This window comes from Allobosea sp. 10L417 (genome assembly GCF_056395485.1).
The window spans coordinates 1-442872 of the sequence record NZ_JBFTJP010000001.1; the positions used below are offsets into that span (position 1 = coordinate 1).

Genomic DNA, 442872 nt, shown 5'->3' on the forward strand with positions numbered 1-442872 from the left:
ATCTGGTGGTCATACGCCGTGAACGACGCGCCGCCGGACTCGGCCAGGACCTTCGTGATCGCAGCCGTCAACGACGTCTTGCCATGGTCGACGTGACCAATCGTGCCAATGTTGCAGTGCGGCTTCGTACGAGCGAATTTCTCTTTGGCCATGACACCCTTGTCCTCGAAGGCGGCCCTCCGGGGCCTTGAAACGCGGTCGCATTAGGGGGTTTTGAAGCGGGATGCAAGGTTCCCTGCTCCGCAGGCCAGGCCGAGGCCGTCAGGCCTGCGCCACACGTCGGTTGCAGCGAGGCAGGCGGCCGCGCTGCCGACCGTTGTCACAGGCCGGCACTGTCCGCCTGATCACTCGCGAAGAAGCCATCCGGAGAAGCGCGAGGATGCGTCGTCGATCGCGTCATGCGCCGGATCAGCACGGATCTGGTCTATGACGGCCAAGGCCGCAAGGCCTACGATGATGCCGATCGGAGTGGCTGGCACGACTGCCTGTGACGCTGCGCGAATTCCGACCAGATCCGGATATTCGCTCAGAGGCCGACCGGTAACGCCGTCGAGGACGATGACATCGGCAGAGAAATTGGCCTGCCCTCCGGGAGCCTGAAGCCCTTTCACGATGACTTTGAGCTTCACCGCCCGGCGTCCGGCCGGCTGGTCGACGAACCGCTTCTTAAAGCTGTCGCGTACAAGCTCCGCCAGTGTGCCGCGCGTCTGTGCCGCTGCTGCCGGGCTCTGCATCAAAGCGGTGAACTTGGCATCCCACTCCGCCTGCTCTGGGCTGCTCGGCAAGGAGGTCCCTGTCGGATCGCGACCGCTTTGCCCCGGCCTCGTGGCCGCCGGCATCTTGAGCTGAGCGTAAGCGAGAGCCGCCTTCGGCCAGATAATCTTATCCGGCTGGCCCGGAGGCTGCATCGGAAACTCGACCAGCACGTCGGCGATCTTCAGCTCCCGGACATCGGCAATCGACAGACGTCGCTCCGGCACCACGCAGCCAGCCAAGGCGGCAGCAACCGCGACCGCAAGACACAAACGAATCATATTGGAGCGCCCCCGGCATCTTCGGAGTCGGGACTAGCGCGCTGCTTTCGGCCAAGCCATTACGACTAAGGGCTGCATCCTAATCGTCCCTCCGGCAGGCCGTTGGGGGCCATTCCGAAGACCCGTCGATAAGCTTTCCTGCGTACCGCGGCGCCTTGCTGCCGGCCGCCGCAGGCTTCCAAAAGCCCCCCGTGCGGCTAGGGCATGACGCGGAAACCCTCCGGACCTAACCTGTAGAGCTGCTTGCTGACAGGAAAGCCGCCATCGGGGGCTTTCCTGTCAGCAAGCACAGCGCGGCGACTGCCTCGGTGTCGTCGGCGTCTCCGAAGGCGAGGATGTTGCGTGAGGGCACGGCGATGGCGACATTGCGTGGCAGATTCGGAACGTCCTTCCAGGGATTCTCCAGCAGCAGGATCGAGGCGTTGTAGTCGCCCTCGCCGAAATGGAATCTCCGCAGCTTTCCGAAATCATGGATCTCGAACCGGTCGACGCGCCGGACCCAGTTGTCCAGAACCGCGCGCAGCACGTCCTTGTCGCTCATCCCGTACTGGCCGCCCTCCCCAACGGAGACGAAGCGCGTGATCTTCGGAAGATCGAGTGCCGCTGCGACGATGATGTCGCCCTCCAGCGGAACATGTAGCAATCGCGCGTTGGGATCACCCTTCTTGCGAGCCATAGCGGCGAACTGCTCGACATAGGATCGGTTCTTCATGACAGGGATCAGAGCCGCGATGAACCGTGCACGCTCCGCTTCGGTCTTGGGGGCCGACTGGCCCGCGACCGCCTCGGTGACACGTTGCGTCAGCTTGTCGAAAGCGCCCTGCCGACTCTTCGCGTCTGGTAAAGCATTGAATTGCGCGCTGAGCGGAGCCAACCCCATCCGGACATCGTGACCGGCTGCCCTGAAAACCACATCGCCGGCTTCGACGCGCACAGCGCTGACGCCGGCGCGACCCTTGATCATGGTCGTGAGCAGCCCCGCCAGCTCGGCCTCGCTGAGAGGCCGAGCTTCGTTCAGCCGTTCACGTCCTATCGTTTCGGCAAATGAAGCCGCCGTAGCGGCAACCACGGCGAGCGCCGCGAACAACACAACCAGTAAGCGCATCATGCCGAGTTCCCCAACCCGCGAGCAATATCGCGCGCCGAGAACATAATGGCAACATATTTTGCTTACCCTACGTCATTAAACTCCAAACACCCGCCGGTAGCGCTCGATCGCCTTGGAATCGCCGGAAACCTTCTCCGGGTTATCGGAAAGCTTCACTGCCGGCCGCCCGTTTGCCTTCGTCACCTTGCAGACCAGCGACATCGGATCGAGCGCGCGCGAACCGTCCGGCGAGCAGCCCACGAGATCATTGGTGAGATCCGTCCCCCAGCCGAAGGCCATGCGGACCTTGCCGTCGAAATGGTGGTAGACGCGCTCGATCGCGTCGACGTCGAGGCCGTCGGAGAAGACCAGCATCTTCTCGCGCGGATCCCGCCCGTGCTCGCGCCACCAGGTCATGATCGCTTCACCCGCTGGAATCGGCGGAGCGCTGTCCGGGCGGAACCCTGTCCAGTCCGCCACCCAACCCGGGGCATGGCGCAGGAAACTCTGGGTCCCGAACGCGTCCGGCAATGCGATCAGCAGGTTGCCGCCATAGACCTGGCGCCATTCGTCGAGCACGCGATAGGGCGCACGCAGCAGCTCCTTGTCCGAATCGGCGAGCGCGGCCAGCACCATCGGCAGCTCATGCGCATTGGTGCCGATGGCCTCGAGGTCCGCGTCCATGGCGAGCAGCACGTTGGACGTGCCGGTGAAGGCCGGCCCCAACCCCTCCTTCAGCGCCTCGACGCACCAGCGTTGCCAGAGATGGCCGTGGCGCCGGCGCGTACCGAAATCGGAGAGCTTGAGGTTCGGCAGCTTCTGCAGCCGCTCGACCTTGTCCCACATCTTGGCCTTGGCGCGGGCATAGAGCACATCGAGCGAGAAGCGCTTCTGGCCGAGCATCACGCGCCGGGCGCGCAACTCGTTGATGATGGCGAGCGCCGGCACCTCCCACATCGTCGTGTGGGTCCAGGGTCCCTCGAAATGCAGCTCGTACTGCCCGTCGACTCGACGCAGGTCGTATTCGGGAAGCTGGAAATCGGCGAGCCAGCCCATGAAGTCCGGCGAGAACATCTGCGTCTTGCCGTAGAAGCTGTTGCCTGCCAGCCAGATCAGCTCGTTCTTGGTGAAGCGCAGCGAACGGGCGTGGTCGAGCTGCGCCCGGAGCTCGCCCTCGTCGACGATATCGGCGAGGCGGATGTGCTTCGAGCGGTTGATCAGCGAGAAGGTGACCTGCACGTCCGGGTGGGACGCCCGGATCATCTGCAGCATCAGCAGCTTGTAGAAATCGGTGTCGAGCAGGCTGCGAATGATCGGGTCAAGCCGCCAGCCATGGTTATAGGTCCGCGTCGCGATGTCGGTGAAGATCATGACGGCATCAGGTCCGGGGCAGGCTCACGGCGAAGGCGACGATACGGCGCGGACGCCGGGCGAAGAAGCGCGCATCAAAACAGCGCCTTAAGCGTCGGCGCAAGCGCGGGCCACGCAGCCATGCCCAGCGACAGAGCCATGAGTGCCGCCAGCAGCACCCCGAGCAGCGGCAGTACGGCCCGGAACACCGCCGCCGCCGGCACGCGCATGATGCCGCTGACGACGTAGACGAGGATGCCGAGCGGCGGCGTCAGCCCGTGGATCATCAGATTGACGACGAGCACGACGCCGAACTGGATCGGATCGAGTCCCGCTGCAACCGCGACCGGCAGGAGGAGCGGCGCCAGCAGCAGGATCGCCGCGCCAATATCGAGGAAGAGCCCGCCCACCAGCAATACGAGATTGGCGAGCAGCATCACCGCGTATGGGCCCGCCCCGAACATCGTGACGAGGCCTGCCATCTGTTCGGAGATGCGATCGACGGCGAGCAGAAAAGCGAAAGGCGCCGAGGCTCCGATCAAAAGGCCGATCGCTGCCGCCTCGGCCGCGGACTTGCGCAGCGCCGCCAGCACGCCGCGCCAATTCACGCTGCGCAGCATGAGACAAGCGATCGCCGCATAGGCGACGGCGAGCGCCGAGGCCTCCGTCACCGTCACCACGCCGAAGCGGATGCCGACCACGACGACGACGCCGAGCCCTATCGCGGGAATGGCCCCGATCAAGGCCCTGCCCCGCTCGGCCGCGCTCGCCTTCGGCGCGGCATCGACCACGTCGCGCACGCTGAGATGGATGCCGATGGCAAGCGACAGCGCCAGCACCCCGCCGGCGACGAAGCCACCGAGCAGGAGCGAGCCGACCGAGAGATTCGTCGCACTCGCCAGGATGAGGAAGGCGATCGAGGGCGGGATGATGTTGTCCAGCATCGAGACACCGGCGACGATCGCCGCGGCATTCGCTGGCGGATAGCCCCGCGCCACCAGCGTCGGCGCCATCACCTTCGCCCCGAAGGCGGCATTCGCCACCGAAGAGCCGGACGCGCCCGAGAACAGCACGCTGGCAACCAGCGCGGTCTGCGCCAGCCCCGCCCGCCAATGGCCGACCAGCGTCGCCGCGAAGCGGATCAGCCGTTCGGCGAGCCCGCCTTCCGTCAGCAATTCGCCAGCGAGCAGGAAGAAGGGAATGGCCAGGAGCAGGAACTTGCCGACGCCGCCGACCATGGTCTGCACGATCGCCGGCTCCGGCAGCAATCCCCCGAAAGGCCCAGTCAGCGAGACGCCGGCCAGCAATGCGAAGGGCAGTGGGGCGCCGAGAAGCAGCCCCGCCCCGGCGAAAAGCGCGGCCACAAGGCTCGGCATCGGGAAAAGGTCGAAGGAGAGCTGCGCGAGCCCGTAGAGGCCCAAGCCCAGCAGCAGCGAAGCAACCGCGGCCGCCCAGCCTCGTTCCAGCCGGCCACGAAGGAGGAGCGCGAGAACCGTCAAGCCGCCGCCGCAGGCGAATACGGCGAAGCGCAGCGCCTCCGGCAGGCCGAGCACGGTGGACTGGCCGCCAACCAGCAACGCGACGTTGACGCCGCCCCCCGCCAGCACAAGCGCTCCATGGAACGCAATCGCATCCGCGATAACCGCCGCGACCTTGCGGAGCCCTTCCGGCAGCAGCCGGACCAGCACATCGAGCCGCATCGCCAGCGTCCCGGTCACCGCGAGCGGAGCGCCGACAGCGATCAGCGCCAGATGCAGCCAGATCGCAAGCTCGTCCGACCAGACGAAGCCGCCGCCGAACAGATAGCGCCGCAGCACCGCCGCCATGACCACCGCGAACAGCATGGCGAGGATGGCCGCGCCGGCCAGTTCCAGCAGATGGCGCAAGGCCGCTTCCGCCCGTGCCGCCACTCTCCCGTCGCGGTATCGCTCTGCTTCGATCATCCTGCGCTATGCCCTGCCCCGCGGCCCAGTTCCGGCCTCTGGCGCCCCGCGTCAAGCGATCCGAATTGACATCGCCCATGATTTGGCGACAGGAGCGGGTTCATCGCATCGATGCGGCCGGGCCCGGATGGCGCCATTGCCGATCGGCATCCAGGTCTGCCAGAAGACGAGCTATGGCTTCCGAAATCACCTCGCCCGCCGCCGGCTTCGGCACGGACCCCGGCGCCCCCTACGATCTCGCGGTCATCGGCGGCGGCATCAATGGTTGCGGCATCGCCCGCGATGCGGCCGGGCGCGGCGCCTCGGTCGTGCTGTTCGAGAAGGACGACCTCGCCAGCGCCACCTCCTCGCGCTCGACCAAGCTGATCCATGGCGGCTTGCGCTATCTCGAATATTACGAATTCCGGCTGGTGCGCGAAGCGCTGATGGAGCGCGAGCGGCTCTGGGCCATCGCGCCACATATCATCCGCCCGCTGCGTTTCGTGCTGCCGCATCACAAGGGGCTTCGCCCGGCGTGGCTGCTGCGCCTGGGCCTGTTCCTCTACGACCATATCGGCGGCCGCAAGCTCCTGCCCGCCACGCGCACGCTCGATCTCGCGCGTGATGTCGCCGGCAAGCCGCTCAAGGACAATCAGGCGAAGGCCTTCGAATACTCCGACTGCTGGGTCGAGGATGCGCGGCTCGTCGTGCTGAACGCGATGGACGCCGCCGTGCGCGGCACCGCGATCCATACCCGCACGCGGGTCTTATCGGCGCATCGTCAGAACGGCCTCTGGCAGCTCGAGACCGAGGGCCCTGAAGGCAAGCGAACGGTCTGGGCGAAAGCGCTCGTCAACGCCGCCGGCCCCTGGGTCGGCGAAGTGCTGAACGGCGTGATCCACACCAACGCCAAGGCCGGCGTCCGCATGGTCCAGGGCAGCCATATCGTCGTGCCCAAGCTCTACGACCACGACCGCTGCTACATCTTCCAGAATGCGGACGGCCGCATCGTCTTCGCCATCCCCTACGAGCAGGACTTCACCCTGATCGGCACCACCGACCGCGACTTCAAGGGCGACCCGGCCGATGTCGCCGCGACGCCGGCGGAGATTGCCTATCTCTGCGCCGCAGCGAGCGAGTATTTCCGCCAGCCGGTCACACCCGAATCCGTGGTCTGGACCTATTCCGGCGTGCGCCCGCTCTATGACGACGGGGCCTCGAAAGCGCAGGAAGCGACCCGCGACTACGTCCTGACGCTCGACGCTCCGCAGACCGAGGCCCCGCTGCTCTCCGTTTTCGGCGGCAAGATCACGACCTATCGCCGCTTGGCGGAAGCCGCGATCGCCAAGCTGGCGCCGCATGCGCCTTGGGCAGCGCGTGCCAACTGGACAATGACCGGCGCCCTGCCCGGCGGCGACTTCCCGGTCGGCGGCTTCGACAAGCTCGTCAGCGAGATCGCCGGCGCGAACGCTTGGCTTGAGCGCAAGACCGTGACGCGGCTCGCCCGTTGCTATGGCACCCGCGCCCGCGACATCCTGGCCGGCACAAAGACTCCCGCCGATCTCGGCCGCCATTTCGGCGCCGATCTCTACGAGCGCGAGGTTCGCTATCTCATGCAGGCGGAATGGGCGCGCCGGGCGCAGGATGTGCTTTGGCGGCGCAGCAAGCTCGGCCTGCGGCTCACGCAGCAGGAGAGCGATGCGCTCGACGTCTTCATGCAGCAGGAAATCGCAGCGGCGGCATGATCCATTTTCTTTGATGGAACAATTAGTTGCGCGCCATTTCGGAATCAGTTTTGCAGATTGCGATTGGAGAGCGCGCGACATGTTCGAGGAAGGGCGTATCATCCCGGCCGAAGCGAAGCGTAGAGCCGGGATCCAGGCCTGAGCTTCGATTGGACGCGCTCCGGCGTGGATCCGGGTCTCCCTCCGGTCGCCCGGGATGACCGCGCGTTCCCTTGAATTCCGGCACCGCGTCAGAAGCCGCAGACCTCCACGAGCCTGTCTTGCGTCTTCTGCCCGGGAATGCCGTCGACCTTGAGAGGCGGATAGGTCTGCTGGAAGGCCTTCACGGCTTTCGTCGTCTTCGGCCCCTTGATGCCGTCGATGGGTCCTGCTCCGAAGCCCAGCGCATTCAGTCGGAACTGGACCCCGGTCAGCAACGTGGCCTTCGGCGCCGCCTTTTCGCCCGCCCTGATCACCATCTCGGGCAGCCGGATGACCGTCTTGCCTTGCTTGCGCTGCTTGAAGGCATCGAAGCTCGCCTTGACGACCTCCGGCGACGCCGGGTCGGATCTCGCGGGCGCGGAGGTGGCCGCTACGACGACTGGCGCGGCGAAGTCGACCCCCTCAAGCGTCTCGATCGCAGTCATGCCTTCGATGACGAAGACGACGCCTTTCAACAGCGTGATCCCTTGCTCCATAAACCCGGTGACGCCCAGCGTTTTGACCGCCCCGATCGCCTGTCCCTCCATGAGATTGATGCCCGCCTTGTTGACCGCCCCGGCATTCAGGCTTTCGACGAGGCTCTCGAGCGTGGCATGATACCGGCCGCCATAGTCGGCGAAACGGACCCGCCCCAGCGCATCGCGCACCGCGATGACGGAGTGTTGGATCGGCTCCCCTCGGGTGGTCACGCAGCGGATTGCGAAGACCGTGACGCCATCCTGCGACTTGGCCAGCTGGGTGACGCCCTGGATCGACCTCGCCTGGAGCTGCCTGACCCTGACGCCCTGCGAGATCATGAAATCCAGCGCCTGCTTCACATGCGCGCCGAGTTCATGATCGCCGAACCGGTCCTTCGTGATCGACTTCAGCGGCCTGCCGACGGCCTTCGCCATCTCCTTCAGCGTGACGAAATAGCTCTTCCCCCGCGCAATCGACATGGCGTTGTTCACCGCCTGGAAGGTGCAGGGTCCGGTCACGCCCTGGACCTGCACCGCAAACCGGATCCGCTGCATATGGACCAGCCGCGAGAACATCCCGCCCGCCTTCCCCATCGGGCCGAGCAAGCCGAGCAGGCGCAGGCCGTCCTTGCCGAACCCCGCCACGCCGCCCTGTGCCATGCCCTGACCGAAGCGCAGCACATCGACAGTGCCGGCTCCGAGGTCCATTGAGGTCTGCACGGTGGTGGCGACCGCAACCGCCCACCACTGCGGGTTGTCCTCGACCCATTCACCCAATATTTTTTCGGTTTCCCGCTTCTGCTTGTCCCACCAGTCGGCATATTCGGACAGTGCCACGCTCGCCTCCTTGAGATCCGGAGCACCGGGCCGGGAAGCGCGAGCCGCTTATCCGAGATCACCGACACTCCATCGACAAGCCGGAGCGCCAAGCCACGTGCGAATGAACGCGCAGCCCCCAGCCGCCATTAGTCGCGGAGCGGAGCGCAGCGGTTCAAGCCACCTGATAAGCGAAGGCGCCGTCCTCGACCGAGACCCTCGCCTCGCTCAGCGGCTTCTTCTCGAGCTGCAGGTTGAGGATGGCGCGCGAGAGCGCCGGCAACATCGAATTGGTGATGATGTTGTCGATCATGCGCCCGCCCGAATCCGGGTCGTTGCACTGGCCGACGATGTGCTCGACCACCGCATCGTCATAGGTGAACGTCGCCTTGTGGTTCTCGGTGAGCCGCTTGCCGATGCGCCCGAGCTGGAGCCGGACGATGCCGGCCAGCATGTCCGACGAGAGCGGATAATAGGGAATGGTGACGAGCCGCCCGATCAGCGCCGGCGGGAAGACCTTGAGCAGCGCCGGCCTGAGGCTCACCGCCATCCGCTCCGGATCGGGCTTGGCCGCGCCGTTCGCGGATAGGCTCATGATCTCGTCGGTGCCGACATTCGAGGTCAGGATGATCAACGTGTTCTTGAAGTCGATGCGCCGGCCCGTGCCGTCCTCCATCTGGCCCTTGTCGAAGACCTGGAAGAACAGCTCGTGCACGTCGGGATGCGCCTTCTCGACCTCGTCGAGCAGCACCACCGAATAGGGCTTGCGCCGCACCGCCTCCGTCAGCCGCCCGCCCTCGCCATAGCCGACATAGCCGGGAGGCGCGCCCTTCAGCGTCGAAACGGTGTGCGCCTCCTGGAACTCGCTCATATTGATGGTGATGACGTTCTGCTCGCCGCCATAGAGCGCTTCCGCCAGCGCCAGCGCCGTCTCGGTCTTGCCGACGCCGGACGGGCCGCAGAGCATGAAGACGCCGATCGGCTTGTTGGGATTGTCGAGCCGGGCGCGATTGGTCTCGATGCGCTTGGCGATCATGCCGATGCCATGCCCCTGCCCGACGACGCGCTTGTTCAGCGTCTCCGCGAGGTTGAGCACGGTCTCGATCTCGTCCTTGACCATCCGGCCGACCGGGATGCCGGTCCAGTCCGAGACGACCGAGGCGACCGATTGCTCGTCGACATGGGCGTAGATCATCCGGTTGGCCGGATCGATCTCGCCAAGCGCCGCGAATTTGGCGTGGAGAACGGCACGGACTTCCTCGTGGTCGGCCGCGATCTCGGCGGCGGGAGCCTCCGCTTCGGCTGTCGCAGGCGCGACATTCCCGTCCGCCTCCTGCTTGGCAACCTCGGCCTCCGGATCCGCGCTGGGCGCCTTCCCGCCAAGCTTGGCCCGCAGCGCCTTGATCTCCTCGACGATCGCAAGCTCGCTCGCCCAGGCGGCTTCGAGGGCCGTCAGCTTCTCCTGCTTCGCCGCAACCTCGGCCTCGATCTCGCCGAGCCGCTTGGCGCTGTCGGTGCCGAGATCGGCGTCCGAGGTCAGCGCCGCCTTCTCCTGCTCCAGCGAGGAGATCGCGACGCGCGCATCCTCGATCGCCGCCGGGGTCGCGCTCTGGCTGATCGCGACACGGGCGCAGGCCGTGTCGAGCAGGCTGACCGCCTTGTCGGGAAGCTGGCGGGCCGGAATGTAGCGCGAGGAGAGCGCCACCGCCGCGACGATAGCGGCATCGGAAATGCGGACCTTGTGGTGCTTCTCCATCGGCCCGATCAACCCGCGCAGCATGGTGCAGCAGCGCAGCACGTCGGGCTCGTCGACCTGCACCGGCTGGAAGCGCCGGGTCAGCGCCGGGTCCTTCTCGAAATATTGTCGGTATTCGGACCATGTCGTCGCCGCGATCGTCCGCAGCGTTCCGCGCGCCAGGGCGGGCTTGAGCAGGTTGGCGGCATCGCCCGTGCCGGCCTGCCCGCCGGCGCCGATCAGCGTGTGCGCCTCGTCGATGAACAGGATCACCGGCGTCGGCGAAGACTGCACCTCGTCGATCACCGAGCGCAAACGCTGCTCGAACTCGCCCTTCATCGAGGCGCCGGCCTGCATCAAGCCGATATCGAGCGCGCAGACCTTCACGCCCTTGAGCGGCGGCGGCACGTCGCCGGCCGCGACGCGCTGGGCGAAGCCTTCCGCGATGGCGGTCTTGCCGACGCCGGCCTCGCCGGTGAGGATCGGATTGTTCTGGCGCCGGCGCATCAGCACGTCGATCACCTGCCGGATCTCGTCGTCGCGGCCAAGGATCGGGTCCATGCCGCCGGAACGCGCCTTGGCGGTGAGGTCCTGCGAGAAGCGGTCGAGCGCGGTCGTGCCCTTCGGCCCTTCGGCGGCCTCGGCGCCCGGCGTGCCGGCGGCGCGCAGGCCGGAGCCGTCCATCGGCCGCAGGTTCTCTTCCTGCGAGCCTGCCCAGATCTCGCCGTAGCCCTCCGCCAACTCGTCGACCGGAACCTTGGCGAACTCCTTGGACAGTCCGGACAGCGCCCGGCGCAGATCGTTCGACTTCAGCGCCGCGACCAGCAGATGGCCGGTCCTGATCTGCGTCTCGCCGAAGAACAGCGTCGCATAGTGCCAGCCACGGTCGAGGATATCGACGATGGGATTGGCGATGCCGGGCATCTCCGTCTCGTTGCGGCGGAAGCCCTCGACGACGCTGCCCAGCTCCATCAGCAGCTTGGCGCGGTCGAGCTTGTAATGATCCGCAGTGAGGGTCAGGTCGTTGGCGTTCCCCTGCAGGATCTGCAGGAGCCAATGCGCCAGCTCGACATTGCGGTTGCCGGCGCCCTTGGCCTGCCTCAGCGCCTGCAGGAAGGTGTCGTAGCCGACCCGGTTGAGCTTGCCTGTGACGGCTTCGAGGCTGATATCGGCCATGGTCGTCCCCTTCGAATAGCGTTAGGCGGCGCCGCTGCGTTTCAGGCGCATGCGCTCGGCAGGATGGAAACGGGCGTCGCGGCGCAGCGCGCCTTCCTCGACGGCCCAGTTCGGCGCCATCCAGCTCGTCCAGCCGAGATGGCCGGACTGGCCGAGCCTGACGGGTTTCGCCTCGCCCACCGGCAACGCAAGCTCGACATCCCACTCGAACTGCTCGCCAAGATGCAGGAAGACGGCATCCGCCAGCGGCGCGCAGCGGTCGCCATCCGGCAGGAAGCGCTCGAACTCGCCGAGATCACCAGCCACGATCTTCACCCGGAACTTGTCCTCGACGCTGTAGACGCTGGCGCCGAGCAGCGCGTCGCCGCCCAGCGCGCAATGCGCCTGCCCAAGCCGCGTCCGGTCGCCGGGATCGAAGACGAGGCGCATGCCGACGAACTGCTCGATCTCGACATCCGCCTTGAACAGTCCCGCGAGGAAGCTCTGGAGCCGCGAGGCGGATTTCGCCTGCGCGCCGATCAACCCGGCATGGGCGAGCTTCTCGGCATCGGGCACGCTGTCGCGATCCCGATAGGGCTTCGAGCCCACGCCGATCATGCTGCCGATATAGGCGGCGAAGCGGTCGAGATCGGGCCGGTCATGCTGCGCGATCGGCCGCGAATCCGCCCAGGCCCGGTAGAACAGCTGCAGGAAGCGATGGTTGAGGATGTCGAGGAAGCGCGGAAAGGCATCGTCCCGCGCGATCTGCCAGTGATAGCTCTCCTCGGTCGTCGCCAGCGGCAGCGCGCCTTGGGGACCGAGCAAGCCGAGGAACTTGACGAAGAGCCGGAGCCTGCCCTGCGCGTCGCGATCCGCCTCCGCGATGGTCGAGGCCGGAAAATCAAGGAAGGCCTGCTCTCCCAGCGCGACGTATTCCTCGCGCCGCGAGGCGACATCGCCGATGCGCGGCTTCTCCGGGAAGCTGCGCTCCAGCCGGCGCATCACCGCATAGAAGTCGAAACGCCAGGGCTCGGCTTCGAGCTGCGCCTGAAAATCCGGCGCTCTTTCCAGCGGGGTGGCGGCCTCTTCCGTCACAGGATTCGCCTCGAACCGGCGCGCGGTGGAAAGCGCATCACCTCGCCGCGCTCGACCGTGCGGATCACCGTCTGGGTGAAATGGTTCATCGCCGCGTATTCGGCGAAGAAGCGGTCGAGCACCGCCCCGAGCAGAATGACGCCCGAGCCCTCGAAGGCCTTCTCATCGAGCAGAACGGTGATCTCGAGACCGCGCCCTGCCCCCGTTCCGGCCCGCTGCGGAAAGCGGCGCACGACGGGGCGGCTGTCGACATCCTTGATGCCGCGGATGCGCCGCTCCGTCGCACTGTCGGCAAGGTCGGCGAAGAGCGAGAGCAGTTCGCGCAGCGCCTCGCCGTTCTGCCCTGCTCCGCGCTGGACGAGGCCGAGCTGGTTGAGGCTGAGCAGGTTGATCAATCGCCAGGTCACGACGCCGGTGCTCGCGGTCTCCGCCCGCAAGCGCAGCTGCGAGACGATGGGCTCGCGCGGCGGCGTCGGTCCGGCGAGGCACACGAGATCGAGCGAGACATTGTCGATCAGCCGGAAATCGGCGCCGCCGACGCCAGTCGGGAGATGCTCGGTCAGGTGCCGGTTCGAGCAGAGCGCGCGCACGCTGAGCTCGGCCACAGAGGCGCTGTCACCCACCCTGGCCGGCTCGGCCAGCGAGATAAACATCTCCGTGCCGGTATAGTCGGAGGCGCGCCCCTGCCGCCGCTCGGCCGAGGAGCGCCGCCGCGGCAGGCGCCTTTGCGTATAGTGCAGCCCCTGCAGCGGTGACGCGCCCTCGGGCGAGGAATAGAGCGGGTGCACCGGCTGCTTCTCGCGCCCGCCGGCATAATGCGCGTGGACTGACAGGATGCTGTGCGGCTCGTAGTCGAGCGCGCGGCTCCGATCGGGCACGACATGGAATTCGTGCTGATTGCTCTTCACAGGGATGCGGTCGGCCGTCTTCTCGAAGAGGTTGACCGCAGGCGCCGCGTAGAGCGCGAACATCTCCTTGCGCACGGCGCCCGGCAGCCGCGTATTGACCTCGTCGAAGACGAAGATGATCTCGACCGTCTTGGCGGTGAGCTTCGGCATGATCGTGTCCAGCCCATCCAGCCGAAAGCCGAGAAACTTGCGCGGGAACCAGAACAATTCGCGCAGCAATTCGAAGCCGCGGAAGATGCGGGTATCGGCCGGCAGCAGCGCCTCGTCCTCGTCAAAGCCGATCTGCTCCAGCCGGCAGCCCTCGCCCGGCGTCACCACCGGATCGCCGAACGGGTCGAGATGGCGGAAATGGATGCCGATGCAGTTCGCGAATAGCTGCTCGTAGAGCGCGACCGCATCGCCCTCGCCGCCGAGCAGATGGAAGTTCAGCTCGCGGGCGCGGCAGCCGGCAAACCAGCTCGCCGGGTTCTTCTGCGCTTCGGCCGCCGAAGGCTCCTGCTCGGAATCGGCCATGACGCGATGCATCAGCGTCAGGCGCAGCCCCGCCAGCGCGCGCGGCCCGGCCTTGAGGCCGAGCGCCTGCAGCGGCCCTGGCGCGGGGATATATTCGGCCGCCGTGATCTCGAAGGGCCAGAGCATCACGTCCGAGCCAACCCGGTAACGGCAGGCAACGCGCCGCTCGCGTTCGAGATAGGTCGCGTCGACGTAAGAACCACGCGGAATCCGGACACCCTCGCGCAGGCCTGGATCTGAATAAGGCGGGGTGATGCCGGCGAGCAGCGCCGAGGGTGTCGGCGCGAGGTAGTTCGGCAGGAGCTGTTCGAGGAGGTTGTTGGTGAATTCGGGGAACTCATGCTTCAGCTTCAGCTGCACGCGCGCGGCGAGGAAGGCGGCGCCTTCCAGCAGCCCACCGACCATCGGGTCCATGCGCTCGCCGACAAGCCCTCCCAGCCGCTCGGCAATGCCGGGATATTCCTCCGCGAACTCCTTGCTGTGCTCCATGAAGAGTCTGAGTTCCTGATTGTAGAGGTCTAGAAACTCCTGGTTCATCGCGTCAGCGCCCCTTGATCGCGATCTTGCCGGTATCGAGTTCGAGATCCGCGACGAACTCCACGGGCACGTTGAGCGGCTCGCAGTTGAGATCGGCGCGCACGAGGAAACGCACCTTGAGTTCGGCCGGATCCAGCGCGTGGTCCCGTTCGACGGCAATCGACTTGCGGATCAGCCGTGGCTCGTAGCCCATCAGCACACCAGCCAGATCCTCTCGGATCGTATCGACGCGATGCTCGTCGATCGACAGCCGCGTCAGATCCGGAAAGCCGTGGTTGAGGATGGAGCGGCGCACATGCTCCAGCCCCCCGAGATCGAGCGCGGAGGCGAGGTTGATAGTGTTCACCAAAGCATCGAGGTCGAACGCGATCTCGCGCCTGAGCTTCTGTTCGGTGATGGCGGCGCGCGGCGCCGCACGCCGGTTCGCAATCACGCGCTCGCCGCCCTCGTCCCTCAGGTCGAGCGCAGTCTTCGCATCCTTTTCCAGATGCGCTTCCCGAAAGGCGAACATCAGAGGCGGCCGCAGCCGCTTCTTCGCGATCGGATCGGTCATGTTGCTCCGCCCGGCTGGCAAGGTGCCGGTTCCGGCCGGATCGCCCGGCGTCCTCACGGACGCGGAATGGCGATCCAGCCCCTTTGCCGAGGCATCGGATGGGTCCGAAAGGCGCGTTCCACTTTTCGGTCCGATGCCGGCGGAACCGGCGCCTGCACTACTTCGCGTTGGCCTTGATGTCCCAGGTCATCGTCATCGCCGCATCGAGATCGCCATCGGCCTTCTGCGGCTTGTACTCGAATTTGATCTTGGCGTAGTTCAGCGAGAACTGGTCGGTCGGGATGCTGTTGCCGCCGACGGCATCGCCGGACTGATAGCTCGACACCAGCAGGTCCTCCAGCGTCACGACATAATAGTCCTTCTGCTGCTCGCCCTGCTTGCGGACATAGAGCACCGCCTTCTTGATATGCTTGCCGCTGGCGCAGGCCTGCGCAAGATTGGTCGAGGCCTTGCCGACCTGCGAGGTGAAATGGACGTCCTGGAAGCTCGCCTTGCCGGCGCCGCCGCCGGCATTCGCGGCATGCGAACCGGCGTTCGAGACGCCCCAGGAGAAGGAATCCACCTCGATCGTGTCCTTGTGGGTCTTGTCCTTGCTTTCGCCCTTGATGCCGTCGATCTCGAGCAGGAAGTCGGTAGCCATGTTTACCTCCAGAGTGTGAATGGTGGGATGCTCACTTCCGTGAGCGGACCGGTGGACGCACCTCTCCTGTCGCGCCGCCCGGGCGGGCCGACGCGCCGAAGATTCTCGTTGCCGCCGTCACCTGACGATCAGGTGGCGGTCACTGCTTGGGAGCTGGCAGTCGCGAGACCAGGCTCAGGCCGATATCCATGCCTTCGAGCTGGAAGTGCGGCCGCAGATAGAACTTGGCCGAGTAGTAGCCAGGGTTCTCCTCGTCCTCGAAGACGTCGATGCGCGCGTCGGAGAGCGGGCGCCGCGCCTTCGTCTCTTCGCTGGAATTGACCGGATCGCCGTCGACATATTCGGTGATCCACTCCTGCAGCCAGCGGCGCAGAGGCTCTTTCTCCTTGTAGGAGCCGACCTTGTCGCGAACCATGCATTTCAGGTAGTGCGCGAAGCGCGAGACCGCGAACATGTAGGGCAACCGCGCGGACAGGTTGTCGGAGGCGGTCGCCGCCACGCCGTCCGGCCCCGAGAAGGCCTTGGGCTTGTAAAGCGACTGGGCGCCGATGAAAGCGGCCTTGTCGGTGTTCTTGCGATGGATCAGCGGGATCAGGCCGGACTTGGCCAGCTCCGCCTCACGCCGGTCGCTGATCGCGATCTCGGTCGGGCATTTCAGGTCGATGCCGCCATCATCCGTCGGGAAGGTATGCGTCGGCAGGTTCAGCACCTCGCCGCCCGACTGGACGCCGCGGATGCGGGTGCACCAGCCATACTCCTTGAAGGCGCGGTTGACGTTCACCGCCATCGCATAGGCCGCGTTCATCCAGGCGTATTTTTCGCCACGATGGCCGTCGGTGTCCTCCTCGAAGGCGAACTCCTCGACGGGCTCGGACTTGGCGCCGTAGGGCACGCGGGAAAGCACCCGCGGCAGGCACAGGCCGACATAGCGCGAGTCTGCCGCGTCCCGCAGCCCCTTCCAGGCGGCGTAGTCCGGCGTATCGAAGACCTTGCCGAGATCGCGCGGGTTCGACAGCTCCGTCCAGCTATCCATGCCCATCAGGGTCGGTTCCGCGCCCGCGAAGAAGGGCGCATGGGCCGCCGCCGCGACCTTCGACAGATCGCGCAGGAGCTGCACATCGGTCGGGACATGGCTGAAGTGATAATCGCCGACCAGGCAGCCGAAGGGCTGGCCGCCGAGCTGGCCGAACTCCTGCTCATAGACCTGTTTGAACAGCGGGCTCTGGTCCCAGCGCGCACCGGGATAGGTCTTGAGATTGCGGGCGAGCTCGTTCTTCGAGACGTTCATCACCTTGATCTTCAACTGAGCATCGGTCTCGGAGTTGAAGACGAGGTAGTTGAGTCCGCGCCAGGCGCTCTCGATCTTCTGGTATTCGGGTGCGTGCAGCACCTCGTTCATCTGCTCGGTCAGCTTGGCGTCGAGCCTGGCGATCATCTCCTCGACAGTGTCGATGACATCGCCCTTGATCAGGGTCGAGTCCGCCAGAGCCTGGTTGACCAGGGTCGCGACCGCGTTCTCGACCTCGGTCGCCGCCCGTTCGGTCTTGGGTTTGAAACTCTGCTTGAGGATCGCCGAGAAATCATCGATCTCGCGGGTCTCTACAGCCGCGCCACCGGGCTGCTGGGTTTGTGCTTCCGCTGCCATTGCCGCCTCGCTCGCTTAACCGCCTGACGGACCCTCGATCACATGAGAGCATCGCTTCTGCGAAAACCGGTTCCCGCGTTTTCGCGCAATGCTCACACGGCGGGTCCGTGCCCCTGTCTTCAGTTCGCTGTCTTGTCTGCTGAAGGCTCGCTCTTGCCGAGCCTGTCCTTGAGCGCCGCCATCAAATGCGGATCGGCGAGCAGCGCCTTGATCTGGTCGCTCGCTGCCATCTTGCCGTCCATGTAGCGCAGCAGGTTGGCGAGTTGCTCGCGCGCTTCCAGAAGCTTCGACGTCGCCGGAATCTGGCGGGCGATCGCCGCCGGATTGAAGTCCTCGAACTTTTTGAACGTCAGCGTGACCGAGAGCTTCTCGTCGCTGTTCTCGCTCAGCTTGTTGGCAACGTTGAACGACACGGCGGGCTCGATCGCGGCCATGCGCTGATCGAAATTGTCCATGTCGAAGTCGAGGAACTTGCGCTGCGAGATCTCGGGTTTCTCGATCGCCGATGCATTGCCGGAAAGGTCGGCGAGAACGCCCATGACAAAGGGCAACTCGATCTTCTGCTCGGCGTTATACGGGTCCTCATAGGTGATATGGACCCGAGGTGGTCTGTTACGGCGGATGAACTTCTGCCCTGAATCTCCGGCCATGTTACGCGCCCTCTGCATCCGTGCCACGCCGACGTAACGTGACATCCTATCCGGTTTCACCCATCATCGATATAGTCGCGCCATCGAGACGGAAGGTTCAAAGAAAAGACAAAAGACTGACCTAGCTGTCGCTCTCCGGAATCTGTGCGACATCCGGCAGGATATTGCCGAGAAGCGACATGAAGTCCTGCTGTGCCAGCCCGCAGGCCTTGTCCATCAGCAGCGGCGTCGGATGCGATGGCTCGACCTGGCGATAGAAGGCGGAAATCGCTCTCATCGCGCTGACCGCATCGGCGCGGCTGCCGATCAGGATCGCAGGCGACGCGTGATTTGCAGGCACAGCAGCCGTCGCTGCAGTCGCCGCGGCGCCAGCATCCTCCCCAACCGGCTCGTCGGCGACCGCATCTTCGTCCGCACGACCGCTCTCATCGGGCTCCTCGGAAGCCTCGGCATAGCCAGCCTCAGCCTCGTTCTCTGCCCCGTAGCCATCCGGCGCCGGCAGCCGCTCGAGCGGCAGCCGGAATCGGCGCAGCTCGCCGATCTCGATCACCGCCTTGTCGACATGCTCGGGAAACATGATCTGGATGACCTCGATCAGTGACTTTCCGATCAGCTGCTGCGCTTGTCCGATCAGCAGGACGGCCGGGCTGGAAGGCTCGGTTTTGCGAAAGTAGCCGAGGCATGCGGCCAGCGTATCCTTCACTTGAAGGATGTTCGAAAGGCTGCCGGGACCGAAGCTCGCAGGGCTCGCCGCTGGCACTGGCGCGTCGTTCGCCCCTGGCGCCGCCCCGGCCGGTTGATGGCCCGGAACGCGCCGCGCGACCGCTGCGTCGAGAAAGGCTGCGATCTGGTCGAGAAGCGCCGCCAGGCGCGGAAAGCCGAGCGGATGATCGACACCGACCTTCTCGAGCCAGATCATCTGCAGGCGGCCAAGCGCGTCGCGCGCCGCACCGATATGGCCGAGACTGGCGGTGAGTTCCTCTGCGTCGACTTCCGCCAGCGCGGCGTTGATCGCCCCCGCATCGGGATGCTGCTCGCCCTCGACCAGGCGCGTCTCACCGCTGGCGACGAGCTGGCTGCGGAAGATGAATGGGCCGAGGCGACGGCTGACGAAGAGCGGCGCATGCTGCAGCGGCAGCACCACCGTCGGCAATTCGTCGAGCCCCTGCAGCGCGACTTCGCGCATGACGAAGTCACCGTCCGTCGCCCGCGGGTGAACTTCCTGCCAATGGCTGCCGAGGAGTTCGGCCATGGTTGAGAGGCTGCCCGCAAAACCGGCAACGTCCCGGTTGAGGATCGCCAGCTTGGCCGCGAGCACGAGCAGACGTAGATCGCGCGTGCGTTCAAGCAACTTGCCGAGGTCGGAGAACGCGGCCGGAAACTCGATGCTGGTGCGGTCGAAGGCGACCTGGCGGCCCTCGTCGTCGCGGCGGAAATACGAGGCCGGCAGCGCGACCTCGAGCCGCGCCGTGACGTTCATGAAGTCGTTGTCGTCCTCAAGGTCCGGTCCGCAGGGTTCTTCGGCCGAAACGGATTTCGTCAACTCGGCGAAATTCAAATCCGCCATCGCTCTCCCCGCTCGCAGGCTGGGCGACGAGGGCGGAGCCCGCACCGCCCGGGTCATCGGATCCGGCGCCTCATTCGGTGCGCAGGCGTGTCTCCACCCGGCGATTGTCGCCGGAGAGCGGATCGGCGACGAGCAGCCGCTCCTGGCCGTAACCCTTGGCAACGAGCTTGGCCGGACTCACGCCCTGCTGGCCGAGATAGCGGACCACCGCCTGCGCCCGCCGCTGCGACAGGTTGAGATTGTAGCCGGGCGTGCCGGCGGCGTCGGTATGCCCCTCGACCATGAAGGTCTGCGTGGCGAGCTGCGGCATCTTCAGCGCCTTGGCGAACTCGTCGAGATTGACCTTCGCCTCCGGCTCCAGCACGTCCGAATTGTATTTGAATTTCACCATGAGATCGAAGGCGCTCGGCGGCTTCGCCACCTCGACCGCATGGCCAGCCTTGGCACACTCGGCCTCGGTGCCGACGCACAGGCCGCGCGTGACGGCCGGCTTTGGCGCCGCCGTCGGCCCGAAATGCTTGACGATATCATCGGCCTTGTAGGTCTGCGCCACCGCCGGTGCGGCCACAGTGAGAACCGCAGCGCCGGTCAGTGCGACAAAGGCCATGAAGCCGGACTGCTCGCGCATGGGAACCCTCCCGATAAGTTGCGCCATTCGGCGAACGAAGACTTGAGGAGCCGACGATGACTCCCGCTGTTTGTTGCGTCAAGGCGAATTTAGGTTCAATCGGCGAGGGATTTCGTTGATGTCTGCCAATCTAGGGCAAGGTCAAAGAACCGCGTCATTCACGACGCCGTCTGGCCAAGATGAATTTACACTTATAAAGTTCGAAGCCGACGAAGCTTTGAGCGAATTGTTTACATATAACATCGAGGCGGCAAGCAAAACGGAGAACGCCGACCTGCAAAGCATCATGAGCGAAAAATGCTCGATCAAGTTCACGCTGAAGAACAAGAGCGAGCGGGTTCTGAACGGCACTCTGGTCGACGCACAGTGGCTAGGCCAGCAGGATGATCTTCACATCTACCGCTTCACGCTGAGGCCTTGGCTCTGGCTGCTCTCGCAACGGGCGGACTGCCGGATTTTCAAGAACAAGACGGCGCTGGACATCGTCAAGGAGATCTTCGGCAAGGAAGGCTCCGCGAGCTTCGAGGACAGAACGAGCGAGCCTCTCCAGCCGATCGACTACTGCGTGCAGTATCGCGAGACCGATCTCGATTTCGTGCTGCGGCTGATGGAGCAGTACGGGGTCTACTACTACTTCAAGCACAGCGACGGCGACCACAAGCTGGTGCTCTGCGACTCCCGCTCCGGCCATGACGAGGTCACGGCGGCGGCCGAGCCCAGCTTCCAGGGCGCGGCTTCGGCCTATGCCTTCGTGCCGCAGGGCAAGCGCTTCCCTCGCTCGCAGGTCGAGCATCTCACCCATTGGTCGACGATGCGCCGCCTGCGAACCGGCAAGTTCGAGCTCAAGGACTATGATTTCGAGAAGTCGGAATCCGACCTGACGGCCAGGGCCGAGGAAGGCTTCCCGAAGGCGAGATCCTACGAGGCCTATGACTATCCCGCCGCCTACACCAGGCGCGACCGCGGCGAGCATTTTGCCCGCGTGATGGCGCAGGCCGAACAGGCCAAGGACGACCGGCGCTATGCCGGCGGAGACGCAGCCAGCCTTTATCCGGGCGCGCTGATGAAGCTCTCCGACCATCCGGCCGGTGCCGAGAATGCCGAATACCTCGTCGTCCGCGCCAGCCATGCCTACGGCATCCAGAGCTATCGCTCCTCCGGCCGGCAGGATGAGGCGCTCTATCACGGCTCCTACGAGTTGCAGAAAAGCGACCGCCGTTTCCGCGCCCCGCTCGTGACGCCACGCCCCACCGTCTACGGACCGCATACGGCCAAGGTCGTGGGCGAGCGCAACCAGGGCGAGGAAGGCGATATCGACGTCGACGAGTACGGCCGGGTCTGGCTGCGCTTCCATTGGGACCGCGAGGACGGCTCCACCTCCTGCCGCACGCGCGTCGCGCAGATGTGGGCCGGCAAGAACTGGGGCGGCCAGATCATCCCGCGCATCGGCCAGGAGGTGATCGTCGAGTATATCGAGGGCAATCCCGACCTGCCGATCATCGTCGGCGCCGTCGTCAACGACCAGCACAAGCCGCCCTATGATCTGCCGGCGAACAAGACCCAGTCCGGCCTCAAATCGGAATCGACCGACGGCGTCGGCTTTCCCGATTGCTACAACGAGATCAAGTTCGAGGACCGCAAGGGCCAGGAAGTCTTCGAGATGCACGCCGAGAAGGACCATAAGGTCGTGGTCAACAACATCGAGACGCGCGAGATCGGCGAGAACTTCCAGAGCGGCGGCTATTCGCGCAAGACGACGCTCCTGCAGGGCGACGACAAGCTCGACGTCCAGAACGGCAAGCTCGATGTCGAGGCGCTGACCGAGATCAACCTCAAGGTCGGCGAGAGCAAGATCAAGATGACGCCGGGCAGCATCGAAATCACTTCGCCCAGCATCAAGATCAAGAGCGTCGGCATCACGGAGGTCGGCAGCGACGGCACCGTCGTGATCAAGGCTCCTATGGTGACGATCAACTGAAAACGGCCGGAATCGCCATGTCACGCCTGCGCTTCAGCACCGCCCGCGAGGTGTTCGAGACCTTTCCCTCGGCACATGAGGCCGTCACCATGCCGCCGACGGTCGAGCCGCCGCTTGCTTTCCTGGCCCGGCTTGCCAAGGGTCCCGCGCCGACGGAGGCGATCGGCTTCTGCGCCTTCCTGTTGCCGCGGCGCGAAGCCGTCTGGTGGGGGCTGCAGGCCGTGCGCGCGATGCAGCCGCCCGGCACGCAGGACTCCTGCCTTGCCGCCGCCGAAGCCTGGGTACGCGAGCCCGGAGATCGCACGCGCTTCGAGGCGCTCAAGTTCGCCCAGGCCGGGGACCGCGCCCGGCCCGGCACCTGGGTCGCCTGGGCGGCCGGCTACTCCGGCGGCAGCATGGTCGAGAGCCACGGCGTGCCCTGCCCGCCCGATCTCACCGCCAAGATGATGCGCATCGCCGTGCTCAACGCCCTCAACCGCCTGCCCTCACGCGACCGCGAGGGCGCCTTGCATCGCTGCATCGAGGCGTGCATTCGTTTGGCGGAAGACGATGCCGGCAAGCGCTGACCCGCAGATCGCAACGGGACGTCCGCGATGGCGCTGACACTGACGATCGAGAACCAGACGTCCCTGCCGGATGGCGGGCCGCTGAGCGTGACTGCCAGCGGCGGGCGCGGCCTCGATATCGGCCGTGACCAGCATCTCGATTGGGCGCTTCCGGACCCGAGCCGCGCGGTTTCCGGCCGGCATTGCGAGATCCGCTTCCGCGACGGCGCCTGGTGGCTGCGCGACATCTCGACCAACGGCACCTATGTCAACGGCGGCGAGCATCGCGTCCAGTCGCCCTACCGGCTCCAGAACGGCGACCGGCTGGAGATCGGCCACTACATCATCGCCGTGACCATCCAAGACGAAGCCGGGCAGGCCCAGCCGGAATCCTCTTCGCCGCCGCCTAATGCGGTTCGGCCCGAAGCATTATGGGAGGGAAGCGAGGAGGCGGCCCCGCCCATTGCCCGCCGCGACCTGATGCCGCCGAGCCACGCCAGGCCCGTGCATGCGAGCTTCATCGACTGGGCTGCCGACATTCCCGCTCCCGATGCCACCCCGGCCCCACAACCTGCTCCCGGCTGGCCATCGCCCGCATCGCAGAGCGACGATTTCGCCTGGGCGCCCCTCCAGCCGGCGCCCGCGCCCCCGGCCGAACCGGTCGCACCCATCCCGACGCCGCGCCGCCCTCCGGCAAGCCCTGCTTCGGCGCATCCTTGGGACGAGCCCACCCCCAGTCCTGCAACGACGGAAGCGTCAGCCGGGCCCACGGCGCCGATCGTCGGGCCTGCCCCGGCCTTCCCGCCCGCCCCTTCGATTCCGAATGGCCCCTCGCCGATCTCGATKGGCGAGTTCATGCAGCGCTTCGCCAGAGGCGCGGGCGTCTCGCCGCAATCCCTGGCGACGCAGGACCCCGGCGCCTTCGCCGAGCAGCTCGGCGGGCTGATGCGGCTGATCGCGGAGGAGCTGAAGGCCCTGCTCGCCGCCCGCGCCGAGAGCAAGCGCATCGCCCGCAGCACCAGCCAGACGATGATCCAGGCGCAGGACAACAACCCGCTGAAATTCTCGCCGACGGTGGACGATGCCCTGCAACTGATCTTCGGAGAGCCGCGCAGCGGCTATCTCGATGCCAAGCGCGCCTTCGACGAGAGCTTCCGCGACCTGAAGGCCCATCAGATCAAGACCTATTCGGCCATGCAGCACGCGCTGAAGATGCTGGTCGAGGACCTCGATCCGCAGGCCATCGCGGAGGGCACGGCGCAGGATGGCGGCATCGGCGGCCTGCTCGGCTCGCGCAAGGCCAAGATGTGGGACGCCTATGTCGCGCGCTGGGAGGCCAAGACCGCGCCTTACGAGAACGGCCTCGTCGACGCTTTCATGATCTATTTCGCCGAATGCTACGATCGCGGCGGCAAATAGTCTCTGACGTCATGCTCGGGCTTGACCCGAGCATCTCGGAAACCAGAACCGTCTCTGGCAGGAGATTCTCGGGTCGGAGCTTCGCCCCGCCCGAGAATGACGCGCTACTACCGCTTCGCCGCAACCGCCGTGATCTCGATGCCGTAGCCCGGAGAGGCCAGTTTCGCCTCGACGGTTGCGCGGGCCGGAGCATGGCCAGGCGCCACCCATTTGTCCCAGACCGCATTCATCTCGCTGATCTTGGCGATGTCGGTCAGGAAGATCTGGACGCTGAGGATGCGCTCCTTGCTGCTGCCCGCCTGCGCCAGCGTGTCCTCCAGCAGCGCCAGCACCTCCTCGGTTTGCTCGGTCAGGGAGCGCCCTTCGGTCTGCTCCGGCACATGGCCGGCGAGGAAGACGATGCCGTTGAAGATGGCGGCGTCGCACCAGCGTGCTGTCAGCCCGATGCGTTCGATGGTCATGATAGCGATCCTGTCGGCGGGTTGGATGAAGCCGCCGGCTTCGCCCGCCCGCCACAGCAGGTCAAGCCGGCGGCAGCGCCAGGATCTCGCGGATCGCGCGCGGTTGGAGCTGCCGCGGAAGCTCGTCCATCGCCGCCTTGTAGTAGCCGAGGATGCTGAGCTGCTCATAGGTCGCCCAGATAGACTCGTCCGCGAAAGCCGCGGCGCGCTCGTCCAAGTTCATGATCATGCCGTATTCGAGGCCGCCGGGCTCGCCATAGACGATCGGCGGCGGCGTCGGCTTGCTGCGCTTCTGCGCCTCTGCCGCCGCGAAGGCGGCGAGCGCCTCCGGCTGCCAGATCTGATTGTAGGCCGCCAGGATGTCGCCGACCGGATCGCCTCTGGCCGCCAGGATCTGCCGACAGGCGTCGGCGAAGGCGTCGGTCAGACCATTCGCCTCGGCGGCTGAATCGGCCTTGTTGTAGTCGGCGCCGAGCGGCTCGACATAGGCGAAGAGGTTTTCGAGCTGCCGCGCCGCCGGCCCCGACAAAAACAGCCAGGGAAAGGCTCCGTCGATCGAGATCTGCCCGGGCAGGAGATGCGCCGCCTGCTCTCCGTCGTCGGCACGGAAGAACTGGCGGATCGCCGCCGTGCAGCTCACATTGGGCACCGGCAGCAGGGGCCGCTTGCGCCGGGCCGGATCCCGGATCAGCGCCATGAAGCAGAGCGCCTCAGCCACGCGGCCATTGCGGGCCATGCCATGGTTCAGCGCACGGCGCTGGTCGGAAGAAAGCCGCTGGACGATCTTGTGGCGGAAGCGCTCGCTCTTCGCCTCGTCCCTGTCCGGAACCGTCCGCCTGTTCTTGCCCATCGCGTCACCAGCAAAGGAAGCGCTTCGCGATCAACGGCTTGCGCCATTTTCCTGAATCGATCCGGGATCATCCGCCGATGACGACCGTCGGCAGGCCCATGATGATCTTGTTCGGCGGCCCAAGCGCCTCGACGATCGTATCGCCCATCCGGCAGGCCGGCAGATTGTTGATCAGCACGCTCTGCGATCCATCGACGACGACGCCCAGACCGTGCGGCACGGGAGGTGGCACGGGTGTCAGGCAGTTATGAATGTCGGCGCCGCCGGAGGCGCCGGTGATCAGCGCGCCCATGCTGGCGGAGACCGCGTTCTTCGTCGCGATCTCGGCCGCCAGGGCGGCCGGCGCGCCGGGAGTGCCGGCAGCGGCGAGCGTCGCGGCCTCGGCCGCCTGGACGGTCGCGTCTGCGGATGCCTTCGCCGACTGGATCGCCGCGGCCGCAGCGGCCGGGACGCCGCGCCAGGCCAGCAGACTGCCGATCAGCACGTTCGGGCTGCCTGGGCCGGGCTGAAGAATGCCCGGCAGGGGGTGGATCACGGGGTCGGTGGTGCGAGCCGCAGGCCCTTTCGGCATGATCGCTCCCTCGGTGATCGCTCCCTGGCCGGAACGGGTTCGGCAGCGACAGCACTGCGCCGAATTTCCCGACGCCGCATCCTTCAAGTCAATGACGGCGGCCGGCGCGCGGGCGCGCTAGCATTCCCTTGGTGACGCTGGGTTATCGCCCGGATAAACTCGCCATGCCTGCCTTCGAGTGAGCGAGACCGGAATGTCGTGGTACAGCAAGGTCGTCTGGTCGGAGGGGCTGTTCCTCAGGCCGCATCACTTCCAGCAGAGCGATCGTTACCTCGAGAATTTGCTGGAAAGCCGCGTCAGGACCATCACGCCCTATCCGTGGGGCTTCTCCGTATTGGAGATCGACCGCGACCTCGCCCAGCAGAGCCGCATCGGCCTGCGCCGTGCCGTCGGCGTGATGCCGGACGGCACGCCCTTCGCAATGCCGGACAACGCCCCGCTGCCGGCCGCGATCGAGGTGCCGGAGAACGCCGCAGGCCAGCTCGTCTGGCTCTCGCTGCCGCTCGCCGCCGCCAATACGCGCGAGGTCGAGGATGCCTTGAACGGCTCGGCCAGCCGCTATGTCCCTGCCAACGAAATGCTGATCGATTCCACCGCATCGCTGCGCACCGAGGAGGAGATCGACGTCGCCCATCCGCGCCTGGCGCTGGAGCTGCGCAAGACCGCCAAGGCCGGCTATGTGGGCTTAGCTCTCGGCCGCATCCTCGAAGTGCGCGACCGCGCCGTGCTCTTCGACGAGAAATTCGCCCCGCCGGTGCTGGTCTGCTCGGCCTATCCCGTCATCGAGGGTTGGCTCGACCGCGTCATCGGCTGGATCGACAACAAGCTGGAGGAACTCGCCCGCTACGCCGCCGACCCGACGGCGGGCGGCGGTTTGCAGAGCGCCGACTATTTCGTGCTCCAGCTCCTCAACCGCAGCATCCCCGTGCTGAAGCATATGCGCCGCTCGCGCTTCATCCATCCCGAGCGGCTGTTCACGACCTTCCTCGCGCTTGCCGGCGAGCTCGCGACCTTCACCACGGCCGAGCGCCGCGCCCGCGACTATCCAGCCTACGATCACGACGATCTGGAGAACTGCTTCGCCCCGGTGGTGCGCGACATCCAGGACTACCTCTCGGCCAATCTCGGCCGCCGCGCCATCCGGCTCGAGATCGTCGAGCGCGCGCCCAACGCCTTCATGTCGACGATCCGCGACCGCAGCCTCGTGCGCAACGCGACGCTCGTGCTGGAAGTCGCGGCGCGCCGGCCGCTGACCGAGATCCAGGCGCAGTTCCCGCAGCTCTTCAAGGTCGGCCCCAACACCAAGATGAACGAGATCGTCCATGCCCATCTGCCGGGCATCAATCTCGTCCATCTGCCGACGCCACCGCCACAGATCCGCGCACTCACGGATCATGTATACTTCTATCTCGACCGCACCTCGCCGCTCTGGCCGGAGTTCAGTACGGCGAGTTCGATCGGCATGCATTTTTCCGGTGACTGGCCCGATCTCGAGCTCGAGCTCTGGGCCGTTCTGGAGGGCAGGCGATGAGCAACGACGGTTCGTCCGACCCGTTCGGCCGTTCCGAGCGAACCATCATCCGGCCGAACCCCGGCGGGCGCCGCACGCCCCTGCCGCCCGCTCCCGCCGCGCCCACGCCGGGCCCGCCGCCGGCACCCCAGCCCTATCAGCCGCCGCAGGTCCCCTCGCCCGGCGTGCCCGGCGGCGGCGACGAGTGGATGTCGCAGCCGGCGCCGATCCCGCAGCGTCCGCAGGCGCCGCCGCCTCCCGGCGGCGGACAATCCCTGCCGCGCCGCGAGCAATTGCTGACGCCCAACGCCAATCCGCTGCTGCGCGCCGCAGGCCCGCTGCTGCTTCTGCTCGGACGGATGCGGGCGAATCTCTCCAACGCTCCCTTCGCCCAGCTCCTCGGCCAGGTCGGTGAGTCCATCGAAGCCTTCGAGCATGAGGTTCGCGCCGCCGGCGTATCGGCCGAGACGGCGCAGACTGCTAAATATGTGCTGGCTGCAACCGCCGACGACATCGTCCAGAACATCCCCGGCGACGACCGCCACGTCTGGACGCAGTACAGCATGCTCTCGCGTTTCTTCGGCGAGCGTATCGGCGGCGTGCGCTTCTTCGAGATGCTCGACAAGGCCAAGGCCGATCCGTCGGTCAATTACGATCTCCTGGAACTGATGCATGCCTGCCTGGCGCTGGGTTTCCAGGGTATCCATCGGACGTCCGCGGGCGGCGCCAACAACCTGCAGATGATCCAGCGCAACCTGTTCGAGACGTTGCGCCGGGTGAAGCAGCCCGATCCGGAACTGTCGCCGCGCTGGCGTGGACAGGCGATAGCCGCCACCGTGGCAGGCTTCAAGATCCCGGTCTGGTCGGTGGCGGCGATCGCAGGCGTCGCCCTGCTTGGCGTCTACTTCGTCTTCCGCGCACTGCTCTCGGGCAATGCCGAAGCGGCCTCGACCGCCCTGCTCTCGGTCCACCCCAAGGGCGAAGTCGGGATCATGCGCAAGGTCTTCTCGGCCCCGCCGCCGCCTCCGCCCCCTCCGCCACAGCCGCCCAAGGTTTGCGCCGCGGTGCAGCCGCCGATCGTCTGCCTGGTGACGCCGAACGTCGTCATCGTCCGCCTGACCGGCATCACCCTGTTCGAGCCCGGCCAGGCCGCCGTGCGCGCCGAGTTCCAGCCATTGATCGAGCGCATCGCCGCCGTGCTGGAGCAGGAGGGTGGCGCGGTGAAGGTCGTCGGCCACACCGACAACGTGCCGATCCGCACAGCCCGCTTCCCCTCCAATGTCGAGCTTTCGCAGGCGCGGGCCAAGGCGGTCGGCGACATGCTGAAAACCAAGCTCAGCAAGCCCGACCGCATCGGCTTCGAGGGCAAGGGTGCGGACACGCCGATCGCCCCCAACGCCACCCCCGCCGGTCGCGCCCAGAACCGGCGCGTCGAAATCCTGATCCAGCGCCAGGGCTGAGGAGGCGCGCATGAATCTCGCCACCTGGCTCCGCATCCTCGCCATCCTGATCGGCGCGCTCGCGCTTGCAGCGCTGATCTGGTTCGGCGGCCCCTTCCTCGCCTTCGGCGAGGTCAGGCCCTTCGAATCCTTCTGGGTGCGGATGCCGATCGCCGTGCTGCTGCTCCTGGGTGCGCTCGGCTGGATCGCTCTCATCGTCGTCCGCCGCCGCAAGGCCACCGCGGCGCTGACCGAGGCGCTGGAAAAGGAGGAGTCGACCGGCGACGGCGCTGCCCTCTCCAGCGCCATGAAGGACGCGCTCACGACCCTGAAGAGCGCGCGCGGCAAGGGCGGCGGGGACTATCTCTACGACCTGCCCTGGTACGTCATCATCGGCCCGCCCGGCGCCGGCAAGACGACTGCGCTGGTCAATTCGGGGCTGAAATTCCCGCTGGCGCGCGGCACGACGCCCGCCGCAGTCGCCGGCGCAGGCGGCACGCGCTATTGCGACTGGTGGTTCGCCGAGGATGCGGTGCTGATCGACACCGCCGGCCGCTACACCACGCAGGACATTGACACCAAGGCCGAGAAGACGAGCTGGTTCGCCTTCCTCGACCTGCTCAAGACCAACCGCCCGCGCCAGCCGATCAACGGCGTGCTTGTGGCGATCAGCGTCGAGGACCTGCTGACCTCATCGCCGGAAGAGATCGCCGCCCATGCCGACGCTATCCGGTCTCGCCTGCTTGAACTGCACGAGCGGCTGAAGGTCGATTTCCCGGTCTATGCCGTCTTCACCAAGGCCGACCTGATCGCCGGCTTCAACGAGTTCTTCGGCGCTCTGACCGAGCCACAGCGGCGCATGGTCTGGGGCCACACCTTCCAGACCGCCGACAAGACCCGCAACATGATCGGTGATGTGCCGCCGGAATACGACGCGCTGATCGAGCGATTGAACGAGCGCCTGCCCGACCGTTTGCAGGACGAGCACAACCCGACCTCGCGCGCCCAGATCTTCGGCTTCCCCAGCCAGATGGCGACGCTGAAACGCTCGATCGTCGACTTCCTCACCCGTGTCTTCGAGCAGACGCGCTACCACGCCAACGCGACCTTGCGCGGCTTCTACTTCACCTCGGGCACGCAGGAGGGAACGCCGATCGACCAGTTGATCGGCGCGCTCTCGCGCAATTTCGGCTCTGATCATGCTGGCGCGGCCGCTTTCTCCGGCAAAGGCAAGAGCTATTTCCTCACCGAGCTGATCCAGAAGGTTGTGATCGGCGAATCGGGCTGGGTCTCGACCGATCTCGGCGCCGCACGGCGCACGACAGCTTTGCGCATCGCCGGCTTTGCGGCCGTCGCACTCCTGTCGCTCGCAGCCCTCGGCCTTTGGTGGACGAGCTTCTCGCGCAACAGCGACCTGATCACCGCGACGAATTACGGCCTCTCGGATTATCGCAGCGCCGCCGCGCCTGTGCTGCAGGAAACCACGATCTCCGACCGCAATTTCAGCCGCATCCTGCCGCTGCTGCACAAGCTCCGGAACATGCCGGCCGGCTATGCGACGCAGGACGAGCCGACGCCGACGCTCGCCACCTTCGGGCTCAGCCAGCGCGAGCGCCTGCAGAACGCGGCCGAGATCACCTATCAGCAGGCGCTGGAGCGGATGCTGCGACCGCGCATCATCTTCCGCCTGGAGGAGCAGCTCGAGCAGCAGGCCAACAATCCCGGCTTCGTCTACGAGGCGCTCAAGGTCTACATGATGATCGGCGGCCAGGCGAAGCTGGACCGCGACCTCGTGACGTCCTGGATGCGGCTCGACTGGGCCGAGAACCTCTTCCCCGGCCCCGTAAACGCCAAGGGCCGCGAGGCGCTGGAGGAACACCTGACCGCCATGCTCGACCTCGACGAGGGTGATACCGAGCCGATGGTCAAGCTCAACCAGTCGCTGATCGAGCAGAGCCAGCGCACCCTGCGCCGCCTCAGCATCGCCGAGCGCGCCTATGAACTGCTGAGGACGCAGGCCCGCAGCGAGAGCCAGAAAGACTGGGTCGTCTCGCAGCGCGGCGGCTCCGACGTCCGCTTGGTCTTCGAAGGCGTCAGCGGCGAGGATCTCGACCAGATCCGCGTGCCGTATTTCTATACCTATGACGGCTTCCAGAACGCTTTCATCGGCCGGCTCGGCGACATCGGCGACCGCATCGAGAAAGAGCGCTGGGTGCTGGGCGAGAATGTCGACCAGCAAGCGATCACGTCCCAATACGCCACGCTGTTCCAGGACCTGATGAAGCTCTACAGCCGCGACTATATCGCGACCTGGCAGAAGACGTTGAAGCGGCTGAAGCTGCGTCCCCTCAACGCCGACAAGCCGCGCTACGTCGCCCTCAGCGCCATCTCGGCGGCGACCTCGCCATTCAAGCAGATCCTCGAATCCCTGCGCGACGAGACACAGCTCACCAAGGAACGTCCCAACGCGAAGAAGGCCGTGGCAGAGACACTCGCGAAAAACGCGGCGCAGACGCTCGACCAGCGTGCCAGCCAAGCGCTCGGCCGCCTCGGCACCAACCTCCCGATGGCCTCGGCCGGCGTCGACCGCGTGCTTGCCGGCGGCAACGACGTCACGCTCGGCGCGGATATCGAGAGCCAGTTCAAGCCCTTCCACGTCCTTGTCGACGGCGATCTCGGCCGCCGGCCGGTCGACCAGTTGCTGCAGACTTTCTCAGAGATCAACCAGAACCTGGCCACCGCCGCGACCAATCCAGCCCAGTCGGCGGCGGCGAACGCCACGCTGGTGCCGTTGATCGCGACCTTGCGCGCCAATTCCTCGCGCTACCCCGCCCCCTTCGACGGCATGATCATCCAGGCGGTCAACGACTTCGAGGGAGATGCGACCGGCGCCACTGTCGCATTGCTCAGGCAAGCACTCGCCGAGCAGGTCACCGGCGTCTGCAACGAGATCGTCACCAACCGCTACCCCTTCACCAAAGCGAGCGCCCGCGACGTGCCGCTCGCCGATTTCGCCCGGCTCTTCGCGCCCGGCCAGATCATGGACAAATTCTACAAGGAGCGGTTGGAGCCCTTCGTCGACACCTCCAAGCCGCAATGGGGCTGGCGCGCCGACAGCCGCATCGCCCGCGCGCTGTCGCCGACGACCTTGCGCGAATTCCAGCGCGCCAGCGAGATCAAGGAGGCGTTCTTCCCGACCGGTGGCAACCTGCCCTCCTTCCAGATGGTGGTGACCCCGACGGCGCTATCGGCCGACGCCTCCAACGCCAAGCTCGAGATCAACGGCTTCACCGTGACCAGCCAGCAGGGCGTCAACACGCCCGCCCCCGTGATGTGGCCGGGCGGCGGCGTCGGCAAGACAGCGGTAACGCTGACGCTCGGCGGCGGCAGCAGCAACAACTCCGGCGGCATGTTCGGCGGCGGCTTCTTTTCCTCGGGCTCGCAGGGACCTCAGGGCGAGGCCAAGCTCTTCGACAAGGACGGCACCTGGTCGTTCTTCCGCCTGCTCGATGCCGGCTCGGTGCTGAAGCAGGGCGACAATGTCGGCTTCACGCTCGCTGCCGGCGGCCGGCAGGTCGGCTATTCCTTCGGCGTCGGCTCGCTCAAGAACCCGCTGATCCTGCCGGCGCTGCGGGAGATCCGCTGCCCTTCGGGGATCTGACAGGGTGGCCTGCGGCCTCTTCGGCAAGCTCCCGGCCAAGCGCGACTTCATCGCGCTGAACGCTCCCTCCGGCTTCCTCGGGCCTTACGAGAAATGGCTGCAGGGCGGCTTGACCGCGAGCCGGCTCGAACTCGGCAGTCGTTGGCAGGATGCCTATCTCAACGCCCCGATCTGGCGCTTCTGGCTCGGCGGCGCCCATGGCGGGCAGACGGTGGCGGGCGCCTTCATGCCCTCGGTCGATGGCGTCGGCCGCTATTTCCCGCTGACGGTTTTCGCCGCCGCCGGTCAAGGCGTTGCCATCCCGCCGCCCGAGCTAGACCCGCAGGACCAATGGTTCGAGGCCGTCGAGGATTTCCTGCTGCAGGCGCTCGATCCGGGCGCAAGCTACGAAGCCGTGGCGCAGCGGCTGACCGCCCTGCCCGTCCCCAACGACCATCATCTCGCCGCCCCGCCACAGGACATGGTGCGCCTCTCGGACGGCACCATCGTCAGCGCCGCGATCACCTCCGGCTTCCCGGAACGGCTCGCGGCCCTGCGCGTCGAAGATCATGCCCGGGCCTATGCCCATGCCTGTTATCTCTGGACCGTCGGCGGGCCGAATTTCGAGCCGCTGGCGCTGACGGGACAGTCCCTGCCCGACCCCTATCTGTTTTCAGGCTTGCTGACCGGCCGCTTCGATGCCCATCTCCAACCCGAGCGCATCGGCTCATGAGGGTTGCGCCATGATCGACACCCCGCGCGAGGCCTCCGATTTCGAGACCGGCTGCATCAGCCACACCGGCAAGGTGCGCAAGGCCAACGAAGACAACTTCATCCTCCGCCCCGAAATCGGCCTCTGGGCCGTGGCTGATGGCATGGGCGGCCACGAAAATGGCGCGCTCGCCAGCGCGACCGTGGTCGGGGCGCTGGAAGCGGTCGGAACGGCCAGCTCGGCGCCCGATCTGCTCGCCATGCTGGAAGGCAGCGTGCTCAAGGCCAACCAGACCCTGCGCGAAGAGATCCATCGGCACGGCGCGACAATGGGCGCAACCCTTGTCGCGCTGCTCATCCACCACAGCCATTTCGCCTGCCTCTGGTCGGGCGACAGCCGGATCTATCTCGTCCGCGGCGGACATATCGCGCAGGTCTCGCGGGATCACACCGAGGTACAGGACATGGTCCACCGTGGCCTGCTGACACCCGACGAAGCCAGGCGCTCGCCGCGCCGCCATGTCATCACCCATGCGATCGGCGTCCATGAGCGCCCGGAGCTCGATCTGGAAAACGGCGAGATCGCCGATGGCGACGCCTTCGTCCTCTGCTCGGATGGCTTGACCGAGCATGTCGCCGACGGAGAGATCCTGCAGGCCGTAAAGGCCGGCGGGGCGCAGGCCGCCTGCGACGCCCTGCTCGCGCTGACGCTCGAACGTGGCGCGCACGACAACGTCACGATCGTCATCGTCCGCTATCGGCAGGGCACGCCAGAGAAGACCCTCTGGATGCCAAACCGGCGCGTGCAGGGCGCCGGCACGCCAGGGAGCACCACGCCATGAGCGACGACTCCGAGCGCACCGTCTTCGCGCCGCGCGCGAATGCCCGCATCGGCACGCGGCTCAATGGCATCTACGAGATCGAGAGCCTGATCGCGGTCGGCGGCATGGGCGAGGTCTATCGCGGCCGCGCCATCCAGACCGGCGACGCGGTCGCGATCAAGATGATTCGGCCCGACATGGCGCGCGACGAGGCCGTGATCGCCCTGTTCCGGCGCGAGGCCGCGGCCCTGCACAACCTCTATAACGAAGCGATCGTCCGCTATTACGTCTTCGCCATCGACCCCGCATCGGAGACGCCCTATCTGGCGATGGAATTCGTTGACGGCCAGCCGCTCTCCGAGCGCATCAAGGAGCGGCCGCTGACGCTGGAGGAAGCCGACATCCTGCGCCAGCGCGTCGCGCCGGGGCTGCACGCCGCCCATAGGCTCGGCATCGTCCACCGCGACATCTCGCCGGACAACATCATCCTGCCCGGCGGCGACCCCTCCCGTGCAAAGATCATCGATTTCGGCATCGCCCGTTCGAGCATCCTCGGCGAAGGCACGGTCATCGGCTCCGGCTTCGCCGGCAAATACAACTATGTCTCGCCCGAACAGCTCGGTCTCTACGGCGGCGAGATCACCGGCCGTTCGGACATGTATTCCTTCGCGCTGGTGCTGGCGCAGGCCGTGACCGGCCGCGCCGTCGATATGGGCGGCTCCCAGGTCGACATCCTCGACAAACGCCGCCGCCTGCCCGATCTCTCGGGCGTCGATGCACGCCTGCGTCCGCTGCTCGCCCGCATGCTGGCGCCCGATCCGAAGGACCGCCCGGCCGACATGGCGGAGGTCGCGGCCTGGCAATCTCCTGCGGCAGGAAAGAGGACCGCAGCCTCATCCGGCACAACCGGGAAGGCGCGCTCGCCGATGGCGCTCGTCGCGGGCGTCGGGGTGCTGGCATTGCTGGCTGGCGGCGGCTTCTATGCCTGGAGCACGCTGCAGGCCGACCAGGCGGCCCAGACGGCGCGGCTGCAGCAGGCCGCCCCGCCTTCCCTCTCCGAGCGGCCGTCTTCGACCGCCGACGGCACCGCCGCCAGCAATGGCGTGCCACCTCTGGCGGAAGCTCCAGCGGTGCCGCCGCCGCAATCCGCACCCGCCCCCAGCACCACAGCCCAGCCGCCTGCCGCACCGGCCCTTGCGTCGCCTGCGACGCCACCGCCTGCCGCACCGGCGCCGCAGAATACTGGAACGCCGCAGACCGCAACCAACGTCGAACCGGCGCAGCCTTCGCGCCCGCCCGCTGCCGAGCCTGCCGTCAAGCCGCCGTTGCCCGAGGCGAAGCCCGCCGAGAAGCCTCAGGCCACGGTCATGCCGCCACCGCCTTCCATCCCGCCCGCGAATCCGCCGGCTTCGCACGCCCAGCCAGCTATGGCCCGGGAGCCCGAGCCGCGCACGCCCGCCGAACGCGTCGAGCGCTATGTTCGCGATTATGACGGCGGCCCCTGTTTCTTCCTCTGGCCGCAGGAGATCGGCGACCGCAGGGCGACGCTGGAAGGCTTCGGCAGCGCCGCGGCACCCTTCATCGCCTTCGACAACGCCTTCAAGGCCGCACAGGGCTTCGAGGCCCAGATCAACCTGCGCCCGGTCACCGGCGCTCAATGCCCGATGGTCGATTTCCTGCGCCAGCCCGGCATCGGGATCGATCGCAGCCCCCGCCTGCAGATCGGCGCCTTCAACATGAAGAGCGGCGATGCCCTCAACGGCTCGGTCGATGCCGGTGGCGGCCAGAACCTGGATGTCGTGCTGATCGGCGACGACGGGCTGGTCTACAATCTCGAGAGCTTCATAAAGCGCGAAGGCGGCAAGGTCACTTTCAACCTCAAGCTCGAATCGACCGGCGGGGCGGCGCGTCCGCAGACAGTGCTCGCGCTCGTCAGCCAGGAGCCCCTGCCGGCCCTCTCCGGCCCCAACCCGGCGCCGGCCAACGAATTCTTCGCCAATCTCAAGCTCGATTTGGCCCGGCAGACCGGCAAGCTCGGCCTCGCCATCAAGTATTTCCGAATCGAGTAGGTTCCGGGCGAAGCGTCATTCTCGGGCGGAGCGAAGCGCAGACTCCAGAATCGCTTGCAGGAGATGCTCGGGTCGAGCCCGAGCATGACGGAGCCTGCCCGGCGCACCTCTCCCTCACTCCTCCCGATAGAGCACGCCCCACTCGTCCTGCCAGACGCCGTCGGCATCCGCGACAACGATCGGCGCCCGCAGTTCGTTGGCGAGGCGGATCGCCGTGCGGAAGGCGTCTTTCGCCGACAGCTCGTCACTGACGAAATCATTGACCAGATGCCCGGTGGCCAACTCGGCCGGGCAGAGCACGCGGCCGAAGGCCTCGCCGCCGCGCTCGCTCAGGCTGAGCGTGATCGCATCGGCCTGCGGCGCGTCGACCTGCTCGAAACGGTTCGCCGGCATGAGCTTTCTCCTTTCGAGGCCTCCCGAGGCGGGAGGAAATGGCCGCAGGCGGGATCGCGCGCGGCGAAACACGTCATTTCTTCGGCTGCGGGCGCGCCAGCCCCGGCCCCATGCTCGGCCTGACCGCGCTGTAACGATCGAGCCTGATCTTGATCATGTCGTTGAACTTCTTGTGGACCTCGGAGACCGAGAGCGTCTTGGTCTCGCCCCCGGCATCGGCATAGAAGATCGGCCGATTGGCCTGGGCAGGCTTGGGCAGCAGTTCCGCCGCCTTGACGCCCGGCGTCTCCTCCATCGTCTCGATGAAGGTCTGCGCCGCGTCCGGGCCGAGGAAGTGGATCAGATAGATCTCGCCGCCGGTGAGATGGCGTCCCATGGCCCGCTCGAGCCGCAACGTGTCGCGCTTGAGCATCTCCGCGGCCAGCAGCGCCGAGATATAGGGCTCGCGCCGCATGTCGAGGATGCGTTGGCGCTGCGCCCCGTCGGAGACGAAGAACTGCCGGCCGGAGCGCCCGATCAGTTTCGCCTCCGGAACGAGCCCGTGCTTGGCGCCGAATTCGGAGATCACGCCGAGCCAGGTCTGCTCGATGAATTGATAGAGCCCCGTCGCCGAGGAGGTCTGAGCCTTCACGGCGGTCGAGAAGGAGGATTCCTTGTCGGCCACCGCCATCAGCAGCGTCGGATCGGCGCCAACGATCTTGCTCGCGCGCACGATCGTGTCGACCAGATGCCGGCGAATCTTGATCGGCCCGAAGGTCAGGATCTGGTCGGGATCGCCGCTGGAAATCTGCGGCGGCGGTTGCGGGGCGCCGCTGGGCGTGACCGGCCCCGTCGGCGCGCCCTGCATCTTCGGGGGCACCAGCAGAATGTTCGACGGCAGTTGCAGCTGATTGACCGGTACCTGCTGCGTCGGCTGATCCTCCTGCGGTTTGATCGCGGCCAGAGACGGATCGTTGTCGAGCGCGAACTGAGCCGCCTGCCGGGCGCCCTCCAAATCCTGCTCGACCGAGGACAGGATGAGCGAAGGCCGGGCCGGGCCGTCCTTGAGGGCGGGAGCATCCGTCGCCGCGACATCCTCCGTCGCGGCCTGTAACGGCCGCTCCGGCTGCTGCAAACGCGCATATGCGAGGCCGAGCACCGCTGCCGCGATACAGGCGATGCCGCCTCCCACGGCAGCGATCGCCGCGCCTCGGGAAAGACCCTTCCTCGGCGCCGGAGCCTGGACGGCTCCTCCTTCAGGCGAAGCAGACTTCTTCGCTGCAAGCGCTGGCGAACCTACAGCCGAAGCAGGCGCCGAAACCGATGACTGCGCCTTTGCGGCCGGTCCGGCGGGCTTGGCAGAGCCCGCCTTCCCGAGCGGTGCGATGACCGGCGGCGCTGCTGGCTGGGCGCGAACCAGCTCACCCATTGGCGAGCCCGTGCCATTGCTGACCGAGCGCCGCAGATCTGCGAACCAGGCCGCATTGCTGCGTTCGCCGAGCGCCGAAAGTTGGTCGACGAGCCGCTGCGCCGTCATTTGTGGGACGGTGGCCTCCCGCGCGATCGCCGCAGCCGCGCTGGCGCCGGGCTGCTCGGCCACGGTCTTCAAGGCGAAGAACCAGAGCTGCAGAGGCGTGCGCCGGCTCTCCATCGGCGTGCCGGCGGCGGGGTGGATCATGTAATGGCAGTGGTTGCAGGCGAAGCCCCGCAGCCTCAGTCGCATCTCGAACGAGGCGCCGCGCCCACAGGCCGGGCAGGCCATGATCGTCCCGCCATGGCGCAGGCGCATCAGCTCGGCGAGGCAGGCCTCCTCCGGAAACAGCGCCTGGAATTGCCGGAAGCGCTCGCTCATCCCGATGGTCCGCGCCTCATCGTCCGTGGCGCAAGGTTACGCCCGGTATCGCGGGGCAACAATCCTCAAGCGCGCAGCAATGCGAGGCGGGCGACATCCTTCAAATGCATTGCCACCTCCGCCGCCGTCGCCCGCTCCGGCAGGTTGGTGACCGCGATGCCGGCAGCCCTGGTCTCGGCCAGGAAGGCGTTGATGTCGTCGAGCAGCATGCGCTGGTCACGCGAGCCGTCGAGCAGACTGACGAATTTCCTGACGACGAGGCTGTCGAGCTGCACGGTGCGGTGGCGCAGATCCGTGACCTCCAGGGCGCTCGACGCCTGCCAGCGTGCGATGTCGCTGGCGGCGGGCTTCTCGCTGATCTCCGTCGTCAGTGCCGGCGGCTCCAGCCGGATGTCGAGCAGCCCCGCCTTGAAGATCGCGATCAGCGCCTCGTCCAGCCGCCCCACCTCATGATCGAGATCGGGACCGAGTTCACCGGCCGCCTCGCGGCAGGAGCGCGCGACCAGCTCCTCCCAGGTGATGCTGGCCGGCCAGATCGCGCTCATGACGCCGAGCGCCGCCTTGCAAAGCGGTAGATCGACCGAAAGCCGCACGCCCTCGTCGAACTCGAAACGCTCGACGCCCGGCCTTGCCTCCTCCGTCGCCTGCTGGGCCACCCGCGCATTGGCCGCGAGGTAGTAAGGCCGCAGCGCATCGGCCCGGATGCCACGCCGCAAGGGCAGCTCGGTGCGGCAGAGCAGCGTCTCGCGGAAGGCGCGGCCGATCAGCAGGTCGAGCATCTGCTCGCGCCGCGCCGCCTCCTCGACCGGGATTTGCGCCAGGAGCTGCTGGGCAGGCCCCTTGGCGGCTCCATAGAGGTTCGGGAACGACGCTTCCGCCAGAAATTGCAGCCCATGCCGCCCGGCGGCGGAAAGGACCTCGTGCAGCGCAAAAGCCCGCGCCCCGGCGTTCAGGTCGTCATGATAGAAGACATTGTCAGGCAGCTCGTCGATCTGCTTCAGGCGCTGGCGCAGCGCCGCGCCGTGATAGCTGTCGGGATCGCTGGCTTCGGCGACGTCCTTGAGCGCCGCGCGCGCCACCCGCACCCGCTCGCGCGGCTCGTCGATATCGCGGACCGCATAAAGCATGACATCCCGCGCCAGATCGCGCAGGCGGCAGCCCGGCAGCGCGTTGTAGCTGACATAGGCGACGCCTTGCGGCGCCAGCAACTCGCCGAACAGCGCGACGATCCGCTCCCGCACCGGATCGGGCACCCAGGAATAGACGCCATGGACGATGATGTAATCGAAGCGCCCTAGGTCGGCTGTCAGCTCCAGGATGTCCTCCTGCCGGAACGTGACATTCGACAGGCCGAGCTCTGCTGCATTGGCGTTCGCCTGCCGGATCGAATCCCCGCTGAGGTCGATGCCGAGGAATCGGCTCCGCGGATATTGCGCCGCCATCGGGATCAGGTTGCCGCCCCGCCCGCAGCCCAGTTCCAGCACGCGCATCTCCGATGGCAACGCCGGACTCATGCCGTGGAAATGCGCGATGGTCGCCAGCCTGGCCGGATGGGTCTGCGAGAATGAATGGCCGGGATAGGCCACCGCATCATAGGGGTTGATCGCTGAAGCGTTCGTCATGGCCGCTCGCCCGGCTGCATTCCGCCCATTCCAGCCCAGCCGCCTTTCGGATGCCTCATCCATTTGAAGGAGCGGCCAAGCCATCGGCGGCGGGCCTGCGGCGCGACACGGCAGACAAGAAGCCAATTCGACCCCGAGGACTGGCACGAAACTGAATCGAAGCCTCAGAACATCGGCACAAGCCAAGGCAGATCATGCCGATTTGAGTTTGGCCGGCCATGGGGCGGCATCGCAAGGGCGGCTTCAACTTCGGCTTCTGCAAAGCGACCGGACTGGCTAGGCTGTCGGCACATGTCCATCCCTGCCGGGTCCGTCGATGCGCAGCCAGAAGATCATCCATGTCGTCGGCTGCCACGCCGCGGGCGAGGTCGGAGACGTCATCGTCGGCGGCGTGCGACCGCCGCCGGGCGACACGACCTGGGAACAGTCGCGCTTCATCGCGTCCGACGAAACCTTGCGGAACTTCATGCTCAACGAGCCGCGCGGCGGCGTCTTCCGTCATGTGAACCTGCTCGTTCCGCCCAAAGACCCGCGCGCCCAGATGGGCTGGATCATCATGGAGCCGGCCGACACGCCGCCGATGTCGGGCTCCAACGCGATCTGCGTCGCGACCGTGCTGCTCGATACCGGCATCTTGCCGATGCGGGAGCCGCACACCGACATCGTGCTGGAGGCGCCGGCCGGGCTGATCGAGATCCGCGCCACCTGCCGCAATGGCAAGGCCGAGGCGATCAGCCTGCGCAACGTCCCCTCCTTCGCCGCGCGCCTCGACGCAACGATCGAGGTCGCCGGCCTCGGCACGCTCACCGTGGACATCGCCTATGGCGGGGACAGCTTCGTCATCGTCGACGCAGCGCGCCTCGGCTTCGCGCTCGCTCCCGACGAAGCCCGCGAGATCGCCGAGACCGGCATGAAGATCACCCGCGCAGCCAACGAGCAGCTCGGCTTCACCCATCCGGGCGATACGGCGTGGGATCACATTTCCTTCTGCCAGTTCGCCGCCCCGGTCGAACGCATCGATGGCCTCCTGACCGGCCGCAATGCGGTGGCGATCCGCCCCGGCAAGATCGACCGCTCGCCGACCGGCACAGGTTGCTCGGCGCGGATGGCCGTGCTCCATGCGCGCGGACAATTGGGCGTCGGCGAGCCCTTCGCAGGTTTGTCTATCATCGGCTCCCGCTTCGACTGCGCAATCGAGAGCCTGACGCGCATCGGCGATACACCGGCGATCGTCCCGCGAATCACCGGCAGCGCATGGGTGACCGGCACCTCCCAGCTCATGCTTGATCCCGACGACCCCTGGCCCGCCGGCTATCGCCTGTCCGATACCTGGCCGAAACTCTGACAGACGGATGTTCCAGCTCTGAAACGGCGCAGCGGCCCTTGACACCTGCCGGTGCGATGGGGAATTTGGCGGCCGATGCGGGTGTAGCTCAATGGTAGAGCAGCAGCCTTGATGCGCCACCTCCAAAAACGTTCAGGCTGACGAGGTGGCCAGATTTGGGCTAGCAGCGCTGTCGTTGGTTTGATAAGGCGTCTGAGACGCGCGGGCGTAGCTTAGTGGTAAAGCACTAGCCTTCCAAGCTAGCTATGAGGGTTCGATTCCCTCCGCCCGCTCCATCACTCTCTGGCAATCTCATCACTTGTCTGGACGGTAAGGTGGCTCGTGCGATGGCGGGCCGGCGCGCCCTCAATAGCGCCGTAGCCGGCCCGACTTCGTGCCAACCACCGGATCCAGCTTGGCTTCAGACTGCCCGTCGTCAGGATGTGAAGGATCCCGCTGATCACCCGCCGGTCATCGACGCGTGGCTTGCCTGGCTTGCGGCGGGGCAAATGCGGCCCATTTATACGGGCGTATCTCAATAGCTAGCGCAGGACCAGGTCCTGCACACTGCCTCTGGCAAACGGAGAAATACCAAATCCGAATTGGAGGTCGTCTATGAGCCAGGTACAAGTCGAGAAGAAAACCTATCAGATGCCGCCGCAGGATGGGTTTACCGTCGCGCACTTTCTTACCGTCGCCGACGTCGAGCGATCGCTGCGATTTTACGAAACGGTCTTCGGAGGTCGCATTCTAAGCAGAGGCGACAGCAGCGGCGCGCCGGGGTACATCCAGATCGCGAACACGTGGCTCCTCGTTAACCCCGGGGGCGGTCCGACACCCGACAAACCATCGGTAACGCTCAGTGTCCCCGCCGATCCCGATTTAGTCAGCAGCTTTATGAATATCCGCGTTGCAGATATTCAAGCGTGTTATGACCTTTGGCGAAGTCGAGGAGCCGAGTTCATCACGGAGCCAAAGCCCAAGTACGGCGAGACGCGCTGCTACATTCGCGATCCCGATGGCTATATTATAGAAGTTGGGCAAAGCAATCCGGGAGTTGCTTACGGCTGAACCGACGAGCTGATCGAATAACTCGCCACTTCCGCTATTGGCCTTTCGCGACATATTGCAGTGCCGCACGACCTCATTCGCTTTGTGAGCAAAGCAGGCATGGCAATCGTCGCGTCATGCAACCAAGTTTATGGGTACACGGCCTAAAGCCATACCGTGACGAAGGTCGGATTGGCGTGAATGTCAATCATCTCTAAGCGCCCAGGCCCCATGTTCTCGAAACGGTGGGGAGCGTTGGCCGGTGCCACGAGGATATCGCCTTCAGTGGCGATGGTGACCTTGCCATCTATTGGCGTTGAGATAGGCACTTGAACATGGGCAGGGTGCATTACCGCCTTCCAAGCTGAATACCCGGGTTCGATTCCCGGTACCCGCTCCAACCCCCACCGTAATCTACGCCTGAGCCGGCCACGCATGGGTCCGGCGGTCCGACATGGGCCGAATTGGCCCGCGTGGTCATCGCGCGCCTTCTCCTGCCCCGACGTCAAACCCGTCATGAAGCGCGGCCTTAGTGCTGGCGAGGCTACGTAGCTGTGGTCTCCAAGACGTCCGCTCCCTTTGTCCTGGAGAGCTTTCCGCTCGGGGCTGTGCGGGACGGCTGCAATTGCGCGGGGGCAACGGCGAGGGGCCGAGCTGCGGTCATGACGATGCGCTCGGCGTCAGACGGGCGTTCTTGTGCAGGTTTGTCCGGGTATCTCCGGTCCCGGGGTTACAGCTTCGCAACCCCGGCCTCTCGGGCCGCGCCCGGTCGAAGCAACCTTCATTGCTTCGGCGGCTAGCGCTCTTCGATGGCGAGCACCGCAAAGGTCGCGAGCCAATGCTCGCCCATATAATCGCCGGCGATATGCGGCAGCCCGGCTTCGAGATGCCGCCGCCCCGCATCCGCGATGATCGGCCGCCGTGCATCGCCCGCCGGCAACCCCGCGGCGAGCGCGCTCCAGCACCAGGCCCGGCTGAGATTCAGCCCGTCGAGATGCGCGATCTTGCCGTCGGTCCGGTCGCTCACAATGGCCGGCTTGAACAGAATAGCCGGCTCGCTCTGCGCGACATGCGGCAGGAAGCGTTCGAACCAGGGCAGGAAGCGTTCCGCCGGCAGCAGGCGGCGCATGCATTCCGCCTCGATCAGTGTCGAGGATTGGAAATCGTCTCCGCTGGGCTCGCCCCAGGCCGGGCAATCGACATCGGCGCCGTACCAGCGCAACGCCGTCTCGCGCAGCAGCGTCAAGAATGCCCCGTCCTCGGTCGCAGCCGCATAATCGGCCGCCATCCGAAGGCCGAAGGCGGTGTTGAAATGCGTGCCCACACGGACCGGATAGGTCGCGATCGGCAGGAAATCGCGGAAGCGCTGCGCGAAGGCCTCCGCCAGCGGAGCCATCGCCCTGCCCCAGCGCCCGTCATCGAGCCCCTTCAACTCGGCCGCGAGCTTCAGGAGCCAGCCCCAGCCATAGGGTCGCTTGAAGCCGCGCGCCGTGGGCCTGGCGAGATAGGCACACTCGACCGCAATCTTCTCCGGGACGAGCTGCGCGTCGAACAGCGCGACGATATCGGCGGCGGCTTCCATCCCGGGGTAGCGCCGGAGCAGGCGTGCGAGCATCCAGTAGCTATGCACGCAGGAATGCCAGTCATAACTGCCATAGAACACCGGATGCAGCTCGCTGGGCGTGCGCGCATCCTCCGGCCCGGCAAGCGTATGGTCCGGCTTGTTCGGATATTCCCGGCGGACATGGCTGAGCGCGATCCGGGCGAAGCGAAGCGCAATCTCTTCGGTCAGGACGGGGGTGGTCATGGCTCGGCAGTCTCCGGTTCGGCGCGACGCATCGACAAGGTCGTGGGCCCCCGGAGACTGCTTCGGCGCGCCGGAAAGCGCCAGATGCGATCACTCGATCTTCACATTCGCCTTCTGCGCCACCTCGGCCCAGCGCTTCGTCTCCGAGGCGATATGGGCTGTGAACTGCTCCTGCGAAGAGCCGACCGGATCGACGCCGAGCTTCTTGAGTTGATCGATCACCGCCTGCTCGCGCATGATCGCCTGCGTCTCGGTCGAGAGTCTGGCGACGATCTCCTTCGGCACGGCGGACGGCGCGAAGAAGCCATGCCAGGAGCTGGCGTCATAGCCGGGAATGAACTCGGCCAGCGCCGGCATGTCCTTGGCGACCTCCAGCCGCTGCGGCGTTGCCGTCGCCAGAGCGCGTATCTTGCCGTCCTGCACATGCGGCCAGGCGATGGTGATGTTGTCGAAGGTGATCTGGATCTGGCCGGAGAGCAGATCCTGCGTCACCTGCCCGCTCGAACGATAGGGCACATGCGCCATATCGGTGCCGGTCGAGACCTTGAACAGCTCTGCCGCCATATGGGTCGAGGTGCCCGCCCCCGACGAGCCAAAGGAATATTTACCCGGGTTCTTCTTTAGCAGGTCGATCAGCTCGGGAACCGTCTTGGCCGGCAGGTCGATATTGACCATCAGGATGTTCGGCACGCTCGCGACCTGCGAGATCGGCGCGAAATCCTTGACGTGGTCGAAGGGCAGCTTGGCGTAGACGGCCGGGTTGATCGCATGGGTCGAGACCGTGCCCATAGTCAGCGTGTAGCCGTCCGCCGGCGCACGCGCGACGGCAGCAACGCCGGTGTTGCCGCCGGCGCCGGCCCGGTTCTCGACGATGAACTTGCCGCCGAGACGTGCGCCGAGACGGTCGGCCAGGATACGGCCGAGCAGATCGGTCGTGCCGCCCGCCGCGAAGGGCACGACGATGGTGACCACCTTGCCGCCGGGATAGTCGCCCTGCGCGAAGGCGGGGCCCGCTGCGGCAAGACACGCCCCAGAAAGGCAGGCGGCGGCGATGATGGTTCTGCGCGTCATGCTCATCGATTCGTCTCCCCGTGGCGGACAATTCCGCCTGCGCCTCATAACGGGCGCTTGCCTCGATCGATAACACAGGATCGCAGATTTGAAATCTGAAATTTCAGATTGCCGCACGTAACGCTTTGTGCTGTTTGATGGGTCATGGTGCCCGGTCTCGCAGCCGCGATGCAGCGGCCCGACACGGCACCTCGGAAGAACCATGTTGCAGCCTGCCGTCGAACCCGTTGCGCCCGATCTGCTGCGCTCCCTGCGCGAGCACGTGCATGAGCGCTTGCGCCGCGCCATCGTCGCCGGCCGCTTCCGCAATGGCGAACGTTTGAACGAGCGCCATCTCGCCGAGATGCTCGGCGTCAGCACGACGCCGGTGAAGGACGCGATCCGCAAGCTCGAAAGCGAGGGCCTGGTCCGCACCGAGGCGCGCCGCGGCGTCTTCGTCGAGTTCTCGCCCCGGCAGGCGCTGGAAATGGCGCTCGGCCGGGCCGCGCTCGAAAGCGTCATGGCCCATATCGCGGCGAACCACCTGACCGGCAGCGACGAGAGAGACCTTGCCCGGTTGATCGCCGAGATGGAGCAGGCGACCGAGCATGGCGACCTCGAGGATCTCGTCGCGCTCAACGAAACCTATCACCGCGCGATCCATCGCATCTCCGGCTGCACCTATCTGGAGCGCAGGCTCGACGGCCAGCGCATGTACGATCATGCCCAACGCATTTCGCTGCATTCGGAGCTGGCCGAACGCCGCCGCGGCTTCGAGGAACACCGCGGCATCTACGAGGCGCTCCTGGCGCGCGATCCCGCGCTCGCTGAACTCAGGATGCGCCGCCACATCGTCCGCTCGGCGAAGGCCCATGTACGGCTGGTCTTCGGCGCGGACGCGGAAGGACTGGACTATGACGAATGACAAGGTGCGCAGTGCGCTGCGCGGCATTTCCGGCGTCCACGTCACCGCCTGGAAGGTGGATGGCGAAGCCGACTGGGCCCTGACGGGCAAAATCGTCCGGCGCATCGCCGAGGCCGGCATCCACAACATCGTCTCGGCTGGCAACACCGGCGAATTCTACCCGATGACAACAGCCGAAGTGGAGCGCTCGCACGCCGTCGCGGCGGAGGCGGCCGCCGGCAAGGCGCTGGTCACCGCCGGCATCGGCAGGTCCCTGCGCGAAGCCATCGCGACCGGAAAGCTGGCGGCGAAGGCCGGCTGCGACGCCGCGATGGTGCATCACCCGCTCGACCCTTTCGCCGCGCCGCAATCCCAGGCCGACTACATCCTCGCCATCGCCGAGGCGCTCACCATTCCGCTCGTCGCCTATATCCGCTCGGACGCGATCGGCGTGAAGGACCTGATCCGCGTCGCGACCCATCCGAACGTCGTCGGCGTGAAATTCGCCTCCAGCAACATGATGCTGCTCGCCGACTGCGTGCGCGAGACACTGGGCACCTCGGCCAACTGGATCTGCGGTCTCGCCGAAGGCTGGGCAGCGCCTTTCTATGCGCTCGGCGCCCGCGGCTTCACTTCGGGCCTGATCAACGTCGCGCCGGAACGCTCGCTTGCCGTCTGGCGTGCGCTGGAAGCCGGCGACTACGTCACGGCGCGCCGCGAGGTCGACGCCATCGCGGGCTTCGAGAAGCTGCGCACCAAATACGGCAACGGGGCCAATGTCACGGTGGTGAAGGAGGCGCTCGGGTTGCTCGGCACCGATGTCGGCCCGGTCCGCCTGCCCGGCCTGCCGGAATTGAACGAGGCCGAGCGGGCAGAGCTGCGCGGCATCGTGTCGAGCTGGGGTGCAGCGAAGGCCGTGGCAGAGTGACAAACCGTCATTCTCGGGCGGAGCGGAGCGCAGACCCGAGAATCTCATGACAAGATGACACTGGTTTCCGAGATGGTCGGGTCAAGCCCGACCATGACGCCAGTACCGCTTAGAACGACAAGAATTCGAGGAAGCGCCCATGTCCGCCCGCCCCCGCAAGACGCCCGAGACCCTGCGCAGCTGGCGCTGGTTCGGGGCGAGCGACCTGCGCTCGTTCGGGCATCGCTCGCGGGCTTTGCAGATGGGCTTTGCTCATGAGGAGTTCATGGGCAAGCCGGTGATCGGCATCATCAATACCTGGTCCGAGATCAACCCCTGCCACACCCATCTGCGTGACCGCGCCGAAGCGGTGAAGCGCGCGGTCTGGGCGGCCGGCGGCTTCCCGATCGAGATCCCGGTGATGTCGGTCTCGGAGCAGTACCAGAAGCCGACGACGATGCTCTATCGCAACTTCCTGGCGATGGAGACGGAGGAATCGATCCGCTCCCACCCCCTCGACGGCGCCGTGCTTCTCGGCGGCTGCGACAAGTCCACGCCGGCGCTGATCATGGGCGCCTGCAGCGCGGGGCTTCCCTTCATCTTCGTCCCGGCCGGGCCGATGCTGCGCGGCAACTGGGCCGGCAAGGTGCTGGGCTCAGGCGCAGATGTCTGGAAATACTGGGCCGAGAAGGAAGCCGGCAACATCACCGACGGTGAGTGGAAGGACATGGAGAGCGGCATCGCCCGCTCCTACGGCACCTGCATGGTGATGGGCACGGCCGCGACGATGATGAGCCATGCCGAGGTGCTCGGCCTCACCTTGCCCGGCGCCTCCGCTATCCCCGCCGCCGACGCCGCCCATCCGCGCATGGCCGCCGCGGCGGGAAAACGCATCGTCGAGATGGTCTGGGAAGACCTGACTCCGGACCAGATCCTGACCCGCAAGAGCTTCGAGAATGCGCTGACGGTGCATATGGCCGTCGCCGGCTCGACCAATGCGATCATCCATCTCGTCGCCATGGCCGGTCGCGCCGGCGTGCCGCTGACGCCTGATGATTTCGACGCCTTCTCGCGCACGGTCCCGGTCATCGCGAATTTGCGCCCCTCCGGCGATTTCCTGATGGAGGATTTCTTCTATGCCGGCGGCCTGCCGGCCCTGCTGAAGCAGCTCGAGAGGAAGCTCCACACCGATGCGATGACGGTGACCGGCAAGCCGCTGGCGCAGACCATCGCGCTCGCCAACGTCTATGACGACAACGTCATCCGCCCGCTCGACCGCCCGGTCTCGACCGCCAACGGCCTCGCCGTGCTCAAGGGCAACCTCGCTCCCGATGGCTGCGTCATCAAGCCCTCGGCCGCCGAGCCGCGCCTGCTCAGGCATTCCGGCCCGGCCCTCGTCTTCGAGGACTACGACGCGATGATGCGGGCCGTGAATGACGAGAACCTCGAAGTCACCGCCGATCACATCATGGTGCTGAAGAATTGCGGCCCGGTCGGCGGCCCCGGCATGCCGGAATGGGGCATGCTGCCGATCCCGAAAAAGCTCCTGAAGCAGGGCGTGCGCGACATGCTGCGCATCTCGGATGCCCGCATGTCCGGCACCAGCTACGGCGCCTGCATCCTGCATGTCGCGCCGGAAGCCTACATCAAGGGCCCGCTCGCCGCGGTGCAGACCGGCGACATCATCAGCGTCGATGTCGAGGCCCGCAGCATCTCTATGAACCTCACGGACGCCGAGATCGCAGCCCGCCTCGCAATCTGGACGCCGCCCAACCGCGACTATCCGCGCGGCTGGGGCAAGATGTCCGCGGCCCATATCCGGCAGGCCGACAAGGGCTGCGACTTCGACTATCTCGAAGGCACCGCCAAGGTGGCGGAGCCGGAAATCCATTGAGGCATGTGGGAAGCGCCATTCTCAGGCCGCCCCCCTGCGCGGACCTGAGAATCGCCTGCCGAACGAGGCTCCAGAACCGATCTTCCCGCGATGCTCGGGTCAAGCCCGAGCATGACGCGCTGCTTTACAGCTCCGCATCGAAGGCGACGGCGTCGAACGCCGCCCGCACCCGCCCCAGCGCTTGCGCGGTGACATGGGCATAGGCGCGTTCGAGCGACTGGGCGACGACACCGCGGTCGCTGCCCTGCACGTTGAGTTCCTGCGAGACCGAGAAGCTGACAGCCGGCGTCGCCCGCATCGGCACGGGCATCCCGATGCTCTGGCGAGAGCCCGCCGCCGGGGCCTGGTAGGCGTCGAGCAGGATCTGCCCGTCCGGTCGCCAATGGTAGCGTCGGCACAGCATCTGCTCAATCGCGAGCGGGCGCGCGCGCCAAGCAGTAGCGATACTCCCCTGCTCCAGCTTGATGCGGGCGAAGTTGACCGTCCCGGCGCTCGGGGACAACCGTACCGTCAAGGCGCCCGTGTCCCCCACAGCCGGCGTCAGCGTCACCGAGCGGCGGCCTGCGCCTGCCGTGATCGTGCCGGACTGGCTGGCGATGGCGACCGTGAGATTGCCGCCGCTCAGCCCTTCTACGGAAAGCGTCAGCGACAAACCGGCAAAAGAGGCAAGGCCCCACAGCGCCGGCTCGACGACCTGCACAATTCCGCCGGAATTCAGCGTGATCGCGAAGCCGCTGCGCCAAAGATTGGCGCCCCCGCTCGCCGCCTTCCAGCGGTCGAAGCCGTAGCTTCCCGCCGCGAGCGCACCGCCCCCAAAGCCCCGTTGGTTGATCTGCATATCGCCATTGATCAGGAAGTCTGGTCCGGCCGCCCAGGCCGAGCCGGGGAGCGCCACGCCGCCCGTCCCGCGATCGATCGCGATTGCATCGTGCCAGGACGAGCCATCCGCGCTGACCTTGACCCGAAAATCGTCGTCTCCGGATAGGCCGAACTCGGCCCGCCCCGACCAGTTGCTCTGAAACAGGACGCTCGCGGTGCTGCCGGCGCTGCCCTTGTTGATCTTGAGGCGATGGTCGCCGCCGGCATGGTTGAACAGGCTTGCCTCGGAGGACACGGCGAGACGATTGGTTGCGTCGGCCGTCGCGTTGATCCCCCAGCGCTCGGCCCCGAGGCTGCTGAGAGGGCTGGCGCGCCGCCATTCCGTACCGGTCCAGAGATTATGCTCCGCCTCATCCGCGATCCAGGCCTGCCAGCCCTTGCGCGGCGTCAGGAACGTCCAGCCGCCATCCTCGAACAGCGCCAGTTGATCGGTCCGGCCGGCGAAGACACCCGCGCCGCCCGGCGGCACGATATAGGCGGAAAGCTCAGTCGGCGAAGCCGGCGGCGCGGCCTGCGTGCGGCTGTCGACGACCAGATGGATCAGGGCATCGAGCCGCATCAGGGCGTCGTTATGGGTCACATGCTTCTGCGCCTGCCCGGCTGCGAGCAGGGGCAAGGAAAGTCGGGGGGTATCGGTCATGAGGCCTCGCGAAGGGGATGCAGCGCCGGGCTGTCGCGAGGGGGATTATCGAGCGGTTGCCGGCGCCGGGGATAAGTCGGCCAGCGCAATTGGAGCGGCGCGGCCTCAGGCTGGAACCAGCTCATCAGCGAGGAGATGCATAGATCGCCTTGGCGCCGCGCGCGATCCGCGCCGCCGGCGATGCGGCAGAACTCTTCAGCATGAAATCTCTCCCCTTCATCGCCGACACGCTGTCCCGGCGCCCTTGCGACAGCATAGCCGGCGCGAAGACATGACACAGTTTTGCCCTATGCCATTGCTTCGCCGTTTTTACCTTGCCATAAAGGCATAGCTGCGCATCGGCGCGAAACGATTCTGACAGTGCTGGCCTAAATCTTGCTGCGCGTCCCGCCAGCATTCGGAGTCCCGGTTTGAACGCCTCCCTCGACAAGTTGCGCCGCGCCGCCGTGCTGATCGGCTGGACCGCCCTCCTCGTGATCATCGTGTCGACATTGTCGCCGATCGATGCCCGGCCACACCTTCTGAATCTGGGGCCGGACGTCGAACGCTTCCTTGCCTATCTCGCCGCTGGCGCGTTGCTGACCTTCGCTTACCCGCGCCAACGCTGGCTCGTGCTGCCTGGCCTGGTCGCTCTGGCCGCCGGTTTGGAATGGCTGCAGACGCTGGAGATGACCCGTCACGGGCTGCCTCATGACGCGCTGGTCAAGATCATGGGTGCGGTTATCGGCTCCGCCATGGCAAGCTCCTTCGAATACATGCTCCGGCGCTTCCGCAACGCCTTCTGAACGTCGGGCCTGCTCGATCCGGTGTTCCGATCTGGTCCAGCGGCCCGCGGCACAGGCATTGCCACCTCAGCCTTCAAGACGATCCGCTGCGCGCCCGCGTCCCGCATTGGGACAGGGCGTCGCTGCAGCTCGGATCTGGGGCGGAGTGACATGAGCGTCAACGATCTGGACAGCACGCTGCTGACGACGTCCGCAAGCCGGCGGCGCCTCTGGCGGCACTGGCTCGGGCCGCTGACCGCAGCGAGCGACGCGTTCGTCGTCGGCTCTCTCGTTGCGGGGGCGTCGGCCACCTATTACCTGGTAACCCAGCATGAAATCGGCATGGATCGCGCCGCCCCCGAGCTGGCAGCGATGTTGATGACGATCTTCGTCTTCATCAATCTGATGCAAGGGCGCTATCAGCTCAAAAACTACCTCTCGCCCCAGGGACAGATCGCATCGGCTTTCTCCGTCTGGAACATCACGATGGTCGCGTTCCTGGCGTTGATCTTCGTTGCCAAGATCACCGGGCACTACTCGCGAATTGTCATTTTCACGACCTATTTCGCCGGAATACCGGTGATCGCGCTCTCGCGCTCTCTTCTTGCCCGGTGGGTCGCAGCCGGCAGCAAGGCAGGCCGGATCACGGCCGAGCGCGTCTTCCTGATCGGGCAGGAAGACAACGTGATGTCCTTCGTCGCCCGGCACAAACCCTGGCATGTCGGTTTCGCGATCACCGACGTTGCGTTCCTTAAACCCGGCCGGAATGGCAATCGGGCGGAACTCGCGGCCAATCTGGCCGCCGCCGTGGCAAACTGCCGGGCCGGGCGGCCCGATGCCGTCCTCATCGCCCTGCCCTGGTCGGAACAGCAGACGATCGAGGCCTGCGTCAGCGCCTTCACCAATCTTCCGGTCGCGATCCATCTCGCGCCCGAGCCAATCATGGAGCGTTTTGAGACGCCGCATTTCGTACGCTCCGGCTCGTTTTCCAGCCTGCGCCTGACCCGGCAGCCGCTATCTGGGGCAGAGATCGCAGCCAAGCGCGCTTTCGACATGGTCGCGGCAGTCGCGGGTTTGGTGCTGACCCTGCCGCTCCTCATCATGATCGCCGCCCTGATCAGGCTCGACTCGCCCGGCCCGATCCTGTTCCGGCAGCGTCGCTATGGCTTCAACCAGCAGGCGTTCCGCATCTTCAAGTTCCGGACCATGACCACGACCGATGACGGGCAGGTCGTCATCCAGGCCAAGCGCAACGATCCCCGTATCACCAGAGTCGGGCGGTTTCTCCGCCGCTACAATCTCGACGAACTGCCCCAGCTTCTGAACGTCATTGCCGGTGACATGTCCCTGGTAGGACCGCGGCCGCATGCGCTTGCCCATGATGTCGAGTTCCAGCGCAGGATCGCCAACTATGCGCGCCGTCACAACGTCATGCCGGGCATCACCGGCTGGGCTCAGGTGAACGGCTTTCGGGGCGAGACCGATACCGACGAGAAGATGGCCAAGCGCGTCGCCTATGATCACTGGTACATCGACAACTGGTCGTTCTGGCTTGATGTCGCGATCCTGCTCAGAACCGTCTTCAGCCGCAAGGCTTTCACCAACGCGCGTTAGACGCGGGCCAGGCGACTTGAATCAACCTTTCGGGAACCGCCTATAACCTATTGATTATATGAAGCATTGTCAGGCCTTGTTACGACCAGGCCGGGTCGGCGCGCCATTGTCCGCGCATTGCGCGGCTTCGCGCCGGCAAGAGCGGCCGGCAAGGATGGCCGGCTCGCACCTCTTATGAGAACAGGTGCCAGATGCCCCGCCCGAGCCAGACGGCGCAGCCGAACATGATCGCCAGCGCCAACACCAGCGTCCCGAAGATCACGGACCGCCCGGCAAAAAAGCTCGCCAAGCTCGCCCGGTTTTCGGGAACATTGTCGTTCGCCGCCCGCGGCACGCGAGCCGGGCTGGAGATGCGGAACGGGGTGGGAATTCGATGCACGCGCTCTGGTCGCATGGCACGGGCTCATAGCGTTAAAATTGCGTTAATCCGACGCAATGATAATCGACTGAAATCGATCTGCGCAAAAGCCCAAGGTGAACATTCCGCCGAGTTTGGCCGAACAAGGTTAACCTAAGGTCAGCTCCACCCGGCCGCCGGCTCGCGCGCGATGCTATTCCATCACCATCGCATGGTCGTCGGCCGGGGCGGCGGCCTCTTTTCGAGGCGTGCGCAGCAGCGCCAGGAAAGGCAGCGCGGCAAGGCAGAGGATCATCAGCAGCTTGAAGTCGTCGACATAGGAAATGATCGTGGCTTGACGCGTCACGACCTCGTCGAGCGCGGCGCGCCCCGCGAGCTTCAGCGGATCCCAGGCCTCCTTGATCGCCGGCGTATCGAAGATGCGGTTGAACGGCGTGACGTAATTCGCGATCTCGGCATGGTTCACCTGCACGTTGCGGGTGAGCAGATAGGCGACCAGCGAGATGCCGACGCTCGAGCCGATATTGCGCGAGAGGTTGTAGAGGCCGGTGCCGTCGCCGCGATACTCCGCCGGCAAGGTCGCGAAGGTGATCGTCGTCAGAGGGACGAACAGAAGCCCGAGCCCAGCCCCCTGCAGGAAGCCGGTCAGCATGATGGTTTGTTGCGATACGTCAGGCGTCCAGCCGGCCATGTCGTACATCGCCCAGGCGCTGACCAAGAGGCCCGAGCCGAGCAGGATGCGCGTGTCGACCTTGCCGATCAGCTTCCCGGCCACGAACATGCAGACCATGGTGCCGAGGCCGCGCGGTCCCATGACGACGCCGGCAGTCACCACCGGATAGCCCATCAGCGTCTGCAGATAGGGCGTCATCAGCGCCAGCGACGCCAGATAGCAGATGCCCACGATGAAGATGAAGATCAGCCCGACGCAGAAATTGCGGTCGAGGAAGAGCCGCGGCTTGATGAAGGAGTTCTCGGCCGTGAAAGTGTGCACCACGAGGATGTAGAGCGCCGCGGCGCAGACGGTCGCCTCGACGATGATCTCGAAGGAGTCGAACCAGTCGAGCTGCGCGCCGCGATCGAGGAAGAGCTGCAGCGCGCCGATCGCGATGCTGAGCGCGCCAAAGCCGATCCAGTCCAGCTTGGCGGAAGCGCTGGACCTGGTCTCGCTGACGAAGATCGAGACGCCGACCAAAGCCAGGATGCCGAGCGGCAGGTTGATGTAGAAGACCCAGCGCCAGGAGATGTTCTCGGTCAGCCAGCCGCCGATCACCGGCCCCAGCACCGGCCCGACCATCACCGAGACGCCGAACAGCGCCATGGCCGAGCCGCGCTCCTCCGGGGTGTAGATATCGAGCAGGATGCTCTGCGACAGCGGCACCAGCGCCGCGCCGAAGAAACCCTGCATCAAACGAAAGCCGACGATCTGGGGCAGCGACTGCGCCGCGCCACACAGGATCGATGCGACGACAAAGCCGATGATCGCCACCGACAGCACCCGCTTGCGCCCGAAGCGAGCGGCCAGGAAGCCCGAGGGCGGCGTCATGATTGCCGCCGCGACGATGTAGGAGGTCAGGACCCAGTTGATCTGGTCGGCGCTCGCCGAGACGCTGCCCTGAATATAGGGCAACGCGACATTGGCGATCGTGGTGTCGAGCGCCTGCATGATCACCGCGAGGATGACGCAGGCAGTGATGGCGCCGCGGTTGGCGACCGGGGTCGCTGCCGCGGCGATGGCGCTAGCCATGGTTGTTCTCTGTCTTCTTGCTCGTGCCCGGGTTCTTGCTCATGCCCGGATTCTTGCTCATGCCCGGGGTCTTGCTCATACCCATGGCCGAGCCGACGAAGTCCGGCAGGCCGCGCGCATGGCCGGTGTCGACATCGAGCGTCACGCTCATGCCGGCGCGCAGTTGCGGCCTGTCGGGCGGCGTCTCGATCTTCACCCGCATGGCGATGCGCTGGACGACCTTGACCCAGTTGCCACTGGTGTTCTGCGCCGGCAGCAGCGAGAAGCTTGCCGCCGAAGCCGGGCTGATACTGTCGACCGTGCCGCTCCAGTTCGCGCCCGGATAGGTGTCGACATAGACCTCGGCCTTCTGCCCGGGCCGGACCCAGGTCAACTCGGTCTCCTTGGGGTTCGCCTGGATCCAGACATGATCGGTGGAAACCAGGCTGAAGGCGTTGGTCGCCTCCGCCAGATACTGCCCCTTCTGCAGCGAAGGCACGTTGGTGACGATGCCGTCCATCGGCGCACGCACCACGGTGTGGTCGAGCTGTCGCGCAGCCTCGGCGCGAGCGGCGACGGCATCGCGATAGCGCGGATGCTCCTCGACAGGAGCATCCGGGTTGCCGTTCAGGCCGGCGGCGATGCCGGCGAGCTGGGTCTGCAACTGCACCAGTTTCTGCTGCGCGCCGTCGAGATCGTGCTTGGCCTGGTCATAGGTCACCTGCGACGCGACGGATTTGGTGGCGAGATCCTGCTGGCGCTTGAACGTGGTCTGGAAGAACGCGATATCGCTCCCGGCCTGGGCGATCTGGCTTTGCATGCCCTTGTAGGTCGCCTTCAGCGCCTCGAGATCGTTGCTGACCACGCCGATCTGCGCGTCGGCCCGCTCCAGCGCGAAACGGAACGGCTTGTCGTCGAGCCGGAAGAGCACTTCGCCGGCCTTCACCGGCTGGTTGTCGCGGACATCGACCTCGCTGACGATGCCGGCGACATCCGTCGAGATGCCGACGATATCGGCCTGCACATAGGCATTGTCCGTCGACATCACCTGACCACCGGTGACGTAGTAATAGCCGCCCGCGGCCAGGGCGATCGGCAGCAGCGCGAAGAGCAGCTGGCGCTTGCGATTGGGGCCAGGACGCGCTGCCGGAACCCCGGATGTCGCGATGGGCGCTGTCTCGGGCGTCTTGTCGGCGGGCGCAGCGGGCGCCTTCGCCTCTCCGGCGCGCTTGATCTCGGTCACGTTGCCGCGCATCTCCGGGTCGGAAGCGCTTGTCGTGCCGGCATCGGCTCTTCTGGCAACGTCATCCATGGCGGGCCTGTCCTTCGGCGGCCGGCGATTGGCAGGCAGCCACGAGATTCTCTTTCATGGTTTCGAGCAGGCCGAGCAGCCGCGCGCGCTCCGTTTCCGGAATCGCACCGAACGCCTCGGCCCGCGTGACTTCGCCGAGCCCGCGCATTGTATCGAGCGTCGGCCCGGCCTTCTCGGTCAGGTAAAGCTGCCAGCTGCGCCGGTCGGTCGGATGCGGCCTGCGCTCGACGAGCCCGCAGCTCTCCAGCTTGTCGACGATCCGGCCGACGGTGATCGGCTCGACATCGATCAGCTCGGCGAGCATCCCCTGCTGAATGCCGGCATTTCGGTCGAGATAGGCGAGCACCTGCCATTGCGAGCGCGTCAGCCCGGTGTCGCGGGCGTTCTGCTCAAAGCGTTTGCGCAGCAGGCGCGCGACATCGTGCAGGAGGAAGCCCACGGTCGGTGGCGGCTTTGTAGGCATGCTTGTCATAAGCATCTATATAATATCCTGATACAGCCATGCCAAGCGCGGGGGCCATGGTCGCGCGGTACGTCCCCCCTGCATGGCGCGCATTGCCAGGCGCGATCGGCCGCGGCTACCTTCGCCCGGCGGGAGCGCAGTCGGGGATCAGCCCGGGCGTCCCGTGCGGGGGGAGTAGCGTGCTGGGGCGTTGGATTCGCGGGCAGTTGGCGTCGCTGTCAGGTGTGGGATTGGCGCTGGGAACCCTGCTGTTCGCAGCCGCCCTAACGCCCACCCTCGTGCCCCGCAGTTATCTGACGCAAGGAGCGCTAGCCGGCATTTGCTTTGCGATCGGCTATGGCCTCGGCGTTTCGTCCCGGCAGCTCTGGCGCTATCTCGAACTGTCGGAGCCTTCGGCGCGGTTGCGGCGCCCGGCGAATGCCGTGATCCTTGCCCTGTCGGTGCTGATCGCACTGTGGTTTCTCTGGAAGGCGGGGGATTGGCAGAACTCGGTCCGTGCCGTCTTCAGCCTGCCACTGCTACCGAGCTCACACCCGGCCAAGCTCTGCCTTGTCGCGCTCGCGACCTTCGTGCTGGTCCTGGTCATCGCGCGCCTGTTCAAGCGGCTGGCCGCCTGGCTTGTCGGAATTATCCGGCGATACATCCCCGTTCGGCTCGCCAACATCATCGGGATCGGCCTCGCCGCGCTCTTGTTCTGGTCGCTGGCGAGCAACGTTCTGGCGAGCGCGGCCTTCCGCGTGCTGGATTCATCCTATCGCGAGCTCGATGCCCTGCTCGAGCCGGAGCGCGCCCGGCCGACCGCTCCGAACAAGACCGGCAGCCCGGCCTCGCTCGTCAACTGGCGGGAGCTCGGCCGCGCCGGCCGCGAATTCATCGCCGCCGGCCCGACTGCCGAGAGCATCAGCAAACAGACCGGACGCCCCGCCCAGGAGCCGATCCGGGTCTATGTCGGCCTGCGCGGCGCCGAAACGCCGGAAGCGAGGGCCAGGCTCGCCCTGGAGGAACTCAAGCGCGTCGGCGGCTTCTCCCGCTCGACGCTCATCGTCGTCACGCCGACGGGCACGGGCTGGGTCGATCCCTCCGCGATGGATGCGCTCGAGCATCTTCGCGATGGCGACGTCGCCAGCGTCGCGGTGCAATACTCCTATCTGAGCAGCCCACTCTCCCTTCTGACCCAGCCGGAATACGGAGCCGAGACGGCCCGCGCGCTCTTCCGCGAAATCTATCGATACTGGACCGCCCTGCCCCACGACACGCGCCCGAAGCTCTATCTGCACGGCCTCAGCCTTGGGGCCATGAACTCGGAGAAATCCGCAGAGCTGTTCGAAATGATCGGCGATCCGATCGACGGCGCGCTTTGGAGCGGCCCGCCCTTCGAAACCCGCGGCTGGCGCTCGATCACCGAGGCCCGCAATCCGGGAACGCCGCAATGGCTCCCCGAATTCGGGGACGGGCGCATCGTGCGCTTCATGAACCAGAACGGCCCTACGGTCCCGCCCGACCGGCCCTGGGGGCCGATGCGGCTGGTCTATCTGCAATATGCCAGCGACCCCATCGTCTTCTTCGACTATCGCGACGCCTACCGGCAGCCGGCCTGGATGCAGTCGCCACGCGGGCCGGACGTGTCGTCCGAGCTGCGCTGGTATCCGATCGTCACGATGCTGCAGCTGGCGCTCGACATGGCCGTGGCGACCAGCACCCCCATCGGCTACGGCCATGTCTACGCGCCCGAACACTATGTCGAGGCGTGGACGGCAGTGCTCGGCCCCGGCCGCTGGTCGGCGGAGGAACTCGCGGCCCTGAAGCGGGATCTGGCCGCGCGGGCGCGGGCTCGGGCAGGCGCCGATCGCCCCGCCAACGACCCATACGACAACCGGGGCGGATAGCTCCGGCGATGAAAGAAGGGCAAAGGGGCTTGATCCCGATCGCGTTTGCGGCTGTGCTGCTGCATCTCTGGCCAGGGGGCCCTCCGGGAAGCCGATGGACGCCACGCGATCACCAGCTCCAGGATCAATGACAAGGGCCATGCTGTCCTAGCATCGGCCACCCCTTTGCCTTTCACCATGATGCATCGCTTCGACTCTGACCAATCGCGATGGAGGACCGATGAGACAGCTAGGGTTTAGGGCCGGAGGTTCCGGTGCCGGAATCGGTTCGTTGAGCGGAAGCCTGCTTCTGGCGCTGTTGCTCTCAGGCTGTGGCGGCGGCGAGACGCTGTCGCCGGTGGCGAGCGTCGCGGACACCGCCCCGGCCCCGACCAATGTCACGCGTGATGCGCTGGTGGGCCGCTGGGGCATCGCCTCCTTCCACACCGAAAAGGACCGCAAGCGCACCGAGGCCGAAGCGCGGGCACAATGCAAGCAACCCTATACGATCACGAAGGGCCCCGGCGACGGCGTGATGATGCATGTCGCCGACGACCCCAAGCCCTATGAGCTTCGATTGAAGGCCGGCCCGGGCGGCAAGAGCTATGTCGGCTTCGAGGCGCCGGCCGGCGATCCGCAAGATCGCGAGCTGCTCTCGGTTTCGCAGAAGGAGCTGGTGATGCGCTTCGTCGATCCGGACGCGAACCGGCGCTACGGCACCTTCGTCTACAGCCGCTGCTGATCTGGAGCTGACGGGACATGAACCTCTCAAAGACCCTCGCCGGCATCGGCCTCGCTGCCAGCTTCGCCTGCCTGCCGCTGCTCGCCCTCTCCGGCGCCTCCCTGGCGCAGCCGCGCGCGCCGGCGGCGATGAAGGAGACGATGGATATCGGCGACGAGCCCGGCCGCATCTCGACCGAGGAAGTGACCATCACCGACGGCCCCTATGCCCGCCAGATGGTGCTGTTCCGCTCCAACGAGGCGCCCGGCACGGTCGTGATCCATTCCGGCGAGCGCTTCCTCTACGTGGTGCAGGGCAATGGCCGCGCGCTGCGCTACGGCATCGGTGTGGGCCGCGAGGGCTTCACCTGGTCCGGCCAGGTCCAGGTCAGCCGCAAATCCGAATGGCCGGATTGGCGCCCGCCGCCGGAGATGCTGCAGCGCCAGCCCTATCTGCCGCGTTTCATGGCCGGCGGCCCCGGCAACCCGATGGGCGCGCGTGCCCTCTATCTCGGCTCGACCGTGTTCCGCGTCCACGGCACCAACCAGCCGGAGACGATCGGCCAGGCGATCTCCTCCGGCTGTTTCCGGCTCGCCAATGGCGACATCATCGACCTCTACGAGCGCGTCCCGGTCGGGACCAAGGTCATCATCCGCCACAACGCCACGCTCTGACCGGCGCGGTGCGCAACCGAATCCGAAGGGAGAAGAGAGCCATGTCAAAGGCCTCATGGTTTCGCCTGCCCGGCCTCGCCGCCGGCGCCGCGCTGGCCGCCACGCTGGCGGCCCCGGCAGGGGCAGGCACGCTTGAGACGGTAAAGCAGCGCGGCACGCTCCAATGCGGCGTCAGCGAAGGCGTCCTCGGCTTCTCGGCCAAGGACGCCGAAGGCAAATGGAACGGCTTCGACGTCGATTTCTGCCGCGCCGTCGCGGCCGCCGTCCTCGGCGACGCGAACAAGGTCGCCTTCACCCCGCTCTCCGCGAGCGAGCGCTTCGACGCGCTGAAGGGCGGCAAGGTCGATCTGCTGGCACGCAACTCGACCTGGACTCTCGGCCGCGAAGCGGAACTGGGCCTCGCCTTCGCCGGCATAACCTATCACGACGGGCAGGGCTTCCTGGCGAAGCGTTCGCTCAAGGTCGACAGTGCGCTCTCCCTCGACAAGGCGAAGATCTGCGTCGAGGGCGGCACCACCACGCAGCTCAACCTCGCCGACTTCTTCAAGGCCAATTCCATGACCTATGAGGAGAAGGTCTATCCGAGCGCGGCGGAAGCCTTCGCCGCCTTCGAGGGCGGACAATGCGATGTGCTGAGCCGCGACCAGTCGGCGCTGCACGGCGAGCGACTCAGGCTGGCGAAGCCCGCGGATGCGATCGTGCTGCCGGACGTGATCTCGAAGGAGCCGCTCGGGCCGGTGGTGCGCAGCGACGACTTCCCCTGGTTCAACGTGGTGAAGTGGGTGAACTTCGCGTTGGTCAACGCCGAGGAACTCGGCATTTCCACCGCCAATGTCGACGAGGCCCTGAAATCGCAGAAACCCGATGCACGCCGCTTCACCGGCGCGGAAGGCGGCTTCGGCAAGGCCATGGGGCTCGATTCGGACTGGGCGATCCGGGCGGTCAAGGCGACGGGGAACTACGCCGAGATCTATGAGCGCAATCTCGGGACCGGCTCGAAGCTCGGTATCCCGCGCGGCCTCAACCAACTCTGGAGCATGGGCGGCGTGCTCTATGCTCCGCCGCTGCGGTAGAGCATGGCGGCTGCTTTCGTCGGGAGCGGGTTCAGGCCCGCTCTCGACATGGCATCAGCGGCAGAAGCCGAGCCATTTCGAATTTGAAGGAGATGGGTGGTGGGGGAAGCAGGACTCGAACCTGCGAAGGCATAGCCAGCGGATTTACAGTCCGCCCCCTTTGCCGCTCGGGACATTCCCCCGCCTGCGCCCATGATCGGCCTGTGGGGCCGAGGGCCACCGATATGTCACTTTCGCGACGACCGGCAGGCGCGGCCGGACTTATGGTGACCGGGCCGCGCCCTGTCAACGGCAAAAAGACCGGAGATGCGAATTCACTGTGAAGCCAACCCGGCCCGAAATCGCTCAGCTCGCAACGCCGAGGCGCTGCAGGATAAAACCGACACGGATTTCGACGCTTTCCCGCGGCAATTCGACGAGATCGTAGCCGTAGTGCGGATAGGTCCGGGCCATCGCCTCACAGGTCTGCACGGCCTCTGCGAAGTCCTGCTTGCGTTCGGCATCCTGCCCGAAGATCGCAGGCCATGGCGGCGAATACGGTCCTGCGATAGCGGAATCGTTCGGCCGCCGCCTCGACATGCGGTGGCACCGGCAATCCACAGAGCGTGAGATAGCCGGCGATGTCGGGCAGGCCGCGGTCGAAGAAGACAAGCTTGCCTTGTCCGCGCGCCTCATCGTAGCTGCGCAGATCGGCCGCGAGCATCAGCTCTGCGAAGAGCGCTCGATTCTTCCATGGCAATCCCTCGCCACCCATCGCCAGCTGGTCGCGGATAACAGCCCGGCCGGCCTCGGGCTGCACGGCATGGCCGCGCTTCGCCAGCGCCTCGATCAGGGTCGTCTTGCCTGAGCCGGGCCCTCCGGTGAGGACGATCAGCCGGTCTCTGTCTTCTGTCATGGTCGCTCCTTTCCTCAGCGATCCGTCCACGCCGCGCGCTTGGCTCTGGCCAAGCGCCTCGCGCCATGGCACGGCACTCCGGTCAATCTGGAGAATGCGATGGCCCCGCCATTCCGTCCGAAACAAGCCAGGCCCGCAGGCGGCAGACCCGGCAGCGCCCGCGGCGCCGGTGGTCCGCCGCCGCATCGGCCCGGCGATATCGACGAGGCCGTGCTCTACGGCGTGCATCCCGTGGTCGAAGCCCTGCGCAACCCGCAGCGCCGCCACCGGCGCCTGCTCGCCACCGAGAACGGCCTGAGGCGATTGCAGGAGGTGGTGGGCACGTTGCCGCTGGAAGCCGAGATCGTGCGCCCCTCCGAGATCGATCGGCTCCTCACGCCTGATTCGGTGCATCAGGGCCTTTATCTGGTCTGCGATCCCCTGCCCTCGCCCGAACTCGACAGTCTGCCGGACGACGCTGTCGTGCTGGCGCTCGACCAGATCACCGACCCTCACAATGTCGGCGCCATCCTGCGCTCCGCGGCCGCCTTCGGCGCGGCGGCGGTCATCGTCACCATCCGCCATTCACCGGCGGCCACCGGCGTGCTGGCAAAATCAGCCTCCGGCGCGCTGGAGCACGTGCCTTTGATCTCCGTCCGCAATCTCGGCGATGCGTTGGAGACGCTCGGCAAGCGCGGCTTCCAGCGCATCGGCTTCGATTCGGATGGCGACGTCGCGCTCGACGACGTGGCGCTGAAGCGGCCGCTCATCATGGTGATGGGAGCGGAAGGCAAGGGCCTGCGCCAGCGCACCCGCGAACTCTGCGATCACGTCGCACGGCTCGAAGTCCCCGGCGCGATCACCAGCCTCAACGTCTCCAACGCCACCGCGATCGCGCTCTACGTCGCGAGCCGCCGCTAGAGACGAAACCGAAGCCCCGGCTCAGCCGAGGCTTGCCGGGGCGGGCGAAGTCGGATCAGCGGCGCGGCACCGTCAGCAGCAATGCGCCCGTCTCGGCATGGGCGTACCGGCTGCGGGCGCCGCCGCGGGCATCGTCGGCACCGCCAATCCGGATGATGCGAGCGACCGGACGCGAGCGTGGCCCCTCCAGCCGGTAGATGGTCGGCTCTGGCGTGGGCGAGCGCTGGATCCCGGCCCGCACCGGCAGGTTCTCGAAAGCGTCGGGATCGATCGTCTGCGGCGCCTCGGCTTGCTGCTCGATGACGCTGACACCGCTTGTCGGCCCGCCGACATCGTACCAGGGCCAGTCATAACCCAGCGAACTCCCGCCAAAGCGGCGATGATGCCAGCCCCGCGCACCACGGCCGGCGCCGCGCCAGGCCCGAGCGGCTTGGATGGGATGCCCGACAATGGCCCGCCCGTGGCCTATCGAGACAGGTATCCCGTGTCCGCCGCCGCGCCCGGCAGCCCAGGTGCCCGTCGATAGCGACGCAGCGACGCAGAAACCACATGACAAGGCGATCGCAAGCCGCGACATCGCGCGCTTCCTCCACCGCATCTCGTCAGGCCTCCCCAAGAGGACTATAATGCCGCCTTGTCTGCTGGAAAGCCACAGCTTTTCCACAGCCGTTGGTCGCCCGCCCGCCTCGTCGATAGTCTTAAGACGAATGGTGCAAGACCAAGTGCTCGATTGCCCCTGCGACAATACGCGCGCAAATCTCTGATCCAGCCTGGCGTGGCGGGATTTGTCCGCCACCCGGCATCGCGGTCATCGCCACATCAGAAGCGCGAGCCGCGCGGAAGGAACCGGCCGGGACATCCCGGCTTCCGGGCTTTACCAGGGGAGACAACCGCCATGAGCATGGCATCGCAAACATCGGATTCGAGGGCTGCCCCTCGGCCGATGACCAAGGAAGAGCGGAAAGTCATCATTGCCTCGTCGGCCGGCACGGTCTTCGAGTGGTATGACTTCTATCTGGCGGGCTCGCTCGCCGCCAACATCGCCCAGACCTTCGTGCCCGGCGACAACGACACGGCGAAGTTCATCTTCGTGCTGTTCGGTTTCGCGGCCGGCTTCGCGGTCCGTCCCTTCGGTGCGCTGTTCTTCGGCCGCCTCGGCGACATGATCGGCCGCAAATACACCTTCCTCGTCACGATGACCGTGATGGGCATTTCGACCTTCCTCGTCGGCCTGTTGCCCGGCTTCCAGACCATCGGTTACGCCGCCCCCGCGATCTTCATCGCCTGCCGCCTGCTGCAGGGCCTCGCGCTCGGCGGCGAGTATGGCGGCGCCGCGACCTATGTCGCCGAGCATGCCCCGATGGGCCGGCGCGGCTTCTATACCTCGTGGATCCAGACCACCGCGACTGTCGGCCTGTTCCTGTCGCTGATCGTGATTCTCGGGCTGCGCCTCAGCATGACGCCGGAAGCCTTCGCCGCCTGGGGCTGGCGCGTTCCGTTCCTGCTCTCGATCATCCTGCTCGGCTTCTCGATCTGGATCCGCCTCCAGCTCTCCGAATCGCCTGCCTTCGTGAAGATGAAGGAAGAAGGCACCCATTCGAAGGCCCCGCTCTCCGAGGCCTTCGGCACCTGGGCGAATGCCAAGATCGGCATCATCGCGTTGCTCGGCGGCACCGCCGGCCAGGCGGTGGTCTGGTACACCGGCCAGTTCTACGCGCTCTTCTTCCTGACGCAGACGTTGAAGATCGACGGCACCACCGCCAACCTGCTGATCGCGCTCTCGCTGCTCGCCGGCACGCCGTTCTTCATCCTGTTCGGCTGGCTCTCTGACAAGATCGGCCGCAAGCCCATCCTGCTCGCCGGCTGCCTGATCGCGGCGCTGACCTACTTCCCGCTGTTTACGATGCTCGCCAGCACGGCCAACCCGAAGCTGATCGCGGCCACCGACAACGTGAAGCTCGTCCTCACCGCCGATCCGGCCGAGTGCGGTACGCTGTTCGACCCGGTTGGCGTGCGCACCTTCACCAAGCCCTGCGACGTCGTCCGCCGCACGCTGGCCACCAACTCGATCCACTACGATCTCGTGCCCGGCCCGGCTGGCTCGCCGCTCAAGGCAACGATCAACGGCAAGGATGCGCCGAGCGGAGCTGCGGATCTCATCACCGCCGCCCAGGCCGCCGGCTATCCGAAGGTGGGTGACGCGACCATCCTGAAGACGCCCTCGATCGGCCAGGTGCTGACCGACGGCCGCGCCATGAAGGCTGTCGGCATCCTGTTCGTGCTCGTCCTCTTCGTGACGATGGTCTACGGCCCGATCGCGGCGCTGCTGGTCGAACTCTTCCCGACCCGCATCCGCTACTCCGGCATGTCGCTGCCCTATCACATCGGCAACGGCTGGTTCGGCGGCTTCCTGCCTCCGACCGCCTTCGCGATCGTGGCCGCCAGCGGCAACATCTTCTCCGGCCTCTGGTATCCGATCATCGTGGCGCTCGGCACCTTCGTGATCGGCTTGCTCTTCCTGCCGGAAACCAAGGACCGCGACATCCTGAAGTAAGCGCCACTTCAAGCGATCTTCTCGGCTCCGCCCGCAAGGGCGGGGCCTTTTCTCTGTGCTCGCGCCCGGGACTCCTCTCGCTGCCCCAAAGCGGCTTTGCCGTGCTGTTCCGCCGCTCGCCGTGCTATCCTAACGTCAGGGTCCGGCAGATGGCATGAGCCATCCCAACCAGCGGCGACGATCGGGTCGCCGCCCGATACTTCCGATGAACAGGCCGGGCCGTTTCAGGGAGTAGCGCGATGACGACCTACATCATGCTGGCCAATTGGACCGATCAGGGCGCGCGCCACGTCAACGCCTCGCCGAGTCGTCTCGACGCCGCTAAAAAGGCGCTCAAGGAGATGGGCGGCGAGTTCAAGGCCTTTTTCATGACCATGGGAAAATACGACATGGTGATCGTCTGCGAGGCGCCGGACGATGCGGTCCAAGCCCGCTTCTGCTTGCAACTGGGCATGCTCGGCAATGTCCGCACCCAGACCCTCAAGGCCTTTCCCGAGGCCGCCTATCGCGAAATCATCCGCTCGGTGAGCTAGATCCTCGTGCGTCCTTTCCGGCGCTACGCAGCGCTCTAACGCTTTGTTGGTGCATCGGATTTCTCCGAAAGGCGGATTGGGCTTCCTGGTCCGATGCGCGGGCCTGTCGGCCAGACGATGAGGCCAGGAAAGCGCTCGTGAAACGGGCCCGCACGCCATTGCGAACGCATGCCGCGCGACGGAACGGCAACAGTAGCATCGGAGATGCTTGCTCTTGCTGCCATCGGCTGGTAACCGCTACGGCACCGCCGACGCGAAAATTCCGTCGGCGGCTATCCTGGCCGCGCAGTCAGGAGCGCCGGTGTAGCACAGCGGTAGTGCAGCGGTTTTGTAAACCGAAGGTCGGGAGTTCGATCCTCTCCACCGGCACCAATGAATTCCGGAATGATTTCAAGATGTTGATGCGAGGCGCTGGATACGATCCGGCGCCTCGCTCCGACGTCCCCCGGGGCGCGCTCGGAACCGCGTCGAGATGCCCCCGTTTGGGGGCTGCGAAGCTTCCACAAATCTCTTGAAATCGGCGGGTTGGAACGTGGCGCGAGGGGGCGATGTTCGAGAACGGCGAAGTTCCGGTAATCGTCGCCGCGGTCGTGCCTCACTGGTTGCTGACGACGATCAACATCATGGGTGCCCTRCTGGTACTCGCTGCAGCCTCGTAAGCGCCCCGGCGCTTCCTTGTGCCGGCAGCCGCAAGCCAGACGGATACGATCGCGATACATCCAGGCAAGCCGCTGCCATGGCATCGCAGCCTTGGCTGGCTCAAGGAAGTCCGCTTCGGGATTGACATCCGCCCCGCTCCGGGAACGTCCTGACGAAGCGGGTCAGTCCGGCTCGACAGATCGGGAGGCTCCGATGAAGGCCGTCGCTCTCACGCTCGTTCTCGTGCTGAACGCAGGCGCCGCGCTGGCTCAGGCGCGCCCCTCCACCGTGACGCGCCCTTGTGCGGCCAGCCAGAGGGATGTCCAGGTGCATGGTGCGATCGTACTGGGCACAGGCGGCTTCACCTATGACCGCTTCGTCCGGGACCGAAGCTTCTGCCAGTTCGACGAATCGCTCGATCCGGCCTGGGTGCCCAGTCGTGATCAGGAAGCCTGCTTTGTCGGCTACCGCTGCAAATCGCAGTCGCGCTGGTTCGACTGATCGCATCCCGCCCCTGGCATACGCGGTGATCTCGATGGAACCTGCGCCGCGGGGCAACGTTCAGAGTTCGGGGTGAATGCTGTTCTCTGGGGAGGTTCGCATGCGTCGCTCTCTGCTTCTCGCCGTATCTGTTGTGCCGTTGCTGCTGGCCTCCGGTTTCGCAGCGACCGCTCAATATCGTTTCGGAGGCGGCGGCTTCCGTGCGGGCGGGTTTCACGGCTACGGCATGGGCATGAGGCCCTATGGCGGCGCCTGGCGTGGCGGCTGGGGCTGGCATGGCGGCGGCTTCTACCCGCGCTATTTCCGGGGCGGTTACTATCCCTATCGGCGCTATGGGGGCTGGGGCGGCTATCCCTATTGGGGCGTTGCTTCCGGCCTTGCCGCAGCTGCGACCCTCGGCGCCGTGGCGGCCTATCCGGCCTATGCCTACCCGGCCTACGGTTACCCTGCCTACCCCGCCTACCCGGCCTATGAGATCGTACCTGCCGCGGACGGCGGCCAATGCAGCACGCCGGTGAGGATCTGCACGCTCTATGCGCCCGCCCCGCTTGGCACAGGCTGTTCCTGCCGCGTGCCCGGCGGTCAGGCCCGCGGCACCGTCGTCGGCTACTGACGCGCGGCGAAGGCAGCTCGGATCGACCGGCCCATGCACAGATGGCTGGCCGACACGCGCCTTCATGGGATAGATGTTCGGTCGCGCCGCCGCCATCAGGCGGCGTCTCCCCCAACGCCCCTTATGCGAACCCGGAATGGACGACCGGACTCATCTTCTGACACTGGCCGCACGCTGCGAGGCCTCCGGCAAGCCCGACCGGGCACTCGATGCCGATATCTACGAGGCGCTCGGATACACCGTGCGGCGCAAGCCGACACGGCTCGCCACGCGCCGCACGCCGGCCGGCGGGATCTATCAGCACGGCTCCTTCTGGAAGACGCTCGGGGCGGTCAGCGCCGACATCGACGTCGCCGTCTCGCTCCTGCGGCAGAAGGCGCCCGGGTGGAGCTGGAGCCTGCAATGCCTGGTCGGCGACGAAGCCACGGCGTTCCAGGCCCTCGTCGCCGACTGCTCGGGCCAGGGCATGATGGGGTCGCTTGCTCTTTGCGCCGCGATGCTGCGCGCCCTCGCGCGACGCGATTCTGCGGACGGAGAGGATACCGGGGCCGCGGACGCTGCTGCCTGCGCAACCCAGCCCACCAACCGCCTCACGGAAACTTGACCTATCGGCACATCGTCGCGGTTGAACGGTAACCTCCCCTCGCTAGTCTGCCTGCAATCTGAGGGGAGAACACCATGCAGGATATAAGATTTTCGCGCCGGACCGCGATGGCGGGTGCAGGTGCTCTCGTCGCAGCTGCAACCCTGGACCTTCCAGGGCTCGGTCTGGCCCAAGCGCAAGGAGCTCCCGTGAATCAAGCCCCCGGTTTCTATCGCTACAGAGTCGGCGACATCACGCTGACCGCGATCAACGACGGCTTCGCCCAGCGCCCGCTGGAAGGGTTCGTTCGCAATGCGGAGCTCGGCGACGTCAAGAAAGCGATGGAGCAGGCCTTCCTGCCGCAGGACGCGCTGAACATCACCTTCACCACGCTCGCCATCCAGAGTGGCGGCAAGCTCACGCTGATCGACACCGGCAACGGCAATTCCGGCGCCCCGACTTCCGGGACCTGGATGAAGAATTTCAAGGCAGCCGGCTTCGATGCGAAGGACGTCTCGACCGTGGTGTTCAGCCATTTCCATGGCGATCACATCAACGGTTTCCGGCTCAAGGACGGCACGGCCGTCTTCCCGAATGCGGAAGTCATGGTGCCAGCCGCCGAATGGGCCTTCTGGATGGACGACGCCAAGATGAGCGCGGCACCCGAGGCCATGAAGGGCGCCTTTGCCGGCGTCCGACGCGTCTTCAGTCCGGTAGCCAAGGACGTGAAGCAGTTCGAGCCGGGCAAGGAGATCTTGCCGGGGCTGACCCCGATCGCCGCCCCCGGCCACACGCCCGGCCACACCGTCTTCGCCCTCACTTCGGGCAACGGCAAGCTGATGATCATGTCGGACACGACCAATCATCCGGCGCTCTTCGTGCGCAACCCCGATTGGTCGGCCGTCTTCGACATGGATGGCCCACAGGCTGCCGCTACGCGACGCAAGCTGCTCGACATGGTCTCGGCCGATCGGATGCAGGTCGCCTTCTATCACGCACCGTTTCCGGCCGTCGGACACATCGCGAAGGACGGCAATGGCTTCGAGATGGTCCCGGTCCAGTGGACCCCGGCGATCTGAGCCCCGTTTCGCCGCTTCTCATCGAGGCCGGGCGCGCAGCCCGGCCTTTTCATGACGGCGACTTTGTTGTCGCCCCCCGCCTCGCGACTTGCCCCCCGGTCGTGTTAAGCCTGCGCCGATGCCGCAGGGCCTGCCCCTTCAGGACACGCAATGAACGACCGATTCGGGGCGATCTCCTTCGTCGCCAATGATACGCCTGAGGCGCAGGCGGCGCTCGAGAGGCTGGTCGAGCGCTATGGCGACGCCAATCCGGCGGAAGCGGATGTCGTGGTCGCGCTCGGCGGCGACGGGCTGATGCTGCAGACGCTCCACCGCTTTCTCGGGACCGGCAAACCGATCTACGGGATGAATCGCGGCTCGGTCGGCTTTCTGATGAACGAGTTCAAGGAACGCGGCCTGCGAAAGCGGCTGGAGGCCGCCCAGCGCAGCATCGTGCACCCGCTCTCGATGCAGGCCATCGACCGCAACGGCGCAACGGTGCAGGCCAAGGCCATCAACGAGGTTTCGCTGCTGCGCCGCTCCTACCAGGCCGCGAAGCTTAGGATTTCGGTCGATGGGCAGGTGCGGCTGTCGGAGTTGATCGCCGACGGGCTGCTGCTCGCGACGCCTGCCGGCTCCACGGCATATAATCTCTCGGCCAACGGGCCGATCCTGCCGCTCGATGCGCCGCTCCTCGCGCTGACGCCGATCTCGGCCTTTCGTCCCCGTCGCTGGCGCGGCGCGCTGCTGCCGGACCATGCCAAAGTTTTCATAGAAGTGCTGGAAGCCGATAAGCGCCCGGTCAGCGCCGTTGCGGATCACACCCAGATCGACGAGGTCAGCTCCGTTTCGATCGAGATCGACCGCACGGTCGATCTCGTCATGATGCATGATCCCGGCCACAGCCTGGACGAGCGCATCCTGCGCGAGCAGTTCGGGTACTAGCCCGCGCCCGGCCTCAAGCCGCGTCGCGGAGATCGGCCGCTTCGAGCTCGACCAGGAAGGCCGGATCGGCTTCGATCAGCAGGGCAAGCGCCGCATCGTCCGCGAATGAATCCGCCAGAGCCTTCGCCTCGTCACGGGCGGCTTCGGCATCCATGCGTCGCAGCAGCGCCATGAGCGCGTCGGCTTCCGAACCTTCCATCGCCTCGCAGACGATCAGGACGTCGCGCAACAGGTCGCGGTCGATGCCGTGCCGCGCACCGCCAACGTCGAAGCCGCGGGCATTGAGCGCCAGGATTGCAGCCGTGAAGGCCGGTTCCAGCGCGGCCGGCAGTCCGGCCTTGCGGCACAGCGCCTTGAGTCCGGCACCACGCCTGTCCCGCAGCAAGGCCGCGACCCGTGCGGCCGGCAAATCGGAAAGCGACACGAAGGCGGCCTCCGCCAACGCCGGCTCGCCGCTCAGGAGGGAACGTAGCATCAGGCCGGGCGTCAGCCGCCCGGTCGCGCGCAAGACCTCGACGATTGCCGGTGCATCCGTCGCCTCGCCTCCCGCCGCCAGCGCCACGGCGACGCGCTCGGTGGCCTCGCGGGCGAGGCGGGCACTGCGCTCGGCGGTCAGCCAACCGCAACCGGTGACGAAGCTTGCAAGCGTATCCGACACCCGTGCAGCGATGACCTGACGTAGTCCAGCGGGCAGGTCCCCCCGCTCCAGGAGCGCCTCGCGCAGCGCACCGCTGTCGCCGCAGCGCTCGAGCATGCGTTCGAACGAGAAGTCGGGAATTTCCGCGGTCCGATTGCCCGCAAGCGTGATCAGCGCCTCTTCGCAACCGACCTCCGCCAACGCCGCGCAGACACTGACCGGCAGGCAGCGACGCCCCGCAATGGCGCGCTGTGCCAGCGTGTCGCCGACCGCCGCCGCATCGACCAGATCGGCCTCGGTCAGCACCGGCGAATGCGCCAAGACCAGCGCCGCCACATCGCTCTGATCGGCGATCAGGCCGAGCGCGAGGTTGCGCGGCGTACGCATCGAGGGCGCCATTTCCTCGGCGATCGCCCGTCGAACCAGCGGCGAGGGATCGTCGATCAGCGCGATCAACGCCGTTTCAGCCTCGCGGCGGTCATCATCCGACATGCCGGAGCGGAGAAAAGCGCCCGCTAGCGCGGCGGCGCCCGAAGCGCGCGCTTCGGCCGGTGCGGTCCGGGCCCAGAGCAGGAAACGGCGAACGATCATGCTCCCCCCCGCTGGATCATGAAGGACGACAGGTCGAGCGGGCCACGACGCGCTTTCCCCACCGTCTGCGATACCGCAGCCGTGGTCGGGGACAGGTCGCTCGGCCGCGACGGCGGCAACGGCGCGTTGACCATCTTGCCGGGATCGACAGCCGCAGCGCTACCGGTCGAGGCGCTCGCATCCGACGCCGACGTCGCACCGGGGCGGGGGAAATAGCGCTCCCCGCCATCGAGCGAAGCCACGCGCGTGCCGCCCCGGCTCGGCGTCGTCCAGAGATTGGCGACGGCCTTCGAGACAGGATCGCGCGAACCATTGGTGGAGAACAGGCCGACGAGCCCCTTCGCGCGGCCCTCGCGCAAGCCGACGGCGATCTCGGCCTGCGGAATATCGCCCTGCCCTGCCTGCGCGTTCTGCGTGACATTGGCCGCGACCTGGGTGCTGGCATGGCTCGCCGCCAGCACGCCATAGACCTCCTGGACGCTGCGGGCCTGGCCCGCCTTGTCGTAGAAGATCGACCGGTTGGCCGCTGCGGCCTCCGGAAAGTCGCGCGCCGCGACACGGTTGGGATCGCTGGCCGCCGCCTTGATCAGGTCGGAAGCGCCGCGCGCACCGAGCACATGCGCCATATAGAGCTCGCCGGCCTGCGGCTGCCTCCCGAGGGCGCCGGCAAGCTGGTCGCGATTCTTCTGCGTCAGCGCGCCGGCCATCAGCGCGGCAACCTGCGGATCATTGCGCAATTGCAGGATCTTCTCGCGCGCGGAAGGGTCGGCGACCGTCAGGCGCCCGCCGCTCTCGGAGATCGCATCGGCATATTGCGAGAGGCCCTGCTTCGGCCCCTCCTGCTTCACCATGGACAGCCAGGTCTGCTCGATGAACTGGAAAAGCCCGGTCGCGCTCGACGTCTTGGCCTTGGCGTCCGGCTCCAGCGAAGATTCGCGCTGCGCCGTCTTGAGCAGATAGTCGAAGCCCGCACCTGTGCGCTCCGCGCCTTGACGGATGGCGCTGACGACCGGATTGGCTGGCTGCGCGTCGCGGGTCTGCGGCGTGGTGAACAGGAACATCTCGAGCCTTCGGCATGCGGCTTCCACGCACTGCGGAAAGCGCAATCAAAACAATGCTTCATTATGGTAAGCGAACCGTTAAGGCCCCTCCCCGAAGCTTAACGCTGCGCTTTCCGCTTCCCTCCCGGCGGATGGCATTCTACGACTTCTCGTGCCGGCTATGGCACCGGACCGAAAACTGGGCCCCAGTTTTGGATCCGATGCCAAACAAGGAGATGGATTGGCCCGCGCCCGATAGGACGCCTGGCAATCTGGCCGGCGGGCGATGCGAAGGCGGAGGCGTCGATGACGGATGTGGTGCGTCACAAGCGCGGCGGTATCTATTTCGAGGATTTTCAGGTCGGTGCAGTGATCGAGCACGGCCTGACCCGAACCGTCACACAGATGGACAACATGTTGTTCTCCAACATGACGCTCAACCCGCAACCGCTTCATATCGATGCACATTTCTGCGCGACCGAGACGGAATGGGGCAAGCCGCTGATGAATTCGCTCTTCACGCTCGGGCTGATGATCGGCATTTCCGTCAACGACACCACCGTCGGCACCACCATCGGCAACCTCGGCATGACCGACGTCGTCTTCCCCGCCCCGCTCTTCGAGGGCGACACCGTGAACTGCACCACAGAGATCGTCGCCAAGCGCGAGTCGCGCTCGCGGCCCGATGCCGGCATCGTCGACTTCCTGCACAAGGCGTACAAGCAGGACGGCACGCTCGTCGCCCAGTGCCGGCGCCAGGCCTTCATGCGCAAGCGCCCCGCCCCGGCCACGATCGCGGTCTGACGGCATGCGCTCGCTCCTGTTCGTGCCGGGCGACAGCCCGAAGAAGCAGCAGAAGGGCCTGGATAGCGGCGCCGACGCGCTGATCCTCGACCTGGAGGATTCCGTCGCACTCGATGCCAAGCCACAGGCGCGCGAGATCACCCGTGCCTTCCTGGATGCCACCCGCCCGTTGCCGGCGCGCCCGCTGCTGATCGTGCGGATCAACGGTCTTGCGACCGGCATGAGCGATGCCGATCTCGACGCCGTCATGCCCGGTGCGCCGGACGCGATCATGCTGCCGAAATCCGAAGGCGGCGCCGATGTAGGCCATCTCGCCGCCAAGATCGCCGTGCGCGAGGCGGAGACCGACCTGCCCGACGGCACCACGCGGATTGTGCCCATCGCCACCGAGAGCGCCAAGGGCATCTTCGGGCTCGGCAGCTATAGCCGCTCCTCGCACCGGCTTATGGCCCTGACCTGGGGAGCCGAGGACCTGTCGGCCGATCTCGGCGCGGAGACCAATCGGCTGGAGGATGGCGCTTACACCGATCCGTATCGCCTTGCCCGCTCGCTGACCCTGTTCGGGGCGACGGCTGCGCAGGTCGAGGCGATCGACACCGTCTTTACCAATTTCCGCGACGAGGCCGCCTTCCGCGCCGAATGCCTCGCGGCGCGGCGCGACGGCTTCACCGGCAAGATGGCGATCCACCCCGCCCAGGTCGCGCCGATCAACGAGATCTTTTCACCCTCGCCCGCCGCTCTCGCCAAGGCGGAGCAGATCGTCGCGCTGTTCGCGGCCAATCCGGGGGCCGGCGTCATCGGCCTCGATGGCGAAATGCTCGATCGTCCCCATCTGATCAGGGCGCAACGGCTTCTCGCACGCGCTCAGAAACTGGCTGAATGATCGACCGGAGGCGATTCGGATGACTCAGGTTTTTGCGATTTCAGGCATGCATTGCGGCGGCTGCGCTTCGCGCGTCCAGGAGGCGGCCACGGCTCTCGCTCCAGGCGCGAAAGTGACGTTCGACCCGCCGCAACTGACCTTGCCGGATGGCGTCACCCTCGACGCCGAGGCGATCAATCGCGCCCTCGCCCAACTCGGCGACTATCGCGCCCAGGGGCCGCTGGCCGAGGGCTGAGGCTTCGCTCATCCGCCCGCCGGCCGCTGGATCGAGAACAGGCTCGTCACCTCGGCATAATCGGCATAACCGCAGCGCGCGATCGGATTGGCGCCGGCCGTGTCGAAGCGCCCGTCCTTGACGAAGGCATCGTCGATGAAGGTGCCGACGACCTGCCCCAGCACCATCCAGCGCGGCACGGCGTTGCCGTCGAGATCATGAAGCTGCTGGATCGACAGCATCTTGCATTCGAGCGCAGCCGGCGTGCCTGCCACGCGCGGCGGCTTGACGAAGCGCGACGGCGCCATCTCGAGCCCGGCATGAACATACTCGCTTTCGCCGCGCGGCAGCGGCGCCGAGGTCAGGTTCATCGGGTGGGCCAAGGCCTTCGTCACCAGTGAGCAGGTGAACTCACCGGTCTCCTCGATGAAGGAGACCGCATCCTTTTTGGCCTCCGAAGAGAACATCACGATGTTCGGCCGCGACGAGATGGCGTTGAAGAAACTGTAGGGCGAGAGATTGACCTCGCCCTTCGCGCTCAGCGCCGTGATCCAGCCGATCGGCCTCGGCGCCACGATCGCCTTGAACGGGTCGTAAGCGAGGCCGAGATCGTCCTTCGTCGCGGAATAATAAGTCACGTCAGGCTCCGTAATAGCTGACGATGTCAGCCATCACCGGGCGGTCTCGATCGGTGATCGGTGCGGTCGGCGTGCCGAGATGGATGAAGCCGGCCATCCGCTCGTCTTCGGCGAGCCCGAACGCGGTCATCACCTCGCGGTCGAAGGAGAACCAGTTCGTCAGCCAGGAGCCGGCATAGCCCATGGCATAGGCGGCCACGAGCATGTTCATGCAGACGGCGCCTGCCGAAAGCTCCTGCTCCCAGAGCGGGATTTTGACATGTGCGCGCGCCCGCGAGACCACCGCCACGATGACGGGTGCATGCAGCAGCCGCTTGCGCTCGAACGCGACCTGATCGTCGCTCGCTTGCGGATTCTTCTCACGATAGATCCGCGCGACCTGCTCGGCCGCCTCCTCGCGCGCCGCGCCGGCGAAGATGATGAAGCGCCAGGGCGTCAGCTTGCCGTGATCCGGCACGCGCGCAGCGATCGCGAGCAATTCGTCGAGCTCGGCGCCCTGCGGCCCCGGAGCGGAGAGGAACTGCGGCGGCACAGAGCGACGCAGCTTGAGCAGAGAGAGCGTATCGGTCATGAAACATCCGGATGGTGGCGATGGAATTGACCTATTCCTTCGCCATGATGAGGACAAGCGTGCCTGCTCATACATGGCCGCAGGGGCGCCAAGGACGGAAATCATGTTTGAATTGGATGGTTTTGAAGCTGGCCGCCGCCTCGCCGGCGTCGTCTTCGCCGTGGCCGTCCTCCTCTCGCCGGCTTCGGCCTCGGCCCAGGCCACGACGCCCGACACCGGCCCCGGTGCGGACGCCCAGGCTCCCGCGGCCCCCGGCGCTCCGAGCGCGCAGGCCAGGCTCAGCGTCTCCGCGCAGTTCGCAAACGATCGCAGGCCGATCAAGTCCGGGCTGAACTGGCGCATCCTCGGCGAAACCGTGGACGGGTCGGCTCCGAAAATCATTGCGCGCTCCTCCGAGTCCGAGCCCAGCTTCTCGCTGCCGCCCGGCAACTACATCATCCACGCCGCCTATGGCTTCGCCAGCGGCACAAAACGCGTCAGCCTGGGTGCGCAGGGGCTGCGCGATCAGGTGCAGATCAGCGCCGGCGCGCTCTCGCTTGCGGGCTCGATCGGCGATGCGCCGATTCCGGCCGGGCAGCTCACCTTCTCCGTCTTCGTACCCTTGCAGGGAAACTCGGAAGGGCGGCTCATCACCAGCGGCGCCAAGGCCGGCGAGATCATCCGCCTGCCGGAGGGCACCTATCACGTCGTCTCCACCTACGGCGATTCCAACGCCATCCAGCGCGCCGACGTGAAGGTCGAGACCGGCAAGGTCACCGAAGCGACGCTGCATCACCGCGCCGCCAAGGTCACCCTGAAGCTCGTCGCCAGCGCCGGAGGCGAGGCCTTCGCCGGCACCGCTTTCAGCGTGCTGACGCCGGGCGGCGACGTCATCCGCGAGGCGATCGGCGCGTTCCCGCAGGTTATCCTGGCCGAGGGCGACTATGTCCTGATCGCCCGGCAGGAGGGGCAGGTCTATTCGCGCGACTTCAAGGTCGAGTCGGGCTCCGACCGCGATATCGAGGTTCTCGCGAAATAGTCGCCCCCCAACGGTGCTCAGTTCACCGGCTTCGTCTCGCGGCCTGCCGTCTCGATCCGGACATTGCCGATGCCGGAGACGATCCCGTCGGCGAGGCGCAGGCCCAGGCAGCGATAGCCGGCATCGACCAGATGCAACCCGTCCATGCCGACTAGCTCCTCCGGCGTGAATTGGCGCGAATTCGACCAGCCCTTCATCAACGCGTAGCGCGGGAAGAGCGAGATGCCCTGCTCCTGGGCCGTCCTCATCAGGACGGCGCGATAATCGTCGTAATGCGGATAGCGCCCCTCGCGCGGCAGCCAGGGCAGATCCATCAGCACCATGTCGATCCCGGCGGCGCGCGCCTTGCCGATGCCCTTGTTCAGGATCTTGGCGAGCTTCTCCTCGCCGATATCGCGGATCGCATCGTTGATGACGGTCTGCCAGATCACGATCGCGGGCTTCTCGTCGATGACATCCGCCTGCATGCGCAGCAGCATGTCATAGGCCGACTGGCCGCCGACGCCCTTGTTGACGACATTGACCTCGGCACCGGGCAGGCGGCGTCTGAGCTCGGTCTGGAGCACCGACGGATAGCTCTTGTCCTCGGCGCTGGCTCCGGAACCGGCGGTAGCGGATGAGCCGAGCGCCACGATCGTCAGCTTGCCGGTTTCCTGCAGGGCCTTGCGCGCGGCTGGCAGAGTCGGCTGGAAGGCAGCCTTGGTCGCATCCGCACGGCAACGCGTGTCGGCTGGCACCGGCATCGGCGCCGCAAAGGAGGACGAATTCAGGGCGAAGACAAGGAGGGCCGCGGCGCCTGCGCGCCACGGGCCGGGACAGGTTCGGCGCTTGCGCCGCGTTTCGTGACCGAGTGGTACCACGACAGGAAAATCCCTAACCCTGTCAAAATACTAATGCCCGCAGTGCAAATCAGCAACTGAACGCTGAGTGCGAAGGATGTTTCCGCCAGAACGATCTGGCCGATGATCGAGAGCACGATCCCGACGCAGAACACATGCAGCGAATTCTGCCCCGCCGAAGCCAGCGCGCGGCCGAGCGCGGGCTTCGCCATCGCCGCACCGCAAGGCAGCCACCGGATCGCCAGCCAGGCCAGCGCCCCGATATGCATCAGCCGCGTCCAGGCCAGATTGGTCTTGTCGGAGCCAAGCTGGACGGAATCGAACCAATCATTCAACGCGCCGATGCCCGTCGGGTTGCCGGTCGATATCTTCACCGCCCAGGCGAAGACGAGAAACGCGACGGCGGCCACGTCCAGCCACAGCAACCGCGGCGCGGCGACGCCGAGCTGCGCCGCCCGGCCGATGATGATCCCCACCGTGAAGACGACCTGCCAGGCGAAGGGGTTGAAGAACCAGACGCCGGCACCGCCGTTCGGCAGGTTGAGCTCTAAGGCGACCGCGGCCTGCCAGATCGCCAGCGAGATGGCGAGCGTCAGCAGCGGGCTGATCCGCACCGCATAGTAGATCGCCGGGAACAGGGCGAGCAGCACGATGTAGAGCGGCAGGATGTCGAGATAGGAAGGCTGATAGGTCAAGGTCAGCGCGCCGATCAGCGCCTCGCCCGTATCGCGGAAGAAGGGCTGGATATTGATCGTCTCGATATAGAGCGGGTTCTGCGTCTGCGTGACCGCGGTGGCGACGACCCCGCAGACGAGCACGAACACCGCGATATGCGCGATGTAGAGCGTCCAGATTCGCCCGCCGAGCTTGAGCGCTGCGAGGGAGAGGCCGCGCTTCTCGATCACCCCGCCATAGGCCAGGGCCGCCGAGACGCCGGCCAGCAGGACGAAGATGTCGGCGGCGTCGGAGAAGCCGTAGCTGTGCGGCATATAGGCCGACACCACGTTTCCCGGCATGTGGTTGATGAAGATGATCAGCAGCGCCAGTCCGCGCACCACGTCGATCCGCGCATCCCTCCCGCCGGCAGGGCGCGCCATGCCGTCAGCCGGCTGGCCGAGAAGCAGGAAGCGACTGAAGGAGGGGATGGACGACACGGGGCTGTCCTTCAGCAGCGAGGAGAGGCTCGGGCGGAACGCGGGTAACTGGTCGCGGTTCCCCGCGGGCGGGCATTCACATGAACATTCCCTGTCGAGTCTGTTCATCTGGCGTTCATATAACTGAAGAGGAGTCGCGTCACGCGGCGCGTTGTCACAAGCGCGTGTGGCGACCTTTCTGCCGCTTTGCGGCGGAGGTGAGACGAGCGGCATACATGCGTTCGACGACACGGCAACGTGATCCGCTCGTTCGCCGGCTCTTTCAGACCGTCACTTGAATCGGCCACAACCGCTGATTGGCGGTCCGCACGCCCGTCAGTAGGGCGGCTCCTGATAGACCTGCTTGCCGTCGATCAGCAGGCGCTTGATCGCCGCCTCGCCCGACGGCGACACGGCCGCGACGACCTCGATGCGAGCCTTTTCGGTGGTCTCGATCGCCTTGCCCTCGCCCTGCGGCACGAAGTAGCTCTCGAGCCCATAGGCGATGCGCAAGCGGCTGCCGTTTCGGCTGCAATCGGTCTCGCCATTGGCATTGATCGCGCAGCCTCCGATCGACGTCACGCGCCCGGCGATCACCACCGCTTCGCCGCTGACTTTCGGCCATTCGCGCGAAACGCGGAGCGCACGCGCGAAGCCCTGCTCATCGCGACCGAGCGTGACGAACACGCTTTCTCCGCGCTGATAGGGCCGCGCGCCCTCCTGCCCCGTCTCGACCATGCTGATCGGATAGGCGAGCACGACATAATCGCCGCGGAAGAGATCGCGCGGATCGACAGGCACCGTCTTCAGCCGGATCTCCGCCCCGTCGCGGAGGATGCGCGCCCGCTGTTCCACCAGCGCCAGCAGGGCGAGCCCGAGCAGCAGCGCGGCTGCGACGGCCCGCCAGAGCAGCGGCACTTTCGCGGCGATCGCATCGGCCGAGAACGGACGCATCATGCGGCCTCCGTCTCGGCAGGCGGGTTCAGCCGCGCGAACAGGCGGCGGGCACCGGAAGCAACCGCCAGCAGCGCCGCCCCCGCGACGAGAAAGAACAGCGACTGGTCCAGCAGCGTGCCGATCGTCTGCCAGAGCAGGATCAGGATCGTGATGCCGAACAGGATGGAGCCCGCCATCACGAGCCGACGAATGCCGCCCGCGGCTCCGGCGACCATGAGGGCCGTCGCCGCGAGAAGGATGAGGCTCGCCACCACGATCTTGCCGGGCATGCCGGTCGCAATGCCGCTCCAGAACACCGCCGGGACCAGCAGCGCCAGCGCCAGCGCAGCCGCCAGTGGCCAGGTGAAGCGCCGGTCGCGGGCCGTCACACCGGCCAGGAGCGCGAGCGGGACGGCAACGGCATAGGCATAGAACACGAAGAGGAAGGCATGGCCGGCGCGAGCCTCGTCATTGTCGAGGATGCGGATCAGCTCGGCGTTGAGAACGACCACGAGTCCGAACAGGCCCCATGGCAGGCAGGCCGTCAGCAGGCCTGGACCGCCCCGGTCGAGCGCAATCGCGCCCAGCGCGACGTAAGCGGCCGAGACGGCCAGGCCATAGGCCAGCAATCCATAATCGAACCGCAAGAACAGCCAGTAGCCAGGCGCCATGCCGATCCAGAACGCACCGGCGAGCACGGCAAGATGCTGGATCAGCCGATTGTTGCGCGACAGCGCCAGCCAKAGCGCCGGCAGATAGAGGGTGAAGAATTCGAAATGGGCGCCGCCGCGCGCCTCCTCCCAGCGCCCGAAGCTCCAGGCACAGATGGCGACGAAAGCGATGGCGAGAGCTCCGCTCGACCGCATCAGGAAGGCGGCCGCCAGCGCCCCGAGCGCGACCAGAACGGCCCCACCGGCCCAATCCGCAGGAAGATGGTACATCTGCCCGACGAGCGCGACCCCCGCGCCGAAGATCAGCACGCCGCAGGTCACGGCGGCATCGCTGCCGCGGGCCGAGCCGCCGCGCTCCAGCCGGAAGGCCAGCGCGAAGCAGACCACGATGCTCGCGAGGATCATGCCGAGCTTGGTGAGGCGCGGAATCGCCTCCCAGTTTGCCGCGATGAAGGCGGCGACGCTCGACGCGATCAGCAGCCCGCCAAGCAAGCCGAGCAGAGCCGGCAGGCCGAAGCCGCCATGCTCTCGGGCAACGGAGCGACGGATCGCGCCGGCGCTCTCCGCACTGAGCAGCCCGCCATCGACCCAGCGGATGAGATCGGCCTCGAGCCGCTTGCGATAGGAACCCGTCAGCATCGCCGGCAATCTGGCATGGACGCAGCGGCTTTTGCTAGGGGTGCGCTCCAACGACCGTCATTCTCGGGCGAAGCAAGGCTTCGGCCCTAGAATCGCTCAGAGGGTGCGAGCCTCTCTTGCCCGAGATGCCCGAGGTCAAGCCCGGGCATGACGGGGTGACAGGTCACGCCGCCTTGGTTGCCTTCTTCCGCGCGAGGTCCGGCGCCGACGCCTCCTGCACCAGCGCGGCGAGCGCTTCCGACAGCGGCATCACCGTCTGCGCCTGGCTGCCGAGGCGGCGGACCGTCACGGTCTTCTCCTCGGCCTCGCGCCTGCCGACGGCGATGATGACCGGGACCTTCGCCAGCGAATGCTCGCGCACCTTGTACGAGATCTTCTCGTTGCGCAGATCGGCGCGGGCGCGCAGCCCCGCGCCCATCAGAGCCATCGTGACCTCCTCGGCATAGCCGTCGGCGTCCGATGTGATCGGCGCGACGATGACCTGCTCCGGCGCCAGCCACAGCGGGAAATGCCCGGCATGGTGCTCGATCAGGATGCCGGTGAAGCGTTCCAGCGAGCCGCAGATCGCGCGATGGACCATGACCGGCTGCTTCTTCTCGCCGTCGGCACCGATATAGAAGGCGCCGAAACGCTCCGGCAGGTTGAAGTCGACCTGCGTCGTGCCGCACTGCCAGTCGCGGCCGATGGCGTCGCGCAGCACATATTCGAACTTCGGCCCGTAGAAGGCGCCCTCGCCCGGATTGATCTCGGTCTTGATCCGGTTGCCGGATTGCTTTGCGATCTGCTCCAGCACCCTGCCCATCACCTCCTCGGCATGGTCCCAAACCGCGTCGGAGCCGACGCGCTTCTCCGGCCGGGTCGAGAGCTTGATGACGAGGTCGTCGGTGAAGCCGAAATCTTCGTAGACCGAGAGGATCAGGTCGTTGATCTTCATGCACTCGGCCGCAAGCTGCTCCTCGGTGCAGAAGATATGCGCGTCGTCCTGCGTGAAGCCGCGCACGCGCATCAGCCCATGCAGCGCGCCTGATGGCTCGTAGCGATGGACATTGCCGAATTCGGCAAGCCGGATCGGCAGGTCGCGGTAGCTCTTCAGCCCGTGCTTGAAGATCTGGACGTGGCCGGGGCAGTTCATCGGCTTCAGTGCGAAGACGCGGTGGTCGCGCTCGGCATCGGCCGGGTTCTCGAAGGCCGCAGCCGATTTCACCGCGAACATGTTGTCCTGGTACCAGCCCCAGTGGCCGGAGGTCTCCCAGAGCGACTTGTCGAGGATCTGCGGCGCGTTCACCTCCTCATAGTCGGCGGCGAGGCGCCGGCGCATATAGGCGATGATCTCCTGGAAGAGCCGCCAGCCCTTGGAGTGCCAGAACACGACGCCCGGCCCCTCCTCCTGGAAGTGGAACAGGTCCATCTCCCGGCCGAGCTTGCGGTGGTCGCGCTTCTCCGCCTCCTCAAGCTGCTTGAGATAGGAGTCGAGTTCTTCCTGCTTGGCGAAGGCGGTGCCGTAGATGCGGGTCAGCATCGCGTTGTTGCTGTCGCCGCGCCAATAGGCTCCGGCCGTCTTCATCAGCTTGAACGCGTTGCCGACCTTGCCGACCGAGGTCATGTGCGGGCCGCGGCACAGGTCGATCCAGTCGCCCTGGGCGTACATCTTCAGGGTCTGGTCCGCCGGAATGGCATCGACCAGTTCGACCTTGTAGGCCTCCCCCTTCTGGGCGAAGAAATCCTTGGCCTTGTCGCGGCTCCAGACTTCCTTCGTGAAGGGTTTGTCGCGCGCGATGATCTCGCGCATCTTCTTCTCGATCGCCGGGAAGTCCTCCGGGGTGAAGGGCTCGTTGCGGGCGAAATCGTAGAAGAAGCCGTTTTCGATGACGGGGCCGATCGTCACCTGCGTGCCGGGGAAAAGCTCCTGCACGGCTTCGGCGAGCACGTGCGCGGTGTCGTGCCGGATCAGCTCGAGCGAACGCGGGTCTTCCCGGTTCAGGAACTCGATCTTCGCGTCGCGCTCGATCGGGTCGGCGAGATCGACGACCGTGCCGTCGAGCGTCATCGCGACGGTGCGCTTCAGGAGAGAGGGGGAAATGCCCTTGGCGATATCGACCCCGGTGATGCCGGAGGGAAACTCGCGCTTGGCGCCGTCGGGAAATGTCAGGGAGATCGTCATCGATCGCGCTCCTGCTCACTCGGGGATACGAACCCCGTAAGTCAAGGCCGGCTGCCTGTCGGAAGAGCGCGCGAGCCCGCAGCCGGTTCGGCGCGCGCGAGAGGCCCTCGCCTATACGACGGGGCGACAGCGCGCAATCACGGAGACCGCTAGCTTGCCGATTTGTCATGCGATGGTCAGGCGCCCGCAAACATGCTGCAATCAGGCTCGAGGCTCCTGAACCCCATCCGGAAAGGACCGCCCATGATCCGCATCGCGCTCGCCGCTCTCCTGCTTGCCGTTTCGGTCCCGGCCCTCGCTCAGGGTCAGGCTGCGGTGCGCGCTGCCTGCCAGGCGGATTTCGAGAAGAACTGTCCCGGCATCAGGCCCGGCGGTGGCCGGCTGCTCGCCTGCATGCGCGGGAAGGAGGCTTCTTTCTCGGATGATTGCAAGGACGCGCTCAAGGCTGCCCAGGCCCAGCGCCAGGGGAAGTCGTAGGGCCCGGCGAGGCGAGCCTCTCCGTTTCAGGCACATAGGTGCCGCGCCAGCGCCCGTACCGCCACGGTCGATACCAGTTTGCATCCGCGGGTAGCTGCTCGCAGACGATATCGACGCCGCTCGTTCCCCACGGGTTGCAGCGACAAATCCGCGCAACGCCTACCCAGCCGCCGCGCCACATGCCGAAGCGCTGGATCGCCTCGTCGGTATAGGCGGAGCAGCTCGGCCAATGCCGGCAATGGCGCCCGACCAGCATGGAAAGACTGAGCTGATAGCCGCGTATTGCGAAATGTGCAGAACGGCGCGGCAAAAGCGCAAGCCTTCGCAAGCGCGAAAATCTTTGCTTAACAAAGAGACGCTGGAATAGATCGTCTGCTTCGTTTTGTTCAGCCGCCACCAGAACCCGCTTTCCATTCCCGTTTTTTCGATTGCCCGACACCGGAAACATGATGCGCGCCGCTCGATTTCGCCATGCCCTCCTTCGCCCGGTCCACCTGCGCAATGCTCTTGCGGGTGTCGCACTGGCGTTGAGCCTCGGCCTCGCCGCGCCTGCCTCGGCCCAGCAGCGGCCTTACCTGCTCTGGCTCGATGGTTCCAAGCTCGACATCGCGCATATCATCGGCCTGCCGCCGGCGCAGAACAGCCCGGAAGCCAAGACCGAGTTCGAGCAGGTGCAGCAGCTGACGCTCAATCGCACGCCCGAGCGCGAGAAGCAGGCGATCGCCGACCAGCGCCAGGGGCTGGTCAACTTCCTGAACGGCATGGAAACGAACTATGTCGACAACACCCACCGCGAGGTGCGCCTGCTGTTCCGCGAGGCACAGGTCGAGCTCGGCATCCTGCTGAAGAGCGTCCACCGCCTGACGAGCCGCACGCGCCCCTTCCAGCTCTGGTCCAAGGTGCGCGTCAAGCCCTGCCCCGGCGCGCGCCCGGAGGGTACCTCCTTCCCTTCCGCCCACGCGGCGACGGCTGCGCTCTATGCGGAACTGCTCAAGGCGGCGGTCCCCTCTATGGCCGACAAGCTCGAGGAGCGCGTGAAGAGCTATGACGAGAGCCGCCTGATCTGCGGCTTCCATTTCCCAAGCGATCTCGTCGCGGGCGACAAGGTCGGGCGCGCCGTCGCCAAGGCCCTCTTGGCTGAACGCGCCTTCAAAGCCCGCTTCGACGAGACGATTCCGGAGATCAAGGTCGCCTTCGGCGTGAAGTGATCAGGCGGCGGCCTCGCGCCGGCGCGCCTCGATCTGGTCGATCGCATCGACCACCGCATCGAAGGTCAACATCGTCGAGGCATGGCGCGCCTTGAAGTCACGCACCGGCACGAGCACGGCAAGATCGGCCCATTTGCCCTCCGGCGGCTCCGCATTCTCCTTCAGGATGGCGCGGGCCTGCTCGCGCACCCGGCGCAGCTCCTCCGCCGTCGAACCGACGACATGCCGTGCCATGATCGAGGAGGAGGCCTGTCCGAGCGCGCAGGCCTTTACCTCATGGCCGAAGCCGGTGACGACATCGCCCTCCATGGTGACATCGACTGTCACGGTCGAGCCGCATAGCTTCGAATGAGCCCGCGCCGTGGCGTCCGGAGACGGCAAGCGTTGCAGCAGGGGGATGTTGGCGGCTAGCGAGAGGATGCGCTTGTTGTAGACGTCGTCCAGCATGGCTTGATCTCTCGCCGATCTGGAATGACCGGCCTGGAGATCCGATATAGGGTTGATCGCCGTAAAACGGGAGGGCATGGACACCTCTTCCGCCAGTGGGCGTGAAACTTGTCGCAACGGCCTCGCGGTCGCGGTCGCTTGGCCGCCGGGCGCGTGGCCTCCATCGTCCCAACGGGAGGCACCACATGATCCCTGTGGTTAAGTCCTTGTCCGTCGAGGGGGCCGTAGGCCCCTCCGCTGACAAGTTTCTGGTTCGCAAGCCAACGCGGGAAGAGGCCGAAGCCGCGGTCCGCACCCTCATTCTCTGGGCCGGCGACGATCCGTCGCGGGAGGGCCTCGTCGAGACGCCGCAGCGCGTCGCCAAGGCTTATAGAGAACTCTACAGCGGCTACGCAGAGGATCCTCATGACATCCTCGACCGCGTCTTCGAGGAGGTCGACGGCTACCAGGATATGATTCTGGTGCGCGACATCCCGTTCTATTCGCATTGCGAACATCACATGGTGCCCTTCGTCGGCAAGGCGCATATCGGCTACTACCCGTCGAAGGGCGTGGTCGGGCTCTCCAAGCTTGCCCGCATCGTCGACGTCTATGCCCGGCGCCTGCAGACGCAGGAGACGATGACCGCCCAGATCGCGGATGTGATTGAAGAGGCACTGGAGCCGCGCGGCATCGCCATCCTCGTCGAGGCCGAGCATATGTGCATGTCGATGCGCGGCGTGCAGAAGCAGGGCTCCTCGACCATGACGACGCAGTATCGCGGCGTCTTCCGCGATGATCCGGCCGAGCAGGTCCGCTTCTTCACGATGGTGAAGTCGCCTGGGCTGTAGCCCGGCGGTTGGCGCCACGCGGCCAGTTTCCTACAAGGCGCGTCGGATGACGCGCCTTTTCCACGATGGAGCCGAGATGAGCCTCTTCCCCGCCGCGGCCGACAAGCACGCCCTCGAGGAGGGCACGGTGCTGAGCCCCCGCTTCGACGGCAACGGCCTCGTGACGGTCGTTGCCACCGAAGCCGACAGTGGCGCGGTGCTGATGGTCGCGCATATGAATGCCGAGGCGCTGAAGCGCTCGATCGAGACCGGCGAGGCCTGGTATTGGTCCCGCTCGCGCCAGGAGCTCTGGCACAAGGGCGCCACCTCCGGCCAGATCCAGACCATCGTCGAGATGCGGGTCGACTGCGACCAGGACGCGATCTGGCTCAAGGTCAAGGTCGGCGGCGATGGCGGCTGCTGCCACACCGGCCGCTGTTCCTGCTTCTACCGGCTCCAGCCTCTGCGCGAGGAAGCCCAGAAGCCGCTCCTCATCTGCGATTGAGGCGAACTTGACGCTCATGCGCATCGGCAATGCCGCCGGGGCACCTTCACGGTTTCGTCAAATGCAGACGATAATGGCGGCTGTCATGCCGTTCACCATTCGCTCATCGGCTTCTGAGACCCTAAGTCCATATGGAGGGATGGGTCCATGTTCTGGGACGATGCCGCGCGGCGGGCCTTTGGTCTCGGCGGAGGTGGTGCCGCAATGAACGAAATGCGTTCGATCGAAGACCAGCCCTCGGCCCTCAGGCCGAAGATCGGGCTGGCGCTCGGCGGCGGCGCGGCGCGGGGCTGGGCCCATATCGGAGCCCTCGAAGTCCTGATCGAAGCGGGCTTCGCCCCCGATGTGATCGCCGGCACCTCGATTGGAGCGGTGGTAGGCGGCTGTTTCGCCGCCGGAAAACTGCCGGAGCTGACGGAATTCGTCACCAGCCTGACCAAGCGCCGTATCGTCGGCCTGATGGATTTCCATATCGGCGGCGCCGGCCTGATCGCTGGCGGACGGCTGAAACGCCTGCTCGACCAGCATCTCGACGGCATCCGCATCGAGGAATTGTCGAATCGCTTCGTCGCTATCGCGACCGAACTCGGATCCGGCCACGAGATCTGGCTGCGGCACGGTCCACTGGTCGAGGCGCTGAGCGCCTCCTATGCCCTGCCGGGCGTGTTCGACCCGGTGAAGCTCGGCGGTCGCTGGTTGATGGACGGCGCGCTGGTCAATCCAGTGCCGGTCACGGCGGCCCGGGCGCTCGGCGCCGACATCGTGATCTGCGTCAACCTCAACAACGACCTTTCAGGCCGCGGCACGATCATCCAGAACCACGGCTCCGATCCCGATCCGCTCGTCCCGGAGTTGGAGATCCGCCCCGAGCCACGCTGGTTTGACGGCATCAGCGGCGCGGCCAAGCGCGTCCGCAACATCGTCGGCCGCCCGGCGGAGAACCGTCCTGGCCTGGCCGGCGTGATGATCGATGCCTTCAACATCACGCAGGATCGCATCTCGCGCTCGCGTCTCGCCGGCGATCCGCCGGACGTCATGATCGGCCCGAAGCTCGGCCGCATCGGCCTGTTCGATTTCCACCGGGCCGAAGAAACGATCGAGTTGGGGCGGCAGGCGGCGCAGCGCGTGCTCGACGATATCGCCGCCCTCGTGGCCGCCAACCATATCGCGCCCTAAAACCGAGCCGGGCGCGCTGGGTCGCCACATGTCCTACCGGGCGCAAAGTGGCGATCTATCCTCCCGGTTTGGCATCGGATTTTTCCGAAAGGCGGCATCCGCTTTTCAGTTCGATGCGATACCCGTCAGGCCATCGCAATATAGTCGCGCATCGCCTGGCTTTCGGCCTCGATCGCTGCGACGCGATGCTTCACCACGTCGCCGATCGAAACGATGCCGGTCACTCGCCCGTTCTCGACGACCGGAACATGGCGGAAGCGGCCCATCGTCATGATCTCCATCAACTCGTCGACGCTGGTCTGCGGCCGGCAGGTCACGACCTTTGAGGTCATCGACCGCGACACCGCGCTCTCCAATGCCGTGGCACCATGCTCGCCCAATGCGCGGATGATGTCGCGCTCGGACAGGATGCCGACAAGCGCTCCGTCCGCCCCCATGACGACCACGGCACCGATGCGCTTTTCGCTCAGCGTGCGGATCGCCTCGGCCAGAGTGCGGTGCGGCTGCACCGAAATGACCTCGCGCCCCTTGTCGCTCAGCAGCTTCTCGACATTCATGGAAGTCCCTCCTCGCAGGCGCGCCATCGCCGGCGCGCAGTTCCGCTGGAACCCCTCGAGCCGCCGCCAACCTCGCAATGCCGGATCGGCTCGAAGAGTGCTTCGCAATGATACGAGTGTGCGGGAAGAGCCCGGCGCAGGCAAGGCTCGCCAGGCCTTCGCCGACCGCCTTCCCTCCCTAATCGAAAGCCGCCGCTCAGCGCCTGAGCGTGCCGCGGTCGAGCAGTGGAAACAGCAGCAGCCCGACGACGAAACCGCCGATATGGGCCTCCCAGGCGATGCTCGTCTCCTCGCCGAGGATCGGCACCAGCCCCGCCCCGAACAGGATATTCGTCGCGAACCAGATGGCGATGAACAGCAGCGCACGGGAATTGCGCCAGAGCTCGCCGAGCGGTTCGGCGGGGATCGCACGCACCACCTCGTCATTGCCCAATTCGCCGAAGCGCAGGCCCGGAGCGAAGACGAAGCGGATTGCTGCGGCTGTGGCCCCGGAAACGCCGGCCGACGCGCCGACCAGCGGCAGGACGTCGAGATCGCGCGACCACCAGTGAAACAGCGCCCCACCGATCGTCGAAAGCGCCATCAGATTGAGAAAGCGGTTCGTGCCGAGCCGCCGCGCCACCGGGCTGCCGAACGCCGCAAGCCAGACCGCATTCGATATCAGGTGCAGCCAGGAGCCATGCAGAAACCCGTAGGTCAGCAAAGTCCAGAGCCTGACGCCACCATCGGCGAGCAGCAGCCGCACCAGCTGCAGCCGCTCGACCACATCCTGCCCCGCGGTGGATTGCGCCATCGCGCCGACCACGTCCTCCAGCCGCCCCGGCGACAGCCACAACGTCAGCCGCGCCGGCACGAAGGCCAGCCACGACATCAGGATGTAATCGTCATAGTCGGACAGCAGCGAACGCCCCGCCTGGATCAGCGTCAGAGCGGCGAGCAGCCAGACGACGGCCGGGGGCAGGTTGAACGCCGGCTCACGCGCCGGCCGGGGAGGATCTTGAAAAGCCATGCGGCGTCACACTTGCCGAAGCGTCCATGTCGCGCAAGCACCGGCTGCGCATGATGCAACGAAAAAGGGGAGTGGCTCGCGCCCTCCCCTTTTCCGCCGGCTGTGACGCCGCCCGGTTGCACCGGCCGGCAAGGTCACGCCCCCTCCACCTCGCGTTGCGGACACACTGAATGCCCGCGAATTCAGTGGCATTTTATACGCATTCTAGCGATCTTCCACAAAGGCAAGATTTGGTTAACCCTAACGTCCCCGCCCGCCTCCCCCGACTCAGACGACAGTGGCAAGACGGCATGACGAATGCGTCCTCGGTTCTCAGGGGAAGCGATTCGTCCCTCTTTCGAACGGTTCTGCGCCAATCTCGGTCGCCGCACTGTTCCGGGGGGACGCAGCCGGCAGCATGGGCGCAGGATGAAAAACACAAGCACACGTCTGGTTTTCGAGTATTGGGACGCGCTGCGTGGCGAACGGGCCGCGCCGGAGCGCGGCGAGATCGAGCCCGGAGCGTTGCGTCATGCGCTGGCCGATACCTTCGTGCTGGAGAACGAACCCATCGGCCCTGTCTTCCGGCTGGCGGGAACGCGCCTGTGCGCGTTGATCGGCCACGAGCTGCGCGGACGGGCTTTCACGGCACTCTGGCCGGATGTCGAATCGCAAGGCGACATGCGCCGCCTCGTCCAGACGGTGATGGACGAAAGCGCCGGCGCCGTCGCCGGCCTGTCCGGGGAGACCAGGTCCGGCGCGCCGATCTATCTGGAGTTGCTGCTGCTGCCGCTGCGCTATCGCGGCCGCACCCATGCCCGCATCCTCGGAGCCCTTTCGCCGGCCGTCTCGCCGGACTGGCTCGGTCTCGATACCGTCGAGTCGATGCGCATGATCTCGCTGCGGATGCTCTGGCCCGCCGCCACCTCGCGTCCGGCCGCAACGCCGCGCCGGGCGGAACCGCCGCGTCTGGTCGTCCTGCCCGGCGGGCGGGCGTGATCGGAACGATCCGTTAACCAGACCRCGCCTACGATCCGCCCGAATCCAGGTCGGTCATTGATGCTGAGCGCGCTCCACACGCCCCGAACGGCTGCCATTCCTGCTGAACGCAGGCGGCATCACCGTATGAAGGTCGTGCTGCTGGGCCGCTACATGCTGCCCAACCGCATGGAATATCCCTGCCAGACGATCGATATCTCGCCGGGCGGCGTCCACCTCGCCGCTCCCGCCAAGGCCAAGCCCGGCGACCGCGTGATCGCCTATCTCGAACATCTCGGACGGATCGAGGGCACCTGCGTCCGGACGACGATGGAAGGCTTCGCGATGACCGTCACCGCGACAAGCCGCAAGCGCGAGAAGTTCACGGCCCAGCTCACCTGGCTCGCCAACCGCGAGGAGCTCGGCCTTCCGGAAGATCGCCGCCATGAGCGTGTCGTGCCGCGCAACCCGCGCTCCATTCTGATGATGGAGGACGGTCTGGAATTCGTCGTCCGCATCATCGACATCTCGCTCTCCGGCGCCGCCTTTTCGAGCGATCTCGATCTGCCGATCAATACGCCGGTGCGAATCGGCTCGACCCCTGCGCGGATCGTGCGCCGATTCGACGGCGGCTACGCAGCGGAATTCCGCTTCCCGCTCTCCGCCGATCTGCTCGACGAAAACCTCGAGCTCTGAAAGCCGGCCCGGCCGGCCACGTCGCGCAAACTGCCTGAGCGCCTGAATCGGCATCCCCGCACGGCAGCGTCGCGCCGCGCTCCGACCTCAAGTGAATCGCCAATGCCGCAGCAACCTCGCGGCCAAACGCACGCCACTCGCGCACCGGAGCGCCGGTCCGACGGCGCTTGCCGCGATTAAGGGATGCGTAAGTTAACGGCGCACTACCGAACAACGAAGAATTAATGGTTAAAATCTCGTTGTGCGATTGATACGAATCGTTACTTCCTCGTTCGACCAAGATTGATACTGATCTATTCTTCGCTCGCCGCTCGGCCGAATACATAAATTTGTACGTTTCCATTTCAGCCAGGATCCATTTGCCAGCACGCATCGTCAGCCCCGGGACAGAAAGGGGACGACATGCTCTCAATTCATCACAATCTGATTGGTACCGCACTGGCCGCTCTGGTCACGCTCGGTGGAGCAACCGCAGCGAATGCTCAGGGCTCGGTCGGCATCCCGGTCGCGAGCCTTCCGGCCGAAGCCTCCGGCGATGCCCGCGCGCCCTATGCCTGGACGGATTTCTGCAAGCGCACCCCGTCCGAATGCCGCACCGACACCCGCGAGCCGGAGCGCATCGAACTGAACGCCAAACTGTGGAAGACGATCGTCGCCACCAACAACAGCGTCAATCGAGAGATCGAGGCCGTCACCGACGACGAACATTGGGGCGTCGTCGACCGCTGGGATATCCCCACCGATGGCAAGGGTGATTGCGAGGACTACGCGCTGCTGAAGCGCAAGCGCCTTGCCGAGGCTGGGCTGCCGCGCCGCGCGATGCTCATGACCGTCGTGATCGACGAGGAGAATGCCGGCCACGCCGTGCTGATGATCCGCACCGACCGCGGCGACTTCGTGCTCGACAACAAGCGCAACGCGATCCTGCCCTGGAGCCAGACCGGCTACGTCTACGTCAAGCGCGAGTCGCAGTACCGCACGGGCTGGACCTCGCTCGGCGGCGCTCAGACTCCGACGGTCGCTTCGGTGCAGCGTTGATGAAGATTCCCGCGACCAGGATGATGTCGCGGTAAGAGGACGGCGAGGCTCGGTCACGTCCCCACCCACCCGTCCCCAAGGATCGGGTTTCGCCAGGGCCGGCTTTCCTCCCCGGAAGGCCGGCCCGCTTCTTTTCGAGGACGAGCCGTGACGTCGTGACGAGCGCCCGGCGCGCGTCAATCCAGCCTTTCGAGCCCTGCTGCGAATTGCTGCCAGCGCCGCACATAAGCCTGCGCCGAAGCGGTGATCCCGGCCGCCGCCTTGTCGTCCAGCGTCCGCACCGCCCGCGCCGGCGCGCCGACGATGAGCGAATTATCGGGAAATTCCTTGCCCTCGGTCACCAGTGCATTGGCGCCGACCAGGCAATTGCGGCCGATCTTCGCCCCGTTCAGCACGGTCGCGCCCATGCCCACGAGGCTGTTCTCGCCGATCGTGCAGCCATGCAGGATGGCGCGATGGCCAATCGTGCAATTGGCTCCCACGGTCAGCGGAAAGCCCATATCGGTGTGCAGCACGCAGCCTTCCTGGATGTTGCTGCCCTGGCCGATCGTGATCCATTCATTGTCGCCGCGCAGCACGGCGCCGAACCAGATCCCGACGTCACCGGCGAGCCTTACGCGTCCGATCACGTGAGCATCGGGCGCCAGCCACCAGGCACCCTCGCCCGGCACGTCCGGTCTTGTTCCATCAAGCGCGTAGAGCGGCATGAGCGATATCCTCTCGGATCGCGGCGCGGCCTGGCGGACGCGGCAACGACGATCTGTGCAATGGTTATTACATCGGATTTTTCGAAAAGCGCATTCCGCCTTTGGGTCCGATGCGACCGGCCACCCGCGTTTTGCAGGCGCCCCTCGCCGTCAAGCGCCGAGCATGTGCAGGAGATCGAGCACCACGCGGCCAGACGCCATGCCCCAGACCGCCGCCGTCATGCTGGCCAGCATCACGAACATGAAGGGCCGGCCCTCGATCTGCCGGCCGCGCACGGTATTGCGCAGGATCAGGAAGGGCGCGCTGAAGACCACGACCGGCACGCTAGCGACGGCGGCGAGCCCTCCCATCTCGAGCAGTTTGAAATCGGCACGCTGCGCGGTGAACAGCTCGAACGCACTGGCCAGCAGCCCCGCGAACGCGAAGCCGATCAAAAGCGACTGGAGCGCTTCGAGCGCGGCAGGCTGGATGGTCACGAGCGCGGCTCTTCCCCGGAACGACGCGCGAGAGCCTGCCGCATGGTTTACGGACTGTGAAGACAAGTCTTTACCAATGGTTAACGATAGCGCCCCGGTTATGGTTTACGCGCCGTTAAGCCGGCGGTGATTCAGTGATGCCGAGCCGATCCGGGAGATCGGGCGAAGAGTATCCGGAATGACCGCGTCCCTGTCCCATCACCGGCCCGGCCAGCAGGCCGCCCATCTCACCTCGATGGTGCGCACGCGCCTGCAGCGGCCGCCCGTGCTCTTGCCGCGAGCGGACAGCGCCCTGCTCAAGGCCGTGCTGCTGATCATGCTCGCGGGCGCGATGGCGACGGGGCTGGGGCTCTATCTGACCCATCGCCGCCCCGAGGAGCCCGCCGCGCTCCAACCGGCCCGCGTCGGCAACCTGGCCCTGCTGATTCCGAAGGATCTGACCGGCCTCGACGAGGACGACGACACCAGCCGTCTCGTCGGCATGGTCCGGCTGCGGCTAGACTGGCCGAATCTCGGCCCGGCGCAGCCGCAGAACAGAAGACGCTTGCTGGTCACGCTGAGCCCGCCCGACAAGGTCAATGAGCCGGCGCGCCAGCTTGCGACCTATGCCCGCTTCCTGACGCCGACCGTCTGGTCGAATCCCGGCGGGCTCGTGGTGCGCAGCTTCCGCAAGGGCTCGCCCTATGAGGGCGACGAGTTCTATGTCTCGGTTCCCGACGGGAAAGGCTTCGCCGCCCGCTGTCCGATCGAGACCGCCGCCCATCTCGACGAACCCTGCCGCATCACCTTCCAGCATCGCGGCATGGATGTGAACATCCGCTTCCCGCGCAGCATCATCGCCGACTGGGCGGTGATGCTCGGCGGTGTGCGGCGGACGCTCGACGGCCTGATCAGATAGCGCGACGCGCTCTCAGTCTTCCAGGTCGACGTCGAGGATCGCCATGGTGAAGTTGAAGGAGCGGTCGCCGTCCTCGTCATCGACATGGATGATGCCGATGAACTCCTCGCCCAGATAGACCTCGGCCGAGTCGGTCTTCTTCATGCGGGCGCGCACGCTGATCGCGTGGTTGTTGAAGGTGCGGCGCAGATAAGCCTCGAGTTTGGCGAGTTCTGTCTTGTCCACGATCGGGTCCTTTCGATTGGCCGGGAGCGATGCCACGACAGGCCGTGAAGGGCAAGCGAAAGCAGCCGCCGCGCACATGGCCGCCCCACATCTCCACGGCTTGCCGGCCGCCAGCGGAATCGTGCGATGCTGGCGATCTGTTGCACTGGTGACGGATGCCAATCGATGAAGCCATGGCTTGCCCCCGCCCTCGCCTATGTCGCGAGCTGGCTCGAATTCCAGCGCTGTTACCATGACCAGCCCGGCTGCGCCTTCGCGATCGCGAATGGCACCGATATCGTGCTCGAAGCCGCCTTCGGCAGCGCGGACCTCGCAACCGGCGAGGTGCTGACGTCGCGGCACGGCTTCCGCATCGCCTCCCACTCCAAGAGCTTCACCTCGGCCGGCATCCTGCGCCTGGTCGAGGAAGGCCGGCTACGGCTCGACGACAAGGTCGGCCGCTTCGTCGACGGGCTCCATCCCGCGATCGCCGACGTCACCGTCGAACAGGTGCTCTCCAACAGCGCCGGCCTGACCCGCGACGGGCCGGACAACGGCCAGTTCCTCGATCGCAAGCCCTATTGCAGCAAGGCGGAATTGCTCGCCGACCTTGCCGTGGCGCCGGTCTATCCCGGCTCACAGCGCTTCAAATACTCCAATCACGGCTTCGCACTGCTCGGCCTCGTCATCGAGGCGGTGACCGGTCTCAGCTACAGCGAATGGATCACCGACGAGGTCGTCGCCAAGGCCGGGCTGCTCGAAACCAAGGCCGATATCGATCTCTGGGGGCACCGCCCGATGGCAAGGGGCCATAGCGGCAGGCAGCCACTCGGCCAGCGGGTCGTCATCCCCGCGGACAATCCCGGCCACGCCATGACCTCGGCCGCGGGCTTCGTCGCCACGGCCGCGGATGTCGCGCGCTATTTCGCGCAGCTCTCGCCGAAGGCCGAGACGAGCATCCTCTCGGCCCTCAGCCGCCGCGAGATGACGCGGCGCCTCTGGCCGGACGACGAGTCGAGCCTGGGGCGCCATTACGGCCTCGGCACCATCTCCGGCGGCGAAGGCAGCTGGCGCTGGTTCGGCCATTCCGGCGGATTCCAGGGCTTCATCACGCGCACCTGCGTCTTCCCGGAGCAGGACCTCACCGTCGCAGTCCTGACCAATGCCATCGACGGGCTGGCGCATCCCTGGCTCGATGGCGTCGTCCATATCCTCAGGACCTTCGCCGAGCGCGGCGCACCATCGCCAGAAATGCGGGATTGGACCGGCCGCTGGTGGACGATCTGGGGCGCGAATGACCTTGTTCCGGTCGCCAAGCAGGTGCTGGTGGCCGCACCGGCCCTTCTCACGCCCTTCCTCGACGCTGCCGAGATCACGCTGGAAGGGTCCGACCTTGGGCGCATCACCCACGCCTCCGGCTTCAGCAGCCCCGGCGAAACGGCGGAACTGCAGCGTAATGAAACGGGCGCGGTGGTATCGGTGCGCCTCGGCGGCGGCCGCCTCGTCGGCGAGGAGGAGATGGGCGACGAGATGCTGGCGCGCTATGGAGCAGCCGGCGGCGCCTGACAGCGCCCCCACCCTCCCGGCGTGCGTCCCGCGGACGGGGGCAGCCACGCCTCGGCGATAAAGCACTTCGCCGCGCCACCCGCCACGCATTCGCCGCCTTTGCGCCGCATTTTAATTGCGAGGGCCGGCCGATGCGTGTGATCGCTTCATTCGCCGTGGCGGCTTTGCTTGCCGTGGGAGCGACGTGCGCTCACTCTCATCAGGCGCCAAGCCGCTGGGACTACCCGTTCTACTGCTGCTCCGGCGCCGACTGCGCGCCGCTCGAGCCTGAAGCCGTGCGAGAAGTCCATGGCGGCTTCGTCGTGATAGTCCGGCCCGGCGAGCATCCGATGTGGCCGAAGGAGCGCCGCACCACCCTGAGGCTCGAAATCCCCTATGACAAGGCAACGCCGTCGCCAGACGGGCATTGGCATCTCTGCATCAACGATGCGGGTGAGTTGCTCTGCTTCTTCGCGCCGGCCGGCGATTCCTGACGGTCGCGGCATCGGACCGAAAGGCGGCACCCCGTTCGGAAAAATCCGATGCGATAAATAATGAGCGAGGCGATCCAGCCCTCAGCCGAAGGCTGGGTGGTATCGCACCTCGCCGCGTGGCGTCACCGCCTTGAAGGACAGCCATTGCAGCTGGGATGGGGGGACATCGCCGAACCGCAGCCCGCCATCGCTCGCAAAACCGAAGCGGGAGTAGAACGCCGGATCGCCGAGCACCACGACGCCGGCCGCGCCGCTCGCGCGCAACTGGGCAAGCCCTTCCTCGATCAGCGCTCCGCCGATCCCGTGACGCTGCCGGAGGGGCGAGACCGAAACCGGCCCTAGCCCGTGCCAGGCGCCCATGGCTTCCGCGATCTCGATCGGCGAGAACGCGACATGGCCGATGACGCCGCCGCCCTCGATGGCGACGAGCGACAGGCTCAGCGCCCCGGCCCCGCGCAGGCCGGAGACGATTGCCGCCTCCGTGCCGCTGCTGTGCGGCGCCTTGGCAAAGGCTGCCGTGGTGACCTCCGCGATCTCGGCCTCGTCGCCCGGCCGCTCGAGCCTGATGTCGATGCGCATGAGCTCCCGCCTCCGGAGCCCATCTTAGAGCATTGGCCCCAAAAGTGGATTCCACTTTTCGGTCCGATCCGATGCTACGGCAAAGAGATAGTCGCCACTTTGCGTCCGAAAGGACGCACGGCGATCTAGCGCATGAAATGCAGTTCCCGGAATCGCCCGCGGAACGCGGTCACGTCCCTGGCCACCGCAGCTGCCGAACGCGAACCGTTGAGCCCTTCGGCGATATAGCCCGCCAGCTCCGGCATATCCGCCGCGGTCATGCCGAAGCGCACGATCTCCGGCGTGCCGAGCCTGAGTCCGTTGACGTCCCCCTCCACCGCCGGCAGCGGCAGGCCGATGCCGCAGGACAGGATGTTGACCGCGCGCAGCTGCTTCGCCGCCGCCTGGCCGCCGCCATAAGGCGCCGCCTCGATCGCGAACTGATGCGAGGTCGTCATGCCCCTGTCGCGCGCGAAGACCGGCACCTGGCGCTCCGAGAGCGCCTCGGCCAGCGCTTTAGCCGTCTTGGCCATTTCCTGCGCATAGGCGCGGCCATGCGCCTTCCAGTCGAGCAGGGAAACCGCGAGCGATGCCGATTTCGCCGCATCGAAATTGGCGGTGAGGCCGGGATAGGCGATGGCGTCGAGCCGTTTGGCGATCTCCGCATCATTGGTGAGGATCAGCCCGGAAGGCGGTCCGCCGAGGCTCTTATAAGTGCTCATCGTCATCAGATGGGCGCCTTCCTCCAGTGGCTGCTGCCAGCCATGGCCGGCGATCATGCCGGACATATGGGCCGCATCGAACAGGACGAGCGCGCCGACCTCGTCGGCGATGGCGCGGATCTCGCGGATCGGATGCGGGAAGAGGTTGAGGCTGCCGCCGATCGAGATCAGCTTCGGACGGAGCCTGAGTGCGTGTGCCCGCAGCTTCTCGACATCGACGGTGTAGTTGACCGGGTCGATCGGCGCCGGATGCGTGACGATGCCGTAGAGCCCGGCGGCGCCGGCGCCGTGATGAGTGACATGGCCTCCGATCTCGCCCGGCGGCGCAATGATGCAGTCGCCGGCCCTCGCCGCGAGCATGAAGGCGTAGAGATTGGCGATCGCACCGGAGGGTACGCGGATCTCGGCATATTTGGCGCCGAAGACCTCGGCTGCGAGCTCGGCCGCGATGATCTCGATCTGCTCGATCGCCTCCAGCCCCATCTCGTATTTGTCGCCGGGATAGCCGAGCGAGGGCCGCGCGCCGATCCCGGCCGACAGCAGCGCCTCGGCCTTCGGATTCATGACGTTGGTGGCGGGGTTCAGGTTGACGCAGTCGCGCTCATGGATCGCGCGGTTCTCCGCCGCGAGCGCATCGATCCGCGCCGCGATCGCGTCGAGCGGCTGGCTTGCCGTCTCGCCTGCGATCCTCAGCACATAATCCTCGCTCGCCTGCGGCACCCAATCGCGCTTGCCCAGTGCCGTCATGCCGGTCCCTCCGTCCTCGCTGGTTCCCGGCATAACAGCGGTTTGCCGCGCCGCGCGCAAACGAGTATTTCTCGCTCGCAGGCTGAGAAAATCTCAACCTCGAACCGGATGTCCGTCGTGCCCGTCAAGCCGCCCCGCCCCCGCCTGCCCTCGCTCAACGCCTTGCGCGCCTTCGAGGCGGCGGCGCGGCTCGAGAGCTTCACCAGGGCGGCGGACGAACTCGCCGTCACCGCCGGTGCCGTGACCCAGCAGATCCGGCAGCTCGAAGCGACGCTCGGTTTCCCGGTCTTCCGCCGGCTGGCACAGGGCGTCGCCCTCACGGACGCGGCGCGCGAGGCCCTGCCGCGGTTGACGCGCGGCTTCGACATGCTCGGCCAGGCCGTGCAAACGCTGCGCGAAGCCGAGCCGCACCGCCCGCTGGCTATCGCAGCCCTGCCCTGTCTCGCCCAGCTCTGGCTCTCACCGCGGCTGCCGGCGCTGCAGCAGGCCTTCCCCGATCTGCAGATCTCGCTGTCGGCGATGGAGGAGCCGCCCGATCCGCGGCGCGAGCCTTACGACCTCGCATTGTTCTACTGTGAGTTGACGGAGCCGGGCGCGCTTCAGTTGGGCGATGACGCAATCCTGCCCGTCTGCGCCCCGACGCTGGCCGCCCAGATCAAATCCGCGGCCGATCTGGCCCGGCAGACATTGCTGCACGACGCCGTGTGGCGCGGCGACTGGGCGCGCTGGCTCGCCTCCGCCCTTCCGGAGGCCCTGATCGATACCGGTCGCGGCCCGGCCTTCTCGCTCTACAGCTTGGCACTGGATGCCTGCCTGTCGGGTTCGGGCGTGCTTATGGGCCGGGTGAGCCTCGTCGCACCCCATCTGGCGAGCGGCCGCCTCGCGGCGCCCTTCCCGCGGGCGATGCCGACCATGGACAGGCTTACGCTGACACCGGCCATCGGTCCCGGTGCCCATGCGCGCCGGGTCGAGATCATGGATTGGCTCGCGGGCTCGGCGCAGAAGCCAGATCAGATATAAGACCCGCAATCGCCTTCAAGGGTCTGGTCCATCGAGCGCGAAGGCTCGGCGCAGCCGGCTTCGCCGACAACCTTGGCCGGCACGCCCGCCACGGTCTTGTTGCGCGGCACGGCCGCCAGCACGACGGAGCCCGCCGCGACGCGGCTGCACCGGCCGACCTCGATATTGCCGAGGATCTTCGCGCCCGCGCCGATCAGCACGCCCTTGCGGATCTTGGGATGGCGATCGCCGCCCTGCTTGCCGGTGCCGCCGAGCGTGACGCCGTGCAGCAGCGAGACATCGTCCTCGATCACCGCCGTCTCGCCGACGACGAGGCCGGTGGCATGGTCGAGGAACACGCCCTTGCCGATCTTCGCGGCCGGGTTGATGTCCGTCTGGAAAACCTCCGAGGAGCGCGCCTGCAGATAGAGCGCGAAGTCGCGCCGCTCGCGCTGCCAGAGCCAATGCGCCAGGCGGTGGCACTGTAGCGCATGGAAGCCCTTGAAGAACAGCACCGGTTCCAGCACCCGGTAGCACGCCGGGTCTCGGTCGAGCACCGCCATCACATCGGCGCGCATGCCGGCACCGATGCTCTCGTCGTCCGCCATCGCCTCGGCGAAGCCCTGCTCGATCAAATCGGCCGTCACGGCCGGATGGCCGAGCCGGGCCGCAACGCGATGGGCGACCGCGCATTCGAACGAGGGCTGGTTGAGAATCGAGGCGACGATGAGCGTGCCCAGCGCCGGCTCGGCGGCAACGGCCGCCTCGGCCTCGCCACGCAGGCGAGACCAGACAGGGTCGAGCCGGTTGAGGCCGGTTGTGAGATCGCGTGCTTCCACGGCAGAGCGCCCCGACGGCATGATCATTCTCCGGAAAGGGTCGTCAGCAGGAGGACAGCCTAGCCACAAGCTGGCGTCCGTACCAAAGGCTCAAGCCGACCAAGATTGAATCAAAAAGCGAGGCAGCGGATTCAGTTTTTCAGGGAACGTCCACAACACATTGGCGTCGCCCGCTTTTCCAGATTGCCTCTATTTACCCGGGACGTTCTCACAAACGCGCGAGAAAGTCGAGGACGGCCTGCTTGTGGCTCTTGTCGCCGACCGCGAGATTGTGGTCTCGCCCGACGATGTCGAACGATTCCGCATCTGGAATGAGCTTCGCGAGTTCCGGGCCGGAGCCGGAGACGTCGTCCTTCGTGCCGACGCTGATCAAAGTCGGCATCGCGATCTGCCCCACCTGCTCGGCGGTCAGCGTCTGGCGTGAGCCGCGGATGCAGGCGGCGAGCGCCCTGAGGTCGCTCTTGGTCTGCTCGGCGAAGGCGCGGAACATGCGCTGCATCGGATCGGTCAGCACCTCGAGCGAGGGCGCTTCCATCGCATCGGCGATGCCGAGCGGCAGCCCCACCCCCTCGACGAGATGGATACCGAGCCCGCCGAGCAGCAGCGCGTCGAGCCGGCGCGGATGCGCCAGGGCCAGATGCGCCGAGATGCGCGCCCCCATCGAATAGCCCATCACCGCCGCCCGCGGGATGTCGAGATGGTCCATCAGGAGTCGCACATCCTCCGCCATGATGTGCGACGAGTAGGCGGCGGGGTCATAGAGCTTCTCGCTCTGGCCGTGACCGCGATCGTCGAGCGCGACGACCCGGTAGCCGGCATGGGTCAGCGTCTTCGTCCACTGCGTGTTGACCCAGTTGGTCATGTAGGACGATGCGAAGCCGTGGACGAGCACCACGGTCCGGTGCTGCGGCGTGTCGCCGGTGGGAGCCAGATCGATGAAAGCGATCTTCACGCCGTCGGAGGAAAAGCTCTGCATGCGGATCTCGGAACGAGGCGGGATGACGAAACAGGTTATTGCCATCCCTGCCATGCAGGCCCGGCTTTGGGTAGCCGCCGCGGCGCGGTTTGCTTATGAACTATCGCCATGAGCCAGACCGCCACCAGCGCGCCAACCGCCTCCGCGGCAACGGATTCGCCGCGTTTCGCTTTCGTCGACATCGCTCGCGGCGTCGCGCTACTGGCGATGTTCGTCTACCACTTCGCCTATGATCTCTCCTTCTTCGGGTTGATCGAGACCGACGTCGTCGACGAGCCCGGATGGCGGATATTCGCGCGCTGCATCGCCGGCTCCTTCCTGATCGTCGTCGGCTTCAGCCTGGTTCTGGCGACGCGCAAGGGCCTGAACCGCCCTGCCTATCTGAAGCGCCTCGCCATGGTCGCCGGGGCCGCCGCCCTGGTTTCGCTCGGCACCTGGTTCGCGATCCCCGGCAACTTCATCTTTTTCGGCATCCTCCACCACATCGCGCTCGCGAGCGTGCTGGCGCTGCCCTTCCTGCGGCTGCCGGTCGCCGCCGTCGCGCTATCGGCGGTGCTCGCCTTCGCGCTGCCGCGCTTCGTCGCCCATCCGCTGCTCGACGCGCCCTGGCTGTCCTGGCTCGGCTTCTCGCACGCGCCGCTCCAGACGGCGGATTTCGTGCCGGTCTTCCCCTGGTTCGGCTGCGTGCTCACCGGCATCGTGCTGGCGCGCCTGCTGCTGCCACGCCTGTCCGGTACGCGACTCGCCGCTTGGCAACCTCGCTTGCTCCCGGCGCGCATCGTCGCCTGGGGCGGCCGCCACAGCCTGCTGGTCTATCTCGTCCATCAGCCGGTCTTCATCGCCGTCCTGACGCTGGTGACCTTCGTTGCCCCGCCCCCTCCGCCGGCCGAGCGCGCCTTCCGGGCCGAATGCCAGCGCAGCTGCGGGCCCGACGTGCCGGAACAGCTCTGCCGTGCGGTCTGCGCCTGCACCATCGACAAGCTCAAGCGCGAACAGCTCTGGCAAAAGACCCTCGACGATCTGCTCACGCCGGAGGAAGGCGCCCGCCTTGGTGAGTTCGCCCAGGCCTGCCTGCGCGAGCGCTGATGCAAATCGCGCACTGGCGTCCCGCCGGCTGACGGGATAGGTTGCGCCCGAAATCCAGCTTCTGAAGAGCGACGACCATGGCCGCGACCGGCATTCCGCATTTCCACAACGACCCCGGCGTCGCCGTCGTCCATGTCGGCGCGCACGAGTTCATGTGCATCGGCGCCAAGCCGCCCTTCGACCATCCGCATGTCTTCCTCGACATGGGCTCGGACAACGAGATCATCTGCCCGTATTGCTCGACGCTGTTCAAATACGAGCCGTCCCTGAAGGACGCCGAATGCACCCCGCCGGAATGCGCCTGGCACGACACCGCCAAGGCGGCCTGAAGCCCGTTCTGCTGAAGCGCGGGTTCTGAGGGGCACCCGCGCCCTTCCCGGCGCCATCGATCAAGGGCATCGCCTGTGTCTGCTCCTCACTTCGTCATCGCCGGCGCCGGCATCGGCGGGCTGACCATGGCGCTGTCGCTGGCCCGCCGCGGCATCGCCGCCACCGTCGTCGAGAAGCGCACCGGTTTCGGCGAGCTGGGCGCCGGCCTCCAGATCACCTCCAATTCCGGCCGCGTGCTCGATGCGCTCGACCTCGCCCTGCCGCTGAAGCGCGTCAGCGTCTCCTCACACGGGCTGACAATCCGGCGCTGGCGGGACGGCTCGCAACTGCTGGAGATGCCCTCCAGCCCGGAGCGCATGCCGACCCCGTTCCGCATGCTCAGGCGCAACGACCTGCACACCATCCTGCTCGACGCCGCGCGCGCCATGCCCAACATCCGCCTGATGGTCGGGCGCGGGGTGCAAGAGGTCAGCCAGGACGAGAACGGCGTCGCGGTCAGGCTCGGCGGGCAGAACGGCAGCAGCGAGACGATTTCCGCGCTCGGGCTGATCGGCGCCGACGGGCTGTGGTCACGCGTGCGGGACCTCACCGGCGATGCCTCGCCGCCAGTCTTCACCGGCTATGAAGCCTGGCGCGCCGTCGTGCCGACCCGCGCCGCCGACAAGCCGCGCGTGATGCTCCATCTCGGCCCCGGCCGGCATGCCGTGCATTACCCCGTCGCCGGCGGCAAGGAGATCAACATCGTCGTCGTTCGCCAGGCCAAGGAAGCCCGTGAGGGCTGGTCGCGCGACGGCGACGCCAGCATCATCACCGAGCACCTCTCCGGCGCCGCGCCGGCGCTACGCGAACTCACCGGCGAGGCGCAGGGCTGGCAGGTCTGGTCGCTGTTCGACCGCAAGCCCGCGGCCATGGCCAGGGGCCGGATCGCGTTAATGGGCGACGCCGCTCACCCCGTCCTGCCCTTCCTCGCACAAGGCGCTTCGCTCGCCATCGAGGACGCCGCCGTGCTGGCGCGCCTCCTCGCCGAGACGCTCGGGCGCGATGGCGCGGCCGGGGTGCCGGTCGCCTTCGCCGCTTACGCAAAGGCCCGCGCCCGCCGCGCCGCACGCGTGCAGGAGGAAAGCCGCAGCAATGGCCGCAACTATCATCTCGGCTGGCCGCTCAGCATGGCCCGGGATTTCGCGCTGAAACGGCTGGGCCCGGATGGGCTGCGCAACCGCTATGGCTGGCTCTACGACTGGCGCGACATATAGCATCAGACCGAAAAGTGGAATCCACTTTTCGGAAAAATCGGATGCGATAACAAATAGATAGTTCACTGCTACCGCGTCCGGTCGGACGCGCGGCGATTTGACTGACCTCGCCATCGCCGCATTCCATCCCTATCTGTTGGTTCGGAGAGGGATGAAAGAGAGATGATCCGCGTCAATCTGTACGAACAGCTCAATGGTCGCGCCCGCGCCATGCCGCGCTGGGCCGCATGGCTTGCCATGGCGGCGAGCTTCGTCGTCGGCATAGCCCTGTTTCTGGTCGCAGCGAGCCTCGCCCTGATCTTGATTCCGATCGTCGCCGTAGCCGGCGCGATCGCGGTCTGGCGGCTCAAGGCAAAGATGAAGGCTGCCGGTTTCGACCGTGCCTATCCCTTCGCGGGCGGGCCCCAGAGAGCCGAGCGGATCGAGGTGATCGATGCGGAATATCGCATCATCGAGCCGGACGAGCCGCGCCGCTAGCGCGTGCCGGTCAGTTTGCTGCGCAAGCTGACCGGCGAAGGCGTCTTCTCTGTCGAGCGAAAGCCGTTGCGGCTCACTCGATCCGGCTGACCAGGATCTTGTCGATGCGGCGGCCGTCGAGGTCGACGACCTCGAAGCGCCAATGCCCCTTGTCGAAGCTCTCGCCGACATTGGGCAGGTGGTTCATTTCGGCCAGGATGAAGCCGGCGACCGTCTGGAAGTCGGCGTCGCGCGGGATCGGGATGCCGAGCTCATGCGAGAACTCGTCGACCTGCATCCAGCCGGCCACGAGATAGGAGCCGTCCGCGCGCGTCACGATGGCAGGCTCGTCCTCTTCCTCTTCCTGGAAGGCGCCGATGATCGCCTCGAGCACGTCGCCAGGCGTGATGATGCCCTCGAAATGGCCGTACTCGTCGAAGACCACGGCCATATGCACGCGGCTGGAGCGGATCTCGCGCAGCACATGCAGGGAATCGGCGGTGTCCATCACCACCGGCGCGTCCTGGACATGCCTACGCAGTTCCTCGATGTCCCCGGTAGCGAGGAAATCGATCAGATCCTTCATCAGCACGACGCCGATGATCGAATCCGACTCGCCATCCTGAACCGGCAGGCGCGAGCGGCGTGTGTCCTTCAGCTGCAGGCGGAGTTCCTCGGCGCTATCCGACAGGTCGATGACCTCGACCTCGCGGCGCGGCGTCATCAGCGCGCGCGCCGAGCGGTCGGCAAGACGCATGACGCCCGCGATCATCTCGCGCTCGTCGCGCTCCAGCACGCCGGCGGTCTCCGCCTCGGCAATGATGGTGCGCACCTCCTCTTCGGTGACCTTCTCTTCCGACTCACCCTTCTGGCCGAGCAGCGCGAGCACCGACTTGCCGGAAACGTCGAGCAGGAAGACGAGCGGGGCGCCGACCTTCGACATCAACGCCATCGCAGGAGCGACGCGCGCCGCTATGCGCTCGGGGTCCCGCAGCGCGACCTGCTTCGGCACCAATTCACCGAGGATCAGCGACAAATAGGTGATCGCGACGACCACGATGCCGACGCCGAGCGTATCCGACACCGATTGCGAAAAACCCTGGGTGCCCAGCCATTCCGACAGGCGCGCGCCCAGCGTGGCGCCGGAGAAGGCGCCAGAGAGCACGCCGACGAGCGTGATGCCGATCTGGACAGTGGAGAGGAATCGGCCGGGGTCTTCGGCCAGGCGTATCGCGGTCGCGGCGCCCTTGTTGCCCTGGTCGCTGAGGACCTTGAGGCGAGCCGGCCGCGACGAGACGACGGCGAGCTCGGACATGGCGAGAAGTCCATTCACGATCGTCAGCGCCAGGACGATCAGGATTTCGGTTAACAAAACCAATCCGTTTGCTGCGGCGCTGCGACATTTGGCAGCCCGCTTCTATGCCCCTTATAGCGGATCATTGCATGAACGCGATAAGCCAGACGAAAGAATCGTGAGCGAATGATGACGAGACCGAGCTTCTGGCAGCCGACACAAGGCGAACAGGCCGGCACCGACCGCCGCTTGCAGGCGCCGTCCGCCCAGCGCAACCGCGACGCGATCCTCGACGTGCTGCGCCAGGTGCTGCCCCCTTCCGGGCTCGTGCTGGAGGTCGCGAGCGGCTCGGGAGAACACGCCGTCCACTTCGCGAAGGCCTTGCCCGCCCTGACGTTCCAGCCGAGCGATCCCACTCCCGATGCGCTGGCGAGCATCGCGGCGTGGACGCAGGAATCCGGCCTCTCCAACATCCTGCCGCCGCTGATGCTCGACGCCGGCGCGTCGGAATGGCCGATCGAGGCAGCCGATGCGATCCTCTGCATCAACATGATCCATATCTCGCCCTGGAGAGCGACCGAGGGCCTGTTTCGCCAGGCGGGCCGTCTGCTGCGGAGCGGCCATCCGCTCTATCTCTACGGCCCTTATCGCTGTCCCGGCCTGCCGCTCGAACCGAGCAACGCAGCCTTCGACGAAAGCCTGCGCAGACGCGATCCGGAATGGGGCTTGCGCGATCTCGATGCGGTGGAGGGGCTCGCGGCTGCCAACGGCTTCAACGCGCCGCAAATCGTTGAAATGCCGGCCAACAATCTGAGCGTGATCGTTCGAGCCGGCTGAAAGAGGCCGCCGTCGAAAACGCCGCGAGCGGCGGCCGAAGCCGACATCCCGAAACTCTTCCGCCTCCTCCATTCGTCGGGCTGGCGAATCGCCCGATCGCCGCACTACGCCGGCTCCTGATCCAAGGGGGCGATCATGATTAAGCGTATCCTATGCCTAGGCCTTTTGGCGTTTGCTCTTGCCGGCTGCGTCACCATGCAAAATCCGCTCTCGCAGCGGGACGTCGAAACCTTCAGACTTGCCAGCATCCATGTGGCGACCGATTCCGCCGCGACCCTGTGGTGGGGCGACGGGGACCGCGCCTATGCGAGATCCAAAGGGCGGTCGGACGCTGAATCCGAAGAACTCTCCAAGACGCCCGAAGCCCGCGCCTTCATCGCCAAGCTGGCTTCCGCGAAGATCAGCGCCGCGCTCGAGCAGCAGTTGAAGCCGGTCCTGACCGGCCCGCGCCCCGTGAAGATCGACGTCAACCTGCGCCGGCTCTACGTCGCCTCGGCCATCCAGCGCGTGGTTGTGGGCGGCGGCCATGAGTTGGTCGCCGATGTCACGGTGACCGACGCCAAAACCGGTGCTGTTCTCGTGAGCTATCCCGAATTCCACTCGATGGCGCTGGCCGGCCAGGGAATCGGCGGAACGATGCTCGATGCGGCCTTCATGGCCGATCCGATCGATCGCCTCGCGCTGAATTTCGCCACCAAATATCGCGAGTGGCTGGTGCCGCCGCCCAACGCCTAAGCCGGGCCGCAAGTGCAGCGTCTCGGAGCCGGCTTGGTGCGGACGGCGGGACTCGAACCCGCAAGCCTTTGAAGGCGCAAGATTTTAAGTCTCGTGCGTCTACCAGTTTCGCCACGTCCGCGGACGTGACAGCGATAGAGCATCGGACCGAAAAGTGGAACCCGCTTCTTGGAGAAATCCGGTGCTTAAACAAAGAGCTACATTGCCGCTTTGCGTCGGAAAGGACGCACGGCGATGTCGCGGGCGGGCACGGTGCGCGCAAGACTTCGGCCGCTTGCGCACAGGGCGATCGCTGCAGCCGCTCAGTGCGGCCGCGCCGGCTTGTACCACTCGACCCCGTCGGGATCGACATAGAGCCCCGGCGGCACGTTCGAGCCGATGCTCTTCTCCTCCATCGGAACGCGCATCGTGTCGTCGCGGTCGCCGCGTTTGACAGAGGTCCCGGCGGGCTGCGCGGCATGGCCATGCGCGCCGCGGCCGACGCTGCTGGCCAGCCCGATCACGCCCTGCCGGCCTGCGACCTTGTCCTGCAGCTCCGTCACCGGGCGCGCGACGAAGGCGACCTTGGCGCTGCCTTCCACCACGGGCAGGGCCCGCCTCGCCGCGCCCTCGCCTGTCACCCGGACGCCGACGAAACGCGGCACATAGGTCGCGCCGCCCTTGCCGAAGGATTCCCAACCGCCGGCCGAGACGACCTGCGCGCCGCAGCGCTTGTGGGCGCGCTCGCAGGCAGAGCGCGTGACGTAGCGCGGCGCCCGCTGCTCGAATTCGGCGCGGGCGTTGCGATAGGCGAACTCGCATTGCTCAGCGCTGAGCAGCCCGCCAGCGATGCATTCGTCGCGCCGAACATAGGTATTTCCGGGGCTCTGCGCCGACAGCTCGGCCGGGCTCGCGAGCGTGAGGGCAGGCGCAAGCGCGGCGACGCGCAGCGTGGCGAGGATCGAGGCCGGAATCATCATGCGGTGAAACAACATTGCAATTATGGCTTTACAGCAGCGCGCGCCGCGAGGCGGCCAGCTCCCGGGTTGCGCCATAGTCGATCTTCCCGTTGCCGAGCACCGGGATCGAAGGCGTCACCAGGATTGCGCGCGGTACCCATAGCTCCGGGAAGCCCTGCGCCTTGGCCGCTTCCTGGAGCGTCGCGCGGTCTGCGTCGGGCTTTTCGGTGACGAGAATGAGCTGCTCACCCTTGCGGGGATCGGGCAGTCCGACGACGACATGGTTCTGGTCCGGCCAAAGCTTGGCGATCATGGTCTCGACCGCCGCGAGCGAAACCATCTCGCCGCCGAGCTTGGCGAAGCGCTTGGCCCGGCCCCGAATCGCGACGAAGCCGTCCTCGATCACGACGATGTCGCCGGTATCGTGCCAGCCGCCTTCCGGTGGGACGACCCGGCCCGGCTGCGCCGGGTCGAGATATCCGGCCATGACGTTCGGCCCGCGCACGGTGAGCCGCCCGCCCTCATGGATGCCCTCAACAGGCTCCAGTTTCGCATCGATTCCGGGCAGGAGCTGGCCGACCGTGCCTTCGCGCATGGCCGACGGCGTGTTGACGGCGAGCACCGGCGAGCATTCGGTGCAGCCATAGCCTTCGAGGATGGTGGTGCCGTAGGGCTCCCACATCCGCTTCGTCTCGGCCTTGACTCGCTCCGCCCCCGCGACGACGTAGCGCACGCTGCCAAGGTCGTTCGCTTCTGCAGCGCGGGCGTATCCTTGAAGGAACGTATCTGTGGCGAGCAGGAAGGTCGCCTTCATGTCGCCGATCAGCTTTGGCACCTGCTTGTAGTGCAGCGGGCTCGGATAGAGCACGACCTTCATGCCGTGCAGCAGCGGCACCATCACCCCGGCAGTCAGCCCGAAGGAGTGGAAGGCCGGCAGCGGGTTCATGAAGACGTCCCGCTCGGAAATCGCACCGGCGGCATGGGCAAAGACCTGCCGCGCATTCGAGACGATATTGGCATGGCTCAACACCACGCCCTTCGGCTTGCCCTCCGTCCCCGAGGTGAAGAGGATGACAGCGGCCTCGTCCGGCTTGGCCTCGTAGGAGCGGTGGACGAAGCCCGGCAGCAGGCTCTGCAATGCGCCCAGCGCCTTGTCGAAGCTGGTGATCTCCTTGCGGACGTCTTCGAGGTAGACGATGCGCCGCCCTTCGCTCAAGGCCGCAACTTCCTCGTCAAGCTTGCCCTGATCGACGAAACGCCGGGAGGTGACGATGGTCTTGAGCTGTGCGACCTCCGCCGCTGCCCGCAGATTGCGGACGCCGGCGGTGAAATTGAGCAGCGCCGGCACGCGGCCATAGGCGAAGAGAGCGAACAGCGTCACCGCCATGCCCTGCATGTTCGGCAGGAGAACGCCGACATGCTCGCGCTCGGAGGTGAGCGCCGCAAGCTTGCGGCCCAATACCAGCGCGCCGAGCACGAGCCGCCCATAGGTAATCGGCTGGCGCTCGGGGTCCTCCAGCGCGATACGGCCCTTGCCATGCCTGGCGATGGTCTGCAGCAGAGCGCGAAAGATCGTGATCCGCGCAGCCGCGGCATCGAAGTTGGCGGCGGCCATGTCTGGCGCGTCTCCCGGTCGGCGTTTCCTCTGGCTGCCAACCTAGTGACATCGGCGCCGGTTTCAACGTCCGGACCAGACGTCATGCTCAGGCTTGCCCCGAGCATGACGTAAACCAGCGTCCATGAGATTCTCGGGTCGCGCCCCGCCCCGCCCGAGAATGACGGGGCGGCAGCCCTACCCGAACGCCCCAATCTCGTGCTGGATCGCGCCGGAAATCTCGCGGATCAGCTCGAACAACGCCAGCATCGGCGCGAACACGTCGCGATGCAGGGCTTCATAGGTGCCGCCCTCGCGCGGGCCCGGCGGCTCGCCGAAATCGAGGCCGATGGTCGGGTCGGGATCGCGTGGGAAGATCTCGGCCAGGAAGGCGAGACAGGCCGGCACATCGAGGCGCAGCAGCCGCTCGATCAGCGCCTCGCGCGTCAGCCCCGCATGCGGCCGGAAATCCGGGATATGGGCGCAGGCGAGCCAGATCCGATGCATCGCCGCGAGCCTGAGAGCGTGCAGCGCCGCGAGCCGCACCGGCATCTGCGGGGCGTCTTCCGCCGCCACCTTGAGTTTCAGCGCATCCGCCGACAGCCGCCAGAACAGGCGGCGCAGCGCCGGTGCGAGCTCCAGCCGCGACATTGCCTCCGCCACCGCCAGCAATTCTTCGCGCCGCCCTTCCCGCACCGTCCGGCGCGCCCGGTCGAACCAGCTGCCGGGATCGAGCGAGTCGAGATAGGCTCTGAGTACGTCAAGGTCGCTATGGCCGATCGCATAGGCGGCGAGGCGATAGGCGCGGTCGAAACGCTCCGAGCGCTCGCGCATGGCGCGGAAAAGATCCGGCGAGCGCGAGGCGGCGTGGCCGACGCCATGCATGCTGTTCGCCATCCAGCCGAGCTGTTGGAGGATGGCGTTGTTGGGGATGGCGCGCAGTTCGCGCGGATGGCGGATGTGCGTCGGCCCCGCCCCTTCCGATTGCCGCGCGGCCGGGCGCGAGCCGGTCTTGTCGAGCAGCGAGGGGCCAAATGTGCCGATCAGCGCCGCATAGCCGGGGTCGTCGACCAGCGCGTTCATCTCCTCGCGCACGGTCTGGAAGAACTCGCTGGCGAAATCCGGTTCGTCGTAGATCGGGTCGTCCACCGCCTGCGCCGGCGCGAAGACCGCCTCGGCGATCCGGCCGACGGTTGCCCCTGCGAGTTGCGGCGTGCCGAACAACAGATACCCATCGCTCCCCTGGAAGCTGGTCTCGCGCACCGTCCTGATGCCGGCTTGCGCGAAGGCCCGCCGCGCATAGGCCGGATCGAGATAGGCCAGCCGATCCGACAGGCTGTCCGGATGGGCGCCGCGGCCGACCGATTCGCCATGGGTATCGAAGATGACGAGCTCGACATCCGCGAGCTCGTAGCGCGCGAGTAGCTCGGCGATGCGGATGCGCAAACGCTCGACCCAAAAGGTCGAGGCGACCTGCCCGATATAGCGCCCGGAATCGGAATAGCCGAACTGGATGCACAGCCGCCCATGGCGCTTGAGATAGTCGCGGAAATGCGGGCTGCGCAACGCCTCGTCGATGATGCGCGGCCCCTGCTCCAGCGCGTCCGAGGTCTCGAACAGCGGCGAAATCTCGACCCTGTCGGCGATGCCGAAACGGCTGGCGAGCCAGAGCGCGCAGAGCAGCGTGTAGCCGCTCTCGGTTTCCGCGATCAGGAAACGCACCGGCCTGGTGCCGTCGACATGCTTCACGATCTGCGCGATCGTCATCATCATCCGCGCGGCAGAGGCGCGCTCGGCCGCCAGCGCCCCGAAATCGACGGCAACCGGCTCGACCTTGCCGAGTTCGGTGTTGGCGGCTGCGAGGAAGGCGCGCCGCTGCGCCGGCTCGCCCGGCTCCTCCTCCAGCGAAATGACCGAGCGCAACGCATTGTGAAGCTGCGAGGCGTTGAGCCGGAAATGCGGCAGCGCGATCGAGACGCCATGGGCGAGGCAGCCGGCCCGGATCTGCGCAAGTGCGAGCCTTGTCTCGTCGTCCGCAGCGTCGGCAAGGGCTCCGTCGAGCGCCTCGATCAACCGGGAGGCTTCCGGCAGTGCGGTCTCGCGTTCATGCACCAGCGACAGCGCAAAGGCCTGCAGGGCCTGCAGCGAAGGCTGCGTGCCGATCGGCGGCGCCAGCGCGAGCTGGCGCTCCACTGCCGCCAGCGCCGCGCTCACCAGGGCACGGACGACTTCTGCGGCCGGCACGCGCGGCAGCTTTTCGAGGATGCGCGCGAACTGCCCGCTCTTCGATTCGAGCCGGTATCGCAGCGTGTCCCACCAGCCGATATCGGTGCGCCCGTCCGTGTCGCAACCGACCCAGGACGCGAGCGTGATCGGCTTCGGCGCGAGTTCGGTCCAGCGTTCCGGCCAGCGCTCGCGGGCGACGGCAAAGTACGCCGCGTTCAGCCGGTCGAGGGCATCGCGCGCATGGCGCACGGCATAGCGCGCCTGCTCGAACTCGTCCTGCAGCGTGATTCGGCCATCGGGGCGGAAGCTCAGATCGGCCTCTCCGACAACCGCCTCCCCCGCAGTACCGCCGGAGGCGAGATCGGCGAGCGCATGGCAGAGCCGGCGCGCCATGCCGAAGGTCGGATGCGCGGTGAAGACGGCGGCAAAGCGCGCCCGCTCCACGGCCTGCCGGAAATCGTCAAAGGACGCCGCCGCACCGGCCGCTCCCTCCGCAAGCCCGGAGAACACAGCCGCTTCATCCTTGTCGAGCCCGACATAGCGGGCGACGCGCACGGCCCGCTGCCGCAGAGCCTGCCGCCCGAGCTGGCGAACCAGTTCGCCTGCGCCTTCCACGGTCAGTTCGTTGCGGTCCATCAGCCGGGTCAGCCAGAGCGTGACCCGCAGCACCGGGTTGCCGAAGGGGTCGTCGCGGGAATCGCGCCGTGCCTCCTCGATCCGGCCCAGCAACTCCTGCGAGAGCGCCTCGATAGCGGGAGCTGAATGGCTTTCCTTCGCGATCGTCATGGCCATGACCGCTCCTCCCACGTCCCGCCCGGCTTCATGAGCTTAGCCGGGTCGTGCTGCATTGCAGCATCGGACGATCGCAGCCGCAAGCCGGAAGCGAATGGCCGCGTCAGATAAATTTTACCCGGATCATATTGCTTCAGTAAAATTACCCGGGTAATAGACTTTTCAATCGAGGAGCACCGATGTCCGCCAATTCGCCCCCCTGCACCGCCTTCCAGGACACCACCTGCATCGCCAGTGGCCAGCTGCCTGCCGTCGCGCTGGCCGTGAAGGCGGCACTGGCATCCCACCCGGAGGCCGCGATCCTGGTCTTCGACGACGCGACCGGAAAGGTCGTCGATCTCGACCTGCGCGGCAGCGATGCCGAGATCGTCGGACGGCTTGCGCCCCAGCCCGGCAAGGCCTCACAGACTGCGCCGGAAGCAGAGGGCACCGAGGCGCCGCGCGGACGGGGCAGGCCCAAGCTCGGCGTGGTCGCTCGCGAGGTCACGTTGCTGCCACGGCATTGGGACTGGCTGGCGCTCCAACCCGGCGGCGCTTCCCAGGTCCTGCGGCGCCTTGTCGACGAAGCCCGCAAGAACGATGGCGGGCGCGGCCAGGCCCGCGCGGCGCAGGCCGCGGCCTACGCCTTCATCTCTGCCATGGCGGGCAACCGCGAGGGCTTCGAGGAAGCCACGCGCGCCCTCTTCGCCGGCAATGACGAAGGCTTCGCCACGCACAGCCGGGCATGGCCCGCCGATATCCGCGCCTATGCCGAGAAGCTGCGGGCAGGCCCGGCCGATCCGGAGGCGCAGCCATGACCGCCTATCTCGCCCCCGAGCTGGGAATCCGGCCGCGACCTCTTCAGGCGCAGCATCGCCGGCGAGGTCGTGATGCTCAATCTCCTGCGCCTTCGGGAGATCGCGGACTATGCCGCCACGCCGCAGCTCGCGCCGGACGAGCCGATCAGCGGCGCGCAGGCCTTCGAGCGCTACATCGCGCATTCCGAGCCCTATCTGGAGGCCAGCGGCGGTAAGCTGCTCTTCATCGGCGAAGGCGGTCCGTTCTTCATCGGCCCGGAAGGCGAGCGCTGGGATCGCGCTATGCTGGTCCGGCAGTCCTCCGTGCAGAACTTTCTCGCCTTCGCCAGCCATGAAGGCTACCTCTCCGGCTATGGGCACCGTCTCGCCGCCATCGAGGATTCCCGCCTGTTGCCACTGGTCCAGATGCCGCCGTTGGCCGGCGACATGCGCGCGGCATAGGCGGGACGCCGGGGCGGGCTGCGCCTGGCGCCATTGCGGGGCCCTCTGCCCAACGGCATAGCGACCGCACCGTGCGCACCGCGCACCGCCCCCGAATTCGCAAGGCCGCCTCGACATGACTACCCGCGCGCAATGGCTCGGCATCCTCTGCGGGCTGCTGACCTCGCTGATATGGGGTGTGCAATCAGTCGTCTCCCGGCACGCCATGCTGATCGACCTGACACCGGCAGACGTCACGATCCTTCGCTTCGTCTCGGCCGGAGCCGTATTGCTGCCCTGGGCGCTGAAGCATATGCGCCCCTTCCCGGTCGGCTCGCTCGGCTGGCGGCGCGCGTGGATCATGGCGCTGCTGGTCGGCCCGCTTTACAGCCTGCTGCTGGTTGGCGGCGCCCATTTCGCGCCGGCCCTGCACTCCTCGATCATCTCGCCCGGCCTGATCCCGGTCTTCACCGCCCTGCTCGTCTTCCTCGTCACCGGCGAGCGCGCCGGGCGCATGCGTCTCGCCGGGCTCGGCATCATCGTGCTCGGCATCGGCATCTTCTCGCGCGACGCGTTGACGACGACCCCGTCGCGGCCGGACGCCTGGATCGGCGATCTGCTCTTCGTGCTGATCGCCTGCCTGTGGTCGATCTTCGGGCTGCTGGCCAGGCGCTGGGGCGCAAGCTCGATCGAGGTCACCGCAGCCTCATGCCTGCTTTCGGTGCCGCTGCTCGTGTTGGTCGCGCTGGCGCTGCCCATCCACATGGCGCGGGCACCCCTCGCCGAGCTGCTGCTGCAAGCGCTTTATCAGGGCGTGCTCGTCGGCGTGGTCGCACTCTATCTCTACGCCCGCACGGTGGCGACGCTTGGCGCCGCGAAGGCGACGCTGTTCCTGCCGCTGGTGCCGGTCGTGACCGCGAGTTCCAGCGCCCTGCTGCTGGCGGAAACGCCCACGCCGACAGAGCTCGTCGGCATGGCCGTGGTTGTGACGGGGATGCTGGTCGCCTTCCGCTCGCCGTCAGTCGGCTGAGCGACGGGACGGCATCTCAGCCCTGGTGCCCCTTGGCGATCGGCTCGACATAGGTGAGAGCCATATCCCAGGGGAAGTAGATCCACGTATCCTGGCTGACCTCGGTGACGAAGGTGTCGACCGTCGGCACGCCGGCCGGCTTGGCATAGACCGTGGCGAAATGCGCGTTCGGCAGCATCTCGCGCACGACGCGCGCCGTCTTGCCCGTGTCGGTCAGATCGTCGACCACCAGCACGCCCTTGCCCTTGCCGTCGCCGATCGCCTTGATGTTCGGCGCGATGTCCTTGAGCACCCTGAGCTCGGACTGGTTCCTGTAGTCGTGATAGCTGGCGACGCACACCGTCTCGATCATGCGAAGGCCCAGCTCGCGGCAGATGATTGCCGCCGGCACCAGCCCGCCGCGGGTGATGCAGACCATGGCCTCGAAGGGCCCCTTCTCCGCGAGGCGCCAGGCGAGCGCGCGGGCATCGCGGTGGAACTGATCCCAGGAAACCGGGAAAGCCTTGTTCGAGGACGGTTCGGCCATGGCGCTGCACTCCGGACAGGTGGCGGCGCCCGCGGCGCCGTTTCCTGTCGGAAAACCCTATCAGCGCGCGCCTGACAAGAGGGACGTACCGAACATCCCCAGCCGGGACCGGCGAATCCGCCTCAAAACTCGGCCCAGCCATCCGCTCCGCCGCCGGATGCCACCTTTCGGCCGCGCGGGATCGGCGCCACCGACGGCACGGCGCGCAGCGCCGGCGCCGCAGCGCGGACGGGTTGCAGCGCCGGGCGCGCGTGCTCGCTTCCGAGCCGGAAGGACGAAGCCATCGTGCTCAGTTGCTCGGTCTCCTGCTGGAGATCGCGGGCAACACGGGCGCTCTGCTCTGCGAGCAGCGAATTCTGCTGCGTGATCTCGTCCATATGCGCGACGGTGCGCGCCATCTCGTCGATGCCGTTCGCCTGCTCGGTCGTCGCCTGCGAGATCTCGCTGACGGTGGAGGCGACCTTCGAGGCCGCATCGACGATCTCGCGCAGCGTCGAGCCGGCATCCTTGACGAGACCGACGCCGGCTTGAATCTGCTGCGCGGAGTTCGCGATCAACGCCTTGACGCCATTGGCCGACTCGCTGCAGCGGGCGGCGAGCGCGCGCACCTCGGTCGCGACCACCGCGAAGCCGCGTCCGGCATCGCCGGCGCGGGCCGCTTCTACGGCCGCATTGAGCGCCAGCAGGTTCGTCTGGAAGGCGATTTCGTCGATCATCGAGATGATCTCGGAGATGCCGGACGACGCCTGCTCGATCCTGCCCATCGCCTCCACCGCCTCGGTGAMGATGGCTCCGCCCCGCGCGGCGACCTCGCTCGCCTCATTGCCAAGCTGCACCGCCATCTTCGAATTGCCTGCACTGTGCTTGACCGAAGCCGCGAGCTCCTCAGTCGTCGCCGCCGTCTGCTGCAGGCTCGAAGCATTGGCCTCCGTGCGCTCCGCCAATTGCTGGCTGTCGGATGTGATCTTCAGCGAGGCCCCATCGATACGGGCGGAAATCTCGCGCACCGAGCCGACCACCTCAGCCAGCGTGTCGAGCAGATCGTTGACGCCGTTGCAGAGCGTCGCGACCTCCCCGTTCTTGCCTTCCAGCGGCACGCGGCCGGTCAGGTCCTTGTTCTTGGCGCGCGCGATGACCTCACTCGTCTCCTTCACGGCGGCCTCGAGCTGCTTGCCCTTGAAGGTGGCCGTGATGTCGGTGGCGAACTTCACGACCTTGTAGGGCCGCCCCTGCGCATCGAGGATCGGGTTGTAGCTCGCCTGGATCCAGACCTCTCTGCCACCCTTGCCGATGCGCCGATACTGCCCGGCATCGTACTCGCCCCTGCTCAGGCGCTCCCAGAAGTTGCGATAGGCTGGCGACTCCCGCTCGGCGGGATCGACGAACATGCGGTGGTGCTGTCCGACGATCTGCGCGAGCTCATAGCCGAGAACATTCAGGAAATTCTCGTTCGCATGCAGGATCTTGCCGGTGAGGTCGAACTCGATGACGGCCTGCGCCTTGTCGATCGCGGCACGCTGCCCTTCGAGATCGGCCAGGCGGTTCTTCTGTTCGGTGATATCGAAAGCGTATTTGATCACCCCGACCAGCTTGCCGCCCGCGCCCATGATCGGGTTGTAGCTCGCCTGAATCCAGATTTCTTTGCCGCCCTTGCCGACACGAAGGTATTGGMCACGCGAAAACTCACCTCGTCCGAGATCGGTCCAGAACTGCCTGTATCTCGCGCTGGTCTTTTCTTCCTGCGTCACGAACATGCTGTGATGCTGACCTTTGATCTCCGCCAGCGCGTAGCCCATCGTGGTCAGGAAATTCTCATTCGCGCCGAGTATCTTCCCGTCGATGTCGAATTCGATGACGGCTTGCGATCGGTTGATCGCCGCGAGCTGGGCCGCCGTGTGCTTGTTCGAGAATAGGCCGGAAAAGAGCGACATCGATATCCCCCTTTTGGCGCGGCCCAGCGCATCAGGCTTCGTCTCGGGCCAGCGCCGTCATGAAAGCCGTTATCGAACGCCCGCTACGCGAAAACGCAGCGACATGAGCCGAATTCTTTTCGACTACTGCAGAATCATGACAGCCACCGGTTTATGAATGATGTATACCCGGCTCATCACCTCACAAATCACGAAACAAAGAAATATTCGCCCGAAAAGATATTACATCAAAGCAATAATCAGGACGACACAAGGCGTTTCCGTACCGTTCTCCCGCAAGAAAAAAGAGATGAATTGTATTATAAGCGCAAAGATCGCATCAGTTATTTATGTTACTTTGTATTTTAATTTTTCAACATCAATCATAGCCTTCACCTCGGCCATCGCGGCCTCGAGCTTGCCTGCTTCGCGCGACCGCACGACGATGTTCGTGTCGGGCCCGATCTCAGACCAGAACGGATAGGAACCGATAGAGACCGCCGGATGAGCCTTGGCGATCTCCGCCAGCGGGCCGCCGATATCGCCCTCGCGCAAGCCGGCGCGGACCGTATCGGAGAGGATCTTCGTCCCTGTCCGCAAAGTCGGCGCCACAACGTCCAGCATCGCCTGCATGATCGCCGGAACGCCGGCCATCACATAGACATTCCCGATATTGAAGCCCGGCGCCTTCGAGATCGCGTTGGCGATCAGCTCGGCGCCGGCCGGGATCCGGGCCATCCGCATGCGCGCCTCGTTGAGTTCGGCCGGTGAGAAGCGCTCCGACAGCATGGCGACCGCGCGCGGATCGTAGTCGATGGCGACGCCGAAAGCGGCCGCGACGGAATCCGCCGTGATGTCGTCATGGGTCGGCCCGATGCCGCCGGTGGTGAAGACATAGCTGTAGCGCCCCCGCAGGGCGTTGAGCGCCGCGACGATCTCCTCCTTCACATCCGGCACCACCCGGACCTCACGCAGCTCGATGCCGATATTGGTGAGGTACTCGGCGATATAGCCGATGTTCTTGTCCTTCGTGCGCCCCGAGAGGATCTCGTCGCCGATCACGAGAATCGCGGCCGTGACCATGACGGCGGAGGAACTGGCTTCACTGGCGGTCATGGCGGCGCTCCTAGCTTTCAGCACAAGAGCTAGGGCATCGGACCGAAAAGCGGTACCCACTTTCGGAGCATCCAATGCTCAGAAAATGAGATAGGTCGCCGCCCCATGGCCCGGTGGCGCGGGCGGCGATCGAAGGCACATTGACGCGGCGCTGTGGCGGCACCGCKAAGGCCTCGGTTCAGGCGCGCTTGCGCTCGAAGGCGAGATTGAGCCGCGTCTGCGAAACGAGTTCGTAACCGCTCCGCGTCAGCAGGCCGACAAGATCGCTCTGCCAGCGCTGGCGCGAATCCTCGATGATGATGAAGCCCGGCCAGAGCGTCTCCGGCGCATCGCGCAGGAAGGGCTCGAGAATGATGTCCTCCGCGCCCTCGACATCGAGCTTGATCGCATCGATCCGCTCATAGCCCTCGCCCTGGACCAGGGCGAGCAGCGTCATCGCCGGCACCTTCAGCGCGGTTCCCGCGCTCGAATTGATGATGCGGACGCTCGACTCGCCGCGATTGGCCTGGTCGATGAACAGGGTGAGTTCGCCCGGCTTGTCGGCCAGAGCACAGGCCACCGCCTTGATCGTGCCGAACGGGTTCTGCGCGATGTTGAAAGCGAGCCGTGCGAAGATATCCGGCTGCGGCTCGACCGCGAGGATGCGCGCGCCGCGTCCCGCCTGCGAGGCCACGAACAAGGAATAGGCGCCGACATTCGCGCCGACATCGATGAAGGTGAAGCCTTCGCGCAGCCGCGCCGCCAGCATCTCGCGCTCCGACACGTCGAAGCTCTGCGGCGTGAACAGAACACGCTTCTCGCAGATATTGCCGTTCGGATGGAGCCGCATCCTGGCGCCCAGCGCCTCGATGTCGACAGGAGTGCCGTCGAGCGCGCGCAGGGCGATGCTGCGCAGCGCAAGGGCGAGCTTGCGCCCCAGGAAGCTGTCGGAGGTAGCACGCGTCCAGGCGATGATGCGCCCGATAAAGGCTTTCGGGGCAAAGGCGCCGTACGGCCGCTCTTCGCCAGCGGATTGATCGATCATGATGGCCATCGGGCCAGCCTGATACACCTCGCGGCGCCGGGGCGCCAGTCGTCAGGACACACAATCGCCAGACGTCACCGCGCGTCGGCGAAACGCGAATGAATCTCGCCGAACAGGGGCGCGATCGCGATGAAGACGTCGACGAGCCGCGGATCGAACTGCCGACCGCGCTCACTCAGGACCACTGCGACCGCTTCATCATGCGTCATCGCCGCCTTGTAGACTCGCTCCGTGACGAGTGCGTCATAGACGTCGGCAATCGCCATCAGCCGCCCCGCCAGCGGAATGGCCAGCCCGGCGAGACCTTGCGGGTAGCCGGCCCCGTCCCAGCGCTCATGATGCGTGTAGGCGATTTCCTTGGCGAGCCGGAGAAACGAGCTCGATGCGCCCAGATGGCGCTCGGCATTGGCGATGGCGAGGCGTCCGAGCTCGGCATGCGTCTGCATCACCGCGCGCTCTTCCTCGTCGAGCTTGCCGGGTTTCAGCAGAATGCTGTCGGGAATGCCGACCTTGCCGATGTCGTGCAGCGGGGCGGACTTGAACAGCAGCTCCAGGGTCGCGTCGTTCAGCTCCTCGGAGAAGAGGCCACGCTCCCGGGCGCCCTCCGCGAGTGCCCGCAAATAATACTGCGTGCGGCGGACATGGTTGGCCGTCTCGTTGTCGCGCGTCTCCGCCAGCGACGCCATGGCCAGAATGATGGCATCCTTCGCCCGCTCCGCTTCCTCCAATGCGGCCGAAAGCGAGTTCACCAGCGCGATGTTCGTCATGGCGACGGACGCGCTGTTGGCGATCCGCCGCAGGGCCCGGATCACGTCCGGCTGGGGACGATGACGGCGCGCCCAATAGGCGCCGATCGCGGCGACCGGATCATCCTGCCTCACCGGCACCATCACGAGGCTTCGCACGAAGGTAGGCCGATAGGCCGCATGGGGAATGCGATCGTCTGCGTAGATGTCCTCGATGACCACGACCTCGCCGTGCTGCATGGCCCAGCCTGAAATGCAGGCTTCCATCGGGAAGCGTTGGCCTTTCCAGAGCGGGGTGATGGCGTCCTCGTCGGCATAGTAGCAACGGCCATTCTCGCGCAGGACGAAGCTGATGCCGTCTGCGCCGGTCAGTCCCCGCGCATTCCGGCGCACCACCGCCATGACCTCGTCGAGCCCGCGAGCCATCGCAAGATCGAGCACCAGCGCATCGAGCGCGCTCAGCGTCGGATCGGGAGTATCGGCGGCCAGGCTGGAGACAGTCGCTTGCATATGTCCAAAGGTAAGCGAGCCGGTCGGATCGACGGCGAGGCAACGAATTGCCTCAAAAAAGTTACAATTCCACGAATCTCCAGGCAATAATCATTCGCTCGCAACGAACCTTACGGCATCGCCACCGCGGCCGCGTGGCTTGCGCATGCCTCCCGCGCTCAACCGGCTTGCGCGCCCCACCAAACGCAATAGATAAGGGGGGAGGAGTTTTCCGCGCGCGATGACATTCGAAGACACCATCGGCCGCTCGCGTCCGCGCGAGCCTGCCATCAAGATTCATGGCCCCGAGGCCTTCGCGGCCATGCATAAGGCCGGCCGGCTGACGGCGGCGGGGCTGGACATGCTCGGCTCCTATGTCAAGCCGGGCGTCACCACCCAGCGTCTCGACGATCTCGCCTTCCAGTTCGCCATGGACAACGGAGCCTACCCGGCGACCTTGTTCTATCGCGGCTACACCAAGTCGATCTGCACCTCGATCAACCATGTCGTCTGCCATGGCATCCCCGACGACAAGCCGCTGCGCGAGGGTGATGTCCTCAACATCGACTACACGCTGATCGTCGACGGCTGGCACGGAGATTCCAGCCGCATGTACGGCGTCGGCGATATCTCGCGGAAAGCCGAGCGCCTGGTCGAGATCACCTATGAGAGCCTGCTGCGTGGCATCAAGGCGGTGCGCGCCGGCGCCACCACCGGCGATATCGGCTTCGCCATCCAGCGCTATGCCGAGGCCGAGCGCTGCTCGGTGGTTCGCGATTTCTGCGGCCACGGCATCGGTCAGCTCTTCCACGACGCGCCGAACATCCTGCACTATGGCAGCCCCGGCGAAGGCATCGAGCTCAAGCCCGGCATGGTCTTCACCATCGAGCCGATGATCAATCTCGGCAAGTCGGGTGTGAAAGTGCTCTCCGACGGCTGGACCGCGGTGACGCGCGACCGTTCGCTCTCCGCCCAGTTCGAGCACCAGATCGGCGTCACCGAGACGGGCTGCGAGATCTTCACGCTCTCGCCAGGTGGCCTCGACAATCCGCTCGCGGCGAAATGAGCGAGCGCCAGGGCAAGGGATCGCGCAAAGCACCCTCGCCCGCTGGACTGTTCGCAGAATCCGCTGCCCCAACGGCCTCCACGGCCCAGGCCCCGGCGCCGCATTACCACGGCCATCGCGACCGCCTGCGCGCCCGCTTCCAGGAGGCAGGCGCCGATGCGCTGCCCGACTACGAACTGCTGGAGCTGCTGCTCTTCCGCTCGATCCCCCAGCGCGACGTCAAGCCGCTCGCCAAGGAGCTGATCCAGCGCTTCGGCTCCTTCGCCGAGGTTTTGGCTGCTCCCGCCTCACGGTTGACTGAGGCCAAGGGCGTCGGCGAGGGCGTGGCGCTCGATCTCAAGATCGTCGAAGCCGCTCTGAAGCGCATGGCCAAGGGCGCCGTCGCCAAGCGCACCGTCCTCTCCTCCTGGTCCTCGGTGCTCGACTATTGCCGGATGGCGATGGCCTTCGCCGAGCGCGAGCAGTTCCGCATCCTGTTCCTCGACAAGAAGAACGCGCTGATCGCCGACGAGGTGCAGCAGACCGGCACGGTCGACCACACGCCGGTCTATCCGCGCGAGGTAATGCGCAGGGCGCTGGAACTTTCGGCTTCGGCGATCATCCTCGTCCACAACCACCCCTCGGGCGACCCGACGCCCTCCGGGGCCGACATGCGGATGACCCGCGAGCTCGTCGACATCGCCAAGCCGCTCGGCATCGCCATTCACGACCACATCATCGTCGGCCGAGACGGCCATGCGAGCTTCCGCAGCCTCGGCCTGATCTGAGCCGCAAGCCCGCGCTACGGGAGGCAGAGCACATGTCGCAGCTGACAGTGAAACGGGTTTATGATCCGCCGGCGCCCTGCGACGGCATGCGGATTCTGGTCGACCGGCTGTGGCCGCGCGGCGTCTCGAAGGACAGAATCGATCTCTGGCTCAAGGACATCGCGCCCAGCGATGCCTTGCGGCATGAATTCCACGGCCATCCCGATCGCTGGGATGAGTTTTGCGCAGCCTATGCGGCAGAGCTCGGCACGGCCCCGGCGCAGGCTGCACTTTCCACGCTGGACGAGAAGCTCAAGGAAGGTCCTGTGGCCTTGCTCTACGCCGCCAAAGACGAGCATCACAACAACGCAGAGGCCCTGAGGATCTGGCTGCAGCAACGGCGCAGCTCGACAAAAACCGGCTAGAAGCGCTTCCGTTACGGAGCCTTGAATAGAAGCGGTCGCTGCCGCCTCAGCTGGACCGCCGGGTGTTGCCGCTCAGCTGCGTGAGGACTTCGCTCCTCACTGTTGCCCATGAATTAGGCAGGCCGATCAATTGGCCGCCTCTTCCCCCTCTTCCCGAACGCCAGCGAATGCGCATAGGCTGACCGAAAAGGGGAAGAGGCTGCATGGTCGCATTCGATGAAATGACCGGCTTGGGCACGGAGCTGCGGCCTGCCTACGGAGCTCTCGACCGTTGGCTGAAGGAGGCTCCGCCGGAAACGCTGGCTCTGCGGCGCAGCCAGGCCGAGCTGTTCTTCCGGCGTATCGGCATTACCTTCGCCGTCTACGGCGACGCAGAATCCACCGAACGGCTGATCCCCTTCGATATCATCCCGCGCGTCCTGACCAAGCCGGAATGGACCAAGCTGGAAGCGGGCCTGCGCCAGCGCGTCACCGCGCTCAACATGTTCCTGGCCGATGTCTACGGGCCGAAGGAATGCCTCAAGGCCGGCATCATTCCACCGGATCTGGTCTACCGGAACGCCTGCTACCAGCTTGAAATGGTCGACTTCAAGGTGCCGCACGGCATCTACTGCCATATCGCCGGCATCGATGTTGTGCGCGTCGACGCCGACACCTTCTACGTGCTGGAAGACAATGCGCGCACCCCCTCGGGCGTCTCCTACATGATGGAGAACCGCGAAGTGATGCTCCGGCTCTTCCCAGAGCTCTTCGCCATGCATCGCGTCGCACCGGTCGACAATTATCCGGATCAGTTGCTGGCGACGTTGCGCTCGGTCGCGCCGCGCAGCGCGCCTTCCGACCCGACGATCTGCCTGCTGACGCCTGGCCAGTACAATTCGGCCTTCTACGAGCACTCATTCCTGGCCGACAAGCTCGGCGTCGAGCTGGTCGAGGGCTCGGACCTGCTGGTCAAGGACGACGTGGTCTATATGCGGACCACCCAGGGCCCCAAGCGCGTCGACGTGATCTACCGGCGCATCGACGATGATTTCATCGATCCGCTCGTCTTCCGCAGCGATTCGATCCTCGGCGTGCCAGGCATCATCGGGGCCTACAAGGCCGGCAACGTTACGCTGGCCAACGCGGTCGGCACCGGCGTTGCCGACGACAAGGCGGTCTACAGCTACATGCCGGAGATCGTGAAGTTCTTCACCGGCGAGGAGCCGATCCTGAAGAACGTCCCGACCTTCCGCTGCCGCGAACCCGAAGCCAACGCCTATGTCCTCGACAATCTCGAGAAGCTTGTCGTCAAGGAGGTCAACGGCTCGGGCGGCTACGGCATGCTCGTCGGCCCGCACGCCAACAAGGCGCAGATCGAGGCCTTCCGCCGCAAGCTCAAGGCCCAGCCGGACGGCTTTATCGCCCAGCCGACGCTGGCGCTCTCGACCTGCCCGACCTTCGTCGCCTCGGGCGTGGCGCCGCGCCATGTCGATTTGCGCCCCTATGTGCTCAGCGGCGCCAACGGCATCTCCTGCGTCCCCGGCGGGCTGACCCGCGTCGCGCTCAAGGAAGGCTCGCTCGTCGTCAATTCCAGCCAGGGCGGCGGCACCAAGGACACCTGGGTGCTCGACGCATGACGAACCCCGTCCTTCGCACGGCCATCTCGCTTCCGGAATCGCCTGCCATGCTGCGGAAAGGCTCTCGCTGACCATGCTCTCGCGTACCGCAGACAGCCTCTATTGGGTTTCCCGCTATGTCGAGCGGGCTGAATATCTGGCCCGCATCCTCGACGCCACGACCCGCCTCACCAACCTGCCGTCGACCTATGGCGGCGCCGGCACGGAATGGCAGAGCGCGGTCTTGACGGCCGGCTGCGAGGACACCTTCGCCCGGGCCTATGGCGAAGCGAACGAGCGCAATGTCTGCGACTTCCTGACCTTCAACCCGGACAATCCCTCCTCCATCCGCAACTGCCTCGCCCAGGCACGCTCCAATGCGCGCGCCGTGCGCACGGCGCTGACCTCGGAGATGTGGGACGCGCTCAACGGCGCCTGGCTTGAACTGCAGCGCTTCGAGAAGAAGCGGATGGACCGCGAGGAATTCGCTCGCTTCCTCGACTGGGTGAAGAACGTCTCGCTGGTCTTCGACGGCTCGGCCTACCGCACCATGCTGCGCGACGACAGCTACTGGTTCTCGCGGCTCGGCGTCTATATCGAGCGCGCCGACAACACCGCCCGCATCCTCGATGTGAAGTATCATGTGCTGCTGCCGGCGAACGAGCAGGTCGGCGGCTCGCTCGACTACTTCCAATGGACCACGGTGCTGCGCGAGGTCTCGGCGCTGACGGCCTATCACTGGGTCTATCGCGAGGCGGTGAAGCCGATACTGGTCGCAGACCTGCTCATCCTGAACCGCCGCATGCCGCGATCGCTCGCCGCCTGCTACGAGAACATCTCGCGCTTCCTCGACCATCTCGGCGATGCCTATGGCCGGCAGGGTTCATCCCAGCGCCAGGCGCGCAAGACGCTGGCGGGCCTGAGCAACACCCGCATCGACGATGTCTTCGAGCACGGGCTGCACGAATTCATCGAAGAGTTCATCACGGAGAACAACCGCCTCGGCAACACCATCTTCGAGCAGTATCTGCAATGAAAGCCTTGCTCGTGTTCAGGCTCTCGGCAAGAACGCGGCCGCGGTAACCCGCTCGGATTGGACCATGCGGATCAGGATCTCCCACACGATCAGCTACGACTACGCCGAGCCGGCGCGCCACATAACGCAGATTCTGCGTTTGACGCCGCGCGACCATGACGGCCAGCATGTGATGTCCTGGCGCATCGAGCCGAGCGTCGACGGCCGTTTGCGCGCCACGCAGGATGCGCATGGCAACATCGTCCATAGCTTCTACGCCGAAGGCCCGATCTCCTCGCTCAGCATCCGCATCGATGGGCTGATCGAGACCGTCGATCTGGCCGGCGCGGTCCGCGGCGGTCTCGAACGCGTCCCTTGCGAGGTTTATCGACGCGATACCCTGATGACGGGACACGATGACGCCCTGCGCAGCTTCGCTGACGAGGTGACGGCGGGCGCCGCCACGCCCTTGTCGCAGATGCATGCTCTTATGGCTGCCGTCGGCGATCGGATGAATTGCATCGATGCCAGTGGCCGCAGCGGGGTCGGAGCGATCGCGGCCTTTGTCGCGCAGGAGGCGATCGCGCAGGATGTCGCGCATGTCTTCATGGCCTGCGCCCGGCATCTCGGCATGCCCGCACGCTACGTCTCGGGCTATGTCGCACAAGCCGACGGCCTGCCGCACGGCAACGGTGCGCATGCCTGGGCAGAGGTGCATCTGGACGACTATGGCTGGATCGGTTTCGACTGCGCCAACGGCCTCTGCCCCATCGATACGCATGTTCGCGTGGCCGTGGGGCTCGATTTCGCCGATGCCGCGCCGGTGCGCGGCTCGCGTCAGGGCGGCGAAGGCGAGAATCTCAATGTGCTCGTCAGCGCCCGGGAGGCCGAAGGGCGTTTCGCCAATCAGTGATCGCGCTCGATCCGGCTCTTTATTCTAGCATCGGATTTCTCCGAAAAATGGATTCCACTTTTCGGTCCGATGCTCTGGGAGTGCTGCAGATGCAAGGACATGCCCCGTGACCTACTGCGCCGGAATCCTTGTGCAGGATGGCCTCGTCATGATCGCCGATACCCGCACCAATGCCGGGCTGGACGACATCTCGACCTTCCGTAAGCTCCATGTCTTCTCATGGCCGGGGGACCGCAACTTCGGTCTGATGACCGCCGGCAACCTCTCGATCACCCAGTCGGTGGTGAGCTTCCTGCACGAAGGCCTGCCAAACCCCGAGACCGGCGAGATCGACACCCTGCACAATGCGAGCTCGATGTTCCGTGCCGCGCAACTCGTCGGGCGCTGCATTCGCCATGTCCGCGAGATCGACGGCACGGCCCTCGAGGAAGCGCGAGTCAAGTTCGACATCTCGATGCTGTTCGGTGGCCAGATCAGGGGGCAGCCGATGCGGCTCTTCATGGTTTATGGCGCAGGCAACTTCATCGAATGCGGCGTAGACGCGCCCTTCCTGCAAATCGGCGAACACAAATACGGCAAGCCGATTCTCGACCGCGCCGTGACCTTCAAGACGCATCTCTACGATGCCCTCAAGGTCGGATTGATTTCGATGGATTCGACGATGCGCTCCAATCTCGGCGTCGGTTTGCCGATCGACCTGCTCGTCATGCGGCGGGACGCCGACGATCTCGAACTCAACAGGCGGATCGAGGCCGGAGAGCCCTATTTCCACGATTTGCGCGAGCGCTGGTCCGCCGCATTGCGGGCTGCCCATATGGCGATTCCGCGCCCACCTTACGTTCCATCCGACTCTTGACGCCGTCAGGTGGCAACGGGATATCAATAATTCGGGCTTTAAGTCGTCCGAACGACCTGCCTTGGATAACGAATGCTGCAACCGTTGGCCGCGAAGATGACGAACGCGGGTGCCTCCGCTCGTATGTTCGCGAGCACGGTGGTGACACTCGGCTGCGCGTTCCTGCTCCTGATGGCTGCCGGCATCGGCGTGGTCATCGCGATCACCCGCGAAGCCAATCGCCTCGAGGTGCAGCGTCAGGCCGAACGGATCGAGGCGGCCTTCAACGCCCAGATCAAGGTCAACGAATTGCGCCTGCAGGGCCTAACTACGGCCGGCGAGCTGCCGGATGCGTTGGAAGCGGATGACCCGAAACCTGCGCTCCAGGCCGCCTTCAAACGCCTGCGCAGTCAGTTCGCCGATTTCGACGGGGCTTTTATCGCATCCGCGGGCGGCACCGTGCTGGCCGGCATCGAAACGAACACGCAGCTGGGCCGGGCGGGGACGGAAGGGCCGCGCCATCTCGATCTGTTCCTGCGCAGTGCCAGGGAAGTTCCGCTCTCCATAGGCCAGGGCGAGGACAGCCTTCCGCAGCCCGGAACCTCGCGCTCGGCCATCGTGCGGGACCGCGACGAAACCCTGATGCTGACCGCCGTCAATCTTTCGCGCGCCATACCGCTCGGCACGGCGAATATGCCCGAAGCGCTGCTCCTCATTGCCTACCGGCATATCTCGACAAGCCTTTTGGCCGAGCTGTCCGACCGATATCGCATCGCCGACATCCGATTGATCGCCGCCCAGCCCAGCGACGGACACAACGGGTTGGCATTGCGGGCGCCCGACGGGACGGTTTCCGGTTGGCTGAGCTGGACGCCGACTCGCCCCGGCGACGTCATGCTGCACCGGTTCCTCTGGGCCCTGATCGCAGTGGCGTTGCTGTTTTCGGCGATCTTCATCTTCGTCGTTCAGCGCCTGCGCGCCGCTGCCGGGCAGATCGAACTGCGCGAGCGCCAGATCCAGCGCCTCGCGGGGCAGGACGAGCTCTCGCTCCTGCCGAACCGGCGCAGCTTCGACCTGACTCTGGACCAGACTCTCGCCGATCTGCAGCAGGACGGCCGGACTCTCGCCGTGATGCTGATCGATCTCGATCGCTTCAAGGCGGTCAACGATACCTATGGCCATACGGCGGGCGACGAACTGATCCGTCAGGTCGCCACGCGGCTCGCGAGCTCCGTACAGGCTGAGGACACGGTCGCGCGCATCGGCGGCGACGAGTTCGGCATCATCCAGACGCAGGCCACGCCTGCCCGCTGCACTGCGCTGGCGGAACGCATCCTTACGCGCCTCACCGAACCCTTCATCGTCATGGGCATCGAGGTCACGATTGGCTGCTCCATCGGTATCGCGATGGCTCCGCGCGACGGCAAGGATCGCGAGATGCTGCTGAAGCTGGCAGATACCGCGCTCTACCAGTCCAAGAACAATGGCCGGAATCGTTTCGCCTTCTTCGAAACGCAGATGAACCGATCCCTGCAACTCAAGCGGATGGTCGAGGACGACCTGCGCCGCGCCATCGAGAACGATGAGCTGACGCTGCATTACCAGCCGCAGGTTTCGGTTGATGGCTCCACCATAGTCGGCGTCGAGGCGCTGGTCCGCTGGCCGCACCCGGTGCATGGCATGATCCCGCCATCGGATTTCATCACCATCGCGGAGGAGCGTGGCCTGATCGTGCCGTTGAGCGAGTGGGTGCTGCGGCGTGCCTGCAGCGAAGCCCGGCGCTGGTCGGGCGTTCGGCTCGCGGTCAACGTGTCGCCGATCCAGTTCCGCCACAAGGACTTCGTCGCCAACGTCATCCGCATCATCGAGGAGACGGATTTCGATCCGGCACAGCTGGAGCTCGAGCTCACCGAAGGCGTGCTGATCGAGGATGCCGATGCCGCCGAGACTGCGATGATGGATATTCGCGCGCATGGCGTCGGCCTGGCGCTCGACGATTTCGGCACCGGTTATTCGAGCCTGATCTATTTGCGGCGCTTCGCCTTCGACAAGATCAAGATCGACCGCTCCTTCCTCGAATATATGGAAGCAACCGGCGAATCCGCGATTCTGGTCCACTCCATGGCGCATCTCGGCCGCGCGCTTGGCCTGCGCGTCTGCGCCGAAGGCGTCGAGACCGCCGAGCAGCATCGTTTCCTGCAGGCGATCGGCTGCCACGAGCTGCAGGGCTTCCTGTTCTCGAAGGCCGTGCCCGCCCACGAGATCGATCGGCTGCTGGATCTCAGCAACCCTTTTGCTGAAGTCCTCGTTGCCGCCTGAAATCCGTCTTCAGAACAGCAGCTCGTGGATGCCGCTGAAGATCGCATAGGCGAAACCGGCGCTGAGCAGCAGCCCCGCCGCACCGAAGACCGCCCCGATGATGATCAGGACCCCGTCGCGCTCGACGAGGCCGAGCCCTACCAGACAGACGGCGAGACCGAGCGGTATCTGTCCGATGAAGGGCGCCGCGACGATCAGGCCCAGTGCCAGGACCAGCATCAGAAGCCCGAGTACCGGAACCGCGTAGGGACTGCCCAGCATCGTCAGGCGCGGCTTCGAAAAGCGTTCGAGCCGAACCAACGCCGGCAGCGCCCGCTCGACCGCACGATTGAGCTCTGGCTTGCCGATGCTGCGGGTAAGCAGAGCCTGCGGCAGCCAGGGCATCCGCCGGCCCATCAGCATCTGAAGGGCAATGAAGGCGAGGACCAGGCCGCAAACCAAGGGGATCGGCGGCGGCATCGGCAGGCAGTTCGGCAGGCCGAGTAGCACGACGAGCAGGGCGTAGGCCCGGTCCTGGAGTGCGGCGACGATCGTACCGACCGCGATCCGGTCCCCCGGCAGTCCGGCGAGCGCCGTCAGAAGTCCGGAGGTGCGCAGGGAAGATGACAAAGGAACAAAGGCCGTGCCGAAGCGGAAGCGCCCGCCTAGCACGGCCGGCAGCCGCCCAACAAGCACGCCGCACGCAGGCGTTCAATGCCGGACGCTCAAGCCCCCTATAGGGACGGACCGAAAAGCGGAACCGGAAATCCGGAGAAATTCGACGCTCGCACAAAGGGATAGGCTGCCACCGCGCCTGCGGTGGGACGCGCAGCGATCTAGCGCAGCCGCCTCAGTGCAGCGTCAGCACGCCGTTCAGGTTGCGGATTTCGGCTGGCCGGATCAGTCGTGAATGCGCAACGGTGACCGAATGAAGCGGCCCATCGAGCTCACGCCGCCAGAAGGCGAGAAAATCGTGAAGCACCGGAAAGCGCGGCGCGAGGTCGTATTGCTGCCAGATATAGGTCTGCAATACGTGAAGATGATCCGGCATCCGGTAGAGAATCGTCGCCGTTGTCAGTCCGTAGCCTTCCAGCTGCTTGATGAAGTCTGCAGAGACCATCGTCACCTCCTGTCCCGAAACGGAATGAAAGCTTAGCCGGATACGTCGAGGCTGCTCCCCGTTGGTTAACAAAAGCTTGCAATTCTACTGCCAAACTGCTGCTATCCAAACTGATATCGTGGGTCGGCGCCCGCAATATCGCGTCGTTGGGGGGCGTGCGTGGCGTATGGCTCGAGTAAGGCCAAGCGGGCCGCGCTGGTGCTTGTCCTGACAACCGTTCCTCTTGACCTGCATGCGGAGGAGGAGGATCCCGACCAGCGTTCACCCACATCGACGGTGATATTCGGCTCGATGGAGGCAGGGCCGACAAAAACCTTCGCCTCGGTCGGCATGAAGCGTGCCCTTGGCGGCGCGCTTGCCGGAAGCGGTTTCAGACTATTCCTCAAGGCCGGCACCTCACAGGAGCAAACGCGGCGCCAGCCACCGAATGGCACCACCTACAAGGCCGAGTCATTGGCGATGTTGGGTTACGAATGGCGCATCGGCAGCAGCTTTTTCGCGCTGTATGCCGGCTCCGACTTTGAAAGCGAGCAGCGCATCGAAGCCTTCGGCCCATCGTTGATCACGACGCGCTATGGGGCGCGGCTCCAGGCCGATCTTTGGGCGATACCTGCCGATGGCATGATGCTCCAGGCCAATGCCTATGCGTCCTCGGTCGATCATCGCCTCTGGGCACGCCTCGCGCCCGGTTGGCGAGTGCCGACGGGGTTCTATGTCGGCCCTGAGGCAGAAGCCTATCGCGCGTCCGATTACCGCAAGTTGCGGCTCGGACTCCATCTTACGGGACTGCGTCTCCTCGGCCTGGAATGGCGCCTCTCCGGCGGCTGGCAGAGAACAAGCGACCGCCCATCGGAGGCCTATGGCACGTTGGGGCTGCACTGGTTGCGCTAGAGCGGGCGCAGCATCCACCAGCCGCACAAGCATGGAATGCTCCCGATTCAGCCTTGCAACGCCCGCAAGGCCTCCGGCGTATCGACGTCGATGGCGATGGCCGGATCTTCGAATCCGACCTCGACCACGCGCTCGCCGGCCTCGTCGAGCAGTCGCCGCGCCCCACGATCGCCCGTGAGCAGCGATACTGCCGGAAAGACCTCCCGCGCCAGCAGCACCGGGTTGCCGCGCTGCCCGAACAGCGTCGGCACGACGGCGAGCGCCTCCGGCCGCGCGCCATGCGCCTCGATCAGCCGTTCGATCACCTTCGGGGTCACGTTCGGCATGTCGCCGAGCGAAATCACCGCGCCCTGGACCTCGACAGGCAGGGCGGCGACGCCAGCCTTCAAAGAACTCGCCATGCCCGAGGCATAGTCGGGGTTGTGCACGATCCGGACAGGCAAATCCGCAAGGGCGGCCGCGACGGCATCCTGCTCGTGACCGGTGACGACCAGGACCGGCGACAGGCCGGCTTCGATTTGCGACTCCACCGCGTGACGCAGGATCGGCTTGCCATGCAGCGGCTGGAGCAGCTTGTTGCGCGCGCCCATGCGCGTCGACTGCCCGGCAGCGAGAACGATGCCGGCGATCGGGCCGCCTTCCTCATGGCCCGGCGCGCGCGGCTGTGGCCGCGAGACGATCTCCATCAGCAACCCGCCGACGCCCATGCGCTGAACGTCCGAACGCCCGACCCGGATCCCCGCGAGGCTGCGCTGCAGCACCCAGTCGAAGCTGTTTTCCTTTGGCGAGCGTGCACAACCCGGCGCCCCGATCACCGGCTTGCCTGCGAGCCTGCCGAGCATCAGCAGATTGCCGGGATCGACCGGCATGCCGAGATGTTCGACCTCCCCGCCGGCTTCCACCAGCGCCTGTGGAATGACGTCGCGCCGGTCGGTAATGGCCGAGGCACCGAACACCACGATGATGTCGGCCTTTCCCTTCGCCTGCTCGACAAGCGCAGCGGCGAGCGGCTGCGGCTCATGCGGAACACGCTTGTCGGCCGCCAGCACGGCCTGCGCCGGAGCCAGACGTTCCTCCATGATCCGCAGGGTCTTGTCGACGACGCTTGGCTTGAGGCCCGGCAGCAGGGTCGAGATCACCGCCACCCGCGACGGACGATAGGGTGCGATCGCGATGGCCGGCCCGGCACCGAGCGCCGCCAGCGCCTCCTCCATCTGCGTCTCGGCAACCGCGTAGGGAATGATCTTCACCGTCGCGACGAGCTCACCTGCCACGACTGCTTTGAGCGCCGGCAGCGTCGCAACCGTGATCGCCTCGTCCACAGCATTGAACGCATCGATGGCGGCGACATCGATCTTGAGAACGCCGGCCGTGGCCGCGAACATGTTGACCCGGCCGGTAAAAGGCAGTTCGGCGGCGATGGCCTCGCCGGTCATCCTTGCGGCCAGGCGCTCGGCCGCCGCGTTCTCGCCGATATCGCCCGGCTCCAGCCGGACTGCGACAATCTCCTGGACACCGGCCTCGCGAAGCCGCGCCGCCAGCTCCGTCGTGATCGTGGCACCCTTCTTCACGGTCGCTCCGCCGGCGCGAATCGTATGCGCCGCGATGCAGCCGGCGGCATCGGCAATAGCGACAGGCCCGAATCTCATCTGCTGCGCCTCTCAGGCCGGCTTGCGGCGCGGGCCGCGCAAGGTCGAGACGATCTCCGCCAGGATCGCAAGCGCGATCTCCGCCGGCGAGACCGCTCCGATGTCGAGCCCGATCGGCGCGTGGATGCGCTCGATGGTTGCCGCATCGAAACCAGCCGCAGTCAGCCGCTCGACGCGCTTGCCATGGGTCTTCCGGCTGCCGAGCGCGCCAACATAGAAGCAGTCCGAGCGCAGCGCCGCCTCCAGCCCGGGATCGTCGATCTTCGGGTCATGGGTCAGGGCGACGAAGGCGGTGTAGCTGTCGAGGCCGATCCGGCCGATGGCCTCGTCCGGCCATTCCGCCAGCAATTCGGTCTCTGGAAAGCGCTCGGGCGTCGCGAAGGCCGTGCGGGGGTCGACGATGACGAGGTCGAGCTCGAGCGTCCTGGCCATCGGCGCCATCGCCTGCGAGATATGGACGGCGCCGGTCACCACGATTCGCGGATGCGGAGCCTGCACGGTCAGGAAGTACTGCGCGCCCTCGACCTCGACCATGCCGCTCTTGCCCATGCGCAGCTGCCGTTCCAGCAGCTCGGCCAGCGGGTCCCCGGAAACCGCTGCGTGCTTGACGAGCCGCTGCGTACCGCCAGCGATGTCGGTCACGAGCACGGTGGCGCGGCGTGCCTGGCGCTCGGCATTGAGCGCCGCGAGAATGGAGAGATCCACGGTCTCAGCCCCTGTCCACCGCGAGCTTCAGCCCGAGCCCGATCATCAGCGAGCCGCCGATCCAGCGCCCGAAAGCGAACCCCGCCCTGGTCTTCTTCATCGCGCCCACGACCAAGGAAGCGCCGAAGACCGTGACGAGATCGGCCGAGGAGAAGGCGAAATTGACGATCATGCCGAGGATCAGGAACTGCGCCCAGACCGGGAGCGGGGCGGCCGGATCAACGAACTGCGGCAGAAGCGCGATGAAGAACAGCGCAACCTTCGGGTTCAGGATCTCGACGATGAAGGAATCGAGCAGCGCGCGCTTCACCGTTTTCGGCGGCGCGACAGGCTGATCGGGCGCGCCCAGGCGCGAGCGGATCATGCCGATGCCGATCCAGACCAGATAGATCGCACCGGCGATCTTCACTGCCATGAACAGTTCCGGCACATGCTTGAACACGGCCGACAGGCCGAAGGCAGCGGCAAAGACGTGGACATAACAGCCGAGATGGATGCCGAGCATCGCCATCAGGCCGGCCTTGCGGCCATGGCTGATCGTCTGGGCGGCGGTATAGAGCAGCGCCGGCCCCGGAAAATAGGCGACGAGGATCGTCACCGTCGCGAAGGCGATCAGCGTTTCCCAGGAGGCCATCTCAGTTCACCTTTTCGACATAGACCTTGATGCGGCCGCCGCAGGAGAGGCCGACCTTCCAGGCCGCCTCGTCGGCGACGCCGAATTCCAGCATGCGCGCCTTGCCGTCGGCGATCACGTCGGCAGCCTCGGCCACTACCGCGCCTTCGACACAGCCGCCCGAGACCGATCCGAGGAAATTGCCCTCGCCGTCGATGACGAGATGCGAGCCGACCGGGCGCGGCGCCGAGCCCCAGGTCTCGACCACCGTGGCGATCGCCACATGCCGGCCACCGCGACTCCACTCCTCGGCAGCGCGCAGGATATCGGTGTCGGTGCTGATCATCGCCGGGCCTTTCGCGAATGACGCGGAAACGGGTTCGATCTTATGCGCCAATGCCACACTTGCGTCGAGCGGGCGGGGCAAAGCCGTTATGCGGTGCCTTTATATGTGCTAGCGCTCGGCTGAATTCAAACGCTCGAAGGCGAGGAAGCAATGCCCTTAACGGGCCAAGACGGTGTCGTCCTGCTGCACGGAATCCTGCGCCGCGCAGCCTCAATGCAGAAGCTCCAACAGGCGCTCGCGGCCGAGGGTTATCGCGTTCTCAATCTCGACTATCCCTCGCGCGAGCAGGACCTTGCGCAGATCGTCGACGGGCTGTCGGCCCCGATCACCGCCTTTGAGGCGGAGCTGACACGAAATCTCCACTTCGTCACTCATTCCATGGGTGGGCTCGTTGCCCGCGCCTATCTCAACCGCTGCCGCCCGAAGCGCCTCGGGCGCGTCGTCATGCTCGCGCCGCCGAACGAAGGCAGCGAGATCGCCGATCTGCTACGCCGGAACTGGCTCTACCGCAGCGCCTTCGGCCCGGCCGGCGGCCAGCTTGCGACGCAGCGCAGCGAGGAGCTGTGCCATCTGCTCGGCGAGGTCGACTATCCTCTCGGCGTCATCGCCGGCGACCGCTCGCTTTATGTCTTTGCGTCACTGGTCCTGCCCGGCCCCAATGACGGACGCGTCTCGGTCGAGCGGACTCGCGTCGCCGGCATGAGTGACCACATCGTCCTGCCAACGAGCCATCCGCTGATCATGCGCGACCCGGAAGCCATGGCCCAGACCATCCACTTCCTGCGCCATGGTCGGTTCAGGCGATGAGCTTTGGCATCTGCGCCCGTTTCAACCACAGGCGCGGATCGTTCTCGCGCCCGACGTCCCGCGACAGCGCCGCACAAAGATCCGCCATGGCAGCGAGATTATGGATCGGCCGGAACGAATCGACATGCGGCAGCATCGCCCGGATGCCGCTCGCCCGCGCCGCGAAGGCATCGTAGCGCAGCAGCGGGTTGAGCCAGACCAACTGCCGGCAGGAGCGATGCAGCCTGTCCATCTCGAAGGCGAGGCTGTCGTCGAGATGGCGCTCGAGCCCGTCGGTGAAGAGCAGCACCACCGCCCCGCCTGCCAGCACGCGCCGCGACCAGACGCGGTTGAACTCGTGCAGTGCCGCGGAGATGCGGGTGCCGCCCTCCCAATCCGGCGCCGCCTTGCCGGCAAGCGCCAGCGCCTCGTCCGGATCGCGTGCCTTCAGCATCCGGGTGACGTTGGTCAACCGCGTACCAAAGACGAAGGAATGCACGCGCCGGCGCTTTTCGGTCAGCGCATGCAGAAAATGCAGGAAAATCCGCGAATACTCCGCCATCGAGCCGGAGATATCGACCAGCGCAACGATCGGCGGATGCATCTCGCGCCGCTCCCGGAAGGCGAGATCGATCGAGCCCCCGCCTCCCCGGAGCGACTGCCGGAGCGTCCGCCGCAGGTCGATCGTCCGTCCATGTGCCAGGGGCCTGAACCGCCGCATCGGCACGCTGTCATCCGGCAGCCTCAGTTCGGCGATGAGTTGCTTGGCGCGCGCGATTTCCGCCGCGGTCATCTGCGCGAAGTCGCGCGCCTTCAGCATCTCGCGATCCGAGACCGTCAACCGCGCCGTCAGCTCCGTCAGCTCGACCGGCGCCTCGTCCTCCCGCGCCGGCGGCGCGAAAGCCTCGGCCACGCGCAACGCCCCCGCCTCGGTCTTTTCCGGCTGGCTGTTGGCACCGGGCGACACCGGCGACATCTGCGCCATGATCTTCTCGATCAGATTGCGCCGGCGCCAGAACAGCCGGAACGCCTGATCGTAGACCGGACTGTCCTCATGCTTCTTCACGAAGATCGCGTGCAGCGCCCAGTAGACGTCAGGGCGGTCGCCCAGCGCACCATCGCCCAAGGCCTCGACCGCCTCGACCACCGCCCCGGACCCGACCGGCAGCCCGGCCGCACGCAAGGCACGCGCGAAATAGGCGACGTTCTCGGAAAGCTTGCCGGTCATCGCTGCCCGCCTGGCCTCCCGCAGCCCTCATCTTGAGGAGCCGCGGCACGCGGCGTCTCGAAGGATGATCCAGCACACCCTCGAGTCGTCTGGAGCATCCTTCGAGACGGCCCTGCGGGCCTACTCAGGGTGAGGGCGGCGGGTGACCTCAACCCCGCATCTCCGTCATGAACACCTTTTGGGCGACCTGCCAGCGACTCTCGATCTTCAACAGCGAGAGCAGATCGGTGAAGTAGCGCGGCGGCATCTGGCATTTGACCTTGACCAGCGCCAGCGTCGGCCCGACGAGATCGATCGTCAGGATGTGGTCGTCGCGCTGCAGCCCCGCCGCCTGCGGCGAAGGCCGGTTGCGGACGAGATCGAGCCATTGATCGCGCGGAACGATCTGGATCGTGCCGTCCTCGCGGGCCGTGGTCAGCGCGCTGGTCGGGTGGAAGACATGTGCGAGCTTCTCGGCGTCGCCCTCATAGAGCCCGTCGAGATAGGTCCGCACCGTCGCTTCCACGGCCTTGATGTCTGCGTTCATGGCTTCCCCCTCACGCTTCTCCGCCGGAGAAAACTGCGGCCATCGACGAAAAGCTAGCGCCCCGCCTCGGCCTTGGCCTGATCCAGCAGTTCCTTCACCTTGGAGCCCTGCATCGCCTGGATATCGTCCTGATACTTCAGCAGCGCGCCGAGCGTGTCGGAGACGATGGCCGGATCGAGCGCGACAGCGTCGAGCTCGATCAGAGCCGTCGCCCAGTCCAGCGTCTCGGCGACGCCCGGCTGCTTGAACAGCTCCTCCTTGCGAATCGCCTGCACGAAGCCGACGACCTGCTTCGAGAGCTTGGCGGGCGCATCCGGCACCTTGGCCTTCAGAATGGCGAGTTCGCGCGCCGCATCGGGATAGCCGACCCAGTGATAGAGGCAGCGCCGCTTCAGCGCGTCATGGATCTCGCGCGTGCGGTTCGAGGTCAGGATCACGATCGGCGGCTCGGCCGCCTTCACCGTGCCGAATTCCGGAATCGTCACCTGTGCATCGGCCAGCACTTCGAGCAGGAAGGCTTCGAAGGCCTCGTCGGTGYGGTCGAGCTCGTCGATGAGCAGGATCGGCGCCCCGCCATCCTGCGGCTCCAGCGCCTGCAGCAGCGGCCGCTTCACCAGATATTTCTCGGAGAAGATGTCGCCTTCCAGGCGCTCGCGATCCTCGGCGACCCCACCGGCCTCGGCGAGGCGGATCGCCATCATCTGCCCGGAATAGTTCCACTCATAGACGGCGGAGGCGAGGTCGAGCCCCTCATAGCATTGCAGCCGGATCAACCGCCGGCCCAGGCCCGCTGCAAGCACCTTGGCGATCTCGGTCTTGCCGGTGCCAGCCTCCCCCTCCAGCAGCAGCGGCCGCTTCATCCGCAGCGCCAGGAACAGCACGGTCGCCAGCGCGCGGTCGGCGACATAACCCTGCGACTGCAGCAGGGTCAGTGTGGCGTCGATCGAGACGGGGATAGGGGAAGCGTTGAGCATGACCGATTTCTATCGCGACGGGCAGATTGAAGGAAGGCGCGGAGCGCACGGCCATGCTGCTGACATGGCAGGGCGGTAAGCAAGTCCAGACTCGCTATGCCTGAACGACGGAGCGCAGATCATGACCACCGATCAGATCGCCAAGGACTTCGTTGCCCTGCTCAAGGAGGGCAAGCACCACGAGGCCGCCAACCGCTTCAACGCCGACGACATCGTCAGCTACGAGAACATGCCCGGCCCGATGGCCGTCTGCCGCGGCAAGGAAGCCGTCAGGCAGAAGGGCGAGTGGTGGGTCGCGAACCACGAGATGCACGACTTCAGCAGCGAAGGCCCGTATCTCAACGGCGACCAGTTCGCCGTCCGCTTCCAAGTCGACGTCACCGTCAAGGAGACCGGCGAACGCCGCGTGATGGACGAGGTCGGTCTCTACACCGTCGAGAACGGCCGGATCGTCGAGGAACGCTTCTTCTACTGAAGCGTCTCCGTAGATCGTCATTCTCGGGGAGCACGATGCGCTGGCCCGAGAATCTCATGCCGGAAGAGGCGCCTGCCCTTCACGAGACGCTCGGGGCAATCCCGAGCATGACGGCATGCGCCGCAACGCCTCGGACAAACCCTCGGCCGTCAGCCCACCTTCGCCGTCGCTTGCGCGACGGCTTGTTTGGCCATGGAGCCGATCAGGTGGGCGCGGTATTCGGGATCGGCGTGGATGTCGCCGTTGATGCCATCAGCCGTGTGCTTGAGGCCCTCAAGCGATTTCGGCGCGAAGCGCGCCTTGAGCGCCGCTTCAGCCTCGGGCCAGCGAAACACGCCGCCCTCGCCCGCCCCCGTCACCGCAACGCGGATCTCGCTGCCGCGCTTGGCAACGAAGACGCCGACCATGGCGTAGCGCGAGGCAGGGTTGCGGAACTTGGCGTAGCCCGCCTTCGAGGCGAGCGGGAACGAGACCTTGGTGATGATCTCGCCCTCTTCCAGCGCCGTCTCGTAGAGCCCGGTGAAGAACTCCTCGGCCGTCAGCTTGCGCTTGTTGGTGACGACCGTGGCGCCCAGCGCCAGAAGCGCCGCCGGATAATCAGCCGCCGGGTCGTTGTTGGCGACCGAGCCGCCGATCGTGCCGCGGTGGCGCACATGCGGGTCGCCGATATGGCCGGCAAGGAAGGCGAGCGCCGGAATGGCTTCCTGCACCTCCGCCGAGCCAGCGACCTCGGCATGGGTGGTCATCGCGCCGATGACGAGGTTGCGACCCTTGCGAGCGATGCCTTTGAGATCGGCGCAAGCCCCGAGATCGACGAGTGCGGAGGGCGAAGCCAGCCGCTGCTTCATCGTCGGCAGCAAAGTGTGGCCGCCGGCCAGGAGCTTGGCGTCCTCCTTCTTGGCGAGCAGCGTCGCCGCCTGCCGGGAGCTGGTGGGCTTGTGATAGGTGAAAGCGTACATGTGCTCTTCCTTTCAGCTCACTCGGCCGCCATGCGGCTGATCGACTTCTGCGCCGCACGCCACACCGCCTGGGGCGTGGCGGGCATCGCGATGTCCTCATGGCCGAGCGCGTCGGTGATGGCGTTGATGACGGCGGGCGGTGATGCGATGGCTCCGGCCTCCCCGCAGCCCTTGATGCCGAGCGGGTTCGACGGGCACGGCGTCACCGTCATGCCGACATCGAAGGACGGCAGGTCGTCGGCGCGCGGCATGCAGTAATCCATGAAGCTCGCGGTCACGAGCTGGCCGTCGCCATTGTAGCGGGCACCTTCGAGCAGCGCCTGGCCGACACCCTGGGCGATGCCGCCATGGACCTGCCCCTCGACGATCATCGGGTTGATGACGTTGCCGAAATCGTCGACGGCCGCCCAGCGATCGATCCTGGTGATGCCCGTTTCCGGGTCGATCTCGACCTCGCAGATATGAACGCCGGCCGGGAAGGTAAAATTCGTCGGGTCGTAGAACGCCCCCTCCTTCAGCCCCGGCTCCAGCTCCTGCCCGTTGAACTTGTGCGCAACATAGGCCTGCAGCGCGCAGGAGCCGAAATCGAGCTTCCGGTCGGTGCCCTTCACCGCGAAATGCCCGTCGGCGAAGTCGATATCGGCCTCGTCGGCCTCCAGCACATGGGCGGCGACCTTCTTGCCCTTGGCGATGACCTTGTCGAGCGCCTTGAAGATCGCGGACATGCCGACCGCGCCGGAGCGCGAGCCATAGGTGCCCATCCCCATCTGCACCTTGTCCGTATCGCCATGGATGATCGAGACATTGTCGATGGGGATGCCGAGCCGGTCGCTGACGAGCTGCGCGAAGGTGGTCTCATGGCCCTGGCCATGGCTGTGCGAGCCTGTCAGCACTTCGACCGTCCCGACCGGATTGACCCGGACTTCGGCCGATTCCCACAGGCCGACGCCCGCGCCGAGCGACCCCACCGCCGCCGAAGGGGCGATGCCGCAGGCCTCGATATAGGAGGAGAAGCCGATGCCGCGGAGCTTGCCGGTGCGGGCGGAGTCGCGCTTGCGCTTGCCCAGCCCCTTGTAGTCGATCATCTCCAGCGCCTTCTTCAGCGAGGCGCCGTAATTGCCGGTGTCGTACATCATGATGACCGGCGTCTGGTGCGGGAACTTCTTGATGTAGTTCAGCATCCGGAACTTCGCCGGGTCCTTGCCGAGCTGGCGCGCCGTGATCTCGATCAGGCGCTCGACCACGAAGGTCGCCTCCGGCCGCCCGGCGCCGCGATAGGCGTCCACGGGGGCGGTGTTGGTGTAGACCGCGTCGACCTCGCAATAGATCGCCGGGATGTCGTACTGCCCCGACAGCAGCGGCGCGTAGAGATAGGTCGGCACCGACGACGAGAAGGTCGAGAGATAGGCGCCGAGATTGGCCGTGGTGTGGACCTTCATACCGAGGATCTTGCCCTCGCCATCGGTTGCCAGCTCCGCATGGGTGACATGGTCGCGGCCATGCGCGTCGGAGAGGAAAGCTTCAGTGCGATCCGCCGTCCATTTCACCGGCCGCCCGACCTTCTTCGCCGCCCAGACGCAGACTGTCTCCTCGGCATAGATGAAGATCTTCGAGCCGAAGCCGCCGCCGACATCCGGCGCGATCACGCGCAGTTTGTTCTCCGGTGCGATACCGATGAAGGCCGAGAGCACGAGCCGCGCCACATGCGGATTCTGGCTCGTCGTAAAGAGCGTAAAGACGCCGTCGCCGGCGTCGTAGTCGCCGACCGCCGCGCGCGGCTCCATCGCGTTGGGCACGAGCCGATTGTTGACGAGATCGAGCTTGGTGACGTGCTTGGCCGCCTTGAAGGCCTTCTCGGTCGCGTCCTTGTCGCCGAGATGCCAGTTGAACACCGTGTTGTCCGGCGCCTCGTCATGGATCGCGGTCTTGGCGCCCGCGGCCTTGGCGGTGTCGACCACCGCAGGCAGTTCCTGATAGTCGACGACAATCGCCTCGGCGGCGTCCTTCGCCTGCGCCAGCGTTTCGGCCACCACCACGGCGACATGGTCGCCGACATAGCGCACCTTGCCCTGGGCGAGCGCCGGATGCGGGCCGGCGCGCATCGGCGAGCCGTCCTTGTTGTGGATCATCCAGCCGCAGATCAGCCCGCCGACTTTGTCGGCGGCGAGATCGGCGCCGGTGAAGATGCCGAGCACGCCCGGCATCGCCGCGGCGGCCTTGGTGTCGATCGACCCGATCTTGGCATGCGCATGGGGCGAGCGCAGGAAATAGGCGTGGGCTTGCCCCGGACGATTGACGTCGTCGGTATAGCGGCCCTGGCCGGTGATGAAACGATGATCTTCCTTGCGACGGACTGCGGCGCCGATTCCGGTAACGGACATGGTGTTCCCTCCTCGCACGGCGCCTCTGGCGGACGCCTCACTGCATGGAACGCATGAAGGACGAAAAACCCGCGCCTTGGGGCACGGGCGGGTGCCTCACTCGGCGGCCCGGCGCACCGGCGCCGCGCCCTTGCCCATAGCCTCCGCACCGGCGGCGATCGCCTTGACGATGTTGTGGTAGCCCGTGCAGCGGCAGATGTTGCCTTCGAGATCTTCGCGGATCGTCTTCTCGTCGAGCTCGTGGCCGCGGCGGTTCACCATGTCGACGGCAGCCATGATCATGCCCGGCGTACAGAAGCCGCATTGCAGGCCGTGATGCTCACGAAAGGCCTCCTGCATCGGGTGCAGGGTGGCGCCGTCGGCCAGCCCCTCGATGGTGGTCACGTTCGCGCCTTCGACCGAGACGGCGAGCGTGGTGCAGGATTTGACGGCCTTGCCGTCGAGATGCACGACGCAGGCGCCGCACTGGCTGGTGTCGCAACCGACATGGGTGCCGGTCAGTCTTAGGTTTTCGCGAAGCAGTTCCACCAGCAGGGTGCGCGGGTCGACATTGGCGGTGACGGCTTTGCCGTTCACCGTCAGCGAAACAGTGGTCATGAGCACATCTCCTGTGACCCGTCTCTGATGCCCGCCCACCCCCTCCCTGGGTCTGGGTCAGGCTGAGCGCTTCCGGCAGCTTCGCCCCATCGGGCAGCTTTTCCTTGGAACAGCTCAAAAACGAATGTGGACCCGCGATTTTGCCGGGTCAAGCGGCGGGCGCTTTCGGTGTGCTATGCGTTTTGCGCCGAATTCGGACGGTTTTCTCCTTGCTGCGACACGGACCGGCAATTGCGACCACCTTTGCGGCATTGGTGCTTTTTTAAGGTTATTGCCGCAACGTCGGCGCTCGTGGCCGCCATTCCGGCCGCGAACGAGGGTCGTCGCGTGGCCGTGTTGATGGAACAGATTCAACGCCGGCTGCATGCGATCGGCTACGGTGAGAAGCAGCGCGCCCGCCTGCGCCTCTACCGCCCCTTGGTCGATGGCGCGATCGAGCAGCTGATCGCAGCCGATTTCGAGCGTGCCTTCTCCATCCATAACGAGCTTCGCAACAGCGTAGCTGCTGTATCCCAGACACTCTACCCGGCTTCCGCAGCGCATTTTCGCCTGTTGTTCGATGGCGACTTCGACGAGAATTATGTCGCTTCGGCCGAGCGGCTCTGCCTGATCGAGAGAGAAGCCCGCGTACGCGCCAGGGCTCGCTCTTCGATCGCGTTCTCGTTGATGCGCGAGCTCTGCGTCGAGAACCGCCGCCGCGCACTGTTCACCCCGCGGCAATTCGCCGAGGATCTTTTCGTGATCGAACGGATCCTGACCTACGACGTCAACACCGCGATGACGATGAATCGCGAGTACGAGGAGGCCGATGCGCGGAGGCGGGCCTCCGCCATCGACCAGACCGCCGCGACCCTGCGGCACCGGATCGGGAACCTCGACAACACCATCAACGACGCGGTCGAGCAATTTGTCGCCACCGCCGCCGAAACCGGCCGCGCCACGGCCTTCATCAAGGATACGGTCGGCAAGGTCGCGAGCGCATCTGTGGTCGTGCGGGAAAAGTCGATCCAGACGGCAGCCGCCACCGAGGAGATGTCGGCCAACATCGCCGATATCGGCCAGCGCGCCCGGCAGAGCTTGTCGATCACGCATCAGGCCGTGCTCGATGCCGGGCAGATGAATGAGGCGATCGCCCGCCTGCGCGAGGTGACGGGCAATATCGGCAAGGTCGTCGGCATGATCGCCGACATCGCCGCGCAAACCAATCTGCTCGCCCTCAACGCCACGATCGAGGCCGCACGCGCCGGCGAGTCCGGGCGTGGCTTCTCGGTGGTCGCATCCGAGGTGAAGTCATTGGCGACGCAGACCGCGAACGCCACGCAGGACATTGCCGGCCAGATCGCCGAGCTGACCGCCAGTGCCGAATCCTGCAGCACGCATGCTGCAGCCATCGCCGCCACGGTCGACGCGATCAGGCAGGATTCCGAGGCAATTTCGGAAGCCGTCTCCCAGCAGAGCCGGGTCACGGCGATGATCGCTCACGACGCCTCGCTGGTCGCCGGCAGCTCGGATGTCGCGATCGAGAGCGCCAACGCCGTCAATGACAGCCTCGACATGACACAGGGCGCTCTGGAGCGGGCAAACGCGGCCGCCGCCGACGTCGCCCTTCAAGTCGGCGCAGCCGAGACCGCGGTCTCCCAAGCGCTGGACGCTCTGCGCAAGGCCTCCTGAGGCTCAGCCTTCGCTGACCGCCTTGGCGAAGTTGGCGAAGAACTCGTCGGCGAGCTTCTTCGAAACCGAGTCGATCAGCCGCGAGCCAAGCTGCATCAGCTTGCCGCCGACCTGGGCCTCGACCTCGTAGCGCAGCAGCGTCTGGCCGCCTTCGGCGTCGCTCAGATGAACTCGGGCCCCACCCTTCGCGAAACCGGCGATGCCGCCCTCGCCTTCGCCGGCGATGCGATAGCCGTTCGGCGGATCGAGGTCGTTGAGCTCGACCTTGCCCTTGAAGGTCGCCTTCACCGGCCCGAGCTTGACCTTCACCACCGCAGAGAAATGCGTATCGTCGTCCTTGTTGAGCTGTTCACAGCCCGGAATGCAGGCCTTCAACACATCAGCATCGTTCAGCTTGGCCCAAACCACGTCCTTTGCGGCGGGCAGCGTCGCCTCGCCGTTCATCGTCATCGCCATGGCGCGTCTCCCGAGCTGTGGGCCGCGGCTCGGACGATTGCGGCCGGCGCGGTTCGAAGGCTGTCCAGTCCCTATCCATGGTCGCAAAGCGCTCGTCTGCACAAGAGGCCACGCAGACAGGTGCTCGCTGGAAGTTCAGACGGAGCCGAAAAGCCGCTGGCGATAGATCAGGCTCGCACCCTGCCCCGCGCCACCGAGGCCGGCGACCTCGCCGATCAGGATGCGATGGCTGGCGATATCGTGAGTCGCAACCAACCGGCAGTCGAAGGCGGAAATCGCGTCGAGCAGGACCGGCGCACCGGTCGCGAGCGTGCCCCAGCGCGCCGTCATGAAGCGCGCATCGCCATCGATGCCGCGGCGGCTCGCGAAGATCTCGGCCAGCTCGGCGAGATGGGCCGGCAAGGTGTTGATGCAGAAGGCGCCGCTTGCCTCGATCGCCGCCAAGGTGCGGCTCTCGCGCGCGAGGCAGGCCAGCACCGTCGGCGGCGAATCGGAAACAGAGGCGACCGCCGTCGCCGTCAGCCCCACCCGGCCGCCCGGCCCCTCGGTCGTCACGACATGCACCGCACTGACGACCTGCGCCATCGCATCGCGGAACGCCGCGGCATCCGGGCGCTCCAGGGCGGGCGGTAGCGGGTGAACGGTTTTCGTCATGGACTAGGGCGCCGGCTCACTGTTCCGGATCAGGGGATACCTGACCATGTAGAGCTTCGGAGCCGCCAGCACCAGCCGCCAACGGGGTAGCGGCGGAACGCATAATTCCATCAGATATATCAGATGGGGTGCGCGACGGCATCAACGGTCCAGCGTCGCCAGCAACCCTTTGCGAAGATGCGACATCAGCGCGTCGCTCGCCGCCGTGGCGGCAAGCGAATCCGCGCCGGCGATGGCCTGGGCGAGACTGCCATGGTGCAGGGCTGCCGGCACGAGATCGTCCTGCCGCTCGAAATGATACCAGGCGCGCCGGATCAGTGCCTGCAGGGGCTCGACCGCGCGGGTCGCATACGGGCTGCGCGCCGCCTGGGCGACCAGCCCGTCCAGCTCCTTGTCGAGCCGCATATAGCCCGCGACATCTCCGGTCTCGGCGGCCCGGCGCATCGCCTTCGCAGCTTCGACAATCGCGATCCGTTCGACAGGCCCTGCACGCTTCGCCGCTTCGCCGACCACGAGGCGCTCCAGAACCTCGCGCGCATCGAGCGCCGCGATGATATCGATGGCGCTGATATCGGCGACAAGGATGCCCTTGCGCGGCAGGATCTGGACCAACCCATGCTGCGCCAGCCGGATCAAGGCCTCGCGAACCGGCGTCCGCCCTAGCCCGACGAGATCGATCAATTGCGCTTCCGTCAGCACCGCACCGGGACGCAGGGAGAGCGTGACGATTGCCTCCTCCAAGCGCCGGTAAGCGACCTCGGCCAGGCTCTCACCGGCTCCGGCCACATGCGGGCCGTCGCGCTCAGGATCGACGCGCCCCTTTTGCTTCATGGCTTCCCCGAGCGATGCCCCGGCATCTTGATCTCGCTCGGCAGCTTGATATATCAATTCAGATATATCAAGCTCGGCCAAGATCGCCGCTATCGGCCGGCAGCGGCCCGTCAAACGTCGGATAGACCGGAGCGCTGCACCAGCCGCTCATGCGGCGAGCCGACAAGGAGTTACCGGATGGCGTTCGCCTGTTCGATTCCCGCCGTGCCGACCGTCCAGCGGGATGACGAGACGGTCCGGATCACCCGCTGGGATTTCGAACCGGGCGCCGTGACGGGCTGGCATGAGCATGGCTGGCCCTATTTCGTGGTGATGCTCATCGCCGGCACCCTGCACATCCATAACGGCAATGAGGTCGTCGAGACGCCGCTGGCGCAGGGGCAGGCCTATATGCGTCCGGCAGGAATCCGCCATGACGTGATGAACGGCTCCGGTCATCCGATCGCCTTCATCGAGATCGAGGTCAAGCAGCCTGCGGCTCTCAAGGAGCTTGCCCTGTCATGAAGGTCGCAGTCGTCGGCGCAGGGGTCGTCGGCGTCGCGATCGCCCATGCGCTCCTCGATGAGGGGCATGAGGTCCTGATCGTCGAACGCCATGAGCCGGCCTTCGGCCCCTCGCGCGGCAATGCCGGCTGGATCGCCCATACCGACATTCTGCCGATCGCCAGCCCCAAGATGCTGCGGCAGGTACCGAAATTCCTGGCCGATCCACTTGGCCCGCTCAGCATCCGCCCGGCTTATCTGCCGAAGGTCCTGCCCTGGTTGCTGCGTTTCCTGCTGGCCTCGCGGCCGCAAGCCTATGAGCGCTCGATCATGGGGATCGCCGCCTTGCAGAAGCTCGCCCTGCCGGCCTGGCTTGCGCGCGCCTCGCGCACCAACCTGACGCGCCATATCCACCAAAGGGGCGGCCTATACGTTTTCGACGATGCCGGAGCGATGGCCGCAGCGCGCAAGGTGGCGGAACGCCAGGCGGCCTTCGACATCAAGGTCGAGATGATCGCGCCTTCCGAACTGCGTCAGCTCGAGCCCGCACTTAAGCCGGGCTTTGTCGGCGCGGCTTTCCACCCCGACGCCGCCCATATCAGCGACCCTCATCAGCTGACGCTCGCCTTGTTCGAGGCCGCGCTGGAGCGCGGCGCCGTTTTCGAGAAGGCCAGCGTCAGCAATATCTCCCTCGGCGAGCGCCCCGCCCTGATTGGTCCCGATGGCTGGCAGCGCGTCGTGGACCGCGCAGTCATCGCCGCCGGCGCCTGGGCCGGGCCGCTGGCGTCGGCATTGGGCGATGCCGTGCCGCTCGACACCGAGCGCGGCTACAATGTCAGCTTTCCCGATGTCACCGGGCTCTTGACGCGCCCGGTCGGCTTCGAGGGCCACGGCTTCGTCACGACGCCGCTCGACTCGGGTCTGCGAATCGGCGGCGCGGTCGAGTTCGGCGGCCTCGATGCCCCGCCCAACCATGCCCGCACCCGCCGCCTCTACGATAAGGCCAGCCGCCTGATCGACGGCCTACCTGCTTTCGACAGCGGCAGACTCTGGATGGGCTTTCGCCCCTCCCTGCCCGATTCGCTGCCGGTGATCGGCACCGCAAGGCGAAATCCGCACGTGATCTATGCCTTCGGCCATGGCCATTACGGCATGACGCAATCCCACGCGACCGCCGATCTCGTCGCCGCACTTGTCGCCGGGCGCCAGCCGCCAATCGATCTTTCCCCCTTCAGCCCCGCGCGGTTCTGACATGGCGAACCCCGGAGCGATCATCCCCATCGATGACTGCCCTGGGACGGAAAAACCGCCGGCCATTCGTCAACCGGGGCTCCGGGCGCACGCCCCTGAAAAGTTCCCGTTTCGAACCGCCCTTGTCGTTCGCAGCCGCTCGCCGAAGCCGTTCGGCACAGATGGCGCGCGCGCATGGCGCAATCATCATGCGCCGAAAGCGCGCTACGGCGCAGAGTATTCTGCACAATTTCGAGGCGTTTCGTTCGTAATTGCTTTTGACAGAAATTTGACGCGGAGCGATTGTCGGTGGCGCAAGCCATTGGTAGCTCTGCATGGAAATCGCATCCCGCATGCGTCAGCGTCATGCTGATGACAAGAACGGGAGCTGGTTCGAGGGGTCGGCGTCGTCAATGGAAGTCTTTCTGCAGCAGCTCATCAACGGGCTGACACTGGGATCGATCTACGGTCTCATCGCCATCGGATACACGATGGTGTTCGGCATCATCGGCATGGTGAATTTCGCCCACGGCGATATCTTCATGCTCTCCGCCTTCATCGCCCTGATCTTCTTCATGCTGGTCACGGCGGTCCTCGGCACGAGCGCGGGGATGATCCTGCTGGCGCTCGTCATTGTCCTGGCGCTGGCGATGTTCTTCACCTCGCTCTGGAACTGGACGATCGAACGGGTCGCCTACCGGCCCTTGCGCGGCTCCTTCCGCCTCGCGCCGCTGATCTCCGCGATTGGCATGTCGATCTTCCTGGTGAACTTCGTGCAGGTCGTGCAGGGCCCGCGCAACAAGTCGATCCCGCCGATCCTGAACAAGTCGATCACGTTGATCGACAGCGCGGTTTACACGGTGCAGATCTCCTACAAGCAGATCGTCATCATCCTGACGACGGCGGCGTTGCTCGCTGCCTTCTGGTATATCGTCCAGAAGACGCCGCTTGGCCGTGCCCAGCGCGCCTGCGAGCAGGACCGCAAGATGGCCGCCCTCCTCGGCATCGACGTCGACCGCACCATCTCCATCACCTTCGTGATGGGCGCGGCCCTCGCTGCGGTGGCCGGCGTGATGTATCTCGTGCTCTACGGCGTGGTGAATTTCGCCGACGGCTTTACGCCGGGCGTCAAGGCCTTCACCGCAGCAGTGCTCGGCGGCATCGGCTCGCTACCCGGAGCGGTGATCGGCGGCCTGCTGATCGGCCTGATCGAAGTGATGTGGTCCGCCTACTTCACCATCGACTACAAGGACGTCGCTGCCTTCTGCATCCTGGCCCTCGTGCTGGTCTTCATGCCCTCGGGCATCCTCGGCCGCCCCGAAGTCGAGAAGGTCTGACGTCATGGCGAGCAAACCGACCACAGCCAAGGCCGCTCCCGGCCGGGACTTCAAGGCCGCCCTCAAGGAGGCCGGCTTCGCGGGCCTCGTCACCCTCGGCCTGTGCATTCCGGTCGTCGCCTGGGGCACGCGCCAGAACATGGACAATGTCCTGGTGCTCGATCCGCGATGGGATGCCGTCGCCTGGGCCGTCGGCATCGTCTTCGTCGGCCGCCTGCTCGTCGCGCTGCGCCAGCAGAACGGCCGCAAGGAGAAGGCGAAGATCCGCCTGCTGCCGCACGGCACCATCGCCTTCTTCCAGCGCCATTCGCGGCTCTTCTCGCTCTTCGGACTCGGCTTCCTCGTCAGCTTCCCCGCGATCGCGATCGGCCTCGCCGGCTGGGGCGGAGCGCTGAAGTGGATCGACAATTTCGGCGTCCAGATCCTGATCTACGTCATGCTCGGCTGGGGGCTGAACATCGTCGTCGGCCTCGCCGGGCTGCTCGATCTCGGCTACGTCGCCTTCTACGCGGTCGGCGCCTATTCCTATGCGCTGCTCGCCAAGAATTTCGGCCTGTCCTTCTGGATCCTGCTGCCGCTCGCCGGCATCCTTGCCGCCTTCTGGGGCATGCTGCTCGGCTTCCCCGTGCTGCGCCTGCGCGGCGACTACCTCGCCATCGTGACGCTGGCCTTCGGCGAGATCATCCGCCTGGTGCTGGTCAACTGGACGGAGTTCTCGAACGGCTATGCCGGCATCTCCGGCATCCCGCGCCCGACCTTCTTCGGCATCCCCTTCACGGCGGCCGATAACGGCTTTGCGGCGACGTTCGGGCTCGAATTCTCGCCGCTATACCGAACGATCTTCCTTTACTACCTCATCCTGTGTCTGGCCTTGCTGACGGCCTTCGTCACGCTGCGCCTGCGCCGGCTTCCGGTCGGCCGGGCCTGGGAGGCACTGCGCGAAGACGAGATCGCCTGCCGCTCGCTCGGCATCAACACGACCAACACCAAGCTCACGGCCTTCTCGATGGGCGCAATGTTCGGCGGTTTCGCCGGGGCGTTCTTCTCCGCGCGCCAGGGCTTCATCAGCCCCGAATCCTTCGTCTTCATGGAATCGGCGGTCATCCTGGCCATCGTCGTTCTCGGCGGCATGGGCTCGCTCTGGGGCTGCGCCATCGCGGCGATCGCCATGATCGGCGGCACCGAATTGCTGCGCGAACTCGATTTCCTGAAGCAGATCTTCGGCCAGGATTTCGACCCGACGAAGTACCGCATGCTGATCTTCGGCTTCGCCATGGTTGTGATCATGATCTGGAAGCCGCGCGGCCTGATCTCGGTGCGCGAGCCGACAGCCTTCCTGAAGGAGAAGAAGACGATCTCGGCCGATCTCGTTCAGGAGGGGCATGGCTGATGGCCTCGACGACACCCTCCGGCCGCCCGCTGCTCGAAGTCGAGCAGGTCACCATGCGCTTCGGCGGCCTGACCGCCGTCAACGCCCTCTCCTTCGAGGCCCGCAAGGGCGAGATCACCGCGTTGATCGGCCCCAACGGCGCCGGCAAGACCACGGTGTTCAACTGCATCACCGGCTTCTACAAGCCGACGCAGGGCCTGATTTCGCTGAACCATGACGACGGCTCGAGCTTCCTGCTCGAGCGCATGCCCGACTTCCGCATCTCCTGGAAGGCCAAGGTCGCCCGCACCTTCCAGAACATCCGCCTCTTCGGCGGCATGACGGTGCTGGAGAACCTGCTCATCGCCCAGCACAACCCGCTGATGATCGCCTCGGGCTTCACCTTCCTCGGCCTGCTCGGGGTGGGCGGCTACAGGGCCAGCGAGCGAGCGGCGATCGAGAAGGCCAAGTTCTGGCTCGATAAGATCAACCTCATGCATCGCGCCGACGACCCGGCCGCCGACCTGCCCTATGGCGACCAGCGCCGGCTCGAGATCGCGCGCGCCATGTGCACCGATCCGGTCCTGCTCTGCCTCGACGAGCCCGCCGCCGGCCTCAACCCGCGCGAAAGCCTCGATCTCAACACGCTGCTGCTCTCGATCCGCAAGGATCTCGGCACCGCCCTGCTGCTGATCGAGCACGACATGTCGGTGGTCATGGAAATCTCGGACCATGTCGTGGTGCTCGACTACGGCACCAAGATCGCGGACGGCACGCCGGCCGAAGTGCAGGCAGACCCGAAGGTCATCGCCGCCTATCTCGGCGTCGACGACGAAGAGGTCGAAGTGGTGGAAGCGGAGGTCGGCATCTCGTGACTGTGGCCCAGCCTCAAACTTCGCCTCTTCTGGCCGTCCGCGGCGTCAAGACCTTTTACGGCAAGATCATCGCTCTGAAGGGCGTCGACATCGACGTCAATGCCGGCGAGATCGTCACCATGATCGGCGCCAACGGCGCCGGTAAATCCACCCTGATGATGACGATCTTCGGCAACCCGCAGGCACGCGAAGGCTCCGTTACCTATGAGGGCCGCGACATCACCCGGATGCCGAGCCACCAGATCGCTCGCCTCGGTATCGCGCAGTCGCCGGAAGGCCGCCGCATCTTCCCGCGCATGACGGTGTTCGAAAACCTGCAGATGGGCGCCGCCGTCCGCAACTTCGAGCATTTCGACGAAGACCTCGACAAGATCTGCGTGCTCTTCCCGCGTATCAAGGAGCGCCTGCAGCAGCGCGGCGGCACGCTCTCGGGCGGCGAGCAGCAGATGGTCGCGATCGCCCGCGCGCTGATGGCCCGCCCGAAGCTGCTGCTGCTCGACGAGCCCTCGCTCGGGCTCGCCCCCCTGATCGTGAAGCAGATCTTCGAGGCCATCCGCGAGCTCAACAGGACCCAGGGCCTCACCGTCTTCCTGGTCGAGCAGAACGCCTTCCACGCGCTGAAGCTCGCCCATCGCGGCTACGTCATGGTCAACGGCGTCATCACGATGAGCGGCTCGGGCAAGGAACTGCTCGCCAATCCGCAGGTGCGGGCCGCCTATCTCGAAGGCGGGCGTCACTGATGGCCGGCGGCGGGAGCTTGCGCCGAAGCTCGCCTCCGCCGTTGCAACTTTTTGATGAGAGACGGCTGCGCGCCTGCCATGCCATCGCTGTGGCGACGCTGGCCGCTTCCACCCTCGCGTGAAGCCGGGAGCACGAGATGCAGGGCATCATCTACGAAGAACCGACGGTCTGGCTCTTCTTGCTGGTCACCGTGATCATGGGTGGCTGGCTCGCCTGGATGTCCGGCCGCGCCATCGCCCTGACCTGGCGGCCGAACTGGCAGCTCGTCGTCTACATGCTGATCCTCGGCCTGTTCGTGCGCTTCATTCATTTCGCGCTGTTCCAGGCCACGCTGCTGACGCTGCACTACTACATCGTCGACTGCGTCGTGCTGCTCGCCTTCGGCTTCGCCGGCTGGCGCTACAACCGCGCCAAGCAGATGACGCGGCAATATCACTGGCTCTTCGAGCGCGCCGGCCCCTTCGGCTGGAAGCCGCGCCCCGGGGTCGTAATCAGGCCTGAATTGCTCTGAAGAGCTCACGAGCTTGGTGCGTGACAGATCACCGAAAAAGCGCAAGACTGCAGCTTAGGGTGACAAAAGCGCACCGAGACGGGCGGACCGTCCAGCCCGTTGTCAATCATCGAGGGGAGTTGCATCACATGAAGAAACTGCTGTTGGGCGGCATTGCGCTCGGCGCGGTCCTCGCCATGTCCGGCGTGGCCAATGCGCAGATCAAGCTCGGCGTCGGCGGCCCGATCACCGGCCCGAACGCCGCGTTCGGCGCGCAGCTCAAGAACGGCGCCGAGCAAGCGGTCGAGGACATCAACGCTGCTGGCGGCGTCCTTGGTCAGAAGATCACCATCTCGGTCGGTGACGATGTCTCCGATCCGAAGCAGGGCGTCTCGGTCGCCAACAAATTCGTCGGCGACGGCGTGAAATGGGTCCTCGGCCACTTCAACTCCGGCGTCACCATGCCGGCGTCTGAAGTCTATGCTGAGAACGGGATCCTGATGATCTCGCCTTCGGCCACCAACCCGAAGATCACCGAGCGCGGTCTGTGGAACACCTTCCGCACCTGCGGGCGTGACGATCAGCAGGGCAGCGTCGCTTCGGCCTATCTGCTGAAGAACTTCAAGGACAAGAAGATCGCCGTCGTCCACGACAAGACCACCTATGGCCAGGGCCTCGCCGACGAGACCAAGAAGGGTCTCAACGCCGGCGGCGTGAAGGAAGTGCTCTACGAAGGCGTCAACGCCGGCGAGAAGGACTTCTCGGCGCTCGTCTCGAAGATCAAGGCCGCCGGTGCCGACTATCTCTACTGGGGCGGCCTGCACACCGAAGGCGGCCTGATCGTTCGCCAGATGCGCGACCAGGGCCTGAAGACCGTGCTCGTCTCAGGTGACGGCATCACCACCGACGAGTTCGCCACGATCGGCGGCCCCGGCGTCGAAGGCACGCTGATGACCTTCCCGCCGGACCCGCAGAAGCGTCCTGAGGCGGCCGCCGTCGTCAAGAAGTTCGAGGCCAAGAACTTCAAGCCGGAAGCCTACACCCTCTACAGCTACGCCGCCGTCCAGATCATGGCCGAAGGCGCCAAGCGCGCGAACTCGACCGATCCGAAGAAGATCGCCGACGTGCTGCATGGCGGCCAGCCCGTCAAGACCGTGATCGGCGATATCGGCTTCGACAAGAAGGGCGACATCACCCGCCCGGACTACACCGTCTACACCTGGAAGAAGGGTGCCGACGGCAAGATCACCTATGTTGAGAACTGATCTCGGCGGCTGATCAGGCCTGACATGAAAGAGCCCGCCTCGGAGCATCCGGGGCGGGTTTTTCGTTGAGAGGTCGTTGAGGTCCTGTCTCGGTCGCATGTCCGAAACGGGGCGCTCGCAGAACCACTCAAGCGTACGCCACCCAGCCGCGGAATGCGAAGCCGGCATAGAACAGGCTGACGCCGCCGAAGCCGGCATCGCGCAGAAGCTGCTCATCCTCCTCGGGAGCGAGGATCGGCAGGCGCTCGCCGATCATCGATCGCGCCTTCTGCGCCTGCGCCGGCTCGATGCCCGACGAGGCCGCGAATGCGGCGTAGCGCGACAGCCAGAGATTGCGATCGCCCTCGCCTTGCGGAAAGCTGAAATGCGCGACCGCGAAAGGCGCGCCGGGCTTCAGCCGCCGTCGTACCTGCCGCAGCGTGCGCAGGCGCTCCTCACGTTCAACGAAGTGCAGGGTCAGAATGCAGGCGGCCGCATCGAACGGTCCTTCTGGCGCGATGTCGATCAGGCCGTGATGCAGATCCGTACGGGCGAGCAGCGGGCCGAGCGTCAGCCGTGCGAGATCGAGCATCTCGGCGGACGGATCGACGCCGTCGAACCGCCAGCCGGGCTGCGCATCGGCAAATGCCTTGATTTCAAGGCCGCCGCCCGCGCCGAGCACCAGCACCCGCGCCGCGTCAGGCGCCCGCTCGGCAAGGAGGAGCATGGCCATGCGCTGCATGTCGGCGAAGCCGGGCACTTGGCGCGGCGGCCCCTGGGCATAGCGGGCAACGGTTTGCGGATCGGAGAAGGCGTCCATGCTCGAAACTCTCGCCGACGATATGCATGCCTCGCAGGCGGAAAGCGCCTCTACTGACTCAATCTCTGAGGAATAGCGCTCAAGCTTTTGAGAAATGCCGCGAAACGCAGCAAGCCATCTGGCCACGGCCCATGCCCGGACTCGCTGTTGAGATGGCCGCTGTCACCGGCATCGACGAATTCCGAGCCCCAGGCCTCGGCGAGTTCCCGCGCCTCGTCCTGCGTGCAGTAGGGATCGGTCGCGCTGGAGATCAGCACCGACGGAAACGGCAGCCTCTCACGGCGGTGCTCCACGAAGTCGGCCCCCATGCCGGGGATCGCGCGCTTGGCCTTCTCCGAGGCCGGCGCGACGAGGAAAGCGCCGGCCACCTCGCCCGGATGCAGATGTTCTGCCGCGTGTGCGACAGCGCTCACACCGGCCGAATGGGCCACGAGCACGACCGGCCGCGTCGCGCTGCGCACCGCCTGCACGGTCCGCTCCGCCCAGACGTGGCGAGACGGCTTGTGCCAGTCGTCCTGCTCCACGCGGCGCGCTGTCTTGAGCCGGGTTTCCCAGCGGCTCTGCCAGTGGTCGGGCCCGGAGCCCGACCAGCCGGGGACGATGAGGATATCGACGTCGGAGGATTTCATCAGTCGTAGATAGCCCTGCCGGCGCCGAAGTCCAGCCCGTCAGACCTCTCCGAACACCCGGCGGAAGATCGTGTCGACATGCTTGAAGTGATAGCCCTCGTCGAACATCGCCTGCAATTCGGAGGCCGAGAGCTTCTCCGCAACGTCCTTGTCCGCGAGCAGATTGGTCAGGAAGTCCTCGCCATGCTCCCAGGTGCGCATCGCGTTGCGTTGGACCATGGAATAGGCATCCTCGCGGCTTGCCCCGGCCTGCGTCAGCGCCAGCAGCACGCGCTGCGAGTTGTGCAACCCGCCGAGCCGGTCGAGATTCCGGCGCATGTTCTGCGGATAGATCAGCAGCTTGTCGACGACGCCGGTCAGCCGTGCCAGCGCGAAATCGAGTGTCACCGTCGCATCCGGGCCGATCATGCGCTCGACCGAGGAATGCGAGATATCGCGCTCGTGCCAGAGCGCGACGTTCTCCAGCGCCGGCGTGACCATTCCGCGCACGAGGCGGGCGAGACCGGTGAGGTTCTCGGTCAGCACGGGGTTGCGCTTGTGCGGCATCGCCGAGGAACCCTTCTGGCCCGGCGAGAAATATTCCTCGGCCTCGTAGACCTCGGTGCGCTGAAGATGGCGGATCTCGGTCGCCAGCCGCTCGATGCAGGAGGCGACGACGCCGAGCGTCGCGAAATACATCGCGTGGCGGTCACGCGGGATCACCTGCGTTGAGACGGGCTCGACCGTCAGGCCCATCTTCTCGGCGACGTACTCCTCCACCTGCGGGTTGATATTGGCGAAGGTGCCGACCGCGCCCGAGATGGCGCAGGTCGCGATCTCCTTGCGCGCCGCGACGAGACGGGCACGGCAACGGTCGAACTCGGCATAGGCCTGCGCAAGCTTGAGCCCGAAGGTCACAGGCTCGGCATGGATGCCGTGCGAGCGGCCGATCGTCGGGGTGAGCTTGTGCTCGAAGGCGCGGCGCCTGATGGCCGCGAGCAGCGCATCGACATCGGCGATCAGGATATCGGTGGCGCGCGCAAGCTGGACCGAAAGCGTGGTGTCGAGGATATCGGACGAGGTCATGCCCTGATGGACGAAGCGGGCGTCGGGCCCGACGATCTCCGCCAGATGCGTCAGGAAGGCGATGACGTCGTGCTTGGTGACGCGCTCGATCTCGTCGATGCGCGCGACGTCGAAGACCGCGTCCTTGGCTTTCGCCCAGATGGTCGCCGCGGCCTCCTTCGGGACCACGCCGAGTTCGGCGAGCTTGTCGGTGGCATGCGCCTCGATTTCGAACCAGATACGGAACCGGGTCTGCGGCTCCCAGATGGCGACCATCTCGGGGCGGGAATAGCGCGGGATCATCGTCTCGTCCTTGTCACCCAATGAGCCCTCATCCTGAGGAGCGCTCCAACGGCGCTCGTTTCGAACGATGGTCCAGCGCATTCTGGAACATCCTTCGAGACGCCGCTTCGCGGCTCCTCAGGATGAGGGCTGCGATATTGTCAAACCCAGTCGCCGCGCGCGGCTTCAGCCGCCTTGCGGATCGCTTCGATATTCCCGGCATAGGCCGAAGGCCCGCCCTTGAAGACGGCGGAGCCCGCGACCAGCGCATTCGCGCCGGCCTTCACAACCAGCGGCGCGGTCTCCGGCGTCACGCCACCGTCGATCTCCAGCGCAATCGGGCGGTCGCCGATAAGCGCCTTCACCTGTGCAACCTTCTCGACGACGGAACGGATGAAGCTCTGCCCGCCGAAGCCGGGATTGACCGTCATCAGCAGGATGAGGTCGACATCCTCGATCAGCGCCTCGGCGGCGCTCGCCGGCGTGCCGGGATTGAGGACGATGCCCGCCTGCTTACCCTGGGCCTTGATCGCCTGCAGCGTGCGGTGCGGATGCGGCCCGGCCTCGACATGGAAGGAGATCAGATCGGCGCCAGCCTTGGCGAAGGCTTCGACATAGGGATCGACGGGCGCGATCATCAGATGCACGTCGAAGAACTTGCTTGTGTGCGGGCGGATCGCCTTCAACACATCGGGGCCGAAGGTGATGTTCGGCACGAAATGCCCGTCCATCACGTCGCAATGGATCCAGTCGGCACCGGCCGCGTCGACCGCGCGCACCTCCTCGCCCAGCTTGGCGAAATCGGCCGAGAGGATGGAGGGGGCGATCCGGATGGGGTGCGTCATGGCTGGCGGTTTAACGCCCCGAGCCGCCTGCCGCAATCGCGAACCGAGCTGAAACAACCTCGTCATGCTCGGGCTTGACCCAAGCATCTCATGACGCGGAGGCTCTGGCGCCTCCTCCTGCAAGAGCTTCTCGGGTCTAGCCCGAGAATGACGGCCTGAATGTTCAGGCGCTGCGTCCCTGCCGCATCACCACAGGATAGGACAGCCGCCGGTCCGCTTCCGCCATCTCCGCCACCACCTGCGCGAAAGCCGGGCGCAGCTTCAAGCGCGTATACCACTCCGCCAGCCCCGGATAGCCGTCGAGCGGCGGCCCGCCGAGCCTCAGCGAAAACAGCACGCTCATGAACAGAGCGATATCCGCCAGCGAGAGCCGCCCGCCGAAGAATTCACGGCCCGCCAGCTTCTGCTCCAGCACCTCGTAGTGGCGCGTCAGCGCCTCCTCGGCGATCAGCGCGTCGGCCTCCTGCGCGATGCGCCGGTCGCGGTCGGGCGAAGGCGGGCTCGTCCGGTGCATCAGCGGCTTCACGGCCTGAAACAGGATTTCGTCCGCGTACAGCTCGTCGAGCCGGCAGCGTGCGCGCTCGACCGGGGAGCCCGGCATCAGCTTCGGCTCGGGATAGGCCTCGTCGAGATATTCGTTGATGACGGTGGAGTCGTAGAGGACGAGCCCGCAATCGCTCAGCACCGGCACCTGCCCCTTCGGGTTGAGCGCGATCACCTCGGGGTGCTTGGGGTCGTAGCCGGTCGTCTGGTTGAACGGCACCATGATGCGCTGAAAGGCGAGGCCCTTCTCCTGAAGGGCGATCTCGACCTTGCGCGAGAACAGGCTGAGCGGCCCGGAATAGAGTGTGATCATGGCGCGGTTCTCCTGCGGCAGGGAAGCCTCGCAGGGTACCGCGTCATCGCCCGTCAGCAGGTTGACATGGCTTCCTTGCGCCGGATTCGCGCTGCGATGCCGCCCAGCAGCCACGGCAAGAGGTAGATCGGGAACTGCGCCAGCGCGAAGAACAGGAAGGTCGCCGGCGAGACGCCGGCGCCCAGCGCGGCGACAAGCAACCCCATATTCCGCTGCCCGGTGCCGTAGCCGATCATGAAGCGCTCCGACGCCGGCAGTCTCCGCAGCACGAGCCAGCTCGAGATCAGCCCCGCCGCCGAAACCGCGAAGACGCAGGCCAGCACGAAGAGAACGAGCCGGGGATTGTCGAGTGCGGCCCGCGTCACGCCGTCCATCGCGGCGATGGCGAAGATGAAGTACATCAGCACGCCGAAGCCATCGAGATTGGCCTTCATCGCCTTGATCCGCTTGACGCCGAGCCAGGCGCGCAGCGTGAAGGCGACCGCCATGCCGCCGCCGATGAAGATCAGCAGCCGCAGCATCAGCACCGAGCGGTCGAGCGGCACGGCCGCGCCGGCCAGCAACTCGACCAGCAACGGCGCGATGATGGGGCTCAAAATCGTGGTGACGATGACACTGGCGATGATCAGCGACGGCTCGAAGCCGTAGAGGATCGCCACCGCCGGCGAGGACATGATCGGCGGCGCCGACCCCATGATCGCGAGCCCGAGCACGATCCCCGGATCAAGGTTCTCGCGCCCGACGAGGAGCAGCGCCCCGCCGATCAGCAGCACCGGACCGGTGATCAGCCACAGGCAGGAGGCCGCGAGCTTTGCCGGCCGGCGCAGCAGCCGGGCGGTGACGCCGAGATCGACCCGCATGAACACGACGGTCGTGAAGCAGAAGATGGTGATAGGCAGCACCGGCCGCGCCGCGGCGGAGAATTGCGGAAGCGCGAGGCCAAGGAAAATGGACAGCGCGAAGCCTTGCGTGCCGTAGCGCCCGAGCCATGCGAGCGCGGCGGCGAGAAGGGCGACTGGACGCATCGGCACGGCTCTGGAATCATTCGCGAAACAGCCGGCACACTGGCCCATCGCGCCCAATGCGTCACCTGCGCGCCGAGCGGAGCGGTCCTGCGCCGGCATAAAATTGTGCCATCCTGCCCGTATTTCTAGTGACCAAGGCCAAATTGGCGAAGATGACGCAGACCCTGCGAAAGATTCCGCGATCCTGCGCAAAATTCGGTCGCAACGCTGACAAGTCGGTGCAAACCGGTATTTTGCGGGAAAAGGGGTTGGCAGGAGTAGATCATGAAGGTGGATACGATCGTTCTCGGCGCCGGCATCGTCGGCATTTCGGTCGCGCTTCACCTGCAAAAGGCCGGCCGCTCCACCCTGCTCGTCGACCGGCGCGGACCGGGCGAAGAGACCAGCTACGGGAATGCCGGCCTGATCCAGCGCGAGGGTGTCTACCCCTACGGCTTCCCGCATGATTTCGGCGCGCTCATCCGTTACGCGATGAACAATACAATCGATGCGTCCTATCATTGGAGCGCGCTCCCGAAGCTCGCCCCGTTCCTGCTCTCCTACTGGATGCATTCGCGCGCCTCTCATCACGAAGCGATCGCCCACAAATACGAGAAGCTGATCGAGCACTGCGTCACCGAGCATGATGCGCTCGCACAGGAAGCCGGCGCGACCGAGCTTCTGCGCCGCAAGGGCTGGATGAAGGTGTTCCGCACCGAGCGTGAGCGCGAGGAGCGCCTCGCCGAGGCCGCCCGCTGGAAGCGCGAATTCGGCGTGAACTACCGCGCCCTCGACATGGCCACGCTCAAGGCCGAGGAGCCGCATCTCGACCATGCCAGCCTGATCGGCGGCCTGCACTGGACCGATCCGGTTACGGTCGTCGATCCGCTCGGCCTGTCCAAGGCCTATGTCGCGCTCTTCGAGAAGCTCGGCGGCAAGCTCGCCATCGGCGATGCCGCAACGCTGGCGCAGAGCGGCGCCGGTTGGAGCGTCACCCTCGCCGACGGCACCAAGGCCGAGGCCAGGGACGTCGTCGTGGCGCTCGGCCCCTGGGCCGATGTGCTGACCAGAAAGCTCGGCTACCATCTGCCGCTCGCGGTCAAGCGCGGCTACCACATGCATTACAAACCGCAGGGCAACGCCGTGCTCAACCATCCGGTGCTCGACACCGAGCGTGGTTATTTCCTTGCGCCGATGCTACAGGGCATCCGCCTGACCACGGGCGCCGAGTTCGCCGATCGCGACGCGCCCAAGACCCCGGTGCAGCTCGCACGGGCCGAGCCGATCGCCAAGGCGCTCTTCCCGCTCGGCGAGCGCGTTGATGCCGAGCCCTGGCTCGGCCGCCGGCCCTGCACCCCGGACATGATGCCGATCATCGGCCCGGCTCCGAAGCACAAGGGCCTGTGGTTCTCCTTCGGCCACGCTCATCACGGCCTGACGCTCGCCGCCGTCACCGGCCGCATGGTCGCCGAGATGGTCAGCGGTCAAAAGGTCTTCGTGGATCCGACGCCCTTCGCGCCGTCGCGTTTCGTCTAAGCAGCGCCGTCATTCTCGGGCCGCGTCCGCGCGGACCCGAGAACCTCCAGCCGATTGAGGCGCCCCGTCGGCATGAGATGCTCGGGTCAAGCCCGAGCATGACGCGGGAAGACGGTCAGCCCTGCGCCAGGCCCCCTCGCCTGCCGGCGCGCTCCCTGCCACGATCCGCCTCCCGATTCCTGACCGAGACCTCGCCATGGCCCTCGCCAAACCACCCGTCCAGGACAATGCCTACGCCGCCGCGCTCGCCCTGCTCGATCGCGTGCCGCTGATCGATGGCCATAACGACCTGCCCTACGTCATTCGCAAGGATGCCAGGGCCAGGGGCGACGTCGCCACCTACGGCCTCGACAAGGTCCATGCCGAGGGCGACACCGACATCCCGCGCATGCAGGCCGGCAAGATGGCGGCGCAGTTCTTCGCGGCCTATGTCCCGCCGAAGCAGGCCAAGCCCGCCGGCTTCGCGCTGGCCCAGATCGCGCTGATGCGCGACATCCTGAAGCGCCATGCCGACGCATTCCGTCCCGGCCTTTCCGCAGCCGATGTCGAGGCCGCCAAGGCGGAGGGCCGCATCGCCCTGTTCATGACGATCGAGAACGGCACGGCGCTCGACAATGAGCTCGATGCGCTCGACGCCTACTATGATCTCGGTGTGCGACTGATGACGCTCTGCCACAACGACACCACCGACTGGTGCGACTCCGCCACCGACGCGCCGCGCCACAACGGCCTCACCGATTTCGGCAAGGATGTCCTGCGCCGGATGAACCGGCTGGGCATGGTGATCGACCTCGCCCATGTCGCGCCGAAGGTGATGCATGACGCGCTCGACATCTCCCGCGCACCCGTTGTCTGGTCGCATTCCAACGCCTTCACGCTCTGCGACCACCCGCGCAATGTCCCCGACGACGTGCTCGACCGCGTCGCCGGCAATGGCGGCGTCGTGATGGCGACCTTCGTGCCGGACTTCATCAGCCAGGCCTCGCGCGACTGGCATCGCCCGGCCAAGGACCAGTATGGCAAGACGCCCGAGAGCATGGATTATGCAAAGGTCGAGGCGGAGATCGTCGCCAAGTCCGGCCCGCGCCCGACGGCGACGCTGCCCGAGTACTGCGACCATGTCGAATATCTCGCCAGGCGCATCGGCCACGACCATGTCGGCATCGGCTCGGATTTCTTCGGCTGGGTCAATCCGAACGGGCTCGAGGATACCACCACCTTTCCGTCTGTGATCGCGGAGCTGATCCGCCGCGGTTGGTCCGAGGAGAACCTCGCCAAGCTAGCCAGCGGCAACACCCAGCGCGTGCTGCGCGCGGTGGAGCAGGCGGCGGGCTGAACGCTCCGAGCCTCGTCATGGTCGGGCTCGTCCCGGCCATCCACGTCTTCACTTGTCGCAATTCGTCTTCAAAACGTGGATGCTCGCCACAGAGGCGAGCATGACGTATGAGCTTGCCCATCACGCCCGGCCATCGCGGGCGTGATCAAGACTCATCGCGAAAACAAGATTTCATTTCTCCCATGACCGGTTCCGGCACAGACCGCACCCGCCCGTCCGTCCAGGCGGCCGCCCCCATCGTCATCCTGGTCGAGCCGCAACTCGCCGAGAACATCGGCATGTGCGCCCGCGCCATGGCGAATTTCGGCCTATCCGAGATGCGCCTCGTCGCTCCGCGCGACGGCTGGCCCAGCGGCGGCGGCCTCAAAAAGGGCGCGACTGCGGCTGCCTCCGGCGCAACGCATATCCTTGAGAACGCCCGGCTCTATGCCAGCGCGGCCGAAGCGATCGCCGATCTCAACCATGTGCTGGCGACGACGGCCCGCGAGCGCGGCCAGATGAAGCGCGTGCTGACGCCGGCCGAGGCGATGCCGGAAGTCGCGGGCCGCATCGGCTCCGGTGAACGCGTCGGCATCCTGTTCGGGCGCGAGCGCATCGGCCTGACCAATGAGGAGATCAGCCTTGCCGATGCGATCCTGACCTTCCCGGTCAATCCGGCCTTCGCCTCGCTCAACCTCGCCCAGGCCGTGCTGCTCAACGGCTATGAATGGTTCAAGACGACCAATGGCGAGCCGCCCTTCCGCGAGAACAACCCCTCGCCGCCGGCGAAGCGCGAGATGATCCTGTCGATGTTCGACTATCTTGAAGCCGAGCTCGATCTCTGCGGCTTCTTCCCGCCCGGCAAGAAGCCGGTGATGACCGCCAACCTCCGCGACGTCCTGCACCGGCTCGACATGACCGAGCAGGAGGCTCGCACGCTGCGCGGTGTCTTCAAGTCACTCGTCGAAGGCCCCAAGAAAGCGCGCCTGCTGGCGCGGCAGGCCGACGAGGCGAGCCAGGCCGAAGATTGACCTCCGCCGTCATGCTCGGGCTTGACCCGAGCATCTCAGAACGAGAAAGCGCCCTTTCCTGCAAGAGTTTCTCGGGTCGAAGCTTCGCTTCGCCCAAGAATGACGGCGCAGCTGGAAGCCGCTCAAGAAAAAAGCCGGCCCCGAAGGGCCGGCTCGTCTGGTCGGGGGGTCTCGAAACACCCGGTCAGAATTGATACTTCAACGTCGCCTTCACGGTGCGGCCCGGCTCGGTATAGTAATCGCGAGCCTGTGCCAGCACTCCGGTAGGAACGTTGACCGCATCCCAGTACTTGCGATCAAAGATATTATAGACGCCGATCTGCAATTCAAGGTCTGCGATCTGCGGCATCGGGCGCCACCACGCCGACGCATTGAAGATCGCGTAGCCGGGCGCCCGGAAGCCCTGATTGGAGCCGGTCGTTGCCGCCACGTTATCGCGCTTGCCTGCGAGTTTGGTCGAGACCTCCGCACCCCACGCATCCGTACCATAGGCAATGGCGAGGATGCCCTGCACCGGCGGGATCGAGTTCAGGTAGGTATTGTCGGTCTGGTTCACGCCGCGGGTGTAAGCGAAGGAGCCGCGCACCAGCCAGTTCTCCGTGAAGGCATAGCGCCCGTTGATTTCCACGCCCTGAATCTCGGCGCGCGGAATGTTCCGGAAGCTCGTGATGCCGCCTTGCGGGTAGATCGCGTCCGGCGGGGCGATCTGCTGCTGCTCGATGAAGTTGTGATACTTCGTGTAGAAATAGGTGACCGAGCCGCCGACCTGCTTATCGCCGAAGCGGAAGCCGACATCGATGCCGTTGCCCTCTTCCGGACGCAGGTCCGGATTGCCGACGCGCAGATAGGTCCCAGGCCCGCCGAAGCGGCCATAGAGTTCGTTCGCAGTCGGGGCGCGGAAAGTCTTGGCCCACTGGGCAAAGAAGGTCACGTCCTTCACCCACGGAGCGTTCTTGAGAACGTCGTATTCGAGGCGAATGCGCGGCGACCAGCCAGTGTCGCTGGAAGACCGCGGCAGGCTCGTCGGCCGTGACCCGCCTGCGAAATAGGCCGGGGTGTTCTGCGGCTCTTCCTCATACCAGTCGAACCGGACGCCGGGCGTGATGCGCAGCCGGTTGTCGAGCATGCCGATCTCGTCATGCGCGTAGATGCCGAGGAGCTTGCCGTCGACCTTCGGCTGGTCGGCCTGGTTGGTGTGCAGGTTGTTGCAGGTGGTGTACGGCGCGGTGAAGAGGCCGGAGGCCGGTCTGGCCGGGCAGTTGTCGACACCCGACGAGAATTGCTCGAGCGAGGACATCCGCAGTTCGGTGCCGAGCAGCAGGCGGTGCGTCAGCGCGCCGGTCTGGAAGTTCTTGATCACGTGGCCGTTGAAGCCGTAGGCGTTCTCCTCGTTCTCGTTGTCGCGCGCATAGGGACCGACGATGCTGGTGTAGCGCCAGGCGTTGACGAGGTCGTTGCGCTTCAGGCGCTGCCAATAGGCGACGGCATGGGCCTCGTCGAAGAACGAGCCCGGCATCTTGTAGTCGTAGCTCAGCGAAACGCGGTTGCGCTCGACATCCTCGCCGGTCTCATAGGAGCCGGGGCGGAAATTCCCGGTCAGCGAAACGGTGTTCGTACGGGTCTGCACCCGGTCGGCGCGCTTGAAGAACTCGCCCTGGATACCGAAACGGTGCTCGCCGACATCCTGATAGATCTTGCCGAGCAAGTTGTACTGGTTGAAGTCGGCCGGGTTGGGCGCCGTGCGCGCTGCACCGATCGTCTTGTTGTCGCCCCTGTTGTCGGTCTCGTGCCCGTTGCGGAAGCCGCCCTGCAGCAGCATGGAGGTATTCCCCGTCCTGGCGGCCGCTGCCGCGCTGCCGAACCAGGCGCGGTCGGTGCTGTCATAGCCGGTCTTGGCGAGCGCGCCGTAGGAGCGGCCATCGCGCAGCAGGTCTTCCGGGTCGAGCGTGCGCACCGCAAGCGCGCCGCCGAGCGCACCGCTGCCGAGCGTGCTGGCCCCGCTGCCGCCGCGCAGCAGATCGAGCGTCGACAGTGAATCGAAATCGAAGGCGTTCTGGGCGCCGCGATTGACGCGGGTATCGATGAGGAAGGGCTGGCGGATGCCATCGATTGTCGTCAGTACGCGCGCGCCATCGAGGCCGCGGATATTGAGCGAGTTGGTCTGGCGGTTCAAGGTGATGCCCGCCTCGACGCGATTCGACAGGTCCGTCAGGCTCTGGATCTGCTCGCGGTCGAGTTCCTGGCGCGTGACGCGCGTCGTCGTCGGCCCGCTCACCAGCGCACCGCCCGGCACGCCCTCTCCCTGCACATTGATCTGATCCAGCACGACCGGCGCCTCGCCGACCGAGCTTGGTGCAGGCGCCGCCTGCTGGTTCCGCTGTTGCGCTTCGGCAGTCGAAGCAAAAAGCGCCAATGCCAGGCTTCCAAGCGCCACGCTGTCGCGAAGCCGGCCGGAAAGATTCCCCATCGCCCGTATCCCGTCCTTGCCGCACGGGCCTTCGGCCCTGAACGGCAATTTAAAATGAGTATAAAGAAGACCCTATACGATAATATAAGGTTCCGGACCGATATTGATCGAATCGTATACTGTCAATTGCCGAACAACATTCGCATAAACAATGGATTCGTTCCAAAAAAGAACTATTCTAATGTAGAATTACACGACCATTCTTGCAGCAGAGCTTTGCTCCCGATGTCGTGATCGTCGAACCCGCCTCGTCGCCGTCTCCGCCATTGCAACGTCGTCGGCGGCAAGCATTGTCGTGTCATGAATCCGCGTCATGCCAGAATGACCCGCCGCAGGCTGCTGACTGGGGGCAGCGCCATGGTCACCGCATTCTCCGTCGTGGGGCGCTCCTTCGCCGCGACCGATGCCGATGTCGTCGTCGTCGGTGCCGGAGCGGCAGGCATCGCCGCAGCCCAGACCTTGCGCGCAGCCGGCCGCAAGCCGATCGTGCTGGAGGCTCGCGGCCGCATCGGCGGGCGCGCCTTCACCGATGCTTCCCTCGGCGCGACATACGACGCGGGCGCGATGTTCATCCATTGGGCAGAGCGCAACCCATGGGTCCAGATCGCCCGCGATCTCGGCATCGAGACCGCATCGGAACCCCAGGGTGGCGGTTTCCGGGTCTTTACCGACGGGCGCCCCATGGCCGACGCCGATCGTCGACGCCGGCGCGATGCCTTCAACCAGATCGACAGGCGGCTCGAGACGGTGGATCTCACTGGTCGCGACATGTCGATCGCAGAATTGCTCGGCGATCTCGGCCCCGACAGCGCCCCCGTCGCAGCGTCGGGTTTGCTGCTCTCGATCGGAGAGGAATCAAGCCGGATTTCAGCGCGCGACTATCAGCGTCTTTGGGCCGGCGACGATCTCGTCGTCCCCTCAGGCTACGGCAATCTCGTCACGCGCTCCGCCGCAGGCCTCGATATTCGCCTCAATCAGACGGTCGAGGCTATCCGCTGGGATGGATCGGCCGTGACGGTTTCCACGCCTTCGGGCGACATCCGCGCCAATGCCTGCATTCTCACCGTGCCGGTCGGCGTGCTCAAGTCAGGCGCCATCCGGTTTACCCCGGACCTTCCGACAGCCACCCGTGACGCTCTCGCAGGGCTGCACATGGGAGCGCTGACCAAGATCGCGCTCAAGGTTGAGGGCGATCGCTTCGGCCTCACGCCGGGTGCGAGCCTGCTTGAGACCGGCGCACCCGAGCGCATGATGAATTTCGACATGTACCCGGACGGCAAGGACATCGTCATCGGCTATTGCGGCGGCGATTATGCGCGCAAGATCTCCGAGGCTGGCCCGGAAGAAGCGCGCGCCCATGTCGTCGACCTCCTCGCGAAGATGGTCGGCGCCGAATTCCGCAAAACGGTCAAGGCGGTATCCTTCCCGGCCTGGTGGACCGACCCGTTCGCGCGCGGTTCTTATTCGGTCTGCGATCCCGGCCACGAGAAGGCCCGGGAAGCCCTCGCCCAGCCCATTGGCGGGCGCCTCCTTATTGCAGGAGAGGCGACTGCGGGCGGCGGCGCGATGACCGTGGGCGGGGCCACGCTCGCCGGCCGGGCGGCAGCGGCGACACTCGCGCGGCTGAAGGCCTGACGGCTCCTCGGGCGAGAGCAGCAGCTCCCAATTCTGCCCCACGAGATCCTGACCGAAGGAATGGTGCCGCTCTTCCGCAACCAGCCGGAAACCCTCCGCGACATAGACCGCGCGGGCGGCATGGAGGATGTCGTTGGTCCAGAGCACCATCCGCCGATAGCCAGCATTGCGGGCGAAATCGACGGCATCGCGCACCAGCGCCTTGCCCAGCCCCAGCCCTTGCGCACGCTTCTCGACCAGCACGAGCCTGAGCTTCGCGGTCGCTTCGTCCTCTTCGACGACGAAGGAGGAGCCGGCCGGGGCCCCTTCCAATTCGGCGATGAAACAGCGCTCGCGGCCGGGCTTGAAGTCGCGCAGGAATTTGGCGGCAATCTCGGCAACGAGCGCCTCGAAGCTCTGATCCCAGCCATATTCTTCGGCATAGAGCCGCCCATGAGCCGCGATCACCCAGCCGATATCGCCCGGCCGGTGCTCGCGGATCATGGGACGAGGACGGGTCTGCCGCTCCCCCGAAAGAAGGCGCTGCGCCGTGGCGAGCGCATCAACCAGCGCGGCCTGCTCGGGGAGCGGAAGCCGCGACAGGATCGACCGCGCCTGGGCATCCGACGCGCGGTCGATCGCTGCGAAGGCAGCTATGCCTTCATCGGTCAATTGCAGGCGCCAAGCTCGCGCGTCGACCGACGAGCGGCTGCGGTCGAGCCATCCACGCGTCGCGAAGCGCTGCAGGATGCGCGACAGATAGGCCGGGTCGAGATCGAAAGCCCCGGCCAGTTCCGCCGCCCGCCAATCGTCGCGCTGCGCCAGCTCGTAGATTACCCGCGCTTCCGTCAGCGGCATGCCGGAGCCACGCAGGCTGCCTCCGAGTCCGCCGACCCAGAGAGCATGGAAGCGGTTGAACCTGCGGATCGCCGCGATGGCTTCGGTCTCGCCGATGTCCATGACTCACCTCCAACCGGAGACCAATGAATTTAGTTGACGGAGTCGACTAAATTCGAGACGGGACAGAAACGCGGCATTGACCCTCCCTTAACCGGTCTCTGGCGAAGTCGAGCTTTGACGTCTCACGGCGCTGACATGCAGGTCGATCTCCTCGCCGGAACGGGATACCGCCCCCTTGCGATCCCGCGCCCCCAACCCACCATCCTGGTCTTCGATTCCGGGCTTGGCGGCCTCACCGTGCTGTCGCGCACGGCGCAGGCTTGCCCAGGCGCCCATATCGTCTACGCCGCCGACGATGCCGGCTTCCCCTATGGCCGGCTCACGGAGGACGCGCTCGTCGCCCGCATCCTCGCCGTGATGGAGCGGCTCATCGCCCGCTGTCATCCCGACCTCGTGGTGATCGCCTGCAATACGGCCTCGACGCTGGTCCTGCCGACGCTGCGGGCGCGCTTCGCCATCCCCTTCGTCGGCACAGTGCCCGCGATCAAGCCCGCTGCGGTCGCAACCAAAAGCGGGATGATCTCAGTCCTCGCCACCCCCGGCACGGTGGCGCGCGTCTATACCCGCGAGTTGATCGAGACCTATGCTGGCGGCTGCGACGTCACGCTCGTCGGCGCGACGCGGCTCGCGGGCATGGCCGAGCAGGCGCTGAAGGGCGAATCCGTCGCTGACGACGCTCTGCTCGCCGAGATCGCCCCCTGCTTTGTCGAGACGAACGGCCGACGCACCGACGTGGTCACGCTCTCCTGCACGCATTACCCGCTTCTGCTCGAGCGGATGAAGCGGCTCGCGCCCTGGCCGGTCGAATGGATCGATCCCGCTCCGGCGATCGCGCGCCGGGTCGTCGCGTTGCTCGGCCCGGTCGGCGACGTTCCCTGCCCGAAAGCCACCGCCATCTTCACGTCGGGCGCCGGGCTGAGCGGTCCCTTGCGCATCGCGCTTGCCGGCTATGGCCTCGCTCATGTCGCGATCGAGCCCATGCCGCTGGCGAGCTAGCGAACTCCGATTCCGTCGATCCGTTTCCTACGGTGGCGAGGATCGCGGCGAAGCAGATGCGTTGGCGGGCATCGCCACCGCATGACCGCCACCATGGCTACTGATACTGACTTTGGCTTCCCGGCCTGCCGGAATTGACTCGAAGCCGGCTTTGCGCCATATGCCCTTCCGTCGCGCGGCTCCTCACGGGGCCGCGTGACTTTTTCCGCACCCGTGATCCGCTTTCCTTCGGAAGCCGGATCTGTCGCCCCGGCCAATTCGCGGGGGAGCAGGAGGGCGCGGTCCTCAAACTCGCGAACCATAGAGGACACGCGACATGTCGAAGCGCCATGAGGCAAAGTACAAGATTGACCGCCGTCTCGGTCAGAACATCTGGGGCCGTCCCAAGTCCCCGGTCAACCGCCGCGAGTACGGCCCCGGCCAGCACGGCCAGCGCCGCAAGGGCAAGCCGTCCGACTTCGGCACGCAGTTGCGCGCCAAGCAGAAGCTGAAGGGCTACTACGGCTCGATCTCCGAGAAGCAGTTCCGCCGCTATTACGCCGAGGCCATCCGCCTCAAGGGCGATTCGGGCGAGAACCTGATCGGCCTGCTGGAGCGCCGTCTCGACGCGGTGATCTACCGCGCCAAGTTCGTGCCGACCGTCTTCGCGGCTCGTCAGTTCGTCAACCACGGCCACGTCACCGTGAACGGCAAGCGCGTCAACATCGCGTCCTATCAGGTCAAGCCGGGCGACGTCGTCGCGGTCAAGGAGAGCTCGCGCCAGCTCGCCATCGTCATCGAGTCGGCCACCCTCGCCGAGCGTGACGTTCCGGACTACATCGACGCCGACCACAACAAGTCGACCGCCACCTTCGCCCGCACCCCGACGCTGTCGGACGTGCCTTATGCGGTGCAGATGGAACCGAACCTGGTCATCGAGTTCTACTCGCGCTAAGCCGTTCGGAACGGGTAGAAATATCCGTTGCTCTGAATATCTTGGGGGAGGGCAAGATGTTGCCCTCCCCCAATTGTTTTCCGGCGCCTCCTTCGGCTCGGCGGCGCGTCTGCGGCCCGCCCCCAAGGCGCCCCGGCGGGATTCTGCGGCCAATCTGCCTCGCCCCCGACGGCGGCCCTCGGGTCCCCATGGCCATCGCTGCCAGACCCCTCGCCCTCTCGGGTTCGAGCGGAGCCGTCGCGTTTGGCGCGTCAAGCGGCGCGCTCTGGCGCCCGCTCGGACGGCATGCCGTCTTTCATGACACTCTTGATCTGGTCGCGTAGCTCGGGCGTATCCTGATGCTTGTGCACGGCGACAGCGTGCTGCACCGCCGCCTCCAGGAGCTCGTCTTCAGTATCGGCGCTGATCGCGATTGAGCACTTCGTCTCGCTCGGAAACGCCCGGCAGTCGATGAACTTGCGTCCCATGGCGCCCTCCCTCGGGAGAAAGCAAACGCGCCTCCGTTGCAACAGCGGCAGGCTGCGCAAGTCACCATACGCCCATGCCGAGGTCGTCGCAAAAAATGCAGCTCCTGGCACTCCTCCAACCCTGAGCATTCGCACGCGGCACGCGTTCTCCAAGCTTACCGATGCTCATGAAGGCGACAACTGCCCGGAAATTCCGATACCCTGGCTCACAGTTCCCGGACCGCCTGCGCTCTCGGCTGGCTCGCCGTTTGCGCTTATCCAGCGTCGCTATCGACGTCTCAGGCCGAAGAGCGTTCTGCTGCAATGTCCGCGTCGGAGGCCATGATGTCTCGAACCGACGCTTCGATCGCAAGCGGCGTGCGGTCATCCATCTCTATGATCGGATGCCGGGCCATTCCGGCTGTAACTGGGGTTCGGAAGGCAGAGGCGGGACGGCGAAGACCTGCACTCTGCGCCGCATCCTGTGAACGGCCGCGCCACCGCGACGGATAAGCGTCGCTTACAGATGCGAGCCGACCTCATCGCGGAAGAAGTAGCAGCCCAGCCCGATGCAGCCGATCAGGATCGACAGCGCATAGGGCCCGAAAAGGCACACGACAAAGACGGAGCCGATGAAGGCTCGCATCGCCCAAGCTGACCACGTCTGCTTCATGGCTAACCTCTCGCATTGCGTTTCCTGACAAAACGTAAACGGCAAGCCGTGAATTCGATCTGAAGGGATACGGTAAATCGCGAAATCGCATTTCAGATCCGCATGTTAGCAAGTTCGGCAAAATCAGGGCGAAGCGGTGAAATCCGTTCTCACTCCCGCCCTAATGCCGTAGCGTCATCATCGTCCTCGCTACCGCGGAGAGATTCGCCATGACCAGAACCTTGTTGATTGCCCTCGCGCTGTCCTGCTCCGCGAGCCTAGCCTATGCCCAAAGCTGCAATATCCAGGCTTCGGACAAGAAGCTTGCAGGCGCTGCCAAGACCAGCTTCCTGACCAAATGCGAGAAGGACGCGACCTCGGCCTGCGACAAGCAGGCGGCCGACAAGAAGCTGGCCGGCGCCGCCAAGACCAGCTTCACCAAGAAATGCGTGACCGACTCCGTCGGCGGCTGAGCGCCTGAACAAAGATCGGCAGCGTCCCGACACGGCCGGTTGCAATGACAGCCCCGGTCAGTCGGCGGTGCTGCTCTCCCAGGTCGCATGGCTCACAGTCGGCAGGCGTGCCAGCCTGTCGACGACCTGATCGAGTTCTTTCCGGTCGACCGCCGTGCTGATCAGCTTGGCAACGATCTCGACCGAGTCCTCGCCACGCTCGACCGTCGTAATGTCGCTGACCGGATATTGCGCGGCTTCGAGATATTCGACGAGCGTCTCGCGCACCTCGGCGAGCGCCTGGGTCCGCGCGGTGACAACGACTTCGTAGGTCGCCTCGAGCGCCCGCTCGTTGAGCGGGATGCGGTTGATCGCGTTGACGAGTGGCCGCAGCAGCGTGTTGCCGAAGATGACGAAGACCGCGACGAGCGCGGCTTCGGCGATCATGTCCGCGCCGGCGCAGGCCCCTGCGGCGGCAGAGCCCCAAAGCGTTGCCGCGGTGTTGAGGCCGCGAACATTCGTGCCCTCCTTCATGATCACGCCCGCGCCCAGGAAACCGATGCCCGAAACGACATAGGCGATGACCCGGATGGCGCCGGACGCTCCCTCGATGCGCATGCCGAGATCGACGAAGGCCGCAGCCCCGAGCGCGACGAGAACGGTCGTGCGCAAGCCGGCAGTGCGCTGCCGGTATTGCCGCTCGGCGCCAATCAGCATGCCCAGCACGAAAGCGGCCGTCAGGCTGACGACCGTGTCCAGGAAAGGCGCGAGTTCGAAGGTCTGAATGAAGCGCATGGCCGCTGACTCGCGTGGCAGGCAGCGGTGCTTCGCATGAAGGTTCGCCTCCGGCAAGCCGGAGGCGTGGTGTCGTCAGCATCCAGCGCGGAACAGAAACGCAGCGCGCAAACCCGGCTCACTCGTCGTCGTTATAGCCGCCACGATCGCGGCGATCGTCCCGGTCGCGCCAGCGACGCTGGCCGCGGTAGTCTTCGTCCTGCTGTCCGCCGCCGCGCCAGGCCCGCATCTCGCTGAGGCGTTCGCGTCCTTCCGCCATCGCCTCACGCACCGAGCGGCGCAGCACGGTCTTCTGCTCGTCGCTTAGGGTCACCCACAGCGGCCGGAGCGTATCGGCGAGTTCCTTGGAACGCATCGCCCGCTCATTCTGCCGCGCGGCCGCTGCATCGAGGCGCTCCATCAGATCGGCATGGCGCAGCTTTTCGCGCTCCTCCCGCATCCCCGCCATTTGCTGGACACGCTGCTCGCTCCGTCGCTTGACGAGTGCCTCCACCTTGTCGAACAGCGGGGTCTGCTCGGGCTTGAGCTTGAGATCCGCGCGCACCTTCGCCAGCCGCTCGTCAAGCCGCGCCTTGGCACGCTCGGCGCGTTGCTCGCGCCAATCCTGCCGGCGCTGGTCGCGGCTGTCGGTACGCTCCTGCTGCTTCTGATCGCCACCTGCCGGAGGAACCGGCTGTGGCTGCGCGAATGCGAGGGTGCCGGCGAGCATCGCAATCGACGAAGCGGCGATGAGGGCGATGGATTTCATGGGAATCTCCCTTGAGGCAGTCCGGTCGGTATGTCGCTCAGCGGGTCTCGAAGCCGATTGGCGATGCGGTCAGCCTGCCTCCGGATGTCTGACCCGGCAATGGCTTCAAGATGAAAAGATCGTAATGTGGCGACAACGCGCGCGACGCGTTTCGGTTCGCCATCGGACGTTCCATGCAAAACCTTATCACCGATGTCCGTGGCCTTCATGTCGGCCATGCGGATGACATTGAGGCGGCGACCGGCGTGACGGCCGTCATCTTCGAGCGCCCGACGGTGGCCTCCGCCGCCGTGCTCGGCGGTGCGCCCGGCACCCGCGAGACGGCCTTGCTCATCCCGGAGATGACGGTCGAGCATATCGACGCGATCGTGCTCTCCGGTGGCTCCGCCTGGGGGCTTGGCGCTGCCGACGGCGTGATGGGCTGGCTGGCGCGGGAAGGGCGCGGGTTCCCGGTCGGCGCCTTCCGCGTCCCGATCGTGCCGCAGGCCATCCTGTTCGACCTCACCAATGGCGGCGAGAAGCCTTGGGCGCGTGGAGACGGCGAGACGCCCTATGGCAAGCTGGGCGCAAAGGCCGCTGCAGCCGCGTCGACCTCTTTCGCACTGGGCACCGCCGGTGCGGGCTTCGGCGCGACGACGGCCAACCTCAAGGGCGGCATAGGCTCGGCCAGCGCCCGTGCCGCGACCGGGCAGATCGTCGGCGCCCTCGTCGCGGTCAACGCCGTCGGCACCGCGACGATCGGAGACGGCCCGCATTTCTGGGCCGCGCCCTATGAGCGTGACGGCGAGTTCGGTGGGCTCGGCTGGCCGGCGACGATCGCACCCGGCGACACGGCCCTGCACTTCAAGGGAGGCACCGGCCAGAATACGACGATCGCCCTTGTCGCGACCGATGCCGTGCTGACCAAGGCCCAGGCCCGCCGGCTCGCGCTCGCAGCCCATGACGGGCTTGCCCGCGCCCTGCGACCTGCCCATGCCCCACTCGACGGGGACATCGTTTTCGCCGCGGCGACGGGTCGTAGCGGCGCGCCATCCGACGCTTTCGCTCTCACCGAGCTCTGCGCCACCGCAGCCGATGTCCTGGCCCGCGCTGTCGCCCGCGGCGTGTATGCCGCATCGGCGCTGCCCTTCGCCGGAGCCAGCCCGGCCTGGTGCGACCGGTTCGGCGGCTGAGCCGCGAAGCGACCGCCGCGGGCGCGCCCATTCCAAACCGTAGCCGATTTACTAAATCGCAAGCCTGCTCCTGCAACCTGAGCGATAGGTTCAGCCTGCAAGGCCGGAAGGCTCGGGGGGCAGGATGCGGGAGATCGGCTTTGGCCTGGTCTGCGGCATTGCCGCGGCGTTAGGTGCCTTCCTGATCGCGGCGTGGCCAGTGCAAGGCCGCCCCGTCGCGGCCTTCTTCCCGGCCGGCAGTTCGGCGCGCGAAATGTCCGCCGCCATTGCCACGGCCGGCGGTACCCTGATCCGGATCGACACGACCTCCGCCGTCACCGTGACGCTCGGCGAAGACGACCATTTCGTAGGCGCGCTCTATCAGGCCGGAGCGTGGCTGGTGATCGACGCTGGCCTCGCCCGACTCTGCATAGGCTCTGCCGCATGGAGCAGCCGATGAATGACGTCGCCCGGTTCCGCGCGCATTTCGCCCGTCTGCTCCTCCTCCTGCTGTGGATCAACGCGTGCCTTTTGGCGCTCGCCCCGCTCGCCGAGCCTCTGATCAGCAGGCGGTCTCTTGTTCTGGCGGGCGTGGGGCTGGCCGCGCTCGGCACACTGGCCTGGCGTGTCTGTGGCACGGATTGGGCCACCAGGCAGATCACCAGTATCGCGACGCTCGGCCAGGTGATGCTGCTGGTCTACGCCTTTGCCGGGCACCCCTATCAATCCGACATGCACATGTACTTCTTCGCCGTGCTGGCCGTGCTCGCCGGCTGGCTGGACTGGCGTGTCTTCGTCCCGGCCACCATCGCAATCGCGACCCATCATCTCCTCCTCAGCCTCCTGCAACCGGCCGGCGTCTTCCTGAACGGCAACGATATTGGCCGCGTCCTGCTTCACGGCCTGATCGTCGTCGTGCAGTCGGCAGCGCTGAGCTGGCTGGTCTGGTCCTTGCGGCAATCCCTCGAAATCTCGGAAACCGAACGCCGCCAGGCTGACGCCGCCCGCGATGTCGCCGACGAAGCCCGCCGCGATGTCGCCGAGACCACGGCCAGGGCGGCAAGCGACAGGCAGCGCATCCTCAACGGCGTCGCGAATGACTTCGAGCACGTGATCGCCCGCATCGCGCGCGACGTGATCGCCTCCGTGCAGTCTCTTCGCGCGGCTGCGCAGCAGATGAAGAACGGCGCGCTCGAGGTGTCGCAGCGCTCGACCGCAGCCTCGCAGTCTTCGCGGCAGACCTCGTCCAACGTCGTGGCAGTCACACAGGTCACCGCCGAGCTGGCGCAGTCCTTCGCGGAGGTGGACCGGCAGGTCACGGAAACGGCTCGCATCGTCGGCGCCGCGACCCTGCAGGCCAGCGACGTTCTGCACACCGTCGGCGACCTCTCGCGCAAGGCCGACGAGATCGGCAACATCGCAATCGTGATCTCGACCATCGCCAAGCACACCAACCTGCTGGCGCTCAACGCTTCGATCGAGGCCGCGCGCCTCGGCCGCTCGGGCGGCGGCTTCGCCATCGTGGCGCAGGAGATCAAGTCCCTGGCGAACCAGACCTGGCGCGCGACCGAAGAAATCCAGGGGCAGATCGAGGCGATCCATCGTTCCGGCTACGAGGCCGTCGCGGCAATCGACGCGATGAACGCGACCATCGGCTCGCTGAACCAGATCTCCGGCACGGTCGCGGTCGTCGTCGAACAGCAGAACGTGGCGACGGCAGGCATCGCCGACAACATTCGCCAGGCCGCCGATGAGACGATCGCTGCCGCCGGCCATATCGATATCGTCAGCCGCGTCGCCGCCGAGACCGATGAAGCCGCGAGCCATATCGCCCAATCAGCCGATCAGCTCTCGCTCCAGTCTTCCCATCTCGATGCCGAGGTGGCGCAGTTCCTCGGGCGCGTCCGCGCTGCCTGAAGCCCGGTTTCATGCCAGGCGCGAATGCGCTATGGCAGCGCCATGTCCACTGACGATTTCCTCGCCCGCTTCGGCTCGCCCGGCGCCAGCCAGCCCGATCCCGTGGCGGCCGCCCAGCAGGCCATGCGCAATCCCCTGCCCGCCCGCTTCTACAAGGAGGCCGGCGTGCTGGAGCGCGACGGACTGTTCCATGTCGCCCTCGACGGCCGGACCGCCCGCACTCCGGCGCGCAAGCCGCTGGCGGTCGGCTCCCGCGATGTCGCGGAGGCGCTCGCCGCCGAATGGGAGCGGCAGGCCGAGCGGATCGACCCTGCGCAGATGCCGCTCACGCGTCTGGTCAATTCGGCGCTGGACGGCGTGGAGGATCAGCAGGAAGCAGTTCGCGCCGAGATCGTGCGCTACGCCGCTTCGGACGCGCTCTGCTATCGCGCCGGCGAGCCCGAGGCGCTCGTCGCGCGCTACGACGACGTCTGGCAGCCCGTCCTGAAGAGCGTCGAGGCTCTGATCGGCGCCCGTTTCGTTCTGGCCGAGGGCGTCGTCTTCGCCGAGCAGCCGCCCGAAACGCTGGCCGCCGTCGCTCAGCGAGTCGAGAAGATCTCCGCCCCGCTCGCGTTGGCGGGCGCACACAACGTCATGACGTTGACGGGCTCCACGATCATACTGCTCGCCCTCGCCAATGGGCTGATCGATGCGGAAGCGGCCTGGGAGGCCGCCCATCTCGACGAGGACTACCAGATCTCCGTCTGGGGCCAGGACGAGGAAGCAGCCGAGCGCCGCGCCGTCCGCCGCCGCGAATTCGACGCCGCAGCGCTGCTGCTGGCGAAGGGTTGAGAGACCGTCAGGAACCTCCAGCCCTCATCCTGAGGAGCCGCGAAGCGGCGTCTCGAAGGATGGTCCAGATGTCTCCTGAGCCTCCTGGAGCATCCTTCGAGACGCCATTCCCAAGGGAATGGCTCCTCAGGATGAGGGCTCGGCGAACGTTCAAACGGTCTCTCAGCCGCCAGCCGGCCGCATGATGCGCGGGCGCGCTTCGGCAAACGTCGTAATGGACTCTCTCGACGGCCCCGCTTAAGCCGGCTTTCGAGACGCGATTTCCGGCCGGGAGCCTTGCCGCCATGAAGGATATCCTCGAACAGCTCGAAACCCGCCGCGAAGGCGCCCGCAAGGGCGGCGGCGAGCGTCGTATCGAGGCCCAGCACAAGCGCGGCAAGCTGACGGCACGCGAGCGCATCGAACTCCTGCTCGACAAGGACTCCTTCGAGGAGTTCGACATGTTCGTGCAGCACCGCGCCGTCGATTTCGGCATGGACAAGGGCGAGAAGATCCCCGGTGACGGCGTCGTCACCGGCTGGGGCACGGTCAATGGCCGCACCATCTTCGTCTTCTCCAAGGACTTCACCGTCTTCGGCGGCTCGCTCTCCGAGACCCACGCCCAGAAGATCATCAAGATCCAGGATATGGCGCTGAAGATGCGCGCGCCGATCGTCGGCCTGTTCGATGCCGGCGGCGCCCGCATCCAGGAGGGCGTGGCGGCGCTCGGCGGCTACGGCGAGGTCTTCAAGCGGAATGTGCAGGCTTCGGGAGTCATCCCGCAGATCTCGGTGATCATGGGCCCCTGCGCCGGTGGCGACGTCTATTCGCCGGCGATGACCGATTTCATCTTCATGGTCCGCGACACCAGCTACATGTTCGTCACCGGCCCGGAGGTGGTGAAGACCGTCACCAACGAGACCGTGACCTCCGAGGAGCTCGGCGGCGCCAAGGTCCACACCTCCAAATCCTCGGTCGCGGACGGCTCCTTCGAGAACGATGTCGAGGCGCTCTTGCAAGTGCGCCGCCTGCTCGACTTCCTGCCCGCCAACAACACGGCCGGTGTGCCGGAATGGCCGAGCTTCGACGTGCCTGATCGCGTCGACATGAGCCTCGACACGCTCGTCCCGGACAACCCGAACAAGCCCTACGACATCAAGGAATTGATCCTGAAGACGGTCGACGAGGGCGACTTCTTCGAGATCCAGGAAGCCTACGCCAGGAACATCGTCACCGGCTTCGGCCGTATCGAGGGCCGCACCGTCGGCATCGTCGCCAACCAGCCGATGGTGCTGGCCGGCGTGCTCGACTCCGATGCCTCGCGCAAGGCGGCCCGCTTCGTCCGTTACTGCGACGCCTTCGAGATCCCGATCGTCTCACTCGTCGACGTTCCCGGCTTCCTGCCGGGCACCGCGCAGGAGTATGGCGGCCTGATCAAGCACGGCGCCAAGCTGCTCTACGCCTATTCGGAATGCACCGTGCCGCTCGTCACCATCATCACGCGCAAGGCCTTCGGCGGCGCCTATGACGTGATGGCGTCGAAACATATCGGCGCCGACGTCAACTATGCCTGGCCGACGGCGCAGATCGCGGTGATGGGCGCCAAGGGGGCGGTCGAGATCATCTTCCGCGGCGGCGACGCCGAGACCATCGCGCGCCAGACCAAGGAATACGAAGACCGCTTCATGTCGCCCTTCGTCGCGGCCGAGCGCGGCTATATCGACGAAGTCATCATGCCGCACTCGACCCGCCGGCGCATCGCCCGCGCGCTCGCCATGCTCAGAACCAAGAACGTCGAGCGGCCCTGGAGGAAACACGACAACATCCCGCTCTGAGCGCGCTGCTTACCGCCAGCGCCTGAACACCGCGCTGGCATTCACCCCGCCAAAGCCGAAGCCATTCGAGATGGCGTGCTCCATCGCCAGCGGCCGCGCGGTCTTCGCCACGAGGTCGAGCCCGGCCGCCGCCTCGTCGGGGTTTTCGAGGTTGAGCGTCGGCGGGGCGATCTGGTCGCGAAGGGCGAGGATCGTGAAGACCGCCTCGAGCCCACCGGCCGCGCCGAGCAAATGCCCGGTCGCCGATTTCGTCGCGCTGATCGCGATGCCTCCATCGGTGCCGAACACAGCCTTGATCGCAGCCAGTTCGCCGCGATCGCCGACCGGCGTCGAGGTGGAATGGGCATTGAGATGGGCGACATCATCAGGCCGAAGCCCCGCCTGCTTCAGCGCGGTCTCCATGGCGCGCTGCGCGCCGGAGCCGTCTTCCGGGCCCGAGGTAATGTGATAGGCGTCGGCGCTCGTACCGTAGCCTGTCAACTCGGCCAGGATCGTGGCGCTGCGTGCTTCGGCATGTTCCAGCGCTTCGATCACCAGAAGGCCGGCGCCCTCGCCCATGACAAAACCGTCGCGATCCCGGTCGAAAGGCCGCGAAGCCTTCTCGGGCTCCTCATTGAACCCGGTCGAAAGCGCGCGCGCTGCCGCGAAACCGCCAAGCGCGACGAGGTCGACGCAGGCCTCGGTGCCGCCGCAGATCGCAATATCCGCCTCGCCCGCGCGGATCAGCCGCGCGGCATCGCCAATCGCCTGCACGCCTGCGGCGCAGGCCGTGACCGGCGCGCCGATCGGCCCCTTGAAACCATAGTCGATCGAGATATGGCCGGCGGCAAGATTGACCAGGAAGGACGGCACGGTGAAGGGCGAGAGCCGGCGCACGCCGCGCTGGTCGGTGGTCCGCACAGCCTCTGCGATCGCCGGGAAACCGCCGATACCCGAGGCGATCACCGTCGCCGTGCGCTCGCGCTCGCCCTCGTTCTGCGGCTGCCATCCCGCCTGCGCCAACGCTTCCTTGGCAGCGACCAGCGCGAACTGGATGAAACGATCCATCTTGCGCTGGTCCTTCGGCGCGATCACCGCATCGGGATCGAAGCCGCCCTCGGCATCCTCATCCTTTGACGGCACGAGGCCCGCGATCTTGGCCGGCAAGGTCTCGGCGACCGAATCCGGCAGGCGGCGCAGGCCCGACCGCCCGGCGAGCAGGCGCTGCCAGGCGAGCTCGGTTCCGCAGCCGAGAGGCGAGACCACGCCCATTCCGGTGACAACGATGCGACGCATGGGAAACCTCCTATTCGCGAGAGATCGCCGCCACCGCATGCCGCGTCGCGACGATGGCCAGGCGCTGCTGCATGGCGGCGCTGGCCTGCGGACCGGCGATGACGGTGACATTGTCCGGGCTGACGGGCTGCGCGGTCTGCGCATCGGCGAAACCAGGCACGACCGGCCGCCCGCTTTCCCGATCGGTCAGCAGCAGAGCTTCCCCTTCGGGCGCCAGATGCCGGTTGCCGAAAGCCACCAGTGCGGCAACCACCGGGAAGAAATCCCGGCCCCTTCCCGTCAGCACATATTCGTAGCGCTGCGGCCTCTCGCTATAGAGCCGCCGCTCGAACAACCCGGCCTCAGTGAGATGCTTCAGCCGCCGTGCCAGCATGTTAGGCGCGATGCCGAGGCTGCGCTGGAATTCGTCGAAACGGGTGAAGCCCTGCAGCGCGTCGCGCAGGATCAGGATGCTCCACCATTCGCCCACCGCTTCGACCGCGCGGGCACAGGGGCATTCGGCGAGCGGAAGGAGCCGGGGCTGCATGTGCCCCGGTTAAAGATGTTGCTATCATTTTGCAAGTCTCTATCGCGACGCGTCCGTTTGCACCGCCGCTCCGCTCAATCCAGCGTGTTCCGGAACCGCATCAGCGCAACGCCCGCAAAGACCGGCACGAACAGGCTGAGATAGAACACCTCGTCGCCGATATCCCCGAGATCGGCGCCCTTCAGCATGATCGCGCGGATGATGCGCAGGAAATGCGTCAGCGGGAACAGTTCGCCCAAGGTCTGTGCCCAGCCCGGCATCCCGGCGAACGGGAACATGAAGCCCGACAGCATCAGCGAAGGCAGGAAGAAGAAGAAGGTCAGTTGCATCGCCTGCAGCTGCGTGCGCGCCATCGTCGAGATGGTGTAGCCGAGCAGCACCAGCGCCAGAACGAAGATCAGGACACAGCTCAGGAGAAGCGCGAGCCCGCCCAGGAATGGCACCCCGAAGAGCAGCTTGGCCGCGCTGAGCACAACCACGACCTGCACAGCGCCGACCGCCAGATAGGGCAGCACCTTGCCGAGCATGATCTCGCCGGCCGTGGTGGGCATGGCGAGCAGGTTCTCCATCGTGCCGCGCTCGATCTCGCGCGTGAGCGCCATCGCCGTCATCATCACCATCGTCATCTGCAGGATGACGCCGAGCAGGCCGGGGACGATGTTGTACTGCGTGATGTTCTCCGGGTTGTAGCGGCGATGGACCACTAGGGAGAGTTCGTCCCCGCCGGCAGCGGCCGGATTTGTCTCGGGCTCGCCTTGAGCCCGCAGCAATGCGCGGCTGACGATCGTCCCCAGCGCCGCAACCGCGCCGCTCGCCGCAGCCGGATCTGTCGCGTCCGCCTCGACCAGAATGCGCGGTTGGTCGGCGCGTTCGACCCGCACGCCGAAATCGCTGGGAATTGTCACGAGGAAGGAGATGTCTCCCTTGGCCATCAGGCTCTCGGCCTGCGCCGCGCTCTGCGGCCGCTCGCGGAAACGATAATAGTCCGAGACCTCCAGCGCCGAGACCACGGCGCGCGTATAGCGATCGTGCCCGAGCGCCAGGATCGCGGCCGGCAGGCCGCGCGGGTCGTTGTTGATCGCGTAGCCGAAGAGCAGCAGCTGGAGGATCGGCACCGCCAGCATCATCGCGAAGGTGATGCGGTCCCGCCGCATCTGCACGAATTCCTTGGCGAGCAACGCGCCAAGCCGGCGAATGGAGAAGAACGCGCTCATGCCGCCCGCTCTCCTGCGTCAGCCATGAACTTGATGAAGACGTCCTCCAGGCTGGTCTCGCCCGGCTCGACCTGGATGCCGCTTTCGCGCGCAAGCGGCGCCAGCGCGGCTTCCAATTTGTCCCTGTCCGTCCCGACGACATGCAGCGTGGCGCCGAACGGAGCGACCTGCTCGACTCCATCGGCCGCCGACAGCGCCTTGATCTGCGCGGGCTTCAGCGCGCCGTGGACGACGTAAGTGACGAGGCCGGAGCCCCGGACCACGTCGTCGACGGTCCCCGTCGCCAGCATGCGGCCATGGGCGATGTAGCTGATGCGATGGCAGCGCTCGGCCTCGTCCATGTAGTGGGTGGAGACCAGCACGGTGATCCCGTCGCCGGCCAGCCGATGGATCTCATCCCAGAATTCGCGCCGCGCCTTGGGGTCGACGCCCGCCGTAGGCTCGTCGAGCAACAGCAGCTTCGGCTGGTGCATGATGCAGGCCGCCAGCGCCAGCCGCTGCTTCCAGCCCCCGGAGAGCGTTCCGGCGAGTTGATCCTTGCGCGCGGCAAGCCCAAGCCCGTCCAATGTCCGCCTCACGGCTTCCTCGGCCGGCTTCAACTCGTAAAGCCGCGCCACGAAGGTCAGGTTCTCGGCAATGCTCAGGTCTTCGTAGAAGGAGAAGCGCTGGGTCATGTAGCCGACCTGGCGCTTGATCGCGGTGCTCTCCGTCCGAATATCCAGCCCGAGCACCGTGCCCTCCCCGGCATCGGGCCTGAGCAGGCCGCAGATCATCCGGATCGTCGTCGTCTTGCCCGAGCCATTGGGGCCGAGGAAGCCGACGATCTCGCCAGCCGCAACGGCCAGATCGACATTGTCGACGACCGTGCGTTGGCCAAAGCGCTTGGTCATGCCGCGCACATCGATGGCGAGGCTCTCGCTCACCGCTGTCTCCGCAAGGTCACATCGACGATCTGGCCGGGCTGGAGTGCCGATTGCTGCCCACCCTCCGGATGCGCCTCGACGAGATAGACCAGCTTCTGGCGCGTCTGCGCCGAGTAAATCACCGGCGGCGTGAATTCGGGTTCGGGCGAGACATAGGTGACGTTCGCCGCCAGCCCCGGTGCGCAGCCATCGCAGTGGACATCGAGCCGCATCCCCGGCTTAACGCTCGAAATCCAGGTCTCCGGCACATAGAGCATCAGCTTGGCCGCCCCGTCAGGCAGCATCAGCACGACGTGCGCGGTCGGGCCCGCCAACTCCCCGACGCGCCGCAGTACGTCGCTGACGCGGCCTGACGATGGAGCCACGAGGCGGCGCTGCTCCAGCTTCCAGCGCGCCTGTGCCAGCGTCGCCTTCGCCTCCTCGACCGCATTCTCGCTTGCCCGGATCTCGTCAGGGCGCGCCGGCAGCTTTGCGACGTCGAGATTGGCGGCGTTTTGACGAACGCTCGCCGCGGCGACATCCCGCGCCAGTTCCGCCTGGTCGAAATCGGCCTGGGTCGAGACGCCGCGGCGCAGGAGATCCTGGCGCCGCTCCAGCGCCCGCTCGGCCTCGCGCTGCTGCGCCTGGGCCGAGACCAGGCTCGCCTCGATCACGGCGATCTCCTCGGGCCGCTTGCCTATGCGCAGATTGTCGAGCTGCGCCTGCGCCTGAATCAGCCGGGCCTCGCTTTCGGCGACCGCATTCTCCGCATCAGTCGTCTCCAGCATGGCCACGACTTTGCCGGCCTCGACACGCTCGCCTCGGCGCACGTCGATGCGTTCGATCCGCGCCGTATCGATCGGGCCGAGACGCACATATTCGCCCTCGACATAGCCGGCGATCCGCACCGTATCAGACACGCAGCCGGGAAGAATCGAGCCCAACAAGGCGAGGGAACAAAGAAAGCCGAGAATCATGAGGGTTCTCCTCGGGCTGCCAGAACCGAGGCGGTGACCGCCGCGCGGATAGTGCTGGCGATGGCTTCGCCCTCGGGCTCGCCGATCCCGTCCCATTCCAGCCGCCGGATGACCGCCGGCCGGCCGAGCCGGAAGTAGAGGACCTGACCCATCATCGCGAAAACGGCGAGCCTGGTTCCCTGCGCTTCCGGGTCCTTTCCGGTTGCCATACCCCACAAGGCGCAGAGGCGGCCGTGGATCGGCCGCACCATGCCCTCGTAAAGCAGATCGAAGGCGGGAGACGGTTCCATCATCTCGCGAACGACGAAGCGGGCGATCGCCTCGCTCTCGGGAGCGCGGGTGGCGAAGGCGATCACGCAGCTGACCGCCATGAGCACGGCCTCCAAGGCCTCGTCCGGGTGCAATGCCGGCGGCAAGAGAGCGAGTTGATCCCCCCCGAGCACCCTCTCCCGCATCGTGGCCACGATCGCCTCGGCGCAGGCCCGGCGCAGACCATCCTTTCCCCCAAAATGATAGGCGATGCCGGCACTGTTGACGCCCGCGGTCTGCGCGATTTCGCGGATGGAACTCGCGTCGAAGCCGATTCGTCCGAACAGCTCGAGCCCCACACGGATCAGGGCTTCCCGTGTTCCACGGTCTGCATCTGATGTCCCGATCATTCAGGCAGGATACGCCGCATCGAGCGTTCAATCAATCGATTGATTAAACGCTTTGGGAGCGCTTGCTCCATCTTCCCCGCACTAACCGCGGTTCCATGACATGACTCGCGCCGGAGAATGGGCTAAGGCGGCAGCCATTCCCTCATCCTCCCTGTCCGATGCTTTTCAATTCCTTCGCCTTCCTGCTCGGCTTTCTGCCGCTGGCACTTGCTCTTCACTGGCTGGCCGAGCGCTTCGCGCCGCAATGGCGGCTGCCGGTGCTGGTCGTGCTGTCCTTCGCCTTCTACGGCTATTGGGACTGGCGCTTCCTGCCGCTGCTCGCCCTGTCCGTCGGGATGAACTGGCTGATCGCCGAAGCGTTCGTGAAGACGAAGTCGAGCGGGCTCATCACGCTCGCCATCGTGCTGAACCTCTCCGTGCTGGCAATATTCAAGTACTTCAACTTCTTTGCTGGCCTCGCTGGAATGTTTCCCGGACTGCCGGTGCCGAAATTCGATATCGCGCTACCGCTCGGGATCTCCTTCTTCACTTTTCATCACATCATGTATCTGACGGATCTGCGGCGCGGCCAGGCGCCGCGTTACGATCTCGTCCGCTACGCGCTCTACATCGCCTTCTTCCCGCAGGTGCTCGCCGGCCCGCTGGTGCGCTGGCGCGAGATCATGCATCAGCTCGACGAGCGGCCCTATCAGCGGCCCGACGCCGCCGAGCGCATCGCACGCGGTTTGATGTTGCTGACCTTCGGCCTCGCCAAAAAGGTGCTGATCGGAGATCCGTTGGCGGAATACGCCAACCCGGTCTTCGCCGCCGCCGCTGCCGGCAAGGTCGTCAGCATGATGGAAGCCTGGCAGGCGACGCTCGCCTTCACCTTCCAGATCTATTTCGACTTCTCCGGCTACACCGACATGGCCCTTGGCATCGCTTTGCTCTTCGGCGTCGTGCTGCCGCAGAACTTCGACGCGCCCTACCGCTCGCTCTCGATCCAGGATTTCTGGCGGCGCTGGCACATGACGCTGTCGCGCTTTCTGCGCGACTATCTCTACATCCCGCTCGGCGGCTCCAGGTCCGGCCTGCCGACCCAGGTCTGGGCGCTCTTCGCCACGATGGCGCTCGGGGGCCTCTGGCACGGTGCCGGCCTTACCTTCGTCGCCTGGGGCGTTGCCCACGGCCTCGCGCTGATCGTCGCGCTGTTCTGGCGCCGCGCCGGCTGGCCGATGCCGGCGCCGCTCGGCTGGCTCCTGACCTTCCTCTTCGTCGTGCTGTGCTGGGTGCTGTTCCGGGCGCCCACCTTCGAGGCGGCTCTGACCATCTACAAGGGCCTGCTTGGCCTCGCCCCGATCGGGAGCGGTTTCAAATGGCGCGCGCTGGTGCCCGCTGCGGCCTTCGCCATCATCGGGCCGACAGCCTGGAACCTCGTCCACAAGCTGCCGCCGGCCCGCTGGATCGCCGTGCTGACCGGCCTGCTGTTCGTCATCATCCTCCTGAAGATCGGCGAAGATGCGAATTATGAGTTCATCTACTTCCAGTTCTGAGCCGGGACGTACGCCGACTCAGGCGGCCGGATGGACGAATTTCATCGCGACCCTGCTTGCGGCAGCTATCTTGTTCTCCATCGCCTTCCTCGCCACGGCCTTCCTGATAGACCCCTACGACACCGGCCGTACCCTGCTGAAGCTCAAGGAAGGCCTGCGTCCGCAGGGACCGCGCACCTCGCTGGCAAGCCGAGGCCGCGATCCGCAATTCACCGGCGCGATCTTCGGCAATTCGCATATCCAGCTCGTCTCGCCGGAAGAACTGCGCAAGCGAACCGGCATCCCCTTCGTCTCGCTGATTGCGCCCGCTACCCTGCCGAAGGAGCAACTGGCGACGATCGACTGGTTCCTGCGCCACCACCGGCAGGTGCCCCCGAAGGCGATCATCGTCGGCATCGACCAGTACTGGTGTACTCCCGACCCGACCTTTCCGAACGAGAAGCCCTTTCCATTCTGGCTGCTAGACCGCAGCACGCTCGGCTATGTCGCCGGGCTGATGCGCTACGACCTGATCGAGGAGATCCCGCGCCGACTCGCCTATCTGACCTCGCGCAAGGCCGAGCGCGGCAGGCCCGACGGCTACTGGAACTACGAGCCCGACTACGAGATTCAGGGCTTTCACCAGCGTCCCGAGCTCCGGGCGCGGCTGGAAGAGCCCGTCACAGCCGGTGGCGGCAATATCGACGGCCCCTTCCCCGGGGCGACCGCGCTGGAGGGGTTGATGAAATCGGCCCCGCCGGAGACGGCGCTGATTCTGGTGCGCCCGCCGGTCTACGTCAGCGGCCTTTCGAAACCCGGCACGCCGGACGCCGACGCAGACGCGGCCTGCCGCAAGGCCTTCGCCGACCTCGCCGCCCGCCGTCCCAACACGGTGCTGCTCGACTGGCGGATCGACCGGCCGGCCCTGCACGACCCGAATCTGTTCTTCGATTACGGCCATTACCGCCTGCCGATCGCCCGGCTCGTTGAGGCCGAGATAGCGGACGCGCTCGGCAAGCTCGCGAGATAAGCCACGAAACGTGTTTTTTCCTGCGTTTTCGAGCTCCCGGAGCGCCTCTTGCACGAAGTAGTTGAAGCCGTGTCGGAAGCGATTGTTCCGCTTGAAACGGATCGCTATAAGGGCGCGAAATCGGCTCACCCTCCCGCGGCATAGCCGATGGGCGCGTGAGCGGACAACTCAGAGAGCGCGCCCATGTCGAAGCAGATCATCCTCGATGCGGATTACAAGCCGAGCGATGACGAGCCGTTCATGAACGATCGTCAACGTGAGTATTTCCGCGGCAAGCTCCTCGCCTGGAAGGACGAGATCCTGAAGGAGGCGAAGGAAACCCTCGTCACCTTGCAGAGCGAGAGCGAGAACCACCCTGATATCGCCGACCGGGCCTCATCCGAGACCGACCGGGCCATCGAGCTGCGCGCCCGCGACCGCCAGCGCAAGCTCATTGCCAAGATCGACGCCGCCATTTCGCGCATCGACGACGGCTCCTACGGCTTTTGCGAGGAGACCGGCGAGCCGATCTCGCTGAAGCGCCTGGAAGCCCGCCCGATCGCGACCCTCTCGCTCGAAGCCCAGGAACGCCACGAGCGCAACGAGCGCGTGTTCAGGGACGATTGAGCCTCCGCCGATTGCTTCGCTGTCCAAAGGCCCCGTGTCAAAAACGCGGGGCCTTTTGCTCGAATTGGCGAGCGAGATGAATGGCTCAGGACCCAACTCGGACGTTCCTGCGGGTGCTGTTCGCGTTGTTCAAAGCAGCTTGCGCATCTCGAAAGGCGCTATAGGTGGGAAGTGGATGCAGTCGAGAGCGTCGAAGATCACATCAAACGCGCTGCCAGCTTCGCGGGTGAAGGCGAGCGCCGCCTCGCGCCGATCTTCTCTCACCTGGGTGCCTAGCGTGCAATGAGGTTTCCATGCCCCAGGCTGGTAGTGTGACCGACATAAGGCGGGGTTGATGGCACCGTGGATTGCCTTGTGGATGTCCCGCAAAACCGCACTGGGACGGGGCGACGCCCATAGAACCATCGGCGGTCCGTCAAAGCTGCAAATGGCATCAAAGGTCAGCGTCACCGCGCGCAGGTTCTTGCTGGCTCGGTCAAGCGCGACTCGAACCTCTGCCTCTCGCACCGCTTCATCGTCGTAGATGGCTAGAGTGACGTGGGGCGGGTAGCCAAGGAGGGTCATTGAAGGTCGATCCTCGAACCGCTGAACAGCACTCCATAGGTCGCGAACGCGGTCCGCGCTCGGATGATCGCTCCTGAGTGAAATAGCGAATCCCATGCTTCCGCTCCGCCCACCTTCATCTCTCATCGATCAGAGGTCAGTTTTCGACCGACTGTGTTGAAGAAGTCGAGGTTCCTTCAACACTAATGACCCGTTGCTGACCTTCCCGACCGACGAGAAAAGCCCCGCGTCGGGAGAACGCGGGGCTTCTGGCCGCCAGCCTTAAGAAAGCTTGGGGAGCGTGGCGGGCGGCCTGGGAAGTCGGCAGCTCGGGAGAGACCGCCGGCCGGAGCGGCGCGGAGACAAGGGGGAGCGTTCCGCGCCGTCCGGATTCGGAAACAGGGGTCAGAAGGGCAGCAGGATATCCATCACCTGCTGGCCGTAGCGCGGCTGCTGGACATCGGTGATCTGGCCGCGGCCGCCATAGGCGATGCGGGCCTGGGCGATCTTGGTCGAGTCGATCGTATTGTCCGATTCGATGTCTTCCGGCCGGATCACGCCGGCGACGATCAGTTCGCGAATCTCGAAGTTAACGCGGATCTCCTGCTTGCCCTCGATCACAAGATTCCCGTTGGGCAGGTTCTGGGTGACCACGGCCGCAACATTGGTGGCGAGTTGCTCGCTCCGGCGCACCGAGCCCGCACCCTCGCTCGAGCCTTCGGAATCGAGCTTCAGCAGCTCGCCCGCGTTCGACCCGTCCGGCAGGAACTTGTCGAGCTTGTTCTCGAAGCCCATGATCCTGGCGGCACCGAAATCCTCGCCGTTCTTGCGGGTGCGCTTGGTGGTGTTGTCGAGCTGCGCCCGATCGGTGAACTTCACCTTCACGGTGACGAGATCGCCGACATTGCGGGCGCGCTGGTCCTTGAAGAAGGCCCGCGAGCCGGTGCGCCAAAGCGAGTTCGGCGCGTAGGATGCATGCTCCATCGCCGGCATCGGCATCTGCACCGGCTTGTAGCCCTTGGCGGCCGTCGGATCCTCGACGGGCGAGAGCGTCGGCGCCTGGCCGACATTGGCAAGGCGGTCGCCAATGCCGCAGGCCCCGAGCGAGGCGGTGAGCATCAGCAGGCCGGAGAGCTTGGCGAGGCGGTTGGCGTACATGGCGGTTTCCATGGGGATCACTGCGCGCTGGCGATGCGGCCGTTCAGGGAGGGCTGGACGGAGACCCGCCCCGGCCCGCTGACCTTGCCCTGCAGCACGCGCTTGGATTGTGGATTGGTCACCGAGACGACATCGCCCATCGCGCCGGCCTCGTTGGCCTTGCCGCGCAGCGTGATCATCAGCCCCGGCGCCTCGTAGACGATGGTGACGAGGTCGCCCTTGCCGACGATCTCCTCGCGCTGGACGTCGCTGCCGCGCAGAGGCACGCCGGCGAGCAGGGCCCGGCGCGCGACCTTGTCGACCGCTGCGCGGGCGTCGCTGATGATCTCGCCGCCCTGCCCCTCGCGCGGGCGGCGCTCGACGATGACGTCGTCCTTGCCGAGCGTCTCGCCGCGGGCGATCAGCCGCTTCGGCACCACGACCTCCATCGTCTCGACGAGCTGTCCGGAGATGCGCAGCGGCTTCAGCCGCATCGCCGTGCTGCCGGGCACCGCAAGCCGGGCCAGCAGGCGGCGCGAGCGGGAATCGAAGGAGAGGTCGAGGACGCCGACATCGCCGGTGAGTTCGGGCTCGACCGCAACGGCCGGCGCCCCGCCGTCGATCGCCAGCGCGAAGATGCGGGCATCGACGCCGAAGCGCTCCTGCAGCCCGACCTTCACCGCGATCTCGATGTCCGCGGCCGTGATCCGGCGCGCGGTGCGCGTGACGACCACCTGGGCGAAGCCCTGGCTGTCGAGGTCCGAAGCCTCGCGGATGATGCCGGCCGCCCGCGCGCCCTCGACGACACGCGCGACCTGGATCGTGCCGGTCTCGCCGAGGGCAGGCGCGCGGAATGCGGCAGTAGCCGCGGCTTCGCCCGGGAGCCCGGGGATGAGATCGCCGAAGGTGACGAGATCGCGCGAAAGGCTGAGCTCGGAACGCAGCTGCAGCTTGCGCGGCAGCGCGGCGGCAGGCGCCGTGGCCGCCGAGGCGGAGGCGATCGTGGCCGGCAGCTGCGGATGATGCTGGCCCTGCTGCGGCGCAGCCAGAGCGGCGGAGCCGGAGAGCAGGAGAGCGATCAGGGAAACGCGGATCATGATGACGAGCCCCCGATCAGCCGCGGAACATCTGGGTCGTCGCCGACATCATCTGGTCGGCGGCGGTGATGACCTTGGAGTTCATCTCATAGGCGCGCTGCGCCGCGATCAGAGAGGAGAGCTCCGTGACCGCCTGAACGTTGCCTTCTTCGAGATAGTTCTGCTGCAGCGTGCCGAAGCCCTCGCCGCCGCCGAAGCCGTCGATCGGCTGCCCCGAGGCAGCCGTCTCGATGAACAGGTTGTCGCCGATCGATTCGAGACCGACCTTGTTGACGAAGCGGGTGAGCTGGATCTGGCCAAGCTGCTGCGGCGCGGTCTGGCCGGGGATCGTCGCCTCGACGATGCCCTGGGAGTTGATGCTCACCGCCGAGGCGTTGTTCGGCACGGTGATGCCGGGCTCGACCAGGTAGCCGTCGCGCGTGACGATCTGGCCTTGCGAATCGAGGTCGAAGGAACCGTCGCGCGAATAGGTGGTGCGCCCGTCGGGCATGCGGACCTTGAAGAAGCCCTCACCGCGGATGGCGAGGTCGTAGGGCTTCTCGGTCGGGCTGATATTGCCCTGCGTCATGACGCGGCCGGTCGAGACCGTCTTGACGCCCGAGCCGATGAAGGTGCCGGCTGGAACCTGCGTGTTCTGGTCGGAAGTGGCCGAGCCGGCGCGGCGGAAATTCTCGTAGAGCAGATCCTGGAAATGGACCTGCTGGCGCTTGTAGCCGGTGGTCCGGACGTTGGCGATGTTGTTGGAGATGACCTGGACGTTCATCTCCTGGGCGATCATGCCGGTCGCGGCTGTCTGCATGGCGCGCATGGGAGTCGCTCCTTTCCGCTATCAGGCCTGCTGGTCCGCCAGGCGCGAGATCGCCCGGGTGCGCAGCTCGTCGGATTTGGTGATCATGTTGGCGACGCTCTGGTAGTTGCGCTGCACCTCCATGAGCCGGGTCAGCTCGACCACGGCCTTGACGTTCGAGCGCTCGACCGCGCCGGGTTCGAGGCGTGCCTCCGGGCCGGCGGGCTGGGCGGCAGCCGTCGCCGAGAACAGGTTGGTGCCCTCGCTGACGAGCTTGGTCGGGTCGGCAAAGCGGACCTGGCGCAGCTTGCCGCGCGTGCCCTGATCGCTGCTCACCGTGCCGTCGGCAGCGATGCGCATCGCAAATTCGCTGGAGCCGAAAGTGATCGGGCCGGAATCGCCCATTACGGGCAATCCGGTCTGGGTCACGAGGCGGCCCTGCCGGTCGATGGTCAGCGATCCCGCTCGGGTGTAGCGCTCGCCGCTCGGCGTCTGCACGACGAGGTAGTTGTCGCCTTTCAGCGCCACGTCCAGCGGATTGCCGGTCATCTCGACCGCGCCCTGCGACAGGTCGATCGGCGTGCCATTGTCGATGACATAGGATAGCGGCCGATCGGTCGGCTTGAAGGCGTCGGCCTTGGCGACCGGCATGATGAATTCGTTGAAGCGCGCGCTGCGCGCCTTGAATCCATTGGTGCCGACATTCGCCATGTTGTTGGCGATGACGTCCAGCTCGCGCGCCAGTGCAACCTGGCGCGACAGGCCGATGAGAAGCGCGTTCTCCACGGCTCAACTCCCGATCATGTCCCGCGGCGACCTCGACGCTCCCCAGCGCAGTCACCACGGATCACTACCGGCAATCGACATGCCAACATGGTTAATTCACTTAACGAATTGATATAATTGAATTTACACTCCAAATCACGGCTTGCCGCAGCCCGGCATGAACCGCAAAAGCGGCAAGAACGACCCGGCAAATTCTGCCGTCCTTAACGGCACGTTAACCGTAATTGGCGAAGGTGCGTCCATGGGCGGCAGAACGCGGCCCGGCGTCCGGGGCGAAGACGAGATGGCGAAGAAGGCCAAGACGGAAGAGGCAGGCGCGTCGGGTGCAGATGCGCCGAAGAGCAAGAAGAAGCTCTTCATCATCATCGGCGGCGTCGTGCTGCTGGCTGCTGCGGGCGCCGGCGGCTGGTTCTTCCTGAAGAAGCCGACGCCGGAGCAGATCGCCGCGGCCGAGGCGGCCAAGCCGAAGAAGCCCTCCACCTTCCTGGAAATGAAGGACATGATGATCGGCATGTCCAATGGCGGCCAGCAGGACCGTCAGCCCATCATGAAGATTAAGGTCGTGCTCGAGATCGCCGATGCGAAGGTCTCGGAAGAGGTGAAGCCGCTGCTGCCGCGCGTCGAGGACGCCTTCCAGGTCTTCATGCGTGAGCTGCGCCCCTCCGACCTTGAAGGCTCGGCCGGCATGTATCGGCTGAAGGAGGAGCTTCTGCGCCGCGTCAACCTGACGGTCTACCCGGCCAAGGTCGATGCGGTGCTGTTCAAGGAACTACTGGTGCAGTGAGCCGGGATATCCCTGAATCCCAAAAAAAGATGACGGCGGAACGATGAGCACCGAGCGCGACAATGCCGCACCGACCGACGAGCCGCTGACGCCGGAAGGCATGGCGGCCGGCTGGGCCGCGATGCCGGACATCATCGAGGAGGACGGCGAATCGGAGGGCGGCGTAGACCGCCTGATGTCGCAGGACGAAATCGACACGATGCTCGGTTTCTCCAGCGGCGACGACGGTGCGTCCCGCAACGGCATCCAGGCGATCGTCGATTCCGGCTCGGTCGCCTATGAACGCCTGCCGATGCTCGAGATCATCTTCGAGCGTCTCGTGCGCCTGCTTTCCACCAGCCTGCGCAACTTCTTCACCGACAATGTCGAGGTCACGCTCGAGAGCATCCGCTCGGTGCGCTTCGGCGACTATATCAACTCGATCTCGCAGCCGGCGCTGCTCTCGGTGTTCAAGGCCGAGGAATGGGACAATTTCGGGCTCATCACCATCGAGTCGGCACTGACCTATTCGGTGCTCGACGCCATGTTCGGCGGCAAGCGCGGCCAGCCCGCCCCGCGCATCGACGGCCGCCCCTTCACCTCGATCGAAATCCGCATGGTCCGCCGTGTCATCGAGCTGGTGCTGGGCGACGCCGAGGCGGCGTTCAAGCCGCTTTCGCCGGTGACCTTCACGGTCGACCGCGTCGAGTCCAACCCGCGCTTCGTCTCAATCTCGCGCCCGGCCAACGCCGCGATCCGCGTCGAGCTCAAATTCGACATGGAGGGCCGCGGCGGCGCGCTGCATATCCTCCTGCCCTACGCCTCTATCGAGCCGATCCGTGAATTGCTGCTCGAAAGCTTCATGGGCGAGAAGCTCGGGCGTGACCCGATCTGGGAGAACCACCTCGCCACCGAAGTCTGGCAGGCCGATGTCGACGTCACCTGCGTGCTCCACGAAACGCAGATGCCGCTGAAGCGCGTCATGAAGCTCGAGATCGGCGACACGCTGATGTTCGACACCCGCCCCGACTCTTCCGTCTCTCTGCGCTGCGGCGACTTCATCGTTACCGAAGGGCGGATCGGCCGCGTCGACGACAAGATCGCTGTCCAGGTGGTCGCACCGCTCCGCCGTTCGAAGACCACGCTCGCCGCTTTCGACAGCCTTGCCAGCCATCTCGGCGCCACCAACTGAGCAGGACAACCATGACGATCAATCTCATCGCCGACGTGCTTGTCGCAAGCCTGCTGGTCGCCACCATCATCACCTGCTTCATCCTGACCAAGCGCATCGAGCGCCTCAAGGCCGACGAGGTCGGTATGCGCCAGACGGTCGGCGTGCTCATCACAGCGACCGACAATGCCGAACGTGCCATCGCCGGCCTCAAGCACACGCTCGGCGATTGCGACCGCACGCTGGAAGAGCGCCTGCGCACCGCCGAGCGCTACGCCGCCGATCTCGCCGCCCAGGTCGAGGCCGGCCAAGCCGTTATGGAGCGCATCGGCCAGATCGTCAGCGCCGCCACCCTCGTCGGCGCCAAGCCGGCGGACGAACCTGTGTCGACTCTGGAGCCTGCTCCGGTGTCCCGCCTTGAGAGCGCCGCCCAGTCGGCCGCCGCAATCCGCGCCCGCGCCGCCCGCCGCCTCGAGGGACAGGCTGCGTGATCGAAAGGCCCCGCCTCCTGCCGGCAGTTATCCTCGGCGCCATGGGTCTCCTGGCGCTGAAGCTGCTCGCCTGGACGGCGGATACCGCCCCCGGCAAGATTCCGCCCGACCCGCCGGTCTTCGCGAACAACCCCGCCGGCAAGGCCGCTGCCGAGAAGGAAGTCTGGGGCCTCGCGAAGATCGTCGCGCGCGCCCATGCGCCGGATTTCTTCGACCCCGAGACCACCGGCTCGGTGCCCGCTCCCGATCCGAAGAAGGAGCAGGAGAAGAAGGAAGCCGAGGCGAAGGCCGAGGCCGCCCGCGCCGCCAACCCCAACAACAAGGCCGGCGTGATGAACGGCACGGCCAAGCCGCTCTCGACGGCGGAGAAGGCCATCCTCGAACGCCTCGGCGAACGCCGCGAGGAGCTCGAGGGCCGTATGCGCGAATTAGAAATGCGCGAGCGCCTGCTGGATTCGGCCGAAAAGAAGCTGGATGGCCGCGTCGGCGATCTCAAGACCCTGGAGGAGAAGGTCAACCCGGCCGCCAAGGCCTCCGCCGACGAGGCGAAGGCAATCAAGAACCTCGTCATCATGTACGAGGCGATGAAGCCCAAGGACGCCGCCCGCGTCTTCGACCGCCTCGGCCTCGACGTGTTGGTGCCGGTGGTGCAGCAGATGAATCCGCGCAAGATGTCTGAGGTGCTCGCAGCCATGGCGCCGGAGCGCGCCGAAAAGCTGACTGTCGCGCTGGCAACAAGCGGCCGCACGGCGGGCTTCGAGCGGGTGGCGAACGAAGCGCCGTTGCCCGGCAACGAACTGCCCGCGATCGCGCCTGCCTCGCAGCGCTGAGCCCGCGAAGGCGGATCGCCGGCACTGCCCCGTTAAGACGGCATTACCGAAAATCCACGAAAAGCCCGCGCAGCACGGCTTTCTGTTTTGCACCCCGCACTGGAACAAAGCGGGACGCAACCGGAACGAACCGTAGCCAGTGCAAAACGGTTTCGCCCCTCCCCTCCCCCGCGAGGAGGGACGGCCGTGGGTGAGAACAGCAAGATCGAATGGACGCAGCACACGTTCAACCCGTGGATAGGCTGCACCAAAGTCTCGCCGGCATGCGACCATTGCTATGCCGAGGCGATGATGGACGCGCGCTACGGTCGCGTTCGCTGGGGCGCTGGCGAAGATAGGTCGCGGACTTCGGCCGCCAGCTGGCGCCTGCCTATTCGTTGGGATCGAGATGCCGCCTCGTCCGGCGCCCGGCCCTTCGTGTTCTGCGCGTCGCTGGCGGACGTCTTCGACAACGAGGTTGATCCGCTCTGGCGCAGCGACCTCATGGCGCTGATCGAGAAGACACCGAACCTCGTTTGGCTGCTGCTGACGAAGCGCATCGGCAACGTCCTCAAGATGACTGACCCGGCGCGCGGCAAACGCATGCTCCCGCCGAACACCGCGCTCGGGGCTACGCTGCCCAACCAGGCTGAATACGACCGCGACCGCATCAAGCTTCGCGAAGCAGGCGCGGCAAACGGCGTGCTGTTCACGTTCGGCAGCTTTGAACCGATGCTTGGTCCGGTCATCCTCGACAGCAACGCCCCGGACTGGATCATCTGCGGAGGCGAAAGCGGCCCCGGCGCGCGTGAGATGGACCCGCGATGGGCGCGCTCGCTTCGCGATGGTAGCGGCCGGTTCAAGCGCGCCTTCTTCATGAAGCAGATGACCGGCAAGCGTCCGATCCCCGACGACTTGATGGTGCGCGAGTTGCCCGGCTTCGCCCCCGCCCCCACCGGGGAGGCCTCCGATGTCTGAGCAGGCACAGCAGGCTTTCGAGGCAACCGTTCCTCCGCACTTGCAGGAGGATGTCATGCAGATGATCGCCGAAGCGGCAGGCGGCTGGTGTGATCATGCATCTGTCACGATCTTGGACCGTGATCGGCATGACGCCATCAATGTCACCGCCCATGGCATCGTCATGGTCGAGGGTGTTGAGCATCGGTTCATCGTCGATGACGGGAACTGGAACGGTACGGTCCTGCGCGACTGGGACGGCGACACCGTGTTCGAGCATCACAAGCCGACCGTCTACGCCTTGCAGCCTGAGCGGAGGCTGATCGACCAAGCCATCATGTCGGGCAAGGGTCCGTTCCTGCTGATGAAGTGGGGTGCAGTCCTTCGCAATCTGCCCGATCTGGCCGCTATACCCGGCAAGTACGCATACGATCGGCACTTCCAGCCTGGCATCAAGGGCGAGGATCATTGGCGGAAAGCGGCCGCCAAGCATCACTTCGTCATCGTGGATGAAGAGACCGCGCAGGAAACGCGCGCTGCTCTCTCCAAGGCTACGGAGGCCGCCGCATGACCGCCCCCCTCAACACAGCATCGCTGGTGTCGGAGCTCGCGCGAGAGAGCGACGCGCACGTCATCGCCAAGCTGATCTGCGAGGCGCTCGCTGAACGTGACCGCGCCCTGAGCGAGAAGGAGGGGGAGGTCGCAAAGCTGATAGCCCGCGCCGAAGATGCCGAGTTCGCCATATCGCGGCTCGAAAAGGACATCGCTGTAAAGGCGAGGCTCCTGACCACGATGGCAAAGGACGCGACCGCTCTCACCCGCCAGCGCGACGAAGCCCTAGCCGCCCTCAAAGCCTCCGAAGAGAGGGTGCAGGCGCTTTCTCGGGAGTTGGCATCCGCGAGACTCCGGCCAGAACCGAATAACCAAACAACTCAGACTGCAACCTAGGAGAAGAGAAATGCGTACGATCAACGATCACGTCGTCAACCCGGCTAACGACAAGCTGACGATCACTGTCGAGGATAATCCGGGGGCTGGCGGCGCCAACCACCTTTACATGGTTCGCGGCTTCAACACCGGGACCAATACATCATGCCCGTTCACCGAACGACATGGCCAGCCCTCCGAGCATGCGACGATCCTCTTCCAGAACGGGCCGATCAACGAGGTCGGCGTCAATGGCGTGACGCAGGAGGTCTTGCTCGCCATCGTCGCTGATAGGCTCCGCAGCTTTCAGGCTGGGCCGTTTTCGTGCCGCGAGAACGCGCTGGCGCTGACGAAGATCGAAGAAGCTCAGCACTGGCTTCAGCAGCGGACCATCGCTCGCATGCGTCGGGGCGTTGAAGGCACCCACACGGTCTAACTGGAGGCGCGCCCATGATCGACTACGCAACCATCTTTCCCGGCGACAAGCTCCGCATTGTCGGTATGGGCGCGCCCGGCTTCGCTAAGCTAGGCGACATCGTAGAGGTCGTCGCCTGCAACCTGATGAACCGTTGCCACGTGAAGCGGGAAGACGGCGAGACGGCATACTTCGCGCTCACCTGCGGCGCCCAGAGGCTCGAACGTGTCGAGAGTTCTGGCAGTCGGCTCGCGGATGCCACAAATAATCCCCCCTCCGATCCAGGGACGGAACAGAGGGAGGCGGGCTTCGCCGGTCTCGCGCCTGCTTCTGCGCCATGTCCGCACGCACCGACATACGACGCAGGTCTTTGCTGCGGTCATCCTGACGACTGCACGTTCGTCAGCCCTTCAAACCTTTCGAAGGAGGAGAGCGATGCCTGACACGCTTTGCCCATTCTGTGGGGCTTACTCCACGCGCCAGTGCGAGCTTGAGGAGGAAATGCCCGGCTGCTCGTGTCCTTGGGAAGATCAGCTTGCCGATGAGCGGGAGCGTGATCCCGACCGCATGCGTGAGGATCGAGACGAGATTCGCCGCGTAGATCGAGACTTCTTCGAAAGGCACCGCCCATGACCCCTCTCTCAACCCCCGCCGCGCAGGGGACGGTGGCGCAGTGGCGCAAAAAGCCTGTCGTGATTGAGGCGGTCCGGTGGGACGGCGATCAATCAACGTTCGACACCATCGAGCGGTGGGCCGGGAAGCCCGTCAACGACCTTGACGGCTACACGCTCCTAATCCCGACGCTTGAAGGCGAGATGCAAGCCAGCCTCAACGACTGGATCATCAAAGGCGTCAAGGGCGAAATCTACCCCTGCAAGCCCGATATCTTCGCCGCCACATACGAGCCCGCCTCCCCATCCCCTGAAGCCTTGCCGGCGAGCGGGGTGGATGTGCAAATCAATGAGAAGGCGCTTCTGGCTGCCGAGAACGCCATGAAGGAATGTCGGCTTGACCTGATCCATTCCGCCTTGGCTCGGATTTGGCCTCAACTCGCAGAGGCCGCCGTATCCGCATACCTCGCCGCCCTCACCTCTGCCCCAGCGCCGGAGGATCGGACGTGAGCGGGTTGCTGGTGAAGCCGCTTGAGTTTCGCGAGTGCAGATCGTGGGGCAATTCGACGAAGCTGATCGCGACGGATTGCTTCGGTAATGAGTTCGCTCGCCTCGATTTGAAAGGGCAGCCAGATGCCGAGATTTCAGAGTTCAAGGCTGCAGCTCAGTCCAGATACGAGCGCCGCATCCTGAGTGCCCTCGCCAGCGACGCCAGCCCGAGGGGTGAGGCGAGCGAGATCGACATTCGGCACGAAGCATATTTGCAAGGATGGCGCACTGCGTTGGCCGCCCACCCCTCGGCCGCCACGGTGGAGATGCGGGAGGCTTTGAACTGGGCGATGGACGAGATCGACACGCTCTCGAACAAACTCTGCCAGTTCGCTTATCCGCAGGGCATGGCGATGCTGAACCGGGCCGAGCAGCTTCCGAACTATGAAGCCGCCGTTCGTGAGCGCGCCGCCCTAGCGCCCGCCACCCCCGCAACCTCTGCGGAGACCGGGGCGAGCGTGGGGGTGAAGGTCAAGGCGCTGGAGTGGCATGCGGTCGAGCGCGCCCGGTCAGATGAAGACCCGCGCACCGAAGCGACCGGCGATCACACGGCAACCACGCCCTTCGGCTGCTACTACATCGAAATGTATTTCGGCAGCGACAGCTATGGCTGGGAGGCTTCCTTCAACGGCATCCCGATCGCTGACAAGGACGACCCGGAAGCTGCCAAAGCCGCCGCCCAGCAGGATTACGAGACCCGCATCCTCTCTGCGCTCGCCTCTGCCACCGACGCGGAGGGGCGGGCATGAGTGGATCTGATGTGGCATCCGCGAGTGTCCGGCCAGAGCGTAGCAGCGCGGAGAGATTGCACTGGCGGCAGGACAACGAGGGAAGCTGGTTCGCCAGTTTCGGCGGCCGTGTCTATCACGTCCATGGGGCTCTCAGCGGCAGTGAAATCCTCTGGGCAGCCGGGTCGGATGGCGCAGAGGACGATTGGGTCCGATGCCAAACGGCGGCTGACGGCCTGAACCACTGCCAAAACCTTCACGCCCAGCGTGCCACCTCTGCTCAGGTGGCGCGTCCGATGACACACGCACGCCTCCTCACTTCCGCAAAGCTCCTCTATGCGCATGCCGTGCACGGGCTTCCCGATGGCACCAACGTCCCCGGTTGGCTGGCAGATTGCGGGAAAGACATTGACGCCTCCGCCGTTGCCGATGACGGCCTTGCGCCAGCGGCTCAGGCTGCGCTCTCCGTTCTTGGGGACATTGATTGCGATGGCTCGATCACCGGTGGCGCCCCTGATGCGTGGGAACGTGTCTCGGTAGCTCGGGTGATGCTGCGTGCCGCTCTCTCGGCTCTGGAGAACAGTCCCGCAGGTCTCGCGGATGCGTACTCAAAAGCCCCCTCCCGCGCCGCCATGCCGAAGGAGGGAGACACCCATGGCTAAGCTGACGAAGGCCGAACGGGATGAGCGCGAGCACCTGTACGGTTGCGTCGTTGATCTAGCACCCGACGAAGAGCCGGATGGCTGTGTGCTGGACTACGGCGCGCCTTCCGACTGCATGTACGCGAAGAGCCGCCGGACGAAATGGACCTGCCCGATGTGGCGACTCAAGTCCAAGTTCGTCTCCTCCCGCCCCGCCAAGGAGAACGAAGGCCATGGCTGAGAAGCTGAACGCTGACGAGCGCGACTTTCTGGAGCGCGTGCATGGCGGTAAAAGTTTGAAGCCTGCTGACCGATATGAGGATCGGTTGCGTCAACGGATGCGCCGTTTCGGCCTTGTCGAGGTACTGATGAAGCCGCGCCGCTGGTCCCTGACCCCCGCCGGCCGCGACGCCTTGGAGCCCCGCGATGAGCTACGCTAGCTACTGGCGCGACAAGGCCGACCAACTCCAGGCCGCACTCAACGCCGAACGAACCCGCGCCCTAGCCGCCGAAGCCGCGCTCGCTGCGGAGAGGGAGCGGGCGGCGAAGGTGGCGGACGACTTTGATGGCGAGGCTAGTCAGTGCTCAGATGGGGCAGAGGTCGCGCGCTGCATCGCCGCAGCCATCCGGGCGCAGGGAGAGTGAGATGGGGGTTCATAGCAGCTTCCCCGCATCCTCCGCAGCTGCGATGAAAGCCTCCCGCGCTTGGCTGGCTGTGCCGGCGCCGCTGATCGCGTCCATGCAGGCTTGCACAGCGATCCGCCATCTTGCCCCATGCTCTCGCCAGGATAGGAGCTGCTCGGCGGCACGCTCAACCGAGCTGACCGCGATCACGACACCGGGCCGATCGCTCAGCACGGAAACCGGAGGATCGAACCATAGGCGCGCCATGATGGCTGCTCCTAACCCACACCACATCACCTTACGTCACAACTCGACAAACGAGAACAGACGGGGAATCGTGAGGGATGAAGCTGCCCCTCAAAATCAGCCGCTACGAAGAGAGCTACATCGTCCGTGATGCGCACGAGATATCGCTGTTCGCGATCTACTTCGACGATGAGCCGGGCGTGAGGCGTCAGGTTCGAAAGAGGCTTTCCATGGAAGAGGCCGAAGCCCTCGCAAAACGGATTGCGCGGTGGCTGACGGATCAGGAGGAGACAGAACGCGCCATCAGTTTGGGGCAAGCCGAGTTGTCCAACCCGAGTTCGTACGCCTACCACAAGCAGAACGGCTGAAGAGCCGACGCAGGAGGCGCCAATGATCAACACTGAGGCGGAATACGAAAGGGCGATGGAGAAGATTCAGGAGCTCTCAGGAGCCCTGGAAGACACGCCAGAGGAGAAGCTTTTGATCGCGCTTGTATTCGACGTTGAGGTCTGGCTGTCGAAGCACAGGCTCTGACCTCACGCTGGTATCTCATAGACTCCAGCTTCGTCCGCATCGTCGCGCAACCCCTTGAACGACGCGTGACGCAACTTGCCGTCGTCTGTCCAGGCGCGGAACTCGATTTCGGCGACGAGCGCAGGGCAGAGCCACCGGGCCTTTTTGCGCCGGCGCGCCATGTCGGCAGCCGGCTTCTCAACGATCAACGTGTCCATCAGCTTGCGCAGCGCTGGTCCGCTGGCATAGCTGAAGCCGGTACCGACGCCGCCGACATAGACCAAATCATCGCCGCGGCGCGCCGCAAGCAGCAACCGGCCGATTCCGCCGAGTGCTGCGGTCGAGGGCTCATAGCCGACGATGGCAAAGCTCTCCGACTGGATGCACTTGACCTTAAGCCAGTCGCCGCCGCGGCCGGAACGATACGGAGCCGATCGGCGCTTGGCGATGATCCCTTCCAGCCCCAACTCGCAGGCGAGCTTCAGGAAAGCCGCGCCTTCGGAGTCGATCTCCTCACTGAGCCGGATCGAACAGTGGGGCCGGCGGGCGAGGACATTCTCTAACATCTCCCGCCGTTCCCTCAGCGGCAGAGCGCGCAGATCCTGGCCGTTGAGATAGAGCAGGTCGAAGGCGTAGAGCATCGCGCTCGCCGCCGAACGCTTGCCGCCTCTCCCCCCCAGCGCCTTTTGCAACGCACCGAAATCAGAGGCGCCGCGCTCATCGAGCACGACAGCCTCGCCATCGAGGATTGCGCTGTCCAAACCGAACTCGAGCACGTCATGCGATATGGTCGGGAAGCGGCTGGTCCAATCGTGGCCGCCGCGGGTGATGAGCCGGACCATCTTCCCCGGCTCGATATGCACCGCGAGGCGGTAGCCGTCCCACTTCACCTCGAATGCCCAGTCGTCGCCGATCGGCGCCTTTCCACTCAGGAGCGATAAGCAGGGCTCAACGCGCACAGGCATTGGATCGCTGAACAGGTTGCGCTCGATCTTTTGCCGCCGGGTGACTGGCCCTTTGACCGTATCGACGCCAAGCCCGGCCCTGAGAACCCGACGAGCACACATTGAACGCAACTCCAACCAGGCGATTGGCGCCAGCTACTTCTTCATTTGACCGTACGCGTCGTCTGCTTGTTCTCCGATCGGGTCGCGCTCCTCGATCTCGAACTCCCGGCACTCGAAAAGGGGGATATCCATCCACGGCCCCGTCGCCTGAAGGCCGCGAGATTCAGCATTGCTGACCACAGCGGAGATGAGGTCGTCGGCCGCCCTGGCGATCGAAGCGATGTTTGCGTTGACCTTGGCCGCGTCAGTATCGTCCAGTTCGCCCAGGCTCCGGATGCTCGTGACGTCCGAGAGCCGATCGGCAAAGGCGCTGGCGAGCAACTGGACCTCGTCGACCTTGTCGCCCCATCCTCGGGTTGCGCTGTAGGCGCGATAAGTTGGCAGAACGCGGAGATCGAGGACGCCTTGACGCTCATCGTCGCGCGGCATCGGCCGGCCGCTGATGGTATCCGAGGGTAGGCCCGATCGAAGGATTCGCTGGGCACACATGACGCAACTCCCACTCGACGGAGTCGAGAACGGGATCACGGTGGAATCGTTCCTTGGTGGGCTCTGCTGGTCTACCCCGGGGCGAAGACTAACCGCGATTGAGCAGATGCCCTTCCCGCCTGACAACCCGCCCATGAAGTTCTCCGTCCTCTTCGGCCGCGAGGTGTCCACCTGGTCCGAGGAATGGAAGCATGAGTGCGAGATCCGCTACCTCGCTGGCATGAAGCTCGGCGACCGCAACGAAGCTCTGGACGGCGTGAAGGATGGCATGAGGGGGATCAAGAGCATCCGCGGGGAGAAGGCCGTGGCGCATCTCCGTGCTGAGATCGATCGATATGCGGCGCTGAAGGCGAAGGCCGGGTAAAGCGCAACAACCATCGGCCGGTACTTCCTTCCTAATAGAAAGGAGGGAACCATGCTCACGATCAAGAACATGATCGAGCTGCTCTGGTTGACGCTGCAGGATGCGAGGTGAGTTGCGCGCGAACCTGACATCCCGGTGCCGACGAACGGGTAAGCGGGGGCTTGTCGATAATGGGCTGCATTAGTTCGCCTCGTCGTGGCGTCTCTGCCTTCGACTTCACACCCTCAGGATCGACCAGGACGCTTAGGTCGGAACGTTGGTCGATCCCTTTCGTTCTCCTGCAAGGAGGATCGACCGATGAAGGTGAAGGCAATCCATCATCCGGATCAGAGGCCAAGTGAGCCAAATTCGAAATTCGAGATCGAATCGCGGGAGGATTATGCTCTCGCTCTCGATCGACTGAAGGCTTTGGAGGCTGGCGAGCGCTCTGACGACGAGGAGGCTGAAGTGAGTGCGCTCAAGAAGGCGGTAAGGGCTTGGGACCGCTGGCATGACCGGAAACTCGCGTGAAGCGCTGCTGGGGCGATGGTTGGCTTTCGCGAGCACATGCGCCGCATTGAGCCTAGCGGCGGGAAGAAGCGGTCCTGAACCGCGCTCGGAACCGTTGATCGAACAAGGGGTTGAATCCCTCATCAGTGCATTGCTGCGTGAGGTGCGAGATGGTTGCGTTGCGAAGGCCTGCCGGGCCGCCAGCACGACACCCCGTTCGCCCGCCCGTGCCTCGGAAGCGAGAGCTCTACCGGGAGCGCTGCAAGGACGAATTCGACAATCACTACGTCGTCATCGTCTGGAGAGATTGGCTGGGCGTAGCAATGACGTCCTACACCCTCAAGGACGGCACGCCGGTTCACTACGAAGATGAGCGCCGCTTCTCGCTTTCGTCGGGAAAAATACTAATCCGCCAGGGCCTCTAGCAAGCGCGCAATCCGGCGCTCGGCGACCTCGATCTGGAGCGGCGTCTGACTCCGGCGGGCCAAGTTAAGGAAAATAGGCTCCTTCCGACCAAAGAAGCAGCCTTAGGAAAGAACTCCCCAAGCGGCAGATTGTTGCGGAGGTCGGCAGTCGGCGACAAAAAGCCCGGCGCCGCATAGCGAGACCGGGCAAATCGTCACCCTTGCCCTTACCGCGCTCGTGTTCGCGTCAAGGCACGACGCTCACCAACCTTTAAACGGGCATTGGTGAGGGCCGCCAATTGGCACAACCACGCACTGATGATAGTTGCACGGCTTCAACTTGGTCGATTGGGGCACCAAATGAGTTTTCTCCGCGGGCTCGGATTGCGCGAGCGGGTACTGAGCAACATTGGCCTGAGCGATCTATACGGCAAACTTCGCGAAGCTCAATCCGCCGCAAAAAGCGCCAAGATTCGAGAAGGCCAATTGGAAGCGGCGCTTGCTGAGGCCACAAGCCACATTGAACGCCTGGCTGAGGTGGAACGTCAGGCTTCGCACGCCCGCGAGCGCTTGACTCATTACGAAGGCCTCAAGGGCGCCGATCGCCTGATCGAATTGGACTTCGCGATAAAGCCGAAGGTTCGCCACGGCTGGGGGCAGGATTCAAATCCGTCGCTTCTTCCAATCATCAGCCAACATGAAGATCGCTACGTGGAGGCAATTTCCTCGTTCAAACCCTATATCGCCTCGGCAAGTAAGATCGAGCCGCATGCAGTCGACGAAGATTCTCCTCACTGGATCAACGATTGGCTGCCTGCCTTCGACGCGTTCTCAATCTACAGCTACCTCGCCAAGAGGAACCCCGCGACATATCTCGAAGTGGGGTCCGGCACCTCAACTAAATTTGCCCGTCAGGCTATCACCGACTTCAATCTGCGCACGAAAATAATTTCGATTGACCCTTATCCGCGCAGCGGCATCGACAAAATCTGCGATAAAGTCATCAGAGCAAAGCTCGAAGATGCCGACCTGGCAATATTTGAGACGCTGTCTGATGATGACGTGCTTTTTTTCGACGGGAGCCACCGCTCATTCCAGAACTCGGATGTGACCGTATTTTTTACGGAGATATTGCCCCTTGTTCCGGCATCCGTTCTCGTGGGCGTGCATGACATCTTTCTGCCCGACGACTACCCTCCTGAGTGGCTCCCTCGCTTCTACAGCGAGCAATATCTGTTGGCATGCTGGCTTCTCGCCGGAAAATCGATCAATATTGAGCTTCCAATCTGGTATTGTTCCAAACACGACAAGTTGAGACTTCTGCTTCAAGAACTGTGGGGCGCCCCGAAACTGGACAAGGCGAACATCCACGGCGGGATCTTCTGGTTTACGATGAACAAGACGGCGGCCTAAATGAAGTCGACGCGCGTCTCGATCATCATCCCCGTCTACAACGGGGCAAATTACATGCGACACGCGATTGATTCCGCGCTCGCTCAGACATGGGACAATACGGAAGTCGTCGTCGTCAACGATGGCTCGCGCGATGACGGAGAAACAGACCGCATCGCGAAGTCTTATGGCGATCGCATCAGATACGTAGCAAAGCCGAATGGCGGCGTCGCCTCTGCTCTCAACGCAGGCGTCAAGGCCATGACAGGCGACGTTTTCTGCTGGTTGTCCCATGATGATGGGCACTTACCGGAGAAAACCGCCAGGCAGGTGGCCTACTGGGAGGAGATCGGCCGGCCGGATGTCGTGCTCATCAGCGACTATCGGCTGATTGATGCTGACGGTGCCACGATCACGGATGTGAAACTGGATCACGCCATGCTGGCAGCAAAGCCGAGCTACGCGTTGCTTCGGGGTTGCATTCACGGGTGCTCAATTTTCGCCCCGAAGGCGCTCTTTGATCGCGTGGGCCTTTTCGATGAGGGATTGCCGACGACGCAGGATTACGATCTGTGGCTGAGATCGTTCCGCGAGTTTCCATTCGTGCATATGCCCGAGGTTCTGATCGAAAGCCGCTGGCATGATGAACAGGGCTCGAAGAAGATCGATCACGTGGTCGAGGCGACGGCATTCTGGAAACGAGTGATCGAAAGCGTTTCCGAATCCGAGCAGAACCAATGGGAAGGATCAACGTTCCGTTTTCTCACCGGCATGGCTGAGTTCCTGCGTACCAACAATCTGCCGGACGCAGCCGACGAAATCGACAGGCGCGCCAAAGCGGCGTTGGATGCAACTCTCGTCTCTGTGGTCATCCCTCTTTACGATCGGATGGACATGGCAATCAGCGCGATCGAAAGCGTTGCCCGTCAGACGCACCCCGCCGTAGAGATCATCGTGGTTGACGATGGCAGCCGCGAAAACATCGGAGAAGTCGAGGCCGTTCTCAAACGACATCCGAACGCCCGATTGATACGCCAGAGCAACGCCGGCCCGGCGAACGCTCGAAACAATGGCTGGCGTGCAGCCCGAGGCGCGTACGTTGCGTTCCTCGATGCCGATGACCTGTTTGTGCCCACCAAGATCGCTGAGCAGTTGCACGCGATGGAAGCGGCTGGCAAAGCGTTCAGTCATACGGACTATTTTCGCGTGCTCGATGGCACAATGACCTTGTTCGGGGCCGGCGCAGGCAACACCTTTCCCGAGATCATCGGGAGCTGCGGCATTGCCACGCCAACCGTGATGCTGAAGCGCGGGCTAATCGACGAAGGGTATGAATTCCCTGAACGGATCAGAACCGGCGAAGACGTCGTGCTCTGGCTGCGGATAGCGGCCGCATACGGAACAATGGGACTGCGCCGCCCACTCACTTTGGTTCGGGCCAGCAGCAGTTCCACAGCATATGACCCTCGCAAACAGCTCGAGGGCGTCGAAAACATTTTCCTTGCCGTCATGAGCTCACCCGAACTCTACCGGCATTCGGTTCAGGCGACGCAGATAGCGCAGCTAAGGGCCAAACTCCAGGAAGCCGCCGATCGTGTCTGAAATCAGCCTAAAGTCCCGCCTACTCAGCAAGATCCCGCCTTTCAGCCGGTTCTACGCTGCCATCGCACAGCAGAATGCCGAGCGGATCGAAGCCCTGAAACGGGTTGAGGCTGCGGAGGTCGTGAACCAAGAACTACGGCAGCTTGTCGCGGACACGAACGCTCGCGCTACGGCCGCAGCCGCAGAGGCTCACGCAGCCGCCGGCCGGGATCAATTCACAGCTCTCACGGCCTTGAACAACGCCCTGATGCGTGAGCGTGATTTGGCAGCAGCCAGACTCCCGGATCTGGAGCTCCTGAAGTCGAGCCTCGATAAGATCCTGGCGGCGGCATGCCTCGCCGACCAGAAAGGACTCGCAACGGCAAGGGGACCGAGCGGGCTAAGTGGGCCGGAAGCAGCCGATCTCTATCTCGACCTTATCGAGTCCGAATTGACCGGGACTTTGAGAGAAGATCCGTCGATCGACCCGTGGACATCCGGGTATGACCCCGCTCGGCGGGCGATTGGTCGAGACTGGCCCTCGACTGCTGAAACCATGATCGGTAGCGCCAGGATGCGAAACATCCGCACGCTTCTCCAGCGCGCGCTTGCAGATGGAGTGCCTGGAGACGTTATCGAAACAGGGGTCTGGCGCGGTGGGGCATGCATTTACATGCGGGCCATTCTGGCGGCGGCTGGCGATAAAGCACGTCGTGTTTTCGTCGCCGATAGCTTCAAGGGGCTGCCAGAGCCAAGCGGCGACTTCGCTGCCGACACCGGCGACCAACATTCGACCTACGAAGAGCTGGCCGTTTCGCGGGACATGGTCGCAGCGAACTTCAAGCGCTACGGCATGCTGGATGATCGCGTCGTGTTCCTGGAAGGCTGGTTCAAGGATACTCTTCCGGCAGCCCCGATCGAGAAGCTCGCAGTTCTACGGCTCGATGGCGACATGTACGAGAGCACCATCCAGGCGCTTGAAGCACTCTACGACAAGGTCAGCCCAGGCGGGTACGTCATTATCGACGACTACATTCTCAAGCCATGCGCCGAGGCAGTGAATGATTTTCGCGCGGCACGGAGCATCGACGCCCCGATGAGCGACGTCGACGGCGCGGCTGTGTGGTGGCAAGTCCCCCGGATCTCATAACCAAAAATGGCCCGGCCCCCTTTCGGAGACCGGGCCAAGTTTAGGGAGGAAGCCGGTTAGGCCGGCCAGTCCATCTTGCGGCGTCAGCCGGTGCGCCGCCCCTCGATCACCCGATCAAGCCGCTCATTGATGCTACCGACATCGCTCTGCACATCGCGGACAAGGTCGAGCACCTGCCCGACCTGTTCGCGCAGGCCCGCCTTGCTGACATAGTGCTCGGCGACATGCAGGCGATGCGCTGCGAGATCGCTCGAGACGACATCAGCCTTGCTCGAGGCGCCGGTCGCGGCGGCTAGCGCCTCTGTCCGGGCACGGCTGACGATGGCCTCGATCCGTGCCCAGATGGCCCCGAGCGCGCCGAGAACCGTGATGATGAAGACGACGAGCTCCGAGGTGATCGTCATCTTCACCTCAAGCCGCCCGCTTACGGTTCCAGTAGGCCCACCACACCACGCCGGCCAGCGAAAGAACCGCACCGGTCGCAGTCGCGGCCATCTCCTCTGTGAGGATGCCCTTCGAGACCAGCGCGCCGGCGCCGACCTGCAGGAGGATACGCAGAAGCTGCTGTGCAGAATCCCAGTTCATGTCGATCTCCGTGGTTCTGAGAATGGCTCAGCCGCGCTTGGCGGCCTCGATCGCCTGCACCGCCTTGATCGTCTCGCCGATGGCGATGGCGAGATCAGCAGCGGTGCGGGGTGGCTTGGCGCAGAACTGCGAGAGCACGACCTGCCCCTGCTGTGCCGCGGCGCGCACCTTCTCCGGCGCGAACAGGTCGACGGCGAGCGCAGCCGTCTGGAGATCTGCGCAGCGCGCCGACAGGCGGTCGCTGGCTTCGGCGATGCGGCTGTCGATGGCGGTGGTCTGGCAGCCGGCGAGCGCCAGCGCGCCCAAGGCGCCGAGCGCCAGGACGATACGTTTCATGATGATGCTCCGATGTGAGGAACGGCAGGCCCGGCCGCTACGGGATCGTCAGGCGCGCGCGGCTGCTATCGCCGCCATGAACTGGCGATAGAAGTCCGCGACCTCCTGCCAGTGATCGGTGATGTTGACCGTGCGCCGGGCGTTCTTCAGGTCGTCCGGGCCGCCCGTAGGCAGGTAGAAGGCCAGCCCTTTGCCCTTCCCGTTCCAACGGCCATCGAGCAGGGCTTTGAACAGCAACTCGGCGGCGAACTCGGGATCGAGCGCGCGGTCAGGATCGGCGGCGATCCCCTCAGCGTCGTAGTTGTCGAACCAAGTCAGCTGCCCGTAGCCGCGCCCGTAGTAGACGTGGCCCCATGGCCCGGCCGGCTTGCTATAGCCCTTGTTCGGATAGTGCTCGGCGACGTAGGCGCGCGCCGCGGCGTCCGTTTTGCTGAATCCCTCGCGGACCGGGACCATGCCGGCGCCGACTTCCCGCCGGGCGGTGGCGAGGCCGTAGGCGAGCGTCTTGTCGCGGCCATCGCCCGCCTTCGCGAAGCCGTCGAGAATTCCTTCCATGCCCGTGACCTGACCGGTGGACAGCGACGTGCCGAACATCGGCGCCTTGCCGGAGCGCAGGAAGGCGAAGAACTTCGCGCGGTCGAGGCCGACCTGTTGCGGCTGGGGCTTATCGGCGACCGCCGCCCTCAGCGCCGCCTCCGTCCTCGCCCCAACGATGCCGTCAACATGCAGGCCATGCGAGATCTGGAACGCCTGGACGGCCGCCTTCGTCTTCTGTCCTGGCTTGCCATCGACGACAAGCGAATAGCCGAGCGCGACCAGCGCCCGCTGAATTGCGGTCGTGTCCATGGAATGCTCCGGATGTGATGCGGAACCCCAACCCGACGCGGGGGGTTTAAGTTGAAGACACTTCGATGATCGCAGCGGAGATCCGCAATGCTGATCCCAGTGACGCTAATCGCGACGCTTCTGATCGCAGCGACAGTCTGCTTCGTGATCCTGGCCATTTCGACCGGAACGAACCGCCGCTGGCCTCGCTAGGTCTGGCCCTCCGGCCCTCCCCTCGAAGTGCCCATGAAGCGGCCAAAGCGCCGACTTCGGAGAGCACCAGAGACCTGGCGGGATGTCAGCTCACGACCCCTTGCGGGCTTGGCGCTATTGCTTCTGCCGGATAATTCAATGCCAAGGGCATTGTACAACTGCCTGAGCATTTGGATTGGAGGCAAATTTAGGGATCAGGCGCTGCGAAATAGATGCGATTCGTGAAAGCCTAGATGGCGCCATCGGCTTCATTGAGTTCGGGCCTATGCCTCGCGACAGGTCTGTTCCTGGATGAACGGCGCGAGCTGCTTGAAGAGCAAGCGCCTTTACGCGAGAAGGTCAGACGGAACCGTGAGGGCTGATGAAGATGGCTGCTACAAACGCGCGGCGCTCCTACGAGCGCTATATACACGCCCTCAAAGTTGCCTATCGCCTTATTGCTGAAAGAGATTGTTCCGAGACGCTCCCTTCATTCGAAGAGATGTCTGGCGGCGATGACAGCGCCATGCAGGCCGCAGCTCGAAGCATGCGAGTGCGCTTGACGGCTCTGAGCCAAGACCTCTGCGCAGAACTTCTCCCAACACCATACTTCCAACACATGCAGTTCGGCACGCATTGCATGAAGGTTCCGATCATGAATCGGGAAGGGCAGGATTGGTATACCGTCCCGAACGTCATGAATTTCGACTTTCTGACCGAGACGTTCGCCGGCCTCCATCACAATGCCCGCGTAATTTATGATATCGGCGGACACCAGGGCGTTTTCGCGCTTTATTATTCCGGATTAATCGAGGCGTCAGGCCGCGTCTATACGTTCGAGCCGTCAATCATCAACATAGAGATTGCCGCGCTCTCCTTTTTCGTCAACGGCGCCGACAATATCGTCATTGTACCGATGGGCGTCGGGCCGAGAAACGACACCATCCGCACCGATGCGGAGGGCCTGCTAATCGCAGGGGCACCAACAAATATGCTCTTGGTTCGGCCTGACTGGATGCTTCTCGAACGGCCCGACTTTATCAAGATCGACATCGAAGGGTATGAGTACGAACTGATCAAGGCCATGCCCTGGCTGTTCGACCTCAGCGATAACATCCACTTCGAAATCCATGTTCCACACCTCATCAATCGAGGCGTGAACTACCGCGAGATCTACGAAGCCATTCCTTTCGACAGGTTTAGGGTCCGACGGGCTGCATGGGGGCAGCTCACTGAACTCAATGCGGATTCGGAGATCGAGGGCTTCGCCGCCCTTTTTCTGACCGCTAAGCGATAAGCAAGGGGCGCCACGATCAGAAGTTATCCTGGTAGACCTTCCCCACTCTTACGGTTCAACATGCTGGCTCCAATAAAAAACCCGCCAGCTAGGGCGGCTTGTGTAATCGTTTAGAGATGGGGGACCGGCTATCCGCGCACGGCATTCTGGGTTGCGATCCGCGCCTCAGTGTAGGCGTCGGGCTTGAACGGTTGGTTCATCGACAGATCCCCGCGCGCCTTCTGGCCTTCGATCGCCTTGCGGAGTTCCGCCATCTGTTCGGCTGTCGGCTGGGGAGATGCCACCGCAGCAGCGATCTCTGCGGGAAGATTCTTAAAACCTGGAATGCTCATAGAGGCCCCTCCGATGCGGACGTGGGTCAGGCGGGTTCGCGAGACGTGATTGAATAACTGCGCTTTGCCGTTCTACTCGATCCGATCTTTGATCGTCTCAAAATATTTGAAGCCCAAACCAGTCGATACAATAGCGCAGAACCAAGCATAGCTAGGGTCTGCGTAAGTCACGATGCTTGGGCCGAAGAAACCCGATCGAAACAACTCGAAAGCGTGAACGAGCGGGACCCAGACGAGAACATCACGGGCGCTATCTGGCATCCACGATAGAAGGAAAAACGTTCCGGAAATTGGCAGAGTGACGTACTGTATCGGAGCAACAAACTTTTCAACGACCTTGATATGCTCACTGGCCGCAGCGAGCATGGTTGCGAACCCGAATGCCATCGCCGCCATTAAGAACCAGCCATGCAAAACGTTTGCAAGATCATATATTGGGGGCAGAAGTTCGAAGGTCGAAAGACCGGCGTAGATCATAAGAGTAGCAGCAGTGACAGAGATAAACTCCATTCCTACTTTGGTGAAAAATACATCTAGATACGTCACATTCTTGTGAATCAGAATTTCCTTCGCCGACCTGAAAATGTGCCCACCAGAATTGGAAACGTGACGCCACAATGTTAGCGGCATGTAGCCTGTGAAGACCATGGATACTAGGCCGACCCCATGGCTATCGTGGCCGCCAGCATAAGACCACATAATCATAACGCCGACGCAAAGAAGCGCCGGCTCTATGAACATCCAAACGAAGCCCATGTTCTCACGGCCATAACGGCCGATGATGAACCGCGTTGCGAGAGCGGACATCGTACGCGCATTTACCCGCAATGCAGTAGCAAAGCCTACAGGCATGGCACGAATTGCTCAGACCAATGGCGGTGGCGCTAGATTGGGAAAGGCCGCGACGATCTGCTCTGCCGTGATACCGACCTTCGGAGAGATGAAGACATCTTCCAAGAACCCCCTCTTCGTCAGGTTCTCGAAAGTGAACAGCCGGGCATCCGCGACGCCGTGCTCAGATCCATCCGGCGCCAACGCCTTCACGTCAAAGACGCTCCACATCGCCTCTGCGAAAGCCAGGGGGCTCACTCGCGCTTCCATAATCATTGTAATCGAGTTGAACTCGACGAACATTTTCGGGCGGCATGTCGCGATGAGCTCTGCACCGCCCTTGATGACGTCAGTCTCGAAGCCTTCGACATCGATCTTGATGAAGCTGATATGCGGCTTCCCGTTCTCATGCCACCACTTGTCGAGTTTCGTGAGCTTGACCTTGGCGAAATTTTCCCCCGAGACGGCGCTGCGCCATACGGTTGAATTCCCCAGGTTGTTGGGGATCGAGAACATCACATGCCCTTCGTCGAAGCCAAGCGCCGCTTCAACGATCGAAATGTTCCTGATGTTGTTCTGCTCGATATTCTGCCGCAGGAAGCCCAGATTCCGAGGCGACGGCTCAAACGCGTAGACCGTTCCATCGACGCAGTGGCTCGCGACCGTCACGGCGGTCAGGCCAAGGTTCGCGCCGATATCCAAGCAATTCGCGTTGCGGGGAAGATTACCGAATACCCAATTCCGCATGCCGGAATTATCGACGAAAAACCCGTCAAGATTTCCGTAAAAATCATCATTCTCGCTGCCGATAAAAGAATAATCAGACCCAGCGATCTCAATATGTTTCACGCGACCCCCAAATATTACACAAGCGACAGTGGCTCAACCTACCTTCAGGGCAGCACTTCTTGTCGCTAGCCGCGCGTGCACATAGTCGCAGTAGACGAAACTTTGATCGTGAGAATTTGAGGGCAGGTGAGGCTTCGATGACACTGCCTGCCCCTGCGCACCGACCGGATGTTGAGCGGTATGAGGAGACTGCGGAGCGGAGGCGTCATAGCTGCCTGCGCTCCCCAACAATCTATAATCATGCATACCGACTGACCCCCGATCGCGCAGTGATCCGACGTGGTAGCATATCAGAATGCCACCGGAAATGCCGGTTGAGAGCGGAAGTCAGAAGTTGTCGCGATAGACCTCTGTGGCCCCGGCCGCTACACCTTGATAGACTGCCCCGTTGAGGTTGGCGTAATCCGAAACACCCTGCACCAAGAAGTGGTCGCACCCCGCCTGCACGCCCACGGTGTAGGATTGCTGGCCGGCCGGCCACGGACCATAGGCGCTGACAATCCCGTTACCGCCTCGGAGACCATGGACGCCGAAGTACTTGGTCCCGTTGAAGTTCACGCCAATCGAGCCAGGAGCCGTCTTGCCGTTGTCCCAGGCCCGGCCACCGTGGACGGAGACGTTAAGCGCTGACGGCCCGACGAGCATCCCATCCCGACCGCAGTTCACCCACTCGCAGCCCGTGTAGCCGACGCCGTTTCCGCTCACCAGCCGTACGCCGGCAGTGTCGCCCTCGCGTCCACCAGAGAACCAGCACGAAGCGAACTCGGTCAGGTAGAGGTACTCCAGGTACGAGCCTTCCGCCGCCCCGTCGAAGAAGACCGTTGAGAACCTGTTGGCCACGGGGCGCTGACCTAGCTCGGGCGCACTGGCGGCGGAGGTCATGGAGTATTTGCCGGATAGGACCTCGCCAAACTGAAAGTTGACGCTTTCCACTTGGTTGATTAACCGGATGCCTCCAGACAAACCACGGGCAACACTGCCGGCATTCAACTTGAACTTGCTGAACCAGCCCCCAATCGCTCCAGCGGCGGTGATGCCGGTGTTCTCGTAGTTGAAGTTCTGAAGGTTGTCGGACTGGTGGCCGTGGCCTGCCTGACGCCATCCATCGTAGCTATTCAGGATCGTGATATTTCGCGACTTCCCCTCGTCGCCTGTCCAGTCCACCGCAAGGGCGCCGGCAACCGGGGCGACGGCGTAGTAAGTCGCAAGGTTCTCCAGGCGGCACTTGGCACCGGAGATGACCAGTATCTTGATGTTCGGCAACAGACTGGTGAAGGCAGAGCGCCACCCGGAGACGCCCTCGATCACGAGGTTTTCCGAGAGCATCAAGACGGGGCTGGCGATCTTGACCTCGCCCTCAACGATGATGCGGAACTTGGCGTTGGTGTTGACGTTGGCGAGCGCGGCGTTGACCTTGGCGCTTTCGTCAGTCCCATTATAAGTGATGCCGAATTCCTTGATGTTTACCCAATCTTGGGACACTTCGACGAGCGTGCGGGAAACAGTGTCGGTGCCAACTAATGCACGGACCTTCGGCGCCGCGTTCGCATCCAAACTCTGCTTTGTCCGCCGCGCTGTCATTGGCAAGCGGTAGTCCAATCCAGCGATCGCGGTCGGCTCGTCGGGCTCCTTCACTAACGGGTTGATCTCTACCCAGTACGCGCCGTCGAGGGACTGGATCAATGTCGGCGCAACAGAGCGTCTGTAGGTTCCGCCCAGGCCGTCGCCGTCGACCGCGCCGGAAAGCAGCGTGACGGACTGCACGCTTGCCGGGATAAGACTCGCCTCAAGCGTACCGATATTGGCAAGGGCCATCGACTCGGGGGTGCTTGCGACGGATTCGAGATAGTCGAGCCGGCTCCCTGCATCGACGCTTTCCACCGCCGCAAGGCGGCCATCGAGATCCGTGACCTCAGGAGACCATAAAGATGCATCGGTGATGTCGACGAAGTCGATCACCTCGATGTCAGTGACCGAGCCGAGCCCGAAGGTTTGGATGAAAGGCCGGCCATAGCGCGTGCCAGCAGGCGCAACCAGATCGACACTCGCGCCAGGTTCGCGCGAGAAGACGACGGTCACGTTCTGCCGGCCCGAGCCTGTCGTGAGGGTGACGACATCCTGGATGATCGTGGTTCCCGCTGGCTCGGCGAGTGGCGTCTTCGACTGATCGAACCATCGGACGGCCAGCCGCACCGCGTCATTTGCAGGATCAGGGGAGTTGGTCCGGCGGCGGAAGGCAAAGCGAGCCTTGTATTTGCGTGTGGGCTCGATCCGAACCAGCGCGATAGGCCCCAGCTTCGTCGCAGCCGAGACCCGGATCACGCGCCCGTCGCTGTCGTTCGCGGCCAGGCTTGGCGGCAGAGCTGTCGGAGAGACTGCTGTCTCGACATCCACCGTCCAGAAGGTCGGATATTCGCCCGGACCGATCTGCGCGTCCGCTGCAGCCTCGCGCGTCGCCTTGCGCAATTCGAGGTCCATGACATCGGCCTGGCGCGCCGTGGTTTCGGAGCCGAGCGCCGCGGCGTCGGCTTTGCCGTCGACCAGATTCGCTTTCTCGATCGCCGCATTGATCTTGGCGCGCGCGCTCGTATCCCCAAGCGCGATCGGGGCAATGGCCATGGCAGAATCTCCGGTGGAGGGGGCGGACGGCGGAGCCGTCAGAAGTCTTCGACGAAGGCCAGGGACGGATTGCCGAGGCGGCCTAGATCGAGATCAACGTCACCGTCGGTGGCGGCTGCATCCTTAATGACGCAGCGCAGCGTTAGGTCGCTGAAGCGGATAGCCGCACCGGCCGCGACCGCGGTGCGCAGAGGTGGACGGAACTTGATCTGATACTGCGCAGACGCCGCGGCGCCGTCATCAGTCCAAGGCTCATCGAGCCATTCTGTATCGGTGATCACGGGGTTGATGAGCGGTGGGTCTGTCGGGCCCGCCACGATCTGGGTGATGAGATGGAGACGATCACCGATGCTGAAATGGTGCCCGTCTTCGACATCAATTCCGGTGACCTGGATTGTTGCCTCGGTGGCCCGCAATGCTGCAGAAGAAACGAAGATCGCCGATGCGGCGCTGCTCTCGGCCCCGACAGGCACATAAGCGTCGAAGATGGCGAGCTCGATCGCCTCTCCATCCCTCAATCGAGCAAGCATCCCGCGATAGGCGCGTGCCTCGTCGCGCTCCTGGATCATGATCTCCGCGATCGCGACTTCCCAATAGGCCGCGTCGCTCACCACGCGGGGTTCGATGCCGGAAATGCTCCGGCCACCGCTCTTGAACGAGTTGCGCAGGTTCGGATTGCAGCGCCTCACTTCAAGCACTGCTGGCCAGGTGATGGTCATGGGCGCCTCAAGTCACGGTGCCAGATGCTGGCCCAACGGGGGCGGATTCCGCTCCAGAACGGTTCGTCGAGACAACCCACCAGTAGTAGGTTCCCGCCGATGCGGAATCGCTGAGCTGCGCCAACTGGCCGGGGGCGCCGTAGACTTGGCCGACCACACTCGCCAAGGAGAAGTTGTTCACCGAGCCGCGGTAGACGATGACGCTGTAGAAGTTCGCGGAGGTTGGGTTGAACCAACTCACCGTCGCGGCGCCACTGCCTGTCGAGACACCCAGCGAGCTTGGGAGATCAGGCGCGGTCGGGTCCGCAACGGTCGAGATTGTCTCGGTATCGGACCACGGCCCGATCGTTCCAGATGCCGCCCCACCATAGCCTGAGTGAGCGAGTTCGGCCTCGTAACTACCGCCGTCATCGACGATGTCCGAAATGGCCGCCCAGTCGCCGTCCGGCGACATATCGATCCATGCGGTGTCGCCAACCTTGCGATAGCGGCCGATCGTCTGCCAAGGCGTCCCGGCCAGCGCGTCAGCTGCAGCCCGAATTTTGACGACATACATTCCGGCCGTCGCTTCCGTCCGGACAAGGCTCAACGCAACACCGGTTGGCTTCGGCGGCGTCGACGTCGTGTCCGTGGTCTGCGGGACGGTCGGAGGCGTGCCCTCCTCCGTCGCCGGGTTCCACGCGTATGCAGACGAATCCAGCGATGCGAGCGTCAGATCTCCGGTCAGGTCGCCAGCGAGCTCAAACTTCTCGACGAAAAAGTCATGGTCGATGAGAAGCTCAGCGATCTTGATGTGAACGCAGCGCTCGCCCAACGCCAGGATGCCGGCGGCATTGGTCCGAAGCGTGAGGCGGTGTCGCGGGTTGCTCCGGGCCGAGAAGATCTTCCCGAGGCGGCGGGCCTGCGTCCAACTCGGAACTTGCTGAAGCGTCAGATCCTGCTGAAGGACGCCGACCTCGGCCTGGGTCGCCAGATCCTCCCATGGGTCGATCTCGACCGGCTGATAGTCCGCCTCTCGATGGGTGAACGTCAGTTTGAGGCGATTGAAGGCCGCAAGCTTATCGTTCCCCTGCTCATACTGATACGAGAGGATGTGGTCCTCGTTTAGCGTGACCGTCGGCGCTTCCCACTTGCCGCCACGGATGCCGACTTTCCCGTCAGCCGTCGGGTAGATCTCAGCGTCGCAGCTTTGCAGGAGCCCCCGCAGAACCTCACGAGGCTCCTGCGTCATGTCATAAGTCAGCGCGACCCGATATCGCGCCTCCGTGCCGCCCGCGGACAGTGCGACTGGTTCATCACACACGTTTGCGAAGGCCGAGAACGATGCGTCGTCGATCTGAGTGCCGCTGATCTTGAAGCCGCGCGGATGGGTGAGGTAGTCGCGAATGCACAGCGCCGGATTTTCGCTGAACGCCGTCGAGCTGCTGCGGGGATCGAAGACCTTGGCAGTCCGGGCGACCACGCGCAGCGCCGGCGGGCCGTTCGGGTATACCTTGGGGAAGACCTTCTCCTGGACCCAAGCCAACTGCATAACGGAATAGGCCAGGCCGCGCAGGCGATGGTCGCTTGTCCAAATGCCAACGAAGGCCGATGTGAGCTTCGCCGAGGCAGCCTGGCCGGCAGAGCCAAGATTGCTTTCGATCGTGATGTTTGAGCCCCATGGCAGAACCGTCACCGCCCCACCGGAGAGGTGAGCGTTCTGGTCGTTAAGCCACCACTCCTCGATCGCGTCCCATTCGCCCTCGCCGTGCACGATGGCTTGGAACAATGCGCCGATCCCGCCGGTCTCCATGAAAACCAGGGCGCCGCCGACTTTCACCCGGCCATAGGAGCGGGTCCGCGCCGGGATCGCTTGCTTGACGGTGACCTGCTGCGGGTCGCCCTTCGGCTTCTTCTGCTGGGAAAGCAGGAACGACGCGCCGACCGTGATCGCCGTGACCGCGACATAGGCAATGATGGTTCCTAGTGTGGTCGCGGTGGTCGCGGCTACGCCTCCAGCAACCAACGCGCTAGCGATGAGCGGCGCAAGGACGGGAGGCATGTCAGACCGCCCAAGCCTTCACGACTATGAATTGTGCCGCGCTGATGCCCAAGGGCGCCTTAGCCACCCACCCCACGCGAGAGCGGATTGCGAGCGCCTGGCCCTGATCCGTCACGACTACTCCGACGTCGCCCGGCAGAGGGTCCGAGGTTTCGACCAATCCCGCCGCGGCCATCTCGGCTTCGATCAATCGGACAAATCCGCCAGCACGGCGAATGATGCGGTGGGCTTGGCGTTCGGTGCCATAAGCGGCTCTGAACCGTGCCGCCGGGTCGACGCCGCGCTGCGACAGAACCCAATCGCAGGCGAACAGACAGCAGTCTTCCTTCCCCCACTCGAATGGCGTCTTGGCGCCTGCGGCGAGGAATTCGGAGAGGCCGGTATTCATTATTTGAACACCGGCCAATAGACCGACTTGTTCTGCATCGCGACGATCTGCTCGAGCCCGCGGTCACCGGGAAACAGGCTCTTCTGGTCACGGTCGGACATAAAGCCGTACGGCGGAATGGAGCGGCGGGTGAACAGCCACTCCGCGGTGAGCTCGATCGTGCGCGTCGTCGGGCCGTCGGCTCGGATCGACATCTTGTCCATCGTGCCAGACATGACCGCATACGGGCTGTCGAGGGTCTGCCAATCCTCGTCGAAGACCTGGATGTAAATGGTCACGGGGCGGTTCTTCACCTCCGCAGAGGAGTTGAGCGCCTTCGGAACCAGATCGGGTTCGACGCCTGACAAACCAAGCGTCGTGACTGGCGCGGTGCCGCCTAATGGGGATTCGATGCCGGAGATGGAGGCCCACTCGCCCAGGCCGGCCCAATCCTGGCCGCCCGCATGAAGCATGCCGCGACCCAGCCAAAGCCTCATCGGCTGGGATGCAAATTCCAGGAGCGCAAGATGCGTGGCGCGAACCTGCCTCCCACGAAGAGCGGCAGCAGCGGCCTCGGAGAAGATCGGCATCGAATCCGCTACCGATCAAACCGCGAGTTAGCGACCTTGAGCCGCGTCACCATGTTCCGCTGGCTGTCCTCGTCATAGCGCTTGAGCGCCGCGACCATCTGTTCAGGCGTCACGCCGTTGGCGGGCGTGATATTGATCTTGCGGTTATCCTTGAACGTGACCGGCGCCGCATTGCTGTTCGCCGGTGCGTCATGGATGTACGGCGCCGGCATTGCATAGGCTGCGGCCGGAGTAACCAAGCCGCCGACCTCGTAACCCTTGAGCGCCCCACGATGTAGACGATCGAGGTTCCCCGCGCCGAGCCGTTGCGTGGCTTCCTTGCTGAAGACGAATTCGTCGCGGTGCACGAACCCGGCAACGTCATACTTTCCACCGCCCCCGGTGTAACCGCCAGTCGCGAAGCCCGGGCCGAATAACGCCAGGCCATTCGAGGCTACTTGCTCGCCACCGCCCCCAAGGCCGAACCCCTTCGACAGGAGCCCAAAGAGGCCGCCGCTGCTGCCGCCGGCGTTGCCGAGGATGCCCTTGCCGAACATCCCGTCGATCAGCGTGTCGAGCATCTTGTCGGCGATGCGGTTGAGCGCGTTTGCGAAAGCTTCAGCACCGGACTTGCCCGCTCGCAGATCGCTGATGAACCCCTTCAGAGCCGAGGCGCCGATGTCCTGCGTATCCTTCAGCACGTTGTTCACGAGCTGGAACTGATCGGCAGCGCCGGACAACTGACCGAACCTCTTTGCATAGTCGTCGATACCGGCTGCCAGTGAGGCTGTGATCGGGATGCCCTGCGCCATATACTCGTTGATGAGGCGCTGCTTCTCCGCCGCCTCGGCAACCTGCGCCGTGGTCCCGAACATCGTCTCCTTCTGGCGGTTCAGAAGTTCGGTATTCGCTTCAAGCTGGCGATTGGCGTTTGCGAGCGGAGTGTTCCAGCCCTCATAGGCCTCCTTCACCGTGTTGGCGTTGCGCGCCGCATTGTTGTCGTTCGCGCCTTGGACGCCCTGCCCGGCGAGCGCGCCACGCAGGCTGGCGTTATACGGCGCCCACGGCGAGACGCCGCGGCTGTCGTAGAGCGCGCCGGCCACCTTGCGCTGCGTCTCATACGGCGCTGACATTGCGTTCGGGAACTGGCTGAGATCGACGCCAGCCATCCTCGCCCCGTCGCGCCATGTCGGGTTCGTGATCTGGAAGAACCCCTGCGCCGAAGACGGCCCGGTGATCGTCCCGGTCGATGGGTTGTAGTCGCCATTCGGCCCGACGACGTTCTGATGGATGTTTCGGCCGCCGCTCTCGTGCTTCTCGATCAGATCAAGGACCTGGTCGCGCGAAAGCGATCCATTGAGGGCGCCAATCGTCGGAGCCGTGCCCCCGAACGGGTTCCGATAGCTGCTCGTCGAGCCGTTCACGGTGAGCGTCTCGCGCTCGCGCCGGCTAGCGTTGCGGTTCTCCTGCAGGCTGCGCTGGAACGGCGAGAGGCCGATCAGGCTGCCGGCATCCTTCAGGTCTCGTGCGGCGTCTCGAAGCTGACGGTTCGCCTCGATGATGACCCGCGTCCGCGCCTGCTCCGCCTCGACACCCGCCTGGATCTCACCGCGTCCGGCACGGATCGCTTCGACGCGGGCGCGCTCAGCCTCCACTGCGGCCTTCTGCGTGAGCGTATAGGCATCGATCTGTTGGGTTTGGAGCTGGAAGTCGCGTGCGATGCGTTCGTTCTCGGTCTCGAAATTTTCGATGCTGCTCTTGAGCCGCTCGATGCCCTCAGAGACCTTCCCGGACAATGGGCCAAGCTTCGCCATCGCGGACGAGTCGCCGAACGTCTTCTCGAGGAGAGCCTGCTGATCCTTCAGGTTCCGAAGGCGGGACTCATCACCGAAGAGGCCGCGCAGAGCTTCGCCGGCCCGACCTGAAAGGTCGTTGGACTGAGCATCGGCAGTTCGGAAGTCGCGAGACTCATTGTTCCTGCGGCGCTCGCGGAGCAGCGCGTCGAGGTCGCCTTGCAACTGAGGGATAGAGCCAGACCGATACCCGTACTTCTGCCGGTTCTCGATGATCTTCTGCATCTCGGCGATGCGCTGATCCAGGTCGCCGCCGGTGATCGCCTTGCCGATCTTGTCGCTTGCGTCCGAAACCGCCTTCGCGACAGCCTCCCAGGCCCTGGCGAGAATGCTCGTCTTGGTGGCGGCCTCCTGAAGCGTTGGGTTGTAGGCGTCGAATAGAGCCTTCTGAGCGGCAGTGCGATTCCCAGATGCCTCAGCGCTGCGGATGAACTGCATCTGCGCGTCGCTGAGGCTGCCGAGACGCTTCTGCAGCTCCGCCGCGCCGGCGGTCGGGCTCGCCAGTGCCTGCGCCAATTCCTGCGCGGCCTCCTTCTGGCTCTTTCCCGTCAGATTGCCATAGCCCCTCGTCCCCCTGTCGACGAGGTTCGAAGTGATGAGGCTGCTATCGATCCGGCCCGTTCCTGCGAAGATCGAGGCGATGTCGCGAGCCGCAGAGCGGCTGACCTCGCCCGACTGAGCGGCGGCCTCCGCAACGCGGTTGATGCTGCTGACGGTCTGCCCAGAAGCTCGTCCGACGCCCATCAGGGCTAGCTCGACGTTCTTCTGGCTCTCGGCATACCGATACGCAGACGCGATCGCCGCCGCGCCGACCAACGCGCCACCGGTGAGGAGGCCAGCGCCAGACATGGCAAAGCCTGCGACGCCACGCACCGCCTGCGCGAAGAAGCCAGAGAGAGAAGCCCGCGAGGAGGCGAACACATCCGCGATCTGCGTGCCCTGCTGGATCAGCACGGTAAGCGGCGACTGCCCGGAGGCGAGCGAGACGCCGACGTCCTGCATCTGCCTGGACAGGTTGATGAGCTCGTGGCGCGCCAGGCCGGCGCCGGATGCATATTTGCCTTGCGCGACAAAGGCGCCGTTGTACGCCTTCGTGGTGTCTTCCAGCACCTTCCGGGCATTCGTGGTGATCGTGAGATGCTGCGTCTCGCTGATCTGCCCCGCCTGCAGGAGCTTATTGGTCTCATCGATCGCGCTGGCGTAGCGATCCTGCGCCACACCGAGCGGGTCGTACTGCTGGCGGAGCTTCTGGAGCGTCTGAGCCTGCTTGTCTTGCTCGGCGAACATCTCCTGGAAGACAGAAGCCGAGGAGGAGGCCGACTTGCCAGAGCCGCCAACGAGGCGTTCGTTCAGGGCGCGCTGGAACTCCTGGCCGGTCTGGGCCGCACGCTGCCGGGCGATATCATCCAGCCGGCCCAGTTCAGCTTCGAAGATCGCTGCGGAATCGCGCGCCGACTTGCCGGTCGAGGATGTGAGCTGCTCGGAGAGCTCCCTGCCGAAGTTCGCACCGATCTGTGCAGCTCGTTGTTGCGCGATCGTGTCTAGGCGCAGGAGATCCTCTTCGAAGACGCTGGCCGCCTCGCGCGCCGACTTCGCGACGCTGTCGACGTTGAGCAGGCGATCGAGCCCGCCGCTACCGGTCGCCATCCGGCCGCCGACATCCTGCAGGGTCTGGCGGATCTGAAGGAGCTCGCTGTTGAAGCGAGCAGCGGCCTCAGCGCCCTTCCCCATGAAGCCGGCATCGAACGCTCCCGAGAGCGTCCGCGTGTCGGTCTGAAGCTGGCGATAAATGCGAGCGGTCGAATCCAGCCGCTCAGTCAGGGACCGATACGCGCGCTCGGTCGTATTGAGCTTGCGCGCGCTCGTCTCTGTTTCTGATCCAGACGCAGCCGCAGCCGAGCCGACGCCCGAATAGGCTTTCTCGGCGCGCTGAAGCTGGCTCGTCAGGTTCTCCAGGCCCTCGGGAACACCGCGGACCCGGATTGTCCTGACGACTTCGTTCTCTGCCATGTCGGGATATCCAGACGTGCAAGACTACTCGGAAGGCCGCTTGGCCGCCCGGCTGAGGACGTTCTTCACGCCCTCGATGTCATCACCGCGCACGGTGTTCGGCTGCTTGGGATTTTTCGGGGCGAGAAGGCGCAAATACTCGGCGTCTACCGCCCGGATGATGACCTTGAGGGAATCGAGGTGGTCACCGACAACCTGATGGTCACGAGCGAACGATTGGATTGCCGAGTGCGGGATCGGGCCAAGTCCCATCCCGATCTGGCGCTCGGTGCTCAATTCCCAGAATGCAGACCAGACGAACAGCAGGCCCGTCTCAATCTCGGGCGCCTCGCCAGCCCCGCTGAGGCTGTTTCCCTGCGCCAATTGCCAGCGCAGGGCCTCAATCAGTTTTTTGCGGCGACCTCGTTGTCGGACGCGCGCTGCTCGCCGACCTGATTGGCCGCCCAAGACACCGCGTGCTTGAACGGCGCCATGTCAGGATTCAGCATGATCTTGAGGGCCACGTCCTGCGAGAACGTGATCTGAGATCCATCGTCATCCTCCACGCCCGTCCAGTCCATCAGAACCGTATGGGCAAGGCACTCGATGACGACCCGGTCATTCGCCTGGGGTGAGAGCTTGCCGGCGGTGCGCTGCGAGCGCGGAACAGCGTCAACCAGCTTCGCCATCAGCGCGCGGTAATCGGAGTTTCCGATGCCGCGCACTTTCAGGCAGAGATCGCCCATGTCGGGGATCGGCGTGCCGTGCGCCGCGCCGATCCATTCACCCTGCTCGATCGCGGCAGAATTGATCTTGATGTCTGAGAGCTTCACGAAGCGCCCCTGTGTTGCGTGGATGAAGAGAGGGATGAGGAGGCTCACGCCTCCCCTTAGACGCCGGCGGTCGGAGCGACGGTCACGATCTCGGAGTTGACGCCGAGGTTGAACGTCCGGCGCACGACATTGTCGTTGTTGCCGATGTTCTGGCGCTTCGACATGACGAGGCCGCGGAAGTACTGGATCTCGTCGGTGCCCGTGGCATTCAGCCGGTTGGGCAGAACCACCTTGAACGCATAGTTGCTGTAGGTGGCCTCGGCCGCGATCATCGCCTGCTGGCCGGTATCGTCCGAGGCATGAGCCACGGTGATAGCCAGGGTGCCGGCGTTGCGGGCGCCCTTGGCCTTGCGGATGCGGCCGTCACCAAGGACCGCGAAGGTCACCTCGTTGGACTCGTCGCCGAATTCGCCGAGCGTTTCGATCAAGCCGACCTCCGTCCAAGTCAGGGCGGCATACTCGGCGGCGGTGTCGGTCGTGTTGGTGACAGAGGGGCCAATGAAGAGCTTGGCCCCGGTTGCGGTGAAAATGTCGGACATCGCGATGTCTCCTGACTGTGCGCGAGTTGAAGGATTGCCGGACTAGCCGGCGTTCTCGGTCTTCGCGGTCGCGCGACGCGCCGGGGCTCCGATCTTGATGGCCTCGACGGCGAGGCGGCCTTTGACCGTCGCGCTGTTGAGGTCGATATCGAGCTCGCGGGTCTCGCCCGCCTTGAGGTGTTCCGTGACGGCCGCGCCGTCCTTCACGCCGACGATGAAATCCATGCCGGATCGCGTGAGATTGGTGACGCGGGCCATGGCCAGCCTCCTATCTGCTGAACGTGAAGTCGTAGGGAAAGGCGATGGATGCCCAGATCATGGGCCCCTCGACCGCGTCGTCGACATATGGCGAGCCGGGCGTGCGGCAGTTCACGCCGTCGAAAGTTTCGTCGCAGAATATCGCCGCAAGCTCTTCTCCAAGATCGCGAATTCGGCCCGTCCCTGTTCCAGTCGGGACATGGAGTACGATCCGAAAGCCGCCGACCTCGCGATACTTCCGCTGGTTGACCGTCCAGCGTCGGACATCTGCGACCGGGAATTGGAGTTCGAGGTATTCGCTTCCGTCTGCCGGCTGTTCGGCGACCGTGTTCGCGACGACGATCGTCGGCACAGGTGACAGAGCCCGGAGGCGAGCCTCCACGGCGATCTCGACATCACGATGTGCCACGGTTCTACCTGCGTCCGCCGCTGAAGGGCGTGATCACCACCGCCGGCTGTCGGGTCAGCCATTCATGGTGAGCCGCGGCATTCCCCTTGCGGATCGTCTTCGCCATTGCTCGAGCAGAGCCCGTCTTTGCCCAGGCGCCGACCGCGCCGGATGGAAACGAGCGGAAGCTGAAGCGGATATTCGCGATGTTGCCCCAGCGGCGCTTAGCGAGAGCGGCGACGACGTCGGCTACGCCCTCCGGCGCCTGCGGAGAGAGCCCACGCTCGATTTTCCGAGCGTAGGGCTGGCTGTTGATGAAAGCATACTCGTCAGCCGCCGATGGGATCTGACCGGGCTCAACCGCGACGCCGTCCGCGAACAGTATCCACGACGACTGGAACTGCCCCGATCGAACCGGGCTATGGCGTACCAGCATTTCGCCGATGACCGACAGCGCGGTTTCGATCAGTTGGAACTCAAAGACGATCGTCGAATCCGCCTTCGCGCTCTCGACCGCTGCGCCGCGAGACTGGTCGACGACGGTCACGTGCGGCGGCACATAGCCAAGAGCCGAACGGTTCCGGTCCTGGCCCTTTGCCAGCTCCTCGCGCGCCGCCTGCTGGAACATCTTCGCCTGCCCAGCCGGCGTGAGACCAGCAGCGACCAGCACGTCGCGAGACAAGTCGAACGGGTCGAGCTTGGCCGAGACAGCCATCAGCCGCTGACCCGCCCTTCGATCCGCACCAGCGCGTCGCCGATGCGGATGTTGTCGACCTGCTCAATCCGACGCAGACGGCCTTCGGCGAGGATGTAGTCGCCAATCTTCGGGTCCGTTCCGCCGCCGGCCGCCCCAGGCCAGGCCGCGCCTGCGGCCGTGATCGGCGTCGGGCTGGTGATGAACTTGCTGTCCGTGACCTTGATGCCGCTCGAAAGGTCCGCCGTGCCGTAGCCTGCGAGCCGCACGCGAATGGCGAGATCGACGAAGGAGTTGCCCATCCCGATGCGGCGCTTGAGCGTGGCCGCCTGCCCATGCGCAGCCAGCGAGGCGTCAAGCCGCGCGATGCGGGCGGCAGGCGTTTCGGCCAAGCTCATCACAGCCGCACGTTCACGAAGCGCGAGAGGGCCGCGGCAACGTTCGGCGGAATCGCGGCGCCCGATGCCGAAACCGAGCCGCTGGTGACGGAATTGACCCAATAGTCAGTCTGGACCTCGTCGACGCCGTCGACCTTGACGCGCTGCGAGCGGACGAGTGGATCGCGCTCCACCTCGGAGCGGCGGAATCGGATCAGGTCGGATGCGGCGCCGATCAGCGCCGGCGGGACAGTGGCGAAACCAGCCTTGTAGTCAACCGTGATCAGCGATCCGCGCCAGCACGACAGATGCTGGCCGACAATGCGATGGAGCAGCCCGCTCTCGGCCTCGACCTCATAGCCGACCGCATCCAGAGCCTCGCCATCGACCGTCACCGACACGATCTCGACGTTATGGCGCCGTGACAGGACCAGCGGGCCGTTCGACGGGCACCGGAACGTCTCGGTCAGCGTCTCCTGGCGAAGCGTCGGCTCATTGCCGCTGTCCGCGATCGCGATGCCCGCGAAGTCATAGACTTCCGCGCTGATCCTGGCGTTGAGCGGAGCCAGAGCCTCATCGTGCGAGACGTCGTCCGCAGCAAGGCCAGCGGCCGCACGCATCTGCTCCACCGTCATCAGAAGCGGGTCGGTCGCGGGCTCCGTCACGATCAGCATGGGTCAGCCCTGCTGAGCCTCGGTGGCGGCCTTCTCGGCGGCTTCCAGGACGACGATCGCCTCGTCCTTCCTGTTCACCGTCGGTTCGTATGCCCGCGCGAGGTGGAGCATTTTAAACCACGGGAGATCGCGCCAATCGGCGGGGATTTCCGGTTTCGCGACCGCCTCGTCGTCCGGGGATTCAGCCGTGTCATCAGCCAGTCCAGCATGCTCCATCGCGAAAGAGCGCGCCGCGGCGAGGTTCGGGATTTCGAGATCCGGCGTCAAATTGACACCGCCGGCGTCGATCACATTGTAGCCGCCGCCCTCAGCGACATCGACACGGTAGCCCTCCGGCATCTCATCCGGCTTGACCAGGACGATCGACGGCTCAGGATCAAGGCCGGCCTGCGCGATCTCTTCGTCGGTGACAGGCGCACAGGTGCCCATATCGAGAGCAGCCTGAGCGGCATGGTATGGCAGGGGGATGATCGATCCGGCCTCTCGGCCGATCAACTGACGAACGAACATTGCGGCGCTCCGACCGAGATTGGGGAATGGCCGCCGACCAAATGGCGGCGGCCTGTGGTCTTTCGACTATCAGTCGATGATCGCGCTCGGCGGGGTCCCCTGCGCGTAGCGGAGATCGGTCAGGATGAACGTGCCCTGGGTAATGTTCGCCACGTTCGATGCGCCCGTGGTCACATACAGGCAGTCGAAGCCGTTCTCGACATCGAGCAGTGCGGGATCGACCTCGAACACCACCTGCTTGTTCTTGACCGCGGCGTCCGTGATGTAGCTCACGGCATCGCTGCGGCGGACGAGGGTATCCGAAGCCGCAGTGTCCAGATTGGACCAGATCGGCACGGCGTTGGCCACGGCCTTGCCGCCGGTGCCAGCGACATCCTGCGCCTGCATCAGCGACAGCGCCACGGTAGCGGCATTGCCCTGAGTGAGCGCGACGAGGACGAACGCCTTTCCAGCGTTCTTCAGGCTGACGATGTCAGAGGAGCGGCCAGCAGCATCCGCCGCGGGGGCAAGAGCCTCCACGATCTTCGTCTGCTGAGCGAGGGAAAACTTGGTCATGAGTGGGGTCCTTCAACCGCGAGATGAGGAGGCAGGCCGGACGACGCCCGGCCTGTAGGTTGTCAGCGCAAAGGCGCCGCCCGCGGTTAGCGGGTCTGCAGGACGATGAAGGGGCTCTGCGTCGCGGTGCCCTTGTACGGCGTCATCGGCGCGGCCCAGATGGGCTGGCCGTTGAAGCGGTAGACGAAGCGGAACGCCGTCTCGTTGTAGAGGAAGCGAACGTGGATCGAGGAGGCCTCCTCGACCGCGCCCTTCTCGATCGCGAGGTACTGCGACAGATCCGCCAGGGTGATGTCGCCGGCGGTGCCGAGCGTGGCGGCATACTCGACCGGAACGACGGGGCGGCCCATGAGGGTGCCGAGCGTGTTGCCGTTCGAGCCCGGGGGCGTGTAGATCACCTGAGGCGCGGCGATGCCGCCAATGTTCTCGGTGCCGGCGACGTTCTTCACCTTGATGTTGAACTGGTAGAGCTGCGGCTCGACGTCCTGGTTCACGTACCAGACCGCATTCTTGCGGAGGCGGGCCGGCATGCGGGCCCACATCTTCAGAATGTTCTCCGCGGCGATCGTCCCGGCGGGCTGGCTGGCCTCCTTCGGCACCGTGATGGTGGCACCGCTGTTCAAGAAGCCGAGGGGCATGCCCGAGCCGTTGCCGTTCATGACCGCGTCTTCGATCTTGAACAGGAACTCGTCTCGGAACGCCTGGCGCAGCCAGCTCTGCAGGGCCGTCGCGTCCTGAAGGAGCTCGTCGGTGACGTAGCAAAGGCCCGTCAGCTTATCGAGCTCCATCTTGATGCGCTTGAACTTGGGCTGGCTGGCAGTCATCAGCTGCGCTTCGCCGGTCCAGAACGAACGGATGCCGCCCCAGCGCGACCCGTTGGCCCGGCTCGACTCGTCGATGCCGTTTGCCGCAAGGCCGTTGGCATTGACGCCGATCGGGATGCGGCGAATGCGGCTGGCGATCTCGCCGCCCTCGTAGGTGTTTTGAAGCAGCTCGTTGGAGAAGTCGGTCTGCACCAGGAAGCCGCCATCCGCGGCGACACCTTCGGATGCGCCGGTCGGCCCGGACCAGACCAGGCGCGGATCGGGGCCTGCGCGGAAGTCGGGGTTTCCAGCGCGGGCGATGGCCATCATCTGCTCGCCGAGCGAACGGAACCGGACCTGGTCGCCACGACCGGAGCGGTCCTGGCCATCCTGCTGATCGTTGGCATCGGCCGCGCCGCCGATCGCGCGCTGACGCTCCATCTGGCGCTCGGTGCGTTCGATTTGGCTGTCGAGCGATGCGAGCTCGGCTGTGATGGCGTCGTCGCGCGCGGCCTCGACGTCAGTCAGATTGCGGTTCTCGGCGGACGCGCCGTCGAAGATTCCCTGCGCCTCACGAACGAGGTCGGCGCGCTTCTGGCGAAGAGCCTTGATGCTCATGGTGATCTGCTCCTGGAGATGAGCCGGGCGAAAACGGGCGCGAGTATCCTGCCCATGTGCCCGGCGGCTCATGGGGCGCTTAACTGGAAGGCGGGTGGTCAGGCCGTGCGCTGGCGGTGCGCGTGGCGACGGCGGCGGAAGGCGTCGCGCTCGGCCGTCTCAGCCGCGGCGACAGCGGCGGCATCAGGGGCGGACGGCAACGCAGGCGGAGCGGACCATTCACGCGATTGCAGGTCCATGACGCGGGCGCCCTTCGCCGGCCACGGGCGCATGGTGTAAACGGCATGGCCGTTCGCGAAGGTCAGCGTCACCTGGTCCCCATCTACGGCCACCATGTCTTCTGCGAGCACCGCCTCATCGATGGCGGTGCAGGCGGGGAAATCCTCCGAAGCGTACAGAAAAAACCCACCATCGCCAGCAGCGCGCTGCTCGATCGTGATCGCCTGCGGCTCCGCGGCAAGCTCCGACAGATCGGCGCGAGTCCCGGTCGACGACTTGGCGCTGGCGAGACGCCGCAGGGTTTCGTCCATCGTGGCGATGCTGTCGGCCATGCCAGCCTTCACCGCGTTTCGGTCCTTCTCCATGCGGCCCTCGCCGAACCCGCCACGGACATCCGCGACCTTCACGCCGCGGAAACGGGCGACGTCGGCGGTGAAGTCAGCGTAATAGGCGTCGACGGTGCCTTGAACGGCCGCGCGAGCCTCATCGCCGAGCGGCTCGAACTGATTACCCTCGACCTTGAACTTGCCGGCCGAGACGAAAGTGAACTTCACGCCTTCCTGCTCTGCAGCGACAGAGACGTCCTTGTGGAGCGCATAGACGCCAATTGAACCGGCCACGGCGCCTGGCGACATCACGATCTCGTCCGCGGCGGCGCCGAGCCAATAGGCGGCGCTGGCCATCGTGCTGTTGACCTGGGCGACGATCGGCTTGCGGCCCCGCGCCTTGAAGATCTCGTTCGCCAGGGCCTGCACGCCGTGGACATTGCCGCCAGGGCTGTCGACGTTCAGCACGATCGCCTTGACGGCGGGATCGGCCATGGCAGCGCGGAAGCTGTTTGTCACCCGCTCGCAGGATGTCCCGCCCGGGCCAGAGATGTTGTCGACTTGGTGCGCGTGCTGGGCGATAACGCCCATGACGTTGATCACCGCGATGACGGTGCCCTGATCCTCCTGAGACTGGCCGCGAGCAGCCAAGTATTCGGTCTGCGCGAGGAGACCCATGTTTCCTGCGACGTCCAGCGCGTAATGGCTGACAGAACCGTTCGGGTCGCGCTCGCCCTTGATCGCCGCGATCTCTTCCTCCGAGAGCCGCACGCCGTCGAAGCGGCGCTCGATCACCTCGGCGATCGCCTCGAGCCGGTCCGGCAGGATGGCCCACGGCGTCCGAACGATCGCCGCGCGCAGGTGCGGAAACCTGGTCGTCATGGTTCTTGCTCCATTTCGGATGGTGCTTCGCTGAGAGGTGGGCCGCCGTTGTGCCCCATGAGTGCGGAGCCAGGCGGCGGGTCGCTGGCGTTGTCGGCCGGCTTCGCGTTGCTGTTCGGGACGAGAGGCTCGTCGAGCCCGCCCAGAGGGTTGTAGCCGAGTGCCGCGCGAGCCTCGTTTCTGGTCAGGATGCCCGCGATGACGAGCTTGTTGAAGAATTCGGCCTGGGCCTTGGAGTCGCCGCGCTGCAGCTCCTCGACGTCGAAGCGGGCCTCGTAATAGTTCGGCGCGATGATGAGGTCGCGGCGAATGGCGCTGGTCCAGCTCGACAACCACGGCATCAGGTTGTTGCGGACGAACGCCAGCATGATCGCCTCGACGCCGGTTCCCCACGACGACGTCTTCGTCATGTGGTGCAGCATCACCAGCGGCACATCGAACCAGCGCGCGATCTCCTCAATCTGGAATTCGCGAGTGCCCAAGAACTGGGCGTCTTCCGAGGTCAAGGCGATCGACTTGAACTCGGCCCCCTCTTCAAGGATCGGCGTTGAGCCGGCATTGTGCAGGCCGTTGTACATCTGGCGCCACTGCGCCTTGAAGCGCTCGAACGCCGGGTCCGACATCCGCTTCGACATCTGGACCACGCCAGATGGGCGGGCTCCATTCGAAAATAGCCGCGCGCCATGTTCTTCGGTAGCGAGGCCCAGCCCAATCGTTTCGCGGGCATAGGAGACTGGGCTGATGCCGACGAGACCAGGAGCGATCGCGCTGCGCAGGTGGAGCATTTCGTCCTGCAGGCGCACGACACGCTGATTGTTTTCGTCGGTGAAGGTGTAGCGCAAGGTGCCATCGGGCAGCCGCTCGACCTTGTTCATGCGATCCGGATGGATCGGCTCAAGCCGGTCGGCGAACCCACGCGGCCCGGAGATGATCTCTGCATAGGCGTTGCCGCGCAGCGAGAGGTGCATCTGAAGCATCGCCCGGAAATCCCAAGCGGTCTGCCAGCGATTGGGCTGGTGCTCGAGGAGATCGTTCAGCGGGTGCTCGGGCGCCTCATAGCTCTTCGACGTCCCTGAACCGGTCGTGCCGCGCTCGATGCGGTACATCCGCAGCGGCAGCGATGCCACCGTCTTCGACAGGAGGTTGACGCAGGCATAGACAGCCGAGAGCCGGAGTGCGAGATCCGGCGAGACCCGGCGCCCGGAGTTACTCATCGCTCCGACATCCACGCCGAACCAGCGGTCAGCGGGATCGGTCAGCGTGAGAGTTTCCGATCCTGATGCCGCCTGGACGGCCAGCATCGATCCGAAGAGGCCGCGCATCTGCGCTTACCGCGCCTTCATGCTGAGCAGGATCACTCCGATCAGCGCCAGCACGCCAGCGGTGATGAAACCCGCTGGCGGATAGATCTGCCACGCGCCATAGGAGATCAGCCCGACGGCGAAGATCCCGACCAGATCGCGGAGCAAAGCGGGGACGTACCCGGCCGCGTAGAGCAGGCCAAAGCCGATGTTTCTCAGCATGAGGTGATCCTTACGCGACGCGCAGGTCGCGATCTTCGTAGACGGAGCGGCCGGCAGCTTCTGGGTTGAGCGCCATCAGCGAGACCGCGTTGAAGAAGGCCATGCCCGGGTCGATCTTGGCGGTGCCGGCAGCGGCTTTCGTGATCATCAGGGCATTGCCCTTCTGCTCGGCCTTCATGTTGCCGACGACCCAGGTCATGAGATCCGACCCGTTGTGGGTGAGCTGGTTGTGAGCGACCTTGCGCTCGGCAACTTTGATCGCATTCTGCAGCTTGTAGCCCTGCGACACCGGGACGATCTCACCGATCTCGCCATCCTTGCCGACCGAGAAGTCTCGACGCTCGAGCTCATCGACGATGTCGTTGACGCCGGCCGGGTCAGCGCCGATCGCGGCCTCTTCGGGCAGCAGGCCGGCGTCGCGAACCGTCTCGACGATATCGGCGAGAGCCTCGACGTCTCGCGGCGACTCGTTCTCGACGATCTCGAAATACTCGGTCTTGTCGAGGTCGATCAGCCGCGGCGCGATCTCCATGCGGCGCTCGAGCACGATCTCATGTGCCCAGCCGTAGCAGATGCAGAGCCACCGCCTGGTTTCCTTTTCCCGCCCGAGCACGCAGAGGCCGAGCAAATCGTCCAGTCCGCCGCCGTCGACGCCGATCGTCACCACTTCGGAACGCGCGATCAGCGTCTCTAGCGTCAGGGTTTTGTCGGCTCGCTTCGCCCAGAATTCCGCGCCAGCCCAACCATCGAACCGGATGATGCTCCCAATCGGCACATTTAGGTGCTTAGCGATGTGGACCGCCGTGGCCTGCTTGCCGTCGCGCTGCGCCTCCGCGAGCTTGTCTTCCAGCCATTCCCGGCTCACCGCCGACCCTATCGACGGGTTGGTGATGTACCAGTTGTCCGGGTTGAGGTAGCTCTCGTCCTTGAGCATGCGGTCCGGGAACTCGAACAGCATGCCGAACCGCTTTGGGGCGCTGACCTCGCCGTTACGGATCTTCCGATAGAGCTCCAGCTTTGCCTTGAACACGCCGGCGGGTGGTTCGTCCGCATGAGTCGACAGGAAGATGACGAAGCCTTCCTTCCTGCTGACCAGGCCGCCGGTTGCCTCACGGAGCATGGCGTCGGCGTGGGCGCGCTTGCCGAACACCCATAGCTCGTCGACGAGGACGAACGCCGCCTTCTTGCCTGACACCGTGTCCGAGTCCGCCGCGATCACCTTCAGGACCGCATTGGTCACCCGGTGCTTGATCTGCCGGATGTTCTCCTGGACGTGCAGCAGGTCGAGCAACTCCGGATCAGCGCGCACCATGTCGCGGGCTGGCTCAAACGAATTCTTCGCCACCTCGATGGTCGGGGCCAAGATCAGCAGTTCCGCCGAATGCCGCCAGTTGCGGATCAGCGCCGTGACCATGATCCCGGCCGCGATGGTCGACTTCCCGTTCTTCTTGCTGATCAGCAGGAAGAACTCATTGATCAGGCGGGACGCGTTCTCAGCATCGTAGGCCCCGAAGATCGCCCTGACGAAGTCGAATACCCATTCATCGCAGCACTCGCCGAAGGTCGGAGACCCCGGCAGGTCGACCACATGCAGGGACTTGAACACCGCGAGCGCCGCTTCGGCCTCGTCAGGAAACAGTGGATCGAACGGGACAAGCGTCTGGCCCGCAACGATCCGATGCTCCCAATCAGGGCATGACGTCGTCCAGTGCCTCACGACTTGTTATTGACCACCAGCTTGGGCGGTGCCGGCGGCGCGAACTTGCCGCCAACGCGCTCCGCCGCCGCCTGCTGCTGCTCCTTCTTGCCGAGCTCCGGCGGCTTTACTTCTCGACGGGCAACAGCCTCCGCCGCGCCGGCCGCACGCTGCATCTCCTCGATCTTCTTGATGCACGAGGCGTTGCCCTTGCGAGCGCCCTTCCAGAGGAGGGAGAGCAGCTCCTGCCGCTTCTTCGCGCCGCCGGTCTCAAGCTCGACGGCGAAGTGCTTGTTGAGCGTCGCCTCATCGATGCCGAGCGCCAGGAAGACGCTCCGCTTCGTCTCGCCACAGGAGATCATCTCCTGAACCGTGCGCCGTTGAGACGCCGTCGGCACGAATGCCGGGCGTCCGCGGCCTCGCTTCTCACTCATGAGCGCTCACCGATTAAATCCGGTCATCAGCGGGTTCGGCCCGAAATTCCGACCGCCCAGAAAAAATTGTGCGGATGCGACCCTAGGCGGTGGCGGCCCCTACCCGGCCCAGACATTCGAGCCCCCCTACCCCTTCGAGGGCTTGCCGAATGCCTCTAGGGTCGCCTCGTGGCCACTGGCAGGCATCAGCCCTGAAGCCTCGACACCCTAGCCAAGTGCGTCTTCACGCCATGGCATGCGAAGCAAAGGGCCTTGCCGTTCACTGGGTCGAGCGGGTCGCCGCCGTCGCTGATCTCGTGCACATGGTCAGCAATGAGCCTGACACCTGATGCGCCGCATGACTGGCACTTGAAGGCGGCGCGTTCCTTTACGGCTTGCGCCCATGCTCGATGGGCAGCAGTGCCATAGTGTGGCGCTGTCTGCTTCTGTGCCGTTGGCCACCTCGAGGGCGCCTTGCCCAGGCGGGGCGGTAGGGAGCGGAGGCGTGGCATAGGCTTGCGCTCTACGTCTCAACCATCCCGGCTGTATGCCTCACCATCAAGGGAGGGCACCATGCAGGATCTGGTTTCGATTGGTTCGGTCGGCGGCAAGCCATGCGTCGCGGTTCGAGAGCGCGGGCGATGGCTGCCTTTGACTAGGGTAGCGAGCTGGGCCGAGGCACAGCGCCTGGCCGGCGACGAATGCGCAAGGCTTGGCTTGCCGCGCTGCTATCGGGGCGTCCGGGCAAGTTGCTGAAACACGGCGGCCCGGCGGTTACTCCCTAAGAGATAACAACCCAAAACAGAAGGAGCCGACCATGTCGGACGATGAACGAGAACAGCGGCTTCGCCGCGCTGCGAAGCGGATGGGGCTGAATCCTGACCGCTGGGAAGAACTTGCGCCGATCTTAGAGCCCGATTCTCAGAACGACGAAGCCCGACCACAAGGGCCGGGCTCGCTGGCGGCGGGTCTCAACTCCGTACATCCGGGAGGAGACGATTCGCCGTTGTGATTCGATATCTGAATCATTCGCGATCGAACGTCAATGCATTTTTGCAATTCCATTTGAGTCTCTAGCAAAACGTTATTGTTATTTCGCATCGTCGAGAGCAAGAGAAAGCCCGCAGGGCGGACCGTGCGGGCTTCGGCAAACCATCGTCAGTGGCGCGGTTCTGGGTCTTCCAGTCCGAAATCGGCGATGATGACATATCCCGAGTTGACCGACTTAGTTGTCCCGCTGAGCGTTACCTGCCTGGCTGGCTGCCAGAGGGCGCTGACCACGACGCCCTCGTCTTCGCTGATCTGGTCCAACGCCTCTTGCAAGAGCTTAGGGTCGTCTTCGACCGAGATCACCTTGTATCCATCGTCGCTCATATCAGGCTCCTGTCGTGAGCCCGGACCATAGGTCGGAAGGGACAAGCAAGATAGCGATGGGCTATGCGGTCAAACGTCCGGCTTCGCCATGCGGGCGCCCTCGCCTTTCGCGTCGTCAGCGTAGATGACTTCGACGCCGGCCGACTTGAACGCGCGTTCGATCTTGTCGAGCGTATCAGCTCGCCCGCGAACCTTGCCCGTCTCAATGCGAGTGTAGACGGGCCGAGCAATGCCCGCGAGCGCTGCGGCTTCGACCTGGCCAATGCCGAGCAAGGCGCGTGCGGCCCTGATCTGGCGGGCGGTGATCGCGGGCAATGTCTGCTTCTCCGGTTCGCGCAGCTTGGCCGGCCGCCCTCGCCTTCGAGCAGGCGCCGCTTCGACCTTAGCGGCGAGATTCGCCATCCATCCCATGCGTTACACCATGTGCGTTTTTTTCTCAAAAATCTTTGTCAAATCCATTGACCGGCCAGATAAAGGCACATAGTGTAACTTACATGGAACAGCAAGTGCTGTTCCCGGCCGATTGTGGCCTTCCGATACGGAGACCGTCAGATGAACGCTTTCGGGCACCTCTCCTCAGTTCTGATTGTGGCGCTGCCGTTGGTCGCGCTCGCCGTTGCCAGCCTTTCGCTGGCGTTCCCTCGCAGCTGACGTTTCCGCCTTGCCCGGGTCTACCCCGAGCAATGGGAAGCGCCATCGCTTCAACCCGGCCGATCGTGGCCTTCCTTACGGAGAACAAGGGTTATGACGAAGAACATCAACAAGGGTGTTTCTGCTTCCCCGGCTCGCCCCGCTGGCGATTATGCGGATCGTGTTGAGGGCCGGGACCGTCGGCGCGTTCGGCGCGCTGTGCGAGCCGCCAAGTCCGCTTGGCTGGAGTCGTAACGATGGCGCTCGCCCTCACCATCGAGGCGCGCAGGGCCGCCCCGCGCCATCTGCTGAACCGGCAGGACATCGACGCCAAGCGCTATAGCCATCTTGAGATGGAAGCCGCTCTGAACGTCTGGGAATGCCTGACTGAGGCCGTGGGGATGTGCCGGACCGGATGGATCGGCCCGGCCGATTCCGACGAATGGGCGCATGCCGTGCAACGGTTCCGGGAGGATCATGGAACGGTCGACTTGCGATCCCGTGCGGTGACAATCGGCGCATGGTGCCTTCGCGTCTTTGAGGCGATGACGCCCAATGAAGTCGAGGGCCATGCATATGACTGGGAAGTCATCCCGGCGATGTGCCGCCGCGTGAAGTTTGATCGATCGGCCGGCCCGCTCCTGCCAGACATCGTCGCGACGGCGCAGGCCGTGGCGGAAGAGCTCAACCCGCCGCGCCCCGATACCCCGGACGCCTGACATGATCCGGCGCGACCTGGCCCGGTCTCGCCCCCCCCCAACACCCCGCACCCCACCACAACGCGCTCGCCCATGGCTTGAGCGCGAACCCTGGAGCTTTGTCTGATGTCCAATGAATTGGTTCCCCGCTCGACGGTCGAAGATATCGTGAGCTTTCGAAACGAGGCGCTGCGCCTCTATGGGATCGCCTTCGACAAGATCGAAGAGGCGCACGAGTCCCTACAGGCTGCGCAGAAGATGGCGGACCGGGCGCACCCCGGCGTCACCTCCTACAATTACGACAAGGCCGAAGAGCTTCGCGAGTTCAAGGAAGCGATCAACCTGCCGCGCAAGGACCGTTATCTGCGCACGGCGCGGCGCCTGATGGACATCAACGCTTGGTCGTGGATCATCCAGCGGACCGATCTTGAGCGGCTGATGGACAAGGAGGCCAAGGACAAGCTGCGCCAGCAGATGCGGTTTGTCCCGGAACGCTCCGGGCGCGACGGCGAACTGATCAATCAGGATGAAATCGCCAAAGGCCTGCCGGAGCTGACGGTCGAAAACATCATGGCGACGCTGGAGCGGTTCGCAGGTGATGCCGGCATGATCTTCCGGCGCGGTATAGCAAATGCCTTTTCCAAGCTGGACCGGCGTTTCCGCTCGCATGACGGGTTCAAGATCGGCACTCGCGTCATTCTGACATGTGCCTTCAATGACTGGGGGAGCCTGCGATACGGGCCCACCCGTGACACGCTGATTGATATCGAGCGCGTCTTTTCGGTGCTGGACGGCCACCCCGAGGATAGTTTCACCTCAGCGCTGACCGCCGTTGAGAACAGCAGGCGCGGAGCGAACGGCCCGCGCCAATCGGAAGCCGAGACTCCATATTTCCGGATCAAGGGGTACAAGAACGGCAACGCGCATCTGTGGTTCACCCGCGACGATCTCGTCGAGAAGGTCAACAAGCTGCTGGCGGAGCATTACGGCGAAGTCGTCGGCGACGGCATGCAAGCCGAGGACGACCCGCTCCAGAACATCAAGACCACGCCGGCCAAGCGGTACGGGTTCTATCCGACCCCAGATGACGCGGCGGTGAGGTTGCTTGATGGCGTCCCGCTGGCGCGTGCGAAGGACAATCCAGCGCTGCGGGTTCTGGAACCGAGCGCCGGAACCGGCAACCTCGCGCGGCGATGCGTGCGGACCAAGGATGAGGTTTCAGAGCGCTACCGGCATGAGTACCGCTTCGACAACCAGGTCGATTGCGTCGAGCTGCAGCCCCATCTCGCGAACGCTCTGCAAGCGGAGGGTATCTATAGCCGCGTTTGGTGCCGTGACTTCCTGACGCTGACGCCGGAGCAAACGGGCCTCTATGACCTGATCGTCATGAACCCGCCTTTCGACCGCGAGCGGGATATCGACCACGTCAACCACGCCCTGCGCTTCCTGAAGCCGGACGGCCAGCTCGTCGCGATCATGTCGGCCGGCACGGAATTCCGGGAAACCCGCAAGTCCGTCGCCTTCCGGGCGAAGATTGAGAACATGGGCGGCAAATATCGCGACTTGCCGGCCGGCTCGTTCTCTGAGGTCGGAACCTACGTCAACACGGTGATGCTGCGGGTCCGCAAGGACGGCCCGGTGCGGTGGTGGTGATCATGCACGCCCTCCGCTCCTCGCTCTTCCTTGCCGCGCGCCTGGCTCAGGCCGGCGCCGCCGCCAGCTGCCTCTATGCGTTCGCAGAAGGCTTCCCCCTGCTTCTCGCTCTCCTATTTGGGAAGGTCTGAGCCGTGACCGCCGCACCCCGCACTCCCCTGACGCGCGACGTTGCGCTGATGATCGCGCTCCGCCTGGAAGATCAGCCGATGGCGCTCCACGACTTCGACGAGGACGCCGCCACGGTCGAGGCCGTCGACCAGATCGAATGCGTCGACGTCTCCGACCCCGATAACCCGATCATCTACACCGCCAGCGGCGCACGTTTCGTCGTCCGCATCTTCAAGGAGGGCTGATGAAGCGCCCACGCAAGCCGGAAGCGCCCGGCCCACCACGCCCCTGCGTTCACTTCGTCGGCTTCTGCGATGACCGATGGTGGAACGCGATCAAGGTCTTCGGCAGGCCCGACTTCGTCCACCCGAGATGGGACCAGCGGGCGCGCTGAGAGATCGCGGACGGGGATACGATAATTTTTTCGGCTGGTGATGAGGCGCAGCCGGTTGCGAAGTTCAACGCCCCAGACTTCATTGAGCCCGATGAATGCGCTGCGGGGGAACGATGAAGGATTTCTTCGATGCGGCGATGGCGCTCATAGATCGGAGCTGGCACATCGCTCTCGGCGTCGCGATTGCTTGCGGGGCTGTGCTCGCAGGTAATGCATATGGTCTTTGGCCTCTGGCCAGTATTGAACCGGCCACATTGCCCTGGATTGGCATTGCCGGTCTGGTTTGCACCGGTCTGGTTGTCGGCCACCTCGTTCGGTGGGGCTTGTCACTGCTCACCAAATGGCAGGCCGAACGGTCCCGCCAGGCCAAGCGCAAGATTGGCGAGCATGCCATCCGTGACGCCGTCACCTACGCTACTGGCGACGAGAAAGCGCTGCTGCGTTGGATAATGGTCAGAGATAGAGACCACATCGAGTCCGAGCCGTATATCGAACCGTTGCATGGGCTCGTAAGGAAGGGCGTTTTCATCCAGACCGACCGCGATAACGCACGCCAAGTGTACAGAGTTCACGCGGCGGCGCTCAGCATGAAACCTGTGTTGTTGCGCGATTTGACACCGGAGCGGCGCGAGCGGTTGCTGCGCATTGAGGCACCGCTAAAGACCGGGCGTATACGGATTTAGCGGCGGCGCCGAACTACACTCATCGGCTTCCCAACCGCTGCCCTGCCCTCGCTTAAATGGAGACCCGATGACGCTGACGCACGAGGAAATGCAGGCCGCGCTGCGCGAGGCACAGAACGTCGCGAAGGGGACGGGACGTGCCGTCGCCATCGTCGCCAACGACCAGCGCAGCCTGTTCTTTGGCCGCAACCGGAAATGGCGCATCGAGCCGAACCCGACGAGCGATCATCGAGTGATCGTCTCAGGCGTGCGCCCGGTATTCCCCACTCCTGAGATGATCGAAGCGACCTGTGCGGCTCGCGCGGAGTTGCCAGAGGCTATGGAAGCGCTACGCGTTCTCATGAACCGCTGCATCAAGACGCCCGCCGGCACTCCACGCACGCCGGAGGATATCGAGGTGACACTTGCCGACCTTGCGTCAGCCATCGTGTCGCGAGAGGAGCTTCGCGAGCCGGCAGGCTATACTACGCTGCGAAGCAACCTCCCCGGCTACCAAGAGCCCCGCTGACACGCCGCGCCTTTCCACGAACGCCTAAATCGCGCAGATAGAGGAGACCCCATTGCTGGACACCGTGAAGCCCGTGGCGAAGCGATACGAATACGAGCGGATGACGGCTGAGCAGTTCCGGCAGGCGCTCGAGCAAGTCGGGCTATCCGAAGGACGCTTCGCGAGGCTCTTCGGCACGATTCCGAAGCGGGTTCGATCCTGGGCGGCTGGGGAGGAGGATATCCCGCACGCCGCGCTTGTGATGCTGGCGCTTATGACGATGCCCGGCGCCGTGGATATGGCCGAGCGCGTGACCGATTCCGTGATCAGCGATACGCGGACGCCGGACCGGGATTAGGCCGCGCCCCGCTTCTCCTGCGCCCTTAGCACGTAGTGAGCGCTAACCGCATCGCGCTCGGCTCTCGTGGCCGCTTCATAGGCGACGTCGAGCTCTCCACCTGGGCGCCGAGACCTGATCCCCGACGGCGCCATGTTCCGGCAGATGGCGACCTCCTCCAGGGCCTCGTTGAGGAACCTCGACGGCGAGCCGATGCCGGCAGGCAGACCAAGGTTGGCGAGCGGCCGATCCAGCCTGATGACGTGTTCCAAGGCGCGCCACCTCCATTCCGCTGTCCCGTCAGGTCGAAACGCGGCGATTACGTGGTCGCGAACCATCGATTCGATCTTAATCGCATCGACGGACGATTCCGCCATTCCATCGGCACTGGAGCCGTCCACGAATTCGCGCGTCGGATCGAAGCCGCGCACGCCGCCGGAGCCGATGCGACCGAACAGGACGGAGAGCCATACCCCGGCTTGCAGGCAGTATTCCGCGATTCCGCCGGCGCTCGCCTCGGCATGAAGCGCGGAGGCGTTCGGGTTCCAAATGCGCTCTCCTCCACCCCGCAGCTTCTGCGTCATGGGCTGGAACTCTGGCTTGATCTCCATGAGATGCTGCAGCTCGCGATGAAGGCCACGCGGCTTGCCGCGCGACGCCCAGAACATGGCGAAGCCTTCCATGCCGTGCGGCGCCTTCGCAGCCAGGTCGGCGAGGCGCTTGATCCACTGTGAGCTTTGGCGGATCGCCTCAAGCTTGCCCGCAGTGACAACGCGGTTGATGGGGCCCCGCCGCGCATTCCCGCCGATGTTCGTGTTGATCTCGTCCACGGTGAAGCCGCAGAGGTACATCACGGACGTCTGCCAGCGCTCGAGGTCGCGCAGCTTCGATTTTCTGGCCTTTACCTCAAACTGAATCGCGGCGAGCTCAGCGTCATGTGCCGCCGCCTGTGCGGCCGTAGAATTGGCCAGCGACGACTCGCGCGCCTTCCGGGCCCGCTCTCGCTTGGCCTTCTTCGCCTTGGCGATCTTCCGTTCGGTCGACGCGCGCCGGCAGCCCTTGGTGCACCCGCCAAGGCATGGGAGCTTGTAGACGCCGGCACACTTGGACTGACGGGCCTCAAGCTTATCGGCGCGCGCCTGTTCCTTGGCGAGCTTCTCAGCCTCGATCTCTTCCTTGCTGCGATGCTGGCCCACGGCCGCCCTCCTGATGCGACTACGGCCGGTAGCGGTATGCCACCGGCCGAGGGGTACTTCTCGCTTCCGCCGATCAGGCGACAGCGTCGGCCAGCGACTTCACCGGCTTGAACTTCACGACGTTCTTCGCGGCGACCTGCACAGTCTGGCCAGTCGCCGGGCTGCGGGCTTCACGCGCCTCGCGGCGGGCAATCTTCAGCTTGGCGATGTCGCCGAGGACGACTTCCTGGCCGGATTTGAGATGGGCCGTCACGATCTCGCCTGCAGCCGCCAGAATGGCGCCGACGTCAGACTTGGACTTGCCGGTCTTCTCGGCGATCGCAGCGATCAGTTCATTCTTCGTAGTCACTTCGGTCTTCTCCAGTGTGGGGCACTTGGCCCGAGGTATCCCGCGGTGCGGGAATGGGGTTCGGCCATGGGTGGCCCGAAAGCGGTTGCGCGCTTCCCTCATGATTGCGGCAATGAAATGGTGCGGACGTTCCGCCCATTCCTCGCCACGGCGAATGTTTTGGCACCCGACGAGCGCGGGCGAGGATTGGCGACGAGGTGCTTGATCAGCGCCTTCTGAGCCGCAACGACCGCCTCTTGCTCAGAACCGAAGATCAGCGCAGAGCGGCGGGCCCAGCGGCCGGTGACCGTCTTCACGCCCTTGTCGGTTTGGAACCTTCCGAGCCAGCCGCGACGGTGCGGATCGGGATCTGCCCAGGCTTCGTGATTGCCGGTCGTCATCAGTTCTTGGCCTCCGTCAGCCAAACGTAAGGGGCCTCTGACGAGCCGCCGCGGCCGATCAGCGGCGGATGACCACTCGAAGGCGCGCGGAGATCCTTGACGATCTTCTCCATGAGGGCGGCAGCGGCCTTCTCGCCTCGGTCGCTATCCAACAGCACCTCGGCGCATTTCTCGCGCCATAGCGTGTAGGAGACGAGCTTGGCGCCCTTCGCGGCCTTGTCGACGTGGCCTTCGTTCGCGATCGAGGCCGTGATCATCAGGTTCTTGAGGATGCCGAAAGCTTCTGTTGCTTCCTTGATCAGCGTCAGCTTCTTCTCGCGCTCGCGCTTCTGTCGCTGTTGTGATGGCGCGACGTCATCTGGAAGCTCGTCCTTGAACTGCGTCAGCGTGGCGTCGAAGCCGACGTGGATGGTGTCTTCTGGGCCGTGCCGGTTCTTGGCGATGATGATGTCGGCGCGGCCATGGGCTCGCTCCATGGCGAGCGTCCAGTCGTTGTGAGCCTCGCTGCCTTGCTTCGGCTCAGCCTTCTTGAGGTAGTATTCCTCGCGGTAGACGAAGAGGACGACGTCGGCGTCCATTTCGATCGAGCCGGATTCGCGGAGATCAGAGAGCATCGGCCGCTTGTCCTCGCGCTTGCCGATATCTCGCGCGACCTGGGACAGGGCTATGACCGGAACATCCAGCTCCTTCGCCAGCATCTTGAGCCCGGCGGTGATCTCAGCGACCTCTTGCACGCGGCTGGATTCGCGCCGACGCTCCGTCCCTTTCAACAGCTGCAGATAATCGACGACGAGCAGGTCGATGCCACGCCGCTTCTTCAACGCACGAGCCCGCATCATCAGCTGGGCGATCGTCAGGCCGCCGGTCGCGTCGATCTCAATCGGCAGTGACTGCAAGGTGGATGCCGCATCCGCGAACGTGGAAAACTCCGTCTCGCTGACCCGCCCCTTCCGCAGCCGCCAACCCGATATCCGGGAATGCTCAGCGAGGATGCGCTGCGCGATCTGGTCGGATGGCATCTCAAGCGAGAAGAACGCCACGACACCGGTCTTTTCCCCTTCCCGCTGGCGCTCCATGAGACCACGCGCCACGGCGTAGGTGATGTTGATCGCGAGGGCCGACTTACCAGCGCCGGTGGCACCGGCGAGGATGACCATGTCCGAACGGTGCAACCCCCCGAGTGCGTCATCGAGGCGCTGCAGTCCGGTCGAAAGCCCCGCAAGCACCCCTCCCCGCTGGTAGGCCCGCGCCGCGATGTCCACGGCTCGCGCCGCGGCCTTGTCGAACCGCTCGAATCCGCTCTGCGACGTCAACGGTGGCCGCAGGTCATTGATGAGCGTCTCGACCCGATCCAGGCGCTTGGCCGCCGCCACTGGCTTGCCGGCCAGGATATCCGCCATCTCCTCTTCGAAGATGACGTAGATCGAGCGCTGGATCGCAGCGTCCTTGATGATCTTGGCGTATTCGATCGCGTTCGCGAGCGCGCTGCTTCCCTTCGGCGCCTCATTGAACAAGCGCATTAGGTATTCGAACCCGCGCAGATCGCCGACCGCGATCTTGTCGACATATGGCTTCATCGAAACTGGCGAGACAGCGTGGCCAGCTTCAATCAGGCCGGACATCATGTCGAAGATCTGCCCGTGAACCGGGTCGTAGAAGTCCTCTGGCTTCAGGTGCTGGCCGACCTTGGCGAACCAGTCGTTTTCCTTGATCAAGGCGCCAAGCACAGCCTGCTCAGCGTCGATGTTATGAGGCAGCTTGCTCTGGTCGAGCGGCGTGCCGTCCATCTTCATGACAGCGCCCATCAGGCGCCCCCGTCGCGGTGAAGCCAACGAGTGACCGGCTCGCCCTCAAAGTTCTTGATGAAGACGGCGATGGCGTAGTCCTTGGTGTCGCCGCTTGGCTCCTTCCCGGCCGCAATCATCGCCCGATAGATGTGCCCAGGCGGCATGCTCGGTCTGGGAGTTAAGAAGTAGACGCGGGCAAGCGGTAGATCGCGAAGCCACGCGCCAGCGGCGTTCAGCCGGCGGGCCGGGAAAACCACAGCAACCTTGTGCTCGGCGAGCCGGACAGCGTGCTCGGTGAACTCCTGGATGCGGTTGAACGGCGGGTTCATGGCGAAGCACGAGAACCGATCGCCGCTCAGCAGGAAGTCGCGCGCCCCGATCAGGTGCTCATAGCCCCGATCGACAATGTCGTAGGGGCGGATCTGAAGCCCGGCCGCTCTGGCCCCTTCCATCATGTTGCCGAGGCCGCAGCATGGGTCACAGACTTCGCCGTCGAAGCGCTCGACCTGGAACAGACGACGGCCGACCCAAGCGCTTTCCACGTAGTGGTCGTGCTCCTCGCGCTCGTAGATGTGAGAGGCCCGAGCGCGGCGGTTTTCGATCGCGTCGCTCATGCCGCGCCACCGAAGTAGCTTTCGACCGCCAGAGCCACTGCGCTCTCCCGGTCGACCCGATTCCGCTGGCAATAGGCCGTGATGTGGATCTCGGCAGCGCTCGAGTATCGGGCTCGCGGCGCAACGACCTCAATGGCCCTAGCGCGGTTAGGGATGCGCCGGATAAACCCGCGCTCCTCCAACGCCAGGATTAGGCGGTGGATACCAGAGCGAGACGCAAGCACCATGGCCTGCCGCATCTGCTCATAGGAAGGCGCGTGCCCCTTCCGCTCAGAGAATGCCTGGATGTATTCCAGAAGCTCGGACTGCTTGACGGTCAGCGCGGTCCTCATGCTGATGCAAACTCCACCAGTTCGTCGGAAAGTTCGGTGATGCCGGCGTGCGGCGGGAAGTCGGCGGGGTCGACCTGGAGACGCTCGCCGAAGACGCCCGGCCAATGGATGAGGCCGAGAGACTTCAGCCCGCCGATAAGGAGATCCGGGTCGGCGCGTCGGAGCTCGAGGTCTTCGAGATCGCGGCGGACAGGGACGGCATCGTCGAGGATGGCGAGGCGGCGGCACGCTCTTGCCTGGTCCGCGCCGGCGGTGATGCTGGCGCGCAGTGCCGGCTGCGCGATCTCGGCGGCACCGGCGATAATCGCATCAAGGCTGCCGAACCGCTCCAAGAGCGCCGCCGCCTTCTTGGGGCCCACATTGCGGATGCCGGAGAACCCGTCGACGCTGTCGCCCATCATGCCCTGAAGGCACGGGATTTGGGCTGGACGCACCATGACGTGGTCCTTCTCCGATCCAAACGGGAAGAACTCTTCGTGGCCGTGCGCGAGGCGTCGACGCATCGGGTTGTAGATCGACACGCCTGGCCGGAGCAACTGCCCGATATCCTTGTCGATCGACACGACGCAGGTCGACATCCCCTGCTCTTCCGCGAGCCGGGCATAGGTCGCGATCAGGTCGTCAGCCTCGTAACCCCGCTGCTGGACCGACGAGATGCCGAGCCCCTTCACGAGATCGCGGCAGAGACGGAGCTGCGGGTGAAAGTCTGGATCGTGGCTGCGGCCGGACTTGTAGGTTGGGGCAATGTCGTGCCTCCAGTTGGGGCCCGGAGCGTCGAAGATGGCAGCGGCGTGCGTCGCGCACTGCGGACGGCCAACATCGATCAGCGCTTCATAGACGAGATCGAGGAAGCGACCGATCGCCGTCACCGGCAGGGTGTCGTCCCGGTACTGCGGGTTGGCCTTCGTAGAATGATGGGCCCGGTGCATGAGGCCGTTCGCGTCTAAGAGAAGCAGCGTCATTGCTGATCCACCTCGATCCTGCATCCGACGCCCTTGGTATGGACGAACGTGATGCCGCGCTTGGCGAGTTCTTCGGTCCAGCGCTTGCGGCTCTCGCGGAAGGAGTCGGTGCTCATGCTGCCGAGCGTCGCGAGCACATCGTCGGCGAACGTCTCGCCGTTGCGCATGCGCTCCATGATCAGCGCCACGGGCCTGGCGACTGGCCAATCACCGTTTGGGCAGGCGACGATGAGGTTGGCCATGTCGAGGGAGACGACAGAGCCAGGCATGTCGACGACGACGCCGGCAACCCGGCCTGGGCGCGGATCGAGCGGCTTGGATGCCACCTTCGGCTTTGGCCTGACGATCTCGGCGAATATCGCCCCCTGCGGCGCCGGCTGGGGCTGGGAGGCGGATGGCGCGGCAGGGGGCTCAGCCGTCACGACGCTTGGAGGTGCGACATCGATCGGCTGATCTGCATTAGTTGCCACTGTTCCCTGTGGTCCCGCTACGCCGGCTTCGGCAGAAGAGGGTGTTTCCTCCACAGGTGAGGCTTCGGGGCATTCTCCGGTTCTCCGGCTTGTCCTCTCGTGGCTCTCCTCGGGGGAATTCGGAATGTTGGCTTCGATGCGCGCCAGAAGGGCGATGACGTCGCCGATGATGCGAACAACGTCATGGCGCAGCGAAGCGTGAAGATCGTCAGGACGCATCATTGTGCGGCTCCCGGTCGCTTGAGATGGTCGGGGGCATGGCGGCGGCAGAACGTCTCTCCGTTCCAGCCCCACCACGGGCCTATGATGTTGCCGCACTCGACGCAGGGCTCGACGTGCGGGCCTGGCGCGGACTTGTGGCTGGCCTTGGCCGCGGGGCTCTGCGCCTGCCGCATCGCGTCGATCTTGGTCGGGTCGTAGGTGTCGAACTGGAAGCCTCTAGCCATGGCGGAGGCGCCCTTCGTCGAAGAGATGGAACGGCTGAGAAGCGCGGCCATGGACGGCAGACGCCCAGTCGTGAATTCCGGCGGCGTCCGCTTGGTTGTCGTCTTTGCAGGTCGCCGGCAGGTATCCGAGGAGATGGCACCGCGCGAGCGTCTGCCGCTTCGTCTCATCCCGGCTGCCGAAGTTCGAGCGGCCGAGGAAGTGCTTGCGCCAGGTCGCGGGATAAACCTGGACGACCTGAATGCCGTAGCAGGCGGCGATGCCGCGTACTGCTCCCATGATCAGTGGCGGAACGAGCATGGATGCAGCGCTGCGCTGAATCTGTCGGTCGCGATCGTCACCGCTGTTGAAGTTGGGCATAAGGGCTTCGATCGCGATCAGGTCAGGCCGCGTGCTTTCGATGAAGCAGATGTCGCGGATGAAGCGAGCGGCGCCGTCGGCCACCAGCCATGTATCCTCGCTCGGCTTCTTCAGCCGCTGCAGGCCGACGCGAACCGCTGGGATATTGCCCGGGGCGCCGAGCGCCCAGCCTGAGGCCGTGGCGCCGTCTATTGCGAGGATCATGGTGGCGGTCATGACGGCGAAGCCTCAGTGGATACCGTCGGCCCCGAGGCCCTTGTTGCCCTGCTTTGCGAAGACCTCATCCGCGATCTTCTTCGCGTGAGCGCGCTTCTGGGCCGGCGTCATGTTCTCCGTGGCCGCCGCATCGGTCTTGGCCTTCTTGGCCTCAGCCTCGCTAGCGCGCTGGGCTTCCGCCTCCTTCAGCGCGCGCGGCCGCACATCCTTGCCGTCCTCGAAGTCGTCCTTGGCCTTGGTCTCGGGAGGAGCCGGCGGGCCGCCACGCTTGGCGCGACGCTCGTCGCCTGCAGCCTTGTTCGCCTCGAACTTGGCGCGGGCTTCATCGAGCGAGATGGCAGCCGACGGAGCGGGCGGCGCAGGCGGCGCGATGGTGCTCTTGCGAGCCCGGCCGGGGTCATCGCCGCGCTCGGCTGATACAGTCTCGCCGGAATGGCTGGCGTCGAATACCGAGCCCTGATCCTCGGCAACGCCTTTGCCGGGCTCGAGCTTCATCGAAAGCTGGATCGGACGGTTCGTGTCCTGCATGAAGAGCTGGATCTGCTCGACCGTCGCCTCGTATTCGCCGGCGCGGCACTTGTTCAGGATCGCGCGGATCTGCATCGCAGCCTTCGTGATGCCGAACACCTCGGTCATCCGCTTCTTCTGAGCCGAGATCGAACCGGACACGCCAGACGCCTCGCTCTTCAGGGCGTCGAGCTCCTGCCAGAGTTCGTCTCGCTTCTCCTTCTCGGCGGGCAGCTTCGCCAGCGCGTTCTGTGCGAGCGCAGAAGCCTTGTCGGCTTCGGCGCGCTCCTTCTTGGCGGACTTCGCTTCTGGGGAAAGGCGTGGGCGTCCTCGGGCCATGGTCATTCTCCGTTTGGCGCGGCGGAAAGGGAGATCGAACGCGAGCTGCACCACTCGGCGGCATTGGCCAGCCAACGGGATGGGAACAGCGTCAGCCACGACAGGACCTTCAGCAGGACAGCCGCAGCGGCGAAGAAAATGGCCAGAAGCCCGCGCATGGCGGTTCCAATCAGATGGCGGGTTCGAGAGCCCGCAGTTGTTTGGTGATGCGCTCCTGCTCAGCACGGAGCGCGCGGATCTGTTCGTCACGAGCCGCGGCAGACACCCACGCGGGCGGGCTCTCCAGGGCCGCGCAGAGGAAGGCCGGCCCATAGGCGCAAACGAGGCGCCCATAGGTGAGCGCGTTCGGCGTCGTCATCCGATCCATCATTTTCTGAATGGTCTCGGCCGAACCGCCGATATCTGCGGCGACGTTCTCTGCGGTCTTCACCGGATACAGCCGACGCAGGAACGCGATGATGCGCTCAGCGGCAGATGTCCTCTCGGCGACGGACAAATGTCCGGACGCGACGGGCGAATGTCTCATCTGCATCTCCGATATTGGGGACACAGACGGAGCGGCGACACGCTGGGGAGCGAGAGCAGCTTCGGGAGATGCGGATTTTCGGGGAGAGCGGGCTGCAACCCGCGCCCCACCAGAGACGGAGAGCGAAGATGAAGACGAAAGCGCGAGGGCCACCATGGATCAGCGGACCTCAGCCGCCGACGAAGCTTCTGGAACAAGCTTCAGATCGGTGAAGAACAGCGCGTCATCCCACTCGATCCCGCGGCGGACAGCCTCCCCGCGGATCGCGCGCATTTCCAAAAGGCCCGGGGCAAGCTCGCCCCGCTCCCACTTCGAAACGGTGCCCTGCGAAACGGAGCAGAGCCGAGCGAGATCAGCCTGGGTGATCCCGAGCACGTTCTTTCGGATGTTTTGGATCGCGAGCATATGCGATCCATATTCTAGAACGCATTTATTCGCAAGCGCAATTTATGCGTTCGAGATTTCGTCTATTGCTTCCAGCATGTTATTCGCAATCGCATGTCATCCCTTGGCCAAAAAATCCGCGAGATCCGACAGGGACTGAAGCTCAATCAGGCTCAGTTCGCTGATGAGGTTGGCGTTAGCCAGGGCACCGTTTCGAAATGGGAGAAGGGTGAGCAGGTTCCCGAGACTGGACCGCTGATTGAAATCGCGCGGCTCGGCGAGACAGATGCCTTCACCCTGATGGAATTTGATCAGGCCGATCGCGGGAAGGGCCCCGCACCCCAACGCTCGACACCCTCTGAACCGAATGCTGTCGTCGCCACCGATCTGCCTCCGCCCTCGGCTCGTGGAGGCACTCGGGATCTTCCGATGCGCGGCATTGCCGTAATGGGCGACGACGGCGACTTCAGCTTCAACGGCGACGTCGCCGACTACATCCCTCGACCGCCTTCCCTGCTTCATAAGCGTAAGGCATTTGGGGTCTACGCCACCAACGACAGCATGGAGCCGGCTTATTCGGACGGCGACCCGGTCGTGATCGATCCTGATCGACCGCCGGCCATCGGCGACGATGTCGTGATCGAGATGAAGCCGGGCCCGAACGGCGAGCCGGGAGCCTGCTACCTGAAGCGCCTGGTGAAACGCGGACCGCCGACGATTGTCGTGAAGCAGTTCAACCCGCCGAAGGACATCCCGTTTCAGTCGAACGAGGTGCTCCACGTTTACCGGGTCGTCCCCCGGCGGGAACTGCTGGGCCTTTAGCTGAGGCTGGCGGGAGCGAGATCGAACGCCTTCAGTGCGCGCTCGATCTCGCGAATCTTCAGCTCAGACGGCGGCGCCAGCACACGGCTGTTCGGACCGCCAACGGAGCCGCAGATCGGCAAAACACTCACGTCCTCGTACAGGCCAATGACCGCGACCTCGAATTCATGGTCCGGGAACGCCCCACGCAAGTGCGCGCTGATACGCTCTTTCGAGGCCGCGAATGCACCCTCTTGCCCCAGAGGCGGGAACACAACGAAGCGCTTCGTCTCAGGCAAACCGTCATGCCATGGCTTCATCGGTCATCTCGCTTGATCGGGTAAAGACTGATGTTCTTGCTGAGCCCGCCGCGGCTCCGGCAGACGGAGCAGTAGAGCTTGCTGTGGAGCCCGATGAGGCTGTGCCTGCCAGCACGGATATGCTCGTCGATTTCGCGCGGCTGCATCCTCTTCGTCCGACCGCAGTCGTCGCACCTGATGTCGATCGCCCGAAAAAGCGACAGTTCAGGCCGATAAATTCCCTCAGTGAAGGCCAAGCTCATTCCGACGCCACCCAGCTTTTGTTCTCATTACGTTCTCAAGATAGACAGAGCAAATTCGAGGAGTCGAGCCTCCTGACAGCGCTACTGACTCCCGATGTCAGTCATGCCTAACGGCTGATGGACACGTCAGAGCGAATTGGTTGATTGACCGAATTGAGCCCTACCTCAGATTTTTCACCGGGAACGTCCGGGGAAAAATCTCGCGGAAACACTGCCCTGATCCACAGCAAATCGTAGAGCTCGAGCTCCACGACTGAGGCTGCCTGCCCTGATCGTAGAGCTCGACGCCTCCGGCCCCGCTCCAAGAGCGTCAGCGAAAAGAAAATCCTTGAGGAAGCACCTCGGATTCCGGCTCAAGGCGTAGCGCTAAACGAGCCTTATCCTCCGATTCAGGAACCACCTAATCCCGCGACGCGGCCGCTGCGCTTGTACGCGCAGGGGTTATGGGTCGTCAAGAAATTTTATTCGTGATCGCATTTTGCGCTTGCCTTAGAATTCGTTCGAGCATACGAATATCGGCATTCCTCCTCATCCGGAGAGCGAGATGCCGGTCAGTTCAGGCCTCCCACCATTTCCCGCGCACGGCGCCTTCAACGTACTGCGTGAACACATCGAGCAAGCCAAGCGAGAGGTCAGTGATCGCGCCTTCCTGAAGGCCCTCGCTGAGCAGGCGCAATACTGGCGCGGCTGTCGCGTGTTGATCGCCGGCGACGATGGTTTTCCAGCCAAGAAGCTATCGGTCGAGCAGAAGCGCCAACAGCGCGCGTTGGTCACCGAAGGCGTCACCCCTTCCGACATCGACGCCCTGCTCCGCTGGTTCGATGACGCGATCCAGGCTGTTCGCCGCCATGCGCGCGCGGCCTGACATGCGTAACAAGACAGTCCCAGCCTCTGTGATCAAATACACTCCGCCCGCTCCCGCGGCGATGGCGCGCAGGGTCTATGTTCTGCCAGTCAGCCTTGTTGAGCGTATCCACGCATTCGGGCGATCGACCGGCGCTCGCTCTGAGGTTGAGGCGGTTCGGAACCTTCTGGAAGCTGCTCTCGCTGCCTTCGGCTCAACGGGGGCGCGGCCATGACGCTCTCGCCGCACCAGCACGCCTACGATGTCGTCATTCGGATGATGGCCGAGACGCTGATCCTGCCGCCGGCTGTCGAGCCCTATCGCCTCGCCGACTGCGTCAATCGCTGGCGGGAACAGAGGGTCGCAGAGATCTGCATCAACGAATTCGGAGACGATGCACGGGCTGAAGCTCGCCGTCTCCTCCAGGTTGCCGAGGAAGCGCAGAGTGCCCCGACAGGCACTTATGCCGGCGATCGGCGTGGCAATCGTGCCGCGCGCTCCCTCGGCTCACCCCTTGCCGGAGATGTGGGGCTGACGGGGGCGACGCTAGCCCACCCATCAGTTTCGATGATCGAGCGCCGCGATGGCGCCCGCGTCTCCGGCAACACCATGGAGGCGCACCATGCGGCCTGATCCGCTGTTCGAAGCGTTCGATGCCGGCTGGGTTCTGCTGATCGTCGCTGCGGCATGCGCCCTAGCCTACGCGCTGGTCTGGCTGGGCAGTGACGGGCCGCCCGCCTCCGAAATCGAAGCCGACCCGGTCGAGCACGATACGACGGCCGATCGCCACTCACCGGAAGACGACGCGAGAAGGAGCCCGTTCTGATGGCCGAGCACCAGCGCTTCTACGCCGTCATGGAGGCCGGTGTTCCGGCCCCAATCGCTCGGGTCTTCGACGACAAGATCGAGGCCGACAAAGCGGCCCAAGAACTGGCCGTCGCGCACCAGGGCAAGACCTTCGTCGTGTTCGTTCCAGACGAAGCTTACCGCTCCACCGAGCCGCGTGCCGAGAAGGTCTACCTCGCATGGCCGGCGCGCGATCTGGCCGCGCTGGAGCCGCCACCAGCTTCACCTGAAATCTGACCTCCCACTGAAAGAACCGCCATGAGCGATACTGCAGAAGCCGAGAACGACTGGTCTGCCTGGCAGGCTCTCGTCGAGAAGAAGGGATCGCCGAAGCCCGATAGCGATATCGTCGCCGGCTTCTGGAAACTGCCCAACGGGATCGCTGGCACGGCCCTGCCCGTCGCGACCTGGAAAGACGGCGCGTGGCTCGCCTCGATCAATGGCGCCGACGCGATCGACCGAGATTGCGGCTCGGAGTGGAGCGAGTTTCTGGCCCGCACCTGGCCGAAGCTCGTCGCAGTTTCCCATGTTGCCTACCTGGCTGCGATTGAAAACGGCGAATGGCCCGACGGCACGCCGCTCAAGAAGGATCGCGGCGGCATGGGCGACAACGCCCCGCCGGAAGGTAGCGTCGAGGCGCTCCTGGCCGAAGCCGCAGGCCATCTCGAATCCGCGCGCAATCTGGTGAAGGCCGGCGGCGCGAAGACAGAGCAGGATGCGGATATCGCGTCGAACCTCGCAAAGACGCTCACCGAGACGAAGGCCAAGGTCATCGCGGCTCACAAGGTCGAGAAGCAGCCGTGGCTCGATGGCGGGCGCGAGGTCGACAACAAGTTCTTCCTGACCCGCGACGGGCTGGATACCGCAGCGAAGACGATCAAGGATCGGGTCATTAATCCGTTCCAGGTCGAGCAGCGCCGCATCAGGGACGAAGAGGTCGCGAAGAAAAAGGCCGAGGCTGAAGCTCTTGCCGCCGCGGCCGGGCGTGAGGCCGAGACGCCACCACCACCATCCGAGCCCGAGAAGGTGTCGAGCGGATCGCGCGGCCGGAAGACCTCGCTGGTCGAGCGGAAGTTCGCGGAGATCACGGACTACGAAGCCTTCGGCGCGTGGCTCGGCAAGCACAAGCACGCGACGATCATCTCCGGGATGGAGAGCGCCGCGAATGCGCTGGCGCGCAATCCCGAGTTCGCCGTCGGTTCTGAGCCCGCTCCCGGCGTCGTCGTCCGATCCAAAATGGTCACCGTCTGAGGTCCGCTCCCATGAACGCTATCGCCGAACTGCAGCCGCCACGTCTGCCCTATCACAACGCCGTCCAGGAACGCTTCAACGTCGACAAGAGCGGCTGGAAGGCGCTCGTCGAGGCCGTCTATCCGCTCGCGAAGACGCCCGACTCCGTCATCATGGCGCTGTCCTATTGCAAGGCGCGCAAGCTCGACCCCTTCAAGAAGCCGGTCCACATCGTGCCCATGTGGGACTCGAAGAAGAAGGGCTACGTCGAGACGATCTGGCCGGGTATCTCCGAGGTTCGCACCACTGCGTTCCGCACTGGGCAGTATGCCGGGTGCGATGAAGCCGAGTTCGGCCCGACCATCGAAAAGACCTTCACCGGCAAGGTGAAGAAGGGCGACAACTGGGTCGATCAGACTGTCACAGTCGAGTTCCCCGAGTGGTGCCGCATGACCGTCTATCGGGTTCTCGGCGACCGCGTTTGCCGGTTCGTTGGCCCGAAGGTGAAATGGCTGGAGAGCTACGCGACCATCGGCAGCACCGATCTGCCGAACGATATGTGGCAGAGCCGCCCGGAAGGGCAGATCGAGAAATGCGCCGAGGCCGCGGCTCTCCGCAAGTCGTTCCCGGAAGAGCTCGGCAATCAGCTCACCGCCGAAGAGATGGAAGGCAGGCGCGTCGAGGGCGATGTAGCCGTCGCTGAGGTAGCTGAGGTTGCGCAGCGGCGTCTGCCACCCGCACCGCCTGCGGCTCGCCAGATCGCCCATGTTGAGACGGTCGACCCCGACTCCGGCGAGGTTCTGCAGAATGAGCCGGCTCGAAGGGAGCCGCAGCAGGAAGCCGCGCCCGCACGCCGTGAGGCGTCGAAGACCGCCGAGCCCAAGGCCGAAAAGGCGAAGGTCACCCGCGGCCGGCAGAAGGCCGAGCAGCAGGATCAGACGCCCGAGTCCGGCGCCTACGACCCCGCGCAGATTATCGCGAAGATCCAAGAGCACCTCGACAGCTGCAAGGACGACGACACGCTCGAGGCGGTCCGCGCCAAGCACATCATGCCGCTCTACGATCAGCTTCAACCTATCGACAGCGAGAAGGCCAAGGCTGCCTATCTCGCGGCGCGCGATCGGATCGCTGATGCGGCCGAGGAGGAAGAGCGCGCCGCCAATGAGGCTGCCGCGGCTGAAGCCGGCGACCCTGCAGGTCCCGACGAGCGCGACTCGCCGCCTGCCGAGGCTGACGAGTTCCCCGGCGACAAGCCGTCAGCACTCCCGCCGGCGGACAAACAGCCTGAAAAGATGAATGCCGCCGAGCTCGAGGCTCACATCCGCGGCTACATCGGAACCATGACCGATGCCGAAGCGCTGAAAAAGCGCTGGTACATGGACGACGAGCTTCGCGAGATCCTCGGCGACAAGGTCCGGCAGGAGCTTCGCGCGCTCTGGAAGGCTCGCATGGACGAGCTCCGCGCCGCGGAAGGTCAGGGCTGAGCCATGACCAAGCGCGCCAAGGACAAGCCGGTGACGATTCTGCGCGTGGTGCGCGGCGGGTACGAGCCCGTCGCCGCCTACGATGCAGAGTTCCACGCCGCTCTGCCCCTTGGCGCCCTGGTCACCGCGACCGTCGAACGCGAGAAGAGCAACGATCAGCTCCGTCTCTACTGGGGCTTCCTGGGCTTCGTCGTCGAGAACCGCAACGAGTTCGGCTCTTCCCGCTCCCTCTCAAACGCACTGCTGGTCGAGCTCGGCTACGCCGACAGCTTCCGACTGATGGGAGGCAGCATGCAGGTCTATCCGCTGTCGATCGGCGGAATGGACGACGCCGAATTCCAGAAGTTCTGCACCAAGGCGTTCGACCGAATCTATGGCGAGTTCGGGCTGGACGTCGAGGATTACAAGCGCGAGCAGCGCGCCAAGGCCGGAGGCCGCCGCTGATGCGCGCCTCGGATCATCGCCGCCACATTCCCATCGGCGTGAAGCTGCACGCGGCGTTGCTGCTGCTCGGCTTCAGTGACGAAGAGATCGCTGGCGGCCTGCAGTGGGACCATCAGCCTGCTCTGGCGCTCCGAGTCTTCGATCCTGAGACCGGCGAGCTAACGCCTCACCCGAACGACCCGCACTACCTGCGCCCGCTGCGCACCGCGGATCACGACGTCAAGACGCGCGGCTCCGGCGCGACCACCGCCGGAACCGATGTCGGCAACGCCGCCAAAGTGAAGCGAATCGAGAAAGACCCGCCAGGCGGGGAGGATTTCCGCCGGCGCATCCTCGCAATCAAGCGCGGCGACGAACCACCACCACCATCGAAGCGGAAGCGGGCACTGCCCTCCCGCCCCTTCCCGAATCGCAAGAGGAGCAAGCCATGACGCAACTGCCTCGCACTTTCTGGATGGTCTACGGCGCCGGCCAGGGCGCGCCGACCGCCCGCCACAAGACGCAGGAGAGCGCGATCTTTGAGGCCAAGCGCCTCGCGCGGACCGCCCCCGACGTCGAGTTCTTCGTCCTGCAGACGGTCGCCCACGTGGTGAAGCGCGACGTTGAGATCACGCCGATGCAGGGCGCCAACGACTTCCAAGACATGCCGTTCTGAGCCGCGCCATGACTGACCAGCCCAAAACCGCGCTCGACCAGTTCCTCGCCGCTGCGAAGCGGATCGAAGGCATCCGTGGCGAATCGAATAGCGCACGCGCCCTGATCAACATCGCCATCAGGGACGTGGAGTGCGTCACCATCAGAGCGGACAGCCAGTTTTACAACCGCACCCCGGCTGCAGATACCGAGGCGGCGGCGAAGCGCATTAGGGAGATGGTGAAGGCTGAAGCAGTCGCCAGCGCCGAGCGTGAGCGCGACGCCAAGCTCTCGGCCCTCGCGGCAGAGCTCCAAGCGATCCGCGCCACCCTGTCCTCGCTCGCTGCTCAAGCCGCCATAGAACTCGGCCACCAGGCACGCATGCTCGCCTATGAGGCGAATGGAGCGGCGCCGTGAGCTATCAGGTCAAGTTCGCTCGCATGATCTGTATGGTCGTGCCGCCCCTATGCACCCCGATCCGGAGCAGGCGCGTGGCGGCGGCGGCAATCCGGCCGCGATTACGGGAAAACCGATTCAGGCACTCTTCGTCGGTTTCGATACGCTCGGGTTCGAGCTCATTCAGAGTCGCGCGCCCGATCTGGCAGGTCGCCCGCTCGTTGCCTCTCACCATGCAGAACCGAATGCTCTGCCCCTCGTGCTCAAAATCGGGGCAGGTTCGTTCGTCGAAGATGAAAGTCATGGTAAGCCTCATCGTCTCGAATACGGTGATTTTCCTCGAATGGTGCGCCGGAACAGGCGTTTTATGGGCCGGCGTCCTAAGGCCGTGTTCGCGAGATTTGGCGAAACCCACCCTGCGACGCAATTGTCGAAAAATTACCCAACCGCGACCCGATCCCAGGCTAGGCCGCAGAGGACTAAGCCGGGAGGTTGCTGTGATGCCTGCCCTCCAAATGAAGGACAACACGATCCCGATTTTGCCTCATGCTCCACTCGCCATCCGATGCGTAGCGTTGGCGGGTGCGCGGGCTGCCGACGTTCGCCTAGCCCCCCAGCCCCGAGCGTCGGCAGCCAATTCCGATCGAACTTACATCTATCGCTGGGATCGCTGCGGCCGAAAGGGCCAACGCTGCCGTGTGTTCGCACGCGGGACCATGAACTCCGTCGGCGTCGAATTCGAAGACCGCTTCCGCATGGTCTCCTCCGGCAACGCTCTGAGGAGGGCGTAGCCATGGCGCGCGCGACACTCCAGCCCGTCTTCGTCGACCGCAAGACGGCCGCCGAGATGCTGATGATCAGCGTCGACACGTTCGATACTTGGCTGCGCGCCGGCTTCATCCCCGGCCCGCAGATCGACCGCGGCCAGATCGTCCGCTGGCACTGGCCTACCTTGGAGCAGCACCTTGCCGGCGAGACGCACGCGAAGCACCATGACCCTTTCATGGAGGGCTTGAAGAATGTCCAGAAGGGCCGTCGTCATGCCGCTGCCTAAAGGCGTCACTCGCGTCATCGGGCGTAACGGCGTCGTCTACTGGTATCACCAGGATCGGCGCGGGAAGGAGAATGCTGGACCGCGCACGCGGCTCCCGGAGTTCGGCACACCTGATTTCTGGGCTGCAATCGCCAAAATCACAGGCGAGTCGAAGCAGCCTTCCGGCGATACGATCAAGGCGCTGATCGACGACTATAAGCTGCAGCCGGAATGGCAGAAGCACCGGCCCAACACCGTCTCAGCCTATGAGCGGGCTCTCGCGGTGATTGATGCTGCCTGGGGGCCGCACGATCCCGCCGCCCTGACCGTCGCACATATCATCGCCATGCGGACGCAGTTCAGCGATAGGCCGGCGATGGGCAATCTCGTGCTGTCGCAGATCCGCGCGCTGATGAAGCTCGCTGTCCAGACGGGCAAGCGGAAGGACAATCCTGCCCGCGAAGTCGACGGGTTCGAGGAGGAGCCYGACGAAGCCAAGCCGCTTACCGTCGAGGCATGGCAGGCTCTCACATCCGACGATGCCCCCGAATTTCTTCGCCGCTACGCTGTGCTAGCCCGCACCATCGGACAGCGGATCTCGGACGTGCTGCCGCTTCGGCCCGCCAACCGGGACGAGGACGGGATCATGCTGACGATCACCAAACTGCGCGACAAGCCGCACTGGTGCCCGCTGCGGCCGGAAGAGGCCGCGACGATCGATGGCTGGCCGGTGTTCAAGGCAGCGCTCTATGTCGCGCGCAAGAATGGCCGGGCTTTCTCGCCGCACAGCTTCCGCGACGAGTGGAACGCTTATGCCGCGACGGAAGCCGGCTCGGCGCTACGCGGCTTCACCCCGCACGACCTGCGCGCGACCAAAGTTTGCGACGAGCGGATCAGGGGCCGTACGCACCAGCAGATCGCGGCAATCGTCGGCATGTCGGTCGAGATGGTGATGAAATACAGCCGCCATATCGACCAGCGTTTGGCCGCACGCGGAACGCCTGCAGAACAGCCGAATGCAAAAAACGCTACCGAGTGAAAAACATTTCCGCCAAAAACCCCGCAAATATTGAGGTTTTGAAGATGGCTCCGTTAAGACGGCATTATGGTTGACGCGCTAGCGTGCCCGAGGGTCCCCGCATCGGCGCGATGCGAAGGCCCGCTGTCGCGTTGGGTCGAGTACTCCGTTTGCCTCTGTCGCGTTCCCTCGCCTTCGGTATCGGGCTGGCCGCTCTCGCGCTCGCCGCCGGCCTGAACGCGCCTGCGCTCGCGGCCAGCGCCACGATGCGCGGCGAGGCCATGGCGGCCGGCTTCGGCCGCGTCTCGCTCACCTTCGACGAAGCGATCCAGACCCGTATCCGCGTCGCGAATGGCGTGCTGATCGTCGCCTTCGGCAGCCCGGTCCGCGTCGACATCGCGCGCATCACCCGCGAGTTGCCCAATTACGTTTCGGTTGCACGCACTGACCCCGACGGGCGCGGCATGCGCTTCGCCCTGACCCAACCTTACAAGGCGAATCTGATCGAAGCCGGCGACAAAGCCTTCATCGATCTTCTGCCGCAGAATTGGGCCGGCGTGATGCCCGGCCCGCCGCCGGAAGCCATTGCAGAGCTGACCGAGCGACTGCGCGTCGCCGAGGCGAAGGCCCGCGAAGCCGCCCGCCAGCCGGCCGCGCCGCCAGCGGTGCTGACGATGCGCTCGGCCAGTCTTCCAACCTTGGAACGCCTGATCTTCAAGACCCCGGCCGGGACGAAGCTCGCCAGCCACCTCTCGGACGGCACGCTCAAGCTCGTCTTCGACAAGCCCATGAACGCCGAGGCGGCCGAAATCCGCAACGCGCTCCCGGCCGATGTCGCGCTGTCCTCGCTCGACTCCGGCAAGGACGCTCTCAGCCTGACGCTCTCCCTGCCGAATGACTGGCAGTCCCGCAGCTTCAACGACGAGACGGGGCTCGTTGTCGACCTGCTGCGGCCCGCCAAGATCGGCGCGCTCTCCCTGCCCGATATCGACAAGCCGCAGCCGCCCGCAACACCGACACCGGCACCTGCCGTCGAGCCGGCGAAGCCCGCCGTCGCTCAACCAGCCGTGCAGCCGGCCACGCCCGCGCCCCAGCCTGCCGCGGTCGCCCCCGAACCGCCACCCGGCCCGGTCGCGATCGCCGCGGGCGACACGCGCCTCGATTTCCGCTTCCCGCGCCGGACCGGTGCCGCCGCCTTCCTGGACGCCGGTGTGATGACGCTGGTCTTCGATACGCGCGACACCATCGATCCCGCCCGCCTCTCCGGCCTGCTGCCGAAGCTGATCGAGGAGAGTTCGGTGACGCGCGAGGGCCGCGTGACGCTGGTGCGCCTGCGTCTGGCCGGCCAGCCGCTCGCCCGTTTCTTCGACGACGGCACCAGCTGGTCCCTCGATCTCGGCGAGGATGCGGGCAAGCCTGCCGCCGTGATCGCGCCGCAGCGCAGCATGGACGAGCGCGGCCAGACCATCCTAGGCGTTCCGCTCGCCGGGCTAACCGGCATCCACTGGCTGGAATCGGGGCCTGCAGGGCTGCCTATCGCGATCGCCACCGCGACCGGGCCGGTGCTTCTCACGCCCAAGCCCTATCAGTTCGTCGAGTTCGGCCTGCTTCAGACCGCACAAGGTCTGGCCGTCCAGCCGCGCTCGGACGACATCGCGGTGCGTGCGGGCACCGAGCAGGTTCGCATCGGCCGCGCCGGCGGCCTCACCGTTTCCCTTGATGTCGCCGAGCCGAACAAGCAGGCGGAAGCGCAGGCCGAGAAGACCGAGTCTCCGCTGCTGCTTGACGGCGATGCGTGGGCGGAGCTCAGGCTCGGCAATCCACGCGACCGGGCCCGCGCGCTGATGCTCGACGTGGCCGACGCCTCACGCGGCCGCAAATCGGACGCGCGCCTGGCGCTCGCCCGCTTCTACGCCGCCAACGGCCTGATGCCGGAAGCCGCCGGTCCCCTCGGCGCGATGATGGCGGACGACCCCGCCATGCGCGGCAACCGGGAGGCACTCTTCCTGAAAGGCGTCATCGCCGCGCAGATGCACCGCGATCAGGATGCGATCAACGCCTTCGGCGCCGAAGCCATCAAGGATGATGTCGAGACGGGTCTGTGGCGCGCCCTCGTCGAACAGCGTTTGAACCGGAACGCCCAGGCGATGGTCGGCTTCCGCCGCGCCGAAGCGGTGCTCGACCGCTACCCCATCGATCTCCAGGGCGAGTTCCGGGAGGCTATCGCGCGTACCGCGTTCGCGATGCAGGATATGGGCGTCGCCGAGCGGCAGGTGCAGGCGCTCGCGGACCTGCCGCGCGGCAGCTTCGACCAGGAGCGCCTCGCCCTGCTGCAGGCACGGCTCGACGATACCAGCGGCCGCCCCGAAGCCGCGATGAACGGCTACAAGGCGCTGTTCGAAGCCAACAGCCGCCCCGTCGCGGCCGAGGCGCAGCTGCGCGCCGTCAGACTCGCCGATGCCGAGAAGCGCACCGACCTCAAGCCGGAGGAAGCCATCGCCCGTCTGGAGACGGTGTCGGTCATCTGGCGCGGAGGGCGGCTGGAGATCGAGGCGTTGGCCGAGCTCGGCCGGCTCTATGCCGACCAGCAGCGCTGGCGCGACGCTTTCATGATCGCGCGCCGGGCCAATGAGAGCTTCCCGGACGATCCGCTGACGCAGCGCATGCATGACGAGACGGCTCAGCGTTTCGCCGAGCTGTTCAGCGGCTCCGGCCTCGGCAATCTGCCGCGGATAGAGACGCTGGCGCTGTTCTACGACTTCAAGGAATTCCTGCCGATCGGCCGGCGCGGCGACGAGATCACCCGCCTCCTTGCCGACCGGCTGGTCGAACTCGACCTGCTGGACCAAAGCGCCGAGATCCTGCGCTATCAGATGGATCGCCGCCTCACCGGCGCGGCCCGCTCCACTGTCGCCGCCCGCCTTGCCATGATCGAGCTGATGAACGGCAAGCCGGCAGAGGCGATCCGGGCGATCAGCGCGACGCGGCTGGTCGAATTGCCGGCGGACGTCAAGCGCGCGCGGCTGCTGCTGGAGGCCAAGGCGCTCTCCGATCTCTCACGCACCGACCAGGCATTGGAAATGCTGGAAGGCGAAGGCGGCGCGGAGGTCGACCGGTTGCGCGCCGACATCTACTGGACCGGGCGACGCTGGCGCGAGGCGGGCGAGGCTTATGAGCGCATGCTCGACGAGAGTTGGCGCGGCGACACGGCCCTGACCGATGTCGAGCGCGCCGATGTCATGCGCGCCGGCGTCTCCTATGTGATGGCGAACGAGGCCCTCTCGCTCGACCGGCTGCGCAGCAAATTCGCGCCGAAGATGGCGCGTAGCGCCGATGCCCGGACCTTCACCTTCATTACCGGCGCAAACCGCGCCCGCGCGGCGGATATACGCGAGATGGCACGCGCGACCGCGAATGCCGACAGCGTCTCTGAGTTCCTGAAGGCCTATCGGGAGCGCTATCCCGGCCTTTCCCCCGCCATGCGCAAGCCCCAGCAGGCGGCGGAGCCCCTGCCCTCGCCGGCGCAGGGGGCCACGGCCGATCCGTCGACGCCGCAGCGCAGCTGACCCTCCCGTCATGCTCGGGCTTGACCCGAGCATCTCGTGACAAGGAGGCCCCTGCTCCTCGTCCCGCCGGAGATTCTCGGGTCAAGCCCGAGAATGGCGCCTTTTTCCTAACCCGGCCCGGAATTCGTATCCTCGCCGCGCGCCTTGGCCCGCAGCACGAATTGCAGGTTGCGGACATAGACGAAGACGCCGAAGCCCTGCCCGAGGATGAAGACCGGGTCGCGCCGGTAGAGCGCATACATCAGGAGCAGCGCGCCGCCGCCGATCGAGAACCACCAGAAGGTCATCGGCACGACAGAACGACCGGCCTTCTCGCTCGCCCACCACTGCACGACGAAGCGCATGGTGAAGAGCCCTTGCGCGACCACGCCGAGCAGCACCCACCAATCGATGTTGTTGACGAAGACTTCGTGGAAATAGTTGCCGATGGTCTGCTGCAGATCGATCAGCATCACATCGTCTCCGAAACGATCTGGGGCACCCGCTTGCGCCGCCGGATCAGCCACCAGACGCCGGCGAGATCGAGGATACCGACCCAGAGACGGTCGAAGAAGCCGTAGTTCGAGACGCCGGTCAGACGCGGCCGGTCACGCACATCGGCATGCAGCACCGTGTAGCCCTCGCGAGCCATCAACGCGGGCATGAAGCGATGCAACGCGTCGAAATAGGGCAGCGCCAGATACGCCTCGCGGCGGAAGCATTTCAACCCGCAGCCGGTGTCGCGCGTATCGTCCTTCAGCACGCGGCCGCGCACGCCATTGGCGATCTTCGACTGCCAGCGCTTGAAGCCGGTGTCCTTGCGCCCGACACGCTGGCCCTGCACGAGCCCGGCATGGAGACCGCCCTTTTGCAGCGTCGTCACCATCTCCGGCAGGAAGGCCGGGTCGTTCTGGCCGTCGCCGTCGAGCGTCGCGACGATTGCGGAGCGCGCATGGCGCACGCCGCTGCGCACCGCCGCGCTCTGCCCGCAGGATTGGGCATGGGTCACGATCCGCAGCCAGGGCCGCGTCGCCGCCAGCTCCGCAAGCTTCCCGGCGGTGCCATCGGTCGAACCGTCATTGACGTAGACCACCTCGAAGGGACCGATCGTCGCGCAGGCCTTCTCGATATCGGCGACGAGCGGAGCGATGTTGCCGACCTCGTTGCGCACGGGCACGACGACGCTGAGCAGGGGATGGGAGGAAATTTCGGTCAAAGCGGCATCATCCGGCAAAACGGCCCGCGAACTGCATCGGCACAGCCCATAGAGCATCGCGCGAAACAATGGGAACCGGTTTTCGCCTGGAGCGACGCCCCCGGCGATAAGGAACGATCACGCTTTTTCGCATTTTGACGCTTCTGTCAAAATGCGACGTGACCGAGGGCGAGCATTTTTCAACCCGGCTCCCTGACGAAGACGGCGATTTCGAGAAGGCGTCCGCCATTGAGGTTGAAGCCGCGGATCGTCGTGAACAGGCGCGGTTTGACCGGCTGATTCGCGAGCGCAGCCTGGAACTGGTCGGCGAAACGCTTCTCGACGAAGGCGACGCGGCAGCCGGGCTGGCCGAGGAAGTCCGCAGCCTGCTGGCCGCTCGCGGCCATGCCGAGATTGGTGCCGGTCAGGAAGACCAGGCTCGGTTCGCGATAACCCAGCGTCTGCACGGCAGGATCGGAACAGGCCGCCCGCGCCGCTTCGGCCAGCCGCGGCGAGAGCTTCAAGGAGCGCAGGCTCTCGATGGCGAAGGGATAGACCGAGGCGGTCAGCAGCAGGCTCGCCAACACGCAGCGCCAGAGCGCGCCTTCGAGATCCTGACGCCGGAAGGCCCCGATGACGCCGGCCGCGACCAGGAGCACCAGCGCGAAGCCGGGCAGAGCCAGCCAGGGCAGCGTCCGATCCAGCGTCCAGTTGCCGAAGAGGATCACGCCCATCAGCGCGAGCGGTACGATCAGCACCAGGCAGGCTGTCGCGACCGCCCCGCGCCRGTTGCGGTCGATGCCGCCATTGATCATCGCCAGCAAGAGCAGCGCGGTAATCGCCGGATAGAGCGGCAATACGTAATGCGGCAACTTGGTCGGCACCGCCTCGAAGACGAGCCAGCTCGGCACGATCCAGGCGATCAGGAACAGGATCTGCGGCTCCTTGCGCCTGATCCAGGCGAAGGGCACCGCCATCGCGGCGAAGGCCGCCGCCGGCCAGTAGGTCGCGAAGAAGACCACAAGGTAGAAGCCCGGCGGCCCCCAATGCTTCTCCTGCCCCTCCGCGACCTTGCCGAGCATGTCCTGGCCGACGCTCTCGCTGAAGAAGCTTCCGCCGGTCTTGAGCATGATCGCGACGAACCAGGGCAGCGCGACGACGAGGCAGAGCAGCAGCCCCGGCCCGAAACGCAGCGGCTTCAGCCAGCGGAAGGAACGCTGGTTCGCGCTCAGCACCAGAATGGCGAGGCCCCAGACCATCGGCACGATCGGGCCCTTGATCAAAAGGCCGATCGCCGTCGCGGCCCAGAACACCAGCCAGTTGCGCCGGTCCGGCACGAAGGCGAGCGAGCGCGTCCAGTCGAGCCAGGCGCGGGCCAATGCTCCCATGCTGGCGACCGCGCAGGCGGCGAGCACGGCATCGGTCTTGGCGATCCGGGCCTCGACGCCGAGCAGCACCGCCGCCGCCATCAGCGATGCCCCGAGCAGCGCATAGCGCCGCGCCAGAAAGGCCAGCAGCGCCCAGTAGGTCAGCAGCACCGTCGCTATCGCACCGAGCAGCGAGGGGATGCGGTAGAGCCAGATCTGCGTGCGCGCCTGCGGCACGCCGAGCGCCTCGCCGGCCTTCACCGCCGCGCTTTGCAGCCAGTAGATGCCGACCGGCTTCTTGTGACGCGCTTCATCCTGGAAACGGATATCGACGAAATCGCCGCTCTCCAGCATTTGCTTGCTGGCCTGGGCGAAGCGCGGCTCGTCGCGGTCGAGCGGCTGCAGCGTGCTGAAGCCGGGCAGAAAAGCAGCAAGCGAGAGCAGCAGCAGGAAGGCGCAAGCGCGCGCATGGCTGACGGCCAGGAAACTCGTCAGCCTGTCGATCGCTGGCGTGAGCGAAAACATCATCCATCCTCGCGACCGCCGGGCCGCGCCTGTGCTGAAAGCCGGTCGCGCTGGAACACCGTCCGCTTGCCGGGCCTTTCGGGCACGATCAAGGCGAAGCCGCGCGCGGTTTACGCTGCGAGGCGCGAGCGGGCAAGGCCGAGCGCGACGCATGCTTTCCACTCGATCAGCGAAACGACAGAATCCCCGACCTCTCCCGCGTGACATCGGTCACAGACGGGACGGACCGAAATCGGCCCGATACGCCGCCGGCAGCCAAGAGCCGGAAGGTAATCGGGGAGAGCAGAATGACCGCTCTGAGCCACGACGACGGCCGCGACGACGATGAAACGTGCGTGAGCCGTCCCATCCTCAAGCCTTCCCTGAAGAGCTTGCTGGCTCGCCTCGCAATCGGGCAGATCCTGCGAGAGGAATACGTCTACGAGGTTCACGGCCCGTTCGTCGCCGAGCTGCCCGCGACGCCTCAGCCGCGGCTTGCGGCCTGGATGATCGCCAAGCTGACGCGCTGACCGGCGCCCACGCCATCGTCGAGCACATCGGGAAGGCCAACACCAACGACAGGAGCGGTGAAGCTCCCGCCCCGCAATTTCACCAACGCTGCGCGGCCCCGCCGGAGCAGGCACGCGAGCGCGGCAGGCTACTCGCCTGCGGCCGTCGCTCGGCGGCGGAATATTACGACATTCGAGGGAGGAGCGGCATTCTCCACGCTGTCGACTGCGTCCAGAACGAGTTCAATGGCCTTGCGCAGGCGTTCGTCGTCCGCCTGAGTGCCGGTGACGCAGAGAAATGCATTTTTGAGAAAAGCACGACAGCGCTTATAGTCGGAGGCGACGATGTACTGTGTCATATTCATAGGCTGATCCTGCCTCGGCAACCGCTTACGCGAATAGCCTACATCAAATTTGATGCAGCGCCGTTGTATATTCGTGACCTTACGAGGCCGCCCCAGGCAACGGCTTGGACGAGACCAGGCGCAGAATCGGCTTGTTGCTTGCGGCGGCCAATTTTTCCTGCCGAAGCTTTTTCTTCGCCAACGCGATGGTCGAAATGAAACGCAGCTGGTTTCGCTTTGACTTCATGGGCGCCCCAAACGGTTCATTCTGGGCCAATTTGGCCGCAGTCGTGGAGAGCACCGCAAGGATGAGGCCGATATCGCGGAGATCTGGCAGCTCGCCGACAAACCCGGCGTAAGCGGGCGGTGAGGGCAGCGATGGGCCAATCGGCCGCGGCTTCCCGGCGAGGAATCGACCGACCCGCACCCTGTTGGTCGAATCGGGAATGCCAACCCTCTGCGCGGAAAGGGTGTTCTGAAACGATGGCGAGCCCGGCTGGATTCGAACCAGCGACCAGCAGCTTAGAAGGCTGCTGCTCTATCCATCTGAGCTACGGGCCCAAAAGCGAAGGGAAGGCCCCTCGCCTGTCGTTATCGCGTCAATGCGTCCACTGGCCGACGCGCGTGTACTTGAAATTGTCCGAGTAGGAGACCGAGCGGCGCTTCGCCTCATTCGGCTTCTCGACACGGAACGGAATGCCGTTGCGCGTGGCATAGGCGACGGCCTCCGCCTCGCTGTCGAACCAGAGCTTGAGCTGACTCTTCATATCCGACGAGGAAGTCCAGCCCATCAGGGGCTCGATCTCGCGCGGCCGCTCCGGCTCGTATTCGAGGAGCCAGCGCTCGGTCTTGGCAGTGCCGGACTGCATGGCCGTGCGGGCCGGTCGGTAGATGCGTGCGGTCATGAATAGCGCTCGGCCGTCACCAGATTTGCTCCGGCCCGGGAGCCGGGCCGTCTTGTACCGGTCTGGAATGGTCGGGGCACCAGGATTCGAACCTGGGACCCTCTGCTCCCAAAGCAGATGCGCTACCGGGCTGCGCTATACCCCGACAGTCCGCAAGTGTATCGGATCACTCGCAAAACCATCACGGCAGTTCCAAAACAACCTGCCGCAACGCGGAACGAAATAGCATCGTCGGAACGGTTTGGGAACAGGAACTTCCCACTAACTACCAGCGATGTTTTCCAGCCGCCTGTCCCGCCTCTCCGTCGCGCCCGGGAAGGGCGCCGCCGCCGCCCGATGCGACGCAACGCCGACGCAATCGCTGTTCGAAGCGTTGCTCGCCTGTTGTGGAAGGCGGCGGAACTCCTTGGGCTCCGGTGGCGCACTCCTTGAAGCGCTCGGCTCCACGCCGCAAGGAACGCGTCGATATGAAACAGGTCGAACCGTTCCGGCACAGCCGGGGCCCTGCCGAAGCCTTACCGATCGCCGTCTGGATCAGAGTGCTCCTTATGCTCGTCCTGGCTGCCTACATCGCGCGCGCAGCCCTGCAACTGCATCAGCTTCTCATAGCTGCAGCGCCCTGAAGGAACGCGCCATGAAACGAGGAAATCAGCTCTCCCGCGCTGCGCGCCTGGCAAAGACGAGGCGCGAGCAGGGCGAGGCCAGAAAGGAGCGCGAGAAGCACTTCCCCAAGCCGCACCTTGTGCCGGAGACGGATCGGGCGAACAGCGACGAGAACGACGAGTCGGAGAAACCGCGGCAGGCCCTGGCCGCGGCGGCAGACGGATCGCATGCCCGCCCGAAGTTAACAGCCGAATTGCGCTTGAGCGTGCCGGCTGCCGTATCCGCCTCGCCCTCGGCGAACATCATCTTCGCTTTCGCCCCCGCACGGTAGCGCGACCCGAAGCTCGACCGGTTCGCACCCCGCCTGTCGCGTCTCTCAGCGCTTGAAAAGCGGATGCTCGACCTTGTCGCCGGGCTTGATTCCGAGCTGCTTGCTGACGCCGCCATTGATCTCGAGCACCGAGAGCACCGGCTCGCCGGAGGGAATCGTGCGCGTGGAAAGCGGCTCGGTCCGCTCGGCAATGCGCGCGATGGTGCCGTCCGCCCGGATGAACAGCATGTCGAGCGAGATGTAGGTGTTCTGCATCCACATCGCGACAGACTCGCTGGCGCCGAAGTCGAACAGCATGCCGCGGTCCGCCGGCATGTAGTTGCGGAACATCAGCCCCTTCGCGCGCTGGTCGGGCGTGCGCATCACCTCGACCTGGAATGTGTGCCGGCTACCGCCGCTCACGATGACCAGTGGCTCGAGCCCGGCACCGGCTGCGGCGGGCTGGCTCTGCGCCGCGGCCGGCATCAGCGCCATCAGGACGAGTACGATTGCGGCGAAAGCGGTCTTGAAGGCGTGCATCGCTTCCCAACTCCATGGCGGCCATCGCCGTTCTCATGCATTAGAAACGGTGGATGGCGAATCTTCGGCAGATGGCCGTGTCCGCCATCTTCCGGTCAAGCCTTTCCTCGTCATATGAATGCAGGACGCTGCCTCCTAAAGTTCGGCGGCTTTCTTTCGCTATCCGCTCGCGGCAGTTTCGCCCGGCCAATGAAGCAGGAGCCCCTTATGACGATCGCGCGCCTTCGTCGGCCGACGCACCTTACCGGCACGGCCCTGACGGCCGTCCTCATTGTCTTTGCGTCGCCCGTCTGGGCTGCCGATTTCCAGATCGACAACGTCAAGATCGATCTCGGCCGGATGGTGATCAACGCGCCGAAGATCACCGTCAAAGGCTCGACGCTGGAGAAGGACGCCTTCCTCGCCCTGTTCACCAGCACCGCCGGTGATTCGGCCGCGGCGCGTGCGGGACGGCTGAATGCGACCGAGATCAGCGCCCCGGAGCTGACGATGGTGCAGAATTTCGGCGAGCAGAAGCAGACCACGACCTATCGCGACATCCGCCTCACGGACATCCGCGAGGGCAGGATCGGCCACGGCGAATCCGCGAGCGGCACGATCGTCGGCGACGGCGGCGCCACCGGCCCGCTCAAGGGTGAGCTGAAGCGCACGGCCTTCGACGCCTTCGATCTTCGCCAGAGCGCACGGGTGCTGACCGAGAAGGCCGCGCCGGGCGTCGACGAGAAGATGCTGCCGTTGATCGGCAGCTTCGAGCAGGAGGGTTATGCCCTCGACATGGGCAAGGCCGGCAAGGCGTCACTCGGCAAGACCACGTTGCGCGGCTTCGCCGCCAAGGTCGGCCCCGAGCCATTGCTCGACGTCATCAACCAACTCGCCGCCGCCTCCGACGAGGTCGAGAAGAAGGATCTCGCCAAGAAGGACGACAAGTCCGAGGCGAAGCCCGCAGAGAAGAGCGACGCCGAGAAGCGGCTCGGCCTGTCCATGCTCTCGCTCTTCGACATGTTCGAATATGGCAGCGGCGAGGCTCGGGACTTCGCGATGACCGTTTCCGCTCCCCCCGCGTCGGGAGCCAAGTCGGACAACGTCGACATCAAGATCGCCCGCATGGCCTTCGGCGAGGATACGCCGGCCAAGTCCGGCTTCGCGCTCGAAGGCTTCCGCTTCAGCTCCGGCCCTGCCAGGGGCGGCGTCGACGCGATCAGCTATTCCGGCTTCTCCTTCGCGCCGGTCCTGCGCGAATTGCGCGCGGCCCTGACCGAGCCCGACAAGCCCATCGAGGAGCTCGATTTCCGTCGCTTCATCCCGACCATCGGCACGGTGCGCCTTGCCGGGATCTCGATCGACGCGCCGCCCGCCGTCACCGGCAAGGACGCGATCAAGATCGCGCTGGGCACCTTCGAGCTCAAGGCCGGCGAGCAGCTCAACGGCATTCCGACCAGCCTCGCGCTGACCATCGACAAGCTGGTGACCCCGATCGTCGACACGGCCGGCAACCCGGCCGCCAAGGACATGATCGCGATGGGCATTCGCTCGCTCGATCTTTCGGCCAAGCTCGACCTGGCCTGGGAGGCAGCGAAGAACGAGCTCGCCATCCGCAGGCTGTCGCTGGGCAGCGCCGGCCTCGTCCAGCTCGACGCCTCCGGGACGCTCGGGAACGTCACGAAGGACCTGTTCTCCAGCGATCTCGCCCTCGCCCAGGTCTCCGCGCTCGGCGCCACCGCGCGCAATCTGCAGATCAAGCTGCAGAACTTCGGCCTGGTCGAGAAGATGATCGAGAACGAGGCCCGCAAATCGAAGCGCAAGGTCGAGGAGGTCCGCCAGCAATATGCCATGGTCGCGAGCCTCGGCCTCGCCGCGATCCTCGGCCCCTCCGACGCCGCCAAGACCCTGACGGCCGCTGTCTCGCGCTTCGTCGCCAAGCCCGGCACGCTCAACGTCCAGGCCAGCGCCAAGTCGCAGACCGGCCTCGGTCTCGCCGACGTCATCACCATGACCGAGCCGACCGAGATCTTCGACAAGATCGACCTCAAGGCCGATGCCCTCTGATCTGGAGGGCGTCATCGCTCCCGAGGATCGCGACTGGCGCCCTTCGCGCCTGCAGGGATGGTGGGCAGGACTGCCCGCCATCACGCGCGGCTGGCTGCGCAAGCGGCTGAACCCGAGCAACCAGACCCGGCTACATCTGGCGCATCTGGTCAGCCGGCGGCCGGGCCAATTCGTCTTCGGCCCCTATACCTATGGCCGGCCGAAGGTCCGCTTCCCAGAAAGCGGGGCGAAGCTCGCCATCGGCCGCTACGGCTCTATCGCGGATGGCGTCGAGATCCTGCTCGGCGGCAATCACCGGCTGGACTGGGTGACGACCTATCCCTTCCCCGCCCTGCCCCGCCTCTGGCCGGAGACGGCGGGCATGAGTGGCCACGACACCACGCGCGGCGACGTCGTCATCGGCCACGATGTCTGGCTCGGCTCGCAATGCATGATCCTGTCCGGCCTCCGCATCGGCCATGGCGCGGTGGTGGCGGCCCGGGCCGTGGTGACGCGCGACGTGCCGCCCTATTCGATCGTCGCGGGCAATCCGGCCCGCATCGTCAGGCTGCGCTTCGACGAGGCGACGGTCGCCGCACTTCTCGAAAGCCGCTGGTGGCAGCTTCCGCGCGAACGGCTCGCCCCCCTCCTGCCACTCCTCATGAGCGAGCGGATCGGGGAGTTCCTCGCCGCGGTCAGGACGCGCGCAGCAACCGGCGCTTGAGGTTGAGCGCCGGCTTCTCGACCAGGAACCAGGACAAGGCCGCGATCACGAAGGTCGCAACCATCGAGGGCCAGAGCAGCGCAACCGCGCCAAGGGCCGGAAACAGCGCGTGCAGAGCCTGCTGCACCGGCCAGCCATAGAGATAGACGCCGTAGGACAGGTCTGCCGGCGGCTCGACCGAGCGGCGCGTCAGCGCCGGGGCGAGCGCGATCACGAGAACGCCCCAGGCCGTGACGAGATAAAGCGCCGCCCTGTAGAGCGGCGTGTAAGCGAGCGGCACCAACGCGAGCAGCGCGAGCGCCAGCAGCGGCAGCGAGAGCGTCACCCGCTCGCGATAGAGATAGATGACGCCGCCGGCGAGGAAGATCAGCGGCAAGCGCAGGGCCGTCTCCGTGCCCTTCGGTCCGTGGGGCATCAGCAGCTCGCGCAGGACCACCGCCAGAGTGAGCGCCGCCAGCGCGGCCAGGGCCAGCCGCGGCCTGGCGAGCAGGCCGGCGAGGCCCGCGACCAGAACGCCGAGATAGCAGAGCGTCTCGTATTTCAGCGTCCAGACCGTCCCCATCGGGAATTGCAGCGGATTGCCCTCGAACACGCCCGGCAGGGCGGCTGCGCTCTTGAAGCTGGTCAGCGTCGCGCCGATGAAGCGCCACAGCCGCGGATCGCGGAAATAGGCGGCGAGATCGAGATTCGTCATCGCCCCGCCGATCAGCAGGGCGACGACCAGCGTCGCAGCGATCAGGCCGGGCGCGATCCGCAGCACCCGCGCCAGCACGTAGTCGCGCCAGCCGCGCCGCATAAAGCTCATCGTGACGAGGAAGCCGGAGATCGCGAAGAAGCCGTTGACGGCATGTTCGCCGAGCGTGAAGCCCGTCGTCGCGAACCAGGGCTCCTGCTCGAGCCGCCCGTCGGTGACGCTGAACGCGTGCGAGATCACGACGGCCACGGCCATGACCAGACGTAGCACGCCGAAATTATTGTGCGGATTGGCGAGCGCTTTCGCGACGCGCGGCGCACGCCCGATCATGGCGAAACCTCCAGCCCCTCATGCGCCAGCGCCGTCTGGCCGCGTCGCCAGGCCTGCGCCCCCGCGACCGAGCCGGCATGGGCGCTCATCTTCTCGCGGTTGAGCAGCAGGCCGTAGCCGATCGCCTTGCCGAAATTCTCGAGCGTGCGGATCGGACCCGGCTCCGGCAGGCCGTATTTGCGCGAGATATATCGTTCCGACCAGGCGAGATGCCAGCGCGCCCTGAAGCGCCGCCGCGGGGACGGCGCGGTCGAGCGCCCGCGCCCATGCCTTGCCTCGGCGTCATGGACGTGGATCAGCGCATGGCCGGCATCGCGCATGCGCCGGCACAGATCGTCGTCCTCGTAGAACAGGAAGATCGCCGGGTCGAAGCCGCCGATCGCCAGAAACAGCTCGCGCCGGATCAGCAGGCACGCGCCGGAGAGGAAGGGCAGACAGGCATCGCCTTCCGGCACGACCATGCCGCCGCTGCGGTTGAGATGATCAGGCGAGAGCAGCGAGCGTGGCTGCAAAAAAATGCGGCCCGAAGGCTCGACGATGCGGGGCGCCAGCATGCCGGCATCGGGATACCGCCCCGCCGCCTCCAGCAGTGCCGCAACCGCCCCCGGCCGGACCTCCAGATCGGGATTGACGATCAGAACATAGGGCGTATCGGCAGCAGCGATGCCGATATTGTTGCCGCGTCCATAGCCCTCGTTGCGGGCGTTCGCGATGACCCTTGCGCCCTTCGCGGCAGCGATGCTGCGGCTCTCATCCCCGCTGGCATTGTCGACGACGATCGCCGGCACGCCCTCGGCCGCCAGCGCATCGAGGCAGGCGGGCAGAACCTCGGCGCTGTCGTAGCTGACGACGATGGCGGTGATGGCGGCGGCGGGCATCGCGGCCTTGTGGCCTCGACACAGCGCCGGACGCAAGCGAATTCAGCGCCGGGCGAGCGCGCCGATCTCGCCTTGCACGCGCTCGCGCTCCGCTGCGTCGCAGCGATGCGGCGCCTTGTAGGATTTCACGGCATAGCCGGCATTGGCCGCGATGAAGCGCTGGCGGTCCTGCCGGTCGAGCCGGGCGATGATGCGGCCGCGATCGACCCTCAAGCCGCAATCATAGGCGCGCGAAACCGTCGCGGCAGCATACTCCACGGTGCCGGCCGGCGGACCGGCAATGCTGGTGCACCCGGCAATCGCGAGGAGCATCAGCCCCGCGGCGAATGGTTTGGCAGAGGTCATGAAATCGGCAGCCGTTCAGGAGGCGTCGAAGTTCCCGCCGCGGATGCGGCCCATGCGTTCCTTGAGCTGCCCCCGCTCCTCGACCGTGCAAGGCTCAGGACGAATACCCTGATTGACGGTCTCTGCCTCGGACACGCCGACATAGGCAGAACGGGCAGCGGCGATCTGCTCGTCGCTTGCCCCACGCGCCTTCTCGGAGGCGAGGAAGCGATCGAGCGTGCCGCGCTGCGGCCTACCCGCCTTGCAGGCGGTCGCGCGCGAGATGGTCGTGGCCAGAACCGAGGCACGCCCGGCGCTGGTATCGGCCTCACCGGCGACGCAGGCGCCAAGCGGCAGCGTGAGAAGGCAGGCGAGCGACAGGGCTCGCCCGGCAGGCAGCGAAGGCATGGTGGTCAGCCGTTCTTCTCGGGCAGGTTGACCCGCAGATGCGCCTCGCGCAGCTGCTTCGGCGTCGCCTCGGCCGGTGCTCCCATCAGCAGATCGACGGCTTGCTGGTTCATCGGGAACAGCGCGACCTCGCGCAGATTCGTCGCCCCCGCCAGCAGCATGATGATGCGGTCGACGCCGGCCGCCATGCCGCCATGCGGCGGCGCGCCGTACTGGAAGGCGCGGTACATGCCGCCGAAGCGCTCGATCACGGTCTCCTCGCCATATCCGGCGATCTCGAAGGCCTTCACCATCGCCTCGGGGCGGTGGTTGCGGATACCGCCGGAGGCGAGCTCGTAGCCATTGCAGGCGATGTCGTACTGGAACGCCTTGAGCGAGAGCGGGTCTTCCTCGGTCAGCGCCTTCAGGCCGCCCTGCGGCATCGAGAAGGGGTTGTGCGAGAAATCGACCTTCTTCTCGTCCTCGTTGTACTCGAACATCGGGAAATCGACGATCCAGGCGAAGGCATAGGCGTTCTCGTCGATCAGGTTGAGCTCCTGACCGACCTTGTTGCGGGCCGAGCCTGCGAACTTCACGAACTTGTCGGGGTCGCCTGCGACGAAGAAGCAGGCATCGCCGCCCTTCAGGCCCATCTGCGCGATGATGCCGGCGACGCGCTCCGGTCCGATGTTGTTAGCGATCGGCCCCTGCCCTTCGCCGTCCTCCTTGACCATCAGGTAGCCGAGGCCGGGCTGCCCCTCGCCCTGCGCCCAGGAGTTAATGCGGTCGCAGAAGGCGCGGCTGCCGCCGCCCGGCGCCGGAATGGCCCAGACGCGGTTCTTCTCGCCCTCGAGGATGCGCGCGAAGACCTTGAAGCCCGAGCCGCGGAAATGCTCGGAAACATCCTGCATGATGAGCGGGTTGCGCAGGTCGGGCTTGTCGGAGCCGTACTTCGCCATCGCCTCGGCATAGGGAATGCGCGGCCAGTCGCGCGCGACTTTCTTACCTTCGGCGAACTCCTCGAAGACGCCGGTGATCACCGGCTCCATCGTCGCGAACACGTCCTCCTGCTCGACGAAGCTCATCTCGACGTCGAGCTGGTAGAACTCGCCCGGCAGCCGGTCGGCGCGCGGGTCCTCATCGCGGAAGCAGGGCGCGATCTGGAAGTAGCGGTCGAAGCCCGCCATCATCAGGAGCTGCTTGTACTGCTGCGGCGCCTGCGGCAGCGCGTAGAACTTGCCCGGATGCAGGCGGCTAGGCACGAGGAAGTCGCGCGCGCCTTCCGGCGAGGACGCCGTCAGGATCGGCGTCTGGAACTCGGAGAAGCCCGACTCCTTCATGCGGCGGCGCATGGAGTCGATGACCTTGGTGCGCAGCATGATGTTGTTGTGCAGCTTCTCGCGACGCAGATCGAGGAAGCGGTATTTCAGGCGCGTGTCTTCCGGGTATTCGAGATCGCCGAAGACCGGCAGCGGCAGCTCGGCCGAGGGGCCGAGCACCTCGATACCCGTCGCGAAGACCTCAACCGCGCCGGTCGGCAGGTTGGCGTTCTCGGTGCCGGCGAGGCGGGCCTTGACCTTGCCGTCGATGCGCACGACCCATTCCGAGCGCAACGTTTCGGCATCGGCAAAGGCTGGAGAATCCGGATCGATCACGACCTGCGTCATGCCGTAATGGTCGCGCAGGTCGATGAAGAGCACGCCGCCATGGTCGCGGATGCGATGGCACCAGCCGGAAAGCCGCACGGTCTGGCCGATGTCGCTCTCGCGGAGCGCGCCGCAGGTGTGGGAACGATAGCGATGCAGGGTCACGGGATCGGTCTTTCGGAAAGGCAATGGAAGCCGGCCAAATGGCGCCGGCCGCAGCTTGCGGGCTAACCACACGCGCGCGCCCGAAATGTCAAGAACGGCCGCGACATCCGGCCCCGGACTCTGCTAAGAGCCGAAGGCCATGCATCTGATCACTGATACCGCTGCCCTCGCCGCCGCCTGCGACCGCCTCGCCGCCCACCCTTTCGTGACGGTCGATACCGAGTTCCTGCGCGAGACGACCTATTATCCGAAGCTGTGCCTGATCCAGCTCGCGTCGCCGGAGGAAGCCGTTCTGGTCGATCCGCTGGCGCCCGATCTCGACCTCGCCCCGTTCTTCGGGCTGATGGTCAACGCGTCCGTGGTGAAAGTCTTCCACGCTGCCCGGCAGGACCTGGAAATCGTCTGGCTGCTCGGGCGCGTGCTGCCGGCACCGCTTTTCGACACGCAGGTCGCCGCCATGGTCTGCGGCTACGGCGACTCGGTCGGCTACGAGCAGCTCGCCAACGATCTCGCCAAGGCCCGCATCGACAAGTCCTCCCGCTTCACCGACTGGTCGCGCCGCCCGCTCACCGAGGCGCAGCTCGCCTATGCGGAGTCGGATGTCACCTATCTGCGCCAGATCTATCTCGCGCTGAAGGCCGATCTCGATGCGAGCGGCCGCGAGAGCTGGGTCGCCGAGGAGATGGCGGTGCTGACCTCGCCCGGGACCTACGAGGTCAAGCCCGAGAACGCCTGGCTGCGGCTGAAGGGGCGCGTCCGCAAGCCGCGCGAATTGCCGATCCTGATGGAAGTCGCCGCCTGGCGCGAGCGTGAGGCTCAGGGCCGTGACGTGCCGCGTCAGCGCGTTCTCAAGGACGATGCGCTGATGGACATCGTCCAGCGCGGCCCACGCACGGTCGAAGCCCTTGCTGAGTTGCGCTCCGTCCCCAATGGCTTCGAGCGCTCGCGCAACGGTGCCGAGGTTCTCGCGGCGATCGAGCGCTCGGCCGCGATCGATCCCAAGACCTTACCCAGGCTGGAGCGCGAACGCGGCCGGCCGGCGAACGGCGCCGTGCTCGACCTGCTCAAGGTCCTGCTCAAGGCGGTGGCCGATGCCGAGCGCGTCGCGCCGAAGATCATCGCCTCGAGCGACGACCTCGAAGCCATCGCGTCGGATGAGCTTTCGGATGTTCCCGCGCTCAAGGGTTGGCGCCGCGAGGTCTTCGGCGAGAAGGCCCTGGCTTTGAAGAACGGCTCGCTCAGCCTGCGTATCCAGCGCGGCCGGGTCGTGGTGAGCTAGCAGGCCCGGCAGCCTAGCCGCCGACGCCGTAGCTCTTCACCAGCGAGCCCGTCACCAGTCCCCAGCCGTCGACCAGGACGAAGAAGATCAGCTTGAACGGCAGCGCCACCGTCACCGGCGGCAGCATCATCATGCCCACCGACATCAGGATCGAGGCCACCACGAGGTCGATAATCAGGAAGGGCACGAACAGCAGGAATCCGATCTCGAAGGCGCGCCGGAGTTCCGAGATCATGAAGGCGGGGACGAGCACCTCGACGCCGACATCCTGCGGCTGCTGCGGGCGCGGCCCCTGCGACATGTCGAGGAAGAGCGCGAGATCCTTCTCGCGGACATGCCTGAGCATGAACGTCTTGAAGGGCACGACGCCGCGGTTATAGGCCTCCTGCGGCTGAATCTGCCCTGCGACCAGCGGCTGGATGGCGTTGGTGTAGGCCTCCCGCAGCGTCGGCGCCATGACGAATCCGGTGAGGAACAGTGAGAGCCCGATGATGACGGCGTTGGGCGGCGCCGTCTGCGTGCCCAGCGCCGAGCGCAGCAGCGACAGCACCACCACGATCCGGGTGAACGAGGTCACCATGATCAGGATCGACGGCGCCAGCGACAGCACCGTGATGACGGCGATGAGTTGCAGCGCCCGTTCGGCGACGCCACCGCCCTGCCCCAGATCGAGCGACAGGGTCTGCGGCAGCGCCGGCGTGGCCTGCAGCGCAAGCAGCAGGGCGGCGGCCAGCAGGGCGCGCCCGAAACGATAGCGTCTCGCTGGTCTGAAACTCGGTGTCACACGCGGCTGCCGCTACGCCCGACTCACGCGATCGGACGGGAGGAGGCTAGCCACGGCAAAACGCCGCGCAACACATGCGCGGCGTCCCGGGGCCCGAGGGCCGACATTCCTGTTGATGGCCGCGGGTGTGGGCCGGCGGCGCGATAGCCGAGATCGTCTTAGGACTTCGCCTTGGGGTCGCGCCCGAGCAGGCGGGCGAACTCGGCCTCGATGGCATCGACCGAGAACGGATCGAGCTCCTTCGACTCGGGCTCGGCCGGCTTGTCTGCCTTGGGGGCAGCTTCGGGCTCGGGCTTGGCTTGGGGCTTCGCCTCTGGCTCGGGCGTGGCTTCTTGCCGAGGCTCCGGCTTCGCGACGGCCGCGAAAGCCTCCTCGAACTCGTCCTCAATGATCACCGGCGTGGGCTCGCTCGGCTTGGGAGGAACAACAGGCGGCGGCGGCTCCGGCGCCTTCGTCTCGACCGGCTTAGGTTCGGGAGCCTTAACCGCAGGCGCAGGAGCAGGCACCGCGGGAGCGGGCTTGGGAGCCGCGCGCTCCGGTGTCAGCCCCAGCGCGGCCGCAAGTTCCGCCTCGACATCGCTCGGCAGCACCGGCTGTCGCATCGGCGCGGCCGGGATCGGAGCCGGTTCAGGCTTCGGAACAACCTTCGGCTCGGGCACAGGCGGCGGCTCGACGGCCGGCTTCGGCGCTTCGGTAACCGGCTTCTCGAAGGGCCTGACCGGCGGCACCGGCGGCTTCACCGGCGGGGCAGCGCTCTCCTGCGAGGCTTCGCCCGGCAGATTGGCTGGGCGCACAGCCGAGAAGGGGCGCTTCAGCGCCTCTTCGAGCTGGCGCGTCATGTCGTCGAGCTCGCCCGCGCTGACCGCCGGCGGCGGCGCATGTTCGCGCGCGAAACTCGGGGCCGGACCTGTCGTCAGCGGCGGGATCGGTGCCGGCGGCGCGGGAGGTACGAAAGGCTTCGGCGCCGGCTGCGTCTCGCCGCCGGCGAGGCCGAGGGCAGCTGCAACCCCCGCGCTCGCGGCGGCAGTGGCCGCGATATCGCCATGCGCCGGCCCCGAACGCGTCGGCAGCGGCGGCAGAACATCGGGGGCCTCGGTGACGGCAGGCGTCCTGCGCGGTTCGTCGCCGGCGCGCGCGGGCGGTTCGGCCGGCGGAACCAGCGTCTCGAACGGCGGCAGCGGACGGTCGGGCAGCGCCGTCTCATTGTAGTTCGGCGCGGCCGCGCGGCCCCCGCTTCGCAGGATATTGGCTTCGACCACGACGTCGGAGGCACCGCCGATCATGACGAGATGCTCGACATTGTCGCGCCTGATGAGAACGAGCTGGCGCTGGCGGTCGAGATCGTAGCTGTCGACGACACCGAGACGCGGCTGGCGCTGGCGACCGCCGGCATGGCCGCGCAGCCGCAACCGGCCGCCCTGGATCTGCCGCACGAACAGTCCGAGCAGGGCGAGAAGCACAAGGATGACGACAGAGGCGACGATCACCTTCTGCGCGGTCGAGAGTTCCAATCCGAACAAGCTCTGCAAGGTCTGCCTCATCTGCGAAGACGGCCCCGAGCGGCCGAAGTTCCGCACGAGGTTCAACACCTTAGCTATAGCATAACGCTTTCACCATCGGGAAACATGGTGAATGCGTGGTTAACGCGACCTGTGAAATGCCGCAGATTTAACTGCCTGTTAACCATGAGCCCGGCAGGATTTGCCTAGTATCGGGCAATGCAGCGAGGAGCTGGGCCATGGCTAATGACGGCTTGAGCATCGGCGGCGGCCTGATGCAGGCGCTGAAACTGCGCATGCAGTACCAGCAGTCGCGCCAGAAGATTCTGGCCGAGAACGTCGCCAATGCCGACAGCCCCGGCTTCCGCCCGGTCGACCTGAAGCCGCCAAGTGTCGACCCCGCTCGCGCCGGTGTGGCTCTCGCCCAGACCAGCGCCGGCCATATGAGCCTGTCCGCCGGCAATGGCGGCTTCGACGGCACCGGCGCCCCGCGCTTCGAGACCACGCCGAACGGCAATGCGGTGAACCTCGAGGACGAGATGCTCAAGGTCGCGCAGAACCAGTCCGACTATCAGCTGGCCGCCTCGCTCTACAGCAAGGGGCTCGGCCTGATGAAAATCGCCATCGGCAAGGGACGCTAAAGGTTGGGACGCCGATCATGGATCTGATCAAGAGCATCGCCGTCGCCGCTTCGGGCCTGCGCAGCCAGTCCGGCCGCATGCGCGTCATTTCGGAGAACATCGCCAACGCCGATTCCGGCCCCGAGCGCGCGGGGGCCGATCCCTATCGCCGCAAGGTTCCCACCTTCCAGCGCCATTTCGACCGCGAGCTCGATGCCCAGCTTGTCGCGCTCGGGAAGGTCCAGCGCGACCAGAGCGCTTTCAAGGTCAAGCACGAGCCGGGCAATCCGGTCGCCGACGCCAACGGCGACGTGAAGATGCCCAACGTCAATTCGCTGGTCGAGATGGTCGACATGCGCGAGGCCCAGCGCAGCTACGAGGCCAATCTCAACCTGATCTCTTCGACGCGCCGGATGATCCAGCGCACCATCGACATCCTGCGCGCCTGAACCGCGCGGCTCCAGAAGGGGACTGAACCGCCATGGCTACTCCGGGTTTCGCCGCGGGCGCCTACGCCTCCATCCAGGGGATGGGCGCCGGAAATCTGATGCGCAAGCCGCTCGTCACGGGCGCGTCGGAAACGGGCGGACCGGATTTCTCCGCCCTGCTTGGCAAGGCGCTCGACGCGACCGCCGAGGCCGGCCGCAAGGCCGATACCCAGACCGCCACCGTTGCCGGCGGCCGGGCCGACATCGTCAATGTCGTCACAGCAGTGGCCGAGAGCGAGGCTGCGATCGAGACGCTGGTCGCAGTGCGCGACCGCGTGATCGCGGCCTATGAAGAAATCATGCGGATGCCGGTCTGACGGCCAAGGGATCGGGAAAAACCATGACCTCCGGAGCCATTCTCGACATCGCGCGCGACGGCATCGTCGTCTTCCTCAAGGTCGGTGGACCGCTGATGGTGATCGCGCTCGTCGTCGGCCTCGCCGTCTCGCTGGTGCAGGCGCTGACCCAGATCCAGGAACAGACTCTCGTCTTCGTCCCGAAGATCGTCGCCGTCTTTGCCGCGCTGATGCTGTTTCTGCCATTCATGGGTGACGCGCTGGCGGGTTATATGGGGCGAGTCGCCGCCCGAATCGCCACGGGCGGATGATCCTGTCGCGACTGCAGCCGGCCCGCGCCGGCGTGCAGTTCTTGGCGTAAAGGTGCCCGCGGCACGATGCAGATCGCGATCCTGCCCGAGATCAGCGCCCTTTTCGTGCTCGTCTTCGCGCGCGTCGGCACGCTCGTCATGCTGATGCCCGGCATCGGCGAGCGCTTCATCTTTTCGCGCTCGCGGCTGTCGCTCGCCTTCTTCATCGCCCTGATGATCGTGCCCGTGGCCCGCCCCTCCCTGCGCATCCCGCCCGACGTCTCCGGCATCGTCGCGCTGCTCATCGGCGAATTGCTCATCGGCCTGATCATCGGCGTCTGCGCGCGACTGGTGATGGCCTGCCTACAGACGGCCGGCACGCTCGTAGCCCAGAGCATGGGCCTGGGCTTCGCGATGACGGTCGATCCGACCGGCGGCCTGCAGAACCCATCGATCGGCAACTTCCTGACCATGCTCGGGACCACGCTGATCCTGACGACCGATCTGCACCACATCGCCATCGCGGCGATCCATGAAAGCTATCGCCTGCTGCCGCCGGGCGGCGTGCCCGAGATGCCGGATATCCTGACGCTCGCGGTTCAGTCGGCGGCGCGCGGCTTCTCGCTCGCCGTGCAGATCTCCGCGCCCTTCCTCGTCTTCGGCCTGCTGTTCAATCTAGGGCTCGGCGTGCTCGCACGGATGATGCCGCAGCTTCAGGTCTTCTTTCTCGCCGTGCCGGCCTCGATCCTCGGCGGAATGCTTGTCCTGCTCGTCGTCGTCGGCGTGATGATGAGCGTCTTCCTCAACGATCTCGGCGCGTTCCTGCGCCAGTTCACGGGAGGCTGACGCGCGATGGCCGAAGATACCGAGAACGAGGACAGGACAGAGGACCCGACCCAGCGCAAGCTGGACGAGGCCACCGAGAAAGGCGACATACCCCGATCGCAGGAGATCGGCACCTTCTTCGTGCTCAGCGGCTTCACGCTGGCCCTGCTGGTCGCGGCCGGCTGGTCGGCCCGCGACGCGATGTTGTCACTGCGTTCCTTCCTGATGAATGCCCATCAGGTGCCGCCGGACGGCGCTGCCTTCATGCAGGTCACGCGGCAGGGCGTGTTAACCGGCTTCATGGCGCTCGGCCTGCCTTTCGCCTTCATCCTTTGCGCCGGGCTCGCTGGCGCCGTGCTGCAGCACAAGCCGCTCTGGACCTTCGAGCCGCTGATGCCGAAATTCAATCGCATCTCCCCGATGGCGGGCGCCAAGCGCATGTTCGGCAAGGAGGCCTGGATCAATTTCGCCAAGGGCCTCGCCAAGACCACGCTGATCGGCACCGTGGTCTGGATCACGCTCTGGAATCAGCACGACAGGCTCGAGGCCTTCGTGCAGATGAATGTGTCGGCCCTGATGCCCGCGACGCTCTCGCTCGCCATCAAGCTGATGGGCGCGGTGCTCGCCCTCTTCGCCATCGTCGCCATCGGCGATTTCGCCTGGCAGCGCTTCAGCTGGTACCAGCGCCAGAAGATGACGAAGCAGGAGATCAAGGAGGAGTTCAAGAACTCCGAAGGCAATCCCGAGGTCAAGGCGAAGCTGCGCCAGATCCGCGCCCAGCGCGTGCGCAAGCGCATGATGGCCGCAGTACCGAAGGCGACGGTGATCATCACGAACCCGACCCACTTCGCCGTAGCCCTGCAATACGAGCCCGGCATGGCTGCGCCGCTCTGCCTGGCGAAAGGCGTCGACACCATGGCCCTCAAGATCCGCGAAGTCGCCGGCGAACACCGCGTGCCGATCATCGAGAACCCGCCGCTGGCGCGCGCGCTTTACGCGACGGTCGACATCGACCAAGAAATTCCTGTCGAACACTATCAGGCGGTCGCCGAAGTCATCGGTTACGTCTTGCGCCTGAAGGGCCGGCGCGCCTAACTCGGCGACGATGCGAAGAAGGATGGCCGCAGCGTTCCCGGTGCGGCCCAGCAGCGAACGGACTTCACCGCATGAGCGGCACCACGGCGACCACGATCGATCGCTCCGACAAGCCCGGCCATATCGGCATCATCCTGCTGGTTGCGGGCCTGCTCGTCGGCGCCGCCATCGCGCTCGGCTTCCTCGCCAATGAATGGGCGCAGCCGCTCATCCTCGGATTGCTGGCCCTGCTCTCGGTCGTGGGCGTCTTCGGCCTCTTCGCCTTCGCCATCGGCCTCGTCCAGTTCTCCGGCCGTGCCGCCCGCAACGACCTCACCAAGACGATCGTCGACGGCGCCGATGAGGGCATCGTCGTCACGGAGGGCGAGAACGAGATCGTCTACGCCAACGAGGCCTATCTGGTGCTGGCGGGCGCCACGGGCGCGAACGACCTCAAGCCGGTCGGGCGTCTGTTGACCGGCCGCGCCGACGTCTCGGAGGCGATCTACCGGCTCGCCGCGGCCGCCCGCGAGAACCGCCGCCTGGTCGAGGAGGTGCGTCTCGAACCGGCGCTGAGCGGGCGCGGTGCGGTCGGCTGGTACCGCGTGCGGGTCACGCCGGTGCGGCGCGAGACCGGCAATGCCACGCTCTGGTCGGTCGCCGACATCACGCCCGAGCGCGAGCGGCAGGAGAACGCCTTCCAGGAGCTGCAGCACGCGATCGACTATCTCGACCACGCACCGGCCGGCTTCATCTCGATCGACGCCGACGGCGAGGTCTCCTATCTCAACGCCACGCTGTCGAGCTGGCTCGATTTCGACCTTGCCCGCTTCGGCTCCGGCGGCCTGCAACTCGACGACATCTGCACGCCCGCCGCCGCCGCGCTGATCCAGGCCATCCGCGGCCAGCCCGGCGATGTCCGCGTCGAGGTCCTCGACGTCGATCTGAAGCGCCGCAACGGCAATCCGCTGCCGGTGCGGCTGCATCATCAGGTCGCTTTCGGGCAGGACGGCCGCGCCGGCCCCTCCCGCACGCTGGTCCTCAACCGTGCCCCAGGCGAAGCCGGCGCCGATCGCGGCAGCGATGCCGAGGTCCGCTTCGCCCGCTTCTTCCACTCGACGCCGATGGCGATCGCCACCGTCGACAAGAGCGGCGCCATCCTGCGCTCGAACGCCGCCTTCGCCCGGCTTGCCCCATCCGGCACGCAGCCCCGCACGATCCACGATCTCGTCACGCCCGATTCCGGTCTGGATCGCTCCCTGGCCGAGGTTGTTGAGGGCAGCGCCACGGTGAGCCCGCTGGATCTCTCCCTCTCCGGCGAGGATGGCCGCTCGGCCAAGCTCTACCTCACCCCGGTTTCGGCCTCAGAGGACGGCGACGGCGAGCGTGCCATCGTCTATGCGCTGGAGACCACGGCCGAGCGCAAGCTGCGCGACAACATGGACCAGGCGGGCAAGATGCAGGCCGTCGGCCAGCTCGCCGGCGGCATCGCGCACGACTTCAACAACGTGCTGCAGGTCATCATCAACGCCTCCGAGTTCCTCCTCGCGAGCCATCGGCCGACCGACCCGTCCTTCCCGGACATCATGCAGATCAAGCAGAACGCCTACCGCGCCGCCGCGCTGGTCCGGCAACTGCTCGCCTTCTCGCGCCGCCAGACCCTGCGTCCGCAGGTGCTGGAACTCGGCGAGGTGCTCTCCGACCTGTCGCTGATGCTGAAGCGCGTCGTCGCCGACAAGGTGACGCTCGACGTGCGGCAGGGCCGCGACCTCTGGCCGGTCAAGGCCGATCTTGGCCAGCTCGAGCAGGTCATCGTCAACCTCGCCGTCAACGCCCGCGACGCCATGCCGGACGGCGGCAAGCTGACGGTGCGAACCCGCAACGTTGCCCGCGAGGACTGCGTGAGCTTCAGCCACGCCGCCCTGCCCGCCGACGACTACGTGCTGCTCGAAGTCGAGGACAGCGGAACCGGCATCCCGCAGGAGCATCTCGACAAGATCTTCGAGCCCTTCTTCACCACCAAGGAGGTCGGCAAGGGCACCGGCCTCGGCCTCTCGATGGTCTACGGCATCGTCAAGCAGACCGGCGGCTATGTCTTCGTCGATTCCACCGTCGGCAAGGGCACGGCCTTCCAGATCTTCCTGCCGCGCCATGTCCCGAGCCAGGAGGAAATCGCCGCCGAGGCCGCGGCCAAGGAAGCGCCCAAGAAGCTCGCCGCCGACCACACCGGCGCCGGCATCATTCTGCTGGTAGAGGACGAGGACGCGGTGCGCGCGCTGAACGCGCGCATGCTGGTTTCGCGCGGCTACACCGTCCACGAAGCCGCCTCCGGCGTCGAGGCGCTCGATCTCTTCCTCAAGAACGACGGCCAGATCGACCTCGTCGTTTCCGACGTGGTCATGCCCGAGATGGATGGCCCGACCTTGCTGGGCGAGTTGCGCAAGCGCAACCCGAACACCAAGGTCGTCTTCGTCTCCGGCTATGCCGAGGAGGCTTTCCGCAAGAACCTGCCCGAGGGCGAGGACTTTCACTTCCTGCCCAAGCCCTTCACGATGAAGCAGCTCGTCGAGACGGTGAAGGCGGCGATGGGCTGAAGGAGCCGTGTCGTCATCTCCGGAGCAGGCCGGTGGCCTGAGCCCAGGATCGACGAGCGCGACGATGTTCCGGACGTCGTCATCCTCGCCCTTGTGGAGAGCATCCACGTCTTGAACACGACGCTTGCCCAGCGCAGACGTGGATGGTCGGGACAAGCCCGACCATGACGCAAAGCCCCCCCTCAGCGCGCCGCAGCCGCGCCGACATCCCCGCCCTCCCGCGAAACCAGCGCGCTCACCCCGATCAGTGCCAGGATCGTGATCGCGGCCGAGAGGCTGAGATAATAGCCGACGAAGGGCAGGCCCTTCTCGGTCGCGAGCCAGGTCGCGACGTAAGGAGCGAGCGAGGCGCCGACGATCCCGCCGAGATTGAAGGTGAGTGAGGCGCCGGTATAGCGAACGGAGGTCGGGAACATCTCCGCCAGCGCCGTGCCCAGCGGCCCGTAGGTGAAGCCCATCAGCGACAGCCCGACGACGAAGAAGGCGAGCACGCCGAGGGTGCTGCCCGAGCCGAAGAGTGGCGCCAGCACGAAGCCGAAAACGGCAATGCCCAGCGTCGTCGCCAACAGGGTCTGCCGGCGCCCGAAGCGATCGGCCAGCACGGCCGAGACCGGAATGGTCAGGCCGAAGAACACGACCCCGATCATCTGCAGCGGCAGGAACTGATCGCGCGAAAAACCGAGCTTCGTCGTGCCCCAGCTCAGCGAGAACACGGTCATCAGGTAGAACAGCGCGAAGGTCGCGAGCGCCGCGAAAGTGCCGCAGAGCAGCGCGAGCTTGTGCTCGGCGAAGACGCTGACGAAGGGCACGCGCACCCGTTCGTGCTTCTCCATCGCCTTGCGGAAAGCAGGAGTTTCGCTGATCCGGAGGCGGACATAGAGCCCCATGAAGACGAGCAATGCGCTGGCGATGAACGGGATGCGCCAGCCGAAGCTGAAGAACTGCTCATCGGTCAGCAGCGCGTCGAGCGCGAGGAAGCTGCCGGTCGCGAGGATGAAGCCCACAGGCGCGCCGAGTTGCGGGAACATGCCGTACCAGGCCGATTTGCCGGGAGGGGCATTCTCAGTCGCGAGCAGCACCGCCCCGCCCCACTCGCCCCCGAGGCCGAGCCCCTGCCCAAGCCGGCAGAGCGCCAGCAGCAGCGGCGCGAGCACGCCGACCGCGGCATAGGTTGGCAGCAGGCCGATGGCCACGGTCGAGAGCCCCATCGTAATCAGCGCGGCGACGAGCGTCGCCTTGCGGCCGATGCGATCGCCGAAATGGCCGAAGATGGCGGCGCCGATCGGCCGCGCGAAGAAGGCGATCGCGAAGGTCGCGAAGGACTGGAGCATGGCGGTGGTCGGATCGCCGCCCGGGAAGAACAGCTTCGGGAACACGATCACCGCGGCCGTCGCATAGATATAGAAGTCGAAGAACTCGATCGTCGTGCCGATCAGGCTCGCCAGCAGGATGCGTCGCGGCGAGTTCGGGGCCGTTTGGGCGGGGGCGGAGGACACGTTGGCAACTTTCGAAAACAAATGGAGATTCCCCGCGCAATAACAGGAAACGGCAGGCGCCGGGATGGGAAACGCAGCGGCCAGCCATGCACCAATCGCATACGATGAGGGCCACAAGAAATACCGCATGATAAAATGGCATGACGGGAGGCTCAAATTGCCTCTCCTGACACAAGCTGACATACAGAACAAAAAAAGAACTTGCTGGCGGGAACAAAGAGTGATCATTCTGCTGTCAAGACTGATTGAGATGTCCCCTTGGCCCTGCCATAAGGAGCCCGAACTGTGAATCAGGCAAACCTCAGACTTGTGGAAGGCTCCTCGATGGACAAGGCCAAGGCGCTCGATGCAGCGCTCTCCCAGATCGAACGCGCCTTCGGCAAGGGTTCGATCATGCGGCTCGGCAAGAACCCGCAGGCGATCGAGATCGAGACGATCTCGACGGGCTCGCTTGGCCTCGACATCGCGCTGGGTGTCGGCGGCCTGCCCAAGGGCCGCGTCATCGAGATCTACGGGCCTGAATCCTCGGGCAAGACGACGCTGGCGCTGCACACCATCGCCGAGGCGCAGAAGAAGGGCGGCGTCTGCGCCTTCGTCGATGCCGAACATGCGCTCGATCCGGTCTATGCCCGCAAGCTCGGCGTCAATCTCGACGACCTGCTGATCTCCCAGCCCGACACCGGCGAACAGGCGCTCGAGATCACCGACACCCTCGTCCGCTCCGGGGCGATCGATGTGCTCGTGGTCGATTCCGTCGCAGCGCTCACGCCCCGCGCCGAAATCGAAGGCGAGATGGGCGATGTCCAACCTGGCCTGCAGGCTCGCCTGATGAGCCAGGCGCTGCGCAAGCTCACGGCCTCGATCTCGCGCTCGAATTGCATGGTGATCTTCATCAACCAGATCCGCATGAAGATCGGCGTGATGTACGGCTCGCCTGAGACCACCACCGGCGGCAACGCGCTCAAGTTCTACGCCTCCGTGCGCCTCGACATCCGCCGCGTCTCGACGCTGAAGGAGCGGGACGAGGCGACCGGCAACCAGGTCCGCGTCAAGGTCGTGAAGAACAAGGTCGCGCCGCCCTTCAAGCAGGTCGAGTTCGACATCATGTTCGGCGAGGGCATCTCGAAGGTCGGCGAGCTGATCGACCTCGGCGTCAAGGCAGGCATGGTCGAGAAGTCGGGCGCCTGGTTCTCCTTCGACAGCCAGCGTCTTGGCCAGGGCCGCGAGAACGCCAAGACCTTCCTCAAGAACAACCCCGATCTCGCCGCGAAGATCGAGGCCACGATCCGGCAGAACTCCGGCCTCGTCGCCGACCGCATCCTCGACCAGGCGAACCCGACCGACGACGATCTCGACGAGGGCGAGGCCTGAGCCGGACTGCTCTGGCGCGGAACGATGCAAGGGCGGCCTTCGGGCCGCCCTTTTCGTTTGAGAATAAAGCCTTGCAGGGTGTGCGCTGCGTCAAGCTTTCTGGACAGGGGCGGGCCGCCTGACTAGAACCGGACCTTCCTGCCGGACCTGCCCGGCCCCTGCCCGAGTTGAGAAGCGCAAACAGCGATGAGCGGCGTCAACGATATCCGGTCGACCTTCCTCGACTACTTCAAGTCCAACGGCCATGAAGTCGTGCCGTCGAGCCCGCTCGTACCGCGCAACGACCCAACGCTGATGTTCGCCAATTCGGGCATGGTGCAGTTCAAGAACGTCTTCACCGGGCAGGAGAAGCGTCCCTATTCGCGCGCCACCACCTCCCAGAAATGCGTGCGCGCCGGCGGCAAGCACAACGACCTCGACAATGTCGGCTACACCGCGCGCCACCACACCTTCTTCGAGATGCTGGGGAACTTCTCCTTCGGCGACTATTTCAAGGAACAGGCGATCCATCACGCCTGGACGCTGGTCACGCGCGAATTCGGCCTGCCGAAGGATAAGCTCCTCGTTACCGTCTATTCCGAGGACGACGAGGCCCATGGCCTGTGGAAGAAGATCGCCGGCCTGACCGACGACAAGATCATCCGCATCCCGACCTCGGCGAATTTCTGGCGCATGGGCGACACCGGCCCCTGCGGCCCTTGCTCCGAGATCTTCTTCGATCACGGCGACCATATCTGGGGCGGCCCGCCCGGCTCTCCCGAGGAAGACGGCGACCGCTTCATCGAGATCTGGAACCTCGTGTTCATGCAATACGAGGAGGCTGCAGGTGGCATCCGCACCAATCTGCCCCGCCCCTCGATCGACACCGGCATGGGGCTGGAGCGCATCGCCGCCGTGCTCCAGGGCACGCATGACAACTACAATATCGATTTGTTCCGCGCCCTGATCAGCGCCATCGCCGACCTGACCTCCGTCGATGCAGATGGGCCGATGAAGGCGAGCCACCGCGTCATCGCCGACCATCTGCGCTGCTCCGCCTTCCTGATCGCCGACGGCGTGCTGCCCTCCAACGAGGGCCGCGGCTACGTCCTGCGCCGGATCATGCGCCGTGGCATGCGCCATGCGCAGCTCCTCGGCGCCAAGGAGCCGCTGCTCTACAAGCTCGTCCCGGCTCTGACCCGCGAGATGGGCCGCGCCTATCCCGAATTGCTGCGCGCTGAGGCGCTGATCACCGAGACGCTGAAGCTCGAGGAAACCCGCTTCCGCACCACGCTGGCGCGCGGCCTCACCCTGCTCGACGACGCCTCGAAGGATCTTACTGCCGGCCAGAGCCTCAAGGGCGACGTCGCCTTCACGCTCTACGACACCTACGGCTTCCCGCTCGACCTGACGCAGGACGCGCTGCGCGCCCGCGAGATCACAGTCGATACCGAGGGCTTCGATGCCGCCATGCAGCAGCAGAAGGCCAAGGCGCGTGCCGCCTGGTCCGGCTCCGGCGAGGCTGCGACCGAGACGCTCTGGTTCCCATTGCGCGACAAGCTCGGAGCCACCGAGTTCCTCGGCTACGACACCGAGACGGCCGAGGGCGTGGTCACCGCCCTGATCCGCGACAACGCCGAAGTCCCGTCGCTGAAGGCCGGCGAGAGCGGCTTCATGCTGGTCAACCAGACGCCGTTCTACGGCGAGTCCGGCGGCCAGGTCGGCGATGCCGGTCTCGTCCGCGGCGCCGACACGGTCGCCGAGGTCACGGACGTCCAGAAGAAGCTCGGCGATGTCTTCGCCCATGCCGTCACGGTCAAGGAAGGCGAATTGCAGCTCGGCCAACCGGTCGAGCTGATCGTCGACCGCGAGCGCCGCACCGCGATCCGCGCCAACCATTCGGCGACCCACCTGCTGCACGAGGCGCTGCGCCTCGTCCTCGGCGACCACGTCGCGCAGAAGGGCTCACTGGTCTCGCCCGATCGTCTGCGCTTCGACTTCTCGCATCCCAAGCCGATCAGCGAGGAGGAACTGCGCGAGGTCGAGGAGATCGCCAACGCCATCGTGCTGAAGAACGAGCCGGTGACGACCCGCCTGATGAGCGTCGACGAGGCCATCGCCTCCGGCGCCCGCGCCCTCTTCGGCGAGAAGTACGGTGACGAAGTCCGCGTCGTCGCGATGGGCACGAATCCCGCCGGACGCGCCTATTCGGTCGAGCTTTGCGGCGGCACCCACGCTGCCCGCACGGGCGATATCGGCCTTGTCAGCATTGTCGGCGAGGGCGCCGTCGCGGCCGGCGTGCGCCGTCTCGAAGCGATGACCGGCAACGGAGCCCGGCTGCGCCTCAACGAGGAATCGCGCTTGCTCGAAGGGTTGGCGAGCCTCCTCAAGGTGCCGGCAACCGAGGCCGGCAACCGCCTCGCCGCGCTCATCGAAGAGCGCCGCAAGCTCGACCGCGAGCTCACCGAAGCCCGCAAGAAGCTCGCCATGGGCGGCGGCGGCGCGGCCGAGGATCCGGTGCGTGAGATCGCCGGCGCCAAGCTGCTGGCGCGCGCCGTTACCGGCATCGAGATGAAGGATTTGAAGAGCCTCGCCGACGAAGCCAAGGCGCGCGTCGGCTCCGGCGTCGTCGCCATCGTCGGCGTCGCCGATGACGGCAAGGCCGGCGTCGTCGTCGGCGTCACGCCCGATCTGACCGAGCGTTTCGACGCGGTCGCGCTGGTCCGCGCGGCCTCCGAGCAGCTTGGCGGCAAGGGCGGCGGCGGTCGCCGCGACATGGCCCAGGCCGGCGGGCCGGACGGCAGCAAGGCGCAGGCCGCGCTCGACGCCGTCGCGGCTGCGATGGGCTGAATGACGGTCGGCGGGACAGGCCAGGCGCTCTCCCGCCGCGGCCTCCTCCTGGCTGTCGGCTTCTGGCCGGCGGCCGCTTTGGCGCAGAAGAAGCCGGCTCCTCCGACCGAGCCCGGCATGTCGGCCGCGCGGACGATCATGGCCGGCGCGCCGCTGAGTGTCTTCCTCACCCGGGCGCCGCAGGGTGCGCGCCTCGCGATCGCCCGGCCCGATGATGCCGCCAGCAGCGCCATCGTCGTCGTCGAGCCGCGCAACACGGTTCCCGCCCTGCCGACTCCCGGCCTCGCCGGAATCTATGAGCTGCGCCTCACCGTCGCGAAGGACGGCGCTCCTGCGATCCTGCTGCGCCAGCCGCTTGTCACCACCGAGCCCAGCGCGACGCTAGCCGCGCCCGCCCGCGTCGGCCGCGGCCAGGCGCTGCCGGTGCGCGGCATCGGGCCGAACGGTGATCAGGATCGTGTCGTGCTGGTTCCGGCCGACTCCCCCGTCGAGGCCGAAGGCCCGCGGTTCTTTCCGGCGGAGAATGTCGAAGCCGTGCTCGAAGCGCCGGAACAATCCGGCCCATACGAGCTCCGCTATGTCATGAACGCGCCTGTCAGCGGGCTGCGCATTCTCGCCCGCCATCCCGTCGTCGTGGAGTGATCGGGACGACCGCCGCGCACCTGCGAGCAGGAATGCGCGGCGAACGTCTCAGCCCATCGCTTCGCGTTTCTTGAGCAGTTCGTTGAGCAGATCCTGCTGCTCATTGAGCCGCGTCGCCAGACGCTCCTCGGCGGCGGCGCCCGACACGCCCGTCGCCTGTTCCATCAACTCGGCGATGTTCCTCCGAGCAATGGCAATCCGCTCATCAAGCTCCATCTGCGAAGCGTTCTCAGGCATCCCAGCTCTCCGTATCGGCCAGTCTTCTTACAACGACAGTCCGCGCCCCTAGCCTGCGGGATAGGGGTCGCCATTCTCGTGGACGAAGCGCCCATCCGCATTGGCGCTCATCATATCGATATCGGAGCAAGTGGTCACGTCGGCTGGCCAGCGCCAGCCCATCTCGAGATAAACCGCCATCGCATCCGTACGATTGATCAGATGGTGGCCATCACCGCTGTTCTTGGGAAAGGCGGCGCACTCGCCGGCACGCAGCAGTGTCTCGCCCGCATCCTCGACGAGCACGAGCTCGCCCGCCACCACATAGACGAACTCGTCCTCATGCGAGTGCCAATGTCGCTGCGAGGACCAGCCGCCCGGCGGCACACGCATCAGATTGACCCCGAAATCCTTCAAGCCTCCGGCCTCGCCGAGCCGCTGCCGCAGGCGCCCGGCGCAGGGCGCATTGAACGGCGCCGGATAGCCCGAGCCCCGGACCTCCGGAACAACGGCGAGATCGATCTTTGGCATGGATGACCTCCGGCGGCGCGGGCGCATCGCGCCGGCGATCAACAACGTCCGATGAACTGGGCCGTTCCATCTGTCGCGCAAAGCTTTCAACGAAGGGGACAAAGGACACCAAGGGACAATAGCCAGCGTCCTTTGCGGCGGATTAGGCTGCACAGGCGGGGGAATCTCCGGAAGCCCCGCAGAGGCGACCGCAATCGAATCGATGTCGGAAATGGGTCAGATCGCGAGCAGGCGACGGTGGTGGATCGTCCTGGCAGGTGCGCTCGTCGCCTACCTGCTTCTTGCTTATCTCATACTGCCCCTTCTGTGGCGTCACCATGAGCATGAGCCGGGCCTCGCCTCCTTGCCCATGGTAACACGTACCGCGAGCGGTATCCCCGGCGACGCGCTCAATGTTGGCTTCGTCGGCAGCAGGGACGACGCTCTGCGTGCCATGCATGCGGCCGGCTGGTATCCGGCCGACCCGATTACCTTGCGGACGAGCATCGAGATTGTAGGCAGCGTGGCGCTCGACCGGCCCTATCACGACGCGCCTGTCAGTCCGCTGTACTATGAGGGCAAAAAAGAGCAGCTTGCATTCGAAAAGCCGGAGGGTACGAGCGCCGACCGCCGACACCACGTCCGGTTCTGGATGGTCCTCGAGAAGGGAAGTGATGGGCGGCCGGTCTGGCTGGGCTCCGTCACTTTCGACCGGGGCGTCGGCTTCAGCCACGATACCGGCCAGGTGACGCACCACATTGCACCCAACATCGACGCCGAGCGTGACATGCTGATGCGTGATCTCGGCAAGGCCGGCATGGTCCAGAACTTCTTCCAGATTTCCGGGGTGGGCCCGACCTTGTTCGGCCGGAATGGTGAAGGCGACCCCTATTACACCGATGGGGAGATCTACATCGCCACTTTGGTAATCGATGGCACCAGGCGAATGGAGCCGCCTGTGAGGATTCCCGCGCCCCCGCTCATCGCGCTCAAGGATCAAATCTGGCACGGCGTCGGCGACGCAATCGCAGATTGATCCCGGGCTTCACGCTGAGAGACGACCTCGTGGGCGCGCGCCCGCTGCCGGATCGGAACCTGCGAGGCCGGCGAATCCAGCCATCCCAAAACATGTGCGGCGACGGACTCGTTTCGTGCCGCCAATGGAAAAAGCCCGGCCTTTCGGCCGGGCTTCGCGACTTTCGCGGGAGGGCGCGCCTCAGGCGGCCATCGCCTTTTTCATGTTCTCGCTGACCTTCTCGAGGAAGCCGGTGGTCGAGAGCCACTTCTGCTCGGCGCCGACCAGCAGCGCGAGGTCCTTGGTCATGTCGCCGGCCTCGACGGTGTCGACCGTGACCTTCTCGAGCAGCGAGGCGAACTTCGCGAGCTCGGCGTTGTTGTCGAGCTTGGCACGGTGGGCGAGGCCACGCGTCCAGGCGAAGATCGAGGCGATCGAGTTGGTCGAGGTCTCCCGGCCCTTCTGATGCTCGCGGTAGTGGCGGGTCACCGTGCCGTGGGCGGCCTCGGCCTCGACGGTCTTGCCGTCCGGCGTCATCAGCACGGAGGTCATCAGGCCGAGCGAGCCGAAGCCCTGCGCCACGGTGTCGGACTGCACGTCGCCATCGTAGTTCTTGCAGGCCCAGACATAGCCGCCCGACCACTTCATTGCCGAGGCGACCATGTCGTCGATCAGGCGGTGCTCGTAGGTGATGCCGAGCTTGTCGAATTCGGCCTTGAACTCCTTCTCGTAGATCTCCTGGAAGATGTCCTTGAAGCGGCCGTCATAGGTCTTGAGGATGGTGTTCTTGGTCGAAAGATAGACCGGATACTTGCGCATCAGGCCATAGTTCAGCGAGGCGCGGGCGAAGTCGCGGATCGACTCGTCGAGATTGTACATCGCCATGGCGACGCCGGCCTCGGGGGCCTTGAAGACCTCCTTCTCGATGACGTTGCCGTCCTCGCCGACGAATTTGATCGAGAGAGTGCCCTTGCCCGGGAACTTGAAATCGGTCGCGCGATATTGGTCGCCATAGGCATGGCGGCCGATGACGATCGGCTGGGTCCAGCCCGGCACGAGGCGCGGCACGTTCTTGCAGATGATCGGCTCGCGGAAGATCACGCCGCCGAGGATGTTGCGGATCGTGCCGTTCGGCGACTTCCACATCTCCTTGAGGTTGAACTCCTTCACGCGGGCCTCGTCCGGCGTGATGGTCGCGCACTTCACGGCGACGCCATGCTTCTTCGTGGCGTTGGCCGCGTCGATCGTGACCTGGTCGTTGGTGGCGTCGCGGTTCTCGACGGAGAGGTCGTAATAGTCGAGCTCGAGGTCGAGATAGGGGAAGATCAGCGTGTCCTTGATCTTCTGCCAGATGATCCGGGTCATCTCGTCGCCGTCCATGTCGACGATCGGGTTGGCGACCTTGATCTTGCTCATGCGATAACCCCTGCTCTCTCCAGATAGAACGATCCGAAACTGCGGCTTTCCGCCACCGTCCGCGGCTGGGTCGCTTCCTAGCGGGTTCGGAGCGGCGGGGGAAGCGCGGCTTTCGGGCAACCGGGCAACGGCGCGATTATGTTGCATTGCCGCAAAATCGGCACCTTCCCCACCTAGCCTGACCTGCCGCTCGTCATAGCGACAGGACGAACGACGTGTTCCGCTTCAATTTCAACGGTACTGCCGCGGCACCGGCGGCGCTCCTTCTTGCCGCATCTCTTTCTCCCGCGCCCGCCGCGGCCCAGGAGGTGATGCCGGAGGGTGCCATCCAACTGCCCATCCCGCGCGCGGCTCTGCAGGACCCGGATGCCGCGGAGATGGAAGCTCTGCTGCCGGCCGGCGACAATGCCGACGCAGTCGTGTTCAATCCGACGCTCGCGGCGATCGGCCGTGCCAATGCCGCATCGGGCGCCCATCTGCGCGCCAGGGCGCCGATACCCGTCGACATCATCCGCGACGGCTTCGCCGCACGGCAGGACATGATGAGTGCCGCCCAGGACCGCGCGGTCGGCTTCAAGCTGGGCAAGGAGGTCTTCTCGCTCTCGACCACGCTCTCCGACCCCGCCAGCGCCGGCGCGACGCGCGACGCCCGGGTCAACTGGCGGCTCGCCCAGCCCGTATCCGCCGGAACGGGCTTCATCTGGGGCCTTTCCACCGGCGGCGGCGGCTCGCTCTACGGCAACCCCGAGCAGACCGGCGAGGCCCTCATCGGCTATCGCCAGGAACTGCTGCCGCATCTGACGCTGACTTCCCAGCTCGCCATGGCCGGCAACTACGTGTTTGCGCCGGGCGATGGCCTTCATACCGCCCTGACGCCGGAGATGAAGCTCTCGGTGGATCTCGCCAAATTCGCCGACCTGCCCTGGCAGACATCCTTTGACGTGACGCTGGCGCGCAAGCTGCCGCTGGTCGCCTCCGACTACGAGACGCTCGGACGGGCCATGCTCTCCCTCAAATACCAGCTGCAGTAACCGATCCGACCGTCATTGCATGGCGGCCCGCGCCGGGCCGCCTTTCCCCTTGCCGAAGGCCGCACTAGCCTTCGGCTCATGACACAATCGACTTCGACCAAATTCGCTCTTGTCACCGGCGGCACGCGCGGCATCGGCGCTGGCGCCGCCCTCGCCTTGGCCCAGGCCGGCTATGAGGTTCTCGCCACCGGCCTGACCGACGAGGAGGTCGCGGCGGCGTCGGGCCATCCCGCCATCCGCCATGCCCGGCTCGACGTCACCCGCGACGATCAGGTCGCGGCCATTGTCGCGACCTGCCCGCGCCTCGACGCGCTGGTGAACTGCGCCGGCATGATCCAGCGCGGCGGCAAGGAATTCGAGATCGACGCCTTCCGCCTGACCATCGAGGTGAATCTCACCGGCACGATGCGGATGTGCCTCGCCGCCAGGGACAAGCTCGCCGCCAAGGGCGCGGACAAGGCCGGCGGCGCCATCGTCAACATCGCCTCGATGCTGACTTTCCACGGCTCGCCCTTCGCCCCGGGCTATGCGGCCTCCAAGGGCGGCATCGGCCAGCTCACCAAATCGCTCGGAGCCGCCTGGGCGCCGGACGGCATCCGCGTCAACGCCGTCGCACCGGGCTGGATCGAGACGGAACTGACGCGCCCGCTGGTCGAGGATGCCGAGCGCTCGGCGCCGATCCTCGCCCGCACGCCAATGGGCCGCTGGGGCAAGCCCGGCGATGTCGGCGGCGCCATCGCCTTCCTGCTGTCCGATGCGGCGCAGTTCGTCACCGGCGCCATCCTGCCTGTCGATGGCGGCTACCTTGCCGTCTAGAAAAGCGATTCCGGTTCAGCAACTTGGGCCGGAAACCTGAATCAGATTGCGCACCACTTGAATCAGAACATCAGCACGGGAGAGACGCCATGAACACGACGAGCCCGATCCCCGTTGCGGCCACGCAGGAAGAGCGCTGGACGCCCTATCGCCACCCGCAACCGAAGGAATCGCCGCCGGAGCTGATCGTCCCTAATGTGATCCCCACCGACGAGCGCGTCTGGGTGCCGGTGGACGACAATGTCTGGTTCCGCCCCCTGCTCCTTTGCACCTCGCGCGGCTACTGGATGAACCTGCTCAAGGTCCGCCGCGCCGGCGTGCTCTCGCGCCACCGCCACCCCCTGCCCGTCCATGGCTACGTGCTCAAGGGCAAGTGGCGCTATCTCGAGCATGACTGGGTCGCGACCGAAGGCGCCTATGTCTACGAGGCTCCCGGCGAAACCCATACGCTGGTGGTCGATCCCGATGTCGAGGAGATGATCACGATGTTCCAGGTGAACGGCGCGATGATCTATGTCGATCCGGACGGCAAATGCCTCGGCTACGACGACGTCTTCACCCGCATCGACAAATGCAGGGCGCATTATGCGGGCAATGGGCTGGGCGCTGAATACGTGGACCAGTTCATCCGGTAACGGGGCCGGGCGCCGATCTGAGCTCCCCGCAGAAGCAATTGCTAAACGATATCTGGGCTAGTCACCGGACGCTGAAGTCTGCGCCTGCTCCCCGGAGAAACACTTATGCGGCTCGTCATCACCCTGCTGATCTGGATGTCGGCTGCCTTCTCCACCTCTCCGGCCGGGGCACAATCGGATTTCTACACGCCGACGACCGCCGAAATCGCCGGAGGGCGCCCCGGAACGGTGATACGTACGGAAATCCTCAAAGGAACGCCGGAGGGCGCGACCGCCTATCGGATGCTCTATCGCTCGCTCGGGCTCGACGGAAAGCCGATCGCCGTGTCCGGCGTTGCGATCGTCCCGTCAGGCCCCGTTCCGCCGGGAGGCCGTCCGATCGTGGCCTGGGCGCATCCGACGACCGGCGTCCAGCCGCAATGCGGGCCGTCGCGCGCCGGCGATATCTTCCAGTCCATCCAGGGCCTGCGTGCGATGATTGCGCGCGGATACATCGTCGCGGCGACGGACTATCCGGGCCTCGGCGCGCCGGGGACGTATCCCTATCTGGTCGGTGAGAGCGAGGGCCGGTCCGTGATCGACTCGGTGCGGGCAGCCCGTCAACTTGCCGGCGCCTCCGCCGGGCGACGCTTCGCCGTCTGGGGTCATTCGCAGGGGGGACACGCGGCGCTGTTCACCGGCATTCTGGCGAAACGCCTGGCCCCCGAACTCAATCTGGTCGGCGTCGCTGCCGCCGCGCCTGCGACCGAGCTCGGCCCGCTCCTGGCCGACGACATCGACACCGATGGCGGCCGCAATCTGACCGCGATGACCCTCTGGTCGTGGACACGCGTCTACAAGGCCCCTCTGACGAAGATCATCTACGAGCAGGCGATCCCGGTCGTCGACGTGCTCGCCGCGGACTGCATCGAAAGCCTGCCCGACATCCTGAGCCGGTTGCGCCCGACCAAGGCGCTGGAGCGCAAATTCCTCATCGACGAAGACTTTGCCGCCCGCCAGCCCTGGCATTCGCTGCTCGACCGGAACTCGCCCGGTCTCGTGCCGCGCGGCATCCCGGTCTTTCTGGCGCAGGGCACGGAGGACACGCTGGTCAGACCGCAGGTCACGCGCAACTATGCAGACAAGCTTTGCGCTGCCGGGAGTGCGGTGCGGTTCGAGGCACTACAGGGGGTAGGCCACCTACCGGCCGCCGAGGACAGTGCCGCAGCGGCGGTCGACTGGATGGAACAGCGCTTCAACGGCGCACCGCCACCGAACGACTGCACCCAGCCGAAATAAGGATTTGCGTTCCGCCGCGATGGCCCGTCTCGGGCGATCCGGCGGAGCCCGCTACCGGCCGAGCTTGGCGAGTTCCACAGCGGCACGCAGCTCGATATGAGCGAGCACCTCGTCCAGGCGCGGATCGTCGGTCGTCTCGCGCCGAAGCGCCAGCATCGTGCGCAGCCGCTCCAGCTCGGAAGGCAGCACCCGGCCGGCGAGCAGCGCGGCCTTCAGCCGGTCGAGCCCGTCAAGCAGGTCATGTCCGCGCCGCGCCTGCCGGCGTTTGCGGTCCTGGGTATCTTCCTCCGCTTGCACCGCCAGCAGCGTATCGAGCGGGCCGGTCGACCCGACGCCGCCGCTGCGGGCGGTGGAGGCGGAATCCTGTGTTGGAAGCGCGAAGGAAGCGCCGCTCGAGCGCCTCGCGGAACTGGCCGGGCCGGCATTCGAAACGGGCGCGCGCTGGTCGATCCTGATCATCGGCGGCCTCGCTAGCATCGGGCCGAAAAGTGGAAGCCGCTTTTCGGGCGAATCCGATGCAACAAACGGATGGATCGCCACCATGCGCCCGATCAGGGCGCGCGGCGAACCAGAGTGACCTGAAACTCGCCCGGCGTGGTTAACAACCGGTAAACTACCCGGCAGAAACTGCCGCCCCGGCAGGAACCGCAGCCTCCATGGACCGTGACCGAGGATGGCGCATAGCTCCAAATGGCTGACAAACAAGGCTTTTCGATTTCAGTCCGGCTGGCACGCCCCTCGCAAGGGCCTGTGGACTTGAAACTGCCCCCTGGTGCCGCAGCATGTTCCGCAACTCCGCCCTGACGATGCTGCTGAAGCCGCTGGCCGCTCTGCTGGCCGTGGCGATCGGCTTGTCGTCACAGCCGGTGTTCGCGCTCTCGCGCATCAAGGATCTCGCCGCGATCGAGGGCGTGCGCACCAACCAGCTGCTCGGCTACGGCATCGTCGTCGGCCTCAACGGCACCGGCGACACGCTGAACAACACGCCCTTCACCAAGCAGTCTCTGCAGGCGATGCTCGAGCGCCTCGGCGTCAACACGCGCGGCGCCAATATGCGCACCGCCAACGTCGCCGCGGTGATGGTGACCGCCAACCTGCCGCCCTTCTCCACGCAGGGCACCCGCGTCGACGTCACCGTTTCCGCCATGGGCGACTCCAAATCGCTCCAGGGCGGCACGCTGCTCGTCACCCCGCTCCTCGGCGCCGATGGCGAGGTCTATGCCGTCTCGCAGGGACCGGTCGCGATCTCCGGCTTTTCGGCCGAGGGCGAGGCGAGCAAGATCACCCGCGGCGTGCCGACCGTCGGCCGCATCGCCAATGGCGGTGTCGTCGAGCGCGAGATCGACTTCGCGCTGAACAAGCTCTCGACCCTGCGGCTGTCGCTGCGCAATCCCGACCTGACGACCGCGCGTCGCATGGCCGCAGCGATCAACGACTTCGTCGGTGGCGACTCCGCCGAGCCCACCGATCCCTCGACCGTCGTGCTGCAGATTCCGCCGCGCTTCAAGGGCAACATGATCCGGCTGCTGACCGATATCGAGCAGCTGCGCGTCGAGCCCGACCAGCTTGCCCGCATCGTCATCGACGAGCGCTCCGGCATCATCGTGATGGGCAAGGATGTGCGCGTCTCCACCGTCGCGGTGGCGCAGGGCAACCTCACGGTCACGATCAGCGAGACGCCGCAGGTCAGCCAGCCCAATGAATTCGCCCGCGGTCGGACCGTGGTGACACCGCAGACCAGCGTCAAGGTCGACACCGGCGGCGGCAACAAGCTCGCTCTGGTCAAGGAAAGCGTGACCCTGGCCGAGCTCGTCGACGGGCTCAACGCGCTCGGCATCGGGCCGCGCGACCTGATCTCCATTCTCCAGGCCATCAAGTCGGCAGGCGCCCTGCAGGCCGAAATCGAGGTGATGTGATGACCGCCGCTCTCGCCCTCCCCGCAGCCAATCTGGCGCTCGGCATCGCCGGCAAGGTCGCCAGTGGCATCGCCGAGGCGCTCGATCCAGCCAAGGCCAAGCTCAAGAAGCAGGCCGATGACTTCGAGACGATGTTTCTCGAGCAGATGACCGATCGCCTGACCGCGAGCGAAGGCACCGAAGGCCCGCTCGGCGAGAACGGCACCGGCGGCGGCATCTGGCGCTCTCAGCTCAGCCAGCAATACGCCAAGCAGATCCAGAAGGCGGGCGGCGTCGGCCTCTCCGACCAGATCCTGCGCGATCTGATCAGCCTTCAGGAGCAGTCCGCGTCCGGAGCGACGAATGTCGGCGGCTAATCTGATCCTGGACGAGCGGCCGCGCGTCGCCGATGCGCTGACGGCGCGTGCGCTGATCGAGGCCGTGCTGGAAGCTCTCGGTGCGCTGTCGCATCTCGTCGGCGAGGAGACCGAACTCGTCCGCGCCGGCCGCCTGCCGGAGGCGATGAGCCGCGAGCCCCGCAAGACCGAGCTCGCCGGCATCTATATGCGCGGCGTCGAACAGGTGAAGCTCAACGCCGTCGCGCTCGCGCGCTTCGTGCCCGATCAGGTCAAGCGCCTGAAGGACGCCCATCTCGCCTTTCAGAACCTGATCGAGACCAACCAGATCGTGCTGGCGACAGCTCGCGCCGTCTCGGAATCCGTCATCCGCGACCTCGCCGCCGACGCCAACAGGCCGATGCGCGCGAATGGTTACGGGCCCGCGGCCTCCGTCGGCGCCGGCGCCTTCGCCCGGCCCAACTCCGGCCCGCTCGTCGTTTCGCGGAGCCTGTGAGCGGCGGTCCGCTCAAGGCGGCGGCCTGTCTTGCAAATCCGGCGCGGCTGCGCCGGAAACCCTCAATATTTACCTAAATCCCTAACGGCAGATTCAATCTTTTCTGTCATCTTGGGCAGAGTCGGCCAGGTGTGCCCTGCCCCCGGCAATCGGCGAGACCGGCGCAACGGCGCCGCGAACAGCTCCAGAAGGAGTGGTCATGGAATTCGGCAACGCACCCAGGATCGTGGCGCCGACCGCCGCACCGGTCACCCGCGCCGACGTCACCGCCCAGCCGGGCAGCGTCGCGGTCGACCTGCCGCCCGAGAAGACCGTCCAATCCGCCTCCGCCGGCGCAGCGGTGAATGTCGAGGTCCGTGCGGAAGCCCGCGACGCGCAGAGCCGCGCAAACGGCGAACGTCGTGCCTTCGTCAATGACCGGAACGGCCGCACCGCCAATCGCACGGTCGACGAAACCGTGGAGCGCAGGCTCGTCATCGACCCGAAGACCCGGGCGATCGTTCTGCAGAAGAAGGATCGCGAGACCGGCGAGACGGTCTCCCAGCTACCCGACGAAACACTTCTGAAGCTGCGGGCCTATTCGCGCGAACTCACCGAGCGGGCACGCGAGGCCGAAGAAGAGCGTCATCAGGTCGAGCGCACTGCCTGACGGCTCTGCCCTTCCGTTCCAGCAGCAATCTGCATCCCGCCCGCGCTCCGTGCGGGCGTTCTTTTTGCGTCGGCCATGTCGCCCACGTCAAAGGCCGCGTGGCCGTTAGCAGGCGCTTAACCATGGCCCGACGAGCGCTGCCTTGCGCTCAATTTGCCGAGGGAAATTTACCGGTTGTTACGGGCTGGCGCGCCAGGGTCGCCTCGTCCTGGCCAGAACGGCCCGGGCGCCAGAAGGCATCCTACCAGAAGGTAAAAACAGATGGCCGTCTCTCTCAATGCGGGTGTGCGCAACGCGCTCTCGTCGCTGCAGTCGATCACCGCCCAGGCCCAGGCTTCCCAGTTCAAGCTGGCGACCGGCAAGAAGGTCAACTCGGCAGTCGACAACCCCGTCAATTACTTCACCGCCGCCTCGCTCAATGACCGTTCCAGCCAGCTCACCGGCTTGCTCGACGGCATGTCCAACGGCATCCAGACCATCCAGGCCGCCTCCAAGGGCATCGACGGCATCACCAAGCTGGTGAGCTCCCTGCAGTCGACCATCAAGCAGGCACAGTCGGACGCGGCCCAGAACCGCCCGACCAAGGCCGGCACGGCTCTCGCCACTGCGGCGGAGCAGGTCGCGACCTCGAAGAGCCTGAAGGACGTTGCGCTCGACAAGAAGCTCGTCGACGTGACCGGCGGTACTGCCGCCACCGCCGACGCGGCTACCGCGACCAGCTCCGGTGACGTCGGCATTGCCGCCGACACCGACGGTGTGCGCGCTGCGATCTCGATTAAAGCTGGTTCGACGACCTATACGGCCTCGTTCGACGCCACGAACGCTTCGGTTCGCGATGTCGTCAACGAGATCAACAAGTCGGGCGTCGCCACCGCCTTCGTCGACGAGAAGGGCCAGCTCAACGTCAAGGGCACCGGTTCGGACGATGTCGAGTTCGGCTTCGGCACCGCCGCCGTGACGGCGGCTTCCGCTGGTAATCCCACCTCGACGGAAATCGATACGGCCAACACCGCCGCGGTCACCGCTGCCGGCACCGGCACGAGCAACACCGCGATCGGCTTCCTCGCGGCCGATGCCACCGCCGGTGGCGCGATCAAGGGTCAGAGCATCACCTCGGCGACGCGCTCGAACCTGATCGACCAGTACAACGACCTGCGCGGCAAGATCGACGATCTCGCCAAGGACGCGAGCTTCAACGGCATCAACCTGCTGAAGGGCGACCGTCTCTCGATCCAGTTCAACGAGAAGGCCGGCAAGAACCAGACCAAGCTCGACATTCAGGGATCGGACGTCACCTCCGACAACCTGGGTATCGCCCAGGCTGGCAACACCCAGCTCGCCGGCCAGGTCAATTTCCAGAACGACACCGACCTTGAATCCGCGACCAAGGCCCTCACCGGCGCCCTGACCTCGCTGAAGTCGCTGTCGTCCAGCCTCGGCGCCAGCCTTTCGGTCGCCCAGACCCGTCAGGACTTCACCAAGGACATGGCGGACGTGCTGAGCACCGGCGCCTCCAACCTGGTGAACGTCGACGCCAACTCGGAAGCCGCCAACCTGCTCGCGCTGCAGACCCGTCAGCAGCTCTCGCAGACGGCGCTGTCGCTCTCGAACCAGAGCGACCAGGCGGTCCTGCGTCTGTTCTGATCTTCGGTCCGCAGAAGCGGATCAGCCCGCAGAACGCGGGACGAAGTCAAAGAGCGGCGGAGCTTCGGCTCCGCCGCTTTTCGTTTGGGCGACGCAGCCGGAACAACGCCTCGATTAACCTTTTGTTATCCCTAACGAGTGATGATCACCCCTGAAATCAGGTTGCATCGCGCCGGAGTCGCGCGTTCAGGGGACCGAAGATGGCCAGCACGATCCTTTCCAGCGGTGTCCGCAACAACCTGCTGACGCTGCAGCAGACGACGGCCCAGCAGAGTGTCATCCAGAACCGCCTCGCCACCGGCAAGAAGGTCAACTCCGCGATCGACAACCCGGTGAACTACTTCACTGCGCTCTCGCTGAACGACCGATCCAGCCAGCTCACCGGCCTGCTTGACGGCATCTCGAACGGCATCCAGACCATCCAGACCGCCTCGAAGGGCATCGACGGCATCACCAAGCTCGTCCAGTCGCTGCAGTCGACGGTCAAACAGGCCCAGGCCGATGCGGCTCAAAATCGTCCGACCAAGGCCGGCACGGCTCTCTCCACCGCGACGGAAGCGGCGGTGACGAGCAAGAGCCTCAAGGATATCGCCCTCGACAAGCGCGTGGTCGACGACAACGGCGCCGGCGCCAATGCCGCAACCGCTACGTATTCCGGCAATGTCGGCGGCCCGGTTCTCGCCGCGGGCGACGAGGCGACGACCTCGATCACGCTGACCTCGGGTTCGACGACCTATACCGCCAGCTTCCTCAGCACGAACTCGACGGTTCGCGACGTCGTCAACGAGATCAACAAGTCGGGCATCGCCACCGCCTTCGTCGACGAGAAGGGCCAGCTCAACGTCAAGGGCATCGGCTCCGAGAAGGTGCAGTTCGGTATCGGGACCACGACCTTCACTCCGGCCGCGCCTGGCGCGCCGACCCCGGCCGAGATCGCGGCGGCAGGCGCCACGGCCTTGACTACTGCGGCCGGCGCCACCAGCGACAACACCGATTTCGGCTTCGCACTCACCGACAACTCGGCCGCCGGCACGACGATCACCGGATCGAGCATCACCTCGGCGGTACGCTCGAACTTGATCGATCAGTTCAACGACCTGCGCAACAAGATCGACGATCTCGCCAAGGACTCCAGCTACAACGGCATCAACCTGCTCGCTGGCGACCGTCTGACGATCCAGTTCAACGAGAAGACCGGCAAGAACCAGACCAAGCTCGACATCCAGGGCTCGAACCTGACATCGGACAATCTCGGCATTCCGAAGGCCGTCAACACGCAGCTCACCGGCTTCATCAACTTCCAAAACGACGCCGACCTCGACAAGGCCACCCAGTCGCTGACCGGCGCTCTCACCTCGCTGAAGTCGCTCTCCTCGACGCTGGGCTCCAACCTCTCGGTCGCCCAGACCCGGCAGGACTTCACCAAGGAACTGGCGAACGTCCTGACGACCGGCGCTGGCAACCTCGTCCTGGCCGATCCGAACGAGGAAGGCGCGAGCCTGCTCGCCCTCAACACCCGCCAGCAGCTCTCGCAGACCGCGCTCTCACTGGCGAACCAGGCCGACCAGGGCGTCCTGCGCCTCTTCGGCTGACGCCTCCGGGTCCAGTCCGCCGCCCTTCCCTCCGCCAGAAGGCTCAGACAGACATGGCTCTCAAGGTCGAGCTCAAGCCGCGCGAACGGATCATCATCGGCCAGGTGGTGATCCGCAACGACGAGCAGCGCACGCGCTTCTTCATCGAAGGCGACGCCCCGATCCTGCGCGAGAAAGACATTCTCACGGCCACGACCGCAGACAGCCCGGCCAAGAAGATCTATTTCGCGATCCAGTTGATGTATCTGGCCCAGGATCCCACGCTTCAGCACGAGGTGTTTTTCCAGCTCGTGCGAGATTTCGTCCAGGCCGCTCCCAGCGCTCTGCCGCATGTTCACGAGATCAATAACCGCATCTTAAGCGGGGATCTGTACAAAGCCCTCAAGGCAGCCAAGAAGCTGATCGCCTACGAAGCGGAACTGATCGAGCATGCAAAACGGGTTTAACGCCTACGCCGCCGCCGCCAAGACAGCCCAGTCCGTCGTTTCACCCCGCGAGCTCGAAGCCTCCCTCCTGATCAAGGCCGCCACCCGCCTCCAGATCGTCGCCGACGACTGGGCCGCGCGCGAGCGCGAGCTCGACGAAGCCCTGACCTATAACCGCAGGCTCTGGACCCTGCTCGTCTCGGCCGTGATCGCCGAGGACAATCCGCTGCCGGTCGGCATCAAGACCAACATCCTCGGCCTCGGCAATTTCATCTTCAACCATACCTTCAAGCTCGCAGCCGATCCGCAGCCGCAGGGACTTGGCATTCTCGTCAATATCAACCGCGACATCGCGGCCGGGCTGCGCGGGCGCTGATACGCCCGCTCCGAGCAAGTTCTCCAGCTTCCGAAAAGGAAACGCCGCCCGAATGGGCGGCGTTTCATTTTGAGGCGGGAGTGAGCGGAAAGCTCAGAGGAAGTTCGTCAGCGACAGCTTCGAGAGCATCGAGGTCACCTGATAGCTTGCCTGCAGCTGCGTCTGCAGCGACAGGATCTGAGTCGCGACTTCCTCGGTCGAGACGTTTTCGATGCCCGACAGCGTCGTCGTCAGGTAGTCCTTGGTGCCCTGATGGCGCTCCTTGGCGCTGGCGAGCGCCGTCTGGGCGGAGCCGAGCTCGGTGATGATCTCGGCCGGCTTCTGGGTGCTGCCGCCGAAACCGAGCTTCTCGCTGACGCGCGACGTCATCGCCTCGTAGCGCGCCTGCGAATTGGCGTCGCCGGCCGGGAAGTTCTCGACCGCCATGATCGCGAACTGCGCGAGGCCGACGCGGAACGCCTCCTCGTTCGCCCGCGCGCCCGTCCCCACGATCTGGCCCTGGTCGATCTGGACCGTCGAGGTGCTGCGCGCCGGATCGGAGCCGTCATCGCCGCGATACCAGATCACCGTCGTCGCAGCGGCGCCCGCATTGGTCGGCGGTGCGGTAGCCGTGTCGAAGGGTGGTCCGGGAACGCGCTTCGGAGGATTGCTGAGGCTGCCCGCGAAGAAATCCTGGGCTGCGACCTGCGAGGACGCGGCCGAAAGCGTCGTCTTCGCCTCCTGACCGAGCGCCGCATTGATCGAGTTGCGCAGATTGGCCGCCGTGGCGTTGGGGTCGGCGCCGATCTCGAAGGAATCGGTGTCCGATCCGGTCGTTCCAGTGGCCCGGGCGGTGAGGACGATTTCCTCCTGCGTCCCGTCCGGCAGGTTGAGCTTGAGCCGAACCGTGTCGCCTGCCGCCGGCTGCGACGCGACATTGACGGAAACATCCGCCGGCGGCCCGGGATTGAACGTCGTCGCCAGCGCGGCCGAGCTGCCGGAAATTCCGGCGATCTTGAAGCCATAAGGATGAACGGTCGCCTCTTCGGCGATGGTCGCCGTCGTGCCGGCGCCCCCGGCCGTCAGCCGTCCCAGCCCGGAACCGAGATCGGCCTGCCGGCGTTCGTCGATCAGCTGCTTCAGTCCCGCCTTGCCGGCGCCGTCGCCATTGATGATCTCGTCGAAGCCGGCCGCGGGCTGGGTATCCGAGGTCTTCCCGGAGAAGAGATAGCGGCCATTGACCGCGATATTCAGCAGGTCGAGGGACTGCTTGAATTTTTCCTCCGCCAGAACCTGCGGCGAGGACCGGCCGCTGGCACTCGGCACATAGCTGTTGGAGCGCGTGTCGTTGCGCGTCTCGCTGGTGAGCTTCGCGAAGTTCTCGACCGACGTCGTCTGCAGCTTCAGGTTCACATTACTGAGGTCGATGCCGCTCAGCCAGGAATCAAGCGTTGAGATCTTGGCGTTGAGATCGAGGCTGACGCGCCGGTCGATGCCGAGATCGCCATAGCTGGTGCTGCGCTGCTTGGTATCGAGCTKACGCTGGAGATCGTCGAACTGCGCGCGGGTCGAAACGAATTCGTTGGGCTTGGCCGCGCGATAGGCACCGGTTCCATAGGCGGTGATGGTCATGGTGGGCTCACACTCTCAGCAGCACGTCCATCATCTCCTTGACGGTGGAGATGATGCGAGCATTGGCGGCATAGGCGTTCTGAAGCTCGATCAGCATCGACATTTCCTGGTCGACATTGACCTGCGCGGTTTCCTGGAAGCGGCTCTGGATCGAGGCGAGCGCGACCTGCTGGCCTTCGTCGAGACGCTTGGCGGCTTCGACCGCCTGTCCTTGGGAAGAGACCACGCGCTGGACGAAGTTGCCGATCGTCGTGTTCGAGGTCGCGCTGTTGCCGTCGAGGCCGACGGCGTTGGTGAAGGAGCGCTGGCTCTGCGTCAGCCGGTCCAGCATCAGCTTCGGACGGGTGACGTCGCCCTGCGCCGTGGCGGGCGAGGTGTTGTACACCGCGAGCAGCGAGCGATCCGCGACCAGCGCCGGATTGACCGTGATCCGCGCGGCGTAGCCGACGCTCTGCGACCCACCGTCATAGGAACCGGTGAAGGGGACGCCCGCCGAGCCATCGACGAAGAAGGGCAATTCCGGGGTACCGCCGGCCGCGGACAACGCCGTGTTGGTCGGCCGCGACGTCAGGCCGATCACGTCGCGCGTCCCGGCAGCGCCGTCGTCGACGATGCTCAGCACCGAGCCCGTGTTGGAGACCGTGAAGCCCGGGCCGACGGCCGCCTGGATCTGCGCCGCGACGGAAGCCGGGCCGCCGGAGAAATCGATGCCGATCACGCGGTTATTGGCATCGCCGCTTGCCGAGGCCGGCAAAGGCAGCGAGGCGGCGGAATCGACGCGGACGAAAGTGAAGCGCTGGGTCTGGCCGCCCGGCGTCACCTTGTAGTCGAGCGTCATCGTATTGCCGGACTGCAGCCCGGCCGTGTCGACCTCGAAGCCGGAGGCCGCGCCCGCCGTCACGGGAGTGCCCGCGATCTCGCGGTCCGAGAGCGCCTTCGACATCTGCGCAGCGATTTCGTCGAGCTGGGCCTGCGCCTGCACCAGCGTCTTGTCGCGCAGCTCGATGTTGGCGGCGATCTCGCCCGAGCGGAAGACGCGGTTCGCGATGGCGTCCGAGACGTTCCCGGACGAATCCTTCATCGTGATGGTGCCGACGCCCCGCTTCGCCGGGTCGGCGTTCCACTGATCGTCGGGGCCGAGCCCGCTATGCTCGTCGAAGCCGAAGGTGACGGAGGGCCGGCCGTCGAAGAGCTGCGTGCCCGATCCGGTGACGACCGAGACCGAGCCCCGCGAATCCTCGCTCGTCTTGATGTCGACATACTGCGAGAGCTCGGACAGGATCAGGTCGCGCTGATCCCTCAGGGTCGCCGTCGAACTGTCGTTCGGCGCCGCCACGATGCGGGAATTGACCTTGGTCAGCGCACCCAGCAGGTCGTTGACCTTGGTGACGGCGTTGGCGATGCTGTTTTCGGACTGAGCGCGCAGAGCCTGCACGCCATTCGAGAGCGTGTTGAGCTGCCGGGCCAGCTGCGTCGCATTGTCGATGACCTGCGAGCGCAGGCTGTACGAGGACGGGTCGTTCTGCAGCGACTGCAGAGCGCCGGTGAATTTGCTGAAGATCGTGTCGAGTGCGGTCGCGCTGCCCGGCGCACCATAGAGCTTGTCGAGGTTCGAAAGCGCGCTCGCCCGCGTCGAGGTATAGGCGGCGCCGGAGGTCTCCTGCCAGAGCTGGTGCTGGACGATCTTGTCGAGCAGCCGCTGGACCTGCGAACTCTTCACGCCGATCGTCAGCCCGGAAAGGCTGTCGGCAGTCGAGACCTGCCGCCGGACATAGCCCGTCGTCCCCGCATTGGCGACGTTCTGCGAAACGACGCCGATGCCGAGTTGCGTGGCGTTGAGCCCGCCGATCGCCGTGTTGAGGGAAGTACTCAGACCCATCGCCAACTCCTGTCGCTAGCACCGGCCCTTCTGGGCCGCACACATTCGCGCCGCTCAGCGGATGATGTTGAACACGGAGGTCAGCATCTCCTGCGCGGTGGTGATGACCTTGGTGTTGGCCGAGTAGGCCTGCTGGGTGACGATCATCTTCGAGAATTCGTCGGCGATGTCCGTGTTCGACTGCTCGACCGAGCCGCCGACCAACTGCGAGGTGCCCAGCCCGATGATCGGCGGGCCGGATTCGATCGTCTCCTCGAAGGCGCCGCCGTCGAGCCGCTTCAGCGAATTGTCGGCGTTGAAGCGCGCCACCGAGAGCTGGGCGAGCGCGACGACCTGACCGTTGCTGAAGGTGCCGATCACCTGCCCCTCGGCCGAGACCGAGACGCGATCCAGCGTGCCGGCCGTGTAGCCGTCCTGGCGGATGCTGCGCGCATCGATCTGGCCGCTGACGTCGCCGTTCTGGGTCAAGCCGTTGCCGCCGGTGGTGAGGTTGATGCCAGTGACCGTCGTCCCGCCGATCGTCATCGTCGGCAGCGCGATATTGCCGCCAGCAGGGTTCGTCATCTGCCCGGTGGCATCGAAGGTGATCGAGCTGTTGACATTGCGATAGGCGACGGCGCCGCCGGTCGCACCGGTGTTCTCGGCGACGAACAGGTTCCAGGTGTCGGTCGTCGGCGGCGGGCCGGCCGATGCGTTGGTCGTCTTGGCCCAGCGCAGCTCCACGCTGGTCGCCTTGCCGAGCGTATCGTAGACCGTCACCGACCCGCCCGGGATCGACTGGCTCAGGAAGCTCGTCATGTCGCTGCCGACGACCACGCCGGTGCCGCCCTGGGTGGTCGAGAGCGGATTGGAAGCAAAGCCCGTCGAGCTCAGCAGCTCCGAGCCCGCAACCGCGCTGTCGGCATTGTTCGTCTTCGGATAGGCCGGGATGTTGGCGCGATACTCGATAGAGGTCGTCGCCTTGGCCGGGAACTGCTCCTTGGTGATGCGCAATACGTCGGGCTGGGTGCCGATAAGCTGGCCCGTCACCTGGTCGATCTTCAGGCCCTTGAGATAGTAGCCGGCGCCGTTGACGAGATAGCCGTTCGCGTCGAAGTCGAAATCGCCGCGGCGGGTATAGAGGTTCTTGTTGGCGAACTGCGTGTTGGCGCCGACGCCGCTCGAACGCTGATCGACCACGAAGAAGCCGTCGCCGTTGATGGCGACGTTGGTGTCGATGCGGGTCGGATTGAGGTCGCCCTGAATCGAATTGGTCGATTGGCTGTAGGCGGCGACAGAGCCGGCGATCTGCCGGTTGAGCGCCGCATCCGGCACCAGATCGGCGAAGGTGGTATCGACGCGCTTGTAGCCGGCCGTCCGCGAATTCGCGATGTTTCCGGAGATGTTCTCGAGCGCATAGGACTGCGCCGTCATACCCGAAACCGCTGTCGTCAGCGCACTGAAAACACCCATGGAACCCTCACCTCGACCGGCGCCCCCCAAGGGCTGCCCACAACTCGAGGTTTGATCTGCATGGCGCATGCCATACGGGTGTTCGTTTTATTTCAGAGGGTTACATCGTTTACGAAGGGTTTTCCGGCAGTCCTGACCGGGCAGATTCGCCTGCGGCCGGCAGAATCTGCCGGGCTCAGCTCCCGGAGGCCTTGTCCGCGCGCCAGGAAGCCAGATCGCCAGCCACCTCCGCAAGAGTGGGCGGCTTCGCCTCGACGAAAGGCAGCGGCCGGCAGACCTCCAGCGCCGCAAGACCGATGCGGGCCGTCAGCATGCCGTTGATCACGCCCTCGCCGAGCTTGGCCGAGAGCCGGGCCGCGAGCCCCTGTCCCACCAGCTGCTGAATCACCGCATCGCCCGCCGCGATGCCGCCGGTCAGGACGAGATGGTTCATCACCTGCCGCGYCAGCCGGAGCAGGCCCAGCGTGCCGGGCCGCCCCGCATAGATGCCGGCGATCGAACGCAGCAAGCGGGCGCAGGCGACCAGCACGAAGACGACATCGACCAGCGCGCGCGGGCTGACCGCAGTGACCAGCGACACCCGCCGCGCCGCCTGCGCGATCTGCGCTTGTGCAATCGCGTCGAGCGGCACGAGCAGGCTGCGCTCTGCCACCGTCAGCATGTCGCGCGCCGCGTAGAGCTGCGGCAGCGCCTCCTGCAGCGCCGCACGGCCTTGCGCCGTCTGCGCCCGGCTCTTGTAAAGGCCGACGAGTTCCTCCGCGATCGCCCTGCCTTCATCCGGCGTTCCGCCTGCGAGCGCCAGCGTCGCGCGCTCGCGCAAGGCCTCGACCTTCCGTTCGCGCAGGATGTCGCGCAGCACCCGCGCCAGCATGACGAGCAGCGCCAGCGCGGCAACGGCGGCGCAGACCAGCGCCGCATAGCCGAGCATCGGATTCTGGCTCATCAGCGCGGAGATCGTGTTCTCGACCCAGACGCCGGCCGCCAGTGCCAGGAACCCGGAAAGCCCCGCGACGAACAGCGAACCCCAGGAGAAGCCGCGCCGGGCTGCCGGGGCGGCGGCCGGGGCAATGGCGTCGATCGGCTCGCTCTCGGGCAGGATCGCGACATCGCCGCGCCGAATGGTGCTCTCGCCGACGATCTCCTCCTGCCCCGGTTGGTCGAGGCGAACCGCTCGCGGTGCCTTGGTCATGGCCGGAATCTGCTCATGACAGCCTCCTCATGCCAGCCTGTCGCCGATGAGGAATTCCAGCGCACGGTCGAGGCGGATCTGCGGCGGCGGCTTCGAACGCCCGCCCGCATCCGGCTCGACCAGCGGCGGCCGGAAGCGCGGCGCCCTCACCAGCCAATGCGCCTTCGGGTCGAAGATCGCCTCAGGCCGCTCCGGCAGCTCGCCCGGGAAGATCGCCGCTTCCGCTATGCCATCGAAGATCTGCCCGTCGATCTCCTCGCCTGCCTCCGGCACGCCGGCGATGGCCGGGAATTCCTCGCGCCCCTGCTTGATTCTGACTTCATGCGTCGCGCGCACCGCCGCGAGCGCCATCGACTCCACCTTTGCCCCGGCCCCCTGCGCCCGCGAAGCCGCCCGCCCGACGAGATGCGACATCACCGCCGCCAGCCGGTCATGGCTGCTATGGTGGATATGGTCGGCCTTGGTGGCGGCGAAGAGCACACGCTCGATGCGCGGCGCGAACAGGCTCGAAAGCCAGGAATTGCGGCCGACCGAGAAGGCGGCGAGCGCCTGCCCCAGCGCGGTCTCGAGATCGGCCAGTGCCGGAGCCCCGGCATCGAGCGCAGCCAGCACGTCGACCAGCACGATCTGCCGGTCGAGCCGTGCGAAATGATCGCGGAAGAACGGGGTGACGACGACGCGCTTATAGGCTTCGAAACGCTCGGCCATCAGCGCGGCGAGCGTGCCCGGCCTGGGCTCGCGATCATGGCCGAGATCGAGCGGCGCGAAGGTCAGCGCCGGCGAGCCTTCAAGGTCGCCCGGCATCAGGAAGCGCCCCGGTGGGGTCACCGCCACCGCCTCGGGATCGGCCCGCAGACGCGCCAGATAGTCCTTGAACAGGTCGCTGGCCGCCTCGGCCACGAGCTCGTCCGGTGCCCCGTCCGGATCGCGCGCCGGCAGATCCGCGAGCCAGGCCTCGGCGGAAGCGCGCCGATGGGCCTTGCGGGCATCGGCCACCGCCTGCGCCGACCAGGTCTTGTAGTCCTGCCCGATCAAGGCGAGGTCGAGCAGCCATTCGCCGGGATAGTCGACGATGTCGAGCGTCAACGTCGCCGGCCCCTTGAACCAGCCAGCCGCGCGCTCGTAATCGATCTCGACCCGGAGTTCCGCGATGCGCTTCGTCGAGTCCGGCCAGCGCCTGTCGGCCCCGGTCATCGCAGCGCGATGCGCCTCGTAAGGGAAGCGCGGCACCTCGGGGTCGGGCTGCGGCACCAGGCGCACGCGGGCGATCCGCCCTTCGGACGCCGCCTTCAGCACCGGCAGCCTCGCCCCTTCCATCAAATTCTGGATCAGAGCCGTCGTGAAAACCGTCTTGCCGGAGCGCGCCAGCCCGGTGACGCCGATCCGCAGACGCGGGCGCGCCAGCCCGAGGAGGCTGTCGCCGAAAGCCAGGGCAGCGCTGCGGGCGCTGTCGAGATAGGAAGTGTCGCTCACGACGACGCCGGCATCACTCGTCCGGTCCCTCACCCAGCGAGCCGGGGGTGACGAAGCGGTCGAGCCTTCCGCCCCGCTCGGCCACATCGCGCCAGTCGTCGACGGCGAAGTCGAGCACGGCAAGGCCGCAGGTCGGGTATTTCTGGTTCATCCGCGCCGCCGCATAGCGGTCGCCATGGCCGGTCAGCAGATGCGCCAGCTCCTCGAAGCCGGGATTGTGTCCGATCATCAGCAAGGTGCGGACGTCGCCCTCGATATCCTGCACCACGACGAGGAGGCGCCCGACCTTGGCTTCGTAGATCCGCGGCTCGTACTGTGTTGCGGGCTTTTCAGGCAGCATCGGCGCCACCAGCTCCCAAGTCTCCACAGTGCGCTTGGCCGGCGAAATCAGCACCAGATCCGGCAGCAGCAGCTCATCGGCGAGGTAGCGCCCCATAACGGGCGCAGCTTCCCGGCCGCGCGTGGCCAGCGGTCGGTCCCGGTCGGCCACACCGGCGGGCCAGTGGGACTTGGCGTGGCGCAGAAGCATGAGGCGTCTCATCGGAAGAACGTAGCGATGACGCCGATGATTTGCGAGGGCTCAATCGCCCTCGGCTTCCTCTCCGGCCTCATAGCGCAGCAGATCGCCGGGCTGGCACTGCAGCACGGCACAGATCCGCGACAGCGTATCGAAGCGCATGCCGCGCACCTTGCCCGATTTCAGCTGCGAGACCTGCTGCTCGGTCAGGCCGATTCGCTGTGCGAGCTCCTTCGAGCGCATCTTGCGACGCGCCAGCATGACATCAAGTTCGACGACGATGGGCATGGCGTCGGCTTACACGAAACTTTGATTCTCGTCCGACAGCCGGATCGCTTCCCGCAGCACGTGGCCGAAGGCGATCAACGTGGCGCCGGCAGCCAGTGCCGCGAAGATGCCGGGATCGAGCATGATCGCGATCTGCCTATGGCCCGCGGGGTTGTCGAAGGTCAGCGCCATGCTTTGCACCGCGCGCACGATCGGCGTCGCGGCGCCGAAGCCAGCAAGAAGCCAGCCGACGCGCAGCAGGCCCGAGGCGTTCTCCTCGACGAGAACCCTGCCCTCTCCGAACGCCCGAAACAGGCCCCCCAGCCGCAGCATCGCCAGAATGAAAAGCCCCGCCGGGATCCAGGCGAGAGCGAACGCTGCCCAGTAGCCTCTCGCCGAAGGGGCGACAGGGGCATTGTCGATCCCGATCCCGATCCCGATCGTGCTCCGGGCATGGCGAGCGAGCGCTTCCGCATCGGTCCACAGCCAGATGAGGCCGAAGAGCATGAGCAGTCCTGCGGCATAGCTGAAGGCGCGTGCCCATCGGCTGACGCTGCGCAGGCGGCTGGCCGCCTCCCGCGAAAACGCGCTCGCAGAAAGGGGTGGAGCTGGCATGACTATTCCCTTGGTTGACAAAATTAATCTAATAGCTTCATTTTTTAATGTCAAAGCCAATATCTGAAGAGCCCTCATGCGTATCCCCCCACCCGCCTGCCTCGTCCTTGCCGGCCTGCTCGCCGCCTGCGGCCATGTCCCGCTGACCTCGCTGCCCAAGCTGTCGAAGATCGATATCCGGACGACGCAGCTCGCCGATCTGCGGGCCGGCATCAGTCTGCCCGCCGACATCCGCCCTCTCCCGGGCGGCGTCACCATGACGATTGTCGCCCTGCCCAAGGATGGCGGCCGCCACGAGCGCAAGGTCGTGCTGGAGGAGGTGCGCGACGCAAGCGAGCTCGCCAAGCTGCCTGTCCTGGCGGCGCCCGGTCGCCGCTTCACCGTGTTCAGGCTGAGCGACGGCGATGCCGCGCGCGTCAGCGCGTTCCGGGAGGAGATGTTCGTCGGGCCGCAGAACAGCGGCAATCGCGGCAGCCTTGTCATGGCGGCCGAAAAGGCCTGCCGGCTCGGCGACCTCTCGGGCAAGCCGATCCCGATGACGAGCTATCTCAAGACGTCGGAGACGCAGGATTATGTGCTGCTGACCCGCGATGTCGATCTGGGCGAGGCCGTCCGTTCCGTCGACCCCAAGCTCGATCTGGCGACGGCGATCCCGCCCTGCGACGCGGTCAGCGGCCTCAGCGGCTCTCGCGCCGCGCCATGAAGGCGAGCTTCTCGAACAGCGAGACGTCCTGCTCGTTCTTGAGGAGCGCTCCGTGCAGCGGCGGGATCAGCTTGCGCGGATCGCGCTCGCGCAGCACCTCCGGCCCGATATCCTCGGCGACGAGCAGCTTGAGCCAGTCGAGCAGCTCCGAGGTCGAGGGCTTCTTCTTGATGCCGGGCACCTCGCGCACCTCGAAGAACAGCCGCAGCGCCTCCTCCATCAACCGCTTCTTGATGCCGGGGAAATGCACCTCGACGATCGCCTGCATCGTCTCGGCATCGGGGAAGCGGATGTAGTGGAAGAAGCAGCGCCGCAGGAAGGCGTCCGGCAACTCCTTCTCGTTGTTGGAGGTGATGATCATCACCGGCCGCTGCGCCGCCTTGATCCTCTCGCCCGTCTCGTAGACGTGGAACTCCATGCGATCGAGCTCGAGCAGCAGGTCGTTCGGGAATTCGATATCGGCCTTGTCGATCTCGTCGATCAGCAGCACGGGCCGGACCGGCGAGGCAAAGGCCTCCCAGAGCTTGCCGCGCTTGATGTAGTTGGCGATGTCCGAGACCCTGCTGTCGCCGAGCTGGCTGTCGCGCAGGCGGCTGACCGCATCGTATTCGTAGAGGCCCTGCTGCGCCTTGGTCGTCGACTTGATGTGCCAGGTGATGAGCGGTGCGCCGAGCGCCGCCGCCACCTCCTCCGCCAGCACCGTCTTGCCGGTTCCCGGCTCGCCCTTCACCAGCAGCGGGCGCTCCAGCCGGATCGCTGCATTCACCGCGACGGTGAGATCCTCGGTCGCGACGTAATTCTCGGTGCCGGCAAAGCGCATGGACAGTCCTTCTGATCGAGCCGCGGACGCTAGCGCATCCCGGCCGATAGCGGAAACCGCTATTCTTTTGGCGATATCGGCCCATTTGCCTAAAGGCTCGACAGGTAAGGCAAATTTCTCTCGGCCACCGCGATTCCAAGGTTGTGTTGCGCCGCCGCGAAACGCAAGAATTGCCGGACCATTTCTGCTCGTTCGAATCGCAGGGTCACCCTTTGGCCGGAACCGTCGATCCCTCCGTCTATAAGGACGCCGTCGTCGTGCTCGCGACGGCGGGCGTGATCGTGCCGCTCGCCAAGAGCCTCCGGGTCAACTCGATCATCGCCTTCGTCGCCTGCGGCGCGTTGCTCGGCCCCTATGGGCTGGGCGGCCTCGCGGCCAAGCTTCCGCTGCTGAGCAAGGTCACAGTCTCGAACGCGGAGGCGCTGGCCGGCCCGGCCGAGCTCGGCGTCGCCTTCCTGCTCTTCGTCATCGGGCTGGAGCTTTCCTTCGAGCGCCTGATGACGATGAGGCGCCTCGTCTTCGGGCTCGGCCTCGGCCAGGTCGGCCTCAGCGCGGCGGTCATCGGCCTCGTCGCCTATGCGTTCGGCCAGCCTGCCGCCGCGGCCCTCATCATCGGCTTCGGCCTCGCCCTCTCCTCGACAGCGATGGTCGTCGAGTTGCTCGCCGCCAAGAGGCGGATGACGACCTCGGCCGGCCGCACCAGCTTCGCGATCCTGCTCTGCCAGGACCTCGCGGTCATCCCGCTGCTTTTCTTGATCAGCGTGCTCGACGCGCAGAACGGCTCAGGCTCGTTGCTTGTGGGCTTGGCGCAGGCCTTCGTCCAGGCCTTCGCCGCCATCGCCACCATCATCGTCATCGGCCGGCTGGCGCTGCGCCCGCTTTTCCGCCTCGTCGCCTCGACCGAGTCGACCGAGAGCTTCATGGCAGCGACGCTGTTGACCGCGCTCGGCACCGGGTTGATCGCTGCGGCGGCCGGCCTCTCGATGGGGCTCGGCGCCTTCATCGCCGGTCTTCTGCTCGCCGAGACGGAGTTCCGCCGCGCCATCGAAGTCACGATCGACCCGTTCAAATCGCTGCTGATCGGCGTCTTCTTCCTCACCGTCGGCATGAGCGTGAACCCGGCCGAGATCGCGGCCAATCCCGGCGCCATCCTGGCGATTGCCGCCGGCCTCGTGCTGGCCAAGGCCGCAATCATCTTCCTCCTCGCCCGCCGCTTCCGGCTGTCGGCGGCGACGGCGCTCGAGACCGCGATCATGGTCGCGCCGGGCGGTGAATTCGCCTTCGTCCTGCTCAATGCGGCGACCGGCACGGGGCTCATCGACCATCGGGCAACCAGCATAGCGCTCGCCGCCGTGTCGCTGACCATGATCGCGCTGCCGCTGCTTGCCCGGATGGCCCGCCATCTCGCGCAGAAGCTGGCCCCTCCCGTCATCCTGCCCGACGAGGCGACGGTGCTGCCTCCCACCGACCATGCGCCGCGCGCGATCGTCGTCGGCGGCGGACGCGTCGGCCGGCTCGTCGCCTCGATGCTCGATGAGCACGGCAAGTCCCACATCGTCGTCGATTCGGACGCCGCGCTGATCACCGCGCAACGCCGCGCCGGCCGGCCCGCCTTCTATGGCGATGCAAGCAAGCCGGAATTCCTGCGCCTCTGCGGCCTGGAGGAAGCGACGGCCCTGATCGTGACGATCGACAATGCGCGCGCCGTCGACGCCATCGTGCAGGCCGCCCGCATGCTGAGTCCCGACATCGTCATCGTCGCCCGGGCTCGCGATGCGACCCACGCCCGCCATCTCTACGAGATCGGCGTGAACGATGCCGTGCCTGAGACGATCGAGGCGAGCCTGCAATTGTCTGAAGCGGCGCTGGTCGGTCTTGGCGTGCCGATGGGCCTCGTCATCGCCTCGGTCCACGAGCGGCGTGACGGGTTCCGTGCCCAGCTCAAGCCGGCAGGCGCCGCGAAAGCCCCCGCCGTTCCGCGCCACGCCCGCTCGCGAAGGCTGTGAAGTTGGCAGCGCCCGCCTCGCGCGGCAGATAGCCGGCCTGCTGCGCCACGCGCCTGATATGGCCGTAGAACTGCGCCGCGCTGTTCGCCCAGCTGTATCGGGCGGCCAGCTCGAGGCAGGTCTCGTGCGGCACCCTGAGCGCCTGCATCGCAGCGCTTCGCAGATCTTCGTCGAGCACGGCCGCGCCGCTGCCGGCGAAGACGTCGCGCGGCCCCTGAACCGGGAAGGCGGCGACCGGCAAGCCGCTCGCCGCCGCTTCCAGCAGCACGATGCCGAAGGTGTCGGTCAGGCTCGGGAAGACGAAGACGTCCGACGAGGCGTAGATCGCCGCCAGCTCCTCGCCTTCCTTCACGCCGAGAAAATGCACGTCGGGATAGGCGCGCTGGAGATCGCCCCGCGCCGGCCCATCGCCGACCACGACCTTGCTGCCCGGCAGCCGCAACGACAGGAAGGCGTCGAGATTCTTCTCAACCGCCACCCGCCCGACGCTGAGAAAGATCGGCCGCGGCAGATCGAGCACGCTCTGCGGGCGCGGATGAAACAGGCCGAGGTCGACACCGCGCCCCCAGCGCACCAGATTCTGGAAGCCGTGCAGGCGCAGTTCGTCCTCCACCGTCGCCGTCGAGACCATCACCGCGGCAGCAGGATCATGAAAGCGGCGCAGCAGCCGGTAGCTCCAGCTCTCCGGAATCGGCCAGCGGGCGGCGATGTATTGCGGGAAGCGCGTATGATAGCTGGTCGTGAACGGGCGCTTCTGGGCAAGGCAGACCGCCCGCGTCAGCCAGCCGATCGGCCCTTCCGTCGCGATATGGATATGGTCGGGCCCGAATTCGGCGACCCGCGCCGCGAGCGCCCGCCGCGTTGCCAGCGCCAGCCGAATGTCGGGATAGCTCGGCAGGCCGATCTGGTGGAACCCCTCCGGCGTCAGGGCCTGCGCGGTCACGCCGAAATCCGGCGCCGCCGCGATCATCCGCTCCAGCGAGCGCACGACCCCGTTGATCTGCGGGCGCCAGGCGTCGGTCGCGACGAGGACGCGCATCAGCGCGCTTTCCGCTCGGCCGTTTCCGGCTGAACGCCAAGAATGCGCGCCAGCTCGAAAGGCTGGAGCTTGCTCCGGGCGGCCTCGGCGAGCTCCGGCACGCCGACAGGGCGGGTCGGCACGACGACCGGCACTGCCGTTTCGCCCTTCAGACGGCCTTGCGGCCAGCGGATCAGCTCGAAATGTCCGTCATGATGCTCGACGAAGGCCGTGCAGCTTTCGACCCAGTCGCCGGTGTTGATGTAGGTCAGCCCCTCGATCGCGCGATAGGCGGCGTGATGGATATGGCCGCAGATCACGCCATCGGCATTGTGGCGGCGCGCTTCGCTGGCGAGGCAGGTCTCGAACTCGCCGATATAGTTCACGGCGTTCTTGACCTTGTGCTTGGCCCAGGCCGAGAGCGACCAATGCGGCAGGCGCAGGACGCGCCGAACCTTGTTGATCACCATGTTGAGGCCGAGCGCGACCGTATAGGCCCAGTCGCCGAGCAGGGCGAGCCATTTGGCGTTGCGCACCACGAGGTCGAACAGGTCGCCATGGATGACGAGCAGTCGCTTGCCGTCCGCAGTTTCATGGACGATCTCGTCGACGAGGGTGATGCCACCGAACTGCAGCCCGGTGAAATCGCGCAGGAAATCGTCGTGATTGCCGGTGACGTAGATCAGCTTCGAGCCCTTGCGCACCTTGCGCAGCAGCTTCTGGACCACATCGTTATGCGCCTGCGGAAAGTACCAGCCGCTCTTCAGCCGCCAGCCGTCGATGATATCGCCGACGAGATAGATGGTCGGCGCATCGTAGGCGCGCAGGAACTCCAGGACGAGATCGGCCTGCGCTCCGCGCGTCCCCAGATGCAGATCCGAGATGAAGATGCTGCGAACCTGCTTCGCGTCGTCCTCGTCGGCCATTCCGGAGAGCCCCCGCTGTTGCGATGCTCCGGGCGTGTGTCTGATTTGCGTTGCGCTTTGATGACGGCGCGTCCAATCCATGGTCAGGCTTGCCGACCAGCGGCCGCGTGACGGCAGCCTGCCGAGCTTACGGAGGAATCTGATGGATCTTGGAATTTCGGGCCGCACGGCCATCGTCTGCGCCTCCAGCAAGGGGCTCGGCCGCGGCTGCGCCGAAGCTCTCGCCGACGCCGGCTGCACGGTCGTGATCAACGGCCGCGACGCAGCAACCCTGGAAGCGACCGCGAGCGAGATCCGTGCCAGGACTGGTGCGACGGTCATCGCCGTTGTCGCCGACGTCTCGACCAAGGCCGGCCAGGATGCCCTGCTGGCAGCCGCTCCCAACCCCGACATCCTCGTCAACAACAATGGCGGCCCGCCGCCGAAGCCCTTCCGCCAGGTGACGCGCGAGGGCCTGCTCGAAGGCGTCGTGCAGAACATGGCGACGCCGCTGGAGCTGGTTCAGCGCGTCATCGACGGCATGATCGAGCGGCGCTTCGGCCGCATCGTCAACATCACCTCGGCGAGCGTCGTCACGCCTCTGACCGGTCTCGACGTCTCCTCCGCCGCCCGCGCCGGCCTCACCGCCTTTCTCTCCGGCGTCGCGCGCGAGGTCGCGCATGCCAATGTCACCATCAACAACATCCTGCCGGGCGTTTTCGACACCGACCGGATCAAGACCGCGACCAACAAGGTCGCCGAGATGCAGGGCATCAGCATCGAGGAAGCCACCAAGAGACGCCTTGCCGCGGTCCCGGCCGGGCGCCTGGGCACGCCGGACGAGTTCGGCAAGCTCTGCGCCTTTCTCGCCAGTACCAACGCCGGCTACATCACAGGCCAGAATTTCCTGATCGACGGCGGCGCCTTCCGCGGCACGTTCTGAGCCGCACCGCCGGGCTCCGTCATGCTCGGGCTTGACCCGGGCATCTCGTGACACGAAGTCTCTTGCACCTCTTCCGGCGAGAGGTTCTCGGGTCGAAGCTTCGCTTCGCCCCGAGAATGACGCCTGTCCCGTTCGGACTCCGGACCGAAGCGTCGTGCGCCAAGCACCGGGCCGGGCTGCAGAGTTCACGCTTCGCTTCCCGGCTTCGACATGGTCTAAGGAGGAACGGTTTCGACCGAAACTGTTCCTGCCCTCCCGCCGCGCGCTCCGTTGTCTCCTTTTCTCGGCATCACCCTCAAGCTGATCTCGGCGCTGGCGTTCACGCTGATGTCTGCCGGCATCAAGTCGATCTCGACGCGTTATCCGACGGGCGAGATCGTCTTCATCCGCTCCTTCTTCGCGATGATTCCGCTGCTCATCTGGCTCGCCTGGCGATCCGAGCTGCCGGCGGCGCTGAAGACCGGCAATCTGCGCGGCCATCTCAAGCGCGGCATCATGGGCTCCACCGGCATGTTCTGCGGCTTCGCGGCCCTGCAGTTCCTGCCCCTCTCCGAGGCGGTCGCCATCGGCTATGCCGCGCCGCTCGCCGTGGTCGTGCTCGCCGCGCTCGTGCTCAAGGAAAAGGTGCGCATCTATCGCTGGACGGCGGTGACGATCGGCTTCGTCGGCGTCGTCATCATGCTCTCGCCGCATCTCGGCGCCGGCAGCCACCCGGTCGGCGGCAATGCTGCGATCGGCGCCGCGCTCGGCCTCGCCGGCGCCTTCTGCTCGGCCTTTGCCTCGGTAGAGGTCCGGCTCCTCACGCAGACCGAGCGCACGGGCGCCATCGTCTTCTACTTCATGCTGCTGACCAGCCTGCTCGGCCTCTCCACCATCCTGCTCGGCTGGAACCTGCCCGATCTCAAGGACGCGGCCATGATGGTCCTCATCGGCATCCTCGGCGGGCTCGGCCAGATCCTGATCGTGCAGGCCTATCGCTACGGCGACGCCTCGCTGATCGCGCCCTTCGAATACTCGACCATGCTCTGGGCGGTGGCGATCGGCTGGTTCTGGTTCGGCGAATGGCCGGCGATGGCGATCGTGATCGGCGCCTTCATCGTCATCAGTTCCGGCATCTATGTGATCCTGCGCGAGCGTCAGCTCGGCCTCGCCCGACGCGAGCAGCGCGAGGTCGGCCCCAGCCGCATCACCTGAGCGTCGAACGCTGCCTCCATCCCCCGCAATCCGGCCCGAAGGCAGTCTTCGGCATTGTTCGCTTGTTCAAACGATCGTCCGCCGTTACAAACGGCCTCACAGTCGAAAGGGGCCGAATTCATGGGAATCGAGACGAAAGAGCGCGGCGGGCGGGAGCTTGAATCCGGGGCTCAGGTGATCTCGGGCCAGCTCGGCAAAACGATCCAGCGCCTGCGCAAGGCCTATAACTTCTCGCTCTCGGACCTCGCCGAGCAGTCCGGCGTCGCCAAGTCGATCATCAGCCAGATCGAGCGCAACGAGACCAACCCGACGCTCGCGACGATCTGGCGGCTGTCGCAGGCGCTCGACATCTCGATCGAACGCGTCCTCTCCAGCGGGGAGGAAGAGCCCTTCATCGAGAAGACCACCCGCGCCGACACGCCCATCCTCGTTTCCGAGGATGGCAAGCTCCGTCTCGCCATTGTCGGCTGGATCAAGACCGTCGAATGGCTGCAATGGTACGAGGTCACTGCCGAGCCCGGCGGCGAGCTCGATTCGGAGGGCCACCAGCGCGGCTCGATCGAGTCGCTCTCGGTGACGTCAGGCGAATTCGAGGTCGAGGTCGGCGACATCGTCCAGCGCGCCAAGGCCGGCGAAACCTTGCGCTATCGCTGCGACCGCCGCCACGTCGTCCGCTGCGTCGGCAACGAGCCGGGCAATGCCCTGATGGTCTGCATCCTCAAGGCTGCGGTGATGGAGTAGCACGCGGCGGCCTGAGCAGGCCGTGGCTGGCCATCGGCCCCCTTGCGCAGAAACGCCGGTGAATGACGTGACCGGTGAACGGTTTCCTCGGCGTTCCCACAAGCTGTAATTAACTTATCTGCCCCAGATTGCCCGGGCTGGGGAGCTGGGAGCGTTCGATCATGACTGAAACCGAACGCAGGTGCTGCTGACGGCGATACCGATGGATCTTGCAACCCTCTGGTATCTGACGACCGGCACGCTGCTCGTCGCCGCCGCGATGACCCTTTGGGAGCGCAAGGCGCATGCGCAGCGCTCGCGCGAACTCGGGCTTTGGGCCGCGGCCTATGCCGTGTTCGCCGCTGGCGGCATCCTGGCGATGAACCGCAACGCCCTTCCCGGCGTATCCGGCCCTGCCCTGACCAATATCGTGATGATGTTCGGCTACCTGCTGGTGCTCCAGGGAATCCTGGCGCTCGATGGCCGGAAACTGCATCCCGTCTTCATCGCCAGCCTGCTAGCGGCCGTCGGCGCTGCCTGGTTCGCCGCCGGGACTGGCGCGGCAGCCTTGCTCTGGAACCATGTCAGTGCATTTCCCATCGCAGTCGTCTGCGCGGTCAACGCGCTCGCACTGCTTCGTAGCCGGACTGCCAGAAGACTGCGCTCTCGCCCGATCGTAATCGCGGTCTTCGCCGGCCACAGCCTGTTCTATCTCGGCCGCACCTTCGTCGTTCCGGTCCAGGCGGCGATCCATGGCGACAATATCCTGGCCACCGTCGCGGCGGTCACGATGTATGAGGCCGTGCTCTTTGCCGTGGCGATGTCGATGTCGCTGCTGGCGCTCGTGCGCGAAGAGGATCGCGCGCGCCTTCTCGCGACGACCCGCACCGACTTCCTCACAGGGCTCAACAACCGCCAGGGTTTCTTCGAACTCGCGCCCAGAAGCCTCAGCCGTCACGACACGGGCGCCGCGCACTCCCTGCTTGCCATCGATCTCGACCACTTCAAAGCCATCAACGACCGCTACGGGCACGAGGCGGGCGACCGCGTTCTGAGACTCTTCGCCAGCACCGCCAAAGACATCGCCGGACCCGAGGCGATCAGCGCACGCCTCGGCGGCGAGGAATTCGCGATCCTGCTGCCGAACAGGAACGGCGAGGAGGCGCGCGTGATCGCGCAGGGCATCGCACAGCGGTTCGCCGAAAAAGCGGCGCAGAGCGATGGACTGGGAATTCCTGCGACGGTCAGCATCGGCCTTGCCGAGGCCAAGGCGCAGCAGGCCGATCTGGTCGCGTTGCTCGCCGCCGCCGACCACGCGCTCTACCGGGCCAAGACGCAGGGCCGCAACCGCATCGAGAGCGCCAAGCCCGGGCAGGCCGCCAAAGCCGCCTAGGGTCTCGCCCTCGCTATGAGCGCTCCGCCGCTTCCGCCATCAGGTAGGCGAGCAGCCGGCTCCCGTCCCACAGAGCTGCGCTCCATCCCCACCGCCGAGCCGCGTCGACATTTGCCTGCTTGTCGTCGATGAAGAACACCTCGTCGGCCCGGAAGCCGCTCCCTGCTTCGACTGCCGCAAAGAACCGGGCATCCGGCTTGGCCGCGCCGAGCGCCACCGCATAATGCATCCCGTCGAAACGGTCTCTCAGCGCGAGCTCCCCCCAGATGTGCCGCGCCCGCTCATGCTCCTGCACCGTGGCGAGGTGAAGCTCCACCCCGCCAGCCCTGATCGGTTTCAGCTGCTCCAGCAGCCGGATCGCCGCTACTTCGTCTGCGGTCGCGGCGGGCCTTCGACCGCCGGCAGCGACTTCAGGTACTCCGCCATCGCCATGCGGTCGGCGTCGGGAAGCTGCGCCATGTTGCGCACCACCGCGCCCATCGAGCCGCCGACGCTGTCGAAGCTCGGGGTGAAGCCGGTCTTGAGCAGCTCCGCGATCTCCTCCTTCGACCACTTCGCCAGCCCGTTCTCGGACTGGGTGATGTTCGGCACCCAGCCCTTGCCCTCCGGGTCCGGACCGCCGGCGAAGCGGGTCGCCGGCACGATCGCGCCGAGCACATTGCGGGCCGAATGGCATTCGGCGCAGTGGCCGGGACCATTGACGAGATAGGCGCCGCGATTCCAGGCCTCGCTCTTCGACGGATCGGGCCGGAAGGGCGCGCCTTCGAAGAATAGCAGCTTCCAGCCGCCGACCATGCGGCGGATGTTGAAGGGGAACGGCAGCTCATGCGGCGGCGCCCTGCCCTCCACCGGAGCCAGCGTGCGGATATAGGCGAAGAGATCGGCCAGCGCCCTCGGCGGAATCAGCCGATAAGACGTGTAGGGAAAAGCCGGGTAGAGATGCTGGCCGCGCGGCGAGACGCCCACCGCCATCGCATCGACGAAGTCCTGCACGCCCCAGTTTCCAATGCCGTCGCGCGTATGCGGCGAGATATTGGGCGCATGGAAAGTGCCGAAGGGGGAGGTCAGCGCCAATCCGCCGCCGAGCTTCAGCTTGTTGTCCTGGCCGGGCGTGGCATGGCAGGAGGCGCAGCCGCCCGCCGAAAACAGCAGTTTGCCGTTCTCGATATCCGCGGCCGGCAGCGCGCCGATCTCCGGCGAAGGCGAGACCACGCGCGGGTCGGTGAGGACGTAGAAGCCGGCGAAAGCGAGCGCCGCCAGCACGACGAGGGTGACGAATAGGCGGCGCAGCATCAGCATCGGCATCTCCAAGGCGCAATCAGCAGGGCGGTTCGGTCGGCCCGGGCGGCCGCCAGCTTCGAACCGCGACAGTTGTAACGTGGCGCAAGCGCGACGGCTGCCGCAAGCCGGGAAACGAGGTCATGAAAAAGCGGGCGGCCAATTTTGGCGCCCGCTTCCGGCTCTCCGCACGGGCAGAGGCCTCACTTCTTGATGCGATAGGCCTCGTGGCAGGCGCCGCAATTCTTGGTCGCCGCGCCGAAGGCGGTGAGGAAGCCGTCGAGGCTGGCCACATTCGCGCCGGCTGCGGCATCGCTCTCGAACTTCACGAAGGCCGCCTTGAAGCCGGCCTGGTCCTCCCAGATCTTCGGCGAAGCAGTGGTCTCGCCGCCGGTCTTGGAACTGTCGGGGAAGAGGGTCGGCACCTTCTTCGCGGTGTCGGCATAGGTCTTGAAGACGGCCTGCGCCTTGGTGGCGTCAAAGGGGGCTTCGCCCTTGGCCATGGCTGCGCCTTCGCGCGTGGCAGCGCCGAGCGCCTTCATCGCCTGCTGGCGCTCCGCGATGGGATTTGATTGCGCCAGGACGGCGGTGATGCCAAGCCCAAGGCCGGCGAGCACAAAAGCGGTGCGGATCATTCAGTTTCCCTTTGAGACGAGCCAGGGCCGAGTGGCGCGGCTTAGAACGCGTCCAAATCAAACGATGATCACAACACATCCAAATAGCTTTTGCGTGAGCGAGCTTGCAAAATCGCAAGTTAATCCTTGCATCAAAGTCGGTAGCCAGCTTCTTTCAGCGCAGTGAACACCTTGAGCGGCGTCGCCGGCATGTCCATGGCCTTGATGCCGGCGGCACGGTCGAGCGCGTCGACCATGGCGTTCATCACGGCCGGGCAGGCGCCGATCGCGCCGGCCTCGCCCGCGCCTTTCACGCCGATGGCGTTGGTGATGCAGCGGACATTGCGCGTCTCGAAATGGAAGTTCGGGATGTCGACCGCTCGCGGCAAGGCGTAGTCCATGAAGGTCGCGGTCAGCATCTGGCCCTCGGGATCGAAGCGGATTTCCTCCATCAGCGCCTGGCCGATGCCCTGGGCCGAGCCGCCATGCACTTGCCCCTGCAGCATCAGCGGGTTCAGCGTCACGCCGAAATCATCGACCACGACGTAGTTCAGGATCTCGGTGCCCCCGGTCCCCGGATCGATTTCCAGCTCGCAGACATGCGTGCCGTTCGGATAGGTCGCCTCCGGCGGCGTCCAGCTCTGATGGACCTTGAGCATGGCCGGCGTCGCGCCCGGCAGAGCCGCGATGGCGGCGAGGTCGAGCGACTTGTCGGTGCCGACGATGCGGACGGCGCCGTTGGCGACCTCGAGATCGCCCAAGGCGGCCTCGAGCTTCTCGGAAGCGAGTTGCTTGAGGTTGTCTGTGAGAATCTCCGTCGCCTTGTTCAGCGCCGCGCCGCCGACGGGGATCGAGCGAGAACCGCCGGTGCCGGAGCCTGTCTCGACGCGGTCGGTATCGCCCTGCACCACACGGATGCGATCCATCGGGATGTCGAGATGCTGCGAGACCAGCTGCGAATAGGCCGTTTCATGCCCCTGCCCGTTCGACTGGGTGCCGATCAGCACCGTGACGGTGCCGTCCTTCTCCAGGATCACGGTCGAGCTTTCCGGGCCGCCGCCGCCGCAGGCTTCGATATAGCTGGCCATGCCGATGCCGCGGATCTTGCCGGCCTTGGCCGAAGCCTTCTGGCGGGTCTTGAAGCCCGTCCAATCGGCCACCTCCATGGCCCTGCGCATATGGCCCTCGAATTCGCCGGAATCGTAGACCGGGCCGGTCTGCGTCTTGTGCGGCATCTCCGAAGGCTTGACGAAGTTCTGCGCCCGCACCGCATCCGGCGTCTTGCCGGTTTCGCGCGCGATGGCATCGACCAGGCGCTCGATCAGATAGGCCGCCTCGGGCCGCCCGGCGCCGCGATAGGCATCGACGGGGGTCGTGTTGGTCAGCACGCCGCGGAAGACGACATGCACGGCCGGGATGTTGTAGCAGCCCGGCGTCATCGTCGTGCCGACCCAAGGGATGAAGGGCCCATATTGCGAGAGCCAGGCGCCCATCTCGGCCGAGAGATCGACCTTGAGACCGATGAACCGGCCCTTGGCGTCGAGCGCCATCGTCGCCGTCGAAAGATTGGCGCGGCCATGGGTGTCGGCCAGGAAATGCTCGGTGCGATCGGAGACCCAGCGCACCGGACGCTTCAGCTTCTCGGCCGCGATCATCGCCAGCGGATATTCGCGGTAGAGGAAGATCTTGGTGCCGAACCCGCCGCCGACATCCGGCGTCACCACGCGGATGCGCTTCGGGTCGACCTTGAGCACATAATTCGCGATCAGGTCGCGCATGCCGTGGCTGCCCTGGCTCCCCAACGTCAGCGTCCAGCGCTTATCGGCCTTGTCGTATTCGGCGATGCAGGCGCGCGTCTCCATGTAGTTGGAGGCGAGCCGGTTGTTGACGATGGTGAGCGAGACCGTGCGCGCTGCCTTGGCGAAGGCCTTCTCGGTCCTCTCACGATCGCCCTGCTCGGCGACGAAGGCGACATTGCCCGCCCGGTCAGGCCACACCTGCGGCGCGCCATGCTCCAAGGCCTCCGCAATGCCGGTCACGGCCGGCAACGGATCCCAGTCGATCTCGATCGCCTCGGCCGCGTCACGCGCCTGCGCCAGCGTTTCGGCGACGATGAAGGCGACGGCCTCCCCGACATGACGGACCGTGTCGGCCGGCAGCACCGGAACCGGGAGAGATTGCGACATCTCGCCCGAGACGGTCGTGACATGCCCCTTGCAGGGCAGATCGCCATACCCGGCGACATCCTTCCCGGTCAGGATCAGCTTCACGCCCTTCAGCTTCCGGGCGGTCTCGGTGTCACCGATCGCAAAGCGGGCATGAGCATAGGGCGCGCGCAGCACGAAGGCGTGCAGCGCGCCCTCTGCGGCGATGTCGTCAGTATACCGGCCTGTCCCGGTCGTCAGGCGTTGATCCTCGACCCGCCGCACAGGCTGGCCGAAACCGAATTTCATGGGACGCATGAGGCATATCCTCAGTTAGGTCTGATGAAAGACTGAAACAGAAACGCGGCCGCGTCAGCCCCCGGCGCATGGTCGGGAGCTGCGTTGAGCGCAAGGCGCCTCAGCGCGCCGTACGGATCGCCGCCTCCGAGAGCGAGACCATCGTCTTGTAGTTGTTGACGATCCAGTTCGCGTCGTTGGCCGCGCCGGGGCGGACATCGCCCTTGCTCTGGGCGAGCTTCTCGCTGAAATCGCGCAGCTTGCCGAGCCAGGAATTCGCCTGACTCTCGATAAAAGGCACGCCGCCCGGGCTCTTCTCGGTGAAGGCGCCCATTTCGCGGACCGCTCCGGCATGGTCGGCAATCGCGGCGTTGAACGCCTTGAGATCGACGATCGGATGCTCGCTGCTCGGCATCAGATCGATTGACAGCGGACAGGGCCGAAGCCTCAGTCCTCCGCGACCGGTTCGCCATGCGTCAGCCAATCCTTGAAGCCCCCGGCATAGTGGCTGTCGATGTCGAGACCAGCCGACTGCGCGAATTCGAGCGCCCGCCGCGAGCGCACGCCGGCGGCGCAGGACAGTACGACTCGCTTGCCCGGCTCGTTTGGCAGGTCCGCCGGATCGAACTGCGAGAGCGGCCGCGAGACCGAGCCCGGAATATGTCCTGCCGCGAATTCATGCGGCTCGCGCACGTCGACGAGCAGGATGGAGCCGTCGCTCAGACCCGCCTTGACGGCGTCGATATCGAGGTCGTTCACGATCATGGGCAGCATCTCCCGCTCAGTCCTGTTACTCCGTCCAGATAGGGCGGCGCGGCAGGATATGCCAGCGGATGGGTGGCGGAGCCAGCCGAAAGGTCGCAGCGGCGGACCGCCGGTCCGCCGCTCATTGCCTTCGGAACCCTTAGCCCTGCGGCGGGATGCGCAGCACCCAGCCCGGCTGGATCAGGTCGGGGTTCTTCACCGGCGGCGTATTGGCCTTGACGATCTCGGGATACTTCGCGCCCTGGCCCTTGCCGTAATGCTCCTCGGCGATCTTCCAGAGCGTGTCGCCCTTCTTCACCGTGTAGAACACGGCAGCAGGCGCCTCCTTCGTGACGGCGAGGTCCGATTCGACCTGCGCCACGCCAGTGGTGTTGCCGAGCGCCAGGATGATTTTCTCCGCCTGCTCTGTCGACATGGCGTTGCCGGAGACCTTCACCTTGTCGCCATCGATCTGGATGTTGACGTCGGACGGCAATCCGTGCCCCGCCAGCTCCTTCTGCAGATCATCGGCGGTCGCAGCCTTGGCCGAGCCCGAACCGAAGATCTTGGCGCCCGCTTCCTTGATGAAACTGAACAAACCCATGGAATGCCTCCTTGTGTCGGGTGGCTATCAAGCCCTGTCGCAGCCCTATGTGCAAGCTGCGGAGGAAAAGGTGTTTTTTCGGAACCTGACCACTGATCGCGCGTGAAGGGCCGGAAGGCCCTTTCCTGCTTGCCACGCGGCTGGCAAGAACGCCTTACCCCAACCGGAGTTCCCCATGCTCTCACTCGCTCAGGCCCAGACCATCCTCGCGACGGCGCTCGCCCATGCCGAGGCCAATGGCTTCAAGCCGCTCGCCATCGCCGTCCTCGACGCGCGCGGCGCACAGAAGGCCTTTGCGGCCCAGGACGGCACCAGCCTGAAGCGCGGCGAGATCGCCCTCGGCAAGGCGCATGGCGTCATCGCGCTCGGTGTCGGCTCGCGCGCACTGCACAAGATGGCACTGGATCGCCCTTATTTCGTCGAGGCTGCGACCCATGCGGTCGGCGGCTCGCTGGTGCCGGTGCCCGGCGGCGTGCTGATCCGCTCGCCCGAAGGCCCGGTTCTCGGCGCCATCGGCATCTCCGGCGACACCTCCGACAATGACGAGGCTGCGGCTTGCGCCGGCATCGCCGCGGCGGGCCTCACCGCCGAAACCGGGGCCTGATCCCGCGCTTTTTGCACTTGCCATTCGACTGCTGAGGCCTCATGTCCTCCGGTAATCTGGGTTCTTTAAACCGTACAGTTTGGACCGGATCGAAGGTAGGATTATGAGCGAAGCGGCAGCAGCCAACGAAAACGAAGTCATCACCACCGACGTCGTCATCGTCGGTGCCGGCCCTTGCGGCCTCTTCGCGGTCTTCGAACTCGGCCTGCTCGACATCCGCGCGCATCTCGTCGACATCCTGCCGAAGGTCGGCGGGCAGTGCGCGGAGCTCTATCCGGAGAAGCCGATCTACGACATTCCCGGATTTCCAATGGTCACCGGCCAGGCGCTGGTCGACAATCTGCTCGAGCAGATCAAGCCCTTCGGGCCCACCTTCCACCTCAACCAGATGATCGAGTCGGTCGAGCCATGCGGCACCGCCGAGGCGCCGCGCTTCCGCGTCACCACCGACGCCGGTACGGTTTTCGACACCAAGACGGTCGTCATCGCGGCCGGCGGAGGTTCTTTCCAGCCGAAGAAGCCGCCGATTCCCGGCATCGAGGCCTATGAGCACGGCTCCGTCTTCTACGCCGTGCGCAAGATGGAGGCCTTCCGCGGCCGCAACATCCTGATCATCGGCGGCGGCGACTCCGCCCTCGACTGGACGCTGAACCTGCAACCTATCGCCAACCGCGTCACGCTGATGCATCGCCGCGACGATTTCCGCGCCGCGCCGCACTCGGTCGAGCAGATGCGCGCCCTGGTCGCCGACGGCAAGATGGATATGAAGCTCGGCCAGGTCACGGGGCTCAAGGGCGAGAACGGCAAGCTCGAGGCCGTTCTCTGCCGCGGCACCGACAATGCACCCTTCGAGATCGCCTGCGATACGATGCTGCCCTTCTTCGGGCTGACGATGAAGCTCGGCCCGATCGCGGACTGGGGCCTGAATCTGCACGAAAACCTGATCCCGGTCGACACCGAGAAGTTCGAGACCAGCGTGCCCGGCATCTTCGCCGTCGGCGACATCAACGCCTATCCAGGCAAGCTCAAGCTCATCCTCTCGGGCTTCCACGAAGCTGCGCTGTGCGCGCAGAAGGTTCACCGCTACGTCTATCCAGAGAAGCGGCTGACCTTCCAGTACACGACCTCGTCGACGAGCCTGCAGAAGAAGCTCGGCGTCGCCTGAGCGGGCAGCAAGCCGAAACAGCTGAATGCTGGAAGCCGCGGCCAGGGCCGCGGCTTTTTCAATGCGCCATCGTCTCGCGCTGAACCTGGGCGGCGGCAGCACCACTATGGGCCGCACTCTGCGCCAGGCCGAGGCCGAGCGATTGGCGCACGCTCTCGGAGGGGCCGGCCAGCACAGGCGCTTTGCCCTGCGGGGCGCTGACGACCTGCGGCGCGTCGCGCTCATCCATCGGCGGCAGCGGCAGATGATCCTCCGGCTCCTCCGGCTCGATCCGCGCCTTGAGCTCGGCGAGCGCGCCCCAGAGCGGCTGGAAGGAGAACCTGATCTTGTGCGTGCCGGCTGGCACCTGCACCGCGCGGAACAGCACATTGGCCTTCAGGATCTCGGTCTCGACCCCGTCGACCTCGACCTTCCACCAGGGATGCCAGATGTCGTTGAGCACGACGAATCCGGCCGCAGGCGTCCTCACCTCGATCTCGACATGCGCGTTGCGATACTGCGTCAGCTTGATATCGGCCTGCACCGCGACCGGCCCTTCCGCGGTCGCGACGGGCGGCTCGACATCGAGCAGAACGGCCTGCTGCGGATCGGTGTCCGGCCAGCGGCCCGAGAGTTTCATGCTCTCGAAATCGGCGAACTGCCAGCCGCCCACGAACTGCACCCGCGGCAGCGCATGCGGGTTCTCGTAGACATAGCCTTCCTTGGTTCGCGCAACCAGGTTGAGATCGCCGCTGCGCAGCGAGTGATCGACTTGGTCGATCGGCACCGGCGAGGCGATGTAGCGCAGCCCAAGCAGGTTGGCGAGCCGGCAGCGATAGGATGGGAAGAGCGGCGTGAACTTGCGGTCCGCCGGCTTTGCGATGCCGTCGCCCGTACCCACGGCCTCGGAGAAATCCTCCAGCCGCAGCGGATTGTAGCCGAGCGTGTGGTCGAACCCATGGACCATGCCGGCATTCGGCCATTCGAAGCCCATGCCGAGCAGCTCGACCCGGTCGCGGCGCGGCGAGCCGGCGGGCTGCGACGTCAGGTGCTTCAGCACCGCGATCGTCTCGTTCTTCGTGCCCGGCTCCAGCACATCGTACATCTGCGGCGGCAACGCCGTGGACTCGTTCGGGCCGTTGTTGACGCCCAGATCCGCTGCTACCACGCCCGTGACCAGAACCGCGGCGGCGGCAGTGCCGAGCGCTCCGCGCCAGCGCTGCAGGGCGAAGAAGGCGCCGCCCGCGACGGCGAACCAGACCAGAGCCAGCGCAACCGGCTTCCAGGCATCGGCGAGATGGCCCGCGCCGCGCGAGACGATGAGCGCGAGGATGACCGTCGCCATGACCACGCCTGCGCCGATCATGAGATCGCGGCGGAAGGAGGTCCCCTCTTCCGCGGTCAGGATGCGGTGCAGCACATAGCCGGAGAGCACCGCCGCCAGCCCGCCGATCAGGAAGGTTGCGTCGGCCGGCCGGCGGAACTGCTTCACGCCCGGCATATATTCGTAAGCGAAGTGGAACAGCGGCGTGTAGCGCCCGAGTGCGAACAGCACCATGAAGGCGAACATCAGCGTCAGCGGCCGGATCGACTTGTCCCAGAGCCAGCCGCGAGTCAGGCCCGGCGCCAGCAGCAGCAGCATCGGCAGCGCGCCGAAATAGACCTGCGCCATATTCTGCGACAGGTAGAGGACCTGGGGGTCGCTATAGGGTCCCCAGAACTCGACATTGGGATCCTTGGCGCCGAACAGGTCCCCGATGAATGCGGTGAGCAGCGACACAGGGTGCAGCGAGCCGCGAGCCGCCACGCCGAAATCGATCTCGGGCCGTGTCGTCGCCTCGGCGAAGAGCCAGGTCCAGAGCAGCGGCAGGACGATGACGGCCAGCCCGACCACGCTGGCGGCCGCGATCGGCAGCAGGCTCGCGCGAAAAGCCGGCCAGCCGCCGGAGGCCCAATGCGCCACGACCATGCCGAACAGCACATAGCCGCCGAGCAGGGCGACCTGATCCGGCTCCAGCACCATCAGCCCGGCCGCCAGGCCAGCGAAGACACCGGAGAGAACCGAGGAACGCTGCAGCATCCGCGCCGTCAGCCAGAAGGCGATGGCGAAGAAGGCGAGGCTCGCGATCTGGCCGACATGCTGCACCCGCCACGCAGCCGAGGCCCCGAAGGCGAAGACCAGCGCCGCCATCAGGCCGCCGGCCGGATGCCAGCCGCGATCGCGGAAGAACATGATGAGCGCGAGGCCGCCGGCGAGCAGATGCGCCAGCACATAGGCGTCGACATCGCGGAAGCTTGGAGCCGGCGACAGCAGGGCGAGCAGGATCGCAGGCGAGAAGATCAGCGACTGCGGATCGGCGATCTGCGGCGAGCCGGCGAAAACGTTGTGGTTCCAGAAGGGCGACTGACCGGAATGGAGCGCGTTCGCGAGGAACTGAACCTGCGCCTGGAAATGCGCCTTCGCGTCGAACGGAATCGTCACCGACCCCGAAAGCCAGGGCCAGCACAGGATGCCCCATGCCACGACGAAACCGATGGCCGCCAGCAGGTAGCCGGCGCCCCTTGCATCCACGCGTCTCAAATGGACCCCCACGGTCCTCGGCACGAACGGTCCCGTTCTGGGATCCTGTCTCCAGCCCTGTCAGTGAGTGGACCTTGCTGTCGCGCACCTGAACCGAATCTGAACGCAATCACGCAGCCGTGAGCGAAGCTCCGGACAATCTGAAGAAAGCGGAAATCCGGGTGACTATGTCGCTGTCACGGCTCCCCAAAGCGCCATCCCCGTCATGGTCGGGCTCGTCCCGACCATCCACGTCTTCGTTGGTCAAAGGCCGTGTTCAAGACGTGGAGGCTCGCCACGCGGGCGAGCATGACGGCGGCGGCAGATCAGCGCGCGGCAGCGGCAAGCCAGCCTGCCAATGCCTGACGCTCGGCCGGCGTCATGCCGGAAAGATTGTTCGGCGGCATCGCATGGGTCATCACGGCCTGCGTGCGGATGGCGCGGGCGTGGACGGCGATCTGCTCGGGCTCGTGCAGCAACACACCCTTCGGCGCGATCTGGATGCCGGGCCAGGATGGCTCGGGCGCATGGCACATGGCGCAACGCCCGGTCACGATGTTGGAGACCTCGGCCGGCGGCAGCGTCATGCCGGCCATCAGGACAGGTTTCGGCACCTCCCGCGGCTTCAGGCCGAGCTGCTCGCGCCCGCCAGGCGAGGACGACATCGCCACCCAGAAAGCGAGCCAGAGCGCCAGGATCGCCACTGCCCAGCACCACCAGGGCGATTTCGCATGGTCGCCGTGCCGGACATTGAAGAAATGCCGTATCAGCGCGCCGGCGACGATCACCAGCGCCACCAGCAGCGGGATCACCGCCGAATTGGCATAGGTCACCGGATAGTGGTTCGACAGCATCAGGAACAGCACCGGCAGGGTGATGTAGTTGTTATGCGTCGAGCGCTGCTTGGCGGCCTTGCCGTATTTCGGATCGGGCGTCTGCCCGGCGACCAGCGCCGCGATGACCTTCCGCTGCCCCGGCATGATGTTGAAGAAGACGTTGGCGGTCATGATCGTCGCCATCAGCGCGCCGGTATGGATGAGCGCGCCGCGCCCGGAGAAGACGTTGGCGAAGGCCCAGCTCGCCGCGACGACATAGCCGAAGCCGATGAGCCCGAGCAGGACGTCATGCCGGCCGAGCGGCGACCTGCACATCAGGTCGTAGATCACCCAGCCGGCGACGAGCGCGGCGATGCCGATGGCGCCGGCAGCGAAGGGCGAAAGCTGCATCACCGCCGGATCGATCAGATAGAGCTCCGACTGCGCGTAATAGACCCAGACCAACAGGAAGAAGCCGGAGATCCAGGTCCAGTAGCTCTGCCATTTGTGCCAGGTCAGCTCGGCCGGCATCACGGCCGGCGCCACCATGTATTTGCGCATCTCGTAGAAGCCGCCGCCATGGACCTGCCAGGCGCGCCCGCCTGTGCCGACCGGAATGTCCGCAGCCGGCTTCAGCGAGGCGTCGAGATGGATGAAGAAGAAGGAGGCACCGATCCAGGCGATCGCCGTGATGACATGGAGCCAGCGCAGCATCATGCCGCCCCATTCCATCAGATAGGCTTCGAGCATGGCGCTGCGCTCCGCGAGGGTTGGTGGTGATCCCGAATCCGGAGGATGCCGCTCCGGCACCACCAAGCTAACCCGCTTTCGCCGGGTCCGAAATCGCCCGAGATTTGACATCCGGGAACATGATCTTATCGCAAAAGCCGATATCGATTTTCCCGCATGGCGCTCTACAGTTGCGCAGAACGACAGGGTTCCGGAATCGATGCGCGCCGGACGGCGGTGCTTTCAGGAGAACGGCAGGGAATGGGACGCCTCTCGACGCATGTGCTCGACACGGTCAATGGCCGCCCTGCCGCCGGTGTCGCGATCACGCTGGAACGGCTGCATCCCGACGGCTCGCGCGAGCGGCTGGCCCAGGCCGTGACCAATTCCGACGGCCGCACCGATGGCCCGCTGCTCTCCGGGACGCTCCAGCCGGGCAGCTATGAACTGAGCTTCGCGGTCGGCGCCTATTTCCGCGATCTGGGCAGCGCCCTGCCCGAGCCCGCCTTTCTCGATCTCGTCCCAATCCGCTTCGGCATCGCCGAGCCGGAAGGGCACTATCACGTCCCGCTCCTGGCCTCGCCCTGGAGCTACTCCACCTATCGCGGCAGCTAGACCTCATGACCCAGACGACCTATCCGCGCGACATGAAGGGCTATGGCCGCAATGCCCCTCACCCGCATTGGCCGGGCGAGGCGCGCATCGCCGTCCAGTTCGTGATCAACTACGAGGAAGGCGGCGAGAACTGCATCCTCCACGGCGACGCCGCCTCGGAAGCCTTCCTGTCCGAGATCGTCGGCGCGGCCCCTTGGCCGGGCCAGCGCCATATGAACATGGAGTCGATCTATGAATACGGCTCGCGCGCCGGCTACTGGCGGCTCTGGCGCATGTTCACGGAGCGCAACCTGCCGGTCACCGTTTTCGCCGTCGCCAGCGCGCTGGCGCGCTATCCCGAGATCGTCGACTCGATGCAGGAGGCCGGCTGGGAGATCGCGACCCACGGCCTGAAATGGATCGACTATCGCGACACTCCCAGGGAGCGCGAACGCGCCGACATTCTTGAGGCGATCCGCATCCAGACCGAGCTTACCGGGGAACGGCCGCTCGGCTGCTATCAGGGCCGCACGTCCGAGAACACGATCCCCCTGACGATGGAGGAAGGCGGCTTCCTCTACACCGCAGATGTCTATTCCGACGAATTGCCCTACTGGCTCGCGGGTCAAAAGGGTCCGCAGCTGGCCGTGCCCTATACGCTCGACGCCAACGACATGCGCTTCGCCACGCCGCAGGGCTTCAACACCGGCGAGCAGTTCTTCACCTACCTCAAGGACTCTTTCGACACGCTTTATGCCGAGGGCGAGACGGCTCCGAAGATGATGTCGATCGGCCTCCATTGCCGCCTCGTGGGCCGTCCGGGCCGGGCCGCGGCACTCGCCCGCTTTCTCGACTACGTGAAGAGCCATGACCGGGTCTGGGTCGCGACCCGACTCGACATCGCCCGCCACTGGGTCAGGACGCACCCCCCGGCGGGCGGCTATATGCCCTCGAAGCTGCCCAAGGCACTCTTCGTCGAAGTCTTCGGCCGCGTCTGGGAGAATTCGCCCTGGATCGCCGAGGCGACCTACGACACCGGGCTCGGCGCGGCGCAGGATACCGCGGAGGGCCTGCATGCCGCGATGGTCGCGGCGATGCGCAAGGCCTTGCCCGAGCGGCAGAAGATTCTGCTCAACGCCCATCCCGATCTCGCCGGGAAGCTTGCTGCGGCCGGAGAGATGACGGAGGAATCGACGCAGGAACAGTCTTCGGCGGGGCTTGATCGATTGACCAGCGACGAGCGCGTGCGCTTCACCGCCCTGAACGAGGCCTATAAGGCCCGCTTCGGCATTCCCTTCATCATGGCAGTGAAGGGCGCCACCAAGGCTCAGATTCTGGCGGCTTTCGAAGAGAGGCTGAAGAACACGCCCGCGCAGGAATTCGCAACGGCACTGGCGCAGGTCGAGAAGATCACGCTGCTGCGTCTCAAGGAATTGCTGCCGGCAGGCTGAGCACGGCTCACTGCGGCGCCCTCAGCTCGGGCTTGACCCGAGCATCTCGGAAACCAGCTCCCTCCGGTCCTGAGATTCTCGGATCTACGCTGCGCTGCGCCCGAGAATGGCGCGTTCCCCGGAACCTCCGCTCCTCCCGCCACGTTGATGAGCGGGGAAAGGGAGGCCCATCCGTGTTCCGCCTGTTGCTGATCATACTCGTGCTGGTCATCGGCTATGATGCCGTGGCGCATCAGGGCGCCTATACGCGCGAAGCCTGGAACGCCGTCACCCGGCTGGCCGGCTCGACCATCGAGGGTGCGAAGGGGCTGGGCGAGCGCGCGCGGGACGACGCCAACGCACCCCGCAACTGAGCCGTTTCTTCAGGCCGCCGTGCGCGCCTCGACGATGCCCGCGATCGCCTCGAGCATCCGCGTGTCGTCTCCCGCCAGCCCCTCCATCGCCGCCATGCGCTGGATCACCGTGCCGGCGATCGCTTCCTCCACCGTATCCTCGGCATAGGTGTAGAAGATCGTCGCGTGCTGGCCGTCGCGATGGCAGCGACCCTCGATCTGCTGCAGCTGGATGGCGCTGTGGCGCATGTCGTGGACCACCAGCGCCCGCTCCCGCTCGCCGCCCGGCATTTCGCCGCGATGCAGCGAGATCGACTCGGTGACGGTGAAGATCACGGCGTCGAGCGCGCCGGTCTGGAAGGCGATGCGGGTCTCTTCGTTCTGCGCGCCCGAGCGCTCGCCATTGATTTCGCCGACTCGCCAGCCGCGCCCTCTCAGCGTCTCGGCCAAAATCGCGCTGGTCTCAAGGAAGGCGACCGAGATCGCCACCTGCTCGTCATTCCCGAGCAAATCCTCGCAGAAATCCGCCGTGCCGGCGATGCGGAGCAAACTGGCTTTCTGCCGGAAGCGCAGATCGGCGGCCCAGCCCTGCGGCTTGCGCGTCGAGCCGCCGGCCAAGCCCAGCTCCTTGCGGAACTCCCGCCAGGTCGCCTCGTAGAGCTTGCGCGCGGCACTATCCAACGCGACGGGGGCGAGCTCGCGCTGCACTTCCGGCCAGCCGGCGATCTCCTCGGGCCGGCGGCGCAGGCCGATGGCGTTCGCGCCGCGATAGAGCAGATCGGCCATCACCTTGCGGTCGGTCTCGTTCGGCTCCCAGCTCCAGTTCTTCCAGCGGCCCTTGGCCCTGCCGATCTTCAGCCGCTTCATCAGGGTGCGGAAGCCGTCGAGATCGGCGGTCGGCATGCCGGCCGCCTTCGCCAGCAACGGCGCGAGATAGGACAGCTCGTGCGGCGACTGGCCTGCCGTCGCGCTCATATAGATGGTGAAATCGGCCGCTTCGGCCATCTGCCGGCAGACCAGCCCCTGCTGCGAATTGGGATTGCGGATGCGGTGGGCTTCGTCGATCACGACAAGCGGCCAGACTCGCTTCGGCCGGCCATGCTTCGCGAGTTCATTGTTCTTCGCCCGCGCCGAGCGTTTCCGGCTGTCAGCGACTGGGGCGAGCAACGACTTCGTCTTCTCGAAATTCATCAGCGTCACGCGCTTCGCCGGCAGGCCTGACAGCGCCATGGTCCGCCGCCATTGCGGGATCGCCCCTTTCGGGCAGATCACCAGCACGTCCTCCTCCGGCATCGCCGAGAGCGCGAGCCAGGCCGAGAGCGTCTTGCCGAGGCCGGTGAGGTCGCCGAGCAGGAAGCCGGCGGCCCCCTTCCCTCGCGCGGCCAGGATCGCATCGCGGGCGACGAGCTGGTGCGGATGCGGGGTGAACGTCATGCGGAAAGGAAGATCCTCATCGGTGTCTGGGCGCCCCGCCCTGCCCGGCGGGCATGGCGCGCCCGGCTCTCTTGGCACTGGCGCAACCGCGCGTCCACCGGCACTGTGCCGGCCATAAATCCGGGAGACCTTACGACCATGACCCGCGCGCAAGCGATCGCGAAAGCTCAGGACTATTTCGATTCAGGCCGAATGAAGAGTGACCTCGGCCGCCTCGTCGCGATCCCCACCGAAAGCCAGAACCCGGACCGCGCCCCCGTCCTCGGCGAATATCTCGAGCAGGAGATGCAGCCCCTGCTCGAATCGCTCGGCTTCACCTGCCGCACCCTGACCCATCCGAAGGCGCGCGGCCCCTTCCTCTATGCCGAGCGCATCGAGGACCCGGCCCTGCCGACCATCCTCGGCTACGGCCATGGCGATGTGATCCGCGGCCTCGACGCGCAATGGAGTGAGGGCCTCTCGCCCTGGAAGCTCGTCGAGCGCGAAGGCCGCTGGTATGGCCGCGGCGTCGTCGACAACAAGGGCCAACACCTGATCAACCTCAGCGCGCTCAGCGCCGTTCTGGAGACGCGCGGCAAACTCGGCTTCAATGCCAAATACCTGATCGAGATGGGCGAGGAGTCCGGCTCGCCGGGCCTGCGCGAGCTCTGCAGCGAAGAGAAGGATCTGTTCAAGGCCGACGTCCTGATCGCCTCGGATGGGCCGCGGCTCAATGCCGAGCGCCCGACCGTCTTTCTCGGCGCGCGCGGCGGCGTCACCTTCGACCTCTCGATCAATGCCCGCGAGGGCGGGCATCACTCTGGCAACTGGGGCGGCATCCTCTCCGACCCTGCGATCCAGCTCGCCCACGCCATTGCCTCGATCACCTCGCCGAGCGGACAGATCCGTATTCATGAATGGGTGCCCAAGGAACTGCCGCCGGCGGTGCGCAAGGCGCTGATCGGCTGCGAGATCGACGGTGGGCCGGACGGCCCGGCGATCGATCCGAACTGGGGCGAGCCCGGTCTGACGCCGGCCGAGCAGGTCTTCGGCTGGTGCTCCTTCGACGTGCTGGCGATGAAGTCCGGCGTGCCCGAGACGCCGGTCAACGCCGTGCCGCCGAGCGCCTGGGCGCGCTGCCAATTGCGCTTCGTCGTCGGCATCGACCAGAATGATGTCGTGCCGGCGCTGAAGCGGCATCTGCAGCGCCACAACTTCCCCATGGTCGAGGTTTCGCTCAGCCGCTCCGAGATCTTCGGCGCGACGCGCCTCGACCCGGAAGATCCCTGGGTCGATTTCGCCCTGGCCTCGATCGCCGAAAGCACCGGCAAGAAGCCGGCCCTGCTGCCCAATCTCGGCGGATCGCTGCCGAACGACATCTTCGCGGATATCCTGGCGCTGCGTACCATCTGGGTGCCGCATTCCTATCCCGGCTGTTCGCAGCACGCGCCGGATGAGCATCTGCCGGTCGCCATCGCCCGCGAGGGCCTGACCGCCATGGCCGGTCTCTACTGGGATATCGGCTCGGGCGACGCACCGGCGGTCTAGTACTCGCCCTTGAGGCCTACTCCTGCGGCTGACGCGGATCGCGCCCCGGTGGGAGATCGATGGGTGTCGCCGGAGGTGCTTCCGGCGGCGCGTTAGGCGGAAACTCCGGCGGCGGTTCGGTCGGGATGCCCTGGGGTTCCTCGTCCGGCGGCGACTCGACCGGCGGTGCCGGCGGAACATTGCCGGGCGTCAACGGTGGCGCCTCCGGAGGCGGATCGGGGATGGCCGGGGTATTGCCGGGTGCGGCCTTCAGGCCGTTGTTGAACTGCATCATGCGAAACCTGTCCTTTTCAGACAGAAACGCCCGAGCCGCCGAAAGGCTCCGCGGTGCAGCGATGGGGCAGGCGTAGCCGCCCACTCAGTCCGGCGAGGGACCTCCGTCCCCGTTACGCTCGGGCGGCGTAGCGCGACCCTGGAGCCTACGTTCCAGCGAATGATCGAGGGCCAGCAGGACGAGTGCCAGAGCCGTCGCTGTCAGCGTCACCGGCCACTTCCCCAGCCCGGCTGAGCACCCCAGCGCCGCCGTCACCCAGATCGCCGCCGCCGTGGTCAGCCCGTGCGGCGTCATCTCGCGATCGCGGTGGATGATAAGGCCGGCGCCGAGAAAGCCGATGCCGGTCAGCACACCCTGAACCACGCGGCTCGCCGCATCGGGATGGAGCGTCTCGCTGAACAGGCTCGCAGCCGCTGCCGTACCGATTCCCACCAGGCCGAAGGTGCGCAGCCCCGCACTCTTGCGGTGAAGGGTCCTCTGCCAGCCGACCGCCACGCCCGCGACGAGGCCGGCCAGCAGCCGAAGCATCAATTCGAGTTCGTCCAAGATGCCGTTCGCTCCGCAGGCGCCGTGACGCGACGATAGCACAGCCGCGAATCCGGCGAAGCAACCGCATGGCTGCTCGGCCCGCGAAGTGGCTATCCAACGATGTCCAGGAAAACCGTGGTGGGTGATGTAGGGCTCGAACCTACGACCCGCTGATTAAGAGTCAGCTGCTCTACCAACTGAGCTAATCACCCATACGCCACGAAGCGTTGCCGTTCGGCGGCGTCAGCCGCGTCAGGCAGGGGGCGTGTAGCAAAGGCCCCGCCCCCTGTCCACCCGTCTGTGACAGATTTTTCAAACTCGGCGGGAAAGGTCCCACCGAGCTGTGGATTATCACGCCGCGCGGCGGTTCAGCAGGTGGTAGAGCACGATCGCGCCGAAGGTCGCGGTGCCGATTCCGCCGAGCTCGTAGCCGAAGATCGGCAGCTTCAGATCGCCGGCGCCCAGAATCAGAGCCGTCGCGACGGTGATCAGATTCTTCGGCTCGGAGAAGTCGACCTTGTTCTCCACCCAGATGCGGCCGGCGGTGGCGGCGATGAGGCCGAAGACCACGACCGCGAGGCCGCCAAGCACCGCGACGGGAATCGTGCCGATCACCGCGCCGAACTTCGGCGAGAAACCGAGAGCCAGCGCAATGATGCCGGCGGCGACGAACACCAGCGTCGAATAGACTCGCGTCACCGCCATCACGCCCATGTTCTCGGCATAGGTGGTCACGCCCGTGCCGCCGCCCGAGCCGGCGATCATCGTGCCCAGCCCGTCGGCGAAGAAGCCACGGCCAATCAGGTGGTCGAAATTGCGCCCGGTCATCACCGAGATGCCCTTGATGTGGCCGAGATTCTCCGCGACCAGGATGATCGCGACCGGCACGATCAGCGTCATCGCCTTCATGTCGAAGACCGGCGCCACGAAATGCGGCAGGCCGAACCAAGCGGCCGCGCCGATCTTGCCGAAGTCGATCGGCGGTGCGCCGAAGCTCGGCGCCGTCAGCGCATAGAGGATATAGGCAGCGAGCCCGCCGATGAGGATGGGCAGGCGCTGCGGCAATCCCCGGCCGTAGACCGCGACCAGCGCCACCGCGACCACCGTGAACAGCGCGAGCCATTTGGTGTAGGGGCTCGCCGAGATCATATTGATCGCGACCGAGGTCAGGTTGAGGCCGATCGCCGCCACGACCGCACCGGTCACCACCGGCGGCAGCAGCTTCTCGATCCAGTTCGTTCCGACGCCCTGCACGATCAGGCCGATCAGCGCATAGACCGCGCCGCAGGCGATGATGCCGCCGAGCGCGACGCCGATGTTCGGATTGGGACCGGAGCCGGCATAGCCCGTCGCCGCGATGACGACGCCGATGAAGGCGAAGGAGGAGCCGAGATAGCTCGGCAGCTGCCCGCGCGTGATGACGAAGAACAGCAGCGTCGCGATGCCCGAGAAGAAGATCGCGACATTCGGGTCGAAGCCCATCAGCACCGGTGCCAGCACCGTCGAGCCGAACATGGCGACGACATGCTGCAAGCCGGCGATGATCGTCTGCCCTGTCGGCAGCCGCTCGTCCGGCATCACTGCGCCGGAAGTCTTCAGGGTCCAGTTCGGAAAATAGCCCATCGGCATCGCTCCCCAGGGTCGCCGGGGGGCGACCGCACCGGAAGAGCAGATGAGGGCAAGAGGCAGGCCAGCGCCAGATCGCGCTGGCGTCATCCACCGGAATCCAGAGGCGGCCGACGTCATGCCAGGGCTTGACGCGAGGGTCCCCTGCGGAGCGAGGCTCCGGAATTCTTCGCCTCCGGAGATTCTCGGGCCGGCACTTCGTGCCGCCCGAGAACGACGTTCTTGAACTTACTCCGCCGCCTGCGCGTGCAGGCGCCCGCCGCGGGCGATCAGCTTGTTGAGCGCAGCCAGATAGGCCTTGGCCGAAGCCACCAGGGTATCGGGATCAGCGCCGCGCCCGCTGACGGAAGAGCCGTCGCGCGAGAGGCGCACCGTCACCTCGGCCTGGGCGTCCGTGCCCTCGGTCACCGCGTGGACGTCGTAGAGCTCCAGCCCGGCCTCATGCGGCACGATCGCCTTGATCGCGTTGAAGATGGCGTCGATCGGGCCGTTGCCCTCAACCTCCTCGGTAACATGCCGGCCTTCGACATCGAGCTTCATGGTCGCACGCTGCGGGCCGCGCGTGCCCGCGATCACCGTGAGCGATTCCAGCTTGATGCGGTCATGGGCGGTTGCGATGTTCTCGTCGACCAGCGCCTCGATATCCTCGTCATAGACATGCTTCTTGCGGTCGGCCAGGGCCTTGAAGCGGGTGAAGGCGTCTTCCAGCTGATTGTCGCCGAGATCGTAGCCCATCTCCTTCAGCTTGGAGCGGAAGGCGGCGCGGCCGGAATGCTTGCCCATCACCAGCGAGGTCTTGGTCACGCCGACCGAGGCCGGCGTCATGATCTCGTAGGTGGTGTTGTTCTTCAGCATGCCGTCCTGGTGGATGCCGCTCTCATGGGCGAAGGCGTTCCGGCCGACGATCGCCTTGTTGTACTGCACCGGGAAGGAGCAGGCGCTCGATACCGCCTTCGAGACGCGCATCAACTGCGTCGCGTCGATGCCGGTGTCGTAGGGCAGCACGTCGCCTCGTACGCGCAGCGCCATCACGACCTCCTCCAGCGCGGCATTGCCGGCGCGCTCGCCGATGCCGTTGACCGTGCACTCGACCTGCCGGACGCCGCCCTCGATCGCCGCCAGCGAATTGGCGACGGCCAGGCCCAGGTCATTATGGCAATGCGCCGAGAAGATCGCCTTGTCCGCGTTCGGCACGCGCTCGCGCACCGCCTTGAACATGGCGCGATACTCGTCCGGCGTCGCGTAGCCGACCGTGTCGGGCAGATTGATCGTGGTCGCACCGGCCCGGATCGCAGCTTCGACCGTGCGGCAGAGATAGTCGATCGGCGTGCGTGTGGCATCCATCGCCGACCACTCGATATCGTCGACCAGATTGCGCGCCTGCGTCACGGTCGCGGTGATGATCTCCAGCACCTGCTCCTGGCTCTTGCGCATCTGGTGCTCCAGATGGATCGGCGAAGTCGAGACGAAGGTGTGGATGCGCGGCTTCACCGCATGGCGCACCGCCTCGCCGGCGCGGGCGATGTCGGTGCTGATGGCCCGGGCGAGGCCGGCGACCGTGGCGCGCTTCAACCTGCGAGCGATCTCCGAGACGGCCTCGAAATCACCGTTCGAGGCGATCGGGAAGCCGGCCTCGATGATGTCGACGCCCATCACGTCGAGCGCCTCGGCGATCTCCAGCTTCTCCTCGAAGGTCATGGTGGCGCCGGGGCACTGTTCGCCGTCGCGCAAGGTGGTGTCGAAAATCAGCACGCGCTCTTTGGAGGAGCTGTTCTGGGTCGGATTGGTCATGGTCTGCTTCCGGTTTCGGTGCGCCGCGAGATCGGAAAAGGCGGGCGCTGGGTTTGCTGTCGGCGTTTCTCGTCACTCCCCTGAGCGCCCAGGCAGCATGCCCGGCCGGCCCTCAGGGGCAGCTAAGGAGAAGGAGGCCAGGAAGCGAGAACGAAGCGCGTGCGAGGGGAGCGCGTGCGCACATGCTGACAGCCTGCGCAGTGGCGCAGTCCTTCGTCAGGTCATGGCGGGCGGTCGAAACCACGGGCGTTCCTCAAATCGACGGGACAGGATGTAACCGAAAGCAGGTGTCGAGCGCAAGCATGTGTCTTATGCACGCGCGTCAAATGACAGAGGCGATCTGTGGATTATGCTGGCGCGGCGCGATTCGGCCGGCGGTCGCGCCATGCTGGAAACCGGCCTCTTGCTGCCGGAGACCCGCGCCGATGATGCGCTATGACCGCCCCGCCATCGGGCTCGCCTTCGGCCTCACCGGCCTCGCCGGTTTCGTCGATGCGCTCGGCTTCCTCAGCCTCAGTGGCTTCTTCGTCTCCTTCATGACCGGCAACACCACCCGCCTTGGCATCGAACTGGCCGGGCGCCATGCCGGCGGCATCGTTCTGGCCGCGACGATCCTCGGCCTCTTCGTCCTCGGCGTGGTCTGCGGCTCGCTCATCGGCCATTTCGGCAGGCAACAGCGAAAGGCGGCGGTGCTCGCCTTCGTCACCGCGGTCCTGATCTTCGCAGCCAGCCTCGACACCATCGGGCTCAGTACGGCCGCGGCCGGCATGCTCGCCTTGGCGATGGGCGCGGAGAATTCGGTCTTCCAGCGCGACGGCGAGGTCACGATCGGCCTGACCTACATGACCGGCACGCTGGTGAAGATGGGGCAGCGCCTCGCCGGCGCCCTGCTCGGCGGGCCGAAGCTCGCTTTCCTGCGCCATCTCGTGCTCTGGCTCGGCCTGCTCAGCGGCGCGGTCGTCGGAGCCGCCGCCCATAGCCGCATCGGCCTCGACGCGATCTGGCTGGCGGCCGGAGCGGCTGCCGGATTCACGGTGCTGGCGTTCTTCATGCCGGAGCGCGCATAGGCCCAACTTCGCCGAGTCTTTGGTCCTTTCTCCGACATGAGAGCAATGCTAAGCATTCCCTAACGTCACGCACTACAACGATGACCGACTGCTCGAACAGATCGGTGCAGCGGGAACGGCCGCACGAAACGTCAGGGAGGCAATCATGCAGCAGACGATCTTCGGCGTGCTCATCGTCATCGGTCTTTCGGTGCCCACAGCGCTCACAGCGCAAACGGCACCGTCGCAGGAGAAGCTGCGGCGCGGCGAATACCTGGCGAGCATCATGGACTGCGCCGGCTGCCATACGCCGGGCATCTTTCTCGGTAAGCCCGATATGCAACGGCGGCTCGCGGGGTCCGAGGTAGGCTTTCACATTCCGGGCCTCGGCACCTTCTTTCCGCCCAATCTCACGCCGGACAAGGAAACGGGGTTGGGCTCCTGGTCCGAGGCCGACATCGTCAAGGCTGTCCGTCAGGGAGCCCGGCCCGACGGCCGCGTCCTCGCGCCGGCCATGCCCTATCAGAGCTACGCCAAGCTCACCGAAGCGGATGCTTCAGCCTTGGCCGCCTATCTCAAGAGTCTGAAGCCCGTCTCCCATAAGGTCCCGGCGATCGTCGGCCCCAACGAGAAGGCCACCGCGCCCTATCTTACCGTCAACATGCCGCAATAGGCGGCCGATCGGACGGCGCGATTTCACTGCTCCCGAGAATCAGACATCGTCGGGCGGTCTTGTTTCCGCGGAGCTTTCCGATGCGTCATCTGCCCGTCCTTGCACTCTCCGCCGTCCTGCTATCGGCCTGCCAGACTTCGACGGTCAGCGCGCCCCCTGCCCCGCCGCCGGAACAGGCTGCGCCGGGCGTGACGCCCAGCAGCTTCCGCATGCCGACGGGCACGGGCTGTTCTGGCGAGGTCGAGCGCTTCCAGGCGGTGATGGACAACGATCTCGCCACTGGGCATACGACCAAGGGCGTGCATGACCGGGTCAGCGGCGAGATTTCGCGCGCCCGCTCGACCTGCGCGGCGGGCAACGACGCCGGCGCAATCAGTCAGATCCATGCGACGAAAGCGAGATTCGGCTATCCTGGCTGAGACAGCAGCTCAGGCCTGACTGAAGGGACACGGCCATGAAACGCCTGCTAGCAACTGCCGCCGTCGCAGCAGCCATGCTCGGCGTTCCGGCATCCGCCTTCGCCTTCTCCGCCTCATTTTCCTGGAAGGGAATAGGCGCCTGCGGCGGAATCTCGCCAGCCTTCACGGTCCGTAACGCTCCGAAGGGCACGACGAGCCTGCGCTTTGCCATGCGCGACACCGACGCGCCCAATTTCCGGCATGGCGGCTCGACGGTCGCCTATGACGGCAAGGGGCGCGTGGCGCAGGGGGCTGTCCGCTATGTCGGCCCCTGCCCTCCAACGGGGCAGAAACATCGCTACGTCTGGACGATCGAGGCGCTCGACAAAAGTGCTGCAGTCCTTGTCCAGACCGAGGCTCAGGGCTCGTTTCCGCCCTGAGCGCGCCGGTTCGAGATGCTCCCGCTCAGGCCGCCAGCCCCCGCTTCTCCAGCAGCGCATCCGGAGTCGGCAGCCGGCCGCGGAAGAGCGTATAAGCCTCGGCCGCATCGCGCGTATCGCCCGCCGAATAGATGTAGCGCTTCAGCTTTTCGGCGACCTGGGCCGAGAACACATCGCCCGTTTCGATGAAGGCGTTGAAGGCGTCGGCGTCCATCACCTCCGACCAGAGATAGCTGTAGTAGCCGGCCGAATAGCCATCGCCCGAGAAGACATGGGTGAAGTGCGGCGTGCGGTGGCGCATCATGATCTCGTTGGGCATGCCGATGCGCGCGAGTTCCGCCGCCTCGAAGGCGAGCGGATCGACCTCCGCCGGCTCCTCCAGCGAGTGGAAGGCGAGATCGACCAGCGCCGAGGAGGTGTATTCCACGGTGGAGAACCCTTGATTGAACGTCTGCGCCTTCTCGATCTTCTCGATCAGGGCCTCCGGGATCGGCTCGCCGGTCTCCGCATGCAGGCAATAGTCCCGCATCACCTCGCGCGTCAGGAACCAGTGCTCGTAGAGCTGCGACGGCAACTCGACGAAATCGCGCGCCACCGCCGTGCCGGCGAGTGAGCCATAGGTTACATCCGAGAGCAGCCCGTGCAGCGCATGGCCGAACTCGTGGAAGAGCGTGCGCGCATCGTCGAGCGAGAGCAACGCGGGCTTGCCCTCCGCCGGCTTGGCGAAATTGCAGACATTGACGATGATCGGCCGGGTCTCGCCGTCGAGCTTGCGCTGGCCGCGGAAGGCGCTCATCCAGGCGCCGGAGCGCTTCGAGGAACGGGCGAAGTAGTCGCCGATGAACAGGCCGATATGGCGCCCGGTCGCGGCTTCCGTCACCTCGAAGATGCGGACATCCGGGTGATAGCCGGCGAGTTCCGGCCGCTCGGCGAAGGAAAGCCCAAAGAGCTTGCCGGCAACGTCGAAGGCAGCCTGCCTGATGCGGTCGAGCTGTAGATAGGGCTTCAGCACGGTTTCATCGAGCGCATAGGTCTTCTGCCTGACCTTCTCGGCATAGTGGCGCCAGTCCCAGGGGCGGATCGGACCGTTCTCGCCCTCATCCTGGGCGAGAGCCGCGAGATCGGCCGCCTCGCGCGCGGCGCGCGCCTTGGCCGGATTCCAGACCAGTTCCAGAAGGCCGCGGACATGCTCAGGCGTCTTCGCCATGGCGTCGTCGAGCTTGAAATGCGCGAAGGTCGGATAGCCCAGCAGCTTCGCCTTCTCGGCTCTGAGCTTCACCATCTCGGAGACAATGGCGCGGTTGTCGCTCTCGCCGCCATTCTCGCCGCGCTTGCTCCAGGCGATGAAGGCTTCCTCGCGCAGGTCGCGGCGGGTCGAGAAGGTCAGGAAGGGCTCGATGATCGAGCGCGACAGCGTCACCGCGTGCTGGCCGGGCTTGCCGCGATCGGCCGCCGCGCGCGCCATCGCCGCCTTCAGGAACTCCGGCAGGCCGGCGAGCCCGGCCTCGTCCTCGATAAACAGCGCATAGGAGGATTCGTCCTTCAGCACGTTCTGGCTGAACTGCGTGCCGAGCGCCGCCAGCCGCTCATTGATGGCGGCGAGCCGCTTCTTGTCCTCAGGCGCAAGCTTGGCACCCGAGCGGATGAAGCCCTTATAGGTCCGTTCCAAGAGCCGCGCCTGCTCGGCGCCGAGGCCGAGCGTATCGCGCTTGGCGTTGACGGCATCGACGCGGGCGAAGAGCCCCTCATCCATCATGATCGCCGACCAGTGCCGCGCGGAGATCGGCGACATCTCGCGCTCGATCGCCTGCAGCGCCTCGTTCGTATCGGCACCGGTCAGGTTGTAGAACACGCCGCCGACGCGGCTGAGCGCACGCCCTGCCCGTTCCAGCGCTTCGATGGTGTTGGCGAAGTCGGGCTCAGCCTCGTCTCCGACGATCGCCGCGACCTCCGCCTTGTGCTTGTCGAGCGCCGCATCGAAAGCCGGGCGAATATGCTCCGGCTTGATCGCGGCGAAAGGCGGCAGCCGAAACGGCGTTTCCCAGCGCGTGGCGAAGGGGTTCTCCGCCGGCAGTGACAGGGTTTCCGGATAGGCGGTGTCGGCAGAGCTCATCGGGTTACTTTCGCAGGGCGGGCGGGATCAGTCGCCGTCGAAGATATGTGCGAGATAGCGGCGCATGAAGGGCGGCATGTCGTGCTTTTCGGTCTCGGCGAGATCGCGCACGATCACGATGTCGGAGAGCTCTTCCTCCACGAGGTGCTTCATCCGCCCCAGCATCAGCGCGCGCGCTGCATCCGCTGGCAGGTCGATTCCGACCTCGCGCATGAAGGCGATGCGCCCCTGTTCGATCAGCGCCGTCCAACCCTCACCCACGCTGAGCTCCTCGACGCTCAAGCCCGTTTCCTCCGCGAGTTCGCGGGTGACGCTGCCGGCGAGGTCGAGCCTGCCGTCGGGGCGTGTATCCTCGCGGTCGGGCGTGCCGGCGGCGAAATAGACCTTGCCGGCATTGGCGGTGTGCTCGCCCATTTTCCCGCAGAGGAAGGCGCCATCGTTGGCCCGAAGCGCCGCCATGGCAAAGCCGTTGCGGATCACAGGGCCGGGATAGCCAACATCGCGCCAGGTCATGAAGGCGGCATAGTCGGTCTCGAAATAACCGGCCTCGAACACGCCGTCGCGGATGGCGGCGCGGTGCTGGAGCATGATGCGGCCGTTGAACATCGCGGGCTTCCCGGCGCTTATCTTCGCCCAATGCGCCTCGATATTCCCGGCATTTTCGCGGGCAAAGCCCCAGTCATAAGGCTCGACCTTGGCATCGACCCTCGACAGCCGGACGATCGTGCCGTTCTCGACGCCGTCGTTCACAGCAATACGCCCTCGCTGACCACGACGGCCGAACCGCCGATGCGCGCCGAGACGAGTGCGCCGTTCCGGACGCTCAGTTCCAGCGCGATCTGCGAGGGCCGGCCCATCTCGTAGCCCTGTTCGACGACGAAGCGATGGTCGCCGTCATCCGGCTTGCCATAGGCCATGACGGCACCAGCGAACGCCGCGACCGCGCCGCCCGTCGCCGGGTCCTCGCCGATCCCGGTCCCCGGCCAGAACATGCGGGCATGGAAGGCATTCCCCGCCTCGGCCGTCTCGGCGCTGTAGAGGAAGGCGCCGCCCGTGCCGACCGCCGCTTGCCAATGCGCGGCTTCCGGCCTAGCCCGGCCTACGGCCTCCCGCGTCGAGACGGGCACGCAGAGAAAGGGCACACCGGCGGAATAGACCGCCGGCCGATAGGCTAGGAAGCCGAGATCGCTGGACTGAAGCCCGAGTGCTGCCGCGATCGCGCCGGCAGTCGCCGCCTCCCCCACCTGCTCGGGCAGACGCGGCAGGGTGAAGATGGCATGGCCGGCATGGCTGCCGGTGACCTCGACTGCGCAGGAAACCGGTCCGATCGTTTCCTCCAGTACCAGCATATCGGCAGGCACGCCCGCGGCATGGTCGGTGAGCGCAAGCCAGACCGCGGTGCCGACCGTCGGATGGCCGGCGAAGGGCAGTTCCGAACCTGGCGTGAAGATGCGCACCGAGGCACGGTGCCCCGGCCGTTCGGGCGGCGAGACGAAGACCGTCTCCGACAGGTTGAATTCCTTGGCGATGGCCTGCATCGCGTCCGTATCCAATCCCTCGGACTGAAGCACCACCGCCAGCGGATTGCCGGCATGGCGATGCGTGGTGAAGACGTCGAGTGTGACGAAGCGGCGTTTCATCCGTGCCTCCTTGGGGTCACCCTGCCGGGATGTCGAGGTCGATGGTGAGCGGACAATGGTCGGACGCCTTGGGCCGGTCCCAGCCAACGCGCGGATAGCGATCGGCGCAGGTCGCCAGCCGCGCCATCGAGCGGTCCGGCTCGCGCGGGTCGAGCGGCACGCGGTACGGCAGGCCGCGCCGGATCATCTGCATGGCGGGCGTCGAATTGGCCGCCGCCAGAGCCGGGGACAGCAGGATGTGGTCGAGCGGCATATGGCTGTCGACGAGCTTCTCCTGGCCCTCTGACCAGTAGCGCCTGAAATGCGTCCAGCGCTCATGCGCCGGCAGCGCATCCAGCGGATCGACGGCAAAATCATCCAGCAAGGGCTCGATGCCGCTGGCGCCCTCATCGACTCGCTCGGCCAGCGGCCCGAGGCCGTAGCGGTAGCCGTTGAGATCGCCCAGCACGATCCAGTTCGTCTCGCGCCAGCCGCCGCCGAAGCGTTGCTGGATCAGCCATCGGACCGCCCGCGCCTCGGCACGGCGCACCGGCAGCGTCACCTCGCGCCCGTCCTCGCGGCCATTGTTCATCGACTTGAAGTGGCAACCGAACAAGCTGAGCCGCCTTCCGTCGACGGCCAGTTCGACCTCCAGGCAGTCGCGCGCGAAGACCTTCCCGTGTGGCCCGATGCCGAGCATGGCGAGTTCGCGATCATGCACGCCGGCCTCGGCGAAGGTCAGGTCCTTGTGCGAGCGCACCGTCACCTGCCCCGGCCCGAACAGGTCGCGCCGCGCCGCAAAGCCGATATCGATGCCTCGCCGGTCATTGCCGTCGATCAGCGTGAAATGGCCGTAGCGGTGGTCGGCGATGCGATGGACATAGTTCGCGAAGAAGGCCTGCAGGCTCGCGAGCGAGTCGACCTCCTGCAGCATCCATAGATCGGCCTGCGCTTCGGCGATGGCGAGCGCCGTCATCTGGCGCTTGTCGTCCTCCAGCGCCACCGCGAGAGAACGCTCGACCGCGTCGCGCTCGTCGGAGCGTGGAAAGTGGAACAGCGACATCGCCGCCGCCGTTTCGGTACGCCCGCCCGGCTCGAAGCGGTGGCGCGTCAGCAGGTTCTCGACATTGAAAGTCCCGACACGCAGCTTCATCGGAGGACCTTCTCCCAGCCCTCATCCTGAGGAGCCGCGAAGCGGCGTCTCGAAGGATGCTCCAGATGGTTCCAGAGCCTCCTCAAGCATCCTTCGAGACGCGCCTGGCGGCGCTCCTCAGGATGAGGGCTAAGGGAAATCCGCTCCATCGGCGTCAGATCGCCTGCGGCTCGAAGACCTGCGAGGGCGTCACGAATTCATCCTGCGCCGCCACGGTCAGGATCTCGCGTGAGCCCGCCTCCTTGGTGCGCTTCAGCAGGCCGTAGATCGAGGACGACGCCTTCGACAATGCCGCAGCAGCCGAGTCCTCGCGCAGGTAATGGGTGAAGAACAGCGCCGCGATCGCATCGCCCGCGCCGTTGACGCTGACATCGAGCTTCGGCGTGCGCACCCGCCAGCTGCCCTTCGCATCCGCCGCCATCAAGTCGATCGAGTCGGCCGGTGTCTCCTCGGTGACGAGCGAGGTCACCATCACCACCCTCGGCCCGGCATCGCGCAGCGCCTCCACGGCGCGATGCGCATCGGCAATGCTCTTGATCTCGATATCGGTCAGAAGCTCCAGCTCGAACTGGTTGGGCGTCACGATATCGGCGGCCGGAACGGCCTGCTCGCGCATGAATTCAGGGATTCCGGGCCGCACGAAGACACCGCGGCCGACATCGCCGATCACCGGGTCACAGCAATAGAGCGCCTTGGGATTGGCTGCCCGCACCCTCTCGACCGCGGAGAGGATCGCATGGCCGATATCGGCGGAGCCCATATAGCCGGAAATCACGCCGTCGCAGCTGGCGAGCACATTGCGCTCGGCAATGCCTTCCATCACCTCGTCGATCATGCCGCCATCGAAGACCCGACCCTTCCAGTTGCCGTAGCCGGTGTGATTCGAGAACTGCACCGTATGAATCGGCCAGACATCGACACCGAGCCGCTGCATCGGAAAGGTCGCGGAGGCGTTGCCCACATGGCCATAGGCGACGTGGGACTGGATCGAGAGAATGTTCATGGTCCGAAGCGATACCCCGTTCGCGTGTGGGCGCGAACCTAACGGCTCCGGCGCGAGGCGCAAATCGAAAGCGGTGATGTCCCCGATCAGCGTAGGCTAGGGCATCGACAGCCGCGCCACACCGGCCGTGTCGGTGAACTGCGTCACGCTCTTCACCTTGCCGTCGGCAATGGTGAAGGCATCCATGATCTCGAAGGAGCCGGTGCGGCCAGTCGGCTTGCATTCGACATCGGCGCGCCAGTGGAACGTCGCCTTGTCGCCATCGACCGTCAGCGACAACTCCTCGATATTGCTGAAGACATAGGTGGCCATCAGCCCCGCCATCTGGTCGCGCACGGCGGAATGCCCGTCCGGCTCGGCAAAGACCTCGGCCGCCTGCGGTCCACCGGCGAGCCGATAGCTACAATCGGGGTGGAGGTATTCCATCAGGGCATCGAGATCGCCACGATGGCGGGCAGCATAAGCATCGCGGATCAAGGCTTCGACGGCGGCGCGTTCTGTCATGTCGCCTCTCCTTACGTCAGAGCCCCAGTTTCGCGCCGAGCTGGCCGCAAGTCCAGCGTGCAGTAGCGAGCCTTGCATCAGGAAGAGGACCGGCCGCCGCCAAGCGCGGGGCACATGTCGTCACGACGGCGCGGAGCGGAGCATCGCCCTCCGAGGCGATCACTCATGTGGCGCTACGTGTACCATCGTCGTGGCCAGCACGTAACGGAGGCCCTCCTGCCGGTAGTCGAGCTCGACCTCGCCGTGGAATTTCTGAGCCATCACGCGCTCGACCAGCCGCGAGCCGAACCCCTGACGTCTGGGCTTGACGACGGGCGGCCCGCACTTCTCCACCCATTCGAAGCGGAACGCGTCCTCGCTCTGCGGCCGGCCGGTCGACCAGCCGATCGCAACCTCCCCTGCCTCCACCGAGAGCGCGCCATATTTCACCGCGTTGGTCGCGAGTTCGTTGACGGCGAGTGCCAGGGTCATCGCCTGATCGGCCGGCAGTCGCAACAGCGGTCCCTCGATGCGGACCGTGCCAAGGCCGGGGCGATGCGGCGCCAGCGCCCCTTCGACGACCGCGCGGATCGGCGCACTGCTCCAGCTCGATTGGGTCAGAATGGAATGCGCCTCGCCGAGCGTGGCGATGCGCTCGCTCAGGACAGACTGCGCCTCTTCGAGGGTCTCCGCCGAGCGGAAGGTCTGGTTGGCGATTGCCGCGATCATCGCCAGCGTGTTCTTCATGCGATGGGCGAGCTCGGCATTGAGCAGCCGGCCATTGCGCTCGGCCTGCACCTTGGCGGTCGTTTCCATGACTGTATCGATCATGCCGAGGACTTGGCCGTTCTCGTCGCGGATCGGACTGATACAGGCCGTGAACCAGGCCTCCTCGGGATGGCCGTAGCGGTTGATCGTCAGAGGGAAGTCTTCGACGAAGGTCGCCTCGCCGGCGAACGCCCTGGCGACCATCGGGCTGATCTCGTCCCAGACTTCCAGCCAGACATCGCGGAAGGAGCGTCCGAGCGCCGGGGGCTTGTTGCCAAGGATAAAACCGAACGCATCGTTGTGGATGGTGATCAGATCCGCGCCGCAGGCGATGCATTTCGGGAAGCGCGAGTTGACCATCATGGCGACGGCGGTCTTCAGGGCGGAAGGCCAGCAACCGATCGGCCCGAGCGGGCTCGCCGCCCAGTCATATGCGCGGATGGCGGCGGCCATGTCGCCACCGCCATCGAGAAATGCTGTCTCGCCGCTCATATGCCCCCCAAGGCGCGAACTCCCACAGCATGCAATGGATAGAGGTCGCGAGCGACGTCGAATGACAGTTCTAGATCAGACGCATCGCGTCAAGAGCCGGATGCCGCCTTCTTGGCAAAGCTATCGATGAAGGTCTTCGACAGATCGACATTGGAATTAGTCAACTCAGGATCGAGCAATTTGAGCGAATCGTACATGCTCTTCATGCCGTCTGGCGTGGAGATGCCGGTGCGCGAATAGCTTTCCTGCGAGTTCTTCACCGCACGGATGTAGAGCGGCTTGTCGCCAAGCAGGAACTCTTCCGGCACGAGATCCGCGACCTCTTCAGGCTTCGCAGTTTCCAGCCATTTCAGCGACTTCATCAAGGCGTTGACCAGCTTCTGTGTCGTGACCGGGTTCTTCTCGGCGAAATCGTTCTTGAGATAGAGCACCGCAGCCGGGTTGGACCCGCCGAACAGCGCCTTGGTGCCGGCCTCGGTGCGGGTGTCGATCAGCGACACGATGTCGCCGTCGGCCTCGAGCTTCGATGTCACGGGGTCGAGATGCGAGATCACGTCGACCTGCTTCTGCTTGATCGCCGCGACGGCGCTCGCGCCGGCACCGACGCCGATGATCGGGGCATCCGTCGCCTTCAGCCCCGCCTTCACCATGGCGTACTGCGCGGTCAGTGCCGTCGAGGAGCCCGGCGCCGTCACACCGATCTTGAGGCCCTTGAAATCGGCCGCCGACTTCACCTTGTCGGCCAGATCCTTGCGCACGGCGATGGTGATCGCCGGGAAGCGGCCGAGCTCGATCACCGCGCGGATGTCCTGGCCCTTCGCCTGCATGCGGATGGTGTGCTCATAAGCGCCGGTCACGACATCGACCGAGCCACCGACGAGCGCCTGAAGCGACTTGGCGCCGCCGCCGAAATCATTGATCTCGACGTCGAGGCCCTGCTCCTTGAAGAAGCCCTTCTTCTCCGCGACGGTGAGCGGCAGATAGTAGAGCAGTTGCTTGCCGCCGACACCGAGCGTCAGCTTCGGCTTCTCGGCATTCTGGGCGAGCGCATTTGACGCCGCGCCGAGCGCGGTCGAAAGGGCGAGCGCGGCCAGCGCGCTGCGGCGGGACAAGAGCATGGATTTTCCTCCGGTTTGGATCCTGCTGGCGCTTCTGACGGGCGCGCATTCCCGTCGAACATAGGCTAGATTGAACAATGGGAGCAAGAATCCCGAGCCAGCCGACAAGGCGGTGCCGTCTGGCTTGTCCACGCATGTCTACCCGTTGCAATTGCAAGACGAGGGCCGGCCATGAACGAGGCGCGCATCGCCATATTCGTGTTTGTCTGCCTGACCACAGCCTCGCTGGGCGCGTTGTTCTGCTACCAGCGTCTCCCGGAGCACCAAAGGCTGGACGATACGCAGAAGGTCCTGCACCTCATCGCCAACATCTTCGTCGTGATGACGTCCCTGGTGCTCGGCCTCATGATCACCTCGGCCAAGAGCAGGTTCGATGGCGTCAACCAGGACGTTCACCGCTACGCCACCGAGCTGATTCTACTCGACCGGATGTTGTTCCTCTATGGTCCGGAAGCCAGCGAAACCCGCCAGAGGCTTCTCGCCTATACCGAGCGCGCCGCGAACGGCCGCTGGACTGCTGAAGGCGGGCTTTCGGACAAGACCTCCGAACAATTGCTCGAGGACGTCGGAACCCGCCTGCGCGCCCTCGAACCGAGCCACGATCCCCAGCTCTCGATCTGGAACGACATGCGCGAGCAGTACCGCAAGGCGCTCGAGTTGCGCTGGAGCCTGGTGGAACAGGCCGAGGGCTCGCTGCCCCGATCGCTGATGCTGATGGTCGTCGCGTGGCTGGTCCTGATCTTCGCAATCTTCGGTTTCCGGGCACCGCGGAACCCCGTGGTCATGACGGGCTTCATCGCGGCTGCGGCTCTGATCGGCGGAGCGATCTACCTGATCGTGGACATGGACGCGCCCTTCGACGGGCCTATCCAGATCTCGCCCGCTCCCTTGCAGAGGGCGCTGACGGAAATGCGCCGGTAGAACGGCCAAAAGGCCACCGGCCGGAACAGCGGCGTGCCCGCCGCGTCGACCCGCATGGCCTTGGCCGTCCGTCGCTCAGCCCGCCGTCACTGCGGGAACGAGGCCGTGGCGGAGCATGACCTCCTTCACCGCGGCGGGATCGGGCGGCCCGCCACCGACCAGCAAACCGGCGATCTCACGAAAATATCCGGCCCCCAGTACGCCGGGCGACAGGATGCAGAGGCAACTCGCCGCCCGATCGCTGTCGTTCCGGAAGCCGTGGACGACGCCGCGCCGAATGAAGGCCGACTGGCCGGGTTGCAAGGCGATGTCGCGACCATCGATCGTGAACGTCAAGGTTCCGTCGAGACCGTAGAGCGTCTCGTCCCAGCTCTCGTGGTGGTGAGGCACGGGAACCTTCCCCTTGGGAGCCACGGTCATCCGAAAGACGTCGACGCTGCCTTCGGTTTCGTCCTTGTCGTGCAGGAACTCCAGGAGCAGCCCACCGATGCTGATCGTTTCGGCCACCGGAACCTCCCCAATCTTGCCCGCGATGCCCCGATCCTAGCGATCTGACGAAGAGGAAGCCACGGTTTCCGCCACGGGCTTGGCCGCCATCAGGCCACCGTCGTCGTGCTCTGCGCCGGCCGCCAGACCAGGAGCCGCTTCTCGATCATCGTCACCAGCGCGTCGATGGCGATGACGAAGATCGCCAGGATCAGCATGCCCGAGAACACGCCGGTCACGTCGAAGACGCTCTCTGCCTCGTGGATCTTGTAGCCGAGCCCGGCCGAGGATCCGAGATATTCGCCCACGACAGCGCCGACCAGCGCGAAGCCGACCGAGGTGTGCAGCGAGGAGAACATCCAGGTCAGCGCCGAAGGCCAGTAGACATGCTTGAAGAGCTGGCGCTCGTTCATCCCGAGCATGCGCGCATTGGCCAGGATCGTCGGCGAGACCTCGCGCACGCCCTGGTAGACGTTGAAGAACACTATGAAGAAGACGAGCGTGAAGCCCAGCGCCACCTTCGACCAGATGCCCAGCCCGAACCAGAGCGCGAAGATCGGCGCCAGCACCACGCGCGGCAGGGCGTTCGCCGCCTTGATATAGGGATCGAACACAGCCGAGAGCAGCTCGCGGCGCGCGAAGGCGAAGCCGAACAGGATGCCGGCGAGCGAACCGATGACGAAGGCGAGCACCGTCTCGGTCAGCGTGATGCCGAGATGCCAGTAGATGTCGGCGCTGGTGAGCTGCTTGAAGGTCCGCGTCAGCACCGCAACCGGCGTCGAGAAGAAGAACTGGATCGTCTTGACGTCGCCGAACAGGCTCGTGGTCGTCGCAACATGCCAGAACAGCAGGAATGAGATCATCACCAGGATCTGGAGCGAGATGAGCTTCAGCCGCCTCACGATGCGTCTCCTCCGACGAGTTCGCGGCCCTCGCCCATCGCATAAGCCTTCTGCACCTCGACGCGGAGCGAGGTCCAAATGTCGCGATGGATCTCGTGGAAGGCCTTCTCCAGCCGGATGTCTGCGATATCGCGCGGACGCGGCAGGTCGACCTTGTAGTCCGCGACGATCCCCGCCGCCGGCCCTGCCGACATCACCACGACGCGGTCGGACAGCGCGATCGCCTCTTCGAGGTCGTGCGTCACGAACATCAGCGCCTTGCGGTCGCGGGACCAGAGGTCGAGCAGGAGATTGCCCATGATCTGCCGCGTCTGCGCGTCGAGCGGCCCGAAGGGCTCGTCCATCAGCAGGATCTCGGGGTTGCGGATCAGCATCTGCGCCAGGCTGACGCGCTTGCGCTGCCCGCCCGAGAGCATGTGCGGGTAGCGGTCGACGAAGGTCCGCAGGCCTACGCGGCCCAGCCATTCGCGCGCGCGCTGGTCCGCCTCGCTATCGGGCACGCCCATCGGCTCCAGCGCGACCTTGACGTTGTCCAGCGCCGTTTTCCACGGCATCAGCGCGTCCTGCTGGAAGAGATAGCCGGCGCGGCGGTTCAAGCCCACGAGCGGCTTGCCGAATATGCCGACAGAACCTGCCGACGGCGACAGCAGCCCCGCCGCCGCGTTGAGCAGCGTGGACTTGCCGCAACCGGTCGGCCCGACGATCGAGACGAACTCGCCGGGATGGACCTTGAGGTCGACGCCCTTGACCGCCTGATAGCGCCCGCCATCGGCGAGATGGAAAGTGATGTCGATGCCGCCGAGCGCCACCGCCGGATCCCCCGACGAAACCGGCGCTGCCCCCGCATGAGCATGCGGGCGATCCTGCAACTCCATGAAATCCGTTTCCTCGTCGGCCGCCTTGCGCGGCGCCGTCAGCTTTTCTGTGTCGCCGAAATTAATAGGCGATCGTTCCGGGAAGGCAACGCCGCCACGCCATGCGGCTGCCCGCCGCTTGCATCGATCCGCTGACGCAGCCATATGGCTGAGCCGACCCGACCCCGCAGGAGCCGAGCCGAACGCCATGGCCGACATCGAACAAGCCATGAAGGCGCTCGTCGAGTTCATGCAGGCCAATCAGCAATGGGCGATACCGATCGTGTTCGCGGTCGCCTTCGCCGAATGCGTCGCGATTCTCTCCTGGCTCGTGCCGGCCACGGTGTTCTTCACCACCTTCGGCGCCGTCGCGGGGGCCTCGGGCCTCAACCTCGTGCCGCTCGCGCTGGCGGCCTCGCTCGGCGCCGGTGCCGGCTTCTGGGTGTCCTACTGGGCGGGGCTCGTCCTCGGCCCGCGCGTCCACGACTACTGGCCCTTCACCAAGAACCCCGAACTGCTGGACCGCGGCCACGCCTTCTTCGAGAAATGGGGCATTGCCAGCATCCTGATCGGACACTTCTTCGGGCCGCTGCGGGCGGTGATCGCGATCGTCGCCGGCCTCGTCGCCATGCCGTTCTGGGCCTTCCAGCTCGCGAACTGGGCCGCCTCCTTCGCCTGGGGCTTCGGATTGCTCTACGGCGTCGGCCGCATCAGCGAATTCCTCGCGCGCTGAAGCCGCCAGTAAGCTGACTGCCGGGTGAACGCGGCATTCGGCATCGGTTCAATTCGAAAAGCGCCTATTCACGTCGTCGCATCGCGGCACGCCACCATCTCGGCGAGCGCGGCGCGGCACGCTGAACGGCTCCAAGCCGCCAGCGTCGTCTGGCGGCGGGACCCGGCCCCCGTCGGATGCGACGATCCGGGCCGACCCAACGAGGTCCCTGCCATGACGATGTCCCGTTTCTTGCTTCCCCTCGTCGCCCTTGCCGCCATGGGCGGCCAGGCTTTCGCCCAGACCGCGACGCAGCCAGCCCCCGCCGCGAAGCCAGCCGCGCCTGTCACGGCGCCCGCCGCCCCGGCAACGCAGGCGGCCCCTGCGACCAAGCCGGCGACACCTGCTGCCGCCCAGCCCGCTGCCACCCAGACCAAGAAGATCAATATCAACACGGCCACCGCCACCGAGCTCGACACCCTCAAGGGCATCGGCGAGGCCCGTTCCAAGAAGATCATCGAGGAGCGGAGCAAAGCGAAATTCAAGGATTTCGCCGATCTGGTGAAACGCGGGACCCTGCCCTCAAACGTCGAGGCCGAGATCAAGGACAAGGTCACCTTCTGATCGACGAAAGGCCTCCGGCGCCCTGCGCCGGAGGCCTTCGCCAATCACGGCATCGATCCCGGCGACCTCAGCTAAAGCAGGCCGAGAACGATCGCCAGCATCATCGCCAGAGACAGCGCCAGCACAATCCGGATGACAATGGGCGCTTCGAGAATCCGCAAGAGTTCCATCGCAGCCTCCCCAGGCAGCAGGCAAACACGATCCGTCTTAAGCAAGAAACTCAGTAGACGAGCAGTTCGACCGCGATCCACGCGATCACGGCCAAGGCGAGCCCCGCTATCAGCACGACCAGCACCGGCCGCCCCAGGAAACCCTGCCGCGCCTCGACGGGCGTCTCCACCGCCGGGTCGGCATCGCTGTGATCGTCGGCCCGCAGCGGCGCCAACGGGTCGCCGCCACGCAGCTTTTCCAGATCCTGCACGGGCACTCTGGGCCGGGCATCGACAGGCATGTCCGTCTCCTTGGTGTTTCGCCGGCCTTTCGGCCGCGCACCACAAGGGAAACGCCTGTCGGCCCATGGTGTTCCTGAACCACCCAAACGGAGCGGGCGGCGGCCTTTCGACCGCCGCCCGCAAATGATCAAAGACCTTCGATATCAATCGGTTACGAGGGAAACCAGAATCGATCCCGCAACCGTTTGAATCAATCTCTCAAGCCAGGCTCAGTTCTTGGTCTTGTCGACCAGGGCCTTGGCCTTGATCCACGGCATCATGTCGCGGAGCTTGGCGCCGACTTCCTCGATCGGATGGGCGGCATAGCGGGCGCGGGTCGCCTTGAACGAGGTCTGGTTGACCTTGTTCTCGAGCATCCAGTCGCGGGTGAACTTGCCCGACTGGATGTCGGTGAGGACGCGCTTCATCTCGGCCTTGGTCTCGGCCGTGATGATCCGCGGGCCGGTGACGTACTCGCCGTACTCTGCGGTGTTCGAGATCGAGTAGTTCATGTTGGCGATGCCGCCCTCATAGATGAGGTCGACGATCAGCTTCACTTCGTGGAGGCACTCGAAATAGGCCATCTCGGGAGCATAGCCCGCCTCGGTCAGCGTCTCGTAGCCAGCCTTGATCAGCTCGACCAGGCCGCCGCAGAGCACGACCTGCTCGCCGAAGAGATCGGTCTCGCACTCTTCCTTGAAGGTGGTCTCGATGATGCCGGCGCGGCCGCCGCCATTGGCCGAGGCGTAGGAGAGGCCGAGGTCATGGGCGTTGCCGGTCGCGTCCTGATGGATCGCGATCAGGGTCGGCACGCCGCCGCCGCGCTGATACTCCGAGCGCACGGTGTGGCCGGGGCCCTTCGGGGCGACCATCAGCACGTCGAGGTCCTTGCGCGGCTCGATCAGGTTGAAATGCACATTGAGGCCGTGCGCGAACAGGAGAGCGGCGCCCTCCTTCATGTTCGCGTGCAGCTCGTCGCGATAGATGTCGCCCTGCAACTCGTCCGGGGTCAGCATCATCATGATGTCCGACACCTTGGCGGCCTCGGCCGGCGTCATCACCTTGAAGCCGGCATCCTCGGCCTTCTTGCGCGTGGCCGAACCGGCCTTGAGCGCGATGATGATATCCTTGACGCCGGAATCGCGCAGGTTCAGCGCATGGGCATGGCCCTGCGAGCCATAGCCGACGATGCAGACCTTCTTGCCCTTGATCAGGTTGATGTCGGCATCACGATCGTAATAGACGCGCATGGGTGTCTCCTTTGTCACGCGTTGTTCGTCTTCCGGCCCGGATCGTTCTGTGCCGCGCCGTAGAGGGTGAGAAACTGCTCGGTCGCGCGCTCCGCATCGCGCGCGATTTCGGCCCTGCTCAGGGTCAGCGTATCGCCGAGCAGCAGCCGGATCTGGACGTCGCGGCCCGCGAGGCCGAAGAAAGTGCGGAAAGCCGTCTCGGTATCATCGAAGGCGATGAGGCCCGCCTCCCGGCCGGCATCGAGCACCGGCTTCAGCCGCTCGCCGATGGCGAAGCGGCCGTTCGCCAGCACGATCGAGCCGAGATTGCCGTCGCGGGACGCCGCCTGGCTGACGGCGACGCGGTTGAGCGCGATCGAGGTCGGGCTTGAAATCACGTCGAGCCAGTTCGCAGCGAAGCCCTTCAGGCTCTCGCGCAGGGTGCCGGCGTCGAGATTCTGCCGGTCGTAATTGCCTGCCCTCACCTTCGAGGCCTGCCATTGCACCGTCGCGGTCAGCAGACCGTCGCGGTCGCCGAACCACTTGTAGAGCGTTTCCTTGGAGCAGCTGGCGCGCCGCGCCACCGCGGTCATCGTGAGCCCGCTGCCCTTCTCGACCATCAGGCTCAGCACGGCGTCGAGCACGGCCTGCTGGCGCGCGGTCAGCGCCTCGCCTTGCGTCTCTGCCTGAGCCTGCGTCATGGTCTCGGAAAAATCCAGTACCGTACGTTACGGTTCAGTCCTCTAGCGCAGCCGCTGCCCGTGGGCAAGCGTTTTTCAGGACTGGCGGCGGGCCGTGGAAGAATTATCTCTGGAGCTCGATCGCCTGAAGAACGGAGCCTTGCATGAGCCTGCCCAACGCCGCCGATATCGTCGCATTCTGGCGCGAGGCCGGTCCCGAAAATTGGTTCGCCAAGGACGATGCCTTCGATGCCGAGATCATCCGGCGCTTCCTGCCCGTTCATGAGGCTGCAGCGGCCGGAAAGCTCGGCACCTGGGAGGCGACGCCCGAAGGTGTCTATGCACTGGTGATCTTGCTCGATCAGTTCCCGCGCAACATGTTCCGCAACAGCCCGCGCGCCTTCGCCACCGACCAGCAGGCGCTCGCCATTGCGGAGCGCGCCATCGCGCGCGGCTTCGACGACGCCTACGAGGCACCCGAGAAGCGCTTCTTCTACATGCCTTTCATGCACTCCGAAGAGCTGGCGGATCAGGAGCGCTGCATCGCGCTCTGCGCCGCCGCCGAGGATCCCGAGGGCGTGAAATACGCCGAGGTTCATCGCGACATCATCCGCGATTTCGGACGCTTCCCCCATCGCAACCCGGTGCTCGGGCGCGCGACCACGGCACCGGAGAGAGCTTTCCTCGACGAGGGCGGCTTCAGCGGCTGAAACTCAGCCGCCCTGCTGGCTCGCCATCCGCTGCAGGAAGATCGCGGCGATCGTCAGGATAAACCCCGCCCACCACAGCGGCGAGCGCAGGCTCTTGCCGCTGCCTAGCGGTTCGGCCGGCGCCCGGCCGAACAGGCGCATCAGCACCGGCCCGGCAAGGCAGGCAAAACCGACGAGGCCGAGCCCCAGCGCGACCAGGCTGAGCACCTCTGGCGTCAGCGCCATGCTCACATCGCCTCTGGGCCGCGGCTCATCGCGGCGATGCCGGTGCGGGAGACTTCCGTAAGGCCGACCACCGTCATCATCTTGATGAAGCGCTCGATCTCCTCGGTCGAGCCGGTCAGCTCGAAGACGAAGGAGGTCAGCGAAGCGTCGAGGGTGCGTGCGCCGAAGGCTGACGCCAGCCGCATCGCCTCGACCCGGTACTCGCCCTTGCCGACGACCTTGACCAGGGCGAGCTCGCGCTCCAGCGCCTCGCCCTGCTCGGTCAGGTCGACGACGCGGTGAACCGGGACGAGCCGGTCGAGATGCGCCTTGATCTGGTCGATGACGCTGGCGGTGCCGGAAGTCACGACCGTGATGCGCGAGAGATGCTTCTCATGCTCGGTTTCGGAGACGGTGAGGCTCTCGATATTGTAGCCGCGTCCAGAGAATAGCCCGGCGATGCGGGCAAGAACGCCCGGTTCGTTGTCGACGATCACCGCCAAAGTGTGGCGCGCGACCGGCTGGGACTTCGGGGCGTTCGGATAGTGGGTGGCGGGCTTCGACATGACGGACCTGTAGGCGGGTTGGAGCGAAAGATGGGCTGAGAGGAAGGCTCAGGATTGGCGGAGATCGACGAGGGCGGGTTCGTCCACCTCGTCCTGCTCGACGATCCAGGGCTCGTCGAGCGCAGCGGCAAGCCATTCACGATAGGCCGGTAGCGCGAGCACCGCCCGCATATAGTCCTGCGAGGCCGGATCGACGGCGATGGCGTAGGTGTCGAGGCGGGTGACGACCGGAGCGTACATCGCATCCGCCGCCGAGAACGCGCCATAGAGGAACGGGCCTTCTCCGCCGAAGCGCTCGCGCGCCTGCCGCCACAGCGCGGTGATGCGCTCGACGTCGCGGGCAACGCCCGGCCCGAGGTCGCGGGCCGGGAAGCGCTTGCCGAGATTCATCGGGCAGGCACCGCGCAGCGCCGTGAAGCCGGCATGCATCTCGCTCGAGATGGCGCGCGCATGAGCGCGGGCTTTCGGTTCGCGCGGCCAGATCCCGGCCTCAGGATGCCTGTCGTGCAGATATTCGCATATGGCCAGCGTCTCCCAGACGGCGACATCGCCATCGACCAGCGTCGGCACGGTGCCGCCGCTGCCGCGAGCCTCAGCGAAGATCGCTTCCTTGAAGCCGGGCTCGTCGAGCGGGATCAGCTTTTCGGTGAAGGCTATCCCCTTGGCGCGCATCAGCAGCCAGGCTCTCAGGGACCATGACGAATAGCATTTGTTGCCGATCAGCAGCTTCATGCGGCCACGCTCTCGGCTTCGCCGACGAAATCAAGCGCCGCCGCGACATGCAGCGCGGTGGTGTCGAAAACCGGAACCGGAAAATCCGCCTGCGAGACCAGGAGCGTGATCTCGGTGCAGCCGAGGATCACGCCGTCGGCGCCCTCCTCTCGCACCGCCCGCTCGACGATGGCACGATAGCGCTCGCGCGAGGCCGCCTCGACACGGCCGCGGCACAGCTCTTCATAGATGATGCGGTGAACCTCGTCGCGTTCCTGCGGCTGCGGCACCAGCGACTCGACACCGAAAGCCTTCAGCCGGTCGCGATAGAAGTTCTGCTCCATGGTGAAGCGCGTCGCCAGCAGCAGCGGCTGGCGGGACGGTGTGGCGCGGATCGCCCGCGCCGTCACATCCGCCAGATGCAGGAAGGGCAGCTTGGTCGCGCCCGTGATCCGGTCGGCCACCTTATGCATGGTGTTGGTGCAGAGCACGAGGCAGGAGGCGCCGGCGCGTTCCAGCCGGCGCGCGCTCTCGGCCAGCGCCGCGCCCGCAGCTGCCCAATCGCCCTGCGCCTGCATCTCGGCGATGCCAGCGAAATCGACCGAATGCAGCAATACGTCGGCCGAGTGCAGCCCGCCAGCGCGCGCCCGCACGCCCTCGTTGAGCAGCCGGTAGTAGACCGCGGTCGACTCCCAGCTCATCCCGCCGATCAGACCGATGGTGGCCATGGTGTTTTCCTTCTCGGACCGCTGCCGTCATTCTCGGGCGAAGCAGGGCTTCGACCCGAAAACCTCCTGACGGAAGGGCGCCGGCCGGCGCCTCGCTCCGCCTGAGATGCTCGGGTCAAGCCCGAGCATGACGATGCTTCGTCAAACGAGCTGCTTGCCCTTGGCGTCGATGATCTGGCCGGTATCGCCTTCGAAATCGGGCAGGATCATCTCGTTATGCGCCTTGCCCGACGGGATCATCGGGAAGCAGTTCTCTTCCTTGGCGACGTGGCAGTCGAAGATCACCGGGCCGGGCGTCTCGATCATCTCCATGATCGCGGCGTCGAGCTTTGCGGGATCGTCGCAGCGGATGCCGTGGCCGCCATAGGCCTCGGCGAGCTTCACGAAGTCCGGCAGGGACTGCGAATAGCTCTCCGAATAGCGCCCGCCATGCAGCAGCTCCTGCCACTGGCGCACCATGCCCATATACTCGTTGTTGAGGATGAAGATCTTGACCGGCAGCCGGTACTGCACCGCGGTCGACATCTCCTGCATGTTCATCAGGATCGAGGCCTCTCCCGCGACATCGATGACCAGCGCCTTGGGATGCTTCATCTGCACGCCGATCGCCGCCGGCAGGCCGTAGCCCATCGTGCCAAGCCCGCCCGAAGTCATCCAGCGGTTCGGCTCCTGGAAATGCAGATACTGCGCCGCCCACATCTGGTGCTGGCCGACCTCGGTCGTGATGTAGGTGTCGCGATCCTTGGTCAGCGCATGGAGCCGCTCCAGCGCGTATTGCGGCTTGATGATCGTATCGGACTGCTTGTAGGCGAGGCTTTTGCGGCCGCGCCAGCCTTCGATCTGCGTCCACCAGGTGGCGAGCGCCGTCTTGTCGATCTGCGGGCTGCTCTCGCGCCAGATCCGGACCATGTCTTCGAGGACATGGGCGCAATCGCCGACGATGCCGATATCGGCCTTGACCGTCTTGTTGATCGAGGACGGGTCGATGTCGATATGGATCTTCTTCGAGCGCGGCGAGAAGCCGTCGATCCGCCCGGTGATGCGGTCGTCGAAGCGCGCGCCGATATTGATCATGACGTCGCAATCATGCATCGCCAGATTGGCCTCGTAGGTGCCGTGCATGCCGAGCATCCCGAGCCACTGCTTGTCCGCCGCCGGGAAAGCGCCGAGCCCCATCAGCGTCGAGGTGACCGGATAGCCTGTCAGCCGCGCCAGCTCGCGCAGCAGCGCCGAAGCGTGCGGCCCGGAATTGATCACGCCGCCGCCCGTATAGAAGACCGGCTTCTTCGCGCCGGCGATCAGTTCGACCGCCGCCTTGATCTTGGCGAGGTCGCCCTTGACCACCGGGCGGTAGGTCTTGTGCTGGTTGTCGCGCGGGCGGCTATAGGTGCCGGTCGCGAACTGGATGTCCTTCGGGATGTCGATGACGACCGGGCCCGGGCGGCCGTTCGCCGCGACATAGAAGGCCTCGTGCAGCACCCGCGGCAGATCGTGGATGCTCTTCACCAGATAATTGTGCTTGGTGCAGGAGCGGGTGATGCCGACGGTATCGCATTCCTGGAAGGCGTCGGAGCCGATCAGATGCGTCGGAACCTGGCCGGTAATGACGACGAGCGGGATCGAGTCGAGCAGCGCATCGGTCAGGCCGGTGACGGCGTTGGTCGCGCCGGGGCCGGAGGTGACGAGCACGCAGCCCACCTTGCCAGGGCCGGAGCGGGCATAGCCCTCGGCGGCATGGACCGCGCCCTGCTCGTGCCGGACGAGGACATGCTTGACCTTGTCCTGCTGGAAGATGGCGTCGTAGATCGGGAGTACGGCGCCGCCGGGATAACCGAACAGGTGCTCGACACCCTGGTCCTGAAGCGCGCGGACGACCATCTCGGCGCCGGTCATCATCTCGCTCATTACGCTCTCCTGAGGCTGATCTTCTGGTCTGGGAATTCAGGCAATAAAAAAGGCCCTCGGAGGGGCCTGGGCGTGCGCTGGCGTCGGGGACGCCCGGTTGTGAAACCGGCCCCTACCAGCGCACCTCTACGATAATAAGCTTGCGCATCGCGCTCATGGTCCTTGGCAGAAGTTGCGCGAACGCTAGCGGAGAGCGCCCTCTCGGTCAAGCGTCAACAACATGGTTACCGGCGGGTCTGCGGCACTCGCGAAAATCCGGTGACGCTACGGAACGATTTCTCAATCCGTCCTTCGTAGTATCCGCGCGCTCAAACCGGGACGGACATGTACTACGAAGTCCACAGCGAGAACATCGCGGCGCGCAGCCATGCGCCGCAGATCGCCAAGATCCTGCGCCGCTTCGCGTTGCATGAGCGCGAGGGCGCCCCGGTCGCCTATGAGGAGTTCGCGGCGGAAATCCTGCCCCTTTTCGGCGAAGATCTGATGATCCTCGAGCCCGCGGGAGACGGCGACTATCGCTGGCTGCATTTCGGGCGCGAGATCGTGCGCTATTCCGGCGCCACCCGCCTAGGGCAGTGCGTCTCGGGCATGCGCCCGCAGGTCGCGCGCTTTACTATCGACAGCCTTGACCAGGCTCTGGCCGAAGACCGGCCGCTCTACACCGTGCATCGCTCGAGTAGTACGGTGCGCGTCGCGCTCTGGGAGCGACTGTTGCTGCCGACGATCGCCCGGGACGGTCGCCGCTTCGTGCTCGCCTTCGGGCGGCCGCTGCAGTTCCGCGAGGATTTGCTCAACGCCGTGCTCGACACCTCACCGAGCGGCATTGTGGCGCTGCGCGCGATCCGGGACGACCTTGGCGGCATCGAGCAAGCTGTCGTTGTCACCGCCAATCGCCGCGCGGCCGAGCTCAGCGGGCGCCCCGACACCGATCTCCTCGACACCGACGGGCGCGAGAGCCTGCCCTTCCTCTCCGACCCGTCGATCTGGCAACGCTGCGTCTACGCGGTTGAGCTCCAGCGCGCCGATACGCTGGAGACGTCCTTCACGCAGCAGGGCAAGACGCTCTGGCTGCGCATCGCCATCGCCCCGCTGGGGGACGGCCTGCTGCTGACCCTCACCGACATCACCGACCTCACCGTCGCCAACCAGACGCTGCAACTGCGCGCCGCCACGCTCGCGCTGGAGATCGGCCGCGAACGGGCGACGCGGCGGGCGCTGTCCGAGGAGATCGGCCAGCGCGAGGAGCGCGAGCGCGAGCTCAGACGCCTGGCCGAAACCGATCCGCTCACGGCGCTGCTCAACCGCCGCTCCTTCACCGAGAAGGCCAACGCGGCCATCGCGGCGAGCGAGATGGACGGGTCCGAGATGTCGCTGATCATCGTCGACCTCGATCATTTCAAGCTGGTCAACGACAGCTACGGCCATCCGGCTGGCGATGCCGTGATCCGCGCCTTCGCCGATCTTCTGCTCGGGCAGTTTCGCAACGAGCGCAATCTCGTCGGGCGTTTCGGCGGCGAGGAGTTCGGCATCCTGCTGAGGGATTGCAACCTATCGGCCGCGGCTTCGAGTGCGCGCCAGATTCAGGATGCTCTGCTGAACCGCTCCATGCCGGTTTCCGAGACCCTGGCACTGCACGTCACGGCAAGCCTCGGCATCGCCTCGCTTCACGCCGGCGAAGGGCTCGCCTCGCTGACCGCGCGGGCGGATCAGGCGCTCTACCGCGCCAAGAACGAAGGCCGCAATCGCCTCGGCCTCGCCGCGCCGCCTGATGCCGTGGCGGCCGCCGCCTGATCAGCTAGCGAGAGCTTCCAGGGCAACGTCGAGCGCCTCGTCCGGCACGACCGCGCGCCACCCCGCCATCTGATGCCGGAACCATGTCACCTGCCGCTTGGCATAGGCGCGCGTATCAGCCTGCCCACGCCGGATCGCCTCGTCCAGCGTGATCTCGCCGTCGAGATGGGCGATCAGCCCGGGCACGCCATGGGCGCGCATGATCGGTAGCAGCGGATCGAGCCCGCGCCCTTTCAGCCGCTCGACCTCGTCGAGCGCGCCGGCCGCGATCATCGTCTCGAAACGCCGGTCGATCTGCTGGCGCACGGCTTCGCGCTCGGGATGGAGGAAAAGCCGCAGCAGCCCCTCCTCGCCGAGCGGTCCTTGCTCTCGCCCGCCCTGGAAGCTTGCCAGCGAGCGCCCGGTCGCGCGGAAGATTTCGAGCGCCCGCATGATCCGCATGCGGTCGGTCGGCCGTAATCGCTCCCCCATCAGCGGATCGCAGGCCGCCAGCTCGGCATGGAGCGCCGCCGTATCGAGTCCATCGGCATGGGCGCGAAAGGCGGTCCGCACACTCTCGGGAACCGCCGGCATGGCCGAGAACCCCTCGGTCACCGCCTTGAAATAGAGGCCGGTGCCGCCGACCAGGATCGGCAGCGAGCGCTGCCTCTGCAAATCCGCCAGCAGCGTCGCCAGATCCTCGGCATAGCGCATCGCCGAATAATTCACGGCGCCGTCGACATGGCCGTAAAGACGGTGCGGCGCCATGGCTTCCTCCGCCTCGCTCGGCCGGGCGGTCAGGATCCGCAGATCGCCATAGACCTGCATGGAATCGGCGTTGACGACGGTTCCCCCGGTGCGGCGCGCGATCTCGATCGCCAGCGCGGACTTGCCGCTGGCGGTCGGACCTGCGATGAGCACCGCCCTGAGCTGTCTTTCCGCCTGTCCCACCGGTCCTCGCATGCTTGTCGCCACACTCGTATCCGCCCACGGCCAGGCGCTGGTCGGCGATGCGCTTCTCGCCCGCCTCACCCGCACCGTTCCGGGAGTGGTCCGCACCGCTGCGCTCGACCCCATGATCGCCGCCGATCTCTTCGCGGAAGCTGCCGATGCGCGCAAGCTCGAAGCTGATATCCGTACGGCGCTGGAGGGCGCTGCGATCGACGTCATCGTCCAGCCGGCCGCGGCGCGCCGCAAGGCACTGTTCCTCGCCGATATGGATTCGACCATGATCGGGCAGGAATGCATCGACGAGCTCGCGGCCGTCGTCGGCCTCAAGGAGCATGTCGCGGCGATCACCGAACGGGCGATGCGCGGCGAGATCGAGTTCGAGCCCGCGCTGCGAGAGCGCGTCGCGCTGCTCAAGGGCGTGCCGCTCTCGGTCGTCGACGAGATCATCCGCGACCGCATCACCCTGACGCCCGGCGGACGAGAACTCGTCCATACCATGCGCGCCAACGGCGCCTATGCCGCACTCGTCTCGGGCGGCTTCACGGTATTCACCGGCCCGATCAGCGCGACGATCGGCTTCGACGAGCATCGCTCCAACACGCTGCTGGCCGATGACGGCATCCTGCGCGGCGAGGTCGCAGATCCCATCCTCGGCAAGCAGGCCAAGCTCGATGCCCTCATCGAGCTGCGTGCACGGTTCGGACTGTCAACGGAAGCGACGCTGGCCGTCGGCGACGGCGCCAATGACCTGGCCATGCTCGGTGAAGCCGGGCTGGGTGCAGCCTTCCGCGCCAAGCCGGCCGTCGCCGCGGCCGCCGACGCCAGGCTCGACCACGCCGACCTCACCGCCCTGCTCTACGCCCAGGGCTATACCGGAAGCGAGATCGTCCGGGTCTGAGCCAGGAGCGGCAAGCGCGTCCCTTCCCGGGTGAAGCGAAGCAAAGACCCGGGCTGCTTCTCCCCGAAAAGCCTGCTCAGTCGACGATGAAGAGCTTCGCCCCGGTCGTTGTCGCCGAGCGATGGGCTTCGGCGCCGTCGGCGACCTGATAGCTCATGCCGGCTTTGAGCGGCATCACGCGCCCATCCGCGAGCGTGGTCTCCATCTCGCCCTCCAGGCACAGGATGATGTGGCCCTTGGAGCACCAGTGATCGGCGACATAGCCGGGCGAGTACTCGACCATGCGGACGCGGATGCGGTTCTCCTCCGGTCCGAAATACTGGACGCGCCAGATCGCTTCGCCGCTGTCGCCGGCATGGTGCTCAGGCGGGATCGTCGACCAGTCGGTGGTGACGAAGGGGATTTCGCTGATCTTCATCTGGCCTCTCCCGGCGCACCCGGATTTCCGGGGCCGCGTCGCGAAGCTCTAGCCATGTTCCGACATGCCGCGCCAGCGCGCTTCCCTCGCCGCCGGTCTGCAATCACGGCATGAACAGCGCAGCCAGGGCCACGCTCGCAGCCGCGATCCACCTCGGCCTCACGATTATGGAATGCCACCCTTGCCGAGCGAGGGGACACGGAATGTGCTTCGATCGAGCGGAGATAGGCCCTGAACGGTCAGCCCCTTGTCGGCTGCGATCCCCGGCTGCTGTTGCGTGCGCGTGCCGCTATTGGGCGCCGCCGGGACAAGTTTCGACGATGACAGCACGCATTCCGGATAGGGCTCGCAGGGCCGTGGGGTAGCCGGCTTGTCCTCCGCGATGGCCATCGAGCCGGCAGAGATCGTCAACAACGCGATGGACACAAGGCGTATCATCATCTCCGTCCCTCCCCGGGTATTGACGGCACGATTGATGTCGAAACGGCCCTGAAGCCGAACACCACCGGCCGCTCCAGAAGCTGCTTGAGGGCGACCTCGTTGCTATCGGCCCGGCTGTAAGTTCCCCCTGGCGCACCGCCCAGCAGCGCCGAGACGCGATCCTCCAGGCCTTTGATACGCGCTTCGCTCGGGGGTGTAGCTCCGGCTCCCGCCGGCTCGGCCTCGGCAGTCGAAGTCGCCGCGCGGGCGGCTGCGCTGAGCGCGAAGTCACGGCTCCTGCGATGCTCGATCTCGCGGGTCATGAAGACGCGGTTGACCAACCTGAGCTGAATCTTGGCCGTGTAGGCTCCATCCTTCGTGGCGAGAACGCGTTCGTTGACGGCGAACGCCATGACACGCCGAAGAAAATCGTCTCTGCAATAGAGCTGCGTCGCAGGATCCTTGCACCAGATATCGAGACGGGCCGCCGCAGTCCCTGCAGAAACGCCATATGTCTCCGACACCGGGATCTTGATTTCTTCAGTGTCGTTGCGACCGCTGGAGAGGCCGAAATTCAAGCCGACATTATCGATAAGGCTCGAAGACTTGACCGCTTTGTTGATCGTAATGCCCGGAAACAGCGCCAGAGACAGCTTGATTTTATCACCGACGTCTCCGGCATCGATCTCGTAGTTGCTTTGCTTTCTGATCTTCTTGCCGCTCTCCAGCTCGGCTGTCGCGCTGAATGTCGGTCGCTTCAGATTTGCCTCCCGCTTCAGGTCTTCGCGGAGGCTAATATGTGCAATTCTGACCGCCTTGCCTAAAATCGCCTGGCTTTCATCGACATCTTCGATCACGGCCCAGACATCGCCGACATGGAGATCTTCCTCCGGCGGAAAGACCGGAATGATCCCCAGCTTGGCGATACTGTTGTTCCACGAAGCGGCGATCGACTCGGCAGTAATCGGCTCTTCCGCTCGAAAACTCAGATACTGCCAGATGACGATGACGCCCGCGAACAGGCCGATGCCCATGAGGTTCACCGGCGTGGAGGCGAGCCTCTTGATGCGGTCCCAGATGGCGACCTTGTCCAGAAATGCTTTGGCTGCGTTTACCCTGCCGCCGGACGGCGGCTCCGGCGACGGCGCTGGATTTTCTGCCGGTGGCTGCTGATCGGACATGCGCCGCATCCAGGCTGCGTAAAACAACCTATGGATGAATAATACAACCCATCGATCTGTCAACCAGCCTTGTGTCAACAAAAAAGGAGCCCCGTGAAGGGCTCCTTTCGAGATGGTCGATCGCAGCGCCGGCCAAGATTGCCGACGCGGAATCTCAGTTCATCGAGACGGCGACGAAGCGGACCTCACCCTGCCCGTTCGAGACCAGCAGAAGGGCCGACTTCTTGCCCTCCTTCTTCAGCGCGTCGAGCCGCTTGGTCACGTCCTGCGGAGCGTTCACCGGCTCCTGACCGACCTCGACGATCAGCTCGCCGACGAGGATGCGCTTGTCGGCGGCATTCGAGTTGGCGTCCACCTTGGTGATGAGCACACCCTTGAGGCCGTCCTTGATCGAGTAGCGCTTCCGCAGCTCGTCGGTCTGCGCCGAGAGCTCCAGGCCGAGCGCGCTCGTCACCGCGGGCTTCGGCGCCTCGGCGGCCGGCTTGTTCGCCGACGCCACCTGGACCTTCTCGCCATCCTCGAGGCGGCCGAGCTTGACCGTCTTGACCTCTTCCTTGCCCTTGCGGATCACCGTGATCGGCACATCCTTTCCGACCGGCGTCGCCGCGACGATGCGCGGCAGATCGCGCGAATCCTTCACGTCCTTGCCATCGAACTTGACGATGACGTCGCCGGTCTCGATCCCGGCGGGCTTGGCTGGGCCCTTGTCGTCGACGCCGGCGACGAGCGCGCCGCGCGCCGTGCCCAGGCCGAGGGCTTCGGCGGTGGCGTCATCGACAGTCTGGATGCGCACGCCAAGCCAGCCGCGCCGCGTCTCGCCGAACTCCTTGAGCTGATCGACGACGTTGGTCGCCAGCGTCGAGGGCACCGCGAAACCGATACCGACCGAACCGCCGGTCGGCGACAGGATCGCCGTGTTGATGCCGATCACCTCGCCCGCCATGTTGAACAGCGGGCCGCCCGAGTTGCCCTTGTTGATGGCCGCGTCGGTCTGGATATAGGTGTCGTACGGCCCCTGGCTGATGTCGCGGTTGCGGGCGGACACGATGCCCGAGGAGACCGAGCCGCCGAGGCCGAACGGGTTGCCGATCGCCATCACCGGATCGCCGATCCGCATCTTGTCGGAATCGCCGAACTTGACGGCCGGCAGCGGCTTGTCGTGCTTCACGCGGAGCACGGCGAGGTCGACCTTGGTATCCTTGCCGATGACCTCGGCCTTGAGCCTGAGTCCGTCGTTGAAGATCACCGTGATCTCGTTGGCATCACCGATGACGTGGTTGTTGGTGACGACGATGCCGGACGGATCGACCACGAAACCGGAACCGGCCGATTGCGAGCGGCGCTGCTGCGGCGCCTGGCGCTCGCCCTGCTGGTTGCGGCGGTTGAAGAATTCCTCGAACAGGTCGCCAAAGGGTGTGTCCGGACCGAGCTGCGGCAGCTGCGGCAGGTTGCGGCCCTTCTGGTCGTTGGTGGTCACCGCCGAGATGTTGACCACTGCCGGCATGACCTTGTCGACGAGATCGGCAAGGGAAGTTTGCCCTTGCAGCAGCGGAGTGTTGGCCTGCGCGTGCCCCGGCGTCAGAACCGGCGACGCCAACAACGCCAGGCCAGCGACGCCGGCAGCAAGAGCGATGCGGGCGGACCGGACTGCGGGAACGGATTTCGATGCCATATGAATCCTCATGTCGGAAAGATGCGGGCCGATCGATCCAGGCAGGCGCGCCCGTTGATTGAACTCCAAAATGCGGCGGAAGGGCGACGCACGATCATGTCATTGAACACGATCATGTGCCCTGCACCCTCATTCTACCAGCTACCGCGCGCGAACCATACCAGGAACACGCCCAGCACCGCCGAGCCGAGGCCGATGACCCGCATCCGGTCCGGCGGGGTTTCCGCCGCGCTCCGGAGGGCATCCTTCGCCAGATGCGGGATCGCGGCGAAAAGGATGCCCTCGATAGCGAAGACCAGGCCGAGCGCCGCGATGAAATCAAGCATTCGCGTCGCTCGCCATGATCAGGGCCGGGCCGTCGCGGGCGCGGCAGGTGCAGCAGGCGTCGCGGAGGCTCCGGCCTGACTATCCTGACGCTGCGCGTTCGGTCCGTTGAAGTAACGGAAGAACGGCGAATCCGGCGTCAGCACCATCCGGGTATCTCCAGGCTTGATGCTGGCTTCATAGGCCTGCATCGAGCGGTAGAAGGAGAAGAACTCCGGATCCTTGCCGAAGACTTCGGCGAAGACCTTGTTGCGTTCGGCCTCGCCCTCGCCCCGGATCACGTCCGAGTTCTGTTGAGCCTCGGCGACGATGACGGTGGCGTCCCGGTCGGCCCGCGCCTTGATCTCCTGCGACTGCTGGCCGCCGAGCGCGCGGGCTTCCGCGGCCTCGCGCTGACGTTCCGTCTGCATCCGCTGGAACACCGCCGCAGAGTTTGCCGCCGGCAGGTCGACACGCCGCAGCCGGACATCGACCACCGTCATGCCGAAGCGCGCGGCTTCACGGTTCACGTCGTCGCGGATGCGGTTCATCAGCCGCGAGCGCTCGGTCCGCACCACGGCGGTGAAGGTCGCCTCCGCCAGCACCGAGCGGACATTGCCGTTCACGATCGAAGCGAGCTGCGAGTTCGCACGGGGGATGTTGTTGACCGCCTGGTAGAAGCGCAGCGGATCGGAGATGCGATAGCGCGAGAAGGCATCCACCACGAGACGCTTCTGGTCCGAGGCGATGATTTCCTGCGCCGGCAGGTCGAGATCGAGGATGCGATTATCGAGCAGCGTCACCGTCTCGATCGGCGCGAACCACTTGAAGTAGAGGCCGGGCGCGGTCTTGACGGCGCGGACGGCGCCGAGACGGAGCACGATAGCCGACTGCGTCTGCGAGACCACGAAGGTGCAGGCATAAAGCACGACGGCGACGGCGGCGACGACGACCAGCAGGGCCGCGCGAAGGAAGGAGCCGTTCATCGGTTGGCCCCTCCCTGCAGACGGGAGCCCTGGACCTGTCGGCCCGCATTGAGCTGGTCGAGCGGCAGGTAGGGCACCACGCCCTGGCCGCCGGCGGGGTTGTCGAGGATGATCTTGTCAGTCCCGCCCATCACGCGTTCCATCGTCTCCAGGAAGAGCCGCTCGCGCGTCACCCCCGGAGCATTCTTGTACTGTTCGTAGACCGCGTTGAAACGGCTGGCCTGGCCGCGCGCTTCCGCCACGGTCTGCTCCTTGAAGGCCTCGGCCGACTGCACGAGCTGGGCAGCGCGGCCGCGCGCCTCAGGCACCACGCGGTTGGCGTAGGTCTGCGCCTCGTTGCGCAGGCGTTCCTGGTCGGCGCGCGCCGCCTGGACGTCGCGGAAGGCGTCGATGACCTGCTGCGGCGGGTCGACCTTCTGGAGCTGGACGAGGCGAATCTGCACGCCGGCATTGTAGCTGTTGAGCGTCTCCTGCATCAGCTGGCGCACCTCGGTCTCGATCGCACCGCGATCGGTGGTCAGCACCGGCTGAATGTTGCGGCGGCCGATGATCTCGCGCATCGCGCTCTCGGCCACGGCCTTCACCGTGCCCGGCGGATCCTGGATGTTGAAGACGTAGTTCTCGGGCGCGGCCGGATCGATCTGCCATTGCACGATGAAATCGATGTCGACGATGTTCTCATCGCCGGTGAGCATCAGGCTTTCCTCGATCACGTCGGTCTGGCGCGAGGTGCGCACCGATTCGACCGTGCGGAAGCCGACCTCGGTCGTGATGACGTTCGTCACCTGCGGCTTGATCACGCTGCCGATCGGATAGGGCCAGTTCCAGTTGGCGCCCTCGCCCGTCTTGCCGACGAAGCGTCCGAACACGACGTTGAGGCCGACCTCGTTGGGCCGCACGAAATATACGCCGGATCCGAGCCAGATCAGCACAAGCAACAGAAGACCGAGCACGAGCCCGCGCCCGCCGATATTGCCGCCCGGTATCAGGTTCTTCAGCCGATCCTGGCTACGCCGCAGGATTTCCTCGAGATCGGGCGGATTGCCGTTGCCTCCGCCTGAGCCGCCCCCCCATGGGCCGCCGCCACCGCTACCTCCGCGCTGGCCCCAGGGTCCACCCCCGCCGCTGCCACCGCCGCTCTGATTGCTCCAAGGCATCCCCGAGCCGATCCCTTCCGTTCTGTCGGCCGAGCCATAGGCGAATAGCGGCCGCTTGTCAGCGTCTTCGGCTGAAGACGCTGGGCTGAGTTGGTCATGGGCCACGGATTCGTCAACGGCGCAAGCCATTCATCGTGAATGGAAAGCGGCGATCAGCCGCGCCTGCGGTAGGTGACGAAGGTATAAGGATACTCGTTGTCGGCATCGACGTGGTGACGTTCCTTTGCTCCCGCGTCGAAGGCGCCAGGCTCCCAATCCGGGAAAAGCGCGTCGCCCGCCGGCTTGGCATGGACGAGCGTCAGCTCCAGCCGATCCGCGAAGGGCAGTGCCTGCCGATAGACCTCGGCGCCACCGGCGACCGTGACGGAATCCGCATCGCTCGCCGCGGCCACCGCCTGCCCCATCGCCAGCGCCTCGTCGAGCGAATGCGCGACTCTGACGCCATCGGGCGCGAAGCCCTCATCGCGGGTCAACACGATGATCTCGCGCCCCGGGAGGGGCTTGCCGATGGATAGGAAGGTCTTGCGCCCCATCAGCACGGGGCGACCCATCGTCAGGCTGCGAAACCGCTGCAGATCTCGCTTGAGCCGCCAGATCAGGCGATTGTCGTCGCCGATCACGCCATTGTCGGCGACGGCCGCGATCAGCACGATCGGGCGCTTCTCCATGCTTCAATCCTCCGCGCCCAATCTCCTGAGCGCCTCGCCCTCCAGCCGCTTCACCGTCCACTCGTCCTGCGCCTTGGCGCCGATCGAACGGTAGAAAACGCGCGACGGCTCGTTCCAGTTCAGCACCCACCAGGCGAGGCGAGGCAGATCTTCCGCGACGCAGCGACGCGCCAAGCCCGCGATCAATCCCTTACCGATGCCGCGCCCGCGCTGGTCCGGCCGAACGTAGAGGTCTTCCAGCCAGATGCCGTGGCGGCCGGCGAAGGTAGAATAGGTATAGAACCAGACGGCGAAGCCGACCGGCTCGCCATTCCATTCGGCGATGTCGCAGAAGACCTTCGGATTCGCGCCGAACAGCGCCTCAGCGATCTCCGCCTCGGTCGCGACCACCTCGTGGAGCAATTTCTCGTATTCGGCCAGTTCCTTGATGAAGGCGAGCACGAGCCCGGCCTCGCCGGGGCGGACGGAGCGAATGTTGAGAGTCATACTGCGATCGGCGCCTTGATGGAGGGGTGGGGGTCGTAGTCCGAGATCGCGACGTCCCCGAACTGGAAATCCTCCAGCCGCGTCACGGCCGGATTGAGCGAGAGCTTCGGCAGCGCGCGCGGCTCGCGCGAAAGCTGCAGCCGGGCCTGATCGAGATGATTCACATAGAGGTGAGTATCGCCGAAGGAATGGACGAACTCGCCGACGCCCAGCCCGGTCACCTGCGCTACCATATGGGTCAGCAGCGCATAGCTCGCGACGTTGAACGGCACGCCCAGGAAGACGTCGGCCGAGCGCTGGTAGAGCTGGCAGGACAGCTTGCCGCGCCCGTCTTCGGAAGGCTGGACGAAGAACTGGAACAGGCAATGGCAGGGCGCCAGCGCCATCTTCGGAATGTCGGCGGGGTTCCAGGCCGAGACGATGAGGCGGCGCGAATCCGGATTGCGGCGGATCTCGTTCACCACCCAGGCCATCTGGTCGATCACCTGCCCGTCCGGGGCCGCCCAGGAACGCCATTGCCTGCCGTAGACCGGCCCGAGATCGCCATTCGCATCGGCCCACTCGTCCCAGATCGTAACGCCGTTCTCCTGCAGGTAGCGCACATTGGTGTCGCCGCGCAGGAACCAGATCAGCTCATGGATGATCGATTTCAGATGCAGCTTCTTGGTCGTGACCAGCGGAAACCCCTCCGACAGGTCGAAACGCATCTGATGGCCGAAGACGGCGAGCGTGCCGGTGCCGGTGCGGTCGTCCTTGCGGACGCCCTCGGTCAGAACACGTTGAAGCAGGTCATGGTACTGGCGCATGGCGACTCTCTGGAGGCACAGGAACATAGCGGCTCTGGCGCGCCTTGGCCCCCCTCGCCGCGGCAGACATCCCCAGCCTTTGCACGCACTCCTGCCAGCCGACGGCCGGAACTATGGCGCAAACCAGTCGTCGCCTGTTCCGCGCCTCAGGAGGCAGGCATTTCCACGTACGGCATAGCCATGCTGTCGCGCAGACCACTCCTCCGCGCGGCCCCCGCCTCGGCCTCCTGCAATGGCGGGCCGAGGCGGGCGAGGACTCACGCCATTGCGACCACCTGTGAATACCCGCATCCGCAAACCCGCCTCAATCCGGGTCGCTCATCGCAGCCTGATTCGTGGGGATACGTTGATGTGGATGAAGACCACCGGAGCCGGCTTGCTGATCGCGCTCGCGCTCAATGGTTTTGCACTGCCGGCCGCCCATGCCTGTGAAGCGGAAATCACCGTTTCGGAGAGCGAGGCCCGGAACATCGCCTGGAACGCCGGCCTCGTCCATGTCGAGGAGATCACCCGGGGTGACGACCGCTGGGAGATTGCCGGCCGCGACGCCAACGACGACGAGATGATCCTCGACATCGACATTAGAAATGGTCGCATTCTCGATTGAGGCGCGAATGCTGCATTACCTGTCGAAATCGGCTCAGCACTCTTTCCCCGCGCCGTTGCAGCGCCTATATTCGTGAGTGCCACTCGCAAGAGCGGCTATGGCGATAAACGGATTTCGGAATAAGCCTTTCGGACCCGGGGGCGGTACCCGGCGCCTCCACCAAAGCCCTGATCTTTCAGGGTTTTGGCGGGGGCGAAATAGGATCGACGAGGGTGTAAAAGTTGTCCTTTTGCTCGGCATGGTTCCGCCGTTATCGGGCCAAAGCATAGTTGCCAACGACAACAATGCTCGGGTTGCTGTCGCCGCGTAAGCGGTGCTGGTTCCCAAACCAAAGCCCTTGCGTTTAGCCGCGTAAGGCGGGGCCCGGAGGCGCCTGGCAACAGAAGCCTCCACTTTCATTCTGGCCTGCCGGCTGTTCCCGCCGGAGCAGCAAGCGGAAAAACATACCCTATGTCCAAAGATGTTCTTCGTTACGATCTGATGGTGCAGGAAGCGCTGAAGGGCGTCGTCCGCAAGATCCTGACGGAGGCTGCGCGGGACGGGCTGCCGGGCGAGCATCATTTCTACGTCACCTTTCGGACGGGAGCGCCCGGTGTGCGTTTGTCGCAGCGCCTGCGCGAGAAGCACCCCGACGAGATGACGATCGTCCTTCAGCATCAGTTCTGGGACCTCAGCGTCAGCGACCACGCCTTCGAGGTCGGCCTGTCATTCTCCGGCGTGCCGGAGCGGCTTCTCATCCCATTCGATGCAATAACGACCTTCTTCGACCCCTCCGTGCAGTTCGGCCTGAAGTTCGAGACGCAGGGGGATCCGGAGGAAAGTGGCGCACCGCAGTCCGAGTCGGTTGTGGCCCCCGCGCCCGTTCCCACCAAGTCCATGCCCGCCGGTGTACCAGCGCTGAAGACGCGAGCGTCGGCGGCAGAGGACACGGACAAGAGCAGCGATGCACCGGCCAACGAAACCGAAGACGACGGCAAGAGCGGTGCCGAAGTCGTGAGCCTCGATTCCTTCCGCAAGAAGACCTGACGGACCTTCCATGACCGAGACGCGCACCGAAACCGATTCCTTCGGCCCCATCGCTGTGCCCGCGGACCGGTATTGGGGCGCACAGACGCAGCGCTCTCTGGAGAATTTCCGGATCGGCGGCGAGCGCGAGCGCATGCCGCTGCCGCTGGTTCATGCCCTCGTGCTGGTCAAGAAGGCGGCCGCTCACGTCAACTCTCGGCTCGGCCTGCTCGACCAGCGCGTTGCCGGCGCCATCGGCCAGGCGGCCGACGAAGCGCTCGCCGGGAAATTCGACGGGCATTTTCCGCTGGTGATCTGGCAAACCGGCTCGGGCACCCAGTCCAACATGAATGCCAATGAGGTGCTGGCGAACCGCGCGAACGAACTGCTCGGTGCCGGTCTCGGCGCCAAGAGCCCGGTCCACCCCAACGACCACGTCAATCGCGGCCAGTCCTCGAACGATTCCTTCCCGACCGCGATGCATATTGCGGCTGTCCTCGAGATCACCCGCAAGCTGCTCCCGGCCCTGCGCAATCTCGAAAAGGCGCTCAACGCCAAGGCCGATGCCTTCAAGCATCTCGTCAAGATCGGCCGTACCCATCTGCAGGACGCCACGCCCGTCACGCTCGGCCAGGAATTCTCCGGCTATGCGATGCAAATCCATCTCGGCATCGGCCGGATCGAGGCTGCGCTCGGCGGGCTCTATGCGCTGGCGCAGGGCGGCACGGCCGTCGGAACCGGCATCAACACCCATCCCGATTTCGCCGTGCTCTTCGCCAAGGAGGTCGCGACGCTGACCGGCCTGCCCTTCCGCACGGCCGAGAACAAATTCGAGGCTCTGGCGAGCCACGGCGCGCTCGCCGCCGCCCATGGCGCGCTGGCGGCGCTCGCGTCCGACCTGTTCAAGATCGCCAACGACATCCGCCTGATGGGCTCGGGCCCGCGTTCGGGCCTCGGCGAAATCAGCCTGCCGGAGAACGAGCCGGGATCCTCGATCATGCCCGGCAAAGTCAACCCGACCCAGGCCGAGGCGCTGACCATGGTCGCCACCCAGGTCCACGGCAACCAGGCGACGATCGGCTTCGCCGCGAGCCAGGGCCATTTCGAGCTCAACGTCTTCAAGCCGGTGATCGCTGCCGCCTTCCTGCAGTCGGTCCGTCTGCTGGCCGATGCGGCCGAGAGCTTCCGCGTCAATTGCGTCGAGGGCATCGAGGCCAATGAGGCGCAGCTGAAGGAGCTGCTGTCGCGCTCGCTCATGCTGGTGACGGCGCTCGCCCCGGCGATCGGCTACGACAAGGCCGCGAACATCGCCAAGTCCGCGCATCACAACGGCACGACGCTGCGCGAGGAAGCGCTCAAGGCCGGTGTCGACGCCGATCTCTTCGATAAGACGGTCAAGCCCGAGCAGATGCTCGGCCCGCGCTGACGGAGCCGCAACGATGGCCGAGATCATCAACCTCCGCCGCGCCCGCAAGCAGAAAGAGCGCGCGGAGGCGGATAAGACGGCCGAGCAGAACCGCATCAGCTTCGGCCGGACCAAGGCCGAGCGCATCCTCACCAACGCCGAGCGCGACAAGGCCGCCCGCCACATCGACGGGCACAGGCTCACGAGAGCATTTTCCAGCGAAGCGGAGGCCGGTTCGCGTGAAGAAAATGCGATAAAGCAAAGGGCTAGGGAACTTCAGCGCTTCGGAGAAACGCGGAAGTCCTCCCGCGACGACAGGGACCCGGAGCCGGCATGAGCGCGGAGCGCAAGCGCTCTCTCAGCATCGCCGGCCACCGCACCAGCATCTCGCTGGAAGACGAATTCTGGGAAGCGCTGAAGGAGATCGCTGCGCTACAAGGCCAGCCGGTTTCCGCCCTCGTCGTCGAAGTCGATTCGAGCCGGGGGGACCTCAACCTGTCATCGGCCCTGCGGCTTCACGCGCTCGCTCATTACCGGCAGCTCGCCGCCGGGCAGCGAACCGATGCAGAACCGTAATCATTTCAGCCGCCGGAAACGAACCCCGGAATAACCCGGGCGGGTTTGAAGCACGGCTTCAATTGCGCGGTTGTGCGCCCGGCAGAATCTGGAGAGGCGGCGCCGGCTGCTGAACCGCGCCTTCAGGAGAGCTGGAACGGGGCGCCCCCGGGAGGACGAGCGGTCCCGGTTGTGACAGTGACTGTGGCTGTGTCGGCGGCGGAGCCGATTGCATGGCTGCCCGCTCCGCCGCGGCTCGGGCGCGCTCCTCCAGCTCCGCCCGTCGGCGCGCCTCCTGCTCCGTCCGCGCCTGCTCCGCGCGGCGCAGTTCCTCGGCGCGCTTCTCCTCGGCTAGCCTGCGCTGCTCCTCGGCACGTCGCACCTCCTCCTGCCGCTTTTCCTCGGCGAGGCGGGCCTCTTCCTGCGCCTTCATGAACTCGTTGAGCTTGCGCTCGTTCTCGCGCATCTCGCGCTCCGCCCTCAGCCGCCGCGCATGCATCGCCCGCTCGCGCGCATCAGCCTCGAAGGCTTCGACGCGCTCGATCTCGCGCGCCAGAGCCCGCGCCGCCACCGTGTTCGAGAGGGCGCTGACATCGCTCTCCCGCCGCAGATTGGAGAGCGGTCCGCGCCAGGCGATCCCGATCTGCGGGGCATCTCCGGGCCAGCCCTTCGGCAGCGCCCCGACTGGCTTGAGACCGAGCCTGAGATCGGCATTGAGCGCACGCAGATCGACGACCCCGCTTGCCTCCGCCCGCAAGCCGTTGCGCTCGAAGCTCAAGGGCTGCAGCCGGATGAGGCCGCCTGCGAGCGTGAAGGGCAAGGTGATGTCACCAAGCGCCCAGGCATCGCGATCCAGCGCTTCCGCGAGCCGGTCCTGCAGGCGCGAGGCATCGCTTTCGGAGGCATCCTCGCCGGTATTGGCGATGATACGGGCGTAGGCGCCGGGATCGAAACGGGCGAGGCGAGCGCCGGTAAGCGACAGGTTCCCGGCCCCGCTGAGGCCAGCGATCAGGCGCGCCGGCGTCTCGCCCGATCCGCCGAACTCGACCTGCCCCGAAGCCTTGCCGCCGATAGCGCCCTTGGTCAGTTCGACGACGTCGATCGCCGTCAGGGCCAACCGTCCGTTGAGCTGAGCGAGCCCCCCGTCGCGACGCAGGCCGAGCCGACCGGCGACCTGCCCCCCGCCGAACGCTCCCTTGATATCCTCGACCCGCAACCCGTCCTGATCGGACCGCAAAGCGAAGCTCGCATTGCGGATCGTCGCACCGTCGAGAACCGCGAGCGAACCGGCCTCGACCGCAATGTCGAACTCCGGCAGCTCGCCGACGCGCCCGAACCGTGCCGTCGACCAGATCGACCCGGGCGCCGCCGGCGCCGGGCCCAGCGCCGTCGCGACCAGTTGGCGCAAATCCGCCGCAGGGATCGCGAAACGTCCGCTGTAGCGTCCCTCGCGCGGCAAGATGAGCGAGCCGCCGGCAGCGATGCCGCCGAGATTGGCTGCGATGCCGTCGAGCTGGACCGCCTCGCCCGTCAGCCGCAGTCGCGCATGGGCATCGAGAACGCCGTCGGGCAGCAGCCGCGCCGGCCCCTCCGCCAGAATCTGGGCCGGTCCTTCGGCCTGCAGCGAGACCTGCGCCGCGCCGGCGCCATCCTCGACGACGATGGACAGACCCGGCCCGGCCAGCGAGCCGACCACGCGCCCCTTGTCGATGTCGAGCGTCAGCCGGCCGGCGCCGCCCTGCACCGGCGCGGGCAGGCCAAGCGCCGTGAAGGCTTGGCGCCGGTCGGCAAGGTCGAAACCCAAACTGGCGCTGTTCCAGTTTCCGGCGCGGTCGAGCAGGCCCTTGATCGTCAGCTTCCCGGCCGCCGCATTGCCCTCGGCCGAGAGCGCGGTCTCGCCCGAAGCCGCCCGCGTCAGGCGGAAGCTGCTGTCGAGCCTCGCCAGCCCGTCGCTTGCCCGCGTCAACGCCTGCATCGCCGCCTCCGGCAGCAGCGGCCCGGCCAAAGCCGTCAGGGTCTCGATGCGCGGCGCGCGGACCCGCCYCGAAATCTCTCCGCCCTCGGCCAGCAGCGACCCGGCTCCGGTAACGTTGACGCCGCCGAAACCGTTGACCGAGAGGCGGCTCAGCCGCCAGACATCGCCCTCGCGGCGGATATCGAGGCTGGCCGAGCCTGGCGGAGCATTGCGGTAGCGCGCATTGGCGAGTGTCAGATCCAGCGCGATGTCAGGCTGCCGGAACAAGCCGCCGAGGCTCGTTCCCGGCGGCAAGGTATCGAGCGCTAGCCCGCTCACCGTGGCCTTGGCCGCGAGCCTGTTCGATCCGGCCTCGCCCGACGCGTCGAGCCGCACGCCGGACGATCCCGCAACCAGCAGCCGCTGGAACGCGATCCGCCCCGGCGCCCAGGAGCCGACCGCATCGGCATCGATGCGTCCGAGCCCCGCGATAAAATCGGCCATGGTCGGGTCGAGTCCGGCGCGGGCCAGCACCAGCGCAACGCGCCGCGCATCATCCGCCTTGAGATTGATGCGGCCCGTCGCTCCCTCCGAGCCCAGACCGCCGCTTGCCCCGATGAGCGCGCCGGCGACGCGAACCGAAGCCGAAGCATCGTTCAGCCCGCCATCATGCAGCCGGCCGCGGAGCGCCAATGTCGAAAAATCCTCGCCCCGCCAGATCACCTGGTCGAGGTCGAGACCGATGTCGAGAGTGCCCGGCAGACCGCTCAGCGCCCGCTCGAAGCCCTGGCGCTCCGCCAGCGCCGCGACCAGTGCATCGGCATCGAGCCGGCGCGCCCGCAACGCCAGAGAGCCGGCTCCGGTTCCCGGCAGATATTGCCCCTCCCCCTCCAGCCTCGCCGCACCGCCGGCGAGGTCGAGCGTGAGACCCGCAAGCTCGAGTTGGCGACCACCGCCCTTCACCTTGCCCGACAGCGAGACCGCCCCGCCCGGCGACAGGCCGAAGGCGCCGTCGAGCTCGACGGCGATCCGCCCTGGCGCCGCCGGCAGGATCAGGGAGCCGTCGAAATTGAGCTGCAGATCCTCTCCGGTGAGGAAGGCCTTGGCGCGCAGCCGGCCGCCCTCCTCGAGCTCGCCGGTCGTCACGCGCAGGGACGTGCCCGCCACCTCGCCTTCGAAACGCCAGGGCCCGGCGAAGCTGACGGCAGAAACCTCCGCGGCGATTGGCGTCAACATGACCGCCGGCTTGCCCGGCTCTCGCCAGATCAGGGCCGAGCGGCTGATCCGCAGCCTGTCGAGGCTCGCTTCGGCCGGCAGGCCCTTGCCAGTGCGCTCCGGCAGGCGGATCGCGCCGGTCTCGTCGAGGGAAAGCGTGACCGTGGCCCCGTCGATCTCGGCTTCCGAGAACCGGAACTCCCCGCGCGCCATGGCGGCGAGCGCCAGCTCGACCGTCGCATGTTCGACCGTCGCCGCGCTGGCGGTGCCGTCGCCGCTGCCGATCCGCACATTTTCGAGGGATATGCGCGGCGAGGGCAGCAGGCGCAGGCCGATCGCCCCGCCGATCTGCGTCTCCACGCCCAGCGCTTCGCTCAGCCTGGCCTCGATCTGCGGACGATAGGCGCGCCAATCGACGAAGCCGGGGCCAATCAGGGCCGCCAGCAGCGCCAATACCAGCAGGCCGGCCAGAACTGTCAGGCTTTCACGCAACGTCCGCTTTCTGTCCCTGTCGCCATGGTGTAGCGGCACCGGTCCAAAACCGGCGTCCGCCCGCGATCATGCCGGCAAGTCGCGGCAGGATCGCGACATTTCGCGAAGGGCGCCCGCAGCGCAAGCCGCGCCGATGTCACAGGACGACGATTTTTCCGGGATTGAGGATGTTCTGCGGATCGAGCCCACGCTTCAGCGTCCGCATTACCGCGAGTGCCTCCGCCCCGTGCTCCTGCTCGAGATACTTCATCTTCTTCTGGCCGACACCGTGTTCACCCGTGCAGGTTCCGCCCATGGCCAGCGCACGCTTCACCAGCCGGTCGATGAAGGTCTGGGCCCGCTCGACCTCGGCCTTGTCGTTAAGATCGACCAGCGGTTGCGTGTGGAAATTGCCGTCGCCGACATGGCCCGCGATCGGCGCGATCAGCCCGGAGGCCTCGATGTCGCGCTTGGTCTCCTCGACGCATTCGGCCAGCTGCGAGATCGGCACGCAGACATCGGTCGCGACCGAGTCGAAGCCGGGCCGCAGCGCCTTCGCCGCCCAATAGGCGTCATGGCGCGCCTGCCAGAGCTTGGAGCGGTCCTCCGCCTTGGTCGCCCATTCGAAGGGCCCGCCGCCATATTCCGCCGCGATCTCGCCGAAGCGCTGGGACTGCTCGGCAACGCCCGCTTCCGTTCCGTGGAACTCGACGAAGAGCATCGTCGTCTCCGGCAGGCCGAGCTTGGCATGCAGGTTGACGCCGCGGATCATCACGTCGTCGAGCAGCTCGATGCGCGCCACCGGCAAGCCGGTCTGGATGGTCAGGATCGTCGCATCGCAGGCGGCCTTCACCGAGGGGAAGGGGCAGACGCCGGCGGCGATCGCCTCGGGGATGCCATGCAGCTTTAGCGTGACCTCGGTGATGATGCCGAGCGTGCCTTCCGAGCCGACGAGCAGGCGGGTGAGATCGTAGCCGGCCGAGGTCTTGCGGGCGCGCGTCGAGGTCTTGACGATCGAGCCATCGGCCATCACCGCCTTCAGCGCCAGCACATTGTCCTTCATCGTGCCGTAGCGGACCGCATTGGTGCCGGAAGCGCGCGTCGCGGCCATGCCGCCGATCGAGGCATCGGCGCCCGGATCGATCGGGAACATCAGGCCCTGGTCGCGCAGATGCTCGTTGAGCTCCTTGCGGGTGACGCCGGCCTCGACCACCACGTCGAGATCCTCGGCGTGCACGGCGATGATGCGCTTCATCTGCGACATGTCGATGCAGACGCCACCGAAGGGCGCGTTGACATGCCCCTCCAGCGAGGTGCCGGTGCCGAAGGCAATGACCGGCACGCCATGCGCCGCGCAGAGCTTCACGATCTCGGAAACCTCTTCCGTGTTTTGCGGGAAAATCACCGCATCCGGCGGCTGATTGGGTATCCAGGTCAGGGTATGGCCGTGCTGCTGGCGCACCGCGAGGCTGATGACGAGCCGGTTTCCGAAGCGCGCGGCCAGCGCCTGGGTCACGGCTGCAATGGCATCGGGCGATGGCGGCAGCACTGCGGCGGAGGCAGGGCTGTCATGAGGGGCGGCAGCGGGCAGGCTCATTGTCAAGATCCGATTTTGGCGCTTAGACTTGGAACAGATCGGTTTCGCAATTGGTTACGGTCCGACATCATCCTGACCATCGTGGCCGGGGCGAGGTGCTGACGCTGATTGCGAACGATGCATACTAGATCATGGGACGACGAAATGGGCAGCCGCAATAATGCGACGGGCCCTTGAACGAGGCGCCTGACAGGGAGGGCGATCATGGCACACGATACACGCGCTCCGGCGCTCTTCTTCTCGCCCTTCGTCTCTTCGGCGATGCGGGTCGAGCCGCAATGGATCGACTACAACGGCCATCTCAACATGGCCTACTATCATGTCCTGTTCGACCGTGCGGTGGACGAAGTCTTCTCTCTTGTCGGCCTGACGCGGGACTATGTCGAGACACGCCACGCCTCGACCTTCACCGCGGAATGCCACATCCTCTACAAGCGTGAGCTGACCGATGGCGACCTCGTCCGCGTCACCGCCCAGCTCATCAGCTTCGACGACAAGCGCCTGCACTACTATCTCGAGATGCGCCACGCCCATGAAGGCTGGCTCGCCGCGACCAGCGAGAACCTGTCGCTGCACGTCGACATGGTCCATCGCAGGGTCACGCCCTTCCCTGCCGACATCCTCGCGAATCTTGCTTTGATGAAGGCAGCCCACAGCATGATGCCGCCGCCGGCTACGATCGGTCGCATCATCGGCATGCCGAAGAAGTCGGCGATCCGCGTCGATGAGGCGAAGGAAGTGCGCGAGCCCGAGGTCGAGACGCGGCACTGAGACTATTTTGCCGTCATGGTCGGGCTTGGCCCGACCATCTCTGAAACCAGCGCCTTCTTGTCAGGAGGTGCTCGGGTCAAGCCCGAGCATGACGCTAAGCTCCGCGCCTTCCCACCACCGCATGCATCGCATAGCCACGATACGGCGCGCCGAGCCGGCAGTCGGCCCCCGCCGCTTCCGCTAGCGCCCGCACCGTCTCCGGCAGATCCTCGCGTGGCGTGACATGGAACAGGGCGAGCCAGCGCAGCAGCACGGCCTTGAAGCTCGCCGGCAGCCCGCTCTGATCGCCGAAATCGACGATATGCAAAGAGCCGCCCATGTTGAGGCGGCGCAGCGCCTCCGCGACGACACCCTGCCAGGGCGGGATCATCGACAGCGCATAGGAGATCACGATCCGGTCGAAGCCCTGAAGGCCGAACAGTGCCTGCGGGTCGAAGCCGGTGGCATCAGCCTCGGCTAGCTGGATCCGATCGTCCAGCTCCGCCCGCGCCACCGCAGTGCGCGCCGTCGCCAGCATCTCGCTGGAGACGTCGAGCCCGTAGCAGGCGCTGGACGGGTAGCGCCGCGCGATCTGGATGAGGTTGCGCCCGGTGCCGCAGCCGATCTCCAGGACGGTGGCGCCGGGAGGCGGCTGCAACCCATCGATCAGCTGGTCACGGCCGAGCAGATAGAACTTCCGGCTGGCGTCGTAGATGTGCCGCTGACGCCGATAGATCCGGTCCATCAACCCGGCGGGCGAGCCGCCCGGCGCCTCGGCGGCGCTCACCGGACCTGCCCCTTCAGCACATAGAGGTGGAAGCCGCCATAGATCGCCGAGCGGTCCTGCCGGCAGAGATCGCGGCTGCGCTCCTCCTCGTAATGCCACTGGTCGAGGATCGCAGCGGGTATCCGGCCGGGCAGCAGCCGCTCGTCGGCCGCCGTGCGGAAGATCACCCGCGCGCCCGGCCGGGCGGCGCGCGTGATCTGCGACCACAGCGCCGTCAGATCGGCGTCGTTCATCCAATCCTGCGCATCGAGCAGCACATAGGCATCGCAACTCTCGGCCGGCTGCTGCTCCAGCAAGGCGGTGACCGCGCTCTGGTGATAGGAGACGTTCGCAGCGCGCTCCTTCACCGCCGCGAAATATTGCGGCTGCAGATAGGGCGGAAACGCCGCGTCGGCCCCCTCGCCATAGCGTCGGCCGAAAGCCTGCTGGGCGAAGTAGTTGTCCTTCAGATCGAAATCGCAGGCCAGACGCTCCAGCCGCAGCTTCAGCGCGCCGAGAATGCCCTCCTCGCCATCGGCCGCCAGCGCCTTGTACTGCGCCGGCGGGATGCCGAGCCCATAGAGCGAGGCCGGCTGGCGCACCAGCCACCGCACCAGCTTGCGCTCGAACACCGGCGCGAGATGCTGCTCGTAGAGCGCCCGCTGTTCGGCTAGGTCACGCGCTGCCAGCATCGTCAGCGGATTGCCGCCCAGCGCCCGCGCCAGCACATGGCCCGTGCCGATGAAGCGGCCGAGCAGGCCGTAGCGATAGAAGCCCTTGGCGAAGAGGTTGATCCGGCGCCGTCCATTGAGGCCCCGCCCCTCCCAGTAGCCGCGCGAGACGGCGTCGAGATGATCAGCGATCTCGCGATCGTAGACGCCGACATTCTCGCGCGCATTTGCCTGGCCGAAGAAGCGCAGGAAGTCCTCCTGCCGCTCCAACCGCGCCAGAGCCGCGAGCTTCAGCCGGCCGAGCGCGATATGCGCGGCGTTGAGATCGACAGCGCTGACACGGATCGGCGCGGCCGTGAGATAGGAAAGGATGTTGCAGGAGCCCGACGCGATCGCCACGACATGGTCCTCGGCCTTGAGCTGCAGCGCCGCCATGTCGACCACCGGGTCTTCCCAGATCTGCGGATAGACCAGTCCGGAGAAGGCGCGGGCGAACAGCCATTCCAGCATGCCCGCTTTGGACAGCGTCTTGCTGCGCCGGACGGCCAGTCCCAGGCCCGAGCTCGTCATGCGGCGGGCCGCGCGCGCCGTTTGCGTCGCCTGTTGCGTCACCGGTTTTCCTCCCTTTGCGGGTGGCGGGCCTGCTAGAGGAGTCGCGTGACGGTCCGGTGACGGAGCCTCGGCCCTTGCCGCGGCGTCGTGAAACCGCCGGTAATCTGTGGGGCTGAAATCCGGCGCCTGAGACGCCATATTGGCGGCACGAAAGCCGATGAGGCGCCCCGCCACCCCGCTGACAAGGAGATCGCAATGGGTCTGATGAGCATGTTCGGCGAGTCGAAGAAGCAGGACGAGACTTTCCCCTTCCAGCTGACCGACGCGCAGTGGCGCGAGCGGCTGACGCCGGAGCAGTATCAGGTCCTGCGTGGCCACGGCACGGAGCGTGCGGGTTCTTGCGCACTCAACTACGAGAAGCGCGCCGGCACCTTCTCCTGCGCCGGCTGCGGCCAGAAGCTGTTCAAGTCGGGCAAGAAGTTCGAGAGCGGCACGGGCTGGCCGAGTTTCGACCAGCCGCTGGAGGGCGCCGTCGGCGCCTCGGAGGATTTCAGCTACGGCATGCACCGTGTCGAGGCGCATTGCGCCAATTGCGGCGGCCATCTCGGCCACGTCTTCCCCGACGGCCCGCCGCCCACCGGCCTGCGCTACTGCATTAACGGCGTGGCGATGAATTTCGAGCCGGAAGCGGCTTGATCCCGCCGTGATGCTCGGGCTTGCCCCGAGCATCTCACGACGGAAAGGCGATAAAGAGATGCCCGGGTCAAGCCCGGGCATGACGCCTCACGCAACGGGCACCGCCCGTCGCGCCAGCACTCCGGCATCCACCGCCGGCGGCAGATCGCCGAACTGCCCCGACCAGCCATCCCCAAGCCGCATGGCAATGAACGCGTCCGCCACCGCAGAGGGCGCAAACTGCAACAGCAACGAGCCCTGCAACATGAGCGCCAAGCGCTCGGTGAGACGCCGCGCCTGCCCCTCATTGCGCATCATCCCGGGCAATTCGCCTTCCAAACGCCTCAGCGCCGCATCGTAGCGCTTGTCCGAGCCCGCAGCCACCATCAGCTCAGCCCTCAGCACGTCGATCGCCCCCTGCTCCCGCGCCAGCGAGCGCAGCACGTCCAGGCAGATGACATTGCCCGAGCCTTCCCAGATCGCGTTCAGCGGCGCCTCGCGATAGAGCCGCGCCATCGGGTTGTCCTCGATGAAGCCGTTGCCGCCATGGCACTCCAGCGCCTCGGTGACGACGGCAGGCGTCCGCCGCGTGATCCAGTATTTCGCGATCGGCGCGCCCACCCGCGCCAGCAGCCGCTCACTCTCCGATGCCTCCTGTCGATCCAGCGCCGCGAAAAGCCGGAAGGCGAGCCAGGCCGCGGCCTCAGCCTCGATCGCGATATCGGCCAGCACGTTCTGCATGATCGGCTGGTCGATCAGCGCCTTCTGGAATGCCCTCCGGTGCTGCGCGTGATGCGCCGCCAGCGAGACCGCCATCCGCATCAGCCCGGAGGAGGCGGCGGCAATGTCCAGCCGTGAATTGTGATTCATCGACAGTCCGGTGCGGATCCCGCGCCCCGGCTCCCCGATCAGATGGCCGATGGCGCCCCTGAACTCCACCTCGGAGGAGGCATTCGAGCGGTTTCCGACCTTGTCCTTGAGTCGCTGGATCGCGACGCCGTTGCGCGATCCGTCCAGCTGCCAGCCCGGCACGACGAAGCACGAGATCCCCTCGGCCGTCCGCGCCAGCGTCAGGAAGACGTCGGAATGCGGCACCGAGAAGAACCATTTCCGGCCATGGAGCGAATAGGTGCCGTCGCGATTGTCTTCGGCATATGTCTGCGTCTGACGCAGATCCGAGCCGCCTTGCGTCTCCGTCATCGCCGTGCCGACGGTCGCGCCGGTCTTGAGAGGCGCCGGCCCCTGCCGCGGATCGTAGCGATTGGAGGTGACGAGGTGGCCCCACTGCTCCCAGAGTGCCGCGTCCTGCTTCAGCACCGGCACGGCGGCATAGGTCATGCTGATCGGGCAGCAGATCCCGCTCTCGGCGCCGTACCAGAGATACTGCAAGGCGGCGCGGGCCACCTGCGCGCCGGGCTCCGGCCGGTTCCAGGCGAGCGCATGCGTCTCCTGCCCGATAGCAAGCCCCATCAGCTCGTGCCAGGCGGGATGGAAGGCGATCTCGTCGATGCGGTTGCCGAAGCGGTCGAAGGCCCTCAGTTCGGGCGTGTAGCGATTGGCGAGATAGGCCAGCTCCTGCACCCTTGCCGAGCCGACTGTCCGCCCGGCGTCATGCAAGCGGTCTCGCGCCCAATCGGCCCCGAACGCCGAGACGATGGCCGGCAGCACCGGATCGGCGGCGAAGGCATCGTATTCGGCCAGCACCGGCACCTGATTGGTGACCTCCCAGCGCCCTTCCCCGCTCTGCTCCGCCATTGCTGCCACCTCCCTGTGGAACGGGATATAAAATGATCCCTCCGGCAGGGCGCAATCCTGACACGAGCGCCCTATATTCGCCGGAGAACGAATCACGCACGAGCACACTGGTCCCTTGTCCGAGACTGACCCCTTTTCCGCTCCCCTGCCCCGCCCTGGAGGCCTCGCCGCGCGTGCCGCAGCGCAGCCGGCGGCCGGCTATCTTACGGGGCTGAACCCGGAGCAGCGCCAGGCGGTCGAGGCGACGGAAGGCCCCGTGTTGGTGCTGGCCGGCGCCGGCACCGGCAAAACCCGCGTGCTCACCACCCGCATCGGCCACCTGATTTCGACCAGCCGCGCCTACCCTTCCCAGATCCTCGCCGTCACCTTCACCAACAAGGCGGCGCGCGAGATGAAGGAGCGCGTCGCCCATCTCGTCGGACCGGTCGCCGAGGGCATGCCCTGGCTCGGCACCTTCCACTCGATCTCGGCCAAGCTGCTGCGCCGCCACGCCGAACTGCTCGACCTGCGCAGCGACTTCACCATTCTCGACACCGACGACCAGATCCGCCTGATGAAGCAGGTGATTCAGGCCGAGGGCATCGACGAGAAGCGCTGGCCCGGCCGCATGCTGGCGGGCTTCATCGATAGCTGGAAGAATCGCGGCCTCAGCCCCAAGGACGTGCCGCCCGGCGAGGCCGCCGTCTTCGCCAACGGCAAGGGCGGCAAGCTCTATGCTGCCTATCAGGAGCGGCTGAAGGCGCTGAACGCCGTTGATTTCGGCGACCTGCTGCTGCACTGCCTGACGCTGTTCCGCGACTATCCTGACGTGCTCCAGACCTATCACGATCGCTTCCGCTACATCCTCGTCGACGAGTACCAGGACACCAACACGGCGCAGTATCTCTGGCTTCGGCTTCTTGCCCAAGGACGCCGCAACATCTGCTGCGTCGGCGACGACGACCAGTCGATCTATGGCTGGCGCGGTGCCGAGGTCGACAACATCCTGCGCTTCGAGCACGATTTTCCTGGGGCGACCGTGATCCGGCTGGAGCGCAACTACCGCTCCACCGGCCATATCCTCGCCACCGCCTCCAAGCTGATCGCCCGCAACGAAGGCCGCCTCGGCAAGACGCTGCGCACCGAGGATGCGCTCGGCGAGAAGGTCACCATCACCGGCGCCTGGGACAGCCAAGAGGAAGCCCGCCTGATCTCCGACGAGATCGAGGCGATGCAGGCCAAGAAATACAATCTCGCCGAGGTCGCGGTTCTCGTCCGCATCTCCGCGCAGATGCGCGAGATCGAGGAGCGCTTCGTCCAGGCCGGCGTGCCCTATCGCGTCATCGGCGGCCCGCGCTTCTATGAGCGCGCCGAAATCCGCGATGCGCTGGCCTATCTGCGCTGCGTGGTATCGCCGACCGACGACCTCGCCTTCGAGCGGATCATCAATGTGCCCAAGCGCGGCCTCGGCGACGCCACCGTCCAGCTCCTGCACAACCATGCTCGCGCCACCGGCTTCTCTCTGATGCAATCGGCCCGTGCCGCGGTCGAGAGCGACGAGCTCAAGCCCAAGGCCCGCACCACGCTGCGCGAACTCGTCGATGCCTTCGGCCGCTGGTCGACCCGCGCCGAGCATATGCCGCAGGGCGAGCTGGCAGAGCTCGTGCTGGAGGAATCCGGCTACACCGAGATGTGGAAGAAGGACCGCTCGGCCGATGCCGCAGGGCGGCTGGAAAACCTCAAGGAGCTCGTCCGCTCGCTCGACGAATTCCCCGACCTGCCGGCCTTCCTCGAGCACGTCTCTTTGGTGATGGATGTCGCCGACGGCGAATCCGGCGCCCGCGTCTCGATCATGACGCTGCACGCCGCCAAGGGGCTGGAATTCGACACGGTCTTCCTGCCCGGCTGGGAGGAAGGGCTCTTCCCGAACCAGCGTGCGCTCGACGAGAGCGGCCGCGCAGGCCTCGAGGAAGAGCGCCGCCTCGCCCATGTCGGCCTGACCCGCGCCCGCAAGAAGCTGAAGCTCTATTTCGCCTCGAACCGACGCATCCACGGCCTCTGGCAGACCAGCCTGCCCTCCCGCTTCATCGACGAATTGCCGGAAGAACATGTCGAGGTCGAGCAGGCCCCGACGAGCTACTCGCAGGGCGGCTACGGCGCCTCGCGCTTCGACCGGATGGAGAGCTTCGGCTCCAGCTACAACACGCCGGGCTGGCAGCGCGCGCAGGAAAACCGCGCGAAGAACAGCGGCGGTGGCAGCGGCTTCTCCGAAAGCGGCCGTGGCTTCGGCTCGGGCGGTTTCGGAGGCAGCTCATCACGCCAGCGCGGCCCGCTGCTGATCGAAGGTGAGCTCACCGCCAAATCGACCGGCGAGTCTGCCTACGGCACCGGCGCCCGCGTCTTCCACGTCAAATTCGGCCCCGGCTCCGTCGCCAGCGTCGATGGCAACAAGCTCACCGTCGACTTCGACAAGGCGGGCCGGAAGATGGTGCTGGATAGCTTCGTGCAGAAGGCTGGTTGATCGACCCAACTTGTGGATTGGATAGTTTGACACTCTTTCCACACAGAACAGAAAATGAACATCGCTTACTATGTCAAACCCTTAGGATATATGGATTGGGTCCGATGCGAATCAGCAGGTCCCGATGCTCAAAAACAGCGCCGACATCATTCGCCGCCTCGAACGCGAAGGCTGGGAATGCGTGCGCGTCGCCGGCTCGCACCATGTCTTCAAAAAGCCCGGCGTCCGTGACACTATCGTGGTGCCGCATCCGAAGAAGAACTTCGGACCCGGCCTCGTATTGAAGATCTACAAGCAGGCAGGCTGGCCGCGCGACTGACATGACTTATTACGTCGCCATCATCGAGGATACGGGCTCCGACCATGCCGTCGGCGTCTGGTTTCCCGATCTCCCCGGTTGCTTTGCGGCCGGCGACACGCTGGATGAAGCCCTGCTCAACGCCCCGGAGGCCGTCGCGCTCTGGATCGAAGCTCAGGACGGCTCAGCGCCCCATGCTCGCACGCCAAGCGAATTACGGAGCGACCCCGAAACCTCCGCCGAGATGGCCGCACACGCCATCGCCTTGATCCCGGCGCCCGGTCTATCGTTGCAGCCAGCGGCGGAGTAGAAGCGGCGCCATACTGCCGACTCCCCGACGATACGACCGACTATGACTCCCCAGATCGCCCTGAACGATTCCGAAGACAAGCTCTTCGCGAAGTGCTCTCCAACGGCCTGAAGGCCTACAACGACGAGAAGATCGGCCTGCACGACCGGCAGGATCTTACGATCCGTGTCAGCGATCCCGAAACCGGCGAGCCGATCGGCGGGCTTGTCGGGCGCACCTCGCTCGGCATGCTCTTCATCGACCTCGTCTATCTGCCGAAAAGCCTGCGCGGCACCGGCACCGGCAGCCGCATTCTTGCCTTGGCGGAGGAGGAAGGCCGGCGGCGCGGTTGCAGCAAGGCGGTGCTCTTCACCATCAGTTTCCAGGCGCCGGACTTCTACAAAAAGCTGGGATGGCAGGTCTTCGGCGAGATCGCGCCGAAGCCGCCCGGCGCGACCCGCGTCTACCTGACCAAGGATCTGTGAGCGCTCAGGCGCCGCCTTCCCGCTCGCGAAACGCCTTCCGTGCCGCCGAGACTTGCCCATAATAGGTCTCGGCCCAGACCCAGACTCCGCAGAACGCTGCGCTGAGCTCGCGGCCGAGTTCGGTCAGCGTATAATCGACATGCGGCGGGATCACCGGATGGACGGTTCGGATGACAAGCCCATCGCGCTCCATTTCCCGCAGCGTCTTGGTCAGCATCTTCTGGCTGATGCCGCCGACCATGCGCCCGACTTCGGTGAAGCGCAGCGTGCCGTGCTCTTCCAGCGCCTCCAGCACCAGCATCGTCCATTTGTCGGCCACCTGCGCGATGACCTGCCGTACCAGCGATTCCACGGCAGGGCTGACCGGAGGTATGGCGTCGCTGCGCGCATGCATCGCTGCCATCGCAGTCCGGATCGTCCGCATCCGACACTCTCCTTTTGGTATGTATGGTACTTTTGGGAGCCTTCTTTCCTTTGAAGACTGACGATGCCACCTCCTGGGACGCAACCACAAGAGGGCTTCCAATGAACATCTCAGGCAACACCATCCTGATCACCGGCGGCGGCTCGGGCATTGGCCGGGCGCTCGCCGAGGCGCTTCACGCCAGGGGCAATCAGGTCATCATCGCCGGCCGGCGCGAGCGCGTCCTCGACGAGGTCACCGCCGCAAATCCCGGCATGGCCTCGATGCTGCTCGACATCCAGGACAAGGCCGATATCGAAGCCTTCGCCCGACAGGTCGTCGAGCGCTTTCCCAAGCTCAATGCCATCCTCAACAATGCGGGCATCATGAAGCCCGAGAATGTCCCGGCCGCCGATAACCTCGCCATCGCCGAGGAAACGATCACGACCAATCTGCTCGGCCCGATCCGCCTGACGGCCGCGCTCCTGCCGCATCTCATGAAGCGGCCCAGTGCCACGGTCCTGACCGTGTCCTCCGGCCTCGGCTTCGTGCCGCTGGCGGTTACGCCGACCTACAGCGCCACCAAGGCGGCGATCCATTCCTGGTCGATCAGCCTGCGCGAGCAGCTCAAGAATACCTCGGTCGGGGTCATCGAGATCGCGCCACCCTATGTGCAGACCGAACTGATGGGGGCGCAGCAGGCCGTCGATCCCGCCGCGATGCCGCTCGCCGATTTCATCGCAGAGGTGATGACGATCCTCGAAACCCGGCCTGATGCCGCCGAGGTGATCGTCGAGCGTTGCGAGCCGCTGCGCTACGCCGAAGCCACGGGCAATTTCGACCAAGTCTTCGCCGCGTTGAATGCACAGCACGCCTGACTCAGCCGTCATTCTCGGGCGCCGCGCAGCGGCGACCCGGGAATTTCTGACGAGTAGGTGCTGGATTCCGAGATGGTCGGGTCAAGCCCGACCATGACGACCCCGCATCGCACCGCATGACAACCTCGCCCCACGCTGCTAATGCCACCGCATGCGCGAAGGCCTCCTGCCAGCGACGGTTGCGACCGTCTTCGAACTCTCCACCTCGGGCGAAAAGGCCCGGGCCCTGACCGAATTGCTCGGCGAGATCTTCGACCCGACCGAAACCGCGATTTCGGCCTTCGAGATCGAGGACGGCGTCACCACGCTCTCGCTGAACGCGCCCTGGAAGGTCGAGATCTACTTCGCTCAGCATCCGAACGAGGAGGCGGTGCGCGACCTGCTCAGGCCGATCGTCGGCGATCTCGTCGACGCGACGCCTTTCACCACCGTGAACACGCGGGATTGGGTCGCGACGAGCCTCGACGGGCTGAAGCCCGTGCGCGCCGGCCGTGTCATCGTCCATGGCGCGCATGACCGGGATGTCGTGCGGATCAACGACGTCGCGATCGAGATCGAGGCGGCGCTGGCCTTCGGCACCGGCCATCACGGTACCACCTCGGGCTGCCTGCTGGCTCTGGACGCCGAGCTGAAGAAGCGCCGCCCGCGCCACGGGCTCGATGTCGGCACCGGCACGGGCATCCTCGCGCTGGCGCTGGCAAAGCAGATCAAGCGCAAGGTCGTCGCCGGAGACATCGACGCCATCGCGGTCGAGGTTTCCGCCCACAACGCCCGGCTGAATCACGCGCCCAACGCGCTCGACCTCTATGTCGCGCCGGGCCTGCGCCATGCCAAGGCCAAACGCCCCGGCCGCTTCGACCTCGTCTTCGCCAATATCCTGGCCGGGCCGCTGAGGCAGCTGGCGCCCTCGATCGCGCGCGTACTCTCGCGCGACGGGACACTGATCCTCTCCGGTCTGCTCGCGATGGATGTCGCCGGGGTGGCTTCGGCCTACCGGCACCACGGCATCTATCTCGTCAGCCAGTCGCTGCGCGAAGGCTGGGCTACGCTGGTCATGAAAAAAGGCGGCGCAGCCCCGAGGCTCCGCCGCCCTGCCTGACCTCCGGCGCCAGGGCAACGAACCGGAAAAGCGGAAGCCGCTTCCGATCCGATGCCGCTAGAAGCGCGAGGTCGTTACGCGTCCGGCTTCAGAAGCCGATATGTCCATACTTGCGCTCGGCCTCGGCCTGCAGGCTGCGGGCGTCGTGCCAGACGGCCGCAGCGAACTTCGCGGCGTCGGCGATCTGTTCGGCGACATGCTTGATGATGGCGATCATGTTTCTGATCCTCGATGTTATCGGCGCGCGCTCTGGCCGCAGCGGCCGGAAATTCAGCGGTTGAAGGGCAGCGAAGCGTCGCTCGACAGTGTCGCGGACGGATAGCCGCCCAGCACGATCTCGGCCTCGTTGACGAGAATGTTGCGGGCGCGCAGCTGGCGAGCGGCGGAGCGCTTGCGGCTCTCGATCAGCGCCGCATAGAGGCGCTGCATCACACCCGGCTGGTCCGCCTTGCGGGCCCTGGTTTCGGCCACCACTGCCACGGGCAGCACATCGGCATTGTCTAGCACATAGGTCATGGGTCTATCTCCGAAAAACGAAGGACAGTCCCGGTCGCTTCCTCGTTCTCTTATGCCACCAAAGTGGGATCATTTCGCAGTTGCGAGAAGTCATGCTCGCATATGCGAGATATGCATAGAACGCATGAAACACGTCCATATCCGTTAATATTTGCGTTTATTGCATAACCAATCGGCACAATGCGAACCGTCAAGGCAGCACGGCGTCAGGAAACGGGCATTGCCTGTCGGCGTATTTGCGCTGGCGCTTTAGCCAATGCAGCGCGACGATGCGCACGATCTCGCATCGGACCGATCGTGAAATCCATTTTTTGCAAGAATCCGGTGCGATAACGATTACATGGATCGCCGTTATCGTGCCCGACAGGGCGCGCGGCGACCGAAGCCGGACCATGTCATGACCGAATCGACCTTGCCCACTTGCCGCTTCCAGTCCTTCTCCGAGCCCAGCGACCCCATGCTGGTCGCCGGCCGCGTCGCCGCGCTGCGCATGGCGCTCGCAGCGCAAGGTCTCGACGGTTTCGTCATCCCGCGTGCCGACGAGCATCAGGGCGAATATGTGCCGGCCCATATGGCCCGCCTCGCCTGGCTGACTGGCTTCACCGGCTCGGCCGGCAACGCGGTGGTGCTGGCCGACAAGGCAGCGTTGATCGTCGATGGCCGCTATACCATCCAGGCGGCCGCGCAAACCGACACGACGGTCGTCACCCCCGTCCGCATGGAGGAGACGCCGCTGGAGCGCTGGATCGAGCAGAACCTGTCGGCCGGCGGCAAGCTCGGCTATGATCCCTGGCTGCACACGGTCGACGGCGTCGCAAAGCTGGAAAAAGCGGTCGCCGCAGCCGGTGGCAGCCTTGTCGCCGTCGCCGCCAACCCGATCGACACACTCTGGTCGGACCGTCCCGCCGCCCCCGCCGCGCCGGTCAAGGCTCACCCGGCCGTCTATGCGGGTGAGGATTCCGTCTCGAAGCTCGACCGCATCCGCAAGGCGCTGGCTGAAGCGAAGGTCGATGCCCTCGTCGTCTCCGATCCCCATGCGCTGGCCTGGGTCTTCAACATCCGCGGCGGCGATGTCGAGCACACGCCCCTGCCGCTCGGCTACGCCATCGTCCCGCGCGAGGGCCGCCCGACCGTGTTTCTCGCGCCCGAGAAGATCACCAACGAAGCCGGTGACGCCATCGGCGCGGTCGGCGAGATCGCGGCGCCGGCTGCGCTCGACGGCCAGTTGAAAAGGCTCGGCGCCGCGAAGGCCAAGGTTCGCCTTGATGCCACCACCGCCGCCTCGGCGCTGGCGACGCTGATCACCCAGGCAGGCGGCACGCCGGATGCCGGCACCGACCCGATCGCGCTGATGAAGGCGCGCAAGAACGCGGCCGAACTGAACGGCACCCGCGCCGCCCATCTGCGCGACGGCGCGGCGATGACGAGCTACCTCTCCTGGCTCGCGCGCGAGGCGCCGAAGGGCGATCTCACCGAGATCGACGCCGTCGCGGCGCTCGAAGCCGAACGGCTCAGGACCGGGCTGCTCAAGGACGTCTCCTTCACGACCATCGCCGGCGCCGGCCCCAACGCCGCCCTGCCGCATTACCGCGTCAGCGAGGCGACGAACCGCCGGCTGGAACCCGGGATCTTCCTGGTCGATTCAGGTGGTCAGTACGAGGACGGCACCACCGACATCACCCGCACCATCGTCATCGGCGCGCCCACGGCCGAGATGCGCGACCGCTACACCCGGGTGCTCAAGGGCCATGTCGCGATCTCGCGGCTGGTCTTCGTCAAGGGAACCTCCGGCGCGCAGCTCGACGCCTTCGCCCGGCTGCCGCTCTGGCAGGGCGGCTTCGACTTCGACCACGGCACCGGCCACGGCGTCGGCAGCTATCTGTCGGTGCATGAGGGGCCGCAGCGCCTCTCCAAGCTCGGCGTCACGCCGCTGGAGCCTGGCATGATCCTCTCCAACGAGCCCGGCTACTACAAGCAGGGCGAGTACGGCATCCGCATCGAGAACCTGATCGTCGTCGAGGAACGCCTGATCCCCGGCGCCGAACGCACCATCTACGGCTTCGAGACCATCACCTGGTGCCCCTATGAGCGGGCACTGATCGACAAGGACATGCTCGACGGCGGCGAGATCGCCTGGATCGACGCCTACCATGCGACGGTCTGGGAGAAATTGTCTCCGCTGGTCGCCGGGGAACCGAGGGCCTGGCTGGAGAAGGCGTGCCGGCCGCTGTGACGGCCGCCTTTCCAGCGAATACCGCCTTGCCGCGCGAAGTATTTTGGCGACCCACGCCGGAAATCATCCAGAATTCAAGCCAGAACGCTACGGCAACTGACGAAAAGCAATGGACGCGAATTCATGATGCGATAGTGTATTTCCGGATCAATCTGCCGCCATGTCGAAGCGAAACGAGGAGGGATGTGCCATGCCTCTGAAGCTTGTACTGGCCTTTGCGACCGTAGCCCTTTTGCCTCTTCCGGCGGAGGCTCAGGAGAGAACTGGCAGGGGCGGCAATGGCGTTCGCGACTCCTGCCGCGAAGAAGCCAGGCTGGCGTTCAAGAAAGACAGGACGAACAGGCTGGACCCGGCGCAGATGAAAGAACTGCGCCGCGAATACGCTCAGAATTGCCGCAAAAGAGCGAAGGCAGGCTGAAACCCGCAGGCACGGCCTCAGCGCGTGCGCTTCAAGCGGCGTGTAGGTTGCCTGGGCGCGTCATGCAGCGCACGTCACGGCCGGGCACGACCTGGCTCACATCACCATCCGGAACGCCACCACCGCGAGGACGCCCACGGCGACGACGCCCAACAGCGGCAGCCGCGTCGCAGCCAGTGCCGCAAGCGCGGCGGCAGCCGTCTCGGCCCAGCCTGTAGCGAGCGCGCTCGGCGCGATGACGGCGACCAGCACGGCGGGCGGGATCGCATCGAAGGCTGTCTGCGCGCGCGGCGAGAGGTTGAGACGCCCGGCGAGCGCAAGTCCCGCCACCCGCGTCGCATAGGTCACGACCGCCATGCCGAGAAAGGCGAGGAGGTTGATCGGATCGACGACGCTCACGCCTCGACCTCCTGCGCCGCGGGCCGCATCTCTGTGGCGGCCGCGAGCCATGCCGCGAGCAAACCGCAGAGCGCGCCGGCCGCGACATGCCAGGGCGGACCGGCAAGGCGATAGGTCACGGCCGATGCGAGTCCCGCTGCCACCACCGTCCAGAACGTCACCCGCCCCTTCCAGAGGGCGGCGACGAGCGCGATGAACAGCGCGGTGAAAGCGAAATCGGCGCCGAGCCGCTTCGGGTCGCCCAGCACGGCGCCGATGGTCGCGCCCAACGTCGAGTTGACCAGCCAGCCGGCGACGAAGGGAATGACCATCGCAAACCAATAGGCCGGAGTGAGGCGATGCGTACGGGCTCGTTTCTCGGCCAGCGCCCAGTTCTCGTCGGCCATGTAGTAGAGGCCGAGGAATTTCTGCCACCGGCTGAAGCCTTCCAGCTTCGGCGCCAGCGACGCCCCCATCAGCACATGGCGCGCATTGATCAAGAGCGTCGAGAAGACGATCGCAGCAACCGGTGCTGGCGTCGCCCACAACTCCACGGCGGCAAACTGAGCGCCGCCGGCGAACACCGTGGCGCTCATCAGAAGGATTTCCAAGGGAGAAAGCCCCTTGCTGGCAGCCACCGCGCCGAAGAGCAGGCCGATCGGCGCCGCAGCCACCGCAGCCGGCCAGATATCGCTCAGGCCGCGCCTGATGTCGTCACGCATCGTGGACATGGGTCTGATACTTTCGAAGCGGCGGTTCCGCCGGTATGCGCGGCGCGGAAGGCGCCGGGCGTCACGCCGAAGCGGGCCTTGAAGGCGCGCGTCAGATGCGGCTGGTCGCAGAAGCCGGTCGCCGCCGCGACGTCGCCGGGCATCTCGCCGCGCCGCAGCCGCTCGCGGGCGCGCCGGACGCGGACATCGACGAGATAGGCATGGGGCGTGAGCCCCGTCTCCTGCCGGAAGGCACGGATCAGGTGATGGCGCGGCAGGCCGGTGAGCCGGGCGAGATCGGCAAGCGACAGATCCTCTTCGTAGCGCGCCTCGAACAGCTCGCGCGCCTTGGCAACGGGTCCGCCCTCGGCCCCGACGGAGCGGACCGAGAGATCGGCATGGCGCGCCAGGCAGAGCGCATAGAAGCGCAGGAGCATCTCCTCGCCGGCCAGCAGATCCTCGCCATCCTCGATGGCGCGATGCGCGGCAGCGAAGAGCACAGCCCCCTTGGCGTCCTCGACCAGCGGCTGCGGAAAGAACGGCGTCCCGATCACGTCCCGGCCGCTCAGCGAAGCCGCGACCTCGCGGATCAGCCCGACCTCAGGATAGGTCATGCGGTAGCTGTAGCCCGGCCCGTAGGGCTCGCCGTCATGGGTCTCGAGCGGGTTGACGAAGGCGACATGGCCGGGACGGGCGTAGTGCCGCTCGCCCCGGATGCGGAAGGTCTCGCAGCCGGCCTCGATAATGCCGATCACGTAGCTCTCATGCTGGTGCGGCGTGTAGGCATGGCGGCGGAAGGTGGCGGCGAGGCAATCCAGCCCGTCGAAGCGCTCGGCCGGAAACAGCTTCGCCCGCTCGCCGGCGACGAGCGGCTCCAGGCCCAATGTCTCGCTCTGTGTGACTGCTTCCATGGCGCGAGCATAAACTCCCTCGCGGCGCGACTGTCTTGAAGAAAAGTGATCGGGCGCATCACGCGCCCGATATGCCCGGTCATTTCGGAATGGCGTCAGATCGCGTGAGCCGCACCGGCCGCGCCGGCCCGTTCCGGGCTCTTCGAACCGAGCAGAAATACGCCGAGCCCGCCGACCAGCGTCGCGACGGTGGCGTAGGCGATCACGCCCAGCGTCCCGAAGCCGTCGACGAGCAGGCCGCCGAAGATGGCCCCGCTCGCGATCGCGACCTGGAAGGCGGCGACGATCAGGCCCCCGGCCGACTCCTGCTCGTCTTCCGGCGCCACGCGCACCATCCAGGTCTGGAAGCCGACCGGCAGCGCGCCGAAGGCGAAGCCCCAGAGCCCGACGGCGATGGCCGAGGCGATCGGCGATCCACCGACCAGCAGCAGACTCACCCCCATCAGCGCGATCGTCAGCGCGCCGAAGATCACCGACGCCTTGGCGCTGCGCGCCGTGATCGCCCCGCCGACGAAGTTTCCGAAGAAGCCGCCGACGCCGTAGGCCAGCAGGACGAGCGAGATCGCCTCGACCGACAGCTTCGGAATCTGCTCCAGGAACGGGCGGACATAGGTAAAGCCGGCAAAATGCCCGGAGATCACGACGGCGATCCCCGCCAGCACCAGTGCGATGCTCGGCTGGCCGAGCAGGCGCAGCAGCGTGCGGATATCGGGCGCGCCGCGCGCCGGCAGGCGCGGCAGCACCGCCATCTGGATCACCAGCGTCGCGACGCCGATGAGAGCCGAGAGCCAGAACACGACGCGCCAGCCCATCAGGTTGCCGACATAGGCGCCGATCGGCGCCGCGCTGACCGTGGCGATTGAGACGCCGGTGAAGATCAGCGACATCGCCTTGGGCAAGGCGCTCGGCGGCACGAGCCGCATCGCGGTCGCCGCCACCATCGACCAGAAGGCTCCGAGCCCGATGCCGAGCAGGACGCGGGCGAAGAGCAGCGTCGGCAGATTGGTCGCGACGGCGGCGAGCGCGCTCGAGACGATCAGCAGGCTGGTCAGCGACCAGATGACGAGGCGCCGATCGATGCCGCGCGTCACGATGGCGGCGGCGAGGCCGGCAACGGCGCCGACCACCGCTGTGGCGGTCACGGCCTGTCCGGCGGCGCCGACGGAAACGCCGATATCGGCGGCCATCGGGGTCAACAGGCTGGCGGGCAGGAATTCGGCCGTGACGAGGCCGAAGACGCCGAAAGTCAACGAGACCACCGCCGCCCAGGCTGGTCTTTCGCGCGCGTCCTCGGCGGAATCATCGAGGTCGAGTGCTGTGGCAGAAAGAGAATCTGACATGGGTATCTCCATGAGGAGGCCGGAAGATGGGCGTGGCCTCGTGGAGTTTCCATGCTATATAATCCGTATCTCATGACCGTTCGTCCAGGATTGCGATGACAGCTTCGGCAGACCACCTGACCGAAATGCTCCGGGGACTGAGGCTCGACGGCGTCGATTACAGCCGCTGCCAGATGGCTACTCCGTGGGGCGTCGCCTTCCCGCAGAGCCGCGAAGCGTGTTTCCATTTCATCTCGCGCGGCAGTTGCTGGCTGAGGACGCCCGCTGGCGAGTGGCTGGAGCTCCGCGACGGCGACGCCGTGCTCCTGCCCCGCGGCGGCGGCCATGTGCTGGCGAGCGCGCCGGACGTCATCGCATCGCCTCCCTGCGATTGCCGGGTGCGCGAAGCCTATGGCAATGTCTTCGACGTCGAGGGCGGTGGCACTGGCGAGCATATGCTCGTCTTCACCGGGCGCATGACCTTCAATGTCGATCTCGACCACCCGCTGCTGCGGCTGATGCCGGATATGATGCGGATGAGCGATTTCATCGCCAACGAACCTGGCATTCCGCATCTGCTGGCGGCAATGGGCCAGGAGGTCGCGATGGACCGGGTCGGCGCCGGCGGCATCCTCGCGCGTCTCGCCGACGTGCTGGCCGCCGCGATCATCCGTTCCTGGGTCGAGCGCGGCTGTGGTGCCGCCAAGGGCTGGGTCGCGGCAGCGCGCTGCCCGCAGATCGGCAAGGTGCTCGCGGCCGTCCACGCCCATCCCGAGACCGCCTGGACCGTCGAAAGCCTGGCGGAGCTGATGGGCGCTTCCCGTTCCGGTTTCGCCGAGCGCTTCGCCGAGGTCGTCGGCGAGACCCCGGCCCGCTATGTCGCGCAGGTCCGGATGCATCAGGCCCGGCAATGGCTCGCCCGCGACAAGCTGCGGATCGCGGTGGTGGCGCAGCGCCTCGGCTACGAGTCGGAGGCCTCGTTCAGCCGCGCCTTCAAGCGCATCACCGGCATGGCGCCGGGTCAGGTGCGCGCGGCAGGTGAGGCACCGCCTGCGGCGATGTTCACGCCATCAGCAGGGGCTGCGGAGTAGCCAGAGCATTTCCGCGGGGGAAAGGCGTGCCGGAACAAAGCCCCGGAGCGCCGGTTGCATGTCGAACAGCCGGGCGCTGGAAGGCCGGCGCAGCGGTCCATGCGAACGGGATCACGATCATGACCATCCAATCTCTCGCTCTTAGCTGCGCTGCGGCGCTAGCGATCTTCAGCCTTGCAACGGTTGCGAACGCTCAGGGAATACCGCGCGGCGCCGCTCAAGGCGCCAGGGTCGGCAATGAGGCAGCCGGACCGATCGGCGGCGCGGCCGGAGCCGTCGTCGGCGGCGTCACCGGCGGCGTGGTCGGCGGCGTCAAGGGTGTCGTCGGCATTCCCCAGCGGACCGCGGTGCCGCGTGCCAGAACGCACGCTCATCGCCACTGATCGCGGCGTAGCGGCAGCTCATCCGCCGACCAGATCGAACCAGCCGGCCTCGTCGATCACCTCGACGCCGTGCTTGGCGGCATCCTTCAGCTTGGAGCCCGCCCCCGGCCCGGCGACCAGCAAATCCGTCTTCGACGAGACCGAGCCCGCAACCTTCGCGCCGAGCCGCTCGGCCATCGCCTTGGCCTCGTCGCGGGTCATCCGTTCCAGCGCGCCGGTGAAGACCACGATCTTGCCGGCGACAGGGCTCGCCGAGGCCATCGCTTCCAGCGGCTGCGGCGTGACCTGGGCGAGCAGCCGGTCGAGCAACTGCTCGTTATGCGGCTCGCCGAAGAATTCGATCAGCGCCTCGACCACGGTGGGCCCGACGCTGTCGATGGCGTCGAGCTCCTGCCGCTCGGGCGAGGCTTCGTCGGCAGCGGCGATACCCGCCGCGCGCAGTGCCTCGAACGAGCCGTAATGCCGCGCCAGCAGCCGCGCCGTCGTCTCGCCGATATGGCGGATGCCGAGCCCGAAGATGAAGCGGTTGAGCGGCGGCCGGCGCCGGTCTTCGATCGCATCGAACAGCTTCTTGGCGCTGACGGCGCCGAAGCCCTCCTTGTCCTTGAGCTTCTTGAGGTTGGCCGCATCGCGCTCAGCCAGTGTGAAGATGTCGGCCGGCTCCTTCACCGGAAGCTCGGGATCGCTGTGGAAGAACTCGATCTGCTTGTCGCCGAGCCCGTCGATATCCATCGCATCGCGCGAGACGAAGTGCTTGAGACGCTCGACCGACTGCGCCGGACAGATCAGGCCGCCGGTGCAGCGACGCACCGCATCCTCCTTGCCGGTGCGCGGATTGAGCTCCCGCGTCGCATGGCTGCCGCAGGCCGGGCAGAGCGTCGGGAATTCATAGGGCTTCGCGTCCGCTGGCCGCTTCGCGAGATCGACCGCCTCGACACGCGGGATGACGTCGCCCGCCCGCTTCACCGTCACCGTGTCGCCGATGCGGATATCGGTGCCGTCGCGGATCGGCAGCCCCTTGGAGTCGAAGCCGCGGATGTAGTCCTCATTGTGCAGCGTCGCATTGGTCACCACGACGCCGCCGACCGTCACCGGCTTCAGCCGCGCCACCGGCGAGAGCGCGCCCGTGCGCCCCACCTGAATGTCGATCGCTTCGAGAACGGTCGTCGCCAGCTCGGCCGGGAATTTATGCGCGATCGCCCAGCGCGGCGCCCGCGAGACAAATCCGAGCCTTGCCTGCAGCGCAAGATCGTCGACCTTGTAGACCACGCCGTCGATGTCGTAGCCGAGCGTGGCGCGCTGGCTCTCGATCAGCCGGTACTGCGCGATCAGCTCCTCGACGCTCTCGCAGCGCTTCATCAGCGGGTTGGTGCGGAAGCCCCAGCGCTTGAACGCCTCGACCACGCCCATCTGCGTCGGTGCCGGCAGCACCGGCATATCGCCCCAGGCATAGGCGAAGAAGCGCAACGGACGGGATGCTGTGATCGTCGCGTCGAGCTGGCGCAGCGAGCCCGCCGCAGCGTTGCGTGGATTGGCGAATTCGGTCAGTCCCTTCTCACGCTGGCGGTCGTTGATAGCAGCGAAATCGGCATGGCCGAGATACACCTCGCCGCGCACCTCGGCGATCTCCGGCACGTCCGGCCCGGCGAGCGTCCCTGGGATTTCGGAGATGGTGCGGGCGTTGACGGTAACGTCCTCGCCTTCCTCGCCGTCGCCGCGCGTCGCGGCTGAGACGAGCACGCCCTTCTCGTAGCGCAGCGAGAGCGACAGCCCGTCGATCTTGGGCTCGGCCGTGAAGGCGATGCCACCTTCCTCCTCCTTGCGACCGAGGAAGCGATAGACCCGGCCCGCGAACTCGGCGACGGCCTCATCGGAGAACGCGTTGTCGAGCGAGAGCATCGGCACGCGGTGCCGGATCTTGGCGAATTTGCCCGACGGCTTGGCTCCGACCTTGCCGCTGACGCCGCCGGTTTCCTTCAGCTCGGGAAAGGCCTCTTCGAGCGCGACCAGCCGCCGACGCTTCGCGTCATAGGCCGCGTCGTCCATGATCGGCTGATCGTCCTGGAAATAGGCGTCGTTGGCGGCCTGCACCTGCGCGGCGAGCTGCTTGTGCTCGGCCTTCGCCTTGCGCGGCGTCAGCTCGGCAACGGGCGTTTCGGAAAAGGCGGTGTCGTTGGCGTCGCTCATGGCACAGCATTAGGCGAGAAGGTCGTGACGAGGAAGGGCAGCAGCCGGATCGCTCAACCCGATGAAGCTCCTCGCCCCCATCCTGTCGGAGAGCGCTATCGGCAGCTCCTCAGGATGGGGTTCAGGTGTCCATTCCTCACATCAGCGAGAGGGCTTGCGACAAATCCGGCTTTCGCGCGTATAGTTTGGGGGCTGGAATTTGGAAGCTCGACGCCATCGGCCGTTGACGCCAAGGACAAGTTGACCGCCGTGGTGAACCGGGCCGGAACCGGGAGGCTCGCCATGGCCAATGTCGACGGCACCGTTCATGACATCGTCACGCTCTCGCAGCCACGCATCAAGACCATCACCACGATGGACCTGCGCGAAGCGCTGCGACGCGGCTGGGAGGATTTCATGGCGCAGCCGAGCCATCTCGTCTTCATCGCCGTGATCTATCCCATCGCCGGCATCCTGCTGGCGCAGCTCACCGTCAGCTACAACATCTTCCCCCTGCTTTTCCCGCTGCTCAGCGGCTTCGCGCTGATCGGCCCCTTCGCCGCGATCGGCCTCTATGAGGTGAGCCGCCGCCGCGAGAAGGGCCTCGACTCGTCCTGGAGCCATGTGTTCGAGCTGCTGCGCTCGCCCTCGATCGGACAGACCGTTCTGCTGGGCGCCATGCTGACCGGGCTCTTCCTCGCCTGGCTTTTTAGCGCCTGGTTCCTCTATCGCGGCATCCTTGGCCTGCCGGCCGACGTCTCGACCGCCGACTTCCTGCGCGCCGTCTTCACCACGGCCGATGGCTGGATCATGATCATTATCGGCAACTCGCTCGGGCTGCTCTTCGCGATCGCCGCCTTCGCGATCTCTGTGGTGTCGTTCCCGCTGATCATCGACCGGCACGTCGATGCCCCGACCGCGATCCGCACCTCGATCGCCGCCGTCGAGGCCAATCCGCGCGTGATGATGTATTGGGGCCTGATCGTGACCGGGCTTCTGGTGCTCGGTTGCCTGCCGGTGCTGGTCGGCCTGGTCGTGGTCATGCCGGTTCTAGGCCATGCCACCTGGCACCTCTACCGCAAGGTGGTGGGCTGACAGGACTGGGATCGAGCGCGCCACGGCCGCTCGCTCCTGCCGATGCGGGAACTTTTCGCCCCCAAATGGGGTTCACCCCCTGCCAGATCGAGCCTGACGGCTCCATTCAGTCAGGGGGTTTTTCATGAACAACATCATTTATCTCGTCGGCCTCGTGGTCGTTGTCCTCGCCATTCTCTCCTTCCTCGGCCTGCGTTGAGGCGGGAGAGCACGCGAGTGACCGACAGCAGCCGGGTAACGATGCTTAGCCGCGGCGCGGCGGCTTACCTTTTCCGAACGGCTTGCCGCCGCCGGCGGGGCGTCCGCCATCCTGCCCAGGCTTGCCGGCGAAAGGCTTCCCCTTCGCGGCGAACGGCTTCTTGAAGCCACCGCCGGGCTTGCCGTCCTCGCGGCGGGGACGATCATCGCTCCGCTGCGGCGCGCCTTCGGTGCGATAGGGCTTGCGATCATCCCCATGAGGTGCGCGATGCTCGCCGTCCCTGGACGGGAACGGCTTGCGCTGCGGCCTGTCGGCGCCTGTCTCGGGCCGGTCGCGGAACGCTCGCGGCGCGGCCGGGCGCTCGGCCTTGTCGGCGAAGGATTTCGCCGGACGCCGCTCGTCCGCTTCCGCCATCTCGATCACGATCTTGTCGCGATCCGGGATGCGCACGGATTCGTAGAAGCGCTCGGCCACCTCGGCATCGATCTCGACCTTGGTCTCGCGGTCGAAGATGCGGATTGCGCCGACCTCGTCGCGCGTGATCCGGCCGCGGCGGCACAGCATCGGCAGCAGCTGGCGCGGATCGGCGCCCTGCTTGCGGCCGATGTCGAGCCGGAACCACACGGTATCCCCGCGCGGCCCTGCCGGCTTGCGCGGCCGCTCGCCATCCTCGCCCTCATCGCGCCCGGCTCCGAAGGGCCGGCGCTTGGCGGCATAATCCTCATTCGCGCGGACCGGCCGGCGCTCGTCGCGGCCAAAGCCGGGATCGCCCACCTCTTCCGCCGCCGGCAGCCTTGCCCGGTACAGCCTGACCAGCGCCGCAGCGATGTCGCGCGCCTCGCGGCCAGCCATCAGCGCCTCGATCATCCCGGCATCGTCCTCGCCGGTCTCGCCGCTGAGCATCGGATCGGCCAGCAGGCGCTCCTGATCGAGCGTGCGGATCTCCTCCGGCGTCGGCGGGGCGATCCATTTGGCCTCGATCTTGCCTTCCATCAGCAGGCGCTCGGCCTTGCGCCGGCGTGACTGCGGCACGAGCAGGACGCTCGTGCCCTTGTTGCCGGCGCGGCCCGTGCGGCCCGAACGGTGCTGCATCACCTCGGAATCATTGGGCAATTCGGCGTGGATGACGAGGTCGAGCCCGGGCAGGTCGATGCCGCGTGCCGCGACATCGGTCGCGACGCAGACCCGCGCCCGGCCGTCCCGCAGTGCCTGCAGCGCGGCGTTGCGTTCGTTCTGGCCAAGCTCGCCCGAGAGCGCGACCGAGGTGAAGCCGCGCTCCAGCAGGATCGCCTCGAGATGGCGCACCGCATTGCGGGTGTTGCAGAAGACCAGCGCCACCGGCGCATTATGGAAGCGCAGCAGGTTGACGACCGCGAGCTCGGCTTCCTTCGGGAAAACGCGCACGGCCTTGTAGGCGATATCGGCATGTCCGCGACGAGTCGCTTCCACCTCGATGCGCAGCGCGTCGCGCTGGTAGCTCTGCGCAAGCTGGACGATGGCCTTCGGGAAAGTGGCCGAGAACAGCAGGCTGCGCCGCCCCTCGGGGGTCGTCTTCAGGATGTATTCGAGATCGTCGCGGAAGCCGAGGTCGAGCATCTCGTCCGCCTCGTCGAGCACGACCGCCTTGAGCGCGGAGACGTCGAGGCGGCGGCGCTCGATATGATCACGCAGGCGGCCGGGCGTGCCGACGACGATATGGGCGCCCTCATCGAGCAGCATCGCCTCGCGGCGCGGATCCATTCCGCCGACGCAGGAAATCACCCGCGCTCCCGTCTGGGCATAGAGCCAGGCGAGTTCGCGCTGCACCTGCAAGGCAAGCTCACGCGTCGGGGCGATGATCAGCGCGAGAGGCTCGGCGGCAGGGCCGAGGCGCTCCGCACCGCCCAGCAGCGTCTCGCCGATCGCGAGCCCATACGCGATGGTCTTGCCGGAGCCGGTCTGCGACGAGACCAGCAGGTCGCGCCCAGCGGCGGCGTCTTCGAGCACAGCGCTCTGCACCGGCGTCGGTTCGGAATAGTTGCGTTCGGCAAGCGCGCGCGCGAGCGGCGGGCTCGTGAGGGAAAAGGACATGCGATAAGGGCCTAGAGGTTTGCGGCGTAAAATGAATTAACGGCGCGAAGCGTGGCGATGGGTTCAGGCGGCATTCGGTAATCGGACCGAAAAGTGGGTCTCACTTCTCAGAAAATCCGATGCCAAAACAAATAATTAGGTCGCCCCCAGGGGCGTCCGGCAGGACGCATGGCGATCTAACGGGCAGCTGCACCATCGGATGACAGCAGCTCATAAAGCAAAGCGACACAAAAGGAAATGCGGCATTCCCGCGCCCCGCGCAGGACTGAGCCGGGCCGGATTCGCCTTGCCGGCATGGCAGCGGGCCCACTAGCTTCCGGGCTTCAGCGAACGTGCAAGATGCCGCAGCGGAGAACAGCCATGGTCCAGCAGTCCCGCCGCATCGGCGCCTATGAGGTTTCGATCCTGCATGACGGCGTCTTCGAGGCCCCGCTCGACGTCCTCATCCATGCCGGCGGCGCGGCTGCCCGCGACGCGGCGGTCGCGCGCTGGGGCAAGCCGAAAGTCAGCATCGTCGTCAATTGCTTCGCCTTGAAGGGCGCCGACGGCATCACCCTGGTCGATGCCGGCACCGGCCCCTCCTGGGGCGAGGCGATGGGCCACGCGCCTGCCGCCATGGTCGCTCGCGGGATCGCACCCGAACAGGTCGCGCGCGTCCTGATCACCCACCTGCACGGCGACCATGCTCTCGGCCTTTTCGATGGCGATCGCGCCCGTTTCCCAAACGCAGAGATCATCCTGCCCGAGGCGGATTTCGGCTTCTTCGGCGACGAGGCCAATCGCGGTCGCACCCCGGAGAAGAAGCAGGGCGGCTTCGCGATCGCCGCGGCGCTGAAGAGACATTACTCGGGCCGCATCCGCGGCGTGACCGGCGCGGCGCATCCCGGCATCGCGCTCATCGCCCTTCCCGGCCATACCTTCGGCCACAGCGGCTATCTGATCGAGGGCCAGGGTGAGAGCCTGCTGCTCTGGGGAGACGCGCTCCACCTTTCCGACCTGCAGGCTTCGGACCCCGAGATCGGCTTTGTCTATGATTTCGACGCAGCGACCGCGCTCGCCTCCCGCCGCGTCATCTTGGAGCGCGCCGAGCGCGAAGGCTGGCTCGTCTCGGGCGGCCATGTCGAGGGCTTCCGGCGCGTTGTCAAAAAGGGCGCGGGCTACGAGCTGATCCCGGCCTGATCGCCGTCAGCCGCGCAGTCCGGCCGCCTGCAGCAGGCGTCCGGCCGCGGCTCGCGCCTCCTCGGTGATCGAGGCGCCGGCCAGCATCCGCGCGATCTCCTCGCGCCGGGACTGCTCGGCCAGCGCCGTGACGCGCGTCACGGTGCGCGCGGCTTCGCCCTCCGCCGATTTGGCGATCAGGAAATGCTGCCCGGCCTTGGCCGCGACCTGCGGCGCATGCGTGACCGAGATCACCTGCACTTGGCCCGCGAGCCGTGCCAGCCGCTCGCCTATCGCATCGGCGACAGCGCCGCCGACGCCCGTGTCGATCTCATCGAAGACCAGCGTCGGGGCCKAGCCGCGCTCCGCCAGCACCACCTTCAGCGCCAGCATGAAGCGCGAGAGCTCGCCGCCCGAGGCAACCTTCATCATCGGCCCAGGCCGTGTGCCCGGATTGGTCTCGACCCAGAACTCGACTCGGTCGAAGCCCTCCGGCCCGCGCGCGGCCTCGTCGCTCTCGACCCGGGTGATGAAGCGCGCCCGCTCGAGCTTGAGCGGCGGCAACTCGGCCTTCACGGCGGCATCGAGCCGTGCCGCAGCGGCCTTGCGCGCCTCCGACAAGGCCTGCGCCCGCGCGACGAAAGCACCTTCCGCCTCGTTCAGATCGGCCTCCAGCCGCGCCAGTGACGATTCGCTCTCGTCGAGCGCCGCGAGATCGCTCGCCATCGTGGCGGCCAGGACTGGCAGGCCATCGACCGGCACGTCGTATTTGCGTCCCGCCGCGCGCAACGCGAAGAGCCGTTCCTCGATGCGCTCCTGCTCGCGCGGATCGTATTCGGCAGCGCGCATCGCGGCAGACAGCGTCTCCCCCGCCTCCTCCAGCGCAATGATGGCCGTGTTTAGCGCGGCGATCGACGGATCGACCAGCTCGGGTGCCTGCCCGGCCCGGCGCTCCAGCCGGCGCAGTACTGCGGCGAGCGTCGCGACCGGCGATGCCTGGCCGCCGACAGCCTCATGCGCATCGATCAGGTCGCGCGCGACCTTCTCGGCCTGCATCATCGACTGGCGCGTGGCGGCGAGCGCATCTTCCTCGCCCGGTTGCGGCGCGAGCTTGCCGAGCTCCTCGACGGCATGGCGCAGGAAATCGGCTTCCTTGCGTGCGGCTTCGACGCGCATGCGCTGGGACTGCAGCGCCTGCCGCGCCCGCTTCAGCGTGTCGCTGGCTTCGGCGACGGCTTCCGCCTGCCTCTCCAATCCACCGAAGCCGTCGAGAATAGCGCGGTGCTGAGCCGGATCGGTCAGCGCACGGTCATCATGCTGGCCGTGGATCTCGACGATCGCTGCGCCAACCATGCGCAGGATCTGCACCGAAACCGGCTGGTCGTTGATGAAGGCGCGCGTGCGCCCGTCGGCATATTGCACCCGGCGGAGGATCAGGTCGCCGTCGGTATCGATTTCCTGGGCATGGGCCAGCTTGCGCGCGGCGTGGTCGAGCGGCAAATCGAAAACGGCACTGACCTGCCCCTGCGCCTCGCCGTGGCGGACGAGCGAACCGTCGCCCCGCCCACCGAGCGCCAGCGCGAAGCCGTCGAGCAGAATGGATTTGCCGGCGCCGGTCTCGCCCGTGAGGACGCTCAAGCCCTCGCGGAAGCCGAGATCGAGCCGGTCGATCAGAACGATGTCACGAATGGAGAGCTGCGCCAGCATCGATGCTCAGCTCGGTCTGCGGTGCCGGCAGGGTCGCCCGAGGCCCGTCATGCCGGCCTCGTCAGCGACCGCCGAACCCGAGGAGGCCGCCGACCGTGCGCTGGAAGCCGTCGAAGGCGCGGCTGATATAGGAGCCGCGATCCTCCCGCGGTTCCAGGCCGCCGCTCTGCAGCAGCTTGTAGGCGTCCTTGTACCAGGGGCTGTCCGGGAAGTTGTGACCGAGCACGGCGGCGGCGGTCTGAGCCTCGTTGGTGATGCCCATCGCCATATAGGCCTCGGTCAGGCGCATCAGCGCCTCCTCGACATGGCGCGTCGTCTGATACTTGATGATCACCTCGCGGAAGCGGTTCACCGCGCCGGTGTAGTTGCGCTTCTCGAGATAGTAGCGCCCCGCATTCATCTCCTTGCCGGCGAGCTGGTCGCGCGCCACCAGGAGCTTCTCCTTGGCGTCCAGCACGTATTCCGACTTCGGATAATTGGCGATGAGCTGTTCGAAAGCCTGGATCGCCTGAACCGTCCGCTCCTGGTCGCGCGTCGTGTCCGGGATTTGGTTATAATACGACATCGCCATGATGTACTGCGCATAGGCAGCATCGGGGCTGGCCGGGTTCTGGGCGATGAAGCGCTTGGAGGCGGTGATCGCCTCCTCCCACTTCGAGGCCTGGAAATTGGTGTAGGCCGTCATCAGCAGGCCCTTGCGGGCGTAGGGCGAGAACGGCGCCGCCTTGTCGATACCCTCGAACTTCTTGGTCGCGCCTTCGCTGTCGCCGTTCTGCAGGCGTGCGAGGCCTTCGTTGTAGAGCTTGTCGGCGGGCTCGGGCGGCGTGAGGTCCGGCTTGTAGACCTCGGGCTTGTCGAAGGGATTGAGTGACGACAGCGTATCGCAGCCGCCGAGCAGCATGGCGGCCCCCAGCGCCAGGGCGATGCCCTTGCGCGGATACTGGCCGCGATGGATTGCCGGAAGGCTATGCCGCGTCACGCTCACGTCGTCCGTCCTCTTTCGATCGTCCCTGCTGGCGGGAAGCATGCCTTACCTCAGACGCTTCCACCGCGCCACTGCCGAAAACCGGTCAGGGCACGATTCCGCCACCCTGCGGCATCTGGGACAAAAACCCGGCGAAGGAAAGGCGAAAAGCGCCGGCCTGCGACTTTTCAGTGCAGATCTGGCGCGTAGGCAGCCGGTGCGGCTGCGGCCATCTGCACGGCGCGCGGTGTGGCGAAAACCGGCTGGGCCTCGATGATCGCGAAATTGGCGCGGTCGGCGAAGAGCGCCTCGAGAATGCGGACATTCATGCGATGGCCGCCGCAATAGGAGCGGAACTCGCCAATGATCGGATAGCCGGCAAGCGCGAGATCGCCGATCGCGTCGAGCACCTTGTGGCGCACGAATTCGTCGCTGTAGCGCAGCCCCTCGGGGTTGATGACCTTGTCCTCGCCGATCGCCACGGTGTTCTCGAGCGAGGCGCCCTGCGCGAAGCCGGCCTTCCAGAGCTGCTCGACATCGCGCATGAAGCCGAAGGTGCGGGCCTTCGAGATCTCGCGGGCATAGGTCTCGGCGTCGAGATCGAAAATCTTGCGCTGGCGGCCGATCACGGCGCTGTCGAAATCGATTTCGACATCGAGGCGGAAGCCCTGCTCGGCCGGCATCAGCTCGGCGAAGGCGCGGCCGCTCTCGATCCGCACCGGCTGGAGAACCTTGAGGTAGCGGCGTGGCGCGGTGAGAGCGACCGTCCCGGTCGTCTGGATCGCGGTGACGAAGGCGGTGGCGCTGCCGTCCATGATCGGCATTTCCGGACCGTCGATCTCGATCAGGACGTTGTCGAGGCCGAGGCCGGCGCAGGCCGACATCAGATGCTCGATCGTCGAGACCGAGGCCGGGCCGCGATCGCCGATCACGGTGCACAGCTCGGTGGCGCTGACCTTGGTGTGCTTGGCGTGGATGAGCTGGGGCGGCATGCCCTCGATGCCGGTCCGCAGGAAGACGACGCCAGAATTCGCGCTGGAAGGCTTCAGGCAGATGCTCGCGGGGGCTCCGGAATGCACGCCGATTCCGGTCAGGGTCACTGCTGCCCGCAAAGTGGTCTGCCGATCGAAGCTCATTCCGCTATCCAATCCTGATCATCGAACTGCACCGAACCTGCTTAAGGCAGGGGCCGCCGCCGACGATGTCTTCCGAGGTTGACGTCAGGTCAGACCTAACGCGCTATCCTCTTGATGCAGCTGCAACATAAGCTTTTCGAGCAACCTCTCAAAATCACGCTTTCTTTCGCTGTGTTACAACCGAAAGCCCGCGGACAGGCGTATATAACACGCTGAAAGATAACGATTTTCTAACAAGGAAAATCCCGCCGCGGAAGGCCGCGGCGGGATTTGTTGCAGAACCGTCAAGAACGGCTGGAGCTCAGTTCGCCTGGCGACGCAGGAATGCGGGAATCTCCAGGTGGTCTTCCTCGCTGTTGCGAGTCGGCGCGACTCGGCCATGCGGGTCGAGCTGGCCCTGGGCCGGCCGCGAGGCCGGCTGCGGAGCCGGGCGGCGCATATACTCGGCATGGGCAGCGCTCGGCGCGGCCGCCTGCGGCATCGGGGCCTGCGGCGCCTGACGCACCGGTGCCGGAGCCGCCGGCTCAGCATATTCCTCGTCTTTACGGCCGAAGCCGACCGAGGCCAGCCGCTGCATCAGCGACATCCGCTTCTGCTCGATGGCATTCGGCGGCAGCGGGGCCGGCTGGGCGCCGCGCTGGGCGTTGAGCTGAGCCTGGCCGGGAACCGGCAAATCCTCGACGCGAGGCATGCGGGTCGGGCGGACGGCGCGCTCCGGCATCGGCGGGATGAAGCTGTCGTCGAGATGCAGGCTCGGCTCGGCATGCCGGACCGGCTCCGGAGCCGGGGCGACCATCACCGGACGGGGCTGGACGGGCTCGATATGAACGCCCTGCGCGATCGGGGCGGGCGGCGCCTGCTCCATGGCCGGGGCGATGCGGGTTGTGTCGATCGCCGGGATCGATGCCGGAGCCATCTGGGCGACGGGGCGCGGAGCAGCGGTGGGGTTGCTGCGCAGGCGCGCTTCCTGCTTCAGGCGTTCGGCGACCTGGGCGATGCGGGCTTCGGTCTCGTCGACCTCGCCATGCTGCGAGATCGGCTTGTCGATGCCGGTCGCGACCACCGAGACGCGGACCGTGCCCTCGAGCGATTCGTCGAAGGTGGCGCCGACGATGATGTTTGCCTCGGAATCGACCTCCTCGCGGATGCGGGTGGCGGCCTCGTCGACCTCGTAGAGCTTCATGTCGCGGCCGCCGGTGATCGAAATCAGCAGGCCGCGCGCGCCCTTCATCGAGACGTCGTCGAGCAGCGGGTTGTTGATCGCGGCCTGGGCGGCGGTCAGCGCGCGCTTCTCGCCCTGCGATTCGCCGGTGCCCATCATCGCCTTGCCCATGCCGCGCATCACGGCGCGAACGTCGGCGAAGTCGAGGTTGATCAGGCCGGGGCGGACCATCAGGTCGGTGATGCAGGCGACGCCGGAATAGAGCACCTGGTCGGCCATGCCGAAGGCGTCGGCGAAGCCGGTGGTCTCGTTGGCGACGCGGAACAGGTTCTGGTTCGGGATGACGATCAGGGTATCGACCGCCTCGTTCAGCTCGCCGATGCCCGCCTCGGCCATGCGCATGCGGCGCTGGCCTTCGAACTGGAACGGCTTGGTGACGACGCCGACGGTCAGGATGCCCATGTCGCGGGCGACGCGGGCGATGGCCGGAGCGGCGCCGGTGCCGGTGCCGCCGCCCATGCCGGCGGTGATGAAGACCATGTGTGCGCCCGCCAGGTGATCACGGATCTCGTCGATTACCTCCTCGGCCGCCGCGCGGCCGACTTCCGGCTGCGAGCCGGCGCCGAGACCTTCCGTGACCTGCAGGCCCATCTGGATGATGCGCGGCGCGCGCGAGAGCGCCAGAGCCTGGGCATCGGTGTTGGCGCAGACGAAATCGACCCCGTCGAGGCCGGCCTCGATCATGTTGTTCACGGCGTTGCCGCCGGCTCCGCCGACGCCGAAGACCGTGATCCGGGGCTTCAGTTCCCGGATGTCCGGGGCTTGCAGATTCATCGCCATGGTTGCCTCTTTTGATCCTGTGTCCGGCGCCTGGCGGGAGCCGTCCCGATTGCTACGTTTGACGCCGTGGCCCGCCCCTTCGAACGAGCCGAACTCACTAGAAACTGTCCTTCAGCCACCGCCCGACACGCGAGAAGTAGCCATCCGTCCCGGTCGCGAAATAGCGCGCGCCGGCAGTACGCGGCTCGAAATGCTCGACATGGGCGACCTGCGGGTAGACCAGCAGGCCGACCGCCGCCGAGAAGGCCGGGCCCTTGCCCGCTTCCGGCAACCCTTTGATCCCAAGCGGGCGGCCGGTACGGACCTGCCCCCCGAGGATGCGGCGGGCCACTTCCGGCAAGCCGGTGAGTTGGCAGGCGCCGCCGGTCAGCACGACGCGCCGCCCGGYCTGGGCCGAGAAGCCGGCATTGGTCAGCCGGTCGCGCACCAGTTCGAGGATCTCTTCGACGCGCGGCTTGATGATCCGCACGAGATGCGACTTGGCGAGGTGGTTCGGCATGTCGCGCTCGTCGTCGTCGACCTGCGGCACCGCGATCATGTCGCGCTCGTCGGAAGCGCTGGAGATGCAGGAGCCGTGCAGCGTCTTCAGCCGCTCGGCCGCCGAGACACGGGTGGAGAGGCCGCGCGCCACGTCCATGGTGATGTGGTTGCCGCCGACCGCGATCGCGTCGGCATGGACGAGATGTCCGCCGGAGAAGACGCCGAGGCTGGTGGTGCCGCCGCCGAGATCGACCACGACCACGCCCATCTCGGCCTCGTCGTCGACCAGAACCGAGAGGCCGGAGGCGTAGGGCGTCGCCACCACGGCCTCGACCTCGAGATGGCAGCGCTCGACCGCCAGCATGACGTTGCGCGCCGCCGCCGCTTCGCTGGCGACGACATGCATGTCGACCGAGAGCTTGCCGCCGATCAGCCCGCGCGGATCGAGCACGCCCGGCACGCCGTCGAGCGCATAGCCCGTCGGCAGCGCATGGAGAACGGCCTTGCCGGGGCGGATCGCATGGGTCGCGGCGGTGGCGAGCACGCGCTTGACGTCGCTGTCGCCGACCGACCCCGAGCGCAGATCGACGCTCGCGGCATAATGCTGCGAGCCGATGCGCCCGCCGGTCAGGTTGACGATGACCGACTGCACCTCGACTTTGGCCATGCGCTCGGCCGCGTCGACCGCGGCGCGGATCGCGCGCTCGGCGCTTTCGAGATCGATGATCGCGCCGCCCTTGAGGCCGAGTGAACGCTGATGCCCGATGCCGATGATGCGGGCGACATGGGTGCGCCCGCGCAGCCGCTCATTCGCCTCGGCCGGGTTCAATTCGGCGATCAGGCAGACGACCTTGCTCGTGCCGATGTCGAGAATCGACAAGGTCGCGCTCTTGCGCGACGACAGCGGACGCATGCGGGGGGTCAAACCCTGGGAGGTGACGTGGTTCATGCTTCGCCTCCCTTCTTCTTGGTCTTGCTCTTCAGCTGGTCGGCGCGGGCCGCAGCGGCTTCCTCGGAGAGGCGCATCACCACCCGGTCCGGCTGGCGCAGATCGATGGCGAGCACGTCCTTCTCGAGAACACGGAAGTCGCTTTCCAGCGAGACGAGGCGCTGCAGAGCCGCTTCCGGCTTGGTTTCCGGCAGGCGCACATCCATCCCGTTGTCGAGCTTGAGGTTCCAGCGGCGCCCGGAGATCAGGGTCGCGGCGCGGATATGCTGGGCGAAGGGACCCGCCTGGTTGCGCAGCGCCAGATATTCGCCGGCGCGGTTGTTGGCGTCCTTGCCGACGACCAGCGGCAGATAGGCGAAGCGGCCGTCATCCATCTTGTCGATCACCGTGCCGTCGGCCGCGATCACGAAAAGCTCCCCCTTGACCTGCCACAGCGCATAGGGATCGCGCTCGGTCAGCGCGATCGAGACTTCGCCCGGATAGAGCTTGCGCACCGCCGCCTCGCGAATCAGCGGCGTCGCCTCGAGCTGCTTGCGGGCTTCGTCGGCGTCGAAGAACACCAGCGAGGTCTTCGAATCGATGCCCGCGGCGACCAGCACCTCCTGCTCCGAGAGACCCGACAAGCCGGAGATGGTCACGCGGTCGATGCCGAAGCCGAGCACGCGGGCCAGCATGTGGCGCGGCTCGCCGTAATTGTCCTGGAGGTTCTGCCAGTGGCCACCCATGACGAAGCCGGCGCCGAGGCTGAGCGTCAGGAATCCCAGCGCGAGCCAGGTGCCGAGGCTGCTCGGCAGGCGCTGCGACAGCGGCACGGCGATGGCACTGCGGCGCGAGCGACGCATCCAGCGGCCCTGCCGCTCGCCGACGAGCAGCTGCGGCCCGGCATGCCGGACCGGCAGGCGCGCAGCCGGCACCGGTGCCGGGCTACGTCGCGTTGCGGAAACGGGTTTCGCCGTCATCGCTTTCACCGATCGAGGGAGGCGTCTGCCACCATCCATTTGACGAGCTCACCGAAATTCAGACCCGCATGGGCAGCCAGTTCGGGCACCAGGCTGGTTTCGGTCATCCCGGGCTGCGTGTTGACCTCCAGCCAGACGAGCGTGTCGGTCTCGTCGTCGTAGCGGAAGTCAGATCGGCTGACGCCCCGGCATCCGATTGCTTGATGCGCCGTTAACGCACACTCTTCGATCTGCTGGTAAATTTTCGGTAAAATTTGAGCCGGACAGATGTGGATCGAGCCGCCTTTCGCGTACTTCGCATCGTAGTCGTAGAAGTCGCCGGTCGCGGCCTTGATCTCGGTCACGCCGAGCGCCCGCTCGCCCATCACGGCGCAGGTCAGCTCCCGTCCGGCGATGAAGGTTTCAGCCAGCATCATCTCGCCGCAGGGCCAGTCCGGCCGGGCGATTTCCTGCGGCGGATGCTCCCTGCCCTTCTTCACGATCACGACCCCGACCGAAGAGCCTTCGTCGATCGGCTTGAGCACATAGGGCGGCGGCAGGACGTGGGCTTTCGCCGCCACAAAGCGCGAGACGTTGACGCCGTGGGCGACGGGAACGCCCGCCGCCTTCACCACCGTCTTCGCCCGGTCCTTGCGGATCGCGAGCGCCGAAGCGAGCACGCCCGAATGGGTATAGGGAATGCGCAGGATCTCCAGAACGCCCTGGATGGTGCCGTCCTCGCCGAAGCGCCCATGCAGGGCATTGAAGGCGACGTCCGGCTTCAGCTTCGCCAGCACCTCGGCGATGTCGCGCTGCACGTCGATGCGGGTGACGCGGAAGCCTTGCCCTTCCAGGGCCCGCGCGCAGGCCGCACCGCTGTTGAGGCTGACCTCCCGTTCAACGGACCATCCCCCCGTCAGCACTGCAACGTGTTTGCTCATGCCGGCCCTCGTTCGACGCGATGGCCATACCTCAGCCGGAGATGGTTAACAGCGCGTTAACCATCAGCTCGGGGTCGTTAACGGGTTCGAAATCAACCGATTTTGGCGAGCAACTGTCGCAACTGTGCACGCTCGCCCGAAGAGAGTGCACTCACCAGCCGCTCCTCGGCCGCGACATGTGAAACGACGATTCGGTCCGCCAGCGCGAAGCCCGTCGCGGTCAGCACGATGCGCAACGCCCTGCGATCCTCCGGATCGGCCTGCCGCTCGATCAACCCGCGCTTCTGCAGCCGGTCGAGCCGGTTCGTCATCGCCGAAGTCGAGATCATCATGTCCTGCGCGAGTTCGGATGGCGAAAGCGCCTGCCCCTTGCCTTGCCGCCGCAGGGTCAGCAGGACGTCGAAGCCGGCGAGATCGAGATGATCCGCTGCGACATTGGCGGCGACGCCCTCGCGGACCCGGTCGGCCGCCCGCCAGAGATCGCCGCATACCGCCATGACGCTCGTGTCGAGGTCGGGTCGCTCCCGCCGCCACTGCGCCAAGATCGAATCCATCGGCCCGCCCTGAACGCCGGCTCGCTCCTGACTCATTCCTGCTCCTTGCCAAGTAATTTGACGTAATATAATTCGATATCGAATTATATTACGTCAAATTAGACTAGCACCCGCGCCTTGGCGAGCCAAGGACGAGGCGCAGTAGGAGGCCGCCATGCCGCTGAACAAGGTCCTGCTGACCACGATTCTCGTGCCCTGCATCTGGGGCACCACCTACATCATCTTCACCCAGACGCTGCCGGTGGATCACCCGCTGCTCGTCGGCGCGTTGAGGGCGCTGCCCGCCGGCCTCCTGCTGATGGCGCTCGGCCCGGGCCTGCCGCCGCGGGACAAGCTCTTGCCGCTGGCGGCCCTCGGCCTCGCCAATATCGGCGTGTTCTTCGCTCTGCTCTTCGTCAGCGCCGCACGCCTGCCCGGTGGCCTCGCCGCCACGGTCGGCTCGACCCAGCCTCTGATCGTCGGCCTGCTGGCTTGGCCGCTGCTCGGCCGGCGCCCGGGCCGCGGGCAGATCATCGCCGCGCTCGCCGGCCTCGTCGGCGTCGCGTTGCTGGTGCTGGACCCGCATGCGAAACCCGATGCCATCGGCATCATCGCCGGGCTCGCCAGCGCCGCCTCGATGGCGACCGGAACCGTTCTGATCGAGCGCTGGGGCAAGATGGGTTCGCCGCTGGCGATCGCGGCCTGGCAGCTCACGCTCGGCGGGCTGATCCTGCTGCCGGTCGCCCTCATCGTCGAAGGTCCGCCGCCGGTCCCGAGCGCCTTGAATGGGCTCGGAATGACCTATCTCGTATTGGTCGGCACCGCGCTGACCTATTGGCTCTGGATCAGGGGCATCACCACACTGGGCGCGGGCGTTGCCTTCCTCGGATTGCTCAGCCCGACTATGGCGACGATTCTGGGAGCCGTGCTGCTGGGTGAATGGTTGAGCCCGCTTCAGGTCCTGGGCATCGCCATCGTTCTCAGCTCGACGATCGTCGGGATGATCCTCTCCCGCCGCCGCGCCTCGGCGGCGGCTGCTACGCCGCAACCCCGAGCCGCTTGATCTCCCACTGGAGCTCGAAGCCGGAATTCTCCTTGACCCGGCGGCGAACCTCCTCGCCGAGCCCCTCGACATCGGCGGCCGTGGCGCCGCCGGTGTTGATCAGGAAGTTGCAGTGCATCTCCGAGACCTGGGCCCCGCCGACGCGCAAACCGCGGCAGCCCGCGGCATCGATCAGCTTCCAGGCCTTGCCGCCATCCGGATTCTTGAAGGTCGAGCCGCCCGTGCGCTCCTTGATCGGCTGGGCCGCCTCGCGCGCCTGCGTCACCCGGTCCATCTCGGCCTGGATCACCGCCTGATCGCCCGGCCGGCCCTGGAACAGGGCGGAAGTGAAGATGATGTCGCGGGTCGATGCCGCGCTGTTGCGATAGGTGAAGCCCATCTCGGCGTGGGACAAGGTGACGATCTCGCCCTTGCGGGTGACGCCGCGCGCCTCGACCAGCACATCGGTGGTCTCGCCGCCATGAGCACCGGCATTCATGCGCAGCGCCCCGCCGATCGAGCCGGGAATACCGCGATAGAAGGCGAGCCCGTCGAGCGAGGCATCGGCCGCCGCACGCGCCACCTTGACGTCCGGCACCGCCGTTCCCGCCCGCAGCCGGTCACCGCCCTCCAGCTTGATCTCGCCGAAGCCCTTGCCGCCGAGCCTGACCACGACGCCGGGAATGCCGCCATCGCGCACGATCAGGTTCGAGCCCAGGCCGACCACGGTGACTGGAACGTCTTCCGGCAACTTCGAGAGCAGATAGGCGAGGTCCTCGTCATCGGCCGGCGTGAACAGGATCTGCGCGGCGCCGCCGACGCGGAACCATGTCAGCCCCGCGAGGTCCTGATTGGCGAGAAGCCGGCCCCGCAGATCGGGGGCCGAGGCGCGGATGTCGGAGGAGAGGTCTTCGAAAGCCATGGTGTCGCTTTAGAGCATGATGTTCCGGGACGGAACAGGTCGTCATGCTCGGGCTTGACCCGAGCATCTCTCGCGGAAGTAGGCTCCCTCACTCTTCTATTCGAGATTCTCGGGTCTGCGCGTCGCTTCGCCCGAGAATGACGGCGGAGAATGCGGGGCGAAGTTACCCGCTAAGCGCCTCGAGCTCTCCCGGCAGCGCATAGGCCCATTGCGTGATGTTACCGGCGCCGAGGCAGACGACGTAATCGCCTGGGCCCGCCAACTCCGCCACCATGCCGGCAAGCTTCTCCGGCCCCTCCAGCGCCATCGCATGGCGATGGCCGCGCGCCTTGATGCCGGCGACGAGCGAATCGCGGTCCGCGCCGGGGATGGGTGCCTCGCCGGCCGCATAGGTATCGGCGACGATCACCGTGTCCGCGTCGTTGAAGCAGGCGGCGAAATCGTCGAAGAGGCTGGCAAGCCGGGTGTAGCGATGCGGCTGCACCACGGCGACGACCTTGCCCTTGGTCGAGGCGCGGGCAGCCTTGAGCACGGCGGCGATCTCGACCGGGTGATGGCCGTAATCGTCGAAGATCAGCGCGCCGTTCCACTCGCCGGTCTTGGTGAAGCGGCGCTTCACGCCGCCGAAGCCGGCGAGCGCCTCGCGGATGCGCTCGACGGGAATGCCGAGGTCGTAGGCGACGGCGATCGCGGCGGTGGCGTTCAGCGCGTTGTGGTGGCCCGGCATCGGCATGACGAGATCGCGGATCACCTCGTCGCGTCCGTTCTTGCGGTCGCGGACCAGCAGGGTGAAGCGCGCCTGCCCGCCCGAGAGGTCGATGTCGAGCAGGCGGAAATCGGCCTGCGGGTTTTCGCCATAGGTGATGACGCGCCGGTCGGTGATCTGGCCGACGAGGCCCTGCACCGTCGGATGGTCGATGCACATCACCGCGAAGCCGTAGAAGGGCAGGTTCTCGACGAAGGAGCGGAACGCCGCCTTGATCGCGTCGAAGGTGCCGAAATGGTCGAGATGCTCGGGATCGATATTGGTGACGACCGCGACGTCCGCCGGCAGCTTCAGGAAGGTGCCGTCCGACTCGTCGGCCTCGACCACCATCCAGTCGCTCTCGCCCATGCGGGCATTGGTGCCGTAGGCGTTGATGATGCCGCCATTGATGACGGTCGGGTCGAGCTCGCCCTTCTCCAGCAGCGTCGCGACCAGCGAGGTCGTCGTCGTCTTGCCATGGGTGCCGGCGATGGCGACGCAGGTCTTGAGCCGCATCAGCTCGGCCAGCATCTCGGCGCGGCGCACCACCGGCAGGCGCTTCTCGCGGGCGGCCAGCAATTCGGGATTGTCGCCCTTGATCGCGGTCGAGATCACGACGACCTCGGCCTCACCGAGATTCTCGGCCTTGTGGCCGACGAAGGTGGTGATGCCCTTCTCGGCAAGGCGCTTGACGTTGGCACCATCAGACGCATCCGAGCCCTGCACCTTGTAGCCGAGATTGTGCAGGACTTCGGCGATGCCGGACATGCCGATGCCGCCAATGCCGACGAAATGGATGGAGCCGAGCTTCGGCGGCAGCTTCATGGTGGGCGAATCCTGTCAGTTCGAAGAATGGGCCGTGGCGATCACGAGATCGGCCAGGCGGTCGGCAGCGTCGGGGATACCCGCGCTCTTCGCGTTTGCGGCCATGCTCGTCAAGTGCGCGGGCCGCGCGATGAGCTGCGACAACTCGCTGGCGAGGCGCCGCGGCGTGAGTTCCGGCTGGAGAATACGGATCGCTCCACCCGCCTCTTCGAGGAAGGCGGCGTTGGCCGCCTGGTCCTGATCGAGCGAGCCCGGCAGCGGCACCAGAATGGCGGGCCGGCCGATCACCGACAGCTCGGCGACGGTGGAAGCGCCGGAACGGGCGATGACCAGTTGCGACGCGGCCATCTGCGCGGGCAAATCCTTGAAGAAGGGCGCGATCGTCGCCTTTACGCCAAGCTTGTCATAGATGCCGCGCACCCGTTCCTCGTCCTCGGCACGCGCCTGCTGGACGATGGTCAGCCGCGCCCGCTCGGCGTCGCTGAGGAGCTGGATCGCAGCCGGCACGATGTCGGCCATGATGCGGGCGCCCTGGCTGCCGCCGAAGACGAGGAGCCTGATCTTGCCCTCGCCCGGCCAGTCATACTCGCGGCCGGCGACCTCGATCACGGCGGGGCGGACGGGGTTGCCGACATGGCGGCATTTCGCCTGCTGCACCGGGGTCAATCCGCCGACCTTGGCGAAACCCGTGGCGATGACGTCGGCGCGTCCGGCGAGGAAGCGGTTGGCGCGGCCGATCACAGCGTTCTGCTCGTGGATCAGCGTGCGCACGCCTGCAAGGGAGGCACCGAGCACCGGAGGGACGGTCGGATAGCCGCCGAAACCGACGACGACATCGGGCCGGACCTGCTTGATGATCCGCCGTGCCGCAAAGGTGCCCTTGACGATGTGGAACAGCGCCATTGCCTTCTGCAGGGGCGAGCGGCCGGAGGGCGTCGCCGCCGGCACGGCATGGACCGCTTCGGCCGGAAAATTGCCGGCATATTCGGCGGCGCGCGTATCGGTCATCAGCACGACGCGCAGGCCCTTGGCGTGCAGCGCGTGGCTCAGCGCCTCGGCCGGAAAGAGATGGCCGCCGGTCCCGCCGGCCGCCAGCATGATGAGCTTGCCCGTGGCCATGCTTCAGCGCCCGTAGGAGCCGAAATCGACCGAGCGCGGTCGCCGCCGCGTCAGCGCCAGCAGGAAGCCGGTACCGACTGCCAGCGAAAGCAGCGACGAGCCGCCATATGAGATGAAGGGCAGCGTCATGCCCTTGGCCGGCATCATGTGCAGATTGACCATCATGTTGATCGCCGCCTGGATGCCGAAGAGCAGCGCGAGCCCAGTCACGGCCAGGCGGATGAACGGATCCTCCGCCTTCTGCGCCACGAACAGCGAGCGCAGCACGATCACCGCGAAGAGCATGACCAGCAGCATGCAGACGACCACGCCGAACTCTTCGGCGGTGACCGCGAAGATGAAGTCGGTATGCGCGTCGGGCAGGATGCGCTTCACCGTGCCCTCGCCCGGCCCCTTCCCGAGCCAGCCGCCCTGCGCGAAGCTCTCCAGCGCCGTATCGACCTGGAAAGTATCGCCCGAACCCTTGTCCATGAAGCGCTCGATGCGGGCGCGCACATGCGGCACCAGTTCGTAGGCGACGAGGATACCGACGGCGCCGACGCCGCCGAGCCCGATCACCCAGAACCAGTGCAGTCCGGCGACGAAGAACAGCCCCGCCCAGACCAGGCTGACCAGCATGGTCTGACCGAAGTCGGGTTGCAGCACCAGCGGCACGATCGTGACCGGCAGCAGCAGCAGCGCCAGGATCGTGCCCGGCAGGTCCGGCCGGCGCGTGCCTTCGGCGAAGGCCCAGGCAGCCATCACGACGAAGGCGGGCTTCAGGAACTCGGACGGCTGCACAGAGCCCAACGGCCCGAGCGTCAGCCAGCGCTTGGCGCCCTTCACCTCGACGCCGAAATAGAGCGTCGCCACGACCATGGCGAGCGAGACCACGTAGATGATCAGCGCCGCGCGCCGCACCTGCCTGGGCGTCATCAGCGAGACGCCGAGGAAAATCACCATCGCGACGGCGAGATAGGCGGCCTGACGGTTGACGAAATGAAAGGTCGAGAGGCCGAGCCGCTCGGCCACCGGCGGTCCGCCGGCCATCAGCAGCACGACGCCCGAGACCATCAGGGCGACAAGCGCGGTGAGGATCAGGCGATCGATTGACCACCACCAGCGGCCGCTGAGAGAAGGTTCCGCGCGCGAGACCATGACGGGCATCCCATCGATAAATTCTGCGCGACTCTGGCCGCGCCTGCGTGACGAATCACTCTGTCAATGAATGGTTAACGTTTGATTCCGATGCGTCGGATCAGCAGTTTCGGGGCGCCGCCATCCACATCATCGCACAACCGCGGAACGGAACGCCGCCGCCATGCCGTTGAGCAGCGCAGCGGCCCGCGGCCGGCTCACAGCCGAGTGCAGGATGATCGGCCGTGTCGGCAACGGCGGCAGCTTGAAGCGCGCGCCGACATCGACCAGCCCTGCGGGAACGGCGCAATGCGCGAGCGGCGCGAGACCGAGGCCGGCGCTCGCAGCCGCGGCCACCGAAGCCGCCCCCTCCCCGACGAATGCCTCCCGCCAGGGCAGGCCCGCGACGGCAAGCGCCTCGACCGCCATCGCCCGGAGATTGCACGGCTGCCGCTGCACCGCGAGCGGCAGCGGCTCGCCTTGGAACGGCGAGAATGTCGGCGCAGCGAACCAGCCGAACCGCGACTCGGCCAGGGTTTCCCCGTCGCGCCGRCTGGCGTCATGGCGCAGGACGATGACCGCATCGAGCTCGCCGGCATCGAACATCTCAAGCAGCCCACGGGAGAGCCCCGTCCGCAGCGACAGCGTCACGCCGCCGCCCTGCTGGCCGGCGACTTGGATCGCCCGCGTCAGCTCGGGGCCGACGAGATGATGCGTGACGCCGAGGCTCAACGAGACGCTCTCCTGCATCAACGCCTCTGTGGCGCGCCGATGGGCGGCGAGGACATCCCGCGCCGGTCCGAGGAAACGTTCGCCCGCGGGAGTCAGGCCGATGCGGCGCGGCGTGCGTTCAAGCAGGCGCTGGCCGATCTGCGCCTCCAGCCGCTTCAGCCGCAGCGAGACCGCAGCCTGCGTCGTATTCAGCGCGGCAGCGGCCTTGGTGAAGGAGCGCAGATCGGCGGCGAGCACGAAGGTCTCGACGGCCTCGGGGTCGAGTGGGCGGCGGATATCCATAACAGAACGATATCATTGATATCCAGATCACAACAATTCCGATGAGATGAAAATTGACGTCTGGTCGTGGGCTCACCTCCCGGGATCAAGAGCCGATGACCAGAACCGCCCTCACCGCCCCGCCCGCGCCAAGCGGAGAGCCGGCACAGACCAGCATCTCCATCTGGACCGTCCTCACGGTCGCCGTGGGGACGCAGACCGCCGGCTCCGTGGTCTCGCAGGGCGTCTACATCCTCGGCCCCTTCTGGCGCGATGCCTTCGGCGTCTCGCTCGCCTCGGCTTCCCTGGCGGTCACGCTGATGAATGGCACGCAGATCGCGACGATCTACGCGATCGGCCGCGCCATAGACCGCTATGGCGAGCGCATCGTCGTGAGCCTCGCCATGTTGGGCATGGCGGCCGCGATGGCCGCTGCTTCCTTCGCGACGGAGCTGACCGGTCTTCTGATCAGCATGGTCTTTCTCGGCGGCACCTATGCGGCCGTGCAGCCGGGCGGCACCCGCGCCATCATGCGCTGGTTCCCGCCGCGCCATCGCGCCCTGGCGACCGGCTTCCGGCAGGCCGCCGTCCCGCTCGGCACGATGATCGCGGCGGCGCTCCTGCCCCTCATTGCCGCGCGGGCCGGCCTGTCTGCCGCCGCCTGGTTCAGCGCGGGCGTTTCCGTCCTCGGCAGCCTGCTGTTCCTGCTGTTCTATCGTGAGGGTGGGCAGGCCGCGCCGGGAGCAAAGCGCGAGGAGCCATTGCGGCTCGGCGCCCTGGTCCGCACCGTCGGAAAGAACCCGCAATTCTGGCCCGTCCTGCGGTTGGGCATCGCGATGTCGGCCTTCCAGTTCACCTTCACCGCCCACGCCATCGGTTACATGGCGGGCTCGCTCGGCTTCGGCATGGTCGGCGCCGCCGGCTTGTTCGCGCTCGCGCAGTTGGCCGGCATTCCCGGCCGCGTCGGACTGCCCTGGCTGAGCGACCGGCTCTGGCCCGGACACCGCCCGCGCTCCTTCGCAGCCATCGCCCTGATCGGGGCCGGGACCGCCGCCGTCTTCGCCCTCCTGCCGCTGGGCACGCCGGCATGGCTGGCGGCGACGATACTCGTCAGCTTCGGCCTGTTCGGCATCGGCTGGTTCCCGCTCTACCTGCTCCAGATCGCGGAAATGGCGCCGCCGAATTCCATCGCCTCGACCGTCAGCTTCGCCTCGACGCTCTGCCTCATCGTGATGGCTGCCGGCCCCTGGCTCTTCGGCCTGGTCGTCGACCAGTTCGGCTACTCCTGGGCCTGGGCGCTGCTGATCGCCCCCGTCGTCGTCACCGCCATTCCGCTCGCGGCGCATGGCAACCGGGCGGACAAATAGACCGCCCTCACSCCTTGCCCACCGCCGCCGCGAAGATGCGGGCGATACCGGCAAGCCGTTGCGCATAGATCTCGCAGCTGGGCGGCGTCCCTGTCTTCGCACCGGCTGCGGCGAACATGATCCCGGCAATCCAATCATCGACGGAGACGGAGGCGCTGGACATCACGATCTCGCCTTGGGCTTCCGCTTCCTGGAGCAGCAGGCGCGCACATCGGGCGAAGATCTGCTCGAAGGCCTGCAGCTCGCGCGTGGCGATGGTGTTCATCACCGCCTTCAGCTCGACGAGATGTTCGCCCGTGCCGAAGCTGGCATAGGCCTGCCCGTGATGAGCCTGAAGCAGGGCCGCAAGCCGTTGCGCAAACGCACCCTTCGTCGCGACAACCTCACGGCAACGTGCCTCGACGCGGCGTCCGAGCAGGTCCAGCATGGCCCGGAAGACATCGTCCTTGCCCTTGAAGTGCAGGTAGAGCGTCGCCTTGGCGAGCCCGGCCTCCCTGGCGATGTCGTCCATCGAGCTGCGCTTGTAGCCGTAGCGGGCGAACAGCCGCAGCGCCGCATCGGCAATCTGGTCGACGCGCGCATTCGCGTCATCGACAGGGATGGAGCTGGAACTTTCGCTTCTGTCCGGCATTGCAGCGTCAGTAGTCTTGACAAAATCCAAACTGCGCGCGACCATCCTAATTAGACTCAAATCGTCTAATTAGTCCAGTCGCGCGACCCAGGGCTACGGATGCATCGCCCGCCATCTGATATGTCAGATCGGGCCTTCGAGGGCGAGCCCTCGATCCGCACCATGGTGCCGCGCTGCGTCATGCCAGCATTCGGAGGCAGCCATGGTCTCTCTCAAGGTCAACGGGACGACGCATAGCGTCGACGTCGACGACGACACGCCCCTGCTCTGGGCGATCCGCGACAATATCGGCCTCACCGGCACCAAGTTCGGCTGCGGCGTCGCCCAATGCGGCGCCTGCACAGTCTATATCGATGGCCAGCCGCTGCGCTCCTGCGTGACGCCGGTCTCCGCGGTCGGCACCAGCGAGATCACCACTATCGAGGGCCTCACCGGCAAGGAGGCGGATGCCGTCCAGGCCGCCTGGATCGCCCGCGACGTGCCGCAATGCGGCTATTGCCAGTCCGGCCAGGTCATGAGCGCGATCGCCCTGCTCAAGGAAAACCGCAAGCCTACCGACCGTGACATCGACCTCGCGATGAACGGCAATATCTGCCGCTGCGCCACCTACGTCCGCATCCGCGCCGCGATTCATGACGCGGCCCGCGCGCTGGAGATCTGAGCCATGACCGCGCATGATCCCAAGCTCTCCCGCCGCGCCTTGCTGGCAGGCGCGGGCGCCCTCGTCATCGGCTTCAACCTGCCGCGCAATGCCCGCGCCCAGTCCGGCGCCGCCGCCGGCTTCAGGCCTGGCGGCAACGCAGCCTTTGCCCCCAACGCCTTCATCCGCGTCGCGCCGGACGACACCGTCACGGTGATCGTCAAGCATATCGAGTTCGGCCAGGGGCCGTTCACTGGCCTCGCCACCCTCGCCGCCGAGGAGATGGACGCCGCCTGGAGCCAGATGCGCGCCGAGCACGCGCCGGCTGACGTCAAGCTCTACGCCAATCTCGCGCTGGGCGTTCAAGGCACCGGCGGCTCGACCGCGATCGCCAATAGCTGGGAGCAGATGCGCAAGGCCGGCGCCGCGGCGCGTACTATGCTCGTGCAAGCCGCCGCCACCGCCTGGAAGGTTCCGGTCTCCGAGATCAAGGTCGAGGGCGGCGTGATCAGCCACGCCTCGGGCAAGCAGGGCCGCTTCGGCGAATTCGCCGAGGCCGCCGCCAAGTTGCCCGTGCCCGAGAACCCGCCGCTGAAGGCCGCCTCGGCCTACCGGCTGATCGGCAAGGAAGGCGCGGTGAAGCGGCTCGACACCGCCGATAAGACGCGCGGCAAGGCGCAGTTCACCATCGACATCCACACGCCGAACATGCTGACGGTGGTGGTCGCTCGCTCGCCGCGCTTCGGCGGCAAGGTCGCTAGCTTCGACGCCTCGCAGGCGCTCAAGGTCAAGGGCGTCGTCGACGTCAAGCAGATCGGCTCCGGCGTCGCTGTCTATGCCAACGGGACATGGCCGGCAGTGAAGGGACGCGAAGCCCTCAAGGTCACCTGGGACGATAGCGAGGCGGAGAAGCGCGGCAGCGCCGAATTGATCGCCGAATACCGCCGCCTCGCCCGGCAGCCCGGCACTGTCGCCGGCAGCCATGGCGACGCCGAGGCCGCGCTCGCCAAGGCCGATCGCGTCGTCGAGGCCGAGTTCGTCTTCCCCTATCTCGCGCATGCGCCGATGGAGCCGCTCGACGGCTATCTGGAATGGGATGGCGAGAAGGCGCATGCCCGCTTCGGCAGTCAGTTCCAGACCACCGAGCACCAGACCATTGCCACCATCCTCGGCCTGCCGCCGGAGAAGGTGAACCTCGAAACCATGCTCGCCGGCGGCAGCTTCGGCCGGCGCGCGCAGGTCAGCCAGCACCTCGCCGCCGAACTCGCCATGGCCGCCAAGGCGATCGGCCCGAACCGTCCGGTCAAGGTGATCTGGACCCGCGAGGACGACCTCACCGGCGGCTATTACCGGCCGCTCTTCGTGCATCGCCTCAGGGGCGCGGTGAAGGACGGCAAGATCACCGCCTGGTCGAACACGCTGGTCGGCCAATCCTTCTTCCTCGGAACGCCCTTCGAGTCCTTCGTGGTCAAGAACGGCATCGACGCGACCTCGGTCGAGGGCGCCAACGAGATCTTCTACGAGGCGCCCGATTTCCGCTGCGAGGTGCACAACCCCAAGGTCGGCGTGCCCACCCTATGGTGGCGCTCCGTCGGCCACACCCATACCGGCTATGCCGTCGAGTGCTTCGTCGACGAGCTGTTGCAGGCCGCAGGGCAGGACCCGCTGCAGGGCCGGCTCGCCATGATGGGCGACAGGCACCCGCGCGCCGCCGCGGTGCTCAAGGCCGTCGGCGAGATGGCGGGCTGGAAGGGCTCCGCGCCGGTCGATGGCCGCGCCCGCGGCGTCGCGGTGGTCGAGAGCTTCAGCTCCTACGTCGCCCAGATCGCCGAAGTCTCGATCGGGCCGGAGGGCGAGCCGAAGGTCCACAAGGTCTGGTGCGCCGTTGATTGCGGCGTTGCCGTCAATCCCGACATCATCCGCGCCCAGATGGAGGGCGGCATCGGCTTCGGCCTCGGCCACGCCCTCTATGGCCAGATCACCCTCGACGGCGGCCGTCCGGTCCAGACCAATTTCCACGAATATCGTTCGTTGCGCATCAACGAGATGCCGGACGTCGAGGTCAGGATCATCGCCTCCACCGAGAAGCCGACCGGCGTCGGCGAGCCCGGCGTGCCGCCGATCGGTCCTGCCGTCGCGAACGCGCTCGCCGCGCTCGGCCACGGCCGGCCCCGCCAGCTGCCGATGCAGGGAGGTTCCGTCTGATGAGCAGGAACCTGATCCTCGCCGCGGCGGCGGCCGTTGCCGTCTGCCTCACTGGCAGCGCCATGACGCGGGCGCAGAACGCCGGGCAGGCCCAGCCGGGCGGCGCCAGCTTGCGACCTGCTTCGAGCTTCTCCGCCATCGCCAACCAGCGCGACCGCTCGGTCGCGCTCTTCAACGAGATGGGCAAGGTGCTCACGCATCCGCGCTGCATGAACTGCCATCCGGCGACGGAGCGGCCCCGACAGGGCGATGCACGCAAGCTGCACGAGCCGGTGGTCGTACGCGGCAAGGATGGCCACGGCGCGACCGGCCTCCATTGCGCGACCTGCCATGGCAAGGAGAACTTCGACCCGGCCGGGGTTCCGGGCGACGGACATTGGGCCCTCGCCCCGGCCTCGATGGCCTGGGAAGGCAAGACGCTCGGTCAGATCTGCGAGCAGTTGAAGGACCAGAGCCGCAACGGCAGCCGCGACACCGCAGCGCTGATCAAGCATGTCACCACCGACAGCCTCGTGCTTTGGGGCTGGAATCCCGGCAAGGGGCGCACGCCCGCACCCGGCACGGCGGCCGAGTTCGGCGCGCTGATGCAGGCCTGGGCCGATAGCGGCGCCGCCTGCCCGGCGTCGTGAATTGTTGGATCAGCCCTTCGGGCTGGCCGGATTTCCTGCCGCCCCGAAGGGCACCAGGCCAGGCAGCTCCGCGACCAGCTTGCGGAACGCGTCGCCGCGCACCTCGAAATTCGGGAACTGGTCGAAGGAGGCGCAGGCCGGCGAGAGCAGCACCGCGATCTCGCCCTCGCCCGGCTTCGCCAACGCGTCGCGGGTGGCATCCGCAACGGCCTTGTCGAGCGTGACGCTGCGCTCATAGGCGACGCGCCCGTCATCGTCGAAGGTCGCGGCAAAGAGGTCGCTCGCCGCGCCGATCAGATAGGCCCTGGCGATGTTGGGGAAGTAGCGGCGCAGGGATTCGATGCCGCCCTCCTTGGCCTTGCCGCCGAGGATCCAGAAGATGTCGTGGAAGGAGGTCAGCGCCTTCTCGGTCGAGTCGGCATTGGTCGCCTTGGAATCGTTGATGAAGACGACGCGGCCGATGCGGCCGAGTTCTTCCATGCGATGCGCCAGTCCGGGATAGGTCTTGAAGCCAGCAGCGACTTCTTCTGCCGAAAGGCCCAGCGCGGAGCAGGCGGCGAAGGCCGCAGCCGCGTTCTGCGCATTGTGCGAGCCGCGCAACGAGCCGATACCGGCGAGATTGGCGACGACTCGCGGCTTGCCATCCTTGACCTCGACGATCCGAGTATCGAGCCGGCCCTGATTGGCGGTGACCCCGGCGAAGACGCCCTCGTCGAGCGGCTGCTCGCCGCTGATCTTCACGAGCGGCCGCCCCCCGGCGGCGCGCCGGCGCGCCATCTGCTTCGAGGCCTCGTCATCCACGCCGACCACGGCGATATCGGCGGCGGCGACCAGCCGTTCCTTGATCGCCGCATAGTTCTCCAGCGAGCCGTGCCGGTCGAGATGATCAGGCGTCAGGTTCATCTGGATGCCGACGGTCGGCGCCAGCGTCGGCGCGAGGTCGATCTGGTAGCTCGAGCATTCGATGACGTGGATGCGGTTCGCAGCCGGCGGCTCGAGCGCCAGCACGGCCGTACCGATATTCCCGCCCATCTGCACATGGCGGCCGGCTTCCTTCAGTACATGGGCGATCAGCGCGGTCGTGGTCGACTTGCCATTGGTGCCGGTGATGCAGACGACCGGCGAACCCGGCGCGATCTTCGCCCGCTCGCGGAAGAACAGCTCGACATCGCCGATGATCGCGACGCCCGCGGCCTTGGCCTTGCCGACCGTCCAGTGCGGCTCGGGATGCGTCAGCGGCACACCCGGCGAGAGCACGAAGGCGGCGAAGCCCGACCAGTCGGCACTTGCCAGATCGATGACGGCGATGCCTTCCGCCGCCGCCTTGTCGCGGCTGCCCTGATTGTCGTCCCAGGCGGCGACGTCGGCACCGCCCGCCTTCAGCGCACGCGCCGTGGCGAGGCCGGAGCCGCCGAGGCCGAAGAGGGCGACCTTGCGCCCGGCGAAGACCGTGACGGGCGTCATGCTCACGCTCTCAGCGCAGCTTGAGCGTGGAGAGGCCGACCAGCGCCAGCACCACGGAGATGATCCAGAAGCGAATCACCACCTGCGGCTCCGTCCAGCCCAGCTTCTCGAAATGGTGGTGGATCGGCGCCATCAGGAAGACGCGCTTGCCAGTGCGCTTGAACACGGCGACCTGAATGATCACCGAGAGCGCCTCGACGACGAAGAGACCGCCGACGATGGCGAGCACGATCTCATGCTTGGTCGCGACCGCGATGGTGCCGAGCAGGCCGCCCAGGCCGAGCGAACCGGTGTCGCCCATGAAGATCTGGGCCGGCGGCGCGTTGAACCAGAGGAAACCGAGGCCGGCGCCGATCACCGCGCCGCAGACGACGGCGAGCTCGCCTGCGCCGGGGATGTGATGGATCTGCAGGTAGTTGGCGAAGATCGCGTTGCCGACGAGATAGGAGATGAAGCCGAAGGTGCCGGCCGCGATCATCACCGGCACGATGGCGAGGCCGTCGAGCCCGTCGGTCAGGTTCACCGAATTGCCGGCGCCGACCACGACGAAGGCCGTGACCAGCGGGAACAGGATGCCGAGCGGGATGATCGCTTCCTTGAGGAAGGGCATCGCGAAACCCGAGCCGATCGCCGCGGGCTGCGTCTGCATGATGGCATAACAGGCGATCAGCGCGACCACGACCTCGATCGAGATGCGCGCCTTGCCCGAAAAGCCCTTATGCGACTGCTTGGTGACCTTGAGATAGTCGTCATAGAAGCCGATGGCGCCATAGGCGGCGGTTACGCCGAGCACAATCCAGACATAGGGATTGCGCAGATTGCCCCAGAGCAGCACGGCAGCGAACAGGCCGGACATGATCATCAGCCCGCCCATGGTCGGCGTGCCGCGCTTGGCGAGATGCGTCTCCGGCCCGTCGGTGCGGATCGGCTGGCCCTTGCCTTGCTTGATCCTGAGCCAGGAGATCGCAGCCGGGCCGAAGAAAAAGACGAAGAGCAGGGCCGTCGCCGTCGCCCCGCCTGCGCGGAAGGTGATGTAGCGAAAGACGTTCAGGATCGGGAAGGTGCCGGAGAGTTCGGCGAGCCAGACGAGCATGCTTGGGCGTTCTCTTAAGGGTCAGTCTTCGGCAGGCACGGCAGGAAAGCGCGCGAGGATCGCCTTGACGATCGGCCCCATGCGCGAGCCGAGCGACCCCTTGACCGTGATGACATCGCCGGCGCGGATCGCATCGAGCACGAGCGGCTCCAGTTCGCCCGCCCCGGGGGCATAAGCCCCCCGCATGGGCGAAGGCAAGCTTTCATAGAGCCCCTTCATCAGCGGCCCGCAGGCAAAGACCTTGTCGATCCTGTTGGCGACGAGCGGTTCGGACAGGCCCTTGTGCAGCTCCGCGCCGGTCGATCCGAGCTCCAGCATGTCGCCGAGCACGGCGATGCGGCGGCCCCTGCCCTCGACCGGCAGGCGGCCGAGATTTTCGATCGCAGCGCGCATCGAGGCGGGGTTGCCGTTGTAGCTCTCGTCGAGCAGCGTGAGCGCGCCGCCCGGCGCATGCAGGATCTGCCGCGCCCCTCGCCCGGCCGGGGGCTTCAGGTCGCCGAGCGCCAGCGCCGCAAGAGCAAGGTCGGCACCCAGTGCATGGACGACCGCGAGCACCCCGAGCGAGTTCAGCACGATATGCTTGCCCGGGCTGCCGAGGCGGTAGGTAACAGGCTCGCCGAAGACACGGGCCTCGACCGTCGACATGTCCGGCTTCAGCGCGCAGGAGACGAGCTTCACATCGGCATCGGGGCTTTCGCCGAAAGTGATGATCCGCCCGGCCGGGCCGGACTTGGCGATGTCGCGCAGCAATTCGGATTGCGGGATGTCGGCGTTGACGATCGCCGTGCCGCCCTTCTCCAGCTCCCAGAAGACACCGGCTTTCTCTTCCGCGATCCCTTCCACCGAGGCGAAAGCGGCGAGATGCACCGGCTGGATCGTGGTGATGATCGCAACCTGCGGGCGCACCATCCGCGCCAGCGGCACGATCTCGCCGGGGCTGTTCATCCCGATCTCGTAGACCGCATATGCCACGTCGCTGGGAGTGCGACACAATGTGAGCGGCACGCCCCAATGGTTGTTGTAGGAGGCGATCGGCGCATGCGTCCTGCCTTGCCGCGACAGCACGAGGCGCAGCGCCTCCTTGGTGCCGGTCTTGCCGACCGAGCCGGTGACAGCGATGACCTTCGCCTTCAGCTCGGCGCGCCGCGCCGTACCGGCCTGCTCCATCGCCCTGAGCACGTCGGGCACCACGGCGAGCGCGCCCGCGCCCGTGAATTCCGCCGCATGCGCCTCGTCGATCACGGCCAGCGCGGCGCCCTTCTGCAGCGCGGCCTTGACGAAGTCATGCCCATCCCGCGCCTCGCCCTTGATGGCGAAGAAGACATCGCCTGGCTCGAGCGTGCGGGTGTCGATCGAAGCGCCCGTCACGGCCGGCGGGACCGCTCCCTCGGCACGCGCGCCCAGCGCCGCGATCAGCTTATCTCCGGTCCAGAGCGGGGCGCTCATCCTGCAATCTCCGATAGCGCTTTCCGGACGACGTCGTGATCCGAGAAGGGCAATGTGCGGTCGCCTATGATCTGGCCGGTTTCATGGCCTTTTCCGGCGACGACCAGCAAATCCCCAGGCATCAGCATGCACACCGCGCTTCTGATCGCCTCCTCGCGGTCGCCGATCTCCAACAGCTTCGGCGAGGCGGCCATGACCTCGGCCCGGATCGTCGCCGGGTCCTCGCTGCGCGGATTGTCGTCGGTGACGATGGCGATGTCGGCCTTCTCGGCCGCAATCGCCCCCATCAGCGGGCGCTTGCCCTTGTCGCGGTCGCCGCCGCAGCCGAAGACGCAGATCAGCCGCCCGGTCGCATAGGGGCGCAGCGTCGTCAGCACGGCCGCGAGCGCATCGGGCTTAT

463 protein-coding genes, 7 tRNA genes, 1 other RNA gene and 3 pseudogenes (1 of these 474 only partly in view) are annotated in these 442872 nt (G+C 65.9%); 213 read left to right on the forward strand and 261 right to left on the reverse strand.

Translation table 11 applies throughout. From position 1 onward, the window contains the following. The 5 genes from AC1DE3_RS00005 to AC1DE3_RS00025 form a co-directional block, all read right to left on the reverse strand. On the reverse strand, positions 1–152 hold a 152-nt coding region (locus tag AC1DE3_RS00005), incomplete at its 3' end, for a GTP-binding protein (protein WP_476852253.1). A gap of 192 nt (positions 153–344) precedes the next feature. Continuing rightward, a complete protein-coding gene (locus AC1DE3_RS00010; RefSeq protein ID WP_476779337.1) occupies positions 345–1034 on the reverse strand; it encodes a hypothetical protein in 690 nt (229 codons plus the stop codon). 226 nt (positions 1035–1260) lie between these two features. Next, the gene (locus AC1DE3_RS00015) at positions 1261–2142 is read right to left on the reverse strand and encodes a hypothetical protein (RefSeq protein WP_476851883.1); all 882 of its coding nucleotides are present in this window, start codon (positions 2140–2142) and stop codon (positions 1261–1263) included. A gap of 75 nt (positions 2143–2217) precedes the next feature. Next, the gene (gene pncB, locus AC1DE3_RS00020; protein ID WP_476851884.1) at positions 2218–3492 is read right to left on the reverse strand and encodes a nicotinate phosphoribosyltransferase; all 1275 of its coding nucleotides are present in this window, start codon (positions 3490–3492) and stop codon (positions 2218–2220) included. 74 nt (positions 3493–3566) lie between these two features. Further along, positions 3567–5414, reverse strand: coding sequence for a TRAP transporter large permease (locus tag AC1DE3_RS00025; protein ID WP_476779336.1), 1848 nt, complete (start codon positions 5412–5414; stop codon positions 3567–3569). A gap of 173 nt (positions 5415–5587) precedes the next feature. Here AC1DE3_RS00025 and glpD point away from each other — a divergent pair, with 173 nt between their 5' ends. Beyond that, positions 5588–7138 carry a glycerol-3-phosphate dehydrogenase gene (glpD, locus tag AC1DE3_RS00030; RefSeq protein WP_476851885.1) on the forward strand — a complete coding sequence of 517 codons (1551 nt, stop codon included), beginning with the start codon at positions 5588–5590 and terminating at the stop codon, positions 7136–7138. A gap of 230 nt (positions 7139–7368) precedes the next feature. Here the strand turns inward: glpD and AC1DE3_RS00035 are convergent, their stop codons facing one another. The 10 genes from AC1DE3_RS00035 to AC1DE3_RS00080 form a co-directional block, all read right to left on the reverse strand. Next, positions 7369–8634, reverse strand: coding sequence for a peptidoglycan-binding domain-containing protein (locus AC1DE3_RS00035; protein WP_476779334.1), 1266 nt, complete (start codon positions 8632–8634; stop codon positions 7369–7371). Positions 8635–8788: 154 nt separating this feature from the next. Then, the gene (gene tssH / locus AC1DE3_RS00040; protein ID WP_476779333.1) at positions 8789–11524 is read right to left on the reverse strand and encodes a type VI secretion system ATPase TssH; all 2736 of its coding nucleotides are present in this window, start codon (positions 11522–11524) and stop codon (positions 8789–8791) included. A 21-nt stretch (positions 11525–11545) separates the two neighbouring features. Beyond that, positions 11546–12598: a type VI secretion system baseplate subunit TssG gene (gene tssG / locus AC1DE3_RS00045; protein WP_476779332.1), complete on the reverse strand. Its 1053-nt coding sequence runs from the start codon at positions 12596–12598 to the stop codon at positions 11546–11548. Next, on the reverse strand, positions 12595–14556 hold the full coding sequence (gene tssF / locus AC1DE3_RS00050; protein ID WP_476779331.1) for a type VI secretion system baseplate subunit TssF: 1962 nt from the start codon (positions 14554–14556) through the stop codon (positions 12595–12597). The genes tssG and tssF overlap by 4 nt, the downstream gene beginning before the upstream one ends. Positions 14557–14560: 4 nt before the next feature. Continuing rightward, entirely contained in the window at positions 14561–15109 is a 549-nt protein-coding gene (locus AC1DE3_RS00055; protein ID WP_476779330.1) for a GPW/gp25 family protein, read from the reverse strand. Between the two features lie 157 nt (positions 15110–15266). Next, on the reverse strand, positions 15267–15749 hold the full coding sequence (locus AC1DE3_RS00060) for an Hcp family type VI secretion system effector (protein ID WP_441512859.1): 483 nt from the start codon (positions 15747–15749) through the stop codon (positions 15267–15269). A gap of 139 nt (positions 15750–15888) precedes the next feature. After that, complete coding sequence (gene tssC, locus AC1DE3_RS00065; RefSeq protein ID WP_441512860.1) at positions 15889–17394, reverse strand: type VI secretion system contractile sheath large subunit; 1506 nt, start codon at positions 17392–17394, stop codon at positions 15889–15891. 119 nt (positions 17395–17513) lie between these two features. After that, complete coding sequence (gene tssB / locus AC1DE3_RS00070) at positions 17514–18044, reverse strand: type VI secretion system contractile sheath small subunit (protein ID WP_476779329.1); 531 nt, start codon at positions 18042–18044, stop codon at positions 17514–17516. A gap of 121 nt (positions 18045–18165) precedes the next feature. Further along, a complete protein-coding gene (locus AC1DE3_RS00075; RefSeq protein ID WP_476851886.1) occupies positions 18166–19611 on the reverse strand; it encodes a type VI secretion system protein TssA in 1446 nt (481 codons plus the stop codon). A 70-nt stretch (positions 19612–19681) separates the two neighbouring features. Continuing rightward, on the reverse strand, positions 19682–20239 hold the full coding sequence (locus AC1DE3_RS00080; protein WP_476779327.1) for an OmpA family protein: 558 nt from the start codon (positions 20237–20239) through the stop codon (positions 19682–19684). 118 nt (positions 20240–20357) lie between these two features. Between AC1DE3_RS00080 and AC1DE3_RS00085 the strand changes: the two genes are divergently transcribed. The 3 genes from AC1DE3_RS00085 to tagH are packed head-to-tail and all read left to right on the forward strand — an operon-like array spanning position 20358 to position 24181. Further along, positions 20358–22217: a type VI secretion system Vgr family protein gene (locus AC1DE3_RS00085; RefSeq protein WP_476851887.1), complete on the forward strand. Its 1860-nt coding sequence runs from the start codon at positions 20358–20360 to the stop codon at positions 22215–22217. Between the two features lie 17 nt (positions 22218–22234). Further along, complete coding sequence (locus tag AC1DE3_RS00090) at positions 22235–22783, forward strand: DUF6931 family protein (RefSeq protein ID WP_441512865.1); 549 nt, start codon at positions 22235–22237, stop codon at positions 22781–22783. Positions 22784–22810: 27 nt separating this feature from the next. Beyond that, positions 22811–24181 carry a type VI secretion system-associated FHA domain protein TagH gene (tagH, locus tag AC1DE3_RS00095; RefSeq protein WP_476851888.1) on the forward strand — a complete coding sequence of 457 codons (1371 nt, stop codon included), beginning with the start codon at positions 22811–22813 and terminating at the stop codon, positions 24179–24181. Positions 24182–24288: 107 nt separating this feature from the next. Here the strand turns inward: tagH and AC1DE3_RS00100 are convergent, their stop codons facing one another. The 3 genes from AC1DE3_RS00100 to AC1DE3_RS00110 form a co-directional block, all read right to left on the reverse strand. Beyond that, the gene (locus AC1DE3_RS00100; RefSeq protein WP_476779325.1) at positions 24289–24642 is read right to left on the reverse strand and encodes a RidA family protein; all 354 of its coding nucleotides are present in this window, start codon (positions 24640–24642) and stop codon (positions 24289–24291) included. Between the two features lie 61 nt (positions 24643–24703). Continuing rightward, complete coding sequence (locus AC1DE3_RS00105; protein WP_476779324.1) at positions 24704–25492, reverse strand: hypothetical protein; 789 nt, start codon at positions 25490–25492, stop codon at positions 24704–24706. A 67-nt stretch (positions 25493–25559) separates the two neighbouring features. Further along, positions 25560–26063, reverse strand: a complete 504-nt coding sequence (locus AC1DE3_RS00110; protein ID WP_476779323.1) for a PAAR domain-containing protein — start codon at positions 26061–26063, stop codon at positions 25560–25562. A gap of 193 nt (positions 26064–26256) precedes the next feature. On the opposite strand from AC1DE3_RS00110, the gene tssK reads away from it, so the two are divergent. From tssK to AC1DE3_RS00140, 6 genes are read left to right on the forward strand one after another with little or no spacing between them, the layout of a single operon-like run. Then, positions 26257–27594: a type VI secretion system baseplate subunit TssK gene (gene tssK, locus AC1DE3_RS00115; RefSeq protein WP_476779322.1), complete on the forward strand. Its 1338-nt coding sequence runs from the start codon at positions 26257–26259 to the stop codon at positions 27592–27594. Then, positions 27591–29033: a type VI secretion system protein TssL, long form gene (tssL, locus tag AC1DE3_RS00120; RefSeq protein ID WP_476779321.1), complete on the forward strand. Its 1443-nt coding sequence runs from the start codon at positions 27591–27593 to the stop codon at positions 29031–29033. The genes tssK and tssL overlap by 4 nt, the downstream gene beginning before the upstream one ends. Positions 29034–29043: 10 nt before the next feature. Beyond that, positions 29044–32673: a type VI secretion system membrane subunit TssM gene (tssM, locus tag AC1DE3_RS00125; RefSeq protein ID WP_476779320.1), complete on the forward strand. Its 3630-nt coding sequence runs from the start codon at positions 29044–29046 to the stop codon at positions 32671–32673. A 4-nt stretch (positions 32674–32677) separates the two neighbouring features. After that, positions 32678–33385, forward strand: a complete 708-nt coding sequence (gene tagF / locus AC1DE3_RS00130; protein WP_476779319.1) for a type VI secretion system-associated protein TagF — start codon at positions 32678–32680, stop codon at positions 33383–33385. 10 nt (positions 33386–33395) lie between these two features. Further along, on the forward strand, positions 33396–34205 hold the full coding sequence (locus AC1DE3_RS00135) for a PP2C family protein-serine/threonine phosphatase (protein ID WP_476779318.1): 810 nt from the start codon (positions 33396–33398) through the stop codon (positions 34203–34205). Further along, on the forward strand, positions 34202–36253 hold the full coding sequence (locus tag AC1DE3_RS00140) for a serine/threonine-protein kinase (RefSeq protein WP_476779317.1): 2052 nt from the start codon (positions 34202–34204) through the stop codon (positions 36251–36253). The genes AC1DE3_RS00135 and AC1DE3_RS00140 overlap by 4 nt, the downstream gene beginning before the upstream one ends. A 114-nt stretch (positions 36254–36367) precedes the next feature. Here the strand turns inward: AC1DE3_RS00140 and AC1DE3_RS00145 are convergent, their stop codons facing one another. From AC1DE3_RS00145 to AC1DE3_RS00155, 3 genes are all read right to left on the reverse strand, one after another. Then, a complete protein-coding gene (locus tag AC1DE3_RS00145; RefSeq protein WP_476779316.1) occupies positions 36368–36646 on the reverse strand; it encodes a hypothetical protein in 279 nt (92 codons plus the stop codon). A 73-nt stretch (positions 36647–36719) separates the two neighbouring features. After that, positions 36720–38477, reverse strand: coding sequence for a transglycosylase SLT domain-containing protein (locus AC1DE3_RS00150; RefSeq protein WP_476851889.1), 1758 nt, complete (start codon positions 38475–38477; stop codon positions 36720–36722). Between the two features lie 65 nt (positions 38478–38542). Next, positions 38543–40099 carry a methyltransferase regulatory domain-containing protein gene (locus AC1DE3_RS00155; protein WP_476779314.1) on the reverse strand — a complete coding sequence of 519 codons (1557 nt, stop codon included), beginning with the start codon at positions 40097–40099 and terminating at the stop codon, positions 38543–38545. 316 nt (positions 40100–40415) lie between these two features. Between AC1DE3_RS00155 and AC1DE3_RS00160 the strand changes: the two genes are divergently transcribed. Both AC1DE3_RS00160 and AC1DE3_RS00165 read left to right on the forward strand, forming a co-directional pair. Beyond that, the gene (locus tag AC1DE3_RS00160) at positions 40416–41444 is read left to right on the forward strand and encodes a trans-3-hydroxy-L-proline dehydratase (protein ID WP_476851890.1); all 1029 of its coding nucleotides are present in this window, start codon (positions 40416–40418) and stop codon (positions 41442–41444) included. A gap of 201 nt (positions 41445–41645) precedes the next feature. Then, positions 41646–41719: transfer RNA gene (locus AC1DE3_RS00165), tRNA-Gly, on the forward strand. A 132-nt stretch (positions 41720–41851) separates the two neighbouring features. Here the strand turns inward: AC1DE3_RS00165 and AC1DE3_RS00170 are convergent. Then, a pseudogene (locus AC1DE3_RS00170) lies at positions 41852–41962 on the reverse strand (IS5/IS1182 family transposase); the annotation flags it as partial. A gap of 76 nt (positions 41963–42038) precedes the next feature. Here AC1DE3_RS00170 and AC1DE3_RS00175 point away from each other — a divergent pair. Next, a complete protein-coding gene (locus AC1DE3_RS00175) occupies positions 42039–42494 on the forward strand; it encodes a VOC family protein (RefSeq protein WP_476779312.1) in 456 nt (151 codons plus the stop codon). 143 nt (positions 42495–42637) lie between these two features. On the opposite strand, the gene AC1DE3_RS00180 is transcribed toward AC1DE3_RS00175, so the two are convergent. The 3 genes from AC1DE3_RS00180 to AC1DE3_RS00190 all read right to left on the reverse strand — a co-directional run bounded on the left by AC1DE3_RS00180 (position 42638) and on the right by AC1DE3_RS00190 (position 45357). Further along, on the reverse strand, positions 42638–42991 hold the full coding sequence (locus AC1DE3_RS00180) for a cupin domain-containing protein (RefSeq protein WP_476851891.1): 354 nt from the start codon (positions 42989–42991) through the stop codon (positions 42638–42640). Positions 42992–43269: 278 nt separating this feature from the next. Beyond that, complete coding sequence (locus tag AC1DE3_RS00185) at positions 43270–44280, reverse strand: DUF2891 domain-containing protein (protein ID WP_476779310.1); 1011 nt, start codon at positions 44278–44280, stop codon at positions 43270–43272. A 90-nt stretch (positions 44281–44370) separates the two neighbouring features. Next, positions 44371–45357 carry a Bug family tripartite tricarboxylate transporter substrate binding protein gene (locus AC1DE3_RS00190; RefSeq protein ID WP_476851892.1) on the reverse strand — a complete coding sequence of 329 codons (987 nt, stop codon included), beginning with the start codon at positions 45355–45357 and terminating at the stop codon, positions 44371–44373. Positions 45358–45553: 196 nt separating this feature from the next. Between AC1DE3_RS00190 and AC1DE3_RS00195 the strand changes: the two genes are divergently transcribed. From AC1DE3_RS00195 to araD, 3 genes are all read left to right on the forward strand, one after another. Further along, a complete protein-coding gene (locus AC1DE3_RS00195; protein WP_476779308.1) occupies positions 45554–46255 on the forward strand; it encodes a GntR family transcriptional regulator in 702 nt (233 codons plus the stop codon). Further along, entirely contained in the window at positions 46245–47162 is a 918-nt protein-coding gene (locus AC1DE3_RS00200; protein WP_476779307.1) for a dihydrodipicolinate synthase family protein, read from the forward strand. Before AC1DE3_RS00195 ends, AC1DE3_RS00200 begins: the two co-directional genes overlap by 11 nt. A 139-nt stretch (positions 47163–47301) precedes the next feature. After that, positions 47302–49035, forward strand: a complete 1734-nt coding sequence (gene araD / locus AC1DE3_RS00205) for an L-arabinonate dehydratase (protein ID WP_476779306.1) — start codon at positions 47302–47304, stop codon at positions 49033–49035. 124 nt (positions 49036–49159) lie between these two features. Here araD and AC1DE3_RS00210 read toward each other — a convergent pair whose 3' ends face one another. After that, positions 49160–50554: a DUF2793 domain-containing protein gene (locus AC1DE3_RS00210; protein ID WP_476779305.1), complete on the reverse strand. Its 1395-nt coding sequence runs from the start codon at positions 50552–50554 to the stop codon at positions 49160–49162. A 124-nt stretch (positions 50555–50678) separates the two neighbouring features. Next, positions 50679–50951, reverse strand: a complete 273-nt coding sequence (locus AC1DE3_RS00215) for a hypothetical protein (protein WP_476779304.1) — start codon at positions 50949–50951, stop codon at positions 50679–50681. 13 nt (positions 50952–50964) lie between these two features. Between AC1DE3_RS00215 and AC1DE3_RS00220 the strand changes: the two genes are divergently transcribed. Then, on the forward strand, positions 50965–51339 hold the full coding sequence (locus tag AC1DE3_RS00220) for a VanZ family protein (protein ID WP_441512888.1): 375 nt from the start codon (positions 50965–50967) through the stop codon (positions 51337–51339). Between the two features lie 150 nt (positions 51340–51489). Continuing rightward, on the forward strand, positions 51490–52932 hold the full coding sequence (locus AC1DE3_RS00225) for an undecaprenyl-phosphate glucose phosphotransferase (protein ID WP_476851893.1): 1443 nt from the start codon (positions 51490–51492) through the stop codon (positions 52930–52932). 172 nt (positions 52933–53104) lie between these two features. Here the strand turns inward: AC1DE3_RS00225 and AC1DE3_RS00230 are convergent, their stop codons facing one another. The 4 genes from AC1DE3_RS00230 to AC1DE3_RS00245 form a co-directional block, all read right to left on the reverse strand. Further along, positions 53105–53326, reverse strand: coding sequence for a hypothetical protein (locus AC1DE3_RS00230; protein WP_441512890.1), 222 nt, complete (start codon positions 53324–53326; stop codon positions 53105–53107). Positions 53327–53483: 157 nt separating this feature from the next. Next, positions 53484–55037 carry a DHA2 family efflux MFS transporter permease subunit gene (locus tag AC1DE3_RS00235; RefSeq protein WP_476851894.1) on the reverse strand — a complete coding sequence of 518 codons (1554 nt, stop codon included), beginning with the start codon at positions 55035–55037 and terminating at the stop codon, positions 53484–53486. Beyond that, positions 55030–56328, reverse strand: coding sequence for an HlyD family secretion protein (locus AC1DE3_RS00240; protein WP_476779301.1), 1299 nt, complete (start codon positions 56326–56328; stop codon positions 55030–55032). The genes AC1DE3_RS00235 and AC1DE3_RS00240 overlap by 8 nt, the downstream gene beginning before the upstream one ends. Beyond that, positions 56321–56806 (reverse strand): MarR family winged helix-turn-helix transcriptional regulator, encoded by a 486-nt coding sequence (locus AC1DE3_RS00245; RefSeq protein ID WP_441512893.1) that lies wholly within the window; start codon positions 56804–56806, stop codon positions 56321–56323. The genes AC1DE3_RS00240 and AC1DE3_RS00245 overlap by 8 nt, the downstream gene beginning before the upstream one ends. A gap of 191 nt (positions 56807–56997) precedes the next feature. Between AC1DE3_RS00245 and AC1DE3_RS00250 the strand changes: the two genes are divergently transcribed. From AC1DE3_RS00250 to AC1DE3_RS00265, 4 genes are all read left to right on the forward strand, one after another. Continuing rightward, a complete protein-coding gene (locus tag AC1DE3_RS00250) occupies positions 56998–58677 on the forward strand; it encodes an alpha/beta hydrolase (protein WP_476779300.1) in 1680 nt (559 codons plus the stop codon). Positions 58678–58948: 271 nt separating this feature from the next. After that, positions 58949–59398, forward strand: a complete 450-nt coding sequence (locus AC1DE3_RS00255) for a hypothetical protein (RefSeq protein WP_441512895.1) — start codon at positions 58949–58951, stop codon at positions 59396–59398. Between the two features lie 17 nt (positions 59399–59415). Next, the gene (locus AC1DE3_RS00260; RefSeq protein WP_476779299.1) at positions 59416–60051 is read left to right on the forward strand and encodes a L,D-transpeptidase; all 636 of its coding nucleotides are present in this window, start codon (positions 59416–59418) and stop codon (positions 60049–60051) included. 41 nt (positions 60052–60092) lie between these two features. Continuing rightward, positions 60093–61124 (forward strand): amino acid ABC transporter substrate-binding protein, encoded by a 1032-nt coding sequence (locus tag AC1DE3_RS00265; RefSeq protein ID WP_476779298.1) that lies wholly within the window; start codon positions 60093–60095, stop codon positions 61122–61124. 97 nt (positions 61125–61221) lie between these two features. Here AC1DE3_RS00265 and AC1DE3_RS00270 read toward each other — a convergent pair. Together AC1DE3_RS00270 and AC1DE3_RS00275 are read right to left on the reverse strand one after the other, a co-directional pair. Then, a tRNA-Tyr gene (locus AC1DE3_RS00270) sits at positions 61222–61306 on the reverse strand. 275 nt (positions 61307–61581) lie between these two features. Further along, positions 61582–62019 carry an AAA family ATPase gene (locus AC1DE3_RS00275; protein ID WP_476851895.1) on the reverse strand — a complete coding sequence of 146 codons (438 nt, stop codon included), beginning with the start codon at positions 62017–62019 and terminating at the stop codon, positions 61582–61584. Between the two features lie 99 nt (positions 62020–62118). Between AC1DE3_RS00275 and rlmB the strand changes: the two genes are divergently transcribed. Beyond that, positions 62119–62919 carry a 23S rRNA (guanosine(2251)-2'-O)-methyltransferase RlmB gene (gene rlmB, locus AC1DE3_RS00280; RefSeq protein WP_476779296.1) on the forward strand — a complete coding sequence of 267 codons (801 nt, stop codon included), beginning with the start codon at positions 62119–62121 and terminating at the stop codon, positions 62917–62919. 55 nt (positions 62920–62974) lie between these two features. Here the strand turns inward: rlmB and AC1DE3_RS00285 are convergent, their stop codons facing one another. Continuing rightward, the gene (locus tag AC1DE3_RS00285; RefSeq protein ID WP_476779295.1) at positions 62975–63496 is read right to left on the reverse strand and encodes a hypothetical protein; all 522 of its coding nucleotides are present in this window, start codon (positions 63494–63496) and stop codon (positions 62975–62977) included. 366 nt (positions 63497–63862) lie between these two features. Between AC1DE3_RS00285 and AC1DE3_RS00290 the strand changes: the two genes are divergently transcribed. The 8 genes from AC1DE3_RS00290 to AC1DE3_RS00325 all read left to right on the forward strand — a co-directional run bounded on the left by AC1DE3_RS00290 (position 63863) and on the right by AC1DE3_RS00325 (position 70345). Continuing rightward, entirely contained in the window at positions 63863–65473 is a 1611-nt protein-coding gene (locus AC1DE3_RS00290) for an MFS transporter (RefSeq protein WP_441512901.1), read from the forward strand. A 239-nt stretch (positions 65474–65712) separates the two neighbouring features. After that, on the forward strand, positions 65713–66006 hold the full coding sequence (locus AC1DE3_RS00295) for a GYD domain-containing protein (protein ID WP_441512902.1): 294 nt from the start codon (positions 65713–65715) through the stop codon (positions 66004–66006). 297 nt (positions 66007–66303) lie between these two features. Then, positions 66304–66378: transfer RNA gene (locus AC1DE3_RS00300), tRNA-Thr, on the forward strand. A gap of 480 nt (positions 66379–66858) precedes the next feature. Beyond that, positions 66859–67146 carry a hypothetical protein gene (locus AC1DE3_RS00305; RefSeq protein ID WP_441512903.1) on the forward strand — a complete coding sequence of 96 codons (288 nt, stop codon included), beginning with the start codon at positions 66859–66861 and terminating at the stop codon, positions 67144–67146. A gap of 100 nt (positions 67147–67246) precedes the next feature. Beyond that, positions 67247–67759, forward strand: coding sequence for a hypothetical protein (locus AC1DE3_RS00310; RefSeq protein ID WP_476779294.1), 513 nt, complete (start codon positions 67247–67249; stop codon positions 67757–67759). 136 nt (positions 67760–67895) lie between these two features. Beyond that, positions 67896–68363 (forward strand): hypothetical protein, encoded by a 468-nt coding sequence (locus tag AC1DE3_RS00315; RefSeq protein WP_476779293.1) that lies wholly within the window; start codon positions 67896–67898, stop codon positions 68361–68363. Between the two features lie 188 nt (positions 68364–68551). Then, complete coding sequence (locus AC1DE3_RS00320) at positions 68552–69421, forward strand: MBL fold metallo-hydrolase (RefSeq protein ID WP_476779292.1); 870 nt, start codon at positions 68552–68554, stop codon at positions 69419–69421. Between the two features lie 150 nt (positions 69422–69571). Continuing rightward, on the forward strand, positions 69572–70345 hold the full coding sequence (locus tag AC1DE3_RS00325) for an NAD kinase (RefSeq protein WP_476779291.1): 774 nt from the start codon (positions 69572–69574) through the stop codon (positions 70343–70345). 13 nt (positions 70346–70358) lie between these two features. Here the strand turns inward: AC1DE3_RS00325 and AC1DE3_RS00330 are convergent, their stop codons facing one another. Beyond that, on the reverse strand, positions 70359–71573 hold the full coding sequence (locus AC1DE3_RS00330; RefSeq protein ID WP_476779290.1) for a DUF2336 domain-containing protein: 1215 nt from the start codon (positions 71571–71573) through the stop codon (positions 70359–70361). Further along, the gene (locus AC1DE3_RS00335) at positions 71570–72634 is read right to left on the reverse strand and encodes a lytic transglycosylase domain-containing protein (protein WP_476779289.1); all 1065 of its coding nucleotides are present in this window, start codon (positions 72632–72634) and stop codon (positions 71570–71572) included. The genes AC1DE3_RS00330 and AC1DE3_RS00335 overlap by 4 nt, the downstream gene beginning before the upstream one ends. Positions 72635–72883: 249 nt before the next feature. Here AC1DE3_RS00335 and AC1DE3_RS00340 point away from each other — a divergent pair, with 249 nt between their 5' ends. Genes AC1DE3_RS00340 through AC1DE3_RS00350 form a run of 3 tightly spaced genes read left to right on the forward strand, consistent with a single transcriptional unit; the run spans position 72884 to position 74535 of the window. Next, entirely contained in the window at positions 72884–73417 is a 534-nt protein-coding gene (locus tag AC1DE3_RS00340; protein WP_476779361.1) for a MaoC family dehydratase, read from the forward strand. 4 nt (positions 73418–73421) lie between these two features. Next, on the forward strand, positions 73422–74300 hold the full coding sequence (locus AC1DE3_RS00345; RefSeq protein WP_476779288.1) for an HpcH/HpaI aldolase/citrate lyase family protein: 879 nt from the start codon (positions 73422–73424) through the stop codon (positions 74298–74300). A gap of 19 nt (positions 74301–74319) precedes the next feature. After that, positions 74320–74535 (forward strand): heavy-metal-associated domain-containing protein, encoded by a 216-nt coding sequence (locus tag AC1DE3_RS00350; protein WP_476779287.1) that lies wholly within the window; start codon positions 74320–74322, stop codon positions 74533–74535. An 8-nt stretch (positions 74536–74543) separates the two neighbouring features. Here AC1DE3_RS00350 and AC1DE3_RS00355 read toward each other — a convergent pair whose 3' ends face one another. After that, positions 74544–75152 (reverse strand): flavin reductase family protein, encoded by a 609-nt coding sequence (locus tag AC1DE3_RS00355; protein WP_476779286.1) that lies wholly within the window; start codon positions 75150–75152, stop codon positions 74544–74546. Between the two features lies 1 nt (position 75153). Beyond that, positions 75154–75723, reverse strand: a complete 570-nt coding sequence (locus AC1DE3_RS00360) for a nitroreductase family protein (protein WP_476795721.1) — start codon at positions 75721–75723, stop codon at positions 75154–75156. Positions 75724–75826: 103 nt separating this feature from the next. Between AC1DE3_RS00360 and AC1DE3_RS00365 the strand changes: the two genes are divergently transcribed. Next, on the forward strand, positions 75827–76741 hold the full coding sequence (locus tag AC1DE3_RS00365; RefSeq protein ID WP_476779284.1) for a hypothetical protein: 915 nt from the start codon (positions 75827–75829) through the stop codon (positions 76739–76741). 17 nt (positions 76742–76758) lie between these two features. Here the strand turns inward: AC1DE3_RS00365 and AC1DE3_RS00370 are convergent, their stop codons facing one another. From AC1DE3_RS00370 to thrS, 5 genes are all read right to left on the reverse strand, one after another. Further along, the gene (locus tag AC1DE3_RS00370) at positions 76759–77484 is read right to left on the reverse strand and encodes an SGNH/GDSL hydrolase family protein (RefSeq protein WP_441512916.1); all 726 of its coding nucleotides are present in this window, start codon (positions 77482–77484) and stop codon (positions 76759–76761) included. Positions 77485–77507: 23 nt separating this feature from the next. After that, positions 77508–78734, reverse strand: a complete 1227-nt coding sequence (locus AC1DE3_RS00375) for an OpgC family protein (RefSeq protein WP_476779283.1) — start codon at positions 78732–78734, stop codon at positions 77508–77510. Positions 78735–79049: 315 nt separating this feature from the next. Then, positions 79050–79670: a GDYXXLXY domain-containing protein gene (locus AC1DE3_RS00380; protein ID WP_476779282.1), complete on the reverse strand. Its 621-nt coding sequence runs from the start codon at positions 79668–79670 to the stop codon at positions 79050–79052. Then, the gene (locus AC1DE3_RS00385) at positions 79667–80959 is read right to left on the reverse strand and encodes a DUF2157 domain-containing protein (RefSeq protein ID WP_476779281.1); all 1293 of its coding nucleotides are present in this window, start codon (positions 80957–80959) and stop codon (positions 79667–79669) included. Before AC1DE3_RS00385 ends, AC1DE3_RS00380 begins: the two co-directional genes overlap by 4 nt. 163 nt (positions 80960–81122) lie before the next feature. After that, complete coding sequence (gene thrS / locus AC1DE3_RS00390; protein ID WP_476779280.1) at positions 81123–83120, reverse strand: threonine--tRNA ligase; 1998 nt, start codon at positions 83118–83120, stop codon at positions 81123–81125. A gap of 243 nt (positions 83121–83363) precedes the next feature. Here thrS and AC1DE3_RS00395 point away from each other — a divergent pair, with 243 nt between their 5' ends. Continuing rightward, on the forward strand, positions 83364–83597 hold the full coding sequence (locus AC1DE3_RS00395; RefSeq protein ID WP_476779279.1) for a hypothetical protein: 234 nt from the start codon (positions 83364–83366) through the stop codon (positions 83595–83597). On the opposite strand, the gene yidD is transcribed toward AC1DE3_RS00395, so the two are convergent. After that, entirely contained in the window at positions 83560–83907 is a 348-nt protein-coding gene (gene yidD, locus AC1DE3_RS00400; RefSeq protein WP_476852254.1) for a membrane protein insertion efficiency factor YidD, read from the reverse strand. The two genes, AC1DE3_RS00395 and yidD, sit on opposite strands and share 38 nt — an antisense overlap. A gap of 139 nt (positions 83908–84046) precedes the next feature. Between yidD and AC1DE3_RS00405 the strand changes: the two genes are divergently transcribed. Next, positions 84047–84805, forward strand: a complete 759-nt coding sequence (locus tag AC1DE3_RS00405; protein WP_476779278.1) for a phosphatase PAP2 family protein — start codon at positions 84047–84049, stop codon at positions 84803–84805. On the opposite strand, the gene AC1DE3_RS00410 is transcribed toward AC1DE3_RS00405, so the two are convergent. Continuing rightward, entirely contained in the window at positions 84806–85252 is a 447-nt protein-coding gene (locus AC1DE3_RS00410; protein ID WP_476779277.1) for an iron-sulfur cluster assembly scaffold protein, read from the reverse strand. 185 nt (positions 85253–85437) lie between these two features. Between AC1DE3_RS00410 and folE the strand changes: the two genes are divergently transcribed. The 3 genes from folE to AC1DE3_RS00425 all read left to right on the forward strand — a co-directional run bounded on the left by folE (position 85438) and on the right by AC1DE3_RS00425 (position 87742). Further along, complete coding sequence (gene folE / locus AC1DE3_RS00415; RefSeq protein WP_476779276.1) at positions 85438–86082, forward strand: GTP cyclohydrolase I FolE; 645 nt, start codon at positions 85438–85440, stop codon at positions 86080–86082. A gap of 76 nt (positions 86083–86158) precedes the next feature. Beyond that, positions 86159–86566, forward strand: coding sequence for a phosphoribosyl-AMP cyclohydrolase (gene hisI, locus AC1DE3_RS00420; protein ID WP_476779360.1), 408 nt, complete (start codon positions 86159–86161; stop codon positions 86564–86566). A gap of 204 nt (positions 86567–86770) precedes the next feature. Then, positions 86771–87742 carry a patatin-like phospholipase family protein gene (locus AC1DE3_RS00425; protein ID WP_441512926.1) on the forward strand — a complete coding sequence of 324 codons (972 nt, stop codon included), beginning with the start codon at positions 86771–86773 and terminating at the stop codon, positions 87740–87742. A gap of 125 nt (positions 87743–87867) precedes the next feature. Here the strand turns inward: AC1DE3_RS00425 and AC1DE3_RS00430 are convergent, their stop codons facing one another. After that, positions 87868–88299, reverse strand: coding sequence for a CBS domain-containing protein (locus tag AC1DE3_RS00430; RefSeq protein WP_476779275.1), 432 nt, complete (start codon positions 88297–88299; stop codon positions 87868–87870). Between the two features lie 196 nt (positions 88300–88495). Continuing rightward, a complete protein-coding gene (locus AC1DE3_RS00435) occupies positions 88496–89308 on the reverse strand; it encodes a rhomboid family intramembrane serine protease (RefSeq protein WP_441512928.1) in 813 nt (270 codons plus the stop codon). A gap of 408 nt (positions 89309–89716) precedes the next feature. On the opposite strand from AC1DE3_RS00435, the gene AC1DE3_RS00440 reads away from it, so the two are divergent. The 3 genes from AC1DE3_RS00440 (at position 89717) to AC1DE3_RS00450 (ending at position 91999) form a co-directional block, all read left to right on the forward strand. Continuing rightward, positions 89717–90286, forward strand: a complete 570-nt coding sequence (locus AC1DE3_RS00440; protein WP_441512929.1) for a PAS domain-containing protein — start codon at positions 89717–89719, stop codon at positions 90284–90286. Between the two features lie 60 nt (positions 90287–90346). Further along, a complete protein-coding gene (locus AC1DE3_RS00445; protein WP_476779274.1) occupies positions 90347–90961 on the forward strand; it encodes a PilZ domain-containing protein in 615 nt (204 codons plus the stop codon). A 402-nt stretch (positions 90962–91363) separates the two neighbouring features. Further along, the gene (locus AC1DE3_RS00450) at positions 91364–91999 is read left to right on the forward strand and encodes a transglutaminase-like cysteine peptidase (RefSeq protein WP_441512931.1); all 636 of its coding nucleotides are present in this window, start codon (positions 91364–91366) and stop codon (positions 91997–91999) included. 176 nt (positions 92000–92175) lie between these two features. Here the strand turns inward: AC1DE3_RS00450 and AC1DE3_RS00455 are convergent, their stop codons facing one another. After that, positions 92176–92706 carry a gamma carbonic anhydrase family protein gene (locus AC1DE3_RS00455; protein WP_441512932.1) on the reverse strand — a complete coding sequence of 177 codons (531 nt, stop codon included), beginning with the start codon at positions 92704–92706 and terminating at the stop codon, positions 92176–92178. A gap of 150 nt (positions 92707–92856) precedes the next feature. After that, positions 92857–93183: a DUF6949 family protein gene (locus tag AC1DE3_RS00460; RefSeq protein ID WP_476779273.1), complete on the reverse strand. Its 327-nt coding sequence runs from the start codon at positions 93181–93183 to the stop codon at positions 92857–92859. Positions 93184–93361: 178 nt separating this feature from the next. On the opposite strand from AC1DE3_RS00460, the gene AC1DE3_RS00465 reads away from it, so the two are divergent. Then, on the forward strand, positions 93362–94081 hold the full coding sequence (locus tag AC1DE3_RS00465; RefSeq protein ID WP_476779272.1) for a hypothetical protein: 720 nt from the start codon (positions 93362–93364) through the stop codon (positions 94079–94081). A 12-nt stretch (positions 94082–94093) separates the two neighbouring features. On the opposite strand, the gene AC1DE3_RS00470 is transcribed toward AC1DE3_RS00465, so the two are convergent. Continuing rightward, the gene (locus AC1DE3_RS00470) at positions 94094–94306 is read right to left on the reverse strand and encodes a DUF3126 family protein (RefSeq protein ID WP_441512935.1); all 213 of its coding nucleotides are present in this window, start codon (positions 94304–94306) and stop codon (positions 94094–94096) included. 165 nt (positions 94307–94471) lie between these two features. Between AC1DE3_RS00470 and AC1DE3_RS00475 the strand changes: the two genes are divergently transcribed. Continuing rightward, positions 94472–95851: a serine hydrolase domain-containing protein gene (locus AC1DE3_RS00475; RefSeq protein ID WP_476779271.1), complete on the forward strand. Its 1380-nt coding sequence runs from the start codon at positions 94472–94474 to the stop codon at positions 95849–95851. Between the two features lie 131 nt (positions 95852–95982). Next, complete coding sequence (locus tag AC1DE3_RS00480) at positions 95983–96324, forward strand: hypothetical protein (RefSeq protein WP_441512937.1); 342 nt, start codon at positions 95983–95985, stop codon at positions 96322–96324. Positions 96325–96405: 81 nt separating this feature from the next. On the opposite strand, the gene AC1DE3_RS00485 is transcribed toward AC1DE3_RS00480, so the two are convergent. Beyond that, positions 96406–96903: a GNAT family N-acetyltransferase gene (locus tag AC1DE3_RS00485; RefSeq protein ID WP_476779270.1), complete on the reverse strand. Its 498-nt coding sequence runs from the start codon at positions 96901–96903 to the stop codon at positions 96406–96408. A 125-nt stretch (positions 96904–97028) separates the two neighbouring features. Beyond that, on the reverse strand, positions 97029–98351 hold the full coding sequence (locus AC1DE3_RS00490; RefSeq protein ID WP_476779269.1) for an aminotransferase class I/II-fold pyridoxal phosphate-dependent enzyme: 1323 nt from the start codon (positions 98349–98351) through the stop codon (positions 97029–97031). A 117-nt stretch (positions 98352–98468) separates the two neighbouring features. Between AC1DE3_RS00490 and AC1DE3_RS00495 the strand changes: the two genes are divergently transcribed. Further along, entirely contained in the window at positions 98469–99371 is a 903-nt protein-coding gene (locus AC1DE3_RS00495) for a LysR substrate-binding domain-containing protein (RefSeq protein WP_476779268.1), read from the forward strand. Here AC1DE3_RS00495 and cysE read toward each other — a convergent pair. Together cysE and AC1DE3_RS00505 are read right to left on the reverse strand one after the other, a co-directional pair. Continuing rightward, positions 99362–100210 carry a serine O-acetyltransferase gene (gene cysE / locus AC1DE3_RS00500; RefSeq protein ID WP_476779267.1) on the reverse strand — a complete coding sequence of 283 codons (849 nt, stop codon included), beginning with the start codon at positions 100208–100210 and terminating at the stop codon, positions 99362–99364. The two genes, AC1DE3_RS00495 and cysE, sit on opposite strands and share 10 nt — an antisense overlap. Before the next feature lie 187 nt (positions 100211–100397). After that, positions 100398–101165, reverse strand: coding sequence for an alpha/beta fold hydrolase (locus tag AC1DE3_RS00505; protein WP_476851896.1), 768 nt, complete (start codon positions 101163–101165; stop codon positions 100398–100400). A 108-nt stretch (positions 101166–101273) separates the two neighbouring features. On the opposite strand from AC1DE3_RS00505, the gene AC1DE3_RS00510 reads away from it, so the two are divergent. The 4 genes from AC1DE3_RS00510 to AC1DE3_RS00525 all read left to right on the forward strand — a co-directional run bounded on the left by AC1DE3_RS00510 (position 101274) and on the right by AC1DE3_RS00525 (position 104311). Beyond that, entirely contained in the window at positions 101274–102251 is a 978-nt protein-coding gene (locus tag AC1DE3_RS00510; RefSeq protein ID WP_476779265.1) for a heparan-alpha-glucosaminide N-acetyltransferase, read from the forward strand. 77 nt (positions 102252–102328) lie between these two features. After that, a complete protein-coding gene (locus AC1DE3_RS00515) occupies positions 102329–102580 on the forward strand; it encodes a zinc-finger domain-containing protein (RefSeq protein WP_476779264.1) in 252 nt (83 codons plus the stop codon). Between the two features lie 75 nt (positions 102581–102655). Further along, positions 102656–103834 (forward strand): FAD-dependent monooxygenase, encoded by a 1179-nt coding sequence (locus AC1DE3_RS00520; RefSeq protein ID WP_476779263.1) that lies wholly within the window; start codon positions 102656–102658, stop codon positions 103832–103834. A gap of 162 nt (positions 103835–103996) precedes the next feature. Further along, complete coding sequence (locus tag AC1DE3_RS00525) at positions 103997–104311, forward strand: hypothetical protein (protein WP_476779262.1); 315 nt, start codon at positions 103997–103999, stop codon at positions 104309–104311. Between the two features lie 73 nt (positions 104312–104384). Here the strand turns inward: AC1DE3_RS00525 and AC1DE3_RS00530 are convergent, their stop codons facing one another. After that, a complete protein-coding gene (locus AC1DE3_RS00530) occupies positions 104385–105647 on the reverse strand; it encodes a hemolysin family protein (RefSeq protein ID WP_441513084.1) in 1263 nt (420 codons plus the stop codon). A gap of 126 nt (positions 105648–105773) precedes the next feature. On the opposite strand from AC1DE3_RS00530, the gene AC1DE3_RS00535 reads away from it, so the two are divergent. Further along, positions 105774–106421: a DUF938 domain-containing protein gene (locus AC1DE3_RS00535; RefSeq protein WP_476779261.1), complete on the forward strand. Its 648-nt coding sequence runs from the start codon at positions 105774–105776 to the stop codon at positions 106419–106421. Between the two features lie 135 nt (positions 106422–106556). Further along, the gene (locus AC1DE3_RS00540; RefSeq protein ID WP_476851897.1) at positions 106557–107156 is read left to right on the forward strand and encodes a DUF6778 family protein; all 600 of its coding nucleotides are present in this window, start codon (positions 106557–106559) and stop codon (positions 107154–107156) included. Positions 107157–107190: 34 nt separating this feature from the next. Here AC1DE3_RS00540 and AC1DE3_RS00545 read toward each other — a convergent pair. The 4 genes from AC1DE3_RS00545 to AC1DE3_RS00560 all read right to left on the reverse strand — a co-directional run bounded on the left by AC1DE3_RS00545 (position 107191) and on the right by AC1DE3_RS00560 (position 112706). Continuing rightward, positions 107191–107277 (reverse strand) — tRNA-Leu (locus AC1DE3_RS00545). A 181-nt stretch (positions 107278–107458) separates the two neighbouring features. After that, positions 107459–108115, reverse strand: a complete 657-nt coding sequence (locus tag AC1DE3_RS00550; protein ID WP_476779259.1) for a DUF1190 domain-containing protein — start codon at positions 108113–108115, stop codon at positions 107459–107461. A gap of 28 nt (positions 108116–108143) precedes the next feature. Further along, positions 108144–109709: an AMP-binding protein gene (locus AC1DE3_RS00555; RefSeq protein WP_476779258.1), complete on the reverse strand. Its 1566-nt coding sequence runs from the start codon at positions 109707–109709 to the stop codon at positions 108144–108146. A 177-nt stretch (positions 109710–109886) separates the two neighbouring features. Beyond that, positions 109887–112706 (reverse strand): phosphoenolpyruvate carboxylase, encoded by a 2820-nt coding sequence (locus AC1DE3_RS00560; protein WP_476851898.1) that lies wholly within the window; start codon positions 112704–112706, stop codon positions 109887–109889. A 179-nt stretch (positions 112707–112885) separates the two neighbouring features. On the opposite strand from AC1DE3_RS00560, the gene AC1DE3_RS00565 reads away from it, so the two are divergent. From AC1DE3_RS00565 to AC1DE3_RS00575, 3 genes are all read left to right on the forward strand, one after another. Then, on the forward strand, positions 112886–113503 hold the full coding sequence (locus AC1DE3_RS00565; protein ID WP_476779256.1) for a DUF2239 family protein: 618 nt from the start codon (positions 112886–112888) through the stop codon (positions 113501–113503). Between the two features lie 72 nt (positions 113504–113575). Further along, positions 113576–113944: a DUF1330 domain-containing protein gene (locus tag AC1DE3_RS00570; protein ID WP_476851899.1), complete on the forward strand. Its 369-nt coding sequence runs from the start codon at positions 113576–113578 to the stop codon at positions 113942–113944. A 115-nt stretch (positions 113945–114059) separates the two neighbouring features. Further along, a complete protein-coding gene (locus tag AC1DE3_RS00575) occupies positions 114060–114953 on the forward strand; it encodes a DMT family transporter (protein WP_476851900.1) in 894 nt (297 codons plus the stop codon). Between the two features lie 16 nt (positions 114954–114969). Here the strand turns inward: AC1DE3_RS00575 and gpt are convergent, their stop codons facing one another. From gpt to AC1DE3_RS00600, 5 genes are all read right to left on the reverse strand, one after another. Continuing rightward, positions 114970–115479: a xanthine phosphoribosyltransferase gene (gpt, locus tag AC1DE3_RS00580; protein WP_441471690.1), complete on the reverse strand. Its 510-nt coding sequence runs from the start codon at positions 115477–115479 to the stop codon at positions 114970–114972. Between the two features lie 122 nt (positions 115480–115601). After that, positions 115602–117410 (reverse strand): methyl-accepting chemotaxis protein, encoded by a 1809-nt coding sequence (locus AC1DE3_RS00585; protein WP_476851901.1) that lies wholly within the window; start codon positions 117408–117410, stop codon positions 115602–115604. 327 nt (positions 117411–117737) lie between these two features. After that, positions 117738–118505 (reverse strand): competence/damage-inducible protein A, encoded by a 768-nt coding sequence (locus AC1DE3_RS00590; RefSeq protein WP_476779252.1) that lies wholly within the window; start codon positions 118503–118505, stop codon positions 117738–117740. Positions 118506–118683: 178 nt separating this feature from the next. Beyond that, positions 118684–119529, reverse strand: a complete 846-nt coding sequence (locus tag AC1DE3_RS00595) for an FkbM family methyltransferase (protein WP_441512957.1) — start codon at positions 119527–119529, stop codon at positions 118684–118686. Between the two features lie 74 nt (positions 119530–119603). Further along, the gene (locus tag AC1DE3_RS00600) at positions 119604–120785 is read right to left on the reverse strand and encodes a GAF and HD-GYP domain-containing protein (protein WP_476779251.1); all 1182 of its coding nucleotides are present in this window, start codon (positions 120783–120785) and stop codon (positions 119604–119606) included. Between the two features lie 220 nt (positions 120786–121005). Here AC1DE3_RS00600 and map point away from each other — a divergent pair, with 220 nt between their 5' ends. The 8 genes from map (at position 121006) to AC1DE3_RS00640 (ending at position 129681) form a co-directional block, all read left to right on the forward strand. Beyond that, positions 121006–121830, forward strand: coding sequence for a type I methionyl aminopeptidase (gene map, locus AC1DE3_RS00605; RefSeq protein WP_441512959.1), 825 nt, complete (start codon positions 121006–121008; stop codon positions 121828–121830). Next, positions 121827–122597: a RadC family protein gene (gene radC, locus AC1DE3_RS00610; RefSeq protein ID WP_476779249.1), complete on the forward strand. Its 771-nt coding sequence runs from the start codon at positions 121827–121829 to the stop codon at positions 122595–122597. Before map ends, radC begins: the two co-directional genes overlap by 4 nt. A gap of 32 nt (positions 122598–122629) precedes the next feature. Next, positions 122630–123001: a DUF488 domain-containing protein gene (locus AC1DE3_RS00615; RefSeq protein ID WP_476779248.1), complete on the forward strand. Its 372-nt coding sequence runs from the start codon at positions 122630–122632 to the stop codon at positions 122999–123001. A 203-nt stretch (positions 123002–123204) separates the two neighbouring features. Beyond that, on the forward strand, positions 123205–124620 hold the full coding sequence (locus AC1DE3_RS00620) for a circularly permuted type 2 ATP-grasp protein (RefSeq protein ID WP_441512961.1): 1416 nt from the start codon (positions 123205–123207) through the stop codon (positions 124618–124620). A gap of 73 nt (positions 124621–124693) precedes the next feature. Continuing rightward, on the forward strand, positions 124694–125635 hold the full coding sequence (locus AC1DE3_RS00625) for an alpha-E domain-containing protein (protein ID WP_476779247.1): 942 nt from the start codon (positions 124694–124696) through the stop codon (positions 125633–125635). Positions 125636–125699: 64 nt separating this feature from the next. Then, entirely contained in the window at positions 125700–126527 is an 828-nt protein-coding gene (locus AC1DE3_RS00630) for a transglutaminase family protein (protein ID WP_476779246.1), read from the forward strand. A 106-nt stretch (positions 126528–126633) separates the two neighbouring features. After that, complete coding sequence (locus AC1DE3_RS00635) at positions 126634–127383, forward strand: proteasome-type protease (protein WP_476779245.1); 750 nt, start codon at positions 126634–126636, stop codon at positions 127381–127383. A gap of 72 nt (positions 127384–127455) precedes the next feature. Next, positions 127456–129681 (forward strand): putative bifunctional diguanylate cyclase/phosphodiesterase, encoded by a 2226-nt coding sequence (locus tag AC1DE3_RS00640; protein ID WP_476851902.1) that lies wholly within the window; start codon positions 127456–127458, stop codon positions 129679–129681. A 9-nt stretch (positions 129682–129690) separates the two neighbouring features. Here the strand turns inward: AC1DE3_RS00640 and AC1DE3_RS00645 are convergent, their stop codons facing one another. Both AC1DE3_RS00645 and AC1DE3_RS00650 read right to left on the reverse strand, forming a co-directional pair. Beyond that, on the reverse strand, positions 129691–130290 hold the full coding sequence (locus AC1DE3_RS00645) for an exopolysaccharide biosynthesis protein (RefSeq protein ID WP_441512966.1): 600 nt from the start codon (positions 130288–130290) through the stop codon (positions 129691–129693). Between the two features lie 220 nt (positions 130291–130510). Beyond that, the gene (locus tag AC1DE3_RS00650) at positions 130511–130780 is read right to left on the reverse strand and encodes an usg protein (RefSeq protein ID WP_441513086.1); all 270 of its coding nucleotides are present in this window, start codon (positions 130778–130780) and stop codon (positions 130511–130513) included. A gap of 159 nt (positions 130781–130939) precedes the next feature. On the opposite strand from AC1DE3_RS00650, the gene bcsS reads away from it, so the two are divergent. Then, complete coding sequence (gene bcsS / locus AC1DE3_RS00655; protein WP_476851903.1) at positions 130940–131671, forward strand: cellulose biosynthesis protein BcsS; 732 nt, start codon at positions 130940–130942, stop codon at positions 131669–131671. A gap of 47 nt (positions 131672–131718) precedes the next feature. Here the strand turns inward: bcsS and AC1DE3_RS00660 are convergent, their stop codons facing one another. The 4 genes from AC1DE3_RS00660 to AC1DE3_RS00675 are packed head-to-tail and all read right to left on the reverse strand — an operon-like array spanning position 131719 to position 134984. Beyond that, entirely contained in the window at positions 131719–133320 is a 1602-nt protein-coding gene (locus AC1DE3_RS00660; protein WP_476851904.1) for an NTP transferase domain-containing protein, read from the reverse strand. Positions 133321–133332: 12 nt separating this feature from the next. After that, positions 133333–134025, reverse strand: a complete 693-nt coding sequence (locus AC1DE3_RS00665; protein ID WP_476779241.1) for an XdhC family protein — start codon at positions 134023–134025, stop codon at positions 133333–133335. 4 nt (positions 134026–134029) lie between these two features. After that, positions 134030–134659 carry a LysE family translocator gene (locus AC1DE3_RS00670; protein ID WP_476779240.1) on the reverse strand — a complete coding sequence of 210 codons (630 nt, stop codon included), beginning with the start codon at positions 134657–134659 and terminating at the stop codon, positions 134030–134032. 1 nt (position 134660) lies between these two features. Beyond that, the gene (locus AC1DE3_RS00675) at positions 134661–134984 is read right to left on the reverse strand and encodes an XdhC family protein (RefSeq protein ID WP_441471672.1); all 324 of its coding nucleotides are present in this window, start codon (positions 134982–134984) and stop codon (positions 134661–134663) included. A 150-nt stretch (positions 134985–135134) separates the two neighbouring features. On the opposite strand from AC1DE3_RS00675, the gene AC1DE3_RS00680 reads away from it, so the two are divergent. After that, complete coding sequence (locus AC1DE3_RS00680) at positions 135135–135791, forward strand: alpha/beta hydrolase (RefSeq protein WP_476779239.1); 657 nt, start codon at positions 135135–135137, stop codon at positions 135789–135791. On the opposite strand, the gene AC1DE3_RS00685 is transcribed toward AC1DE3_RS00680, so the two are convergent. From AC1DE3_RS00685 to AC1DE3_RS00695, 3 genes are all read right to left on the reverse strand, one after another. Beyond that, complete coding sequence (locus tag AC1DE3_RS00685; RefSeq protein WP_476779238.1) at positions 135781–136998, reverse strand: vWA domain-containing protein; 1218 nt, start codon at positions 136996–136998, stop codon at positions 135781–135783. The genes AC1DE3_RS00680 and AC1DE3_RS00685 overlap by 11 nt on opposite strands. A 148-nt stretch (positions 136999–137146) precedes the next feature. Further along, entirely contained in the window at positions 137147–137524 is a 378-nt protein-coding gene (locus AC1DE3_RS00690) for a nuclear transport factor 2 family protein (RefSeq protein WP_441512973.1), read from the reverse strand. Between the two features lie 53 nt (positions 137525–137577). Further along, complete coding sequence (locus AC1DE3_RS00695) at positions 137578–138498, reverse strand: AAA family ATPase (protein ID WP_476851905.1); 921 nt, start codon at positions 138496–138498, stop codon at positions 137578–137580. Between the two features lie 121 nt (positions 138499–138619). On the opposite strand from AC1DE3_RS00695, the gene AC1DE3_RS00700 reads away from it, so the two are divergent. Further along, the gene (locus tag AC1DE3_RS00700) at positions 138620–138973 is read left to right on the forward strand and encodes a SnoaL-like domain-containing protein (protein ID WP_476851906.1); all 354 of its coding nucleotides are present in this window, start codon (positions 138620–138622) and stop codon (positions 138971–138973) included. 149 nt (positions 138974–139122) lie between these two features. On the opposite strand, the gene AC1DE3_RS00705 is transcribed toward AC1DE3_RS00700, so the two are convergent. The 3 genes from AC1DE3_RS00705 to AC1DE3_RS00715 form a co-directional block, all read right to left on the reverse strand. Continuing rightward, the gene (locus tag AC1DE3_RS00705) at positions 139123–139932 is read right to left on the reverse strand and encodes an FAD binding domain-containing protein (RefSeq protein ID WP_476779235.1); all 810 of its coding nucleotides are present in this window, start codon (positions 139930–139932) and stop codon (positions 139123–139125) included. A gap of 17 nt (positions 139933–139949) precedes the next feature. After that, the gene (locus AC1DE3_RS00710) at positions 139950–142313 is read right to left on the reverse strand and encodes a xanthine dehydrogenase family protein molybdopterin-binding subunit (RefSeq protein WP_476779234.1); all 2364 of its coding nucleotides are present in this window, start codon (positions 142311–142313) and stop codon (positions 139950–139952) included. A 96-nt stretch (positions 142314–142409) separates the two neighbouring features. After that, positions 142410–142910 (reverse strand): (2Fe-2S)-binding protein, encoded by a 501-nt coding sequence (locus AC1DE3_RS00715; RefSeq protein ID WP_441512978.1) that lies wholly within the window; start codon positions 142908–142910, stop codon positions 142410–142412. A gap of 339 nt (positions 142911–143249) precedes the next feature. Between AC1DE3_RS00715 and AC1DE3_RS00720 the strand changes: the two genes are divergently transcribed. Beyond that, entirely contained in the window at positions 143250–144581 is a 1332-nt protein-coding gene (locus tag AC1DE3_RS00720; RefSeq protein WP_476779233.1) for a methyl-accepting chemotaxis protein, read from the forward strand. Positions 144582–144584: 3 nt separating this feature from the next. On the opposite strand, the gene AC1DE3_RS00725 is transcribed toward AC1DE3_RS00720, so the two are convergent. The 3 genes from AC1DE3_RS00725 to AC1DE3_RS00735 all read right to left on the reverse strand — a co-directional run bounded on the left by AC1DE3_RS00725 (position 144585) and on the right by AC1DE3_RS00735 (position 146522). Next, on the reverse strand, positions 144585–145037 hold the full coding sequence (locus AC1DE3_RS00725; protein WP_441512980.1) for an SRPBCC family protein: 453 nt from the start codon (positions 145035–145037) through the stop codon (positions 144585–144587). A 135-nt stretch (positions 145038–145172) separates the two neighbouring features. After that, entirely contained in the window at positions 145173–145691 is a 519-nt protein-coding gene (locus AC1DE3_RS00730; protein ID WP_441512981.1) for a flavin reductase family protein, read from the reverse strand. Positions 145692–145832: 141 nt separating this feature from the next. Further along, positions 145833–146522 (reverse strand): GntR family transcriptional regulator, encoded by a 690-nt coding sequence (locus tag AC1DE3_RS00735; RefSeq protein ID WP_476779232.1) that lies wholly within the window; start codon positions 146520–146522, stop codon positions 145833–145835. A 177-nt stretch (positions 146523–146699) separates the two neighbouring features. Between AC1DE3_RS00735 and AC1DE3_RS00740 the strand changes: the two genes are divergently transcribed. The 8 genes from AC1DE3_RS00740 to AC1DE3_RS00775 all read left to right on the forward strand — a co-directional run bounded on the left by AC1DE3_RS00740 (position 146700) and on the right by AC1DE3_RS00775 (position 154311). Next, complete coding sequence (locus AC1DE3_RS00740; protein ID WP_476779231.1) at positions 146700–147026, forward strand: cupin domain-containing protein; 327 nt, start codon at positions 146700–146702, stop codon at positions 147024–147026. After that, positions 147023–148255, forward strand: coding sequence for an NAD(P)/FAD-dependent oxidoreductase (locus tag AC1DE3_RS00745; protein WP_476779230.1), 1233 nt, complete (start codon positions 147023–147025; stop codon positions 148253–148255). The genes AC1DE3_RS00740 and AC1DE3_RS00745 overlap by 4 nt, the downstream gene beginning before the upstream one ends. A 392-nt stretch (positions 148256–148647) precedes the next feature. After that, positions 148648–149571 carry a branched-chain amino acid ABC transporter permease gene (locus AC1DE3_RS00750; protein WP_441471658.1) on the forward strand — a complete coding sequence of 308 codons (924 nt, stop codon included), beginning with the start codon at positions 148648–148650 and terminating at the stop codon, positions 149569–149571. A gap of 4 nt (positions 149572–149575) precedes the next feature. Beyond that, entirely contained in the window at positions 149576–150961 is a 1386-nt protein-coding gene (gene livM / locus AC1DE3_RS00755) for a high-affinity branched-chain amino acid ABC transporter permease LivM (protein ID WP_476779229.1), read from the forward strand. Beyond that, a complete protein-coding gene (locus tag AC1DE3_RS00760) occupies positions 150961–151815 on the forward strand; it encodes an ABC transporter ATP-binding protein (RefSeq protein ID WP_476779228.1) in 855 nt (284 codons plus the stop codon). Before livM ends, AC1DE3_RS00760 begins: the two co-directional genes overlap by 1 nt. Further along, a complete protein-coding gene (locus AC1DE3_RS00765; RefSeq protein ID WP_441512987.1) occupies positions 151812–152555 on the forward strand; it encodes an ABC transporter ATP-binding protein in 744 nt (247 codons plus the stop codon). Before AC1DE3_RS00760 ends, AC1DE3_RS00765 begins: the two co-directional genes overlap by 4 nt. Positions 152556–152692: 137 nt before the next feature. Beyond that, entirely contained in the window at positions 152693–153067 is a 375-nt protein-coding gene (locus AC1DE3_RS00770; RefSeq protein WP_441512988.1) for a DUF6867 family protein, read from the forward strand. 128 nt (positions 153068–153195) lie between these two features. Further along, positions 153196–154311, forward strand: a complete 1116-nt coding sequence (locus AC1DE3_RS00775) for a branched-chain amino acid ABC transporter substrate-binding protein (RefSeq protein ID WP_441512989.1) — start codon at positions 153196–153198, stop codon at positions 154309–154311. A gap of 127 nt (positions 154312–154438) precedes the next feature. Here the strand turns inward: AC1DE3_RS00775 and AC1DE3_RS00780 are convergent, their stop codons facing one another. The 6 genes from AC1DE3_RS00780 to AC1DE3_RS00805 form a co-directional block, all read right to left on the reverse strand. Continuing rightward, positions 154439–155110 carry a class I SAM-dependent methyltransferase gene (locus AC1DE3_RS00780; RefSeq protein WP_476779227.1) on the reverse strand — a complete coding sequence of 224 codons (672 nt, stop codon included), beginning with the start codon at positions 155108–155110 and terminating at the stop codon, positions 154439–154441. Between the two features lie 50 nt (positions 155111–155160). Beyond that, positions 155161–155739 (reverse strand): RBBP9/YdeN family alpha/beta hydrolase, encoded by a 579-nt coding sequence (locus tag AC1DE3_RS00785; RefSeq protein ID WP_476779226.1) that lies wholly within the window; start codon positions 155737–155739, stop codon positions 155161–155163. A gap of 39 nt (positions 155740–155778) precedes the next feature. Further along, positions 155779–157086 carry an adenylosuccinate lyase gene (gene purB / locus AC1DE3_RS00790; RefSeq protein ID WP_476779359.1) on the reverse strand — a complete coding sequence of 436 codons (1308 nt, stop codon included), beginning with the start codon at positions 157084–157086 and terminating at the stop codon, positions 155779–155781. Between the two features lie 140 nt (positions 157087–157226). Beyond that, positions 157227–157910: a ribulose-phosphate 3-epimerase gene (rpe, locus tag AC1DE3_RS00795; protein WP_476779225.1), complete on the reverse strand. Its 684-nt coding sequence runs from the start codon at positions 157908–157910 to the stop codon at positions 157227–157229. Positions 157911–158073: 163 nt separating this feature from the next. Continuing rightward, the gene (locus AC1DE3_RS00800; RefSeq protein ID WP_476779224.1) at positions 158074–158766 is read right to left on the reverse strand and encodes a glutathione S-transferase family protein; all 693 of its coding nucleotides are present in this window, start codon (positions 158764–158766) and stop codon (positions 158074–158076) included. A 53-nt stretch (positions 158767–158819) separates the two neighbouring features. Then, complete coding sequence (locus tag AC1DE3_RS00805) at positions 158820–159791, reverse strand: hypothetical protein (RefSeq protein WP_441512994.1); 972 nt, start codon at positions 159789–159791, stop codon at positions 158820–158822. A gap of 264 nt (positions 159792–160055) precedes the next feature. Between AC1DE3_RS00805 and AC1DE3_RS00810 the strand changes: the two genes are divergently transcribed. The 3 genes from AC1DE3_RS00810 to AC1DE3_RS00820 all read left to right on the forward strand — a co-directional run bounded on the left by AC1DE3_RS00810 (position 160056) and on the right by AC1DE3_RS00820 (position 163652). Continuing rightward, positions 160056–161306 (forward strand): NAD(P)/FAD-dependent oxidoreductase, encoded by a 1251-nt coding sequence (locus tag AC1DE3_RS00810; RefSeq protein WP_476779223.1) that lies wholly within the window; start codon positions 160056–160058, stop codon positions 161304–161306. A 196-nt stretch (positions 161307–161502) separates the two neighbouring features. After that, positions 161503–162642, forward strand: a complete 1140-nt coding sequence (locus AC1DE3_RS00815; RefSeq protein WP_476779222.1) for a dipeptidase — start codon at positions 161503–161505, stop codon at positions 162640–162642. A 182-nt stretch (positions 162643–162824) separates the two neighbouring features. Continuing rightward, positions 162825–163652, forward strand: coding sequence for an RNA methyltransferase (locus tag AC1DE3_RS00820; protein WP_476779221.1), 828 nt, complete (start codon positions 162825–162827; stop codon positions 163650–163652). A 184-nt stretch (positions 163653–163836) separates the two neighbouring features. Here the strand turns inward: AC1DE3_RS00820 and AC1DE3_RS00825 are convergent, their stop codons facing one another. After that, entirely contained in the window at positions 163837–166119 is a 2283-nt protein-coding gene (locus AC1DE3_RS00825; protein WP_476779220.1) for a TonB-dependent hemoglobin/transferrin/lactoferrin family receptor, read from the reverse strand. A 357-nt stretch (positions 166120–166476) separates the two neighbouring features. Here AC1DE3_RS00825 and AC1DE3_RS00830 point away from each other — a divergent pair, with 357 nt between their 5' ends. Then, positions 166477–167754 carry a flavin monoamine oxidase family protein gene (locus tag AC1DE3_RS00830; protein WP_476851907.1) on the forward strand — a complete coding sequence of 426 codons (1278 nt, stop codon included), beginning with the start codon at positions 166477–166479 and terminating at the stop codon, positions 167752–167754. A gap of 126 nt (positions 167755–167880) precedes the next feature. Here the strand turns inward: AC1DE3_RS00830 and AC1DE3_RS00835 are convergent. Continuing rightward, a pseudogene (locus AC1DE3_RS00835) lies at positions 167881–168693 on the reverse strand (bifunctional helix-turn-helix transcriptional regulator/GNAT family N-acetyltransferase); the annotation flags it as partial. A gap of 135 nt (positions 168694–168828) precedes the next feature. Here AC1DE3_RS00835 and murI point away from each other — a divergent pair. Both murI and rpsD read left to right on the forward strand, forming a co-directional pair. Next, the gene (murI, locus tag AC1DE3_RS00840) at positions 168829–169689 is read left to right on the forward strand and encodes a glutamate racemase (protein ID WP_476779218.1); all 861 of its coding nucleotides are present in this window, start codon (positions 168829–168831) and stop codon (positions 169687–169689) included. Positions 169690–170005: 316 nt separating this feature from the next. Further along, complete coding sequence (rpsD, locus tag AC1DE3_RS00845; protein WP_441513002.1) at positions 170006–170623, forward strand: 30S ribosomal protein S4; 618 nt, start codon at positions 170006–170008, stop codon at positions 170621–170623. 251 nt (positions 170624–170874) lie between these two features. Here the strand turns inward: rpsD and AC1DE3_RS00850 are convergent, their stop codons facing one another. Both AC1DE3_RS00850 and AC1DE3_RS00855 read right to left on the reverse strand, forming a co-directional pair. After that, entirely contained in the window at positions 170875–171090 is a 216-nt protein-coding gene (locus AC1DE3_RS00850; protein WP_441513003.1) for a DUF1059 domain-containing protein, read from the reverse strand. Between the two features lie 499 nt (positions 171091–171589). Beyond that, entirely contained in the window at positions 171590–171742 is a 153-nt protein-coding gene (locus tag AC1DE3_RS00855; protein WP_441513004.1) for a hypothetical protein, read from the reverse strand. Positions 171743–171951: 209 nt separating this feature from the next. Here AC1DE3_RS00855 and AC1DE3_RS00860 point away from each other — a divergent pair, with 209 nt between their 5' ends. Continuing rightward, complete coding sequence (locus AC1DE3_RS00860) at positions 171952–172194, forward strand: hypothetical protein (RefSeq protein ID WP_476779217.1); 243 nt, start codon at positions 171952–171954, stop codon at positions 172192–172194. Between the two features lie 57 nt (positions 172195–172251). Here AC1DE3_RS00860 and AC1DE3_RS00865 read toward each other — a convergent pair whose 3' ends face one another. Together AC1DE3_RS00865 and AC1DE3_RS00870 are read right to left on the reverse strand one after the other, a co-directional pair. Beyond that, positions 172252–172968: an MgtC/SapB family protein gene (locus AC1DE3_RS00865; RefSeq protein ID WP_441513006.1), complete on the reverse strand. Its 717-nt coding sequence runs from the start codon at positions 172966–172968 to the stop codon at positions 172252–172254. Between the two features lie 118 nt (positions 172969–173086). Next, a complete protein-coding gene (locus tag AC1DE3_RS00870; RefSeq protein WP_476779216.1) occupies positions 173087–173716 on the reverse strand; it encodes a hypothetical protein in 630 nt (209 codons plus the stop codon). 173 nt (positions 173717–173889) lie between these two features. Here AC1DE3_RS00870 and AC1DE3_RS00875 point away from each other — a divergent pair, with 173 nt between their 5' ends. The 5 genes from AC1DE3_RS00875 (at position 173890) to AC1DE3_RS00895 (ending at position 179429) form a co-directional block, all read left to right on the forward strand. Then, entirely contained in the window at positions 173890–174888 is a 999-nt protein-coding gene (locus tag AC1DE3_RS00875) for a P1 family peptidase (RefSeq protein ID WP_476779215.1), read from the forward strand. Between the two features lie 124 nt (positions 174889–175012). Further along, on the forward strand, positions 175013–175327 hold the full coding sequence (locus AC1DE3_RS00880) for a hypothetical protein (RefSeq protein ID WP_476851908.1): 315 nt from the start codon (positions 175013–175015) through the stop codon (positions 175325–175327). After that, the gene (locus AC1DE3_RS00885; RefSeq protein WP_476779213.1) at positions 175324–176784 is read left to right on the forward strand and encodes a methyl-accepting chemotaxis protein; all 1461 of its coding nucleotides are present in this window, start codon (positions 175324–175326) and stop codon (positions 176782–176784) included. Before AC1DE3_RS00880 ends, AC1DE3_RS00885 begins: the two co-directional genes overlap by 4 nt. A 42-nt stretch (positions 176785–176826) precedes the next feature. After that, positions 176827–177615: an ATP12 family chaperone protein gene (locus AC1DE3_RS00890; protein ID WP_476779212.1), complete on the forward strand. Its 789-nt coding sequence runs from the start codon at positions 176827–176829 to the stop codon at positions 177613–177615. Positions 177616–177899: 284 nt separating this feature from the next. Continuing rightward, positions 177900–179429, forward strand: a complete 1530-nt coding sequence (locus tag AC1DE3_RS00895) for an acyl-CoA carboxylase subunit beta (protein WP_441513012.1) — start codon at positions 177900–177902, stop codon at positions 179427–179429. Positions 179430–179438: 9 nt separating this feature from the next. Here AC1DE3_RS00895 and fabF read toward each other — a convergent pair whose 3' ends face one another. From fabF to AC1DE3_RS00925, 6 genes are all read right to left on the reverse strand, one after another. Next, positions 179439–180704 (reverse strand): beta-ketoacyl-ACP synthase II, encoded by a 1266-nt coding sequence (fabF, locus tag AC1DE3_RS00900; protein WP_476779211.1) that lies wholly within the window; start codon positions 180702–180704, stop codon positions 179439–179441. A gap of 10 nt (positions 180705–180714) precedes the next feature. Then, positions 180715–181230: a winged helix-turn-helix transcriptional regulator gene (locus AC1DE3_RS00905; protein ID WP_441513014.1), complete on the reverse strand. Its 516-nt coding sequence runs from the start codon at positions 181228–181230 to the stop codon at positions 180715–180717. Positions 181231–181304: 74 nt separating this feature from the next. Beyond that, positions 181305–182444 carry an ABC transporter permease gene (locus tag AC1DE3_RS00910; RefSeq protein ID WP_476779210.1) on the reverse strand — a complete coding sequence of 380 codons (1140 nt, stop codon included), beginning with the start codon at positions 182442–182444 and terminating at the stop codon, positions 181305–181307. After that, a complete protein-coding gene (locus AC1DE3_RS00915) occupies positions 182441–183334 on the reverse strand; it encodes an ABC transporter ATP-binding protein (protein ID WP_476852255.1) in 894 nt (297 codons plus the stop codon). Before AC1DE3_RS00915 ends, AC1DE3_RS00910 begins: the two co-directional genes overlap by 4 nt. A gap of 29 nt (positions 183335–183363) precedes the next feature. Beyond that, complete coding sequence (locus AC1DE3_RS00920; protein WP_476851909.1) at positions 183364–184323, reverse strand: HlyD family secretion protein; 960 nt, start codon at positions 184321–184323, stop codon at positions 183364–183366. Further along, on the reverse strand, positions 184320–184982 hold the full coding sequence (locus AC1DE3_RS00925) for a CerR family C-terminal domain-containing protein (RefSeq protein WP_476779208.1): 663 nt from the start codon (positions 184980–184982) through the stop codon (positions 184320–184322). The genes AC1DE3_RS00920 and AC1DE3_RS00925 overlap by 4 nt, the downstream gene beginning before the upstream one ends. 158 nt (positions 184983–185140) lie before the next feature. Between AC1DE3_RS00925 and AC1DE3_RS00930 the strand changes: the two genes are divergently transcribed. The 3 genes from AC1DE3_RS00930 (at position 185141) to dksA (ending at position 188129) form a co-directional block, all read left to right on the forward strand. Next, a complete protein-coding gene (locus AC1DE3_RS00930) occupies positions 185141–186514 on the forward strand; it encodes an MBOAT family O-acyltransferase (protein WP_476779207.1) in 1374 nt (457 codons plus the stop codon). 70 nt (positions 186515–186584) lie between these two features. Next, on the forward strand, positions 186585–187523 hold the full coding sequence (locus AC1DE3_RS00935; RefSeq protein ID WP_476779206.1) for a hypothetical protein: 939 nt from the start codon (positions 186585–186587) through the stop codon (positions 187521–187523). 183 nt (positions 187524–187706) lie between these two features. Then, complete coding sequence (gene dksA / locus AC1DE3_RS00940) at positions 187707–188129, forward strand: RNA polymerase-binding protein DksA (protein WP_441513020.1); 423 nt, start codon at positions 187707–187709, stop codon at positions 188127–188129. 129 nt (positions 188130–188258) lie between these two features. Here dksA and AC1DE3_RS00945 read toward each other — a convergent pair whose 3' ends face one another. The 5 genes from AC1DE3_RS00945 to flgF all read right to left on the reverse strand — a co-directional run bounded on the left by AC1DE3_RS00945 (position 188259) and on the right by flgF (position 192479). Then, entirely contained in the window at positions 188259–188789 is a 531-nt protein-coding gene (locus tag AC1DE3_RS00945; protein ID WP_476851910.1) for a 2'-5' RNA ligase family protein, read from the reverse strand. Positions 188790–189077: 288 nt separating this feature from the next. Next, a complete protein-coding gene (gene flgH / locus AC1DE3_RS00950; RefSeq protein ID WP_476779204.1) occupies positions 189078–189830 on the reverse strand; it encodes a flagellar basal body L-ring protein FlgH in 753 nt (250 codons plus the stop codon). 17 nt (positions 189831–189847) lie between these two features. After that, a complete protein-coding gene (gene flgA, locus AC1DE3_RS00955; RefSeq protein ID WP_476779203.1) occupies positions 189848–190906 on the reverse strand; it encodes a flagellar basal body P-ring formation chaperone FlgA in 1059 nt (352 codons plus the stop codon). Positions 190907–190922: 16 nt separating this feature from the next. After that, on the reverse strand, positions 190923–191714 hold the full coding sequence (gene flgG / locus AC1DE3_RS00960) for a flagellar basal-body rod protein FlgG (RefSeq protein ID WP_441513024.1): 792 nt from the start codon (positions 191712–191714) through the stop codon (positions 190923–190925). Between the two features lie 21 nt (positions 191715–191735). Continuing rightward, positions 191736–192479, reverse strand: a complete 744-nt coding sequence (flgF, locus tag AC1DE3_RS00965) for a flagellar basal-body rod protein FlgF (protein ID WP_441513025.1) — start codon at positions 192477–192479, stop codon at positions 191736–191738. A gap of 241 nt (positions 192480–192720) precedes the next feature. On the opposite strand from flgF, the gene fliL reads away from it, so the two are divergent. From fliL to AC1DE3_RS01040, 15 genes are all read left to right on the forward strand, one after another. Beyond that, entirely contained in the window at positions 192721–193263 is a 543-nt protein-coding gene (gene fliL / locus AC1DE3_RS00970) for a flagellar basal body-associated protein FliL (RefSeq protein ID WP_441513026.1), read from the forward strand. Positions 193264–193306: 43 nt separating this feature from the next. After that, entirely contained in the window at positions 193307–194434 is a 1128-nt protein-coding gene (gene fliM / locus AC1DE3_RS00975; protein WP_441513027.1) for a flagellar motor switch protein FliM, read from the forward strand. A gap of 11 nt (positions 194435–194445) precedes the next feature. Continuing rightward, positions 194446–194904 (forward strand): DUF6468 domain-containing protein, encoded by a 459-nt coding sequence (locus AC1DE3_RS00980; RefSeq protein ID WP_476851911.1) that lies wholly within the window; start codon positions 194446–194448, stop codon positions 194902–194904. After that, entirely contained in the window at positions 194901–195734 is an 834-nt protein-coding gene (locus AC1DE3_RS00985) for a MotE family protein (RefSeq protein WP_441513029.1), read from the forward strand. The genes AC1DE3_RS00980 and AC1DE3_RS00985 overlap by 4 nt, the downstream gene beginning before the upstream one ends. 186 nt (positions 195735–195920) lie before the next feature. Further along, a complete protein-coding gene (locus AC1DE3_RS00990) occupies positions 195921–196691 on the forward strand; it encodes a DUF5131 family protein (protein WP_476851912.1) in 771 nt (256 codons plus the stop codon). Next, positions 196684–197241, forward strand: coding sequence for a hypothetical protein (locus AC1DE3_RS00995; protein ID WP_476851913.1), 558 nt, complete (start codon positions 196684–196686; stop codon positions 197239–197241). Before AC1DE3_RS00990 ends, AC1DE3_RS00995 begins: the two co-directional genes overlap by 8 nt. Next, positions 197238–197618 (forward strand): hypothetical protein, encoded by a 381-nt coding sequence (locus AC1DE3_RS01000; RefSeq protein WP_476851914.1) that lies wholly within the window; start codon positions 197238–197240, stop codon positions 197616–197618. The genes AC1DE3_RS00995 and AC1DE3_RS01000 overlap by 4 nt, the downstream gene beginning before the upstream one ends. Before the next feature lie 10 nt (positions 197619–197628). Then, positions 197629–198033, forward strand: coding sequence for an Acb2/Tad1 domain-containing protein (locus AC1DE3_RS01005; protein ID WP_476851915.1), 405 nt, complete (start codon positions 197629–197631; stop codon positions 198031–198033). A gap of 14 nt (positions 198034–198047) precedes the next feature. Further along, complete coding sequence (locus AC1DE3_RS01010; protein ID WP_476851916.1) at positions 198048–198455, forward strand: hypothetical protein; 408 nt, start codon at positions 198048–198050, stop codon at positions 198453–198455. A gap of 186 nt (positions 198456–198641) precedes the next feature. Continuing rightward, positions 198642–199133 carry a hypothetical protein gene (locus tag AC1DE3_RS01015; protein ID WP_476851917.1) on the forward strand — a complete coding sequence of 164 codons (492 nt, stop codon included), beginning with the start codon at positions 198642–198644 and terminating at the stop codon, positions 199131–199133. Further along, positions 199130–199921, forward strand: a complete 792-nt coding sequence (locus AC1DE3_RS01020; protein WP_476851918.1) for a hypothetical protein — start codon at positions 199130–199132, stop codon at positions 199919–199921. The genes AC1DE3_RS01015 and AC1DE3_RS01020 overlap by 4 nt, the downstream gene beginning before the upstream one ends. Before the next feature lie 275 nt (positions 199922–200196). Continuing rightward, a complete protein-coding gene (locus AC1DE3_RS01025; RefSeq protein ID WP_476851919.1) occupies positions 200197–200562 on the forward strand; it encodes a hypothetical protein in 366 nt (121 codons plus the stop codon). Beyond that, positions 200555–200782, forward strand: a complete 228-nt coding sequence (locus tag AC1DE3_RS01030) for a hypothetical protein (protein WP_476851920.1) — start codon at positions 200555–200557, stop codon at positions 200780–200782. Before AC1DE3_RS01025 ends, AC1DE3_RS01030 begins: the two co-directional genes overlap by 8 nt. Beyond that, positions 200775–200981: a hypothetical protein gene (locus AC1DE3_RS01035; protein ID WP_476851921.1), complete on the forward strand. Its 207-nt coding sequence runs from the start codon at positions 200775–200777 to the stop codon at positions 200979–200981. The genes AC1DE3_RS01030 and AC1DE3_RS01035 overlap by 8 nt, the downstream gene beginning before the upstream one ends. Beyond that, positions 200968–201186 (forward strand): hypothetical protein, encoded by a 219-nt coding sequence (locus AC1DE3_RS01040; RefSeq protein WP_476851922.1) that lies wholly within the window; start codon positions 200968–200970, stop codon positions 201184–201186. The genes AC1DE3_RS01035 and AC1DE3_RS01040 overlap by 14 nt, the downstream gene beginning before the upstream one ends. A 9-nt stretch (positions 201187–201195) precedes the next feature. Here the strand turns inward: AC1DE3_RS01040 and AC1DE3_RS01045 are convergent, their stop codons facing one another. Continuing rightward, positions 201196–201459, reverse strand: a complete 264-nt coding sequence (locus AC1DE3_RS01045) for a DUF982 domain-containing protein (RefSeq protein ID WP_476851923.1) — start codon at positions 201457–201459, stop codon at positions 201196–201198. A gap of 50 nt (positions 201460–201509) precedes the next feature. On the opposite strand from AC1DE3_RS01045, the gene AC1DE3_RS01050 reads away from it, so the two are divergent. Together AC1DE3_RS01050 and AC1DE3_RS01055 are read left to right on the forward strand one after the other, a co-directional pair. Then, a complete protein-coding gene (locus tag AC1DE3_RS01050) occupies positions 201510–201779 on the forward strand; it encodes a hypothetical protein (protein WP_476851924.1) in 270 nt (89 codons plus the stop codon). A gap of 22 nt (positions 201780–201801) precedes the next feature. Further along, positions 201802–201945 carry a hypothetical protein gene (locus AC1DE3_RS01055; protein WP_476851925.1) on the forward strand — a complete coding sequence of 48 codons (144 nt, stop codon included), beginning with the start codon at positions 201802–201804 and terminating at the stop codon, positions 201943–201945. Positions 201946–201947: 2 nt separating this feature from the next. Here AC1DE3_RS01055 and ligD read toward each other — a convergent pair whose 3' ends face one another. Beyond that, entirely contained in the window at positions 201948–202889 is a 942-nt protein-coding gene (gene ligD / locus AC1DE3_RS01060) for a non-homologous end-joining DNA ligase (protein WP_476851926.1), read from the reverse strand. A 135-nt stretch (positions 202890–203024) separates the two neighbouring features. Beyond that, positions 203025–203420 carry a hypothetical protein gene (locus tag AC1DE3_RS01065; protein ID WP_441510222.1) on the reverse strand — a complete coding sequence of 132 codons (396 nt, stop codon included), beginning with the start codon at positions 203418–203420 and terminating at the stop codon, positions 203025–203027. Between the two features lie 193 nt (positions 203421–203613). Between AC1DE3_RS01065 and AC1DE3_RS01070 the strand changes: the two genes are divergently transcribed. The 6 genes from AC1DE3_RS01070 to AC1DE3_RS01095 all read left to right on the forward strand — a co-directional run bounded on the left by AC1DE3_RS01070 (position 203614) and on the right by AC1DE3_RS01095 (position 208860). Then, on the forward strand, positions 203614–203844 hold the full coding sequence (locus AC1DE3_RS01070; protein ID WP_441510223.1) for a DUF7696 family protein: 231 nt from the start codon (positions 203614–203616) through the stop codon (positions 203842–203844). A 297-nt stretch (positions 203845–204141) separates the two neighbouring features. After that, positions 204142–204354, forward strand: coding sequence for a hypothetical protein (locus tag AC1DE3_RS01075; RefSeq protein WP_441510224.1), 213 nt, complete (start codon positions 204142–204144; stop codon positions 204352–204354). A gap of 206 nt (positions 204355–204560) precedes the next feature. After that, entirely contained in the window at positions 204561–204758 is a 198-nt protein-coding gene (locus AC1DE3_RS01080; RefSeq protein WP_441510225.1) for a hypothetical protein, read from the forward strand. Between the two features lie 339 nt (positions 204759–205097). After that, positions 205098–206150, forward strand: coding sequence for a class I SAM-dependent methyltransferase (locus AC1DE3_RS01085; RefSeq protein WP_476851927.1), 1053 nt, complete (start codon positions 205098–205100; stop codon positions 206148–206150). Beyond that, entirely contained in the window at positions 206151–207731 is a 1581-nt protein-coding gene (locus AC1DE3_RS01090) for a glycosyltransferase family 2 protein (RefSeq protein ID WP_476851928.1), read from the forward strand. It abuts the gene before it with no gap. Next, positions 207724–208860, forward strand: a complete 1137-nt coding sequence (locus tag AC1DE3_RS01095) for a TylF/MycF/NovP-related O-methyltransferase (RefSeq protein WP_476851929.1) — start codon at positions 207724–207726, stop codon at positions 208858–208860. Before AC1DE3_RS01090 ends, AC1DE3_RS01095 begins: the two co-directional genes overlap by 8 nt. A gap of 83 nt (positions 208861–208943) precedes the next feature. Here AC1DE3_RS01095 and AC1DE3_RS01100 read toward each other — a convergent pair whose 3' ends face one another. From AC1DE3_RS01100 to AC1DE3_RS01115, 4 genes are read right to left on the reverse strand one after another with little or no spacing between them, the layout of a single operon-like run. After that, positions 208944–209264: a hypothetical protein gene (locus AC1DE3_RS01100; protein ID WP_476851930.1), complete on the reverse strand. Its 321-nt coding sequence runs from the start codon at positions 209262–209264 to the stop codon at positions 208944–208946. Positions 209265–209271: 7 nt separating this feature from the next. Then, positions 209272–209445, reverse strand: coding sequence for a Pam3-gp28 family putative phage holin (locus AC1DE3_RS01105; RefSeq protein ID WP_441510234.1), 174 nt, complete (start codon positions 209443–209445; stop codon positions 209272–209274). A 27-nt stretch (positions 209446–209472) separates the two neighbouring features. Further along, positions 209473–209781, reverse strand: coding sequence for a hypothetical protein (locus AC1DE3_RS01110; RefSeq protein ID WP_441510235.1), 309 nt, complete (start codon positions 209779–209781; stop codon positions 209473–209475). Between the two features lie 48 nt (positions 209782–209829). After that, a complete protein-coding gene (locus tag AC1DE3_RS01115; RefSeq protein ID WP_476851931.1) occupies positions 209830–210627 on the reverse strand; it encodes a peptidoglycan-binding protein in 798 nt (265 codons plus the stop codon). Positions 210628–211180: 553 nt separating this feature from the next. Here AC1DE3_RS01115 and AC1DE3_RS01120 point away from each other — a divergent pair. After that, on the forward strand, positions 211181–212095 hold the full coding sequence (locus AC1DE3_RS01120; protein WP_476851932.1) for an FkbM family methyltransferase: 915 nt from the start codon (positions 211181–211183) through the stop codon (positions 212093–212095). 128 nt (positions 212096–212223) lie between these two features. Here AC1DE3_RS01120 and AC1DE3_RS01125 read toward each other — a convergent pair whose 3' ends face one another. The 26 genes from AC1DE3_RS01125 to AC1DE3_RS01250 form a co-directional block, all read right to left on the reverse strand. Continuing rightward, positions 212224–212427 (reverse strand): hypothetical protein, encoded by a 204-nt coding sequence (locus AC1DE3_RS01125; protein WP_476851933.1) that lies wholly within the window; start codon positions 212425–212427, stop codon positions 212224–212226. A 72-nt stretch (positions 212428–212499) separates the two neighbouring features. Further along, positions 212500–213234 (reverse strand): ABC transporter permease, encoded by a 735-nt coding sequence (locus AC1DE3_RS01130; protein WP_476851934.1) that lies wholly within the window; start codon positions 213232–213234, stop codon positions 212500–212502. A gap of 57 nt (positions 213235–213291) precedes the next feature. Beyond that, positions 213292–214107 (reverse strand): FkbM family methyltransferase, encoded by an 816-nt coding sequence (locus tag AC1DE3_RS01135; protein WP_476851935.1) that lies wholly within the window; start codon positions 214105–214107, stop codon positions 213292–213294. A gap of 327 nt (positions 214108–214434) precedes the next feature. Continuing rightward, positions 214435–216726 (reverse strand): hypothetical protein, encoded by a 2292-nt coding sequence (locus AC1DE3_RS01140; RefSeq protein ID WP_476851936.1) that lies wholly within the window; start codon positions 216724–216726, stop codon positions 214435–214437. Between the two features lie 38 nt (positions 216727–216764). After that, positions 216765–217445, reverse strand: coding sequence for a hypothetical protein (locus AC1DE3_RS01145; RefSeq protein WP_476851937.1), 681 nt, complete (start codon positions 217443–217445; stop codon positions 216765–216767). 7 nt (positions 217446–217452) lie between these two features. After that, complete coding sequence (locus AC1DE3_RS01150) at positions 217453–219486, reverse strand: phage tail protein (protein WP_476851938.1); 2034 nt, start codon at positions 219484–219486, stop codon at positions 217453–217455. A 1-nt stretch (position 219487) separates the two neighbouring features. After that, positions 219488–219874, reverse strand: coding sequence for a DUF6950 family protein (locus tag AC1DE3_RS01155; protein WP_476851939.1), 387 nt, complete (start codon positions 219872–219874; stop codon positions 219488–219490). After that, a complete protein-coding gene (locus AC1DE3_RS01160) occupies positions 219874–220443 on the reverse strand; it encodes a hypothetical protein (protein WP_476851940.1) in 570 nt (189 codons plus the stop codon). The genes AC1DE3_RS01155 and AC1DE3_RS01160 overlap by 1 nt, the downstream gene beginning before the upstream one ends. Positions 220444–220451: 8 nt before the next feature. Beyond that, positions 220452–224285 (reverse strand): phage tail length tape measure family protein, encoded by a 3834-nt coding sequence (locus AC1DE3_RS01165; protein WP_476851941.1) that lies wholly within the window; start codon positions 224283–224285, stop codon positions 220452–220454. A 24-nt stretch (positions 224286–224309) separates the two neighbouring features. Then, positions 224310–224648, reverse strand: coding sequence for a phage tail assembly chaperone (locus AC1DE3_RS01170; protein WP_476851942.1), 339 nt, complete (start codon positions 224646–224648; stop codon positions 224310–224312). A 20-nt stretch (positions 224649–224668) separates the two neighbouring features. Next, the gene (locus AC1DE3_RS01175; RefSeq protein ID WP_476851943.1) at positions 224669–225145 is read right to left on the reverse strand and encodes a hypothetical protein; all 477 of its coding nucleotides are present in this window, start codon (positions 225143–225145) and stop codon (positions 224669–224671) included. Positions 225146–225153: 8 nt separating this feature from the next. Continuing rightward, a complete protein-coding gene (locus tag AC1DE3_RS01180) occupies positions 225154–225636 on the reverse strand; it encodes a phage tail tube protein (protein ID WP_476851944.1) in 483 nt (160 codons plus the stop codon). Positions 225637–225678: 42 nt separating this feature from the next. Beyond that, positions 225679–225894, reverse strand: coding sequence for a hypothetical protein (locus AC1DE3_RS01185; protein WP_476851945.1), 216 nt, complete (start codon positions 225892–225894; stop codon positions 225679–225681). A gap of 10 nt (positions 225895–225904) precedes the next feature. Then, the gene (locus AC1DE3_RS01190; RefSeq protein WP_476851946.1) at positions 225905–226303 is read right to left on the reverse strand and encodes a phage tail terminator-like protein; all 399 of its coding nucleotides are present in this window, start codon (positions 226301–226303) and stop codon (positions 225905–225907) included. 4 nt (positions 226304–226307) lie between these two features. Next, on the reverse strand, positions 226308–226997 hold the full coding sequence (locus AC1DE3_RS01195; RefSeq protein ID WP_476851947.1) for a hypothetical protein: 690 nt from the start codon (positions 226995–226997) through the stop codon (positions 226308–226310). After that, positions 226997–227374, reverse strand: coding sequence for a hypothetical protein (locus AC1DE3_RS01200; RefSeq protein ID WP_476851948.1), 378 nt, complete (start codon positions 227372–227374; stop codon positions 226997–226999). The genes AC1DE3_RS01195 and AC1DE3_RS01200 overlap by 1 nt, the downstream gene beginning before the upstream one ends. Then, the gene (locus AC1DE3_RS01205; protein WP_476851949.1) at positions 227374–228027 is read right to left on the reverse strand and encodes a hypothetical protein; all 654 of its coding nucleotides are present in this window, start codon (positions 228025–228027) and stop codon (positions 227374–227376) included. The genes AC1DE3_RS01200 and AC1DE3_RS01205 overlap by 1 nt, the downstream gene beginning before the upstream one ends. A 3-nt stretch (positions 228028–228030) precedes the next feature. Further along, entirely contained in the window at positions 228031–228537 is a 507-nt protein-coding gene (locus tag AC1DE3_RS01210) for a hypothetical protein (RefSeq protein ID WP_476851950.1), read from the reverse strand. A gap of 69 nt (positions 228538–228606) precedes the next feature. Beyond that, positions 228607–229092 carry a hypothetical protein gene (locus tag AC1DE3_RS01215; RefSeq protein WP_476851951.1) on the reverse strand — a complete coding sequence of 162 codons (486 nt, stop codon included), beginning with the start codon at positions 229090–229092 and terminating at the stop codon, positions 228607–228609. 86 nt (positions 229093–229178) lie between these two features. Next, positions 229179–230513 (reverse strand): phage major capsid protein, encoded by a 1335-nt coding sequence (locus AC1DE3_RS01220; protein WP_476851952.1) that lies wholly within the window; start codon positions 230511–230513, stop codon positions 229179–229181. 98 nt (positions 230514–230611) lie between these two features. Further along, positions 230612–231940 (reverse strand): S49 family peptidase, encoded by a 1329-nt coding sequence (locus tag AC1DE3_RS01225; RefSeq protein WP_476851953.1) that lies wholly within the window; start codon positions 231938–231940, stop codon positions 230612–230614. Beyond that, positions 231937–233262: a phage portal protein gene (locus AC1DE3_RS01230; RefSeq protein ID WP_476851954.1), complete on the reverse strand. Its 1326-nt coding sequence runs from the start codon at positions 233260–233262 to the stop codon at positions 231937–231939. The genes AC1DE3_RS01225 and AC1DE3_RS01230 overlap by 4 nt, the downstream gene beginning before the upstream one ends. A gap of 6 nt (positions 233263–233268) precedes the next feature. After that, positions 233269–233463, reverse strand: coding sequence for a hypothetical protein (locus AC1DE3_RS01235; RefSeq protein WP_476851955.1), 195 nt, complete (start codon positions 233461–233463; stop codon positions 233269–233271). Positions 233464–233473: 10 nt separating this feature from the next. Next, on the reverse strand, positions 233474–235069 hold the full coding sequence (locus AC1DE3_RS01240) for a terminase large subunit (protein WP_476851956.1): 1596 nt from the start codon (positions 235067–235069) through the stop codon (positions 233474–233476). 107 nt (positions 235070–235176) lie between these two features. Beyond that, positions 235177–235593: a hypothetical protein gene (locus AC1DE3_RS01245; RefSeq protein ID WP_476851957.1), complete on the reverse strand. Its 417-nt coding sequence runs from the start codon at positions 235591–235593 to the stop codon at positions 235177–235179. A 185-nt stretch (positions 235594–235778) separates the two neighbouring features. Then, on the reverse strand, positions 235779–236084 hold the full coding sequence (locus AC1DE3_RS01250) for an HNH endonuclease (protein ID WP_476851958.1): 306 nt from the start codon (positions 236082–236084) through the stop codon (positions 235779–235781). A 305-nt stretch (positions 236085–236389) separates the two neighbouring features. Between AC1DE3_RS01250 and AC1DE3_RS01255 the strand changes: the two genes are divergently transcribed. Then, the gene (locus AC1DE3_RS01255) at positions 236390–236584 is read left to right on the forward strand and encodes a hypothetical protein (RefSeq protein WP_476851959.1); all 195 of its coding nucleotides are present in this window, start codon (positions 236390–236392) and stop codon (positions 236582–236584) included. Positions 236585–236730: 146 nt separating this feature from the next. On the opposite strand, the gene AC1DE3_RS01260 is transcribed toward AC1DE3_RS01255, so the two are convergent. Further along, a complete protein-coding gene (locus AC1DE3_RS01260) occupies positions 236731–236946 on the reverse strand; it encodes a hypothetical protein (RefSeq protein ID WP_476851960.1) in 216 nt (71 codons plus the stop codon). Between the two features lie 69 nt (positions 236947–237015). Next, positions 237016–237261 carry a helix-turn-helix transcriptional regulator gene (locus tag AC1DE3_RS01265; protein ID WP_476851961.1) on the reverse strand — a complete coding sequence of 82 codons (246 nt, stop codon included), beginning with the start codon at positions 237259–237261 and terminating at the stop codon, positions 237016–237018. A 572-nt stretch (positions 237262–237833) separates the two neighbouring features. Between AC1DE3_RS01265 and AC1DE3_RS01270 the strand changes: the two genes are divergently transcribed. The 7 genes from AC1DE3_RS01270 to AC1DE3_RS01300 all read left to right on the forward strand — a co-directional run bounded on the left by AC1DE3_RS01270 (position 237834) and on the right by AC1DE3_RS01300 (position 241960). Continuing rightward, positions 237834–238295, forward strand: a complete 462-nt coding sequence (locus AC1DE3_RS01270) for a hypothetical protein (protein ID WP_476851962.1) — start codon at positions 237834–237836, stop codon at positions 238293–238295. A gap of 105 nt (positions 238296–238400) precedes the next feature. Continuing rightward, positions 238401–239927, forward strand: a complete 1527-nt coding sequence (locus tag AC1DE3_RS01275) for a DUF4942 domain-containing protein (RefSeq protein WP_476851963.1) — start codon at positions 238401–238403, stop codon at positions 239925–239927. 134 nt (positions 239928–240061) lie between these two features. Continuing rightward, entirely contained in the window at positions 240062–240283 is a 222-nt protein-coding gene (locus AC1DE3_RS01280; RefSeq protein ID WP_476851964.1) for a hypothetical protein, read from the forward strand. Then, positions 240283–240432, forward strand: a complete 150-nt coding sequence (locus AC1DE3_RS01285) for a hypothetical protein (RefSeq protein WP_476851965.1) — start codon at positions 240283–240285, stop codon at positions 240430–240432. Before AC1DE3_RS01280 ends, AC1DE3_RS01285 begins: the two co-directional genes overlap by 1 nt. Positions 240433–240545: 113 nt before the next feature. Next, the gene (locus tag AC1DE3_RS01290; protein WP_476851966.1) at positions 240546–241115 is read left to right on the forward strand and encodes a hypothetical protein; all 570 of its coding nucleotides are present in this window, start codon (positions 240546–240548) and stop codon (positions 241113–241115) included. Positions 241116–241182: 67 nt separating this feature from the next. Beyond that, positions 241183–241623 carry a hypothetical protein gene (locus AC1DE3_RS01295; protein WP_476851967.1) on the forward strand — a complete coding sequence of 147 codons (441 nt, stop codon included), beginning with the start codon at positions 241183–241185 and terminating at the stop codon, positions 241621–241623. 52 nt (positions 241624–241675) lie between these two features. Then, a complete protein-coding gene (locus AC1DE3_RS01300) occupies positions 241676–241960 on the forward strand; it encodes a helix-turn-helix domain-containing protein (protein WP_476851968.1) in 285 nt (94 codons plus the stop codon). On the opposite strand, the gene AC1DE3_RS01305 is transcribed toward AC1DE3_RS01300, so the two are convergent. From AC1DE3_RS01305 to AC1DE3_RS01370, 14 genes are all read right to left on the reverse strand, one after another. Further along, positions 241957–243135 carry a hypothetical protein gene (locus AC1DE3_RS01305; RefSeq protein ID WP_476851969.1) on the reverse strand — a complete coding sequence of 393 codons (1179 nt, stop codon included), beginning with the start codon at positions 243133–243135 and terminating at the stop codon, positions 241957–241959. The two genes, AC1DE3_RS01300 and AC1DE3_RS01305, sit on opposite strands and share 4 nt — an antisense overlap. Positions 243136–243208: 73 nt before the next feature. Next, on the reverse strand, positions 243209–243484 hold the full coding sequence (locus tag AC1DE3_RS01310; protein WP_476851970.1) for an HU family DNA-binding protein: 276 nt from the start codon (positions 243482–243484) through the stop codon (positions 243209–243211). Between the two features lie 98 nt (positions 243485–243582). After that, the gene (locus AC1DE3_RS01315; RefSeq protein WP_476851971.1) at positions 243583–243864 is read right to left on the reverse strand and encodes a hypothetical protein; all 282 of its coding nucleotides are present in this window, start codon (positions 243862–243864) and stop codon (positions 243583–243585) included. Continuing rightward, positions 243864–245669 (reverse strand): replicative DNA helicase, encoded by a 1806-nt coding sequence (locus AC1DE3_RS01320; protein WP_476851972.1) that lies wholly within the window; start codon positions 245667–245669, stop codon positions 243864–243866. The genes AC1DE3_RS01315 and AC1DE3_RS01320 overlap by 1 nt, the downstream gene beginning before the upstream one ends. Then, positions 245669–246265 carry a hypothetical protein gene (locus AC1DE3_RS01325; RefSeq protein ID WP_476851973.1) on the reverse strand — a complete coding sequence of 199 codons (597 nt, stop codon included), beginning with the start codon at positions 246263–246265 and terminating at the stop codon, positions 245669–245671. Before AC1DE3_RS01325 ends, AC1DE3_RS01320 begins: the two co-directional genes overlap by 1 nt. Then, positions 246262–246597 carry a LexA family protein gene (locus AC1DE3_RS01330; RefSeq protein WP_476851974.1) on the reverse strand — a complete coding sequence of 112 codons (336 nt, stop codon included), beginning with the start codon at positions 246595–246597 and terminating at the stop codon, positions 246262–246264. Before AC1DE3_RS01330 ends, AC1DE3_RS01325 begins: the two co-directional genes overlap by 4 nt. Continuing rightward, on the reverse strand, positions 246594–247559 hold the full coding sequence (locus tag AC1DE3_RS01335) for a 5'-3' exonuclease (protein WP_476851975.1): 966 nt from the start codon (positions 247557–247559) through the stop codon (positions 246594–246596). Before AC1DE3_RS01335 ends, AC1DE3_RS01330 begins: the two co-directional genes overlap by 4 nt. Then, a complete protein-coding gene (locus tag AC1DE3_RS01340; RefSeq protein WP_476851976.1) occupies positions 247556–248251 on the reverse strand; it encodes a hypothetical protein in 696 nt (231 codons plus the stop codon). Before AC1DE3_RS01340 ends, AC1DE3_RS01335 begins: the two co-directional genes overlap by 4 nt. Then, the gene (locus tag AC1DE3_RS01345) at positions 248248–248475 is read right to left on the reverse strand and encodes a hypothetical protein (protein ID WP_476851977.1); all 228 of its coding nucleotides are present in this window, start codon (positions 248473–248475) and stop codon (positions 248248–248250) included. Before AC1DE3_RS01345 ends, AC1DE3_RS01340 begins: the two co-directional genes overlap by 4 nt. Beyond that, a complete protein-coding gene (locus AC1DE3_RS01350) occupies positions 248468–248917 on the reverse strand; it encodes a RuvC family protein (protein WP_476851978.1) in 450 nt (149 codons plus the stop codon). Before AC1DE3_RS01350 ends, AC1DE3_RS01345 begins: the two co-directional genes overlap by 8 nt. Before the next feature lie 144 nt (positions 248918–249061). After that, positions 249062–249895 carry a hypothetical protein gene (locus AC1DE3_RS01355; protein ID WP_476851979.1) on the reverse strand — a complete coding sequence of 278 codons (834 nt, stop codon included), beginning with the start codon at positions 249893–249895 and terminating at the stop codon, positions 249062–249064. Positions 249896–249897: 2 nt separating this feature from the next. Beyond that, a complete protein-coding gene (locus tag AC1DE3_RS01360; protein WP_476851980.1) occupies positions 249898–250053 on the reverse strand; it encodes a hypothetical protein in 156 nt (51 codons plus the stop codon). Positions 250054–250064: 11 nt separating this feature from the next. Continuing rightward, on the reverse strand, positions 250065–250391 hold the full coding sequence (locus tag AC1DE3_RS01365; RefSeq protein ID WP_476851981.1) for a hypothetical protein: 327 nt from the start codon (positions 250389–250391) through the stop codon (positions 250065–250067). Positions 250392–250580: 189 nt separating this feature from the next. Then, a complete protein-coding gene (locus AC1DE3_RS01370) occupies positions 250581–250826 on the reverse strand; it encodes a helix-turn-helix transcriptional regulator (RefSeq protein WP_476851982.1) in 246 nt (81 codons plus the stop codon). A gap of 93 nt (positions 250827–250919) precedes the next feature. Between AC1DE3_RS01370 and AC1DE3_RS01375 the strand changes: the two genes are divergently transcribed. Further along, a complete protein-coding gene (locus AC1DE3_RS01375) occupies positions 250920–251627 on the forward strand; it encodes an XRE family transcriptional regulator (RefSeq protein WP_476851983.1) in 708 nt (235 codons plus the stop codon). On the opposite strand, the gene AC1DE3_RS01380 is transcribed toward AC1DE3_RS01375, so the two are convergent. After that, positions 251624–251926, reverse strand: a complete 303-nt coding sequence (locus AC1DE3_RS01380; RefSeq protein WP_476851984.1) for a hypothetical protein — start codon at positions 251924–251926, stop codon at positions 251624–251626. The two genes, AC1DE3_RS01375 and AC1DE3_RS01380, sit on opposite strands and share 4 nt — an antisense overlap. Between AC1DE3_RS01380 and AC1DE3_RS01385 the strand changes: the two genes are divergently transcribed. From AC1DE3_RS01385 to AC1DE3_RS01435, 11 genes are all read left to right on the forward strand, one after another. Then, entirely contained in the window at positions 251917–252279 is a 363-nt protein-coding gene (locus AC1DE3_RS01385) for a hypothetical protein (protein WP_476851985.1), read from the forward strand. The genes AC1DE3_RS01380 and AC1DE3_RS01385 overlap by 10 nt on opposite strands. Positions 252280–252712: 433 nt before the next feature. Continuing rightward, positions 252713–253033 carry a hypothetical protein gene (locus AC1DE3_RS01390; protein WP_476851986.1) on the forward strand — a complete coding sequence of 107 codons (321 nt, stop codon included), beginning with the start codon at positions 252713–252715 and terminating at the stop codon, positions 253031–253033. Between the two features lie 210 nt (positions 253034–253243). Next, positions 253244–253645 carry a hypothetical protein gene (locus tag AC1DE3_RS01395; protein ID WP_476851987.1) on the forward strand — a complete coding sequence of 134 codons (402 nt, stop codon included), beginning with the start codon at positions 253244–253246 and terminating at the stop codon, positions 253643–253645. Next, positions 253635–253838, forward strand: coding sequence for a hypothetical protein (locus tag AC1DE3_RS01400; protein WP_476851988.1), 204 nt, complete (start codon positions 253635–253637; stop codon positions 253836–253838). The genes AC1DE3_RS01395 and AC1DE3_RS01400 overlap by 11 nt, the downstream gene beginning before the upstream one ends. After that, positions 253838–254095, forward strand: a complete 258-nt coding sequence (locus tag AC1DE3_RS01405; RefSeq protein WP_476851989.1) for a hypothetical protein — start codon at positions 253838–253840, stop codon at positions 254093–254095. The genes AC1DE3_RS01400 and AC1DE3_RS01405 overlap by 1 nt, the downstream gene beginning before the upstream one ends. 21 nt (positions 254096–254116) lie before the next feature. Next, positions 254117–255109, forward strand: coding sequence for a hypothetical protein (locus tag AC1DE3_RS01410; RefSeq protein WP_476851990.1), 993 nt, complete (start codon positions 254117–254119; stop codon positions 255107–255109). Between the two features lie 11 nt (positions 255110–255120). After that, a complete protein-coding gene (gene bet / locus AC1DE3_RS01415) occupies positions 255121–256572 on the forward strand; it encodes a phage recombination protein Bet (protein ID WP_476851991.1) in 1452 nt (483 codons plus the stop codon). A 3-nt stretch (positions 256573–256575) separates the two neighbouring features. Beyond that, complete coding sequence (locus tag AC1DE3_RS01420; RefSeq protein ID WP_476851992.1) at positions 256576–257016, forward strand: hypothetical protein; 441 nt, start codon at positions 256576–256578, stop codon at positions 257014–257016. Beyond that, entirely contained in the window at positions 257016–257447 is a 432-nt protein-coding gene (locus tag AC1DE3_RS01425) for a hypothetical protein (RefSeq protein ID WP_476851993.1), read from the forward strand. Before AC1DE3_RS01420 ends, AC1DE3_RS01425 begins: the two co-directional genes overlap by 1 nt. Next, positions 257444–257671 (forward strand): DUF2188 domain-containing protein, encoded by a 228-nt coding sequence (locus AC1DE3_RS01430; protein WP_476851994.1) that lies wholly within the window; start codon positions 257444–257446, stop codon positions 257669–257671. The genes AC1DE3_RS01425 and AC1DE3_RS01430 overlap by 4 nt, the downstream gene beginning before the upstream one ends. 8 nt (positions 257672–257679) lie before the next feature. Further along, positions 257680–258066, forward strand: coding sequence for a hypothetical protein (locus tag AC1DE3_RS01435; RefSeq protein ID WP_476851995.1), 387 nt, complete (start codon positions 257680–257682; stop codon positions 258064–258066). Between the two features lie 4 nt (positions 258067–258070). Here the strand turns inward: AC1DE3_RS01435 and AC1DE3_RS01440 are convergent, their stop codons facing one another. Then, the gene (locus AC1DE3_RS01440; RefSeq protein ID WP_476851996.1) at positions 258071–258349 is read right to left on the reverse strand and encodes a DUF1488 family protein; all 279 of its coding nucleotides are present in this window, start codon (positions 258347–258349) and stop codon (positions 258071–258073) included. A 489-nt stretch (positions 258350–258838) separates the two neighbouring features. Between AC1DE3_RS01440 and AC1DE3_RS01445 the strand changes: the two genes are divergently transcribed. The 3 genes from AC1DE3_RS01445 (at position 258839) to AC1DE3_RS01455 (ending at position 263662) form a co-directional block, all read left to right on the forward strand. After that, a complete protein-coding gene (locus AC1DE3_RS01445; RefSeq protein ID WP_476851997.1) occupies positions 258839–259099 on the forward strand; it encodes a hypothetical protein in 261 nt (86 codons plus the stop codon). Then, positions 259065–260117 (forward strand): site-specific integrase, encoded by a 1053-nt coding sequence (locus AC1DE3_RS01450; RefSeq protein ID WP_476851998.1) that lies wholly within the window; start codon positions 259065–259067, stop codon positions 260115–260117. Before AC1DE3_RS01445 ends, AC1DE3_RS01450 begins: the two co-directional genes overlap by 35 nt. 149 nt (positions 260118–260266) lie before the next feature. Beyond that, positions 260267–263662 carry an ATP-binding protein gene (locus tag AC1DE3_RS01455; protein ID WP_476779201.1) on the forward strand — a complete coding sequence of 1132 codons (3396 nt, stop codon included), beginning with the start codon at positions 260267–260269 and terminating at the stop codon, positions 263660–263662. Positions 263663–263769: 107 nt separating this feature from the next. On the opposite strand, the gene AC1DE3_RS01460 is transcribed toward AC1DE3_RS01455, so the two are convergent. The 3 genes from AC1DE3_RS01460 to AC1DE3_RS01470 form a co-directional block, all read right to left on the reverse strand. Next, positions 263770–264114 (reverse strand): lipid-A-disaccharide synthase N-terminal domain-containing protein, encoded by a 345-nt coding sequence (locus tag AC1DE3_RS01460; RefSeq protein WP_441513031.1) that lies wholly within the window; start codon positions 264112–264114, stop codon positions 263770–263772. Continuing rightward, positions 264114–264848 (reverse strand): glycosyltransferase family 2 protein, encoded by a 735-nt coding sequence (locus AC1DE3_RS01465; RefSeq protein WP_476779358.1) that lies wholly within the window; start codon positions 264846–264848, stop codon positions 264114–264116. The genes AC1DE3_RS01460 and AC1DE3_RS01465 overlap by 1 nt, the downstream gene beginning before the upstream one ends. 188 nt (positions 264849–265036) lie before the next feature. Next, positions 265037–266728, reverse strand: a complete 1692-nt coding sequence (locus AC1DE3_RS01470) for an ArnT family glycosyltransferase (protein WP_476851999.1) — start codon at positions 266726–266728, stop codon at positions 265037–265039. A gap of 287 nt (positions 266729–267015) precedes the next feature. On the opposite strand from AC1DE3_RS01470, the gene AC1DE3_RS01475 reads away from it, so the two are divergent. After that, a complete protein-coding gene (locus tag AC1DE3_RS01475; protein WP_476779199.1) occupies positions 267016–267237 on the forward strand; it encodes a hypothetical protein in 222 nt (73 codons plus the stop codon). A 128-nt stretch (positions 267238–267365) separates the two neighbouring features. Here AC1DE3_RS01475 and AC1DE3_RS01480 read toward each other — a convergent pair whose 3' ends face one another. The 4 genes from AC1DE3_RS01480 to AC1DE3_RS01495 form a co-directional block, all read right to left on the reverse strand. Next, positions 267366–267581 (reverse strand): hypothetical protein, encoded by a 216-nt coding sequence (locus AC1DE3_RS01480; RefSeq protein ID WP_476852000.1) that lies wholly within the window; start codon positions 267579–267581, stop codon positions 267366–267368. 463 nt (positions 267582–268044) lie between these two features. After that, positions 268045–268121, reverse strand: a tRNA-Arg gene (locus AC1DE3_RS01485). 38 nt (positions 268122–268159) lie between these two features. After that, entirely contained in the window at positions 268160–268465 is a 306-nt protein-coding gene (locus tag AC1DE3_RS01490) for an ETC complex I subunit (RefSeq protein ID WP_476779197.1), read from the reverse strand. Positions 268466–268533: 68 nt separating this feature from the next. Next, positions 268534–268610, reverse strand: a tRNA-Pro gene (locus AC1DE3_RS01495). Positions 268611–269099: 489 nt separating this feature from the next. On the opposite strand from AC1DE3_RS01495, the gene AC1DE3_RS01500 reads away from it, so the two are divergent. Next, entirely contained in the window at positions 269100–269399 is a 300-nt protein-coding gene (locus AC1DE3_RS01500; protein ID WP_476779196.1) for a hypothetical protein, read from the forward strand. 45 nt (positions 269400–269444) lie between these two features. Here the strand turns inward: AC1DE3_RS01500 and AC1DE3_RS01505 are convergent, their stop codons facing one another. Further along, a complete protein-coding gene (locus AC1DE3_RS01505; RefSeq protein WP_476779195.1) occupies positions 269445–269918 on the reverse strand; it encodes a DUF192 domain-containing protein in 474 nt (157 codons plus the stop codon). Between the two features lie 207 nt (positions 269919–270125). Between AC1DE3_RS01505 and AC1DE3_RS01510 the strand changes: the two genes are divergently transcribed. Both AC1DE3_RS01510 and AC1DE3_RS01515 read left to right on the forward strand, forming a co-directional pair. Beyond that, the gene (locus AC1DE3_RS01510; protein ID WP_476779194.1) at positions 270126–271964 is read left to right on the forward strand and encodes a hypothetical protein; all 1839 of its coding nucleotides are present in this window, start codon (positions 270126–270128) and stop codon (positions 271962–271964) included. Then, positions 271954–272667 carry a CatB-related O-acetyltransferase gene (locus AC1DE3_RS01515; RefSeq protein ID WP_476779193.1) on the forward strand — a complete coding sequence of 238 codons (714 nt, stop codon included), beginning with the start codon at positions 271954–271956 and terminating at the stop codon, positions 272665–272667. The genes AC1DE3_RS01510 and AC1DE3_RS01515 overlap by 11 nt, the downstream gene beginning before the upstream one ends. Here AC1DE3_RS01515 and AC1DE3_RS01520 read toward each other — a convergent pair. Genes AC1DE3_RS01520 through aspS form a run of 5 tightly spaced genes read right to left on the reverse strand, consistent with a single transcriptional unit; the run spans position 272639 to position 277085 of the window. Next, positions 272639–273691 (reverse strand): acyltransferase family protein, encoded by a 1053-nt coding sequence (locus tag AC1DE3_RS01520; protein ID WP_476852001.1) that lies wholly within the window; start codon positions 273689–273691, stop codon positions 272639–272641. The genes AC1DE3_RS01515 and AC1DE3_RS01520 overlap by 29 nt on opposite strands. Beyond that, positions 273688–274569, reverse strand: a complete 882-nt coding sequence (locus AC1DE3_RS01525; RefSeq protein ID WP_441513041.1) for a glycosyltransferase family 2 protein — start codon at positions 274567–274569, stop codon at positions 273688–273690. The genes AC1DE3_RS01520 and AC1DE3_RS01525 overlap by 4 nt, the downstream gene beginning before the upstream one ends. A gap of 42 nt (positions 274570–274611) precedes the next feature. Continuing rightward, the gene (locus tag AC1DE3_RS01530) at positions 274612–274914 is read right to left on the reverse strand and encodes a hypothetical protein (protein WP_476779191.1); all 303 of its coding nucleotides are present in this window, start codon (positions 274912–274914) and stop codon (positions 274612–274614) included. Positions 274915–274929: 15 nt separating this feature from the next. Continuing rightward, positions 274930–275301, reverse strand: a complete 372-nt coding sequence (locus AC1DE3_RS01535; protein WP_476779190.1) for a hypothetical protein — start codon at positions 275299–275301, stop codon at positions 274930–274932. Between the two features lie 5 nt (positions 275302–275306). After that, a complete protein-coding gene (gene aspS, locus AC1DE3_RS01540; protein WP_476779357.1) occupies positions 275307–277085 on the reverse strand; it encodes an aspartate--tRNA ligase in 1779 nt (592 codons plus the stop codon). 145 nt (positions 277086–277230) lie between these two features. Between aspS and rnd the strand changes: the two genes are divergently transcribed. Next, positions 277231–278370 carry a ribonuclease D gene (rnd, locus tag AC1DE3_RS01545; RefSeq protein ID WP_441513044.1) on the forward strand — a complete coding sequence of 380 codons (1140 nt, stop codon included), beginning with the start codon at positions 277231–277233 and terminating at the stop codon, positions 278368–278370. A 13-nt stretch (positions 278371–278383) separates the two neighbouring features. Here rnd and fliP read toward each other — a convergent pair whose 3' ends face one another. Then, entirely contained in the window at positions 278384–279154 is a 771-nt protein-coding gene (gene fliP / locus AC1DE3_RS01550) for a flagellar type III secretion system pore protein FliP (protein WP_476779189.1), read from the reverse strand. A 158-nt stretch (positions 279155–279312) separates the two neighbouring features. Then, on the reverse strand, positions 279313–280683 hold the full coding sequence (locus AC1DE3_RS01555) for a hypothetical protein (RefSeq protein WP_476779188.1): 1371 nt from the start codon (positions 280681–280683) through the stop codon (positions 279313–279315). Between the two features lie 209 nt (positions 280684–280892). On the opposite strand from AC1DE3_RS01555, the gene flgB reads away from it, so the two are divergent. The 7 genes from flgB to cckA all read left to right on the forward strand — a co-directional run bounded on the left by flgB (position 280893) and on the right by cckA (position 286840). Beyond that, positions 280893–281294: a flagellar basal body rod protein FlgB gene (flgB, locus tag AC1DE3_RS01560; protein WP_441513047.1), complete on the forward strand. Its 402-nt coding sequence runs from the start codon at positions 280893–280895 to the stop codon at positions 281292–281294. A 17-nt stretch (positions 281295–281311) separates the two neighbouring features. Continuing rightward, positions 281312–281722: a flagellar basal body rod protein FlgC gene (gene flgC, locus AC1DE3_RS01565; RefSeq protein ID WP_441513048.1), complete on the forward strand. Its 411-nt coding sequence runs from the start codon at positions 281312–281314 to the stop codon at positions 281720–281722. Positions 281723–281754: 32 nt separating this feature from the next. Beyond that, on the forward strand, positions 281755–282078 hold the full coding sequence (gene fliE / locus AC1DE3_RS01570) for a flagellar hook-basal body complex protein FliE (RefSeq protein WP_441513049.1): 324 nt from the start codon (positions 281755–281757) through the stop codon (positions 282076–282078). 23 nt (positions 282079–282101) lie between these two features. Next, positions 282102–282368 (forward strand): flagellar biosynthesis protein FliQ, encoded by a 267-nt coding sequence (gene fliQ, locus AC1DE3_RS01575; RefSeq protein ID WP_441513050.1) that lies wholly within the window; start codon positions 282102–282104, stop codon positions 282366–282368. Positions 282369–282434: 66 nt separating this feature from the next. Continuing rightward, positions 282435–283193 carry a flagellar biosynthetic protein FliR gene (fliR, locus tag AC1DE3_RS01580; protein ID WP_441513051.1) on the forward strand — a complete coding sequence of 253 codons (759 nt, stop codon included), beginning with the start codon at positions 282435–282437 and terminating at the stop codon, positions 283191–283193. Positions 283194–283199: 6 nt separating this feature from the next. Continuing rightward, complete coding sequence (gene flhB / locus AC1DE3_RS01585) at positions 283200–284267, forward strand: flagellar biosynthesis protein FlhB (RefSeq protein WP_476779187.1); 1068 nt, start codon at positions 283200–283202, stop codon at positions 284265–284267. 71 nt (positions 284268–284338) lie between these two features. After that, on the forward strand, positions 284339–286840 hold the full coding sequence (cckA, locus tag AC1DE3_RS01590; protein ID WP_476779186.1) for a cell cycle histidine kinase CckA: 2502 nt from the start codon (positions 284339–284341) through the stop codon (positions 286838–286840). A gap of 182 nt (positions 286841–287022) precedes the next feature. On the opposite strand, the gene AC1DE3_RS01595 is transcribed toward cckA, so the two are convergent. After that, positions 287023–288336 carry an MFS transporter gene (locus AC1DE3_RS01595; RefSeq protein ID WP_476852002.1) on the reverse strand — a complete coding sequence of 438 codons (1314 nt, stop codon included), beginning with the start codon at positions 288334–288336 and terminating at the stop codon, positions 287023–287025. A gap of 285 nt (positions 288337–288621) precedes the next feature. Here AC1DE3_RS01595 and recA point away from each other — a divergent pair, with 285 nt between their 5' ends. The 3 genes from recA (at position 288622) to AC1DE3_RS01610 (ending at position 293178) form a co-directional block, all read left to right on the forward strand. Beyond that, complete coding sequence (gene recA, locus AC1DE3_RS01600) at positions 288622–289707, forward strand: recombinase RecA (RefSeq protein WP_441513055.1); 1086 nt, start codon at positions 288622–288624, stop codon at positions 289705–289707. Positions 289708–289893: 186 nt separating this feature from the next. Continuing rightward, on the forward strand, positions 289894–292536 hold the full coding sequence (gene alaS, locus AC1DE3_RS01605) for an alanine--tRNA ligase (RefSeq protein WP_476779184.1): 2643 nt from the start codon (positions 289894–289896) through the stop codon (positions 292534–292536). Continuing rightward, on the forward strand, positions 292537–293178 hold the full coding sequence (locus AC1DE3_RS01610; protein WP_476779183.1) for a hypothetical protein: 642 nt from the start codon (positions 292537–292539) through the stop codon (positions 293176–293178). 48 nt (positions 293179–293226) lie between these two features. Here the strand turns inward: AC1DE3_RS01610 and AC1DE3_RS01615 are convergent, their stop codons facing one another. Both AC1DE3_RS01615 and AC1DE3_RS01620 read right to left on the reverse strand, forming a co-directional pair. Next, positions 293227–293415, reverse strand: coding sequence for a hypothetical protein (locus tag AC1DE3_RS01615; protein WP_055728979.1), 189 nt, complete (start codon positions 293413–293415; stop codon positions 293227–293229). Positions 293416–293463: 48 nt separating this feature from the next. Beyond that, positions 293464–293925 carry a cupin domain-containing protein gene (locus tag AC1DE3_RS01620; protein ID WP_476779182.1) on the reverse strand — a complete coding sequence of 154 codons (462 nt, stop codon included), beginning with the start codon at positions 293923–293925 and terminating at the stop codon, positions 293464–293466. Positions 293926–294127: 202 nt separating this feature from the next. Between AC1DE3_RS01620 and AC1DE3_RS01625 the strand changes: the two genes are divergently transcribed. Continuing rightward, positions 294128–294940, forward strand: a complete 813-nt coding sequence (locus tag AC1DE3_RS01625) for an LssY C-terminal domain-containing protein (protein ID WP_476852003.1) — start codon at positions 294128–294130, stop codon at positions 294938–294940. Between the two features lie 180 nt (positions 294941–295120). Here AC1DE3_RS01625 and AC1DE3_RS01630 read toward each other — a convergent pair whose 3' ends face one another. Beyond that, positions 295121–296335 (reverse strand): NADP-dependent isocitrate dehydrogenase, encoded by a 1215-nt coding sequence (locus AC1DE3_RS01630; RefSeq protein WP_441513059.1) that lies wholly within the window; start codon positions 296333–296335, stop codon positions 295121–295123. Between the two features lie 215 nt (positions 296336–296550). Here AC1DE3_RS01630 and AC1DE3_RS01635 point away from each other — a divergent pair, with 215 nt between their 5' ends. From AC1DE3_RS01635 to AC1DE3_RS01650, 4 genes are all read left to right on the forward strand, one after another. After that, complete coding sequence (locus AC1DE3_RS01635) at positions 296551–297366, forward strand: hypothetical protein (protein WP_476779180.1); 816 nt, start codon at positions 296551–296553, stop codon at positions 297364–297366. Positions 297367–297444: 78 nt separating this feature from the next. Then, on the forward strand, positions 297445–298182 hold the full coding sequence (locus tag AC1DE3_RS01640) for an SDR family NAD(P)-dependent oxidoreductase (RefSeq protein ID WP_476779179.1): 738 nt from the start codon (positions 297445–297447) through the stop codon (positions 298180–298182). 89 nt (positions 298183–298271) lie between these two features. Continuing rightward, on the forward strand, positions 298272–298817 hold the full coding sequence (locus AC1DE3_RS01645) for a 2,4'-dihydroxyacetophenone dioxygenase family protein (RefSeq protein ID WP_476779178.1): 546 nt from the start codon (positions 298272–298274) through the stop codon (positions 298815–298817). Positions 298818–298922: 105 nt separating this feature from the next. Beyond that, a complete protein-coding gene (locus tag AC1DE3_RS01650) occupies positions 298923–300095 on the forward strand; it encodes an alpha/beta fold hydrolase (RefSeq protein WP_476852004.1) in 1173 nt (390 codons plus the stop codon). Between the two features lie 51 nt (positions 300096–300146). On the opposite strand, the gene AC1DE3_RS01655 is transcribed toward AC1DE3_RS01650, so the two are convergent. After that, the gene (locus AC1DE3_RS01655) at positions 300147–300554 is read right to left on the reverse strand and encodes a flagellar assembly protein FliX (RefSeq protein WP_441513064.1); all 408 of its coding nucleotides are present in this window, start codon (positions 300552–300554) and stop codon (positions 300147–300149) included. 347 nt (positions 300555–300901) lie between these two features. Between AC1DE3_RS01655 and AC1DE3_RS01660 the strand changes: the two genes are divergently transcribed. The 8 genes from AC1DE3_RS01660 (at position 300902) to flaF (ending at position 307528) form a co-directional block, all read left to right on the forward strand. Next, a complete protein-coding gene (locus tag AC1DE3_RS01660; protein WP_441513091.1) occupies positions 300902–302011 on the forward strand; it encodes a flagellar basal body P-ring protein FlgI in 1110 nt (369 codons plus the stop codon). Beyond that, positions 302011–302367 carry a rod-binding protein gene (locus tag AC1DE3_RS01665; protein ID WP_441513065.1) on the forward strand — a complete coding sequence of 119 codons (357 nt, stop codon included), beginning with the start codon at positions 302011–302013 and terminating at the stop codon, positions 302365–302367. Before AC1DE3_RS01660 ends, AC1DE3_RS01665 begins: the two co-directional genes overlap by 1 nt. Beyond that, complete coding sequence (locus tag AC1DE3_RS01670) at positions 302354–302842, forward strand: hypothetical protein (RefSeq protein ID WP_441513066.1); 489 nt, start codon at positions 302354–302356, stop codon at positions 302840–302842. The genes AC1DE3_RS01665 and AC1DE3_RS01670 overlap by 14 nt, the downstream gene beginning before the upstream one ends. Positions 302843–303041: 199 nt before the next feature. After that, entirely contained in the window at positions 303042–303491 is a 450-nt protein-coding gene (locus tag AC1DE3_RS01675; RefSeq protein WP_476779176.1) for a hypothetical protein, read from the forward strand. 261 nt (positions 303492–303752) lie between these two features. Then, positions 303753–305135, forward strand: a complete 1383-nt coding sequence (locus tag AC1DE3_RS01680) for a flagellin N-terminal helical domain-containing protein (protein ID WP_476779175.1) — start codon at positions 303753–303755, stop codon at positions 305133–305135. Between the two features lie 200 nt (positions 305136–305335). Next, positions 305336–306727 (forward strand): flagellin N-terminal helical domain-containing protein, encoded by a 1392-nt coding sequence (locus AC1DE3_RS01685; RefSeq protein WP_476779174.1) that lies wholly within the window; start codon positions 305336–305338, stop codon positions 306725–306727. A 53-nt stretch (positions 306728–306780) separates the two neighbouring features. Further along, a complete protein-coding gene (gene flbT, locus AC1DE3_RS01690) occupies positions 306781–307173 on the forward strand; it encodes a flagellar biosynthesis repressor FlbT (protein WP_476779173.1) in 393 nt (130 codons plus the stop codon). Continuing rightward, positions 307157–307528 (forward strand): flagellar biosynthesis regulator FlaF, encoded by a 372-nt coding sequence (gene flaF / locus AC1DE3_RS01695; RefSeq protein ID WP_476779172.1) that lies wholly within the window; start codon positions 307157–307159, stop codon positions 307526–307528. Before flbT ends, flaF begins: the two co-directional genes overlap by 17 nt. A gap of 93 nt (positions 307529–307621) precedes the next feature. On the opposite strand, the gene AC1DE3_RS01700 is transcribed toward flaF, so the two are convergent. The 8 genes from AC1DE3_RS01700 to AC1DE3_RS01735 all read right to left on the reverse strand — a co-directional run bounded on the left by AC1DE3_RS01700 (position 307622) and on the right by AC1DE3_RS01735 (position 316609). Beyond that, complete coding sequence (locus AC1DE3_RS01700; protein ID WP_476852005.1) at positions 307622–309139, reverse strand: flagellin; 1518 nt, start codon at positions 309137–309139, stop codon at positions 307622–307624. 7 nt (positions 309140–309146) lie between these two features. Further along, positions 309147–311018 carry a flagellar hook-associated protein FlgK gene (gene flgK, locus AC1DE3_RS01705; RefSeq protein WP_476852006.1) on the reverse strand — a complete coding sequence of 624 codons (1872 nt, stop codon included), beginning with the start codon at positions 311016–311018 and terminating at the stop codon, positions 309147–309149. Between the two features lie 54 nt (positions 311019–311072). Further along, complete coding sequence (locus AC1DE3_RS01710; protein WP_441513724.1) at positions 311073–312470, reverse strand: flagellar hook protein FlgE; 1398 nt, start codon at positions 312468–312470, stop codon at positions 311073–311075. Positions 312471–312645: 175 nt separating this feature from the next. Beyond that, positions 312646–313659: a YcjF family protein gene (locus AC1DE3_RS01715; RefSeq protein WP_476852007.1), complete on the reverse strand. Its 1014-nt coding sequence runs from the start codon at positions 313657–313659 to the stop codon at positions 312646–312648. Positions 313660–313686: 27 nt separating this feature from the next. After that, positions 313687–315132, reverse strand: a complete 1446-nt coding sequence (locus tag AC1DE3_RS01720; protein WP_476779168.1) for a YcjX family GTP-binding protein — start codon at positions 315130–315132, stop codon at positions 313687–313689. A 13-nt stretch (positions 315133–315145) separates the two neighbouring features. After that, positions 315146–315661 carry a SixA phosphatase family protein gene (locus tag AC1DE3_RS01725; protein ID WP_476852008.1) on the reverse strand — a complete coding sequence of 172 codons (516 nt, stop codon included), beginning with the start codon at positions 315659–315661 and terminating at the stop codon, positions 315146–315148. Between the two features lie 51 nt (positions 315662–315712). Further along, entirely contained in the window at positions 315713–315937 is a 225-nt protein-coding gene (locus tag AC1DE3_RS01730; protein ID WP_476779167.1) for a helix-turn-helix domain-containing protein, read from the reverse strand. A 9-nt stretch (positions 315938–315946) separates the two neighbouring features. Continuing rightward, positions 315947–316609 (reverse strand): DUF2975 domain-containing protein, encoded by a 663-nt coding sequence (locus AC1DE3_RS01735; RefSeq protein ID WP_476852009.1) that lies wholly within the window; start codon positions 316607–316609, stop codon positions 315947–315949. On the opposite strand from AC1DE3_RS01735, the gene AC1DE3_RS01740 reads away from it, so the two are divergent. Then, a complete protein-coding gene (locus tag AC1DE3_RS01740; RefSeq protein ID WP_476779165.1) occupies positions 316608–317234 on the forward strand; it encodes a hypothetical protein in 627 nt (208 codons plus the stop codon). The two genes, AC1DE3_RS01735 and AC1DE3_RS01740, sit on opposite strands and share 2 nt — an antisense overlap. Here AC1DE3_RS01740 and AC1DE3_RS01745 read toward each other — a convergent pair. Continuing rightward, the gene (locus AC1DE3_RS01745; RefSeq protein ID WP_476779164.1) at positions 317209–318054 is read right to left on the reverse strand and encodes an AAA family ATPase; all 846 of its coding nucleotides are present in this window, start codon (positions 318052–318054) and stop codon (positions 317209–317211) included. The genes AC1DE3_RS01740 and AC1DE3_RS01745 overlap by 26 nt on opposite strands. 212 nt (positions 318055–318266) lie before the next feature. On the opposite strand from AC1DE3_RS01745, the gene AC1DE3_RS01750 reads away from it, so the two are divergent. Continuing rightward, a complete protein-coding gene (locus AC1DE3_RS01750) occupies positions 318267–320060 on the forward strand; it encodes a cation:proton antiporter domain-containing protein (RefSeq protein WP_476779163.1) in 1794 nt (597 codons plus the stop codon). Here AC1DE3_RS01750 and AC1DE3_RS01755 read toward each other — a convergent pair. Together AC1DE3_RS01755 and AC1DE3_RS01760 are read right to left on the reverse strand one after the other, a co-directional pair. Then, positions 319996–321099, reverse strand: coding sequence for a glycosyltransferase family 4 protein (locus AC1DE3_RS01755; RefSeq protein WP_476779162.1), 1104 nt, complete (start codon positions 321097–321099; stop codon positions 319996–319998). The genes AC1DE3_RS01750 and AC1DE3_RS01755 overlap by 65 nt on opposite strands. After that, complete coding sequence (locus tag AC1DE3_RS01760; protein WP_476852010.1) at positions 321099–322004, reverse strand: UDP-2,3-diacylglucosamine diphosphatase; 906 nt, start codon at positions 322002–322004, stop codon at positions 321099–321101. Before AC1DE3_RS01760 ends, AC1DE3_RS01755 begins: the two co-directional genes overlap by 1 nt. Positions 322005–322146: 142 nt before the next feature. Here AC1DE3_RS01760 and AC1DE3_RS01765 point away from each other — a divergent pair, with 142 nt between their 5' ends. The 4 genes from AC1DE3_RS01765 to AC1DE3_RS01780 all read left to right on the forward strand — a co-directional run bounded on the left by AC1DE3_RS01765 (position 322147) and on the right by AC1DE3_RS01780 (position 326233). Further along, positions 322147–322926: an SDR family oxidoreductase gene (locus AC1DE3_RS01765; protein ID WP_441513735.1), complete on the forward strand. Its 780-nt coding sequence runs from the start codon at positions 322147–322149 to the stop codon at positions 322924–322926. A 270-nt stretch (positions 322927–323196) separates the two neighbouring features. Then, the gene (locus AC1DE3_RS01770) at positions 323197–324120 is read left to right on the forward strand and encodes a DMT family transporter (protein ID WP_476779161.1); all 924 of its coding nucleotides are present in this window, start codon (positions 323197–323199) and stop codon (positions 324118–324120) included. A 120-nt stretch (positions 324121–324240) separates the two neighbouring features. Further along, positions 324241–324861 carry a helix-turn-helix domain-containing protein gene (locus AC1DE3_RS01775; RefSeq protein ID WP_441513737.1) on the forward strand — a complete coding sequence of 207 codons (621 nt, stop codon included), beginning with the start codon at positions 324241–324243 and terminating at the stop codon, positions 324859–324861. Positions 324862–325063: 202 nt separating this feature from the next. After that, positions 325064–326233, forward strand: a complete 1170-nt coding sequence (locus AC1DE3_RS01780) for a GGDEF domain-containing protein (protein ID WP_476779160.1) — start codon at positions 325064–325066, stop codon at positions 326231–326233. Between the two features lie 13 nt (positions 326234–326246). On the opposite strand, the gene AC1DE3_RS01785 is transcribed toward AC1DE3_RS01780, so the two are convergent. The 7 genes from AC1DE3_RS01785 to lysM all read right to left on the reverse strand — a co-directional run bounded on the left by AC1DE3_RS01785 (position 326247) and on the right by lysM (position 331914). Continuing rightward, the gene (locus AC1DE3_RS01785; protein ID WP_476852256.1) at positions 326247–326591 is read right to left on the reverse strand and encodes an HAD-IA family hydrolase; all 345 of its coding nucleotides are present in this window, start codon (positions 326589–326591) and stop codon (positions 326247–326249) included. A gap of 5 nt (positions 326592–326596) precedes the next feature. Then, positions 326597–327526, reverse strand: coding sequence for a c-type cytochrome (locus AC1DE3_RS01790; RefSeq protein WP_476779355.1), 930 nt, complete (start codon positions 327524–327526; stop codon positions 326597–326599). 188 nt (positions 327527–327714) lie between these two features. Next, a complete protein-coding gene (locus tag AC1DE3_RS01795; protein WP_476779159.1) occupies positions 327715–328146 on the reverse strand; it encodes a c-type cytochrome in 432 nt (143 codons plus the stop codon). A gap of 131 nt (positions 328147–328277) precedes the next feature. Continuing rightward, complete coding sequence (locus tag AC1DE3_RS01800; RefSeq protein WP_476779158.1) at positions 328278–330587, reverse strand: xanthine dehydrogenase family protein molybdopterin-binding subunit; 2310 nt, start codon at positions 330585–330587, stop codon at positions 328278–328280. Positions 330588–330687: 100 nt separating this feature from the next. Continuing rightward, positions 330688–330981 carry a hypothetical protein gene (locus AC1DE3_RS01805; RefSeq protein ID WP_476852011.1) on the reverse strand — a complete coding sequence of 98 codons (294 nt, stop codon included), beginning with the start codon at positions 330979–330981 and terminating at the stop codon, positions 330688–330690. 32 nt (positions 330982–331013) lie between these two features. Then, positions 331014–331331 (reverse strand): rhodanese-like domain-containing protein, encoded by a 318-nt coding sequence (locus AC1DE3_RS01810; protein WP_441513742.1) that lies wholly within the window; start codon positions 331329–331331, stop codon positions 331014–331016. Between the two features lie 139 nt (positions 331332–331470). After that, positions 331471–331914 (reverse strand): peptidoglycan-binding protein LysM, encoded by a 444-nt coding sequence (lysM, locus tag AC1DE3_RS01815; RefSeq protein ID WP_476779156.1) that lies wholly within the window; start codon positions 331912–331914, stop codon positions 331471–331473. Positions 331915–332089: 175 nt separating this feature from the next. Between lysM and AC1DE3_RS01820 the strand changes: the two genes are divergently transcribed. Together AC1DE3_RS01820 and AC1DE3_RS01825 are read left to right on the forward strand one after the other, a co-directional pair. Next, positions 332090–332518, forward strand: a complete 429-nt coding sequence (locus AC1DE3_RS01820; protein WP_441513744.1) for a GlcG/HbpS family heme-binding protein — start codon at positions 332090–332092, stop codon at positions 332516–332518. 103 nt (positions 332519–332621) lie between these two features. After that, the gene (locus tag AC1DE3_RS01825) at positions 332622–333683 is read left to right on the forward strand and encodes an NAD(P)/FAD-dependent oxidoreductase (protein WP_476852012.1); all 1062 of its coding nucleotides are present in this window, start codon (positions 332622–332624) and stop codon (positions 333681–333683) included. Between the two features lie 58 nt (positions 333684–333741). On the opposite strand, the gene AC1DE3_RS01830 is transcribed toward AC1DE3_RS01825, so the two are convergent. Together AC1DE3_RS01830 and AC1DE3_RS01835 are read right to left on the reverse strand one after the other, a co-directional pair. Continuing rightward, positions 333742–336234: a hypothetical protein gene (locus AC1DE3_RS01830; protein WP_476852013.1), complete on the reverse strand. Its 2493-nt coding sequence runs from the start codon at positions 336232–336234 to the stop codon at positions 333742–333744. Positions 336235–336548: 314 nt separating this feature from the next. Further along, the gene (locus tag AC1DE3_RS01835) at positions 336549–337787 is read right to left on the reverse strand and encodes a urate hydroxylase PuuD (RefSeq protein ID WP_476852014.1); all 1239 of its coding nucleotides are present in this window, start codon (positions 337785–337787) and stop codon (positions 336549–336551) included. 240 nt (positions 337788–338027) lie between these two features. Between AC1DE3_RS01835 and uraH the strand changes: the two genes are divergently transcribed. The 3 genes from uraH (at position 338028) to AC1DE3_RS01850 (ending at position 340164) form a co-directional block, all read left to right on the forward strand. Further along, positions 338028–338381 (forward strand): hydroxyisourate hydrolase, encoded by a 354-nt coding sequence (uraH, locus tag AC1DE3_RS01840; RefSeq protein WP_441513748.1) that lies wholly within the window; start codon positions 338028–338030, stop codon positions 338379–338381. 5 nt (positions 338382–338386) lie between these two features. Next, positions 338387–339811, forward strand: coding sequence for an allantoinase PuuE (gene puuE, locus AC1DE3_RS01845; protein ID WP_476779152.1), 1425 nt, complete (start codon positions 338387–338389; stop codon positions 339809–339811). A gap of 173 nt (positions 339812–339984) precedes the next feature. Next, positions 339985–340164, forward strand: coding sequence for a hypothetical protein (locus AC1DE3_RS01850; protein ID WP_476852015.1), 180 nt, complete (start codon positions 339985–339987; stop codon positions 340162–340164). Between the two features lie 9 nt (positions 340165–340173). On the opposite strand, the gene AC1DE3_RS01855 is transcribed toward AC1DE3_RS01850, so the two are convergent. Then, positions 340174–341577 (reverse strand): SNF2-related protein, encoded by a 1404-nt coding sequence (locus AC1DE3_RS01855; protein ID WP_476779150.1) that lies wholly within the window; start codon positions 341575–341577, stop codon positions 340174–340176. 138 nt (positions 341578–341715) lie between these two features. On the opposite strand from AC1DE3_RS01855, the gene AC1DE3_RS01860 reads away from it, so the two are divergent. Beyond that, positions 341716–343104 (forward strand): M20 family metallopeptidase, encoded by a 1389-nt coding sequence (locus AC1DE3_RS01860; protein ID WP_476779149.1) that lies wholly within the window; start codon positions 341716–341718, stop codon positions 343102–343104. Between the two features lie 16 nt (positions 343105–343120). Here the strand turns inward: AC1DE3_RS01860 and AC1DE3_RS01865 are convergent, their stop codons facing one another. The 5 genes from AC1DE3_RS01865 to AC1DE3_RS01885 form a co-directional block, all read right to left on the reverse strand. Next, the gene (locus tag AC1DE3_RS01865; protein ID WP_476779148.1) at positions 343121–343378 is read right to left on the reverse strand and encodes a hypothetical protein; all 258 of its coding nucleotides are present in this window, start codon (positions 343376–343378) and stop codon (positions 343121–343123) included. Between the two features lie 84 nt (positions 343379–343462). Further along, positions 343463–343924 carry an MgtC/SapB family protein gene (locus tag AC1DE3_RS01870; protein WP_476779147.1) on the reverse strand — a complete coding sequence of 154 codons (462 nt, stop codon included), beginning with the start codon at positions 343922–343924 and terminating at the stop codon, positions 343463–343465. Positions 343925–344042: 118 nt separating this feature from the next. Continuing rightward, a tRNA-Lys gene (locus AC1DE3_RS01875) sits at positions 344043–344118 on the reverse strand. Between the two features lie 139 nt (positions 344119–344257). Further along, positions 344258–345535 (reverse strand): solute carrier family 23 protein, encoded by a 1278-nt coding sequence (locus tag AC1DE3_RS01880; RefSeq protein WP_476779146.1) that lies wholly within the window; start codon positions 345533–345535, stop codon positions 344258–344260. Between the two features lie 225 nt (positions 345536–345760). After that, the gene (locus AC1DE3_RS01885; RefSeq protein WP_476852016.1) at positions 345761–347323 is read right to left on the reverse strand and encodes a 2-isopropylmalate synthase; all 1563 of its coding nucleotides are present in this window, start codon (positions 347321–347323) and stop codon (positions 345761–345763) included. 425 nt (positions 347324–347748) lie between these two features. On the opposite strand from AC1DE3_RS01885, the gene AC1DE3_RS01890 reads away from it, so the two are divergent. From AC1DE3_RS01890 to AC1DE3_RS01905, 4 genes are all read left to right on the forward strand, one after another. Continuing rightward, a complete protein-coding gene (locus tag AC1DE3_RS01890; RefSeq protein ID WP_441513757.1) occupies positions 347749–348390 on the forward strand; it encodes a YoaK family protein in 642 nt (213 codons plus the stop codon). Positions 348391–348535: 145 nt separating this feature from the next. Then, positions 348536–349042 (forward strand): c-type cytochrome, encoded by a 507-nt coding sequence (locus tag AC1DE3_RS01895; protein ID WP_441513758.1) that lies wholly within the window; start codon positions 348536–348538, stop codon positions 349040–349042. Between the two features lie 80 nt (positions 349043–349122). Then, positions 349123–349461, forward strand: a complete 339-nt coding sequence (locus tag AC1DE3_RS01900; RefSeq protein ID WP_441513759.1) for a hypothetical protein — start codon at positions 349123–349125, stop codon at positions 349459–349461. A 35-nt stretch (positions 349462–349496) separates the two neighbouring features. Then, positions 349497–349880 carry a YbhB/YbcL family Raf kinase inhibitor-like protein gene (locus tag AC1DE3_RS01905; RefSeq protein WP_476852017.1) on the forward strand — a complete coding sequence of 128 codons (384 nt, stop codon included), beginning with the start codon at positions 349497–349499 and terminating at the stop codon, positions 349878–349880. 25 nt (positions 349881–349905) lie between these two features. On the opposite strand, the gene AC1DE3_RS01910 is transcribed toward AC1DE3_RS01905, so the two are convergent. The 8 genes from AC1DE3_RS01910 to AC1DE3_RS01945 all read right to left on the reverse strand — a co-directional run bounded on the left by AC1DE3_RS01910 (position 349906) and on the right by AC1DE3_RS01945 (position 358623). After that, positions 349906–351993, reverse strand: a complete 2088-nt coding sequence (locus AC1DE3_RS01910) for a M3 family metallopeptidase (protein WP_476779143.1) — start codon at positions 351991–351993, stop codon at positions 349906–349908. Between the two features lie 27 nt (positions 351994–352020). Next, positions 352021–352743: an NUDIX hydrolase gene (locus AC1DE3_RS01915; RefSeq protein WP_476779142.1), complete on the reverse strand. Its 723-nt coding sequence runs from the start codon at positions 352741–352743 to the stop codon at positions 352021–352023. Further along, positions 352740–353633, reverse strand: a complete 894-nt coding sequence (locus tag AC1DE3_RS01920) for a PhzF family phenazine biosynthesis protein (RefSeq protein WP_476779141.1) — start codon at positions 353631–353633, stop codon at positions 352740–352742. Before AC1DE3_RS01920 ends, AC1DE3_RS01915 begins: the two co-directional genes overlap by 4 nt. Positions 353634–353649: 16 nt before the next feature. Beyond that, on the reverse strand, positions 353650–354765 hold the full coding sequence (locus AC1DE3_RS01925; protein WP_476779140.1) for an endonuclease/exonuclease/phosphatase family protein: 1116 nt from the start codon (positions 354763–354765) through the stop codon (positions 353650–353652). A 154-nt stretch (positions 354766–354919) separates the two neighbouring features. Further along, entirely contained in the window at positions 354920–355768 is an 849-nt protein-coding gene (gene pdxY, locus AC1DE3_RS01930; RefSeq protein WP_441513765.1) for a pyridoxal kinase PdxY, read from the reverse strand. Between the two features lie 96 nt (positions 355769–355864). Next, positions 355865–356272 (reverse strand): nuclear transport factor 2 family protein, encoded by a 408-nt coding sequence (locus tag AC1DE3_RS01935; RefSeq protein ID WP_476779139.1) that lies wholly within the window; start codon positions 356270–356272, stop codon positions 355865–355867. Between the two features lie 159 nt (positions 356273–356431). Continuing rightward, the gene (locus tag AC1DE3_RS01940) at positions 356432–357511 is read right to left on the reverse strand and encodes a sensor histidine kinase (protein ID WP_476779138.1); all 1080 of its coding nucleotides are present in this window, start codon (positions 357509–357511) and stop codon (positions 356432–356434) included. A gap of 89 nt (positions 357512–357600) precedes the next feature. Then, entirely contained in the window at positions 357601–358623 is a 1023-nt protein-coding gene (locus AC1DE3_RS01945) for an ABC transporter substrate-binding protein (protein ID WP_476779354.1), read from the reverse strand. A gap of 177 nt (positions 358624–358800) precedes the next feature. Here AC1DE3_RS01945 and AC1DE3_RS01950 point away from each other — a divergent pair, with 177 nt between their 5' ends. After that, entirely contained in the window at positions 358801–359550 is a 750-nt protein-coding gene (locus AC1DE3_RS01950; RefSeq protein WP_476779137.1) for a bestrophin-like domain, read from the forward strand. Between the two features lie 75 nt (positions 359551–359625). On the opposite strand, the gene AC1DE3_RS01955 is transcribed toward AC1DE3_RS01950, so the two are convergent. The 3 genes from AC1DE3_RS01955 to AC1DE3_RS01965 form a co-directional block, all read right to left on the reverse strand. Continuing rightward, positions 359626–360057, reverse strand: coding sequence for a cupin domain-containing protein (locus AC1DE3_RS01955; protein WP_476779136.1), 432 nt, complete (start codon positions 360055–360057; stop codon positions 359626–359628). 89 nt (positions 360058–360146) lie between these two features. After that, positions 360147–360938, reverse strand: coding sequence for an ABC transporter permease (locus AC1DE3_RS01960; protein ID WP_476779135.1), 792 nt, complete (start codon positions 360936–360938; stop codon positions 360147–360149). Further along, complete coding sequence (locus AC1DE3_RS01965) at positions 360935–361813, reverse strand: ABC transporter ATP-binding protein (RefSeq protein WP_476779134.1); 879 nt, start codon at positions 361811–361813, stop codon at positions 360935–360937. Before AC1DE3_RS01965 ends, AC1DE3_RS01960 begins: the two co-directional genes overlap by 4 nt. A gap of 187 nt (positions 361814–362000) precedes the next feature. On the opposite strand from AC1DE3_RS01965, the gene AC1DE3_RS01970 reads away from it, so the two are divergent. Both AC1DE3_RS01970 and AC1DE3_RS01975 read left to right on the forward strand, forming a co-directional pair. Further along, positions 362001–362525: a DedA family protein gene (locus AC1DE3_RS01970; protein WP_441513772.1), complete on the forward strand. Its 525-nt coding sequence runs from the start codon at positions 362001–362003 to the stop codon at positions 362523–362525. Between the two features lie 24 nt (positions 362526–362549). Beyond that, the gene (locus AC1DE3_RS01975) at positions 362550–363128 is read left to right on the forward strand and encodes a ComEA family DNA-binding protein (protein ID WP_476779133.1); all 579 of its coding nucleotides are present in this window, start codon (positions 362550–362552) and stop codon (positions 363126–363128) included. A 220-nt stretch (positions 363129–363348) separates the two neighbouring features. On the opposite strand, the gene AC1DE3_RS01980 is transcribed toward AC1DE3_RS01975, so the two are convergent. From AC1DE3_RS01980 to AC1DE3_RS01990, 3 genes are all read right to left on the reverse strand, one after another. Further along, positions 363349–363579 carry a hypothetical protein gene (locus tag AC1DE3_RS01980; protein ID WP_476779132.1) on the reverse strand — a complete coding sequence of 77 codons (231 nt, stop codon included), beginning with the start codon at positions 363577–363579 and terminating at the stop codon, positions 363349–363351. A gap of 210 nt (positions 363580–363789) precedes the next feature. Then, positions 363790–364809: a ketol-acid reductoisomerase gene (ilvC, locus tag AC1DE3_RS01985; RefSeq protein WP_441513775.1), complete on the reverse strand. Its 1020-nt coding sequence runs from the start codon at positions 364807–364809 to the stop codon at positions 363790–363792. A 14-nt stretch (positions 364810–364823) separates the two neighbouring features. Beyond that, the gene (locus tag AC1DE3_RS01990; RefSeq protein ID WP_441513776.1) at positions 364824–365489 is read right to left on the reverse strand and encodes a TetR/AcrR family transcriptional regulator C-terminal domain-containing protein; all 666 of its coding nucleotides are present in this window, start codon (positions 365487–365489) and stop codon (positions 364824–364826) included. A gap of 143 nt (positions 365490–365632) precedes the next feature. Between AC1DE3_RS01990 and AC1DE3_RS01995 the strand changes: the two genes are divergently transcribed. Next, positions 365633–366178 carry a DUF924 family protein gene (locus tag AC1DE3_RS01995; protein WP_476779131.1) on the forward strand — a complete coding sequence of 182 codons (546 nt, stop codon included), beginning with the start codon at positions 365633–365635 and terminating at the stop codon, positions 366176–366178. A 3-nt stretch (positions 366179–366181) separates the two neighbouring features. Here AC1DE3_RS01995 and AC1DE3_RS02000 read toward each other — a convergent pair whose 3' ends face one another. The 5 genes from AC1DE3_RS02000 to AC1DE3_RS02020 all read right to left on the reverse strand — a co-directional run bounded on the left by AC1DE3_RS02000 (position 366182) and on the right by AC1DE3_RS02020 (position 370292). Continuing rightward, positions 366182–366403 carry a hypothetical protein gene (locus tag AC1DE3_RS02000; protein ID WP_476779130.1) on the reverse strand — a complete coding sequence of 74 codons (222 nt, stop codon included), beginning with the start codon at positions 366401–366403 and terminating at the stop codon, positions 366182–366184. A 2-nt stretch (positions 366404–366405) separates the two neighbouring features. Continuing rightward, positions 366406–366948 carry an acetolactate synthase small subunit gene (ilvN, locus tag AC1DE3_RS02005; RefSeq protein WP_441513779.1) on the reverse strand — a complete coding sequence of 181 codons (543 nt, stop codon included), beginning with the start codon at positions 366946–366948 and terminating at the stop codon, positions 366406–366408. A gap of 48 nt (positions 366949–366996) precedes the next feature. Further along, the gene (locus tag AC1DE3_RS02010) at positions 366997–367680 is read right to left on the reverse strand and encodes a glutathione S-transferase family protein (RefSeq protein WP_476779129.1); all 684 of its coding nucleotides are present in this window, start codon (positions 367678–367680) and stop codon (positions 366997–366999) included. Further along, on the reverse strand, positions 367677–368387 hold the full coding sequence (locus AC1DE3_RS02015) for an aspartate/glutamate racemase family protein (RefSeq protein WP_476779128.1): 711 nt from the start codon (positions 368385–368387) through the stop codon (positions 367677–367679). The genes AC1DE3_RS02010 and AC1DE3_RS02015 overlap by 4 nt, the downstream gene beginning before the upstream one ends. A gap of 141 nt (positions 368388–368528) precedes the next feature. Then, positions 368529–370292, reverse strand: a complete 1764-nt coding sequence (locus AC1DE3_RS02020; protein WP_476852018.1) for an acetolactate synthase 3 large subunit — start codon at positions 370290–370292, stop codon at positions 368529–368531. 324 nt (positions 370293–370616) lie between these two features. Here AC1DE3_RS02020 and AC1DE3_RS02025 point away from each other — a divergent pair, with 324 nt between their 5' ends. Next, complete coding sequence (locus AC1DE3_RS02025; RefSeq protein ID WP_476852019.1) at positions 370617–372083, forward strand: GGDEF domain-containing protein; 1467 nt, start codon at positions 370617–370619, stop codon at positions 372081–372083. On the opposite strand, the gene miaA is transcribed toward AC1DE3_RS02025, so the two are convergent. Further along, positions 372084–373025: a tRNA (adenosine(37)-N6)-dimethylallyltransferase MiaA gene (miaA, locus tag AC1DE3_RS02030; protein ID WP_476779125.1), complete on the reverse strand. Its 942-nt coding sequence runs from the start codon at positions 373023–373025 to the stop codon at positions 372084–372086. On the opposite strand from miaA, the gene serB reads away from it, so the two are divergent. Further along, positions 373024–373911 (forward strand): phosphoserine phosphatase SerB, encoded by an 888-nt coding sequence (gene serB / locus AC1DE3_RS02035; RefSeq protein WP_476779124.1) that lies wholly within the window; start codon positions 373024–373026, stop codon positions 373909–373911. The two genes, miaA and serB, sit on opposite strands and share 2 nt — an antisense overlap. A gap of 76 nt (positions 373912–373987) precedes the next feature. Here the strand turns inward: serB and AC1DE3_RS02040 are convergent, their stop codons facing one another. The 10 genes from AC1DE3_RS02040 to AC1DE3_RS02085 all read right to left on the reverse strand — a co-directional run bounded on the left by AC1DE3_RS02040 (position 373988) and on the right by AC1DE3_RS02085 (position 382008). Then, positions 373988–374329 carry a DHCW motif cupin fold protein gene (locus AC1DE3_RS02040; RefSeq protein WP_441513786.1) on the reverse strand — a complete coding sequence of 114 codons (342 nt, stop codon included), beginning with the start codon at positions 374327–374329 and terminating at the stop codon, positions 373988–373990. 165 nt (positions 374330–374494) lie between these two features. Next, positions 374495–374770, reverse strand: coding sequence for a hypothetical protein (locus AC1DE3_RS02045; protein WP_476779123.1), 276 nt, complete (start codon positions 374768–374770; stop codon positions 374495–374497). Beyond that, a complete protein-coding gene (locus AC1DE3_RS02050; protein ID WP_476779122.1) occupies positions 374767–375930 on the reverse strand; it encodes a hypothetical protein in 1164 nt (387 codons plus the stop codon). Before AC1DE3_RS02050 ends, AC1DE3_RS02045 begins: the two co-directional genes overlap by 4 nt. Positions 375931–376084: 154 nt before the next feature. Continuing rightward, positions 376085–377602 carry a DegQ family serine endoprotease gene (locus tag AC1DE3_RS02055; protein WP_476779121.1) on the reverse strand — a complete coding sequence of 506 codons (1518 nt, stop codon included), beginning with the start codon at positions 377600–377602 and terminating at the stop codon, positions 376085–376087. 134 nt (positions 377603–377736) lie between these two features. Then, positions 377737–377928, reverse strand: a complete 192-nt coding sequence (locus AC1DE3_RS02060; RefSeq protein WP_441513790.1) for a DUF2065 domain-containing protein — start codon at positions 377926–377928, stop codon at positions 377737–377739. Between the two features lie 18 nt (positions 377929–377946). Beyond that, positions 377947–378891 (reverse strand): protease modulator HflC, encoded by a 945-nt coding sequence (gene hflC, locus AC1DE3_RS02065; protein ID WP_441513791.1) that lies wholly within the window; start codon positions 378889–378891, stop codon positions 377947–377949. After that, on the reverse strand, positions 378888–380048 hold the full coding sequence (gene hflK, locus AC1DE3_RS02070; protein ID WP_441513792.1) for an FtsH protease activity modulator HflK: 1161 nt from the start codon (positions 380046–380048) through the stop codon (positions 378888–378890). The genes hflC and hflK overlap by 4 nt, the downstream gene beginning before the upstream one ends. 152 nt (positions 380049–380200) lie before the next feature. Then, positions 380201–380716, reverse strand: a complete 516-nt coding sequence (locus AC1DE3_RS02075) for a dihydrofolate reductase (RefSeq protein WP_476779120.1) — start codon at positions 380714–380716, stop codon at positions 380201–380203. A gap of 3 nt (positions 380717–380719) precedes the next feature. Continuing rightward, on the reverse strand, positions 380720–381202 hold the full coding sequence (locus AC1DE3_RS02080; protein WP_441513794.1) for a GNAT family N-acetyltransferase: 483 nt from the start codon (positions 381200–381202) through the stop codon (positions 380720–380722). Next, entirely contained in the window at positions 381199–382008 is an 810-nt protein-coding gene (locus AC1DE3_RS02085) for a thymidylate synthase (protein ID WP_476779118.1), read from the reverse strand. Before AC1DE3_RS02085 ends, AC1DE3_RS02080 begins: the two co-directional genes overlap by 4 nt. A gap of 349 nt (positions 382009–382357) precedes the next feature. Here AC1DE3_RS02085 and AC1DE3_RS02090 point away from each other — a divergent pair, with 349 nt between their 5' ends. The 6 genes and pseudogenes from AC1DE3_RS02090 to AC1DE3_RS02115 all read left to right on the forward strand — a co-directional run bounded on the left by AC1DE3_RS02090 (position 382358) and on the right by AC1DE3_RS02115 (position 385601). After that, positions 382358–382615 (forward strand): hypothetical protein, encoded by a 258-nt coding sequence (locus tag AC1DE3_RS02090; RefSeq protein WP_476779117.1) that lies wholly within the window; start codon positions 382358–382360, stop codon positions 382613–382615. Positions 382616–382653: 38 nt separating this feature from the next. Next, positions 382654–383009: a transfer-messenger RNA gene (gene ssrA, locus AC1DE3_RS02095) on the forward strand. 56 nt (positions 383010–383065) lie between these two features. Then, a complete protein-coding gene (locus AC1DE3_RS02100; protein WP_476779116.1) occupies positions 383066–383641 on the forward strand; it encodes an SspB family protein in 576 nt (191 codons plus the stop codon). Between the two features lie 10 nt (positions 383642–383651). Continuing rightward, positions 383652–385046, forward strand: a complete 1395-nt coding sequence (fumC, locus tag AC1DE3_RS02105) for a class II fumarate hydratase (RefSeq protein WP_476779115.1) — start codon at positions 383652–383654, stop codon at positions 385044–385046. Positions 385047–385059: 13 nt separating this feature from the next. Beyond that, positions 385060–385233, forward strand: a pseudogene (locus tag AC1DE3_RS02110) (DUF4169 family protein); the annotation flags it as partial. Positions 385234–385358: 125 nt separating this feature from the next. Continuing rightward, complete coding sequence (locus tag AC1DE3_RS02115; RefSeq protein WP_476779114.1) at positions 385359–385601, forward strand: ribbon-helix-helix domain-containing protein; 243 nt, start codon at positions 385359–385361, stop codon at positions 385599–385601. Positions 385602–385659: 58 nt separating this feature from the next. Here the strand turns inward: AC1DE3_RS02115 and AC1DE3_RS02120 are convergent, their stop codons facing one another. Next, positions 385660–389241, reverse strand: coding sequence for an AsmA family protein (locus AC1DE3_RS02120; RefSeq protein WP_476852020.1), 3582 nt, complete (start codon positions 389239–389241; stop codon positions 385660–385662). Between the two features lie 136 nt (positions 389242–389377). Further along, on the reverse strand, positions 389378–390817 hold the full coding sequence (locus tag AC1DE3_RS02125) for an FAD-binding oxidoreductase (protein WP_476779112.1): 1440 nt from the start codon (positions 390815–390817) through the stop codon (positions 389378–389380). 204 nt (positions 390818–391021) lie between these two features. Between AC1DE3_RS02125 and AC1DE3_RS02130 the strand changes: the two genes are divergently transcribed. Further along, on the forward strand, positions 391022–391588 hold the full coding sequence (locus AC1DE3_RS02130) for a thioesterase family protein (protein ID WP_476779111.1): 567 nt from the start codon (positions 391022–391024) through the stop codon (positions 391586–391588). A 94-nt stretch (positions 391589–391682) separates the two neighbouring features. Here the strand turns inward: AC1DE3_RS02130 and AC1DE3_RS02135 are convergent, their stop codons facing one another. Together AC1DE3_RS02135 and AC1DE3_RS02140 are read right to left on the reverse strand one after the other, a co-directional pair. Further along, the gene (locus AC1DE3_RS02135) at positions 391683–392354 is read right to left on the reverse strand and encodes a class I SAM-dependent methyltransferase (protein ID WP_476852021.1); all 672 of its coding nucleotides are present in this window, start codon (positions 392352–392354) and stop codon (positions 391683–391685) included. Further along, positions 392351–393616, reverse strand: coding sequence for a BtaA family protein (locus AC1DE3_RS02140; RefSeq protein WP_476852022.1), 1266 nt, complete (start codon positions 393614–393616; stop codon positions 392351–392353). Before AC1DE3_RS02140 ends, AC1DE3_RS02135 begins: the two co-directional genes overlap by 4 nt. 204 nt (positions 393617–393820) lie before the next feature. Here AC1DE3_RS02140 and msrB point away from each other — a divergent pair, with 204 nt between their 5' ends. Then, the gene (gene msrB / locus AC1DE3_RS02145; RefSeq protein WP_476852257.1) at positions 393821–394252 is read left to right on the forward strand and encodes a peptide-methionine (R)-S-oxide reductase MsrB; all 432 of its coding nucleotides are present in this window, start codon (positions 393821–393823) and stop codon (positions 394250–394252) included. 87 nt (positions 394253–394339) lie between these two features. Here msrB and AC1DE3_RS02150 read toward each other — a convergent pair whose 3' ends face one another. Beyond that, positions 394340–395986: an acyl-CoA dehydrogenase family protein gene (locus AC1DE3_RS02150; RefSeq protein WP_476852023.1), complete on the reverse strand. Its 1647-nt coding sequence runs from the start codon at positions 395984–395986 to the stop codon at positions 394340–394342. 115 nt (positions 395987–396101) lie between these two features. Between AC1DE3_RS02150 and AC1DE3_RS02155 the strand changes: the two genes are divergently transcribed. From AC1DE3_RS02155 to AC1DE3_RS02170, 4 genes are all read left to right on the forward strand, one after another. Continuing rightward, a complete protein-coding gene (locus AC1DE3_RS02155; protein ID WP_476779107.1) occupies positions 396102–398486 on the forward strand; it encodes an ATP-dependent helicase in 2385 nt (794 codons plus the stop codon). 124 nt (positions 398487–398610) lie between these two features. Then, on the forward strand, positions 398611–398805 hold the full coding sequence (locus AC1DE3_RS02160; protein ID WP_476779106.1) for a type II toxin-antitoxin system HicA family toxin: 195 nt from the start codon (positions 398611–398613) through the stop codon (positions 398803–398805). Between the two features lies 1 nt (position 398806). Further along, positions 398807–399094 (forward strand): type II toxin-antitoxin system HicB family antitoxin, encoded by a 288-nt coding sequence (locus AC1DE3_RS02165; RefSeq protein WP_476779105.1) that lies wholly within the window; start codon positions 398807–398809, stop codon positions 399092–399094. Between the two features lie 92 nt (positions 399095–399186). Next, positions 399187–399558 carry a GNAT family N-acetyltransferase gene (locus AC1DE3_RS02170; RefSeq protein ID WP_476779104.1) on the forward strand — a complete coding sequence of 124 codons (372 nt, stop codon included), beginning with the start codon at positions 399187–399189 and terminating at the stop codon, positions 399556–399558. A 4-nt stretch (positions 399559–399562) separates the two neighbouring features. Here AC1DE3_RS02170 and AC1DE3_RS02175 read toward each other — a convergent pair whose 3' ends face one another. After that, positions 399563–399982 (reverse strand): winged helix-turn-helix transcriptional regulator, encoded by a 420-nt coding sequence (locus tag AC1DE3_RS02175; protein WP_476779103.1) that lies wholly within the window; start codon positions 399980–399982, stop codon positions 399563–399565. A gap of 101 nt (positions 399983–400083) precedes the next feature. Here AC1DE3_RS02175 and AC1DE3_RS02180 point away from each other — a divergent pair, with 101 nt between their 5' ends. Both AC1DE3_RS02180 and AC1DE3_RS02185 read left to right on the forward strand, forming a co-directional pair. Continuing rightward, complete coding sequence (locus AC1DE3_RS02180) at positions 400084–400839, forward strand: SDR family oxidoreductase (RefSeq protein ID WP_476779102.1); 756 nt, start codon at positions 400084–400086, stop codon at positions 400837–400839. A gap of 151 nt (positions 400840–400990) precedes the next feature. Then, positions 400991–401938 (forward strand): 50S ribosomal protein L11 methyltransferase, encoded by a 948-nt coding sequence (locus AC1DE3_RS02185; protein WP_476852024.1) that lies wholly within the window; start codon positions 400991–400993, stop codon positions 401936–401938. Between the two features lie 88 nt (positions 401939–402026). Here the strand turns inward: AC1DE3_RS02185 and AC1DE3_RS02190 are convergent, their stop codons facing one another. Continuing rightward, complete coding sequence (locus tag AC1DE3_RS02190) at positions 402027–402155, reverse strand: hypothetical protein (protein WP_441513813.1); 129 nt, start codon at positions 402153–402155, stop codon at positions 402027–402029. A 53-nt stretch (positions 402156–402208) separates the two neighbouring features. Then, entirely contained in the window at positions 402209–402454 is a 246-nt protein-coding gene (locus AC1DE3_RS02195; protein ID WP_476779100.1) for a hypothetical protein, read from the reverse strand. A 397-nt stretch (positions 402455–402851) separates the two neighbouring features. Between AC1DE3_RS02195 and AC1DE3_RS02200 the strand changes: the two genes are divergently transcribed. Together AC1DE3_RS02200 and AC1DE3_RS02205 are read left to right on the forward strand one after the other, a co-directional pair. Continuing rightward, positions 402852–404687 (forward strand): aminopeptidase P family protein, encoded by a 1836-nt coding sequence (locus tag AC1DE3_RS02200; protein ID WP_476852025.1) that lies wholly within the window; start codon positions 402852–402854, stop codon positions 404685–404687. A 190-nt stretch (positions 404688–404877) separates the two neighbouring features. After that, complete coding sequence (locus AC1DE3_RS02205) at positions 404878–405105, forward strand: hypothetical protein (RefSeq protein ID WP_476779098.1); 228 nt, start codon at positions 404878–404880, stop codon at positions 405103–405105. A gap of 96 nt (positions 405106–405201) precedes the next feature. Here AC1DE3_RS02205 and AC1DE3_RS02210 read toward each other — a convergent pair whose 3' ends face one another. The 4 genes from AC1DE3_RS02210 to AC1DE3_RS02225 form a co-directional block, all read right to left on the reverse strand. Further along, a complete protein-coding gene (locus AC1DE3_RS02210) occupies positions 405202–405504 on the reverse strand; it encodes an AzlD family protein (protein ID WP_476779097.1) in 303 nt (100 codons plus the stop codon). Next, on the reverse strand, positions 405501–406214 hold the full coding sequence (locus AC1DE3_RS02215; RefSeq protein WP_476779096.1) for an AzlC family ABC transporter permease: 714 nt from the start codon (positions 406212–406214) through the stop codon (positions 405501–405503). The genes AC1DE3_RS02210 and AC1DE3_RS02215 overlap by 4 nt, the downstream gene beginning before the upstream one ends. Beyond that, positions 406178–407104 (reverse strand): AraC family transcriptional regulator, encoded by a 927-nt coding sequence (locus AC1DE3_RS02220; protein ID WP_476779095.1) that lies wholly within the window; start codon positions 407102–407104, stop codon positions 406178–406180. The genes AC1DE3_RS02215 and AC1DE3_RS02220 overlap by 37 nt, the downstream gene beginning before the upstream one ends. A gap of 95 nt (positions 407105–407199) precedes the next feature. Further along, positions 407200–408444: an MFS transporter gene (locus tag AC1DE3_RS02225; RefSeq protein ID WP_476779094.1), complete on the reverse strand. Its 1245-nt coding sequence runs from the start codon at positions 408442–408444 to the stop codon at positions 407200–407202. A gap of 95 nt (positions 408445–408539) precedes the next feature. On the opposite strand from AC1DE3_RS02225, the gene AC1DE3_RS02230 reads away from it, so the two are divergent. Beyond that, on the forward strand, positions 408540–409514 hold the full coding sequence (locus AC1DE3_RS02230; protein ID WP_476852026.1) for an AraC family transcriptional regulator: 975 nt from the start codon (positions 408540–408542) through the stop codon (positions 409512–409514). A gap of 119 nt (positions 409515–409633) precedes the next feature. Next, a complete protein-coding gene (locus AC1DE3_RS02235) occupies positions 409634–409897 on the forward strand; it encodes a hypothetical protein (protein WP_476779092.1) in 264 nt (87 codons plus the stop codon). An 18-nt stretch (positions 409898–409915) separates the two neighbouring features. Here the strand turns inward: AC1DE3_RS02235 and ligA are convergent, their stop codons facing one another. After that, positions 409916–412084, reverse strand: a complete 2169-nt coding sequence (gene ligA / locus AC1DE3_RS02240; protein WP_476779091.1) for an NAD-dependent DNA ligase LigA — start codon at positions 412082–412084, stop codon at positions 409916–409918. A gap of 282 nt (positions 412085–412366) precedes the next feature. On the opposite strand from ligA, the gene AC1DE3_RS02245 reads away from it, so the two are divergent. Further along, on the forward strand, positions 412367–413158 hold the full coding sequence (locus tag AC1DE3_RS02245; protein ID WP_476779090.1) for a DUF2189 domain-containing protein: 792 nt from the start codon (positions 412367–412369) through the stop codon (positions 413156–413158). A 244-nt stretch (positions 413159–413402) separates the two neighbouring features. Here AC1DE3_RS02245 and AC1DE3_RS02250 read toward each other — a convergent pair whose 3' ends face one another. Then, entirely contained in the window at positions 413403–415427 is a 2025-nt protein-coding gene (locus AC1DE3_RS02250) for a DEAD/DEAH box helicase (RefSeq protein ID WP_476852027.1), read from the reverse strand. Between the two features lie 360 nt (positions 415428–415787). Here AC1DE3_RS02250 and aidB point away from each other — a divergent pair, with 360 nt between their 5' ends. Continuing rightward, positions 415788–416606, forward strand: coding sequence for an AidB family quorum-quenching N-acyl homoserine lactonase (gene aidB / locus AC1DE3_RS02255; protein ID WP_476779088.1), 819 nt, complete (start codon positions 415788–415790; stop codon positions 416604–416606). Positions 416607–416612: 6 nt separating this feature from the next. Here the strand turns inward: aidB and recN are convergent, their stop codons facing one another. The 8 genes from recN to AC1DE3_RS02295 all read right to left on the reverse strand — a co-directional run bounded on the left by recN (position 416613) and on the right by AC1DE3_RS02295 (position 426292). Beyond that, complete coding sequence (recN, locus tag AC1DE3_RS02260; protein ID WP_476852028.1) at positions 416613–418292, reverse strand: DNA repair protein RecN; 1680 nt, start codon at positions 418290–418292, stop codon at positions 416613–416615. A gap of 61 nt (positions 418293–418353) precedes the next feature. Then, positions 418354–419277: an outer membrane protein assembly factor BamD gene (locus AC1DE3_RS02265; RefSeq protein WP_441513828.1), complete on the reverse strand. Its 924-nt coding sequence runs from the start codon at positions 419275–419277 to the stop codon at positions 418354–418356. Between the two features lie 167 nt (positions 419278–419444). Then, the gene (gene lpxC / locus AC1DE3_RS02270; protein ID WP_476779086.1) at positions 419445–420392 is read right to left on the reverse strand and encodes a UDP-3-O-acyl-N-acetylglucosamine deacetylase; all 948 of its coding nucleotides are present in this window, start codon (positions 420390–420392) and stop codon (positions 419445–419447) included. Positions 420393–420693: 301 nt separating this feature from the next. Continuing rightward, positions 420694–422394 carry a cell division protein FtsZ gene (gene ftsZ, locus AC1DE3_RS02275; protein WP_476779085.1) on the reverse strand — a complete coding sequence of 567 codons (1701 nt, stop codon included), beginning with the start codon at positions 422392–422394 and terminating at the stop codon, positions 420694–420696. 97 nt (positions 422395–422491) lie between these two features. Beyond that, on the reverse strand, positions 422492–423823 hold the full coding sequence (ftsA, locus tag AC1DE3_RS02280) for a cell division protein FtsA (protein WP_476852029.1): 1332 nt from the start codon (positions 423821–423823) through the stop codon (positions 422492–422494). After that, a complete protein-coding gene (locus tag AC1DE3_RS02285; protein WP_476779083.1) occupies positions 423820–424782 on the reverse strand; it encodes a cell division protein FtsQ/DivIB in 963 nt (320 codons plus the stop codon). The genes ftsA and AC1DE3_RS02285 overlap by 4 nt, the downstream gene beginning before the upstream one ends. A 5-nt stretch (positions 424783–424787) precedes the next feature. After that, positions 424788–425702, reverse strand: a complete 915-nt coding sequence (locus tag AC1DE3_RS02290) for a D-alanine--D-alanine ligase (protein ID WP_476852030.1) — start codon at positions 425700–425702, stop codon at positions 424788–424790. Between the two features lie 92 nt (positions 425703–425794). Further along, complete coding sequence (locus AC1DE3_RS02295) at positions 425795–426292, reverse strand: MarR family winged helix-turn-helix transcriptional regulator (protein ID WP_476779081.1); 498 nt, start codon at positions 426290–426292, stop codon at positions 425795–425797. A 118-nt stretch (positions 426293–426410) separates the two neighbouring features. Here AC1DE3_RS02295 and AC1DE3_RS02300 point away from each other — a divergent pair, with 118 nt between their 5' ends. Beyond that, positions 426411–427298: an EamA family transporter gene (locus AC1DE3_RS02300; RefSeq protein ID WP_476779080.1), complete on the forward strand. Its 888-nt coding sequence runs from the start codon at positions 426411–426413 to the stop codon at positions 427296–427298. On the opposite strand, the gene murB is transcribed toward AC1DE3_RS02300, so the two are convergent. From murB to AC1DE3_RS02325, 5 genes are all read right to left on the reverse strand, one after another. Further along, positions 427273–428199: a UDP-N-acetylmuramate dehydrogenase gene (gene murB, locus AC1DE3_RS02305; protein WP_476779079.1), complete on the reverse strand. Its 927-nt coding sequence runs from the start codon at positions 428197–428199 to the stop codon at positions 427273–427275. The two genes, AC1DE3_RS02300 and murB, sit on opposite strands and share 26 nt — an antisense overlap. 163 nt (positions 428200–428362) lie before the next feature. Further along, positions 428363–429769: a UDP-N-acetylmuramate--L-alanine ligase gene (gene murC / locus AC1DE3_RS02310; RefSeq protein WP_441513836.1), complete on the reverse strand. Its 1407-nt coding sequence runs from the start codon at positions 429767–429769 to the stop codon at positions 428363–428365. A 15-nt stretch (positions 429770–429784) separates the two neighbouring features. After that, on the reverse strand, positions 429785–430888 hold the full coding sequence (murG, locus tag AC1DE3_RS02315; RefSeq protein WP_476779078.1) for an undecaprenyldiphospho-muramoylpentapeptide beta-N-acetylglucosaminyltransferase: 1104 nt from the start codon (positions 430886–430888) through the stop codon (positions 429785–429787). A 3-nt stretch (positions 430889–430891) separates the two neighbouring features. Then, on the reverse strand, positions 430892–432025 hold the full coding sequence (locus AC1DE3_RS02320) for an FtsW/RodA/SpoVE family cell cycle protein (RefSeq protein ID WP_441513838.1): 1134 nt from the start codon (positions 432023–432025) through the stop codon (positions 430892–430894). A 129-nt stretch (positions 432026–432154) separates the two neighbouring features. Next, the gene (locus AC1DE3_RS02325; protein WP_476779077.1) at positions 432155–433018 is read right to left on the reverse strand and encodes a LysR family transcriptional regulator; all 864 of its coding nucleotides are present in this window, start codon (positions 433016–433018) and stop codon (positions 432155–432157) included. Between the two features lie 95 nt (positions 433019–433113). On the opposite strand from AC1DE3_RS02325, the gene AC1DE3_RS02330 reads away from it, so the two are divergent. Continuing rightward, positions 433114–434364, forward strand: a complete 1251-nt coding sequence (locus AC1DE3_RS02330; RefSeq protein WP_476779076.1) for an MFS transporter — start codon at positions 433114–433116, stop codon at positions 434362–434364. 7 nt (positions 434365–434371) lie between these two features. On the opposite strand, the gene AC1DE3_RS02335 is transcribed toward AC1DE3_RS02330, so the two are convergent. After that, on the reverse strand, positions 434372–434995 hold the full coding sequence (locus tag AC1DE3_RS02335; protein ID WP_476852031.1) for a TetR/AcrR family transcriptional regulator: 624 nt from the start codon (positions 434993–434995) through the stop codon (positions 434372–434374). 202 nt (positions 434996–435197) lie between these two features. Here AC1DE3_RS02335 and AC1DE3_RS02340 point away from each other — a divergent pair, with 202 nt between their 5' ends. The 3 genes from AC1DE3_RS02340 to AC1DE3_RS02350 are packed head-to-tail and all read left to right on the forward strand — an operon-like array spanning position 435198 to position 438469. Further along, positions 435198–435656, forward strand: a complete 459-nt coding sequence (locus AC1DE3_RS02340; RefSeq protein WP_476779074.1) for a (2Fe-2S)-binding protein — start codon at positions 435198–435200, stop codon at positions 435654–435656. Positions 435657–435659: 3 nt separating this feature from the next. Beyond that, the gene (locus AC1DE3_RS02345) at positions 435660–437840 is read left to right on the forward strand and encodes a xanthine dehydrogenase family protein molybdopterin-binding subunit (RefSeq protein ID WP_476852032.1); all 2181 of its coding nucleotides are present in this window, start codon (positions 435660–435662) and stop codon (positions 437838–437840) included. Continuing rightward, the gene (locus AC1DE3_RS02350) at positions 437840–438469 is read left to right on the forward strand and encodes an Isoquinoline 1-oxidoreductase subunit (RefSeq protein WP_476779072.1); all 630 of its coding nucleotides are present in this window, start codon (positions 437840–437842) and stop codon (positions 438467–438469) included. Before AC1DE3_RS02345 ends, AC1DE3_RS02350 begins: the two co-directional genes overlap by 1 nt. A 9-nt stretch (positions 438470–438478) precedes the next feature. On the opposite strand, the gene murD is transcribed toward AC1DE3_RS02350, so the two are convergent. The 4 genes in view from murD to AC1DE3_RS02370 are tightly spaced (at most 21 nt apart) and all read right to left on the reverse strand, a layout consistent with a single transcriptional unit that may run on beyond the window. Next, on the reverse strand, positions 438479–439933 hold the full coding sequence (gene murD, locus AC1DE3_RS02355) for a UDP-N-acetylmuramoyl-L-alanine--D-glutamate ligase (protein ID WP_476779071.1): 1455 nt from the start codon (positions 439931–439933) through the stop codon (positions 438479–438481). 10 nt (positions 439934–439943) lie between these two features. Then, the gene (mraY, locus tag AC1DE3_RS02360) at positions 439944–441026 is read right to left on the reverse strand and encodes a phospho-N-acetylmuramoyl-pentapeptide-transferase (protein WP_441513846.1); all 1083 of its coding nucleotides are present in this window, start codon (positions 441024–441026) and stop codon (positions 439944–439946) included. A gap of 21 nt (positions 441027–441047) precedes the next feature. Beyond that, positions 441048–442472, reverse strand: coding sequence for a UDP-N-acetylmuramoylalanyl-D-glutamyl-2,6-diaminopimelate--D-alanyl-D-alanine ligase (locus AC1DE3_RS02365; protein ID WP_476779069.1), 1425 nt, complete (start codon positions 442470–442472; stop codon positions 441048–441050). Next, positions 442469–442872: the 3' end of a UDP-N-acetylmuramoyl-L-alanyl-D-glutamate--2,6-diaminopimelate ligase gene (locus AC1DE3_RS02370; protein ID WP_476779068.1), read on the reverse strand. 1051 nt of this gene lie beyond the right edge of the window; only the last 404 of its 1455 coding nucleotides appear in the window; its start codon lies off the right edge, out of view; the stop codon is at positions 442469–442471. The genes AC1DE3_RS02365 and AC1DE3_RS02370 overlap by 4 nt, the downstream gene beginning before the upstream one ends.

Bases quoted from the DNA above. Each gene is read 5' to 3' on its own strand.
- AC1DE3_RS00010 (WP_476779337.1), bottom strand. From the start codon at position 1,034: ATGATTCGTTTGTGTCTTGCGGTCGCGGTTGCTGCCGCCTTGGCTGGC.
- AC1DE3_RS00015 (WP_476851883.1), bottom strand. From the start codon at position 2,142: ATGATGCGCTTACTGGTTGTGTTGTTCGCGGCGCTCGCCGTGGTTGCC.
- pncB (WP_476851884.1), bottom strand. From the start codon at position 3,492: ATGATCTTCACCGACATCGCGACGCGGACCTATAACCATGGCTGGCGG.
- AC1DE3_RS00025 (WP_476779336.1), bottom strand. From the start codon at position 5,414: ATGATCGAAGCAGAGCGATACCGCGACGGGAGAGTGGCGGCACGGGCG.
- glpD (WP_476851885.1), top strand. From the start codon at position 5,588: ATGGCTTCCGAAATCACCTCGCCCGCCGCCGGCTTCGGCACGGACCCC.
- tssH (WP_476779333.1), bottom strand. From the start codon at position 11,524: ATGGCCGATATCAGCCTCGAAGCCGTCACAGGCAAGCTCAACCGGGTC.
- tssF (WP_476779331.1), bottom strand. From the start codon at position 14,556: ATGAACCAGGAGTTTCTAGACCTCTACAATCAGGAACTCAGACTCTTC.
- AC1DE3_RS00055 (WP_476779330.1), bottom strand. From the start codon at position 15,109: ATGACCGATCCGATCGCGAAGAAGCGGCTGCGGCCGCCTCTGATGTTC.
- AC1DE3_RS00060 (WP_441512859.1), bottom strand. From the start codon at position 15,749: ATGGCTACCGACTTCCTGCTCGAGATCGACGGCATCAAGGGCGAAAGC.
- tssC (WP_441512860.1), bottom strand. From the start codon at position 17,394: ATGGCAGCGGAAGCACAAACCCAGCAGCCCGGTGGCGCGGCTGTAGAG.
- tssB (WP_476779329.1), bottom strand. From the start codon at position 18,044: ATGGCCGGAGATTCAGGGCAGAAGTTCATCCGCCGTAACAGACCACCT.
- AC1DE3_RS00075 (WP_476851886.1), bottom strand. From the start codon at position 19,611: ATGGCGGATTTGAATTTCGCCGAGTTGACGAAATCCGTTTCGGCCGAA.
- AC1DE3_RS00080 (WP_476779327.1), bottom strand. From the start codon at position 20,239: ATGCGCGAGCAGTCCGGCTTCATGGCCTTTGTCGCACTGACCGGCGCT.
- AC1DE3_RS00085 (WP_476851887.1), top strand. From the start codon at position 20,358: ATGTCTGCCAATCTAGGGCAAGGTCAAAGAACCGCGTCATTCACGACG.
- AC1DE3_RS00090 (WP_441512865.1), top strand. From the start codon at position 22,235: ATGTCACGCCTGCGCTTCAGCACCGCCCGCGAGGTGTTCGAGACCTTT.
- AC1DE3_RS00100 (WP_476779325.1), bottom strand. From the start codon at position 24,642: ATGACCATCGAACGCATCGGGCTGACAGCACGCTGGTGCGACGCCGCC.
- AC1DE3_RS00105 (WP_476779324.1), bottom strand. From the start codon at position 25,492: ATGGGCAAGAACAGGCGGACGGTTCCGGACAGGGACGAGGCGAAGAGC.
- AC1DE3_RS00110 (WP_476779323.1), bottom strand. From the start codon at position 26,063: ATGCCGAAAGGGCCTGCGGCTCGCACCACCGACCCCGTGATCCACCCC.
- tssK (WP_476779322.1), top strand. From the start codon at position 26,257: ATGTCGTGGTACAGCAAGGTCGTCTGGTCGGAGGGGCTGTTCCTCAGG.
- tssL (WP_476779321.1), top strand. From the start codon at position 27,591: ATGAGCAACGACGGTTCGTCCGACCCGTTCGGCCGTTCCGAGCGAACC.
- tssM (WP_476779320.1), top strand. From the start codon at position 29,044: ATGAATCTCGCCACCTGGCTCCGCATCCTCGCCATCCTGATCGGCGCG.
- AC1DE3_RS00135 (WP_476779318.1), top strand. From the start codon at position 33,396: ATGATCGACACCCCGCGCGAGGCCTCCGATTTCGAGACCGGCTGCATC.
- AC1DE3_RS00140 (WP_476779317.1), top strand. From the start codon at position 34,202: ATGAGCGACGACTCCGAGCGCACCGTCTTCGCGCCGCGCGCGAATGCC.
- AC1DE3_RS00145 (WP_476779316.1), bottom strand. From the start codon at position 36,646: ATGCCGGCGAACCGTTTCGAGCAGGTCGACGCGCCGCAGGCCGATGCG.
- AC1DE3_RS00150 (WP_476851889.1), bottom strand. From the start codon at position 38,477: ATGAGCGAGCGCTTCCGGCAATTCCAGGCGCTGTTTCCGGAGGAGGCC.
- AC1DE3_RS00155 (WP_476779314.1), bottom strand. From the start codon at position 40,099: ATGACGAACGCTTCAGCGATCAACCCCTATGATGCGGTGGCCTATCCC.
- AC1DE3_RS00160 (WP_476851890.1), top strand. From the start codon at position 40,416: ATGCGCAGCCAGAAGATCATCCATGTCGTCGGCTGCCACGCCGCGGGC.
- AC1DE3_RS00175 (WP_476779312.1), top strand. From the start codon at position 42,039: ATGAGCCAGGTACAAGTCGAGAAGAAAACCTATCAGATGCCGCCGCAG.
- AC1DE3_RS00180 (WP_476851891.1), bottom strand. From the start codon at position 42,991: ATGACGGGTTTGACGTCGGGGCAGGAGAAGGCGCGCGATGACCACGCG.
- AC1DE3_RS00185 (WP_476779310.1), bottom strand. From the start codon at position 44,280: ATGACCACCCCCGTCCTGACCGAAGAGATTGCGCTTCGCTTCGCCCGG.
- AC1DE3_RS00190 (WP_476851892.1), bottom strand. From the start codon at position 45,357: ATGAGCATGACGCGCAGAACCATCATCGCCGCCGCCTGCCTTTCTGGG.
- AC1DE3_RS00195 (WP_476779308.1), top strand. From the start codon at position 45,554: ATGTTGCAGCCTGCCGTCGAACCCGTTGCGCCCGATCTGCTGCGCTCC.
- AC1DE3_RS00200 (WP_476779307.1), top strand. From the start codon at position 46,245: ATGACGAATGACAAGGTGCGCAGTGCGCTGCGCGGCATTTCCGGCGTC.
- araD (WP_476779306.1), top strand. From the start codon at position 47,302: ATGTCCGCCCGCCCCCGCAAGACGCCCGAGACCCTGCGCAGCTGGCGC.
- AC1DE3_RS00210 (WP_476779305.1), bottom strand. From the start codon at position 50,554: ATGACCGATACCCCCCGACTTTCCTTGCCCCTGCTCGCAGCCGGGCAG.
- AC1DE3_RS00215 (WP_476779304.1), bottom strand. From the start codon at position 50,951: ATGCTGGCGGGACGCGCAGCAAGATTTAGGCCAGCACTGTCAGAATCG.
- AC1DE3_RS00225 (WP_476851893.1), top strand. From the start codon at position 51,490: ATGAGCGTCAACGATCTGGACAGCACGCTGCTGACGACGTCCGCAAGC.
- AC1DE3_RS00230 (WP_441512890.1), bottom strand. From the start codon at position 53,326: ATGCGACCAGAGCGCGTGCATCGAATTCCCACCCCGTTCCGCATCTCC.
- AC1DE3_RS00235 (WP_476851894.1), bottom strand. From the start codon at position 55,037: ATGGCTAGCGCCATCGCCGCGGCAGCGACCCCGGTCGCCAACCGCGGC.
- AC1DE3_RS00240 (WP_476779301.1), bottom strand. From the start codon at position 56,328: ATGGATGACGTTGCCAGAAGAGCCGATGCCGGCACGACAAGCGCTTCC.
- AC1DE3_RS00245 (WP_441512893.1), bottom strand. From the start codon at position 56,806: ATGCTTATGACAAGCATGCCTACAAAGCCGCCACCGACCGTGGGCTTC.
- AC1DE3_RS00260 (WP_476779299.1), top strand. From the start codon at position 59,416: ATGAACCTCTCAAAGACCCTCGCCGGCATCGGCCTCGCTGCCAGCTTC.
- AC1DE3_RS00265 (WP_476779298.1), top strand. From the start codon at position 60,093: ATGTCAAAGGCCTCATGGTTTCGCCTGCCCGGCCTCGCCGCCGGCGCC.
- AC1DE3_RS00275 (WP_476851895.1), bottom strand. From the start codon at position 62,019: ATGACAGAAGACAGAGACCGGCTGATCGTCCTCACCGGAGGGCCCGGC.
- rlmB (WP_476779296.1), top strand. From the start codon at position 62,119: ATGGCCCCGCCATTCCGTCCGAAACAAGCCAGGCCCGCAGGCGGCAGA.
- AC1DE3_RS00285 (WP_476779295.1), bottom strand. From the start codon at position 63,496: ATGTCGCGGCTTGCGATCGCCTTGTCATGTGGTTTCTGCGTCGCTGCG.
- AC1DE3_RS00290 (WP_441512901.1), top strand. From the start codon at position 63,863: ATGACCAAGGAAGAGCGGAAAGTCATCATTGCCTCGTCGGCCGGCACG.
- AC1DE3_RS00295 (WP_441512902.1), top strand. From the start codon at position 65,713: ATGACGACCTACATCATGCTGGCCAATTGGACCGATCAGGGCGCGCGC.
- AC1DE3_RS00305 (WP_441512903.1), top strand. From the start codon at position 66,859: ATGAAGGCCGTCGCTCTCACGCTCGTTCTCGTGCTGAACGCAGGCGCC.
- AC1DE3_RS00310 (WP_476779294.1), top strand. From the start codon at position 67,247: ATGCGTCGCTCTCTGCTTCTCGCCGTATCTGTTGTGCCGTTGCTGCTG.
- AC1DE3_RS00315 (WP_476779293.1), top strand. From the start codon at position 67,896: ATGGACGACCGGACTCATCTTCTGACACTGGCCGCACGCTGCGAGGCC.
- AC1DE3_RS00325 (WP_476779291.1), top strand. From the start codon at position 69,572: ATGAACGACCGATTCGGGGCGATCTCCTTCGTCGCCAATGATACGCCT.
- AC1DE3_RS00330 (WP_476779290.1), bottom strand. From the start codon at position 71,573: ATGATCGTTCGCCGTTTCCTGCTCTGGGCCCGGACCGCACCGGCCGAA.
- AC1DE3_RS00335 (WP_476779289.1), bottom strand. From the start codon at position 72,634: ATGTTCCTGTTCACCACGCCGCAGACCCGCGACGCGCAGCCAGCCAAT.
- AC1DE3_RS00345 (WP_476779288.1), top strand. From the start codon at position 73,422: ATGCGCTCGCTCCTGTTCGTGCCGGGCGACAGCCCGAAGAAGCAGCAG.
- AC1DE3_RS00350 (WP_476779287.1), top strand. From the start codon at position 74,320: ATGACTCAGGTTTTTGCGATTTCAGGCATGCATTGCGGCGGCTGCGCT.
- AC1DE3_RS00360 (WP_476795721.1), bottom strand. From the start codon at position 75,723: ATGACCGATACGCTCTCTCTGCTCAAGCTGCGTCGCTCTGTGCCGCCG.
- AC1DE3_RS00365 (WP_476779284.1), top strand. From the start codon at position 75,827: ATGTTTGAATTGGATGGTTTTGAAGCTGGCCGCCGCCTCGCCGGCGTC.
- AC1DE3_RS00370 (WP_441512916.1), bottom strand. From the start codon at position 77,484: ATGCCGGTGCCAGCCGACACGCGTTGCCGTGCGGATGCGACCAAGGCT.
- AC1DE3_RS00380 (WP_476779282.1), bottom strand. From the start codon at position 79,670: ATGATGCGTCCGTTCTCGGCCGATGCGATCGCCGCGAAAGTGCCGCTG.
- thrS (WP_476779280.1), bottom strand. From the start codon at position 83,120: ATGACGATCTCCCTGACATTTCCCGACGGCGCCAAGCGCGAGTTTCCC.
- AC1DE3_RS00395 (WP_476779279.1), top strand. From the start codon at position 83,364: ATGATCCGCATCGCGCTCGCCGCTCTCCTGCTTGCCGTTTCGGTCCCG.
- AC1DE3_RS00405 (WP_476779278.1), top strand. From the start codon at position 84,047: ATGCGCGCCGCTCGATTTCGCCATGCCCTCCTTCGCCCGGTCCACCTG.
- AC1DE3_RS00410 (WP_476779277.1), bottom strand. From the start codon at position 85,252: ATGCTGGACGACGTCTACAACAAGCGCATCCTCTCGCTAGCCGCCAAC.
- folE (WP_476779276.1), top strand. From the start codon at position 85,438: ATGATCCCTGTGGTTAAGTCCTTGTCCGTCGAGGGGGCCGTAGGCCCC.
- hisI (WP_476779360.1), top strand. From the start codon at position 86,159: ATGAGCCTCTTCCCCGCCGCGGCCGACAAGCACGCCCTCGAGGAGGGC.
- AC1DE3_RS00425 (WP_441512926.1), top strand. From the start codon at position 86,771: ATGAACGAAATGCGTTCGATCGAAGACCAGCCCTCGGCCCTCAGGCCG.
- AC1DE3_RS00430 (WP_476779275.1), bottom strand. From the start codon at position 88,299: ATGAATGTCGAGAAGCTGCTGAGCGACAAGGGGCGCGAGGTCATTTCG.
- AC1DE3_RS00435 (WP_441512928.1), bottom strand. From the start codon at position 89,308: ATGGCTTTTCAAGATCCTCCCCGGCCGGCGCGTGAGCCGGCGTTCAAC.
- AC1DE3_RS00440 (WP_441512929.1), top strand. From the start codon at position 89,717: ATGAAAAACACAAGCACACGTCTGGTTTTCGAGTATTGGGACGCGCTG.
- AC1DE3_RS00445 (WP_476779274.1), top strand. From the start codon at position 90,347: ATGCTGAGCGCGCTCCACACGCCCCGAACGGCTGCCATTCCTGCTGAA.
- AC1DE3_RS00450 (WP_441512931.1), top strand. From the start codon at position 91,364: ATGCTCTCAATTCATCACAATCTGATTGGTACCGCACTGGCCGCTCTG.
- AC1DE3_RS00455 (WP_441512932.1), bottom strand. From the start codon at position 92,706: ATGCCGCTCTACGCGCTTGATGGAACAAGACCGGACGTGCCGGGCGAG.
- AC1DE3_RS00465 (WP_476779272.1), top strand. From the start codon at position 93,362: ATGACCGCGTCCCTGTCCCATCACCGGCCCGGCCAGCAGGCCGCCCAT.
- AC1DE3_RS00475 (WP_476779271.1), top strand. From the start codon at position 94,472: ATGAAGCCATGGCTTGCCCCCGCCCTCGCCTATGTCGCGAGCTGGCTC.
- AC1DE3_RS00480 (WP_441512937.1), top strand. From the start codon at position 95,983: ATGCGTGTGATCGCTTCATTCGCCGTGGCGGCTTTGCTTGCCGTGGGA.
- AC1DE3_RS00485 (WP_476779270.1), bottom strand. From the start codon at position 96,903: ATGCGCATCGACATCAGGCTCGAGCGGCCGGGCGACGAGGCCGAGATC.
- AC1DE3_RS00490 (WP_476779269.1), bottom strand. From the start codon at position 98,351: ATGACGGCACTGGGCAAGCGCGATTGGGTGCCGCAGGCGAGCGAGGAT.
- cysE (WP_476779267.1), bottom strand. From the start codon at position 100,210: ATGCCGTCGGGGCGCTCTGCCGTGGAAGCACGCGATCTCACAACCGGC.
- AC1DE3_RS00505 (WP_476851896.1), bottom strand. From the start codon at position 101,165: ATGCAGAGCTTTTCCTCCGACGGCGTGAAGATCGCTTTCATCGATCTG.
- AC1DE3_RS00510 (WP_476779265.1), top strand. From the start codon at position 101,274: ATGAGCCAGACCGCCACCAGCGCGCCAACCGCCTCCGCGGCAACGGAT.
- AC1DE3_RS00515 (WP_476779264.1), top strand. From the start codon at position 102,329: ATGGCCGCGACCGGCATTCCGCATTTCCACAACGACCCCGGCGTCGCC.
- AC1DE3_RS00525 (WP_476779262.1), top strand. From the start codon at position 103,997: ATGATCCGCGTCAATCTGTACGAACAGCTCAATGGTCGCGCCCGCGCC.
- AC1DE3_RS00535 (WP_476779261.1), top strand. From the start codon at position 105,774: ATGACGAGACCGAGCTTCTGGCAGCCGACACAAGGCGAACAGGCCGGC.
- AC1DE3_RS00540 (WP_476851897.1), top strand. From the start codon at position 106,557: ATGATTAAGCGTATCCTATGCCTAGGCCTTTTGGCGTTTGCTCTTGCC.
- AC1DE3_RS00550 (WP_476779259.1), bottom strand. From the start codon at position 108,115: ATGATGATTCCGGCCTCGATCCTCGCCACGCTGCGCGTCGCCGCGCTT.
- AC1DE3_RS00555 (WP_476779258.1), bottom strand. From the start codon at position 109,709: ATGGCCGCCGCCAACTTCGATGCCGCGGCTGCGCGGATCACGATCTTT.
- AC1DE3_RS00560 (WP_476851898.1), bottom strand. From the start codon at position 112,706: ATGGCCATGACGATCGCGAAGGAAAGCCATTCAGCTCCCGCTATCGAG.
- AC1DE3_RS00565 (WP_476779256.1), top strand. From the start codon at position 112,886: ATGTCCGCCAATTCGCCCCCCTGCACCGCCTTCCAGGACACCACCTGC.
- AC1DE3_RS00570 (WP_476851899.1), top strand. From the start codon at position 113,576: ATGCTCAATCTCCTGCGCCTTCGGGAGATCGCGGACTATGCCGCCACG.
- AC1DE3_RS00575 (WP_476851900.1), top strand. From the start codon at position 114,060: ATGACTACCCGCGCGCAATGGCTCGGCATCCTCTGCGGGCTGCTGACC.
- gpt (WP_441471690.1), bottom strand. From the start codon at position 115,479: ATGGCCGAACCGTCCTCGAACAAGGCTTTCCCGGTTTCCTGGGATCAG.
- AC1DE3_RS00590 (WP_476779252.1), bottom strand. From the start codon at position 118,505: ATGACCGCCAGTGAAGCCAGTTCCTCCGCCGTCATGGTCACGGCCGCG.
- AC1DE3_RS00595 (WP_441512957.1), bottom strand. From the start codon at position 119,529: ATGATCGATCAATCCGCTGGCGAAGAGCGGCCGTACGGCGCCTTTGCC.
- AC1DE3_RS00600 (WP_476779251.1), bottom strand. From the start codon at position 120,785: ATGCAAGCGACTGTCTCCAGCCTGGCCGCCGATACTCCCGATCCGACG.
- map (WP_441512959.1), top strand. From the start codon at position 121,006: ATGACATTCGAAGACACCATCGGCCGCTCGCGTCCGCGCGAGCCTGCC.
- radC (WP_476779249.1), top strand. From the start codon at position 121,827: ATGAGCGAGCGCCAGGGCAAGGGATCGCGCAAAGCACCCTCGCCCGCT.
- AC1DE3_RS00615 (WP_476779248.1), top strand. From the start codon at position 122,630: ATGTCGCAGCTGACAGTGAAACGGGTTTATGATCCGCCGGCGCCCTGC.
- AC1DE3_RS00620 (WP_441512961.1), top strand. From the start codon at position 123,205: ATGGTCGCATTCGATGAAATGACCGGCTTGGGCACGGAGCTGCGGCCT.
- AC1DE3_RS00625 (WP_476779247.1), top strand. From the start codon at position 124,694: ATGCTCTCGCGTACCGCAGACAGCCTCTATTGGGTTTCCCGCTATGTC.
- AC1DE3_RS00630 (WP_476779246.1), top strand. From the start codon at position 125,700: ATGCGGATCAGGATCTCCCACACGATCAGCTACGACTACGCCGAGCCG.
- AC1DE3_RS00640 (WP_476851902.1), top strand. From the start codon at position 127,456: ATGCTGCAACCGTTGGCCGCGAAGATGACGAACGCGGGTGCCTCCGCT.
- AC1DE3_RS00650 (WP_441513086.1), bottom strand. From the start codon at position 130,780: ATGGTCTCTGCAGACTTCATCAAGCAGCTGGAAGGCTACGGACTGACA.
- AC1DE3_RS00660 (WP_476851904.1), bottom strand. From the start codon at position 133,320: ATGAGATTCGGGCCTGTCGCTATTGCCGATGCCGCCGGCTGCATCGCG.
- AC1DE3_RS00670 (WP_476779240.1), bottom strand. From the start codon at position 134,659: ATGGCCTCCTGGGAAACGCTGATCGCCTTCGCGACGGTGACGATCCTC.
- AC1DE3_RS00675 (WP_441471672.1), bottom strand. From the start codon at position 134,984: ATGATCAGCACCGACACCGATATCCTGCGCGCTGCCGAGGAGTGGAGT.
- AC1DE3_RS00680 (WP_476779239.1), top strand. From the start codon at position 135,135: ATGCCCTTAACGGGCCAAGACGGTGTCGTCCTGCTGCACGGAATCCTG.
- AC1DE3_RS00685 (WP_476779238.1), bottom strand. From the start codon at position 136,998: ATGACCGGCAAGCTTTCCGAGAACGTCGCCTATTTCGCGCGTGCCTTG.
- AC1DE3_RS00690 (WP_441512973.1), bottom strand. From the start codon at position 137,524: ATGAACGCAGACATCAAGGCCGTGGAAGCGACGGTGCGGACCTATCTC.
- AC1DE3_RS00700 (WP_476851906.1), top strand. From the start codon at position 138,620: ATGACCACCGATCAGATCGCCAAGGACTTCGTTGCCCTGCTCAAGGAG.
- AC1DE3_RS00705 (WP_476779235.1), bottom strand. From the start codon at position 139,932: ATGTACGCTTTCACCTATCACAAGCCCACCAGCTCCCGGCAGGCGGCG.
- AC1DE3_RS00710 (WP_476779234.1), bottom strand. From the start codon at position 142,313: ATGTCCGTTACCGGAATCGGCGCCGCAGTCCGTCGCAAGGAAGATCAT.
- AC1DE3_RS00715 (WP_441512978.1), bottom strand. From the start codon at position 142,910: ATGACCACTGTTTCGCTGACGGTGAACGGCAAAGCCGTCACCGCCAAT.
- AC1DE3_RS00720 (WP_476779233.1), top strand. From the start codon at position 143,250: ATGGAACAGATTCAACGCCGGCTGCATGCGATCGGCTACGGTGAGAAG.
- AC1DE3_RS00725 (WP_441512980.1), bottom strand. From the start codon at position 145,037: ATGGCGATGACGATGAACGGCGAGGCGACGCTGCCCGCCGCAAAGGAC.
- AC1DE3_RS00730 (WP_441512981.1), bottom strand. From the start codon at position 145,691: ATGACGAAAACCGTTCACCCGCTACCGCCCGCCCTGGAGCGCCCGGAT.
- AC1DE3_RS00735 (WP_476779232.1), bottom strand. From the start codon at position 146,522: ATGAAGCAAAAGGGGCGCGTCGATCCTGAGCGCGACGGCCCGCATGTG.
- AC1DE3_RS00740 (WP_476779231.1), top strand. From the start codon at position 146,700: ATGGCGTTCGCCTGTTCGATTCCCGCCGTGCCGACCGTCCAGCGGGAT.
- AC1DE3_RS00745 (WP_476779230.1), top strand. From the start codon at position 147,023: ATGAAGGTCGCAGTCGTCGGCGCAGGGGTCGTCGGCGTCGCGATCGCC.
- AC1DE3_RS00750 (WP_441471658.1), top strand. From the start codon at position 148,648: ATGGAAGTCTTTCTGCAGCAGCTCATCAACGGGCTGACACTGGGATCG.
- livM (WP_476779229.1), top strand. From the start codon at position 149,576: ATGGCGAGCAAACCGACCACAGCCAAGGCCGCTCCCGGCCGGGACTTC.
- AC1DE3_RS00760 (WP_476779228.1), top strand. From the start codon at position 150,961: ATGGCCTCGACGACACCCTCCGGCCGCCCGCTGCTCGAAGTCGAGCAG.
- AC1DE3_RS00770 (WP_441512988.1), top strand. From the start codon at position 152,693: ATGCAGGGCATCATCTACGAAGAACCGACGGTCTGGCTCTTCTTGCTG.
- AC1DE3_RS00775 (WP_441512989.1), top strand. From the start codon at position 153,196: ATGAAGAAACTGCTGTTGGGCGGCATTGCGCTCGGCGCGGTCCTCGCC.
- AC1DE3_RS00780 (WP_476779227.1), bottom strand. From the start codon at position 155,110: ATGGACGCCTTCTCCGATCCGCAAACCGTTGCCCGCTATGCCCAGGGG.
- AC1DE3_RS00785 (WP_476779226.1), bottom strand. From the start codon at position 155,739: ATGAAATCCTCCGACGTCGATATCCTCATCGTCCCCGGCTGGTCGGGC.
- purB (WP_476779359.1), bottom strand. From the start codon at position 157,086: ATGATCCCGCGCTATTCCCGCCCCGAGATGGTCGCCATCTGGGAGCCG.
- rpe (WP_476779225.1), bottom strand. From the start codon at position 157,910: ATGACGCACCCCATCCGGATCGCCCCCTCCATCCTCTCGGCCGATTTC.
- AC1DE3_RS00800 (WP_476779224.1), bottom strand. From the start codon at position 158,766: ATGATCACACTCTATTCCGGGCCGCTCAGCCTGTTCTCGCGCAAGGTC.
- AC1DE3_RS00805 (WP_441512994.1), bottom strand. From the start codon at position 159,791: ATGCGTCCAGTCGCCCTTCTCGCCGCCGCGCTCGCATGGCTCGGGCGC.
- AC1DE3_RS00810 (WP_476779223.1), top strand. From the start codon at position 160,056: ATGAAGGTGGATACGATCGTTCTCGGCGCCGGCATCGTCGGCATTTCG.
- AC1DE3_RS00815 (WP_476779222.1), top strand. From the start codon at position 161,503: ATGGCCCTCGCCAAACCACCCGTCCAGGACAATGCCTACGCCGCCGCG.
- AC1DE3_RS00820 (WP_476779221.1), top strand. From the start codon at position 162,825: ATGACCGGTTCCGGCACAGACCGCACCCGCCCGTCCGTCCAGGCGGCC.
- AC1DE3_RS00825 (WP_476779220.1), bottom strand. From the start codon at position 166,119: ATGGGGAATCTTTCCGGCCGGCTTCGCGACAGCGTGGCGCTTGGAAGC.
- AC1DE3_RS00830 (WP_476851907.1), top strand. From the start codon at position 166,477: ATGGTCACCGCATTCTCCGTCGTGGGGCGCTCCTTCGCCGCGACCGAT.
- murI (WP_476779218.1), top strand. From the start codon at position 168,829: ATGCAGGTCGATCTCCTCGCCGGAACGGGATACCGCCCCCTTGCGATC.
- rpsD (WP_441513002.1), top strand. From the start codon at position 170,006: ATGTCGAAGCGCCATGAGGCAAAGTACAAGATTGACCGCCGTCTCGGT.
- AC1DE3_RS00850 (WP_441513003.1), bottom strand. From the start codon at position 171,090: ATGGGACGCAAGTTCATCGACTGCCGGGCGTTTCCGAGCGAGACGAAG.
- AC1DE3_RS00855 (WP_441513004.1), bottom strand. From the start codon at position 171,742: ATGAAGCAGACGTGGTCAGCTTGGGCGATGCGAGCCTTCATCGGCTCC.
- AC1DE3_RS00860 (WP_476779217.1), top strand. From the start codon at position 171,952: ATGACCAGAACCTTGTTGATTGCCCTCGCGCTGTCCTGCTCCGCGAGC.
- AC1DE3_RS00865 (WP_441513006.1), bottom strand. From the start codon at position 172,968: ATGCGCTTCATTCAGACCTTCGAACTCGCGCCTTTCCTGGACACGGTC.
- AC1DE3_RS00870 (WP_476779216.1), bottom strand. From the start codon at position 173,716: ATGAAATCCATCGCCCTCATCGCCGCTTCGTCGATTGCGATGCTCGCC.
- AC1DE3_RS00875 (WP_476779215.1), top strand. From the start codon at position 173,890: ATGCAAAACCTTATCACCGATGTCCGTGGCCTTCATGTCGGCCATGCG.
- AC1DE3_RS00880 (WP_476851908.1), top strand. From the start codon at position 175,013: ATGCGGGAGATCGGCTTTGGCCTGGTCTGCGGCATTGCCGCGGCGTTA.
- AC1DE3_RS00885 (WP_476779213.1), top strand. From the start codon at position 175,324: ATGAATGACGTCGCCCGGTTCCGCGCGCATTTCGCCCGTCTGCTCCTC.
- AC1DE3_RS00890 (WP_476779212.1), top strand. From the start codon at position 176,827: ATGTCCACTGACGATTTCCTCGCCCGCTTCGGCTCGCCCGGCGCCAGC.
- AC1DE3_RS00895 (WP_441513012.1), top strand. From the start codon at position 177,900: ATGAAGGATATCCTCGAACAGCTCGAAACCCGCCGCGAAGGCGCCCGC.
- fabF (WP_476779211.1), bottom strand. From the start codon at position 180,704: ATGCGTCGCATCGTTGTCACCGGAATGGGCGTGGTCTCGCCTCTCGGC.
- AC1DE3_RS00905 (WP_441513014.1), bottom strand. From the start codon at position 181,230: ATGCAGCCCCGGCTCCTTCCGCTCGCCGAATGCCCCTGTGCCCGCGCG.
- AC1DE3_RS00910 (WP_476779210.1), bottom strand. From the start codon at position 182,444: ATGAGCGCGTTCTTCTCCATTCGCCGGCTTGGCGCGTTGCTCGCCAAG.
- AC1DE3_RS00915 (WP_476852255.1), bottom strand. From the start codon at position 183,334: ATGACCAAGCGCTTTGGCCAACGCACGGTCGTCGACAATGTCGATCTG.
- AC1DE3_RS00920 (WP_476851909.1), bottom strand. From the start codon at position 184,323: ATGATTCTCGGCTTTCTTTGTTCCCTCGCCTTGTTGGGCTCGATTCTT.
- AC1DE3_RS00925 (WP_476779208.1), bottom strand. From the start codon at position 184,982: ATGATCGGGACATCAGATGCAGACCGTGGAACACGGGAAGCCCTGATC.
- AC1DE3_RS00930 (WP_476779207.1), top strand. From the start codon at position 185,141: ATGCTTTTCAATTCCTTCGCCTTCCTGCTCGGCTTTCTGCCGCTGGCA.
- dksA (WP_441513020.1), top strand. From the start codon at position 187,707: ATGTCGAAGCAGATCATCCTCGATGCGGATTACAAGCCGAGCGATGAC.
- AC1DE3_RS00945 (WP_476851910.1), bottom strand. From the start codon at position 188,789: ATGGGATTCGCTATTTCACTCAGGAGCGATCATCCGAGCGCGGACCGC.
- flgH (WP_476779204.1), bottom strand. From the start codon at position 189,830: ATGTACGCCAACCGCCTCGCCAAGCTCTCCGGCCTGCTGATGCTCACC.
- flgA (WP_476779203.1), bottom strand. From the start codon at position 190,906: ATGATCCGCGTTTCCCTGATCGCTCTCCTGCTCTCCGGCTCCGCCGCT.
- flgG (WP_441513024.1), bottom strand. From the start codon at position 191,714: ATGCGCGCCATGCAGACAGCCGCGACCGGCATGATCGCCCAGGAGATG.
- fliL (WP_441513026.1), top strand. From the start codon at position 192,721: ATGGGCGGCAGAACGCGGCCCGGCGTCCGGGGCGAAGACGAGATGGCG.
- fliM (WP_441513027.1), top strand. From the start codon at position 193,307: ATGAGCACCGAGCGCGACAATGCCGCACCGACCGACGAGCCGCTGACG.
- AC1DE3_RS00980 (WP_476851911.1), top strand. From the start codon at position 194,446: ATGACGATCAATCTCATCGCCGACGTGCTTGTCGCAAGCCTGCTGGTC.
- AC1DE3_RS00995 (WP_476851913.1), top strand. From the start codon at position 196,684: ATGTCTGAGCAGGCACAGCAGGCTTTCGAGGCAACCGTTCCTCCGCAC.
- AC1DE3_RS01000 (WP_476851914.1), top strand. From the start codon at position 197,238: ATGACCGCCCCCCTCAACACAGCATCGCTGGTGTCGGAGCTCGCGCGA.
- AC1DE3_RS01005 (WP_476851915.1), top strand. From the start codon at position 197,629: ATGCGTACGATCAACGATCACGTCGTCAACCCGGCTAACGACAAGCTG.
- AC1DE3_RS01010 (WP_476851916.1), top strand. From the start codon at position 198,048: ATGATCGACTACGCAACCATCTTTCCCGGCGACAAGCTCCGCATTGTC.
- AC1DE3_RS01015 (WP_476851917.1), top strand. From the start codon at position 198,642: ATGACCCCTCTCTCAACCCCCGCCGCGCAGGGGACGGTGGCGCAGTGG.
- AC1DE3_RS01025 (WP_476851919.1), top strand. From the start codon at position 200,197: ATGACACACGCACGCCTCCTCACTTCCGCAAAGCTCCTCTATGCGCAT.
- AC1DE3_RS01030 (WP_476851920.1), top strand. From the start codon at position 200,555: ATGGCTAAGCTGACGAAGGCCGAACGGGATGAGCGCGAGCACCTGTAC.
- AC1DE3_RS01035 (WP_476851921.1), top strand. From the start codon at position 200,775: ATGGCTGAGAAGCTGAACGCTGACGAGCGCGACTTTCTGGAGCGCGTG.
- AC1DE3_RS01040 (WP_476851922.1), top strand. From the start codon at position 200,968: ATGAGCTACGCTAGCTACTGGCGCGACAAGGCCGACCAACTCCAGGCC.
- AC1DE3_RS01045 (WP_476851923.1), bottom strand. From the start codon at position 201,459: ATGTGGTGTGGGTTAGGAGCAGCCATCATGGCGCGCCTATGGTTCGAT.
- AC1DE3_RS01050 (WP_476851924.1), top strand. From the start codon at position 201,510: ATGAAGCTGCCCCTCAAAATCAGCCGCTACGAAGAGAGCTACATCGTC.
- AC1DE3_RS01055 (WP_476851925.1), top strand. From the start codon at position 201,802: ATGATCAACACTGAGGCGGAATACGAAAGGGCGATGGAGAAGATTCAG.
- ligD (WP_476851926.1), bottom strand. From the start codon at position 202,889: ATGCCTGTGCGCGTTGAGCCCTGCTTATCGCTCCTGAGTGGAAAGGCG.
- AC1DE3_RS01065 (WP_441510222.1), bottom strand. From the start codon at position 203,420: ATGCCGCGCGACGATGAGCGTCAAGGCGTCCTCGATCTCCGCGTTCTG.
- AC1DE3_RS01070 (WP_441510223.1), top strand. From the start codon at position 203,614: ATGAAGTTCTCCGTCCTCTTCGGCCGCGAGGTGTCCACCTGGTCCGAG.
- AC1DE3_RS01075 (WP_441510224.1), top strand. From the start codon at position 204,142: ATGAAGGTGAAGGCAATCCATCATCCGGATCAGAGGCCAAGTGAGCCA.
- AC1DE3_RS01085 (WP_476851927.1), top strand. From the start codon at position 205,098: ATGAGTTTTCTCCGCGGGCTCGGATTGCGCGAGCGGGTACTGAGCAAC.
- AC1DE3_RS01090 (WP_476851928.1), top strand. From the start codon at position 206,151: ATGAAGTCGACGCGCGTCTCGATCATCATCCCCGTCTACAACGGGGCA.
- AC1DE3_RS01100 (WP_476851930.1), bottom strand. From the start codon at position 209,264: ATGACGATCACCTCGGAGCTCGTCGTCTTCATCATCACGGTTCTCGGC.
- AC1DE3_RS01105 (WP_441510234.1), bottom strand. From the start codon at position 209,445: ATGAACTGGGATTCTGCACAGCAGCTTCTGCGTATCCTCCTGCAGGTC.
- AC1DE3_RS01110 (WP_441510235.1), bottom strand. From the start codon at position 209,781: ATGAAACGTATCGTCCTGGCGCTCGGCGCCTTGGGCGCGCTGGCGCTC.
- AC1DE3_RS01115 (WP_476851931.1), bottom strand. From the start codon at position 210,627: ATGGACACGACCGCAATTCAGCGGGCGCTGGTCGCGCTCGGCTATTCG.
- AC1DE3_RS01120 (WP_476851932.1), top strand. From the start codon at position 211,181: ATGAAGATGGCTGCTACAAACGCGCGGCGCTCCTACGAGCGCTATATA.
- AC1DE3_RS01125 (WP_476851933.1), bottom strand. From the start codon at position 212,427: ATGAGCATTCCAGGTTTTAAGAATCTTCCCGCAGAGATCGCTGCTGCG.
- AC1DE3_RS01130 (WP_476851934.1), bottom strand. From the start codon at position 213,234: ATGTCCGCTCTCGCAACGCGGTTCATCATCGGCCGTTATGGCCGTGAG.
- AC1DE3_RS01140 (WP_476851936.1), bottom strand. From the start codon at position 216,726: ATGGCCATTGCCCCGATCGCGCTTGGGGATACGAGCGCGCGCGCCAAG.
- AC1DE3_RS01145 (WP_476851937.1), bottom strand. From the start codon at position 217,445: ATGACCATCACCTGGCCAGCAGTGCTTGAAGTGAGGCGCTGCAATCCG.
- AC1DE3_RS01150 (WP_476851938.1), bottom strand. From the start codon at position 219,486: ATGCCTCCCGTCCTTGCGCCGCTCATCGCTAGCGCGTTGGTTGCTGGA.
- AC1DE3_RS01155 (WP_476851939.1), bottom strand. From the start codon at position 219,874: ATGAATACCGGCCTCTCCGAATTCCTCGCCGCAGGCGCCAAGACGCCA.
- AC1DE3_RS01160 (WP_476851940.1), bottom strand. From the start codon at position 220,443: ATGCCGATCTTCTCCGAGGCCGCTGCTGCCGCTCTTCGTGGGAGGCAG.
- AC1DE3_RS01165 (WP_476851941.1), bottom strand. From the start codon at position 224,285: ATGGCAGAGAACGAAGTCGTCAGGACAATCCGGGTCCGCGGTGTTCCC.
- AC1DE3_RS01180 (WP_476851944.1), bottom strand. From the start codon at position 225,636: ATGTCCGACATTTTCACCGCAACCGGGGCCAAGCTCTTCATTGGCCCC.
- AC1DE3_RS01185 (WP_476851945.1), bottom strand. From the start codon at position 225,894: ATGGCCCGCGTCACCAATCTCACGCGATCCGGCATGGATTTCATCGTC.
- AC1DE3_RS01195 (WP_476851947.1), bottom strand. From the start codon at position 226,997: ATGGCTGTCTCGGCCAAGCTCGACCCGTTCGACTTGTCTCGCGACGTG.
- AC1DE3_RS01200 (WP_476851948.1), bottom strand. From the start codon at position 227,374: ATGAGCTTGGCCGAAACGCCTGCCGCCCGCATCGCGCGGCTTGACGCC.
- AC1DE3_RS01205 (WP_476851949.1), bottom strand. From the start codon at position 228,027: ATGCTGATCGTGACGGAGCCCGCGACCGACCCGCTTCTGATGACGGTG.
- AC1DE3_RS01210 (WP_476851950.1), bottom strand. From the start codon at position 228,537: ATGTTCGTTCGTCAGTTGATCGGCCGAGAGGCCGGATCGATCATCCCC.
- AC1DE3_RS01215 (WP_476851951.1), bottom strand. From the start codon at position 229,092: ATGACCAAGTTTTCCCTCGCTCAGCAGACGAAGATCGTGGAGGCTCTT.
- AC1DE3_RS01220 (WP_476851952.1), bottom strand. From the start codon at position 230,513: ATGAGCATCAAGGCTCTTCGCCAGAAGCGCGCCGACCTCGTTCGTGAG.
- AC1DE3_RS01225 (WP_476851953.1), bottom strand. From the start codon at position 231,940: ATGACGACCAGGTTTCCGCACCTGCGCGCGGCGATCGTTCGGACGCCG.
- AC1DE3_RS01230 (WP_476851954.1), bottom strand. From the start codon at position 233,262: ATGCGCGGCCTCTTCGGATCGATGCTGGCCGTCCAGGCGGCATCAGGA.
- AC1DE3_RS01235 (WP_476851955.1), bottom strand. From the start codon at position 233,463: ATGCTGAGAAACATCGGCTTTGGCCTGCTCTACGCGGCCGGGTACGTC.
- AC1DE3_RS01245 (WP_476851957.1), bottom strand. From the start codon at position 235,593: ATGAGTGAGAAGCGAGGCCGCGGACGCCCGGCATTCGTGCCGACGGCG.
- AC1DE3_RS01250 (WP_476851958.1), bottom strand. From the start codon at position 236,084: ATGCCACGCCTCCGCTCCCTACCGCCCCGCCTGGGCAAGGCGCCCTCG.
- AC1DE3_RS01255 (WP_476851959.1), top strand. From the start codon at position 236,390: ATGTCGGACGATGAACGAGAACAGCGGCTTCGCCGCGCTGCGAAGCGG.
- AC1DE3_RS01260 (WP_476851960.1), bottom strand. From the start codon at position 236,946: ATGAGCGACGATGGATACAAGGTGATCTCGGTCGAAGACGACCCTAAG.
- AC1DE3_RS01270 (WP_476851962.1), top strand. From the start codon at position 237,834: ATGGCGCTCGCCCTCACCATCGAGGCGCGCAGGGCCGCCCCGCGCCAT.
- AC1DE3_RS01275 (WP_476851963.1), top strand. From the start codon at position 238,401: ATGTCCAATGAATTGGTTCCCCGCTCGACGGTCGAAGATATCGTGAGC.
- AC1DE3_RS01285 (WP_476851965.1), top strand. From the start codon at position 240,283: ATGAAGCGCCCACGCAAGCCGGAAGCGCCCGGCCCACCACGCCCCTGC.
- AC1DE3_RS01290 (WP_476851966.1), top strand. From the start codon at position 240,546: ATGAAGGATTTCTTCGATGCGGCGATGGCGCTCATAGATCGGAGCTGG.
- AC1DE3_RS01295 (WP_476851967.1), top strand. From the start codon at position 241,183: ATGACGCTGACGCACGAGGAAATGCAGGCCGCGCTGCGCGAGGCACAG.
- AC1DE3_RS01315 (WP_476851971.1), bottom strand. From the start codon at position 243,864: ATGACGACCGGCAATCACGAAGCCTGGGCAGATCCCGATCCGCACCGT.
- AC1DE3_RS01320 (WP_476851972.1), bottom strand. From the start codon at position 245,669: ATGGGCGCTGTCATGAAGATGGACGGCACGCCGCTCGACCAGAGCAAG.
- AC1DE3_RS01325 (WP_476851973.1), bottom strand. From the start codon at position 246,265: ATGAGCGACGCGATCGAAAACCGCCGCGCTCGGGCCTCTCACATCTAC.
- AC1DE3_RS01330 (WP_476851974.1), bottom strand. From the start codon at position 246,597: ATGAGGACCGCGCTGACCGTCAAGCAGTCCGAGCTTCTGGAATACATC.
- AC1DE3_RS01335 (WP_476851975.1), bottom strand. From the start codon at position 247,559: ATGACGCTGCTTCTCTTAGACGCGAACGGCCTCATGCACCGGGCCCAT.
- AC1DE3_RS01340 (WP_476851976.1), bottom strand. From the start codon at position 248,251: ATGATGCGTCCTGACGATCTTCACGCTTCGCTGCGCCATGACGTTGTT.
- AC1DE3_RS01345 (WP_476851977.1), bottom strand. From the start codon at position 248,475: ATGGCTAGAGGCTTCCAGTTCGACACCTACGACCCGACCAAGATCGAC.
- AC1DE3_RS01355 (WP_476851979.1), bottom strand. From the start codon at position 249,895: ATGGCCCGAGGACGCCCACGCCTTTCCCCAGAAGCGAAGTCCGCCAAG.
- AC1DE3_RS01360 (WP_476851980.1), bottom strand. From the start codon at position 250,053: ATGCGCGGGCTTCTGGCCATTTTCTTCGCCGCTGCGGCTGTCCTGCTG.
- AC1DE3_RS01370 (WP_476851982.1), bottom strand. From the start codon at position 250,826: ATGCTCGCGATCCAAAACATCCGAAAGAACGTGCTCGGGATCACCCAG.
- AC1DE3_RS01375 (WP_476851983.1), top strand. From the start codon at position 250,920: ATGTCATCCCTTGGCCAAAAAATCCGCGAGATCCGACAGGGACTGAAG.
- AC1DE3_RS01385 (WP_476851985.1), top strand. From the start codon at position 251,917: ATGGCTTCATCGGTCATCTCGCTTGATCGGGTAAAGACTGATGTTCTT.
- AC1DE3_RS01380 (WP_476851984.1), bottom strand. From the start codon at position 251,926: ATGAAGCCATGGCATGACGGTTTGCCTGAGACGAAGCGCTTCGTTGTG.
- AC1DE3_RS01390 (WP_476851986.1), top strand. From the start codon at position 252,713: ATGCCGGTCAGTTCAGGCCTCCCACCATTTCCCGCGCACGGCGCCTTC.
- AC1DE3_RS01395 (WP_476851987.1), top strand. From the start codon at position 253,244: ATGACGCTCTCGCCGCACCAGCACGCCTACGATGTCGTCATTCGGATG.
- AC1DE3_RS01400 (WP_476851988.1), top strand. From the start codon at position 253,635: ATGCGGCCTGATCCGCTGTTCGAAGCGTTCGATGCCGGCTGGGTTCTG.
- AC1DE3_RS01405 (WP_476851989.1), top strand. From the start codon at position 253,838: ATGGCCGAGCACCAGCGCTTCTACGCCGTCATGGAGGCCGGTGTTCCG.
- AC1DE3_RS01410 (WP_476851990.1), top strand. From the start codon at position 254,117: ATGAGCGATACTGCAGAAGCCGAGAACGACTGGTCTGCCTGGCAGGCT.
- bet (WP_476851991.1), top strand. From the start codon at position 255,121: ATGAACGCTATCGCCGAACTGCAGCCGCCACGTCTGCCCTATCACAAC.
- AC1DE3_RS01420 (WP_476851992.1), top strand. From the start codon at position 256,576: ATGACCAAGCGCGCCAAGGACAAGCCGGTGACGATTCTGCGCGTGGTG.
- AC1DE3_RS01425 (WP_476851993.1), top strand. From the start codon at position 257,016: ATGCGCGCCTCGGATCATCGCCGCCACATTCCCATCGGCGTGAAGCTG.
- AC1DE3_RS01430 (WP_476851994.1), top strand. From the start codon at position 257,444: ATGACGCAACTGCCTCGCACTTTCTGGATGGTCTACGGCGCCGGCCAG.
- AC1DE3_RS01435 (WP_476851995.1), top strand. From the start codon at position 257,680: ATGACTGACCAGCCCAAAACCGCGCTCGACCAGTTCCTCGCCGCTGCG.
- AC1DE3_RS01440 (WP_476851996.1), bottom strand. From the start codon at position 258,349: ATGACTTTCATCTTCGACGAACGAACCTGCCCCGATTTTGAGCACGAG.
- AC1DE3_RS01445 (WP_476851997.1), top strand. From the start codon at position 258,839: ATGGCGCGCGCGACACTCCAGCCCGTCTTCGTCGACCGCAAGACGGCC.
- AC1DE3_RS01460 (WP_441513031.1), bottom strand. From the start codon at position 264,114: ATGCTGATCGATCTGCAGCAGACCATCGGCAACTATTTCCACGAAGTC.
- AC1DE3_RS01475 (WP_476779199.1), top strand. From the start codon at position 267,016: ATGACCGCTCTGAGCCACGACGACGGCCGCGACGACGATGAAACGTGC.
- AC1DE3_RS01480 (WP_476852000.1), bottom strand. From the start codon at position 267,581: ATGAATATGACACAGTACATCGTCGCCTCCGACTATAAGCGCTGTCGT.
- AC1DE3_RS01490 (WP_476779197.1), bottom strand. From the start codon at position 268,465: ATGACCGCACGCATCTACCGACCGGCCCGCACGGCCATGCAGTCCGGC.
- AC1DE3_RS01500 (WP_476779196.1), top strand. From the start codon at position 269,100: ATGAAACGAGGAAATCAGCTCTCCCGCGCTGCGCGCCTGGCAAAGACG.
- AC1DE3_RS01505 (WP_476779195.1), bottom strand. From the start codon at position 269,918: ATGCACGCCTTCAAGACCGCTTTCGCCGCAATCGTACTCGTCCTGATG.
- AC1DE3_RS01510 (WP_476779194.1), top strand. From the start codon at position 270,126: ATGACGATCGCGCGCCTTCGTCGGCCGACGCACCTTACCGGCACGGCC.
- AC1DE3_RS01515 (WP_476779193.1), top strand. From the start codon at position 271,954: ATGCCCTCTGATCTGGAGGGCGTCATCGCTCCCGAGGATCGCGACTGG.
- AC1DE3_RS01520 (WP_476852001.1), bottom strand. From the start codon at position 273,691: ATGATCGGGCGTGCGCCGCGCGTCGCGAAAGCGCTCGCCAATCCGCAC.
- AC1DE3_RS01525 (WP_441513041.1), bottom strand. From the start codon at position 274,569: ATGCCCGCCGCCGCCATCACCGCCATCGTCGTCAGCTACGACAGCGCC.
- AC1DE3_RS01530 (WP_476779191.1), bottom strand. From the start codon at position 274,914: ATGACCTCTGCCAAACCATTCGCCGCGGGGCTGATGCTCCTCGCGATT.
- AC1DE3_RS01535 (WP_476779190.1), bottom strand. From the start codon at position 275,301: ATGCCTTCGCTGCCTGCCGGGCGAGCCCTGTCGCTCGCCTGCCTTCTC.
- rnd (WP_441513044.1), top strand. From the start codon at position 277,231: ATGCATCTGATCACTGATACCGCTGCCCTCGCCGCCGCCTGCGACCGC.
- flgB (WP_441513047.1), top strand. From the start codon at position 280,893: ATGGCTAATGACGGCTTGAGCATCGGCGGCGGCCTGATGCAGGCGCTG.
- flgC (WP_441513048.1), top strand. From the start codon at position 281,312: ATGGATCTGATCAAGAGCATCGCCGTCGCCGCTTCGGGCCTGCGCAGC.
- fliE (WP_441513049.1), top strand. From the start codon at position 281,755: ATGGCTACTCCGGGTTTCGCCGCGGGCGCCTACGCCTCCATCCAGGGG.
- fliQ (WP_441513050.1), top strand. From the start codon at position 282,102: ATGACCTCCGGAGCCATTCTCGACATCGCGCGCGACGGCATCGTCGTC.
- fliR (WP_441513051.1), top strand. From the start codon at position 282,435: ATGCAGATCGCGATCCTGCCCGAGATCAGCGCCCTTTTCGTGCTCGTC.
- flhB (WP_476779187.1), top strand. From the start codon at position 283,200: ATGGCCGAAGATACCGAGAACGAGGACAGGACAGAGGACCCGACCCAG.
- cckA (WP_476779186.1), top strand. From the start codon at position 284,339: ATGAGCGGCACCACGGCGACCACGATCGATCGCTCCGACAAGCCCGGC.
- alaS (WP_476779184.1), top strand. From the start codon at position 289,894: ATGAGCGGCGTCAACGATATCCGGTCGACCTTCCTCGACTACTTCAAG.
- AC1DE3_RS01610 (WP_476779183.1), top strand. From the start codon at position 292,537: ATGACGGTCGGCGGGACAGGCCAGGCGCTCTCCCGCCGCGGCCTCCTC.
- AC1DE3_RS01615 (WP_055728979.1), bottom strand. From the start codon at position 293,415: ATGCCTGAGAACGCTTCGCAGATGGAGCTTGATGAGCGGATTGCCATT.
- AC1DE3_RS01620 (WP_476779182.1), bottom strand. From the start codon at position 293,925: ATGCCAAAGATCGATCTCGCCGTTGTTCCGGAGGTCCGGGGCTCGGGC.
- AC1DE3_RS01625 (WP_476852003.1), top strand. From the start codon at position 294,128: ATGTCGGAAATGGGTCAGATCGCGAGCAGGCGACGGTGGTGGATCGTC.
- AC1DE3_RS01630 (WP_441513059.1), bottom strand. From the start codon at position 296,335: ATGAGCAAGATCAAGGTCGCCAACCCGATCGTCGACATGGACGGCGAC.
- AC1DE3_RS01640 (WP_476779179.1), top strand. From the start codon at position 297,445: ATGACACAATCGACTTCGACCAAATTCGCTCTTGTCACCGGCGGCACG.
- AC1DE3_RS01645 (WP_476779178.1), top strand. From the start codon at position 298,272: ATGAACACGACGAGCCCGATCCCCGTTGCGGCCACGCAGGAAGAGCGC.
- AC1DE3_RS01650 (WP_476852004.1), top strand. From the start codon at position 298,923: ATGCGGCTCGTCATCACCCTGCTGATCTGGATGTCGGCTGCCTTCTCC.
- AC1DE3_RS01655 (WP_441513064.1), bottom strand. From the start codon at position 300,554: ATGATCAGGATCGACCAGCGCGCGCCCGTTTCGAATGCCGGCCCGGCC.
- AC1DE3_RS01660 (WP_441513091.1), top strand. From the start codon at position 300,902: ATGCTGCTGAAGCCGCTGGCCGCTCTGCTGGCCGTGGCGATCGGCTTG.
- AC1DE3_RS01665 (WP_441513065.1), top strand. From the start codon at position 302,011: ATGACCGCCGCTCTCGCCCTCCCCGCAGCCAATCTGGCGCTCGGCATC.
- AC1DE3_RS01670 (WP_441513066.1), top strand. From the start codon at position 302,354: ATGTCGGCGGCTAATCTGATCCTGGACGAGCGGCCGCGCGTCGCCGAT.
- AC1DE3_RS01675 (WP_476779176.1), top strand. From the start codon at position 303,042: ATGGAATTCGGCAACGCACCCAGGATCGTGGCGCCGACCGCCGCACCG.
- AC1DE3_RS01680 (WP_476779175.1), top strand. From the start codon at position 303,753: ATGGCCGTCTCTCTCAATGCGGGTGTGCGCAACGCGCTCTCGTCGCTG.
- AC1DE3_RS01685 (WP_476779174.1), top strand. From the start codon at position 305,336: ATGGCCAGCACGATCCTTTCCAGCGGTGTCCGCAACAACCTGCTGACG.
- flbT (WP_476779173.1), top strand. From the start codon at position 306,781: ATGGCTCTCAAGGTCGAGCTCAAGCCGCGCGAACGGATCATCATCGGC.
- flaF (WP_476779172.1), top strand. From the start codon at position 307,157: ATGCAAAACGGGTTTAACGCCTACGCCGCCGCCGCCAAGACAGCCCAG.
- flgK (WP_476852006.1), bottom strand. From the start codon at position 311,018: ATGGGTCTGAGTACTTCCCTCAACACGGCGATCGGCGGGCTCAACGCC.
- AC1DE3_RS01710 (WP_441513724.1), bottom strand. From the start codon at position 312,470: ATGGGTGTTTTCAGTGCGCTGACGACAGCGGTTTCGGGTATGACGGCG.
- AC1DE3_RS01725 (WP_476852008.1), bottom strand. From the start codon at position 315,661: ATGCTTCTGCGCCACGCCAAGTCCCACTGGCCCGCCGGTGTGGCCGAC.
- AC1DE3_RS01730 (WP_476779167.1), bottom strand. From the start codon at position 315,937: ATGCCCATCGTCGTCGAACTTGATGTCATGCTGGCGCGTCGCAAGATG.
- AC1DE3_RS01740 (WP_476779165.1), top strand. From the start codon at position 316,608: ATGCGTATCCCCCCACCCGCCTGCCTCGTCCTTGCCGGCCTGCTCGCC.
- AC1DE3_RS01735 (WP_476852009.1), bottom strand. From the start codon at position 316,609: ATGAGGGCTCTTCAGATATTGGCTTTGACATTAAAAAATGAAGCTATT.
- AC1DE3_RS01745 (WP_476779164.1), bottom strand. From the start codon at position 318,054: ATGCGCTTTGCCGGCACCGAGAATTACGTCGCGACCGAGGATCTCACC.
- AC1DE3_RS01755 (WP_476779162.1), bottom strand. From the start codon at position 321,099: ATGCGCGTCCTCGTCGCGACCGACGCCTGGCGCCCGCAGATCAACGGG.
- AC1DE3_RS01760 (WP_476852010.1), bottom strand. From the start codon at position 322,004: ATGGCCGACGAGGACGACGCGAAGCAGGTTCGCAGCATCTTCATCTCG.
- AC1DE3_RS01765 (WP_441513735.1), top strand. From the start codon at position 322,147: ATGGATCTTGGAATTTCGGGCCGCACGGCCATCGTCTGCGCCTCCAGC.
- AC1DE3_RS01775 (WP_441513737.1), top strand. From the start codon at position 324,241: ATGGGAATCGAGACGAAAGAGCGCGGCGGGCGGGAGCTTGAATCCGGG.
- AC1DE3_RS01780 (WP_476779160.1), top strand. From the start codon at position 325,064: ATGGATCTTGCAACCCTCTGGTATCTGACGACCGGCACGCTGCTCGTC.
- AC1DE3_RS01790 (WP_476779355.1), bottom strand. From the start codon at position 327,526: ATGCTGCGCCGCCTATTCGTCACCCTCGTCGTGCTGGCGGCGCTCGCT.
- AC1DE3_RS01795 (WP_476779159.1), bottom strand. From the start codon at position 328,146: ATGATCCGCACCGCTTTTGTGCTCGCCGGCCTTGGGCTTGGCATCACC.
- AC1DE3_RS01800 (WP_476779158.1), bottom strand. From the start codon at position 330,587: ATGCGTCCCATGAAATTCGGTTTCGGCCAGCCTGTGCGGCGGGTCGAG.
- AC1DE3_RS01805 (WP_476852011.1), bottom strand. From the start codon at position 330,981: ATGCCGAGCAGCGAGCATCCGATCGTCGATCTCAAGGCGTTCAACGCC.
- AC1DE3_RS01810 (WP_441513742.1), bottom strand. From the start codon at position 331,331: ATGATCGTGAACGACCTCGATATCGACGCCGTCAAGGCGGGTCTGAGC.
- lysM (WP_476779156.1), bottom strand. From the start codon at position 331,914: ATGGGTTTGTTCAGTTTCATCAAGGAAGCGGGCGCCAAGATCTTCGGT.
- AC1DE3_RS01820 (WP_441513744.1), top strand. From the start codon at position 332,090: ATGCTCTCACTCGCTCAGGCCCAGACCATCCTCGCGACGGCGCTCGCC.
- AC1DE3_RS01825 (WP_476852012.1), top strand. From the start codon at position 332,622: ATGAGCGAAGCGGCAGCAGCCAACGAAAACGAAGTCATCACCACCGAC.
- AC1DE3_RS01835 (WP_476852014.1), bottom strand. From the start codon at position 337,787: ATGCTCGAAGCCTATCTGATGGAATGGGGCGGCATGATGCTGCGCTGG.
- uraH (WP_441513748.1), top strand. From the start codon at position 338,028: ATGGGACGCCTCTCGACGCATGTGCTCGACACGGTCAATGGCCGCCCT.
- puuE (WP_476779152.1), top strand. From the start codon at position 338,387: ATGACCCAGACGACCTATCCGCGCGACATGAAGGGCTATGGCCGCAAT.
- AC1DE3_RS01855 (WP_476779150.1), bottom strand. From the start codon at position 341,577: ATGACGTTCACCCCGCATCCGCACCAGCTCGTCGCCCGCGATGCGATC.
- AC1DE3_RS01860 (WP_476779149.1), top strand. From the start codon at position 341,716: ATGACCCGCGCGCAAGCGATCGCGAAAGCTCAGGACTATTTCGATTCA.
- AC1DE3_RS01865 (WP_476779148.1), bottom strand. From the start codon at position 343,378: ATGATGCAGTTCAACAACGGCCTGAAGGCCGCACCCGGCAATACCCCG.
- AC1DE3_RS01880 (WP_476779146.1), bottom strand. From the start codon at position 345,535: ATGCCGATGGGCTATTTTCCGAACTGGACCCTGAAGACTTCCGGCGCA.
- AC1DE3_RS01885 (WP_476852016.1), bottom strand. From the start codon at position 347,323: ATGACCAATCCGACCCAGAACAGCTCCTCCAAAGAGCGCGTGCTGATT.
- AC1DE3_RS01890 (WP_441513757.1), top strand. From the start codon at position 347,749: ATGATGCGCTATGACCGCCCCGCCATCGGGCTCGCCTTCGGCCTCACC.
- AC1DE3_RS01895 (WP_441513758.1), top strand. From the start codon at position 348,536: ATGCAGCAGACGATCTTCGGCGTGCTCATCGTCATCGGTCTTTCGGTG.
- AC1DE3_RS01900 (WP_441513759.1), top strand. From the start codon at position 349,123: ATGCGTCATCTGCCCGTCCTTGCACTCTCCGCCGTCCTGCTATCGGCC.
- AC1DE3_RS01905 (WP_476852017.1), top strand. From the start codon at position 349,497: ATGAAACGCCTGCTAGCAACTGCCGCCGTCGCAGCAGCCATGCTCGGC.
- AC1DE3_RS01910 (WP_476779143.1), bottom strand. From the start codon at position 351,993: ATGAGCTCTGCCGACACCGCCTATCCGGAAACCCTGTCACTGCCGGCG.
- AC1DE3_RS01920 (WP_476779141.1), bottom strand. From the start codon at position 353,633: ATGAAACGCCGCTTCGTCACACTCGACGTCTTCACCACGCATCGCCAT.
- AC1DE3_RS01925 (WP_476779140.1), bottom strand. From the start codon at position 354,765: ATGAAGCTGCGTGTCGGGACTTTCAATGTCGAGAACCTGCTGACGCGC.
- pdxY (WP_441513765.1), bottom strand. From the start codon at position 355,768: ATGAACATTCTCTCGATCCAGTCCCACGTCGCCTATGGCCATGTGGGC.
- AC1DE3_RS01935 (WP_476779139.1), bottom strand. From the start codon at position 356,272: ATGACAGAACGCGCCGCCGTCGAAGCCTTGATCCGCGATGCTTATGCT.
- AC1DE3_RS01940 (WP_476779138.1), bottom strand. From the start codon at position 357,511: ATGAGCGGCGAGACAGCATTTCTCGATGGCGGTGGCGACATGGCCGCC.
- AC1DE3_RS01950 (WP_476779137.1), top strand. From the start codon at position 358,801: ATGAACGAGGCGCGCATCGCCATATTCGTGTTTGTCTGCCTGACCACA.
- AC1DE3_RS01965 (WP_476779134.1), bottom strand. From the start codon at position 361,813: ATGGAGTTGCAGGATCGCCCGCATGCTCATGCGGGGGCAGCGCCGGTT.
- AC1DE3_RS01970 (WP_441513772.1), top strand. From the start codon at position 362,001: ATGGCCGACATCGAACAAGCCATGAAGGCGCTCGTCGAGTTCATGCAG.
- AC1DE3_RS01980 (WP_476779132.1), bottom strand. From the start codon at position 363,579: ATGCCTGTCGATGCCCGGCCCAGAGTGCCCGTGCAGGATCTGGAAAAG.
- ilvC (WP_441513775.1), bottom strand. From the start codon at position 364,809: ATGCGCGTCTATTACGATCGTGATGCCGACATCAACCTGATCAAGGGC.
- AC1DE3_RS01990 (WP_441513776.1), bottom strand. From the start codon at position 365,489: ATGACGCAGGCTCAGGCAGAGACGCAAGGCGAGGCGCTGACCGCGCGC.
- AC1DE3_RS01995 (WP_476779131.1), top strand. From the start codon at position 365,633: ATGAGCCTGCCCAACGCCGCCGATATCGTCGCATTCTGGCGCGAGGCC.
- AC1DE3_RS02000 (WP_476779130.1), bottom strand. From the start codon at position 366,403: ATGGCGCTGACGCCAGAGGTGCTCAGCCTGGTCGCGCTGGGGCTCGGC.
- ilvN (WP_441513779.1), bottom strand. From the start codon at position 366,948: ATGTCGAAGCCCGCCACCCACTATCCGAACGCCCCGAAGTCCCAGCCG.
- AC1DE3_RS02010 (WP_476779129.1), bottom strand. From the start codon at position 367,680: ATGAAGCTGCTGATCGGCAACAAATGCTATTCGTCATGGTCCCTGAGA.
- AC1DE3_RS02015 (WP_476779128.1), bottom strand. From the start codon at position 368,387: ATGGCCACCATCGGTCTGATCGGCGGGATGAGCTGGGAGTCGACCGCG.
- AC1DE3_RS02020 (WP_476852018.1), bottom strand. From the start codon at position 370,292: ATGAGCGAGATGATGACCGGCGCCGAGATGGTCGTCCGCGCGCTTCAG.
- AC1DE3_RS02025 (WP_476852019.1), top strand. From the start codon at position 370,617: ATGTACTACGAAGTCCACAGCGAGAACATCGCGGCGCGCAGCCATGCG.
- serB (WP_476779124.1), top strand. From the start codon at position 373,024: ATGCTTGTCGCCACACTCGTATCCGCCCACGGCCAGGCGCTGGTCGGC.
- miaA (WP_476779125.1), bottom strand. From the start codon at position 373,025: ATGCGAGGACCGGTGGGACAGGCGGAAAGACAGCTCAGGGCGGTGCTC.
- AC1DE3_RS02040 (WP_441513786.1), bottom strand. From the start codon at position 374,329: ATGAAGATCAGCGAAATCCCCTTCGTCACCACCGACTGGTCGACGATC.
- AC1DE3_RS02045 (WP_476779123.1), bottom strand. From the start codon at position 374,770: ATGATGATACGCCTTGTGTCCATCGCGTTGTTGACGATCTCTGCCGGC.
- AC1DE3_RS02050 (WP_476779122.1), bottom strand. From the start codon at position 375,930: ATGTCCGATCAGCAGCCACCGGCAGAAAATCCAGCGCCGTCGCCGGAG.
- AC1DE3_RS02055 (WP_476779121.1), bottom strand. From the start codon at position 377,602: ATGGCATCGAAATCCGTTCCCGCAGTCCGGTCCGCCCGCATCGCTCTT.
- AC1DE3_RS02060 (WP_441513790.1), bottom strand. From the start codon at position 377,928: ATGCTTGATTTCATCGCGGCGCTCGGCCTGGTCTTCGCTATCGAGGGC.
- hflC (WP_441513791.1), bottom strand. From the start codon at position 378,891: ATGAACGGCTCCTTCCTTCGCGCGGCCCTGCTGGTCGTCGTCGCCGCC.
- hflK (WP_441513792.1), bottom strand. From the start codon at position 380,048: ATGCCTTGGAGCAATCAGAGCGGCGGTGGCAGCGGCGGGGGTGGACCC.
- AC1DE3_RS02075 (WP_476779120.1), bottom strand. From the start codon at position 380,716: ATGGAGAAGCGCCCGATCGTGCTGATCGCGGCCGTCGCCGACAATGGC.
- AC1DE3_RS02080 (WP_441513794.1), bottom strand. From the start codon at position 381,202: ATGACTCTCAACATTCGCTCCGTCCGCCCCGGCGAGGCCGGGCTCGTG.
- AC1DE3_RS02085 (WP_476779118.1), bottom strand. From the start codon at position 382,008: ATGCGCCAGTACCATGACCTGCTTCAACGTGTTCTGACCGAGGGCGTC.
- AC1DE3_RS02090 (WP_476779117.1), top strand. From the start codon at position 382,358: ATGTGGATGAAGACCACCGGAGCCGGCTTGCTGATCGCGCTCGCGCTC.
- AC1DE3_RS02100 (WP_476779116.1), top strand. From the start codon at position 383,066: ATGTCCAAAGATGTTCTTCGTTACGATCTGATGGTGCAGGAAGCGCTG.
- fumC (WP_476779115.1), top strand. From the start codon at position 383,652: ATGACCGAGACGCGCACCGAAACCGATTCCTTCGGCCCCATCGCTGTG.
- AC1DE3_RS02115 (WP_476779114.1), top strand. From the start codon at position 385,359: ATGAGCGCGGAGCGCAAGCGCTCTCTCAGCATCGCCGGCCACCGCACC.
- AC1DE3_RS02125 (WP_476779112.1), bottom strand. From the start codon at position 390,817: ATGAGCCTGCCCGCTGCCGCCCCTCATGACAGCCCTGCCTCCGCCGCA.
- AC1DE3_RS02130 (WP_476779111.1), top strand. From the start codon at position 391,022: ATGGCACACGATACACGCGCTCCGGCGCTCTTCTTCTCGCCCTTCGTC.
- msrB (WP_476852257.1), top strand. From the start codon at position 393,821: ATGAGCATGTTCGGCGAGTCGAAGAAGCAGGACGAGACTTTCCCCTTC.
- AC1DE3_RS02150 (WP_476852023.1), bottom strand. From the start codon at position 395,986: ATGGCGGAGCAGAGCGGGGAAGGGCGCTGGGAGGTCACCAATCAGGTG.
- AC1DE3_RS02160 (WP_476779106.1), top strand. From the start codon at position 398,611: ATGCTCAAAAACAGCGCCGACATCATTCGCCGCCTCGAACGCGAAGGC.
- AC1DE3_RS02165 (WP_476779105.1), top strand. From the start codon at position 398,807: ATGACTTATTACGTCGCCATCATCGAGGATACGGGCTCCGACCATGCC.
- AC1DE3_RS02175 (WP_476779103.1), bottom strand. From the start codon at position 399,982: ATGCGGACGATCCGGACTGCGATGGCAGCGATGCATGCGCGCAGCGAC.
- AC1DE3_RS02180 (WP_476779102.1), top strand. From the start codon at position 400,084: ATGAACATCTCAGGCAACACCATCCTGATCACCGGCGGCGGCTCGGGC.
- AC1DE3_RS02185 (WP_476852024.1), top strand. From the start codon at position 400,991: ATGCGCGAAGGCCTCCTGCCAGCGACGGTTGCGACCGTCTTCGAACTC.
- AC1DE3_RS02190 (WP_441513813.1), bottom strand. From the start codon at position 402,155: ATGATCGCCATCATCAAGCATGTCGCCGAACAGATCGCCGACGCCGCG.
- AC1DE3_RS02195 (WP_476779100.1), bottom strand. From the start codon at position 402,454: ATGACCTATGTGCTAGACAATGCCGATGTGCTGCCCGTGGCAGTGGTG.
- AC1DE3_RS02200 (WP_476852025.1), top strand. From the start codon at position 402,852: ATGACCGAATCGACCTTGCCCACTTGCCGCTTCCAGTCCTTCTCCGAG.
- AC1DE3_RS02205 (WP_476779098.1), top strand. From the start codon at position 404,878: ATGCCTCTGAAGCTTGTACTGGCCTTTGCGACCGTAGCCCTTTTGCCT.
- AC1DE3_RS02215 (WP_476779096.1), bottom strand. From the start codon at position 406,214: ATGTCCACGATGCGTGACGACATCAGGCGCGGCCTGAGCGATATCTGG.
- AC1DE3_RS02220 (WP_476779095.1), bottom strand. From the start codon at position 407,104: ATGGAAGCAGTCACACAGAGCGAGACATTGGGCCTGGAGCCGCTCGTC.
- AC1DE3_RS02225 (WP_476779094.1), bottom strand. From the start codon at position 408,444: ATGTCAGATTCTCTTTCTGCCACAGCACTCGACCTCGATGATTCCGCC.
- AC1DE3_RS02230 (WP_476852026.1), top strand. From the start codon at position 408,540: ATGACAGCTTCGGCAGACCACCTGACCGAAATGCTCCGGGGACTGAGG.
- AC1DE3_RS02235 (WP_476779092.1), top strand. From the start codon at position 409,634: ATGACCATCCAATCTCTCGCTCTTAGCTGCGCTGCGGCGCTAGCGATC.
- ligA (WP_476779091.1), bottom strand. From the start codon at position 412,084: ATGAGCGACGCCAACGACACCGCCTTTTCCGAAACGCCCGTTGCCGAG.
- AC1DE3_RS02245 (WP_476779090.1), top strand. From the start codon at position 412,367: ATGGCCAATGTCGACGGCACCGTTCATGACATCGTCACGCTCTCGCAG.
- AC1DE3_RS02250 (WP_476852027.1), bottom strand. From the start codon at position 415,427: ATGTCCTTTTCCCTCACGAGCCCGCCGCTCGCGCGCGCGCTTGCCGAA.
- aidB (WP_476779088.1), top strand. From the start codon at position 415,788: ATGGTCCAGCAGTCCCGCCGCATCGGCGCCTATGAGGTTTCGATCCTG.
- lpxC (WP_476779086.1), bottom strand. From the start codon at position 420,392: ATGAGCTTCGATCGGCAGACCACTTTGCGGGCAGCAGTGACCCTGACC.
- ftsZ (WP_476779085.1), bottom strand. From the start codon at position 422,394: ATGGCGATGAATCTGCAAGCCCCGGACATCCGGGAACTGAAGCCCCGG.
- AC1DE3_RS02285 (WP_476779083.1), bottom strand. From the start codon at position 424,782: ATGACGGCGAAACCCGTTTCCGCAACGCGACGTAGCCCGGCACCGGTG.
- AC1DE3_RS02290 (WP_476852030.1), bottom strand. From the start codon at position 425,702: ATGAGCAAACACGTTGCAGTGCTGACGGGGGGATGGTCCGTTGAACGG.
- AC1DE3_RS02295 (WP_476779081.1), bottom strand. From the start codon at position 426,292: ATGAGTCAGGAGCGAGCCGGCGTTCAGGGCGGGCCGATGGATTCGATC.
- AC1DE3_RS02300 (WP_476779080.1), top strand. From the start codon at position 426,411: ATGCCGCTGAACAAGGTCCTGCTGACCACGATTCTCGTGCCCTGCATC.
- murB (WP_476779079.1), bottom strand. From the start codon at position 428,199: ATGGCTTTCGAAGACCTCTCCTCCGACATCCGCGCCTCGGCCCCCGAT.
- murC (WP_441513836.1), bottom strand. From the start codon at position 429,769: ATGAAGCTGCCGCCGAAGCTCGGCTCCATCCATTTCGTCGGCATTGGC.
- murG (WP_476779078.1), bottom strand. From the start codon at position 430,888: ATGGCCACGGGCAAGCTCATCATGCTGGCGGCCGGCGGGACCGGCGGC.
- AC1DE3_RS02320 (WP_441513838.1), bottom strand. From the start codon at position 432,025: ATGGTCTCGCGCGCGGAACCTTCTCTCAGCGGCCGCTGGTGGTGGTCA.
- AC1DE3_RS02330 (WP_476779076.1), top strand. From the start codon at position 433,114: ATGACCAGAACCGCCCTCACCGCCCCGCCCGCGCCAAGCGGAGAGCCG.
- AC1DE3_RS02340 (WP_476779074.1), top strand. From the start codon at position 435,198: ATGGTCTCTCTCAAGGTCAACGGGACGACGCATAGCGTCGACGTCGAC.
- AC1DE3_RS02345 (WP_476852032.1), top strand. From the start codon at position 435,660: ATGACCGCGCATGATCCCAAGCTCTCCCGCCGCGCCTTGCTGGCAGGC.
- AC1DE3_RS02350 (WP_476779072.1), top strand. From the start codon at position 437,840: ATGAGCAGGAACCTGATCCTCGCCGCGGCGGCGGCCGTTGCCGTCTGC.
- murD (WP_476779071.1), bottom strand. From the start codon at position 439,933: ATGACGCCCGTCACGGTCTTCGCCGGGCGCAAGGTCGCCCTCTTCGGC.
- mraY (WP_441513846.1), bottom strand. From the start codon at position 441,026: ATGCTCGTCTGGCTCGCCGAACTCTCCGGCACCTTCCCGATCCTGAAC.
- AC1DE3_RS02365 (WP_476779069.1), bottom strand. From the start codon at position 442,472: ATGAGCGCCCCGCTCTGGACCGGAGATAAGCTGATCGCGGCGCTGGGC.